Source organism: Streptomyces sp. GL_141 (assembly GCF_057834385.1).
The window spans coordinates 7,543,574-7,998,046 of record NZ_CM174402.1; the positions used below are offsets into that span (position 1 = coordinate 7,543,574).

385 protein-coding genes and 16 pseudogenes (2 of these 401 only partly in view) are annotated in these 454,473 nt (G+C 72.2%); 210 read left to right on the plus strand and 191 right to left on the minus strand.

The features are described 5' to 3' along the window. Positions 1-82 carry the 3' portion of a hypothetical protein gene (locus AC3IX6_RS33665; RefSeq protein ID WP_489367063.1) on the plus strand. It extends 191 nt beyond the left edge of the window, so 82 of the gene's 273 nt are visible here — the last part of the coding sequence; its start codon lies beyond the left edge, outside the window; it ends in the stop codon at positions 80-82. Between the two features lie 8 nt (positions 83-90). Here AC3IX6_RS33665 and AC3IX6_RS33670 read toward each other — a convergent pair whose 3' ends face one another. Continuing rightward, a complete protein-coding gene (locus AC3IX6_RS33670) occupies positions 91-651 on the minus strand; it encodes a hypothetical protein (RefSeq protein WP_489367064.1) in 561 nt (186 codons plus the stop codon). A gap of 233 nt (positions 652-884) precedes the next feature. Between AC3IX6_RS33670 and AC3IX6_RS33675 the strand changes: the two genes are divergently transcribed. Beyond that, positions 885-1,571 carry a response regulator gene (locus AC3IX6_RS33675; RefSeq protein WP_489367065.1) on the plus strand — a complete coding sequence of 229 codons (687 nt, stop codon included), beginning with the start codon at positions 885-887 and terminating at the stop codon, positions 1,569-1,571. A 125-nt stretch (positions 1,572-1,696) separates the two neighbouring features. On the opposite strand, the gene AC3IX6_RS33680 is transcribed toward AC3IX6_RS33675, so the two are convergent. Next, entirely contained in the window at positions 1,697-2,503 is an 807-nt protein-coding gene (locus AC3IX6_RS33680) for an SDR family NAD(P)-dependent oxidoreductase (RefSeq protein ID WP_489367066.1), read from the minus strand. 674 nt (positions 2,504-3,177) lie between these two features. Here AC3IX6_RS33680 and AC3IX6_RS33685 point away from each other — a divergent pair. From AC3IX6_RS33685 to AC3IX6_RS33710, 6 genes and pseudogenes are all read left to right on the plus strand, one after another. Further along, positions 3,178-3,321: pseudogene (locus AC3IX6_RS33685) on the plus strand (transcriptional regulator); the annotation flags it as partial. Between the two features lie 2 nt (positions 3,322-3,323). Then, positions 3,324-3,524, plus strand: a pseudogene (locus tag AC3IX6_RS33690) (cation transporter); the annotation flags it as partial. Positions 3,525-3,772: 248 nt separating this feature from the next. Continuing rightward, positions 3,773-5,710, plus strand: a complete 1,938-nt coding sequence (locus AC3IX6_RS33695) for an APC family permease (RefSeq protein WP_489367067.1) — start codon at positions 3,773-3,775, stop codon at positions 5,708-5,710. 84 nt (positions 5,711-5,794) lie between these two features. Further along, positions 5,795-5,968, plus strand: a complete 174-nt coding sequence (locus AC3IX6_RS33700) for a hypothetical protein (RefSeq protein WP_327256453.1) — start codon at positions 5,795-5,797, stop codon at positions 5,966-5,968. A 1,178-nt stretch (positions 5,969-7,146) separates the two neighbouring features. Then, a complete protein-coding gene (locus AC3IX6_RS33705) occupies positions 7,147-8,055 on the plus strand; it encodes a universal stress protein (protein WP_489367068.1) in 909 nt (302 codons plus the stop codon). Further along, entirely contained in the window at positions 8,052-8,321 is a 270-nt protein-coding gene (locus tag AC3IX6_RS33710) for a hypothetical protein (protein ID WP_489367069.1), read from the plus strand. The genes AC3IX6_RS33705 and AC3IX6_RS33710 overlap by 4 nt, the downstream gene beginning before the upstream one ends. A gap of 101 nt (positions 8,322-8,422) precedes the next feature. On the opposite strand, the pseudogene AC3IX6_RS33715 reads toward AC3IX6_RS33710, so the two are convergent. Continuing rightward, positions 8,423-9,426, minus strand: a pseudogene (locus AC3IX6_RS33715) (IS5 family transposase). Between the two features lie 388 nt (positions 9,427-9,814). Here AC3IX6_RS33715 and AC3IX6_RS33720 point away from each other — a divergent pair. Further along, positions 9,815-10,691: pseudogene (locus tag AC3IX6_RS33720) on the plus strand (MFS transporter); the annotation flags it as partial. Positions 10,692-10,992: 301 nt separating this feature from the next. Here AC3IX6_RS33720 and AC3IX6_RS33725 read toward each other — a convergent pair. Continuing rightward, positions 10,993-11,904, minus strand: a complete 912-nt coding sequence (locus AC3IX6_RS33725) for a universal stress protein (RefSeq protein WP_489367070.1) — start codon at positions 11,902-11,904, stop codon at positions 10,993-10,995. A gap of 256 nt (positions 11,905-12,160) precedes the next feature. Next, positions 12,161-12,910 carry a sigma 54 modulation/S30EA ribosomal C-terminal domain-containing protein gene (locus AC3IX6_RS33730; RefSeq protein WP_489367071.1) on the minus strand — a complete coding sequence of 250 codons (750 nt, stop codon included), beginning with the start codon at positions 12,908-12,910 and terminating at the stop codon, positions 12,161-12,163. Positions 12,911-13,193: 283 nt separating this feature from the next. Here AC3IX6_RS33730 and AC3IX6_RS33735 point away from each other — a divergent pair, with 283 nt between their 5' ends. Beyond that, positions 13,194-13,817 (plus strand): hypothetical protein, encoded by a 624-nt coding sequence (locus AC3IX6_RS33735; RefSeq protein WP_489367072.1) that lies wholly within the window; start codon positions 13,194-13,196, stop codon positions 13,815-13,817. 333 nt (positions 13,818-14,150) lie between these two features. Beyond that, complete coding sequence (locus tag AC3IX6_RS33740; protein WP_489367073.1) at positions 14,151-15,026, plus strand: universal stress protein; 876 nt, start codon at positions 14,151-14,153, stop codon at positions 15,024-15,026. Between the two features lie 76 nt (positions 15,027-15,102). Here AC3IX6_RS33740 and AC3IX6_RS33745 read toward each other — a convergent pair whose 3' ends face one another. Continuing rightward, entirely contained in the window at positions 15,103-15,810 is a 708-nt protein-coding gene (locus AC3IX6_RS33745) for a response regulator (RefSeq protein ID WP_489367074.1), read from the minus strand. Between the two features lie 257 nt (positions 15,811-16,067). Here AC3IX6_RS33745 and AC3IX6_RS33750 point away from each other — a divergent pair, with 257 nt between their 5' ends. Together AC3IX6_RS33750 and AC3IX6_RS33755 are read left to right on the plus strand one after the other, a co-directional pair. Beyond that, positions 16,068-16,394: an STAS domain-containing protein gene (locus tag AC3IX6_RS33750; RefSeq protein WP_489367075.1), complete on the plus strand. Its 327-nt coding sequence runs from the start codon at positions 16,068-16,070 to the stop codon at positions 16,392-16,394. A gap of 124 nt (positions 16,395-16,518) precedes the next feature. Continuing rightward, positions 16,519-17,013 carry a pyridoxamine 5'-phosphate oxidase family protein gene (locus AC3IX6_RS33755; RefSeq protein ID WP_489367076.1) on the plus strand — a complete coding sequence of 165 codons (495 nt, stop codon included), beginning with the start codon at positions 16,519-16,521 and terminating at the stop codon, positions 17,011-17,013. 14 nt (positions 17,014-17,027) lie between these two features. Here AC3IX6_RS33755 and AC3IX6_RS33760 read toward each other — a convergent pair whose 3' ends face one another. Next, positions 17,028-18,710: a sensor histidine kinase gene (locus AC3IX6_RS33760; protein WP_489371641.1), complete on the minus strand. Its 1,683-nt coding sequence runs from the start codon at positions 18,708-18,710 to the stop codon at positions 17,028-17,030. Between the two features lie 272 nt (positions 18,711-18,982). On the opposite strand from AC3IX6_RS33760, the gene ppk2 reads away from it, so the two are divergent. Beyond that, positions 18,983-19,777 carry a polyphosphate kinase 2 gene (ppk2, locus tag AC3IX6_RS33765; RefSeq protein WP_489371642.1) on the plus strand — a complete coding sequence of 265 codons (795 nt, stop codon included), beginning with the start codon at positions 18,983-18,985 and terminating at the stop codon, positions 19,775-19,777. Positions 19,778-20,180: 403 nt separating this feature from the next. Here the strand turns inward: ppk2 and AC3IX6_RS33770 are convergent, their stop codons facing one another. Then, positions 20,181-20,369: a hypothetical protein gene (locus tag AC3IX6_RS33770; protein WP_489367077.1), complete on the minus strand. Its 189-nt coding sequence runs from the start codon at positions 20,367-20,369 to the stop codon at positions 20,181-20,183. A 266-nt stretch (positions 20,370-20,635) separates the two neighbouring features. Here AC3IX6_RS33770 and ppdK point away from each other — a divergent pair, with 266 nt between their 5' ends. From ppdK to AC3IX6_RS33790, 4 genes are all read left to right on the plus strand, one after another. Next, a complete protein-coding gene (gene ppdK, locus AC3IX6_RS33775; RefSeq protein ID WP_489367078.1) occupies positions 20,636-23,335 on the plus strand; it encodes a pyruvate, phosphate dikinase in 2,700 nt (899 codons plus the stop codon). A 932-nt stretch (positions 23,336-24,267) separates the two neighbouring features. Then, positions 24,268-24,864, plus strand: a complete 597-nt coding sequence (locus AC3IX6_RS33780; RefSeq protein ID WP_422466965.1) for a dihydrofolate reductase family protein — start codon at positions 24,268-24,270, stop codon at positions 24,862-24,864. A 75-nt stretch (positions 24,865-24,939) separates the two neighbouring features. Continuing rightward, positions 24,940-25,107, plus strand: coding sequence for a hypothetical protein (locus AC3IX6_RS33785; RefSeq protein WP_422466967.1), 168 nt, complete (start codon positions 24,940-24,942; stop codon positions 25,105-25,107). 366 nt (positions 25,108-25,473) lie between these two features. Beyond that, a complete protein-coding gene (locus AC3IX6_RS33790) occupies positions 25,474-28,020 on the plus strand; it encodes an RICIN domain-containing protein (protein WP_489371643.1) in 2,547 nt (848 codons plus the stop codon). 67 nt (positions 28,021-28,087) lie between these two features. Here AC3IX6_RS33790 and AC3IX6_RS33795 read toward each other — a convergent pair whose 3' ends face one another. The 6 genes from AC3IX6_RS33795 to chvE all read right to left on the minus strand — a co-directional run bounded on the left by AC3IX6_RS33795 (position 28,088) and on the right by chvE (position 34,671). After that, entirely contained in the window at positions 28,088-28,906 is an 819-nt protein-coding gene (locus AC3IX6_RS33795) for a hypothetical protein (RefSeq protein WP_489367079.1), read from the minus strand. Next, the gene (locus AC3IX6_RS33800; protein WP_112447285.1) at positions 28,903-29,436 is read right to left on the minus strand and encodes a SigE family RNA polymerase sigma factor; all 534 of its coding nucleotides are present in this window, start codon (positions 29,434-29,436) and stop codon (positions 28,903-28,905) included. Before AC3IX6_RS33800 ends, AC3IX6_RS33795 begins: the two co-directional genes overlap by 4 nt. A 123-nt stretch (positions 29,437-29,559) precedes the next feature. After that, entirely contained in the window at positions 29,560-30,519 is a 960-nt protein-coding gene (locus tag AC3IX6_RS33805) for an expansin EXLX1 family cellulose-binding protein (protein ID WP_489371644.1), read from the minus strand. A 168-nt stretch (positions 30,520-30,687) separates the two neighbouring features. Beyond that, positions 30,688-31,923 (minus strand): multiple monosaccharide ABC transporter permease, encoded by a 1,236-nt coding sequence (gene mmsB, locus AC3IX6_RS33810; protein ID WP_489367080.1) that lies wholly within the window; start codon positions 31,921-31,923, stop codon positions 30,688-30,690. A gap of 3 nt (positions 31,924-31,926) precedes the next feature. After that, complete coding sequence (gene mmsA, locus AC3IX6_RS33815) at positions 31,927-33,474, minus strand: multiple monosaccharide ABC transporter ATP-binding protein (protein WP_489367081.1); 1,548 nt, start codon at positions 33,472-33,474, stop codon at positions 31,927-31,929. Between the two features lie 102 nt (positions 33,475-33,576). Beyond that, complete coding sequence (gene chvE / locus AC3IX6_RS33820) at positions 33,577-34,671, minus strand: multiple monosaccharide ABC transporter substrate-binding protein (RefSeq protein WP_489367082.1); 1,095 nt, start codon at positions 34,669-34,671, stop codon at positions 33,577-33,579. Positions 34,672-35,593: 922 nt separating this feature from the next. Between chvE and AC3IX6_RS33825 the strand changes: the two genes are divergently transcribed. After that, positions 35,594-37,024 (plus strand): non-reducing end alpha-L-arabinofuranosidase family hydrolase, encoded by a 1,431-nt coding sequence (locus AC3IX6_RS33825; protein ID WP_489367083.1) that lies wholly within the window; start codon positions 35,594-35,596, stop codon positions 37,022-37,024. Positions 37,025-37,237: 213 nt separating this feature from the next. Here AC3IX6_RS33825 and xylA read toward each other — a convergent pair whose 3' ends face one another. Next, positions 37,238-38,410, minus strand: a complete 1,173-nt coding sequence (gene xylA, locus AC3IX6_RS33830; protein WP_489367084.1) for a xylose isomerase — start codon at positions 38,408-38,410, stop codon at positions 37,238-37,240. 93 nt (positions 38,411-38,503) lie between these two features. On the opposite strand from xylA, the gene xylB reads away from it, so the two are divergent. Next, positions 38,504-39,934, plus strand: coding sequence for a xylulokinase (gene xylB / locus AC3IX6_RS33835; RefSeq protein ID WP_489367085.1), 1,431 nt, complete (start codon positions 38,504-38,506; stop codon positions 39,932-39,934). A gap of 13 nt (positions 39,935-39,947) precedes the next feature. Beyond that, a complete protein-coding gene (locus AC3IX6_RS33840; RefSeq protein ID WP_489367086.1) occupies positions 39,948-41,159 on the plus strand; it encodes an ROK family protein in 1,212 nt (403 codons plus the stop codon). A gap of 22 nt (positions 41,160-41,181) precedes the next feature. Here the strand turns inward: AC3IX6_RS33840 and AC3IX6_RS33845 are convergent, their stop codons facing one another. From AC3IX6_RS33845 to araB, 3 genes are all read right to left on the minus strand, one after another. Next, positions 41,182-41,421 (minus strand): hypothetical protein, encoded by a 240-nt coding sequence (locus AC3IX6_RS33845; protein WP_489367087.1) that lies wholly within the window; start codon positions 41,419-41,421, stop codon positions 41,182-41,184. Between the two features lie 75 nt (positions 41,422-41,496). Beyond that, entirely contained in the window at positions 41,497-43,008 is a 1,512-nt protein-coding gene (araA, locus tag AC3IX6_RS33850; protein ID WP_489367088.1) for an L-arabinose isomerase, read from the minus strand. 83 nt (positions 43,009-43,091) lie between these two features. Then, positions 43,092-44,786: a ribulokinase gene (gene araB / locus AC3IX6_RS33855; RefSeq protein WP_489367089.1), complete on the minus strand. Its 1,695-nt coding sequence runs from the start codon at positions 44,784-44,786 to the stop codon at positions 43,092-43,094. Between the two features lie 494 nt (positions 44,787-45,280). Here araB and AC3IX6_RS33860 point away from each other — a divergent pair, with 494 nt between their 5' ends. The 5 genes from AC3IX6_RS33860 to AC3IX6_RS33880 all read left to right on the plus strand — a co-directional run bounded on the left by AC3IX6_RS33860 (position 45,281) and on the right by AC3IX6_RS33880 (position 51,293). Next, the gene (locus AC3IX6_RS33860) at positions 45,281-46,279 is read left to right on the plus strand and encodes an ABC transporter substrate-binding protein (protein WP_489367090.1); all 999 of its coding nucleotides are present in this window, start codon (positions 45,281-45,283) and stop codon (positions 46,277-46,279) included. Between the two features lie 94 nt (positions 46,280-46,373). Further along, positions 46,374-47,933, plus strand: coding sequence for a sugar ABC transporter ATP-binding protein (locus tag AC3IX6_RS33865; RefSeq protein WP_489367091.1), 1,560 nt, complete (start codon positions 46,374-46,376; stop codon positions 47,931-47,933). Further along, positions 47,930-49,027, plus strand: coding sequence for an ABC transporter permease (locus tag AC3IX6_RS33870; RefSeq protein ID WP_489367092.1), 1,098 nt, complete (start codon positions 47,930-47,932; stop codon positions 49,025-49,027). The genes AC3IX6_RS33865 and AC3IX6_RS33870 overlap by 4 nt, the downstream gene beginning before the upstream one ends. Continuing rightward, positions 49,024-50,046, plus strand: a complete 1,023-nt coding sequence (gene yjfF, locus AC3IX6_RS33875) for a galactofuranose ABC transporter, permease protein YjfF (protein WP_489367093.1) — start codon at positions 49,024-49,026, stop codon at positions 50,044-50,046. The genes AC3IX6_RS33870 and yjfF overlap by 4 nt, the downstream gene beginning before the upstream one ends. Before the next feature lie 122 nt (positions 50,047-50,168). Then, complete coding sequence (locus AC3IX6_RS33880) at positions 50,169-51,293, plus strand: aldose epimerase family protein (protein ID WP_489367094.1); 1,125 nt, start codon at positions 50,169-50,171, stop codon at positions 51,291-51,293. Between the two features lie 146 nt (positions 51,294-51,439). Here the strand turns inward: AC3IX6_RS33880 and AC3IX6_RS33885 are convergent, their stop codons facing one another. Continuing rightward, entirely contained in the window at positions 51,440-52,462 is a 1,023-nt protein-coding gene (locus AC3IX6_RS33885) for a LacI family DNA-binding transcriptional regulator (RefSeq protein WP_489371645.1), read from the minus strand. A 376-nt stretch (positions 52,463-52,838) separates the two neighbouring features. Between AC3IX6_RS33885 and araD the strand changes: the two genes are divergently transcribed. Together araD and AC3IX6_RS33895 are read left to right on the plus strand one after the other, a co-directional pair. After that, positions 52,839-53,576: an L-ribulose-5-phosphate 4-epimerase AraD gene (gene araD / locus AC3IX6_RS33890; RefSeq protein ID WP_489367095.1), complete on the plus strand. Its 738-nt coding sequence runs from the start codon at positions 52,839-52,841 to the stop codon at positions 53,574-53,576. A 154-nt stretch (positions 53,577-53,730) separates the two neighbouring features. After that, positions 53,731-56,202 (plus strand): glycoside hydrolase family 9 protein, encoded by a 2,472-nt coding sequence (locus AC3IX6_RS33895; protein WP_489367096.1) that lies wholly within the window; start codon positions 53,731-53,733, stop codon positions 56,200-56,202. A gap of 81 nt (positions 56,203-56,283) precedes the next feature. On the opposite strand, the gene AC3IX6_RS33900 is transcribed toward AC3IX6_RS33895, so the two are convergent. The 3 genes from AC3IX6_RS33900 to AC3IX6_RS33910 all read right to left on the minus strand — a co-directional run bounded on the left by AC3IX6_RS33900 (position 56,284) and on the right by AC3IX6_RS33910 (position 60,407). Next, complete coding sequence (locus AC3IX6_RS33900; protein WP_489367097.1) at positions 56,284-57,726, minus strand: endo-1,4-beta-xylanase; 1,443 nt, start codon at positions 57,724-57,726, stop codon at positions 56,284-56,286. A 375-nt stretch (positions 57,727-58,101) separates the two neighbouring features. Further along, positions 58,102-59,391, minus strand: a complete 1,290-nt coding sequence (locus AC3IX6_RS33905) for a glycoside hydrolase family 6 protein (RefSeq protein WP_489367098.1) — start codon at positions 59,389-59,391, stop codon at positions 58,102-58,104. A 44-nt stretch (positions 59,392-59,435) separates the two neighbouring features. Next, positions 59,436-60,407: a glycoside hydrolase family 6 protein gene (locus tag AC3IX6_RS33910; protein WP_489367099.1), complete on the minus strand. Its 972-nt coding sequence runs from the start codon at positions 60,405-60,407 to the stop codon at positions 59,436-59,438. A 282-nt stretch (positions 60,408-60,689) separates the two neighbouring features. Between AC3IX6_RS33910 and AC3IX6_RS33915 the strand changes: the two genes are divergently transcribed. Then, positions 60,690-61,721: a LacI family DNA-binding transcriptional regulator gene (locus AC3IX6_RS33915; protein WP_489367100.1), complete on the plus strand. Its 1,032-nt coding sequence runs from the start codon at positions 60,690-60,692 to the stop codon at positions 61,719-61,721. A 103-nt stretch (positions 61,722-61,824) separates the two neighbouring features. Here AC3IX6_RS33915 and AC3IX6_RS33920 read toward each other — a convergent pair whose 3' ends face one another. The 4 genes from AC3IX6_RS33920 to AC3IX6_RS33935 form a co-directional block, all read right to left on the minus strand. Then, a complete protein-coding gene (locus AC3IX6_RS33920) occupies positions 61,825-64,551 on the minus strand; it encodes a beta-L-arabinofuranosidase domain-containing protein (protein ID WP_489367101.1) in 2,727 nt (908 codons plus the stop codon). Between the two features lie 326 nt (positions 64,552-64,877). Continuing rightward, on the minus strand, positions 64,878-66,389 hold the full coding sequence (locus AC3IX6_RS33925) for a glycoside hydrolase family 43 protein (RefSeq protein ID WP_489367102.1): 1,512 nt from the start codon (positions 66,387-66,389) through the stop codon (positions 64,878-64,880). Then, positions 66,386-68,605: a glycoside hydrolase family 3 N-terminal domain-containing protein gene (locus AC3IX6_RS33930; RefSeq protein WP_489367103.1), complete on the minus strand. Its 2,220-nt coding sequence runs from the start codon at positions 68,603-68,605 to the stop codon at positions 66,386-66,388. The genes AC3IX6_RS33925 and AC3IX6_RS33930 overlap by 4 nt, the downstream gene beginning before the upstream one ends. A 193-nt stretch (positions 68,606-68,798) precedes the next feature. After that, the gene (locus tag AC3IX6_RS33935) at positions 68,799-69,812 is read right to left on the minus strand and encodes a LacI family DNA-binding transcriptional regulator (RefSeq protein ID WP_489367104.1); all 1,014 of its coding nucleotides are present in this window, start codon (positions 69,810-69,812) and stop codon (positions 68,799-68,801) included. 233 nt (positions 69,813-70,045) lie between these two features. On the opposite strand from AC3IX6_RS33935, the gene AC3IX6_RS33940 reads away from it, so the two are divergent. From AC3IX6_RS33940 to AC3IX6_RS33965, 6 genes and pseudogenes are all read left to right on the plus strand, one after another. After that, entirely contained in the window at positions 70,046-71,338 is a 1,293-nt protein-coding gene (locus AC3IX6_RS33940) for an extracellular solute-binding protein (RefSeq protein WP_489367105.1), read from the plus strand. After that, positions 71,331-72,320, plus strand: a complete 990-nt coding sequence (locus AC3IX6_RS33945; RefSeq protein WP_489367106.1) for a carbohydrate ABC transporter permease — start codon at positions 71,331-71,333, stop codon at positions 72,318-72,320. The genes AC3IX6_RS33940 and AC3IX6_RS33945 overlap by 8 nt, the downstream gene beginning before the upstream one ends. Next, positions 72,317-73,147, plus strand: coding sequence for a carbohydrate ABC transporter permease (locus AC3IX6_RS33950; protein WP_489367107.1), 831 nt, complete (start codon positions 72,317-72,319; stop codon positions 73,145-73,147). The genes AC3IX6_RS33945 and AC3IX6_RS33950 overlap by 4 nt, the downstream gene beginning before the upstream one ends. 271 nt (positions 73,148-73,418) lie before the next feature. Continuing rightward, positions 73,419-74,903 carry a non-reducing end alpha-L-arabinofuranosidase family hydrolase gene (locus AC3IX6_RS33955; RefSeq protein ID WP_489367108.1) on the plus strand — a complete coding sequence of 495 codons (1,485 nt, stop codon included), beginning with the start codon at positions 73,419-73,421 and terminating at the stop codon, positions 74,901-74,903. Positions 74,904-74,961: 58 nt separating this feature from the next. After that, positions 74,962-75,789, plus strand: a pseudogene (locus AC3IX6_RS33960) (glycoside hydrolase family 27 protein); the annotation flags it as partial. A gap of 16 nt (positions 75,790-75,805) precedes the next feature. Next, a pseudogene (locus AC3IX6_RS33965) lies at positions 75,806-75,910 on the plus strand (RICIN domain-containing protein); the annotation flags it as partial. A gap of 318 nt (positions 75,911-76,228) precedes the next feature. Here the strand turns inward: AC3IX6_RS33965 and AC3IX6_RS33970 are convergent. Together AC3IX6_RS33970 and AC3IX6_RS33975 are read right to left on the minus strand one after the other, a co-directional pair. Then, entirely contained in the window at positions 76,229-77,209 is a 981-nt protein-coding gene (locus AC3IX6_RS33970; protein WP_489367109.1) for an NADPH:quinone reductase, read from the minus strand. Positions 77,210-77,231: 22 nt separating this feature from the next. Next, positions 77,232-77,822 carry a PadR family transcriptional regulator gene (locus AC3IX6_RS33975; RefSeq protein WP_489367110.1) on the minus strand — a complete coding sequence of 197 codons (591 nt, stop codon included), beginning with the start codon at positions 77,820-77,822 and terminating at the stop codon, positions 77,232-77,234. On the opposite strand from AC3IX6_RS33975, the gene AC3IX6_RS33980 reads away from it, so the two are divergent. Then, complete coding sequence (locus AC3IX6_RS33980; protein ID WP_489367111.1) at positions 77,751-77,978, plus strand: ester cyclase; 228 nt, start codon at positions 77,751-77,753, stop codon at positions 77,976-77,978. The genes AC3IX6_RS33975 and AC3IX6_RS33980 overlap by 72 nt on opposite strands. A gap of 1,253 nt (positions 77,979-79,231) precedes the next feature. On the opposite strand, the gene AC3IX6_RS33985 is transcribed toward AC3IX6_RS33980, so the two are convergent. From AC3IX6_RS33985 to AC3IX6_RS34000, 4 genes are all read right to left on the minus strand, one after another. Beyond that, complete coding sequence (locus AC3IX6_RS33985) at positions 79,232-79,402, minus strand: hypothetical protein (RefSeq protein ID WP_407840311.1); 171 nt, start codon at positions 79,400-79,402, stop codon at positions 79,232-79,234. Positions 79,403-79,544: 142 nt separating this feature from the next. Beyond that, complete coding sequence (locus tag AC3IX6_RS33990; RefSeq protein ID WP_407840312.1) at positions 79,545-80,066, minus strand: DUF4396 domain-containing protein; 522 nt, start codon at positions 80,064-80,066, stop codon at positions 79,545-79,547. A gap of 154 nt (positions 80,067-80,220) precedes the next feature. Further along, positions 80,221-80,832, minus strand: coding sequence for a DUF305 domain-containing protein (locus tag AC3IX6_RS33995; RefSeq protein ID WP_489367112.1), 612 nt, complete (start codon positions 80,830-80,832; stop codon positions 80,221-80,223). A 124-nt stretch (positions 80,833-80,956) separates the two neighbouring features. Then, positions 80,957-81,367 carry a DUF6153 family protein gene (locus tag AC3IX6_RS34000; protein ID WP_489367113.1) on the minus strand — a complete coding sequence of 137 codons (411 nt, stop codon included), beginning with the start codon at positions 81,365-81,367 and terminating at the stop codon, positions 80,957-80,959. Between the two features lie 595 nt (positions 81,368-81,962). Here AC3IX6_RS34000 and AC3IX6_RS34005 point away from each other — a divergent pair. The 13 genes from AC3IX6_RS34005 to AC3IX6_RS34065 all read left to right on the plus strand — a co-directional run bounded on the left by AC3IX6_RS34005 (position 81,963) and on the right by AC3IX6_RS34065 (position 97,655). Then, positions 81,963-83,396, plus strand: a complete 1,434-nt coding sequence (locus tag AC3IX6_RS34005; RefSeq protein ID WP_489367114.1) for an MFS transporter — start codon at positions 81,963-81,965, stop codon at positions 83,394-83,396. Positions 83,397-83,523: 127 nt separating this feature from the next. Further along, entirely contained in the window at positions 83,524-84,714 is a 1,191-nt protein-coding gene (locus AC3IX6_RS34010; RefSeq protein WP_489367115.1) for a trans-sulfuration enzyme family protein, read from the plus strand. 71 nt (positions 84,715-84,785) lie between these two features. Continuing rightward, on the plus strand, positions 84,786-85,301 hold the full coding sequence (locus AC3IX6_RS34015; RefSeq protein WP_266903822.1) for a MaoC family dehydratase: 516 nt from the start codon (positions 84,786-84,788) through the stop codon (positions 85,299-85,301). A 76-nt stretch (positions 85,302-85,377) separates the two neighbouring features. Further along, a complete protein-coding gene (locus AC3IX6_RS34020) occupies positions 85,378-86,214 on the plus strand; it encodes a class I SAM-dependent methyltransferase (protein ID WP_489367116.1) in 837 nt (278 codons plus the stop codon). Continuing rightward, on the plus strand, positions 86,211-87,257 hold the full coding sequence (locus AC3IX6_RS34025) for a class I SAM-dependent methyltransferase (protein WP_489367117.1): 1,047 nt from the start codon (positions 86,211-86,213) through the stop codon (positions 87,255-87,257). The genes AC3IX6_RS34020 and AC3IX6_RS34025 overlap by 4 nt, the downstream gene beginning before the upstream one ends. A gap of 42 nt (positions 87,258-87,299) precedes the next feature. Beyond that, complete coding sequence (locus tag AC3IX6_RS34030) at positions 87,300-88,193, plus strand: diiron oxygenase (protein ID WP_489367118.1); 894 nt, start codon at positions 87,300-87,302, stop codon at positions 88,191-88,193. Positions 88,194-88,227: 34 nt separating this feature from the next. Further along, positions 88,228-89,091, plus strand: a complete 864-nt coding sequence (locus tag AC3IX6_RS34035) for a class-II aminoacyl-tRNA synthetase family protein (protein ID WP_489367119.1) — start codon at positions 88,228-88,230, stop codon at positions 89,089-89,091. 58 nt (positions 89,092-89,149) lie between these two features. Beyond that, positions 89,150-89,872 (plus strand): holo-ACP synthase, encoded by a 723-nt coding sequence (gene acpS / locus AC3IX6_RS34040; protein ID WP_489367120.1) that lies wholly within the window; start codon positions 89,150-89,152, stop codon positions 89,870-89,872. Beyond that, positions 89,869-91,083: a methionine adenosyltransferase gene (gene metK / locus AC3IX6_RS34045; RefSeq protein ID WP_489367121.1), complete on the plus strand. Its 1,215-nt coding sequence runs from the start codon at positions 89,869-89,871 to the stop codon at positions 91,081-91,083. Before acpS ends, metK begins: the two co-directional genes overlap by 4 nt. Position 91,084: 1 nt before the next feature. Beyond that, entirely contained in the window at positions 91,085-92,068 is a 984-nt protein-coding gene (locus AC3IX6_RS34050; protein ID WP_489371646.1) for a carbohydrate kinase family protein, read from the plus strand. Then, positions 92,065-95,520 (plus strand): methionine synthase, encoded by a 3,456-nt coding sequence (metH, locus tag AC3IX6_RS34055; RefSeq protein WP_489367122.1) that lies wholly within the window; start codon positions 92,065-92,067, stop codon positions 95,518-95,520. Before AC3IX6_RS34050 ends, metH begins: the two co-directional genes overlap by 4 nt. A 57-nt stretch (positions 95,521-95,577) precedes the next feature. Continuing rightward, positions 95,578-96,984, plus strand: coding sequence for an adenosylhomocysteinase (gene ahcY, locus AC3IX6_RS34060; protein ID WP_489367123.1), 1,407 nt, complete (start codon positions 95,578-95,580; stop codon positions 96,982-96,984). A gap of 5 nt (positions 96,985-96,989) precedes the next feature. Then, a complete protein-coding gene (locus AC3IX6_RS34065; RefSeq protein WP_489367124.1) occupies positions 96,990-97,655 on the plus strand; it encodes a maleylpyruvate isomerase family mycothiol-dependent enzyme in 666 nt (221 codons plus the stop codon). Between the two features lie 48 nt (positions 97,656-97,703). On the opposite strand, the gene AC3IX6_RS34070 is transcribed toward AC3IX6_RS34065, so the two are convergent. Then, a complete protein-coding gene (locus AC3IX6_RS34070) occupies positions 97,704-98,447 on the minus strand; it encodes a PIG-L deacetylase family protein (RefSeq protein WP_266903811.1) in 744 nt (247 codons plus the stop codon). 144 nt (positions 98,448-98,591) lie between these two features. Here AC3IX6_RS34070 and asnB point away from each other — a divergent pair, with 144 nt between their 5' ends. From asnB to AC3IX6_RS34100, 6 genes are all read left to right on the plus strand, one after another. Then, the gene (asnB, locus tag AC3IX6_RS34075) at positions 98,592-100,391 is read left to right on the plus strand and encodes an asparagine synthase (glutamine-hydrolyzing) (protein WP_489367125.1); all 1,800 of its coding nucleotides are present in this window, start codon (positions 98,592-98,594) and stop codon (positions 100,389-100,391) included. 136 nt (positions 100,392-100,527) lie between these two features. Continuing rightward, on the plus strand, positions 100,528-101,316 hold the full coding sequence (locus tag AC3IX6_RS34080; protein ID WP_489367126.1) for a PrpF domain-containing protein: 789 nt from the start codon (positions 100,528-100,530) through the stop codon (positions 101,314-101,316). Between the two features lie 131 nt (positions 101,317-101,447). Then, entirely contained in the window at positions 101,448-102,185 is a 738-nt protein-coding gene (locus AC3IX6_RS34085) for an SDR family oxidoreductase (protein ID WP_489367127.1), read from the plus strand. A 31-nt stretch (positions 102,186-102,216) separates the two neighbouring features. Then, positions 102,217-103,794 carry a class I tRNA ligase family protein gene (locus AC3IX6_RS34090; RefSeq protein ID WP_489367128.1) on the plus strand — a complete coding sequence of 526 codons (1,578 nt, stop codon included), beginning with the start codon at positions 102,217-102,219 and terminating at the stop codon, positions 103,792-103,794. A gap of 147 nt (positions 103,795-103,941) precedes the next feature. After that, positions 103,942-105,240 (plus strand): D-inositol-3-phosphate glycosyltransferase, encoded by a 1,299-nt coding sequence (gene mshA, locus AC3IX6_RS34095; protein WP_489371647.1) that lies wholly within the window; start codon positions 103,942-103,944, stop codon positions 105,238-105,240. Between the two features lie 230 nt (positions 105,241-105,470). Continuing rightward, the gene (locus AC3IX6_RS34100) at positions 105,471-105,785 is read left to right on the plus strand and encodes a hypothetical protein (RefSeq protein WP_489367129.1); all 315 of its coding nucleotides are present in this window, start codon (positions 105,471-105,473) and stop codon (positions 105,783-105,785) included. Between the two features lie 116 nt (positions 105,786-105,901). Here the strand turns inward: AC3IX6_RS34100 and AC3IX6_RS34105 are convergent, their stop codons facing one another. From AC3IX6_RS34105 to AC3IX6_RS34150, 10 genes are all read right to left on the minus strand, one after another. Beyond that, positions 105,902-106,954 carry a helix-turn-helix transcriptional regulator gene (locus AC3IX6_RS34105; protein ID WP_489367130.1) on the minus strand — a complete coding sequence of 351 codons (1,053 nt, stop codon included), beginning with the start codon at positions 106,952-106,954 and terminating at the stop codon, positions 105,902-105,904. 93 nt (positions 106,955-107,047) lie between these two features. Then, positions 107,048-108,049, minus strand: a complete 1,002-nt coding sequence (locus tag AC3IX6_RS34110) for a helix-turn-helix transcriptional regulator (RefSeq protein ID WP_489367131.1) — start codon at positions 108,047-108,049, stop codon at positions 107,048-107,050. A gap of 54 nt (positions 108,050-108,103) precedes the next feature. Then, complete coding sequence (locus tag AC3IX6_RS34115) at positions 108,104-108,541, minus strand: Fur family transcriptional regulator (protein WP_489367132.1); 438 nt, start codon at positions 108,539-108,541, stop codon at positions 108,104-108,106. Positions 108,542-108,659: 118 nt separating this feature from the next. Further along, positions 108,660-109,517 carry a class I SAM-dependent methyltransferase gene (locus tag AC3IX6_RS34120; RefSeq protein WP_489367133.1) on the minus strand — a complete coding sequence of 286 codons (858 nt, stop codon included), beginning with the start codon at positions 109,515-109,517 and terminating at the stop codon, positions 108,660-108,662. Between the two features lie 222 nt (positions 109,518-109,739). Next, complete coding sequence (locus tag AC3IX6_RS34125) at positions 109,740-110,153, minus strand: GNAT family N-acetyltransferase (protein ID WP_489367134.1); 414 nt, start codon at positions 110,151-110,153, stop codon at positions 109,740-109,742. Between the two features lie 196 nt (positions 110,154-110,349). Continuing rightward, the gene (locus tag AC3IX6_RS34130) at positions 110,350-111,261 is read right to left on the minus strand and encodes a M56 family metallopeptidase (RefSeq protein ID WP_489367135.1); all 912 of its coding nucleotides are present in this window, start codon (positions 111,259-111,261) and stop codon (positions 110,350-110,352) included. Beyond that, complete coding sequence (locus AC3IX6_RS34135) at positions 111,258-111,647, minus strand: BlaI/MecI/CopY family transcriptional regulator (protein ID WP_489367136.1); 390 nt, start codon at positions 111,645-111,647, stop codon at positions 111,258-111,260. The genes AC3IX6_RS34130 and AC3IX6_RS34135 overlap by 4 nt, the downstream gene beginning before the upstream one ends. Positions 111,648-111,826: 179 nt before the next feature. Then, positions 111,827-112,108, minus strand: a complete 282-nt coding sequence (locus AC3IX6_RS34140) for a metal-sensitive transcriptional regulator (protein ID WP_489367137.1) — start codon at positions 112,106-112,108, stop codon at positions 111,827-111,829. A gap of 10 nt (positions 112,109-112,118) precedes the next feature. Then, positions 112,119-114,377 carry a heavy metal translocating P-type ATPase gene (locus AC3IX6_RS34145; RefSeq protein WP_489367138.1) on the minus strand — a complete coding sequence of 753 codons (2,259 nt, stop codon included), beginning with the start codon at positions 114,375-114,377 and terminating at the stop codon, positions 112,119-112,121. Between the two features lie 94 nt (positions 114,378-114,471). After that, a complete protein-coding gene (locus tag AC3IX6_RS34150) occupies positions 114,472-114,762 on the minus strand; it encodes a heavy-metal-associated domain-containing protein (RefSeq protein WP_407840338.1) in 291 nt (96 codons plus the stop codon). 175 nt (positions 114,763-114,937) lie between these two features. On the opposite strand from AC3IX6_RS34150, the gene AC3IX6_RS34155 reads away from it, so the two are divergent. Together AC3IX6_RS34155 and AC3IX6_RS34160 are read left to right on the plus strand one after the other, a co-directional pair. Beyond that, positions 114,938-115,885: a DUF8832 domain-containing protein gene (locus tag AC3IX6_RS34155; RefSeq protein ID WP_489367139.1), complete on the plus strand. Its 948-nt coding sequence runs from the start codon at positions 114,938-114,940 to the stop codon at positions 115,883-115,885. Positions 115,886-116,140: 255 nt separating this feature from the next. Next, on the plus strand, positions 116,141-116,422 hold the full coding sequence (locus tag AC3IX6_RS34160; RefSeq protein ID WP_489367140.1) for a metal-sensitive transcriptional regulator: 282 nt from the start codon (positions 116,141-116,143) through the stop codon (positions 116,420-116,422). Positions 116,423-116,427: 5 nt separating this feature from the next. Here AC3IX6_RS34160 and AC3IX6_RS34165 read toward each other — a convergent pair whose 3' ends face one another. The 7 genes from AC3IX6_RS34165 to AC3IX6_RS34195 all read right to left on the minus strand — a co-directional run bounded on the left by AC3IX6_RS34165 (position 116,428) and on the right by AC3IX6_RS34195 (position 124,995). Next, a complete protein-coding gene (locus tag AC3IX6_RS34165; protein WP_489367141.1) occupies positions 116,428-116,829 on the minus strand; it encodes a class I SAM-dependent methyltransferase in 402 nt (133 codons plus the stop codon). Positions 116,830-117,320: 491 nt separating this feature from the next. Beyond that, positions 117,321-118,955 (minus strand): flavin monoamine oxidase family protein, encoded by a 1,635-nt coding sequence (locus AC3IX6_RS34170; protein ID WP_489367142.1) that lies wholly within the window; start codon positions 118,953-118,955, stop codon positions 117,321-117,323. A 110-nt stretch (positions 118,956-119,065) separates the two neighbouring features. After that, on the minus strand, positions 119,066-120,478 hold the full coding sequence (locus tag AC3IX6_RS34175) for an amidase (RefSeq protein ID WP_489367143.1): 1,413 nt from the start codon (positions 120,476-120,478) through the stop codon (positions 119,066-119,068). A 29-nt stretch (positions 120,479-120,507) separates the two neighbouring features. Next, positions 120,508-121,191 (minus strand): ABC transporter ATP-binding protein, encoded by a 684-nt coding sequence (locus tag AC3IX6_RS34180; RefSeq protein WP_489367144.1) that lies wholly within the window; start codon positions 121,189-121,191, stop codon positions 120,508-120,510. Continuing rightward, the gene (locus AC3IX6_RS34185; protein WP_489367145.1) at positions 121,191-122,921 is read right to left on the minus strand and encodes a branched-chain amino acid ABC transporter ATP-binding protein/permease; all 1,731 of its coding nucleotides are present in this window, start codon (positions 122,919-122,921) and stop codon (positions 121,191-121,193) included. Before AC3IX6_RS34185 ends, AC3IX6_RS34180 begins: the two co-directional genes overlap by 1 nt. Further along, a complete protein-coding gene (locus AC3IX6_RS34190) occupies positions 122,918-124,123 on the minus strand; it encodes a substrate-binding protein (protein ID WP_489367146.1) in 1,206 nt (401 codons plus the stop codon). Before AC3IX6_RS34190 ends, AC3IX6_RS34185 begins: the two co-directional genes overlap by 4 nt. Continuing rightward, entirely contained in the window at positions 124,120-124,995 is an 876-nt protein-coding gene (locus AC3IX6_RS34195) for a branched-chain amino acid ABC transporter permease (RefSeq protein ID WP_489367147.1), read from the minus strand. The genes AC3IX6_RS34190 and AC3IX6_RS34195 overlap by 4 nt, the downstream gene beginning before the upstream one ends. Before the next feature lie 162 nt (positions 124,996-125,157). On the opposite strand from AC3IX6_RS34195, the gene AC3IX6_RS34200 reads away from it, so the two are divergent. Next, entirely contained in the window at positions 125,158-126,132 is a 975-nt protein-coding gene (locus AC3IX6_RS34200; RefSeq protein WP_489367148.1) for a helix-turn-helix domain-containing protein, read from the plus strand. Positions 126,133-126,478: 346 nt separating this feature from the next. Here AC3IX6_RS34200 and AC3IX6_RS34205 read toward each other — a convergent pair whose 3' ends face one another. Genes AC3IX6_RS34205 through AC3IX6_RS34225 form a run of 5 tightly spaced genes read right to left on the minus strand, consistent with a single transcriptional unit; the run spans position 126,479 to position 131,775 of the window. Then, positions 126,479-127,330 (minus strand): ABC transporter ATP-binding protein, encoded by an 852-nt coding sequence (locus AC3IX6_RS34205; protein WP_489367149.1) that lies wholly within the window; start codon positions 127,328-127,330, stop codon positions 126,479-126,481. After that, positions 127,297-128,292, minus strand: a complete 996-nt coding sequence (locus AC3IX6_RS34210) for an ABC transporter ATP-binding protein (RefSeq protein ID WP_489367150.1) — start codon at positions 128,290-128,292, stop codon at positions 127,297-127,299. The genes AC3IX6_RS34205 and AC3IX6_RS34210 overlap by 34 nt, the downstream gene beginning before the upstream one ends. Positions 128,293-128,297: 5 nt before the next feature. Continuing rightward, positions 128,298-129,197: an ABC transporter permease gene (locus AC3IX6_RS34215; protein ID WP_489367151.1), complete on the minus strand. Its 900-nt coding sequence runs from the start codon at positions 129,195-129,197 to the stop codon at positions 128,298-128,300. After that, positions 129,194-130,147 (minus strand): ABC transporter permease, encoded by a 954-nt coding sequence (locus AC3IX6_RS34220; protein WP_489367152.1) that lies wholly within the window; start codon positions 130,145-130,147, stop codon positions 129,194-129,196. The genes AC3IX6_RS34215 and AC3IX6_RS34220 overlap by 4 nt, the downstream gene beginning before the upstream one ends. After that, a complete protein-coding gene (locus AC3IX6_RS34225) occupies positions 130,144-131,775 on the minus strand; it encodes an ABC transporter substrate-binding protein (RefSeq protein WP_489367153.1) in 1,632 nt (543 codons plus the stop codon). Before AC3IX6_RS34225 ends, AC3IX6_RS34220 begins: the two co-directional genes overlap by 4 nt. A 131-nt stretch (positions 131,776-131,906) precedes the next feature. On the opposite strand from AC3IX6_RS34225, the gene AC3IX6_RS34230 reads away from it, so the two are divergent. Beyond that, positions 131,907-133,019 carry a LacI family DNA-binding transcriptional regulator gene (locus tag AC3IX6_RS34230; RefSeq protein ID WP_489367154.1) on the plus strand — a complete coding sequence of 371 codons (1,113 nt, stop codon included), beginning with the start codon at positions 131,907-131,909 and terminating at the stop codon, positions 133,017-133,019. On the opposite strand, the gene AC3IX6_RS34235 is transcribed toward AC3IX6_RS34230, so the two are convergent. Next, complete coding sequence (locus tag AC3IX6_RS34235; RefSeq protein WP_489367155.1) at positions 132,986-134,623, minus strand: amidohydrolase; 1,638 nt, start codon at positions 134,621-134,623, stop codon at positions 132,986-132,988. The genes AC3IX6_RS34230 and AC3IX6_RS34235 overlap by 34 nt on opposite strands. 91 nt (positions 134,624-134,714) lie before the next feature. Here AC3IX6_RS34235 and AC3IX6_RS34240 point away from each other — a divergent pair, with 91 nt between their 5' ends. From AC3IX6_RS34240 to AC3IX6_RS34250, 3 genes are all read left to right on the plus strand, one after another. Further along, positions 134,715-135,425 (plus strand): TetR/AcrR family transcriptional regulator, encoded by a 711-nt coding sequence (locus tag AC3IX6_RS34240; RefSeq protein ID WP_489367156.1) that lies wholly within the window; start codon positions 134,715-134,717, stop codon positions 135,423-135,425. Between the two features lie 297 nt (positions 135,426-135,722). Continuing rightward, positions 135,723-137,117: an NAD(P)/FAD-dependent oxidoreductase gene (locus tag AC3IX6_RS34245; protein WP_489367157.1), complete on the plus strand. Its 1,395-nt coding sequence runs from the start codon at positions 135,723-135,725 to the stop codon at positions 137,115-137,117. Positions 137,118-137,347: 230 nt separating this feature from the next. Further along, positions 137,348-138,868, plus strand: a complete 1,521-nt coding sequence (locus AC3IX6_RS34250; RefSeq protein WP_489367158.1) for a carboxylesterase/lipase family protein — start codon at positions 137,348-137,350, stop codon at positions 138,866-138,868. 42 nt (positions 138,869-138,910) lie between these two features. Here AC3IX6_RS34250 and AC3IX6_RS34255 read toward each other — a convergent pair whose 3' ends face one another. Further along, positions 138,911-139,324 carry a MarR family winged helix-turn-helix transcriptional regulator gene (locus AC3IX6_RS34255; protein ID WP_327417326.1) on the minus strand — a complete coding sequence of 138 codons (414 nt, stop codon included), beginning with the start codon at positions 139,322-139,324 and terminating at the stop codon, positions 138,911-138,913. Between the two features lie 178 nt (positions 139,325-139,502). On the opposite strand from AC3IX6_RS34255, the gene AC3IX6_RS34260 reads away from it, so the two are divergent. From AC3IX6_RS34260 to AC3IX6_RS34275, 4 genes are read left to right on the plus strand one after another with little or no spacing between them, the layout of a single operon-like run. After that, positions 139,503-140,414, plus strand: a complete 912-nt coding sequence (locus AC3IX6_RS34260; protein WP_489367159.1) for an SDR family oxidoreductase — start codon at positions 139,503-139,505, stop codon at positions 140,412-140,414. Position 140,415: 1 nt separating this feature from the next. Beyond that, positions 140,416-141,303: an amidohydrolase family protein gene (locus tag AC3IX6_RS34265; RefSeq protein ID WP_489367160.1), complete on the plus strand. Its 888-nt coding sequence runs from the start codon at positions 140,416-140,418 to the stop codon at positions 141,301-141,303. 28 nt (positions 141,304-141,331) lie between these two features. Further along, complete coding sequence (locus tag AC3IX6_RS34270) at positions 141,332-142,885, plus strand: acyl-CoA synthetase (protein WP_489367161.1); 1,554 nt, start codon at positions 141,332-141,334, stop codon at positions 142,883-142,885. A gap of 54 nt (positions 142,886-142,939) precedes the next feature. Beyond that, the gene (locus AC3IX6_RS34275) at positions 142,940-143,398 is read left to right on the plus strand and encodes a MaoC family dehydratase (protein ID WP_489367162.1); all 459 of its coding nucleotides are present in this window, start codon (positions 142,940-142,942) and stop codon (positions 143,396-143,398) included. A gap of 190 nt (positions 143,399-143,588) precedes the next feature. Here AC3IX6_RS34275 and AC3IX6_RS34280 read toward each other — a convergent pair whose 3' ends face one another. After that, positions 143,589-144,257, minus strand: a complete 669-nt coding sequence (locus AC3IX6_RS34280) for a substrate-binding domain-containing protein (RefSeq protein ID WP_489371648.1) — start codon at positions 144,255-144,257, stop codon at positions 143,589-143,591. A gap of 104 nt (positions 144,258-144,361) precedes the next feature. Between AC3IX6_RS34280 and AC3IX6_RS34285 the strand changes: the two genes are divergently transcribed. The 8 genes from AC3IX6_RS34285 to AC3IX6_RS34320 all read left to right on the plus strand — a co-directional run bounded on the left by AC3IX6_RS34285 (position 144,362) and on the right by AC3IX6_RS34320 (position 153,287). Next, a complete protein-coding gene (locus tag AC3IX6_RS34285) occupies positions 144,362-145,129 on the plus strand; it encodes an IclR family transcriptional regulator (RefSeq protein WP_489367163.1) in 768 nt (255 codons plus the stop codon). 104 nt (positions 145,130-145,233) lie between these two features. Beyond that, a complete protein-coding gene (locus AC3IX6_RS34290) occupies positions 145,234-146,445 on the plus strand; it encodes a 4-hydroxybenzoate 3-monooxygenase (RefSeq protein ID WP_489367164.1) in 1,212 nt (403 codons plus the stop codon). 26 nt (positions 146,446-146,471) lie between these two features. Continuing rightward, positions 146,472-147,497 (plus strand): amidohydrolase family protein, encoded by a 1,026-nt coding sequence (locus AC3IX6_RS34295; protein ID WP_489367165.1) that lies wholly within the window; start codon positions 146,472-146,474, stop codon positions 147,495-147,497. Between the two features lie 18 nt (positions 147,498-147,515). Beyond that, complete coding sequence (gene ligK, locus AC3IX6_RS34300) at positions 147,516-148,205, plus strand: 4-carboxy-4-hydroxy-2-oxoadipate aldolase/oxaloacetate decarboxylase (protein WP_489367166.1); 690 nt, start codon at positions 147,516-147,518, stop codon at positions 148,203-148,205. Positions 148,206-148,207: 2 nt separating this feature from the next. After that, positions 148,208-149,128 carry an amidohydrolase family protein gene (locus AC3IX6_RS34305; protein ID WP_489367167.1) on the plus strand — a complete coding sequence of 307 codons (921 nt, stop codon included), beginning with the start codon at positions 148,208-148,210 and terminating at the stop codon, positions 149,126-149,128. A 25-nt stretch (positions 149,129-149,153) separates the two neighbouring features. After that, positions 149,154-150,461 (plus strand): protocatechuate 4,5-dioxygenase subunit alpha, encoded by a 1,308-nt coding sequence (gene ligA, locus AC3IX6_RS34310; RefSeq protein WP_489367168.1) that lies wholly within the window; start codon positions 149,154-149,156, stop codon positions 150,459-150,461. A gap of 5 nt (positions 150,462-150,466) precedes the next feature. Further along, positions 150,467-151,441, plus strand: a complete 975-nt coding sequence (locus AC3IX6_RS34315) for a Gfo/Idh/MocA family oxidoreductase (RefSeq protein ID WP_489367169.1) — start codon at positions 150,467-150,469, stop codon at positions 151,439-151,441. Between the two features lie 505 nt (positions 151,442-151,946). Further along, positions 151,947-153,287, plus strand: a complete 1,341-nt coding sequence (locus AC3IX6_RS34320) for a DUF2252 domain-containing protein (RefSeq protein ID WP_489367170.1) — start codon at positions 151,947-151,949, stop codon at positions 153,285-153,287. Positions 153,288-153,301: 14 nt separating this feature from the next. Here the strand turns inward: AC3IX6_RS34320 and AC3IX6_RS34325 are convergent. The 5 genes and pseudogenes from AC3IX6_RS34325 to AC3IX6_RS34345 form a co-directional block, all read right to left on the minus strand. Next, positions 153,302-153,490, minus strand: a pseudogene (locus tag AC3IX6_RS34325) (SUMF1/EgtB/PvdO family nonheme iron enzyme); the annotation flags it as partial. Between the two features lie 279 nt (positions 153,491-153,769). Beyond that, a complete protein-coding gene (gene exaC / locus AC3IX6_RS34330; protein ID WP_489367171.1) occupies positions 153,770-155,293 on the minus strand; it encodes an acetaldehyde dehydrogenase ExaC in 1,524 nt (507 codons plus the stop codon). A 56-nt stretch (positions 155,294-155,349) separates the two neighbouring features. Beyond that, positions 155,350-156,762 (minus strand): GAF domain-containing protein, encoded by a 1,413-nt coding sequence (locus AC3IX6_RS34335; protein WP_489367172.1) that lies wholly within the window; start codon positions 156,760-156,762, stop codon positions 155,350-155,352. 311 nt (positions 156,763-157,073) lie between these two features. Beyond that, a complete protein-coding gene (locus tag AC3IX6_RS34340; protein ID WP_489367173.1) occupies positions 157,074-158,432 on the minus strand; it encodes an SWIM zinc finger family protein in 1,359 nt (452 codons plus the stop codon). 5 nt (positions 158,433-158,437) lie between these two features. After that, the gene (locus AC3IX6_RS34345; RefSeq protein WP_489367174.1) at positions 158,438-161,356 is read right to left on the minus strand and encodes a DEAD/DEAH box helicase; all 2,919 of its coding nucleotides are present in this window, start codon (positions 161,354-161,356) and stop codon (positions 158,438-158,440) included. A 252-nt stretch (positions 161,357-161,608) separates the two neighbouring features. Here AC3IX6_RS34345 and AC3IX6_RS34350 point away from each other — a divergent pair, with 252 nt between their 5' ends. Beyond that, positions 161,609-161,791 (plus strand): hypothetical protein, encoded by a 183-nt coding sequence (locus AC3IX6_RS34350; RefSeq protein ID WP_266875995.1) that lies wholly within the window; start codon positions 161,609-161,611, stop codon positions 161,789-161,791. 20 nt (positions 161,792-161,811) lie between these two features. Then, entirely contained in the window at positions 161,812-162,402 is a 591-nt protein-coding gene (locus tag AC3IX6_RS34355) for an MOSC domain-containing protein (RefSeq protein ID WP_489367175.1), read from the plus strand. A 42-nt stretch (positions 162,403-162,444) separates the two neighbouring features. Here the strand turns inward: AC3IX6_RS34355 and AC3IX6_RS34360 are convergent, their stop codons facing one another. From AC3IX6_RS34360 to AC3IX6_RS34375, 4 genes are all read right to left on the minus strand, one after another. Further along, positions 162,445-162,831 (minus strand): hypothetical protein, encoded by a 387-nt coding sequence (locus tag AC3IX6_RS34360; RefSeq protein WP_489367176.1) that lies wholly within the window; start codon positions 162,829-162,831, stop codon positions 162,445-162,447. A gap of 129 nt (positions 162,832-162,960) precedes the next feature. Beyond that, entirely contained in the window at positions 162,961-163,440 is a 480-nt protein-coding gene (locus AC3IX6_RS34365) for an SAM-dependent methyltransferase (RefSeq protein WP_489367177.1), read from the minus strand. Between the two features lie 137 nt (positions 163,441-163,577). After that, entirely contained in the window at positions 163,578-164,366 is a 789-nt protein-coding gene (locus AC3IX6_RS34370; RefSeq protein WP_489367178.1) for a hypothetical protein, read from the minus strand. A 115-nt stretch (positions 164,367-164,481) separates the two neighbouring features. Then, positions 164,482-165,213, minus strand: a complete 732-nt coding sequence (locus AC3IX6_RS34375) for a class I SAM-dependent methyltransferase (RefSeq protein ID WP_489367179.1) — start codon at positions 165,211-165,213, stop codon at positions 164,482-164,484. A 167-nt stretch (positions 165,214-165,380) separates the two neighbouring features. Between AC3IX6_RS34375 and AC3IX6_RS34380 the strand changes: the two genes are divergently transcribed. The 5 genes from AC3IX6_RS34380 (at position 165,381) to AC3IX6_RS34400 (ending at position 170,427) form a co-directional block, all read left to right on the plus strand. Continuing rightward, positions 165,381-166,181 carry an MHYT domain-containing protein gene (locus AC3IX6_RS34380; RefSeq protein ID WP_489367180.1) on the plus strand — a complete coding sequence of 267 codons (801 nt, stop codon included), beginning with the start codon at positions 165,381-165,383 and terminating at the stop codon, positions 166,179-166,181. A gap of 94 nt (positions 166,182-166,275) precedes the next feature. Further along, complete coding sequence (locus tag AC3IX6_RS34385) at positions 166,276-168,945, plus strand: sensor histidine kinase (protein ID WP_489367181.1); 2,670 nt, start codon at positions 166,276-166,278, stop codon at positions 168,943-168,945. Continuing rightward, positions 168,945-169,388 carry a roadblock/LC7 domain-containing protein gene (locus AC3IX6_RS34390; RefSeq protein WP_243340590.1) on the plus strand — a complete coding sequence of 148 codons (444 nt, stop codon included), beginning with the start codon at positions 168,945-168,947 and terminating at the stop codon, positions 169,386-169,388. Before AC3IX6_RS34385 ends, AC3IX6_RS34390 begins: the two co-directional genes overlap by 1 nt. 71 nt (positions 169,389-169,459) lie before the next feature. Further along, entirely contained in the window at positions 169,460-169,786 is a 327-nt protein-coding gene (locus AC3IX6_RS34395) for a DUF742 domain-containing protein (RefSeq protein WP_254381858.1), read from the plus strand. Beyond that, positions 169,786-170,427: a GTP-binding protein gene (locus AC3IX6_RS34400; protein ID WP_489367182.1), complete on the plus strand. Its 642-nt coding sequence runs from the start codon at positions 169,786-169,788 to the stop codon at positions 170,425-170,427. Before AC3IX6_RS34395 ends, AC3IX6_RS34400 begins: the two co-directional genes overlap by 1 nt. A gap of 77 nt (positions 170,428-170,504) precedes the next feature. Here the strand turns inward: AC3IX6_RS34400 and AC3IX6_RS34405 are convergent, their stop codons facing one another. Then, positions 170,505-170,933, minus strand: coding sequence for a PPOX class F420-dependent oxidoreductase (locus AC3IX6_RS34405; RefSeq protein ID WP_489367183.1), 429 nt, complete (start codon positions 170,931-170,933; stop codon positions 170,505-170,507). Positions 170,934-171,039: 106 nt separating this feature from the next. On the opposite strand from AC3IX6_RS34405, the gene AC3IX6_RS34410 reads away from it, so the two are divergent. Further along, complete coding sequence (locus AC3IX6_RS34410; protein WP_243340556.1) at positions 171,040-171,438, plus strand: roadblock/LC7 domain-containing protein; 399 nt, start codon at positions 171,040-171,042, stop codon at positions 171,436-171,438. A 112-nt stretch (positions 171,439-171,550) separates the two neighbouring features. Beyond that, positions 171,551-172,381, plus strand: a complete 831-nt coding sequence (locus AC3IX6_RS34415) for a DUF6397 family protein (RefSeq protein WP_489367184.1) — start codon at positions 171,551-171,553, stop codon at positions 172,379-172,381. On the opposite strand, the gene AC3IX6_RS34420 is transcribed toward AC3IX6_RS34415, so the two are convergent. The 3 genes from AC3IX6_RS34420 to AC3IX6_RS34430 all read right to left on the minus strand — a co-directional run bounded on the left by AC3IX6_RS34420 (position 172,345) and on the right by AC3IX6_RS34430 (position 176,340). Then, positions 172,345-172,758 (minus strand): YchJ family protein, encoded by a 414-nt coding sequence (locus tag AC3IX6_RS34420; RefSeq protein WP_489367185.1) that lies wholly within the window; start codon positions 172,756-172,758, stop codon positions 172,345-172,347. The genes AC3IX6_RS34415 and AC3IX6_RS34420 overlap by 37 nt on opposite strands. A 32-nt stretch (positions 172,759-172,790) precedes the next feature. Next, positions 172,791-173,693 (minus strand): acyl-CoA thioesterase, encoded by a 903-nt coding sequence (locus AC3IX6_RS34425; RefSeq protein WP_489367186.1) that lies wholly within the window; start codon positions 173,691-173,693, stop codon positions 172,791-172,793. Between the two features lie 124 nt (positions 173,694-173,817). After that, positions 173,818-176,340 carry a DEAD/DEAH box helicase gene (locus AC3IX6_RS34430; RefSeq protein WP_489367187.1) on the minus strand — a complete coding sequence of 841 codons (2,523 nt, stop codon included), beginning with the start codon at positions 176,338-176,340 and terminating at the stop codon, positions 173,818-173,820. Between the two features lie 145 nt (positions 176,341-176,485). Here AC3IX6_RS34430 and AC3IX6_RS34435 point away from each other — a divergent pair, with 145 nt between their 5' ends. Together AC3IX6_RS34435 and AC3IX6_RS34440 are read left to right on the plus strand one after the other, a co-directional pair. Beyond that, positions 176,486-177,277 carry a metal-dependent hydrolase gene (locus tag AC3IX6_RS34435; protein ID WP_489367188.1) on the plus strand — a complete coding sequence of 264 codons (792 nt, stop codon included), beginning with the start codon at positions 176,486-176,488 and terminating at the stop codon, positions 177,275-177,277. 18 nt (positions 177,278-177,295) lie between these two features. Further along, a complete protein-coding gene (locus tag AC3IX6_RS34440; RefSeq protein ID WP_489367189.1) occupies positions 177,296-178,081 on the plus strand; it encodes a hypothetical protein in 786 nt (261 codons plus the stop codon). Positions 178,082-178,112: 31 nt separating this feature from the next. Here AC3IX6_RS34440 and AC3IX6_RS34445 read toward each other — a convergent pair whose 3' ends face one another. Next, the gene (locus tag AC3IX6_RS34445; RefSeq protein ID WP_489367190.1) at positions 178,113-179,894 is read right to left on the minus strand and encodes an ABC transporter ATP-binding protein; all 1,782 of its coding nucleotides are present in this window, start codon (positions 179,892-179,894) and stop codon (positions 178,113-178,115) included. Beyond that, positions 179,891-181,771: an ABC transporter ATP-binding protein gene (locus AC3IX6_RS34450; RefSeq protein WP_489367191.1), complete on the minus strand. Its 1,881-nt coding sequence runs from the start codon at positions 181,769-181,771 to the stop codon at positions 179,891-179,893. Before AC3IX6_RS34450 ends, AC3IX6_RS34445 begins: the two co-directional genes overlap by 4 nt. A 237-nt stretch (positions 181,772-182,008) precedes the next feature. On the opposite strand from AC3IX6_RS34450, the gene AC3IX6_RS34455 reads away from it, so the two are divergent. Next, complete coding sequence (locus tag AC3IX6_RS34455) at positions 182,009-183,256, plus strand: tryptophan 2,3-dioxygenase family protein (RefSeq protein WP_489367192.1); 1,248 nt, start codon at positions 182,009-182,011, stop codon at positions 183,254-183,256. Positions 183,257-183,372: 116 nt separating this feature from the next. Further along, positions 183,373-184,680 (plus strand): sulfite oxidase, encoded by a 1,308-nt coding sequence (locus AC3IX6_RS34460; protein ID WP_489367193.1) that lies wholly within the window; start codon positions 183,373-183,375, stop codon positions 184,678-184,680. A 55-nt stretch (positions 184,681-184,735) separates the two neighbouring features. Here AC3IX6_RS34460 and AC3IX6_RS34465 read toward each other — a convergent pair whose 3' ends face one another. After that, the gene (locus tag AC3IX6_RS34465; protein ID WP_489367194.1) at positions 184,736-187,672 is read right to left on the minus strand and encodes an FAD-binding and (Fe-S)-binding domain-containing protein; all 2,937 of its coding nucleotides are present in this window, start codon (positions 187,670-187,672) and stop codon (positions 184,736-184,738) included. 84 nt (positions 187,673-187,756) lie between these two features. Beyond that, positions 187,757-188,254, minus strand: a complete 498-nt coding sequence (locus tag AC3IX6_RS34470; RefSeq protein WP_489367195.1) for a MarR family winged helix-turn-helix transcriptional regulator — start codon at positions 188,252-188,254, stop codon at positions 187,757-187,759. Positions 188,255-188,361: 107 nt separating this feature from the next. Between AC3IX6_RS34470 and AC3IX6_RS34475 the strand changes: the two genes are divergently transcribed. After that, positions 188,362-190,311, plus strand: coding sequence for an ABC transporter ATP-binding protein (locus AC3IX6_RS34475; RefSeq protein WP_489367196.1), 1,950 nt, complete (start codon positions 188,362-188,364; stop codon positions 190,309-190,311). Positions 190,312-190,374: 63 nt separating this feature from the next. Beyond that, the gene (mltG, locus tag AC3IX6_RS34480) at positions 190,375-191,214 is read left to right on the plus strand and encodes an endolytic transglycosylase MltG (RefSeq protein WP_489367197.1); all 840 of its coding nucleotides are present in this window, start codon (positions 190,375-190,377) and stop codon (positions 191,212-191,214) included. 19 nt (positions 191,215-191,233) lie between these two features. Here mltG and AC3IX6_RS34485 read toward each other — a convergent pair whose 3' ends face one another. From AC3IX6_RS34485 to AC3IX6_RS34545, 13 genes and pseudogenes are all read right to left on the minus strand, one after another. Further along, positions 191,234-192,292: an NAD(P)-binding domain-containing protein gene (locus tag AC3IX6_RS34485; protein ID WP_489371649.1), complete on the minus strand. Its 1,059-nt coding sequence runs from the start codon at positions 192,290-192,292 to the stop codon at positions 191,234-191,236. Positions 192,293-192,375: 83 nt separating this feature from the next. Further along, positions 192,376-193,470 carry an LLM class flavin-dependent oxidoreductase gene (locus AC3IX6_RS34490; RefSeq protein WP_489367198.1) on the minus strand — a complete coding sequence of 365 codons (1,095 nt, stop codon included), beginning with the start codon at positions 193,468-193,470 and terminating at the stop codon, positions 192,376-192,378. After that, the gene (locus AC3IX6_RS34495) at positions 193,470-194,510 is read right to left on the minus strand and encodes an ABC transporter substrate-binding protein (RefSeq protein ID WP_489367199.1); all 1,041 of its coding nucleotides are present in this window, start codon (positions 194,508-194,510) and stop codon (positions 193,470-193,472) included. Before AC3IX6_RS34495 ends, AC3IX6_RS34490 begins: the two co-directional genes overlap by 1 nt. A gap of 64 nt (positions 194,511-194,574) precedes the next feature. Further along, positions 194,575-195,350: pseudogene (locus AC3IX6_RS34500) on the minus strand (ABC transporter ATP-binding protein). Then, positions 195,323-196,198, minus strand: a complete 876-nt coding sequence (locus tag AC3IX6_RS34505; protein ID WP_489367200.1) for an ABC transporter permease — start codon at positions 196,196-196,198, stop codon at positions 195,323-195,325. Before AC3IX6_RS34505 ends, AC3IX6_RS34500 begins: the two are co-directional and overlap by 28 nt. 317 nt (positions 196,199-196,515) lie before the next feature. Beyond that, positions 196,516-196,617, minus strand: coding sequence for a putative leader peptide (locus AC3IX6_RS34510; protein WP_489367201.1), 102 nt, complete (start codon positions 196,615-196,617; stop codon positions 196,516-196,518). Between the two features lie 68 nt (positions 196,618-196,685). After that, positions 196,686-198,053, minus strand: coding sequence for a cytochrome P450 (locus AC3IX6_RS34515; RefSeq protein WP_489367202.1), 1,368 nt, complete (start codon positions 198,051-198,053; stop codon positions 196,686-196,688). Between the two features lie 107 nt (positions 198,054-198,160). Further along, positions 198,161-198,838 carry an HAD family hydrolase gene (locus tag AC3IX6_RS34520; RefSeq protein ID WP_489367203.1) on the minus strand — a complete coding sequence of 226 codons (678 nt, stop codon included), beginning with the start codon at positions 198,836-198,838 and terminating at the stop codon, positions 198,161-198,163. Positions 198,839-198,890: 52 nt separating this feature from the next. After that, positions 198,891-199,370 (minus strand): Lrp/AsnC family transcriptional regulator, encoded by a 480-nt coding sequence (locus AC3IX6_RS34525; RefSeq protein ID WP_489367204.1) that lies wholly within the window; start codon positions 199,368-199,370, stop codon positions 198,891-198,893. 44 nt (positions 199,371-199,414) lie between these two features. Continuing rightward, positions 199,415-200,161 carry a DUF1295 domain-containing protein gene (locus AC3IX6_RS34530; protein ID WP_489371650.1) on the minus strand — a complete coding sequence of 249 codons (747 nt, stop codon included), beginning with the start codon at positions 200,159-200,161 and terminating at the stop codon, positions 199,415-199,417. A gap of 56 nt (positions 200,162-200,217) precedes the next feature. Next, complete coding sequence (locus AC3IX6_RS34535; protein ID WP_489367205.1) at positions 200,218-201,468, minus strand: class I SAM-dependent methyltransferase; 1,251 nt, start codon at positions 201,466-201,468, stop codon at positions 200,218-200,220. Continuing rightward, positions 201,465-202,265: a DUF1365 domain-containing protein gene (locus AC3IX6_RS34540; RefSeq protein ID WP_489367206.1), complete on the minus strand. Its 801-nt coding sequence runs from the start codon at positions 202,263-202,265 to the stop codon at positions 201,465-201,467. The genes AC3IX6_RS34535 and AC3IX6_RS34540 overlap by 4 nt, the downstream gene beginning before the upstream one ends. Further along, complete coding sequence (locus AC3IX6_RS34545) at positions 202,262-203,539, minus strand: NAD(P)/FAD-dependent oxidoreductase (protein ID WP_489367207.1); 1,278 nt, start codon at positions 203,537-203,539, stop codon at positions 202,262-202,264. The genes AC3IX6_RS34540 and AC3IX6_RS34545 overlap by 4 nt, the downstream gene beginning before the upstream one ends. Before the next feature lie 177 nt (positions 203,540-203,716). Between AC3IX6_RS34545 and AC3IX6_RS34550 the strand changes: the two genes are divergently transcribed. The 3 genes from AC3IX6_RS34550 (at position 203,717) to AC3IX6_RS34560 (ending at position 208,436) form a co-directional block, all read left to right on the plus strand. Beyond that, complete coding sequence (locus tag AC3IX6_RS34550; protein ID WP_489367208.1) at positions 203,717-205,228, plus strand: SDR family oxidoreductase; 1,512 nt, start codon at positions 203,717-203,719, stop codon at positions 205,226-205,228. A 692-nt stretch (positions 205,229-205,920) separates the two neighbouring features. Further along, positions 205,921-207,375 carry a cryptochrome/photolyase family protein gene (locus AC3IX6_RS34555; protein ID WP_489367209.1) on the plus strand — a complete coding sequence of 485 codons (1,455 nt, stop codon included), beginning with the start codon at positions 205,921-205,923 and terminating at the stop codon, positions 207,373-207,375. A 35-nt stretch (positions 207,376-207,410) separates the two neighbouring features. Next, complete coding sequence (locus tag AC3IX6_RS34560; RefSeq protein WP_489367210.1) at positions 207,411-208,436, plus strand: MerR family transcriptional regulator; 1,026 nt, start codon at positions 207,411-207,413, stop codon at positions 208,434-208,436. On the opposite strand, the gene AC3IX6_RS34565 is transcribed toward AC3IX6_RS34560, so the two are convergent. Then, positions 208,348-208,923, minus strand: coding sequence for an RNA polymerase sigma factor (locus tag AC3IX6_RS34565; protein WP_489367211.1), 576 nt, complete (start codon positions 208,921-208,923; stop codon positions 208,348-208,350). The genes AC3IX6_RS34560 and AC3IX6_RS34565 overlap by 89 nt on opposite strands. A 130-nt stretch (positions 208,924-209,053) precedes the next feature. Here AC3IX6_RS34565 and AC3IX6_RS34570 point away from each other — a divergent pair, with 130 nt between their 5' ends. The 4 genes from AC3IX6_RS34570 to AC3IX6_RS34585 all read left to right on the plus strand — a co-directional run bounded on the left by AC3IX6_RS34570 (position 209,054) and on the right by AC3IX6_RS34585 (position 213,707). After that, entirely contained in the window at positions 209,054-209,716 is a 663-nt protein-coding gene (locus AC3IX6_RS34570) for a histidine phosphatase family protein (RefSeq protein WP_489367212.1), read from the plus strand. 48 nt (positions 209,717-209,764) lie between these two features. After that, positions 209,765-211,348, plus strand: coding sequence for an APC family permease (locus tag AC3IX6_RS34575; protein WP_489367213.1), 1,584 nt, complete (start codon positions 209,765-209,767; stop codon positions 211,346-211,348). A 105-nt stretch (positions 211,349-211,453) separates the two neighbouring features. After that, positions 211,454-211,882 (plus strand): universal stress protein, encoded by a 429-nt coding sequence (locus AC3IX6_RS34580; protein WP_489367214.1) that lies wholly within the window; start codon positions 211,454-211,456, stop codon positions 211,880-211,882. A gap of 313 nt (positions 211,883-212,195) precedes the next feature. Beyond that, entirely contained in the window at positions 212,196-213,707 is a 1,512-nt protein-coding gene (locus AC3IX6_RS34585; RefSeq protein ID WP_489371651.1) for an FUSC family protein, read from the plus strand. Here the strand turns inward: AC3IX6_RS34585 and AC3IX6_RS34590 are convergent. After that, complete coding sequence (locus AC3IX6_RS34590; RefSeq protein ID WP_489367215.1) at positions 213,681-214,706, minus strand: LuxR C-terminal-related transcriptional regulator; 1,026 nt, start codon at positions 214,704-214,706, stop codon at positions 213,681-213,683. The genes AC3IX6_RS34585 and AC3IX6_RS34590 overlap by 27 nt on opposite strands. Positions 214,707-214,842: 136 nt before the next feature. On the opposite strand from AC3IX6_RS34590, the gene AC3IX6_RS34595 reads away from it, so the two are divergent. The 5 genes from AC3IX6_RS34595 to AC3IX6_RS34615 all read left to right on the plus strand — a co-directional run bounded on the left by AC3IX6_RS34595 (position 214,843) and on the right by AC3IX6_RS34615 (position 218,291). Next, on the plus strand, positions 214,843-215,187 hold the full coding sequence (locus AC3IX6_RS34595) for a hypothetical protein (protein ID WP_489367216.1): 345 nt from the start codon (positions 214,843-214,845) through the stop codon (positions 215,185-215,187). 36 nt (positions 215,188-215,223) lie between these two features. Continuing rightward, positions 215,224-215,547 carry a hypothetical protein gene (locus tag AC3IX6_RS34600; RefSeq protein ID WP_489367217.1) on the plus strand — a complete coding sequence of 108 codons (324 nt, stop codon included), beginning with the start codon at positions 215,224-215,226 and terminating at the stop codon, positions 215,545-215,547. Next, on the plus strand, positions 215,519-215,779 hold the full coding sequence (locus AC3IX6_RS34605) for a tetratricopeptide repeat protein (RefSeq protein WP_489367218.1): 261 nt from the start codon (positions 215,519-215,521) through the stop codon (positions 215,777-215,779). Before AC3IX6_RS34600 ends, AC3IX6_RS34605 begins: the two co-directional genes overlap by 29 nt. Before the next feature lie 219 nt (positions 215,780-215,998). Further along, positions 215,999-217,147: a nitric oxide synthase oxygenase gene (locus AC3IX6_RS34610; RefSeq protein ID WP_489367219.1), complete on the plus strand. Its 1,149-nt coding sequence runs from the start codon at positions 215,999-216,001 to the stop codon at positions 217,145-217,147. Positions 217,148-217,202: 55 nt separating this feature from the next. Beyond that, entirely contained in the window at positions 217,203-218,291 is a 1,089-nt protein-coding gene (locus tag AC3IX6_RS34615) for a lactonase family protein (RefSeq protein WP_489367220.1), read from the plus strand. 114 nt (positions 218,292-218,405) lie between these two features. On the opposite strand, the gene AC3IX6_RS34620 is transcribed toward AC3IX6_RS34615, so the two are convergent. Together AC3IX6_RS34620 and AC3IX6_RS34625 are read right to left on the minus strand one after the other, a co-directional pair. Then, positions 218,406-219,320 carry a sirohydrochlorin chelatase gene (locus AC3IX6_RS34620; protein WP_489367221.1) on the minus strand — a complete coding sequence of 305 codons (915 nt, stop codon included), beginning with the start codon at positions 219,318-219,320 and terminating at the stop codon, positions 218,406-218,408. A 133-nt stretch (positions 219,321-219,453) separates the two neighbouring features. Further along, a complete protein-coding gene (locus tag AC3IX6_RS34625; RefSeq protein ID WP_489367222.1) occupies positions 219,454-220,140 on the minus strand; it encodes a uracil-DNA glycosylase in 687 nt (228 codons plus the stop codon). Between the two features lie 180 nt (positions 220,141-220,320). Between AC3IX6_RS34625 and AC3IX6_RS34630 the strand changes: the two genes are divergently transcribed. After that, positions 220,321-221,955, plus strand: coding sequence for a vWA domain-containing protein (locus AC3IX6_RS34630; protein ID WP_489367223.1), 1,635 nt, complete (start codon positions 220,321-220,323; stop codon positions 221,953-221,955). A gap of 65 nt (positions 221,956-222,020) precedes the next feature. Here AC3IX6_RS34630 and AC3IX6_RS34635 read toward each other — a convergent pair whose 3' ends face one another. Next, positions 222,021-223,112: a WD40/YVTN/BNR-like repeat-containing protein gene (locus AC3IX6_RS34635; protein WP_489367224.1), complete on the minus strand. Its 1,092-nt coding sequence runs from the start codon at positions 223,110-223,112 to the stop codon at positions 222,021-222,023. A gap of 202 nt (positions 223,113-223,314) precedes the next feature. Between AC3IX6_RS34635 and AC3IX6_RS34640 the strand changes: the two genes are divergently transcribed. Beyond that, positions 223,315-224,415 (plus strand): NADH:flavin oxidoreductase/NADH oxidase, encoded by a 1,101-nt coding sequence (locus tag AC3IX6_RS34640; RefSeq protein WP_489367225.1) that lies wholly within the window; start codon positions 223,315-223,317, stop codon positions 224,413-224,415. Between the two features lie 119 nt (positions 224,416-224,534). Then, positions 224,535-224,882: an ArsR/SmtB family transcription factor gene (locus AC3IX6_RS34645; RefSeq protein ID WP_489367226.1), complete on the plus strand. Its 348-nt coding sequence runs from the start codon at positions 224,535-224,537 to the stop codon at positions 224,880-224,882. Between the two features lie 70 nt (positions 224,883-224,952). Here AC3IX6_RS34645 and AC3IX6_RS34650 read toward each other — a convergent pair whose 3' ends face one another. Further along, positions 224,953-226,308: an FAD-dependent oxidoreductase gene (locus tag AC3IX6_RS34650; protein WP_489367227.1), complete on the minus strand. Its 1,356-nt coding sequence runs from the start codon at positions 226,306-226,308 to the stop codon at positions 224,953-224,955. Between the two features lie 52 nt (positions 226,309-226,360). After that, a complete protein-coding gene (locus tag AC3IX6_RS34655; RefSeq protein ID WP_489367228.1) occupies positions 226,361-227,014 on the minus strand; it encodes a DUF305 domain-containing protein in 654 nt (217 codons plus the stop codon). 85 nt (positions 227,015-227,099) lie between these two features. On the opposite strand from AC3IX6_RS34655, the gene AC3IX6_RS34660 reads away from it, so the two are divergent. Further along, positions 227,100-228,581 (plus strand): LVIVD repeat-containing protein, encoded by a 1,482-nt coding sequence (locus AC3IX6_RS34660; RefSeq protein ID WP_489367229.1) that lies wholly within the window; start codon positions 227,100-227,102, stop codon positions 228,579-228,581. Here AC3IX6_RS34660 and AC3IX6_RS34665 read toward each other — a convergent pair. The 4 genes from AC3IX6_RS34665 to AC3IX6_RS34680 form a co-directional block, all read right to left on the minus strand. Continuing rightward, positions 228,572-229,216, minus strand: a complete 645-nt coding sequence (locus tag AC3IX6_RS34665) for a TetR/AcrR family transcriptional regulator (RefSeq protein ID WP_489367230.1) — start codon at positions 229,214-229,216, stop codon at positions 228,572-228,574. The two genes, AC3IX6_RS34660 and AC3IX6_RS34665, sit on opposite strands and share 10 nt — an antisense overlap. A gap of 37 nt (positions 229,217-229,253) precedes the next feature. After that, positions 229,254-230,009: a phosphatase PAP2 family protein gene (locus AC3IX6_RS34670; protein WP_489367231.1), complete on the minus strand. Its 756-nt coding sequence runs from the start codon at positions 230,007-230,009 to the stop codon at positions 229,254-229,256. Positions 230,010-230,081: 72 nt separating this feature from the next. Further along, the gene (locus AC3IX6_RS34675; protein WP_489367232.1) at positions 230,082-231,020 is read right to left on the minus strand and encodes a M56 family metallopeptidase; all 939 of its coding nucleotides are present in this window, start codon (positions 231,018-231,020) and stop codon (positions 230,082-230,084) included. 81 nt (positions 231,021-231,101) lie between these two features. Then, complete coding sequence (locus AC3IX6_RS34680; RefSeq protein ID WP_489367233.1) at positions 231,102-231,662, minus strand: DUF5134 domain-containing protein; 561 nt, start codon at positions 231,660-231,662, stop codon at positions 231,102-231,104. A gap of 134 nt (positions 231,663-231,796) precedes the next feature. Between AC3IX6_RS34680 and AC3IX6_RS34685 the strand changes: the two genes are divergently transcribed. Further along, entirely contained in the window at positions 231,797-232,336 is a 540-nt protein-coding gene (locus AC3IX6_RS34685) for a GNAT family N-acetyltransferase (protein ID WP_489367234.1), read from the plus strand. A gap of 96 nt (positions 232,337-232,432) precedes the next feature. On the opposite strand, the gene AC3IX6_RS34690 is transcribed toward AC3IX6_RS34685, so the two are convergent. Together AC3IX6_RS34690 and AC3IX6_RS34695 are read right to left on the minus strand one after the other, a co-directional pair. Beyond that, positions 232,433-233,125, minus strand: coding sequence for a glycerophosphodiester phosphodiesterase (locus AC3IX6_RS34690; protein ID WP_489367235.1), 693 nt, complete (start codon positions 233,123-233,125; stop codon positions 232,433-232,435). 192 nt (positions 233,126-233,317) lie between these two features. Further along, on the minus strand, positions 233,318-233,932 hold the full coding sequence (locus AC3IX6_RS34695; protein WP_489367236.1) for a PadR family transcriptional regulator: 615 nt from the start codon (positions 233,930-233,932) through the stop codon (positions 233,318-233,320). Positions 233,933-233,981: 49 nt separating this feature from the next. Here AC3IX6_RS34695 and AC3IX6_RS34700 point away from each other — a divergent pair, with 49 nt between their 5' ends. The 6 genes from AC3IX6_RS34700 (at position 233,982) to AC3IX6_RS34725 (ending at position 240,359) form a co-directional block, all read left to right on the plus strand. Then, complete coding sequence (locus AC3IX6_RS34700; RefSeq protein WP_489367237.1) at positions 233,982-235,109, plus strand: LLM class flavin-dependent oxidoreductase; 1,128 nt, start codon at positions 233,982-233,984, stop codon at positions 235,107-235,109. A gap of 11 nt (positions 235,110-235,120) precedes the next feature. Beyond that, complete coding sequence (locus AC3IX6_RS34705; RefSeq protein ID WP_489367238.1) at positions 235,121-236,296, plus strand: alpha/beta hydrolase; 1,176 nt, start codon at positions 235,121-235,123, stop codon at positions 236,294-236,296. Between the two features lie 81 nt (positions 236,297-236,377). Beyond that, positions 236,378-237,793, plus strand: a complete 1,416-nt coding sequence (locus AC3IX6_RS34710; RefSeq protein WP_489367239.1) for a DUF6421 family protein — start codon at positions 236,378-236,380, stop codon at positions 237,791-237,793. Positions 237,794-237,819: 26 nt separating this feature from the next. Further along, entirely contained in the window at positions 237,820-238,581 is a 762-nt protein-coding gene (locus AC3IX6_RS34715; protein ID WP_489367240.1) for an SDR family NAD(P)-dependent oxidoreductase, read from the plus strand. Beyond that, positions 238,578-239,681 (plus strand): threonine aldolase family protein, encoded by a 1,104-nt coding sequence (locus AC3IX6_RS34720; protein ID WP_489367241.1) that lies wholly within the window; start codon positions 238,578-238,580, stop codon positions 239,679-239,681. The genes AC3IX6_RS34715 and AC3IX6_RS34720 overlap by 4 nt, the downstream gene beginning before the upstream one ends. Before the next feature lie 78 nt (positions 239,682-239,759). Next, complete coding sequence (locus tag AC3IX6_RS34725; protein ID WP_489367242.1) at positions 239,760-240,359, plus strand: transglutaminase-like domain-containing protein; 600 nt, start codon at positions 239,760-239,762, stop codon at positions 240,357-240,359. On the opposite strand, the gene AC3IX6_RS34730 is transcribed toward AC3IX6_RS34725, so the two are convergent. Beyond that, positions 240,295-241,656, minus strand: a complete 1,362-nt coding sequence (locus AC3IX6_RS34730) for an MFS transporter (protein ID WP_489367243.1) — start codon at positions 241,654-241,656, stop codon at positions 240,295-240,297. The two genes, AC3IX6_RS34725 and AC3IX6_RS34730, sit on opposite strands and share 65 nt — an antisense overlap. Before the next feature lie 252 nt (positions 241,657-241,908). Between AC3IX6_RS34730 and AC3IX6_RS34735 the strand changes: the two genes are divergently transcribed. Beyond that, positions 241,909-243,126, plus strand: coding sequence for an alginate lyase family protein (locus AC3IX6_RS34735; RefSeq protein ID WP_489367244.1), 1,218 nt, complete (start codon positions 241,909-241,911; stop codon positions 243,124-243,126). A 120-nt stretch (positions 243,127-243,246) separates the two neighbouring features. Here the strand turns inward: AC3IX6_RS34735 and AC3IX6_RS34740 are convergent, their stop codons facing one another. Further along, the gene (locus AC3IX6_RS34740) at positions 243,247-243,969 is read right to left on the minus strand and encodes a lysophospholipid acyltransferase family protein (RefSeq protein WP_489367245.1); all 723 of its coding nucleotides are present in this window, start codon (positions 243,967-243,969) and stop codon (positions 243,247-243,249) included. A 247-nt stretch (positions 243,970-244,216) separates the two neighbouring features. Between AC3IX6_RS34740 and AC3IX6_RS34745 the strand changes: the two genes are divergently transcribed. The 5 genes from AC3IX6_RS34745 to AC3IX6_RS34765 all read left to right on the plus strand — a co-directional run bounded on the left by AC3IX6_RS34745 (position 244,217) and on the right by AC3IX6_RS34765 (position 248,803). Beyond that, positions 244,217-244,558 (plus strand): thioredoxin family protein, encoded by a 342-nt coding sequence (locus tag AC3IX6_RS34745; RefSeq protein ID WP_489367246.1) that lies wholly within the window; start codon positions 244,217-244,219, stop codon positions 244,556-244,558. A gap of 180 nt (positions 244,559-244,738) precedes the next feature. Next, positions 244,739-245,284, plus strand: a complete 546-nt coding sequence (locus AC3IX6_RS34750; RefSeq protein ID WP_489367247.1) for a flavin reductase family protein — start codon at positions 244,739-244,741, stop codon at positions 245,282-245,284. 201 nt (positions 245,285-245,485) lie between these two features. After that, positions 245,486-246,271, plus strand: a complete 786-nt coding sequence (locus AC3IX6_RS34755) for an electron transfer flavoprotein subunit beta/FixA family protein (RefSeq protein WP_489367248.1) — start codon at positions 245,486-245,488, stop codon at positions 246,269-246,271. Between the two features lie 87 nt (positions 246,272-246,358). Further along, complete coding sequence (locus AC3IX6_RS34760) at positions 246,359-247,321, plus strand: electron transfer flavoprotein subunit alpha/FixB family protein (RefSeq protein WP_422520894.1); 963 nt, start codon at positions 246,359-246,361, stop codon at positions 247,319-247,321. A gap of 183 nt (positions 247,322-247,504) precedes the next feature. Beyond that, entirely contained in the window at positions 247,505-248,803 is a 1,299-nt protein-coding gene (locus AC3IX6_RS34765; RefSeq protein ID WP_250738901.1) for a DUF6986 family protein, read from the plus strand. Between the two features lie 58 nt (positions 248,804-248,861). On the opposite strand, the gene AC3IX6_RS34770 is transcribed toward AC3IX6_RS34765, so the two are convergent. The 3 genes and pseudogenes from AC3IX6_RS34770 to AC3IX6_RS34780 all read right to left on the minus strand — a co-directional run bounded on the left by AC3IX6_RS34770 (position 248,862) and on the right by AC3IX6_RS34780 (position 250,722). Further along, on the minus strand, positions 248,862-249,017 hold the full coding sequence (locus tag AC3IX6_RS34770; RefSeq protein WP_489367249.1) for a hypothetical protein: 156 nt from the start codon (positions 249,015-249,017) through the stop codon (positions 248,862-248,864). A 497-nt stretch (positions 249,018-249,514) separates the two neighbouring features. Continuing rightward, positions 249,515-250,294 (minus strand): annotated as a pseudogene (locus AC3IX6_RS34775) (WD40 repeat domain-containing protein); the annotation flags it as partial. Further along, positions 250,291-250,722, minus strand: a complete 432-nt coding sequence (locus AC3IX6_RS34780; RefSeq protein WP_489367250.1) for a hypothetical protein — start codon at positions 250,720-250,722, stop codon at positions 250,291-250,293. The gene AC3IX6_RS34780 and the pseudogene AC3IX6_RS34775, both read right to left, overlap by 4 nt. A 158-nt stretch (positions 250,723-250,880) precedes the next feature. Between AC3IX6_RS34780 and AC3IX6_RS34785 the strand changes: the two genes are divergently transcribed. Further along, positions 250,881-251,102, plus strand: coding sequence for a hypothetical protein (locus AC3IX6_RS34785; protein WP_489367251.1), 222 nt, complete (start codon positions 250,881-250,883; stop codon positions 251,100-251,102). On the opposite strand, the gene AC3IX6_RS34790 is transcribed toward AC3IX6_RS34785, so the two are convergent. Further along, positions 251,092-252,081 carry a LacI family DNA-binding transcriptional regulator gene (locus AC3IX6_RS34790; RefSeq protein ID WP_489371652.1) on the minus strand — a complete coding sequence of 330 codons (990 nt, stop codon included), beginning with the start codon at positions 252,079-252,081 and terminating at the stop codon, positions 251,092-251,094. The two genes, AC3IX6_RS34785 and AC3IX6_RS34790, sit on opposite strands and share 11 nt — an antisense overlap. A gap of 207 nt (positions 252,082-252,288) precedes the next feature. Here AC3IX6_RS34790 and AC3IX6_RS34795 point away from each other — a divergent pair, with 207 nt between their 5' ends. Next, a complete protein-coding gene (locus tag AC3IX6_RS34795; RefSeq protein ID WP_489367252.1) occupies positions 252,289-253,329 on the plus strand; it encodes an NUDIX hydrolase in 1,041 nt (346 codons plus the stop codon). 64 nt (positions 253,330-253,393) lie between these two features. Here the strand turns inward: AC3IX6_RS34795 and AC3IX6_RS34800 are convergent, their stop codons facing one another. Both AC3IX6_RS34800 and AC3IX6_RS34805 read right to left on the minus strand, forming a co-directional pair. Next, complete coding sequence (locus AC3IX6_RS34800; RefSeq protein WP_489367253.1) at positions 253,394-254,101, minus strand: MBL fold metallo-hydrolase; 708 nt, start codon at positions 254,099-254,101, stop codon at positions 253,394-253,396. A 109-nt stretch (positions 254,102-254,210) separates the two neighbouring features. After that, entirely contained in the window at positions 254,211-255,575 is a 1,365-nt protein-coding gene (locus tag AC3IX6_RS34805) for a dipeptidase (protein ID WP_489367254.1), read from the minus strand. 301 nt (positions 255,576-255,876) lie between these two features. Here AC3IX6_RS34805 and AC3IX6_RS34810 point away from each other — a divergent pair, with 301 nt between their 5' ends. After that, on the plus strand, positions 255,877-257,196 hold the full coding sequence (locus AC3IX6_RS34810) for a geranylgeranyl reductase family protein (RefSeq protein ID WP_489371653.1): 1,320 nt from the start codon (positions 255,877-255,879) through the stop codon (positions 257,194-257,196). A gap of 573 nt (positions 257,197-257,769) precedes the next feature. Here the strand turns inward: AC3IX6_RS34810 and AC3IX6_RS34815 are convergent. Beyond that, the gene (locus tag AC3IX6_RS34815) at positions 257,770-258,228 is read right to left on the minus strand and encodes a nitroreductase/quinone reductase family protein (protein WP_489367255.1); all 459 of its coding nucleotides are present in this window, start codon (positions 258,226-258,228) and stop codon (positions 257,770-257,772) included. A 148-nt stretch (positions 258,229-258,376) separates the two neighbouring features. On the opposite strand from AC3IX6_RS34815, the gene AC3IX6_RS34820 reads away from it, so the two are divergent. Together AC3IX6_RS34820 and AC3IX6_RS34825 are read left to right on the plus strand one after the other, a co-directional pair. Continuing rightward, complete coding sequence (locus AC3IX6_RS34820; protein WP_489367256.1) at positions 258,377-259,075, plus strand: TetR/AcrR family transcriptional regulator; 699 nt, start codon at positions 258,377-258,379, stop codon at positions 259,073-259,075. A gap of 194 nt (positions 259,076-259,269) precedes the next feature. Beyond that, positions 259,270-260,244, plus strand: coding sequence for a spherulation-specific family 4 protein (locus tag AC3IX6_RS34825; protein ID WP_489367257.1), 975 nt, complete (start codon positions 259,270-259,272; stop codon positions 260,242-260,244). On the opposite strand, the gene AC3IX6_RS34830 is transcribed toward AC3IX6_RS34825, so the two are convergent. From AC3IX6_RS34830 to AC3IX6_RS34840, 3 genes are read right to left on the minus strand one after another with little or no spacing between them, the layout of a single operon-like run. After that, positions 260,230-260,583, minus strand: coding sequence for a VOC family protein (locus AC3IX6_RS34830; RefSeq protein WP_489367258.1), 354 nt, complete (start codon positions 260,581-260,583; stop codon positions 260,230-260,232). The two genes, AC3IX6_RS34825 and AC3IX6_RS34830, sit on opposite strands and share 15 nt — an antisense overlap. 32 nt (positions 260,584-260,615) lie before the next feature. Beyond that, entirely contained in the window at positions 260,616-260,885 is a 270-nt protein-coding gene (locus AC3IX6_RS34835; protein ID WP_489367259.1) for a DUF6332 family protein, read from the minus strand. Between the two features lie 51 nt (positions 260,886-260,936). Next, positions 260,937-261,692: a maleylpyruvate isomerase family mycothiol-dependent enzyme gene (locus AC3IX6_RS34840; RefSeq protein WP_489367260.1), complete on the minus strand. Its 756-nt coding sequence runs from the start codon at positions 261,690-261,692 to the stop codon at positions 260,937-260,939. A 63-nt stretch (positions 261,693-261,755) separates the two neighbouring features. Here AC3IX6_RS34840 and AC3IX6_RS34845 point away from each other — a divergent pair, with 63 nt between their 5' ends. Both AC3IX6_RS34845 and AC3IX6_RS34850 read left to right on the plus strand, forming a co-directional pair. Continuing rightward, positions 261,756-262,442 (plus strand): alpha-ketoglutarate-dependent dioxygenase AlkB family protein, encoded by a 687-nt coding sequence (locus AC3IX6_RS34845; RefSeq protein WP_489367261.1) that lies wholly within the window; start codon positions 261,756-261,758, stop codon positions 262,440-262,442. A gap of 43 nt (positions 262,443-262,485) precedes the next feature. Then, positions 262,486-263,934, plus strand: coding sequence for an ROK family transcriptional regulator (locus AC3IX6_RS34850; RefSeq protein ID WP_489367262.1), 1,449 nt, complete (start codon positions 262,486-262,488; stop codon positions 263,932-263,934). 38 nt (positions 263,935-263,972) lie between these two features. Here AC3IX6_RS34850 and AC3IX6_RS34855 read toward each other — a convergent pair whose 3' ends face one another. Next, the gene (locus AC3IX6_RS34855; protein ID WP_489367263.1) at positions 263,973-264,650 is read right to left on the minus strand and encodes an ATP-binding protein; all 678 of its coding nucleotides are present in this window, start codon (positions 264,648-264,650) and stop codon (positions 263,973-263,975) included. 247 nt (positions 264,651-264,897) lie between these two features. Here AC3IX6_RS34855 and cds1 point away from each other — a divergent pair, with 247 nt between their 5' ends. Continuing rightward, complete coding sequence (cds1, locus tag AC3IX6_RS34860; RefSeq protein WP_489367264.1) at positions 264,898-266,025, plus strand: L-cysteine desulfhydrase Cds1; 1,128 nt, start codon at positions 264,898-264,900, stop codon at positions 266,023-266,025. Positions 266,026-266,104: 79 nt separating this feature from the next. Continuing rightward, entirely contained in the window at positions 266,105-266,767 is a 663-nt protein-coding gene (locus AC3IX6_RS34865) for a hypothetical protein (protein WP_489367265.1), read from the plus strand. A gap of 74 nt (positions 266,768-266,841) precedes the next feature. On the opposite strand, the gene AC3IX6_RS34870 is transcribed toward AC3IX6_RS34865, so the two are convergent. Further along, positions 266,842-267,333 carry an SRPBCC family protein gene (locus AC3IX6_RS34870; protein WP_489367266.1) on the minus strand — a complete coding sequence of 164 codons (492 nt, stop codon included), beginning with the start codon at positions 267,331-267,333 and terminating at the stop codon, positions 266,842-266,844. A gap of 244 nt (positions 267,334-267,577) precedes the next feature. Between AC3IX6_RS34870 and AC3IX6_RS34875 the strand changes: the two genes are divergently transcribed. Then, a complete protein-coding gene (locus tag AC3IX6_RS34875) occupies positions 267,578-268,105 on the plus strand; it encodes a GNAT family N-acetyltransferase (protein WP_489367267.1) in 528 nt (175 codons plus the stop codon). Positions 268,106-268,125: 20 nt separating this feature from the next. Here AC3IX6_RS34875 and AC3IX6_RS34880 read toward each other — a convergent pair whose 3' ends face one another. The 6 genes from AC3IX6_RS34880 to AC3IX6_RS34905 form a co-directional block, all read right to left on the minus strand. Further along, entirely contained in the window at positions 268,126-269,049 is a 924-nt protein-coding gene (locus AC3IX6_RS34880; protein ID WP_489367268.1) for a DUF8094 domain-containing protein, read from the minus strand. 315 nt (positions 269,050-269,364) lie between these two features. Continuing rightward, positions 269,365-271,857 (minus strand): right-handed parallel beta-helix repeat-containing protein, encoded by a 2,493-nt coding sequence (locus AC3IX6_RS34885; RefSeq protein WP_489367269.1) that lies wholly within the window; start codon positions 271,855-271,857, stop codon positions 269,365-269,367. A gap of 105 nt (positions 271,858-271,962) precedes the next feature. Next, entirely contained in the window at positions 271,963-272,574 is a 612-nt protein-coding gene (locus AC3IX6_RS34890; protein WP_489367270.1) for an Rv1733c family protein, read from the minus strand. A gap of 246 nt (positions 272,575-272,820) precedes the next feature. After that, entirely contained in the window at positions 272,821-273,645 is an 825-nt protein-coding gene (locus tag AC3IX6_RS34895) for an MOSC domain-containing protein (protein ID WP_489367271.1), read from the minus strand. Between the two features lie 72 nt (positions 273,646-273,717). Next, positions 273,718-274,314, minus strand: coding sequence for a DUF6643 family protein (locus tag AC3IX6_RS34900; RefSeq protein WP_489367272.1), 597 nt, complete (start codon positions 274,312-274,314; stop codon positions 273,718-273,720). A gap of 257 nt (positions 274,315-274,571) precedes the next feature. Continuing rightward, positions 274,572-276,050: a glycosyltransferase gene (locus AC3IX6_RS34905; RefSeq protein ID WP_489367273.1), complete on the minus strand. Its 1,479-nt coding sequence runs from the start codon at positions 276,048-276,050 to the stop codon at positions 274,572-274,574. 885 nt (positions 276,051-276,935) lie between these two features. Between AC3IX6_RS34905 and AC3IX6_RS34910 the strand changes: the two genes are divergently transcribed. Then, complete coding sequence (locus AC3IX6_RS34910) at positions 276,936-277,754, plus strand: glutamate racemase (RefSeq protein WP_489367274.1); 819 nt, start codon at positions 276,936-276,938, stop codon at positions 277,752-277,754. Positions 277,755-277,821: 67 nt separating this feature from the next. On the opposite strand, the gene AC3IX6_RS34915 is transcribed toward AC3IX6_RS34910, so the two are convergent. Further along, the gene (locus AC3IX6_RS34915; protein ID WP_489367275.1) at positions 277,822-278,760 is read right to left on the minus strand and encodes a GlxA family transcriptional regulator; all 939 of its coding nucleotides are present in this window, start codon (positions 278,758-278,760) and stop codon (positions 277,822-277,824) included. 223 nt (positions 278,761-278,983) lie between these two features. On the opposite strand from AC3IX6_RS34915, the gene AC3IX6_RS34920 reads away from it, so the two are divergent. Both AC3IX6_RS34920 and AC3IX6_RS34925 read left to right on the plus strand, forming a co-directional pair. Continuing rightward, positions 278,984-279,673 (plus strand): DJ-1/PfpI family protein, encoded by a 690-nt coding sequence (locus AC3IX6_RS34920; protein WP_489367276.1) that lies wholly within the window; start codon positions 278,984-278,986, stop codon positions 279,671-279,673. A 181-nt stretch (positions 279,674-279,854) separates the two neighbouring features. Then, positions 279,855-280,394 (plus strand): hypothetical protein, encoded by a 540-nt coding sequence (locus tag AC3IX6_RS34925; RefSeq protein ID WP_489367277.1) that lies wholly within the window; start codon positions 279,855-279,857, stop codon positions 280,392-280,394. 24 nt (positions 280,395-280,418) lie between these two features. Here AC3IX6_RS34925 and AC3IX6_RS34930 read toward each other — a convergent pair whose 3' ends face one another. Together AC3IX6_RS34930 and AC3IX6_RS34935 are read right to left on the minus strand one after the other, a co-directional pair. Beyond that, positions 280,419-281,357: an ADP-ribosylglycohydrolase family protein gene (locus tag AC3IX6_RS34930; protein WP_489371654.1), complete on the minus strand. Its 939-nt coding sequence runs from the start codon at positions 281,355-281,357 to the stop codon at positions 280,419-280,421. Between the two features lie 26 nt (positions 281,358-281,383). After that, positions 281,384-281,983, minus strand: a complete 600-nt coding sequence (locus AC3IX6_RS34935; RefSeq protein WP_489367278.1) for a TetR/AcrR family transcriptional regulator — start codon at positions 281,981-281,983, stop codon at positions 281,384-281,386. Positions 281,984-282,073: 90 nt separating this feature from the next. Here AC3IX6_RS34935 and AC3IX6_RS34940 point away from each other — a divergent pair, with 90 nt between their 5' ends. The 4 genes from AC3IX6_RS34940 to AC3IX6_RS34955 are packed head-to-tail and all read left to right on the plus strand — an operon-like array spanning position 282,074 to position 285,886. Next, positions 282,074-283,150: an FAD-dependent oxidoreductase gene (locus AC3IX6_RS34940; protein ID WP_489367279.1), complete on the plus strand. Its 1,077-nt coding sequence runs from the start codon at positions 282,074-282,076 to the stop codon at positions 283,148-283,150. A 56-nt stretch (positions 283,151-283,206) separates the two neighbouring features. Beyond that, positions 283,207-283,722 (plus strand): hypothetical protein, encoded by a 516-nt coding sequence (locus tag AC3IX6_RS34945; RefSeq protein WP_489367280.1) that lies wholly within the window; start codon positions 283,207-283,209, stop codon positions 283,720-283,722. Positions 283,723-283,762: 40 nt separating this feature from the next. After that, positions 283,763-285,382, plus strand: a complete 1,620-nt coding sequence (gene lnt / locus AC3IX6_RS34950; protein WP_489367281.1) for an apolipoprotein N-acyltransferase — start codon at positions 283,763-283,765, stop codon at positions 285,380-285,382. Between the two features lie 9 nt (positions 285,383-285,391). Next, on the plus strand, positions 285,392-285,886 hold the full coding sequence (locus AC3IX6_RS34955) for an NUDIX hydrolase (RefSeq protein WP_489367282.1): 495 nt from the start codon (positions 285,392-285,394) through the stop codon (positions 285,884-285,886). A gap of 31 nt (positions 285,887-285,917) precedes the next feature. Here AC3IX6_RS34955 and AC3IX6_RS34960 read toward each other — a convergent pair whose 3' ends face one another. Continuing rightward, entirely contained in the window at positions 285,918-286,697 is a 780-nt protein-coding gene (locus AC3IX6_RS34960; protein WP_489367283.1) for a trypsin-like serine peptidase, read from the minus strand. A 101-nt stretch (positions 286,698-286,798) separates the two neighbouring features. Next, positions 286,799-288,286, minus strand: a complete 1,488-nt coding sequence (locus AC3IX6_RS34965) for a glycosyltransferase family 39 protein (protein ID WP_489367284.1) — start codon at positions 288,284-288,286, stop codon at positions 286,799-286,801. A gap of 194 nt (positions 288,287-288,480) precedes the next feature. Between AC3IX6_RS34965 and AC3IX6_RS34970 the strand changes: the two genes are divergently transcribed. Then, the gene (locus AC3IX6_RS34970) at positions 288,481-289,770 is read left to right on the plus strand and encodes an ATP-binding protein (RefSeq protein WP_489367285.1); all 1,290 of its coding nucleotides are present in this window, start codon (positions 288,481-288,483) and stop codon (positions 289,768-289,770) included. 390 nt (positions 289,771-290,160) lie between these two features. Continuing rightward, positions 290,161-290,493, plus strand: a complete 333-nt coding sequence (locus AC3IX6_RS34975) for a DUF6191 domain-containing protein (protein WP_489367286.1) — start codon at positions 290,161-290,163, stop codon at positions 290,491-290,493. On the opposite strand, the gene AC3IX6_RS34980 is transcribed toward AC3IX6_RS34975, so the two are convergent. The 5 genes from AC3IX6_RS34980 to AC3IX6_RS35000 all read right to left on the minus strand — a co-directional run bounded on the left by AC3IX6_RS34980 (position 290,471) and on the right by AC3IX6_RS35000 (position 295,769). Beyond that, the gene (locus AC3IX6_RS34980) at positions 290,471-291,103 is read right to left on the minus strand and encodes a hypothetical protein (RefSeq protein ID WP_489367287.1); all 633 of its coding nucleotides are present in this window, start codon (positions 291,101-291,103) and stop codon (positions 290,471-290,473) included. The genes AC3IX6_RS34975 and AC3IX6_RS34980 overlap by 23 nt on opposite strands. Continuing rightward, positions 291,100-292,719 (minus strand): serine/threonine-protein kinase, encoded by a 1,620-nt coding sequence (locus AC3IX6_RS34985; RefSeq protein ID WP_489367288.1) that lies wholly within the window; start codon positions 292,717-292,719, stop codon positions 291,100-291,102. Before AC3IX6_RS34985 ends, AC3IX6_RS34980 begins: the two co-directional genes overlap by 4 nt. Before the next feature lie 112 nt (positions 292,720-292,831). Beyond that, positions 292,832-294,088 (minus strand): Tm-1-like ATP-binding domain-containing protein, encoded by a 1,257-nt coding sequence (locus tag AC3IX6_RS34990; protein WP_489367289.1) that lies wholly within the window; start codon positions 294,086-294,088, stop codon positions 292,832-292,834. A gap of 48 nt (positions 294,089-294,136) precedes the next feature. After that, on the minus strand, positions 294,137-294,613 hold the full coding sequence (locus AC3IX6_RS34995) for an NUDIX hydrolase (protein WP_489367290.1): 477 nt from the start codon (positions 294,611-294,613) through the stop codon (positions 294,137-294,139). A 100-nt stretch (positions 294,614-294,713) separates the two neighbouring features. After that, positions 294,714-295,769: a cation diffusion facilitator family transporter gene (locus AC3IX6_RS35000; RefSeq protein ID WP_489367291.1), complete on the minus strand. Its 1,056-nt coding sequence runs from the start codon at positions 295,767-295,769 to the stop codon at positions 294,714-294,716. 169 nt (positions 295,770-295,938) lie between these two features. Between AC3IX6_RS35000 and AC3IX6_RS35005 the strand changes: the two genes are divergently transcribed. The 3 genes from AC3IX6_RS35005 to AC3IX6_RS35015 are packed head-to-tail and all read left to right on the plus strand — an operon-like array spanning position 295,939 to position 299,905. Next, positions 295,939-298,287, plus strand: a complete 2,349-nt coding sequence (locus AC3IX6_RS35005) for an ABC transporter ATP-binding protein/permease (protein ID WP_489367292.1) — start codon at positions 295,939-295,941, stop codon at positions 298,285-298,287. 5 nt (positions 298,288-298,292) lie between these two features. Further along, the gene (locus tag AC3IX6_RS35010) at positions 298,293-298,919 is read left to right on the plus strand and encodes a hypothetical protein (RefSeq protein ID WP_489367293.1); all 627 of its coding nucleotides are present in this window, start codon (positions 298,293-298,295) and stop codon (positions 298,917-298,919) included. Then, positions 298,919-299,905 carry a serine/threonine-protein kinase gene (locus AC3IX6_RS35015; RefSeq protein WP_489367294.1) on the plus strand — a complete coding sequence of 329 codons (987 nt, stop codon included), beginning with the start codon at positions 298,919-298,921 and terminating at the stop codon, positions 299,903-299,905. The genes AC3IX6_RS35010 and AC3IX6_RS35015 overlap by 1 nt, the downstream gene beginning before the upstream one ends. A gap of 59 nt (positions 299,906-299,964) precedes the next feature. Here the strand turns inward: AC3IX6_RS35015 and AC3IX6_RS35020 are convergent. The 3 genes and pseudogenes from AC3IX6_RS35020 to AC3IX6_RS35030 form a co-directional block, all read right to left on the minus strand. Further along, a pseudogene (locus AC3IX6_RS35020) lies at positions 299,965-300,968 on the minus strand (IS5 family transposase). Between the two features lie 92 nt (positions 300,969-301,060). Further along, complete coding sequence (locus tag AC3IX6_RS35025) at positions 301,061-301,447, minus strand: hypothetical protein (RefSeq protein ID WP_489367295.1); 387 nt, start codon at positions 301,445-301,447, stop codon at positions 301,061-301,063. Between the two features lie 123 nt (positions 301,448-301,570). Next, positions 301,571-302,899 carry a streptophobe family protein gene (locus tag AC3IX6_RS35030; RefSeq protein ID WP_489367296.1) on the minus strand — a complete coding sequence of 443 codons (1,329 nt, stop codon included), beginning with the start codon at positions 302,897-302,899 and terminating at the stop codon, positions 301,571-301,573. A gap of 298 nt (positions 302,900-303,197) precedes the next feature. Here AC3IX6_RS35030 and AC3IX6_RS35035 point away from each other — a divergent pair. The 3 genes and pseudogenes from AC3IX6_RS35035 to AC3IX6_RS35045 all read left to right on the plus strand — a co-directional run. Beyond that, positions 303,198-304,568 (plus strand): annotated as a pseudogene (locus AC3IX6_RS35035) (DUF6777 domain-containing protein); the annotation flags it as partial. A 521-nt stretch (positions 304,569-305,089) separates the two neighbouring features. After that, the gene (locus AC3IX6_RS35040) at positions 305,090-305,917 is read left to right on the plus strand and encodes an alpha/beta fold hydrolase (protein WP_489367297.1); all 828 of its coding nucleotides are present in this window, start codon (positions 305,090-305,092) and stop codon (positions 305,915-305,917) included. 23 nt (positions 305,918-305,940) lie between these two features. Next, positions 305,941-306,840 carry a helix-turn-helix domain-containing protein gene (locus AC3IX6_RS35045; protein ID WP_489367298.1) on the plus strand — a complete coding sequence of 300 codons (900 nt, stop codon included), beginning with the start codon at positions 305,941-305,943 and terminating at the stop codon, positions 306,838-306,840. 52 nt (positions 306,841-306,892) lie between these two features. On the opposite strand, the gene AC3IX6_RS35050 is transcribed toward AC3IX6_RS35045, so the two are convergent. After that, entirely contained in the window at positions 306,893-309,037 is a 2,145-nt protein-coding gene (locus AC3IX6_RS35050; RefSeq protein ID WP_489367299.1) for a hypothetical protein, read from the minus strand. Positions 309,038-309,869: 832 nt separating this feature from the next. Between AC3IX6_RS35050 and AC3IX6_RS35055 the strand changes: the two genes are divergently transcribed. Next, positions 309,870-310,355 carry a hypothetical protein gene (locus tag AC3IX6_RS35055; protein ID WP_489367300.1) on the plus strand — a complete coding sequence of 162 codons (486 nt, stop codon included), beginning with the start codon at positions 309,870-309,872 and terminating at the stop codon, positions 310,353-310,355. Positions 310,356-310,418: 63 nt separating this feature from the next. On the opposite strand, the gene AC3IX6_RS35060 is transcribed toward AC3IX6_RS35055, so the two are convergent. From AC3IX6_RS35060 to AC3IX6_RS35085, 6 genes are all read right to left on the minus strand, one after another. Next, positions 310,419-313,358, minus strand: a complete 2,940-nt coding sequence (locus tag AC3IX6_RS35060) for a TniQ family protein (protein WP_489367301.1) — start codon at positions 313,356-313,358, stop codon at positions 310,419-310,421. Next, positions 313,355-314,443 (minus strand): TniB family NTP-binding protein, encoded by a 1,089-nt coding sequence (locus AC3IX6_RS35065; RefSeq protein WP_489367302.1) that lies wholly within the window; start codon positions 314,441-314,443, stop codon positions 313,355-313,357. Before AC3IX6_RS35065 ends, AC3IX6_RS35060 begins: the two co-directional genes overlap by 4 nt. Beyond that, a complete protein-coding gene (locus AC3IX6_RS35070; RefSeq protein ID WP_489367303.1) occupies positions 314,440-316,485 on the minus strand; it encodes a Mu transposase C-terminal domain-containing protein in 2,046 nt (681 codons plus the stop codon). The genes AC3IX6_RS35065 and AC3IX6_RS35070 overlap by 4 nt, the downstream gene beginning before the upstream one ends. After that, positions 316,482-317,231: a TnsA-like heteromeric transposase endonuclease subunit gene (locus tag AC3IX6_RS35075; RefSeq protein ID WP_489367304.1), complete on the minus strand. Its 750-nt coding sequence runs from the start codon at positions 317,229-317,231 to the stop codon at positions 316,482-316,484. Before AC3IX6_RS35075 ends, AC3IX6_RS35070 begins: the two co-directional genes overlap by 4 nt. A 231-nt stretch (positions 317,232-317,462) precedes the next feature. Beyond that, complete coding sequence (locus AC3IX6_RS35080; RefSeq protein WP_489367305.1) at positions 317,463-318,389, minus strand: C40 family peptidase; 927 nt, start codon at positions 318,387-318,389, stop codon at positions 317,463-317,465. A 29-nt stretch (positions 318,390-318,418) separates the two neighbouring features. Continuing rightward, positions 318,419-319,585 carry an SPFH domain-containing protein gene (locus tag AC3IX6_RS35085; RefSeq protein WP_489367306.1) on the minus strand — a complete coding sequence of 389 codons (1,167 nt, stop codon included), beginning with the start codon at positions 319,583-319,585 and terminating at the stop codon, positions 318,419-318,421. Between the two features lie 827 nt (positions 319,586-320,412). Here AC3IX6_RS35085 and AC3IX6_RS35090 point away from each other — a divergent pair. Then, on the plus strand, positions 320,413-322,545 hold the full coding sequence (locus AC3IX6_RS35090) for a SpoIIE family protein phosphatase (protein WP_489371655.1): 2,133 nt from the start codon (positions 320,413-320,415) through the stop codon (positions 322,543-322,545). A gap of 63 nt (positions 322,546-322,608) precedes the next feature. Here AC3IX6_RS35090 and AC3IX6_RS35095 read toward each other — a convergent pair whose 3' ends face one another. Then, positions 322,609-323,340 (minus strand): DUF4328 domain-containing protein, encoded by a 732-nt coding sequence (locus tag AC3IX6_RS35095; RefSeq protein WP_489367307.1) that lies wholly within the window; start codon positions 323,338-323,340, stop codon positions 322,609-322,611. Positions 323,341-323,642: 302 nt separating this feature from the next. On the opposite strand from AC3IX6_RS35095, the gene AC3IX6_RS35100 reads away from it, so the two are divergent. The 3 genes from AC3IX6_RS35100 (at position 323,643) to AC3IX6_RS35110 (ending at position 330,859) form a co-directional block, all read left to right on the plus strand. Next, positions 323,643-327,305, plus strand: coding sequence for a phosphodiester glycosidase family protein (locus tag AC3IX6_RS35100; protein WP_489367308.1), 3,663 nt, complete (start codon positions 323,643-323,645; stop codon positions 327,303-327,305). Positions 327,306-327,918: 613 nt separating this feature from the next. Continuing rightward, positions 327,919-328,335: a VOC family protein gene (locus AC3IX6_RS35105; RefSeq protein ID WP_274547386.1), complete on the plus strand. Its 417-nt coding sequence runs from the start codon at positions 327,919-327,921 to the stop codon at positions 328,333-328,335. A gap of 133 nt (positions 328,336-328,468) precedes the next feature. Further along, positions 328,469-330,859: an ATP-binding cassette domain-containing protein gene (locus AC3IX6_RS35110; protein WP_489367309.1), complete on the plus strand. Its 2,391-nt coding sequence runs from the start codon at positions 328,469-328,471 to the stop codon at positions 330,857-330,859. A 10-nt stretch (positions 330,860-330,869) separates the two neighbouring features. On the opposite strand, the gene AC3IX6_RS35115 is transcribed toward AC3IX6_RS35110, so the two are convergent. From AC3IX6_RS35115 to AC3IX6_RS35125, 3 genes are all read right to left on the minus strand, one after another. After that, entirely contained in the window at positions 330,870-332,858 is a 1,989-nt protein-coding gene (locus AC3IX6_RS35115) for an ABC transporter permease (RefSeq protein WP_489367310.1), read from the minus strand. 152 nt (positions 332,859-333,010) lie between these two features. Beyond that, positions 333,011-333,829 carry a molybdate ABC transporter substrate-binding protein gene (modA, locus tag AC3IX6_RS35120; protein ID WP_489367311.1) on the minus strand — a complete coding sequence of 273 codons (819 nt, stop codon included), beginning with the start codon at positions 333,827-333,829 and terminating at the stop codon, positions 333,011-333,013. 247 nt (positions 333,830-334,076) lie between these two features. Further along, on the minus strand, positions 334,077-334,472 hold the full coding sequence (locus AC3IX6_RS35125) for a TOBE domain-containing protein (protein ID WP_489367312.1): 396 nt from the start codon (positions 334,470-334,472) through the stop codon (positions 334,077-334,079). A gap of 149 nt (positions 334,473-334,621) precedes the next feature. Between AC3IX6_RS35125 and AC3IX6_RS35130 the strand changes: the two genes are divergently transcribed. The 3 genes from AC3IX6_RS35130 to AC3IX6_RS35140 all read left to right on the plus strand — a co-directional run bounded on the left by AC3IX6_RS35130 (position 334,622) and on the right by AC3IX6_RS35140 (position 339,131). After that, positions 334,622-335,023, plus strand: coding sequence for an RNA-binding S4 domain-containing protein (locus AC3IX6_RS35130; RefSeq protein ID WP_489367313.1), 402 nt, complete (start codon positions 334,622-334,624; stop codon positions 335,021-335,023). Between the two features lie 388 nt (positions 335,024-335,411). Then, positions 335,412-338,426: a carbohydrate binding domain-containing protein gene (locus tag AC3IX6_RS35135; protein WP_489367314.1), complete on the plus strand. Its 3,015-nt coding sequence runs from the start codon at positions 335,412-335,414 to the stop codon at positions 338,424-338,426. A 78-nt stretch (positions 338,427-338,504) separates the two neighbouring features. Beyond that, positions 338,505-339,131 (plus strand): alpha-ketoglutarate-dependent dioxygenase AlkB, encoded by a 627-nt coding sequence (locus AC3IX6_RS35140; protein ID WP_489367315.1) that lies wholly within the window; start codon positions 338,505-338,507, stop codon positions 339,129-339,131. Between the two features lie 31 nt (positions 339,132-339,162). Here the strand turns inward: AC3IX6_RS35140 and AC3IX6_RS35145 are convergent, their stop codons facing one another. Both AC3IX6_RS35145 and AC3IX6_RS35150 read right to left on the minus strand, forming a co-directional pair. Then, positions 339,163-339,459 carry a YkvA family protein gene (locus AC3IX6_RS35145; protein WP_489367316.1) on the minus strand — a complete coding sequence of 99 codons (297 nt, stop codon included), beginning with the start codon at positions 339,457-339,459 and terminating at the stop codon, positions 339,163-339,165. Continuing rightward, positions 339,459-339,923 carry a MarR family winged helix-turn-helix transcriptional regulator gene (locus tag AC3IX6_RS35150; RefSeq protein WP_489367317.1) on the minus strand — a complete coding sequence of 155 codons (465 nt, stop codon included), beginning with the start codon at positions 339,921-339,923 and terminating at the stop codon, positions 339,459-339,461. Before AC3IX6_RS35150 ends, AC3IX6_RS35145 begins: the two co-directional genes overlap by 1 nt. A gap of 179 nt (positions 339,924-340,102) precedes the next feature. On the opposite strand from AC3IX6_RS35150, the gene AC3IX6_RS35155 reads away from it, so the two are divergent. Together AC3IX6_RS35155 and AC3IX6_RS35160 are read left to right on the plus strand one after the other, a co-directional pair. After that, positions 340,103-340,675: a DoxX family protein gene (locus AC3IX6_RS35155; RefSeq protein WP_489367318.1), complete on the plus strand. Its 573-nt coding sequence runs from the start codon at positions 340,103-340,105 to the stop codon at positions 340,673-340,675. A 76-nt stretch (positions 340,676-340,751) separates the two neighbouring features. Then, positions 340,752-342,566, plus strand: a complete 1,815-nt coding sequence (locus tag AC3IX6_RS35160; protein ID WP_489367319.1) for a glycoside hydrolase family 15 protein — start codon at positions 340,752-340,754, stop codon at positions 342,564-342,566. A gap of 87 nt (positions 342,567-342,653) precedes the next feature. Here AC3IX6_RS35160 and AC3IX6_RS35165 read toward each other — a convergent pair. The 3 genes and pseudogenes from AC3IX6_RS35165 to AC3IX6_RS35175 all read right to left on the minus strand — a co-directional run. Continuing rightward, a pseudogene (locus AC3IX6_RS35165) lies at positions 342,654-343,437 on the minus strand (LLM class flavin-dependent oxidoreductase); the annotation flags it as partial. A 227-nt stretch (positions 343,438-343,664) separates the two neighbouring features. After that, the gene (locus tag AC3IX6_RS35170; protein WP_489367320.1) at positions 343,665-344,201 is read right to left on the minus strand and encodes a rhodanese-like domain-containing protein; all 537 of its coding nucleotides are present in this window, start codon (positions 344,199-344,201) and stop codon (positions 343,665-343,667) included. Positions 344,202-344,623: 422 nt separating this feature from the next. Next, complete coding sequence (locus AC3IX6_RS35175; protein ID WP_489367321.1) at positions 344,624-345,469, minus strand: helix-turn-helix domain-containing protein; 846 nt, start codon at positions 345,467-345,469, stop codon at positions 344,624-344,626. Positions 345,470-345,614: 145 nt separating this feature from the next. On the opposite strand from AC3IX6_RS35175, the gene AC3IX6_RS35180 reads away from it, so the two are divergent. Further along, positions 345,615-346,673: a zinc-dependent alcohol dehydrogenase family protein gene (locus tag AC3IX6_RS35180; protein ID WP_489367322.1), complete on the plus strand. Its 1,059-nt coding sequence runs from the start codon at positions 345,615-345,617 to the stop codon at positions 346,671-346,673. 89 nt (positions 346,674-346,762) lie between these two features. Here the strand turns inward: AC3IX6_RS35180 and AC3IX6_RS35185 are convergent, their stop codons facing one another. From AC3IX6_RS35185 to dhaK, 9 genes and pseudogenes are all read right to left on the minus strand, one after another. Continuing rightward, positions 346,763-348,205, minus strand: a complete 1,443-nt coding sequence (locus AC3IX6_RS35185; RefSeq protein ID WP_489367323.1) for an APC family permease — start codon at positions 348,203-348,205, stop codon at positions 346,763-346,765. A 285-nt stretch (positions 348,206-348,490) separates the two neighbouring features. Further along, positions 348,491-349,345 (minus strand): STM4011 family radical SAM protein, encoded by an 855-nt coding sequence (locus AC3IX6_RS35190; protein ID WP_489367324.1) that lies wholly within the window; start codon positions 349,343-349,345, stop codon positions 348,491-348,493. Between the two features lie 65 nt (positions 349,346-349,410). Then, on the minus strand, positions 349,411-350,763 hold the full coding sequence (locus AC3IX6_RS35195; RefSeq protein WP_489367325.1) for an STM4012 family radical SAM protein: 1,353 nt from the start codon (positions 350,761-350,763) through the stop codon (positions 349,411-349,413). Continuing rightward, positions 350,760-351,579 (minus strand): annotated as a pseudogene (locus AC3IX6_RS35200) (STM4013/SEN3800 family hydrolase). The gene AC3IX6_RS35195 and the pseudogene AC3IX6_RS35200 overlap by 4 nt, the downstream one beginning before the upstream one ends. 79 nt (positions 351,580-351,658) lie before the next feature. After that, positions 351,659-352,840 carry an STM4014 family protein gene (locus AC3IX6_RS35205; protein WP_489367326.1) on the minus strand — a complete coding sequence of 394 codons (1,182 nt, stop codon included), beginning with the start codon at positions 352,838-352,840 and terminating at the stop codon, positions 351,659-351,661. Then, positions 352,837-353,796 carry an STM4015 family protein gene (locus AC3IX6_RS35210; RefSeq protein WP_489367327.1) on the minus strand — a complete coding sequence of 320 codons (960 nt, stop codon included), beginning with the start codon at positions 353,794-353,796 and terminating at the stop codon, positions 352,837-352,839. The genes AC3IX6_RS35205 and AC3IX6_RS35210 overlap by 4 nt, the downstream gene beginning before the upstream one ends. 269 nt (positions 353,797-354,065) lie before the next feature. Beyond that, the gene (locus tag AC3IX6_RS35215; RefSeq protein WP_489371656.1) at positions 354,066-354,575 is read right to left on the minus strand and encodes a PTS-dependent dihydroxyacetone kinase phosphotransferase subunit DhaM; all 510 of its coding nucleotides are present in this window, start codon (positions 354,573-354,575) and stop codon (positions 354,066-354,068) included. Beyond that, positions 354,549-355,169: pseudogene (dhaL, locus tag AC3IX6_RS35220) on the minus strand (dihydroxyacetone kinase subunit DhaL); the annotation flags it as partial. The pseudogene dhaL and the gene AC3IX6_RS35215, both read right to left, overlap by 27 nt. 117 nt (positions 355,170-355,286) lie before the next feature. Next, a complete protein-coding gene (gene dhaK / locus AC3IX6_RS35225; RefSeq protein ID WP_489367328.1) occupies positions 355,287-356,294 on the minus strand; it encodes a dihydroxyacetone kinase subunit DhaK in 1,008 nt (335 codons plus the stop codon). Between the two features lie 301 nt (positions 356,295-356,595). Between dhaK and AC3IX6_RS35230 the strand changes: the two genes are divergently transcribed. Further along, positions 356,596-357,708 (plus strand): glycerol dehydrogenase, encoded by a 1,113-nt coding sequence (locus tag AC3IX6_RS35230; protein WP_489367329.1) that lies wholly within the window; start codon positions 356,596-356,598, stop codon positions 357,706-357,708. 45 nt (positions 357,709-357,753) lie between these two features. On the opposite strand, the gene AC3IX6_RS35235 is transcribed toward AC3IX6_RS35230, so the two are convergent. Then, positions 357,754-360,234 carry a SpoIIE family protein phosphatase gene (locus tag AC3IX6_RS35235; protein WP_489367330.1) on the minus strand — a complete coding sequence of 827 codons (2,481 nt, stop codon included), beginning with the start codon at positions 360,232-360,234 and terminating at the stop codon, positions 357,754-357,756. A 161-nt stretch (positions 360,235-360,395) separates the two neighbouring features. Here AC3IX6_RS35235 and AC3IX6_RS35240 point away from each other — a divergent pair, with 161 nt between their 5' ends. The 4 genes from AC3IX6_RS35240 (at position 360,396) to AC3IX6_RS35255 (ending at position 363,784) form a co-directional block, all read left to right on the plus strand. Further along, positions 360,396-360,806, plus strand: coding sequence for a methylglyoxal synthase (locus AC3IX6_RS35240; RefSeq protein ID WP_489367331.1), 411 nt, complete (start codon positions 360,396-360,398; stop codon positions 360,804-360,806). Between the two features lie 184 nt (positions 360,807-360,990). Further along, positions 360,991-361,218, plus strand: a complete 228-nt coding sequence (locus AC3IX6_RS35245) for a FeoA family protein (RefSeq protein WP_250739058.1) — start codon at positions 360,991-360,993, stop codon at positions 361,216-361,218. Then, positions 361,215-363,425, plus strand: a complete 2,211-nt coding sequence (gene feoB / locus AC3IX6_RS35250) for a ferrous iron transporter B (protein WP_489367332.1) — start codon at positions 361,215-361,217, stop codon at positions 363,423-363,425. The genes AC3IX6_RS35245 and feoB overlap by 4 nt, the downstream gene beginning before the upstream one ends. Next, positions 363,422-363,784: a helix-turn-helix domain-containing protein gene (locus tag AC3IX6_RS35255; protein ID WP_489367333.1), complete on the plus strand. Its 363-nt coding sequence runs from the start codon at positions 363,422-363,424 to the stop codon at positions 363,782-363,784. Before feoB ends, AC3IX6_RS35255 begins: the two co-directional genes overlap by 4 nt. 223 nt (positions 363,785-364,007) lie before the next feature. Here AC3IX6_RS35255 and AC3IX6_RS35260 read toward each other — a convergent pair whose 3' ends face one another. Next, a complete protein-coding gene (locus AC3IX6_RS35260) occupies positions 364,008-364,175 on the minus strand; it encodes a hypothetical protein (RefSeq protein WP_489367334.1) in 168 nt (55 codons plus the stop codon). 153 nt (positions 364,176-364,328) lie between these two features. Between AC3IX6_RS35260 and AC3IX6_RS35265 the strand changes: the two genes are divergently transcribed. Both AC3IX6_RS35265 and AC3IX6_RS35270 read left to right on the plus strand, forming a co-directional pair. Continuing rightward, positions 364,329-365,048, plus strand: a complete 720-nt coding sequence (locus AC3IX6_RS35265; protein ID WP_489367335.1) for a class I SAM-dependent methyltransferase — start codon at positions 364,329-364,331, stop codon at positions 365,046-365,048. 118 nt (positions 365,049-365,166) lie between these two features. Beyond that, positions 365,167-365,763, plus strand: coding sequence for a fascin domain-containing protein (locus tag AC3IX6_RS35270; RefSeq protein WP_489367336.1), 597 nt, complete (start codon positions 365,167-365,169; stop codon positions 365,761-365,763). A gap of 185 nt (positions 365,764-365,948) precedes the next feature. Here the strand turns inward: AC3IX6_RS35270 and AC3IX6_RS35275 are convergent, their stop codons facing one another. Further along, positions 365,949-366,860, minus strand: a complete 912-nt coding sequence (locus AC3IX6_RS35275; protein ID WP_489367337.1) for an alpha/beta hydrolase fold domain-containing protein — start codon at positions 366,858-366,860, stop codon at positions 365,949-365,951. Between the two features lie 205 nt (positions 366,861-367,065). On the opposite strand from AC3IX6_RS35275, the gene tdh reads away from it, so the two are divergent. From tdh to AC3IX6_RS35290, 3 genes are all read left to right on the plus strand, one after another. Continuing rightward, the gene (gene tdh / locus AC3IX6_RS35280; RefSeq protein ID WP_489367338.1) at positions 367,066-368,097 is read left to right on the plus strand and encodes an L-threonine 3-dehydrogenase; all 1,032 of its coding nucleotides are present in this window, start codon (positions 367,066-367,068) and stop codon (positions 368,095-368,097) included. Between the two features lie 134 nt (positions 368,098-368,231). After that, positions 368,232-369,449: a glycine C-acetyltransferase gene (locus AC3IX6_RS35285; RefSeq protein WP_489367339.1), complete on the plus strand. Its 1,218-nt coding sequence runs from the start codon at positions 368,232-368,234 to the stop codon at positions 369,447-369,449. Positions 369,450-369,691: 242 nt separating this feature from the next. Further along, complete coding sequence (locus tag AC3IX6_RS35290; RefSeq protein ID WP_388495544.1) at positions 369,692-370,606, plus strand: LysR family transcriptional regulator; 915 nt, start codon at positions 369,692-369,694, stop codon at positions 370,604-370,606. A gap of 27 nt (positions 370,607-370,633) precedes the next feature. On the opposite strand, the gene AC3IX6_RS35295 is transcribed toward AC3IX6_RS35290, so the two are convergent. Then, complete coding sequence (locus tag AC3IX6_RS35295; RefSeq protein ID WP_489367340.1) at positions 370,634-371,440, minus strand: MBL fold metallo-hydrolase; 807 nt, start codon at positions 371,438-371,440, stop codon at positions 370,634-370,636. 101 nt (positions 371,441-371,541) lie between these two features. After that, positions 371,542-372,321, minus strand: a complete 780-nt coding sequence (locus AC3IX6_RS35300; RefSeq protein ID WP_489371657.1) for a DeoR/GlpR family DNA-binding transcription regulator — start codon at positions 372,319-372,321, stop codon at positions 371,542-371,544. Between the two features lie 183 nt (positions 372,322-372,504). On the opposite strand from AC3IX6_RS35300, the gene AC3IX6_RS35305 reads away from it, so the two are divergent. The 6 genes from AC3IX6_RS35305 to AC3IX6_RS35330 all read left to right on the plus strand — a co-directional run bounded on the left by AC3IX6_RS35305 (position 372,505) and on the right by AC3IX6_RS35330 (position 378,514). Continuing rightward, positions 372,505-373,407, plus strand: a complete 903-nt coding sequence (locus AC3IX6_RS35305) for an SIS domain-containing protein (protein ID WP_489367341.1) — start codon at positions 372,505-372,507, stop codon at positions 373,405-373,407. Continuing rightward, entirely contained in the window at positions 373,404-374,240 is an 837-nt protein-coding gene (locus AC3IX6_RS35310) for a class II fructose-bisphosphate aldolase (protein ID WP_489367342.1), read from the plus strand. Before AC3IX6_RS35305 ends, AC3IX6_RS35310 begins: the two co-directional genes overlap by 4 nt. Positions 374,241-374,265: 25 nt before the next feature. Then, positions 374,266-374,787: a hypothetical protein gene (locus AC3IX6_RS35315; RefSeq protein WP_489367343.1), complete on the plus strand. Its 522-nt coding sequence runs from the start codon at positions 374,266-374,268 to the stop codon at positions 374,785-374,787. 140 nt (positions 374,788-374,927) lie between these two features. Then, positions 374,928-376,136: an LLM class flavin-dependent oxidoreductase gene (locus AC3IX6_RS35320; protein WP_489367344.1), complete on the plus strand. Its 1,209-nt coding sequence runs from the start codon at positions 374,928-374,930 to the stop codon at positions 376,134-376,136. Next, positions 376,133-377,194, plus strand: a complete 1,062-nt coding sequence (locus AC3IX6_RS35325) for a zinc-binding dehydrogenase (RefSeq protein WP_489367345.1) — start codon at positions 376,133-376,135, stop codon at positions 377,192-377,194. The genes AC3IX6_RS35320 and AC3IX6_RS35325 overlap by 4 nt, the downstream gene beginning before the upstream one ends. Positions 377,195-377,323: 129 nt before the next feature. Then, positions 377,324-378,514: an acyl-CoA dehydrogenase family protein gene (locus AC3IX6_RS35330; protein WP_489367346.1), complete on the plus strand. Its 1,191-nt coding sequence runs from the start codon at positions 377,324-377,326 to the stop codon at positions 378,512-378,514. A 28-nt stretch (positions 378,515-378,542) separates the two neighbouring features. Here AC3IX6_RS35330 and AC3IX6_RS35335 read toward each other — a convergent pair whose 3' ends face one another. After that, positions 378,543-379,394, minus strand: a complete 852-nt coding sequence (locus tag AC3IX6_RS35335) for a LysR family transcriptional regulator (RefSeq protein WP_489367347.1) — start codon at positions 379,392-379,394, stop codon at positions 378,543-378,545. Between the two features lie 82 nt (positions 379,395-379,476). Here AC3IX6_RS35335 and AC3IX6_RS35340 point away from each other — a divergent pair, with 82 nt between their 5' ends. Then, on the plus strand, positions 379,477-379,839 hold the full coding sequence (locus tag AC3IX6_RS35340) for a DoxX family protein (protein WP_489367348.1): 363 nt from the start codon (positions 379,477-379,479) through the stop codon (positions 379,837-379,839). Positions 379,840-380,018: 179 nt separating this feature from the next. After that, positions 380,019-381,245 carry a cytochrome P450 gene (locus AC3IX6_RS35345; RefSeq protein WP_489367349.1) on the plus strand — a complete coding sequence of 409 codons (1,227 nt, stop codon included), beginning with the start codon at positions 380,019-380,021 and terminating at the stop codon, positions 381,243-381,245. A 61-nt stretch (positions 381,246-381,306) separates the two neighbouring features. Here AC3IX6_RS35345 and AC3IX6_RS35350 read toward each other — a convergent pair whose 3' ends face one another. Further along, positions 381,307-382,074: an SDR family NAD(P)-dependent oxidoreductase gene (locus AC3IX6_RS35350; RefSeq protein ID WP_489367350.1), complete on the minus strand. Its 768-nt coding sequence runs from the start codon at positions 382,072-382,074 to the stop codon at positions 381,307-381,309. Between the two features lie 133 nt (positions 382,075-382,207). On the opposite strand from AC3IX6_RS35350, the gene AC3IX6_RS35355 reads away from it, so the two are divergent. The 3 genes from AC3IX6_RS35355 to AC3IX6_RS35365 are packed head-to-tail and all read left to right on the plus strand — an operon-like array spanning position 382,208 to position 386,877. Continuing rightward, on the plus strand, positions 382,208-383,116 hold the full coding sequence (locus AC3IX6_RS35355; RefSeq protein ID WP_489367351.1) for an oxygenase MpaB family protein: 909 nt from the start codon (positions 382,208-382,210) through the stop codon (positions 383,114-383,116). A 27-nt stretch (positions 383,117-383,143) separates the two neighbouring features. Beyond that, the gene (locus tag AC3IX6_RS35360) at positions 383,144-385,282 is read left to right on the plus strand and encodes a serine/threonine-protein kinase (RefSeq protein ID WP_489367352.1); all 2,139 of its coding nucleotides are present in this window, start codon (positions 383,144-383,146) and stop codon (positions 385,280-385,282) included. Beyond that, positions 385,279-386,877 carry a phytoene desaturase family protein gene (locus tag AC3IX6_RS35365; protein WP_489367353.1) on the plus strand — a complete coding sequence of 533 codons (1,599 nt, stop codon included), beginning with the start codon at positions 385,279-385,281 and terminating at the stop codon, positions 386,875-386,877. The genes AC3IX6_RS35360 and AC3IX6_RS35365 overlap by 4 nt, the downstream gene beginning before the upstream one ends. Before the next feature lie 17 nt (positions 386,878-386,894). Here the strand turns inward: AC3IX6_RS35365 and AC3IX6_RS35370 are convergent, their stop codons facing one another. Both AC3IX6_RS35370 and AC3IX6_RS35375 read right to left on the minus strand, forming a co-directional pair. Then, on the minus strand, positions 386,895-387,338 hold the full coding sequence (locus tag AC3IX6_RS35370) for a nitroreductase family deazaflavin-dependent oxidoreductase (RefSeq protein WP_489367354.1): 444 nt from the start codon (positions 387,336-387,338) through the stop codon (positions 386,895-386,897). 95 nt (positions 387,339-387,433) lie between these two features. Further along, a complete protein-coding gene (locus tag AC3IX6_RS35375; RefSeq protein WP_489367355.1) occupies positions 387,434-388,615 on the minus strand; it encodes an FAD-dependent monooxygenase in 1,182 nt (393 codons plus the stop codon). Positions 388,616-388,696: 81 nt separating this feature from the next. Here AC3IX6_RS35375 and AC3IX6_RS35380 point away from each other — a divergent pair, with 81 nt between their 5' ends. Continuing rightward, positions 388,697-389,320, plus strand: a complete 624-nt coding sequence (locus AC3IX6_RS35380; RefSeq protein WP_489367356.1) for a TetR/AcrR family transcriptional regulator — start codon at positions 388,697-388,699, stop codon at positions 389,318-389,320. 33 nt (positions 389,321-389,353) lie between these two features. On the opposite strand, the gene AC3IX6_RS35385 is transcribed toward AC3IX6_RS35380, so the two are convergent. Continuing rightward, a complete protein-coding gene (locus AC3IX6_RS35385; protein WP_489367357.1) occupies positions 389,354-391,336 on the minus strand; it encodes a serine hydrolase domain-containing protein in 1,983 nt (660 codons plus the stop codon). 145 nt (positions 391,337-391,481) lie between these two features. On the opposite strand from AC3IX6_RS35385, the gene AC3IX6_RS35390 reads away from it, so the two are divergent. The 3 genes from AC3IX6_RS35390 (at position 391,482) to AC3IX6_RS35400 (ending at position 395,446) form a co-directional block, all read left to right on the plus strand. After that, complete coding sequence (locus tag AC3IX6_RS35390) at positions 391,482-392,588, plus strand: nitronate monooxygenase (RefSeq protein WP_266911426.1); 1,107 nt, start codon at positions 391,482-391,484, stop codon at positions 392,586-392,588. A gap of 20 nt (positions 392,589-392,608) precedes the next feature. Then, on the plus strand, positions 392,609-394,162 hold the full coding sequence (locus AC3IX6_RS35395) for an acyl-CoA synthetase (protein WP_385378692.1): 1,554 nt from the start codon (positions 392,609-392,611) through the stop codon (positions 394,160-394,162). 144 nt (positions 394,163-394,306) lie between these two features. Beyond that, the gene (locus tag AC3IX6_RS35400; RefSeq protein WP_489367358.1) at positions 394,307-395,446 is read left to right on the plus strand and encodes a calcium:cation antiporter; all 1,140 of its coding nucleotides are present in this window, start codon (positions 394,307-394,309) and stop codon (positions 395,444-395,446) included. Positions 395,447-395,502: 56 nt separating this feature from the next. On the opposite strand, the gene AC3IX6_RS35405 is transcribed toward AC3IX6_RS35400, so the two are convergent. After that, positions 395,503-397,956 (minus strand): penicillin acylase family protein, encoded by a 2,454-nt coding sequence (locus AC3IX6_RS35405; RefSeq protein WP_489367359.1) that lies wholly within the window; start codon positions 397,954-397,956, stop codon positions 395,503-395,505. A 190-nt stretch (positions 397,957-398,146) separates the two neighbouring features. On the opposite strand from AC3IX6_RS35405, the gene AC3IX6_RS35410 reads away from it, so the two are divergent. Further along, on the plus strand, positions 398,147-399,685 hold the full coding sequence (locus tag AC3IX6_RS35410) for a fatty acyl-CoA synthetase (protein ID WP_489367360.1): 1,539 nt from the start codon (positions 398,147-398,149) through the stop codon (positions 399,683-399,685). Positions 399,686-399,691: 6 nt separating this feature from the next. On the opposite strand, the gene AC3IX6_RS35415 is transcribed toward AC3IX6_RS35410, so the two are convergent. The 4 genes from AC3IX6_RS35415 to AC3IX6_RS35430 all read right to left on the minus strand — a co-directional run bounded on the left by AC3IX6_RS35415 (position 399,692) and on the right by AC3IX6_RS35430 (position 404,361). Next, entirely contained in the window at positions 399,692-400,216 is a 525-nt protein-coding gene (locus tag AC3IX6_RS35415) for a GNAT family N-acetyltransferase (RefSeq protein ID WP_489367361.1), read from the minus strand. A gap of 74 nt (positions 400,217-400,290) precedes the next feature. Beyond that, positions 400,291-401,106: a YhjD/YihY/BrkB family envelope integrity protein gene (locus AC3IX6_RS35420; protein WP_489367362.1), complete on the minus strand. Its 816-nt coding sequence runs from the start codon at positions 401,104-401,106 to the stop codon at positions 400,291-400,293. Between the two features lie 83 nt (positions 401,107-401,189). After that, the gene (paaK, locus tag AC3IX6_RS35425; RefSeq protein WP_489367363.1) at positions 401,190-402,509 is read right to left on the minus strand and encodes a phenylacetate--CoA ligase PaaK; all 1,320 of its coding nucleotides are present in this window, start codon (positions 402,507-402,509) and stop codon (positions 401,190-401,192) included. Between the two features lie 220 nt (positions 402,510-402,729). Further along, positions 402,730-404,361, minus strand: a complete 1,632-nt coding sequence (locus tag AC3IX6_RS35430; protein WP_489367364.1) for an acyl-CoA synthetase — start codon at positions 404,359-404,361, stop codon at positions 402,730-402,732. A 174-nt stretch (positions 404,362-404,535) separates the two neighbouring features. Between AC3IX6_RS35430 and AC3IX6_RS35435 the strand changes: the two genes are divergently transcribed. The 9 genes from AC3IX6_RS35435 (at position 404,536) to AC3IX6_RS35475 (ending at position 414,015) form a co-directional block, all read left to right on the plus strand. Continuing rightward, the gene (locus AC3IX6_RS35435; protein WP_489367365.1) at positions 404,536-405,336 is read left to right on the plus strand and encodes a crotonase/enoyl-CoA hydratase family protein; all 801 of its coding nucleotides are present in this window, start codon (positions 404,536-404,538) and stop codon (positions 405,334-405,336) included. A 261-nt stretch (positions 405,337-405,597) separates the two neighbouring features. Next, complete coding sequence (locus tag AC3IX6_RS35440; protein WP_489367366.1) at positions 405,598-406,560, plus strand: OB-fold nucleic acid binding domain-containing protein; 963 nt, start codon at positions 405,598-405,600, stop codon at positions 406,558-406,560. Beyond that, the gene (locus AC3IX6_RS35445; protein ID WP_489367367.1) at positions 406,560-407,618 is read left to right on the plus strand and encodes a thiolase domain-containing protein; all 1,059 of its coding nucleotides are present in this window, start codon (positions 406,560-406,562) and stop codon (positions 407,616-407,618) included. The genes AC3IX6_RS35440 and AC3IX6_RS35445 overlap by 1 nt, the downstream gene beginning before the upstream one ends. Next, on the plus strand, positions 407,615-408,790 hold the full coding sequence (locus tag AC3IX6_RS35450) for a thiolase domain-containing protein (protein ID WP_489367368.1): 1,176 nt from the start codon (positions 407,615-407,617) through the stop codon (positions 408,788-408,790). The genes AC3IX6_RS35445 and AC3IX6_RS35450 overlap by 4 nt, the downstream gene beginning before the upstream one ends. A gap of 142 nt (positions 408,791-408,932) precedes the next feature. Continuing rightward, entirely contained in the window at positions 408,933-409,160 is a 228-nt protein-coding gene (locus tag AC3IX6_RS35455; RefSeq protein ID WP_375949687.1) for a DUF397 domain-containing protein, read from the plus strand. Positions 409,161-409,308: 148 nt separating this feature from the next. Beyond that, a complete protein-coding gene (locus AC3IX6_RS35460; protein WP_489367369.1) occupies positions 409,309-409,806 on the plus strand; it encodes a hypothetical protein in 498 nt (165 codons plus the stop codon). A 62-nt stretch (positions 409,807-409,868) separates the two neighbouring features. Further along, positions 409,869-410,285, plus strand: a complete 417-nt coding sequence (locus tag AC3IX6_RS35465) for an ACT domain-containing protein (RefSeq protein ID WP_489367370.1) — start codon at positions 409,869-409,871, stop codon at positions 410,283-410,285. 124 nt (positions 410,286-410,409) lie between these two features. Beyond that, positions 410,410-413,121 carry an ATP-binding protein gene (locus tag AC3IX6_RS35470; RefSeq protein ID WP_489367371.1) on the plus strand — a complete coding sequence of 904 codons (2,712 nt, stop codon included), beginning with the start codon at positions 410,410-410,412 and terminating at the stop codon, positions 413,119-413,121. Positions 413,122-413,514: 393 nt separating this feature from the next. Continuing rightward, positions 413,515-414,015, plus strand: coding sequence for a hypothetical protein (locus AC3IX6_RS35475; protein ID WP_150520950.1), 501 nt, complete (start codon positions 413,515-413,517; stop codon positions 414,013-414,015). Positions 414,016-414,040: 25 nt separating this feature from the next. On the opposite strand, the gene kstD is transcribed toward AC3IX6_RS35475, so the two are convergent. Together kstD and AC3IX6_RS35485 are read right to left on the minus strand one after the other, a co-directional pair. Next, positions 414,041-415,771: a 3-oxosteroid 1-dehydrogenase gene (gene kstD / locus AC3IX6_RS35480; RefSeq protein WP_489367372.1), complete on the minus strand. Its 1,731-nt coding sequence runs from the start codon at positions 415,769-415,771 to the stop codon at positions 414,041-414,043. A 323-nt stretch (positions 415,772-416,094) separates the two neighbouring features. Next, positions 416,095-417,219, minus strand: a complete 1,125-nt coding sequence (locus AC3IX6_RS35485) for an aminoglycoside phosphotransferase family protein (RefSeq protein ID WP_489367373.1) — start codon at positions 417,217-417,219, stop codon at positions 416,095-416,097. A 230-nt stretch (positions 417,220-417,449) separates the two neighbouring features. On the opposite strand from AC3IX6_RS35485, the gene AC3IX6_RS35490 reads away from it, so the two are divergent. Continuing rightward, positions 417,450-418,928: a DNA-binding protein NsdB gene (locus AC3IX6_RS35490; RefSeq protein ID WP_489367374.1), complete on the plus strand. Its 1,479-nt coding sequence runs from the start codon at positions 417,450-417,452 to the stop codon at positions 418,926-418,928. 109 nt (positions 418,929-419,037) lie between these two features. Here the strand turns inward: AC3IX6_RS35490 and AC3IX6_RS35495 are convergent, their stop codons facing one another. After that, positions 419,038-420,459, minus strand: a complete 1,422-nt coding sequence (locus AC3IX6_RS35495) for a PP2C family protein-serine/threonine phosphatase (protein WP_489367375.1) — start codon at positions 420,457-420,459, stop codon at positions 419,038-419,040. Positions 420,460-421,127: 668 nt separating this feature from the next. On the opposite strand from AC3IX6_RS35495, the gene AC3IX6_RS35500 reads away from it, so the two are divergent. From AC3IX6_RS35500 to AC3IX6_RS35510, 3 genes are all read left to right on the plus strand, one after another. Beyond that, positions 421,128-423,362, plus strand: a complete 2,235-nt coding sequence (locus AC3IX6_RS35500) for a xanthine dehydrogenase family protein molybdopterin-binding subunit (protein WP_489367376.1) — start codon at positions 421,128-421,130, stop codon at positions 423,360-423,362. A gap of 181 nt (positions 423,363-423,543) precedes the next feature. Then, entirely contained in the window at positions 423,544-423,999 is a 456-nt protein-coding gene (locus AC3IX6_RS35505; RefSeq protein WP_243341230.1) for a (2Fe-2S)-binding protein, read from the plus strand. 67 nt (positions 424,000-424,066) lie between these two features. Further along, positions 424,067-426,079 carry an APC family permease gene (locus AC3IX6_RS35510; RefSeq protein WP_489367377.1) on the plus strand — a complete coding sequence of 671 codons (2,013 nt, stop codon included), beginning with the start codon at positions 424,067-424,069 and terminating at the stop codon, positions 426,077-426,079. A gap of 22 nt (positions 426,080-426,101) precedes the next feature. Here AC3IX6_RS35510 and AC3IX6_RS35515 read toward each other — a convergent pair. After that, positions 426,102-427,217, minus strand: a pseudogene (locus AC3IX6_RS35515) (PucR family transcriptional regulator); the annotation flags it as partial. A gap of 143 nt (positions 427,218-427,360) precedes the next feature. Between AC3IX6_RS35515 and AC3IX6_RS35520 the strand changes: the two are divergent. Together AC3IX6_RS35520 and AC3IX6_RS35525 are read left to right on the plus strand one after the other, a co-directional pair. Further along, the gene (locus tag AC3IX6_RS35520; protein WP_489367378.1) at positions 427,361-427,924 is read left to right on the plus strand and encodes a TetR/AcrR family transcriptional regulator; all 564 of its coding nucleotides are present in this window, start codon (positions 427,361-427,363) and stop codon (positions 427,922-427,924) included. 81 nt (positions 427,925-428,005) lie between these two features. Continuing rightward, positions 428,006-428,650, plus strand: coding sequence for a DUF6461 domain-containing protein (locus tag AC3IX6_RS35525; protein WP_489371658.1), 645 nt, complete (start codon positions 428,006-428,008; stop codon positions 428,648-428,650). Positions 428,651-428,663: 13 nt separating this feature from the next. On the opposite strand, the gene AC3IX6_RS35530 is transcribed toward AC3IX6_RS35525, so the two are convergent. After that, on the minus strand, positions 428,664-429,980 hold the full coding sequence (locus AC3IX6_RS35530) for a M48 family metallopeptidase (protein WP_489367379.1): 1,317 nt from the start codon (positions 429,978-429,980) through the stop codon (positions 428,664-428,666). 137 nt (positions 429,981-430,117) lie between these two features. On the opposite strand from AC3IX6_RS35530, the gene AC3IX6_RS35535 reads away from it, so the two are divergent. Beyond that, on the plus strand, positions 430,118-431,071 hold the full coding sequence (locus tag AC3IX6_RS35535) for a DUF4304 domain-containing protein (RefSeq protein WP_489367380.1): 954 nt from the start codon (positions 430,118-430,120) through the stop codon (positions 431,069-431,071). A gap of 47 nt (positions 431,072-431,118) precedes the next feature. Here AC3IX6_RS35535 and AC3IX6_RS35540 read toward each other — a convergent pair whose 3' ends face one another. Then, on the minus strand, positions 431,119-432,015 hold the full coding sequence (locus AC3IX6_RS35540) for a LysR family transcriptional regulator (RefSeq protein WP_489367381.1): 897 nt from the start codon (positions 432,013-432,015) through the stop codon (positions 431,119-431,121). 205 nt (positions 432,016-432,220) lie between these two features. Here AC3IX6_RS35540 and AC3IX6_RS35545 point away from each other — a divergent pair. The 7 genes and pseudogenes from AC3IX6_RS35545 to AC3IX6_RS35575 form a co-directional block, all read left to right on the plus strand. Next, positions 432,221-432,388: pseudogene (locus AC3IX6_RS35545) on the plus strand (helix-turn-helix domain-containing protein); the annotation flags it as partial. Positions 432,389-432,629: 241 nt separating this feature from the next. After that, positions 432,630-433,025: a hypothetical protein gene (locus AC3IX6_RS35550; RefSeq protein WP_489367382.1), complete on the plus strand. Its 396-nt coding sequence runs from the start codon at positions 432,630-432,632 to the stop codon at positions 433,023-433,025. Further along, positions 433,022-433,801, plus strand: coding sequence for a transcriptional regulator (locus tag AC3IX6_RS35555; RefSeq protein ID WP_489367383.1), 780 nt, complete (start codon positions 433,022-433,024; stop codon positions 433,799-433,801). Before AC3IX6_RS35550 ends, AC3IX6_RS35555 begins: the two co-directional genes overlap by 4 nt. 71 nt (positions 433,802-433,872) lie before the next feature. Continuing rightward, positions 433,873-434,325 (plus strand): roadblock/LC7 domain-containing protein, encoded by a 453-nt coding sequence (locus tag AC3IX6_RS35560; protein ID WP_489367384.1) that lies wholly within the window; start codon positions 433,873-433,875, stop codon positions 434,323-434,325. An 89-nt stretch (positions 434,326-434,414) separates the two neighbouring features. Continuing rightward, positions 434,415-434,789 carry a hypothetical protein gene (locus tag AC3IX6_RS35565; protein ID WP_489367385.1) on the plus strand — a complete coding sequence of 125 codons (375 nt, stop codon included), beginning with the start codon at positions 434,415-434,417 and terminating at the stop codon, positions 434,787-434,789. 162 nt (positions 434,790-434,951) lie between these two features. Continuing rightward, the gene (locus AC3IX6_RS35570; RefSeq protein ID WP_489367386.1) at positions 434,952-438,515 is read left to right on the plus strand and encodes a bifunctional glycosyltransferase/CDP-glycerol:glycerophosphate glycerophosphotransferase; all 3,564 of its coding nucleotides are present in this window, start codon (positions 434,952-434,954) and stop codon (positions 438,513-438,515) included. 122 nt (positions 438,516-438,637) lie between these two features. Further along, entirely contained in the window at positions 438,638-439,120 is a 483-nt protein-coding gene (locus AC3IX6_RS35575; RefSeq protein ID WP_489367387.1) for a VOC family protein, read from the plus strand. A gap of 68 nt (positions 439,121-439,188) precedes the next feature. On the opposite strand, the gene AC3IX6_RS35580 is transcribed toward AC3IX6_RS35575, so the two are convergent. Then, a complete protein-coding gene (locus AC3IX6_RS35580; protein ID WP_489367388.1) occupies positions 439,189-439,929 on the minus strand; it encodes an SIR2 family NAD-dependent protein deacylase in 741 nt (246 codons plus the stop codon). Between the two features lie 47 nt (positions 439,930-439,976). Further along, positions 439,977-440,807 carry an AAC(3) family N-acetyltransferase gene (locus AC3IX6_RS35585; RefSeq protein WP_489367390.1) on the minus strand — a complete coding sequence of 277 codons (831 nt, stop codon included), beginning with the start codon at positions 440,805-440,807 and terminating at the stop codon, positions 439,977-439,979. Here AC3IX6_RS35585 and AC3IX6_RS35590 point away from each other — a divergent pair. Further along, positions 440,758-441,513, plus strand: a complete 756-nt coding sequence (locus tag AC3IX6_RS35590) for an ATP-grasp domain-containing protein (RefSeq protein ID WP_489367391.1) — start codon at positions 440,758-440,760, stop codon at positions 441,511-441,513. The two genes, AC3IX6_RS35585 and AC3IX6_RS35590, sit on opposite strands and share 50 nt — an antisense overlap. A 41-nt stretch (positions 441,514-441,554) precedes the next feature. Further along, on the plus strand, positions 441,555-442,424 hold the full coding sequence (locus tag AC3IX6_RS35595; RefSeq protein WP_489367392.1) for a GNAT family N-acetyltransferase: 870 nt from the start codon (positions 441,555-441,557) through the stop codon (positions 442,422-442,424). Between the two features lie 2 nt (positions 442,425-442,426). On the opposite strand, the gene AC3IX6_RS35600 is transcribed toward AC3IX6_RS35595, so the two are convergent. The 4 genes from AC3IX6_RS35600 to AC3IX6_RS35615 all read right to left on the minus strand — a co-directional run bounded on the left by AC3IX6_RS35600 (position 442,427) and on the right by AC3IX6_RS35615 (position 444,942). After that, positions 442,427-442,870, minus strand: coding sequence for a subtilase-type protease inhibitor (locus AC3IX6_RS35600; protein WP_489367394.1), 444 nt, complete (start codon positions 442,868-442,870; stop codon positions 442,427-442,429). A 185-nt stretch (positions 442,871-443,055) separates the two neighbouring features. Beyond that, entirely contained in the window at positions 443,056-443,514 is a 459-nt protein-coding gene (locus tag AC3IX6_RS35605; RefSeq protein ID WP_489367395.1) for a cyclic nucleotide-binding domain-containing protein, read from the minus strand. A gap of 220 nt (positions 443,515-443,734) precedes the next feature. Continuing rightward, positions 443,735-444,037: a hypothetical protein gene (locus AC3IX6_RS35610; protein ID WP_250739249.1), complete on the minus strand. Its 303-nt coding sequence runs from the start codon at positions 444,035-444,037 to the stop codon at positions 443,735-443,737. Positions 444,038-444,234: 197 nt separating this feature from the next. Beyond that, the gene (locus tag AC3IX6_RS35615; RefSeq protein WP_489367396.1) at positions 444,235-444,942 is read right to left on the minus strand and encodes a maleylpyruvate isomerase family mycothiol-dependent enzyme; all 708 of its coding nucleotides are present in this window, start codon (positions 444,940-444,942) and stop codon (positions 444,235-444,237) included. 82 nt (positions 444,943-445,024) lie between these two features. Here AC3IX6_RS35615 and AC3IX6_RS35620 point away from each other — a divergent pair, with 82 nt between their 5' ends. Then, positions 445,025-445,480: a MarR family winged helix-turn-helix transcriptional regulator gene (locus AC3IX6_RS35620; RefSeq protein WP_489367397.1), complete on the plus strand. Its 456-nt coding sequence runs from the start codon at positions 445,025-445,027 to the stop codon at positions 445,478-445,480. Positions 445,481-445,675: 195 nt separating this feature from the next. Beyond that, a complete protein-coding gene (locus tag AC3IX6_RS35625; protein WP_489367398.1) occupies positions 445,676-448,405 on the plus strand; it encodes a DNRLRE domain-containing protein in 2,730 nt (909 codons plus the stop codon). Between the two features lie 37 nt (positions 448,406-448,442). On the opposite strand, the gene AC3IX6_RS35630 is transcribed toward AC3IX6_RS35625, so the two are convergent. Further along, positions 448,443-448,757, minus strand: coding sequence for an ArsR/SmtB family transcription factor (locus AC3IX6_RS35630; RefSeq protein ID WP_489367400.1), 315 nt, complete (start codon positions 448,755-448,757; stop codon positions 448,443-448,445). Positions 448,758-448,830: 73 nt separating this feature from the next. On the opposite strand from AC3IX6_RS35630, the gene AC3IX6_RS35635 reads away from it, so the two are divergent. After that, entirely contained in the window at positions 448,831-450,828 is a 1,998-nt protein-coding gene (locus AC3IX6_RS35635) for a heavy metal translocating P-type ATPase (RefSeq protein ID WP_489367401.1), read from the plus strand. On the opposite strand, the gene AC3IX6_RS35640 is transcribed toward AC3IX6_RS35635, so the two are convergent. Further along, entirely contained in the window at positions 450,816-451,304 is a 489-nt protein-coding gene (locus AC3IX6_RS35640) for a DUF3224 domain-containing protein (protein WP_489367402.1), read from the minus strand. The two genes, AC3IX6_RS35635 and AC3IX6_RS35640, sit on opposite strands and share 13 nt — an antisense overlap. Before the next feature lie 111 nt (positions 451,305-451,415). Here AC3IX6_RS35640 and AC3IX6_RS35645 point away from each other — a divergent pair, with 111 nt between their 5' ends. Continuing rightward, positions 451,416-452,480 (plus strand): helix-turn-helix transcriptional regulator, encoded by a 1,065-nt coding sequence (locus AC3IX6_RS35645; protein WP_489367403.1) that lies wholly within the window; start codon positions 451,416-451,418, stop codon positions 452,478-452,480. A gap of 74 nt (positions 452,481-452,554) precedes the next feature. Here AC3IX6_RS35645 and AC3IX6_RS35650 read toward each other — a convergent pair whose 3' ends face one another. After that, entirely contained in the window at positions 452,555-452,941 is a 387-nt protein-coding gene (locus AC3IX6_RS35650) for a S26 family signal peptidase (protein WP_489367404.1), read from the minus strand. A gap of 55 nt (positions 452,942-452,996) precedes the next feature. After that, positions 452,997-453,473, minus strand: a complete 477-nt coding sequence (locus AC3IX6_RS35655) for a hypothetical protein (RefSeq protein WP_489367405.1) — start codon at positions 453,471-453,473, stop codon at positions 452,997-452,999. Positions 453,474-453,591: 118 nt separating this feature from the next. Between AC3IX6_RS35655 and AC3IX6_RS35660 the strand changes: the two genes are divergently transcribed. Further along, a complete protein-coding gene (locus AC3IX6_RS35660; protein ID WP_489367406.1) occupies positions 453,592-454,011 on the plus strand; it encodes a hypothetical protein in 420 nt (139 codons plus the stop codon). Here AC3IX6_RS35660 and AC3IX6_RS35665 read toward each other — a convergent pair. Next, positions 453,942-454,473, minus strand: partial view of a P-loop NTPase family protein gene (locus AC3IX6_RS35665; RefSeq protein WP_489367407.1) — the 3' portion only. 50 nt of this gene lie beyond the right edge of the window; the window shows 532 of its 582 coding nt (coding positions 51-582); its start codon lies off the right edge, out of view; the stop codon is at positions 453,942-453,944. The two genes, AC3IX6_RS35660 and AC3IX6_RS35665, sit on opposite strands and share 70 nt — an antisense overlap.

Sequence of the window (454,473 nt, forward strand, 5' to 3'; positions counted from 1 at the left end):
CCCCGAGCAGCTCGCGTCCTCAGGCCTCTGCTGGGGTGCTTTCCACCGGGGCCGCGCCCTCTCGCTCGCGCAGGCGGCGTGAGCCCGTGGTCACCGCAAGCCGGACACCTTGAAGACCGTGTGAGCCGTCTCGCGGTCGATGCGCGCGGCCAACCCGCACAGGGCAGTGGCGCCGTACCGCAGCGAACCGCGCCGGATGGAGGTGCGGGTGTCCTTGTCCAGACACCGCCACATCGCCGGATTGCGTACGAGCACGGTCGGGTCGATCTCGACCCACCCTCCCTCCGTGTCCCGGAGGACCAGCCGCTGGGACACCGCGTCCGACCACTGGACCGAGACGAGGCGGTCGGTGCGGACACTGCGCTCCACGAGCAGCCCGCGGGCGCTCAGCAGGCCGGGCCGGATGGAGACCCTGGGCGGCAGCATGATCACGAAGACGAGGACGGTCAGCCCGCCCCAGAGGGCGCCGCGGACCACGTCGAGTCGGCCGGTGCCTGCGTCCATCAGGAACAGGGCAGTGCCGAGCAGGGAGGCGACGCCGATCGCCGATCGTCGCTCGCCGGCCCAGTGGATGTCCTGCGCGAGCGGGCCGGGAGGCCCCGCGTGTCCGGTCCGTATGCCGCTCTCCGACCGAGTGATTCGTCGTCCCATGCGTGCGACGTTAAGGAGGACCGGGCCCTTGGCAGCGCATCCTGACGGACTGCTGATGCCTCGGCGACGAGATCTTGACGGGGTGCCGGCGGCTGCGCGGGAAGCCCCAGTCGGGTGCCGTATGGAGGTCGTCAAGCTCGCGCTCCTCGCCGTATGGACGCTGTCAAGGCGTGCCGGGACAGCGGGAAATGGTTGTTTCATCGACTGACGTACGAGAGGAAGGCGGCACGTCGGTGCCCCGGGTGTTGGTAGTGGACGACGAACCGCAGCTCGCGCGGTTGCTGGTCATCAATCTGAAGGCGCGGAAGTTCGACGTGGACTGCGCGCCGGACGGGGGCACGGCCCTGGACGCCGTGGCGAGGCGCCGCCCGGACGTGGTCCTGCTCGATCTCGGTCTGCCCGACATGGACGGGATCGACGTGATCAAGCGGCTGCGGGTGTGGTCGCGGGTGCCCGTCCTCGTGGTCTCCGCCCGCCACGGCTCCGAGGAGAAGGTGCGGGCTCTGGACGCGGGCGCCGACGACTACATCACCAAGCCCTTCGGCATGGACGAACTGATGGCCCGGCTGGGGTCGGTCGTCCGCCGAACGCCCGCGCACGCCCCGGTCGCCACGAGCGAATCGGTCGTCGAGACCGAGGAGTTCACCGTCGACCTGATCGCGAAGAAGGCCAGGCGCGGAGGGAAGGCCATCAGGCTCACACCGACGGAATGGCACCTGCTGGAAGTCCTGATCCGCAACAAGGGCCGGCTCGTCAGCCAACGGCGCCTGCTCCAGGAGGTCTGGGGCTCCTCCTACGGAACGCAGACCAACTACCTGCGCGTGTACATGGCCCACCTCCGGCGGAAGCTCGAAGCGGACCCCTCGCACCCGCGCCACCTGATCACCGCCCCGGGTAGGGGGTACCGCTTCGACGCGTGAGGGCGGCGCCCCGAATCGGGGCACCGCCCTCCGTGCCTAACAGCGGGGCTTGCTGCCGTGGTTGGCGGCCTTCTTGCGGCGGGACCTCTTCTTGCGGGCGCGCTTGGACATGGCTGTGGATCCCTTCAGGCGGTGTGGCCGACGAGGAGGTCGGCGAGCTTGTTGAGGCGCTTGACGGTGCGGTCGTCGGTGGCGGCCGGAGCCGGGGCGACGCGCTCTCCGCGGTCGTAGTAGGCGCCGTTGACGATTTCGGTGTACGGGTCGCAGAGCCGTACGACGTGGGCCGCGCCCTCGGCTGCGGACTCGCCCTCGTTCCCGTAAAGGGGGAGAAGGCCGGTCTCGCAGATGCCGGGGTGGACGGAGACGGCGGTGACGCGCGGGTCGGCGGCGAAGACGGTCAGCGCGAGCTGGGACTGGGCGTAGGCCGCGAGGCGCGAGTAGCGGCGGATGCGCTGCGGGTCGTTCCACTGGATGGCCGCGGTGCGGTGGTGGGAGGAGGAGACGTTGACGACTCGCCCGCCGGGGTCGGCGGTGAGGGAGGCTGCTAGGAGATCGGTCAGGAGGTAGTGGGCGAGGAAGTTGACCTGGAAGGAGATCTCGTTGCCGTCGGGGGTGAGGGTGTGGCGCTCGGGCGCTGCGATGGCCGCGTTGTTGACGAGTACGTCCAGGCGCGGGTGTTCGCGTGCGACGGCGTGGGCGAGGTCCTCGACCTCCTCCAGGCGGGCGAAGTCGGCCGCGAGCGGACGGAGCAGGGAGCCGTCGACGCCGGCGGTGGCGATCAGCCGGTCGGCGGCGGCGCGGGCCTCTTCGGGTGTACGGCCGTGGAGAAGGACGGTGGCACCGCGCTCCGCGAGCTGGCTGGCGGTCTGGTAGCCGATACCGGAGGTGGCGCCGGTGACGAGGACGGTACGTCCGGACAGGGATGAAGGCATGTCGGGTTCCTGGATCCTGGAAGCGGGCATGGCCGGCGAGCCCGGCGCCCCGGCACGTGGCGGGGGTGCGGGCTCGGCTCATGCGGTGATGGTCGAGACGTGTTCCGGCAGCCCCCGGTGAAGGGGGGCGGGTACGTCGGTATCGCGCGCGGCCGGTGTCAGAAGGCCGGGCGGACAGCGGGCGCTGCAGGCTGCGGAGAGGTGGCCCCGGCGCGACGGATACGTCGTGACGGTGGCCGGTCTTCGTAGCGCGGACCGCTGTTCATGTCCTCATCCCAGCGGATCCGGGAGGGGCGGACAAGGCTCTGAACGGGTCCTTGACGGCCTTCTGACGTGCTTCGGTCGACGGAATCACGGCCGGGTTCGTGCAGGTGGTCAGGGCGGCATCAAAGATCGACAACGGGGCGGAAGGAACGCGTCAGGGGGCGTTGTCGTGGCCGTCGGCCCGGTGCAGAGTGATGTGGCGACGGAGCCGGATCCGGAAACGGATGAGGTCCGGTGGCGCGCGGTTGGTGGGCGGTGACCTGAACACCGCCGGGGAAACGCATGGCCCCACCGTGGGGGTACGGGCCGATGCGACCGCGCGCCGGTCAGCCGTCGCACACCACATGAGCCGTCCGGCTCCAGCGGGGGACTGGGTCGGACGGCTCGCGTGGCCAGGACCGTGCCAACACGTCACCGTGCCGAACGGCCGCCGCACCCGCTACGAGCTCGCCGACGAAAGCCTCGGCCACGCACTCGACGACCTGCGCACCGCCGTAGTGGCCATCGAAACCGACCGCACCTGCCCGGACACCGCCGAGAAGGGGTGCTCCTGACGATGGCCGCAAACATGTCCATATCCCTCGGGCCCTTCCCGGCCCGGCGGGACGCGCTCACCCGCCGGATGCGGCTCCTCGTGGCCGCGACCATCGCCTGCAACGTCATCGAGGCGATCGTCGCCATCACGGCCGGCACCCTCGCCTCCTCCACCGCCCTGATCGGCTTCGGCCTCGACTCCGTCATCGAGGTCCCCTCCGCCACCGGCTGCGACTGCTGCGGGTGAGGTGCCGAGTGCCTTGAAGGGCGGAACCGGCTCAGCCGACTGCCGCCCGGGCAGGCGGGGATCCGGCGGCAGCGGGAGTACGTCCGTTACGCCATCGGGAGGGTGGTCGTTAAGGACGCGTCAGGATTGGCTCAAGTGCGGGCATAAGTGATCAGGCTGCGTACGCTTGCTCAGCCGTCGACGTCGATGGCTGATTCCTTGCCGTACGACAGGAGCCCACCACGATGGCCACCCCTGCCCGCACGTCGCGCCTGCGGGCGTGGATGCTGGAAGGCTTGACCGCCGAGAACAGTTCGCCCGCCGCCAAGGAGGCGGCGGCCCAGCCGCACGGCCGTCCGTGGTGGCGGGTGATGTGCCTGACGGGCCTCGACTACTTCTCCACCCTCGGCTACCAGCCGGGCATCGCCGCACTGGCGGCCGGGCTGCTGTCGCCCCTGGCGACCATCGTGCTCGTCCTGCTCACGCTCTTCGGCGCGCTGCCGGTCTACCGGCGGGTGGCGGAGGAGAGTCCGCACGGCGAGGGCTCGATCGCCATGCTGGAACGGCTCCTGACGTTCTGGAAGGGGAAGCTGTTCGTCCTGACCCTCCTCGGGTTCGCGGCGACCGACTTCCTCATCACCATCACCCTCTCCGCCGCGGACGCCACCGCGCACCTGGTGGAGAACCCGCACCTCACCAGTACGCTCCACGGTCACGAAGTACTGATCACCCTGATCATGATCGCGTTGCTCGGCGCCGTGTTCCTCAAGGGGTTCAGCGAGGCCATCGGCGTCGCCGTGGTCCTGGTGGCCACCTACCTCGGCCTGAACGTCGTGGTCGTGGCCGTCGGCCTCTGGAACGTGATGACCGAACCGCACGTCATCACCGACTGGACGACCGCGCTGACCACCGAGCACGGCAACCCGTTCATGATGATCGCCATCGCCCTCGTCGTGTTCCCGAAGCTCGCGCTCGGCCTCTCCGGATTCGAGACCGGTGTGGCGGTCATGCCGCACGTCAAGGGCGAACCCGAGGACACCGAGGCGAACCCGGCCGGCCGGATCCGCGGTGCCAAGAAGCTGCTGACGACCGCGGCCATCATCATGAGCGTCTTCCTGATCTGCTCCAGCTTCATCACCACGCTCCTGATCCCGGCCGATCAGTTCAAGCCGGGCGGCGAGGCGAACGGACGCGCCCTCGCCTACCTGGCGCACGAGTACCTGGGCTCCGCCTTCGGCACGGTCTACGACATCTCCACCATCCTCATCCTCTGGTTCGCGGGCTCCTCTGCGATGGCCGGCCTGCTCAACCTGATGCCGCGCTACCTGCCCCGCTACGGCATGGCCCCGCACTGGGCCCGGGCCCTGCGCCCGATGGTGATCGTGTTCACCCTGGTGGCGTTCCTGGTGACCTGGATTTTCAACGCCGACGTCGACGCCCAGGGCGGCGCGTACGCCACCGGCGTCCTCGTCCTGATCACCTCGGCCGCCGTCGCCGTGACCATCGCCGCCCGCCGCGCGGGCGAGCGCGGTTGGACCATCGGCTTCGGCATCATCTCGGCCGTCTTCATCTACACCACGGCCGTCAACGTCGTGGAGCGCCCCGACGGCGTGAAGATCGGCGCCTGCTTCATCGCCGGCATCATGGCCCTGTCCCTCCTCTCCCGCCTCGCGCGCGTCTTCGAGTTGCGCGTCACGGACGTGGAACTGGACGACATGGCGCAGCGCTTCATCCGCGACACGTCCAACCGCACGATCCGCTTCATCGCGAACGAGCCCGACAACCGGGACCTGGAGGAGTACCGGCAGAAGAAGGAACAGATCCGCGCGGACAACGACATCCCGCCCGGTGACGACGTGATGTTCGTCGAGGTCACCGTCCTGGACGCGTCCGAGTTCGAATCGGGCATGCGGGTCCGCGGCGAAGTGCTCCACGGCCGTTACCGAGTCCTGACCCTGGAGAGCTCCAGCATCCCCAACGCCCTGGCCGCGTTCCTGCTCCACGTACGTGATGAGACGGGCCAGCGCCCCCACATCTACTTCGAGTGGACCGAGGGCAACCCGATGACCAACTTCCTCCGCTTCTTCCTCTTCGGCCAGGGCGAAGTCGCCCCGGTCACCCGCGAGGTCATCCGCGAAGCCGAACCCGACCGCGCCCGCCGCCCCCACGTCCACGCAGGCTGACGTCAGGCGACGGGGCGTCAAGAAACCGACAGGAATCCCGCCGGCTCCTCGACGCGAGGAGGATCCGGCGGGATTCTCACTGCTGTGACCATCGACTGGCGTCCCGACCGCGGCATCCACAGGACCGTACTCGCCCTCGGGGCGGGCGGCTTGGTGGTCGTCACCACCGGCGCCGCCCTCGACGTCATGTGGCTATTGGGAATCGGCGTTTGGGGGCTCATCGCGGCGATGGTGATCGAGCTCGTCTACCGACCTTAGTGCGTGTTGTGGGAGGCGGCCGGCACCGTCGTCCCGGCTATTTCAGAAGCCGAGCTCCGCACCCTGTGAGGTGAAGTGATGTGAGGCTACGCGGCCCGGCCGGGGAGTGCCTGGCCGCACGGCCGCCGCCCCCCAAGGCGGTGGCCGTGCGCAGAGGGGATGCGAAAGCGCCGCTGTCGCGTCCCCGCAGGCGTCCTCCGCGTCTACGGAGCCGGTGAGCCGGCACTCCGTCTCGAACGCGCGCAGGACGGAGGTCGGAGCTCTGCGCGTCGGCGTTCTGCGATGGGGCTCCGGCCCGGCCTCGGTAATCCGTTCCGGCTCGGGGACTGGGAGCCCGGGAAGGGCGGCACCTTGCGCGGGCTGCACCGCGCCGGGACCACTTCCCACTGGGACAATAGGACCAGGGCTCAAGGAGGGGAAGACCGACCGTTCCGCCGGCCGCGACAAGATGAGGTCGGCTCAGCGGGAGGGCCCCGCTCTGCGACGCCCGCGCCCTGTCGGGCCGGCGGGGATGAGAGTGGTGACGTAGGCGATCTCGGGCGCTAGCTGTGTTGTGGGCGCGTGCGTTGGAGCGCAGGGCGACGAACGCGACGTCCACGGAGCACTGTCAGCGCTCCGCGAGGATCCCCTTGGACGGGTCCTTGCGGAACCGGGCGTCCGAGGACCGCCTCGGGTGAGGCTTCGAGTCCGGAGAGTTCGTCCAGGCGGCGCAGGCCCGCTTCGGCGAGGCTGAGCCGTGCGCCGGCTTCCTCCCGCTGCGCCGGCGGAGTGCCGTCGGCATTGGCGACGGGGAGGGACAGGGCCGCGGTCAGCGGCATGACGCCCCGGGTGCCCGCCCGCGACAGGACCGCGGGCACCCGCGGGTCCGACTGGACCATGACCTGGACAGCGGGGTCAGCACGGAGGCCACGTACCCGACCACGGCCGCCGAGCGTACTGACGCTGCGCAAGTCCGGGTGGGACTGGGCATTCACCCGGTGCGGAGATGTCGCCGAGACCGGATAGGCAGTGGCAGCGCATGATCATCGGTGCAGTCGTGATTGAGCAGCAGGGACTGTCGTCATCGAGTCATCGGCCGGGACCTTCGGCCCAGATGAGGTCCTGAGGGACCCTCTGCTGTCGGGCGCCGCGGTGACAGCGTGGAGCTGTCCCCAAGGAGCAGTCAGCGTGGAGGAACCATGGAAAGCAACCGTGGCGGTCCGGCACTCGGATCGGTCATCGTCGGCGTCGACGGGTCCGGGCCGGCCCGATGGGCGGCGCTCTGGGCCTCGGACGAGGCCGCCCGGCGCAGGCGCCCCCTGCACATCGTGTTCGGGTCCGACATCGACGGCCGCGTCCTCGATCTCTCGGACGAGGACCTGGAACGGGTCAGTACCGAAGGTCGTGAACTGCTCGAAGGCACCGCGCAGGCTGCGCAGGCCCGCCATCCCGCGCTCTCCGTGACGACGGAGCTCAGCCGCAGCGGACCTGCCATGAGCCTGCGCCGGGCCGCAAGCGGCAGCGGCACCCTCGTCGTTGGTCATCGGGGTCCGGGCGGATTCAGCTCATTGACCCTGGGCTCGGTCGGGCTCAAGGTCGTGGCGGAGGCCCGCACGCCCGTGGTCGTCGTCCGGGGGAGCGAGGAGGCGGCCGGGCACGACGTCGTGCTGGCCGGCGTCCGTGACGAGCGCGACCTCGATTGCGTGCGTCATGCGGCGCGGGCGGCCGAACTGCGCAAGGCCTCACTGCGACTGCTGCACGTCCGGAGCATCCTGCAGTCCGTCGGCTCGGCGGTGCGAGAACTCAGGGGCCTGAACGAGGGCGTCGGCCATCACGCGCAGTCGAGTCTGGCGTTCGTCGCGGAGCAGATCCGGGACGAATTCCCCTCTCTGACCGTATGGGCCGACTCCGAGGAGAGCGTGTCCGCGGCCGGGGCGCTGGTGGAGGCGTCCCGTCACGCGGATCTGCTGGTCATCGGCGGGCGCCGGAAGCCCGGATACATCGGCCGAACCCTGGGGCGCGTGACGCACAGCCTCGTGCACCATGCGCACTGCCCCGTCGAACTCATCCCCCGCCACGGCGACGAAAGCAGGAGTGAGGCGTCATGACGACGAGCGAAGTCGGTGAGATCCTCGTACGCATCGACCCTTCGGAGAACTGGTACGCGGTCTTGGCGCGGGCAGCCGCCGAGGCCGAGACGCGCGGGCTCGGGCTTCGGCTCGTCCTGCCCGCAGCCCCTCAGGCCGATCCGCACCGTGCTGACGGGAGGCTGGGCGCCGGCAACAGCTGCCGGGGCCGGCGTCCCCGGAGTGTGGAGGGGTGGGGTGAGGAAGGCGCGCGCCGAACCGAAGACGGCGAGGACTGCCTCCTGTAGCACGCCGCACGCGTGGAGCCCGGCCGGGCTCCACGCTGGCCGGGCTGCATCGCCTGGCCGAGGAGCGTTGCGACCGAGCTAGGGCGCGTATTCGGTCGTGATCAAGGGCCGGTCCGGGTGAGGTCCTTGATCCAGATCATTGAGGCGCGCAGGTGGAGGCCGGCGAGGTAGCTCTCGGGTGTTTTGTCGTATCGAGTGGCGATGCCTCGCCAGGCCTTCAGCTTGTTGATCAGGCGCTCGACGGTGTTCCGCTCCTTGTAAAGGTCGGCGTCGTGGGTGAGTGGCCGGCCGCCCCTGCGGCCTTTGTTCTTCCGGTTGGCGGCCTGGTCCTTCTTCTCCGGTACGACTGCCTTGATGCGGCGTTTGCGCAGGTAGGCGCGGTTGCCGCAGGACGAGTAGGCCTTATCTGCGGCGACTGCGCCGGGCCGGGTGCGGGGACGACCAACGGGCCCGCGGACCCGCACTTTGTTGAGCACGGGGATGAACTGCGGGCTGTCCGCGGCCTGCCCTGCGGTCAGGATCAGGGCCAGGGGCCGACACCTGCGGTCGGCAGCCAGGTGAATCTTGCTGGTCTGTCCGCCTCGTGAGCGCCCGAGCAAAGCAGCTTTCAAGCGGAGCTTGCGCCGTCGCCGGACGCGCCGCCGTTCGGGCCGGCCGGGATCAGCGACGTCGCCGTGTCCGTCTTGTTCCGTCGCGCCGCCCCCTTTTGCCGGGCCGCCTCCGCCTCGAAGGCGGCCTTTTCCAGAGCGTCCAAAACGTCCTCCTCCAGACGCATTCCGGCCGCGTCGTGATGGGCACGGACCGTCGTGGAGTCAACGCTGACCAGCGACATATCCACCCTGCTCCGCCCGGCCGCCTCGGCGATCAGCCCCTCCAGCAGCGCCTCGAAAACTCCGGCGTCCCGCCACTGCCTGAACCTGTTGTGCACGGTAGACCAGGCGCCGAATCGGCCCGGCATCTCCCGCCACTGCGCTCCCGAGCGGAACTTCCAGATCACGCCCTCGAACTGTTGCCGCAGCCGCTCTGGATACGGGCCGTACTCACCGACCGGCAGATACGGCTCGACGAACCCCCACTCGTCGTCCGTCAGTTGATCACGTGTCATGTGTACCGGACTACCGGATCCGCCCTCACAGCGAAGGCGGATCCGACAAACCGATCACGACTCAATACAGGCCCTAGGGGCGGGGCCATTCTGCTGTGCGGAGTGGCGTGGGGGCGCTGTAGCGTGTTGGAGTTCCTGCGCCAATGTTTCGGTGGCAGTGACCGGACTTCCTGTTCCTTCTGTGTCGATCTTGGGGTGACGTCTTATCAACCAGGCCATGTAGTCGTCCGTGTTCCCCGCGTGCTGTGTTGTCGCACGTGTCCGGGGGCGGACGTCGCGCTGGCCTGAGTTGCGTCACCCCTCCCCGATTCCTTTGGATCAGGAGTTCCCGTTCGTCCTCACCGCGCTGCCGGCCATCCAGGAGTCGACCGGCGCCGGACCGGTCGCGGTGCAGTGGCTGACCACCGCCTACTCCCTGCCCGTCGCCGTCGGACTGATCACCGGCGGACGGCTCGGTGACATCCACGGCCGCCGCAGGCTCCTGCTCATCGGCACCGTCGTGTTCACCGCCGCCTCGCTGCTGTGCGGCCTGGCCGCCGGCCCGGGCGTGCTGATCGGCGCCTGCCTGCTCCAGGGCGTCGGCGTGGCCGTGATGATCCCGCAGGTCCTGGCGACCATGCACGTCACCTTCGAAGGCCACAACCGCAGCAAGGCGTTCGGCCTGTACGGGGCCGTCATGGCCATCGCCAACGTCCTGGGCCCGGTCCTGGGCGGCGTACTCACCCAGGCCGACCTGTTCGGGCTGTCCTGGCGGCCGATCTTCCTGGTCAACGTGCCCGTCGGGCTGGCTGTACTCCTCCTCGGACGCAGATTCATCCCCGAGTCGGCGACGCAGGCAGGGCAACGCCCCGCTGGTGACCCTGTCCCTCTTCCGGATCAGGCAGTTCTCCGGGGGCATGGCCACGGACCTGATGCACGGCCTGCTGTGCGGCCTGTTCTTCATGACCTGGACGCTGTACCTGCAGCGCGGACTCGGCATGAGCCCGCTTGAGGCGGCCGTGGCCTTCGTGCTGCTCTCCGTGGGAGAACTGGGCGGCGCGACCATCGCGGCGAAGACCGCCGGACGTTTCGCCCGCCGTCTGCCGCAGGCCGGAGCTCTCATCGCGACCGCTGCGATGGTCGCCTACGGGCTCCAGATCGGCAGCCACCAGGCCGACCTGACCCTGCTGGCGATGACCCCTCCGGTGGTGCTGATCGGCTTCAGCCTGGGCATGGTCTCCGGCCCGCTCGCCGATCTGTCGCTGGCCAGGGTCCCGCACGAGGACGCCGGCTCGGCCTCGGGCCTGTTCAACACCGCCATTCACCTGGGCATCGCGCTGGGCACCGCGCTCACCGCCGTGGTGTTCTTCGCCATCACCGGCGGCTCTCCCGACGGCGCGGTCAGCCGCGACGCGTTCGTCACCGTGCTGTGGTGGGTCTGCGGCCTCCTCGCCCTGATGTGGGCCCTGATGTTCTGCCTGAGCCGTCCTCGACCTCCCCGCCCTCGGGATCCGGGAAGGGGCGCAGCTGAACCTGGCAGACCCCGTGCCACCCGCATCACTGCGGATGCTGCCTGTTTCCCGGGACTCAGGGGTGCGGTACGACCGCGACCGGGGCCGTGGAGTGGTGGAGCACGGCGTGGGCGACCGGGCCGAGGTGGGTGCCGATGGCCGAGCGGCGGATCCGTCGGCCGACGACGACCAGCGAGGCGTCCGCCGAAGCCTCGATGAGATGTCCGGCGGCCTGCCCCACGGAGCATTCCTCTTCGACGCGAACCCGGGGGTACTTGCCGCGCCACGGCCGCAGTGCGTCGCCGAGCGCGGTTGCCGTGCCGGCCGCCAGGCCGTCCCGCACCTCGGGGGCGAACAGCGCCGGGTCGAAGGAGAAGGCGGGCGGCATGTTCCAACTGTGGATCACACGCAGCGGGGATCGCCGCGAGGCCGCTGCGTCGAAGGCGTGGTCGAGGAGGTTGTCGCACGGGCGGGAGAGGTCCAGCCCGAGCACGACCGGCCGGTAGGCGCCTTCCTGCGGCCCGTTGCCGGCGGGCATCGGCAGATAGGCGGTGTCCGTCCAGGCGCCGGGCCGTACGACCACCACGGGGCGCTCGGCGTGGGCGAGTACGGCCTGGGACACGGATCCGACGAGGAAACCCGCCATGGCCGCCAGCCCGCGCGAGCCCAGTACCAGCAGTTCGGCCCCCTGTGCGGCAGCGGCCAGGACGGTCAGGGGCCGGCCGTCCACTTGCTCCGTGGTGATCTCCAGATCGGGGTGCCGCTCGGCCAACTCCTGCGCCACCTCACGCGGAATGCGCTCGCCCCAGTACTGAGGGGAGGGCGTGGCTGCGGCCTGCGACGCGTAGCCGTACGACGGGATCCACTCCTCCACCGCGTGCAGCAGTTTGAGCGGGAGTCGGCGCCGCTGGGCCTCACGGGCGGCCCACTCAGCGGCTGCCAGCGATGCGGGGGACCCGTCGAGGCCCGCGATGACCGTACGTGACATGGTGTCTCCTCCAGAAGCGTGAAGGGCAGAGCGACGACCGCCGTCGGCGGTGTGCGTCCCACCCTTCCGCGTCGGGCCGTAGGGGGCGATGGTCCAGGGGGCCCGGGAGCCGGGCCGAACGGTCCTCTGTCGCCCGGTCTGCCGGAGCCCGCACGAAGTCGCCGGAGCTCCCAAGAGGTAACGCGGGCAACGGGACTTGCGCGTACCGTGGTAGTCACTTGTGCGGGATGAGGGCCACGGCGTCGGGGCCGGTGTTCTACGGTGTAGGGGAGATCAGGCCGTAGTGGCCGTCCTGCCTCTGGTAGAGGACGCATCCTCGTCCCGTGGCCGAGTCGACGAAGAACACGAAGGCGAGCCCCGCGATACGCATGCGGTCGACGGCCGCGTCGATGCCGCATTCAGGGGCGGCGGCCGAACTCACGCTCAGCAGGGGACCGGCTTCGTACTGCTGGCTGTCCCCGCCGGCAGAGGCCACGCGGTACCCGCCGGTCTGGCCCTGGCGGTAGACGACGCAGTCGGCTCCCGATGTCATGTCGGTGAACAGCCAGAAGTCGTAGTCCATGGACTCCATGTCGATGACGGCGTCTTCGGGGGTCTGCCGTCCCAGGCCGCATGCCTTCTGGCGCACGATGTGGGGTTCGTCAACCGGCGGCGGCGGTTGGTTGTGGTCGGGACGATGGTCTCGTCCGCAGTGCTGCCGGGCGCTGGCGAGGCGTGTGGCCAGTCGCTCCTGCAGGAGATCGACCGCCTCGAACATCGTGTCCGCGGCACAGTGGGCGCGCACCGGGTGGCCGTTCACGTTCACCACGGCCTGGGCGATGGCGGGACGGCTCGCCGATGGGTTGGCCGTCTGCGTGAGCTTGGCACGGACGGCAAGGACCGGTGGCCCCACGTGTGCGATCGCTGCCAGCATCTTCGCTTGGACGTACTCGGACGCGCCCTCGGGCACTGGCCCTCGCTTGTTCACCAGGACGTCAACCTCTGGACGGGACTTGAGATGGCTCATGTGGATTCCTCCTCCGTCGGCATCAGCCTCGCTTCGGGCAACCTCCTCCGGCCAGTGCCAACCGGCCCGGCTTGGGGGCCATCCGTACCCGGGCGCGAAGCCGACAGGACCCGGCCGCCGGATCCAAGGTCTCCTTCGGTGCGCGGACGCGCTGAACTCCGTTGTGGTGAAGGACGTTTGGTCACTTGGTGTGGGCCGTTCGCCCCCGGGCACGCCGCTCTCCGAGCGAGGACATTGGCGATGGGCAGGCGCACGGCCTGCTGTGAGGAAAGGGTTCCACGTCATGGCTCTGCACCAGCACCGTCAGCCCGGGATGTCCCTCGCAGGGTGGCGAAAGGCCGCCTGGGCCACAACGGCGTCCGACAGCGCGTTTGATGAGCTTGCCGCACCCGTGGCCGTAGCGCGCATCGCGGCGACGACCCGCCTCCTGACCTCGTTCACGTTCCTCTGGGCCTTCGGTGACAAGGCGTTCGGCTGGGGGTACGCGACTCCGGCGGGCAAGGGTTGGATCGACGGCGGTTCTCCCACCAAGGGCTTCCTGAGCCATGTTGCCGCCGGTCCGCTGGAGGGAACCTTCCACGCCTGGGCCGGGGCGGCCTGGGCCGACTGGGCTTTCATGCTGGGGCTGCTCGGCATCGGCATCGCTCTGGCGAGCGGTGTCGCCCTGAGGGCCGCCGCTGTCGCGGGTACCGCGATGATGGCGCTCATGTGGGCTGCCGAGTGGCCTCCGGCCCGGCACCTTTCGGACGGCAGCCTCAGCATGTCGACGAACCCTCTGGTGGACTATCACGTCCTGTACGCGGCTGTTCTGGTGATGCTGGCGGTGATCGGAGCCGGGCGCTTCTGGGGGCTGGGCACCGCTTGGCGGAGCCTGCCCGTAGTCCGCCGCAACCGGTGGCTCCTGTAGCGGAAGCACCGGTCCGGGGCCGCGGCGACCAGGCCGGCCCCGGAAGCCGGAGATCCTGCGGAGCTCGTCAGCCCCGGCGCCGAAGCTGTCCGGCACCTGACCGCCCGCAAGGCCACCGGCTGGAACCGCGACAGGGCCCCTCGTCCGGCGAGGAGGTCGTCGACCGAGTGGGCGTCGGGAAGGGATGAGCGGCCCTGGGGGAGGGACTGTTGGCCCCTGTATGGCAAGGCGTCCAGCGGCGAAGGTGAGTTCAGCGGCGCCGGTTCCCCCGGCCGGCGCCGCTCCCCTGCCGACCGACCCCGATGCTCCGGCATCAGTACGGAGGACAGACCTGTGAAGCGCACCCTCGTTGTCGGAGTGGACGGATCCCCGCAGAGCCGGGCCGCGGCGGACTGGGCCGCACGGGAGGCCGTACGGCGCGACCTGCCCCTGCACGTGGTCCACGCCTGGCTGTGGCAGCCGCTCGCAGCACCGATCGTCCAGGACCGCGACACCGAATCCGGCCGGGCCGATGACCTCCTGAAGGAGGTCGAGGGCGAGCTCACCCACCGGTACCCGGGACTGGCCCTCACCACGGAAGTGCTCTCGGACGTGCCGGTGCCGGCCCTCCTGCGCGCCGCCAGGGAAGCGGAGTTGCTGGTGCTCGGCACGCGCGGGCACGGAGCCCTGGTCGGGTTCCTGCTGGGCTCCTACGGGCGGCAGGTGATCGCCGCCGCCGAGTGCCCCGTCGTGTCCGTACGCTCCGCGCACGGCAGGCCGGTGGCCGCGCCGGAGGAGGGTGAGGTCGTCGTCGGGCAGCAGGGCGGGGTTCAGGAGTCCGCCGAGGTACTGCGCGTCGCCTTCGAGGCCGCCGCGGCGAGGAAGGCAACGCTCCGTGCGGTCCGCGCCTGGAGCCTGCCCCCGGTCTACGGGTACAGCCCCGGGTCGATGTGGATCGCTGATCAGTTCGGTGGTCTGGAGCCGTACGAGAAGGCCGCGCTGGAGCAGGCGCTGGAGCCGTGGCGGCTGAAGTACCCGGAGGTCGAAGTCGTCGCGCACGTGGAGCAGGGAAGCGGGGGCCACGTGCTGCTGACCGCGGCGTCCGACGCGCAGCTGCTCGTCGTCGGCCGCCGGGTCCGCGAGTCGGCGGTGGGGGCGCACATCGGGTCGGTGGCCCATGCCGTCCTGCACCACTCGGTCTGTCCTGTGGCGGTGGTCCCGCACGCCTGACCCGGCCCAGGTCAGGCGGAAGGCCGGGCGCGCGACTGTACGGCGTGCCCGGCCCTCCTGCGTGCCCGGCCGCCGGCTATTCGGCGGCCCGCGCGGGGTGCTGGCTCGGCGGTGTCAAGGTGTGGCTGGCGATCACCGCTGCCTGGACGCGACGCTCCACGCCGAGCTTGGTGAGCAGCCGCGAGATGATGTTCTTGACGGTCTTCTCGGCGAGGTAGAGCCGGTTGCCGATCTCCCTGTTGGTGAGCCCCTCGCTGACCATGACGAGGATCTCCTTCTCCCGGTCGGTGAAGCCGGGCAGGCCCGTGACCTGGTCCTCCTTGGGCACGTCGCCGCGCATGCGGGCCATCAGCCGGGTCGTGGCTCCGGGATCGAGCATGGACTGGCCGGCCGCGACCGTACGGACGGCGGTGACCAGGTCGGTGCCGGTGATCTGCTTCAGCACGTAACCGGAGGCGCCCGCCATCACCGCGTCGAGAAGGGCTTCCTCGTCGTCGAAGGAGGTGAGCATCAGGCAGGCCAGTTCGGGCATCTTCGAGCGCAGCTCGCGGCATACGCTCACGCCGTCGCCGTCCTGGAGCCGTACGTCGAGGATCGCCACCTGGGGGCGCAGCGCGGGGATGCGGATCAGGGCCTGTTCCGCCGTGCCCGCCTCACCGATCACGTTCAGGTCCGGCTCCGCGTCCAGCAGATCGTGCACCCCTCGCCGTACGACTTCGTGGTCGTCGAGGAGGAAGACCGTGATCGGCGGCTTGGTGGGGGAGGGGGCACCGCTGTCGGTCATGACGCAACTCCTTCGCCTGGGTTCGTGCGGGGCGCCCGAACTCCAGCATCCTGCCTGTCCCAGGGGCCGAACGGACAGGGCCGATAGGCCCTCATCCGGCGGCCTCCCCGAGCAGTGGGCCTTCGGGGAAAGGGACCTTCGGCCCTGGGTCGGGGGCATGTGGACCTTCCCGGCGCCTGTTCGCGTGCGGTGAGCTGGTGCCGCAAACGGGGAAAGGCGCGGCTCGTCCGCAGGGCCGCACGCAGCGTGGAGGTTCCATGACGACCACCTTGATCGACCTGAGGGCCGCGGTGAGGAACGAAGGCGACGTGCGCGTCACGTTGGCCGGAGAACTCGATTTCCATACGGCGGGGCTGGTGGAACCGCGCCTCACCGACCTCGCCGCATCCGGTCACCGCAGCCTCGTCCTGGACCTGTCCGGGATCTCCTTCTGTGACAGCTCGGGCATCGGCCTGTTCTTGCGTGTCGACCAACGCTGCCGCTGGGCCGGAACCCGGCTCCGGCTGTGCGGCGTGCCACCTCTGGTGGCCAAGTCGATGCGGGTCCTCGGTGCCGACCGCGTGCTGCGCATCGTGGCGGCCTGAGCGCGGCGGCATCCGAGACTGGTGCCCTGGTCGGGACCATCCGGCCCTGGTTCCCGTGGTGATCGGGAGGGAGGCTGGTGACGCGGAAGCCGCGAACGATCGATACCGGATGGAGGTGCGGATCATGGACCAGGACGGCATAGGACGCGTGGGCGGTCGCACGGGCGATACGACGACCGGCCGGCGCATGCGGGAGCTGGACAGGGCCGAGGCACTCAGGCTTCTGGGGACGGTGTCCCTGGGGCGCATCGTCTTCACGCAGTCCGCGCTGCCTGCCGTCCGCCCGGTCAACCACCTGGTCGAAGGCGAGGACGTCATCGTGCGGATCCACGACGACGGGGCGCTCGCCTCCCTCGTGGCTCCGGCCGATGTCCCCGGTGTGGTGGTCGCCTACGAGGCGGACGCCATCGATCCCGTCACCCACCTCGGCTGGAGCGTCGTGGTCACCGGCTACGCGTGCCTGGTGACCGACGCCGACGAGGCGGCCCGGTTCGCGGCTCTGCTGCGTCCCTGGGTGGGAGACTCCATGACCGGAGCCCTGCGGATCCGCCCCGACCTCGTCACCGGATTCCGGCTGGAGGCGGAGCGGACGCTGCCCGAGTCCGCTTGCCTGGGCTGATCGAGTCGGGTCCGTCAGCTCCCGGTGGGGAGCGGCGCCCGCCAGACGAGCCGGCTGCCCCCATCGTCGGGGGTGTCGATGATGAAGGACCCGCCCAGGCTCTGCGCCCGGTCGTCGAGGTTGAGCAGACCGCTTCTGCGGCCCTGGGCCGGGACGCCCCTGCCGTTGTCGGAGACCGTCAGTATGATCTCGCCCGGTTCGGCCTTGAGGGCCACGGAGACCCTGGTCGCCCCCGCGTGGCGCGCGGCGTTGCTCAGGAGCTCGCCCAGCGCCGCCATGACGTGGTCGGCGACCTCGGACGGGACGTCCGTATCGAGCAGGCCCTCCATGCTCAGACGCGGTGGATGGCCGAGGGTGGTGGCCGCCTCGCCGACGGCCCGGGCCGCGCGGGCCCGCAGACCCGGTCCGCTCTCGCGGTCCTTGGTGCGCAGACCGAAGATCGTCGAACGGATGATCTTGATGGTTTCGTCCAGGTCCTCGACGGCGCGGCTGACGCGTTCGGCGGCCCCCTCGTGCTCGACGAGCCGTGCGGCGCTCTGGAGGGTCATGCCGGTGGCGAAGAGCCGCTGGATGGCCAGGTCGTGCAGGTCCCGTGCGATCCGGTCGCGCTCCTCCAGCAGTGCTATCTGTTCCGCGTCCCGGCGCCGCTCCGCCAGCTCGAGGGCGATGGTCGCCTGACCCGCGAAGGCGACGAGCGGCTCGAGCTCGTTCTCGCCGAAGGCGGGCTCTCCGGCCGGGCGCGCGAGCAGCAGTACGCCCCTGCTCTCCCGGCCGGCGGTGCCCAGCGGGACCGCGACGGCGGGACCCAGCCCGCCCTGTGTCTGCGCATCGGCCGGGTAGCGGTCGTCGTCCGAGGCGTGGAGGACCGTGACGGGTTGCCCGGTGCGGTGCGCGGTTCCCGAGAGGGTTCCCGCATAGGGGACGACGAGTCCCTGTCTGGCCTTGCTGTCCGCACCGGCCGCGAACTCCACGAACAGCCCCTCCGCGCCGGGGACCGGCATGGAGATGTCCGCGATCCGGGCCCCCGTGATCTCCTGGGCCCGCAGCGCGATGAGCTCCAGCACCGCCGGACGGGGACTGCCGGACAGCAGGCTCTCGGTGATCTCCGCATTGGCCTTGAGCCACAGCTGCTGGCGCTGGGACCCTTCGTAGAGCCGGGCGTTGTCGATCGCCACGCCCGCCGCCACCGAGAGGGTGGAGATCACCGTCTCGTCCTCGGTGTCGAAGTCGAACCCGCCCCGCTTGTCGGTCAGGTAGAGATTCCCGAACACCTCGTCCCGCACCCGGATCGGTACGCCGAGGAACGTGCGCATGGGCGGGTGGTGCGGCGGAAACCCGTACGAGGAGGAGTGGGCGCCGAGATCGGTGAGGCGCAAGGGCTCCGGGTGGTGGATGACCTCTCCGAGCAGGCCGTGACCGGCCGGCAGGGGACCGATTTCGGCGATGGCCTCCTCGTCGAGCCCCACGGTCAGGAACTGCGACAGGGTGCGGCCGTCGGGGCCTATGACCCCGAGCGCCCCGTAGTCGGCGTCGACGAGCAGGGCCGCTGCCTCCACGATCCGCCGCAGCACCTGGGCCAGGTCCAGTTCCCGGCCCACCGAGACGACGGCCTCCAGCAGACTGTGCACCCGGTCCCGGGTGCCGCGCACGGCGTCGATGCGTACTTGGAGCTCGTCGAGCAGCTCGTCCAGCCGCATCCGAGGCACTTGCGTCAACGGATCCCCCACACTCACGTGATTCCCCTTCGCTGCCCGCCCCGTCCGGCGCCAGCGTATCGGTACAGACGGTCCCGAAGGGGGCATCGGCTGCGGGCACTGCGAACGGGGGAGCGGACGTCCGGTGAGCCGGAGGGCGAGGTCCGGGCCGGCATCCCGACACGGGATTGCGATGCGAGAGGCATCCTTGCGCGCGGACGCGTGCCGTGACCGACTTGATCACGGCACTGGACGGCGAGAGGACGGACACGGCGATGGGTCTCAAGAAGGCGGTCTACGAGAGAGAGCTGCTGCGGCTCCAGACGGAGCTGGTCAAGCTCCAGGAGTGGACGCGTGCGGAAGGCGCCCGGCTGGTCGTCGTCTTCGAGGGCCGTGACGCCGCGGGCAAAGGGGGCACGATCAAGCGCGTCGCCGAGCACCTGAACCCCCGTGTCGCGCGCATCGCGGCCCTGCCCACGCCGACGGAGCGGGAGCGTTCGCAGTGGTACTTCCAGCGGTACGTCGAGCATCTGCCCGCCGCCGGCGAGATCGTCCTCTTCGACCGCAGCTGGTACAACCGCGCCGGGGTGGAGCACGTCATGGGCTTCTGCACGCCTGCCGAGCACCAGCGCTTCCTGCGCCAGTGCCCGCTGTTCGAGCGGATGCTGATCGAGGACGGGATCCTGCTCCGCAAGTACTGGTTCTCCGTAAGCGACGCAGTGCAGGAGGAGCGGTTCCGGCGCCGCGCGCAGGACCCGCTGCGCCGGTGGAAGCTCTCCCCGATGGATCTGGAGTCCCTCACCCGCTGGGAGGCGTACTCGAGGGCCAAGGACGAGATGCTCGTCCACACGGACACGGCCGACGCCCCGTGGTACGTCGTCGAGAGCGACGACAAGCGCAGCGCACGGCTCAACATGATGGCCCACCTGCTGTCCTCGGTTCCCTACGAGGACGTGGCCGTACCGTCGCTGGCCTTGCCGCCGAGGCCGCCGTCCACGGGCTACGAGCGTCCGTCCAAGGAGCTGCAGACCGCCGTACCCGACCACGCGGCCACCCTCGGCAAGGACTGAACGGCGGCAGAGTCCGGCGCACTTGGTGGAGGTGGCCGAGAGTTCCGGCGGCTCGCCGCCTTCCGCCGCCGCGAACTCTTGCCGGCCCTGGGCTGTCTCCTGGGCGTCCTCGTGCTCGGCATCCGTGCACGTGACGCAGTCCCCCCCGGGCACCGTTCCAGCTGCGGCACACGACGAGGAGCACGTCGTTCCCCGCGATACACCCGCCAGGGCATCCGGCTCGCCGCCTGTGGTGCGTACGCCCTCTCGGCAGCCGCCGTGGACAGCCTGCGCTCCGTCTTGAACGAGTCGAACTCGCCCGCTGGGCCTGTCTCACGGGGGTGGGAGACGGCGCGATGTCCGAGGCCTCCGCCTGACACGTGGGCCGGCGAGGCACCCTTGCCTCCGGGGGTGTGCACGGCGCTCAGGAAGGCCTTCCGGTTGCCTGTCGCTCAAGGGACGTGGCGACGACGAGCGCCAGCATGCCGACGGCCACCATGATCAGCCCGACGACCGTCCGGTTGGCGCTCTCCCACTGCCGGTCCACGGCGAACGCCAGGATGGCGCCGAGACCGATGGACGTGATGGCGCCGACGGCCAGCAAGCCCGTCATGTCATTCACCGACTTTCGTGTCGTGCCCGGATCCGCATTTCCGTGCTCGCCCCGACGGTCCCGGATACCGGGAGTGGTCGAGCAGGTACCCAACGTCCCTTCGCGGAGTCGAACGGCGCCTCCGCGGGTGGCCGCGCGCTTGGCCAAGGCACGGGCAGAGGGCCCGTCCGGCCCTACGAAGGGCCGTCCGGCCCCTCTCGGAACCGGTGCGGGACAAGCCAGTGTGAGAGATGAGCGCGATATCGCCGAGGAGGCTGGTGGCAGTCATGGGTTCCTACGTGTACGACTTCGCCGAGGGCAGCCGGGACATGGCCGATCTGCTCGGAGGCAAGGGCGCAAACCTCGCGGAGATGGCCCGCATGGGCCTGCCCGTGCCGCCTGGCTTCACCATCACGACGGAGGCCTGCCGCGTATTCCTGGCTACAGGTGAGCTGCCCGCAGGCCTGGACCGCGAGGTCGCCGAGCACCTGGCGGCGCTCGAGAGGGCTGCCGGCAAGCGGTTGGGACAGGTGGACGACCCGCTGCTCCTCTCGGTCAGGTCGGGGGCGCGGTTCTCCATGCCGGGCATGATGGAGACCATCCTCGACATCGGTCTGAACGATCTCTCGGTGCTCGGCCTGGCCAAGGTCCCCGACCGGGAGCGGTTCGCGTGGGATTCCTACCGCCGCCTCGTGCAGATGTTCGGGAGCACCGTCATGGGCGTCCACGGCTCCCTCTTCGAAGACGTGCTCCGCCGGGTCAAGGATCAGCACCGTGTCGTAGACGATTCCCAACTGGACGTATGTGACCTCATGCGGATCGTCGAAATGTTCAAGGACCTCATCCTTGAACGTACGGGGAGTGAGTTTCCGCAAGACCCGACCGAGCAGCTGCGGCAGGCGATCCTCGCCGTCTTCGCGTCGTGGAACGGTGACCGCGCTCACCTCTACCGTCGCCGCGAGCACATTCCGGACGGTCTCGGGACAGCGGTCAACATCCAGCGCATGGTCTTCGGGAACCTCGGCTCCGATTCCGGCAGCGGAGTCGCGTTCACGCGCGACCCGGCCACCGGGCGCCCCGGCCCGTACGGCGACTACCTGCGCAACGCCCAGGGCGAGGACGTCGTCTCCGGTGTCCGCGACGCCGTACCGCTGCAGAAGCTGGCCACGCTCGACCCGGTCTCGTTCGCCCGGCTGCGCGGCTACATGGGGCAGCTCGAAACGCACTACCGGGACTTGTGCGACATCGAGTTCACGATCGAGCACGGCGTCCTGTGGATGCTGCAGACCCGTGTCGGGAAGCGCACCGCGCAGGCGGCCTTCAGCATCGCCTCCCAACTGGCCGACGAGGGCCTCATCTCCACTGACGAAGCGCTGGCCCGAGTCGACGGCGACATGCTGGCGCGGCTGATGTTCCCCCGGTTCGACACAGGCGTCGCGGCTCCCGTGCTCACACGCGGCATCCCGGCCTCGCCCGGCGCGGCCGTGGGCGTGGTCGTCTTCGACTCCTCGGAGGCGGTTCGGCGGGCGGCCGCCGGAGAGGAAGTCGTGCTCGTACGGCAGGAGACCACGCCCGACGACCTCCCGGGCATGGTCGCCGCTCAGGCGGTGCTCACGAGCCGTGGCGGCAAGACCAGCCATGCGGCGGTGGTGGCGCGCGGTATGGGCAAGGTCTGCGTCTGCGGGGCCGACGCGCTGTCCATCGACCTGGGGGCACGACGATTCTCCGTCGGCGATGTCGTCGTCTCCGAGGGCGAGACCATCTCCGTGGACGGCTTCGAAGGCCTCGTCCGCCTCGGCGCGGTACCGCTGGTGGACTCCGCGGTCATGCGCTACTTCGAGGCGGGCTCACCCGCGCCGGACGCCACCGCGCAGGAGGGCGTACCCGAGGTGCACCGCCTCATGGAGCACGCCGATGCCACCCGACGCCTGGGGGTACGGGCGAACGCCGACACACCGCAGGACGCGGCCCGAGCACGCCGGTTCGGCGCAGAGGGCATCGGACTGTGCCGTACGGAGCACATGTTCCTCGGGGATCGCCGTCCACTGGTGGAGGCCATGATCCTCGCACCCACGGAGAACGACCGCGAGGTCGCGCTGGCCGCACTCCTGCCCTTGCAGCGCGAGGACTTCACCGGAATCCTCGCCGCCATGGACGGCTTGCCCGTGACCATCCGGCTGCTCGACCCGCCCCTGCACGAGTTCCTGCCCGACCGGACGGACCTGGCCGTACGCCTTGCCCGGGACGAAGCACTGGGCCGGACACAGGATCCACACGACACCGAGCTGTTGGCCGCAGTCACGCGCATGCACGAGGAGAACCCGATGCTCGGCCTGCGGGGCGTCCGACTGGGTCTCGTGAAACGGGGCCTGGTGGCCATGCAGGTGCGTGCCATCGCAGAGGCCGTCGTTGCCCGCAAGCGGGCGGGAGGCGATCCGCGTGCCGAGATCATGGTCCCGCTCGTGGGCGCGGTCGAGGAACTCCACCTCGTGAGGCAAGAAGTGGAGGAGATGCTGTCCACGGTCACGCGCGAGACGGGGGTCTCGGTGACCTGTCCGATCGGAACCATGATCGAGCTGCCCAGAGCAGCCCTGACCGCCGGTCGTATCGCGAGCCAGGCGGAGTTCTTCTCCTTCGGAACGAACGACCTGACGCAGACCACATGGGGCTTCTCCCGCGACGACGTCGAGGCCGAGTTCTTCTCCGCCTATCTCGACAAGGGAATCTTCGAGACCTCCCCGTTCGAGACGATCGACCGGGAAGGAGTCGGACGCCTGGTCGAGATCGCGGTCCGTGAAGGTCGTGCGGCCCGACCCGACCTCAAGATCGGCGTGTGCGGGGAACACGGCGGTGACCCCACCTCCGTGCACTTCTTCCACGAGGCCGGACTCGATTACGTATCCTGCTCGCCGTTCCGCGTCCCCGTCGCCCGCCTGGAGGCCGGCCGTGCGGCCCTGTCGGCACGGTCTGCGGACGCGACGAAGTGACACGCCACCCAGGTCGGTGAGTCTGCCGCCGTGCTGGTCGGCGTATCGGCTTTGGCCGGCCGGTGGATCCGTCGGGGCCAGTGGACGATCGACGTGATCTGGCAGGCTGTTTCGGCCATGCTCTGGTCGCCACCGGCACTCGCGTGGGCCGAGGAAGGTCGAGGCGGAATCAATTCGGTCTGTGGACCGGCGATGTGCGTCTCGAGAGCAGGGCAACGGTGCCTGACCGGTCGTTTGTGCAGGTCAGGCACCGTACTCAACTTCTTAGAAGAAGCCGAGTCTTTTGGGGGAATAGCTTACCAATAGGTACTTGGTCTGCTGGTGGTACAGCAGCGGAACCCATACTGACCAGGGAAAACGGCAGTCGATGGGTTTGGGTCTCCGCCACGGTCTTACATGCAACGAGATTCCAGCGCCGCAGGCCCCGGCGATCACCCGGGGCCTGACGCGTGAGGGCTTCAACTTCACGCCGACGCCATCGGCCGGCTGAGCTTCGGTGACCTGGGGCTGGATCCAGATCGCCGACTTCTTCGTCGCCGGCGCCCTGCTGATCGCCGGTGCGGTCGGGATGCGGCGCTCGGTGTCAGAAGGGCCACGCCGACGTCCTGGTCGCCCACACCCTCGCGGAGGACGAGGTGAAACGGTCCAGGCCGACCGTCAGTGAGCGTTCACATTCAGGTCATTGCAATGATTCGACGGGTCTCGTTGCGTTTAGCGGCATGCGCATTGCAATGATGTCTCTCAAGTGACCTGCAGGAACGCGTTGATTGAGCGCACAATCGGTTGCCGAGGTGCCGAACGCAACATAGATTTTCTTCTGTCGCGAACAGCAGGGATTCCAGCGGTATTGAGTCCGGCGCGACCTTCCAGGCCGTCGACACGACCGCGGTCCATCCCCATCTACCCAACTGATCAGGAAGCGAGGCATCCCTATGCGCATTGCGATTGGTGAATTCATCAGCCTGGACGGCGTCGTTCAGGCCCCGGGGCATCCGGACGAGGACACCGACGGCGGTTTCGCGCACGGTGGCTGGAGCCATCCGTTCTTCGACCCGGAGGTGATGGGCGGTGCCCTGGCCGAGTGGCAGGCGGACACCGAGGCCCTGCTGTTCGGGCGCCGCACCTGGCAGACCATGGCCGCGGCGTGGCCGGCACGGGCCGGCGACCCGTTCGCCGACCACATGAACAGCGTCACCAAGTACGTCGTGTCCAGCACCCTCGGCGAGGACGAGCTGACGTGGAACAACACCACGTGCATCCCCGGAGATCAGGCCCTGGACCAGATCAAGAAGCTGCGCGAGGCCGAAGGCCGCGACCTGGTGGTCATGGGCAGCGCGTCCCTCACCCGCACCCTGCTGGCCGAGGGGCTGGTCGACGAGCTGCGGCTCATGATCTTGCCGGTGCTCGTCGGTGGCGGTAAGACGATCTACCCGGCGGATGGCCACCTCCGCACGTTCGAACTGGTCTCCACGGTCGTCAGCGGCACCGGAGTGCACGTGTGCACCTACCGGCCGAAGGCCGGGGCGTAGTCGGCAGGCGTACGAGCCCATGCCGACCAGGCGGGAGGTCCAGTAGACGGGTCAGTAGCCGATGGTGAAGCGACGTTGGACGAAGCGCGGCAGCTCCGCCTCGTCGACGAGGGCGACAGCGGCGTCCTCCATGGAGATGCGGCTGCGCCCGTCCGCGTCGAGGGTCCTGTGCAGGAGCGCGTCCGAGTCGGCCCGTACGACTCCGGGCGCGATCTCCAGGCTGCCGGCGCCGCCATCGACTGAGAATCACCAAGGGGCGCGGTGAGCGGCTGAGGGCTGCGACGTGAGATGCGCGTGGAAGGCCGGCGCCAGTGCTGCCGGCCCTGCGGAAGATGGCCCTGGCCTGACGTCGGTTCGGCGGGCGGCAACCTTTTGCGGAGCTGTGGCGACTGACGGGCGACCCGAAGGCGATCGCACCCACGGATCGTCCGATCACACCGCCGCATGCTGCTGCGCACCGCTGACCAGAGCCGGTGTGCGAGGCAGGCTCGGAGCGAGGAGCCCCCCATGAACGAGACGGATACCACCGCGCACGGTCGCGGTCGGCGCACACGCGCGGCCGGTGGCGAGCGACGTACGCGTGGACGCCACCGCCGGCGCTGGACGACGATGGGTCTCGCGCTGGGCGTGCCCGGTGTGCTCGGCCCCTACCTGCTGTTCGTGCAGGCCGACTCGGAGGCCGCGACGTTGGATTCCGACGCCTATTACGAGGTGGTGTCCGTGCGCAGCGACAAGGTGCTGGACGTGCCCGGCGCGGACACGTCGGACGGCGCCCGGACACGGCAGCAGAGCCGCGTGGCCGGTGCCGCGAGTCAGCACTGGCGGCTGAGGCCGACGGGGGACGGCTACTACGAGCTGGAGAACCGCAGCAGCAAGAAGGTCCTCGGTGTGCGGGGTGCCTCCATACAGTCGGCGGCCGCCATCGAGCAGCAGTCCGGCCACGGCGAGGCCGCGCAGCAGTGGAAGATCGAGAAGGCCGGCGGTGCGGCGGTGAAGATCGTCTCGCGGAGCAGCGGCATGGTGCTGGACGTGTGGGGCGGCTCCAGCGGCGACGGCGTGCCGCTCGTCCAGTACGCGGACCATGGCGGCACCAACCAGCGGTGGAAGCTGGTGAAGGCGGTCGGCTCGGGCAGGTACACCTGGCACAACGTGCAGATCGTCGGTGGCGGGTTCGTCACCGGGCTGGTCTTCAACCCCGCCCGCAAGGACCTGCTGTACGCGCGGACCGACATCGGCGGCGCCTACCGCTGGGACGCGACCGCCGCCCGCTGGATCTCCTTGACCGACTGGATCGGCGGAGCCGACTGGAACCTGCTGGGGATGGAGAGTCTGGCGACCGACCCGGTCGACCCGAACCGCCTGTACCTCGCGAGCGGCACCTACACCAACGACTGGGCGGGCAACGGTGCGATCCTGCGCTCCAGGGACCAGGGCAGGACGTTCCAGCGCACCGACCTGCCGTTCAAACTGGGCGGCAACGAGGACGGCCGGTCCATGGGCGAGCGGCTGGTGGTGGACCCGTCCGACCACGGCACGCTCTACCTGGGTACCCGCAAGAACGGGCTCTGGCGCAGCACCGACCACGGCGTGACGTGGAGCCAGGTCGGCAGCTTCCCCGTGAAGGACGGTGCGAGCAGCGGCGTCGGCCTCTCCTTCGTGACCTTCGGCCCGTCCGGCAGCCGGACGATCTACGTCGGGGTGGCCGACAAGACCACCTCGCTGTACCGCTCCACCGACGGCGGCAGTACCTGGCAGGCCGTGCCCGGCCAGCCGAAGGGGCAGTTGCCGCAGCACGGTGTGCTGTCCGGCGACGGCTCGCTGTACCTGACGTACACCAACGCGCCGGGCCCGAACGGCGTGACGGCCGGTTCGGTGTGGAAGCACACGCCGTCCACCGGGGGCTGGAAGAACATCTCGCCGTCCAGTGGCGGTTACGGGTTCGCCGGCCTGGCGGTCGATCCGCAGCGTCCGTCCACGGTGATGGTGACCACGCTGGACCGCTGGTGGCCCTCGGACGAGATCTACCGGTCGGCCGACGGCGGCGCCTCCTGGAAGGCGCTCGGCGCGACCTCGGTCCGGGACAGCTCCGCAGCGCCGTACGTGGGCACCGGCATCGGTCACTGGATGGGCGCCCTGGCCATCGACCCCTTCGATTCCGGGCACGTGCTGTACGGCACGGGATCGGGGATGTGGGGCAGCAACGACGTGACCGCGGCGGACAGCGGGCGGGCGACGCACTGGACCATCCCGGCGAAGGGGTTGGAGGAGACCGCGACGCTCGGGCTGATCAAGCCCCCGGGTCTTCCCCTGATCAGTGCGCTCGGCGATGTCAGCGGCTTCCGGCACGAGGACCTCACCAAGGTGCCCGCCAAGGCGCTGTCCGGGCCGCTGTTCACCAACACCACGGGTATCGACTTCGCCCAGTCGAAGCCGCGGTTCATGGTGCGGGTCGGTCTCGGTGGCGAGCAGCACGGCGCCTACTCGGCCGATGGCGGCGTCGGCTGGGTACCGTTCGCCGCACCGCCGGTGCGCGATGCGGGCGGCGGTTCCGTGGCCGTCTCGGCTGACGGCGCCGCCGTGGTGTGGACCCCCGCGGGCCAGGCTCCGTTCCGTTCGGGCAGCCGTGGCTCGGCCTGGACAGCGGTCTCCGGTCTGCCCAAGGACACGGCCGTCGTGGCCGACCGGTCGGCGGAGAACACCTTCTACGCCCTCAGCGGCGGAACCTTGTACGCCAGCACCGACGGCGGGAAGCACTTCACCGCCCGGGCCACCGGTCTGGTCGGCGGGCAGCTCAAGGCGGTTCCGGGCATCGCAGGTGACCTGTGGATCGCCGGCGGGGGCAACGGACTCCTGCACTCCACCAACGGGGGGAAGAGCTTCGGCAAGCTCGGCGGCGTGGAACAGGCGAGCGGCGTCGGCTTCGGAAAGCCGGCCCCGGGTGCCCGGTACCAGGCGCTGTACCTCAGCGGGAAGGTGAAGGGCGTCACCGGGCTGTTCCGCTCAACCGACGGCGGCTCGGTCTGGGTCCGGATCAACGACGACCAGCACCAGTTCGGCGGGATCGCCGTCAACGTCATCAGCGGTGACCCCGACGTGTACGGGCGGGTCTACCTGGGCGCCTACGGCCGTGGCGTGGTGTACGGCGACCTGTCCTGATGCTCCGGGCCCGTGGGCGGGCGGCGTCCGCGCCGTCCACCCACGGGCCCGGCGAAGCGGCACGGCCTCACCGTGCAGGGGTGAAGCCGCCCCAGACCGAGAGGGCACCGCGGGGACCGCCGGCGTCGACGCGGTAGCCGTCGTGCTCGACCTCGCGTGTGCCGGCGGCGTGGTTGTACTGGCCGGCGAAGACATGCTGTCCGGCCGGTACCGTGCGGCCCGGCTTGAGGATCCAGCGGTAGACCACTGCTCCGCCCTCGTTCTGCACGGTGACGGTGAAATCCTCGGCGGGCAGCGTCCGCCAGCTGCCGGTGTTCTGCACCCCGCCGGTCTGCGTGATGCGCAGTTCCACGGTGAGTGCGGTAAGCGGTTGGGTGGACTTCAGGGTGACGTTGCTCTGCGCCCAGAAGCTGTTGCTGTTCGTGCCCAAGGAGCCGGCCGACGACAGAGGCCCGTCCTGGACGTGCGCGTTGCCCGGCCGGGCCGAGCCCGCGGCGCCTGATGCCGAAGGGCTGGGGGCCGTCGGGGACGAACGGTCCGGCGTCGTCGGGCGGCCGGTGGCGGGCGCCGATGGTGTCGATGGTGTCGGCCGGGGAGTCCCGGACGGCTCGGAGGGCGCGACGGGCGCGACGGGGGTGGCCGAGACGTCCGGCCGGGCCGGCGGCGACTGGACGATGGCGGCGACGGCGAAGCCGCCGACCGCCAGAGTGCCGGCCGCGGCCAGGGAAGCGAGTGCGATCCTGGGCCAGGGCCTCGCACCCGAAGACTCGCGGTGGCGGACGGCGGCGCCGGACATGCCGCGTTCCACGCGTGCCAGGATCCGGGCACGGTCGGGCTGGTGGGCCTCGGCGGCCTCGCGCAGCCGCCTGGTGAGTTCCTCGTTCAACGGCTCCTCCTCCCCGCCAACAGTTCCCCGGCTGCTCCTGTACTGCCCAGCATCCGTTCCAGCTCGGCCATCCCCTTCGAGGTCTGGCTCTTCACCGTACCGACCGATATTCCGAGCGCCAGAGCGGTGTCCTTCTCGGACAGGTCGAAGGCATGCCGCAGGACCACGCACGACCGCTTCCGGAACGGCAACCGGGCGAGAGCGGTCCGCACGTCCACCACGCCGGCCACGTCCGGACCGTGCAACGGCTCGGCACCGCGGGACCAGAACAGGGCGATCCGGCGGCGCTCGCGCACCGTGCTGCGGATCCGCGACCGTGCCAGGTTGGCGACCACGCCACGGGCGTAGGCGAGCGGGTACTCGGCCTGGCGCAGACGGTCCCAGCGCTGCCACAGCGCGAGCAGGGCGTCCGCGGCCAGATCGTCGGCGCCGTCCGCCTCGCCCGTCAGGAGACGGGCGAACCGGGCGAGTTCGGCGTAGTGGCGTTCGAAGAAGTCGTGGAACTCCGCGGACGCGTCATCGAGGACCATGTCCGTTGGTCGTCCCCTCCGCAAAATGTGTGCGCTAACATCCGGGCGGCAGCGTACCAGTGCCCGGTTGGCCGGGGCGCGCCGATGCGTCGTGCCCCGGCGCTGCCCCCGCCGCGGTGGGTCTCAGTGCGCGGCGAACTGGACCCTGGTCGGTTGTGCGACGTTCGGCAGCAGCGCGGTCCCGTCGACCGTCAACTGCTCTCCGTAGATGTCGGTGATCCTTATCGCGCCGCCGCACCCACCGCCGTCGGCGGAGAGGAAGTAGTTGTAGTCGGTACGGGGCAGCTTCCGCCAGCCCTGGCTGGTGCGTACCTCCAGCCGTGCGACCGGATTCCGGTGGTCGATCACCTGGATGCCGCACCAGTGGACGCTGGACCCGGTCTTGTACCGGAGGGAGAGGGCGTCGGACGTGCGGGGGCTCACCAGGCTCCAGGTGATCGGGATGCGGCCGACCTTGAGCTCGGCCAGTTTCGCGAAGGCCTGTTCGCTGAGGTCCAGTTGTCCGGGCGCGCAGGGGAGCGGGCATTCGTTGGTGATCCGGACCGTGATCGAGGCGCCGTTCGCGGCGCGGACGCGCACGTACGCGCCACAGGCCCTGGACGACTCGTAGTCGGTGGTGTTCATCGCCGCGATCATGAGGTCGTCGCTCGGGCCGAACAGGCAGGCGCCGTTGCCGTCGGCGGCGGCGTAGGCGGTGGCGACGCCCTTGTAGGTGGTATCCGGCCGGATGCGTCCTGCCGACGGTGCCGGGGTGGATGCCGCCGGTGGGGTCTTCTTCGCCGCAGGCGGGGGCGCTGCCGCCTCGGTGGTTGTTGCGGCGGTCGCGCTCGGGGTCGCCGCGCTGGGCGAGCCGGCCGCCGGGGGTGCGGGGCTCGTCGGGGCCGAGGACGCGGCTCCCGTAGGGGTGGCGGCGGGGGCGGCCACGTCGGCCGCAGCGTCGGCGCCGGCCCCGGCCTTGGGGCGGGGGAGCATGGCCGTCACCAGGCAGAAGAGGACGCCTGCGGCCGTCAGTATCACCGCCGTACCGAGCATCAGCCTGTGTCTGCGCCTGCGCTGCCGCGCGGCCTGCCGTGCAGTGTGCATGTCCATCCGTTCGAAGATCCGAGTCGAGGTGCACTGCCTGGTCGCCGCAGGACGCGAAAAGGTTGCCGACGGTGGGAAGCAGGCGCGCGGCGGGTCCTTCAGGGCGGCCGGGCAGCGGTGCACGAGACCTTCTTCGAGCGGATCGTCGACGCGCGAGCGGGGCCGCGGTCAGCCTGCGGCCTTGCGCTTGTTGTAGACGTCGAAGCCGACGGCCGCCAGCAGTACCAGGCCCTTGATCACCTGCTGGTAGTCCGTGCCCACGCCGACCAGCGACATGCCGTTGTTCAGCACGCCCAGCACCAGACCGCCGATGATCGCACCGAGGACGGTGCCCACACCGCCGCTCGCGGAGGCGCCGCCGATGAAGGCGGCGGCGATCGCCTCCAGCTCGAAGTTGATGCCGGCTTGTGGCGTACCTGCGTTGAGCCGCGCGGCGAACACCATCCCGGCCAGGGCCGCGAGGACGCCCATGTTCACGAAGGCGAGGAAGACGACCCGCTTGCTCTTCACCCCGGACAGCCTCGCCGCCGCCTCGTTCCCGCCGATGGCGTAGGTGTGCCGGCCGAGGATCGAGTTGCGCATCACGTATCCGAAGCCGACCAGCAGGACGCCGAGGATCAGCAGGACGATCGGCACCCCGTGGTAGCTGGCCAGCAGCAGTGTGAAGGCCACCACGGCCGCGGTGATCGCGCCGAGCTTCACCAGGAACAGACCGGTCGGGAGCGGTTCCAGCCCGTACGAGGCGGCCCGCCGCCGTCCGCGCACCTCCTGCAGGATCGCGACGGCCAGTACCACGAGGCCCAGCAGCAGGGTGAGGTTGTGGTAGTCGGTGTGGGGGCCGACCGCCGGGAGGAAGCCGCTGCTGATGTTCTGGAAGCCCTTGGGGAACGGCGCCACCGACTGGCCCTGCAGGAGGATCTGGGTCCCCCCGCGGAACAGCAGCATGCCGGCCAGCGTGACGATGAACGAGGGGATCCCGAGATAGGCGATCCAGAACCCTTGCCAGGCTCCGGCGAGAGCCCCGATCAGCAGTGCGGCCACCAGCGCCACGGGCCACGGCGCGTGGTGTTTGACCATCATCACCGCCGCGGCCGCCCCGACGAAGGCGGCGAGCGACCCGACCGACAGGTCGATGTGCCCGGCGATGATCACGATCATCATGCCGATGGCCAGGATGAGGATGTAGCCGTTCTGCTGGATCAGATTGGTGATGTTGAGCGGCTGGAGCAGGATGCCGCCCGTCCAGAACTGGAACAACAGCACGATCAGCGCCAGCGCGAGCAGCATCCCGTACTGGCGCAGGTTGCCGCGCAGCGCTCGGGCCAGTACGGCACCGGCCGACGGTCGTCGGCCGGGCTCCGGTGTGCGGGGCGTGGTGTCTGGGGTGGTCTGGGTCTGGGCCATGCCTCACACCTGCTTGTCGGGGTATGCCGCGCTCATGGTCATGAGCCGCATGAGGGATTCCTGGGTGGCGTCCGCGCGGGTGACCTCACCGGTGATCCGGCCTTCGGCCATGGTGTAGATCCGGTCGCACAGGCCCAGGAGTTCGGGGAGTTCGGAGGAGATGACGAGCACCGCCTTGCCCTGGGCGGCGAGTTCGGCGATGACCGTGTAGATCTCCGCCTTGGCGCCGATGTCGATGCCCCGGGTGGGTTCGTCGAGGATCAGCACCTCCGGGTCGGCGAAGATCCACTTGCTGAGGACGACCTTCTGCTGGTTGCCGCCGCTGAGTTTGCCGGTCTCCGCGAACACGGAAGGGGCCTTGATGTTCATGCTCCGGCGGAACGATTCGGCGATCCGGGTCTCCTCGTGCCGGTCGACCCAGCCCCGCCGGGCGACCTTGCCCAGGGCGCTCAGAGAGATGTTCCGGCTGATGTCTTCGCCCAGATTGAGGCCGAGCTGCTTGCGGTCCTCGGTCACGTAGGCGATGCCGTGCCCGATCGCCTCAGGCACCGTCCGGGTACGGATCTCCCGGCCGTCCAGCCGCACCCGGCCGCCGGTCCACCGCCCGTACGAGCGGCCGAAGACGCTCATGGCCAGTTCGGTGCGGCCTGCGCCCATGAGGCCGGCGATGCCGACGATCTCGCCTCGACGGACGTTGAGGGAGACGCCGTCGACCACCTTGCGACGGTGGTCGATCGGGTGTTGGACGCTCCAGTCCTCGATCTCGAAGGCGACCTCGCCGATCTCGGAGGCGCGCTCGGGGTAGCGGTGTTCCAGGTCGCGGCCGACCATGCCGCGGATGATCCGCTCCTCGGAGATGCCCTCGGGACCGATCGCGATGGTCTCGATGGTCCGCCCGTCGCGCAGGATGGTGACGGCATCGGCGACCCGGGCGATCTCGTTCAGCTTGTGCGAGATGAGGATGCAGGAGATGCCCTGTGCCTTGAGTTCGAGGATCAGGTCGAGCAGCTTGCGGCTGTCCTCGTCGTTCAGGGCGGCCGTCGGTTCGTCCAGGATGAGCAGCTTGACCTTCTTGGCGAGCGCCTTGGCGATCTCGACCAACTGCTGTTTGCCCACGCCGAGATCGGCGATCCTGGTGTGCGGGCTCTCGTCGAGTCCGACCTGCCGGATCAGTGCGGCGGCGTGGGTCAGCGTCTTGTGCCAGCTGATGACGCCCCGGGTGGCGTGCTCGTTGCCGAGGAAGATGTTCTCGGCGATGGACAGGTAGGGCACCAGCGCGAGTTCCTGGTGGATGATCACGATGCCGCGCTGCTCGCTGGCCCGGATGTCCCGGAACCGGCAGGGCTCGCCCTCGAAGTAGATCTCGCCCTGGTAGCCGCCGTGGGGGTGGACCCCGCTGAGTACCTTCATCAGCGTGGACTTGCCGGCGCCGTTCTCACCGCAGACGGCGTGCACCTCACCGGCGGCGACGGTCAGGTTGACCTCGGAGAGGGCCTTCACACCGGGAAACGTCTTGCTGATCGACCGCATCTCGAGAACGGGTCGGGCCATGGTTGTGCATCCGTATCGTCGGGGCGGTGCGGCGCCGGGCGGTCCCGCGGGCGTCGCACCGCCGTTTCTTCGTCGCCGGACCCGTCGGTCGGGCTCCGTGGGCTACTTCAGCTGGTCCGCGGTGTACTGGCCGCTGTCCACCAGGACCTTCTGGTAGTTCTCCTTGTCGACGCTGACCGGCTGGAGCAGCTGCGCCGGTACGGTCTTGACGCCGTTGTCGTACTGGGCGGTGTCGTTGACCTCGGGTTTGCCGCCCGTCAGTAGCGCGTCGCCCATCTGGACTGCTGCCTTGGCCAGTTGGCGGGTGTCCTTGTAGACGGTCTGGGTCTGCTCGCCCGCGATGATCGACTTCACCGAGGCCAGCTCGCCGTCCTGGCCCGTGACGACGGGAATGGGCTGGCCTGCGCCGTAGCCGACGCCCTTGAGCGAGGAGATGATGCCGATCGAGATGCCGTCGTACGGCGAGAGCACGGCGTCGACGCGGGCGGCGGTGTACGACTTGCTCAGCAGGTTGTCCATCCGGGACTGGGCGAGGCCGCCGTCCCAGCGCAGCGTGGCGATCTGGTTGAAGGAGGTCTGGCCGCTCTGTACGACCAGCTTCTTGTCGTCGATGTACGGCTTGAGGACGCTCATCGCACCGTTGAAGAAGAACGTGGCGTTGTTGTCGTCCGGCGAGCCGGCGAACAGCTCGATGTTGAACGGGCCCTTGCCGTCCTTGAGGCCGAGCTTGTCGACGATGTAACTGCCCTGGAGGACGCCGACCTTGTGGTTGTCGAAGGTCGCGTAGTAGTCGACGTTCCCGGTGCCGCGGATCAGCCGGTCGTAGGAGATGACGGGGATGTGGGCGTCGGCGGCCTTCTGCAGCACGTTGGTGAGCGAGGAACCGTCGATGGCGGCGATCACCAGCAGCTTGGCGCCCTTGGTGATCATGTTCTCCACCTGGGAGACCTGGTTCTCCACGACGTTGTCGCCGTACTGGAGATCGGTCTTGTAACCCTTGGCCTGGAACTCCTTGACCATGTTGTTGCCGTCGTTGATCCAGCGTTCCGACGACTTGGTCGGCATCGCGATGCCGACGAGGCCGCCTTTGGCCTCCCCGCCGGCCCCACCCTCGCCTGCTCCGTTGGCGCTCTGGCCGCAGGCTGCCAGCGACAGCGTCAGGCCCAGGGTGACAAGGCCCGCTGAAAGCTTCCGCACAGTTCCTCCAGTGATGTTCCGCGACCGGCACGGTGCGACCCGGTTGGGAGAAGCCGGAAGCGGTCGAGCGGGGCCGGCCGGGAGTCATCTCCTCGCACTGTGTGAAGTCCGGGTTCGCGGCGGCTCCGGCCTGGCGATACCTGAGTGTTAACGCTCACAAGTGTGCCGTCAAGGGTCTGTTCGGATCGCCGTTGGGCCAACCACGAGTGGACCGGATCCTGGTTCTGGGCACCCGCCGGCCTACCGTCGGCCGTTCGTCTGCTCGAGGACGGGAGTGTGACGGGGTTTCGCGGGGCCCGCCCCGCCCGGTGTGTCGGTTCCGTGCCGCACGTCGCGGTCGGATCCGGCAGCCGGCTGAGGGTCCCATGGCTGCGGTGGAGAACAGATCCGGGGCCCGAGGCGGGCTTGGGCAACGTGGCCGCCCGGAGCCCCGCGACGACTCGACCGCCCTTGGGGATTCGCGACTCGATCGCCTTGTAAGGCAACCTCGGCGAGGTCGCCTGCGAGAACAGTGTGACGACGACCCGGTGGAGGGGATCGTGTGCGGCCAGAGCCGCTTGCCTTCAGGTGGGCCGTGCCGTGCCGTTACGGGTTGAGGTCGACTTTCTGGGCCTCAACTCCATTAAATCGGCGTGTGGTTGACCGTACCGATTCTGCTTCAGTGATCCGGCGGATTCTTGTAGAAAATCTTGACAGTCGCTCAGGCCCCTGGTCTCTTGCCTCCAACGCCCATGTGTGAGCTGCAAATTGTTAGCGCTAACAATCCTCTGGCGTCCCCCACCACCCTCAGGGGCCACACCTTGTCGCCGCTCCGCCGCTCCGCCGCTGCGATGCGCCGTGCGGCCGGATCCGCAGGCGCCGAGGGCAGGTCGCCCCTGCCCAAACCGTGTGACAGCTCATCCGGTCACAAAGGAGATCTCAAATGCGCAGACAAAATTCCAGCCGCAGCCGCCTGTCCACGGTGCTCGCCGCCGCGGTTGCCGCCCTGGCCGCGTTGGCGGCGCTGCTCGTCGCCGGCCCGGCTCAGGCGGCCACCACCGGCGACTTGCGCGGTGTTGCTTCCGGCCGCTGTCTCGATGTGGCGGGCTTCAGTCAGTCCGACGGCGCGAACGTGCACGTCTGGGACTGCCACGGTGGAATCAACCAGCAGTGGACGTTGACGGGCAGCAGCCGGCTGACCGTGTACGGCAACAAGTGCCTGGATGTCCGGGGCGGCGCCACCACGTCCGGGACCCCGGTGCAGATCTGGACGTGCAACGGCAGTGAGAACCAGCAGTGGCGGGTGAACCCCGACGGCACGATCGTCGGCGTGCGGTCCGGGCTGTGCCTGGAGGTCTCGGGCTGGGGTACGGCCAACGGCACGGGGGTGCAGATCTGGTCGTGCCACGGTGGCACCAACCAGAAGTGGACGGGCCTGTCCGGGGCGAGCAACGCGTGTGCTCTTCCGGCGACCTACCGGTGGACCTCGACGGCTCCGCTGGCGCAGCCGTCGAACGGGCAGCTCGCGCTGAAGGACTTCAGCACCACCACGTACAACGGCAAGCACCTGGTCTACGGGGCCACCTCCAGCGGAACGGCGTGGGGCTCGACGGTGTTCAGTCCCTTCACGAACTGGTCGGACATGGGGGCGGCCACCCAGACCGGGATGAACGAGCCCGCGGTGGCGCCGGAGCTGTTCTACTTCGCGCCCAAGAACGTCTGGGTGATGGTGTCCCAGTGGAGTCAGTGGCCGCTCTACTACCGCACGTCCAGCGACCCCACCAACCCCAACGGCTGGTCCGCCGCGCAGCCGCTGTTCACCGGCAGCCTGCCCGTGGGACCCGGGGACCGGAGGGACGCCCCGATCGACCCGACCATGATCGCCGATGACCAGAACATGTACCTGTTCTTCGCCGCCGACAACGGCAAGATCTACCGGGCGAGCATGCCGATCGGGAACTTCCCGGGCAACTTCGGCTCCTCGTACACGACGGTCATGAGCGACACGACGGACCTTCTGTTCGAGGCGCCGGAGGTCTACAAGGTCCAGGGCCGGAACCAGTACCTCATGATCGTCGAGGCGCAGGGTTCGAACCGCTACTTCCGCTCGTTCACGGCCTCCAGCCTGGACGGTCCGTGGACCGTCCAGGCCGGCAGCGAGAGCAGCCCCTTCGCGGGTCAGGCCAACAGCGGTTCCACCTGGGCCAAGGGCGTCAGCCACGGTGACCTGGTCCGCAACAACCCCGACCAGACCATGACCATCGATCCCTGCAACCTGCAGTTCCTCTACCAGGGCCTCCCCACCAACACGCCGGAGGGCACCGAGTACCTGAAGCTGCCGTACCGGCCGGGCCTGCTCACCCTTCAGCGCTGACCCGCCTGAACCGCGCTGATCGCGATGGGGTGCGGTCCGTCGACGCGTAGCCGAGCGGTTCACGGCGTGGGCAACTCCACCTGCTGACCGATACCCACCGCACCGGGGAACCCCAGCCGCGCATCGGCTGGGGTTCCTCATCCTGTACCGGCGGCCAAGGCGCGGCGGAGCCGGGCCGTGGAACGCCACGGCCCGGCTCTTGGGTGCACCGGCTCAGCGGGCGCCGAGGAGGTGTTCGAGGGCGAGCTGGTCCAGCTGCTCGAAGGCCATGCCGCGGCGGGCGGCGGCGTCGACGTCGAATGTGTCGAAAGCGGTCGGGTCGGCCAGTAGCCCGGCCAGGCCGTCCGCGGCGGTGGGGAGGGCCAGTTCGGGCAGCCGGGAGGCGGCGAGCGCGGCCTGGACCTCCGGATCCGACCGGAAGGCGCGGGCACGCTCCGCCAGGATCAGGTAGTTGCGCATGCAGCCGGCCGCCGAAGCCCAGACGCCGGCGGAGTCCTCGGTGCGCGGCGGCTTGAAGTCGAAGTGACGGGGGCCGTCGTAGCCGGCCGACTCCAGCAGGTCGACCAGCCAGAAGGCCTGGCGCAGGTCGCCCGCGCCGAAGCGCAGGTCCTGGTCGTACTTGATGCCCGTCTGGCCGTTGAGGTCGATGTGGAACAGCTTGTCGTGCCACAGGGCCTGGGCGATGCCGTGCGGGAAGTTCAGCCCGGCCATCTGCTCGTGGCCGACCTCCGGGTTGAGGCCGACCCGCTCGGGCCGCTCCAGTTCGTTGATGAACGCCAGGGCGTGGCCGATGGTGGGCAGCAGGATGTCGCCGCGCGGCTCGTTGGACTTGGGTTCGATCGCGAAGCGCAGGTCGTATCCCTGGTTCTCGACGTACTCGCCCAGCAGGTCGAAGGCCTCCTTCAGCCGGTCGAGGGCGGAGCGCACGTCCTTGGCCGCGCCCGACTCCGCGCCTTCGCGGCCGCCCCAGGCGACGTAGACCGAGGCGCCGAGTTCCGCGGCCAGGTCGATGTTGCGGATCGTCTTGCGCAGCGCGTACCGGCGCACGTCCCGGTCGTTCGCGGTGAAGGCGCCGTCCTTGAACACCGGGTGGGTGAAGAGGTTGGTGGTGGCCATCGGGACCTTCAGCCCGGCCGTGTCGAGTGCGGTGCGAAAGCGCTTGACCGCCTGCTCGCGGGCGGCTTCGCCGGCGCCGAAGGGGATCAGGTCGTCGTCGTGGAACGTGACGCCGTAGGCGCCGAGCCCGGCCAGCCGCTCCACGGTCTCGACCGGGTCGAGGGCGGGTCGGGTGGCGTCGCCGAAGGGGTCCCGGCCCTGCCAGCCGACGGTCCACAGGCCGAAGGTGAACCTGTGCGCGGGGGTGGGGACGAGCGGGTCGCTGGTCATGAGGCGCTCCGGATCTGGGCCGAGGGCTATTTGTAATGGCGAAAAACAAATTAGTATGCCGAGACGCCAGAAGGAACCCCACCGGAGGAACGCATGTCTGCTCAGCGTGTCGTGATCGGTGTCGACAGCTCGACCCAGTCCACGAAAGCCCTCGCCGTCGACATCGACACAGGCGCCGTCGTGGGCGAGGGCCGTGCCGCGCACGCCGTCAGCGCGGGCGCCGGACGCGAGAGCGACCCCGAACAGTGGTGGCGGGCGCTCGGCGAGGCCATGGCGGGCACCGGCTGGGCGGATCGCGCCGCCGCCTGCTCGATCGCCGGTCAGCAGCACGGCCTGGTCACCCTCGACGCGGCCGGACGGCCGGTGCGCCCGGCACTGCTCTGGAACGACGTCCGCTCCGCCCCGCAGGCCGCCGAACTCGTGGCCGCGTTCGGCGCGGCAGAGCTCGCCCGCCGCAGCGGAAGCGTCCCCACGGCCGCCTTCACGGCGGCCAAGTGGGTCTGGCTGCACACGAACGAGCGTGCCGCCGCCGACCGCGTCGCGGCCGTCCGGCTTCCCCACGACTTCCTGACGGAGCGGCTGACCGGTGAGGCGGTGACGGACCGCGGAGACGCGTCGGGAACCGGCTGGTGGGGCCCGGACGGCTATGACCAGGACCTCCTCGGCCGGATCGGCCTCGACCCCGGGCTGCTGCCGCAGATCCTGGCGACGGGAGCCCGGGCGGGCGTCGTCCGGCCCGGGATGCCGCTGCGCGAAGGCGCACTGGTGGCGACCGGGACCGGCGACAACATGGCCGCCGCCCTCGGCCTGGGCCTGACCCCCGGACGTCCGGTGCTGAGCCTCGGCACCTCCGGCACCGTCTACGCCGTCGGCCGGACCCGGCCCGCCGACCCGAGCGGAACCGTCGCCGGCTTCGCCGATGCCCTCGGCGGCTGGCTGCCGCTCGCCTGCACGCTCAACTGCACCCTCGCCGTCGACCGCTTCGCCACCCTCGTCGGCCGCGACCGCGAGGACGTCGAGGGAGGCGGCACGGTGGTGGTGCTTCCCTACCTGGACGGCGAGCGCACCCCCGACCTCCCGGGCGCTTCCGGCCTGGTCCACGGCCTGCGCCACGACACGACGCCGGGCCAGCTGCTCCAGGCCGCCTACGACGGCGCCGCCCACGCCCTGCTCGCGGCCCTGGACGACGTGCTGCGTGCCGGAGGTGAGAACCCCGCCCCCGACGAACCGCTCCTCCTGATCGGAGGCGGAGCCCGCGGCAGGGCCTGGCAGAGGACCGTCCTGCGACTGTCCGGACGAGCGGTCCAGGTGCCCGAAGCCCGGGAACTGGTCGCGCTCGGGGCCGCCGCCCAGGCCGCCGCACTGCTCACCGGTGAGCCCGCCGACGCCGTCGCCCGGCGCTGGCGGACCGCAGAGGGCCGGGTACTGGAGCCCGTACCCCGTGACGACGACACGCTCGAACGGATCACCAGTACGCTGCGGCGGGCGCGGGCCCTGCAGGAGGTCCCGCCGGGAGAGCGATAGGACGGTCGGGTCGATGACGGGGACCGGCAGGGCGAGCGGGGGCGCGGAAGCCGCGCCCGCCTCGCAGCAGGGGATGCGCCGGCGGAACCTCGCGGTGGTGATCGGCGTGGTCGCCGCGCACGGACCGCTCTCCCGGGCGGACGTGGCCGGGCACACGGGCCTGACCAGGCCGGCCGTCTCCTCCATGGTCGACGAGCTCATCGGCCGGGGAGCGCTGACCGAGACGGAGACCGCGCCCAGCGGACGGGTCGGCCGTCCCGGACGGGCGCTGGCCCTGAACGACCGGGGTCCCGCCGGCCTCGGCCTGGAGATCGGCGTCACCCATCTCGCCGCGTGCGTCGTGGACCTGCGCGGTGAACCCCGGGTCTGGCGTCGCGTGGAGCGGGCCAACGCGGGCCGGCCGGCCGGGGACGTGCTGGCAGAGGCTGCCGCGCTGGGCGCCGAGGCGGAGTCCGAGGCCGCGGCCCTCGGCCTGCATGTCGAGGGCCGCGTCCTGGCCGTGCCGGGGGTGGTGCCGAACACGCCGAGCGGGCTGGTCGCGAACGCGCCGAACCTCGGCTGGCAGGCAGTGCGCCCCGCCGACCACTGGCCCGACCCCGATACCGCGCCCGAGCCGGAGAACGAAGCCAATCTCGGGGCGCTTGCCGAGCAGTGGCACCGGGGCGACCCCGCCGAGACCTTCGTGCACGTCTCCGCCGAGGCCGGAATCGGTGCCGCACTGGTCATCGGCGGACAGCTGTTCCGGGGCGCCCGCGGCTTCGCGGGCGAACTCGGCCACCTGCCCGTCCACCCGGAGGGCGCCCCTTGCGCCTGCGGGGCACGCGGCTGCCTGGAGCAGTACGCGGGCGAAGCGGCCGTACTGCGCGAGGCCGGGCTCGGAGACGTCGGCGACCCGGTGGCCCTGCTCGCCGAGCGGGCAGCCGCCGGGGACGCCGCCACCCTGCGCGCCCTGGACCGCGCAGGCCGGGCCCTGGGCCTCGCCCTGACATCGGCGGTGAACCTGATCGACCCGGACGGCCTCGTGCTGGGCGGCGCCTACACCGAACTCGCCGACTGGCTCCTCCCGTCGGTACGCGCCGAACTGGCGGCGAGGGTCACCGTCAGGCCCTGGAACCCGGAGGCGGTAAGCCCCTCCGCCCTGGGGCGCCGCGGACCGGTTCTGGGTGCGGCATGGTCGACGGTCCAACAGATCATCGCCGACCCCACCCGCCTGCCCATCCGCTGACTGGTGCTGTGACCGGAGAGACTCACCGTGGCAGGACGCCGGGCACGGCCCGGCGCCCGGTGCGATCGAACACGTACAGCTGCCCCAGATCGACCGGCAGCGGAACCCGGGCACCCACCCGCACCCGGACATGGGGTCCCGTGCGCACCACGAGATCGCTGCGCACCGTCCCCAGCCGTGCCGGAGCGGTGTTCGCGTCAGTGCCCTGAGCTGATGCCGGCGGCGCCTCCTGGACCGCGACCGAACCGGACAGCCGTTCCATGGCCCGGTCCCTGAGTCGGCTGAGGCCGCTCTGGTTCCTTCTGTGGCTGCGCCTGGGACCCGGGCTTCGAGCGGTTCACAGCCCCAGTGCCAGCCGGTAGTACGCCTGGTTCCAGCGGAGGTCGCGCCGGAACTGCCTCGGGGTGGTGGTCTCGTCGATGAGGGCGAGTTCGAGGCGGAGCATCTCGGCCAGGTCGTCGAGGTGGTCCGAGGTCAGGGCGGTGCTGAGGACGGTGTGGTGCGGTCCTCCGGCCGTCAGCCAGGATTCGGTGGAGGTCCGCAGGTCGGGGCGGGGCCGCCAGACCGCGCGGGCAACGGGCAGGGCGGGCAGCGGGTGAGGGGGCGCCACCACGTCGATGTCGTTGGCGATCAGGCGGAAGCGGTCGCCGAGGTCGGCGAGCCCGACCACCACGGCCGGGCCGGGGGCCGCGTCGAACACCAGGCGCACCGGGTCCTCCCTCCCGCCGATGCCGAGGGGGTGGATCTCGCAGCTGGGCCTGGCGGCGGCGATGGTGGGGCAGACTTCCAGCATGTGCGCACCGAGGATGAGCTCGTTGCCGGGTGTCAGGTCGTAGGTGTAGTCCTCCATGAAGGAGGTGCCGCCCGGGCGGCCGGTGGCAGCCACTTTGAGGGCGCGCAGGAGGACGGCGGTCTTCCAGTCACCCTCTCCTCCGAAGCCGTATCCCTGGGCCATGAGCCGCTGCACGGCGAGGCCGGGCAGCTGGCGCAGTCCGCCCAGGTCCTCGAAGTTGGTGGTGAAGGCTCCGAACCCGCCCGTTTCGAGGAAGGTGCGCAGGCCGGCTTCGATGCGGGCCGCGTAACGCAGCGCGTCGTGCCGTTCGCCGCCCGGTCGCAGTTCCGGCGCCAGGTCGTACAGGTCGGCGTACTCCTCGACGAGGGAAGCCACCTCGGTCTCGTCCGCGCTGTCGACGACCTTCACCAGGTCGTTGACGCCGTAGGTGTTGACGGAGACGCCGAAGCGCAGCTGGGCCTCGACCTTGTCGCCCTCGGTGACGGCCACGTCGCGCATGTTGTCGCCGAAGCGGGCGACCTTGAGGGTGGCCAGTTCGGATCGTGCGGCGGCCGCCCGCGCCCAGACCGCGACGCGTGCGCTCGTCACCGGATCGGTGACGTGGCCGGCCACGGTCTTGCGGGGTACGCCGAGACGGGTCTGGATGTGCCCGAACTCGCGGTCTCCGTGGGCGGCTTGGTTGAGGTTCATGAAGTCCATGTCGATGGTGTCCCAGGGCAGGGCCACGTTCGACTGGGTGTGGAGGTGCAGCAACGGCTTGCGCAGCGCGTCCAGTCCGGCGATCCACATCTTGGCCGGCGAGAAGGTGTGCATCCAGGCGATGAGCCCGATGCACCGGTCCTCGGCGTTCGCGTCGAGGCACACCCGGCGGATGGCGTCGGCGTCGGTCAGTACCGGCTTCCACACCACACGCGCGGGAATGCCGGAGGCGTCGGCCAGCGCGGTGGCTATCTGCCGCGACTGTTCGGCGACCTGCTTCAGCGTCTCCTCCCCGTACAGGCCTTGGCTGCCGGTGAGGAACCAGATCTCCTGGGCGGGGAATGTTCGGCTGGGCACATGGACTCCTGAAGGTGACGTCCCGCAGCGCTGGTGAGGGCGCCGCGAGGGTGGGGACTCGGGAACGGAAGCGGGGGCGGGGGTCAGCCCGCGGTGTGGGCCGTGTCGCGGACGTGCCTCAGGCGGTGCAGCAGGCCACCAGTGGCGAAGTGGTCGTGCAGGAGCCGGTATTCGGCGAAGAGGGCGTCGTAAGCGTCGGCCCGCGGGGCGTCGGGCCTGTAGACGGCCGGCAGCCGGCGGCCCATGGCGGCGGTGGCCGTCCGTACGTCGGCGTGCGCGCCGGCGGCTACGGCGGCGTGGATGGCCGACCCGAGGGCGGGGCCCTGGTCGGACGCGGCGAGGGAGACGGGGCGGCGCAGCACGTCGGAGTAGATCTGCATCAGCAGTTCGTTCTTGGCCAGTCCGCCCGCGACGATGAACTCGTGGACCGGTACGCCGCCTGCTTCCAGGGTCTCCACGATGACGCGGGTGCCGAACGCGGTGGCTTCGAGCAGCGCGCGGTAGACGTCCTCGGGGCGGGTCGCGAGGGTGAGACCCACGATGACGCCGGAGAGGTGGTGGTCGACGAGGACCGAACGGTTGCCGTTCAGCCAGTCGAGGGCGACCAGTCCGTGTCCGCCGACCGGCTGGCCGGCGGCCTTCCGGGTCAGCAGGGTGTGCAGGTCCTCGCCGCGCTCGGCGGCCTCGGCGAGGTAGTCCGACGGGACGCCCTGGTCCAGTACCCAGGCGAAGATGTCGCCGACCGCGCTCTGGCCCGCCTCGTAGCCGTAGGCTCCCTCGACGATCCCGCCGGCCACGACCCCGCAGATGCCGGGGACGTCGGCCAGGACGGGGGCGTTCACGACGTGGCAGGTGGAGGTCCCCATGATGGCGAGCAGTTGTCCGTCCTCTACGGCCTGGGCCGCCGCCGCGGTGACATGGGCGTCGACGTTGCCCGCGGCCACGGCGATGCCGGGGCGCAGCCCTGTCCACGCTGCCGCCTCCTTACTGAGCGAGCCCACTCGTGAGCCCAGAGCGGAGAGGGGGAATTCGAGGCGGGTGCGTGCGAAGTCGGCGAACCGGGGGTTCAGTGCGGCCAGGTACTCCTCGCCCGGGTAGGCGCCGTCCTGGTGGATGCCCTTGTATCCGGCGGTGCAGGCGTTGCGGGACTCGGTTCCGGTGAGCTGCCACACGATCCAGTCGGCGGCCTCGATCCACCGCGCGCAGCTTTCGTAGACGAGCGGATCCTCCTCCAGGACCTGGAGCGCCTTCGCGAACTGCCACTCGGCTGAGATGCGGCCGCCGTAGCGGGCGATCCACTTCTCCCCGCGGGCGTGGGCGATTTCGGTGATGCGGTCGGCGTGGGACTGGGCGGCGTGGTGCTTCCACAGCTTGGGCCACGCGTGGGGCCGTCCGGCGAGCTCGGTCTCGGCGAGGGGAGTCCCGTCGGCCCGCGTGGGCAGGACGGTGCAGGCGGTGAAGTCGGTGGCGATGCCGATCACCGCGGAGGGATCGATCCCCGCCGCCGCCAGGGCCTGCGGGACGGCGTGACGCAGTACGTCCCGCCAGTCCTGGGGGTGTTGCAGCGCCCAGTCCGGAGGCAGCGGCGCACCGCCGTGCGGCAGGTACCGGTCGATGACGCCGTGCCGGTAGGCGTGGACCGCCGCGGCCAGCTCCTGACCGTCGCTGACCCGCACCACCACGGCGCGGCCCGACAGCGTGCCGAAGTCGACGCCGACCGTGTACTGCTCCGATTCCTCGGAAGGCGGGGTGGGCGCGAGGAGATGGGGTGACGTCAACAGAGTGCCTTTCGAAGGAGCCGTGGGCGGCACGCGGCGCGGCCCGGCAGCCGGAGATGCCGTCCCGACCATCCTGGCGGTCGGCGGTGGATCCGATGAGCTTGCAGTGTGAGCGCTAACAATGTCGATAGGCAAGAGGTCTGCGTGGATCATGCGGGAGGCCCCCTTGGTACGGCGGCCTTCGTATACGGGGCCTCGCCTTGATGTTTGCTTGATTCGAGGCGGGTTGAGGTTTCCGATTCGAGTAGCGGGGTCGATGGTCGCGCGAACGGACGGAGTCCGCCTTGTTGCCGCACGCGACGCGGTAACGGACAGGTAACGCGCGCAAAGGGGTTGAGAACCCGGCTTGTTAGCGCTCACAATGCGACGGCGCCCCCTCAAGGGCATCCCGCTCCTGTCACCCCGCCCCCGGCCCCGCCCCGCCCCTGACCGCGGGCACAGCCCGGCACCGGCCGTGCGGAGCCTCATCCGTAGCCCCCGAAAGGACACCCGTCATGGCTCGCAGAGCAGCCCTCGTCCTCACCGCCGCCCTTCTCGCCTCCTCGGCGTTGACCGCCTGCTCGACTGAGGGCCCCGCCTCCGCCCCGGCCGCCGGGGCCAAGACGGGCTCCGGCGGCACGATCACCATGGGCTTCGCCCAGGTCGGCGCCGAGAGCGGTTGGCGCACCGCCAACACCAAGTCCGTCCAGGAGGCGGCGAAGAAGGCCGGGATCGAACTCAAGTTCTCCGATGCTCAGCAGAAGCAGGAGAACCAGATCAAGGCGATCCGCACCTTCATCCAGCAGAAGGTCGACGTGATCGCCTTCTCGCCGGTCGTGGAGTCCGGCTGGGACACGGTGCTGAAGGAGGCCAAGGACGCGGGCATCCCGGTCATCCTCACCGACCGCGCCGTGGACACCAAGGACACCTCCCTCTACAAGACCTTCCTGGGCTCGGACTTCGTCAAGGAGGGCAAGTCCGCGGGTGAGTGGCTGACCGGCGCGTACGCGAACGAACAGGGCCCGGTCAACATCGTCGAGCTCCAGGGCACCACGGGCTCCGCCCCCGCCAACGACCGTAAGGCCGGCTTTGCCGACGCGATCCGCGCCGACGGCAAGTTCAAGATCGTCGCCTCGCAGACGGGCGACTTCACCCGGGCCAAGGGCAAGGAGGTCATGCAGGCGTTCTTGAAGTCCCAGAAGGACATCGACGTCCTCTACGCCCACAACGACGACATGGCCCTCGGCGCCATCCAGGCCATCGAGGAGTCCGGCAAGAAGCCCGGTACGGACATCAAGGTGATCTCGGTGGACGGAATCAAGGACGCCTTCGTCGCCATGACCGAGGGCAAGATCAACGTCGTGGTGGAGTGCAACCCGATGCTCGGCGACCAGCTGATGGAACTGGCGAAGAAGGTCGTGGCGGGGGAGAGCGTGCCGACCCGGGTCGAGACCCAGGAGGGCGTCTTCACGCAGGACCAGGCCGCGGCCGCCCTGCCCTCCCGGAACTACTGAAACGACAGGTTCCGGTGCCGGAGGAGGCCCGGCTCCGGTGCCTCCTTCACCATCCGGAGCCCGCTCCACCACCCCACACATGAGAGGAGGGCGGATGGCATCTCCGTGCACCCCGCCGCCCACGGGCGCCGGCGGCCCGCGCCCGGTCCTGGAAGCCCACGACATCCGCAAGCAGTTCCCGGGCGTGCTCGCCCTCGATGGAGTCGCCCTGCGGCTCTTCCCCGGTGAGGTGCACGCCCTGATGGGCGAGAACGGCGCCGGGAAGTCCACCTTGATCAAGGTGCTCACCGGCGTCCACTCCGCCGACGGCGGCACCATCCTCGTGGACGGCCGGCCCCACGCTTTCACGGACCCCCTCCAGGCGCAGCGGGCCGGCATCAGCACCGTCTACCAGGAGGTCAACCTCTGCCCGAACATCTCGGTCGCCGAGAACATCCTCATCGGGCGCGAACCGCGCCGGTTCGGCCTCATCCACTGGTCCGCCATGCGGCAGCGGGCGGCAGAGCTGCTGACGGAACTCGACCTCGACCTGGACGTCACCAGTCTGCTCGACTCGCACTCCCTGGCGGTGCAGCAACTGGTCGCCATCGTCCGGGCGGTGGACGTCTCCGCGAAGGTGCTCGTGCTGGACGAACCCACCTCCAGCCTGGATCGCGAGGAGGTCGCCCAGCTCTTCACCCTGGTGCGGCGCCTGCGGGACCGCGGTGTGGCCATCCTGTTCGTCACACACTTCCTCGACCAGGTATTCGACCTCTGCGACCGCGTCACCATCCTGCGCAACGGGCGCCTGGAAGGCGAGTACCCCATCGGTGAACTCACCCCGGTGACGCTGGTGCAGCGCATGATCGGCGGAGAACTGGCCACCCTCGACCAGCTGTCCAGCCGTGCCCATGAGGAGGCGGCCGAACGGGCGGCCGGCGAGCCGTTCCTCCAGGCACGACAGCTGACCCGTACGGGCTCGATCGAACCGTACGACCTCGACATCCACGCCGGCGAGGTCATCGGACTGGCCGGCCTCCTGGGCTCGGGCCGCACCGAGGTGGCGCGCCTCCTGTTCGGCGCGGACAGCGCGGACGCCGGAGAAGTGAGCATCGAGGGCAAGAAGGTACTCCTGCGCACCCCCCGGCACGCCATCGCCCGGGGCATCGCGTTCTGCTCCGAGAACCGCAAGTCCGAGGGACTGGTGGGCGAGCTCACGGTCCGCGAGAACATCATCCTCGCGTTGCAGGCCGCCCGCGGCTGGACCAGGCCGCTGGCCCGTGCGAAACAGGACGAACTGGCACGGCACTGGATCGAATCCCTGGACATCCGCCCCGCCGACCCCGAAGCGCAGGTGCGCCACCTCAGCGGAGGCAACCAGCAGAAGGTCCTCCTCGCGCGCTGGCTGCTGACCGCACCCCGGCTCCTGATCCTCGACGAACCCACCCGGGGCATCGACATCGGAGCCAAGGCGGAGATCCAGAAACTCGTGGCCCGCCTGGCGGGCGAAGGCACCGCGGTGCTGTTCATCTCGGCGGAACTCGAAGAGGTCCTGCGCCTGAGCCACCGCATCGCCGTGCTCCGCGACCACCGCATGGTGGCCACCCTGGCGAACGACGACACCGTCACGCCCGAACGCCTCCTCACGACCATCGCCACCGGAACGGACTCATGACCACCCAGCCCGCCAAGTCCGAGGCGGCCGCCGCGATCGGGAGACGGCTGGCCGGCCACCGCCTGTTGTGGCCCGCGCTCATCCTGCTCGCCCTGCTCCTCGGCAACCTCGCCTTCCACCACGACTTCTTCTCCGTCCGCGTACGCGACGGCCACCTCTACGGCAGCCTCATCGACATCCTCCAGTTCGGCGCGCCCCTCATCCTGGTGGCGCTCGGCATGACCCTGGTCATCGCCACCCGCGGGATCGACCTCTCGGTGGGTTCCACCGTCGCCATCGCCGGCGCCCTCGCCTGCGGGCACATCTCCACCGCCGCGCGTCCCGGCAGTGTCGCCACCATGCTCACGGCCGTAGCCCTCGCACTCGGCGTCGCACTCGTGCTGGGCCTGGCCAACGGCTTCCTGGTGTCCGGGCTGGGGGTGCAGCCCATCGTGGCCACCCTGATCCTCATGGTCGCGGGCCGAGGCGTCGCCCAGCTGATCACGGACGGCCAGATCATCACGGTGACCAGCGCCCCCTACAAAATGATCGGCGGAGGCTATTGGCTGACCTTCCCGTTCGCCGTCCTCCTGGCGGCCGCCCTCGTCGCGCTCACCGCCTTCGTCACCCGCCGCAGCGCACTCGGCATGCTGATCGAGTCCGTCGGCGGCAACCCCGCCGCCAGCCGCCTGGTCGGCATCCGCGCCGGCGGCCTGCTCGCCCTGGTCTACGTCTTCAGCGCGCTGTGCGCCGCCGTCGCCGGGCTGATGATCAGCTCCAACGTCTCCAGCGCCGACGGCAACAACGCCGGCCTGTGGATCGAGCTCGACGCGATCCTCGCCGTCGTCGTCGGCGGCACCGCACTGACCGGAGGACGCTTCTCCCTCGGCGGCACCGTCCTGGGCGCCCTGATCATCCAGACCCTGTCCACCACCGTCTACACCCTCGGTGTCCCACCCGAGACCACCCTCGTCTTCAAGGCCTTCGTCGTCATCGTCGTCTGCCTCGTGCAGTCCCCGGTCTTCCGGGCCAAGGTCCTGCGCCGCAGGACGACCACTCCCCGATCCCACACCACGGCGGGCGCCGCCCCGCAGCAGCAGGAGGTACGCGCATGAGTACCGGCATCGCGAGCGCCGCCGCGCACCTCACCCGCCCCTTCGCGACCGTGTCCCCGCGCACCCGCACCCGTATCCCACTGATCGTCACGGCCGTCCTGCTGGCCGTCATGTTCGGCGTCGGATCGGTGCGCTACGAGGGCTTCCTCTCCGCGCAAGTCGTACTGAACCTGCTGATCGACAACGGATTCCTCCTGGTCGTCGCCGTCGGGGCGACCTTCGTCATCCTCACCGGCGGCATCGACCTGTCCGTCGGCTCCATGGTGGCCCTGTCGACCATGCTCACCGCCTGGCTGGTCGAGTCGCACGGCTGGCCCCTGGCCACCGTCATTCCACTGGTCCTGCTGGTCGGCGCCGCGAGCGGGACGCTCATGGGCTGGATCATCCACACCTTCGAGATCCAGCCGTTCATCGTCACCCTGGCCGGCATGTTCCTCGCCCGCGGGCTCTGCTACACGATCAGCACCGAATCCATCACGATCAGCGACCCCACCACGGCGGGAATCGCGCAGACCCGGCTGTACGGCCCGGGAGGACTGTTCGTCTCGATCCCGGTGGTCATCGCCCTGGCCGTGCTGGTGATCGCCTTCGTCGTCCTGCACCACACGCGCTTCGGCCGCAACGTGTACGCGCTGGGCGGCAACGAGTCCTCCGCACGCCTGATGGGTCTTCCGGCGGGCTCCACCAAGATCGCCGTGTACGCCGTCAGCGGCCTGTGCTCCGCGCTCGGTGGCCTGATGCTGACCTTCTACATGCTCTCGGGCTACGCCCTCCACGCCATGGGCATGGAGCTCGACGCGATCGCCGCGACCGTGATCGGCGGCACGCTGCTGACCGGAGGCTCCGGCTTCGTCCTGGGCACGGCCCTCGGTGTGCTCGTCCTCGGCACGATCCAGACCGTGGTCAACTTCCAGGGCACGCTCAGCTCCTGGTGGACCCGGATCGTCATCGGTGCCCTGCTGCTCGTGTTCATCGTGCTGCAACGCCTGATGATCGGCCGCCGCCCTGCCGCCGACTGACCCCGCCGCCGACTGACCCCGGCTCCACAGCCCACCAGCCCGCGCCACCGCGTTCGCGCGCCGCGATCACAGCTTGCCTCCGGGCGCGCCCGCCGGCGGACCGACTTCCAGGGAATACCGCCATGGAACACGCATACGAATCTGTCGACCAGGCCTCCGAGCCCGGACAGACGGCCGCCTGTCCGCGGACGGCCCGCCCCCTGCGCCTGGACGATGGCGGAACGGGGGAGAGGTGGCGGTTCGGCTTCCCCGGCCGGGCCCGCGCGGAGGTCCACACGCGCGGCGCCCGGCTCCGTTCCCTGATCCTGCCGGACCGCTGGGGCCACACCGCCGACGTGGTACTCGCGCCCCGCGACCCCGCCGCCTGCGAGGGCTCCGCACGCTACTTCGGTGCGGCGGTGGGCCGTTACGCCAACCGCATCGCGCACGGCGGGATCGTCGTCGACGGAGTCGCCCACCAGCTCGCCACCCAGGAGACCGGGCACACCTTGCACGGTGGTCCCGACGGGTTCGACCAGCGCCTGTGGCGGTGCGAACCCTTCCACTCGGCGCACCGCACCGGTGTCCGTCTGTTCCTGCACAGCCCCGACGGCGACCAGGGATTCCCCGGTGCCCTGAACGTGCGCCTCACCTACACACTGGACCGCGACGACAACCTGACGATGTCGTACCAGGCGGTCGCCGACGCACCGACGATCGTCAACCTCACCAACCACGCCTACTGGAACCTCGAAGGGGAGGGGCGCGGCAACGTCCTGGCCCACCACCTCCAGGTCGCGGCCCCCCTCTACACCCCGGTCGACGCCGAGTTGATCCCCGAAGGCCCTCACCGCCCGGTCAGCGACACCCCGTTCGACCTCCGCCGGCACCGGCGCCTCTCCGACGTCCTGACCCATACGGAGGCTCAACTGGCCCTGGCGGGAGGCGGCTTCGACCACAACTGGGTCCTCGACGGCGCCCGGCGAGCCAGTCCTCGACAGGCCGCTGTGCTGTACGCCCCCGCATCCGGCCGCCGCATGGAGGTGCGCACCACGGAACCGGGCATCCAGGTCTACACCGCGCAAGGCCTGACCGGTGACATCACGGGTAAGGCAGGCAGGCCGTACCACGCCTACGCGGGGGTCGCGCTGGAGACCCAGCACTTCCCGGACTCCCCGAACCGCGCCGACTACCCGACGGTCGTCCTGCGCCCGGGCGAGCTGTACCGGTCGACCACGATCCACAGCTTCACCACGGTCACCGCCTGAGAGGGGTGGCGGCGGCCGTAGCCGCTGTCCGGTGCCGGGGGGGCACCGGACAGCGGCTACGGCGCGTGCGCCGGCTTCCCCCCGAACGAGGTGCCCCCGGGTCCCCGGCTCCCTGCGGAAGGGGCCAACCGCCGTCCGCGTGGGGGTCATTCGCCGAGGGGAGTGATCCTGCGGGCCGTGCTGGCGCGCACGATGAGCTCGGGCGCCACCACCAGATGGGTCGACTCGTCGGTCCTGCCCTCGATGTGGTCCAGGAGCAGCCCGATGCTGTCGCGGCCGAGTGAGGCGAAGTCCTGGCGGATCGTCGTCAGCGGGGGCGGGAAGAACTCCGCCTCGGGGATGTCGTCGAAGCCGGCGACCGCCACGTCCTCCGGCGTGCGCAGGCCCGCTTCCCGCAGGGCCCGTAGGACACCGAGGGCCATCTGGTCGTTGGCGACGAACACCGCGGTGAGGCCGGCTCCCTGCCCTCGTGATGCCAGGACCCGCCCTGCCAGCTGCTGGCCGGCCTGGTATCCCGACAGCGGACTCCAGTCGCCGCGCAGCACGGGCGGTACCTCGGCGCCGGCATCGCGCAGCGCGTCCTCCCACCCCTGTGTGCGGGCCTCGCTCTCGAGCCAGTCGGGGGGGCCCGCCACGTGCCACACGGTGGCGTGGCCCGACGCGAGAAGATGCTCCGTGATCATGCGGGCGCCGAGGTTCTGGTCGAGCGACACCCCCGGCAGGTCGAGGGTGTGGCCGCCTTCCACGGTGACCACGGGGCACGGTGCTTCCAGGGCCGCCAGGGCGCGCACCGCGGCGCGTTGCGGAGTGACGGCGACGATCCCCTCCACCCCCCACCCGGCGAGGTGCTGCATGGCTTCCGCGAGGGCTGTCTGCGTGGCGGTCCGAAGCGTGACGGCGGATGTCAGGTAGCCGCGGTCCCGAGCGGCCTCCTGCACTCCCGCCACGGTGCTGGCGGGGCCGTGCAGAGTGGTGTTCACCGCGATGACGCCCAGCGTGTGGGTCCGGCGGGTGGCCAGAGCCCGGGCCGCCGAGTTGCGGCGGTACCCCAGCTGCTCGATGACCTGAGTCACCGCTGCACGGGTCTTGGCGCTGACGTTCGGGTGGTCGCTGAGCACCCGTGAAACGGTCTGATGGGACACGCCGGCGACGCGCGCGACGTCCGTCATCGTGGGCGCTCGCGAGACGTCTGGGAGCTGGGTCAACTCTCTATCCTTTCCTCATCGAGCGGCCTTCCCTCAAGGTACCGAACCAGCCGCGGCCCGCACACATCTCGGACCGGCCGGAAGATTGTCGACCAGGTATAGATGTTGGCGTTCACATTATGCAGCGTTGATCGCACGTTGTGGGCGGGAATCTTCTCGTACCTCTTGAGATTGCTGCTTGTTAGCGCTCACAATCTGATCGGGGCGGCTGAGGTAGGCCAGCTGTGATGCCTGGAGCGGCCCCCGATCAGTCCAGCCCACTCATGCGCGGCCGCGGGGCCTGCCGGACGCCGGTCCCGGAGGAGCCGGCCGCGCATGCCGGAGAGACGGTGAGAGCGTAGTGAGCGAGAACTTCCTGGGGGACCTCCGTCGTGAGGTCCTCGCGGCGAACCTGCGCATCCTGGAGGCCGGTCTGGCGACCCTCACCTGGGGAAACGTCAGCGGAGTGGACCGAGATGCCGGCGTCTTCGTCATCAAGCCGTCCGGGGTCTCTTACGCCGACCTCACCGAGGAGGACCTGGTGGTGGTGGCACTGGAGGACGGGCGGGTCGTCGAGGGACGCCTCAGGCCGTCCACCGACACCGAAACCCATCGGTGCCTCTACCGGGCCTTCCCCTCCATCGGCGGAGTCACCCACACGCACTCGACGCACGCCGTTGCCTTCGCCCAGGCGCGCCGCCCGATCCCCGTACTCGGCACGACGCACGCCGACACCTTCAACGGGCCCGTCCCCGTGACGGAGGACCTGACCGCCGAGCAGTGCGCGCGGGACTACGAGTACAACACCGGACAGGTGATCGTCGCCCGCCTCGACGGCGACCCCCGGCTGGCCGACGAGGTTCCCGGGGCACTCGTCTCCCGACACGGACCCTTCACCTGGGGTGCCACCGCGAAGGCGGCGCTTGAGAACGCCGTCGTCTGCGAGGCCGTGGCGGAGATGGCGCTGCACACGCTGGCGCTGGGGTCCCGCTTGGGGGAAGCCTCCGAACCGCCGAAGCACCTGCTGGAGCGGCACTTCACCCGTAAGCACGGACCGGATGCCTATTACGGCAACGCTCCTCACGCCCCGGGCGTCTGAAGCTGCGCACCGGCTCGCGAGGTGGCGAACTGTTCTCGGATCAAGGGGCGGTCAACTACCGGTCCAGGTACGTGACTTGACGTGCCAGGCAGGCGCCTGACTTGATTGGGAGCGCTCCCACTCTGAGCCCCCGCCCCCCGAGGAAGGCTTCATCGTGCCTCCTGTCACCTCCGCCCACGGCGTGCCACGTCGCGTGGCCGCCGTGCTTGCCGGCCTCGCGCTGGCCGTCGGCGGCCTGTCCGCGACCGCCCTGACCGTTCCGGTCGCGGCTGCCGCCACCACGGCTGCCGCTGCCGGCACACCCGTACGGGTCAACCAGCTCGGCTACCTGCCCGACGGCCCCAAGCGGGCCACGGTGGTCAGCTCCGCGACCGCCCCACTCGCCTGGCAACTGCGCGACGCCTCCGGCACGGTGGCCGCCTCGGGTGCCACCACGGTGCGCGGGTCCGACCAGGCGTCCGGCCAGTCCACGCACCTGGTGGACTTCGGTGCGTACACCGGCACCGGAACCGGCTTCACCCTGGTCGTCGACGGCCAGAGCAGCCACCCCTTCGACATCTCCGCATCGCTGTACGACGGACTGCGCGCCGACAGCATGTCGTTCTTCTACCAGCAGCGCAGTGGTATCGCGATCGACGCGGCTCTGGCGGGCGGCAGCGCCTACGCCCGACTCGCCGGGCACTTGGGCGTCGCCCCGAACAAGGGCGACGTCAGCGTCCCCTGCCAGGCCGGGGTGTGCGACTACCAACTGGACGTGCGCGGTGGCTGGTACGACGCGGGCGACCAAGGCAAGTACGTGGTCAACGGCGGCATCTCCGTCTGGGAAATGGTCAACTCCTACGAAAGGGCCAGCCGTTCGGGCGGGGACGCGGCGCTCGGCGACGCGACGCTGCGGGTGCCGGAGCGTGGCAACGGGACGCCGGACGTGCTGGACGAGGCCCGCTGGGAGCTGGAGTTCCTGCTGCGGATGCAGGTTCCGACCGGGAAGCCGACGGCCGGGATGGCCTTCCATAAGATGCACGACGCCAAGTGGACTGCCCTGCCGACCCGGCCCGAACTCGACTCCGAGCAACGTGAGCTGCACAAGCCGTCGACCGCCGCGACGCTGAACCTGGCGGCCTCGGCCGCGCAGTGTGCCCGGGTGTACGCGCCGTACGACTCCGCGTTCGCCGCGCGCTGCCTGGACGCGGCCCGCCGCGCCTGGACGGCTGCCAAGGCCAACCCGAACGTGCTTGCTCTCGCGAGCGACAACGCCGGCGGCGGTGCGTACGAGGACGCAGACGTCTCCGACGAGTTCTACTGGGCGGCGGCGGAACTCCTGGCCACCACTGGCGAGTCGCAGTACCGGGACGCCGTCACCTCCTCCGCGCACCACGCCAAGCCCGTCGACGGGTTCTGGTGGGGCGGCACCGCGACGCCCGGCCGGATCACCCTCGCCACGGTCCCCGGCGTGACCCTGCCTGCCGATGACGTGGCCCGGCTGCGCGGCCGGCTGACCACGGCCGCCGATGGCCACCTGTCCACCATGGCCGGACAGGGCTACGCGGTGCCCCTCGCCGCCACCGGGTACGTGTGGGGCTCCAACAGCTCCGTCACCAACAACGCGATGGTGCTGGCCGTCGCATACGAGCTCACCGGGCAACAACGCTATCGGGCAGGCGCGCTGGAATCCCTGGACTATCTGCTCGGCCGGAACGCACTCGACCTCTCCTACGTCACCGGCTACGGCGATCGTTACTCCGCGAACCAGCACCACCGGTTCTGGGCACACCAGAACGATGCCTCGCTGCCGCACCCGCCGGCCGGTTCCTTCGCAGGCGGGCCGAACGCGGGGCTGGAGGACCCGGTGGCCAAGGAGAAGCTCGCGGGCTGCGCACCGGCGGCGTGCTACGTGGACGACATCGGCTCGTACTCCACCAACGAGGTGGCCATCAACTGGAACGCCTCGCTGGCCTGGCTGGCGGCCTTCGCGGCTGAGCGGCGCAGCGCTCCGGCGGCGCCCGTGGTTCAGGTGGCACCGGCGGCAGTGACGGTCCCGGAGGGCGGTTCGGCGCCGGTGGGCGTGCGGCTCTCGGCCGAGCCCGCGCAGAACGTCACGGTGACGGTGGCCCGGAACTCCGGCGACCAGGACCTGTCGGCAGCCGCGAGCCTGGTGTTCACCCCGGCCGACTGGGCGACGGCGCAGCAGGTTTCGGTCTTCGCCGCGCAAGACGCCGACGGGTCCTCGGGCAGCGCGACTTTCACGGTCGGTGGTCCAGGCGTGCAGCCGGCGACGTTCACGGCGACGGAGGCGGACGACGACGCGTCGGCGGCCTCCTGCACGGTGGCGTACCGGATCGACAACGCCTGGGGCAACGGCTTCACGGCGACGGTGACCGTGAGGAACACCGGAACCTCGGCGGTATCCGGGTGGACCATCGGCTGGAGCTTCGCAGGTGACCAGCGGATCACCAACGGCTGGAACGCCACGGTGAGTCAGTCGGGCAGCACGGTCACCGCCCGGGACACCGGATGGAACGGAACACTGGCACCCGGCGGCAGCGTGAGCTTCGGCTTCCAGGCGACGTACTCGGGTACCAACGCCATGCCGGCGCGCTACACGCTCAACGGAGCACTCTGCTCCTGAACGATCGTCACGTCCCGCCCACCCGGCGATGAACGACGGAGTGGAGCCAGGATCGTCCCGGCTCCACTCCAGGGCGGGTCGTCAGGTACGGGTCCAGCGCTGGTTGCTGCCGCCCGAGCAGGAGTAGAGCTGGATCAGGGTGCCGTTGGCGGTGTTGTTGCCGGCGGCGTCGAGGCAGAGGCCGGACTGGACTCCGACGATGGATCCGTCGGAGGTGAGGCGCCATTTCTGGTTGTCGCCACCCCAGCAGCTGTAGATCTGGACCTTGGTTCCGTTGCCGGTGCCGGCGGCGTCCAGGCACTTGTTGCCGTAGACCCTGAGCTCGCCTGCGGCGGTGTACGACCACTGCTGGTTGGTGCGGTTGTTGCAGTCCCACAGGTTGAGCTGGGTGCCGTCGGTGGTGCCGGCACCGGGCACGTCCAGGCAGCGGCCCGACCCGACGCCCTTGATCTGTCCAGAACCGGGCGAAGGGGTCGGAGTGGGAGTAGAGGAACCGGCGTTGAGTGCGTTGAGGACGGAGGAGTAGGCGGCCTTCTTGCTGCCGTCACCGTTGAACAGCAGCGGCGAGTGCTCCGGTCGCCAGGAGTCGGTGTCGCGCACCCCCCAGACGGTGATGCCGAGGCAGCGCGGGACGGCCAGGCAGTCGTTGGTCACGTTGGCGTAGGTCGTGCCCGAGGCTCCCTGGATGTCGAGTTCGGTGACGGCCACATCGACGCCGAGGGCGGCGAAACTCTGCAGGGTGGTGCGGAAGTTGCTGTTGTAGGGGCTGTCGCTGTTGAAGTGCGACTGGAAGCCGACGCAGTCGATCGGCACGCCGCGCTGCTTGAAGTCCCGGACCATGGCGTACATGGCCTGGGTTTTGGCCCAGGTCCAGTTCTCGACGTTGTAGTCGTTGTAGCAGAGCTTGGCGGCCGGGTCGGCGGCGCGCGCGGTGCGGAAGGCGGCCTCGATCCAGTCATTGCCGGTGCGCTGCAGGTTGGAGTCGCGTCGGGCTCCCGAAGTGCCGTCCTCGAAGGCCTCGTTCACGACGTCCCACTGGCCGATCTTGCCCTTGTAGTGGGCCATCACGCCGTTGATGTGGTTGTTCATCGCCTGGCGCAGCGTGCTGCCGCTGAGGCTCTGCATCCAGCCTGGCTGCTGGGAGTGCCAGGCCAGGGTGTGGCCGCGCACCTGCTTGCCGTTCTGCACCGCCCAGTTGTAGACGCGGTCACCCGCGGCGAAGTTGAACTGGCCCCGCTGGGGTTCGGTGGCGTCGATCTTCATCTCGTTCTCGGGCGTCACCGAGTTGAACTCGCGGCCGGCGATCGTCGTGTACGCCGAGTCGCCCAGCCTGCCCGAGGCGATGGCGGTACCGAAGTAGCGGCCGCTCTGCGCCGCCGCGCTGCCGAGCGTGCTTTCGGCGGCGTGTGAGGTCGGCGGCGCCACCAGTGCGGCGGCCACACCGAGGACGCCGACGACCAGGGCCGCACACAGGCCGCCGGTCTTCCGGCGGACGGTGGGTGGGGGAATGGCTTGTGAGCCCATGAATGAGCCTCCAGAAAGAAGTCGCGGAAAGGTTGGATCGCGGCATGGTGAATCCGCGTGAACGACGCCCGCGCCCATGGGAAAGGGACGCTCATGAGCGCGTAGAGATCCGAGGACGGCGCCCGGAACCGGACACGGACGGGCCACACCGCCTCGCCCATCAGTCTGGAAACCCAGCCGAAACAAGTCAAGAGTTTCGAAAGTATTTCGAGAATCTATATCTCGGGGGCGCTTAGTGGTCCCTTTTCGTTGAATGGTCCTCATCGAAAGTATTTCGATGAGGACCATTCAATCGGGATCTGACGGAAAGCTGTGAACGAGTATTTCCTTCAGTCGGCATCGCCGGTAATGGCGGCCTGGTCACGGCGGCCTAGGTCAGCGCACGCCCGTGTTGAACCCCAGTGCGGGGTTGGCGTTCCGGACGAGGGACTTGGCCTGCTCCGGCCACCACACGCCGGCCGCGGGATCGACGATGCCGTACTCCGGGTCGATGGTGCCGCCCGGGATGCCGCGGTTGCACTGGCCGTCGGACTGACCGACGGTCTTGATCCAGAGGTAGGCGTCGACGAGCGGGACGCCGGTGTTCGCGGTCGGCCGGTCGCCGACGCCGCGACCCGGGGCGTTGCACCAGGTTTGCGGGTCGCCGCTGTACTTGCCCGCGGGCGGGGTCCAGGCGCCCTGGCCGTTGCGGCTCGTGTCGACGACCAGGTGGGTGAGCTCCTGCGTGGGCGGGGTACCGACGTTCTGCTGGAACCAGCGGTCGGTCCAGTGCCACGTGGACGGATCGTCCACGTTCACGGAGTTTCCCGGCTGCCCGTCGTTCGGTGCCGCGGGGGAGTAGTACTGGCTCGCGCACCAGTCGGCGTGCCCCCTGCCCCAGTCCGGGCCCTTGGTGGCGAACCACAGGCACTGGGAGACCCAGGTGCCGTAGTGGGTGGACAGGTCGGTGGCCAGATGGTTGGAGACGTTCAGCGAGAAGCCCTGGGTGCGGGTGACACCCGCTTGGAGGAGGCGTTGTGCGATGTCGCCGACGCTGCGCCAGTGGCTGTTGCCGGCGTCAAGGTAGACGACGCTGTTCGGCTGCTGCCCCAGGGCGTCGATCGCGTGGTTGAGGTCGGCGAAGCGTCCTGTGGTGATCGCGCCGGTGGGGTCGCTGCCGGGACCGCAGTCGGAGGGGAGGTTGGCCAGCCCGTCCGGTTCGAGGATGACGACGGCCTTGCTGCGGCCGAGTCCCCGGGCGAAGGCGCTGATCCAGGCCTGGTACTCGGCGTCCGACTGCGCACCGCCGGAGGAGTACTGGGAGCAGTCGCGCAGCGGGATGTTGTAGGCCACCAGGACGGGAACCGTCCGGGTTCGCCCGGCGCGGCGCACCAGGTCGCGTACGCGGGATTCGACCTGCTTCGGGGTGCCGTCGGTGAACCAGGCAGCCTCTGGCCAACTAGCCAGCTTCGCCATGGACTTGGCCCCCTCGAAGTCCCGGTGAAGGAAGTCGGTGACGGCCTGGTGGGCCGCATCGCTGTCGGGATCGACGTAGAAGCGGGTGTTCGTGGGAAGCGTGTGGGAGGCCGGCGCGGAGTTCGCCTCGGCTGAGGCCGGGGCGGCGGCGCCGAGGAGCAGCGTGAGTGCGCTCGCTGCCAGGGCTAATCGGTACAGGGGGATGGGCACGGGGCTCCTTCGGTAGGGGTTCGCCCTTCGGCGAGGGAAGGGGGTCAGTAGCCGTGGATCATCTTGTAGGCGACCTCCGGCAGGAACTGCCCGGCCGAGGAGCCGGCCCCGACGCCGCAGTCGCCGTCGGACTCGCCGGGGACCTTGATCCACAGCAGCATCTCGGCACCGCCGCCGCGCTGGCTGGGAGTACCGATCCGGCGGCCTGCGGGGTTGCACCACTGGCCGTTGGAACCGTTGCCGTTGCGGCTGGTGTCGACGACGAACGGCTTGGTGTAGCCGTATGAGCCCAGGGCGGAGTTGACTGCGTTGCCGTACGAGGTGTTCTGGCTGGTGCTGAAGTAGTTGGAGACGTTCAGCACGAAGCCGCGTGCCCCGCCGACACCGGCGGCGGCGAGCTGGCGCGCCATGGTCGGGGCGTCGACCCAGCCGGGGTTCCCGGCGTCGAGGTAGACCCAGGTGTTGGGTGCCTTGGCCTTGAACTGGTCGATCGCGTTCTTCAGCATGGCGTTGCGCTCGGCGATCTGGGCGGCCGTCATGCAGCTCTCGTGGCCGAGCGCGTCGGGTTCGAGGACGACGACGGCCGGGCGGCTGCCGATGCCACTGGCGAAGGCGGCGATCCAGGCGTCGTACGCGGCGCGGCTCCCCGCGCCGCCACCGGAGTGACCGGCGCAGATGTCCCGGTGGGGGATGTTGTATGCGACCAGGATCGGCAGTTTGTCGTAGGAGTCCGCGCGGCCGACGTAGGCGCCGGTTGCCGTGCCGATGTCGCCGCTCCAGTTCCCGAACCAGCGGGCTGCCGGGGTGTTGGCGATGGACGTCCGGATCGCCGCCGCCCGCCCGTCGCCGGGGTTCGCGTTGGTCCATCGCAGGGCGGAGTTGTCGGGGTCGGCGTAGAAGCCGCTGGTCATGGCGGTCGGGTCCGCGGCGTACGCCGGGCCCGCGTTGATCACGGCGAGGCCGGCGGCGAGGACACCGGCCAGCAGGGCGGATGTGGCTCGGACGGGCTTGCGCATGGTTCTTCCTCCGGTGGGGTGGGGAAGTGGAAGCGCTTCCAGTTTTGGTGTGGGGTCGGACTGCGCTGATGGGATGATTGGGGCCGTCGTCAGGGTGTGTCAAGTGGTTGAACGCGGAAGTACCGTCTTGAGTCGGTGTGGTGCCATTGGTTGGAAGCGCTACCAAATCGAGACCGAGGGCGGCACCGGGTGCAGGTCCGAAGTCGGGGCGGTGATGGAATCATGGCCGCTGTTCGCTGTTCGCTGTTCGCCGTCCGCGTGAGTCCGAGGAGCAGTTCTTCCATGGAGCCGTCACCCAAGCGCATGCCGACTCTCGACGAGGTGGCCGCACGAGCCGGCGTGTCGCGCACGGCGGCCTCCCGGGTGATCAACAACGCCCCGCACGTCAGCCGCGCCAAGCGGGAGGCGGTCCAACGGGCGGTGCGCGAACTGGACTTCGTGCCCAACCCCTCCGCGCAGGCCCTCGCGAGCCGCAGGGTCGGAGCGGTGGTGCTCGCGCTCTCCAGCGACGAGCCGGGGCTGTTCGCGGACCCGTTCTTCGCGGAGGTCATCGTCGGCGTCAGCGCGGCGTTGGAGCAGACCGAACTGGAACTGATCCTGCTCCTGGCCAACACCCCCCGCGGCCGGGAGAGGTTCGAGCGGTTGCTGCGCTCCCGCCGGGCCGACGGCGTCATGCTGATGGCGCTGCGCGGCGACGATCCGCTGGGACGCCTGGGCGAGGAGGTCGATCTCCCCGTCGTCTTCGGTGGACTCCCGCTCATCGGGGAGCCCACCTGGTACGTGGACGCCGACAACCGGGGCGGCGCCCGCCTGGCCGCCGAGCACTTCGCGCGCACCGGCCGCCGACGCCCCGTCATGATCACCGGACAGGTGGACACCAGGGCCTCCGTCGCGCGGGAGGAGGGGTTCACCGACGGTCTGACGCTGTCCGGCCTGCCGCTGCTCGGGGTCGAGCCGGGGCAGTTCACCGAGGACGGCGGCGCCGAGGCGATGGAGCGACTGCTCCGGGCGCACCCCGATCCCGACGCGGTGTTCGCGGCCTCCGACGCGATGGCCATCGGCGCTCTGCGCACCTTGCGGGAACGGGGGCTCCGGGTGCCCGAGGACGTCGCGGTGATCGGCTTCAACGACCTGGCGAGCGCCCGGCACACCAGCCCGCCGCTGACCACGGTCCATCAGCCGGTGCGGGCGCTGGGCCAGGAGATGGCCAGGATGCTGGTCAGTGCCATCGAGGGACACCGCCCCACCCCGCTGATCCTCCCGACCCGCCTGACCGTGCGCGAGTCCGCTCCCGATCTGCCCGCGTCGGCCTGATCGGCGGGCGCTTCCGGCAGGGCCGGCCCGATCTGACGGGAGCGCCTCCCACTCGACTTCCCGTCGCCGCGATCGGCCCGTGGCGATCGGACTCGGCGCCGGGTCAGATGAATCGCCACAGGTGGTCGCTGGTGCCGTTGTCGTCCCAGAGAACGGTCTGTGCTCCCTGGGCGGTGGAGGCGCCGGAGACGCCGAGGACGCGGCCGCTGTCGGCGCACTGGATCCTGAAGGTGTCGCCGCCGCCGTGGCGCAGGCGCCACCGGTGGTCGGCGGCGCCGTTGTCCGCCCACTGGACGATCCGGGCGCCGTTGGCGGTGTCGCCGTTCTCCACGGCGAGGACCTTGCCGCTGTGGGAGTTGCGCAGGCGCAAGTGGCCGCCGGTGTCGATTACGGCCGTCCAGAGATGGTCGGCGGTGCCGTTGTCGTCCCACTGGATGGCGAGGCCGCCGTCGGCGGTGGCCATGTCCCGCACACCGAGCACCCGCCCGCTGGCGACGTTCTGGATGCGCCTGGCGCCGTCGGGGACGAACTGCCACTGGCCGGCGGGGGCGCCGCTGTCGGGCACCTGTACGGCTGCGGCGCCGTTGGCGGTGGAGCCGCCTTCGATGCCGAGCAGCTTGCCGGTGTGGACGTTCCGAAGCTTGTGGTACCCGTTGCCGGCGTCGACGACGGTCCACCGGTGGTCGGCGGTGCCGGTGTCGGTCCACTGGAGGATCGGGGCGTTGTCGGCGCTGGACATGTCCTTCACACCGAGGACCTTCCCGCTGTTGAGGTTGCGCAGCCGCAGTGCGGCGCCGTCGGCGATGAGGACCCAGTTGTGGTCGGCGGTGCCGGAGTCGGTCCACTGCAGAGCGAGGCCCCCGTCGGTGGTGGACATGTCCCGGATGCCGAGGACGAGTCCGCTGGCCGTGTTGACGAGACGGAAGCCGGGACTGTCGGTCCGCCAGTAGACGGTGTAGTTGAAGCCCTGGGCGTCGTGGAACGGGGCGAGGTCGACCTTCGCTCCGTTGGCGGTGGCCGTGAAGGCGAGGGCGGTGCTGCTGGTCCGGGTGATCGAGGAGGGGGCCAGGACCGGGAGGGAGGAGAGTGCGGTGCTGCCGTAGTTGCCGGCGAGGACGGAGGGGCCGTAGGTGATCGCCGCGACACCGGGGTTGTCGTTGGCGGCCTGGAGGGCCACGCGCATGGGGAGCTTCACGGTGACGGTATCGCCGGAGGCCCAGGACCGGGTGAGCGTGGCGTAGGTGCCCGGACCGGCCGTGACGGTCTGGGCGACGCCGTTGACGCTGACGGTGGCGCCCGAGGCCCATCCGGGGATGCGGACGCGCATCGACCAGGTCCCGCCGGCGCCGCCGGTGACCTTGAGCGTCGTGGTGTCGTCGGCCGGGTAGGTGGTGGTCTGGGTGACGGTGATGCCCCGCTGGGTCCAGTTCAGGACGGAGGGGAGGAACAGGTTCACGGTGAGGGTGGTGCTGCCGTCGTGGAAGTAGACGGAGTCCATCAGCTTGGTGTTGGACTCGATGCCCGTTCCCTGGCAGCACCAGAACGTGCCGTAGTCGGTGCTCCAGGTGCCGCCGCCCCACGCCGGGCCCTTGCCGCGGCGGCCGCCCGGGTTGAGGGGGGTGAAGTAGGTGACGTGCCCGTGCGGGTCGGCCGGGTTCTGGGCGCCGATGACGTGGTTGAGCAGCGTCTTCTCGTAGAAGTCGAAGTACGAAGCCCGGCCGGGGTCCAGCTGCCACAGTTCTCGGGTCAGCTTGAGCATGTTGTAGGAGTTGCAGAGCTCGCAGGTGTCGGGGACGAGGAAGCCGGAGATGGCGTTCGGGGCCCGGAAGTGTTCCGCCTGGCTGTTGCCGCCGATGGCGTAGGTGTGCGAGGTGGTGCAGATCGTCCACGCGTTGGCGGCGATGTCGCGGTACCGGGTGGTCCCGGTGGCCTTGTACTCGCGGACGGCTCCGATCCACTTGGGCACCTGCGTGTTGGCGTGCAGACCGTTCAGTTGGTCCAGGTTCGCGGCGAGCGGGTCGAAGACCGCCGCATGGTCGAAGCGCTGGGCGGTGGTCAGCCAGCGTGCGTCGCCGGTCTGTTGGTAGAGGTCGGCCAGCACCTCGTTCATGCCGCCGAACTCGACGCCCATCAACGACTGCATCTTGCTCTGGCTGAGCGCACCGGTGCGCCGGTCGACCCAGCCGGCGAGCGCGAGGAGCACGTCGCGGGCCTGCGTGTTGCCGATGAGGCGCCATACGTCGAGCAGACCGGCCATGGTCTTGTGGACGCAGTAGTACGGGACGTTGCCGTTGGTCAGCGTGCCTGCTTCGAGGCCGTTGAAGTCGGCCTCGGGAAAGCCCGACAGGTAGCCGGCGGAGAAGCCCGCGGTGGAGTTGTTGGCCTGGCACTTGGCGAGTTCGGCCACCATGCGGTCGGCCTTGTCGCGGCAGGTGGCGTCCCCGACCGCGGCGTAGGCCTGTGCCCATGCCGTGAGGAAGTGGCCCTGCACGTGGGTGCGGAAGGGGAACGCAGGGTCGTCCCAACCTCCGGTCGGGGTCGCGGCGTTGGTGGAGAGCCGGTGGTTGGCGCGGAAGTTGTACAGCAGGCGGTCGACGTCGATGAAGCGGAGATAGGCCAGGGTGCGGTTCTGATTCTCGAGCCAGCGGCTGCTGGTGAGCCGGACCTGACCCAGGTCGAACGGGAACGCCGACACTCCGACGTCGGACCTGACCGGGGGCGTCTGCGCCGTGGCGGAGGCGCTGTTCAGTACGGGGCCGACAGCCGCGGCCACGGCCGCGACGCCGGTCGCCTTGATCACGGCGCGGCGGCTTAAGGGGGGAACCGGCATGGCGAACTCCGTGGTCCGTGAGAGATGAGGGTGCCGCGCACAAGGGCTGTCGGGCTTCGACCGGCGGCTGCGAGGTCGGCGTCGCTGCGGCCGCCTGCTGCGCATGAGTGTTAACGCTCACAATTAGCGTGTCAATACCTTCGACGGGGGTGCCGGCAAGGCCGTCCCACGCACCGCGCGCAGCTGTTCCAGGCGATCGATCCGCTCCGGCGGCGTGCATCGCGGCCACGTACACCGAGGTCAATGGGGGTCGACTGGGTGGGAGGTGAGGTGCGAGGTCGCAGGTGACGGACGCGGACCGCCACCTGGTCGTGGCGTCAGCGACGTCAGGGCCTGCCTGGCGGTTCCTGCCGGCCCGGGTACGTGATGTCGAACCACGTGAAGCGGGCTTGGCTGGTGGAGGGGCGGCCGTTGGAGGTGGCGTAGAGGCCGAGCTGGATGCTGGTGAACAGCGGTCTGAGGAAGGTGGCTTCGATGGTGGCCAGGTCCTCCCAGAGGCCGTTCGGAGCCGCGTGGGCGAAGGTGTGGCTGAACCCGCGGATGCGGACCCCCAGGCGAACGGGCCCCGGGGCGAAGGAAATGCCGGCCAGGACCTCGGCCCCGCGGCGGAGGCTGAGTCCTTCCGCGGTGCTGAGGAAGAGGAGATGGGTGTCGTCGTCGAGGACTACGGCGAGGCCCGCCTCTTCGTCCGGTGCGGCGGGGGCGAAGTGCAGTTCGGTGGAGACGTCACAGTCGGGCTGTTCCTGGGGGCGAGCCAGGAGGGACGGGGTGGTGCGTTCGCCGAGGCGTTCGGGGCGGAGCTGGAGGCGGAGTCCGTCGCCGGTGGTCCAGAACCGCGCGGGTGGGGTGCGCAGGGTGCTCCAGTCGGCGGCGAGGGTGGCGAAGTCGTCGTGGAGGGGGCGGCGGAGGTCGGTGTGGTCGACGGGGGAGAAGACCGGCCAGCCCTCTGCCCAGGTGATCCGGCTGAGGAAGGTCTCGCGGCCGAGGGCGGAGCCCGGGCGGACGCCCAGAAGGACGGCCCGCCAGTCGCCGTACGGGGTTTGGACGAGGTCGGCGTGCCCGGTGCAGGTGACCGGCCCCTCGGCGGGTGGGAGCACCGGGTTGCCGGGGGCGCCCTCGTAGGGGCCGGTCACGCGGTCGGCGCGGGCGGCCACCACGCTGTGGTCCACATCGGTGCCGCCCTCGGCGGTGAGCAGAAGATAGCTGCCGTCGATCTTGTAGAGGTGCGGGGCTTCCGACCATCGGGCGCCCGGGTGGCTTCCCGACCACAGGACGTGCTCCGGTCCCGTGAGTCGTCGTTCGTGGGGAAGGTATTCGCGCATCCAGATCTCGGTGCGGCCCGCGGCTTCGTCCAGGACTCGTGCGGCGGTGAACCAGGCCCGGCCGTCGCTGCCGTCCCCCTGCCCGTCGCCGTCGCCGTCGCCGTCGTCCGGCCCGCCGTCGAAGAACAGCGACGGGTCGAAGCCCTCGCCGTCCAGCCAGTTCGGCTGCGACCACGGCCCCGCCGGGTCGGTCGCCGTGACGACGAAATGGCCGGGGCCGTCCATCAGCGTGCAGACGAGATGGAAGACCCCGTCATGGTGCCGGATCGTCGGCGCGAACAGGCCCCGAGAGGGCCCGCACCCGCCGAGGTCGAGCTGGGACGGCCGGTCGAGCGCGGAGCCGATGCGCCGCCAGTTCAGGAGGTCGCGGCTGTGGAACACGGGAAGGCCCGGGAACCATTCGAAGCTGGACGTCACCAGGTAGTAGTCCGCGCCCACGCGGCAGACGGACGGGTCGGGCCGGAACCCGGGCAGCACGGGCTCACAGAAGACGGGATCGTCGAACGACATGGTCATGGAACCGGGACGATCTCGACCGGCACGGACAGCACCCGGTCGGCCGCCGGGTGGCGTACGGGGCCCTCCAGAGTGAAGGAGCCCTGGAGCGGCAGATCGCCGCTGGACCGTCCGACGGCCACGCCGATCTCCCCGGGCTCCACTCTCCTGCGCAGGTCGAGCCCGGTGAAGGAGGTCCGGTCGGCATGGACGGAGAAGGTGATCCGGGCGGCCGCGCCCGGCTGCAGCTCGACCCTGGCGAATCCGGCGAGCCACCGCTGCGGCCGGACGACGGACGCCACGGGATCGGAGAGGTACAGCTGGACCACCTCGGTCCCGGCCACCTCGCCGACGTTGCGTACGGTGACCGAGACGGAGACGGCCCCGTCCGTCGAGGCCACGGGATCCACCGACAGCTCCGAGCAGCCGAAGCTGGTCCAGCTCAGCCCGTGTCCGAAGGGGAACAGCGGGGTCGGGTCCACCGAGCTCCAGTCGGTGTGCCCGCCGAGCCTCGCGTGCAGGTAGGTGCCGGGCTGGCCGCCGACCTGGCGGGGGATGGAGACGGGCAGCCGCCCGGACGGTTCCGCGGCCCCGCTGATGATCCGGGCCAGCGCCGTCCCGCCCTCCTCGCCTGGGAAGAAGGCCTGCACCACGGCCGATGCACGCTCGGCCAGCGTGCCGAGTGCGTAGGGCCGTCCGGAGACGAGGACCAGGACGGTCGGCACCCCGGAGTCCAGAACGGCGTCGGCGAGCGCGGCCTGGTCGCCGGGCAGGTCGAGGGTCTCGGCGTCGCAGCCCTCGCCGGAGGTGCCCCGGCCGAACATGCCGGCCCGGTCCCCGAGCACCAGCACGTTCACGTCCGGATCGGCGTCGGTGACCGTGAACCCGGCAGTGGTGAGCGCCTCACCGAGCGTCGGGATCTCCAGCCCGAGATCGCCGGGCAGGGCCACGTGGTTGGGGAAGGAGTAGCAGCCGAGGAAGGACTGGGGGTCGTCGGCGTACGGCCCGCTGATCGCGACCCGGCACGGCCGCAGCGGCAGGATGCCGTCGTTGGCCAGCAGCACGGTGGACCGTTCGGCCAGGAGCCCGGCCAGTGCCCGGTTCTCCGGCGGGTCGAGGTCCACCGGCTCGGCCTTGACGGGTTCCCAGTCGGGGTCGAGCAAGCCGAGTTCGGCTTTCTGCAGCAGGACCCGTTCCGCGGCCCGGTCGATGAGCTCCTCGGCCACGGCTCCCGACCGGACGAGTTCGGTCAGCGGCTCGCCGTAGCAGCGGGCCGTGGGCAGCTCGACGTCGATTCCGGCGGTCAGCGCCAGCGCGCCGGCCGCGCCCCGCGATCCGGTGACGCCGTGCCGGGTCTCCAGGAAGGAGACGGCGTAGTAGTCGGCGACGACCACACCGCTGAAGCCGAGTTCACCCCTGAGCAGCTCGGTCAGCACCCGTTCGTCGGCGGCCACCGGGACGCCGTCCACGTCGGTGTAGCTGTTCATCACCGACCGGGCCCCTCCCTCGCGCAGCGCCCGTACGAAGGGCTCGACCAGTACGTCGGCGAACTCGCGCGGCCCCGAGGAGACGGGGGCCATGTTCCGGCCGCCGCGCGAGGCCGAGTACCCGGCGAAGTGCTTGAGCGTCGCCACGATCCCGGCGCCTTCCAAGCCCTGCACGTAGGCGGTGCCGATCGCGCCGACGAGATAGGGGTCCTCGCCTATGCACTCCTCGGTCCTGCCCCACCGGTAGTCGCGGACCACGTCGAGCACCGGAGCCAGCCCTTGGTGTACGCCGACCCGCCGCATCCCCGCGCCGATGGCGGCGGCCATCTGGCGCACGAGCCCGGGATCGAAGGACGCACCCCAGGCCAGCGGCCCGGGGAAGACCGTCGCCCCGAACGTCATGAACCCGGTCAGGCACTCCTCGTGAGCGACCGCCGGGATCCCGAACCGGCCGGATCCGGTCACCTGCCGCTGGAGCGAGGCGAGCCGCTCCATCCCGGCCTCCGCGGTGATCGGCGCGGTGCCGTACACCCGGGTGAGCTGGCCGAGCCCGTGGGTGACGATGTCGTCCAGGCCGGGCGCGGTCTCGCCGGAATCGTCCTCCATCGGCGCGACCGGTGCGCCCGGATCCGAGGGCAGCGCCCAGAAGCCGGTGAGCTGCCCCGCCTTCTCCTCCAGAGTCATCCGTTCCAGCAGATCGGCGACCCGTACGGACGCGGGTATGAGGGGGTCACGCCAGGGCTCGGTCAAGGAGTTCTCCTAGGGGGTGTCTTGCCGATCGGGCCGGATCAGGGAGCGGTGTCTGGCACCGTGCATCGCAAGGCGGAGGAGGGAGTCGATGCGGAGCATCGGCGAGTGACGACAACGCGGCGAGGCGCGGTGCCAGACACCGCGAGCCCGGCCTGATCGGCAAGACACCCCCTAGGGACTTCGACGACACGGCCTAGAGACGGGGCGGGGCGGTGGAGAGCCGGACCTTGAGCTCGGTCGAGAGCTCCATCCGGGGGCTGACCAGCGGCTGGCCGTCCAGGAGCTGGAAGAGCGTGCGGGCCGCGAGCCGGCCCATCTCCTCCAGCGGCTGGCGCACCGTCGTCAGTGGCGGTGACAGCCATTCGCACATCGGCAGGTCGTCGAAGCCGACCACGCTGAGGTCCTGCGGGATGCTCAGCCCACCCTGCCGGGCGGCCTCGTAGACGCCCATGGCCTGCTGGTCACTGCCGGCGAAGACGGCGGTCGGCGGATCAGGCAGGGCGAGCAGCTCCCGGGCGCGCTGGAACCCGCCCTCGTGCTGGAAGTCGCCGAACCGGATCAGGTCGCGGTCGACCTCGATCCCGGCCCGCTCCAGCGCGGCCCGGTACCCGTCGATGCGGGCCTGGCTGCAGAGCATCTCCTTGCGCCCGCCGATCGCGGCGATCCGGCGGTGCCCCAGCTCCAGCAGGTGCTCCGTGGCGGCGAGGCCGCCCGCCCAGTTGGTCGCCCCGATGCTCGGCACACCGTTGCCCGGCAGGTCGATCGGGTCGATGACCACCAGAGCCACCCCGGCCTGTTCGACCTGGGTGCGCTGAGCCTGGGTGACCGAGGCGGTGACGAGGATGACGCCGTCGCTGTGGTGCAGGACCGGCAGTGCGGCCCAGCTCGACGGCGTGGCCTCGCCCGGCGGGACGAGCGACACGACGGTGCCGACGCTCCGCTGGGCGCACTCGGCCTCGACGCCGCGCAGGATCTCCACCGCCCACGCGCTGTCCAGACCACCGATGATCAGGTCGACCAGGCCTGACCTGCGGGCCCTGGCCTGCCCGCCGGGGTGGAGGTAGTTGTGGGAGCGCAGCAGGCCCTCGATCCGCTCGCGTGTCGAGGGTGCGACATCGGAGCGGCCGTTGACCACTTTCGACACGGTGGCCTGGGAAACCCCCGCCTCCGCGGCGATGAGGGCCAGGGTCGGACGCTGCTCGGTCAACTTCTCTCCTCTGCGCGAACGTCTTGGGCTCACGACAGGTATCGCAAACTTTCGAAGAGTTTCCGGTCGGCGTGACCAGGTTGTCAAGCTCCAAGTGCGTTGCTGTCAAAGGGAAATCGGTAATAAGGCTTGACCGGTGGGCCGCGCGTTCCTAGTTTGTGGCAGCACCGAATCGAGGATGTTGCGAAACAGTTTCGAAGTCGAATCGCATTCCCCCACCCCCCGGAGGTCCCATGGCCAGCACACCCCCGAGCCGACGAAGCTTCCTGGCGCTCTCGGGCCTGACCGCGCTGTCCGTCGCGCTGACCGCGGCCTGCGGAGGCAGGGACACCGGCTCGGGGCCGGCGGCCGACGGCAAGGTGACCTTCGCGTGGTGGAACATCGCCACGACGGAACCGGGAAAGTCCCTCTTCCCCCAGATCTCCTCGGCGTTCACGGCCGCCCACCCCAACATCACGATCAACACGACCTCGTTGGAGAACGAGGCGTTCAAGTCCAAGCTGGCTGCCACCACCTCGTCGGGCAAGCTTCCCGACGTCTTCCAGACCTGGGGCGGCGGCGTGCTGCGGCAGCAGGTCGACGCGGGGCTGGTCGAGGACCTCACCGACGTGCTCGGCTGGTCGTCCGAGCTCACCCCGGTCTCGCTGCAGGCCTATCAGTTCGAGGGCCGGACCTACGGGGTGCCCTACGACGTCGGCATGGTCGGCTTCTGGTACAACAAGAAGCTCTTCGCCCATGCCGGGATCACCGCTCCGCCTGCCACCTGGGCCGAGTTCCTGGAAGACGTCAAGAAGCTCAAGGCGGCGGGCGTCACTCCGATCGCCCTCGCGGGCAAGGAGAAGTGGCCCGGCCACTTCTACTGGGCCTACCTCGCGATGCGGGTCGCAGGCCTCCCCGCGCTGGAGCGGGCCGCGACCACCAAGGACTTCTCGGGCGCCGGCCTCGTCCAGGCAGGCACCCACCTCGAGGAGTTGGTCGACCTCCAGCCGTTCCAGACGGCCTTCCTCGGCGCCGGCTACTCCACCCCCGGAGGCCAGGCCGCGACCATGGGCAACGGCAAGGCCGCCATGGAGCTGATGGGGCAGTGGGGGCCATCGGTACAGAAGGACGCGGGCGCCGATCTCGGAGCGGACCTGGGCTTCTTTCCCTTCCCGACGGTCGACGGCGGGGTCGGCCGCGCCACCGAAGTGCTCGGCGGTGGCGGCGGCTTCGCGCTGCGCAAGGGCGCGTCGAAGGAGGCGCTGGACTTCCTGAAGTTCTTCGTCCTGGAGAACGAGTCCAAGCTGCTGGCCTCCAACGGCTACCTGCCGGTGGTCAAGGGCGCGGAGAGCCAGCTCACCGACCCCAACCGGAAGGCGGTTGCCGAGAGTCTGGTCAAGGCGACGGGCTTCCAGCTCTACCTCGACCAGGCCTACCCGCCGGCGGTCGGCCAGGAGATCAACGACAGCGTCGCCGACCTCATCGCGGGCAAGAAGACGCCCGAGCAGGTGACCCGGTCGATCACCGAGGCTGCGAAGGGTGCCTAGCTCCGTGTCCACCCTGACCAAGGAGCGGACGCAGGACGCCGGGCCGGTGCGCCCGCCCGCCCCGTCACGGTCGCGCCTGCGCGGTTTGGCAGGCTGGGCGTCGGTCGCCTGGTTCCTCGTCCCGGCTCTGGTCCTCTTCCTCGTCTTCGTCCTCGCCCCCATCGCGGTCGCCGTCTACACCGGCTTCTTCAAGTGGGGCGGGGTCGGCCCCCTGGAGGACTTCGTCGGCTTCGGGAACTACGCCAAGCTCTTCAGGGACCAGGTCTTCCTCGGCGATCTGGAGCGCGGGCTGTACCTGATCGCGCTGTCGGTCACGGTCCAGTTGCCGTTCGCGCTGTTCACCGCCGTCCTGCTCAATCAGAGGCTGCGCGGCCGGGCCGTCTACCGGATGCTGTTCTTCGCGCCGTACATCCTGTCCGAAGTGGTCACGGCGGTCCTCTTCACGATGATCTTCCTTCCCGGTGGTGGTATGGCCGACCATCTCGCGGGCGCCCTCGGCCTGGAGGGGCTGCAGGGCAAATGGCTCGCGTACCCCTCGACGGTCATGCCGACCCTGTTCGTGGTCATGACCTGGAAGTACTTCGGGTTCCACATGATGCTCTTCCTCGCCGGGCTGCAAAGCATCCCGGGCGAGATCCTCGAGGCCGCCTCCATCGACGGCGCCGGCGCCTGGCAGCGCTTCCGGCACGTGACGCTGCCGTTGCTCGGCCCGACGATCCGGATCAGCGTCTTCCTTTCGGTCATCGGTGCCATCCAGCTCTTCGACCTCGTCTGGGTCATGACCGCGGGCGGGCCCAACCACTCCTCCGAGACGATGGCGATCTCGATGTTCCAGTTCGGGTTCAAGCGCTACCAGGTCGGCTACGCCAGCGCGATCAGCGTGGTGCTGTTCATGATCAGTCTGGTCTTCTCCCTCTTCTACCAGCGCTACGTGCTCCGCCGTGACCTGAGCGGGGCCGTCACACCGGGAGGTGGCCGATGAACGCACGCAGGACGGCACGCGGCCTGTCGCTGCACGCCGTGGTCTGGCTGATCGGCGCGTTCGTCGTCGTGCCGCTGGTCTACGCGGTGATCTCCGGGTTCAAGAGCACCGGCGAGCTGACGACCAACCCGTTCGGGCTGCCGGAGCACTGGAAGACCGGCAACTACGCCGGCATTCTCGGCGACGGAATGTTCTGGCGGCAGATCGCCAACAGCGCGGGCATCGCGATCGGCACGGCATGCTGCACGGTGATGGTCGCGGCGATGGCGGCGTTCGTACTGGCCCGCTACGCCTTCCGGGGCAGGGAGCTGTTCTACACGCTGTTCACGATCGGGCTGATGTTCCCGTTCGCGGTGGCCGTCCTGCCGCTGTTCCTGCTGCTGCGCACCTTCGACCTGCTCGACAACCCGCTCGGAGTGATCCTCCCGCAGGCGGCCTTCGGGCTCCCCATGACGATCATCATTCTGCGCGGCTTCTTCCGGACCATCCCGGCAGAGGTCGAGGAGGCGGCCGTCATGGACGGCTGCGGCAAGTTCCGCTTCTTCTGGAAGATCCTGCTGCCGATGGCACGTCCGGCGCTCGGCACGGTCTCGGTGCTCGCGATCGTCGCGAGCTGGAACAACTTCTTCCTGCCGCTGCTGGTGTTCAACGACCCTCAATGGCAGACGATCCCGGTCGGCGTCCAGCAGTTCCAGGGTCAGTACTCGACCGACTACGCGCTCGTTCTCGCCTACATCGTGCTCGCGATGGTCCCCGCCCTCGCCTTCTACGCCGTCGCCGAACGGCAGTTGATCGGCGGACTCGCAGCGGGCGCCACCAAGGGCTGAACCGTCCCGCATGACCTGCACTCCCGAGGAGACGTCGTGAAACGCCTGTCGCATCGACCGCAATATTGTTAGCGCTAACAATCCAGGCCGTGGCCGCGCTCGCACCTCTCTCATCTGGACCTCGGCGAAGTGGCACGCCTGGAGTGCCCGGTGCACCAACGCTTCGGCATGTGCGGCCGCCTTCACTCCCATCCCGCCCCAGACCCCCTGACACGGCCGCTCGGCGGTTCGTCGGGGTCACCTCACCCCCGCCCCCAAAGGAGCTCTTCTGATGTGGTTTCGCCATCCGCCACGGGTCCTGAGACTCGTACTCGCGGTCCTTTCGTCCTTGCTGCTCGGGGCTGCTCTCCTCGGTACCCAGCCCGCCGTCGCCGCCACCGCGGCGACCGTCGACCCCAACGCCTCGTACGTGCTGGTCAACCGCAACAGCGGCAAGGCCCTGGACGTCTACAACCTGGGGACCAACGACGGCGCGCGCATCACCCAGTGGACCAGGAACGACCAGAACCAGCAGCTGTGGCAGTTCGTCGACTCCGGAGACGGTTACTACCGCATCAAGTCCCGCCACTCCGGCAAGGTGCTGGACGTCTCCGGCCGGTCCACCGCCAACGGCGCCTCGATCGTCCAGTGGAGCGACGTGAACGGGACCAACCAGCAGTGGCGGCCGGTCGACAGCTCGGACGGCTACGTGAGGCTCATCGCGCGCCACAGCAACAAGGCCCTCGAGGTGCAAGGCGGGTCCACCGCCGACAACGCGAACGTCGTCCAGTACGACGACTGGGGCGGCACCAACCAGCAGTGGCAGCTCATCAAGGTCGGTTCCGGCAACCCCGGCCCGTGCGGTCTTCCGTCGACATACCGCTGGACCTCAACGGGCGCGCTGGCGCAACCCAAGGCCGGGTGGGCCTCACTCAAGGACTTCACCGTCGCCCCCTACAACGGCAAGCAGCTCGTCTATGCGACGACGCACGGCGCCGCGGGAACGGGAGCGGGCTGGGGTTCGATGAACTTCGGCCTGTTCATCAACTGGCCGGAGATGGCCTCGGCCAGCCAGAACACGATGTCGAACTCCGTCGTCGCGCCCACGCTCTTCTACTTCGCGCCGAAGAACATCTGGGTGCTCACCTACCAGTGGGGAGGCGGGAGCCCCTTCTCCTACCGGACGTCGAGCGATCCCTCCAACCCCAACGGCTGGTCGTCACATCAGGTGCTCTTCTCCGGAAGCATCACCGGCTCCGGAACAGGACCCATCGACCAGACGCTCATCGCTGACGGCACGAACATGTACCTGTTCTTCGCCGGTGACAACGGCAAGATCTACCGGGCCGGCATGCCGATCGGGAACTTCCCGAGCAGTTTCGGCTCGACCTACACAACGATCATGAGCGATACGACGAACAACCTGTTCGAAGCCCCGCAGGTCTACAAGCTTCAGGGCCAGGACCGCTACCTCATGATCGTCGAGGCGATCGGCTCGCAGGGGCGCTACTTCCGCTCGTTCACGGCCACCAGCCTGGACGGCTCATGGACACCCCAGGCCGCGACCGAGAGCAACCCCTTCGCCGGCAAGGCCAACAGCGGCGCCACCTGGACCAACGACATCAGCCATGGCGAACTGATCCGCACCAGCGCCGATCAGACCTTCACCGTCGATCCCTGCAACCTGCAGTTCCTCTACCAGGGACGCGACCCCAACTCCGGCGGTGACTACGGCCAATGGCCCTACCGGCCGGGTCTGCTGACACTGCAGCGCTGACGATGTGACACGGGTCCGGCTCCGATGAGGAGCCGACCCTGAGCACCGGGTTCACGGGGTGGCCGGCCCACCCCGTGAACCCGGCTGCGACATCAACGAGACGCTCATCCGCCAGACTGCCGACTCGATGGTCAGCTCAGGCATGCGTGACCTCGGATATCAGTACGTCGTCGTTGACGACTGCTGGTTCGACCCCACTCGCGACTCCGCCGGCAACTTGCAGGCCAATCCGTCGAGATTCCCCAGCGGCATGAAGGCGCTCGGCGACTACCTGCACACCCGGGGCCTGAAGTTCGGCCTCTACCAAGCACCCCTGGACCGGACCTGCGCCCAGTACTTCGGGTCCTATCCGGGCGCCACCGGCAGTCTCAACCACGAGGTCCAGGACGCCCGGCAGTTCGCCGCCTGGGGTGTCGACTATCTCAAGTACGACTGGTGTTCCCCCACCGGCACCATCGACGACCAGGTCCGCACCTTCGCGAAGATGCGCGACGCCCTGGCGGCCGCCGGCCGGCCGATCCTCTACAGCATCAACTCCAACAGCATCCACGAGAAGACCGGCCCGCAGCCCAACTGGGGCGACGTCGCCGACATCTGGCGCACCACCGAGGACATCACCAACGTCCGGAACTCAGGTCAGACCAACGGCTATCCGATGGGCGTCCAGAATATCGTCAACGTCAACGCGCCGTCGGGCTACGCCAAGCCGGGGCAGTTCAACGACCCCGACATGATGGTGGTCGGCCGGGGCGGCATGACCGACACCGAGATGCGCAGCCACTTCGCCCTCTGGGCGATGATGGCCGCTCCACTGATCGCGGGCAACGACATGCGGAACATGGACGCTGCGACCGCCACGATCATGAAGAGCCAGAACCTGATCGCCCTCAACCAGGACCCGCTCGGCCTCCAAGTGCCTGGACGTACCCGGCAACTCCACGGCCAACGGCGCCTACGTCCAGATCTGGACATGCAACAATGCCGCCAACCAACGGTGGACGCGTCCGACCGTGGCGATCTCCTCATGACACCCGAGCGGCATGGTCTCGAGTAGGAACGTCTACGCGACCGGCCGGCGGTGGGTTCTTGCCGACTTGCCTGCCAACTCGCCGGACCCCAGGTTCCTCCACGGCCCGCACGTCCCCCTTCATATTCGTCACTGTGGCTGTGGAAGATCCACGGTGAGCGTCCGATCTGCGAAAACAAGTGAGTGAACCTGTGACCGCCAGGGCCGTCGGAGGGTCTGGTTCAGTGAACCAGGACGTCCCTGTCGGGTTCGGGACCGGAGAGGACCAGCCAGCCGCAGGCCGTGGTGCGGGGTGGGGTCACTGCGGGAGGACGACCAGGATGCGGCCGCGGCTGCCGGCGTCGACGCGGTCGTGAGCCTTGGCGATGTCTGCCAGCTCGTAGCGGTCGCCGACCTCGACGGTCAGGGCGCCCGCGGAGGCCGCAGCGGTGAGATCGCGTGCTGCCTGGTGTTTCGCCTCTTCGGGGAAGTCGTCGCTGCCGATCAGACGCAGGATGACGTTGTTGAACAGCAGGGGCCAGAAGGGGATCTCGGTCCGGTCCGTGCTCGTCGCGTAGGCGGCGATGACCGCGCCGTTCGCGACGACGGCGTTGTCGAGGTCGGCGTTGGCGGACAGGGACACCTCGACGATCCGGTGCACGCCCCCGGGCGCGTACGCGCGGATCGCCGCCGCGGGGTCCTCCTGGTCCAGGGCCACGGCGTGGGACACGACAGCCGGGTCGACCTGTGCGAGATCCGCGCCGCGCCGGACGGTGGCGAGCACTCTGGCCCCGCCCCAGCGAGCGAGCTGCGCGGCCAGGGAGCCGACCCCGCCCAGGACGCCGTGCACCAGCACGAGCTTGCCGTCGACCGGGCCGTCGGCGAACACGGCGCGGTGGGCGGTGATGCCGGGGATGCCCAGGGTTGCGCCGAGTTCGTCGCCGAGGTGGTCGGGCAGCGGGACGGCCAGACCGGCGGGTACGACGGTGTACTGGGCGGCCGTGCCGAAGGGCCGGTAGGACTGGGCACCGTACGTCCACACCCGCTGTCCGACCCGGCGCGCGTCGACCCCCTCGCCCACGGCATCGACGACGCCGGCGGCGTCGCTGTGCGGGATCACCCGTGGGTAGGGCATCGACGAGCCGAGCCAGCCGCGCCGCTTCTTGGTGTCGCCGGGATTGACACCGGAGACGGTGACGCGAACGCGGACCTCGCCCGGGCCGGGGGTGGGGTCGGGCAGCTCGCCGACGCGCAGCACGTCGGCGGCGGGGCCCTGTCGGTCGTACCAGGACGCAATCATGGGCGGCTACCTCCGGGGCTGGTCAGCTCACAGGTTGTCCGAGCGTAGAGGGGTCCGTCCCGGCGCGCGCGGTGACCGGCTCGTCACCGTCCAGAACCTCGTGTAGCCAGGCGCGTTCGGCGCTGTTGATGGCGCGGGCGGTCAGCAGCATGCCGCGCCGGTAGGGGTCGGCCATGTCCTCGGCACGCAGCGGCTGGTCGCCGTCGTAGAAGAAGCTCGCCGGCTCCTCCAGAAACTCCAGTCGCCGCCGCAGCACCGCGTGCTGTTCGGCGACGTCCGGCAGGAGGGACAGGAACGCCAGCACGGTGAAGAACCGCGTGAAGTCGCTGATCTCGTGGTCGGCGGGCCTGCGCAACCGCTTCAGCAAGTCGGTGCGCCCGGTGTCGGTCACGCTCAGTATGTAGCGGGCCGTACCCCCAGCCGGGTCCGTGCGGCGTTCCAGCAGGCCCGCCGCGGCGAGACGCTTGATCGCCGGGTAGAGACTGCCGTCGCTCACCGGCCGGGTGTAGCCCGTCAGCTCCGAGAGTCGGCGGCGCAGTTCATGTGGACTCTGGAAGAGACCGTCACCGAGGGCGACACGGTGGCCGCCCGGTTCACCATGCGCGGCACGCATCGGGGCGAGTTCTTCGGAATCCCGGCCAGTGGAAAGACGATCTCGGTCCAGGCTGTGAACTTCTACTACCTGGCCGACGGAAAGATCATCAAGGAGCGGGGTCAGCCCGACCTCCTCGGGGTGATGCAGCAGATCGGCGCCGTGCCTGCGCCTTGAGAGCGCGGGTTCGTCGGTGACCCTGCCGGACGTCTACGGGTTCCGGCGGTGCGAGTGTGGTGCGCCAGGACCATGCCCTGGCGCACCACACTCACTTCCATGTCTCCGCGTGACCGGTCAGCTCTTCGTGTCCGGTCTCGACTCGGCGGCCGGGAGGCCGGCGATGGCCACGAGGCCGGCGATGGCCACGAGCATCAGCACCGTGCCGATGACCGTGGCCCGTGGAGGACGGTGTCGCCGCGTTCGGCTGGAGTTTCGGCGCGTGGGGTGTGGCCCACGCCCCGCCGGCCTCCAGAGGCTGGGCCCGTACTGCGGGCACTTCGTCGATCCACTTCGGGGACTTCTCCTGCGGCGACGCCCAGTCCGCTCGGATCCCCGCCTCCGCATACCGGTCTGTGCGCGCTTGGATGTCGGGAACGGTGATCGGCGACAACTGCGCCTCCCCTGCCATCCGCTGGACGTGCCCATTCCATGAGCTAGGGACTTTGTTGCCGTGCTCCGCGGACCCCTCCGACGCCGATGTTGACCTATTGCTGACGCTGGAGGATCTACTGCCGGCCGTCACCACGCGTGGACGATCACATCTTGCCTGAGCGCGGGTCTCTCCTCGTGGGGCCTTGAAGCGGTGCCGCGTCGTTCGCTGCGTAGGCGGCGTGGACGCGGCTACGGGCTCCGAAGACGGCCGGCGTCTGCTGGTATGCGTGGTGGGCCGGTGGTCACGAAGGTCCGTGAATGGCCCGGATCTTGTTCGTGAAGTGGGATCTCGGAGTCGAATGAACCATGGAATCACGCGGCTTCGGTCGCTATTCCGAGGCGTGGGCACAGTGCCTGACCGGTCGTTTGTGCAGGTCAGGCACTGTGGTCAACTTTTAGAAGAAGCCGAGCTTCTTGCGGGAGTAACTCACCAGAAGGTTCTTCGTCTCCTGCTGGTACAGCACCTGCACCCGTGCTGACCAGGAAAAACGACAGTTGGCGCTGCATTCTGGCGGCGCCTGGTCCGGAAATGGTCCGGATCTTGGTGTGGCTGCGCACACCCAGGCCATGTCTCGGTTGCAGTGGCAGCGATTGGGGGCGATCGGGACCAGACGAGCCAGGTGGGCGGGGCGCCCGGATGCGGGCCACGCAGCAGAGTGAGGTGCACGGCCGGCCAGTCGACGCCTTGGAAGTGGACGTGGGGCAGGACTGCTCTGGTGGCTGCGATGTTGTCGCCGGGCGGCACGGCCCAGTTCTGCGGGCCGCGCCGGTCCGGGGCGTCAGTGGCTGTGGCCGCCGCCGGGCGCGGTCTCCATGGACGCCGCGACCTCGCGCAGGCCGAAGAAGGCGAGGGTTGCCACTGCCTCGATGCAACCGGTGAGCTTGGCCTGGTCGATGTTGCCGAGGTCGGCCGGGTAGGTGGCGAGCATGTCCTTGACGGTGCTGGACATCAGGATGCCTCCGTTCCCCGCGGGGCCGGCGGATCCGGGGCGGGCGCCGTTCGAGCCCTCGGCACCTCCAGCTAACCCCCGCCCGCGCGAACGCGCCCGGCCGCACCCTCGGGGTGCGGCCGGGCGCGTTCGGTGTGAAAGGTCAGTGGTAGGCGTGGACGACGGCGTGGCCCTTGCCGCGGCCGATCATCCACTTGTTGACCGGCGTGGTGATCAGGAAGGCGACGGCGAAGCCGCCCAGCAGCGCGGTCCAGAACAGCGCGTCCGACAGATGGGCGTCCATCGCACCGGGGACCAGCGCGATGATGCCGTTGTCCACGAGCTCCATCACCGCGATCGAGACGGTGTCGGCGGCCAGCGCCACCTTGACGGCGGTCTTGAAGTCCAGGCCGGCCTTGCGGACCGCGAACAGGGTGAAGGAGTAGCCGAAGACGAACGCCAGGGCGATCGCAAGGACCATGGTGGGCACGTTGCCCCACATCAGGGCGGTGCCGATGACCATGCCGAGGATCTCGCCGATGGCGCACCCGGTGAGGCAGTGCAGCGTCGCCTTCGCGGCTGCCCCCCAGGTCACTCCGCCCATCTGGTGCCCGGCGTGACCCTCGTGCGCCTGGTGCGCGGTGTGGTCGTGCGCGGTGTTGGTGTGGTGTGCGCTGTGGTCCATGACAGTCATCCCCATTCCCGTCCAGTGTGACCCCGCTCCCGCGGCCCCACATCACAAACCGTATACCCCCCAGGGGTATTCCGCGAGGGGTTGAGGGCAGCAAAGGCGGAGGGGTGTGGCAGGCCTTGCGGCCGCACACCCCTCCGCCGGTGGGTCAGTTCTTGCCGAGAAGGCTGTTCATCCTGGTGATCTCGGCGGTCTGGGAGGTGATGATGGCATCCGCCATCGTCTTGGCGTCGGGGAAGGCGCCGTCGGTCTTCTCCGTCTTCGCCATCGCCACAGCACCTTCGTGGTGCTTGATCATCATTTCCATGAAGGCGGTGTCGAACGCCTTGCCCGACGATTCCTTCAGCTTGTCCATCTCCTCGGCCGTCATCATCCCGGCCATGCCGTGCGGGGAGTGGTCCATGGCTCCCTCGGCGGGAACCTGCTCGCCCCAGGAGGTCAGCCATCCGGAGAGCGTCTGGATCTCCGGGTCCTGGGCCTTCTTGATCTCGTCGGCGAGCTTCTTGGCCTCGGCGGACTCCGCGCGCGTGGGGGCCAGGTCGGCCATCTCCACGGCCTGACGGTGGTGGGGGATCATCCCCTTCGCGAAGGCGACGTCGGCGGCATTGTGCTGCCCCTGCGCGGCCGGAGCGGACGAGACGGCCGACGGCGTCGACTGCCCGGCAGAGGTGTCGTCACTCGACCCGCAGGCGGCGAGGACGAGCGAGGCGGCGCCCGCGACGGCGACGATGGCGGTGCGGCGGATGAGGTTCTTGTTCATGGTGATGCGACTCCTTGATGCGCAGCCTTGGGCGGGCATGCGCCGATGCGGAAGTGAGGGCATGGCCGGAGCGCGGCACACTTCACCCGGCAGAGCCGGGAGACGGGGTGCCGTGCGGGCCGCTCTATATCCGCAGGAGTTGCAGATCGGCCAGGTCGGGCGGCGCGCGCCCGATCTCAGGAGTCCCGGCATTGCTGCCGAGCGGCGTCACAACCGCAGGAGTGACGCCGAGGGCGGAAGCCAGCGCGGGCGGTACGTAAGGGGCGCCGACGCCGGCCGCCGCGCACATCGCATCAGCATGATCCGCATGGCCCGATCCACCATCGGTGTGCGAGCAGTCCCCGACCACCTGATGGCTGGTGTTCTCATGGGCCATCGCCACGCCGTGACCGCCGACTGCCGTCGGCGTCTCTATGGGCGCTGGTCCCGGGCTCAGCCCGTGCATCGCAAGCACACCGGTCAGCACCGCCAGAACCAGCAGCACAAAGCCGCGCCCGACAGGGCGGCGGCTCGGCGACTGGACGGCGGAGGTCATGCGCTCATCCTACGAGCAGGCCCCTGGTGCGGCCCGCCCAGCCGTCGGGTGTCCGTCAACCGGGCGGCGCGGAGCAAGACCAAGAGAGGGTCGGAAGAGGCTCGGGTCGCCGATTCGCGGCCACAGCTCGTTCTCCCTCAATAGTGGAACCAAACCGCGGCTGAGGCGGGCCGTACCTGAGCGGTTGGAACTCGCGGCCAGGAACGGCACGGGTACTCCTGGCGGCATTGATCGAGGGGCGCTGCGGCTCAGCACGGTCGACAGCCCGTCGCGGTGATGGGCGGGCGCGCGGCACTGTGCAGGGGCGGTGGCCGTCGTCACGCGGGCACGCACCCGGCCACCAGGCTCACCCTTCGTCGCCGCCGACGTCGCGCGATCTTCTTCGGAGCCGACTCTGTCGCCCTCGGCTGGCCGGCTACGGGTCTACCTGACAGCTATGGCTGTACCGCTTGCCAGGGGCGCGTCAGTGCTCGGATCGCACTGTCCCCTCATTTGTCGATCGCCCTCCCCTCGCTCTTACATACCCCCCAAGGGTATGTTACCTTGCTCCGCGAAGGTACCCCCTAGGGGTATGATGCAGAGAAGGGTCAGGGCAATGTCAACCGTCAATCCCCGGCGCTGGTGGGCACTTGCCGTGCTTGCCGCCGCGCAGTTCATGGTCATCATGGACACCTCCATCATCGGAGTCGCACTCCCCGAGATGCAGAAGGACCTCGGCTTCTCGCAGGGTGAGCTGCAGTGGGTCTTCAACGCCTACGTCATCGTGTTCGGCGGATTACTCCTGCTCGGCGGTCGTCTCTCCGACCTCGTCGGAGCTCGCAAGATCTTCGCCGCCGGATGGGCGACCATGATCGTCGGTTCGATCGTCGCGGCCGCCGCACAGACGGCTACGGTCGAGATCGTCGGCCGTGCCGTCCAGGGCATTGGCGGCGCGCTGATCGCACCCGCCGCCATGACCCTGCTGATGATGCTCTTCATGCACGACCCCAAGGAGCTCGGCAAGGCGATGGCGCTGTACGGCGCCGCTGCTCCCGCCGGCGGTACTGCGGGTGTATTCCTCGGTGGTGTCTTCACCGAGTGGATGAGCTGGCAATGGGTTTTCATCATCTACATCCCGATCGGTCTCGCGACCCTCGCCGCCACCAAGCTGCTGCCGGACGTTGCGTCCCGACGCGGTTCTGTGGATGTCCTGGGTGCGGTCGCCGTCACTGCGGGTCTCGCGCTCGCCGTGTTCGCTGTCGTCCGGGCGCCCGAGGTGGGCTGGGGCTCCACCGCCACCGTCCTGGAGCTGATCGGCGCGGCCGTTCTGCTCGCCGCCTTCTTCGTGATTCAGAAGTCCATCCGTGAGCCGCTCATGCCGCTCAGCGTCTGGCGGGTCCCGCGTCTCGGCTCGGCCAACCTCGCGATGACGCTGCTCGGTGCGGCGTGGATCCCGATGTGGTACTTCCTCAACCTGTATCTGCAGCAGGTCCTCAACTACGGCGCATTCGCGTCCGGCGCCGCCCTGCTCCCCATGACCGTCCTGTTGATGATCTTCATGACGGCGATTACCGCACGCCTCATGGGCAAGTTCGGTGCGAAGCCGCTGATCGTCGCCGGCCTGTTGGCCCTCGCCGTCGGGCTGGTCTGGCTGTCGGCGGTGGAGCCGACTGGCACCTTCCTGGTCGACGTCCTCCCGGCCTCGCTCGTCGCCGCGCTCGGCATGGCGCTCGCCTACATCCCTGCGATGATCGCCGCCATGTCCGGAGCTCCCCAGGAGCAGGCAGGTCTGGCCTCGGGCATCGTCAACACCACGTACAACGTGGGCTCGGCCCTCGGCCTAGCCGCTCTGACCGCTCTTGCCACCACGCAGGGGGCCGGTGAGCTCGGCAACCTGCCCGCCCTCACCGACGGCTTCAGTGCCGCGTTCCTCGGTGCCGCCGCCATCGCGGCCGCCGGCGGCGTGATCACTCTTCTCGTCATGAAGGGAGACAAGGCTGCGGCGACCGCAGCCGCCCCCGCGCCGCAAAGCGAGACCGCCGGGGTGTGACGTACGGGCTCGTCCGTACTCGGCAAGGGGTCGCCCGATGTCCTCCCAGGACATCGGGCGACCCCTTTCTGCTCCCCGTACCTGACGCAGACGGCCGGACGGACCGGCCCATCAGACAGGAGACCCCATGGAAGACAAAGACATCCGAACCCGTGCAGTGCATGTGGTGAATCGGCCTTTGCCGCACGGCAGTTGGCCGCTCTCCGTACCCCTGGTGCAATCGTCCGCCTTCGCCTTCGACTCCGCGAGCGAGCTGGCCGAAGCCATGGCCAGCCCCGACGGCCAGTACGTCTACAGTCGCCGCGGCAATCCCACCGTCCGCGCCCTGGAGCACACCCTCGCGGACTTGGAGGGCGGGGCTTCGGCCATAGCCTTCGCCTCGGGCATGGGAGCCATCAGCGGCGTCCTGCTGGCGCTGCTACGCCCCGGCGATCACGTGATCGCGCAGCGGTGTCTATACGGAGGGACATACGCCGCCCTGACCGACCTGGCGGACCGCTACGGCGTGGACGTCACGTATATCAGTGGTGACGAGGTGGCCGAGTTCGAGGCGGTCGCAGGACCCCGGACCCGGCTGCTCCTACTGGAGACCATCGCGAACCCAACGGGCCAAGTCCCTGACCTGCCAGGGCTGCTGGCTGCCGCCCGAAGCCGGGGAGTCATCAGCGCCGTGGACAACTCCCTCGCGTCGCCCGTCCTGTGCCGGCCCATCGAACTCGGCTCCGACATCGTGCTCCACTCCACGACCAAGTATCTGGCCGGACACTCCGACGTCCTCGGGGGCGCGGCCATCTTCGCGGATGACGGACTGCGGCAGGAGGTATGGCCGCGGACAGTCGAACTCGGGGCTAGCGCCGACCCGTTCGCCGCCTGGCTGACCCTGCGCGGGATCCCGACGCTGCCCCTGCGGATGCGGGAGCACTGCGCCAATGCCGAAGTCCTGTCTGCGCGGCTGGCTGCTCATCCCACAGTCACGGCCGTCCACTGGCCCTGGCTCCCCGCCCACCCCTCGTACGCCACCGCCCGTAAGGCGCTTTCCGGCGGGGGAGGGCTGCTCTCCTTCGACCTGGCCGGCGGGCGGGAGGCGGGTCGGGTGTTCGTGGAGGGAGTGCGGGTCGCGCGGCTCGCGCTGTCCCTGGGCGGCGTGGAGACGCTGGTGACGCATCCGGCCAGCACCTCCCATCGAGAGCTGGGGGAGGAGGCGTTGGCGGCTGCCGGTATCGGAGCGGGTCTGGTGCGGATGTCGGTCGGTATCGAGGACCCCGACGACCTGTGGAGGGACATCGAACAGGCTCTATCCAAGCTTGTTTTGGCTTGACAAAATAAATGAACGATTCGTAGATTGGTTCATGCCAAGGAAACACTGCTCTACGTCAAGGGGGGCGCGTGATGCGCTACTTCGAGGACTTCCGGACCGGTGATGTCCACGAGCTGGGCACGATCACCGTCACCGCCGAGGAGGTGCTGGAGTTCGGAAAGCGCTTCGATCCGCAGCCCTTCCACACGGACCCGGAGCTCGCCGCCCGGTCGCCGTTCGGCGGTCTGATCGCCAGCGGCTGGCACACCGCCTCGATGTTCATGCGGCGCTACGTGGACGGGTTGCTGGTCCACAGTGCGTGCACCGGGTCGCCGGGGGTCGACGAGATCCGCTACGTGCGCCCCGTCCGCCCGGGAGACGTCCTCGCCGCCCGAGTGGAGATCCTCGGGTCCCGCCCGTCACCGTTCAACCCGACCACCGGCATCGTGCAGCCCAAGTGCCTGCTGGTCGACGGGGACGGGGCGGTCGTCTTCAGCATGATCCTGCACAGCATCTTCCAGCGCCGGCCCGCCGGTCCCGACGCCTCGCGCTCCGGGACGAAGTCCGCGGCAGACGACCCGGTCGCCTGCGTGCGATCCGTGGCTTGACCGCGCCGGACCGGGGCCCCTTGCGGATTCCATAACTGCTTGTACCCATCTCACCCGATGTGAAGGGAGACCTCCTGTGGAGGCCGTATCCCGCACCGCCCAGTGGACCGCCGCAGCGCGAGCCCTGGAGACCGACCGCGAGGACCGGCTGTTCGCCGATCCCTACGCGCGCACCGTCGCCGACACGATCGGCTTCGAACTTCTGGAGCGCTACGCCGGGGCGGGCACCGTGCCGTTCCTCGCCATCCGCACCACCTACCTGGACCGGGCGATCGTCCGGGCCGTCGAGGAACACGGCATCCGCCAGGTCGTGTTCCTCGCCGCGGGCATGGACACCCGCTTCTTCCGGCTCCCGTGGCCCGACGGCGTGACCGTCTACGAGCTGGATCGCCCCGCGCTCCTGGAGGCGAAGGCGCAGATGCTCGCCGATGAGCCCGCCCCCGCCGGACGTACCCGCGTCATTGTGCCGGTGGACCTCACGCAGGACTGGACCGGTCCGCTCAAGGAGGCCGGGTGGCGCAGTGACGAGCCGGTGTTGTGGGTGGTCGAAGGGCTCCTCTTCTTTCTCCCGGAAGGCGCCGTGCGCAACCTGATCTCGACGCTGGCCGCCCACTCCGCGCCCGGCTCGGTGCTGCTCGGAGACGTCATCAGCCGCGCCGCGCTGGACAACCCGCTCTCCCGCCCCTTCCTCAAGTGTCTGAAGGAAGACGGCAACCCGTGGCTGTTCGGCACGGAGACCCCCGAGCAACTCCTCGCCGACTGCGGCTGGGACGTGCGCGAGGTGCGGCAGCCGGGAGAACCGGGCGCCGACTTCGACCGCTGGCCGTACCCGGTTCCGGCTCGCAGCGTTCCGGGCGTCCCCCGTTCCTTCCTGTTCACGTGTGACCTTCCGACCTCCGAGGCGGCGGCATGAGCGGCACGCACGAGTTCCACCAACGGGTCATCAGCGATGCCGGAGCCGCCGTACGCGGGCTCACCGTCGCCCTCGGCGAACGGCTCGGCCTGTACCGCGCCCTGGCCGAGGCCGGCCCCCTCACCGCGGCAGGGCTCGCCGAGCACACCGGGATCGCCAAGCGGTACGCGGAGGAGTGGCTGCACGCACAGTTGAGCGCCGGGTACGTCGAGCGCCACCCGAGCGCCGATACGTACACGCTCCCCGCCGACCATGTGGCGGTACTCGCCGACCCGAAAGCCGTCACGTTCGCCGCAGGCTTCTTCACCGCCCTCAAGGCGCTGTACGCCACCGAGGACCTGCTCGTCGACGCGTACCGTTCCGGTGACGGCGTCGGCTGGGCGGAACACGACCCGGCACTGGACACCGGGATGGGCAGCTTCTTCCAGCCCACCTATGAGCACCGGCTCGTTCCCGACTGGCTGCCCGCCCTGCACGGGGTCACCAGCAAGTTGGCAGCCGGCGGCACCGTCGCCGACGTCGGGTGCGGCGTCGGGCACACCACGCTGCTCATCGCGAAGGCGTTCCCCCAGGCGACCGTGCACGGTTTCGACTACTCCGAGGAAGCCATCTCCATCGCCCGGCAGCTAGCCGAGGAGGCCGGACTCTCGGACCGTGTCGTCTTCGACGTCGCCTCGGCCGACGACTACCCCGGCTCCGGCTACGACCTGGTCACCTTCTTCAACGCCCTGCACGACATGGGAGACCCGGTCGCCGCCGCGCAGCACGTACACAAGTCCCTGGACGGTGACGGGACATGGATGCTCGTCGAGTCGAACGTCTCGCCCGCGGACATCGACACGCAGACGCCCGCCGCCCGCATGTTCATGGCGCTGTCGGCCGTGATGTGCCTGCCCGTGGCCGTCGCCCAGCGCGGCCCACACGCGCTCGGCAACCACTCCGGCGAGAAGGCGTTCCGTGCCATCGCGGAGGAGGCCGGCTTCACCCGCTGGCGGCGCGCGACCGAGACCCCGGTCAACGCCGTGTACGAAGTCCGGCCCTGAGTCTTCGCTCGCCGCACCCCACCACACACCGAGGGAGTCTCCATGGGCGTCGCCGCCCCCCTGCCCGTCAGTGACCGGTTCCTGGAAGTCCTGGAACGACTGAGCTCGCGCTCCATCGAGGAGTACTACAACCCCTACCAGCAGTTCGACTGGCCCGAGAAGCTCGAAGAGGGCCAGCTGTGGATGACCCCCGAGCTGCTCACCGTCTACGGCACGCCCTTCTACGAGGAGCTCGGCGAGGAGACCATTCACCGCCTTTCCAAGTGGGAGAGCATCAACTTCTACAGCCTCAACGTGCACGGCATCCGTGAGCTGCTCATCGAGGTGGTCGGCCGGATCCACATGCCCGGCTTCGAAGTCCCCTCCGACTTCTTCCACCACTTCATCGGCGAAGAGAACGAACACATGTGGTTCTTCGCCGAGTTCTGCCGCCGGTACGGCGACAAGATCTACGGCTCGACCGCCATGCGCGCCGACTCCGCGTGGGAGCCGGAGGTGGAGAACTTCCTGGTCTTCGCCCGGATCCTGTTCTTCGAGGAGCTCGTCGACCACTACAACATGCGGATGGCGCAGGACGAGGCCCTGTGTCACACCATCCGCGAGGTCAACCGCATCCACCACCAGGACGAGTCCCGGCACATCGCCTTCGGGCGCGAGCTGGTCTCCCTGCTGTTCAAGCGGATGAAGGACACCGTCTCCGCCCAGCGGCTCGCCGAGGTGGAGGCGTACCTCAAGCGGTACGTCGTCTACAGCGTCAACTCCCTCTACAACCCGCATGTCTACCGCGACGCCGGCATCGCCGACCCACTGGCCCTGCGCAATGCGCTGGTCGCCGACGAGGGCCGCCGTCCGTACGAGCGCAAGGCCATCCGCAAGCCGCTCGGCTTCTTCCTGAAGACCGGGATCTTCACCGACGACGTACTGCCCGTCGTCTGAACGAGCCGTCCGTCGTCCGAGAGGTGACTCCACCATGACCGTGACAACAACCCCTGCGAGCGTCGGGGAATCGAGGGGCCTGCCGTCCCTCGGTCCCGAGGGAACCGCCCTGCTGCGGCTCCTCGACGACACCTTCGAGAGCTGGGGCGTGAACGCAGGCGCCCGCCCGATGACCATGCCCCCACTGCTGCCGGCCGCCGACCTGGCACGCCTCGACTACTACGACAACTTCCCGCACCAGGCTGTCGTCGCTGCCCCGCTCAACCTGGCGGCAAGGGAATCCAGCGAGTTCTGTACGGACAGCGGCTGTTTCCCGTGCACGGCGCTCCAGCCCGCAGCGCTCGGACTCCCCTCGGCGTCCTGCTACGCCGTGTACATCGACCACCAGGGCCGTCAGGTCGCGGACGACACGCTGGTCACCGTCGTCGGCTGGTGCTTCCGTCAGGAGGAGTACTACGAGGGCCTCCGCCGGCAGCTCGGCTTCCGCATGCGGGAGGTGGTGGCCATCGGGACCCGCGAGCACGCCGAGTCCCACCTCGCTTCGTTCACCGCGCGCATCCAGGCCTTCGCCGAGGCACTGGACCTGCCGCTGCGCAAGGAGGCCGCCTGCGACCCGTTCTTCGACAAGGGCAGCTCGAAGGCGGTGCTTCAGCGACTCACCCCGGTCAAGCACGAGTTCCTGTACGAGGATCTGGCGATCGCCTCGGTCAACACCCACCGCAACTTCTTCGGTGACCGCTGTGAGATCACGCTGGCGTCGAGCGGCAGCCCGGCCTTCACCAGCTGCGCCGCGTTCGGCCTCGAGCGCTGGCTGTCCGCGCTGACCAGGCGCCACGGCAGCTGGGAGGCGGCGACCGAGGCCGTCCTGCGCGCGAACGCGGCCGGGCCGGCGATCTGACGTGCGGACCCGACCCGTCGCCCCGCCGGCGGGCGGCCTGGGCTGGGCGAATCTAGGCATGGACATCGTGTCCGTCACCCGTGTCCGCCGACTGCTCGCCGAGTACGGCGAGGACTTCTTCGATCGGATGCTCACCCCAGGCGAACTCGCCGACTGCCGAACTGCCTCCGGGCTCGACCTACTGAGTCTGTGCGGCCGGATAGCGGCCAAGGAAGCAGCCTTCAAGACCCTCCGCGTGCGGGGCAAATTCCTCCCCTGGCTCGACATCGTCGTGCGGCGTTCCGAAGGGGGCTGGCCCCTCGTCGAGCTCCGCCGGGGCGCGGCCGAGATGGCCGCGGAGGCCGGCATCGCCGAGATCACCGTGTCCATCAGCCATGACGTGGACTACGCGGTAGCCGTGGCCGCCCCGGTGCTCCATGCCGGCTCGGCGGGCTACCCCCTCACGCCGGGTCTTCCGGATCCAGCCGGTGCCCTTGGCGTGACCCCCGCAACCAACACCTCATCCATAAAGAGCACTTCAAGGAGAACAACCATGTCCGACGGTCTGCAGCAGGTGAAGAACTGGCTCCTCGCCCGTCACACGGAGCGCGACGACATCGCCTCCGACCTGGACCTCATCGAGAACCGGCTCATCGACTCGCTGTCCTTCGTGGAGTTCGTCTTCCTGCTGGAGCAGCAGAGCGGTCGGTCCATCCAGATGGAGGCCCTGGAAGTGGACGAGATCCGCACCCTCGCCGCCATCGAGTCGCACTTCTTCCCGGTCGAGGTGGGGCAGGCATGAGCAAGCGGCTGTTCACCTCAGAGTCGGTGACCGAGGGGCATCCCGACAAGATCGCCGACCGGATCAGTGACACGATCCTCGACGCACTGCTCCGTGAGGACCCCACCTCGCGGGTGGCTGTGGAGACCTTGATCACCACCGGCCAGGTCCACATAGCCGGCGAGGTGACGACCAAGGCCTATGCGCCCATAGCCGCCCTCGTTCGTGAGGCCATTCTCGACATCGGCTACGACTCCTCGAAGAAGGGCTTCGACGGCGCCTCCTGCGGGGTGTCGGTGTCCATCGGGGCGCAGTCGCCCGACATCGCCCAGGGCGTCGACACCGCATTCGAGAAGCGCGTCGGCGGCGCGGGGCCGAGTGACGAGCTCGACAAGCAGGGAGCGGGCGACCAAGGCCTGATGTTCGGCTACGCCTGTGACGAGACGCCCGAGCTGATGCCGCTGCCGATCCACATCGCGCACCGGCTCTCGCGCCGGCTGTCCGAGGTCCGCAAGGACGGGGTCATCCCGTACTTGCGTCCCGACGGCAAGACGCAGGTCACCATCGAGTACGACGGTGATCAGGCGGTGCGCCTGGACACGGTGGTGGTCTCCTCGCAGCATGCCGCCGACGTGGACCTCGACGCACTGCTGGCTCCCGACATCCGCGAGTTCGTCGTGGAGCACGTGCTGAACCAGCTCGTCGAGGACGGCATCAAGCTGGAGACCGAAGGGTACCGGCTGCTGGTGAACCCGACCGGGCGCTTCGAGATCGGCGGCCCGATGGGCGACGCCGGTCTGACCGGTCGCAAGATCATCATCGACACGTACGGCGGGATGGCCCGTCACGGTGGCGGCGCCTTCTCGGGCAAGGACCCGTCCAAGGTCGACCGTTCCGCCGCGTACGCGATGCGTTGGGTGGCGAAGAACGTGGTCGCCGCCGGCCTGGCCTCGCGCTGCGAGGTCCAGGTCGCGTACGCGATCGGCAAGGCCGAGCCCGTCGGCCTCTTCGTCGAGACCTTCGGTACGGGGACGCTGCCGGACGAGCGCATCCAGGAAGCCGTGTCGAGCGTCTTCGACCTTCGGCCGGCCGCGATCATCCGCGATCTGGACCTGCTCCGCCCGATCTACGCCCAGACCGCCGCGTACGGCCACTTCGGCCGCGAGCTGCCGGACTTCACCTGGGAACGCACCGACCGCGTGGACGCCCTGCACCGGGCCGTTGGGGTCTGACATGCGCATCGTTGTGACGGGATCCATCGCGACCGACCATTTGATGACCTTCCCCGGCCGGTTCGCCGAGCAGCTGCTCGCGGACCGGCTGGACCGGGTATCCCTGTCGTTCCTCGCCGACAAACTGGAATTCCGACGCGGCGGAGTAGCGGCCAACATCGCCTTCGGTCTGGGAACGCTGGGACTGAGGCCTGTCCTGGTGGGCTCTGTGGGCCGAGACTTCGAGCCGTACCGGGTGTGGCTCAAGGAGCACGGCGTCGACACCGACTCCGTTCGGGTCAGCGAGACGTGCCACACCGCGCGTTTCGTCTGCACCACCGACCGGGACCAGAATCAGATCGCGACGTTCTACGAGGGCGCCATGGTCGAGGCCCGGGAGATCGACCTGCGGGACGTCGTCGCACGGGCCGGTCGCCCCGATTTGGTGCTGATCTCGCCCGACGACCCAGAGGCCATGCTCCGCCATACGCGGATCTGCCGTGAGCTGGCCATCCCCTTTGCCGCGGATCCGTCCCAGCAGCTGGCGCGACTGGAGCGGCCGCAGGTTCGGGAGCTGGTGGACGGCGCGAGCCGGCTGTTCACCAACGAGTACGAAGCAGCCTTGCTGTGCGAGAAGTCCGGGCTCACCGAGGAGCAGGTCCTGGGGCGGGTCGGCTCCTGGGTGACCACCCATGGCGAGGGTGGCGTACGAATCCACACTGCGGGCAGCACGCCGTTGACCGTGCACGCGGTCGAGGTCGAGGAAGTCGTCGACCCGACCGGTGTCGGCGACGCGTTCCGGGCCGGGTTCCTCGCCGCCACGGCGTGGGGTGTGTCCGAGCGGAGCGCGGCTCAGCTGGGCTGTGCGGTCGCTGCGACCGTCCTCGATTCCGTGGGTACGCAGGAGTACCGGTTGTCCGGCGAATCGTTGATCTCGCTGCTCGGCATGGCGTACGGCTGCCGGTACGAGACGGAGCTGACCGCACACCTGTGGGGGTTGGCATGAGACGGTCTCTGAGGGAGGAGCTGGCGCAGCGGGTCGTGGTGGCCGACGGAGCGATGGGAACGATGCTCCAGGCAGCCGATCCGACGCTCGACGACTTCATGGGTCTCGAAGGCTGCAACGAGATCCTCAATGTCACCCGGCCCGACATCGTCCGGTCGGTCCATGACGAGTACTACGCCGTGGGTGTGGACTGCGTCGAGACCAATACCTTCGGGGCCAATCTCACCGCCCTCGCCGAGTACGGCGTGGAGAGCCGGGTCTATGAGCTGTCCGAGGCCGGAGCGCGCATCGCCCGCGAAGCCGCGGATGCGTTCACGGCGAAGGATGGAAGGCCCCGCTGGGTCCTGGGCTCCATGGGCCCCGGCACCAAGCTGCCCACGCTCAAGCATGTGGCGTACGAGCCCTTGCGTGAGGCGTACCAGGAGAATGCCGAGGGTTTGATCCGAGGCGGCGCGGACGCGCTGTTGGTCGAAACCTCCCAGGACCTCCTCCAGGCGAAGGCGGCCGTCATCGGCGCGCGACGGGCGCTGGAGTGGTGCGGAATGGGCGACCTGCCTCTCATCGTGCAGGTGACGGTTGAAGCGACCGGCACGATGCTGCTGGGTTCGGAGATCGGTGCCGCGCTCACCGCGCTGGAGCCCCTGGGCATCGACATGATCGGTCTGAACTGCGCGACCGGGCCGGCGGAGATGAGTGAGCACCTGCGTTATCTCGCGCGGAACTCCCGTATCCCGCTGTCCTGTATGCCCAACGCGGGCTTGCCGGTCCTCGGCAAGAACGGCGCGCATTACCCGCTGTCCGCGAGCGAGCTCGCCGATGCCCAGGAGACCTTCGTCCGCGAGTACGGACTCTCCCTGGTCGGCGGCTGCTGCGGCACCACCCCCGAGCACCTGCGCCAGGTCGTCGAACGCGTCCGCGGTCTGAACCCGGCCGTCCGCGACCCGCGCCCCGAGCCCGGTGCCTCCTCGCTCTACCAGACCGTCCCGTTCCGCCAGGACATCTCGTACATGGCGATCGGCGAGCGCACCAACGCGAACGGGTCGAAGAAGTTCCGCGAGGCCATGCTCGAAGCCCGCTGGGACGACTGCGTGGAGATGGTCCGCGACCAGATCCGCGAAGGCGCGCACATGCTCGACCTGTGCGTGGACTACGTCGGCCGCGACGGCGTCGCCGACATGCAGGAGCTCGCCGGCCGCTTCGCGACCGCCTCCACCCTGCCCATCGTCCTGGACTCCACCGAGGTCCCCGTTCTGCGGGCCGGCCTGGAGAAGCTCGGCGGCCGCGCCGTCATCAACTCCGTGAACTACGAGGACGGCGACGGCCCCGAGTCCCGCTTCGCCAAGGTCACCCAGCTGGCCCAGGAGCACGGCGCCGCGCTGATCGCCCTGACCATCGACGAGGAGGGCCAGGCCCGCACCGTCGAGCACAAGGTCGCCATCGCCGAGCGCCTCATCGAGGACCTCACCGGGAACTGGGGGATCCTCGAGTCGGACATCCTCATCGACACCCTGACCTTCACCATCTGCACCGGCCAGGAAGAGTCCCGCAAGGACGGCATCGCCACGATCGAGTCGATCCGCGAGCTCAAGCGCCGCCACCCCGACGTCCAGACCACGCTCGGCCTCTCGAACATCTCCTTCGGCCTCAACCCGGCCGCCCGCGTCCTGCTGAACTCGGTCTTCCTCGACGAGTGCGTCAAGGCCGGCCTGGACTCCGCGATCGTCCACGCGTCCAAGATCCTGCCGATCGCCCGGTTCGACGACGAGCAGGTCACCACCGCCCTCGACCTGATCTACGACCGGCGCGCCGAGGGCTACGACCCCCTGCAGAAGCTGATGGCCCTCTTCGAAGGCGTCAACACCAAGTCGATGAAGGCCGGCCGCGCCGAGGAACTCCTCGCCCTGCCGCTCGACGAGCGCCTGCAGCGCCGCATCATCGACGGCGAGAAGAACGGCCTGGACGCCGACCTCGACGAGGCCCTGCAGACCCGCCCCGCCCTCGACATCGTCAACGACACCCTCCTGGAGGGCATGAAGGTCGTCGGCGAGCTGTTCGGCTCCGGCCAGATGCAGCTCCCCTTCGTCCTCCAGTCCGCCGAGGTCATGAAGACCGCGGTGGCCCACCTGGAACCGCACATGGAGAAGAGCGACGACGAGGGCAAGGGCACCATCGTTCTGGCCACCGTCCGCGGCGACGTCCACGACATCGGCAAGAACCTCGTCGACATCATCCTGACCAACAACGGCTACAACGTGGTCAACATCGGCATCAAGCAGCCGGTCTCCGCGATCCTCGAAGCCGCGCAGGAACACAAGGCCGACGTCATCGGCATGTCCGGCCTGCTGGTCAAGTCCACGGTGATCATGAAGGAGAACCTGGAGGAGCTCAACCAGCGCAAGCTGGCAGCCGACTACCCGGTCATCCTCGGCGGCGCCGCCCTCACCCGCGCCTACGTCGAACAGGACCTCCACGAAATCTACGAGGGCGAAGTCCGCTACGCCCGCGACGCCTTCGAAGGCCTGCGCCTCATGGACGCCCTCATGGGAATCAAACGCGCAGTCCCCGGAGCGAGCCTGCCTCCGCTCAAGCAACGCCGAGTACCACAACGGAAACCCCTGCTCGGTGTACGTGAACCCGAGGACGCCGGCCGCTCCGACGTTGCAGTCGATGTCCCCGTACCCGAGCCGCCATTCCTCGGCTCCCGCGTGGTCAAGGGCATCCCGCTCAAGGACTACGCCTCCTGGCTGGACGAGGGCGCCCTCTTCAAGGGGCAGTGGGGCCTCAAGGACGCCGACTTGATCGAGTCGGAGGGCCGACCGCGTCTGCGTGGCTGGCTGGACCGGTTGCACACCGATCAGCTGCTTGAAGCGGCGGTCGTCTACGGGTACTTCCCCTGCGTGTCCAAGGGCGATGACTTGATCGTCCTGGACGAGGACGGAGGCGAGCGGACGCGGTTCACGTTCCCCCGCCAGAGCCGCGGCCGTCGCCTGTGCCTGGCCGACTTCGTCCGCCCCGAGGAATCGCGGGAGATCGACGTCGTCGGTTTCCAGGTCGTCACCGTCGGCAGCCGGATCGGCGAGGAGACCGCCCGCCTCTTCGAGGCGGACGCCTACCGTGACTACCTGGAACTGCACGGGCTTTCAGTGCAGCTGGCCGAGGCACTCGCCGAGTACTGGCACGCCCGGGTGCGGGGCGAACTCGGTATCGAAGGGTCCGACCCCTTGTCCATGGAGGGAATGTTCCGCACCGAGTACCAGGGGTGTCGCTACTCACTCGGCTATCCCGCCTGCCCCGAGCTGGAGGACCGCGCGAAGATCGCCGAGCTGCTGCGGCCCGAGCGGATCGGCGTCCACCTCTCCGAGGAGTTCCAGCTCCACCCGGAGCAGTCCACCGACGCCATCGTCATCCACCATCCCGAGGCCAGCTACTTCAATGCCGGGGGCCGCCGGTGAACCACGTACCGGCCCCCGCGGCCCATTGCACCGACCGGAGCACGAGGAGCGTTCTTCATGCCTGCTGAATTCACCGATTTCAAGGTCGCAGACCTTTCCCTCGCCGCCTTCGGGCGCAAGGAGATCACCCTCGCCGAGCACGAGATGCCCGGCCTGATGTCCATCCGCCGAGAGTACGCGGCGGCGCAGCCGCTGGCCGGGGCCCGGATCACCGGCTCCCTGCACATGACGGTGCAGACGGCCGTGCTCATCGAGACGCTCGTCGCCCTGGGCGCGGACGTCCGCTGGGTCTCGTGCAACATCTTCTCCACCCAGGACCACGCGGCGGCCGCCGTAGCCGCCGCCGGCATCCCGGTCTTCGCCTGGAAGGGCGAGACGCTGGAGGAGTACTGGTGGTGCACCGAGCAGGCGCTGACCTGGCCCGGGCACGCGGGTCCCAACATGATCCTGGACGACGGCGGTGACGCCACCCTGCTGGTCCACAAGGGCGTCGAGTACGAGAAGGCCGGAAGCATCCCCGACCCCTCGACCGCCGAGAACGACGAGATGCGCGTCGTCCTGGATCTGCTGCACCGCACGTCCCTGAAGTGGACCGAGCTGGCCTCGGAGATCCGCGGTGTCACGGAGGAGACCACGACGGGCGTCCACCGCCTGTACGAGATGCAGCAGGCCGGCGCGCTGCTGTTCCCGGCGATCAACGTGAACGATGCCGTGACGAAGTCGAAGTTCGACAACAAGTACGGCTGCCGCCACTCCCTGATCGACGGCATCAACCGCGCCACGGATGTCCTGATCGGCGGCAAGGTCGCCGTCGTCTGCGGCTACGGCGACGTCGGCAAGGGCTCCGCGGAGTCCCTGCGCGGCCAGGGCGCCCGCGTCATCGTCACCGAGATCGACCCGATCTGCGCCCTGCAGGCCGCGATGGACGGATACCAGGTTGCGACGCTGGACGACGTGGTGGAGATCGCCGACATCTTCATCACGACGACCGGTAACAAGGACATCATCATGGCCGCGGACATGGCCAAGATGAAGCACCAGGCGATCGTGGGCAACATCGGCCACTTCGACAACGAGATCGACATGGCCGGCCTCGCGGCCGTCGAGGGCATCGTCAAGGACGAGGTCAAGCCGCAGGTCCACACCTGGAAGTTCCCCGACGGCAAGGTCCTGATCGTGCTGTCCGAGGGCCGTCTGCTGAACCTCGGCAACGCGACCGGTCACCCGTCCTTCGTGATGTCGAACTCCTTCGCGGACCAGACCCTGGCCCAGATCGAGCTCTTCACCAAGCCCGAGGAGTACTCCACCGACGTCTACGTGCTCCCCAAGCACCTCGACGAGAAGGTCGCCCGCCTGCACCTCGACGCCCTCGGCGTGAAGCTGACGACCCTGCGCCCCGAGCAGGCCGCGTACATCGGCGTGGACGTCAGCGGCCCCTACAAGCCCGACCACTACCGCTACTGAGCCCCATGACAGTTCTCGACGAGATACGTGACCCTTGGCTTCCGGACCGGCTATTGCGAACCGAACGCGACGCGTTGATGCCGCTGTTGCGTCGAACCCCCCCGGAGGCATACGCGCTACGCACGGCCTGCCCTGGCTGGACGGCCCGGCAGGTGCTCGCCCACTGCGCGGCGGCCCTGGTGCGGATTGTCGAAGGACGGTTGGAAGAGGGCGTGTTCCTCCCCGAGGCCAACGCGGCGGACGTCGCCGAACGCGAACACTGGCCGTTGGCCCAAATCCTTGACGAGTTGGAGCGGGGCTTCACCGAGGCCGGCCCGGAGATCGCGGCGGGCGACGGCACGCTGGACGCGGTGGCGCTGGGGGAGTGGGTCCATGCCGGCGATGTCCGTGACGCGTTCGGGGAGCCGGGAGCTTACAGCGGGGACAGCCTGACACTTGCCCTGCCTCTCCTCCGCATCACTAGCCGCAAGCGGGAGACACCTCGGCTGGTCGCACAGCTCAATGGTCTGGACGACCTCTTGGTCTTGGGCAACAAGATTGAGGGACGGCCCGCGGCCCGTTTCCACGGCGACGCGGCGACGCTGATTCGCCTCTACTCGGGCCGTCCGCTGGTCGCGACCCGTTACGAACTCACGGACGCGACAGAACAAGAACTGCTCATCTACCGCTGACGAACCCGAGCCGGTCCGTCCGTCATGGCAGGCGGACGGACCGGGGCCTCATTCGATCTTCACTACCTGGAAGGCTTCTGCCATCCGGCCCGCCGGCAGTCCCGCTGCCCTTGCGTGTTCCCCCAACCAGTCCCGTAGCAGCCCCGCCAGGTCGTCGAAATGGGCCGTCTGTGAGGTGTGGATCCGCAGAGCCTCGACCTTGCGTTCGAAGACGGGGGTCACGTCGATGTACTGGTTCGGCGTGGGGCCGGTCATCAGCCACAGCTCTGGCACGATCCAGGGCTCCAGTCCTTCCTCCTTGAGGAGGGAGGGATGCGCGAAGGGATTGCGGGCCTCGGGGTAGATCGCACGTAGGGCGGCATCGCCGACCGCGCGATGGTCCGGGTGCAGGTCGGCTACGCGGGCCCAGTTGATCTCCGGACTGGGGATGACGGCGCGCTGCGGGCGCACCTGTCGGATCACCCGGCAGAGGTCGCGGCGCAGCTCGACGCTCGGTTCGACGAAGCTGTCGGGGTAGCCGAGGAAGCGGACGTCCTCGACGCCGCTCCGCTTGGCCGAGTGCACCTGTTCGGCTCGCCGGAGGTCCCCCATCGCTTGGCGGGGGAGCTGCTCGTCGTATCCGCCGGCCCCGCCGTCGGTGACGATGCAGTACGTGACCCGCGTCGTGCCCTGGGCGATCCACCGCATGACCGTGCCGCTGACACAGAACTCGATGTCGTCCGGGTGTGCGGCCACCACCAGCAGGGATTCCGGGGCGCTGCGGTCTGTTAGATCGGTCGCGAAGTGCTCCATGGGCTCAGCCTGTTGTGCCTGGTTGCCGCTTGCAAGGCAACTCGTCTGGCGTACTTGCGACATGACACTTCTACGCCAGACAAAAAATTGGTAGCTTCAAATAATTGATTGAATCGCGTATGCATGGAATCCGGAGGCACCGGCATGTGCAGGATTTTCGGCTCCTTCTCGGCCGGCGCGGCGCGCCCCGACCCGGGCGAGCTCGCCGCGGTCTCCGCCCGCCAGCGGCACGGTGGTCCCGACGAGCACGGCGTGCTCAGCGGGGCCGGCTGGTCGCTCGGGTGTGACCGGCTCGCCGTGACCGACCTCCGCGGTGGTCGGCAGCCTTATCGGCTGCCCCACTTGCCCGGAATCGTCGCCGTACTCAACGGCGAGATCTACAACCACCGCGCGCTCCGGCGTGAGCTCGCGACCCGTGGCCACCGCTTTCCCGACATGTGCGACGGCACCTTGCTGCCCGCGCTCTACGCCGAGTACGGGCCGGCCTTCGCCGAGCGGCTCGATGGGATGTTCGCCGTGGCCGTCCTCGACCTGAGGGCGAGCCCCCTGCTCGTCCTGGCCGTCGACCCCATGGGGATGAAACCCATCCACTATCACCGGGGCGCGGACCGTTCCTTCCGCTTCGCCTCCGAAATCCCGGCACTCCTGGCCTTCGAAGGGGTACGGATCACTCCGCGCGCCGACACCCTCGACACGGTCCTGGCCACACGGACGCCCTTCTCCACGCAGACTGCCCTGGAAGGCATCAGTGTCATGCCCCCGGGCGCGACCGCTGTCGTCAGCCCTGGGCGGGAACCGGCCGTACGGCGGCGGCCCATGCAGCCGGCGGCGCCGTCAGAGGCCGGCTTCGGCACCGAGGACGTGTTGCGCCGCGAAGTGCGACGCCTCGCCCGAGCCGATGTGCCGGTCTGTGCCCTCACGAGCGGTGGTCTCGACTCCGGCCTGGTGACCGCGCTGGCAGCAGAGTGCGCGCGTGAAACCGGTGCGCCGTCCCTGCACACCTTCCATCTCACCTACCAGGGCCGATGGCCGGGCTCGGAGCACATCCATGCCCGCGCCGTCGCCCGGCAGGCCCGGACCGTCCACCACGAAGTGGCGCTGGATCCCGGGGAGCTGGGATCACTGCTCACCCGCGCCACCCGGCATCTGGGGCAGCCGAACGCCGACCCCATCGCCCTGAGTACGTACGCCCTCTTCCGGGCCGTGCGAGAGGCCGGCTTCACCGTCGCTCTCACCGGGGACGGTGCCGACGAGCTGTTCGGTGGATATGCCCGGATGCGGGAGGCCCTGGAGGCCCCTGCGGGTGGTGACTGGGCCGCCTCGTACGCCGATGCGTTGTCCGCGGCACCCAGGATGCTCCGCGAATACCTCTACACCCCCGCGTACCGGGCCTACATCGCCGAGGAAGGTTCGGCTGCCGACCGCATCGTGCGGGAGCTTCGCTCCGTGCGTACGGACCGGCTCACCGCGATCACCTCGTTCGAGACCCGCTGGCGGCTGCCCGCCTACCACCTTCGCCGAGTCGACCACCTGAGCATGGCGTGGGCGGTCGAGGCCCGGATGCCGTTCTGTCAGCCCGCTGTCGCCGCGCACGCCCGGGGGCTCCCTTCGGCCGCTCGACGCGGGAAGTCAGCGCTGTACGAGGCCGGGCGCGACCTGCTGCCCGCCACCGTGCTGAACCGGCCCAAGCAGCCCTTCACCCTGCCCGTGACCGCGATGCTCAGCCCTGGTAGTCCCCTCCTCGAGCCCGTGCGGGAGCTCTTGTCTCCGGACCGGCTCTTGCGGGGCGGCCAGGTCCGGCCCGACCGGGTGCAGCGCCTGCTCGCCCGGCAACTGGAACGGCCTTCGGACCAGGACGCGCTCACCCTGTGGGCGCTGGCCACCCACGAACTGTGGACAGAAGTCGTCCGGGGGATGGGTATCCCGGTCGGATGCGCCGCGTGAACGGAGCGGTCGTCCCGTGATCGCGACAGTGGTGAGGGCCGCGGGGGCTCCCGGCCCCACCCTGGTCGTGGAGCTGTCCGAACTGCCCCTAGGCGCACTGGCGTTACATACGGAACTCCGCGCCCTTCGGGAGAGCTTGGAGGGGTCTGGCTACGACCGCCTCGCCAAGATCGCCCTCTACGGGCCCTCGGGCGCGCCCGGCACGGACCTGGACTATCGCTTCGTCCAGGCCATGCCGGACGGCAGTTTCGACTTCCGTACCGGGTGCGGTCACTCCCTGCTTGCCTGTGTAGCCGCCGCCGGGTCGTCCGGTGCTGTCACCGTGCGGGCCGTCACGACCGGAGACGAGGTCGTCTGCGTGTCGGAACAGCCTCGCGGAGGGGCTACAGACATTTACACGCTGCACTTCTTGCGGGCGCCGGACGCACCGGGCGTGCTGCCTACGGGCCGGCCCCTCGACCGGCTCGACGGCGTTCCCGTTTCCCTGGTGAAGTACGGAAACCCGTATGTCTTCGTGGACGCCCGCGACCTGGGGATCCGTAGCCGCGACCAGCTCTTCGCCAGCGGGGAGACGGTACTGCGCCGGCTCCTGGCCCTGCGAGCCCTCGCCGCCGAGGTGCTGGGACACCCGCCCCACTCCGCCCTGCCCAAGATCGCTGCTGTCGACTACTCCGCGGCCACCCCCGCTGTGCGTGCCGTCACCGTCGGGGGTTGGCATCCCTCGCTCGCGCTCACCGGTGCCACTGCCCTCGCCGCGGCGGCCGCGCTGTGCGGTACGGTCGTGCGCCCGCTCGACGGAGTCGTCGACACTCCCGGCGGCCCGGTCACGGTCTCCTCCACGCCCAACCGGGTCAGCGTGCACCACAAGCGCGCGACCGTTCTCCGACGGCTGGAGCTGCCGTGGCGTATCCACGCAACGGCGTGAATGCGCAACCCTTCTGGGGGACTCCCCGCTTCCTGTCTCTGTCACGCTGATGTGGAGCCCCCGTCCGGATTACCGGACGGGCGTCGTGAATTCGACCGCATTCGCATCCCAGCGGGGAGACCGAGCGAAGAATGAAATTCGAAAATCTGAGTGTTGTCGTCACGGGTGCCTCGCGCCATTTCGGCCGGGCGCTCGCCATCGGATTCGCGCATTTGGGAGCCGAGGTGTACGTCTCGGCGCGGACCGTGGAGTTGGCCGAGCGAACCCGTGCCGAGGTCATGGGGTCCGCACGCGACCGTATCCATGCCTTCGGCTGCGACCTCAGCCGACCGGCGGAGATCAGGGAGTTCGCCCGTCAGGTCGGCGAACACACCGACCGGGTGGACCTGCTGGTCAACAACGGTGCCCGTTGGCTGGACGCCGTCGATCTGGAGGACGCGTCGGACGACGCGATCGTGGAGACCATCGAGTCCACGGCCGGCGGCACGGTCCTGATGGTCAAACACTTCCTGCCGCTTCTGAGGTCGTCCCAGCGCCCCGACATCGTCAACATGGTCGCCGTACGGGACGCCGGCGGATCCTCCGCGGCGGCGGCACACGAGGCGTTCTGGACAGCCAAGAGTGCGCAGGCCGGTTTCGCCGACATCCTTTCACAGCGACTGAGGCCTTCCGGTGTCCGGGTGTTCTCCCTCTATCCCCCCGACTTCTCCACTTCCGACCCGCGATTCGCCGAGTGGGACGGAATCAAGGCGGACGACGCGATGCGCGACGAGAAGCTCACCACCCAGGCCCTCTTCGAATGCATCGTCTACGCCGTCGAGCAGCCGCGTGACTGTTTCATCCGCTCCTTCCATTTCGAGCCTCGCTGAGCACTTCGCACCACAGCGTCAAGGAGGTCCCATGAGCACCCCCTTCTGGATCACCGCGACCCCGCCCGCCACACACGGTGAACTCCACATCGGTCACCTTGCGGGACCGTACGTCGCCGCCGATGTTCTGTCCCGCTACCTGCGAGCCGAGGGCGAACCGGTCCTGTTCACCACCGGTACCGCCGACCACACCAGCTCCGTACACGTACGCGCACTGCGGGCCGGTCGCAAGCCGGAGGAGGTCTCCGAGGGCTACCGGGCCGCGATCACCGCGGACTGGCTGCGCTCGGGCATCGAATTCGATCACGTCGTGCGCCCGCGTCAGGACCGGGGATACGGGCGCTGGGTGGCGGATCTCTTCCAGCGGCTGCACGCGGAAGGCGTCATCGCCGCGCGTACGAGGCTACTGCCGTACTGCGAGCCGTGTGACCGTTGGCTGTACGGCGCGCACGTCACGGGGTCCTGCCCGCACTGCGCAGCCGTCAGCGATGGCGGGATGTGCCACGAGTGCGCCCGCCCCAACGACGGCGGGGACCTCGTTGAGCCCCACTGCGCCGTGTGTGCCACCCCGGCAGTGCCCCGGCGCTGCCGCCGCCTCTACATCCCGCTGGAACCCTTCCGCGAAACACTCGCCGACTACTGGGCCGCCACCGGCCTGCCGCCCCGCCTCGCCGCACTGTGCGAGTCGCTGGTCGAGGACGGTCTGCCGGACATCGCCGTTTCGCATCCGGCGGAGTGGGGGCTGAGCGTCCCGGTGGACGGCTTCCCCGAACACCGGATCGACGGCTGCTTCGAGGCAGCCGCGATGCATCTCTTCGGCTACGGCAACGACCGGCCGCTGCCCGAACGCACCATCCACTTCTGTGGGTTCGGCCACGCCTTTTGCCACGCCGTCTTGCTGCCGGTCATTCTCTTGTCCCAGGGCATCAAGCTTCCACAGGAATTCTGTGTGAACGAGTCGTTCGTCATCGAGGACAAGGCCATCGTCTCCGGCTCCGATCACAAGGTGTGGGCGCTGGACCTCCTTACCGAGTACGGGTCCGACACGCTCCGCCGGCACGTCCTGCAGGCTCGCCCGCTGGGCCGGCGGACGGTGTTCCATGCCGACCGGCTCGGTGCTGCCCGAAAGGAGTTGGACGAGAACTGGAACAGCTGGTTGTCCCGGCTGTTCGCGGCGGTACGGGCAGAGAGCACGGGCCTGGCTCCCGCGGTGCTACCCGGTGGTACCGGCTGGGACGTTCTGGCGCGGCGACTGCTGAGGGCGGTGGAGGATCTGCGTGAGGCGTACGGCCCTGACACCTTCGATCCCCGCAGGGCGGTCGCCGTGCTCGATGAAATCGTCCGCTTGGTGTCCGACTTCGGCCACGTCAACGCCCACGAGACATGCCGCCCCGCGGCAGACTGTCGTAATCTGCCGGCCCTGTCCGCCCAACTGATGGTGGCCTCTGCACTGAGCGCCTGGGCCCGGCCGGTGATGCCGGAGGGCGCGGACCGTCTGGCGGCGGCGCTCAAGGCGGCGCCCGGGCGCCCCGTATCCGATGCGGCACTCGCCCCGCTCCCGCCCGGCAGCCGGCTGGCCCCACCGTCGGGTCCGATTTTCGGCTTCTGACCGGGCGGCCCCGGCAGGCCCCCTGACGCAAGACAGTAAATCGGCAAGATTCCCCCCTTCGCCGCGTGGCGCGCCGGCCGGCCACGCGGCGGGCGCAGGGCACGTGGCCCGTTCCCATAGGAGCTCCACGTGTCTCTGCGCGTCGCCATGCTCAGTGTCCACACCTCGCCGCTCCACCAGCCCGGCACCGGGGATGCGGGCGGCATGAACGTCTACATGGTTCAGCTCTCCCGCGCTCTCGCCGAACAAGGCATTGAGGTAGACCTCTTCACCCGCTGTCGCGGTGAGAGCCGGCCGCCCCAGGTCGATCTCGCCCCGGGTGTACGGGTCCGCCATCTGCACGCGGGGCCACGCGCCGCCCTCCCCAAGGAGGACATGCCGGGGCTGGTGGTGCCGTTCTCGCTGGCGCTGATGAAGGAGAGGCGGCGCTACGATCTGGTCCACTCCCACTACTGGCTCTCCGGCCAGGCCGGCCGCATCGCCGCCGCCGGTTGGGGGATACCGCTTGTACACACCGCACACACCCTCGCCCTGGTGAAGAACGCCGCCCTCGCCGCCGGCGACACTCCCGAGCCCGAGCTGCGGATCCGGGGCGAGCAGCAAGTCGCGGCCTCTGCGGACAGGCTGATCGCCAACACGGCAGACGAAGCAGGGGCGTTGCGGGGCCTCTACGGGGCGTCGGCGCCTCGTGTCGACGTGGTCCGACCGGGCGTGGATCTGAACACCTTCCGCCCCGGTGACGGTCGGGCAGCGGCGCGGGCGCGACTCGGGTTGCCCACCGGGGCCTTCATCCCCGTGTACGCGGGACGAATCCAGCCACTCAAAGGGCCCGACGTGCTCGTGAGAGCGGTCGCCGAGCTCCTGAAGACCGACCCTGCGCTGCGCAGCCGTCTTCTTGTCCCGGTGGTCGGCGGACACTCGGGCGCCGGACCGGCCGGCGGACCCTGGGATCTGGCGCGTGAGCTGGGGGTGGCGGACGTACTCCGGTGCTTCCCGCCCGTGGCGCAGGCGGAGCTGGCGGACTGGTACCGGGCGGCGGACGTCCTCGTGGTGCCCTCGCGCAGTGAGTCCTTCGGGCTGGTCGCGCTGGAGGCGCAGGCGTGCGGAACCCCCGTACTGGCGGCGGCCGTCGGTGGACTGTCGACGGCGGTGTGGGACGGGGTGACCGGAGTGCTGGTGCCCGGCCACGATCCGGTGGACTACGCCCGCCGCCTGCGGTGGTTCGCGCAGCACCCCGAGGCCGTCGTGAGCATGGGCGGGGCCGCGGTGCGCCATGCGCGGGCGATGAGCTGGCAGGCCGCGGCCACGCGGACGCTGGAGGTGTACCGGCGCGCACTGTGTGCGCAGCGGCCTGCCGGAACGCAAATGAGGCAGGAGCGACGGCACGCTCCTGCCTCTCCGGCGCTTCCCTCCTGGAGGGTGGAGAAGGCCGGAATACCAGCCTAACATTTCTTTTGGTCTGACCAAAGAACTGGAACTATAACGTCTGTGTGAACTCTCGCAGGATCGTGGCGTGTTGACGTCTCTTGTCTCATCCACGCCATGGCGTTTCCACGCATGGAGGAATGCTGGATTCAGCCTTGGGGGTGCGACAAGAATAGAGATGTCTTCAAGGGGAGCCCGGCGGCACGGGGCCTACGAAGGCGGAAATCACATTCCACATTCCTGGAGGAATCATGTCTGCTGGGCACACCACCGGAATTCGCAAAACGGCCGGCCAGTTCGCCCTCGCGCTCCTGCTCTGTACCGCGGTCGCCGGCGGAGCGGCGGTCGCCGTATCCCCCTCGGCGACCGCTTCGCAGCGCTCGGTGGCCGAGGGTTCCGACCCTGGTGCTCCGTCCCCGAGCCCGTCGAACGGAAACGGCTGGGACTCCGCCAAGCAGGCCCTGGCGTCGGCGGACGGTGCCGACACCCCGGTGCCGTCTCCGACTCCGTCGAACGGAAACGGCTGGGACTCCGCCGAGCCGGCCCCGGTGGCTCCGGGCAATTGACGCCGACGAAGCGCGCCCCGTGATCGCCGCTCCAGGCGAGCACGGGGCTTTTCGGCCTTGCGGTCCGAAGCGGTGCGTTAGCATTCGCCACTGTGCAGGTCGGAATCGGGCAGGAATCAGTCGAGCCAGCCGAGCCGATAGGCGCGTACGCCGGCCTCGAAGCGGCTCGACGCACCGAGCTCCTGCATCACCTCGGACAGCATTCGACTCACTGTCCTCAGCGAGACTCCCAGACTTCGGGCGATTTTTTCGTCCTTCATGCCCGAAGCCAGCATTCTGAGAGCGGCCCGCTGCTGTTCGGACAGGCCGTCCCCGCCGCGTTCGGCAGCGACGTCGTCGCCGTACGGAGTCGCCGTGTGCCAACAGTGCTCGTACAGCGCCAGATACGAGCGGACGAGCGCCGGTCCGCGAGCCAGGATCGCGCCGGCGGCCCGGTCCTCGTGGCTGACGGGGAGAACGGCGAACTGCTGATCCGCGATGATCATGTTCATGGGGACCGCGGGGGACAGTCGGATCTCGACGCCCACCTCTACCCGGCGGCGCAGCATCTCGGCTGCCTCCGGGGATGCGGTGATGCGTTGGTGGTAGACGGCGCGGATGCGCACGCCGTTCTCGATCTGCCTCAGATCCCGGCTCAGTACGCGGTCCGCGACCTCTCGCACAAGGGCGGTCACGTGCATGGACGCGAGGTTGTGCTGGATGACATCCGTGATGTCCTCCAGCGCCTGCTGGATCCTCCGGTAGTCACTGAGGAGCTCTACCTCGACTTCGGAGCCGTTCAGCGAGCCGGGCCGAAGAAATCTCCCCACCAATGCTTCGAGGGTGGCGTAGGCGCGGTCGGACTCGTCCAGATGCTCCCGGAGACGCTCCCGCTCCTGCTGCAGCATGCGGAGAAGGGCGATCTCGGGGTCGACCACGGCAACCGTATCCGGTCCGGACTCCCAGGTGCCCGCCTGGAGATCGGCACGTGTGGCGTGGGTGGTGCTGGTCGGCACGATGAGGCCGAGGGCGATCAGTTCCGCACGTCGCTGCTCGTACTCTTCCGGCGGTAACTTCAGCTCATCGAAGACCTCGTCGAGATTGGACACCCCGCGCTGGCGGAGTTCCTGGTAAAGCGCGAGAACCCTCTCGGCCGACTGGATACCGCCGCTGTCGTCGCCCGTCGACATTGCGAAGTGACCCCCTGATCATAAGAACGCCCGCCACACCTTGTCACACACCAGGACAAGAACTTCTGGCCCCGAGGTGGCTTGTGGGGCACTTCACGCAGGGTCCTCCGGCGTGCTGCTCCTCGCGTCCAGCCAGCCGAGACGGGCCGCCTTGACCCCCGCCTCGAAGCGGCTCGCGGCCCCCAACTCCTGCATGATTTCTGAGAGGAGGCGACTCGCGGTGCGCAGGGACACCCCCAGGTTGCGGGCTACCTCCTCGTCCTTTACGCCGGAGGCGAGCATGTGAAGTGCGGCTACCTGCTGTTCAGACAGCCCGTCGCCGCCGCGCTCGCTAGGGGAGTCCTCCCCGTGGGGCGTCGCGCCATGCCAGCAGTACTCGTACAGCGCCAGGTACGAGCCGACCAGTGCGGATCCCCGCGCGATGATGGCGCCCGCGGAGAGATCGTGCAGGTCGACGGGTAGGAGGGCGAAATTCTCGTCCGCGAGGAACATGTTCATCGGGACTACAGGGGAAAGTCTTATTTCCACCCCCAGTTCGGCTCGATCTCGCAGGTGCCGCGCCATGTCCGGTACAGAGGCCGCGCGGCGGCCGTACATGGCTCGCACCCTTACGCCGCGCGCCAGCTGTCGTCGATCTTCTTCGAGGGTCTGGTCGCTGTCCTCGCGACCGACCGCTCCTGTATGCATGGTCTGACGGTCGTGTGCCACGGACTCGGAGATTCCGGCTCGCTCCAGGAGGACTCGGCTGAGGTCGGTCACGATCTCGACCCCGACCTCACGCTTGGGTGTGGCGCCGGCCCGCAAGACGGGCCCAGCCAGAATGTCCAGGGTGTCGTGGAAGCGGCCGGTCTCTATCAGCCGGTTCTGCAGGCGTTCCCGTTCGGCTCGGAGGAGCCCGAGCAGTGCGATCCCCGGTTCGACGGCAGCGCGGCTGTCTCGGGCCCCGTGATGATCAAGCAGGCCGAGCGCGGAAAGCTCGGCCAGGCAGCGCTCGCGCTCTTCGGTCGAGAATCCGAGGGAGGCTCCGATCTTTTCGACCCCGGACTCCGGGCGCTCACGAAGCTCGAGGTAAAGCGCGAGTGTCTGGTCGCCCACTCGCGGACCGATCCCGTACCTGCTCAGAGTGCAGCACCCCCTCCGGACTCAGGCTCAATCCCCCGCCGCACGGAGGCAGTCGGGGCACAAGCCCTTGAACACTACATCCGCTTCACCCATCTGCCACTCCTCGAGACCCTCGCCGATCGCTTTCGGCACCTCGGATTCCACGTTCTCCACCCGACCACAGCGCACGCAGAGCGCATGCTGGTGAGGTGTGCCTGAGATCTCGAAGACGGCCGGCAGTCCAGGGCGGTCGAACTTTGTGGCCAAGCCCGTATCGAGGAAGTGGCGGAGCATCTCGTAGACGGCCTGGCTGGTCAGGGTGCCGAGCCGCTCACGGGCGGTCGCGGTGATGGTCTCGACGTCCATGTGGCCACCCGCTGCCATGACCTGGAGCACCTCCAGGCGGGGCCCTGTGACCCGCAGTCCTACGTCGCGGAGGCGCTGGATCACCGCCTCGCGGTCCGTTGACACCTGCACGCCAGCCACTCCTCCGCCACCTCTGTCAGCAGGTGCCCATCACCTGGTCGGGCCAAAGGTTTGAGGGCATCGTACCTCTTGCCTCCCCGACTGGGAGAGGAGTGGGCGGAGTCGGTCGCTGTGGTCGTCAGGCGTGGGCCCGACAAACGAGGAACACGCTCTCGGTCCGCTCGTCGATGCGGCGGCGGCGTCGGCCCTCGATGCGGAGTCCGGCCGCGTGCAGCTCGTCCGTGAGTCGTTGCGGGTCGATTACCCACTTGTCGGTGGTCAGGACCACACGCTCGGAACTCGACTTGCCCGTCCGGACCGCGCAGTACGTGATGCGCTCGCTCATGTCCGCCAGGTCGAAGACCTGGCGAGCCACCACCCACTCCTCGATTCCGTCGAAGCGGGGAACATGGAAAGCCCAGGTGCGGTGGGGATCCTCGGACAGCCCCCGCAGCTGGTGCGCCGTGTAGTCGAGGGCGAGCGCGCCGCCGGGGTCCAGATGTGATGCGATCTCGCGCAGTAGTTCGGGGCGGACCCGTGGTGAAACCGCAGAGACCATCGTCCCGGCGAGCAACGCCAGACGGTACGTGCGCCGCAGGTGCAGCTCCGCGAGGTCGGCGCGGGTGGGGATCACCAGCTGCGACACCTGCGGCCCGATCCGCCGGCCCCACGTCTGGAGCCGTTCCAGGCTCGAAGCGTCCCGGTCGACGGCCTCGACGAGGAAGCCGTGCCGGGCGAAGGGAACGGCGAGTCGACCAGCCCCGGAGCCGAGGTCGAGGACCGGGCCGCCAGTGGCCCGAGCCAGCCTCAAGTAGCGGACGATGTCGGCGCTGTGGGGGCCGAGCAGCGCGTCGTGCAGCCACACCGAGTCATTGTCGACGGGAGAGGTCGACTCGAGGCCGGGCAGGTATTCCGCGGTGGCGTGGATGCTGGTGCCCAGCGCCTCACACCGTCCCGTGTATTCGGACGGCAGGACCGGCGCAAGCGCTGCAGGCACGACGGGCAGGGAAGTGCCGCTCGGTGTGTGCATCGCTCCTCCAGGGGCTCGTTCGGTCCAGCGGTCCCGGCGAGGTGCCGTGCCGCCGGGGCCGCGCCGTTGAGGAAATCCTGTCCTGTGGTGCGGGGGCGGACCAGCGGAAAGGGCTGCGTGAACACGCGATGGCGTGGATCTGCCACGGTCTGGAGCGATGCGGGGTGGCGGCGATGACCCAGTGGCAGGTCAGAGAGTGCGGCCGAGCCGGAGAGGCGTGACGAGGGCGAAGTCGTGGTGCATGAAGAACGGCAGCGCAGGGTCCTTGTCGACGGGAAGGCTTATCCGCTGTGAGGTGGCGCCGTACGCGACCATCCGTATGGTGACCGCCGCAAGCAGTGCTGTCCCCACGCCCTTGCGGCGCCGGCCGGGAGCGGCGCACAGGGCGTATATCTCGCCCTGGGTCGGAACGGCGACGCCGCCTGAGGCAACACCGTGGATGTTGCCGTCCGGGTCCACGGCGACCAGCCAGCCCAGCCAGCCCGGGGCCCCGCCGGGCATTTCGATTTCAGCTCTTAGACGGGGCAGGGCGCACTGGTCGGAAACCAGCCGTTCGGTGTCGGTCCGTCCGAGAATTTCGCCGTAGCTGTCGCGAATCCCCACGGCGAGAAGTCGAGAGATTGATGCTGCGTCGTTAGATGCTGCCGTCCGGACGTGAGCCAGCAGCATATGTCCATACCTCTCGCCGTTCCCGGTCCTGCGCTCGCACGAGCCCACAATAGCGGGGAATTCGAGCGAAGGAAGTCGATGGCAAACTTACGAATTCGCTTAGTAATTAGAGTGGTTGGGGGTAGGGCTGCTAACCCGGCACCGAACAACAGGCGAGGATCAGCGGAGTGATGGCGCCCGCCGCTGCCGTGACCGCGAACAGCCCACGCAGGACGGGGTGTCCCGAACGGTGCGGAGTGAGGATGCGGCGCATGCGCAGAGCTGCCGAGGGGCCGCTCGCCGCGAATGCCGCGCGCGGTGATCGTCCGACTGCCAGAGTGTAGAGCGCCGTGGCCAGTGCCTCCCGTGAAGCGGCACGCATCGCTTGATCGTCCGCGGCCATCTCCAGCAGGAGTGGAACGGCCCTTCCGCCGAGCCGGGCCAGCGGCAGTCGGGGGAAGGTGGTTGCGTAGGCCATGGCCGCCGCGACGAGCAAATGATGGCGGCCGGCGATGTGGGCCCGCTCGTGGCAGAGGGCGGCGGCCAGCTGAGGTTCCGTCAGGGCAGTGACCGCCCCGGACGAAACCACCACCTGGCGCGACCGTCCGGGAAGGCAGTAGACCGCAGGGCGTGGGTCGTCCAGGACGGTCGCTCCGAGCCTCGCGTCGTAGCGGCCGACCAACTGCAGCAGTCCTGCGTGTCGGGACCGGGCTCGACGCGCCCTCAGGACCTCACGCAGGAAGCTGGTGACGGGCAATACCAGGACGGCGAGAGCGGTAGCCGCTGCGGCGTATTCGAGACCGGTCGCATGTCTCAGCTGGTGAAGAGAGGGGAGGGTCAGGGTCAGGGCCATGTCGACGATCCGGTGGCTGACCCTGCCGGGGAGTAGCAGTTGTGCCGGGATCAGGGCCACCGCGAGCGCGAAGATCAGGCCGCATGCCGTCCACACGGTGAGCGCCAGTCGCGGAACCTGCTGGGCCCAGCGGGCGCGTGCCAGCGTCCAGGGCAACAACGCGCCTGTGGCGAGGGCGAGTCCGAGGGGAGGTAGGACGTGATGGTTCATTGCCCGCACCGGGTGCCGCCGGCCGGGCGGTCGCGTCGGGCGGCGCGCAGTACGGCGTCCAGCGTTTCCACGTCCTCGTGGGACATGCGTTCCACGAAATGCAAGAGGGCGGCCTCGCGGTTCTGGCTGTCCCCGAGTGCGTCCTGCATGAGACCTGCCGTGTACTCCTCGCGACTGCGGACCGCCTCATAGAGCCACGCGCGACCGGCTTTCTCGCGACGCAGCCATCCCTTGCGGTGAAGGATGTCGGCAACCGTCATGACGGTCGTGTAGGCGACCTGGCGCCCCCGGTTTATGTCGTCGACGATCTCGCGGACCGTGGTGGGGCGTTCCCACAGCCACACCCGGTCCATGATCTCGGCTTCCAGCTCTCCCAGTCGGCGCACACGCGTCCCCTCGCCCCTCGCTCCTCGCGAGCGGCTCATCGTACGGGCCGCCACCGAAGAACCGACATACCCCCGGTGGGTATTGTAGTGTGATGCGCCGTCAACACCACGGACCGACCCCGCAGCGTGGTCTTCTTCGCTCGGGGGCGGTCCGTGAGACGTGCGTGCGGGCTGTGAGATCAGGCCCGGATGAGCCGGGCGATGGCTTGCGAAGCCTCGCCCACCTTCACCTTCGCCTGGTCCCCACCCGCGGTGATGGCCTCGGTGACGCAGCAGCTGAGGTGTTCGTCCAGCAGGGCCACCGCGCACGACTGCAATGCGGCGTTGATCGCGGCAACCTGCGTGAGGACGTCGATGCAGTAGGAGTCCTTGTCGACCATCCGCTGGACCCCTCGGACCTGTCCCTCGATTCGGCGCAGGCGTCTGATGATGACTTCCTTGCTCTGTACGTAACCGGCCACGGGAGGCTCCTCAGTTGTCGGCGGCCTGGAAGCCGCGCAGTCGCAGGCTGTTGCCGACGACGAAGACGGAGGAGAAGGCCATGGCCGCTCCGGCGATCATCGGGTTGAGCAAGCCGGCCGCGGCGAGCGGCAGGGCGGCCACGTTGTAGGCGAAGGCCCAGAACAGGTTCGAGCGGATGGTGCCGAGCGTCTTGCGAGCGAGGCGGATCGCATCCGCCGCAGCCCGCAGGTCTCCTCGTACGAGCGTCAGGTCACCCGCTTCGATGGCGGCGTCCGTGCCGGTTCCCATGGCCAGGCCGAGGTCGGCCTGGGCGAGAGCGGCCGCGTCGTTGACGCCGTCGCCGACCATCGCGACGCTGCGGCCCTCGGCCTGCAGCTTCTTGACGACATCGACCTTGTCCTGGGGCATGACCTCCGCGATGACCTCGTCGATCCCGACTTCGGCGGCGACGGACTCGGCGACGGCCTTGTTGTCACCGGTGAGGAGGATCGGCTTGAGGCCCAGGGCGCGCAGGCGCCGGATGGCTTCCGCGCTGGTCTCCTTGACCGCGTCGGCGACCTCCAGGACCGCGCGTGCCTCTCCGTCCCAGGCCACCGCGATGGCGGTGCGGCCGGCGGCTTCGGCCTCAGCCTTGGCGCGCTCCAGTTCCACGGGCAGCTCCATTGCCCATTCGGCGAGCAGCTTCTCGCGGCCGACGAGAACGGCGTGGCCTTCGACGACGCCCTGCACGCCCAGTCCGGGGATGTTGGCGAAGTCCTCCGGGACGGGCAGCGCGCCGACATTGGCGGCGGCGCCGGCAGCGACGGCCTGCGCGATGGGGTGCTCGGAGGCATGCTCCAACGCTCCTGCCAGGCGCAGTACTTGGCTCTCGTCGGTGCCGTCCGCGGTGTGCACGGCGAGCAGAGTCATCTTGCCGGTGGTGACCGTACCGGTCTTGTCCAGGACGATGGTGTCGACCTTGCGGGTGGTCTCCAGTACCTCGGGTCCCTTGATCAGGATCCCGAGCTGGGCGCCGCGGCCCGTGCCGACCATGAGGGCGGTGGGGGTGGCGAGGCCCAGGGCGCAGGGGCAGGCGATGATCAGTACGGCGACGGCGGCGGTGAAGGCGGCCGCGAGGCCGGAGCCGGTGCCGAGCCAGAAGCCGAGGGTGGCCAGGGCCAGACCGATGACGACCGGCACGAACACGGCGGAGATCTTGTCGGCGAGCCGCTGGGCCGCGGCCTTGCCGTTCTGTGCGTCCTCGACCAGCTTGGCCATCCGGGCCAGCTGGGTGTCGGCGCCGACGCGGGTGGCCTCGACCACGAGGCGCCCGCCGGCGTTGAGGGTGGCGCCGGTGACGGAGTCCCCGAGTGAGACCTCCACGGGGACGGACTCGCCGGTGAGCATGGATGCGTCCACCGCGGAGGAGCCCTCGACGACGGTGCCGTCGGTGGCGATCTTCTCTCCGGGGCGTACCAGGAAGCGGTCGCCGACTTGCAAGTCGGCTGTGGGTAGGGTGACTTCGCGGCCGCTGCGCAGTACCGTCACTTCCTTGGCGCCGAGTTCCAGCAGCGCTTTGAGGGCGGCGCCGGCCTTGCGCTTTGACCTGGCCTCGAAGTAGCGGCCGGCGAGGATGAAGGCAGTGACCCCGGCCGCCGCCTCCAGGTAGATGTTTCCGGCGCCGTCGGTGCGGGCGATGGTGAACTCGAAGGCATGGGTCATCCCGGGCGTGCCGGCAGTTCCGAAGAACAGAGCCCACAGCGACCACAGGAACGCGGCGGTCGTACCCACCGAGATCAGTGTGTCCATGGTGGCCGCGCCGTGCTTGGCGTTGGTCCAGGCGGCGCGGTGGAAGGGCCAGGCGGCGTACGTGACGACGGGCGCGGTCAGAGTGAGCGAGAGCCACTGCCAGTAGTCGATCTGCAGGGCCGGGATCATGGCCATGGCGATGACCGGCAGGGCGAGCGAGACGGCGGTGACGAGCCGGTGGCGCAGAGGGCGCAGCTCGTCGTGCTCGTCCGGGTCCTCCCCGCTGCCGGACGAGCCGTTCGTACGGGGCGGCGCAGGCTCCTGCGCCGTGTATCCGGTGGCCTCGACGGTGGCGATCAGGTCCGCGACGGAGATGTCGGCGTCGAAGGTGACCTTGGCCTTCTCGGTGGAGTAGTTGACGGTCGCCTCGACGCCGTCCATGCGGTTGAGCTTCTTCTCGATGCGGGCCGCGCAAGAGGCGCAGGTCATGCCGCCGATGGCGAGCTCGACCTGGGCGACGCCGGGAGTGATGGTGGTCATGAGGGCTGCTCCTCGTTCGAGCGCGGGGTGGAGGCCGGGGCCCGGCGGATGGACGGGGCCCCGGCGGCCAGGTTGGTCGGGGTCGGGCTGGGTGTCAGACCCGACCGGTCAGCTCGTAGCCGGCGTCGTCCACCGCCACGGTGATCGCGGCGTCGTCGGGGTCGCCGGCCGTGGTCACGGTGACGAGGCCGCCGTCCACGTCCACGTCCACGGAGAGGACCCCGTCGAGCGCGCTGACCGACTTGGTGATGGCGGTCTTGCAGTGGCCGCAGGTCATGCCCGACACGCGGTAGACGGTGGCGGTGCTGTCGACGACGGCTGTGGCGGTCGTCGATTCGCCGGCGTTCGTGCTGCAGGTGCCTTCAGGGGTACAGCAGGAAGACATGGGCTTCTCCTTGATCGATTCAGATACCCACAGGGGGTATCCGGACTGTCTTCAGATATACCCCCCAGTGGTATCTCTCCGCAAGTGCTCCCTCGGCTTGACTTGGTACCCCCCAGGGGTATGGTGGGCTTCTGGAACCGCTGGACGCGGCACTACGTCGTACGGGAGAGCAGCCATGAACACCGGAGTGAAGACCGCCGTCTTTGCCGCCGCACTCGCAGCGACTTTCGGGGCCGCCTACGGGGTCGGGGCGGGCGTAGGACCCGTAGGTACACCGGCGAAAACGGAACATGCGGGCCACGCGGCACCGGCGTCGACCGATGCGGGCGCCGCCGGGCACGGAGCTCACGAGGAGGTCGCCCAAGGGTCGGTGGCCGGGGGCCTGCAGGTGTCGGAGGGCGGCTACACGCTGGCCCTGGATACCCCGCAGATCGCCGTGGGTCCGGGTGAGCTGAAGTTTTCGATCAAGGATGCGGAAGGCCGCAAGGTCACCGCCTACAAGACCGAGCACGGCAAGGAGCTGCACTTCATCGTTGCCTCACGCGACCTCACCGTCTATCGCCATCTGCACCCGGTGCGTGCGGACGACGGGACGTGGTCGGCGCCGGTCGACCTTCCTGTGGCGGGGGCGTACAAGGCCTTCGCCGACTTCGCCCCCGTTGCGGAAGGCGCGAAGGGCGTCACCCTCGGCGCTGACCTGTCGGTGCCTGGGGCGTACGCGCCGAACCCAGTGCCCCCGGCCGTGACGGCCGTGGAGGTGGAGGGCTATCAGGTCGCCCTTGGCGGGACCCTCGCCCCCGGTAGGGCCGGCGAGCTCAAGCTTACGGTCAGCAAGGACGGCAAGCCGGTGACGAACCTCGAGCCCTACCTCGGGGCGTACGGCCACCTCGTCGCCCTTCGCGATGGAGACCTCGCCTACCTGCACGTTCACCCCAACGAGGGCGGCCCCGGGCCTGACGTCTCCTTCACTGCCACGGCTCCGAGCGCAGGAACCTACCGGCTCTTCCTGGACTTCCAGCACGAGGGCAAGGTTCGGACGGCAGCTTTCACGGTCCAGGCAGGCGGATCCGTCTCCCCGGCGGCGAGCACCGCCACCGCCGAGCCGGGTGGGCACTCCCACTAGAGTGGCGGGGGTGGCTCCTGGAGGAGGGCTCGCAGTACCTTGTGAGCCTCTGCGGCACGCGGCCGGAACCGGCCATGATTCTCGGCTCGGTGGATGTTGCCTGACCCTCACCTGTTAAGAGGTGCCTCCGCCCGTTGCTCGGGCGGGGGTACCTATGCACTTGCCCCGACGTTCAGTGGAACAGATGGCTGCACCCCATCGTTGCGCATATACCCCCTGGGGGTAAAACGCCGATAGGGAAGAAGGGATCGCCTCGTGCACGGCTACACCGCCAACAAGGACGACATCCTCAAGCGGCTGCGCCGCATCGAAGGCCAGGTGCGTGGTCTGCAGCGGATGGTCGACGAAGACACCTACTGCATCGACCTCCTCACCCAGGTCAGCGCCACCACCAAAGCCCTGCAGTCCTTCGGGCTGGCCATGCTGGAAGACCACCTCCATTCATGCGTCGCGGATGCCATCGCGGAAGGCGGCGACGGAGCCCGCGACAAGGTCCAGGAAGCCTCCCAGGCCATCGCCCGCATGGTTCGCACCTGATGGGATCAGCCGCGTAGGGGCTCCCGTACGGCGGTGACCAGCCAGGAGCTGCTGCGAAGCCACACCGCTCCGTCCGCCTCGTGATCGCGCAGGGCGACCGTGGAGGCGTTCTGCACGCATTCGCGGGCCTTCTCCAGCATCGGGCCTGACAGATCCAGTCCGAGTGCCTGGCCGAGGCCGGCGCGCTGGGCGGCGAGCCGGGTGGTGCGGCCTGCCCCGCAGTCGATGTCCGGCACGCAGTCGGTTTCCGAGATGGCCGCAGCCTCCAGGAGAGGATGGTTGAAGCCGTCGTTGATGGAGTCCCGGCGTTCTTGGCTGCGGGCCCATTGCTCGCCCTCGTAGCCGTTCCGTACCTCTGCCTGTGCGGTGTTGGCGAGCCGGCGGGGCCGTCCTGGCGAGTTCCGCATGGGGTGTCTGCGGGGTCTCGGTGGCTTCCTTCGCGCACGTACCAGGCTGCGTCGGTGACGCCGCTGGGCAACTCTGGCACTGTCGTCCTCACCCGCGCTTCCCATACGGCACACGTACTCGACGGCACCCCCGTCGCACACGACTCGCCCATGACGCACTCTGCAGGCGTCCCCCGCACCGCCCAAGGTCTGCCGTCAAAGTGATCTCGGGTTGTGCGCCATGGTGTTGCAATTCGCCATCGTCGAGCGCTGACGACTGACTCGCGTGCTCGCGGCGCCGACCGCTACGCCGCACACCGGCCTCCCTGCCTCCGAGGGGCCGCTTCACTTCGCGGGTGCCATACCTCCGACAAGCCCGCCTGGATCGAGGGTGCCCGAATCCGCCGTCCGGACGGCGTTGAAGCTCCACACGGGCTGACGGGCTGACGGGCGCGGGTGACGGCGCCGGACCGGGGTAGTGGTCCCGCGCCGTCCCCCTGGGGTCAACTCGCCTACAGGACGCCGAGGTCGGTGAGGATCTCGTCGGCCGCCCGCCGGCCGGACTCGGCGCCGCCCTCCATGTAGCCCTGGGCCACCTCGGAGGTGTGTTCGCCCGCGAAGTGGGTGTTGCCCTGTCGGACGCCCTCGTAGCCCGCGTACTGGTGGGCGTACCCGGGGGGCCATGCGGAGTACGAGCCGCCCGCGTTCGAGTTGAGCGGCCAGGCGGCGAGTGTGGCCTTGCCGGTCCAGCGGGCGGTCAGACCCGGAAAGACCGGTTCGAGCTGGGCGAGCGCCGCCTGCGCGTAGGCGGCGATCTGCGGGTCGGCCGCCGTGCGGAACGGTGCGGACGGGGTGAAGTCCGCCGCGTGGCTGCCGCCGGTGTAGACCGTGAGGATGCCCTTCACGCCGGACTGGGCCCTGCTGGAGTCCCAGGACGTCTGGTAGCCGGTGTCGCTCATCGTGCTTCCGGTTGCGAGCCCCCACGGGCCGGAGGCGTTCCAGTGACGGGTGTTGAACTGCATCGACAGCTTGCAGTTCTGGCCCATCGTCATCGCGGCGATGCCGCCCAGCTTACGACTGTCGAAGCCGGCGGCGGACAGGTTCAGCTGCTGGAGCACGCCGACCGGCAGGGCGAGCACCGTGTGATCGGCGAGCACCGTCTGCGGGCAGCCGTCGACGGTGAAGGTGAGCGACTGGCGGCCGCCCGCCGCGGCCGCTACCTTCTTGAGCCGCCAGCCGTGGCGTACCGTCCCCGGGGGCAGGGCCGCGGCGATGGCCTGCGGGATGCGCTGGTTGCCACCGCGGACGCGGTAGCGGGTGTCGCTCTCCCCGAACAGCGCGAAGCCGGTGGGGGTGGGCTGGTAGGCGAGGAGCCCGACGATGCCGAGCGCCGAGGAGGCGCTGGTGTCCACGCCGAACTCGGTGGTGTAGGCGACGTCGAGGAGTTGCCCGAACGGCGAGCTGTGCCCGCCCGGGACACGGGTGGCGATCCACTCGTGAATGGTCATGTTCGACAGGGTCACCGCACCGGGGCCGTTGACCGAGTTCCAGGCGACGGGCCAGTTGAAGGTGGCCTCGTCCTGCTGGAGGACCGGCTTCAGCTTCTTGAAGTCGGCGCTCGCCTGGGCGTAGGTGTAGTACGCGCCGTCGAAGCGGTAGACCTCGGTGGAGCCGGCGGGCTCGGCGGCGCGCAGGTCGTCGAGGGGCAGGCCGAAGCGGGAGGCGAGCGACTGCATCACGACGTGCGGGGTGTCGATCATCTCGCCGCCCCACTCGGAACTCTGCCCGTCGGCCCAGTAGGAGCCGGCCGGGTTGGAGTACATCCGGCCGCCGACCCGGGTGTCGGCCTCGTAGACGGCGCAGGCGATGCCGTGGTCGGCCAGTTGGAGGGCGGCGGAGAGCCCGGCGATGCCGGCGCCGATGATCGCGACCACTGGCGGGGCGGTGGAGGTGGTGGAGGCGTGGGCGCTGGAGGCCGCGGCCACGCCCGTGGTGGCGGCCAGGCCCAGGCCGGCGGCGAGCCCGCCGAGGACGGTGCGGCGGGAGGGCGCCCCGGTCTCGGCCTGACCGGCGGCGGCGATCTCGGCGGTGGTGGCGTGTTCGGCGACGATCCGGCGCAGCATACGGGCCGGTGCGGTGCGTGCCATGTACGGCTCCTTCCAAGGGGGGCCGGTTCCCTGGGGAGGGGAACCGGGAGCGGCGGTGGCGCGGTGTCACCGCCTACGAGGTGAGGGGCCTCGCGCGGAGGGCTCGGAGATCAGCCCTGGTAGCGCGCGGGGCGGCGGAGCTGCCAGCGGTCCAGTTCCTCCAGTTCGGCGGCGACCCGGAGGAGGACGGCCTCGTCCCACGGCCCGGCGATCAGCTGGCTGCCGACAGGGAGGCCCTCGGCCGAGGTGAAGGTGGGCAGGCTGACGGCGGGCTGCCCGGTGATGTTGCAGATCGAGGTGAAGGAGATCATCTGCGTCTCGGTGGTGCGCGGGCCGCCGGGGTCCGCGTTGGCCTCCTTGAGCAGGGCGTCCACCGGCGGCGGCAGGCACGCCATGGTGGGGGTGAGCAGCAGGTCGAACTCCTGGCCCCACTGTGCGCGGACCGCGCGGGCCTCCTCGGCGAGCAGGTTCGCGGCGCGGGTGTACTCGCCCGAGTGTCGGCCGGCGGCCCGGTCCATCCGGAACCGCAGGTGCGGTTCGGCGAGTTCCGGCTGCTGGTACGGGGCGGCCCAGAGCGCGGCGTCCAGGACGGTCTGCGCGTAGCCGACGATCGCCTCCTCGCTGAAGAAGCGCGGCGCGGCGGGGGCGACGTGGTGGCCGAGGGAGACGAGCAGCCGGGCGGTGTGCTCGACCGCCTCGACGCAACTCGGGTCCACGGGGAGGCCGGTGGGCGCCTCGGTGAGGAGGCCGATCCGGAGGCGTCCGCCGTCGCGGCCGACCTCGTCGAGGTAGGGCCGCTCGGGCGCGGGTGCCTGGTACATGGCGAGCCGGTCGGGTACGGACATCGCGTCGAGCAGCGCGGCGGCGTCCCGGGTGGTACGGGTGATGGCTCCCTCGACGGTGGCGTGTTCCCAGCCCGGCACCTGCTGCGGGACGCGGCCGCGGCTGGGCTTGAGGCCGACCAGGCCGCAGGAGGAGGACGGCATACGGATCGAGCCGCCGCCGTCGTTGGCGTGGGCGACGGGTGCGAGGCCCGCGGCGACGGCTGCGGCGGCGCCACCGCTGGAGCCGCCAGAGGAGTGCTCGTGGCTCCAGGGGTTGCGGGTGCTGCCGAAGCGGCTGTTGTCGGTGGTCGACAGGAGGCCCATCTCGGGCGAGTTGGTGCGGCCCATGAGGAGGAACCCGGCGTCCAGCAGCCGGCTGATCACCGGCTCGGTGAGGGTACGGGGGCGATCGTCGACCCCGTACGAGCCGTAGGTCGCGGGCTGGCCCTCGACCTGGGTCAGCTCCTTGACGGGGACGGGCACTCCGTGGAAGGGCGCGAGGGGGCCGCCGTCGACGACGGCCTGTTCGGCGCGGCGGGCGGCGGCGAGGACGGCGTCCTCGTCGAGCCAGGTGAAGGCGGCGAGCTCGCCGTCGTGCTCCGCGATCCGCCGGAGGTAGGTCTCGGCGACCTCGACGGGGCTGAGGTCGCGCCGGCGGATCGCCGCCGCGAGGTCGGTGGCTGAGGCGAACGGATCCATGGTGAACGGCTCCAAGGGAGTGGGGGCGGTCAGCGGACCGCGAGGATGTCGTCGAGACGGTCGCGTAGGCCCGGCTCGTTCGGCGCGTCGAGGACGACACTTCCGGCCTCCATCACCACGACGCGGCGACTGTGGTCGAGGAGTGCGCCCGCGTGCTGGTCGACGAGGAGGACGGCCACCCCGGCGGCGGCGATCGCGCCGAGGGCCTCCAGAACGTCGGCGACCACGGAGGGCTGGAGGCCCTGGGTCAGTTCGTCGACCGCGATCAGGGTCCGGCCGGCCAGCATCGCCCGTGCGATGCCCAGTTGCTGCTTCTGCCCGCCGGAGAGCGTCCCGGCCGGCTGCCGGGCGCGGTCCGTGAGCAGCGGGAAGACGGTGTACGGGTCGACGGCCGGGGCGACCTCGCGGCGGCGGGCGAGGCGGAGGTTCTCGGCGACCGAGAGCGCGGGGAACACGCCCCGGTCCTCGGGCATCAGCGTGGCGCCGGCCCGGGCCAGGAGTTCGGGACGGCCCGGGGGCAGGGTCCGGCCGTCGAGGGCGACGGCGCCGGCGTGCCGGTCGGCGAGGCCGAACACGGTCCGCAGCAGAGTCGTCTTGCCGGCGCCGTTGCGGCCGATGAGGGCGGTGATCTCACCGCCGCGCACGGTCAGGTCGGTCGGCCGGACGACGGCGGCCTGACCGTATCCGCCGGCGAGGCCCGTCAGTTCGAGCATCAGCGCACTCCCAGATAGGCGGCGCGGACGGCCGGGTCGGCGGCCACCGCGTCGAGCGGACCGCGGGCGAGGACCCGGCCCTCGGCCAGGACCACGACCTCGTCGGCGAGTTCCCGCACGATGTCCATGTCGTGCTCGACCACGAGCAGGGCGCAGCCGGTGCGCCGGTTGACCTCGCGGAGTTCGCGGGTGAGGCGGCGGGCGTCGTCGGGGCCGAGTCCGGCGGCCGGTTCGTCGAGGAGCAGCAGTCGGGGGGCTGCGGCGAGCACCATGGCCAGCTCCAGGCGGCGGCGGTCGGCGAGCGGGAGGGTGCCGGCCGGCCGGAGTTCGTCGTCGACGAGGTCGCGGAACTCGGCGGGTGGATCGACGGGTTCGGACGCCTCGACGCGGGCGAGGCGGAGGTTGTCGGCCGGGGAGAGTTCGGCGATCACGCTGGGGATCTGGAACATCCGGCCGACGCCGAGCCCGACCCGGCGGTGGACCGGCAGGCCGGTCGCGTCGGTACCGAAGAGGCGCAGGGTGCCGGCGTCCGGGGCGAGTTGTCCGGCGACGACGTTCAGGAAGGTGCTTTTCCCCGCGCCGTTGGGTCCGATCAGGCAGACGCAGCGGCCCGCCTCGACGGTGAGGTCCACGCCGGCGAGCACCTCGACGGGGCCGAAGGACTTCCGGACGCCGGTGACGGCGAGCGGGACGGAGCCGTCCTCTCCCCGGCGGCCCTCCTGGGCCGTACGGCGCGGGGCGCGGCGGGCCACGGCCGGCAGGCGTACATCGGGGCCGGGGCCGGCGAGCAAGCGGCGCGGGGCGGCGGTGAGCCCCGCCGGTGCCACCTGGACGACCAGCAGGAACAGGGCGGCGAGGGCGAGCACGTACCAGCCCTGCCAGGTGGAGCCGAGGAACTGCTGGCCCACGGTGACGGCGACGGCGCCGACGAACGGCCCCACGGTGGACTCGCGCCCGCCGAGGGCCAGCCAGATCAGCACGGACGTCGAGAGACCGAGACCGAACACCTGCGGTGACACGAGCCCGGCGACGGGTGCGTACAGCGCTCCGGCGAGGGCGGCGACGGCCGCGCTCACGGCGAAGGCGGTGGCCCGCACCCGGGTGCCGTCGATGCCGCTCTGGGCGGCCCGGTCGGGGTTGCGGGCGGCGGCGACGAGGCGGGCGCCGAAGCGGCCGCGCACGACCAGCACTCCGCAGACCGCCACCACGGCCGCGACGGCGCCGAGGGTGACGTAGTAGGAGGTCACCACGTCCGGCCCGGAGACGGACAAGCCGTTGGTGCCGCCGGTGACGGGGGTAAGGGTGGTGGCGGCGCGCTGGAGGAGCAGTCCTACGCCGATGGTCAGGAGGATCAGCGGCGCGTCGGGGACCGGGGCGGCCAGGCCGATGCGGACGACGGGCAGGGCGATCGCCACGGCGACGACGACGGCCGCGGCGACCGTCAGCGTCCAGGGCAGGTCGTGTTCCTGGCCGAGGGCGACGGCGTACGCACCGAGGCCGAAGAACGCGGCGTGTCCGACGCTCAGCAGTCCGGCCCTGCCCCAGCTCAGGTCGAGGCCGTAGGCGAACAGGCCGTAGCAGAGGCCCAGGGTGAGGGTGGCGACGGCGAAGGCGTCGAGGCCGAAGGGGGCGGCGATCAGGGCCACGCCCGCGACTGCGGGCAGCGCGATGCGCAGCGTACGGCGCAGCCTGCCGGTGGGCGGGGGCGCGGGTGGAGCGGGGGCGGTCACGCGCAGCCCTCCTTCGGGGTCGTGTCGGCGACCATCGGGTGGGTGCGGGTGACGGTGTAGGCGCCGTCGCGGCCGATGGTGACCTCCCTCATGTCGGCCTGGAAGACGTGGTTGGAAGGCTCGAAGCGCGTCCCCTTGCCCAGCGGGCTGTCCAGGGACAGTCCGCCGATCGCCTTGTTGACGGCCTGGGGGTCGCTGGAACCGGCCTTCTCCGCGGCGGCCAGGAAGAACGTGACGCCGAAGTAGGCGTTTCCGGCGACCTCGGGGATCGGGGCCTTCCACTGGTGGGCGGCCCGGTAGTCCTTGACGAAGTCGCGGTTCTCGGCGTCGTCCACCTGGTCGCTCCAGCGGACGGTGTGGGTGCGGCCCGCCACGAGCGCGCCGAGCGCCGGCTGGAAGTCGGCGTCGAGGGGGGCGCCCTCGAAGCCGAGCTCCGGGGTGAGGAGGCCGAACTGCTCCGCCTGCTTGCTGAAGGTGACCGCGTCCGCGCCGACGACCATGGAGAGGACCGTGTCCGGCTTGGGCGACGTGAGTCGGGCGATGACCGGCTGCCAGTCGGTCTGGCCGAGGGGGCTGTACTCCTCGGCGACCACCGTGCCGCCCGCCTTCTTCACCAGCTCCCTGGCGACGCCGGCGTAGAAGCGCGGGTAGTTGTAGTCGGAGCCGACGAGGGCGACCTTCTTGCCGTACTTCTCGACCAGCCCGGGGACGGTCGGGGTCAGCATCTGCCGGGTGGACTCGCCGAAGCCCCACTGGTAGGCGAAGCAGTGCTCGGTGTCGCCGAGGATGGCGGTGCCGAAGGGCACGTGGGCCTCGTCGGCGACCCTGCCGACCGCTTCGGCGGTGTCGCCGGTGATGGTGCCGAACAGCATCGTCACCTTGTCCTGGCGGACCAGGCGGCGGGCGAGCTGGGTGGAGTTGGCCGGGTCTCCGGCGTCGTCCACCACGACGTACTCCACGGGTCGGCCGTGCACGCCGCCGTCGGCGTTGACCTTCTTGACGGCCAGTTCGAGGCCGTTGCGCAGGGCGGTGCCGACCTGGGAGACGGGCCCGGTGAGCGGGACGACCACGCCGATCTTCACCGGGCCGCCGGCGGCGGCCGGGCCGTCGTCGGCGGAGAGGGCCGCGCCCTGACAGCCGGTGAGGGTGAGGGCGAGGGCGCCGGCCAGAGCGATGGCGGCGGTGCGGGCCACGGGTGTCACGCGGCGATCGCGGGCGCGGGGGTACGACGGAACCATGCGGAGAACCTTCCGATCCAGGGGCGCGAGCGCAGTGCGGCGATCGCGACGACGACGGCGTAGAAAAGGGCTTCGGCGAGGGTGTCGGACAGCCACGTACGCAGCAGGACCGACAGCGCGGAGATCAGCAGCGCGGCGCCGGCGGCAGTGGCGAGGGCGCCGGGGCGGCTGAGCAGCAGGCCGAAGAAGACGGGGACCAGCAGGCCGAACCCCATGCTGGGGTTGACGGCGAGCACGGGGCTGTAGAGGGCGCCGGCGAGGACCGCGAGCAGGCCGCCGATCGTGAAGGCGATGGCGCGCATCCGGCGGGGGTCGGTGCCGAGCAACGCCGCCATGGCCGGATTGTCGGCGACAGCGCGCAGCCGCAGGCCCCAGTCGGTGCGGTGGGCGGCGAGCAGGACGAGGCCGATGACGGCGATCGCGGTGAGCGCGCAGACCAGCCGGTAGGCCGGGTAGGGGGTGCCGAGGACGTCGAGCGTGCCGTCCACGGGGACGGTGACGGTGCGGGAGGTCCCGGTGTAGAGGAGTTCCGCGCCCTGTCGCAGGGCCATGCCCAGGCCCCAGGTGACCAGCATCGCGGCCAGGCCGTCGGAGCCGGGGCGGCGCAGCAGCAGCCGCTCGATGATCAGGAGCAGCGGCGCGCCGACGGCGAGGGCGAGCAGGGTGCGGACGCCGAAGGGGGCGGTGGTCGCGGTCGCGGCGACGTAGGCGCCGACCATGGCCAGGTCTCCCTGGGCGAGGTTGACGACCCGGGTCGCCGCGAAGATCACCGCGATGCCGACCGTGAGCAGGCCGTAGAGGCCGAACTGGCCAACGATGGCCAGAAGTACATCCATCTGTTACCGCCTGTGTGCTTCCGGGTGCAGCGGGGACTCTGCGAGCATCTGGTAATCCCGTGGTGGGCACTGGTCCGGCAGCGCAGAGTTCTGTGCCCGCAGTGCGCGGACCGGACGGCGCGAAGGATGCGTCCGGTGCGGGCGGCGTGGGAGGAGTACGACATGCCGGTGGAGCGACGCGACGACGGCAACCTGGTGTTCGGCTATCTCGACACCGCCTCGGCGGATCCGTCGGGGGCCTCGGACACGGTGCTGGTCCGGGCGCGTACGGGCGACGAGGGGTACGCCGCAGAGATGCGGCCGAGCCGGTTCGGCGCGCTGAGCGGCTGCGACATCAGCGGGGAGCAGGCGATCCGGGTGATGCCCCGGCCTTCCCCCGAGGCACCCCTGCCCGGCCATCTCCTCGGCCTACTGGTGTCGGGGTGCGGTGAGCTGGAGCAGGACGGGAGGCGGGCGGCGCTCGCGCCGGGGGACTTCGTCCTTTACACGGGCGCGCGTCCGTTCCGGCTGGAACTCGGCTCCGGCCACCGGTACTTCGTGCTGTCCCTGGACGCGGGGACGGCCGGGCAGGTCGCGACCGCGGCCGGCGCGGTGACCGCCAACGCCGAGCTGCCGCGCTCGCCGAGCGGGCGGGTGCTCGCGGCGGTGGTCGGCGAGCTGGCCGAGGGGGCGCACGGGTTCGGCCCGCTGGCGCGCCGGGACATGGGCGAGCACGTGTCGGCGATCCTGCGGACGCTGCTGCGCGAGACGGGCGGCTCGGGGTCGGCGTCCGGCGGAGTGATGGCGGGGGCCCTGGACCGGGTCCTCGCCCACATCGACGACCGGCTGGCTGAGGACCTGTCGCCGGGGTCGATCGCGGCGGCGCACCACATCTCCGTACGCCATCTGCACGCGCTGTTCCGGGAGTCGGGGGCGACGGTGAGCGATCACGTGCGGCGCCGTCGGCTGGAGCGGATCCGCCGGGACCTGGTGGATCCGGCGCTCGCCCACCTGCCCGCGTACGTCCTCGCGGCCCGCAGGGGGCTGGGCGAGGCGAGCCACTTCAGCCGGGTGTTCCGGGCGGAGTTCGGTCTGTCGCCGCGGGCTGTACGGGAGCAGGCGCGCACGGGCCCGGGACAGGAGCGGGCCGGGTCGTGAGACGGGCGCTGCGTCGGGTCGGTCACGCGCCGGCCGCGTGGCCGATACCGGTCTCCGGCCCGCCACTGCCGCCCGGGCTCTGCTGCCTGTCGGCCTGGTGTGTGGCATGGGAGCAGCGGGCCCAGTCAGGCAGAGTGCCTTGGACGGGTCGAGGAAGCCCCGGTGAGGTCCTTGGCCCCGGGCCCGGCCGGCCGGAACCAACTCCCGGCACGTCGCCCACACATCAGGCTCGGCCGTCTCCCAGCCTTGAACCACAGCAACGCGTCTGGCCCCGCCACTGACGCGGCGGGGCCGGAACCCAATATTTTCACCAGTCTTCCAGGGGTGTCGGCCGCACGGGTGCCGGTCAGCCGAGCGCCCGGCGCCCCGAGATCGCGGCGCCCGGATCCCAGCCGCGCCGGGGTACGGAGTCGAGCAGCAGGCGCGTGTACGGGTGTTGTGGTGCGTCCAGTACGTCGCCGGTCGGGCCCGATTCCACGACCCTTCCCGACTTGAGCACCAGCACCTCGTCCGCGATGTGCCGGACCACTGCCAGATCGTGGGTGACGAAGAGATAGCCGATGCCCGCCTCGCGGCGGATCGTGGAGAGCAGTTCGAGGATCTGCGCCTGGATGGAGACGTCGAGCGCCGCGACCGCCTCGTCGAGGACGAGGACGCTGGGCTCCACCGCGAGGGCGCGCGCGATGGCCACGCGCTGGCGCTGCCCGCCGGAGAGGCGCCGAGGCAGTGCCGAACCCTCGCGCTCGCCGAGGCCGACCTGCTCCAGGAGCTCGGCGACCCGGGCCCCGCGCGCGGTGGTGTCCAGCTGGGTGTGGAGCCGTAGGACCTCGTCCACGCATCCGGCCGCCGTGACCCGCGGGTCCAGCGACAGGTACGGGTCCTGGAAGACCATCTGGATCTCCCGGGCCCGGGAGAGGCGTTCGGCTCGGGTGCGGACCCGCGCCGAACGGTCCCGGCCGCCCAGGCGTACGGTGCCGGCGTCCGGGCGCTCCAGCCCGACGAGCATGCGGACCGTCGTGGTCTTGCCGCTGCCGGACTCCCCGACGAGGGCGAGGGAGGTTCCCGGTGCCAGGGTGAACGACACGTCGTCGACGGCTGCGTGGTTCCCGTACCGCTTGCACAGCCCCTCGACGACGAGTCCTTGCGTCGCGACGGTTCCGACGGTCACAGCGTGATCCCTTCGTCGGCGCGGTGGCATGCGGCGAGCCCGTCGCCGTACCGCGCAAGTGCGGGTGTTTCCCCGGAGCAGCGCGGCAGCGCGTGGGCGCAGCGCGCGGCGAAGGCGCAGCCGGGCGGCTCCTCGGAGAGCGAGACGGGGCGGCCGGGGATCGGCCGGGGGGCCGGTGAGCCCCTTTCGATGCGCGGGGTGGAGGCGAGCAGGCCCGCCGTGTACGGATGGCGCGGCCGTTCGAACAGCTCGTTGGTGCCCCGCGTCTCGACGATCCGGCCCGCGTACATCACGTACACGCGGTCGCAGATGGCGGAGGCCAGTTCCAGGTCGTGGGTGACGAAGAGCAGGCCCGTGCCCCGCTCGGCCCGCAGCCGGGTGAGGATCGCGATGATCTCCGCCTGGGTCGTGACGTCCAGGGCCGTGGTCGGTTCGTCGGCCACGAGCAGGGCGGGTTCGGACGCGAGCGCCGCGGCGATGACCACCCGCTGGAGCATGCCGCCGGAGAACTCGTGCGGACGGCGGCGCAGTGCGCCCCGGGGGTCGCGGATGCCGACCGCGTCGAGGAGTTCCTCGGCCCGGGCGGTGGCCTGGGCGGCGGGGGTTCCCGCGGCGCGGAGTCCCTCGGTGAGGAAGTCGCCGACCCGGCGCAGGGGGTTGACGGAGGCCCGTGGGTCCTGGAAGACCATCGCGACCTGCCTGGCCCGCAGTTCGGTCCGCTCGGCGCGGTTCATGGTGAGTACGTCCCGGCCCGCGACCCGGACCTGTCCGCTGGTCCGGGCGCCGGCGGGCAGCAGTCCGAGCGCGCTGCGGCAGGCCACCGACTTGCCGGAGCCGGACTCGCCGACCAGGCCGACCGTTTCTCCCGGCAGCACCCGCAGGCTGACCCCGTCCAGGATCGGCCGGGCCGCCTTGTCGTCCGGCAGGCGGATGCCGAGCCCGTCGATCTCCAGGACGGGCGGGCCGACGGCCGGTGCCTTCTCCTCGGTCATGGCGTTCACCGTTCTCGCCTCGCGATCCGGTCGGCGAGCCCCTCGCCGACGATGCCGAACGCCACCACGGCGAGCACGATGCACGCCGAGGGAGCCAGGGCGGGCAGCATCGCCCCTTGCTGGACGGCCGACTGGCCTTCGTTGATCATGGCTCCCCAGTCGGCGGTCGGCGGTTGCACACCGAAGCCGAGGTAGGAGAGCGCGGCCAGGTCCATCAGCGCGTACCCGAAGTTCATCGCGGACTGGGCGAAGAGGGTCGGGGCGATGTTCGGCAGCAGGTGGCGCAGGCACACGTTCCAGCCGGAGAAACCCTGCACCCGGTACGACTCGATGTACGGGCGGGCCTTCTCCTGGCGCGCGATCCCGCGCACCAGCCGTCCCACGTACGGCGTGTAGGCCACCGACATGGCGATCACCGGCGCGGTCATGCCGGAGCCGACGACGGACACGAGCAGGATCGCGAGCAGCAGGCCGGGGATCGCGAAGGCCATGTCCATCGAGCGGGACAGGACCGAGTCCGCCCAGCCGCCGCGCCAGGCCGCCGCGACGCCGAGCAGGGTGCCGAGGAGGGTGGAGACCCCGACGACGAGCATCGGCCCGAGCAGACCGGTGCGGGCGCCGTGGAGCAGCCGGGACAGGATGTCCCGCCCGGACTGGTCGGTGCCGAGCAGGTGCTCGCCGGTGGTTCCGGCCAGGGGCGAGGAGAGGTCGAGGACCTCGGGGTCGTACGGGGAGAGGAGGGGGGCGAGTACGGCGACCAGGATGAGTACGGCGAGCACTGCGACCGAGGCCGTGAACATCGGGCCCTGGCCCAGCCGGCGCAGGGAGCGCAGGCCGGGCCGGCGGCGCAGCGGCGTGGGCGCCACGCCGGCCGGTGAGTCGGCGGGATGGGTGGTGAGGGTCATGGGGAGCCTTCCCCCCGGAGGGACAGCCGGGGGTCGATGAGGGGAGCGAGCAGGTCGACGGCGAGGTTCACCAGGACGAAGGCCGTCACGCTGAGCAGCGTGATCGCCTGGACGACGGCGAAGTCCTTGGCGGACACCGACTGCACGAGCAGGGAGCCGAGCCCGGGCACGTCGAAGGCGGTCTCCACGATCGAGGTGCTGATGAGCAGTCCGGCGAGCATCGTGCCGCCGACGGTGACGACCGGACCCAGCGCATTGCGCAGGACGTGCTTGCGGACCACGGTCCGCGCTGCCACACCGCGGGCGTGCGCCACCTCGACGTGCTCGCGGCCGAGTTCGTCGAGCATTGCCGAGCGGGTCACCCGGGCGAGCAGACCCGCGAAGGTCAGCGCCAGGGCGAAGGCCGGCAGCGTCAGGTGGTACAGCCGGTCCGAGAAGCCCACGGGGGTGCCGCCCGGTCCCGGGAACCAGCCCAGCGAGACGGAGAAGAGCGACACGAGCGCGATGGCCGTGACGAACGAGGGGGTCGCCGTGGCCACGCCGGTGCCGAGGAGCACCGCGCGGTCCAGCGGACCCGGGCGCAGCGCGGCGAGGATGCCGGCCGCCACGCCGAGGACGGCGACCAGCAGGGCCGCGTACCCGACGAGCACGGCGGTGCCGGGCAGCCGGGAGCCGATGAGCTCGGTGACGTCCTGGTGGTACTGCCCGGAGCGCCCGAAGTCACCCTGCAGGACACCGCCGAGCCACTTCGCGTACTGCACGGGCAGCGGATCGTCCAGGTGGTACTCGGAGCGCAGGGCCGCCACGGCCTCGGGGGTCGCGGGGCGGCCGTGGAGCAGGAACGACACCGGGTCGCCGGGGGCCAGGTGAAGGGAGCCGAAGACCACGAGAGAGGTCACGAACAGCACCGTCACCAGGCCGAGGAGCCGTCCGACGAGGTAGCGGGTCATTTCTTCGGGGCCCCGATCTTCGCGGCCCACGGGTAGTACAGCTGCACGATTCCGGTCGGTGCGCCGGTCACCCGGTTGCCGAGGAAGACCGAGTAGGGCGCCTCGTACACGGGGATGATCGGCAGTTCGCGCATCGCGATCCGCTGCAGCTCGGCGGTCCGCTCCGCGCGCGCGGCGGGGTCGGGCTCCGCGTTGGCCCTGTCGAAGACGGCGTCGTACTCGGTGTTCGTCCAGTTGCCGTAGTTCCCGAAGTCGCCGGTGCGCAGGTACTGGTAGAACTCCAGCGGGTCGGGGGTGTTGTCGTATCCGTTGGTGATGACCAGGTCGAGGCCGGCGCGCGCGTTCGGGTCGACGAAGATGCTGCTGTACGCCTCCGGGGGGATGACCTTGAGCCGGACGTCGAGGCCGATCTGGCGCCCGGCGGCCTGGACGGCGTTGGCGACGACGCTGATCTCGGGCGCGAGCGTGCTGGTGGCCAGGGTGATCGTGCGGCCGGTCGCCCCCGCCTCCTGGACGAGCTTCTTCGCCGCTTCGACGTCGTACGCGGGCTCGGGCAGCGTGTCGTAGAGCGCGGCGGTCTTCTCCGGGGACAGCGCCCAGGCACCGCGTGCGGCGGGGGCCTTGGCCGGTGTGCCGATGCCGCCGGCGGCGGCCTTGACGATGTTCTTCCGGTCGAGGGCCAGGGACAGGGCCTGGCGGACCTTGAGGTCGCCGAGCGTGCCCTGGAAGTTGAGGACGGCCAGGTCGGCCGCGGCGGTGTTGGGACCGAACAGCACGCTCCCCTTGCCGCCGGCGCGCAGTTGGGCGAGCGAGGCGGAGGGCACCATGTACCCGCCGTCGGCCGTGCCCGAGAGGAAGGCGTTGGACCGGGCGGCGGGGTCCTCGATGAAGATGAACTTCACCCGGTCGGACTTGGGGGTCAGCGACCGGTCCCAGTAGTCGGGGTTCTTCTTGAGGGTGATGCTCGCGCCCTGTGTCCACCGGTCGAGGGCGAACGGGCCGGTGCAGTTGACCGTGCCGTTGGGGGTGCCGTAGTCCTTGCCGGCCTTGGCCAGGGTCGCCGCGCTCTCGATGGTGCCGGGGGAGGCGGCCATGAGCTCGTGCAGGAGGACGTCCGGCCGGGAGAGCCGGAGCGTCACCTCCAGGGGGCCGGTCTTCTCGATGGCGGTGACGTTCTTGAACACCGAACCCCAGGGCGATCCGGTCTCCGGGTCCATGTGGCGGCTCAGGGAGGCGACCACGTCCTCGGCCTTCATCGTCGTCCCGTCGTGGAACTTCACGTCGGGCCGCAGCGTGTAGACGAGCGTCCGTGGATCGGGCTGGGCGTACTTGACCGCGAGACCGGGTTCGATCTTCATGTCGGGCGAGACCCGCAGGAGCTGCTCGCAGACGTTCGCGAGCACGGTGTTCGGCGGGTAGTCGTACGCGAGGGCGTAGTCGAGCGTGTAGGGCTCGGCGTACAGGGACCAGGTGAAGGAGTCCAGTGAGCCCTGTGCGGGCGGCGAGGTGGCGGTGACCTGGTAGCCGCCGGCGTCGGCGGACTGGTTGGTCGAGGCGCCGGAACAGGCGCTGGCGGCCGCGAGTGCGGCCGTACAGGCGAGGAGCGTGATGGTCCTGGGCGTGCGCATGCAGACCCACCCCTTTACGGGTGTAGTGACGGGCGCTGGGGGATGGAGCGAGTATTAATGCGGGAACGTTCCCGCACAAGGGCTTGCGGGAACGGTTTGGCGCAGGTCGGGAGGGTGGCAGCATCAACCCCATGACCGATCTTTCAGGGCATGACGGGGCTGCCTCGCAGCCTGCTCGACGCGTCCGGCTCGTCGACGTGGCCCGCGAGGCCGGACTGTCCAAGACGACCGTCTCGGCGGCGCTCAACGGCACCGGACGGCTCTCTCCCGAGGTACGGCAGAAGGCGCGCGATGCCGCACGCGCGATGGGCTACCGGCCCAACGCCACCGCGCGCCAGTTGCGCACGGGGCGGGCCCGGCTGATCGGATACATGGTCGGGGAGCTTGCCGACACCCCTTGGTCCTTCCTGGAATCTCCGTACTTCGCCAGGCTGACCGGAGCCACCGCCGCGACCGCGCTGAAGCGCGGATACGCCGTGGTGCTGCTGCCCGCCGGCTCCCTGCAGAGCGAGTGGGCCGGCCTGCCGCTGGACGCGGTGGTCGTGGCCGACCCCGTCACCGACGACCCGGTCGTCGACGACCTGCTCGCCGCCCGGATCCCGGTGTTCAGCGACCGCTCCGTCGAGGGGCGGCCGGGTGCGTACTGGGTGGACGTCGAGGCCGTCACGGCCGTGTGCGGGACCATGGACCACCTTCTGGAACAAGGGGCCCGGCGGCCTGCGCTGGTGCTGCCCGACAGCGCGACCCGGTTCCATACGGGGGTGCTCGCCGCCTACCGCGACTGGTGCGCCGCGCACGGCGTGGCGGAGCGGGTCGTACACGCCGGGGACCCGGGCAACGGTCCGGTCGTAAGGGCGGTCGAGACCGCCCTGGCGGGTGACGGCGAGGGGCCGGACCGCGTGTGCCCCGACGCCCTCTTCGTCGTGGCCGAAGCGAGCCCGCCCCTCGTCCTGGCGGCGGCGCGCCGCCAGGGCTACGAGGTCCCAGGCGATCTGCTGCTCGTCTGTGTCAGCGAGGACGTGACGGCGGAGCACACCGAGCCGCCGGTGACGACGCTGAGCTTGCGGCCCGAGGCGGTCGCGGTGGCCGGCATCGAACTCCTCGTGGCGGTCCTGGAGGACGGGCGCCGGGAGTCGGCCGGGGTGCTCGTGCCGACCCGGCTCGACGTACGGGCATCCTCGGTGCGGCGCCCTCAGGCGGTGCCGCACCTTCAGACGGAGTGGACGAGCCTGCCGCCGACGTAGGTCCGCTCCACCCGGGCCTCGGCTATCTCCTCCGGGGGCGCCGCGAAGATGTCGCGGTCCAGTACGACCAGGTCGGCGAGGTGGCCTGGGCGCAGGCTGCCCGCATCGTCGAGGCCGTTCACATGGGCGGAGCCGGCCGTGTAGGCGGCCAGCGCGGTCGCGAGGTCGAGGCGCTGTTCGGGCAGGAAGACCCGGTTGTCGGCGGTGGCCTCGGGATCCTTGCGGTTGACGGCGACGTGGATGCCCTCAAGAGGGTCGGGGCTGCTGACGGGCCAGTCGCTCCCGGCGGCCAGGGTGGCGCCGGCCCGCAGCAGATCGCCGAAGGGGTACTGCCAGGCGGCACGTTCGGGGCCGAGGAAGGGGATGGTCAACTCGTCCATCTGCGGTTCGTGCGCGGCCCAGAGCGGCTGGATGTTGGCGATGGCGCCGAGCCGGGCGAAGCGGGGGAGGTCGTCGGGGTGCACGACCTGGAGGTGGGCGAGGTGGTGGCGGTTGCCGCGCGGGCCGTTGGCGGCGACGGCGGCTTCGAGTGCGTCGAGGGCCTCGCGGACGGCCCGGTCGCCCAGGGCGTGGAAGTGGATCTGGAATCCGAGGGCGTCCAGTTCGGCGGCGTACCCGCGCAGCGCCATCGGCTCGACGAAGCTGAGGCCGGTGTTGGCCGTCGCGCAGCCGCAGCCGTCCAGGTACGGGGCGGTCATGGCGGCCGTGAAGTTCTCGGCGATCCCGTCCTGCATGATCTTCACGGAGCCGGCCCGGAAGCGGCCGTGGCTCAGCTTCTCCCGCAGCGCGACCAGTTCCTCGATCTGCTCGGCGCCGCGGTCCCGGTCCCACCAGAGCGCGCCGGTCACCCGGGCGGTGAGCGATCCGTCCCGGGCGGCGCTCACGTAGGCGTCCGAGGGATCGGGCTTGCCGCCGAAGACGCCGAGCAGCGCGTCCTGCCAGCCGGTGATGCCGAGCGAGTGCAGGAGTTCCTGGGCTCGCAGGAGGCCGACCAGCCGGTCGGCGGGGGTGCCCGCGGGCACAAGCCGTGAGACCAGTGCGGTGGCGCCCTCCTGGAGCACTCCACTGGGACCGCCGTCCGGCTCCCGTTCGATGCGGCCGTCGGCCGGATCGGGGGTCTCGGCGGTGATCCCGGCGAGCTCGAGCGCCCGGGTGTTGGCCCAGGCGCCGTGGTGGTCCCGGTTGACGAGGAACACCGGCCGGTCCGGGAGTACGGAGTCCAGCAGTTGGCGGGTGGGCAGGCCTCCGTCGAAGCTCTCCATCGACCAGCCGCCGCCGGTGATCCACGCGTGGTCCGGGTGGGCGTCCGCGTAGGCCCGGATCCGGGTCAGGTACTCCGCGACGCCGACCGTCCCCGTCAGATCGCATTCGGCCAGCTCCGTACCGCCGTAGACGGCGTGGATGTGGGCGTCCTGGAACCCCGGGATCAGCAGCTTGCCCGTCAGGTCGACGACCTCGGTGCGGGGGCCGATGAGCTCCCGGACCTCGTCGTGGCCGACGGCCGCGATCCGGTCGCCGACGACGGCGAGCGAGGTCGCCCGGGTGCGGGCCGGATCGACGGTGAAGACGGGGCCGCGGGTGAAGACCAGATCGGCCTTGTCCATACGGAGCTCCAGTACATGAGGCGACGGTTGGTGGAGACATGGAAGCGGGACGGCCGTTTACACGTCAATGGTGTTGACGTAAGGTCCGGCCATGGCCGAACGAGTGATTCCAGAAGGCGGGCGTCGGCGTCACCGACCGACCAAGCAGGGCGCCGTACTCTCGGAACGGCTGATCATCGACACAGCCCTGCGCCTGGTCGCGCAGCACGGCGCGGCGGCGCTCTCGGCGCGCAGGCTCGGTGCGGCGCTCGGCGCGGATCCCAGCGCCCTTTACCGCTACTTCCGCAACACGGACGCCCTGCTCCTCGCCCTCTCCGACGAGCTGATCGGCCGCGCGCAGGAGGGCTGGTCGGCCACTGGTGACTGGCGGAGCGACCTGCGGGCCATCGGGCTGCGCATCCACGCCTCCTACCAGTCCAACCCCCAGGCCGCGCTCCTCACGGCCCACCGCACGACAGGGCGCCCCCACGAGACGCGGGCCGTCGAGGCGATCCTCGGCATCCTGCGTTCCGGAGGTTTCCCGGACGCCCTCGCCGTGCGGATCTACCACGCCTTCGTCGACCAGGCCCTGGCCTTCGCCGCCCAGGACGCTGCCGCGCTCGCCCTGCCGGAGGCTGCGCGGGAGTCGGACGAGGAGGTCTGGCACGCGGTGTACGGCAGGCTGTCGCCCGAGACCCACCCGAACATCGCGGCGACCTTCCCGCTGCTCGCCGCCGACATGCGCGACAGCGGTTACCCCTTCGCACTCGATCTGATGCTCGGCGCGGCGGCGGCGCTCCGCCCGGCGGCGGACGGCGGCTGACCGGTGGCCTCGGCCGAACGCCGAGCACCTGCCCGAACGGTGGCCCGCCGCACGCGCAGAGGCGCTGATCAGCGGGCTCGCCGCACGTTTCGAACCCAGGGCGCGGTGGACCGAGCAGGAGATCCTCTACAACTGGGAGGCGCCGGGGGAGCCCGGAGAGCAGGGGCCGCCCGGCTCCGGCGCGCTGGAGCCAGCTTATGTCAACACCATTGACCTTGTTACGTGCCGAAGGGTCTCATGGGCGGCACCTCGGAGGGTCCGTGTGCTCGGACGCCTCCGCGATCCGAAGGAACCCCCATGGACCACCTCACCTCGCTCAGGGACGCCGAGCCCCGCCCGTTCTGGCTCGACGACCCCCGCCGCCCGCAGGCCGCCCCCGCCCTCGTCGGGGCCACCACCTGCGACCTGCTCGTCGTCGGGGGCGGTTACACCGGCCTGTGGACCGCCCTCCTCGCCAAGGAGCGCGACCCCTCCGCCGATGTGGTGCTCATCGAGGCGGACGAGACCGGCGGCGCCGCCTCCGGCCGCAACGGCGGCTTCTGCGAGTCCAGCCTCACCCACGGCCTGCACAACGGCCTCCAGCGCTGGCCCGGGGAGATCGACCTCCTGGAACGGCTCGGGCGGGAGAACCTCCAGGCCATCGAGGACGCCGTGGACCGCTACGGGATCGACTGCGACTGGGAGCGCACCGGCTCCATCGTGGTGGCCACCGAGCCCTACCAGCTCGCCGGCCTCGTGGAGGAAGCCGAGGCCGCCGCCCGCTACGGGGGCAAGCCCGTCCTGCTCGACGGCGAGGCCGTCCGGGCCGAGATCGACTCCCCGACCTTCCTGGGCGGCATGTGGAACCAGCACGACACCGCCATGGTCAATCCGGCAAGGCTCGCCTGGGGACTCAAGCGTGCCTGCCTCGCCCTGGGTGTGCGGATCCACGAGCACACCGCGGCCACCTCGCTCGCCGAGCACGGGGCCGTGATCGGTGTCCGTACCCCCTACGGCCGGATCACCGCGCGTCGCGTCGCGCTCGCCACCAACGCCTACCCCTCCCTGGTCCGGCGCCACCGCCCGTACACCGTCCCCGTGTACGACTACGCGCTGATGACCGAGCCGCTGACCTCGGAGCAGCTCGCCTCCGTCGGCTGGACGCGCCGCCAGGGCTTCGCGGACAGCGCGAACCAGTTCCACTACGTCCGGCTCTCCGCGGACAACCGCATCCTGTGGGGCGGATACGACGCCGTCTACCGCTACGGCGGCCGCGTCCGCGCCGAACACGACCGGCGGCCCGAGACCTTCGCCACTCTCGCCCGCCACTTCTTCACGACGTTCCCGCAGTTGGAGGGTGTGCGCTTCACCCATAGCTGGGGCGGAGCCATCGACACGAGCACCCGTTTCTGCGTGTTCTTCGACACGAGTCACCACGGGAAGGTCTCCTACGCCGCCGGGTTCACCGGCCTCGGCGTCGGCGCCAGCCGCTTCGGCGCCGAGGCGATGCTCGACCTCCTGGCGGGCGAGCGCACCGAGCGCACCGACCTGGAGATGGTCCGACGCAAGCCCCTGCCGTTCCCGCCCGAGCCGGTCCGGTCCCTCGGCATCGGCATCACCAAGTGGTCCATGGCCCGCGCCGACCTCAACCAGGGCCACCGCAATGTGTGGCTGCGCAGCCTCGACCGCTTCGGCCTCGGCTTCGACAGCTGACGCTCCGCCGCACTGCGCGTTCCCCGTGCGGCCCTCCTCGTCGGAGCGGTCGGCTACGACGGCCTGTACATCGCCGCCGCGTTGATCAAGCTGCTCGGCGCCGCCTCGGTGATCCCCATCAAGACGGTCCGCTGAGGGCCGGGGCACGAACCACCACCCCACCCCTCTGCCGGAGCACATACAGCCATGAGCTCGCCGGCCTGCGCGTCCTGATCTCCAACGACGACTCCATGCAGGCGGCCAAGGACAGCAACTCCGACGGACTCGGCCTGTACGAACTGCGCCGCGCGATGTGCGTGGCCGGCGCGGACGTGGTCGTCATCGCCCCGTGGCAGGTCCAGTCCTGCAAGGGCGCCGCCGTCCGGCCGCCGCCTTCCCGAGCACCTACCCCGACAGGAGATCCCATGACCGACGATCCCCTCGTCCGCACCGGCCACGGACCGGTGCGAGGCGAACGCCGCGCGGACGGAAGCCTCCGCTTCCTCGGCATCCCGTACGCCCGCCCCCCGGTCGGCGAGTTCCGCTTTGCCACCCCCGTGCCCCCTGCGCCCTGGACCGAGCCGCTGGACGCCACCGCGTACGGCCCGACGGCCCAGCGCCGCCCGTTCGCCGAGGTCACGACCATCCCCGAGCCGTCCATCCCCGGCGAGGGAGTCCTGAACCTCAACGTCTTCACCCCCGACCTCGCCCCCACCGAACCCTTGCCCGTCCTCGTGTGGATCCACGGCGGCGGATACGTGGCGGGCTCGGCCGCCAGCCCCTGGTACGACGGGTCCGCCTTCAGCCGGGACGGCGTGATCCTGGTGTCCGTCGGCTACCGGCTCGGCGTCGAGGGTTTCCTTCACCTGGAGGACGCTCCCGACAACCGGGGCGTGCGGGACTGGATCGCCGCCCTGGAGTGGGTCCGCGGCAACATCGCGGCCTTCGGCGGCGACCCGGGCCGGGTCACGATCGCCGGACAGTCGGCGGGTGGTGGCGCCGTCCAGACCCTGCTGGCCGTGCCTTCGGCTCAGGGCCTCTTCCGTGCGGCGATCTCGGTCTCCGGAGCGGTCATGGACCCCCGGGGCAGGGATCTGGCCGAGGTGGTGTCGGCGCTCTTCGCCACCCGCGCCGGGGTACCGGCCACCGCCGCCGCGCTGCGCGACCTGACGGACGACGAACTCCTCGACCTCCAGGAGCGGCTGGACTGGCCGGGCCCGGAACGGTACGGGCTCCCGATGGTGGTCCTCGCCCCCTTCGCCGACGGCGAGCTCGTCCCCGCGCCGGTGCCGCAGACGCTCATTGACGGCGCGGCGGGTGCGGACGTACCGCTGATGCTCGGCTTCACCGCCCACGAGTTCCACGTGCTCGGGCCCGAGGTGGGCCAGGCCCTCACGGACGAGCTCTTCCGCGCTCCCGCCCTCGCCCTGGCCGAGGCCCGCGCCCACGCCGAACGTCCCACCTGGCTCTACCAGTTCGAGTGGACCGCGACGGCTCCCGCCTATGAGGGCCTGGCACACCACTGCGTGGACCTCCCGTTCGTCTTCGACCTCCTGGACGCCCCGGGCGTCGTCGAGGCCCTGGGGGACGACCCGCCCCAGCCTCTGGCCGACGCCATCCACGCGTCCTGGGTCGGGTTCATCAGAGATCTCGACCCCGGCGCGTCCTGGCCTCGCTACACCCCCGACACCCGCGCGACCCGCATCTGGTCCGCCCGGCCCCACACCGCGCACGACCCCCTGCGGGAGGTGCGGGAGGCCTCGGTGCAGTGATCGAGTACGCCGGCCGCCGGCCGCATCAGCTCATTCGCGGAGTCAGGCGAGTGATCGCCACGTGCGGTTCAACGCCTCCCGGAACTGCTCGACCTCCTCGTCGGTCAGGTCGGCGACCATGCGCCCTTCGAGTCCGCGAGCCGGCTCGGCGTACTCCTCGAGCAGTCGGCGCCCCGCGTCGGCGAGCAGGATGAGGCGCTCGCGGCGGTTGGCGGGGTTGGGTTCGCGATGGATCAGGCCGCGGCTCTCCAGCGCGCGGACCATGTCCGCCATGGACTGGGCGGTGACGAAGGAGTCGCGGGCGAGCTGTGCGGCGGAAATGCCGTCGTGCCGCTCCAGCACGGTGAGCGCGGTGTACTGCAGCGCCGTGATGCCGGCGGGCTTGAGCAGCTCCTCCAGGCGGGCCCGCACCGCCAGCTCGGTCCTTTTGACCAGGTAGAGCAGCGAGGTGCTCACGTTCGTCCTCCATGGTGACGGCCGGTCGGGTGCCGCCGGGACGGCGACGCGTACCACCCTAGAGCATTGACAGGAATCCTGTTGATTGCCCAGACTGCCGTTCATCAGGATTCCTGTCGATCCCGGCTCGTTGCCGGCGCCTTCGGCATCCCCACCTTGCTCACGAAAGGCACCCTCCATGGATCTGCACGGGAAAGTCGCCGTCGTCACCGGCAGCGGGCGCGGCCTCGGGCTGGGATACGCCCAGGCCCTCGCCGCGGCCGGAGCCGCCGTCGTCGTCAACGACGTCGACCAGAACGCGGTCGACGCCGCCGTCGCCACGATCACGGCCGCGGGAGGCAGGGTGGTCGGCGTCGTGGCGGCGGTGGGCGACAGTGCGGCGGCCGAGGAACTGGTGGACACGGCGGTGCGGGAGTTCGGGCGCCTGGACGTGCTCGTCACCAACGCCGGCATTCTGCGAGACCGCGTGTTGTGGAAGATGACCGACGAAGACTTCGACGACGTCGTCCGCGTGCACCTGCGCGGCACCTTCACCTGCGCCCGCGCGGCCGCCGTCCGTATGCGGGAGCAGGGCACCGGCGGCCGGCTCGTCCTCATCTCCTCGCCGGCGGGTCAGCGCGGCAACTTCGGCCAGACCAACTACGCCGCCGCCAAGGCGGGCGTCGTCTCCATGGCCCGCACCTGGGCCATGGAGCTGGGCCGCGCCGGCATCACCGTCAACGCTGTCGTCCCCGTCGCCGCCACCGAGATGACCAAGACCATCCCGGCCTTCGCGCCGGTCATCGAGGAGGCCGAGCGCACGGGCAGCCCCCTGCCCGACTGGCTGCGCAAGGACGAGGGCCTCGGCACCGTCGAGGATGTCGCCGGCCTGATCACCTTCCTGGCCTCGGACGCCTCCGACGGAGTGACCGGGCAGGCGATCGGCATCGGCGGCGACCGGCTGGCACTGTGGGCGCACCCCAAGGAGAAGGCGGTCGCCTTCGCCGACGGGGGCTGGAGCGCCGACATGATCGCTGCCCTCTGGCCGGGCGGTGTAGGGGCCGAGGCGGAGACCTTTGGCATTCCGGCGCCCCAGGCTCCGGTGGCATGAGATGGGTGACCTCACGCTTGACCTGGACCGGCTGACGGCCATCGACGTGCACACGCACGCCGAGGTCTCCAAGGACGGCCACGGGGCGCTGAGTCCCGAACTGTTCGGCGCCTCCGAGAAGTATTTCAAGGCCCACGGCCACCGGCAGCCGACCATCGAGGAGATGGCCGCCCACTACCGCGAACGGCGCATGGCCGCCGTGGTGTTCACCGTCGACGCCGAACACGCCACGGGGCACCCGCGGATCTCCAACGAGGAGATCGCGGAGAGCTGCGCCGCCCATGCGGACGCGCTCATCCCCTTCGCGAGCATCGACCCGCACAAGGGCCGCGCGGGCGCGCGCGAGGCGCGGCGCCTCGTGGAGGAACATGGCGTCCGCGGCTTCAAGTTCCACCCCAGCATCCAGGCGTTCGCCCCGAACGACCCGATGGCCTATCCGCTGTACGAGGCCATCGAGGAACTCGGCGTGCCCGCGCTGTTCCACACCGGCCAGACCGGCATCGGCGCCGGCGTCCCGGGTGGCGGCGGCATCCGGCTGAAGTACTCCAACCCCATGCTGGTCGACGACGTAGCCGTCGACTTCCCCGAACTGCGAATCATCCTTGCCCACCCCTCCTTCCCCTGGCAGGACGAGGCCCTGGCGGTGGCCACCCACAAACCGCACGTGTACATCGACCTGTCCGGCTGGTCCCCGAAGTACTTCCCGCCGCAGCTCGTCCGGTACGCCAACACCCTGCTCCAGGACAAGGTCCTCTTCGGCTCCGACTACCCCGTCATCACCCCCGACCGGTGGCTGGCCGACTTCGAGAAGCTCGACATCAAGCCCGAGGTCCGGCCGAAGATCCTCAAGGAGAACGCGGCCCGCCTGCTCGGCCTGCTCAGGGACTGAAGGAACTGAAGAAAACGAAGGAGTCGCCGTGTTGAACCAAGGCATCGGCTCTTGGCCCACGCGCCGGGCCCGCAAGACCCCGGACCGGGTCGCCCTCGTCCACGAGGACCGCTCCTGGACCTACCGCGAGCTCCACCAGCGCGTCCTGCGCCTCGCACACTCCCTGCGGGAGCTGGGCGTGGCCCGGGGTGACCGGATCGCGTACCTCGGCCCCAACCACCCCGCCTTCCTGGAGACGCTGTTCGCCGCCGGCCTGCTCGGGGCGGTCTTCGTCCCGCTCAACACCCGTCTGGCCGCCCCGGAATTGACGTACAACCTGTCCGACTCGGGCAGCGTCGTCCTCGTCCACGCGCCGGAGCAGGCCCTGGCCGCACGCGCGGCGGCCGACGAGGCCGCAGTGCGGCACCGAATCGCGCTCGACGGGCCCGACGAGGGGGTCCTCGGCTACGAGGAGTTCCTCGCCGGCGGAGCTGCCGCGCCCCTGGACGAGAGCGTGGCGCCGCAGGACACCTGCATGATCATGTACACCTCCGGGACCACGGGCCGCCCCAAGGGCGCCGTCCTCTCCCACCACAACATCATCTGGAACAGCGTCAACGTCCTCGTCGACACCGACCTCACCGGCGACGAGGTGACCCTGGCCGTCGCCCCCCTGTTCCACACCGCAGGCCTCAACATGACCTGCCTGCCCACTCTCCTCAAGGGCGGCCGGGTGGTGCTGCTCGGTGCCTTCGATGCCGAACGCGTACTGGAGACCATCGAGAACCAGCGTGTGACGTACATGTTCGGCGTCCCCACGATGTACGACGCCATGGCCGCCCGGCCCCGCTGGGCGACGACGGACCTGTCCAGCCTGCGCACCCTCAACTGCGGCGGCGCACCCGTTCCCGCACGCACCATCGCCACGTACCTCGCCCGCGGCCTCGCCTTCAGCCAGGGCTACGGCATGACCGAGGCGTCTCCCGGAGTCCTCTTCCTGGACAGGGAGCAGACCTCGGCCAAGGCCGGCTCCGCGGGCGTGCCGCACTTCTTCACCGACATCCGCGTGGTCCTGCCGGACGGCCGGGACGCCGAACCCGGACAGCGTGGTGAGGTCCTCGTCCAGGGCCCCAACGTCATGACCGGCTACTGGGGCCGGCCGCAGGACACCGAGGCCGCCTTCGCCGGCGGCGGCGAAGGCCACTGGCTGCGCACCGGCGACGTCGCCCGGACCGACTGCGACGGGTACGCCTACATCGTCGACCGGGTCAAGGACATGTTCGTCTCGGGCGGCGAGAACGTGTACCCGGCCGAGGTCGAGGATGCGCTCCTCACCCACCCGGCCGTCGCCGAATGCGCGGTCATCGGGGTGCCCGACCCGGTCTGGGGCGAAGTCGGCCGCGCCGTCGTCATCCTCAGGCCCGGAGCTCGCGCCGACGAGCACGGCATCCTCGGCCACCTGCACGGAAGGCTCGCCAAGTACAAGATCCCCAAGTCCGTGGTCCTCACGGACACCCTGCCCCGCACGGCCTCCGGAAAGATCATCAAGCCCGCCGTGCGCGACACCCACGCGGGCGGTCCCGCAGACCACCCCCACCGCTGAAGCCCCGCTCGCCGGCCGCACTCAGCGCTGCCTGCGCCAACGAAAGGTCCCTCCATGCCGACCATCGCCAACGGCCTCGACGAACTCAAAGCCCTCAGCGGAGCCGACCTCGGCCGCACCGAATGGTTCGACATCACCCAGAAGCGGGTGAACACCTTCGCCGACGCCACCGACGACCACCAGTGGATCCACACCGACCCGGAGAAGGCGAAGGACGGCCCCTTCGGCGGCCCCATCGCCCACGGCTACCTCACCCTCTCCCTCATCATTCCGCTCTTCGGTGAGCTGCTCACCATCACCGGCGTCTCCATGAGCGTCAACTACGGCCTGGACAAGGTCCGTTTCCCCAGCCCCGTCCCGGTCGGGGTGAAGATCCGACTGCACGGCGCCGTCGGGACTGTGGAGGAGGTCAAGGGCAACGGCGTCCAGATGTCGCTGACGTTCACCGTGGAGGTCGAGGGCAGCGACAAGCCGGCCTGCGTGGCCCACGCCGTCTACCGCCACTACGCCTGATCGTCCCAACTCACGCAGGGCCGTTGCCGCGTCCGCCGCCGCACGAGGGAGGCCCTTTCCCGGACCACGGGTGGACCGCACGCGTTCGAGGCCGAGCCTCGGATCGCGCGTGCGGTCCTCGGCACGCCCGTGGGCGGGCAGGACGGGCCCCGGAGCCTGATGCCCGGGCGGAAACCCCGACCCACCCGGGTCAGTAGCCCCGGGCCGCCCGCATGCCCCTTCCGCGGGCGATCCTCGACGCCGCGTCGGAACCGAGAAGGTCGAGGACCTCGCGGGCGCGGTGCGGCTGGGTGGACGCGGCCAGTACGGCCCCACTGAACACCGAGCTGATGGCGGCTTCGCCCGGCAGGGGGCCGATGACGAGGACGCCCGGCAGGTCCATGAGCTCGCTGTGCTGTTGAAAGGCCAGGTCGGCTTGGCCGGACGACAGCAGGCTGCCCGCGGGCACCCCCGGCGGGGCTTGGACAAGCCGGTCCCCGAGCGTGTCGGCGAGATCCAGACGGGTGATCAGGTCGATGAGGGACGTACCGCTGGGGCCTGTGGAGTAGGCGATCCGCTTCGCGGACAGAAGAGCGGCTCGCAGATCGGATTCCGAGCCGAGTGCCGGAACCGGTGTTCCCTCCGGCACGGCGGCGACGACCTGGGAGACCCACAGCGGGCGCACCGTACCCCCGAGGAGGCGCCCTTCCTTCTCCAACGCGGCCAGTGCTCCGTCGGCGAGCACGAGCAAGTCTGCTTCGGCGCCCTCGCGCACCCGCCGTGCGATCTCCACCCCGCCGGCAGACTCGAAACGCACCGGAATCCCGTGAGCGAGTCGGATGTGTTCGGAAAGCTCGCCCACTATCGGCCGCGTCGCCATCGAGGACAGCCCAGAGATCTCTTGGTTCACGTTGTCTCCTTGGTGTCCGGCGGTTGCTACGGCGCCCGTTCGGGCAGCGGGGCGTCCTCTGCGAGACTGCGGGTGTGAGCACAACCCGGAGCACCGCGGCTGGAAAGGTCCTCAAGGTCCTCGAGGCCTTCGATCGCGAGCACACGTCGCAGACACTGTCGCAGATCGCCCAGCGCACAGGTCTGGCCTTGAGCACCACGCACCGAGTGGTCGCGGAGCTGGCGGAATGGGGAGCGCTGGAGCGGGACGAGGAAGGGTCGTGGCACGTCGGGCTGAGGCTCTGGGAGATCACCTCGGGATGCCCCCGTACCCAGATCCTGCGTGACGCGGCCTTGCCGTTCATGCAGGACCTCTACGAGGCGACTCACGAGAACATTCAGCTCGCGGTGCGCGAGGGTACAGAGCTCGTGTTCGTCGAACGTATCACCGGTCATCGATCGGTGCAGCTGTTGACCGCGGTCGGGACCCGGTTCCCCGTCGGCTCCACCGGGATGGGCCGGGTGCTGCTCGCGCACGCACCACGGGACATTCAGGAGGAGGTCCTCGAATCGCCGCTGCGCGCCTGGACCCCGCACACCGTCACCGACCCGAAGACGCTGCGTGCGCAACTGGACCGTATCCGCCGCGAGCAGGTCTTCATCAGCGACCGGCAGCTCTCCGAGGATACGGTCGCGGTGGCAGCGCCTGTACGGATCGGCCGGACCGGGCCGGTCAGTGCCGCTTTGGGGATCGTCGTCGCGGCGAGCGGTGCGAGCAATGTGCGCGGGCTGCGCGAGCCCCTTCTGAGGGCCGTCCACGGGATCTCCGACGAGCTCGGCCGGCGCGCCCACGCGACGGTCTGACCTTCGAACGGCCTTCCGCCTGACGGAAACACCGGCGACCGGCGGCGGCTCCGGGTGTCAACGTTCGGGGTGTTCCGAACGTTCGCAGTTGCTCAGGAGATGCCATGGCCGACGCCACCGTCGACACCGTTGCCTCGGTTCCCGTCGCCATCATCGGTGGTGGTCCGGCCGGCTTGATGCTGGCCCACCGGCTCGGGCGAGCGGGGGTCGAGACGATCGTGATCGACACCCGCTCCCGGCGCGAGATCGAGACGACGCAGCGGGCCGGCATCCTCGAGGCCGACGCAGCCCGGGACCTGGTCGAGACCGGCGTGTCCGACCGGGTCCTGCGGGAGGGTCACGAGCACGAGGGCGTCGAGATCCGGGTCGGTGGTCGCCCGTACCGCATCGACTTCAAGGAGCTGGTCGGCCGGTCGGTATGGCTCTACCCGCAGACCGACGTGTTCACCGACCTGGCCGACGCCCGGGACCGCGACGGCGGCACGGTCCACTTCGGCGTCAAGGACACCGAGGTCCTCGACATCACGACCGACGCTCCCCGGGTCCGCTACACGGCGCCCGACGGGTCCCGCCAAGAGATCCGGGCGCGGTACGTGGTCGGCGCGGACGGCTCGCGCAGCATGTGCCGCGATCTGGTGCCCGAGGACCGCAGGGTGCGCTACGGCAAGGAGTACCCCTTCGCGTGGTTCGGCATCATGGCCGAGGCGCCGACGAGCGCGCCCGAGCTGGTCTACGCCCACTCCGAGCACGGGTTCGCGCTGATCAGCCAGCGCACCGAGACCGTTCAGCGGATGTACTTCCAGTGCGACCCCGACGAGTCCGTCGACACCTGGCAGGACGACCGCATCTGGGAGACGCTCCAGGTCCGGGTGGCCGGTCAGGACGGCTTCCGTCTCCATGAGGGGCCGATCCTCGAGAAGACGGTGCTGCGGTTCCGCTCGTTCGTGCAGGAGCCGATGCGCTGGGGCTCGATGGTGCTCGCGGGCGACGCCGCACACACGGTGCCGCCGACCGGCGCCCGCGGGCTCAACCTCGCACTGCACGACGTGAAGGTGCTCGCCCCAGTCCTGGTGCGAGCACTCGGCAGCGCGGGCGAGGCCGTGCTGGACGACTACCAGCCGCGCGCCCTGCAGCGGGTCTGGCGGGCGCAGAACTTCTCCTACTGGATGACCCAGTTGCTGCACACCGCGCCCGGCGGCACTCCCTTCGACCTGCGGCGCCAGCTCGGCGAGCTCGACAACGTGGTGGGCAACCGCGCCGGGCGCGCCTACCTCGCCGAGCAATACACCGGCTGGCCCACCGGCTCCCACGGCTGACCCCGACGACCAGCAGGAGAGAACACATGATCATCGACTGTCACGGTCACTTCACCACCGCGCCCCCGCAGTTGGCGCAGTGGCGGGACCGCCAGGTGGCCGCGATCGGCGCCGCCGGGCACGCGCCCGATCCGGACGACCTGGTCATCACCGACGACGACCTGCGTCACGCGATCGAGAGCAACCAGCTGCGGCTCATGGACGAACGCGGCAGCGACCTGACGATCTTCTCCCCGCGCGCCAGCTTCATGGCCCACCACATCGGCGACTTCGAGGTCTCCAAGGTGTGGGCGCGGATCTGCAACGACCTGATCCACCGGGTCTGCACGCTCTACCCCGACCGCTTCGCCATGGGCGCGATGCTGCCGCAGTCGCCGGGCGTCGAACCCGCGACCTGCCTGCCCGAACTGCGCCGTGCGGTCGAGGAGCTCGGCGCGGTGACGGTCAATCTCAACCCCGACCCGTCGGGTGGCAAATGGACCGCGCCGGCGCTGACCGACCGCAGCTGGTACCCGCTCTACGAGGCGATGGCCGAGTACGACATACCCGCCATGATCCACGTCAGTACGTCGTGCAACCCGGCCTTCCACACCACCGGCGCCCACTACCTCAACGCCGACACCACGGCGTTCATGCAGCTGGTCCAGGGAGACCTGTTCGCCGACTTCCCGACGCTGCGGTTCGTGATCCCGCACGGCGGCGGCGCGGTGCCCTACCACTGGGGCCGGTTCCGCGGCCTGGCGATGGCGCTGGGCAGGCCGGACCCCGAGACGCTGCTGGACAACGTCTTCTTCGACACCTGCGTCTACCACCAGCCCGGCATCGACCTGCTCACGCAGGTGGTACCCAGCCGGTCCGTCCTGTTCGCCAGCGAGATGATCGGCGCGGTCCGCGACATCGACCCGAGCACCGGTCACCACTTCGACGACACGAAGCGGTACGTCGAGGCCACCGCGCACCTCTCCGACGAGGAACGCGCAGCCGTCTACAGCGGCAACGCCCTGCGCGTGTACCCCCGCCTCGCCGCTCGGCTCGCCGCGGCCGGCCACTGAAACCCAGGAGAAGAACGCATGGAACACACCGAGCTGGGTGTCGTCCACACATCGATCACCCGCGCCGATCCGGAGGCCGTCGCCGCGCTGTCGGCGTTCGGCGTCGCGACGATCCACGAGGCCATGGGCCGGGTGGGACTGATGCGCCCCTACCTGCGCCCCGTCTACTCCACGGCCCGCCTGTGCGGCACCGCGGTGACCGTGCTGCTGCAGCCCGGCGACAACTGGATGTTCCATGTCGCCGCCGAGCAGATCCGCGAAGGCGACGTCGTGGTCGCGGCCTGCACCACCGAGAGCGAGGACGGCTTCTTCGGCGACCTGCTCGCCACCTCGTTCCGCGCCCGGGGCTGCAAGGGCCTGATCATCGACGGCGGTGTGCGCGACACGGTCGACCTGGAGGAGATGGACTTCCCGGTCTTCGCGCGGGCCATCAATTCCAAGGGCACGGTCAAGGCGACCCTGGGCTCCGTCAACGTGCCGGTGGTCTGCGCCAACGCACTGGTCAGGCCCGGCGACGTCGTCGTCGCGGACCGCGACGGTGTCGTCGTGGTACCGCGCGAGCGGGCCGCCGAGGTCGCCGAGGCGTCGGCCCGGCGGGAGGCCAACGAGGACGGCAAGCGCGCGCGGTTCCGCGCCGGTGAACTCGGCCTGGACATCTACGGAATGCGCGGCCCGCTGGCCGAGCTCGGACTGCGCTACGAGGACTGACGATGACGACGACCTTCGACAAGACCCCCGGCTGGCTGGACTGGTACGCCGATCCGAGCCGGCCGCGGTTCCAGGTACCCGAGGGCGCTGTCGACGCCCACTGCCACGTCTTCGGCCCGGGCGCGGAGTTCCCCTTCGCCCCCGAGCGGAAGTACACGCCCTGCGACGCGTCCAAGGACCAGCTCTTCGAGTTGCGCGACCGGTTGGGCTTCGCCCGTAATGTCGTGGTGCAGGCGACCTGCCACGGCGCCGACAACAGCGCCATGATCGACACTCTGCGGGCCGCGGGGGGCCTGGCCCGGGGCGTCGCGACGGTACGGCCGGGCATCTCGGACGCGCAGTTGAGGGAACTGCACGAGGCCGGCGTCCGCGGGGTGCGGTTCAACTTCGTCAAACGGCTCGTCGACGCGGCGCCGCGGCAGGACCTGTGGGACGTCGCCCGGCGGATCGCACCCTACGGCTGGCACGTCGTCGTCTACTTCGAGGCGGCCGACCTCGCCGACCTGCGTGACTTCTTCCTCTCGATACCGGTGCCGCTGGTCATCGACCACATGGGGCGGCCCGATGTCACCAAGGACGCGCACGGCCCGGAGTTCGAGACGTTCCTGAACTTCATGCGGGCGAGACCGGACATCTGGTGCAAGGTGACCTGTCCGGAGCGGCTTTCGGTGAGTGGACCGCCCGCCCTCCAGGGGGAGCGGGAGTCATACCGCGATGTCGTGCCGTTCGCCCGGCGCGTGGTGGAGGAGTTCCCCGACCGGGTGCTGTGGGGCACCGACTGGCCACACCCGAACCTCACCGGCCACATGCCCGACGACGGTCTGCTCGTCGACTTCATCCCGCACATCGCGCCGACGCCCGAGCTGCAGCGGAGGCTCCTCGTCGACAACCCGATGCGCCTGTACTGGCCGGACGCGGACTGACCCACCTCACGATCGGAGCCCCACCATGTCACTCGACAAGACCTACAAACTGGTGCCAGGAACCACCATCTTCGACGCCGAGCAGTCCGCCAAGGGGTACCACCTCAACCAGTTCTGCATGTCGCTGATGACGGCGGAGAACCGCGCGCTCTACCTCGCCGACGAGCGCGCCTACCTGGACGCGTGGCCACTGCGGGAGGAACAGAAGCAGGCGCTGCTCGACCGCGACCTCAACGCCGCCATAGGCGAGGGCGGCAACATCTACTTTCTCGCCAAGTGGGGCGCGACGCTCGGGCTGTCGTTCCAGCAGATGGCGGGATCGATGACCGGCATGACCGAGCAGGAGTACCGCGGCATGATGGTCGGCGGCGGCCGCTCCGTCGAGGGGAACCGGATCGACCACGCCGTCCTCGAAGCGGCACACGCCGACCCGACGCCCCCCGCCGGGCACGCCACGATCACCGGCGCGGTTTTCACCTCGCACGTGCCGGCCATCGGCGCGGCGATCGACCACCACAAAACCGGCGACCCCTATTGGGTGCCGGTCTTCGAGGGCTACGAGTTCTCCAAGCAGTGGGAGAAGGAGAACCTGCCCGACGTGGTCTTCTTGGTCTACAACGACCACGCCACCACGTTCGACCAGTCGCTGATCCCGACCTTCGCGCTCGGCACCGGAGCGGCCTACTCCACCGCCGACGAAGGCTACGGACCCCGCCCGGTGCCGGGCATCAAGGGCGACCCTGACCTGGCCGCGCACATCGCGCACTCGCTCATCAGGGACGACTTCGACCTCACCCTTGTCAACGAGATGACCGTCGACCACGGCTTGACCGTCCCGCTGTCGCTGATGTTCGGGGACGTCGAGGAGTGGCCGTGCAAGGTGATCCCGTTTCACGTCAACGTGGTGCAGTACCCCGTGCCCTCGGGTGACAGGTGCTTCCGGCTCGGCCAGGCGCTGCGCAAGGCGATCGAGTCCTACGACCGGTCGCTGAAGGTCCAGGTGTGGGGCACCGGCGGCATGAGCCACCAGTTGCAGGGTCCCCGCGCCGGCCTCATCAACCGGGAATGGGACAACGCCTTCCTCGACAAACTGATCGCGGACCCGGTCGGGTTGTCGCAGGTCCCGCACCTGGAGTACGTGGAGGAGGCGGGCTCGGAGGGCATCGAGCTGGTCATGTGGCTGATCGCCCGCGGTGCGATGAGCGACCTCGACGGGTCAGGACAGACCGAGCTCAAGCACCGCTTTTACCACGTGCCGGCGTCCAACACCGCCGTCGGCCACCTGATCCTGGAGAACCACCCGCGGGCCCAGAAGCCCGCTGAGAAGGAGTGACCGGCATGACCGACGACCAGACCATCCGGATCGCCCTGGCCGGAGGAGGCGCCTTCGGAGCCAAGCACGCGGCCGCGCTCAGGCGGATCAAGGGCGTGGAGGTGGCTGCCGTCGTGAGCAGCACCCTCGAAAGCGCCCGGAACTTCGCCGCGGAGCAGGGCATCGGCCGAGGCGTCGCGACATTGGAGGAGGTACTGGCGATGGACGACATCGACGCCGTCATCCTCGCCACGCCCACCCCCCTGCACGCCGCGCAGACGCTGGCCTGCCTCGAAGCGGGCAAACACGTCCAGACCGAGATCCCGCTGGCCGCCTCCCTCACCGACGCCGAGGCGTGCCTGGAGGCACAACAGCGCACCGGACTGGTTGCGATGGTGGGGCACACGCGGCGCTTCAACCCGAGCCACCAGTGGGTACGGCGGCGGGTCCAGGCTGGAGACTTCAACATCCAGCAGATGGACGTACAGACCTACTTCTTCCGCCGCACCAACCTCAACGCCCTCGGCCAGCCGCGCTCCTGGACCGACCACCTGCTGTGGCACCACGCCGCGCACACCGTCGACCTGTTCGCGTACCAGACCGGCTCGCCGATCGTGCAGGCCAACGTGGTCCAGGGTCCGATCCACCCCGAGCTCGGCATCGCGATGGACATGTCGATCCAGCTGCGCGCGGAAAGCGGCGCCATCTGCACCCTGTCACTGTCGTTCAACAACGACGGGCCGCTCGGCACGTTCTTCCGCTACATCGGCGACACCGGCACCTACGTCGCGCGCTACGACGACCTGGCGACCGGCAAGGACGAGCCGATCGACGTGAGCGGGGTCGACGTCTCGATGGACGGCATCGAACTGCAGGACCGCGAGTTCGTCGCCGCCATCCGCGAGGGCCGCGAGCCGAACGCCTCCATCGCCCAGGTGATGCCCTGCTACCGGACGCTGGCGGCCCTCGAGGAACAGCTCGACGCCATCCCGGTCCCGTGACCACGGCACCGGCGGCAGGCCCGGGCGCTGAGCATCAGCTGCGGCCGGGCAGCTCGGCCAGCCCGTAGAAGACGATCCGCTCACACTCTGACAACTCACCGTCCGGCTGTCCCGGTGGGGCCGTGCAGCAGGGTCATCTTCTCCGCGTCGAACAGGATGGGTCCAGCCTGGTGTTTCGAGGAGTCGCGGCGGAGCGCGTTCATCGGTGTCAGCAGCACGCGGCGGCTCGCCGCGCCAGCCCACCGATGTGTCGGGAATCGAAGGCCCGGACCCCCCAACGCTCCTCGGGTACCGAAAACGGCTGGTCAGGGCCTCGCGAGGAGGAGGGCGAGGAGATCACCCGCATCTATTCCCCCCAGATCCTCCCCAGTGGACGCTGCCTGGCGGGATGCGCGTCGGCGTGCGTCGGCCGGGCCGGTCCCGCGCAGTCGGGTGCTCGGGCAGTGACATGCGCTTCAGGCGCGGTGCGCTCACGATGAGGGGGACCGGCGACAAGGAGTGGAGCATGACCAGTCCGGGTGAGCGGTCCCGACGCGGGCGGGCCGTCCGCAAGAGCGTCAGCCGTGCTTCGCACGGACGGTGGACAGCGTCGACCGACCGGCCCGATCCCGTCGGGGTGCTGGAGCGGCAGGCGGTCGACCGGCTCCCGGAGCTACTGCCGATCCGCTACGGCCGGATGGCGGCGTCGCCGTTCGCGTTCCTGCGTGGCGCGGCCGCGGTCATGGCGGCCGACCTGGCCGCCCAGCCGGACACGGGCCTGACCGTCCAGCTGTGCGGGGACGCGCACCTCTTGAACTTCGGCATGTTCGCCTCGCCCGAGCGGTCCCTGCTCTTCGACCTCAATGATTTCGACGAGACCCTGCCCGGCCCCTTCGAGTGGGACGTCAAACGGCTCGCCGCGAGTGTCGCGGTGGCCGCACGCCAGAACGGTCACGGCGACGACTGGGCCAGAGGATCGGCTCTTTCGGCGGCCCGGTCCTACCGGCAGACCATCAGGGAACTCGCAGGGCAGGGCGAACTGGAGGTCTGGTACCACCGGATCGACACCGCCGATCTGCTGCCCCTCATCCGCAAGCCCAAGCTGCGGGGCCGGGTCGAGGCCGGCCTGGCGCGCGCCCGCCGCCGTACCAGCCTTCGTGCTCTGGAGAAGCTGACCGAGGTCCGCGACGGCGGCCGGCGGATCGCCCACGATCCGCCGCTGCTGGAACCGCTGGACCGAGCCGAGTCGCAGGCCGTGGGCGCGGTCTTCGGCGAGTATCGCAGCACACTTCCCGAGGAGCGCCGCCTCCTGCTGGACCGGTACCGATTCGTCGACGCGGCACGGAAGGTCGTCGGTGTCGGGAGCGTGGGGACCCGCTGCTACATCGTGCTGCTCACCGGCCGCGACGATGACGACCCACTCTTCCTGCAGATCAAGGAGGCAGGTCCCTCCGTCATGCAAGGCCACCTCCCGGCCGACGGCCATGATCACCACGGTCACCGGGTCGTGGCGGGCCAGAGGCTTCTGCAAGCCACCAGCGACATCTTCCTCGGCTGGATGAGCGGCCCCGAGGGGCGCCACTTCTACAGTCGGCAACTGCGCGACATGAAGGGATCGGCCGAAGTCGCGACCATGTCCCGGGTCGTCCTCGGCCAGTACGCCGGGCTGTGCGGCAAGTCGCTGGCGCGCGCCCATGCCCGCTCCGGTGACCGCATCGCCATCGCGGGCTACCTGGGCAGCGCCGACACCTTCGACCGCGCCGTCACCGACTTCGCGCTCCGCTACGCCGACCGGACCGCGGCCGATCACGCCTTGCTGACCGGCGCCGTCGCCGATGGCGCCGTTACAGCCATCAGCGGCGTCTGAGCGGCCCGGCTCCGGGCGGGTCCCGCGCAGCGGAAGCCGATGTTGCCGGTGGAGGACTCCGGGGTGTTCTGCATCCTCGCCGAGACACGGTAGCGGCGACAGTGGGAGGCGTGGCAGAGGTACGAACCCCTCGCGCAGGGCGCGGGCCGAGCCGGCCGGGGGCCCGCCGGGTTCTCACGCGGGCCCGTGGCTGCCAGGTGGGGGGAATGGGGAGGACCGATACATTTTCGCCGCCGCCGTGAACAGGGTGGCCTGGGGACCGAAGCAGGCGCCTGCCGGGCATAGGCCCAGGTCAGGCGCCTTCTTTAGCGGGCTTAGAAGAAGCCCAGCTTATTCGGCGAGTAGGACACCAGCAGATTGTCCATGTAGTGGGATCTCGGAGGCAAATGAACCATGGAATCACGCGGCTTCGGTCGCTCTTCCGAGACGTTTGTACAGTGCCTGACCGGTCGGTTGCGCAGGTCAGGCACTGTGCTCAACTTTTAGAAGAAGCCGAGCTTCTTGGGGGAATAACTTACCAACAAGTTCTTCGTCTGCTGGTAGTGCTCCAGCATCATCTTGTGGGTTTCCCGGCCGATGCCCGACTGCTTGTAGCCGCCGAAGGCCGCGTGGGCGGGGTAGGCGTGGTAGCAGTTCGTCCAGACGCGGCCCGCCTGGATCGCTCGGCCCGCGCGGTAGGCCGTGTTGATGTCGCGGGTCCAGACGCCGGCGCCCAGACCGTACGCCGTGTCGTTCGCGATGCGCACCGCGTCGTCGAAGTCCTGGAACGAGGTCACCGACACCACCGGGCCGAAGATCTCCTCCTGGAAGATCCGCATGCGGTTGTCGCCCTCGAAGATGGTCGGCTGGACGTAGAAGCCGCCCGCCAGTTCGCCGCCGTGCTCCACGCGCTGCCCGCCGGTCAGGATCTTCGCGCCCTCCTGCTGCCCGATCTCCACGTACGACAGGACCTTCTTGAGCTGCTCGGCCGAAGCCTGCGCGCCGATCATCGTGTCCGTGTCCAACGGGTGGCCCGGGACGATCAGTTCGGTGCGGGCCACGGCCGCGTCGAGGAAGTCGCCGTAGCGGCCGCGCTCGATCAGGGCGCGGGAGGGGCTGGTGCACACCTCGCCCTGGTTGAGGGCGAACATCGTGAAGCCTTCGAGGGCCTTGTCCCGCAGGTCGTCGTCGGCGGTCCAGATGTCGTCGAAGAAGAGGTTGGGGCTCTTTCCGCCCAACTCCAGCGTGACCGGCTTGAGGTGCTCCGCCGCGTACTGCAGGATCAGCCGCCCGGTGGAGGTCTCCCCGGTGAAGGCCACCTTCGCCACGCGCGGGCTGGACGCGAGCGGCTTGCCGGCCTCCTCGCCGAAGCCGTTGACGATGTTCACCACACCCGGCGGCAGCAGGTCGGCGATCAGGCTCATCAGGTAGTGCACCGACACCGGCGTCTGCTCGGCCGGTTTCAGCACCACCGTGTTGCCCGCGGCCAGGGCCGGAGCCAGTTTCCACACGGCCATCAGGATGGGGAAGTTCCACGGGATGATCTGGGCGACCACCCCCAGCGGCTCGTGGAAGTGATAGGCCACCGTGTCCTCGTCGATCTGACTGAGGGCCCCCTCCTGGGCGCGCAGTGCGCCCGCGAAGTAGCGGAACTGGTCGACGGCGAGCGGCATGTCGGCGGCCAGGGTCTCGCGGATCGGCTTGCCGTTCTCCCAGGTCTCCGCGACCGCGAGCGCCTCCAGGTGCTGCTCCATCCGGTCCGCGATCCGCAGCAGGATCGTGGAACGCTCGGTGATCGAGGTGCGTCCCCACGCGGGCGCGGCGGCGTGCGCCGCGTCCAGTGCGCGCTCGACGTCCTCGGCCGTACCGCGCGCCACCTCGGTGAAGGTCTCGCCGGTCACGGGGGAGGGGTTGGCGAAGTACCGCCCGAGGGCGGGCTCGACGTACTCGCCGCCTATGAAGTGGCCGTAGCGGGACGCGTACGACATGAGCGCGCCTTCGGTGCCGGGCGCAGCGTAACGGGCCATGGAGGGACCTCCCCTTGCCGGGCGCCGGCCGCCGTCGGCCGGTGCTCGCCGCGAGGCTAGGGGCGGGCAGGTTGCCGGTACGTTGCACGGCCGCGCGGCGCACGGGCCGCGGGCGGTGGTGCGAAGCCTGCGGTGGTCGCGGCGCTGCCGGTCGTGGTCCCCTCCGGGACGGTGCGGGAGCGTCCGGTCGGCCGCTGCGCCGACAACTCCCCACGAGGTGAGAGGAGTTCCGCGTCGATGGCCCGTACGCGGGCCAGTGCGGCCGTCCGGCCCGCCGCCGGGAGTACGGCGGCCAGGGCCCGCCAGACGTCGATGTCCTCCGCGCCCCACGGGCCGCACACCCAGTCGGTCAGCAGCCCCGGGTCGGCCCGCGCGATCACGGCGGCCCGCGCCTGCTCCTCGATGCGGCGCCGGAGCCGGACGATGCCGGGCGCCGTGGAAGCGGGCAGCAGCGGGCCCGGGTAGCGGGCCAGCGCCGCCGAGACGGCGCCGCAGGCCAGGTGGCGGGTGACGGCGGTGAAGTCGGCCTCCAGCGGCGCGGCCGTGCGGTAGGGGCGGGAGAGCGGGGCCCGGGGGCCCAACAGGCCGCGCAGCCGTGACATTTCGGCGCGCAGGGTGACCGGTGACACCGACTCGTCCTCGTACAGGGCGATGGCCAGTTCCTCGCCCGACAACCCCTCCGGGTGGTGCGCGAGCAGCGCCATGATCTCGCTGTGCCGCCGCCCGAGCCGGACCTCGCGGCCGCCCCCGGTCAGCAGCGCCTCGTCGCGGCCGAGCGCGGCGAGGAAGTCCCCGGGCGCCGGGGGAGCCGGATCGAGCAGGGCGAGCCGGGCCTCCGCCGCGCACGCGACCGCCCGCACGAAGGCGAGGGAGTGCGGATGGGCCAGCCAGTCGCCCCCGGTGACGTCGATGGCGCCGAGCACCCTTCCGGTGCGCGGATCGCGGACCGGAGCCGCCGCGCAGGTCCACGGGTGCACCCGACGGCTGAAGTGCTCGGCGCCGAAGACCTGGACCGGCTCACCGACCGCCACCGCCGTGCCGGGGGCGTTGGTGCCCATCGCCGTCTCCGCCCAGCGGGCGCCCGGCACGAAGCCGAGGCCCTCCGCACGCCGCATCGTGGCGGGTTCGCCCTCCACCCAGAGCAGGCTGCCCCGGGCGTCGCACACCGCCAGCAGATGGGCCCCGTCCGAGGCGAAGGCGCCCACGAGGTCCCGGAACAGCGGGAGCACCCGGGCCAGCGGATGCTGCTCCCGGTACGACCGCAGTTCCGCCCCGGCCAGCTCCACCCGGGGCGTGCACTCCGGGCTGACCCGGGCCCGGGCGCAGCGGCGCCAGGACCTCGCGATGACCGCCCGCACCGGGGCCTCGACCCGCCCGTCCTGGGTGAACGCGGCGTGGGCCCGCCGTAGTTCCCGCGTCCGCTCGGCGGGGTCGGCCCCGCCCGGCAGAGCCACCGAAGGATCGTCCATGTCACCCTCTCGCGGTGCCTTGGTACCCGGAGCGCCCCATCGTCGTACCGGCCCGACGCCCCGGCAAGCGGTACGTCGGCCAGTGCGGGGCGCGGGTCGGCCGGTCCCCGTCGGTGTGCCCCCCCCGGGGCGGGGCCCCCAGCCCCCTAGGCCGTCTCTTTCGGATCTTGCCTGGCCCGCGCCGCCCGGCACCGCACCTCGCCGCACTGCCGAGGCACCCGAGTACGTCCAGTACGCGGGAGCCCCGGCAGCGCGGCGAGGCACGGCACCGGACGACGCGGGCCTGACCGGCAAGATCCGAAAGAGACGGCCTAGGCCTCCGGGTCCTCCTCCGGGTCCAGCGCGGCCAGCGCCGCCGCCGGGTCGTTGGAGGACGGGCCCGCCGGGAGCCAGTGGTCCGCCGCCCGGCGGTACGGCCACCAGCGGCCCTCGCGGCCCAGGCGGAGCTGGCGGTCACCGCCCGGTTCCGTCCAGCGGGACCGGATCCGGCGGAGCACCGGGGCGGCGGCGCCGGCGCCGGCGTCAGCCCCGTCGGGCCCGTCCGTCCCGTCGGGCCAGGCCGATGCCAGTGCGGCCCGGGCCCGGGTGAGCGATGCCCGGTCCGGGCTCCAGCCCTCCTCCAGCACCGCGACGGCCTGCGCCCCGCCGAAGCCCCAGGCGAGTACGGCCCGGTCCATGGCCGCCCGGTCCCTGTCGGAAGCCGCCGACAGGCGGGAGCGGACCCGAAGGTCGTGGGCCTCCGCGGTGAGCCGTACGGCGTCGTGGGCGGTCGTCGGCTCGGGCTGCGGGGCGCGCTCCGCGTGGGCCGGAGCGAGCGCTTCCGCGAGCAGCCCGTACGCCTGCGCCGCGGCCGCCTGCGCCAGGAACTCCACCCCGTCCACATCCAGCCCCGGCGGCTCCGACCCCGACTCCGTGTCCAGCGTCGGGGGCTGGCCCGGCGCGTCCGGCAGCGCCGCGGGCGGGGGCAGCGGGGGCAGCGCGGAAGCCGCGGCGTACACGTCGGACGCGAGCACGCCGAGGGCGCCGAGCATGCCGAGGGCGCCGACATCGCCGGCGGGATCCGAAGATCCGGCTTCCGCTTCCGCCGTGCTGCGCTCCTCCAGCTCGGCCACCAGACCGGCCTCCGCCCGCCCGCGCAGCAGCAACAGCACGAAGGGGTCCTGGTCCAGCAGTCGCGCCACCTGGTAGCAGAGCGCCGCCGTGTGCGGGCAGTGGTCCCACTCCTCGCAGTCGCAGCGCGGGTCGAGGTCGCCGATCCCGGGCAGCAGGTCGATCCCGGCCGCCGCCGCGTCCTCCACGAGCTCCGGCGGTACCTCCCGGTCGAGCAGCGCCGCGATGTGCCCGGACTCGGCGGCCGCCATGCCGAGCAACCGGTCCCATTCCGCTTCCGTGAACTCCTGCACCAGCACGTCGGTCCTGTGCGCCGTCCCGTCCGGATCGCGCACCACGGCCGTCAGCCCGCCCGGCCGTACGGACACGGCCCCGACGGCGCCCGAACGCGCGTACCGGCGGCCCTGCTTGACCTGCTGGCCGTCGAGCGCGCTGTCCTCCAGGGCGCGCAGCCAGGCATGGCCCCACCAGGTCTGGGCGAAGGCCCGGCCCGGCGCGGGCGGGAGGGGCGGGAAGGTCTTCTCGTACGGGTCCCTGGCGTACGGGTCCTTGGCGTTCATCCGTGTCACTCCCCGGAGGCGGTCGGGCGGAGCGCGACGAGTTCCGTCAGCTCCGCGTCGCTCAGTTCGGTCAGCGCGGCCTCGCCGCCCGTGAGCACGGCGTCGGCCAGGGCCCTTTTGCGTTCGAGGAGTTCGGCGATCCGGTCCTCGACGGTGCCTTCGGCGATGATGCGGTGGACCTGGACGGGCTGGGTCTGCCCGATGCGGTAGGCGCGGTCGGTGGCCTGTTCCTCGACGGCCGGGTTCCACCAGCGGTCGTAGTGGATGACGTGTGCGGCGCGGGTGAGGTTGAGGCCGGTGCCGGCCGCCTTGAGGGAGAGCAGGAACACGGGTGCCTCGCCGGCCTGGAACCGGTCCACGAGCTCCTCGCGGCGCGGAACGGGCGTGCCCCCGTGCAGCAGTTGGGAGGCGATGCCGCGCGCCGTCAGATGGCGTTCGATGATGCGGGCCATCGTCACGTACTGGGTGAAGACCAGCACGGAGCCGCCCTCGGCCAGGATCGTGTCGAGCAGCTCGTCGAGCAGCTCCAGCTTGCCGGAGGCCGCGCCGGTGGACTCCTTCGAGCCGTGCGGCTCCTTCGTGTACTGGGCGGGGTGGTTGCAGATCTGCTTGAGCGAGGTGAGCAGTTTGACGACGAGCCCGCGGCGCTCCATCCCGTGCGCCGCGGCGATCGCGGCGAGGGTCTCGCGCACGACCGCCTCGTACAGACCGGCCTGTTCGCGGGTCAGGGACACGGTGTGGTCGGTCTCCGTCTTGGGCGGCAGCTCGGGCGCGATCCCGGGGTCGGATTTCTTGCGGCGGAGCAGGAACGGTCGGACCAGCGCGGCCAGTCGGGCCGCCGCCCGCGGGTCGCGGCCGCTCTCGACCGGCTCGGCGTAGCGCGTGCGGAAGGTGCCGAGGCGGCCGAGGAGGCCGGGCGTGGTCCAGTCGAGGACGGCCCACAGCTCGGACAGGTTGTTCTCGACCGGGGTGCCCGTGAGGGCCACGCGGGCCGCCGACGGGATGGTGCGCAGGGCCTTGGCGGTCGAGGAACGCGGGTTCTTGACGTGCTGGGCCTCGTCCGCGACGACCATGCCCCAGCGCACGGCGGCGAGCCGGGGCGCGTCCAGGCGCATGGTGCCGTAGGTGGTGAGGACGAATCCCCCGGCGGGTTGGCCGGCCGGCCCTTCGAGGTCGCGGCCTGCGCCGTGGAAGCGGCGCACCGGCGTGCCGGGGGCGAACTTCTCGATCTCCCGCTGCCAGTTGCCCAGCAGCGAGGCCGGGCAGACCACCAGGGTCGGGCCCTCGTGCCCGTGCTCCTGGCGGTGCAGGTGCAGGGCGATCAGCGTGACCGTCTTGCCGAGGCCCATGTCGTCGGCGAGGCAGGCGCCGAAGCCGAGCCCGGTGAGGCGGGCGAGCCAGCGCAGGCCGCGGAGCTGGTAGTCGCGCAGGCCGGCGCGGAGGGCGGCCGGGGCTTGGACGTCGGGCTGCGCGTCGCCGTGCCCGCGGTCCGCCTGCTCGGGGTCGGCCTGCCCGCGGTCCGCCTGCTCGGGGTCGGCCGTGAGGAGCGTGCGGAGCCGTTCCAGCGGACCGGTGGCCTCTACGTCGTACCGCGTGCCGTCGAGCTCCGCCGAGCCGGTCAGTACGGCCGCCAGCGCATCGGCGGCCGTCACCTCGCGGTCCTGGCGGGCGAGGGCCCGGGCCCGGCGGGCCGCGGCCGGATCGATCAGGACCCACTGGTCGCGCAGCCGGACCAGGGGCCGCTTCGCCTCGGCGAGCCGGTCCAGTTCGTCGGAGGTCAGGTCGCCCTGGCCACTCAGGGCATAGCGCCAGCCGACCGGGTGTGCGGAGGCGGCGGAGAGCGGCCCCGGCAGGCCCGGCAGGCCCGGCAGGTCGGAGCCGGGGGCGGGCCGGCCCACGACGGCCCGCGCGGTGAGCGTACGGGCGAGCCCGCGCGGCCAGTGCACCTGCACCCCGTCGGCGGCCAGGGCACCGGCGGCCTCCCCGAGCAGCTCCGCGACCTCCTCGTCGGCGAGGTTCACGGCGTCGGGGACGGCGGCGCCGAGCAGCGGCCCGAGCGGCGGCCACAGGCGGGCGGCACGCCGCAGGGCCCGGAGCGCGTCCAGGCGGGCACCCGGCGGGAAGGCGGCCGCGGCGGCTCCGGATCCGGCCCAGACGTCGGCCGCGTCCGCGACGAGCGTGGCGTCGGCGAGGCCGTGCATCTGCAGGACGGCGCGGAAGGCGGCGGGTTCGGCGTCCGGGTCCACCTCGATGCGGAGCGAGACGCGCACCCCGGCGTCGTGCCCGGCCGCGACCTCCGCGGCCCAGTCGCGCAGTTCCGGGTGGAGCCGCGGCGGGCGGGCGGCGTAGGCGGAGCCGCCGGCGGCGGCGGGTGCGGCGGGGGAGCGGGGCAGGGTGTCGGCGACGGCGTCGAGGAAGGCGCGCAGCAGCGGCTCCGGGGCGGGCAGCCGCGGCGGGGCTGCGAGGTCGAGATCCTCGCCGGTGCCGACCGGTACGCAGTGCGCGTCGGGCGGCATGGCCGCCGCCAGCTCCCGGACCTCCTCCAGGTCGGCGGCGTCCAGCGGCCCGAGCCGCCAGGCGTCGTACCCGGCGGGGCTCAGCCCGGGCAGCAGCAGCCCGCGGGCCGCGAAGCGCAGGGCCAGCAGGGTGGCGGCGCCCCAGAAGGGCGCGGCTCCGGCCGATGCGGCGGACCGGACCCGGGTGAGCAGCGGCAGGGCTTCGGCGAGGGGCAGGACGCTGGCCGGCACGGTGGTGCGTCGCAGGTCGGGCGTGACGACGGTGAGCTGCTCGGGGGTGCCCAGGCCGCCGAGGCGGAGGCTTTCGGCCGGGTCGGGCCGCCAGAAGGCGATCCGGCCGTCGCGGGCCGGCTCGGCGGGGAGGAAGACGGCGGAGCAGGGGATGAGGCCGGAGATCGTTGGGAGCACGCATTCCTCAAACTTGACTACCGGATACGGAGTGGCCGAGAGTAACCCACCGGCGGCCGCCCCGGCCCGAGGCGGCGCGGTGACCCGGGTCACGTCCGCGGCCGTTCGCGCTGGCGGGCGCGCGCGAGCGGAACAGAAACGCGCGAACGGAACGGAAGCGCACGAGCGGAACGGAAACGAGGAGGCGGGAACGCGGGGGCCGGAGCGCGCGTTGTGTGGGGTAGTGGCCGACGGAGAAAGAGGGTGCCGCAGATGTCCACGAGCGGAAAGATCGCGGTTGCCGGTGTGGTGGCAGCCATCGTGCTGTTCTGGGCGGTCGGGTTCTGGGCCGGGCTGCTGGTCCTGATCGGCGTCCCGGTGGCCGCCTACCTGCTGTTGGACTCCTCCCAGCGTCGTAGGCTGCGGGGCATATCCAGGAAGCAGATCGGCCGCTGACGGCGGCAGGGGGGTCAACCATGAGCACGGCAGACACGGCGAGCACGACAGACACGGCAGGCGCGGCGAGCACGGCGCAGGTCGCGGCGGTCAGCAGCAACGGGGTCTACTCGTTCACCAAGCCCACGCGCGAGAGCATCACGCTCCTCCAAGGGCTCGGGGTCGAGGGGGACGTCCACGCGGGGGTCACGGTCAAGCACCGTTCCCGGGTGGCCCAGGACCCCACGCAGCCGAATCTCCGGCAGGTGCACCTGATCCACCGGGAGCTCTTCGAGGAGGTGGCCGAGGCCGGTCACCAGGTCGAGCCGGGCCAGCTCGGGGAGAACGTCACCACCGAAGGGATAGACCTGCTCGCCCTGCCGACCGGCACGCTGCTGCGCCTCGGTGCGGACGCGGTGGTCGAGGTGACCGGGCTGCGCAACCCGTGCCTGCAGATCGACAACTTCCAGCACGGACTGCTCAAGCAGGTGGTGGGCCGGGACGACGAGGGCAACGTGCTGCGCAAGGCCGGAATCATGGGCGTGGTCCACCGCGGTGGCACCATCCAGCCCGGCGACACCATCGAGGTCACCCTCCCCCCGACGCCCCACGTGCCCCTCGACCGGGTCTGACCCGCCGCTCCGTAGGGTCCGCAGCCGACGCCACCGGATCGCTCAGGCGATCCACGCGCGAAGCCGCTCGCTGAGCACCACGTCATGGGGCAGCCGCTCCAGCTCGTGCGCCGGAACGTCCACTCCGTGCTCCCCGAGGACGCCGGCCAGGTGGCCCCAGTGTCCGGCGGCCACCTGCTCCTGCGTCATGCCGTCGAACGGCTCGTCCGGCCCGACCACCGTCCGGGCCGTCTCCTCGATGTCCTCGGCGGAGGTCAGCGCGGGGACGCCCGACGGGCCCGAGCTGCTCCAGCCGCGATCGTCGAGCAGCACCACACCGCGGCCGTCCGCGAGTACGGCCTCCAGCCGTGCCGACACCGACAGCTGCCGGGCGTTCGTAGCGCCGGCGTCCAGATCGGTGTACGTGACCAAGCGGGTCACCACGGTCATGCCGTCCTCCTGTCGGCTCGCCCCACGTCCGGCCCGGTTCCGTGAGCTTCCCGGTGCGGCCTGCCGCACCTGCTCCTGCTCACGGAGTCTCGGACCCTACACGCGGCGCCCCGCCCCACCCCGCGCGACTCAGTAGTAGTCCCGCATCAGCTCCGTCGCCCACTCCGGCTGGCGGTGCTCGCCGCGCGGGCCGAATTCCGTCATGTACGGCTTGAGGTCGAGCACCGGAGTGCCCTCGACCGCGTCCAGCCCCTCCACGTGCAACTCCGGGCCGTCCGCCGCCAGGACGTCCACCTTCAGGACGCGACAGCGCGAGAGGCCCAGCCGGTTGGGCCGGTTCTTGCCGCGCTGGGCGAAGATGCCGACGAGCGGCCAGTCCGGATTGCCCCGGGGGCGCCGCGCGCCCGTCTCGATCCTGTCCTCCGGAACCCGGTCGAAGTGGAAGACCACCTCGACGTGCGAGAAGTCCTCCAGCCCGTACAGGGCTTCCGGACCGAACCGCTCCCGGTCCAGGCGGATCACCGCCGTCTCCCGCCCCCAGTCGTCGTCGACGACCTCCGAGCGGCCGCCCACGACCGTGCCCACCGGGACCACTTCCACCGGATCCATCAGCGCATCCTCCCCCTCGCGCCCAGCTCACACATCGAACACCTCACACCCCGCACCCCGCACCCCAAACCCCGCACCCCCGCACGCGGCTCACCCGCGCCACACCACACAGCATCACGGCCCCGGCCCGGCCCCGCTCAGGCGGGCCGCACCGCGACCCGGTCCAGTGCCGCCAGCAGCTCCGACAGCTCCGGAAGCTCCCCCTGGGCCTCGTGCGGTACGGCCAGCACCTCGCTCGGCTCGTCGTCGAGCAGGACGAAGGCGGCCCCGCCGGTGCGGGCCACCAGCGACCACCCCGGCCCGTCGACGCGCAGCGTCCGCGCCTCGTCGCCCGCGAAGGACGACCGCACCCTGCCGGGCGGCGGCGGGCTCTGCGTGTACCCCAGGGCCTCCGCCAAGGCACGTGCCAGCCCCGGGTGCGCGGCGGCCGCGGCCCCGCCGTCCGTGGCCACGCGCTCGCTCCAGTCGGCCCACTCCCGGGCGATCTGGTCGGCGCCCATCCGCCGCTGCACCGGCCCCCAGGTCTCGGCCGACGGCGGGGCCAGCGGCACCCGCCCCGTACCGTCCGCGCCCTGCTCGGGATCGTGCGGATCGGGGATCCCGGCCGTGGCCACCGCGAGCGCCATCGGCCAGCCCGCGAGCGAGATCACGATGGACCGCTCGTCGGGGGACAGGTCGTACTCCATCCCGCAGTCCCACGAGGCGATGGCCATGGCCACGAGCGAGACGTCGTCGACCACGACGGTCCAGCGCGCGCCCTCCTCGTCCTGCCCCAGCACCAGGCCGTACCCGGCGGCCGCCGGCGGCACGCCCAGCAGCGAGCAGGCCTCGGGATAGTCGTCACCCAGGATGCTCGGGAACTGCGCGGGGGTCAGCAGCACGGCGGTCAGCACGTACAGCGAACCGCCGTCCTCCTCTTCGGACACGTGGCCTCCCGGTCGTTCTCTCGTCGGCGCACCCTAACCAGCGAGTAACCACCGCGTCGAGAGCTGGCGGGAGGCGATTTCCACGCCCGTCACCTGCACGGTTCGCCGGTCGTGGTCAGGAGGTGCGGACCGCCAGCGCGAGGAAGCGGGAGTCCTCGTCGGCGTACGAGGTCATCCGCCAGCCCGAACCGGCCAGCAGCGGGCCGAGGTTGTGCTCGGCGCGCATGTCGTCCGGGGTCAGTTCGCGGCCGTGGCGCGCCGCGAGGGCCGCCCGCCCGATCGGGTGGAACAGGGCGAGCCGTCCGCCCGGGCGGACGACCCGGGCGAGCTCGCGCAAGTTGGCCCCGGGGTCGGGCAGATGGGCGACGAGACCGGCGGCGAACACGGCGTCCAGCACCCCGTCGCGCAGTGGCAGCCGGGCCACGTCCGCCAGCAGCAGGGCGCCCTCCGCGTCCCGGCCCGCCTCGCGCGCGGCCGTCAGCATCTGCGGGGTGACATCGGCGCCGAGCACCGCTCCCGACGGTCCGACGGCCGCGCGGAGCGCGGTCAGCGCCCGCCCGGTGCCACAGCCCGCGTCGAGCACCCGGTCCCCGGGGCGCAGTCCGAACTCGCCGACGGCGGTCGCGAAGGCGGGCCCGTCCCCGGGGAACTTGCGGTCCCAGCCGGCCGCGCGCGCCCCGAAGAACTCCTGGACGTGTCCGCGGTCCCGACTCTGGTCCTGCGGCCGGTCCCGAGCGGGGTCCAAGGCGGGGTCCAGGGCAGGGTCCCGAGCCGGGTCCCGAGCCGGGTCCTGCGGCGCGTCCTGCGACCGGTTCCGGGTGTGGTCCTGTGTGCGGTCTTCGCTCATGTGCCCATGATCCCCCACCGGGGCTCCGGCACATGCCTGCGGAACGTGTGCAAGGTGGTACGTGGTGTGATCGAAGATGAACGTATCTCTGTCATATTCCAGCAGTTCCAGTGGCTTTCGAAATGCGGCCCGTGTTCGCTCCCTCACCCGGACTAGCTTCCGTGGCCATGGGACACCTGGACCACGCCGCCTATGGCTGGCTTACCCCCGCGCTGTCATACGTGATGGCTTCGATCGGCGCCGCCCTCGGCCTGCGCTGCACCGTTCGCGCGCTCGCCGCGACGACCGGAACCTCCCGCCGCAACTGGCTCCTCACGGCGGCCTCGGCCATCGGCACCGGGATCTGGACGATGCACTTCGTCGCCATGCTCGGCTTCCACGTCACCGGGACCGAGATCCGCTACAACGTGCCGCTGACCATCCTCAGCCTCCTCGTCGCGATGATCGTCGTCGGCGCCGGGGTCTTCGCCGTCGGCTACGGGAAGGACCGCGGCCGGGCCCTCGTCCTCGGCGGCCTCACCACCGGCCTCGGCGTCGCCAGCATGCACTACCTCGGCATGGCGGCCCTGCGCCTGCACGGCTCGGTCTCCTACGAGCCGCTCACCGTCGGGCTCTCCGTCGCCATCGCGGTCGTCGCGGCCACGGCAGCCCTGTGGGCGGCCCTCAACATCAAGTCCCCGGTGGCCGTCGCCGTCGCCTCGCTCGTGATGGGCGGAGCCGTCAGCAGCATGCACTACACCGGCATGCTCGCGGTCGCCGTCGAGGTCACCCCCTCGGACGCGGTCCTGCCGGGCGCCACCGCCATGCAGTTCATCTTCCCGCTCGCCGTCGGCCTCGGCTCCTACCTCTTCATCACCTCCGCGTTCGTCGCCCTCTCGCCGACCGCCGACGAGCGGGAGGCCTCCGCGATGGCCTCCGCCGACCTGCGCCTGGGAGAGCGGGCCGCCGCCCCCACCCCCACCGGCTGAGGCCCGCCGCCACCAGGGCGCCGCTGATGCCCGCCGCCACGCCACCGCCCCCGCGACCGCCACGTACGTACGCACCGCCCGGAACGAGGAGCCCATGCGCAGACCCCGCAGAACACCGGAAGCAGCGGCGTCGCGGCCGCCCGCGCCCGCGCCGGCGGGTGGCCGCGGCAAGGGGCCGGGCCGCCGGGCGCACGCCGGGCCGCCCGCCGAGGAGCCCGTGGGGCGCGCGGCCTCCGACGTGCTCGGGGCCATACCCGGCGGGGCCGGGGGAGGCGGTCGCGGCCCGCGCCTGCGGCTGCGTCCCGCCACCGTCCGGGCGAAGATCGTCTCGCTGCTGATGGTGCCGGTGGTCTCCCTGCTCGCCCTCTGGGCCTTCGCGACCGTCGACGCGGCCCAGGACGTCGCCCGCCTCACCCGTGTCCAGCGCGTCGACCGCGAGCTCCGGGCACCGGTCGAGGCCGCCGTGACCGCCCTGCAGGCGGAACGGCGCACGGCCGTACGGCTGCTGGCCGACCCCACCGCCGGCCAGGCGGCCGCCGCCCAGGCCCCCGGCCAGACGGCCGCCCTGGACGAACAGGCGCGCCGCACCGACGGCGCCGTACGGGCACTGCGGCTCGGCGACCACAACACCGTGGCCGACTCCGGCGACTACCGCAGCGACATCGTCATCCGGCTGCGCGACTTCGTCGCCGCCGCCGAGGGACTGGGCCCGGCCCGCAAGGACGTCGCCGGGCACCGGGCCGCCCCGGAAGCGGCGTACGAGACGTACACCCGGGTGATCGACGCGGCGCTGGAGGTCGGCGGGGCCCTCTCCGGAGGAGGGCAGGACGCCGAACTGGGCGTCGACGCCAGGGTCCTGCTGGAGTTCGCGCGGGCCGGGGAACAGCTGTCGCGGGAGGACGCCCTGCTGACGGCTCCGGGGCCGCGCACCGCCGAAACGCTTCGCCGGCTGACCGGCGCGGTCGAGACCCGCCGTGCCCTGACCGCCACCGCGGCCCGGGACCTGCCCGCCGCACAGCAGGACGCCTGGCAGTCCGTGGCCAAGAGCGCCGCCTACGCCGACCTCACCGGAGCCGAGGACCGGGCACTGGCCGCCGCGGCCGGTGCCGCCACCGCCGGCCCGCCCCCCGGCTGGGAAGCCGCGTACACCTCCGTCGCCGGCTCGATGCGGGAGATCACGGACGCCGCCCACGCGGCATCCGCCGACCGCGCCGACCCCTTCGGCGCGGGCGCGCTGAGTCCCGCCGGAGCCGCCGTCCTCCTCGGCCTGGCCGCCGTGGCCGCCTCGCTCGTCATCTCGGTCCGCATCGGCCGGGCCCTCGTCGTCGAACTGGTCTCGCTGCGCAACACCGCGCTGGAGATCGCCCACCGCAAACTCCCGCAGGCCATGGACCGGTTGCGCGCCGGTCAGGACATCGACGTGGCCGCCGAAACCCCGCGGGGACCGGCCGCCGACGACGAGATCGCCCAGGTCGGCGAGGCACTGGCCACGGTCCACCGGGCCGCGCTCAGCGCCGCCGTCGAACGCGCCGAACTGGCCAGCGGCGTGAGCGGGGTCTTCGTCAACCTCGCCCGGCGCAGCCAGGTCCTGGTGCACAAGCAGCTCACCCTGCTCGACTCGATGGAGCGGCGTGCGGACGACCCGAACGAGCTCGGCGACCTCTTCCGCCTCGACCACCTCACCACCCGGATGCGGCGGCACGCGGAAAGCCTGATCATCCTCTCGGGCGCCGCCCCCGGGCGCGCCTGGCGGATGCCGATCCCGCTGACGAACGTCGTACGGGCCGCCGTCTCCGAGATCGAGGACTACCCGCGCGTCGAGGTCCGTCAGCTCGCCGAGGCCGCCGTGGTCGGCGGAGCCGTCGCCGACCTCACCCACCTGCTGGCCGAACTCATCGAGAACGCCACCCAGTTCTCCCCGCCCCACACCAAGGTCCGGGTCAGCGGAGAACCCGTCGGCGCCGGATACGTCCTGGAGGTCGAGGACCGCGGGCTCGGCATGGGCCGCGAATCCCTCCAGGAGGCCAACCGGCGCATCGAGCAGTCCGAGGCCCTCGACCTCTTCGACAGCGACCGGCTCGGGCTCTTCGTGGTCAGCCGCCTCTCGGCCCGCCACGGTGTGAAGGTGCACCTGCGCATGTCACCGTACGGCGGCACCACCGCGGTCGTACTGCTCCCCAACTCCCTGCTCCAGGGCGCCCTGACGGCCGCCTCCGCGCAGCCCGAGGAGGAGCACGCCGCCGCGCCGGCCCCGACCCCGGCTCCCTCGCCCGAGCCGGTCGCCGAACCGGTCCGGGAGCGGTACCGGGAGCCGTCCCAGGCCATCAGCGTCGTACGGGACGACCCGCGCGGGGTCCCGGTCCCGGACCGGAGCCCCGTACGGGAGGAGCCCCGGCCCTCCCCGGTGGCCCCGCTGCGGCCGCGCGGCTCCGCGGGCGCGGTTCCCCGTACCCCCGCCCCGGCGGTCACGGCGGCCCCCGCGGGCCCGGCCGCCTCGGTCACCGAACTGCCGCGCCGCGTCCGGCAGGCAAGCCTCGTCCCGCAGCTGCGCGAGGCCCCCGCTCCCAAGGCCCCGGCCGGGGTCCGGGGGGCGGAGGCGCCGCCCGGCCGCAGCCCCGAGCAGGCGCGCGAGCGGATGGCGGCGTACCGGGCGGGCTGGGTGCGGGGCACCCAGGCGAGCGGCGAAGCCGGCCCGGACGGTCCGAGCCGTGCGGGCGGCGCGGGCGGCACAGGCAGTACTGGCGAAGGCGAAGGAGCACGGTGATGATCGAACATCAGAGGATCGACCTCGACGGCGTCCGCAGGTCGGGCGAACTCGACTGGCTCCTGGACGACCTCGTGGTCCGGGTGCGCGAGGTACGGCACGCGGTGGTCCTGTCCAACGACGGCCTGGCGGTGGGCGCTTCGAGCGCGCTCAGCCGGGAGGACGCCGAGCACCTGGCGGCCGTGGCCTCCGGCTTCCACAGCCTGGCCAAGGGCGCGGGCCGGCACTTCCACGCCGGAGGCGTGCGCCAGACGATGGTGGAGATGGACGAGGGCTTCCTCTTCGTGGCGGCCGCCGGAGACGGCTCCTGCCTGGCCGTCCTCAGCGGCGCCGGCGCCGACATGGGGCTCATCGCCTATGAGATGGCCCGGCTGGTCAAACGGGTCGGCGAGCACCTGTACACCCCGGCCCGGTTCGCGGCGCGGCCGCCGGCCGCCGGTTGAGGGCGGCGGCCTTGAGCACGAACGGCCGGTGGTACGACGCCGACGCGGGCCCGCTCGTCCGTCCGTACGCCATGACCGGCGGGCGCACGAAGCCGGGACCCCACGGGGTCCGGTTCGACCTGATCGCACTGGTCGTCGTGGACCCGGCGGGAACGGACGAGGCGGCCGAGTCGCTGCTGGGACCGGAGCACCGGGCGCTGCTCGGGCTGTGCCGGGACGAGACCCAGTCGGTGGCCGAACTCGCGGCGGACGCGGACCTGCCCGTGGGCGTGGTGCGCGTACTGCTCGGGGACCTGCTGGAGGCCGGGCACGTCAAGGTCAGCCGGCCCGTGCCGCCCGCACAGCTTCCGGACGAGCGGATTCTGCGTGAAGTCATCGAGGGATTGCGAGCGCTGTGATGGGACTGCACGACGACGACGGGCCGGCGCCGGCCGCCGAGGGCGGAGAGGAACTGGCCGCGCTCGCGCTGAAGATACTCGTGGCGGGCGGCTTCGGAGTCGGGAAGACGACCCTGGTCGGCGCCGTCAGCGAGATCCGGCCGCTGCGCACGGAGGAACTGCTCAGCGAGGCCGGGGAGCTGGTCGACGACACGGGAGGGGTCGACCAGAAGACGACCACCACCGTGGCCATGGACTTCGGGCGGATCACGATCAGGTCGGGGCTGTCGCTGTACCTGTTCGGGACCCCGGGGCAGGACCGGTTCTGGTTCCTGTGGGACGAGTTGTCCCAGGGGGCGCTGGGTGCGGTGGTCCTCGCCGACACGCGGCGGCTGGAGGACTGCTTCTCGGCGGTCGACTACTTCGAGCACCGCAAGATCCCCTTCGTGGTGGCCGTCAACTGCTTCGCGAACGCCCGGCGGTACGCCTCGAACGAGGTCGCGCGGGCGCTGGACCTGGATCAGGGGACTCCGGTGGTGCTGTGCGACGCACGGGACAAGGACTCGGGGAAGGAAGTGCTGATCCGGCTGGTGGAGTACGCGGGACGGGTGCACACGGCGCGGTTGCTGGAGTCGGTGGAACCGCGGGCCGATTCGGTGTGAACCGGCCCGCGGTGCAAGGGTGTTGCCGGGTTGCGGGGCTGGTGGCCTGGTGGTGCGGGAGTCGGGCAGGGTTGCCGTCAGTCGGCCACGCCGGCGGCCGAGATCACCTTGTCGATGGTGACGCGCACGAGGAGCTCGCCGGGGACGGCGTTGCGGCGTCCGAAGGCCTCGCCGTTCTCCGCCCCCATGTAGCGCGCGCCGATCCTGGTCGACCAGGGGAGCATCGCGTCCAGGTCCTCGCTGATCTCCGCGCGGCCCTGGAGGACGACGTAGGAGAACGGCGGCCGGTCGTCGTCCACGCAGAGGGCGACGCGGCCGTCGCGGGCCAGATTGCGCCCCTTGACGGTGTCCTTCCCGGTGTTGAACACGAAGGAGTCGCCGTCGAGAACGAACCAGATGGGAGCGATGTGAGGGCTTCCGTCCTCACGGACGGTGGACAGTTTCCCGGTGCGGGTGGAGCGGGAGACGAACTCCCGCCATTCCTCTTGAGTCATCTTCTTCACCATGGGTCCATCCTCCTTGCCGGAAAGCCGCTGGTGGGGAAGGCTGGCGGCACGACTATGCGGGGTGGGGCGCGGCCGGTTGGACCGCGTCGACGGGGAGGGACTGTATATGGCGCTGGACAAGCAGCTGGACTGGCTGCTGGACGACTTGACGCGGCGGGTGCAGCAGGTGCGGCACGCGGTGGTGCTCTCCAACGACGGCCTGGTGACGGGCGCGAGCGCGGGGCTGGCACGGGAGGACGCGGAGCACCTTGCGGCCGTCGCGGCGGGGCTGCAGAGCCTGGCGAAGGGCTCGGGGCGGCACTTCCGGGCGGGTGAGGTCCGCCAGACGATGGTCGAGTACGACGACGGGGTCCTCTTCGTGATGGCGGCGGGCGCGGGCAGTTGCCTGTGCGTGCTGAGCGCCTCCGAGGCGGATATCGGGCACGTGGCGTACGAGATGACGCTGCTGGTGAACCGGGTGGGGGAGCACCTGGGTGTCGCCGAGCGGCGAATCACCGGGGGCTGAGGCAGGGGGCGGCGGCCTTCGCCCGTTCCGGGTTGTCCACAGGCCCCGCGCGCCGTCGTTGCTCTGAGTTACGTTCTTCACACACAGTAGTCACTCTGGTGGGGAGAGCGCGATGACACAGACGCAGACGGTCGAGGCGCCGCGGACGGCGGAGTCCGCGGTGGCGGGGTGCGGAGAGGTCGCCGGGCTGCTGGGCGGTGGGCGGGCCGCCGGGGAACTGGGGCTGAGCCGAGTTGAGTTCGCCCGCGCCGTCCAGCTGGGCCTGGTACGGGCCGGACCCCAGGGGCCCGCCGGGGCCGCGCGGTACACCCGGACCGAGCTCGACCGGGTCCGGTCGGCCGGGGGGTTCCCGGAGACGCTGCGCGAGCGGGTGGAGACGGTCGCGGGAGCGGCGGCCGCGGCCGCCGTCCTGGGGGTCGGCCCGAGCCGGTTCACCCGGCTCGCCCGCTGCGGACACCTCACTCCGGTGGGATACCGGATCAACCGCTACCGGGCGGTGGTGTGGCTCTACCTGACCGCGGAGCTACGGGACTTCGCGGCCCGCGAGCCCGGGATGCTGCGGGGGAGCGCGCCGCCGGCCGACCGGGAGCTGATGGCGGCCGGGGCCGACCTACGGCCCCGGAAGTGGCGCGAACGGCACGTCGGGCTGTTGCTGAGACGGACCGCCGACCCCTGGGAGCGGGCTGCCGTACTGGCCTCCGTGCTCCCCGAGGACGACGTGCGCGCGATCGTGCCCGACCCGGCGGAGCGCATCCTGCTCGGGGCGCTCGCCCCGCCCCCGCCCTACGGGCACCCGCAGGTTGCGGCGGCCGCCGAGGTGGCGGCCCGGCTGCTGCGGGCCGGGTCGCCGGACGAGACCGGCTGGTACCGCACGAGCCTCGACTTCGCCCTGACCGGAGCGAGGGGTCAGTCGAAGTCGACGGGGGAGAGGGGGCCGACGTAGACCCAGGCCCCGTTGTCCCGGGCGAAGGAACTGTGCTCGTGCAGGGAGCCGGTGTGCCGGCCCTCGCGGTAGTGCGCCCGGAACTCCACCGCGCCCTCCGTCTCGAACATCCCGCCGCGCTCGGTGGCCAGGATCTCCAGCCGTTCCCAGCGCTGGGCCGGATCCAGGTCGAGCACGCCCGGCCTGGTCGACGGGTGCCAGGAGCGCAGGAGATAGGCGGTGTCGCCGACCGCGAAGGCGCTGAAGCGGGAGCGCATCAGCAGCTCGGCGGTGGGCGCCTGCCGCTCGCCGGAGTGGAAGCGGCCGCAGCACTCCGGGTAGGCGGCGGGCAGCCCGCAGGGGCAGGGGACGGCTGGAGCGGGAGCCGGGGTGGGCATGGAAGCACTCAGTTCTTCGGGGAGGGGAGGGACTACTGCGGGGACACGGCCGGCTTGGACGCCTTGGCGCCGTACGGGCGGAAGAGCCCCTCCTGGACCACCGACACCAGCAGCTTGCCCTCGAGGTCGTAGATGCGGCCGCGGGCCAGGCCCCGGCCGCCGTGCGCGATGGGCGATTCCTGGTCGTACAGGAACCACTCGTCCGCCCGGAACGGCCGGTGGAACCACATGGCGTGGTCGAGGGAGGCCATGTCGAAACCGCGCATGCCCCACAGGGGCTCCACGGGGATGCGCACGGCGTCGAGGAGGGTCATGTCACTGGCGTAGGTGAGGGCGCAGGTGTGCACGAGCGGGTCGTTGCCCAGCGGGCCGACGGCGCGCATCCACACCGCGCTGCGCGGATCGGCGTCCTTGAGCTCCTCGGGGGTCCAGCGGAGCCGGTCCACGTAGCGGATGTCGAAGGGCTGGCGGCGGGCCATCCGCTCCAGCGCCTCCGGCAGCGTGCCCAGGTGCTCGCGGATCTCGTCCACGACCTTCGGGAGCGTGTCCGGGTGCGGGAACTCGAGGCGGGGAGGCAGCTGGTGCTCGATGCTGCCCTCCTCCGGCTGATGGAAGGAGGCGGTCAGATTGAAGATGGTCTTGCCCTGCTGGACCGCGGTGACCCGGCGGGTGGTGAAGGAGCGCCCGTCGCGCACCCGCTCCACCTGGTACACGATCGGCACTCCGGGGATGCCGGGGCGCAGGAAGTACGAATGGAGGGAATGGACGGGCCGGTCGCCCTCCGTGGTGCGGCCTGCCGCGACCAGCGCCTGGCCGGCGACCTGGCCGCCGAAGACGCGCTGGAGGGACTCCTGGGGACTGGCGCCCCGGAAGATGTTGACCTCGATCTGCTCCAGGTCGAGCAGATCGACCAGCCTCTCGGCGGGGTTCGTCATCAGAGGATCTCCACTGTCGGGCCCGGCCGCCGTGAGGGCGCCGGTCGGTTGCGGGTCGGGGTTCGGTTGCGGGGCGGGTGCCCGCCCGCGCGGAGCCGGAGGGAGGCCGGGGAAGCCCGGCAGGTCAGAGCTGGCCGAGTTCGCCGACCGAGGTGACGCGCAGGACCGCACGGCCCTCCTCGTCGGAGGCGGCGAGGTCCACCTCGGCGCTGATGCCCCAGCCATGGTCCCCGTTGGGGTCGGCGAAGGTCTGCCGGACGCGCCACAGGCCGTGCGCCGGGTCCTCCTCGATCTGGAGCAGCTTGGGGCCGCGCGCGTCGGGGCCCGTGCCCAGGTCGTCGTACTCGTCCCAGTAGCCGTCCATGGCCTCGCCCCAGGCGTCGGCGTCCCAGCCGGAGTCGCCGTCCAGTTCGCCCAGCACGTTGACGTGGTCCAGGGCCGCCAGCTCCACCCGGCGGAACATGGCGTTGCGGACCAGGACGCGGAAGGCGCGGGAGTTCGCGGTGACCGGCTTGACCTGGTCGGCCTTCTCCTGGGCCTGCTCCGCCGTCTCCACCTCCGGGTTCGCCAGCTGCTCCCACTCGTCGAGCAGGCTGGAGTCGACCTGCCGGACCAGCTCGCCGAGCCACTCGATCAGGTCCTGGAGGTCCTCCGACTTGAGGTCGTCGGGGATGGTGTGGTCCAGCGCCTTGAACGCGCTCGCCAGGTAGCGCAGCACGATGCCCTCGGTGCGCGCCAGTTCGTAGTACGAGGTGAACTCGGTGAAGGTCATCGCGCGTTCGTACATGTCGCGGATGATCGACTTCGGGGAGACCGGGTGGTCGCGGACCCACGGGTGGCTCTTGCTGTACACGTCGTAGGCGTGCAGGAGCAGCTCTTCGAGGGGCTTGGGATAGGTGATCTCCTGGAGCCGCTCCATCCGCTCCTCGTACTCGACCCCGTCGGCCTTCATCGCGCCCACGGCCATGCCGCGTTCCTTGTTCTGCTGGGCGGCGAGGATCTGGCGCGGGTCGTCCAGCGTGGACTCCACCACCGAGACCATGTCCAGCGCGTAGGAAGGGGACTCCGGGTCCAGCAGGTCGAAGGAGGCCAGCGCGAAGGTGGACAGCGGCTGGTTCAGCGCGAAGTCCTGCTGGAGGTCGACGGTCAGCCGGATCGTGCGGCCCTCGGCGTCCGGGGTGTCGAGCTTCTCGACGACACCGCCGTCCAGCAGCGAGCGGTAGATGGCGATGGCCCGGCGGATGTGGCGCAGCTGGGCCTTGCGCGGCTCGTGGTTGTCCTCCAGCAGGTGGCGCATCGCCTTGAAGGCGTCGCCGGGCCGGGCGATGACCGACAGGAGCATGATGTTGGTGACCTTGAAGCGCGAGGTCAGCGCCTCCGGGTCGGCGCCGATGAGCTTCTCGAAGGTGGTGTCCGACCAGGCCACGAAGCCCTCGGGGGCCTTCTTGCGGACCACCTTGCGGCGCTTCTTCGGGTCGTCGCCCGCCTTGGCGAGGGCCTTCTCGTTCTCGATGACGTGCTCGGGCGCCTGGGCCACCACATAGCCGGCGGTGTCGAAGCCGGCGCGGCCGGCGCGGCCGGCGATCTGGTGGAACTCACGGGCGCGCAGCGTGCGGACCCGGGTGCCGTCGTACTTGGTCAGCGCCGTGAACAGCACGGTGCGGATCGGGACGTTGACGCCGACGCCGAGGGTGTCGGTGCCGCAGATGACCTTCAGCAGACCGGCCTGGGCCAGCTTCTCCACCAGGCGGCGGTACTTGGGCAGCATGCCCGCGTGGTGCACGCCGATGCCGTGACGGACGTAGCGCGAGAGGTTCTGGCCGAACTTGGTGGTGAAGCGGAAGTTGCCGATCAGCTCGGCGATCTTGTCCTTCTCCTCGCGGGTGCACATGTTGATGCTCATCAGCGACTGCGCCCGCTCGACCGCCTGGGCCTGCGTGAAGTGCACGATGTAGACCGGGGCCTGCCGGGTTTCCAGCAGCTCGGTGATGGTGTCGGTGATCGGCGTCGTGACGTACTCGTACGACAGCGGGACGGGCCGGGTCGCGGAGCGCACCACCGAGGTGGGCCGGCCGGTGCGCCGGGTCAGGTCCTCCTCGAACCGCTTCATGTCGCCGAGCGTCGCCGACATCAGCACGAACTGAGCCTGCGGCAGCTCCAGGATCGGGATCTGCCAGGCCCAGCCGCGGTCCGGCTCCGCGTAGAAGTGGAACTCGTCCATCACGACCTGGCCGATGTCGGCGTACTTGCCGTCGCGCAGGGCGATCGAGGCCAGCACCTCGGCGGTGCAGCAGATCACCGGCGCGTCCGAGTTCACCGAGGCGTCGCCGGTCAGCATGCCGACGTTCTCGGTGCCGAAGAGCTTGCACAGGTCGAAGAACTTCTCGGAGACCAGCGCCTTGATCGGCGCGGTGTAGAAGGTGACCTTGTCCTGGGCCAGAGCCGTGAAGTGCGCGCCCGCCGCCACCAGGCTCTTGCCGGAGCCGGTCGGGGTGGAAAGGATCACGTTCGCGCCGGTGACCACCTCCATCAGCGCCTCCTCCTGAGCCGGGTACAGGGTGATGCCCTGGTCCTCCGCCCACGAGGAGAAAGCCTCGAAGAGGGCGTCGGGGTCGGCGTTCGGCGGGAGCTGATCAATGAGGGTCACACCCCCCATCTTGCCTGGCTTCCCCCCGGATCAGGGAACCGGCGGACAGAAGGAAGATCATCGGCGGTACGCTGTGCCGTCGATGCGGCCCGAACGACACCGTCAACAGGGCCCGACCAGCACACCACCGGGGCGGGGAACGACCATGATGGGTCCGGCGCACTCACTGTCCGGGGCAGCGGCCTGGCTGGGGGTGGGCGCCGCGGCGGCGGCCTCCGGGCACCCGATGCCCTGGCCCGTCCTCGTCGTCGGCGCGCTCATCTGCGCCGGAGCCGCCCTCGCCCCCGACCTGGACCACAAGTCGGCGACGATCTCCCGCGCCTTCGGTCCGCTCTCCCGGGGCCTGTGCGAGGTGGTCGACAAGATCTCCTACGGGGTCTACAAGGCCACCCGGGCCCCCCGCGACGCCCGCCGCACCGGCGGCCACCGCACCCTGACCCACACCTGGGTCTGGGCCGTCCTGATCGGCGCCGGATCCTCCGCGATCGCCGTCACCGCGGACCGGTGGGGCGTCCTCGCCCTCCTCTTCATCCACCTGGTCCTCGCCGTCGAAGGCCTGCTGTGGCGGGCCGCCCGCATGTCCAGCGACGTCCTGGTCTGGCTGCTCGGCGCGACCAGCGCCTGGATACTGGCGGGCGTGCTCGACCAGCCCGGCAACGGCTCCGACTGGCTCTTCACCGCCCCCGGCCAGGAATACCTGTGGCTCGGCATCCCGATCGTGCTCGGCGCACTGGTCCACGACATCGGCGACGCCCTGACGGTCTCCGGCTGCCCGATCCTGTGGCCCCTGCCCATCGCGGGCAAGCGCTGGTACCCGATCGGCCCGCCGAAGATGATGCGCTTCCGCGCCGGCAGCTGGGTCGAGCTCAAGGTCCTCATGCCCGTCTTCATGCTCCTCGGCGGAGTGGGCGGAGCCTCGGCCCTCGGCTTCTTCTGAGGCCCGTAGCCTGGAGGGATGCCTGAAATCCATGCGCTCTGGCCCCTGGCGCCTTCCTCCGAGACCGACTGGCTGACGGAGCTCTGCGGGGACGGGACCCTCGGGTTCGCCCCGCCCCGCGGGCCGGACGCGGCCTGGGTGCTGAACGCGATGTACGAACACACCGGCCGGGTCCCGGGCATCTCCCACCACGAGGCGCGGCAGGCGGCCATCGCCGCGGGCGCCGTCGAACCCAGCCGTTTCGGCGACATCGACCTGGAAATAGGGATCACCACGGGTGGCGGACTGGGGCGCGCGGAACACCCGGGGCCGCGGTACCGCCGCCTGCGCTGGGCCGAGCTGTCCGCCCGCTGCGGGGACCCCCTGGTCCCGGAAGGGAGCTACCCGTCCCTGCACTGCTTCCCGTCCGCGAAACGGGATGGCAGCTGGCCCCTCGGTATCCGGCCGCCCACGGAAGGCAGCCTCGACCGCCCCACGTGGGACCGGCTGATCGACCTGCTCACCGCCCATGCCCCCGACGGCGCGCACACCCGCTGCCTGGCGTACTACAACCCGTTGATGCTGGCCGCCGTCGACTTCGACGCGCTGCACGTCCGTGCGGGCCGGCTCGGGGACGCGCACGCCCTCTACGACAACCCGGAGGCGGACTTCAGCCCCTCCAACCTGTGGGCCGAGGACCGCTCCTGGATCGTGTACACCGACTACGACCTCTGGGCCACCAAGGTCTGCGGCCCCCGCACACTCGTCGACGCGCTCCTCGCCGACCCCGAGATCGAGGCCGTCCGCCTGCCCTGGACCACGTAGGGAAGTCCGGGGGCAGGCGGCGCGGCGGTGGTCAGCCGTGCCAGGAGCGCCACAGGGCGGCGTACGCGCCGTCGGCCTCGACCAGGGCGTCGTGCGGGCCGAGCTCGGTGATCCGGCCGCCCTCGACCACCGCGATCACGTCCGCGTCGTGCGCGGTGTGCAGCCGGTGCGCGATCGCGATCACCGTGCGACCGTCCAGCACCCGGGCCAGCGAGCGCTCCAAGTGCCGTGCCGCGCGCGGGTCCAGCAGCGAGGTGGCCTCGTCCAGCACCAGCGTGTGCGGATCGGCCAGCACCAGCCGGGCCAGCGCGATCTGCTGCGCCTGCGCCGGGGTCAGGGCCGCCGCGCCCGAGCCGACCTCGGTGTCCAGACCGGCGTCCAGCGCCCGCGCCCAGTCCTCCGCGTCGACGGCGCCGAGCGCCGCCCACAGCTCGGCGTCACCGGCCTCCGTGCGCGCGAGGCGCAGGTTGTCCCGCAGGGAGCCCACGAACACGTGGTGCTCCTGGTTGACCAGGGCCACGTGCTCGCGCACCCGCTCCGCCGGCATCTGCGACAGCCGCGCCCCACCGAGGGTGATCTCGCCGGTCCGTGGCGCGTAGATGCCCGCCAGGAGCCGGCCCAGCGTGGACTTGCCGGCGCCCGAGGGCCCGACGAGGGCCATCCGGGTGCCCGGCGGCACCGACATCGACACCTGGTGCAGTACGTCGACGCCCTCGCGGTACCCGAAGTGCACCCGGTCCGCCCGGACGTCCCTGCCATCCGGGGAGACGGCCGCGTCGCCCGCGTCGGGCTCGATCTCCCGCACGCCCACCAGCCGGGCCAGCGAGACCTGCGCGATCTGCAGCTCGTCGTACCAGCGCAGGATCAGACCGATCGGGTCGACCATCATCTGCGCCAGCAGGGCGCCCGTGGTCAGCTGCCCCACCGACATCCAGCCCTGGATCACGCAGTACCCGCCGATCATCAGCACCGAGCCGAGGATCGTCACATAGGTGACGTTGACGACCGGGAAGAGGACCGTCCGCAGGAACAGCGTGTACCGCTCCCACGCCGTCCACTCCTTGATCCGCCGCTCCGACAGCTCGATCCGGCGCCCGCCGAGGCGGTGCGCCTCGATGGTGCGGCCCGCGTCCACCGTCTCGGTGAGCACCGCCGCGACCGCCGCGTACCCGGCGGCCTCGGACCGGTAGGCCCGGGGGGCCCGCTTGAAGTACCAACGGCAGCCGATCACCAGCACCGGCAGCGCCACCAGCGCGGCGAGTGCCAGCGGCGGCGCGGTCACCGCGAGCGCCCCGTAGAGCAGGCCCGCCCACACCACGCCGATGGCCAGCTGCGGGACGGCCTCGCGCATCGCGTTGGCCAGCCGGTCGATGTCCGTGGTGATCCGCGACAGCAGGTCACCGGTTCCCGCACGCTCCAGTACGCCCGGCGGCAGGCCCACCGACCGCACGAGGAAGTCCTCGCGCAGATCGGCCAGCATCTCCTCGCCGAGCATCGCCCCGCGCAGCCGGACCAGCCGCACGAACAGGGTCTGGACGCCGAGCGCCAGGGCGAACAGCAGGCCCACCCGGCCCAGATGGAGTTCGCGCGCCCCTTCCGAGAGCTGGTCCACGACCTGGCCCAGCAGGTACGGGCCGACCATGGAGGCGATCACCGCGACCGTGTTGACCGCCACCAGGACCAGGAAGGCCCGCCGGTGGCGGCGGAACAGGCCGCGCACGTAGCCCCGTACCGTCGCGGAGCTGCCCACGGGCAGGGTCGCGGCCGTTTCCGGGGCGGCCGGATCGTAGTCCGGCGGCGCCACGCCGATCATGCGGATTCCTCGATCTCTGTCAGTACGGATTCCAGCCGCGGGAGCCGCTGTTCTTCCCCGGTCCGCTGTTCTTCCTCGGTCTCGCGGGTGACGACCGCCCGGTAGCGGGGGTCGCCGTGCAGCAGCTCGCGGTGGGTGCCGCTCGCCGCCGCCTTGCCCTCGTGGATCAGGACGACCCGGTCGGCGCGGTCCAGCAGCAGCGGCGAGGAAGCCAGTACCACCGTCGTGCGACCGGAGCGCAGGGCCGAGATCCCGTCCGCGATCCGGGCCTCGGTGTGCGAGTCGACCGCGGAGGTCGGCTCGTCCAGCACCAGCACCTCGGGGTCGGTCACCAGGGACCGCGCCAGCGCCAGCCGCTGGCGCTGCCCGCCGGAGAGCGAGCGTCCGCGCTCGGTGATCCGGGCGTCCATCGGGTCGTCCACCCCGTCCGGGGCGGACTGCAGCAGGGCGTCCAGCACGTCCGTGCACTGGGCCGCGGCGAGCGCCTCCGGCGGTGCCACGGCTCCGGACGCCGGTACGTCGAACAGCTCGCGCAGCGTCCCGGACAGCAGGACCGGATCCTTGTCCTGTACGAGGACCAGCGTGCGCGCGGTGCCGAGCGCGAGCTCGTCCAGCGCGACCCCGCCCAGGAGGACCGAGGGCCCGGCCGCCGCGTCCATCGGGTGCCCGCCCAGGCGCTCGGCGAGCCGGCCCGCCAGGTCGGGGTCCCCGCACACCACGGCGGTGAACCGGCCCGCCGGGACCAGTAGTCCGGTCTCCGGGTCGTACAGGTCGCCGCCGGGGGCCGGGGCCCGCGCGGCCCCGGTGGCGACGACGGGCTCCGCGGCCGCCTCCGCCTCCGCACCGGCCTCCGTCTCCGCACCGGCCTCCGCCGGGGCGCCGGTCCGGGTCAGCGACAGCACCCGGGCGGCCCGTTTGGCGGAGGGACGGGAGAAGGAGTACGCCATGGCGATCTCCTCGAAGTGCCGCAGCGGGTAGAGCATGGTCGCCACCGCGCTGAAGGCGGCGACGAGTTCGCCGACGTCCAGCCGCCCGTCCAGGACGAGCGCGGACCCGTACCAGACCACGGTGACCAGCAGCGCGCCCGGCAGCAGCACCTGGATCGCGGAGATCAGCGCCCACATCCGGGCACTGTGCACCGCTGCCTCGCGGACCTGCTGCGAGGCCTCCCGGTAGCGGCCGAGGAACAGTTCCTCGCCGCCGATGCCGCGCAGCACCCGCAGCCCCGCCACGGTGTCCGAAGCCAGTTCGGTGGCCTTGCCCGCCTTCTCCCGCTGGACGTCGGCGCGCCGGGTGGCGCGCGGCAGCAGCGGCAGGACGGCCAGGGCGAGCACCGGCATGCCGAGGGCCACGACCACGCCGATGGTGGGCGCGTAGAACAGCAGGACGACACAGCCGATGACCAGGGTCAGGGCGGCGGCGAGGAACCGGGAGACCGCCTCGACGAACCAGCCGATCTTCTCCACGTCGCCCGTGGACACGGCCACCACCTCGCCCGCCGCGACCCGCCGGGTCAGGGCGGATCCGAGCTCGGCGGTCTTGCGGGCGAGCAGCTGCTGGACCCGCGCGGCGGCGGTGATCCAGTTGGTGACGGCCGTACGGTGCAGCATCGCGTCGCCGACCGAGATCGCGACGCCGAGCAGCGCGATCAGGCCGCCGACCCACAGCAGCCGGCCACCGTCGCCGTCCACGACGGCGTCGATGCCCAGGCCCACGGTGTACGGCAGCCCCGCGATGCCGCCGAAGTGCAGGAGCCCCCAGCACAGGCTTTTGGCCTGTCCGCCGAGTTGGCCCCGCCCCAGCCACCAGAGGAAGCGGGGGCCGGAGCGAGCGTCGGGTACCCCTGGGTCCGGATACGGAAGATCGCTGATCTGCATGACGCCCCATGACTGGTCGAGTGTTTCAAACCGTGCAAGGTTCGCGTTCCGGACCGGTCCGGGGCAATCGATTTTCCGGTGGCCACAGTGCTTCGCAGCAGGGTCTGCTCACCGGACGCGCCGAAGCGGGTCCGGTGTCCGCTGTCAAGGCACGAATTCCCGAGACATGACATGCGGTCTTTCGATCATGCCTAGTGGAAGGAAATTTCACTCCGCACGACGGCTTGGGAGAGACGCATGGCGACGAACCCCGATACCCTGCGCGAGATCGAGCGCTGGGCGTCCGCTGACCGAATGCCGGAGGAATCCGACGGCATTTTCCTCGCCCGGTCCATAACGGAACACGTGCGGCGGACAGGGAAGCATTTCCTTTCCGGTCGAGCGCTGGCGCGATGGGATGACATCAGGCGACGGCACGGGACGAACCGCCCGTTCCTCAGCGCCTTTCTCGACTGCGCCCTCGACAAGCACGAGGGGCGTTTCCAGAACCGCACCTACCTCGCGCTGCCGGTCCTGGAGCTCCTCCTGGACGACCGGCAATCCGCGCTGAACGCGGACCGGATGTCCACCCTGCTGATGGCCGACGTGGTCCGTTTCGAGATCGAGGCGGCGGCCGGGGCACCCGAGGTCCCCGGCCGGAACCGGCCGGATGCGGCGACGCTGAGTACGCGGTTGAGGCATGCCCTGCGACTCGTGACGACGGGGCTCGGTCAGCCGGAGGACGAAGGCCTTCCGTCGCGGCTGGCGCACACGCCCCGGTCCCGCCTCGAAGACCTGGTCGATCGCCTGCCCCGGCCGCCGGCGACGGACGGCGCCCGCTGGTTCGACCTCACCGTCCAGCCCGTCTACGTCGTTCATGACGAATACTTCTTCATCCGTGTCCTCCAGACCCACGAAATGAATTTCACCGCAATAGCGGCAGCCATGAAGAAGGTGATCGGGGCGCTGCGCGCGGGGAATCCGGAAGCGGCCGTGGAGCTGCTGGACCGCGCGATCGTGATGTTCGAGCGGGCCGCGACGCTCTTCCGCGTCGTGGCCACGATGAGGGCGGAGCAGTTCTCCGCCTTCCGGCAGTACACCCAGGGTGCCAGCGCCATTCAGTCCGACCAGTACAAACGGTTCGAGAGCCTGTGCGGTGTCCCGCCCGTACCGCGCCTGCAGTCGTCCGCATTCACGAGCGTGCCCGCCGTACGGGCCGAGGTGGAGGATCCCGGCCACGACACCGTCACCCGGGCCTATCTCGACCTCCGGAACGAGGGGCGTTTCGACCGCGCGCGGTGGAGCCGCCTCGACACGGCGATCAGCCGTCTGGAGAGCGGGCACCAGCGGTGGAAGTCGGCCCATCGCGGGCTCGCCGCCCGCATGCTCGGCGACGACCGTGGTTCGGGCTACACCGACGGCGTTCCCTACCTGACGCAATGCCTGGGCAACCGACTGTTCTGGCAACTGGACATGGGCCACCGGACATCGTCCCCTGATGCGTGAACCGTCCGTCATTGCGGCGGTGTTGCAGGTTCGTGGCCATCGGGGCGAGGAGGTTCCCGCAGGTGGGGCCGGGCTTCTACGGTCCGTCGGGAATCACGACCAAGGAGTGTCCCGCCATGCCCCTCGACCTGTCGGACGAGAGCCAGTACGACCGTGCCCGCCTGCGGCAGTGGGCGCGTGGCCGCGCCCGCTCCTCCGGGGTGGACCGCCGCGACCTGCTCAAGCTGTTCGCTGCGGGGGCCGCGGCAGGCTCTCTCGGTCTGGGTGCGGCCGGCACCGCCGAAGCCTCCGCACCGGGCGCGGCCGGGAGCGGGGCAGCCGGCGCCACGACGGCCGCTGCCGCGGCGCCCGGGACCGTGAAGCCGCTGCCGCCGGAGCTGTTCACCCTCCGGGGCACCAACGCGGAGACGAACTTCGCCGCCCTGCGCGGCACCGGCCACCTGACGCCCCTCGACCGGTTCTTCGTACGCAACCACACCGTCACCCCGCGCCTCGACGCGCACGACTGGCGGCTGAAGGTCTGGGGCGACGCCCTGACCGGCGGGCCGGTCGAATTCTCCTACGAGCGGCTGCGCGCGCTGCCGGCGGTCGAGCGGACCCTGTTCATCGAGTGCGCGGGCAACGGCCGCAGCTTCTACACCACCCAGCAGGGCCGGCAAGTGAGCGGGACCGCGTGGACCCTCGGCGCGATCGGCGTGGCACGCTGGCGCGGCGCCCGGCTGTCCGACGTCCTGAGGCGGGCGGGCCTGGCCCGCGGGGCCGTGGACGTGCTGCCCCGCGGGCTGGACGACGAGGTCATCACGAACGGGGTGAACCTGGGCCGGGTGCGGCGCCCACTGCCCGTCTCCAAGGCCCTGGACGATGTGGTCCTCGCGTACGAGATGAACGGCGAGCCGCTGCCGCCCGACCACGGCGGTCCGGTCCGCGTGGTCGTACCGGACTGGATCGGCATCTCCTCGATCAAGTGGGTCGGGGACATCGAGGTGAGCGGGCAGCCGCTCTACACGCCGTGGAACACCGACCTGTACCGGCTGTTCGGGCCCGACCAGCCGCCGCAGGGCAGTGCCCCGCTGACCCGCCAGACCCTCAAGAGCGCCTTCGAGCTGGAGCACGGCGCGACCGTGACCGCCCACCGGCCGCGGCTGCTGACCGGGCGCTCGTGGTCGGGCGCGGCGCCCGTGCACCGGGTGGAGGTCAGTACCGACGGCGGGGTCCGCTGGCAGCGGGCCCGGCTGCACGACGCCCCGCGCCGGGGCAGCTGGGTGCGCTGGTCACTGCCGTGGACCCCGCGGACCACCGGTCCGGCCGCGCTGCTGGCGCGGGCCAGCGACGCCACCGGCCGGACCCAGCCGGAGACCACGGCCCACAACACGCAGGGCTACCTGTTCGACGCGGTGGTACGCCACCAGGTGACCGTGGTCTGACAGTGGTCTGACAGTGGTCTGACCGGAGCGGCCGAGCGGGCTCCGCCACCCGCCCCTAGGGGCGGGTGGCGCGCTCCAGTTCCAGCAGCGCCGAGTAGTAGCTGCGGCCCGTGGCCCGGTCCATGCCCACCTCGCACATCCGGTTCGCCGACAGGTGCGCGTCGAATTCCCGCGCCGTCACCTCGGCGGCCTCGCGCGCCGTCGCCGACTCCGTCAGCTCCGGGTGCAGCATGCCGCGGTCGCCCGCGAAGGCGCAGCACCCCGCGTCGTACGGGACCACCACCTCGTCGGCGCAGGCCTCGGCCACCTTCCGCAGCTGTGCCTCGTCGTCCAGGTGCCGCATCGAACAGGTGGGGTGGAGCACCGCCGAGCCCACCGTGCGCCGGACCTCCAGGTGCGGCAGGAGCTCCTCGGCCGCCCAGACGATGGAGTCGACGATCCGCAGGTCGGCATGGAGCGCGCGGTTGTCGTCCGTCAGGTACGGGACCACCTCGTGCGCGATGCCGAGGGTGCAGGAGGACGCGTCGACCACGAGCGGCAGCCGCCCGCCGGCCGTCCAGCCCCAGGCGGCCTCCACGATCCGGTTGGCCATCACGCGATTGCCGGCGTCGTACCCCTTGGAGTGCCAGATCGTCGCGCAGCAGGTGCCCCGGACGTCCCCGGGGATCCACACCGGCCTGCCCGCCCGCTCCGACACCGCCACCACGGCCTCGGGCAGGGAGGGCCCGGACGCGGCGTCGGGGCCGCCGAAGATCCGGTTGACGCAGGCCGGGTAGTAGACCGCGGCGGCGCCCACACGCCGGGTGGCGGGCAGTTTGCCGGCCGCGGCGCCGGGGACCTGCGGCAGCCACTCCGGGACCAGGTCGGGCCGTACGGCCTTGCGCGCGGCCCCCGTCACGGCCCGCAGGATCCGGTCCCCGACGGCGTCGGTGATCTTGTCGGCGGCGGCCACGGCCAGCCGCGCGGCCACTTCGACGGCGCCGAACCGCAGGGCGGCGAGCTCGGCCGCGCGCTCCTCGCGCGGGCTGTGCCGGCGATGGCGGAAGTCCTTCATCAGGGCGCCGGTGTCGATGCCGACCGGGCAGGCGAGTTTGCAGGTGGAGTCGCCGGCGCAGGTGTCCACGGCGTCGTACCCGTACGCGTCGAGCAGACCGTCGAGGACGGGGGAGCCGGGCTTCTGGCGCATCATTTCCCGGCGCAGCACGATCCGCTGGCGCGGGGTGGTCGTCAGGTCCTCGCTGGGGCAGGTCGGTTCGCAGAACCCGCACTCGATGCAGGGGTCGGCGACGGCCTCCACCTGCGGGATCGTCTTGAGGCCGCGCAGATGCGCCTGGGGATCGCGGTCCAGGAGGATCCGCGGGGCGAGCACCAGGTCCGGGTCGATGACCCGCTTGGTGCGCCACATCATCTCGGTGGCCCGGGACCCCCACTCCAGTTCCAGGAAGGGGGCCATGTTGCGGCCGGTGGAGTGCTCGGCCTTCAGAGAGCCGTCGAAGCGCTCCACGGTGAGCCGGCAGAAGGCCTCCATGAACGCGGCGTACCGCTCCACGTCCGCGGGCCGGGCGGCGTCGAAGGCGAGCAGGAAGTGCAGGTTCCCGTGGGCGGCGTGGCCGGCGACGGCGGCGTCGAAGCCGTGCTCCGCCTGGAGTTCGAGGAGGGCCTCGCAGGCCTCGGCCAGCCGGGACGGGGGGACCGCGAAGTCCTCGGTGATCAGGGTGGTGCCGGAGGCGCGGGCGCCGCCGACGGCGGTGACGAAGGCCTTGCGGGCCTTCCAGTAGCCGGAAATGGTCTTGGCGTCGCGGGTGAAGGCATTGGTCACCGAGGCCACCGGGGTCACCAGGTCCAGCCCGGCCAGCACCTCGGCGGCCCGCCGCTCGTACTCCGCGCGGCCGGCCTCGTCGGGGGCCCGGAACTCCACCAGCAGTGCGGTCGTGTCCTTGGGCAGGGCGGCCCAGTCGGCGGGGACGCCCGCGACGCTCACGGAGGCGCGCAGGGTGTTGCCGTCCATCAGCTCGACGGCCAGCGCCCCCGCCTCGTTGAAGAGCGGTACGGCGGCGGCCGCGGCGGGCAGCGAGGGGAAGAAGAGCAGGGCGCTGGTGAGCTCGCGGTCCAGCGGCAGCGTGTCGAAGACGACCTCGGAGATGAAGCCGAGCGTGCCCTCGGAGCCGACCATCAGCCCGCGCAGGATCTGCACCGGGGTGGCGCCGTCGAGGTAGGCGTCGAGGCGGTAGCCGGTGGTGTTCTTGATCTTGTACTTGGCCCGGATGCGGGCGACGAGCTCCGGATCGGCCTCGATCTCCTTCTTGATCTCCATCAGGCCGTGGCACAGGGCGGGCTCGGCGTGCTCCAGCTCCTCGTCTGCGAGTGGATCGGCGGTGTCCACGACGGTGCCGCTCGGCAGGACGAAGGTGAGGGAGGACAGGGTGCGGTACGAGTTCCTCGTGGTGCCCGCGGTCATGCCCGAGGCGTTGTTCGCGACGACTCCGCCGAGGGTGCAGGCGATGGCGCTGGCCGGGTCCGGGCCGAGGACCCGGCCGTGCCGGGCGAGCGCGGCGTTGGCGCGCACGACCGTGGTGCCGGGCTGGATCCGGGCCCGCAGGCCCGCTTCGAGCACCTCGACCCCGGCCCAGTGGCGGCGGACGTCGACCAGGATGTCCTCGCCCTGGGCCTGACCGTTGAGCGAGGTCCCGGCGGCCCGGAAGACCACCTCGCGCTGCTTGCCGTGGGCGTAGGACAGGACGGCGGAGACGTCGTCGATGTCCTCGGCGATCACGACGACCTGCGGCAGGAACCGGTACGGGGAAGCGTCGGAGGCGTAGCGGACCAGGTCGGAGACGCCCGAGAGCACCTTGTCGGCGCCCAGCAGCTCGGTCAGCTCGCTCCGCAGCGGCTCCGGGGTGCCCGTCGAGGCGCGGTCGGGCACCCGGTCGGGGGCGGGGCCGCTGAGGGTGCGCGGGCGCAGGGCCCCCGGCTTCGGTTCCAGCAGTGGCATCTGCAGCCCCTCAACTCGCGCCGTGTCGGTTGTTCTCACTCGTTCGGCGCAGCCCCGGCCCGGTCCCGGCCGGACCGTCGCCCGTCAGCAGCCGTGCTCCGCCGGAGCGTCCGCCAGAGCGTTCAGCAGGCCGCCGAGCACCTCGCGCTGATCGGCGGTCAATGGAGCCAGGATCTCCTCCGCGGCTCCGGTTCGCGCGTTGCGCAGGCGGCGCAGCGTGGCGCGGCCGGTGTCGGTGAGCTCGATCCTTATGACACGGCGGTTCGCCGGGTCGGGCACGCGGCGGACGCAGTCGGCGCTCTCCAGGCCGTCGACCAGCGTGGTCACGGCACGGGGCACCACCTCCAGGCGGGCGGCGAGGTCCGCCATCCGGGGCGGCCGCGCCGCGGAGAGGTGGGCGACGGTGCGCAGCAGCCGGGACTGGGCCGGGGTGATGCCGAGCGGCTCCAGATGGCGCTTCTGGATGCGGTGGAGCCGCCGGGTCAGGCGGAGCAGCTGCTCGGCGAGCACGCCGTCGGTCGTGTCGGCGCTGTCGGCGGCGCCGGAGCCCTGGCTGCTGTCGGTCTCGGAAGCGGTGCTCATGCTGCGGTCCTCATAATGGGAACGATATCAGGACCAGATTCATTGTGAGTATAGGTAACAATGAGCTATGCTCATTCGAGTCTCGTCACCTGTCATGAAGGAGGCCCATGCGCCCCAAAGAACCCGAGTGGGAACCCTCGAAAGAATCCCTCGACCCCAGCGGCCCCGCGCCGGACGAGCGGCCGCGCGAGCTGCGCCGCATCGTCGGTCTCTTCCGGCCCTACCGGGGCCGCCTCGCCGTCGTCGGCGTGCTCGTCGCCGCCTCCTCGCTGGTCGGAGTCGCCACCCCCTTCCTGCTGAAGGAGGTCCTCGACGTCGCGATCCCGCAGGGCCGGACCGGGCTGCTCAGCCTGCTCGCCCTCGGCATGATCGCGACCGCGGTCGTCACCAGCATCTTCGGCGTGCTCCAGACCCTGATATCCACCACCGTCGGCCAGCGCGTCATGCACGATCTGCGCACCGCCGTCTACGCACAGCTCCAGCGGATGCCGCTGGCCTTCTTCACCCGTACGCGCACCGGCGAGGTGCAGTCCCGCATCGCCAATGACATCGGCGGCATGCAGGCCACGGTCACCTCCACGGCGACCTCCCTCGTCTCGAACGCGACGGCCGTCATCGCCTCCGTCGTCGCGATGCTCGCGCTCGACTGGCGGCTCACGCTCGTCTCGCTCGCCCTGCTGCCCGTCTTCGTGTGGATCAGCCGCCGCGTCGGCGGCGAGCGCAAGAAGATCACCGCGCAGCGCCAGAAGCAGATGGCCGCGATGGCCGCGACGGTCACCGAGTCCCTGTCGGTCAGCGGCATCCTGCTCGGCCGCACGATGGGCCGCGCCGATTCGCTCACCACCTCCTTCGCGGAGGAGTCCGAGAAGCTCGTCGACCTCGAAGTGCGCTCCAGCATGGCCGGGCGCTGGCGGATGTCCACCATCGGCATCGTCATGGCCGCCATGCCCGCGCTCATCTACTGGGCGGCCGGCATAGCCCTGCAGACCGGTGCCCCCTCGCTGTCGGTCGGCACCCTCGTCGCCTTCGTCACCCTCCAGCAGGGCCTGTTCCGGCCCGCCGTGAGCCTCCTGTCGACCGGCGTGCAGATCCAGACCTCCCTGGCGCTCTTCGCCCGCATCTTCGAGTACCTCGACCTGCCGGTGGACATCACCGAGCGGGAGAAGCCCGTCCGCCTCGACCGCGCCAAGGGCGAGGTCCGCCTGGAGGACGTCCACTTCGCCTACGACGCCAAGAGCGGCCCGACGCTGACGGGCATCGACATCACGGTCCCGGCCGGCGGTTCCCTCGCGGTGGTCGGCCCGACCGGATCCGGCAAGAGCACCCTGAGCTACCTCGTGCCCCGGCTCTACGACGTCACCGGCGGCCGGGTCGCCCTCGACGGGGTGGACGTGCGCGACCTCGACTTCGACTCCCTGGCCCGCTCCATCGGAGTGGTCTCCCAGGAGACCTACCTCTTCCACGCCTCCGTCGCCGACAACCTGCGCTTCGCCAAGCCGGACGCCACCGACGAGGAGATAGCGGAAGCGGCCCGCGCGGCCCAGATCCACGACCACATCGAGTCCCTGCCCGACGGGTACGACACCCTGGTCGGCGAGCGGGGCTACCGGTTCTCCGGCGGCGAGAAGCAGCGCCTGGCCATCGCGCGCACCATCCTGCGCGACCCGCCGGTGCTGATCCTCGACGAGGCCACCAGCGCCCTGGACACCCGCACCGAGCACGCCGTGCAGCGCGCCATCGACAACCTCTCGCAGGGCCGCACGACCATCACCATCGCCCACCGCCTCTCCACCGTCCGCGACGCCGACCAGATCGTGGTGCTCGACGGAGGCCGGATAGCGGAGCGCGGCACCCACGAGGAACTGCTGAAGGCCGACGGCCGGTACGCCGCCCTCGTCCGCCGCGACCAGGAGAGCGCGCTCAAGCCGGAGACGCCGGCGTCCGGCGGGCTCCTCGGGGCGGTCGGTTCCGAGATGCGCAAGGCGGATCTGCTCAAGCCCGGGACGTTCAAGCCGGACACCCTGCGCGGCACCCAGCCGACCCCGGTGAACGTGTGATCGTATGACCGGCACACGGGTCGGATGCCGGGAATCAGGCGGTTCGCGGGTTAGCGTGCCCGCATGCGTCATGAGAACCGGCCGCCGTCACCGCGCCGTTCCCGGCTCACCCGCCGGGGCAGGCTGGCGCTCTTCCTCGGCACCGTCCTCGGGCTCGGGGCAGCCCTCCTGATCCCCCTGCTTCCCGGGGAGCAAGCGCCCGAGAAGCCGCGCCAACTGCTGATCCCCGAAGGCTGGCGGGCCCCACAGGTCTACGCCGCCATCGACCGCGAACTGAAACTCCCGGCCGGCTCCACCAAGGCCGCGGTCGCCACGACCGCCCTGCCCCTGCCCGCCGAGGCGAAGGGCAACCCCGAGGGGTACCTCTTCCCGGCCACCTATCCGGTGACCTCGCAGTCCACCCCGGCCTCGCTGCTCACGTACATGGTCGAGACGGCCAACAAGAGCCTCGCCACCCGGGCCGTCGCGGACGGCGGCAAGGCCCACGGGATGACCCCGTACCAGACGGCCACCCTCGCGAGCATCATCGAGGCGGAGGCCGAGACCCGCGGGGACATGGGCAAGGTCGCCCGCGTGGTGCACAACCGGCTGGCGAGATCGATGCCGCTCCAGATGGACTCCACCATCAACTACGCGCTGAACCGTTCCACGGTGGACACCAAGCTGAGCGAGACGAAGATCGACAGCCCCTTCAACACGTACGAACGCCAGGGCCTGCCGCCCACCCCCATCGACAGTCCCGGTCTGCAGGCCATGGCGGCCGCGGTGGCCCCGACCCCCGGAGACTGGCTCTTCTTCGTCACCGTGAAACAGGGAGACACCCGCTTCTCGGCGACGTACGAGGAGCACAAACGGCACGTGGCCGAGTTCAACCGGATCCGGGCGACCTCGCGCGCGGCCTGAGCGGCCGGGCGGGCGAGGGTCAGTGCGCGCCGGCCCCGGTACGGGTGAGCAGGCGGTGGATCTCGCGTACCGCGGCGCCGCCCGCGCGGTTGGCGCCGATGGTCGAGGCCGACGGGCCGTAGCCGACCAGGTGGATCCGCTCGTCGCGGACCGCGCGGGTGCCGTCGAGCCGGATGCCGCCGCCCGGCTCGCGCAGGCGCAGCGGAGCCAGGTGGTCGAGGGCGGGGCGGAAGCCGGTGGCCCACAGGATCACGTCCGCCTCCACCAGGCTGCCGTCCGACCAGGCGGCCCCCGTCCTCGTGAGGTGGTCGAACATCGGCCGGCGGTCCAGGACGCCCGACTCCAGTCCGCCCCGGACGGCCTCGTTCAGGGGCAGCCCGGTGACGCTGACCACGCTCCGGGGCGGCAGCCCCTGCCGTACCCGTTCCTCCACCAGGGCCACCGCCGCACGGCCCTGCTCCTCGCTGAAGCTCCCGTCGCGGAACACCGGGGGCCGCCGGGTGGCCCAGGTGGTCTTCGCCGCCACCTCGGCGATCTCCAGCAGGTGCTGCACCGCCGAGGTGCCGCCGCCCACGACGATGACCCGGGCTCCGGTGAACTCCGACGGGCCCGGGTAGTTCGCCGTGTGCAGCTGACGGCCCCGGAAGAGCTCCTGCCCCGGGTAGCGCGGCCAGAACGGCCGGTCCCAGGTGCCGGTGGCGTTGATCAGCGCCCGCGCCGACCAGGTCCCGGACCGGGATTCCACCAGCAGCCGGCCGTCCGCCCCGTCGCGTACGGCGGTCACGTCCACGGGCCGGCGTACGTGCAGGCCGAAGCGGTCCTCGTAGGCGGCGAAGTACTCCGCTATCACCTCGGAGGACGGCCGCCTCGGATCGGCGCCGGTGAGTTCCATCCCCGGCAGGGCGTGCATGCCGTGGACCTTGCCGTAGGTGAGCGAGGGCCAGCGGAACTGCCAGGCGCCGCCCGGGCGCGGCGCGTGGTCCAGGACCACGTGGCCGATGCCCGCCCGCGCCAGGTGGTAGGCGCCGGACAGACCCGCCTGTCCCGCGCCCACGACGACCACGTCCACGTCCTGCACCGCGTCCTGCACCGCGAAATCGTTCACGGTTCTACCAACTGGGGGCGGCGCCGAGATCTTCCCGGACCCCGCCGGTCCCGGCCTCAGCGTGCGAGCAGGCCGCGCGCCGCGAGCTCCGGGGTCACTCCCTCGCCGAACCAGTACGCCTCCTCCAGGTGCGGATAGCCCGACAGGACGAAGTTCTCGATCCCGAGCGCGTGGTACTCCTCGATCCGGTCCGCCACGTCCCCGTGGCTCCCGACCAGGGCCGTACCGGCACCCCCGCGCACCAGGCCCACCCCGGCCCACAGGTTCGGGGAGATCTCCAGCTTGGCCCGCGAGCCGCCGTGCAGGGCCAGCATCCGCTGCTGGCCGACCGACTCGCTCGCGCCCAGCGCCGCCTGCGCCGTGGCGATGGACGCGTCGTCCAGGTCGCCGAGCAGCCGGTCCGCCGCCGCCCAGGCCTCCTTCGCCGAATCCCGGGAGATGGTGTGCAGCCGGATGCCGAACTTCACCGTCCGGCCCCGCTCCTCGGCCAGCGAGCGGATCCAGTCGATCTTCTCCTTCACTTCCTGTGGCCGCTCGCCCCACGTCAGGTACACGTCCGCGTGCTCGGCGGCCACCGGACCCGCCGCCGCCGAGGACCCGCCGAAGAAGATCTCCGGCAGCGGGTCGGGCGGCAGCGCCGTCAGTCCGCCGTCGATCCGGTAGTGCTCGCCGTGGAAGTCGAAGGGCCGACCGCCCCAGACGCCGCGGACGACCGAGAGGAACTCGGCCGTGCGGGCGTAGCGCAGATCGTGGCCGAGGTGGTCGCCGAACCGCCGCTGCTCCGCCGAGTCGCCGCCCGTCACCACGTTCAGCAGCAGCCGGCCGCGCGTGATCCGCTGGTACGTCGCCGCCATCTGCGCGGCCAGCGTCGGCGAGATCACCCCCGGCCGGAAGGCCACCAGGAACTTCAGTCGCTCGGTGTGCTGCGCGAGCGCCACCGTCGTCAGCCAGGCGTCCTCGCACCAGGTGCCGGTCGGGGTCAGCACCGCCTCGAAGCCGAGGCGTTCGGCCGCCTTCGCGATCTGGGCGAGGTACTCGATGTCGGGCTCGCGCACCCCGGCGGCGGCGTGGTTGTTGGCGTAGGCGTGCCGGTCGACCAGGGTGCGGCCGTCGCCGCCCGTCGGCAGGAACCAGTGCAGTCGTACCGTCATCAGGAGTCCTTCCCGTACGCGCGCGCGGGGGTGGTGGAGGGCGGCAGGTCCCGGTTGAAGCGGGTGTCCACGAAGTCCTTGAAGACGACCTTGCCGGGGATCAGCTTCAGCTCGGCGAAGGTGTCGGCGATCTTCTGCTCGGAGGCCACGGCCGCATCGTCCACGGCCACCGGCACCCGGGTGCCGTTGCTCCGCTTCACCGCGTCGAAGGCCACCTCGTACGGCAGTCCGGTCTCCTTCGACCAGACCTTGGCCCACTCCTCCGGGTGCTTGAACACCCAGTCCTGGGCACGCTGGAGGCGCTCCAGGTAGTCCCCGATGGCCTTGCTCTTGGCCTCGTCGGCCAGCGCGCCGGGCGCCGCCACCTGGAAGCCGAGCCCGTTGACGATCCCCTCGCCGCTGGTCAGGATGCGGGCGCCGGAGCGCAGCACCTGGGAGGTGTACGGGTCCCAGACCGCCCAGGCGTCGACCTTGCCGCTGTTGAAGGCGGCCAGCGCGTCGGCCGGCTGGAGCAGGGTGATCTGCACGTCGGCCGGGGTCAGACCGGCCTGCTGGAGGCTCGCGATGAGCTGGAAGTGAGCCGAACTGCCCTGCGCCACCGCGATCTTCTTGCCGCGCAGCTCGGCGGGGGACTGGAGGGTGGAGTCCTTGGGGACGAGGATCGCCTCGCCGCTGGAGGAGCCGTGCGTGGCCGCCACCACCGCGATCTTCGACTTGGCCGCCGCGGCGAAGACGGGCGGGGTGTTGCCGACGCCGCCGATGTCGACGGCCTTGGCGTTGACGGCCTCCAGCAGCGGCGGACCGGAGGTGAAGGTGGACCACTTGATCTCGTAGTCGAGCTTGTCCAGCTCGCCGGCGGCCCGCAGCAGCGACTCGTAACCGCCCTTCTGGTCACCCACGTTGAGGGTGACCTTGGCGCCGCTCTTCGCGCCGTCCTTCGCGCCGGCGCCGGTGTCGGCGGCCGAACTGCCGCCGCAGGCGGTCAGGACCACCGACAGCGGAAGCAGCGCGGCGAGCAGGGGCAGGGTGTGACGTCTCATGTCGCTTCTCTTCGATCTCTCGTACGGGAACCAGGGCAGGGGAAGCGGAGGGGCCGGTCGGAGCTCAGCTGACGCCGAGCTCGGCCAGCAGCCGGGCGCGCAGCGCCGCGAAGCCGGGGTCGCCGACCGAGCGCGGCCGCTCCAGCGGCACTTCGGCGTCGTGGGCGATGCGGCCCCCGTCCATCACGAGCACGCGGTCGGCCAGCAGGACCGCCTCGTCGACGTCGTGCGTGACCAGCAGCACCGCGCAGCCGCGCCGCTGCCACAACTCGGCGACCAGCCGCTGGGCCTTGATCCGGGTCAGCGCGTCGAGCGCGCCGAACGGCTCGTCCAGCAGCAGCAGATCGGGCTCGCGGACCAGGGCGCGGGCCAGCGAGGCCCGCTGCGCCTCGCCGCCGGACAGGGTCTTCGGCCAGGCGTCGGTGCGGTGCTCCAGCCCGACCTCGGCCAACGCCCGCTCCGCTCGGCCGCGTTCGGGACGCCGGGCAGGCCGAGCAGCACGTTGCGCCAGACCCGCTTCCAGGGCATCAGCCGGGGGGCCTGGAAGGCCACCGCCCGGCGCTCGGGCACCAGGACCTCGCCCTCGATCTCCCGGTCCAGGCCGGCGAGCACCCGCAGCAGCGTGGACTTTCCGCAGCCGCTGCGGCCGAGGAGCACGGTGAACTGCCCGGCCCGCAGGGTCAGGTCGAGTCCGTCGATGACGGCCCGGCCGTCGAAGGACCGGGTCAGCCCCCGGACCCGTACCGCGGTATCGGACGGCTCCGCCGTGACGCCGGTGCTGGTGCCGGCGGTGCCGGTGGTGGCGGCAGCGGTCACTGGCCGGTGAAGGTCGGTCGCCATTGCAGCAGCAGCCTTTCGAGAGCGCGGACGATGAGGTCGGCGGTGAGGCCGAGGAAGGCGTAGACGACGAGGCAGACGACGATGACGTCGGTGCGGAAGAACTCGCGGGCCTGGTTCATCAGGAAACCGATGCCGGCGTCGGCGTTGATGGACTCCCCGAACGCCAGGGCCAGCCAGCCGGTGGCCAGGGAGTACCGCAGCCCGGTCATGAACCCGGGCAGCGCGCCCGGCAGCACCACGTGCCGCACCAGGCCCCAGCGGCCCAGCCCCAAGGCCCCGCCCGCTTCGATGAGTTGCTCGTCGACCCCGCGGATCCCGGCGTACACGTTCAGGTACAGGTGGAAGGCCGTGCCGAGGGCGATGAGCGCCACCTTCGGCGCCTCCCCGATGCCCATCCAGATGATGAACAGCGGAATGAGACCCACCCAGGGCACCGTGCGCAGCATCTGCACGCTCGCGTCGATCAGGTCCTCGCCCAGCCGGGAGAGCCCCGACAGCAGCGCCAGCACCGTCCCCACCGTCCCGCCCAGGACGAGACCGATCGCCACGCGCTGGAGCGACACCCCCATCGCCGCGGGGAGTGTGCCGTCCCCGATCAGGCCGGCCGCGGCGCTCGCGATGGTCGAGGGCGGCGCGAGCACATCGGCGGGCAACCAGCCGAGGCTGCTGGCCAGTTGCCAGGCCGCGAGCAACAGGAGCGGTCCGGTGGTGCGCCGTACCCAGCGGGGCGGGGAGCGCCGTTTCGCCGAGGCGGGTACGACGGGCACGAGCGCGGGGGCGCGGCCGACCGGATGCGCGGATGGAGATTTAGGCGAAATATCCGGCCGTGCATGGCTGGTGAGGGTCATGGGTGCTCCACGGAAGGGGAGGGGAGGGGAGGGGAGGCGAGGGCGAGGGGCGGGGCAGGAGGGTGCACGCGCCCGTCGGCCCCCACGCCGGTACGGAAGGTGGAGTGCCGGGCCGCGGAGCCCGGAGACCCGGAGCCGCGCGGATCCGGAGCGGCGGAAGGCCGGGGCAGCGGAGGACCTGAGCCGCGGAGGTCCGGGGCTCGGGTGATCGGCGGCTCGGGGAATCAGCGGCTCAGGGGACCGGAGGCTCGGGGAATCAGCGGCTCAGGGCGTGCGGAAGGAGAGCGCGGAGCGCTCGCGCCACAGGTGAAAGGGCGTCAGTAGCCGCGGCAACACGCGGCGGAAGCCACCCGCAGCAGGTCGATGTGACCGCGCGTGGTGAGCATGACGGGACGCAACATGCGGCGAAACTCAGCCATTCGCCCGCCCCGGGTCAATGGCGTCCCGCCCCCTGGGATTCCGATCTCTCCCGTCGGGACGCGCTCCGTCAGGGGCGGTGCGCGCGGAGGGTGGCCAGGACCGGGTCCCGGGGCTGGAGGGTGAGCCCCGGGAGGACCCTCGCACGGGTCGGGCCGCTGTCCAGGTGGAAGCGCTGGGCCACGACGGCCAGCACCAGGGCGGCCTCGACCAGGGCGAAGCGGGCGCCCAGGCAGGCGCGCGGGCCGCCGCCGAAGGGGAACCAGGCGTGTTCCGGGATCCGGTGGGCGCCGGTCGCGCCGTCGTCCCACCGCTCGGGGCGGAAGGCCTCCGGCTCAGGGAACCAGCGCTCGTCCCGGTGCATGGACCACGGGCTGATCCACACCGACAGGCCGGCCGGGACCGGGCGGCCGCCGAGCGTGGCGCCCTCCCTGGCCACCGCGGAGATCAGCCAGATCGGAGGGTAGATCCGCAGCGCTTCCTTGACCACCTGCTGGGTCCAGGGCAGCCGCGCGTAGTCCTCGTACGTCGGCAGCCGGCCGCCGAGCACCCGGTCGAGCTCCTCCGTCAGCCGCTCGCGTGCCTCCGGTGCTCCCGAGAGCAGTTGCCAGGCCCAGGTCAAGGTGGTGGACGTGGTTTCGTGGCCGCCGATGTACAGGGTGATGGACTCGTCCCGCAGCTCCGTGGGCGACAGCGGCCCGCCGTCCTCGTCGCGGGCGGAGAGGAGCCTGCTGAGGAGGTCGTCCCGCTCCTCGCCGGCCGCCGAGGCCGTCTCGTGCTCCCGGATGACGTGCTCGATCTCGCGGTCGAGCACGTCCACGGCCGCGCGCATCCGGCGCCGTCCCGGAGTCTGCACCCAGGGCGGCAGGAACATCGTCACGCCCCGGAACTCGGCGCTGAGTTCGCGCTGCGCGGTGGCCATGGCCGCGCTGATGGGCGCCTCCCGGCCGGCGGCATCGCTCCCGAACAGGGTGCGCACCGCGATGCGTTGGGTGAGCCCGGCCATCTCCCGGTGCACGTCGATCCGTGCGCCGTCGCTCCAGCCCGAGACCAGCGCGTCGGCGCACTCCACCATCGTGCCCGCGTACGCGCGCACTTGGCGCGGGCGGACCGAGGGCTGGACCAGTGCCCGCTTGCGCCGCCAGTCCTCACCGGTGGCCACGACCACCCCGTTGCCCAGCAACTGCCGGAAGGCCCAGCCCAGTTCGGTCGGGCTGAAGGTGGACTCCACGGCGCCGAGCAGTTCACCGGCGTGCTCCGGCAGCGAGACCAGGACGTTGCGCTGCGGGCCGAGCGCCCACGGCACCCAGTCCCCGTACTCGTCGCGCAGCGACTCGAAGAAGGCCAGCGGATCGCGGGCGAAGGCGGGCAGGTTCCCCACCAGGGGCCAGCGGCGCGGTCCGCGCTCGGAGCCCGGGGGCGTCAGGGTGGCGGTCACCCCGGCATGGTGACAGCGCGGCCCCCAGGACGCCAGAGCGCGCCGGAACCCCGAGCCGCCGCCGAAGTGGTCCGGCGGGCCCGGGGCTCACTCGGCGTCCGGACTGCTCAGGCCGCCTGCGCGGCGGTGAGCCAGGTGTAGGCGCTCTCCGCGCTGAACTCCGTCTGACCGGAGGGGAAGAGCAGCCCGGCCGCCGCGAAGGCCGGGTCGTCGGCGGTGGCCGCCACGTACGGCACCGCCACGCACCGCATGCCCGCCGCCTGCGCGGCCAGGGCGCCCGGCGCCGCGTCCTCGACGACCACGCAGTCGGCGGGGTCCGCGCCCAGCCGGCGCGCCGCCTCGAGGAACACGTCCGGGGCGGGCTTGCCCTGGGCGACCTCCTCGGCGGAGACCACCGTGGTCAGCAGCGCGTCCAGCCCGGTGCCCACCAGGACCGCGTCGATCGCCTCCCGGGAGGAGCCCGAGGCCACCGCCATCGGAACGCCCTCGGAGTGCAGGCGCCGCACGAACGCGCGCATCTCGGGGTAGGCCTCGGTGCGGGTCCGGGCGAGCTCCAGGTAGGCGGCGTTCTGCTCGGCGAGCAGCTGCTCCACCGGGGCCGCGATCCCGTACTCGTCCCGGAGGATCTCCAGGGTTTCCCGGGTGCCGATGCCGATGTACCGGGAGTGCTGCTCCCAGGTGAAATCGGGGACCCCGTGGCGCTCCAGGGTGCGCCGCCCGGACTCGTAGTAGTTGGGCTCGCTGTCCACGAGGGTGCCGTCGAGATCGAATATGACGGAGATCATCCGTTGTGCCCGTCCTGCCGGTGCCTGTCTTGTTCCTGTCCCTACCATCTTGTCAGTGTTTGCGCGCCGCCCGTCCCACGGACTCGACCAGGGGGAGCAGCCGGTGCGCCACCCGTTCGCGCAGCGCGACCTCGGTCCGGGTGCGCACCACGCCGGGCAGCCGGATCAGCTGCTGGATGACGTCCTCCAGATGCGCGTTGTCCCGCGCGGCCACCCGGGTCAGCAGGTCCCCGCCGCCGGTGATGGAGAAGGCCTCGATGATCTCCGGTACGGAGGCCAGCGCGTCGCCGACCTCGTCCAGGTGCCCCTGGGTGACTTCGATGTGCACGAAGGCCAGGACGGGATGCCCGAGCGCCGCGGGGGAGAGGGCGGGGCCGGTTCCGGTGATCACCCCGGTGCGCTCCAGCCGGTCGAGCCGCGCCTGGAGGGTGCCGCGCGCGACGCCGAGGATCCGGGCGTACTCCCGGACGCTGGTGCGCGGCTGCTCGATCAGCAGGCGCAGGATCCGTGTGTCGAGCTCGTCCACCGCCATGCCGCGACTGTACCAACGCGACCCCGAAATCATTACGTACCCGATCAAACCCCCTGTGACCTGCGGTGGTGCCGGGGTCGCCGGGGCGGCCGGGGCAGGAATCCGCTGGTCCGGGCGCGGTACTCGGCGTAGCCGGGGCGGTCCGCCATGTGCCGCTCCAGCAGGCGTTTCCCGCTGCCGCCGATCAGCAGGTACGACATCACGAGCGGGGAGACCACCGACACCGCCACCGCTCCGCCCGAGGTCCAGGCGGTCAGCGACAGCCCCCACCACACGCAGAAGTCGCCGAAGTAGTTCGGGTGCCGGGTCCAGGACCACAGCCCCCGGTCCATGATCCGTCCCCGGTTCGCGGGATCGGCCCTGAACCGCGCCAGCTGGTGGTCGCCGACCGCCTCGAAGAGCAGCCCGCACAGCCACAGCGCCGCACCCGCCACGGCCAGGACTCCGGGGCGCCCGGTCGCGTACGCCGCCGCCTGCACGGGCAGCGAGACCAGCCAGACCAGGGCCGCCTGGAGCAGGTAGACCATGCGCAGCGCGTACAGGTTCCGGTGGCCCGGGGCCTTGGCGAGCATCCGCTCGTAGCGCGGGTCCTCGCCGTGCCCCCGGCCCCGCCACGCGATGTGCCCGGCCAGCCGCAGGCCCCACACCACCGCCAGGACCGCAGGCAGCGGGTGGCGGCCGCCCGACAGTGCGTACGTGACCACCGCGACGGCGACGAAGCCCAGGCCCCAGGCCACGTCCACCACGCGGTGCATGCGCAGCCGGACCCCGACGGCGAAGGCGGCCAGCATGACGGCGAGGGCCGCCCCCGCCGACACGGCCAGGTTGAGCCCGAAGGCGCCCCAGTTCACCGGGGACCGCCGTCCACCGCGAGCCCCTCCGGGGCCGTGCGCGTCAGCAGGAACTGGTGCACGTCCAGGTAGCCCGAGGCGAACCCGGCCTCGCAGTAGGCCAGGTAGAAGGTCCACATCCGCCGGAACGCCGCGTCGAAGCCCAGCTCCGCCACCCGGTCGGCCCGCTCGGCGAAGCGCTCGCGCCACAGTCGCAGCGTCTGCGCGTAGTGGGACCCGTAGGCCTCGGAACGGGTCACGCGCAGCCCGGTGTGCGAGCGCGCCGTCTCCTCCACCACCCGCACCGACGGCAGCATGCCGCCGGGGAAGATGTACTTGTGGATCCAGGTGTACGTGTCCCTGGTGGCGAGCATCCGCTCGTGCGGCATGGTGATCGCCTGGAGCGCGACCCGCCCGCCCGGTGCCAGCAGCCGGTCCAGGGTGGCGAAGTACACCGGCCAGTACTCGGCGCCGACCGCCTCGATCATCTCGACGCTCACGATGGCGTCGTAACTCCCCTCGGCCTCCCGGTAGTCGCACAACCGCACCTCGACGCGGTCGGACAGCCCGGCGGCCGCGATCCGGCGCAGGGCCAGCTCCCGCTGCTCCCGCGACAGGGTCAGGGTGACCACGTGCGCCCCGCGCCGGGCCGCCCGGACGGCCAGCTCGCCCCAGCCCGTGCCGATCTCCAGCAGCCGGGTGCCGGGACCGGTCCCCGCCAGGTCCAGCAGCATGTCGATCTTGCGGTGCTGGGCCTCGGCGAGCTCCTCCCGGCCGGCGGGCAGAGTGCGGAACACCGCCGAGGAGTAGGTCATCGTCGGGTCGAGGAACTCGGCGAAGAGCTCGTTGGACAGGTCGTAGTGGCGCTGGATGTTCGTCCGCGAACCGTCCGGGGTGTTGCGCTCCGAGGCCGGGTGCCGGGAGGCCCACAGGCCGCGCAGCCGCTGGAGCGGAGCCGGGACCAGCCCCGTCACGTGCCCGGCCAGCACGGTCAGGACGGCGACCGGGTCGCGCGCGTCCCACTCCCCGGCCAGGTACGACTCGCCGAAGCCGATCAGCCCTTCGGCCGCGATCCGGCGTTCGAAGGCGTCCGGGTCGTAGACCGCCATCGCGGGGCCGCCCCGCCCCAGGGTCCCGTCCGGGCCCATCCGGACCTGGAGCGGCAGCCGGTCCAGGGCCCGGCGGATCAGTAGCCGCCCGACGGCGGCCCTGGCCCGGGAGCAGGGCGGTACGGCCGGGGCGGCGGTGGTGGTGGTCGACGTGCTCACTTCAGGCCCTCCTGGGGTACGTGTCGGGGGCGCGGCCGGACCGGCAGCCCGCGCAGCCACAGCCGGACGCCGTGGTAGCGGATGCCGACGCTGACGGCGGCGGTGGACCAGGGCCGGCGCAGCGCGGCGCGCAGTAGTCCGCGGGCGCCGGCGGGGCGGCGTACGCCGCGGACGGTCGCGGTCAGGCGGGCACCGTCCGATCCGCCGGCCAGCCGGACGGTCAGGGCCAGGTGTTCGCCCGGTTCGGGCAGCCGCATGCGGTAGGCGCCCTCGACTCCGAGGAAGGGGGAGACGTAGAACTCCTTGGGGACCGGGGTGGCTTCGCGGTCGCCGTGGTCGGCCCGGGCGGTCTCCGGGGGGAGCAGGTAGCAGTGCCGTTCGCCGTACGTGTTGTGCACCTCGGCGACCACCTGGCGCAGGGAGCCGTCCGGTCCGTGACACCAGTACACGGTCAGCGGGTTGAAGACGTGGCCGAGCACCCGGGCGTGCGCCAGCATCAACACCCTGGAACCCGCCGGGAGTCCGGCGCCGCGCGCCGCGAGGAAGGCGTCCAGTCCGGACCGGATCGAGGGGGCGCCGCCGCCGAAGTGGTCACGCGCCTCGAACCGGGCGAGCGGCCGCAACGGCCGGGGGAGGCGCGGCAGTCGGTCGAGGTCCACCAGCCACAGGTACGTCCGGTGCCGCAGCCGGTAGCCGCTGCTTCTGCTTCTGCTTCTGCTTTCGCTCTCGCCTTCGCCCGACCGGACGTGCCGGACGTCGGCCAGGTAGAGGCGGGGCTCCGCCGGGCCGGGGCTCACCACGTCACCCCCAGCGCGGCGGCGGCCTCCACGCCGGAGCGGCAGCCGTCCTCGTGGAACCCCCACCCGTGATAGGCGCCGGCGAAGGCCGTCACCGGCCCCGACAGGGCCGGCAGGAGCCGCTGGGCCGCCACCGACTCCGTGGTGTAGACGGGGTGTTCGTACTCCATCTCCGCCAGGACCGATTCCGGCCGCACCGCGTCGCCCGCGTTCAGCGTGACCACGTACGGCTCCGGCCCGTCCAGCCCCTGGAGCCGGTTCATGTCGTAGCTGACCCGTACGTGCGCATCGGCCGGCCGGCACCCCGACAGCCGGTAGTTCCAGCAGCCCCGGGCGCCGGGGGTGCGCGGCAGCACCGAGGTGTCGGTGTGCAGCACGGTCCGGTTGCGGGAGTAGCGGAAGGCGCCGAGCGCGGCGCGCTCCGCGTCCGTCGGATCGGCCAGCAGGCGCAGCGCCTGATCGGCGTGGACGGCGACGACCACCGCGTCGTAGAGGTCGGTGGCCCCGCCGGCGGTGGTGACCGACACACCCTGGGGGGTGCGCGCGAGCGCCCGTACCGGCGCGGCCAGGTACACGGCGTCCAGCCGTTCGCGGACCCGCTCCACGTAGCGCGCCGAGCCGCCCTCGACCGTACGCCAGCTCGGCGAGCCGCCCACGGACAGCAGGCCGTGGTGCTCCAGGAACCGGAACAGGTACCGGGCCGGGTACCCGAGCGCCGTGTCCGGCGGGCAGGACCACACCGAGGCGACGAGCGGGATCGCGAAGTGCGCGGTGAAGTAGGCCCCGAATCGGCCCCGTTCCAGGAAATCGGCCAGGGTGATCTCGGCGGTGCCGGTGGCGGCCAGCAGTCTCCGGGCCCGCCGGTGGAACGCCGGGATCCGTGCCAGCATCCGCAGGTACCGCGGGTTCACGGCGGACCGGCGGCGGGCGAAGAGCCCGCGCGGCCCGCGCGCACCCGCGTACTCCAGCCCGCACCCCTCGCAGTGGACCGACAGGCTCATCGTCGTCGGCCGGGTGGCCACCCCCAACTCGCCGAAGAGCCGCAGCAGGTGCGGGTAGGTGCGGTCGTTGTGCACGATGAACCCCGAATCGACCGCGCGCACCACCCCGTCCGGCCCCTTGAGGTCGTGGGTGTGCGCGTGCCCGCCCAGCCGGTCGTCCGCCTCGTACAGGGTCACCTCGTGGGAGCGCGCCAGTACGTACGCCGCCGTCAGCCCCGACACGCCCCCGCCGATCACGGCCGTGCGCGGGCGCGGCGCCCCTCGTTCGGTCATCGTGTTCCTCCCTCGTCGCCCCGTCACCCGGGGCACCCCGGCACCCCTTCTTCGGAGCCGAGGGGGGTCTTGGATGTGCCGTTCGGGGGAATCCCGCATCCGATGCGGCGCGCCGCGGCGAATCGGAAGGAGGGGGCGGAGGTACCGAAGAGCAGGGCACGAAGAGCGGAGACAGCCATGACGGGCAAGAACTGCCTGGTCACCGGGGCCAGCGGATACATCGGCGGACGCCTCGTACCCGAACTCCTGGACGCCGGGCACCGGGTCCGCTGCCTGGCCCGCACCCCGGAGAAACTGCGCGACCACCCCTGGGCCGGGGACGCCGAGATCGTCCGGGGGGACGTCACCGACCCCCCGTCCCTCGCGGGGGCGATGACCGGCATCGACGTCGCCTACTACCTCGTGCACTCCCTCGGCACCGGAGCCGGCTTCGAGGAACGCGACCGGGACGCCGCCCGGGCGTTCGCCGAGGAGGCCCGCGCCGCCGGGGTCCGCCGCATCGTCTACCTCGGCGGCCTCACCCCCGCGGGCATCCCCGTCCGGAGCCTCTCACCGCACCTGCGCTCCCGCGCCGAGGTCGGTGAGGTCTTCCTCGCCGGATCCGTCCCGGCGACCGTGCTGCGCGCCGCCGTCGTCATCGGGTCCGGGTCCGCCTCCTTCGAGATGCTGCGCTACCTGACCGAACGGCTTCCCGTCATGGTCACCCCCAGCTGGGTCGGCACCCGCTGCCAGCCCATCGCCGTCCGCGACGTGCTGCGCTACCTCGTCGGCAGCGCCGGCATGCCGCCCGAGGTGAACCGGGCCTTCGACATCGGCGGGCCCGACGTGCTCACGTACGAGGAGATGATGCGCCGCTACGCCACCGTCGCGCGGCTGCCCGCACGCCTCATCCTGCGCGTCCCGATGCTCACCCCGAGGCTGTCCAGCCACTGGATCGGCCTGGTCACCCCCGTGCCGAGGGCGCTGGCCCGGCCGCTCGCCGAATCCCTGCGGCACGAGGTGGTCTGCGCGGAGCACGACATCGCCGTCCACGTCCCGGACCCGCCGGGCGCGCCCATCGGTTTCGACGAGGCCCTCACACTGGCCCTCCGGCGGATCCGCGAGGCCCGGGTGACCACCCGCTGGTCCTCCGCCGCCGTCCCGGGCGCGCCGAGCGACCCGCTGCCCACCGACCCCGACTGGGCCGGCGGCAGCCTCTACACGGACCGCCGCGAGCTGACCGTCGAGGCCCCCTCCGCGGCGCTGTGGCGGGTGGTGGAGGGCATCGGCGGGGAGAACGGCTGGTACTCCTTCCCGCTCGCCTGGGCCGTACGGGGCTGGCTGGACCGGCTCGTCGGCGGAGTCGGCATCCGGCGCGGCCGCCGGGACGCCGCGCGGCTGCGGGTGGGGGACTCCCTGGACTTCTGGCGGGTGGAGGCGATCGAACCGGGCCGGCTGCTGCGGCTGCGCGCCGAAATGCGGCTGCCGGGGCTGGCCTGGCTGGAACTGCACGCGGATCCGCCGTCCCCGGGGGAGACCGGATCCCGCTACCGCCAGCGGGCGCTGTTCCATCCGCACGGCCTGCTCGGCCACCTGTACTGGTGGAGCGTGTCACCGTTCCACGCCGTCGTCTTCGGCGGCATGGCGCGCAACATCGCCCGCGCGGCCGAGCGTGCGGGCGATGCCGGTGAGGGTGCGGGTGCGGCGTAGCCCCGTGGGCGGGGGCTCAGCGGCCGGCCGGTGCCGCCCGGCGGCGCTTGACGGCGCTTGACGGCGAAGCCCAGGCCGGTGGCGGCCACCGCGGCCAGCGCGCCGCCCGCTGCGATCAGCGCCGGGTGGGCGCCCTGCCCGTACTCGGCACCGGTGGCGACGCCGCCCTCCATGTTGGTCCGGAGCTTCGGGGCGGGGCCGTTCGGGTCGAGGATCTCGGCGAGGAACCCGGCGTCCGCGGGGAGCTTCGGGTGCGTGCGCCGGGGCGAGTGCCGCTCCGGCGAGGGCGGTGATGACGACGGCGGTACGGACGGCGGCGCGGCGGGACGTGCGGAAGGACACGAGTGACTCCGTGGAGTGGGGGCGGCCTCGTGGGCCTGCCGGGAAGGGAAAGGGCCGCATGCCGCGTGCTCGGTGTGGGGCCACGAGCCCGGGCGGGCTGCTGTGACGAATCCAGGAAGCGGATGGCATGGATGCGTCCGTTCCGTGTCGCGGATTTGTGACGGAATCTCATATTCCTTTCTGCTTGAGGCAGTTACCGGCCACTTGGTCGTCCGGCCCGGCTGCGCCCACCGTCCCGGGCGGGCTCCGCCCACGCGCGGCGGCGCCCCCGCATCCGCGCGGGGGGCCGGCGGCGAAGTACCTCACGACACCCGTCCCCCATCCCCCATCCCTCACGCGGAGCGAACCCCATGAACGTCGCGGTGGTCCTCTACACCTCCGACCTCCGGCTGCACGACCATCCGCCGCTGCGGGCCGCCCTGTCCTCCTCTGCGCAGGTCGTGCCGCTCTTCGTGCGTGATCCGGCGGTCGCCGCCCCGCCCAACCGGCTCGCCTTCCTCGCCGACTGCCTCGCCGGCCTCGACGCCGGGCTGCGCTCCCGCGGCGGCCGCCTCGTCGTACGGTCGGGCGACCCGGTCGCCGCGACCATGGCCCTCGTACGGGAGGCCGACGCGGACGAGGTGCACATGGCGGCCGGAGTCAGCGCCTACGCCCACGCCCGCGAGGAGCGGCTGCGCGAGGCCCTCGAAGCCGAGGGGCGGCGGTTCCACGTCCACGACGCCGTGATCACCGCGGTGGCCCCGGGGGCCGTCACGCCCACCGGGTCCGCCGGAGCCGGCCACTTCGCCGTCTTCACCCCGTACCACCGCCGCTGGTCGGAGCACCCCCTGCGGGCCGCCGCCCCCGCGCCCCGCGCCGTCCCGGTGCCCGACGCGATCCGCTCCGAGCCCCTGCCCGAGCGCGCCGCCGTCACCGGCACCTCCCCGGGCCTCGCCCCCGGCGGGGAGCCCGAGGCGCGCCGGCTGCTCGCCCGCTGGCTGCGCGCCGGCATCGACCGCTACCCCGAGACCCACGACGACCTGGCCGGCGACGCCACCTCCCGGCTCTCCCCGCACCTGCACTTCGGCACGCTCTCGCCCACCGAGGCCGCGCACCGCGCCCGCGCCGCCGGAGGCCCCGGCGCGGAGGCCTTCGTACGGCAGTTGTGCTGGCGCGACTTCCACCACCAAGTGCTCGCGGCCAGGCCCGCGGCCGCCGCCGCGGACTACCGGGACCGCGGCGACCACTGGCGCACCGGCCCCGCCGCCGAGGAGGAGACCAGGGCCTGGAAGGAGGGCCGCACCGGCTACCCGGTCGTGGACGCGGCCATGCGCCAACTGGCCCACGAGGGCTGGATGCACAACCGCGGCCGGCTGTTGGTCGCGAGCTTCCTCACCAAGACCCTGTACGTGGACTGGCGCGTCGGAGCACGCCACTTCATGGACCTCCTCGTCGACGGGGACCTCGCCAACAACCAGCTCAACTGGCAGTGGGTGGCGGGCACGGGCACCGACACCCGCCCCAACCGGGTCCTCAACCCGGTGCGCCAGGGCCTGCGGTACGACCCCGACGGCGGCTACGTCCACCGCTGGGTCCCCGAGCTGGCCGGACTCCCCGCACCCCGCGTGCACGAGCCCTGGCGGCTCCCCGGCCTGGAACGGGCGCGCTACGACTACCCCGACCCGCTGGTCGGCCTCGCCGACGGCCTCGACCGCTTCCGCAGGGGCCGCGGGACGGAGCCGGGACCGGCGGACGGGCCCGGACCCACGGACGGGCACGGACCGGTGGCCGGGCGCGGCCCCACGGACGGGCCGGGATCCGGGTGACCGCCCGGGGCCCCGCCGCGCCGTACGGTGGAGGGGTGGAGCCCGAACCCCCGCAGCCCCCGCCCGTCGCCCTCGGCACCGGGGCGGTCGCCCGGCGCCTCGGGGTCTCGCCGACCACGCTGCGTTCCTGGGAGCGCCGCTACGCCATCGGCCCGGACCGTCGCGAAGCGGGCCGGCACCGGCGCTGGACCCCCGCGGACATCGCCCGGCTGGAGCTGATGTGCCGCCTCACCGCCCAGGGGGCACCCCCGTCCGAAGCCGCCCGGGTGGCCCGGGGAGCCGCCGCCCCGGACGGCCCGGCCGCGGCCGGGCCCGCCGCCGCGACCCCCGGAGGGCCCCGCGCGCTGCGCCTCGGGGACGTCCGCCCGGAGTGCAGGGGGCTCGCGCGGGCCGCCGTACGCCTGGACGCGCCGGCCGTGGAGGACCTGCTGGCGGCCGTGCTCGCGGAGCTGGGCCCGGTCACCGCCTGGGAGGAGGTCATCGCGCCGACCCTGCACGCGGTGGGCCGCAAGTGGGCTTCGGCGGGGGAGCGTTACGTCGAGGTCGAGCACCTCCTGTCCTGGTACGTCTCCGCCGCCCTGCACCGGATCCGGCCCGCCCCGGAGCCGCTCCCGGCCCCGCCGGTGCTCCTGGCCTGCGCGCCGGGGGAGCAACACAGCCTGCCGATGGAAGCGCTGGCGGCCGCGCTCGGCGAACGGGCCCTGCCGGTACGGATGTTCGGGGCGGCCCTGCCCGCCGACGCCCTGCGGGAGGCCGTCCGGCGCACGGGTCCGCGGGCCGTCGTGCTGTGGGCGCAGTCCCGTACGACCGCGGACGCCGCGCTCGCCCGGGCGGTGGCGGGCATCGAGTGGGGCCCGCGCGGCGCCCGCGGCCACTCCGCGCTGCTGCTCGCCGGGCCCGGCTGGGGCGCCGCGGGCGCGGCCCCGCCCGCCCGCGCCGAGCGGCTGTTCGGGCTCCGCTCGGGGCTGGCCGTCATCGAATCGGTTGTGGCACCCCGGGCTCCAGGGACTGCTCCAGGGACTTCCGCAGGACGTGCAGCGCCCGCCGCATGTGGCTCTTGACGGTGCCCAGCGGGAGCCCGGTGCGGTCCGCGATCTGCGACTGGGTCAGGTCCGCGTAGAAGGCGAGCCGCAGCACCCGCTGCTGCGCCGAGGGCAGCCGGGCCAGCTCGCCGAGCAGCAGCACCCGTTCCACGACCCGCTCCGGGCCCGGCTCCGGTTCCGGCCGGCACTGCGCGCAGACGCGCGCGGCGGCCTGGACCACCCGGGCCCGCCGGGTGCGGGCCTCCAGGGCGTCGGCCACCTTGTGCCGGGTGATGCCGGTCAGCCAGGCCCCGAGACCGCCCGGCCCGGGCCGGTACCCGCCCCGGCCCCGCCACGCGGCGAGGAAGACCTGCTGGGTCACGTCCTCGGCTTCCCGCTCGTCACCGAGCGAGCGGGAAGCCAGCCCGTGCACCAGCGGCCGCCAGCGCCGGTACACCGCTGCCACGCAGTCCTCGTCGCCCGCCGCGAACCCCGCCGCCAGCCGGGCGTCGTCCTGGTCGTCCATGCCCAGAGCCTCGCGAGCGCGGCCCCGCCGGCCAACTTGCACCGCTTGCGCATCGATTCCGCGACGCACGACCGGCACGGCGGCACTGCAGGGACTGCGCCCCGGTGCCGCAGGGACTAGGGTCCGAAGGGTGAGCGACCTGCTGCTGGTGAGGCACGGCGAGACCGCCTGGAGCGCGACGGGACGGCACACCGGGCGCACCGACGTCCCGCTGACCCCGCACGGGGTCGAAGAGGCCATCTCGCTCTTCCCGTACTTCCGGGACAAGCACCCGGCCCTGGTGCTGACCAGCCCGCTCCGCCGGGCCGCTGCCACGGCCGAGCTCGCCGGCCTGAGCGGGGGCGTCACGGACCCCGACCTGTACGAGTGGGACTACGGCGGCTACGAGGGCGTCACCACCGCCGAGATCCAGCGCGAGCGCCCGGCCTGGTCCCTGTGGACCGACGGGGTACCGCCCGGCGACGAGGAGCACCCCGGCGAGAACGCCGCCCAGGTCGGCGCCCGCGCGGACCGGGTGCTGGCCCGGGTGGCCGGGGTACTGGGCGAAGACCGGGGCAACGTCGTCCTGGTCGCCCACGGGCACCTGCTCCGGGTGCTGACCGCTCGCTACCTCGGCCTGCCCCCCGAGGCCGGACGGCTCTTCATGCTCCGGACGGGCACCTTCAGCGCCCTGTCCACGGAGCACGGCCTGCCGGTCATCGCGAGCTGGAACTCCCGCCCCTGGGGCACGCGGCCCCCGGGAACACCGGCCCTGGGAACTCCCGCCCCCGAACCCGTACGCCCGCCCCGGTAGCGCTCCCCCCGCCTCGCGCGGGGGCGCCGTCTGCGTGACGATGCGTACATGGCCCACGATGGCTCGGACGGCGTGCCCCCTGAGAGCCCGGAACCGCTTCCGGGAGCGGGGGCCGTCACGGACTCCGCCGGCGCGGACGCGGAACCCGGGCTGAAGGCCAACGCGATCGGCTTCCTCGACGCGCTCGTCATCGGCCTGAACTCGACCTCGCCCGCCTACTCGCTGGCCGCGGTCATCGGGCCGATCGTCGCGCTCGCCGGCATCTACGCGCCCGGCGTCATGCTGGCCTCCTTCGTCCCGATGCTGTTGATCGCCGCCGCCTTCTACTACCTCAACAAGGTCGACCAGGACTGCGGGACCACCTTCTCGTGGGTGACGCGCGCCATGGGCCCCTGGGCGGGCTGGCTCGGCGGCTGGGCCATCGCGATGACCGGCGTCCTCGTCATCGGCTCGCTGGCCGACGTGGCCGTCCACTTCGGGCTCCTCGCCGCCGGACTCGACGGCTGGGCCGGGAACGAGGCACTGCGCCAGGGCCTGACCGTCGTCGTGATCCTGGCCATGACCGCGATCTGCGTCATCGGCACCGAGATGTCGGCCCGGCTCCAGGACGTCCTGATCCTCGCGCAGGTCTTCTTCCTGCTGGTCTTCGCCGTGGTCGCCCTCTACCGCGTCTACGCCGGCACCAGCAGCCTCGACGGCACCAGACCCGCGCTCGAATGGCTCAACCCCTTCGGCGCCGGCGGCGCCGCCCTCACCGGCGGACTGCTGCTCGGCGTGTTCATCTACTGGGGCTGGGAGTCGGCGGTCAATCTCACCGAGGAGGTCGAGAACTCGGCCACCGCACCCGGCAAGGCCGGCATCTGGTCCACCGTCGTCCTGCTGGTGACGTACCTGTCCGTCGGCTTCGCCGTCGTCGGCTACGCCGGGACGGAGTTCCTCGCCGAGAACGCCGGCGAGGAGGAGGCCGTCTTCGCGGTCCTCGCGCACGAGGTCATGGGCGGCTGGGACTGGGTCGTCCTGCTCGCCGTCTGCACCTCCGCCCTCGCCTCCACCCAGACCACGATCATCCCCGCCTCCCGCACCGCCCTGTCCATGGCCCGCCGGCACGCGCTGCCGCCGAAGCTCTCGCACATCCACCCCAGGTTCCGGACCCCGGACGTGAGCACCTGGTGGGTGGCCGGCATCGCCATCGCCTGGTACCTCGCCGTCAACCAGATCAGCGAGAACGCCCTCCTGGACTCCTTGACCGCGCTCTCCCTGCTGATCTCCTTCTACTACGCGCTCACCGGCCTGGCCTGCGCCGTCTACTACCGCCGCCACCTGCTGGAGAGCGTGCACAACTTCCTGCTGATCGGCCTCGGCCCGGTGCTCGGCGCCGGCCTGCTGGCCTGGCTGCTCGTGCAGTCGGTCGACGACATGTCCAACCCGGAGAACTCGGCGAGCGGCGTCTCCTGGTTCGGGCTCGGCCCGCCGCTGGTCATCGGGATCGGCATCGCCGTCGTCGGCGTCCTCGTCATGTGCTTCTGGCGGATCAGGGACGGCCGGTTCTGGCAGGAGCGGCGCGGCGTCGCCGACCCGGCCCTCGTCCACGCGCCCAAGAAGCCCCGGAGCCCGAAGGTCCCGAAGCCCTGACCGCCACGGCCCGGTACCCCGCAGAGTCGCGGTAGCCCGCAGTCCCGCAGTCCCGTAGCCCCGCGTCATCCCGCAACACCGGCCGGAAGCCGGAGAGGAGCCCCGATGTCCGTCGTCCTCGGGTACGACGAGTCGCCCGGCGCCGAGCGCGCCCTGCGCGTGGCCCTGGAGGTGGCCGCCGCCTTCGGCGAGCCGCTCGTCCTCGTCTACGGGGCCGCCGCCCCCGGCCCCACCGGCGAGGAGTACCGCGCGCACCGGGAGGCCGTCCGGGAGGCCGGCCGCAGCGCGCTCTCCCGGGCGGTGGAGGCCGCCGACGAGGCGGGAGTGCCGTCCACGGTCGTGGTGGCCGACGAGAAGCCGGCCCAGGCGCTGCTCGCCGCCGCCGAACGGCACGACGCCCGGGTGATCATCGTGGGGAGCTGGGGCGACAGCCCGATCCGCGGCGCCCTGCTCGGATCGACCCCGCACAAACTCCTGCACCTCTCCCCGGTCCCGGTCCTGTGCGTCCCGACCGAGCACGCTCCCGGGGACTGACCCCGCCGCCCGCCTCCCGGATGTGAAGAGCGGTATGCCGCCGGGCGGGTCCGTTGGTCTTCCCGTGGCCGAAGATCACCGCTTCTTTCTGCGCCATTGGCCCAGTAGGAGCGGGTCGAGTTGAGCCATTGCCCCTGCGGATGCTTATCTGTGTCCTATCCATGTATCTACGGCGCCGCGCAGCGCCGGACGGCAACGAAGCCGATCCGGACCGTGGCGCCTTCGCCGTGCCCGTCCACCGCCCACCACCCCCGGGCGGAAGCGGGCCCGGCGTGCTCCATCGCAAGGGGGGCGGCACACCGCCGTGAAGAGGATGTTCGTGGCTCCGGATCCGGGGCGCGCAAGACTCAGGAACGCGTCCCGGGCCGTCATCGGCGTCGCTCTCGCCGTGGCCGTGGCCGAGCTCTGCGGGCTCTCGCTCGTCGCGTCGATCACCGGGGGACTGGCGGCCCTGCTCGCCCTCTTCACCGTGACCGACTCGACCGTGCGCGCCCAGCGGGTGACCACCGCCCTGCTGCCGGCCGCCGGCTTCCCCGTACTGGCCCTGGCCACCACCCTGCACGGCGTACCGCTCGCCCGCGACGCGGTGTTCGTGGCCGTGGTCTTCGCCGGCGTCTACGCCCGCAGGTGGGGGGTGCGCGGCCACGCCCTCGGGATCTTCGCGTTCATGAACTTCTTCATCACGCAGTTCCTGCACGCCCGGCCCGGACAGCTGCCCGAGCTCTACGCGGCCGTCGCCCTGGCCCTCCTGTCGGCGGGCGCCGTGCGGTTCGTGCTGTGGCCGATCGAGCGCCGCGTGCCGCCCGCCGCCGTACCGCCCGCGCCACCCGGGACCGGACTGGCCCGGCCGACCACCCGCCAGGCCTTCCAGGCCACGGCCGCCTGCGCGGTCGCGCTGGGCATCGGCCAGACCCTGTCGGAGGACCGCTGGTACTGGGCGGTCGGCACCGCCTGGTGGATCTTCGTCAACACCGCCTCGCGCGGCGAAACCCTGGTCCGCGGATTCCGCCGGGTCCTCGGCACGGTGTTCGGGATCGGCGCGGGCCTGCTGATAGCCATCCCGCTGAACGGGGCCCCGGCGCCCACGGCCGTCCTGGTGGCGCTCTGCGTCTTCGGGATCTTCTACACGGCCGCCGTGTCCTACAGCTGGATGATGCTGGCCGTGACGGTGATGGCCGGCCTGCTCTACGGACTGCTGGGCGTACTCGATCCGGGCCTGCTCGTGCTGCGCCTGGAGCAGACGGCCGTCGGTGCGGTCTGCGCCGGGCTGGCCGTCATCCTGGTGCTCCCGGTGACCACCCACGCGACCAACGACATGTGGATCCAGCGCGCCCTGCGCTGCGTGCGCACCTGCACGGCCGAGGCCGCGGCCCGGCTCGCCGGCTCCCCGGTCGCCGACCCCGCGCCGCACGCCGCGGAGCTGGAACTGTTCCTGGGCCGGGTACGGCTCTCCCTGGCTCCGCTCGTCCACCCGCTGAGCCCCTACCGCGGCCGCAAGGCCAGGGCCCGCCGGGTCCTCGCGCTGCTCGACGAGTGCGCCGTGGAGGTCCGCGGGCTGGTCTCGGTGGCGGCGGACCCGGACGCGAGCCACGACGCCCGGCTCGCGGCGGCGTGCTGGCGCGTGGAGGCCGCGGTGGAGGCCCTGCTGACGCCGGAAGCGGAACGCGCCTCGGAGGCGGAGCTCCGGCCGGCCGCGGCGGCCGCGCACCCCGGGCGGGTCGCCTCGGGGCCCGCGCTGGCGCACCTGCACGGTCTGGAGCGGCTCCTGGCCCAGCTCGACGGACCCCTGCGCAGCACGTCACGCGCCCCGCTGGTGGGCGCCTGACCCCGGCGTACCGGACACGTCGCGGCCGCCGTCGAGGACTCCGGCCTTCGCGAGGCTGAAACCGAGTTCGGCCCTGCTGCGGCTTCCGAAGCGGGTCGAAGCGCGTTTGATGTGCGCGCCGATGGTGCGGGTGCTCAGGCCGAGCCGTTTGGAAATGGCCTCGTCCGTATGCCCCTTCACCATGAGTTCGAGAATCGCGTGCTGGATTTCGTCGGTGAGCCGGGGAGGGCGGTGTCCCGTCGTGTCGAACTCGACGGGGACCGCCCGTTCCCACACGGCCTCGAAGGTTTTCACGAGGTACTGGATCAGGCCGGGTTCGCGGATTTCCAGGGCGTACGCCTCCTTTCCGCTCTCGGTCAGGACCGCGATGAACGCGGCCGACCGGTCGCACACGATCAGCCGCTCGAACCGTTCGCCCACCGTCCGCACCTCGGCGCCCTCTTGGGTGACCCGCTCCATGTGGGCGAGCGTCGGGCCGTGCGCGCGGACGGTGTGTCCGTAGATCGTGCGCTGGCGAACTCCCCGGCCGGCCAGGGAGAGATCGCGGGGCAGCGCGCCGGCCAGCGCCCCGGAGGGGCGGCCGCCCTCGGGGTGCGCGCTGAGCAGCTCCTGCGAGCAGGTCTCCAGGGCTCCCTGGACGGCGGTGTCGATGACCTCGCGGCCGATCAGCGGCTGTACGTGGGCCTTGTGGCGCTGGCGTTCGTGCCGGTAGACGGCGTCCAGCGGGGAGAGGGAGGCGATCAGCGTGTCGAGCGCGGCCCGCTGGTCCAGGATGGCCCGTTTGATCGGCTGCGCCAGGGTGATCGCGGCGACCGAGGGCGGTACCGGGAGATGCTCGGGGGAACCGTCCAGTTTCCGCAGCAGCCCGAAAGCGATCAGGCACTGCGGAACGGTCCCCGATAAGCCGCCTTCGCGCAATGCCCTTCGATAGCCGGCCGCGCAGTCGCCGCAGACCGACGTACAGCCGTCCATGTCGGGATGTGCGGTGTTGGTGTTCATCTGGACCCCCTTCTTGTTCCGGCAATGCAAGATCAGGATGCCCCGGCCCGTTGGCCGCGGGGGAGGGGAACGGCAGGATCCTTCCTGCCTGATGATCGCGAAATGACCCACATGACCGGTGGCGGGAGTGGCGACGGTGAACCGAGACATCCGTTCCGAGCGCAGGGTTCCGCCGGCGGGACCGACCGAGGCGCTGGACATGCTGGCCCGGGCGCGCAAGGCCGTGGACGACGCGTACGGCTCCGACGATCAACTCGCCCGGGTGGCGCTGCACTTGATCGACTGCGCCGCCGACGCCTCGGCCCTGCTCTCCCGCGAAGGCGGCCTGGATGCGGCCCGCGAGGCACTGGGCTCCGCCCGCTCCGCGGTGGTCGCCGCCACCGCCGCGGTCCACGTGATCCACGACGCGACGCGCGTCGTCGTGCCCACGGAGCCCGTCGGTGAGGCACAGGGCCGCACTGGTGCGAACTCCAGGTTTTGAGCCGGGGTCGTCGCGGCGGTGGGGTTGGTGGTGTGGGTGTCGGTCGGACACCCGGAGGGGTCCGATCAGGGCTGGGGCATCGCCGGGGCGATCGCCGGCTTCGCCGCGCTGGGGGTCGGGCTGTGGCAGCTCAGGCTCAGCACACGGGCCGCGTCGAGCCCGGCGTCCACCCCGGTGGCGCTGACCGCGGAGGGTGGCTCGGTCGCGGCGGGCGGAAGCGTCCGCGACGCGCGAGCGCGTGACACCGCGCCCGGTACGGGTGGGGGCGCGGCGACGGGCGGAACGGGCATCTCCGCGAGCGGCGGATCGATCGCGGCCGGGGGCGACGTCGATGGATCCGGCGCCCACCGGGGCCCGTGAAGCCCCGCTGGTGGCGGCGCGCGGCCGGCTCTGCCGACGCCGTCCCGACCCCCCCCGAAGCCGATGGGCCTCCCGGAGCAACCTCGCGCATGGGTACAAGGCGGCCGGGGACCTCGGCCGGGCGGTACGTCTGTACGAGCGGACCCTGAACGGCTGGGAGCGGGTGCTCAGTCAAGGTCATCCGCTGACGGCGAAGGTGCGGGAGAATCTGGGACGAGCGCGGTCCTCGTAGCCTCCCGGCACTGCTGCGGATGGTACGACTCCCCAAGTCCCCTCCGCAGGCCGATCGATGAAGATCACACGGAGGAGTGTTCCGGGCGCGCCTTCCGCACGCCGCTGACCTGCGGCGTGTACAACGGGTGATTGTTCATTGCACATTCATCCGGCATGGCGCCCACCCAGGGCGCGCGGGGTGGACCTGGTCGGATCGGACAGGGGGTAACCGCCCGGAATGGAAATACTTCAAGAGCGTTCCAGTACCGCTCACGTGTGGGAAGCGGCCGAGGAGTTCGTCCGGCTGTTCCACAGGGAGAATCCGCACGCGGGTGATCCGCGCGAGCGGCTCGCCGCCGTACGGGCCGAGCTCACCGAGACGGGCACGTACCGGCACACTCCCGAGGAGCTGGAGCACGGCGCCCGCGTCGCGTGGCGCAACAGCAACCGCTGCATAGGCAGGCTGTACTGGAACTCGCTGCGCGTCCGGGACCGCCGCGGGCTCACCGATGCCGACGGGATCGCCGAGGAGTGCTTCGAGCACCTGCGCGAGGCCACCAACGGCGGCCGGGTCCGGCCCACCATCACGGTCTTCGCCCCCGACGCCCCGGACCGTCCCGGCCCGGTGATCTGGAGCGAACAGCTGGTCCGGTACGCCGGCTACGGCGACCACCCCTCGATAACCGTCGGCGACGCCCGCAACGCCGAGCTCACGAGCGCCTTGCTCGCCCTCGGCTGGTCCCGCGGCCCCGGCACCCCCTTCGATCTCCTCCCGCTGGTCGTCCAGGGGGTCGACGACAAACCCCGCTGGTTCGACGTCCCGCCGGACGCCGTGCTGGAGGTGCCCATCGAGCACCCCGACGGAGCGGCGGGCGGTGACGGCTGGTCGGACTGGGGCCTGCGCTGGCACGCCGTACCCGCGATCTCCAACATGTGCCTGGAGATCGGCGGCATCCACTACCCGGCGGCGCCCTTCAACGGCTGGTACATGGGCACCGAGATCGGCGCCAGGAACCTCGCCGACACCGACCGCTACAACCTGCTGCCCGCGGTCGCCCGCCGCATGGGCCTCGACACCGCCAGCGACCGGTCCCTCTGGAAGGACCGCGCCCTCGTCGAGCTCAACCGTGCGGTGCTGCACTCCTTCGACCGGGCCAAGGTCACCATCGCCGACCACCACACGGAGTCCCGGCGCTTCCTGACCCACCTGGAGAAGGAGGAGCGCAAGGGCCGTGACGTGGGCGCGGACTGGTCCTGGATCGTGCCGCCCATCTCCGGGTCGGCGACCCCGGTCTTCCACCGCACCTTCGAGGACCGGCCGAGCTCGACCGCGTACGTCCACCATCCCGGCGCCCAGGAACGGGCCCAAGGGCGGGATTTGGTCTAGACCTTCTGTTACCGTCGCTCACGAACGGATCCGGAACGGCGGAGAGGGGCCTCCCGTGGGCGACGCGGACAGTGGTGTGGGCAGTACGGACCGTACGGCCGACAGCGGCGGACACCTGGCCTGGATCGGCTCGTTCACCTCGGGGGGCGGCCGCGGTGTCACCACCGCGGCCGTGGATCCGGCCACCGGAGCGCTGACCCCGCTCTCGGCCACGGACGCCGTCGCGGACCCCTCGTACCTGGCCCATGAGCGCGTCACCGGCGTGCTGTACGCCGTGAGCGAGACCGACGAGGGCGCCGTGGGCGCCTTCTGGACCACCGCCGCGGGGCTCGTCCCCCTCGGCGCGGTCGTCCGCGTCGGCGGCTCCGGTCCCACCCACCTCAGCGTGGCCGGGCGCCGGCTGCTGACCGCCAACTACACCTCGGGCAGCGTCAGCAGCCTCCCGCTCGCCGCCGACGGCTCGATCGGGGAGCCCGCCGCCGTACTGGCCCACCAGGGCTCCGGCCCCGACTCCGGTCGGCAGAAGGGCCCGCACGCCCACCAGGTGCTGCCCGCCCCCGGCGGCCGCTGGGTGCTGAGCGTGGACCTCGGCACCGACTCGGTACGGGTCTGCGCGCTCGACCCGGCCACCGGAGCCCCGGTGCTCCACGCCGAGACCGCACTGCGCGCCGGGACCGGCCCCCGGCACCTCGCCTTCCACCCTTCCGGCGAGGTGGTCTACGTCCTGCACGAGCTGGAGCCGCAGCTGACCGTCTGCCGCTGGAACGGGGAGTCGGGCGACCTCCAACCGGTCGGCGAGGTTCCGGTCGCTTCCACGGGCGCTCCAGGGGCCGTCGCGGCCTACCCCTCGGCGATCGTGGCCTCGCCCGACGGCCGTTTCGTCTGGGCGGCCGTCCGCGGGGCCGACACCATCGCCACCTTCTCCCTCGCCGGCGGCGCGGAGAAGCCGCTGCTCACGAGCACCGTGCCGTGCGGCGGCAGTTGGCCGCGCGATCTCGCCGCCGACCCGTCGGGGCGCCGGCTGTACGCGGCCAACGAGCGCTCCGGCGACGTCACCTGGTTCGACGTGGACCGGGTGACGGGCGAACCGCGCCGGGCCGGCTCGGTGGCCGTGCCCGCCGCCACCTGCGTGGTCTTCGGCTGAGCCCCCGTACGGCACCGGTCCGGCGCCGTACGCACGAGGGCCCGCGCCCCGGCTCGTTCGATTCGGAACGGTCCGGGGCGCGGGCCCTCGTGCGTACGGCATGAGCCGGGGAGGTCAGTGGGCGGCGGCGCCCTGGGTGATCCCGAGGGCGGCGGAGTACTGCGCGACGGCCAGCTTGCCGAGCGCGGGGTACGCGCCGAGCACGTCGGCGGCGCTGCAGCCGGCCTCCTTGCAGGCGGTCTCGAGGAGCCCCTCGGCGGCCTCCGGGCCGACCAGGTACGGGGCCAGCGCGAGCTGGGTCGAACCCTCGCGGCGGAGCTGGTCGGCGATCGCGGCCACCGAACCCTCCTCGTCCAGCGCGGCGGCCATCACCGGCACGGCGAGACGGGCGGCCAGCAGCATGCCGGTGATGCCCGCGGCCTGGACGGCCTCCTCGCCGCCGGTGGTGGCCAGGACGATGCCGTCGGCGGCCGTGGTCACGCTGAAGAGCCTGGCCCGGTCGGCGCGGGCCAGACCGGCCTCGGAGAGCCGCACGTGCAGCCCCTCGGCGAGCAGCGGGTGCGGACCGAGCGGGTCGGCGAGTTCGGCGGCGGCCGAGGAGTCCATCAGGGCCTGGCGCATCCGGCGCAGCAGATCCCCGTCGGGGCCGGCCAGCAGGGGAACGGCCACGGCGTCCGGTCCGGTCGGCGCGGGCACCTCCTGACCGGCGGCGCGGGCGGCTTCTGCGCGCGCGGCGCGGTCGCGGGCGACGGCGGTCAGCACGCCGGACAGGGACGGGAACTCGGTGGCGTCGTCACCGTCGAGGAAACCGACCCGGGCGTCCAGACCGGGCAGCTCGGAGCGGCCGATGCTGATGATCTCTTCCGCGAGCCCCCGCGAGGCGGCCGAGGGGGCACCGGGCACGGCGAGCACCAGCGCGGGCGCGCCCTCGGGCGCCACCGCGGGCTCGGGCCGGCGGTGCCGTCCGGTCTGGCGGGGTCGCGGCATTCGTACGGGCAGGCCATTTGCGGGCCCAGTGGGGGAGCTCATGGCGCCGCATGCTACTGGTTTATCGAAACCGGGTGTTCGGGCAGGGCCTTCTACGGCGGCTTCTGTCCGTATTTATCCGAGGAATGTCAGATACCGCTCAGCTCTTCGGTCACCCGGTCCGTGACGCGGCCGGTCACCCCGTGGCGGGAAGCCGCCAGTCCACGGGCTGCGCGCCCTGGCGGACCAGCAGGTCGTTGGTCCTGCTGAACGGCCTGGAGCCGAAGAACCCGTTGTCCGCGGACATCGGCGAAGGGTGCACCGACTCCACGGCCGGCAGATCGCCCAGCAGCGGCCGGAGGTTGCGCGCCTCGCGCCCCCACAACACCGACACCAGCGGCTTGCCGCGGGCCGCGAGCGCGCGGATGGCCTGCTCGGTCACCGCCTCCCAGCCCTTGCCGCGATGGGCGTTGGGCTTGCGCGGGGCCGTGGTGAGCGAGCGGTTCAGCAGCAGGACGCCCTGCCGGGTCCACGGGGTCAGATCCCCGTTCCGGGGCTTGCCCGTGCCGAGATCGGCGTGCAGTTCGCGGAAGATGTTGTCGAGGCTCGGGGGCCACGGGCTGACTTCGGGGGCCACGGAGAAGGACAGGCCGATCGCGTGCCCCGGCGTCGGGTACGGATCCTGCCCGACGATCAGCACCTTCACCTCGTCGAAGGGCTGCTGGAACGCGCGCAGCACGTTCGCCCCCGCCGGTACGTAGGTCCTGCCCGCCGCGATCTCCGCGCGCAGGAAGTCGCCCATCGCGGCGATCTGCGCCGCCACCGGCTCCAGAGCACGGGCCCAGCCCGGCTCGACGATCTCGTTCAACGGTCGTGCTGCCACGGTCGATCACTCTACTGGCCCAGTCCGCCGCCCGGTGCCACCCCTCGGGCGGGCGCAGCGTCCCGCGGCGCCTCCCCGGCCGCCGTTGTCGCTTCGATACCTGTTCGCAACGGGTTCGATTGCTCCAACTCCCCGTCCCGGGCGTCACATTCAACACCGATGACGTACGAGGGAGACGGTATGGAGCCCCACGAGGACCGCACGCCCGGCACACCCCGCACGCCCAGCCCACTGCGCACGCCCAGCACCTCCGGCGCATCCCGCAGGGCCCGTCCGGCCCGGCGCAGAACGCACGGCAGACTGACCGCCGCGCTCCTCGCCGGCGGCCTCCTGCTGACCGGCTGCGGAGGCGGCGGCTCGAACCGCAGCGCCGACGGGGAATGGAAGGGCGGCGACTCCAGGCCGCGGCCGTCCGCCAGCCGCCCCGGCGGAGAAGGCGCGGAAGGCGAGAGCGACGGGCGGCGCCCCACCGGACCGCCCGCCGACTACCTCTCCACCTTCGCGCTCGACGTGGACACCGCGAGCTACGGGTACGCCCGCCGCACCCTCGCGGACGGAAAGCTCCCCGACCCCGCCACCGTCCGCCCCGAGGAGTTCGTCAACAGCTTCCGGCAGGACTACCGGGAGCCCGACGGCGACGGCTTCTCCGTCACCGTGGACGGAGCCCGCACCACCGAGCCGAACTGGTCGCTGGTCCGCGTCGGCCTCGCCACCCGCGTCGGCAACGGCGGGGCGGACGGCGCCGAGGCCCGGCCGCCCGCGGCGCTCACCTTCGTCGTGGACGTCTCCGGATCCATGGCCGAGCCGGGCCGCCTCGACCTCGTCCGCACCTCCATGGGCCTGATGACCGACGAGCTCCGCGAAGACGACTCGGTCGCCGTCGTCACCTTCAGCGGCAAGGCGCAGACGCGGCTGCCGATGACCCGGGTCGAAGGCCACCGCGACCGGATCCACGAGGTGATCTCCGCACTGCGCACCGCCGATTCGACCAATGTGGAGGCCGGGGTCACCCGCGGGTACGAGGTCGCGGTCGAGTCGCTGCGGCCCGGGGCCACCAACCGGGTCGTCCTGCTCTCCGACGCCCTGGCCAACAGCGGCGCCACCTCCGCCGACACCATCCTGAACCGGATCGGCGAGGCCCGGACCAAGCACGGGATCACCCTGTTCGGGGTGGGCGTGGGCAGCGAGTACAACGACGCCTTCATGGAGCAGCTCGCCGACCGGGGCGACGGGCACACCACCTACGTCTCCGACAAGGAGGGGGCCCGCAAGGTGTTCTGCGAGGACCTCCCGGCGCAGGTGCAGCTGCGGGCCCGCGACGCGAAGGCGCAGGTCGCCTTCGATCCGCAGACCGTCGAACGGTTCCGGCTGATCGGCTACGACGACCGCCGCGTCGCCGACGGGGACTTCAGGAACGACCGCGTGGACGGCGGAGAGGTCGGCTCCGGCCACTCCGTGACCGCCCTGTACGCGGTCCGGCTGCGCCCCGGGGCCACCGGACACCTGGCGACGGCGACGGTGCGCTGGCTGGACCCGCGCACCCGCGCGCCGCACGAGGAGTCCGGCAAGATCGAGGCGACGGAGCTGTCCGGCGACGTGTGGACCGCGGCGTCCACGCGCTTCCAGATCACCGCGGTGGCCGCCTACTTCGCCTCCGCCCTGCGCGAGCGCGACGGCGGCTGGGAGCGGGTGCCGGGCGCCGTCCCGCTGGTGAGCCTGGCCAGGCACGCGGACCGGCTGGCCGGGAGCACCGAGGATCCGGCCGTACGCCAGCTGGCGCAGGCCGTGCAACAGGCCCGCGGGCTCACCGGCTGAGGGCCGGTGCCCGTATCCGCCTCCGCGTCCGTACCGGGCACGGAGGCGGATGCGGGCCGCCGCGGCTAGCCGTTCAGCACGGCGGCCCGTACGCACAGGACGTCGGGGAGGTGCTCGGCCAGCAACTGCCAGCTGTCCCCGTCGTCGTTGCTGGCGTACAGCTCGCCGTTGCGGTTGCCGAAGTAGATCCCGGCCGGGTCCGCGTCGTCCGTGCAGAGCGCGTCGCGCAGCACCGTGCCGTAGTGGTCCCCGGCCGGGAGGCCCTTCGTCAGGGGCTCCCAGGTCGTGCCCGCGTCCCGGGTCCGGAAGACCCGGCAGCGGTGCTCCGCGGGGACGCGGTCGATGTCGGCGTTGAGCGGGAAGACGTAGGCGGTGCCCGGCCGGTGCGGGTGGGCGGCCACCGCGAAGCCGAAGTCGGAGGGCAGGCCGGCGCCGATGTCCGTCCAGCGGGTCCCGGCGTCGTCGCTGCGGTAGACGCCCCAGTGGTTCTGCAGGTACAGCCGGTCGGTGTCCCCCGCGTCCTGGGCGATCTTGTGCACGCACTGGCCGAACTCGGGGTCCGGATCGGGCAGGAACACCGCCGAGACCCCGCGGTTGGACGGGGCCCAGCTCGCCCCGCCGTCCGTGGTCCGGAACACCCCGGCCGTGGAGACCGCCACCGTGACCAGGTCCGGGTCGCGCGGGTCGGTGATCACCGTGTGCAGGCCCTCGCCGCCGCCGCCCGGGACCCACTTGTCCCGGGTCGGGTGCTCCCACAGGGGGCGGACCAGCTCGAAGGACTCGCCGCGGTCCGCGGAGCGGAACAGCGCGGCCGGCTCGGTCCCGGCGTAGACCACGCCGGGGGCCTCGGGGCCGGCCGGATGGAGCTGCCAGACCCGCTCCAGGGAGGCTCCGGTGTCCTCGGGGAACTTCACGGCGGCCGCGGCGGGCTCCCGCCAGGTCGCGCCCAGGTCGTCGGAGCTGAAGACGGACGGTCCCCAGTGCGTGCTGTCCCCGGCGACCAGCAGCCGGGGCGCGCCGCCGCGCCGGTCGACGGCGACCGCGGAGACCGCCTGGGCGTTGAAGTGGGGCTCTGAGAACTCCCAGGTGCCGCCGGAGTCCCGGCGGCCGATGAACAGTCCCTTGCGGGTTCCCGCGAGCAGTACCACGTCGGTCATGGCCGACACCTCCGGACGTCTTTGTCCTGCACGGCAGCTTTCCAGCCAGTCTGCACCCGGCCACTGACAGCGGCCGGGCGCCGCGCGCGAGCCCGCCCGTTCATACGAAGGGTCTCGTACTACGAGAGATTTCGTAGTACGGTGAATCTCGTACTTAGCGACCGGTTCCCCGGTGCGCTTCCAGTCGCCTCTGGAGAGCCTCATGAGTGCTGCCCCCGTTTCCTTCGCCGCGCTGTTCCAGCCGTGGACCATCCGCTCGGTCACCGTCCCGAACCGGGTGTGGATGGCCGCCATGTGCCAGTACAGCGCCGAGCCCTCGGGCCCGGACGCCGGCGTGGCCAACGACTGGCACTTCGCGCACTACGCGGCCCGCGCCACCGGCGGCACCGGTCTGATCATCCAGGAGGCCACGGCCGTCGCCCCCGAGGGGCGGATCTCCCCGTACGACCTCGGCATCTGGAACGACACCCAGGTCGAGGCGCTGCGCCGGATCGTCTCCTTCGTCAAGAGCCAGGGCGCGGTCCCCGGCATCCAGCTCGCCCATGCCGGCCGCAAGGCCTCCACCGACCGCACCTGGAAGGGCGGGCAGCCCGTCGGCCCCGAGGCGCACGGCTGGCTGCCCAGCGCCCCGAGCCCCGTGCCGTTCTCCCCGGACCACCAGGTCCCGCACGAGCTGACGGTCGGTGAGATCCACGACGTCGTCGAGCAGTTCGCGGCCGCCGCCCGGCGCTCGCTGGCCGCCGGCTACCAGGTCGTCGAGATCCACGGCGCCCACGGGTACCTGCTCGGCGAGTTCCTCTCCCCGCACAGCAACAAGCGCACCGACGCGTACGGCGGCTCCTTCGAGAACCGCACCCGTCTCGCCCTGGAAGTCGTCGACGCCGTACGGGCGGTGTGGCCCGAGGAGCTGCCGCTGTTCTTCCGGATCTCCGCCACCGACTGGCTGGAGGAGGACGGCTGGACCGCGGACGAGACCGTCCGGCTGGCCGGGCTGCTCGAGCGGCACGGCGTGGACCTCCTCGACGTCTCCACCGGCGGCCTCGCCCCCGGAGTGACGATCCCGGTCGGCCCCGGCTACCAGGTGCCCTTCGCGGCCCGGGTCAAGACCGAGACCACCCTCCCGGTCGCCGCCGTGGGTCTGATCACCGAGCCGGAGCAGGCCGAGAAGATCCTGGCCAACGGCGAGGCGGACGCCGTCCTGCTGGGCCGGGAGCTGCTGCGCGACCCGTTCTGGGCCCGCCGCGCGGCCGCCGAACTCGGCGCGGAGATCCGTACGCCCGAGCAGTACCACCGCTCCTGGTGAACCGGTGCGGCGCGGGGACGGGGGTCCCGCGCCGCACCCGCCGTTCGGCTCCGTTCCTACGATGGTTCTCGTACGATGGAGGCGGAGACCAGGCATCACCCAGCGAGTGGAGTACGGACATGACGGAACGTGACGCGGCCCGTGTCCTCGCCCACCCCGAGGCCGCCGAGATCCGGCTCGAAGGGGTCCTGCACGCCCTCTCGGACCCGGTCCGGCTGTCCATCGTCCGCGATCTCGCGGCCACGGACGCCGAGTTGGCCTGCTCGTACTTCGAGCTCCCGGTCACCAAGTCCACGACGACGCACCACTTCCGCGTCCTGCGCGAGAGCGGTGTCGTGCGCCAGTGCTACCGCGGCACGGCCAAGCTGAACGGGCTGCGCCGCGCCGAGCTGGCGGAGCTGTTCCCCGGACTCCTCGACGGCGTCCTCGCGGCGGCCGCCGCCGAGCAGGCGCGCGACGACGGCTGAGGCGACCCGCCCGGCGCGTCAGCCCGGGGCGTTGGCCCGGCGCATCACCCCGGTGCGTCAGCCCGGGGCGTCAGTCCGTGCCGCCCGCCGCCGCGAGCAGGCCCTCCCAGTCCGGGATCTTGACGGAGCGCCGGCCCAGCGACCGCCCCAGTTCCGCCTCCGCCGTCTCGATGGCCAGCCACCCCGGCCAGCGGACCGGCCGCAGCCCGGCCTCCCGCAGGGCCTCCAGCGGGTCCCGCTCCCGGTCGCGCCGGGCCAGCGCCCCCGCGTCCTGGAGCAGGGAGGAGGCCGTCTCCTTCGCGCAGGGCCGGTTGGTGCCGATGACCCCGGTCGGGCCGCGCTTGATCCAGCCCGCCACGTACTCGCCGACGGAGGCCCGGCCCGCCCGGAGCACCCGGCCCGCCGCGTGCGGGACCGTACCGCGCCGCTCGTCGAAGGGCAGCCCGTCCAGCGGGACGCCCTGGTACCCCACCGAGCGCAGCACCAACTGCGCCGGGACGTCCTCGTAGACCCCCGTGCCGGTGACTCCGCCCAGGCCGTCGGGGGCCGTCCGCTCGAAGCGCATCCCGGTGACCCGGCCGTCCGGGCCGCCGAGCACCTCCACCGGGCGCAGGAAGAACCGCAGCGCGATCCGCCGGTCCCCGCCGCCCGCCGGAGCCGCCGCCCAGCCGCGCAGCACCTCCACGTTGCGCCGGTTCACCGCGGGCAGGGCCGCGCCCGGGTCCGCGTACGCCGGGTCGAGGGCCAGTTCCGCCGGGTCGGCCAGTGCGTCCACGCCCGGCAGCGTGCCCAGCTCGCGCAGCTCCTTGGTGGTGAACTTGCCCTGCGAGGGCCCGCGCCGGGCCACCATGTGGACATCGCGCACCCCGCTGGCGCCGAGCGCCCCCAGGGCCGGCTGCGGCATGTCGGTGGGGGCGAGCTCCGGTACGCCGCGGGCCAGGATCCGCGTCACGTCGACGGCCACGTTCCCGGCGCCGACCACGATCGCCGCATCCACCCCGGGCAGCCCGAAGGCCTCGGCCGCGGCGTCCGGATGGCCGCTGTACCAGGCCACGAAGGCCGTGGCGGAATGCACCCCGGCGAGGTCCTCGCCGGGGATGCCGAGCATCCGGTCCCGGGCCGCGCCCACGCAGTACACCACCGCGTGGTACAGCTCCAGGAGCCGGGCGGTGGGCAGGGCGTCCCCGCCGACCTCGACGTTCCCGAGGAAGCGGATCCGCTCGTCCTCCAGCACGGTGCGCAAGCTGCCCTGCAGGGACTTGATCTTCTCGTGGTCGGGGGCCACCCCGTAGCGCACGAGCCCGTACGGAGCCGGCAGCCGGTCGAGCACGTCGACCCGGATCCCCGGCACCTCACGCTGCTGTACGAGTGTCTGTGCGGCGTAGACCCCGCTGGGGCCCGATCCGACGACGGCGATACGAAGCACGGCGGAGCTCCTCCCGCAGGTGTTCCCAGCATGACACCGGGTGCCGGGGCCGTCAGCCCATCGCGCGCATCCGGTGTATCTCGGCGCTCTGGGTGGCCGCCACCTCGTTGGCCATCTCCTCCACGGCGGCGTTGTTGCCGGCGGCCAGGACCTCGCCGGTCATCTTCAGGGCGCCCTCGTGGTGGGCGGTCATCAGGGCGAGGAAGAGCCGGTCGAAGTCCGCCCCCCTGGCGGCGGCCAGGTCCTTGAGCTGCTGCTCGGTGGCCATGCCGGGCATCGCCGCGTGGTCGTGGCCTCCGGGGGCGGCGCCGGGCGCCGGGTTGCGGGCCACCCATCCCTCCATCGCGCCGATCTCGGGCTTCTGTGCGGCCGCGATCCGCTCGGCGAGCCGCTTGACCCCCTCGGCGGAGGCCCGGTCGGGGGCCAGCGCACTCAGGGTCAGGGCCTGCCCATGGTGTTCGATCATGTTGCGCACGTACGCTCGGTCCGCCGCGTTGGGGGTGTCGTCGGGCAGCTCCTTCGCCGCCTGTTCGGGGGAGAGGGTGCGCGCCTTCTCGCCGGGTTTGCCGGGGGCGATCACCGCCGGCTTGCCCTGCGCCGCGGTGTCCGCGGTGCCGCCGTCGCTGCAGCCGGTGAGGGGGAGCAGGAGCCCGAGGGTCAGGGCCGCTCCGACGATTCGCCCGAGTGAGACTTTCGCCATGTCCATGCAAAGGACCATACTGCCGGGGTCCGCGTTCCGTTCCCACCACGGGCGGAACCGACCGGACCTTTGGGAGGGCACAGTGACCTCGATGCACACCAGCAGAGCGCGGCGCAGATCCCTGGGAGTGGCCGCAGCCGCGGCCGGACTCCTCACCACGTTACTGGCGGCCGGACCCGCGGCCGCCACCCCCGACCCGGGAGACCTGCTCCCGGGCGCGGGTGCGCCGCAGAGCGCCGCCACCGCGGCCGGCGCGGGACGGGAGCTGGCGCCCGGCGAGATACCCGGCCAGGACGAGATCGTCCACAGCCGCAACATCAAACCCCTGGCCAACATCCCCAGTAGCGACCCGACCCAGATCAACTCCGACATGGCGTTCCAGGGCAAGTACGCCTACGCGGGCAACTACAACGGCTTCGTGATCTACGACATCGGCAACCCCAAGGCGCCGAAGAAGGTCACCGAAGTCCTCTGCCCCGGCGGGCAGAACGACATCTCGGTCGACGGTGACCTGCTCTTCCTCTCCACCGACTCCTCGCGCAGCGACGACTCCTGCAACAGCGTCTCGCAGCCCGCCACGGAGAAGTCCTCGTGGGAGGGCATCAAGATCTTCGACATCAAGGACAAGAAGAACCCCAAGTACATCAAGTCCGTCGAGACCCCGTGCGGCTCCCACACCCACACGCTGGTGCCGGGCGGCCGGAACGCCTACCTCTACGTCTCCTCGTACAACCCGAACGACGCGTTCCCCGACTGCAAGCCGCCGCACGACGGCATCTCGGTCGTGAAGGTTCCCAAGAAGAGCCCGACGCAGGCCGCGGTCGTGGCCTTCCCGATCCTCTTCCCGGACGGCGGCAACCCGGGCGGGCCCACCAACCCGGGCGTCTCCAAGACCACGGGCTGCCACGACATCACCGTGCTGCCCTCCAAGAACCTCGCCGCGGGCGCCTGCATGGGCGACGGCATCCTCTTCGACATCAGCAAGCCCGAGGAACCGCGCGTCATCGACCGGGTGCAGGACAACGTGAACTTCGCGTTCTGGCACTCGGCCACCTTCAACGAGCGGGCGAACAAGGTGGTGTTCACCGACGAGCTGGGCGGCGGTGGCGGCGCCACCTGCAACGAGGCCACCGGCCCCACCCGGGGAGCCGACGGCATCTACGAGATCACCGGCCGCGGCGACCAGCGCAAGCTCGTCTTCAAGAGCTACTTCAAGATGCCGCGCATGCAGGCCGACACCGAGAACTGCGTGGCCCACAACGGCTCGCTGATCCCGGTCGGCGGCGGCCGCGACATCATGGTCCAGGCCTGGTACCAGGGCGGCATCTCCGTCTGGGAGTTCACCGACTCCACCAGCCCGAAGGAGATCGCCTACTTCGAGCGGGGTCCGCTGACCACCGACAAGCTCGGCCTCGGCGGCTCCTGGTCCGCGTACTACTACAACGGGCACATCTACTCGAACGACATCGTCAAGGGCCTCGACGTGCTGAGGCTCGACGACTGGCGCACCGACAGCGCCAAGTGGGTGTGGCTGGACCGGCTCAACGTGCAGACCCAGCCCGACTACCGCTGACGCGGAGAGGGAAACGTTCCGCCGGGCGGTCCACCGTCCGGCGGAACACCCAACTCCCAGTCCAGCCCGTACCGCTGGAACAGCTCGGCCCGCAGCCGGGCCGCCGGCATCGGCGCGCCCGGCAGCAGCACCGCCACCACCGCGCCCATCAGCAGCGCCCGCAGCAGCGGGTAGTCGATGTCCACCTCGGCCGATCCGTACCGCACGACGGTGTCCCGCAGCAGCTCCGCGAGCCGCTGCTGCTCGGCGCACTGGACGAAACCCTCCGCCTGCAAGATCCCCGCCATATGGGTCCGCATCAGCCGGGGCCGGTCCATGGCCAGCCCCAGGATCGCGTCGATGGCCCGGGCCAGCCGCTCCCGGCCGGCGTCGGGCCCCTCGGGCCGGGGCTCCCGCTCCAGCGCCGCTTCCAGCGTGAGGTGCATCAGCCGGTGCACGGCGGACTGCAGGAGCTGGCGCTTGCCCGGGAAGTAGTAGGACACCAGACCGCGGGCGGCTCCCGCCCGGTCGGCGATGTCGCCGAGGGTGGTGGCCTCGAAGCCGCGTTCCCCGACGAGCTCGACCGTGGCTTGCAGCAACCGCTCCCGGGAACGCCTGCGCAATTCTTCATTGACCGATGCGCTGCGCGGGGACATGCTTGCTCCTGCGTTGACTGGCTCGCGGCCAGTATACTCAGCGCGCCGGACCGCCTGCTCTGGGCGACACGGGGGATCGCCCAGAGCAGGCACCGTCCGAGACCGCGAGCGCCACGATCACCACACCGAGCAGCCAGCCCGCCAGGACGTCCGAGAACCAGTGGACGCCGAGGTAGATCCGGGTGAAGCCGACCCCGAGCACCGAGACCGCGGCCAGGAGCAGCGCCAGGGCCGCGACGGACCGCGCGAGCGGGCGGGAGACAGGGCGGGAGAACCGGCCGGGGAACCCGTCGGAGAACCCCTCGGAGGACGGCCGCGCCGGACCGCGTACGACCAGCCGTACGAGCAGGCCGCAGACCACCGTCGCCGTCAGGGCGTGCCCCGACGGATAGGCGGCGTAGTCCGCGGAGACGATCGGATCCGGCCATACCGGCCGCTCCCGCCCCACCCAGAACTTCAGCCCCTGACTCACCGCCGAGGCCGCGAGGGTGGCCAGCGCGATCCGCAGCGCACACCGGCCGCTGCCCCGCCACCACAGCCACAGGCAGGCCGCGCCCGCCAGGGCCCGCATGGTCCACGGGTCCCACACCCAGTCGCTGAGCACCCGCACCGGCCGGGTGACCCCGGCATGGGAGACGGCGTAGGAGTGCAGGGTCCGTGCGATCCGGCCGTCGAGGGACATCAGCGGACCCCAGCGGACGGCCACCAGGACCGTCAGCACGATCGACGCGAGCGCCGCGGCGGACAGCGCGCACGCCAGGGGGGCCGGCAACCGTACGTGAGCGCTCCGCATCCGCCGATCCTCGCATCCGGCGGCGTCGATGCCGCGTAAGGGCGGCCGCCCCGCGATCCCCATCGGCCGCCCTCAGGTCAGTGCGCTGAGTCCCGGTCCGAAGGCCACCAGCACCGGCACCGCCGGAGCCAGCATCGCCAGGGCCGTCAGCCGCATCCGGCGCACGGCCGACAGGCGGGGCGCGGCCGCCAGCAGCCGCCGGACCCGCTCGGGGACGTGGGCGTGCGGCGCGGGGGACGGGCCGAAGACCCCGCGGTCCTCGTTCAGGCCGATCAGTGCCAGGGCCGTGGTCAGCCGCCCGTACCGGCGCGAGGCCACGTCGTCGGCCGCCAGCTCCACCAGCCGGTGCATCTGCGCCTCGAACGCGGCGAAGACCGGTACCTGCGGGAATCCCCCGGACAGGGCCCGCGAGCAGTGCAGCAGCCAGTCGTGCCGGGCCGCCGCGTGCCCCTGCTCGTGGGCCAGTACGGCGTCCAGCTGGCTCCCCTTGAGCCGGCCCAGTGCCGCCGTCGTGACCACCAGCCGCGGGACCGGACCCGGCAGCCACCAGCTGTCGGGCCGCTGCCCCTCCAGGACCACGAGCCGCGCCCCGGTGGCCTGCTCCCCGGGCAACAGGGGGGCCCGCAACTGCAGTTCGGCGCCCTGCGCACGCCTGCGGGCGCGTGCCCGCAGGATCTCCCGGGCCAGCATCCCCCCGGTCCACAGCCCGCCGCCCGCCAGCGCGACGGCGGTGCCCGCGGCCCAGAGCCCGCCCGCGGCGTCCAGCGCGTAGGCGTCGACCACCCCGTGCGGCGCCGGGGCGAACAGCCGGCCCCGGACGGCCTGCCAGGCGGCGGCCGCGCTCAGCAGCATCGACAGGGCGAAGCACAGCAGCACGGCGCCGACCACGCACTGCCACACCCACAGGGCCACGACGGGTTCGTGCTCGGGCCATTCGGCCCGGGCCAGCAGGCGGGGTGCGAGCACCGCGGTCAGGGCGCCGAGCAGCAGGAGAACGGCGGGGACCATCATGGGGCTCAGCCTAGGAGCGTGCGACTACCTGCGGGTATGGTCCGGGCCAAGGGTGACGCAGGACACGTTTGCCCCGCGGCCTCACATCGTGAGCAGCATCGCCAACATGCCCATTCCCATGGCCAGTCGGCAGGCCCGGATCACTTCCGCCGGTCCGGCGGGCGCTCCGGTGCCGCCCGCGGCGCCGACGGTGACCAGCCGGGCGCCGCCCAGCACCACGTACCCGGCGTAGTAGACGAGCAGCAGGCCCGTGAGCAGCGGCAGCCCGGCGCCCTGCCCGTGGGCGTGCCCCGCGGACCCCGATGCCGCGCCCGTGCCCGTACCGGCGGCCAGCGCCATGTAGACCATGGTCAGCGAGCCCACCAGGTGGTGCGCGTGGTGGGCGCCGCCGCGCAGCAGCCACAGTGCGTGCAGCGCCGCCCCGCAGAAGACCGCGCCGAGCACGGGCGCCTGCCAGCCACCGCCCAGCCGCAGCGGCACCGCCATCAGGGCCATGCCGAAGCCCATCGCCGCCTCCCCGGCAGCCGGTCCGCCGCCGGCTCTCCCCGCGCGCCGCAGACAGTACGCCCCGCTCACCGCGCAGAGCAGGACGAGGAGCCAGGCGGAGACGGAGGTGGAGAGGGACGTGGCGGGACCGTGCACGGCGGAACCTCCCGGTTCGTCGGCTTCACCGGAAGAGATGCCCCCTTCACACGGCCGTCACGCCGGGCGAGGTTAGGCTCTGTGCGACCACCGGAAGATGCACGTCGCAGACCTCGCGCAGAACGGAGCCCTCGATGCCGAGCGCCGCCCCCCACGTCTTGACCTACCGCAGTGCCGTGGAGGCGGACATCCCGGAGCTGGTGGCGCTCGTGGAATCGGCGTACCGGGGAGACGCGAGCCGCGGGGGCTGGACCACCGAGGCGGACTTCCTGGACGGCCAGCGCACCGACGCCGAGGACGTGGCCCGGATCGTCGCGCACCCCGAGGGCATGCTCCTCGTGGCGGAGCGCGCCGGCGAGATCGTCTCCTGCTGCCACCTCGAACACCGCGGTGACCACGTCTACTTCGGCATGTTCGCGGTACGGCCCGGTCAGCAGGGCGGCGGGCTGGGCAAGGCGGTCATGCTGGAGGCGGAGCGCCGCGCCCGCGAGCAGTGGGCGGCCAAGGAGATGCGGATGACCGTGATCAACGTGCGGGAGGAGCTCATCGCCTTCTACGTGCGCCGCGGTTACGAGCGCACCGGCGAGATGAGCCCCTTCCCCTACGGGGACGAGCGGTTCGGCGTCCCGCTCCGCGAAGACCTGGCTTTCGAACTGCTGGTCAAGACGCTGTAGTCGCGGGGACGGACGGGGCGGCGGGGCGGTGCCCGCGGGCCCGTCCGCCGGCCCGCCGTGCGGGTCCGCCGCCCCGCCGTCCGTCGTGCGCGGTCCTCAGGCGGTGAAGCGGCCCGTGGAGCGGATCTCGGGGAAGTCGGTGAGCACGCCGTCGAGTTCGAGGGCCCGCGCCAGCCGCAGCCGCTCCAGCGTGTTGACCGTCCACCCCGTCACGCGCAGCCCGGCCTCGTGTGCCGCCTCCACGGTGTGCAGGGTGAGGTGGCCGATGTTGAGGGCCACCGTCTCCGCGCCCGCCAGGGCCGCCCGGGCGACGACCTCCCCGGCGTCCGCCGGGGTCTGGTTCGCGTAGAGCACGGTCCGTACGCCCGGCACCAGCCGGGCCGCCTCCACGAGCACCTCGTCGCGGAAGGACGCCACTTCCACCCGGCCGGTCAGATCGCGGCGCAGCAGCAGCTCCGCGAAGGTCCCGACGGCGGCGAGGTCGTGGACCTGGATCCGGAGCGGGGCGCGGATCGCGTCGAGGACCTCGTCCAGGACCGGCACGTGCTCGCCGTCTCCGGCGTCCAGTTCGCGCAGTTCGGCCAGGGTCATGTCGGCCACGGCTCCCGAACCGCCGGTGGTCCGGTCCACCTCGGCGTCGTGCAGGACGACGAGGGCGCCGTCCTTGCTGAGCCGCACGTCCAGAGCGACGACGTCCATGCCGGAACGTTCCGCGCGGACGAACGAGCGCAAGGTGTTCTCCGGTTCGACACCCATGACCCCGCGGTGCCCGATGGTGAGGAAAGTCAAGGTTCTCATCCTTCCGTCGACGGCGGCTCCCCGCGCGGTCGCGGTGTCCCGACCGGCCGCGCGCGATGTGAGGCGCATGCTAGTGCGCCCCGCGTGCGATGAAACCGCCTTTGCGGGGGCTCCGCAACGCCGTCCGGCCGCTTCCCGGCGGGCCCGCCGGGGGCTGGGGAGCCCCCGGCGCGGCTCGCGTGGTCACCCGGGGGTGGGCGCGTCCCCACCGGCTTGACGTTCCTGCCCGCCCAGTCCTTCCAGGTCCGCGAGCAGCGCCCGCGTCAGCTCCAGTTCGGCCAGGTGCTGGCGCTCGCTCCAGCGCAGGGCGAGGACCGGGAACGCCCAGTCCGGCTCGGCGGCCGCGTGCGCCATGGCCTCCCGTACGGCGGCCAACTCCTCGGTGGTGCGCTCCAGATGCTCCGTCACCATGCCGCGCAGCCGCTCCGGCTCGGCCAGGTGACCCAGCCAGACCCGCAGCAGCAGCCCGTGCTTGAGCACCGGGGGCCCCGCCTCGGCGACGTCGGAGGCCCAGCCGGCCAGCGCCTCGCGCCCGGCGGGGGTGATGCCGTAGCGGCGTTTGGCCCGCGCCTCTTCGGGCCCCGAGCGCACGGAGGCCGCGTAGCCGAGCTCCTCCAGGCGGCGCAGTTCGGCGTAGATCTGACTGATGGCCGGGGACCAGTAGAAGAAGCGCAGCGAGGAGTCCGCCCACTTCTTCAGTTCGTAGCCGGTCCGCTCCCCGGGGAAGGAGAGCAGGCCTAGTACCGCCCACGCGGTCGGTGGAAGCTCTTGCTTCTTCGGCTTCTGACTACTAGTCATATTTCGAATTGAAGTGAGACCCGGCACGGGACGCGACCCTGGAGGCACCGTGAAATTCTCCGTCATCTTCGAGGCTCAACTGGCCGACCCGACCGTGGAACGGGAGCACCAGGTCATCCGGGACTGCGTCGAGCAGGCGGTGCTCGCCGAGCGGATGGGGTTCGACCGCATATGGGCCGTGGAGCACCACTCCTTGAAGTGGTACGCCCACATGAGTGCTCCCGAGATCTTCCTGACCTGGGTGGCGGCCCGGACCAACACCATACGCATCGGGCACGGGGTCGTGTGCATGCCCTTCGCCTTCAACCACCCCGTCCGGGTCGCCGAGCGGGCCGCGATGCTCGACCTGCTGTCCGGCGGGCGGGTCGACCTCGGGGCCGGGCGGGGCGGCACCGTGCAGGAGACCTCGCTGTGCGGGGTGGACAAGGACCGCACCACGGCGGAGGTGGAGGAGGCGCTGCGGATCATCGGGAAGGCCTGGCAGGAGGACGAGCTCGAGTACCACGGGGAGCTCATCGACATCGATCCGCACCCCATCCTGCCGCGACCGAGCCAGCGGCCCCATCCGCCGCTGTTCCTCGCGTGCAGCCGGGCCGAGACCCTGGTGCAGGCCGCGGAACTGGGCGTGGGGGTGCTGGTGATGGGGTTCGCCGGGCCCGAGTCCATCGCGGGGATGCGGTCGGTCTACGACGCGGCGATCGCCGGCCGGGACGGCGGCCGCTTCGTCTCGACGGCCGTCAACGACCACTTCTCGGTGCTCTGCCCGACGATCGTGCTCGACGACCCGGAGGAGGCCCGCCGGATCGGGATCCGGGGGCAGCGGTTCTTCGCGCAGTCCATCGGCCACTGGTACGGCGGGGCGGGGGTGCCGGACGAGGCAGTGGTCGCGGGCGCCGACGAGGGGGCGGAGATGCGCAGGGCGGCCGAGCAGGTGGTGGCCCGGCTGCACGAGCAGGACATCCCGGTGCGGCCCACCGCGACGGCCACCTTCAACGCGGACCACGCCTACGGGAGCGCGGACGAGGCGATCGCGTACGTGGAGCGGCTGCGGGAGGCGGGGGCCGACGAGATCATGTGCCTGATCCAGATGGGTACCGTGCCGCAGGAGGCCTGCCTGGAGACCCTGCGGCAGTGGGGCGAGAAGGTCATCCCGCACTTCGCGAACCAGCGGGCGTAGGGGCTGCCGCCGTGACGGATGTGGCTGATGGGATCTATGGGGCCTACGGGGCGGATGGGGCGGACGCGGTCGACCGGGCCAGCGGGGCCGATGGGGCCAACGGGGCGGACCGGGGTGACCGGGTCGATGGGCCCGACCAGGCCGACCGCCCCTCCCGGGGTGACCGGCTCGATGGGCCCGACCGGGCCGACCGCCCCTCCCGGGGTGACCGGCTCGATCCCGCCGTGCGGCCCTTCGTCGACGCGCTGGCCGCTCTCTTCCCCGATCTCGGGGGCCGCGTCACCGACGCCGACGAGGCCCGCCGGATCCTCGCCGCCGTGCCCGCGACGGCCCGGCCGGCCGTCGTGGGCGCCGTGGAGGACCGGGAGGTTCCCGGGCCGGCCGGGGCGCCGCCGGTCCCGGTGCGCGTCTACTACCCCGAGCCGGAGCGGTGGCCGGGGTCCCGGCCGACCGTGGTGTTCTGCCACGGGGGCGGCTGGGTCCTGGGCGACCTCGACGGCTACGACGCCACCGCGCGGGCGCTCTGCCGGGCCTCCGGGGCCGTCCTGGTCTCCGTGGACTACCGGCGGGCACCCGAGGCCCGCTTCCCCGCCGCCGTCCACGACGCGTACGCCGCCCTGTGCTGGGCCGGCGCGCACCTCGACCAGCTCGGCGGGGACCCGGACGCCCTGGTCGTGGCGGGCGACAGCGCCGGCGGGAACCTCGCCGCCGCCTCCTGCCTGCTGGCGCGCGACCGCGGGGGCCCCGCCGTCGCCCTCCAGGTGCTGATCTACCCGTGCCTGGACGCCGCCCGGGACACCGGGTCCTACCGGAGCAACGCCGAGGGCTACTTCCTGACCGCGGCGCACCTGCGCTGGTTCTGGGAGCAGTACCTCGGCCCCGGCGGCGACGGCGGCCATCCGCTGGCCTCCCCGCTCGCCGGGGACCCGCACGGGCTGCCGCCCGCGTACGTGGTGGTCGCCGGCTGCGATCCGCTGCGGGACGAGGGGGTGGCGTACCACCACCGGCTGCTCGGGGCCGGGGTCCGTTCGGCCCTCGACTCCCACCCCGGGATGTTCCACGGGTTCCTCGCGCTGGCCGGAGTACTCCCCGAGGCCCGTCAGGCCTTGGCGCGACTGGGCGAAGTCATCGACTCCACGCATAAGAACGGGAAGACTTCCGGTGAAACCGGGGGTGACGCAGGATAATTTCCCGGATCTCCTCTTGAGTGGGAGAGCCTCACCCGTTTACGCTGTGCCGACGTGAGGTTCTCCTGTGGAGGAAGTGACATGACGGAAACTCTTGTGCCGGGTATCGGCGGTGCCGTGATAACCGCCGGTGTACGGGTGGTCGACCACCCGGCGTGGCCCGAGCTCAAGGCCGCCGTGGAGGAGATCCGGCCCTGGCAGTCGGCCGACGGCTCCATCGACTTCGAGCGCGAGGGGCACCACGCCCGCATCGCCGCCCCGGCCGCGGTCGAGCGCGTGATCGAGGGCATCGAGACGCTGTCGCCGCTGCTCCCGCACGGCGCCGCGTACCACGCGGCCCTCATCGGCGACCTGCGCAAGTGGGCCGACGGCGGCTTCGGCGTGCCGGACTTCCTCGACTCCCTGCTGGCCTTCGCACCGGCCGCCGAGCGCGCCGACGGGCTCCAGCACCTCGTGGTCTTCCCGATGTACACGCAGAACGGCAACCCGGACCGCAACCTCGAAGCCGTCGTGCTGAAGATGGTGTGGCCCGAGTGGCTCTCCGAGCTGGAGCGCACGCGCTACGACAACCCGCTCTTCCTCGGCATCACCTTCGAGGACTTCACCCCGGGCTACGACACGCACTCCGCCGTGCTCTTCCCGGAGACCATCGCGGTGCGCGAGGCCCCCGAGCGCTTCACCTGGGGTGGCATCTTCTGCGACCGCGAGGCCGCCCGCTACCGCAAGGTCACCGAGGCCGCCGTGGACATCCTGGGCATCGAGCTGCCCGAGGACATCGCCCGGATGGTCGAGGACCAGGAGCGCTGCGAGAAGGCCTTCGTCCTGTGGGACATGGTCCACGACCGCACCCACAGCCACGGTGACCTGCCGTTCGACCCCTTCATGATCAAGCAGCGCCAGCCGTTCTGGATGTACGGCCTGGAGGAGCTGCGCTGCGACCTCACCGCCTTCAAGGAGGCCGTGAAGCTGGAGTCGGAGGGCAACGAGCACGGCCGTGACGTGCAGTACGCCGTCCTCTTCGACCGGATGTTCCGCTTCCCGGTGTCCGGCGACCGCAACCGCAACTACGACGGCCTCGGCGGCCAGCTCCTCTTCGCGTACCTCCACAAGCACGACGTCGTGCGCTGGACGGACAACAAGCTGAAGATCGACTGGATGCGCGCCCCGCAGGTCACCAACCAGCTGTGCGCGGAGATCGAGGACCTCTACCGGGCCGGCATCGACCGCCCGAAGCTCGTCCACTGGTTCAAGGCGTACGACCTGGTGGCCGAGTACCTCGCCCCCCACCCGGGGTCCAAGTGGGCCAAGGGCCCCGACGCCCTGGACCTGACGCAGCCGCCGCGCAAACTCGTGGACGACGTGCTTCCGGACGAGTTTCCGCTGAGCATGTTCTATGAGGCCCTGGCCAAGAAGCTCAAGGGCGTGATCGCCTCGACCAAGGGCATCACGGCAGGGAACGCCGCGGACCGCGAGACCGCCGCGCGGGTCGCCGCGTGAGCGCTCGCCCACAGGAGGCTGCACAGATGAACGGCTCCGGTAACGGAAACGGGAAGCTCCACGGGGCGGTAGTGGCGGTGGCGGGGGCCGGCGGGCCCGCCGGCCACGCCACTCTGCTCCGCCTCGCCGAGGCGGGAGCCGTGGTCGTCGCCTCCGACGCCGACGCGGCCCGCCTCGCCGAGGCCGTGGACGCCGCGCGCTACGCCCACGGCGGCGCCACCATCACCGGTGACACCGTCGACCTGCTCGACCTGGACGCCACCAAGGCCTGGGCCGAGCAGACCGAGAAGGAGTACGGCCGCATCGACGGCCTGGTCCACCTCGTCGGCGGCTGGCGCGGCAGCAAGACCTTCACCGACGTCGACCTCGCGGACTGGGCCTTCCTGGAGAAGCTCCTCATCCGCACGGTCCAGCACACCTCGCTCGCCTTCCACGACGGGCTGCTGCGCAGCGACCGCGGGCGCTACGTCCTGGTCAGCCAGTCCGGTGCGCACAAGCCGGTCGCCAACAACGCCGCGTACAACGCGGGCAAGGCGGCGGCCGAGGCCTGGACGCTCGCGATGGCGGATTCCTTCCGCAAGGCGGGTGGCGAGGACGGTCCGGGCGCCGCGGCTGCGATCCTGGTGATCAAGGCATTGGTGCACGACGCGATGCGCGCCGAGCGTCCCACTGCGAAGTTCGCGGGCTTCACCGACGTCAAGGAGCTGGCCGAGGCCATCGCCGGCGTCTGGGAGCGGCCCGCCACCGATGTGAACGGACAGCGCCTGTGGCTCACCCCCCAACCGTGAAGACCGGTGTCGTGAAGACCGCGATACGCAAGTCCGCCGCGAAGACCGATGCCCGTCGGCACCACGACCCGGCGGTGCGCGGTTTCGCGAGCGACAACTACGCCGGGATCCACCCGGAGATCCTCGCGGCCATCGCGCTCGCCAACGGGGGCCACCAGGTCTCCTACGGCGACGACGAGTACACCGAACACCTCCAGCAGGTCTTCCGCGGCCACTTCGGCCCGGACGCCGAGGCCTACCCGGTCTTCAACGGCACCGGCGCCAACGTGACCGCCCTGCAGGCGCTCACCGACCGCTGGGGCGCCGTGATCTGCGCCGAGTCGGCGCACATCAACGTCGACGAGGGCGGTGCGCCCGAGCGGATGGCGGGCCTCAAGCTGCTCACCGTCCCCACGCCGGACGGCAAGCTCACCCCCGAGCTCATCGACCGGCAGGCCTGGGGCTGGGAGGACGAGCACCGGGCGATGCCGCAGGTCGTCTCGATCACCCAGAACACCGAGCTCGGCACGGTCTACACCGTGGACGAGGTCCGTGCCATCTGCGAGCACGCGCACGCCAAGGGGATGAAGGTCCACCTCGACGGTGCCCGGATAGCCAACGCCGCGGCCTCGCTCGACGTGCCGATGCGCAGCTTCACCAACGCGGTCGGCGTGGACGTGCTGTCCTACGGCGGCACCAAGAACGGGATGATGGCCGGCGAGGCCGTCGTCGTGCTGAACCCGGATTCCGTCCGGCAGATGAAGCACATCCGCAAGATGTCGATGCAGCTCGCCTCCAAGATGCGCTTCGTGTCGGTGCAGTTCGAAGCGCTCCTGGCGAAGGACCTGTGGCTGCGCAACGCCCGCCACGCCAACGCGATGGCGCAGCGGCTGGCGGCCGGGGTGCGCGAGACGGACGGGGTGGAGATCCTCTACCCGGTGCAGGCGAACGCCGTGTTCGCGCGGCTCCCGCACGAGGTCACGCGGCGGCTGCAGGAGCGCTACCGCTTCTACTTCTGGGACGAGATCGCGGGCGACGTCCGGTGGATGTGCAGCTTCGACACCCAGGAGGAGGACGTGGACGGCTTCCTCCAGGCCCTCAAGGAAGAGCTGGCCCGCTAAGACCCGCCGGCCCTTCCTCGTACCCCACGTCATATATCTATAGGCATGCAGATTAATGCATGAGTATGCTCCTGGATCATGGAATTGATCCAGGAGCATACTGACCTTGCCGCCTATCTGGCCGCCGATGACGTGGTCGATCACGGCCATCCGCTGGTCGAAGAGACCGCCGATGCCCTCTGGACCGCCACCGGCGATGCATATTCATACGCCAAGGCGGCCTTCGAGTTCGTCCGTGACGCCATCCCGCACTCCGCCGACTCCGGCGACGACCGCGTCGCGTGGCGGGCCTCCGACGTCCTCGGGACGCGCAACGGGATCTGCTACGCCAAGGCCCACGCGCTGACCGCGCTGCTGCGCGCCCGGGGCATCCCGGCCGGCCTCTGCTACCAGCTCCTGGGCGACGACGACGGATCCAACCTCGTCATCCACGGCCTCGTCGCGCTGCGCCTGCCCGGCGGCGAGGACTGGTCCCGGGTGGACCCCCGGGGCAACAAGCCGGGGGTGGACGCCCAGTTCACCCTGGACCGCGAACAACTCGCCTTCCCCGTCCGCCCGGAGCTCGGCGAGATCGACTACCCCGTGCTGTACGCGGCTGCGCACCCGGCCACGCTCAAGGCGCTCCAGGAGTCCGCGGACCGGCCGCAGTTGTGGCGGAGCCTGCCGACGGGCCTGTAGGCGCCGGGCTCGTAGCCGCCGGACCCGCAGTCACCGGACCTGTAACCGCCGGACCCGTAGCCGACGGCTGCCCCGTGCTCGACGGCCCGGTGGCCGCCGGGCCGGAGGCGGCCACCGCGCCCGGGGTCGCGTCCCGGTCCCGGCCGCGCGCCGCCACCGCGGTGTGCAGCAGGGCCGCGGCCAGTTGCAGGGCGGCGATCGCGAGCACCAGGATCCAGGGCGGTACGGCTGCGGCGAGCCCCACGAGCGCGGCGCCCGTCGATGCCGCCGTCACCTTCAGTCCGGCGCCGAGCGTGAACACCTGGGTCCGCGCCTCCTCGGGCGCGAACTCCGAGCGGATGCGCAGGGTGGCCGTCAGCAGCGGGCCGTCGCACACCCCGGCGGCCGCGAACGCCACCGCCGTGAGGGTGACGGACGGGGTGAACGCGGCCGCCGTCAGCGCCACCCCGGTCGCCGCCATGGCCCAGCGGGCCAGCCGGCCCGGCGGCACGGACGTGATCCGGCCCAGGGTCAGGGAGCCGGTCAGGGCGCCCAGCGCGAAGGCGGTCATGAGCACCCCACCGCCCCCCGGGCTGCCGAGGGTGGTGGCCAGGAGCACCGCGGTGGTGGTGAGCGCCCCGATGCCCACGAAGGCCAGGGTCGTGGCCGAGGTGACGGCCCGCAGCTCCCGGACCCGCCACAGGGCGGCCAGTCCGGAGCCCAGGCCGGCCCGGGGTGCGCCGGGGGCGGGCCGCCGGCCGGGGTTCGCGTAGGGAAGGGTCGCCGCCAGGACCGCGGCCAGTGCGCCGGACGCCGCGAGGAGGGCCATCGCCGGCCCGGCCGAGCCGAAGGCCGCGACCAGGCTGACGGCCGCCGGAGCGGTGACCGCGGCCCCGTTGTAGGTCGACGCGTCCCAGCCGTACGCCCGGTCCCGCGCGGCGCCGGGCGGGACCAGCCCCGCCACCAGGCTCGACAGCCCGCCCGTCACCATCGGCCCGCAGGAGCCGCCGAGCACCGCCACCGCGAGCACCACCGGAGTGGGAGCCCGCCCGAGCAGGAACGCCAAGGCGGCCACGGCCGTGGTGAATCCCGCCAGGGCGCCCACGTGGAAGAGGCGGGGCCGGCGCGACCTGGCCGCGGCGGCGCCCGCGAGGGGAGCCGCGAGCACGTGCGGGGCCAGCCAGGCGGTCAGCACGAACGCGCCGTGGGCGGCGCTCCCGGTCCGCTGGAGGGCGAGCAGCACGACGGCCATGCCCATGCCCTCGGAGGCGAAGCGCGCCGCCAGTGCGGCGGCCAAGTACCGTCCGAGCCCCGGCATTCCGGCCCCTTTCGCCAGGTGACGTGGCAGAGGGGTGCGAGGTTACGCCATACGGGTGTAGGGCGAAAGGATCGCGATTTTCGGTCAATAGGAAACTTTCCTGTCTGACATCGTTGTCAGCTTGGCATGCGCATGAGTATCTTCGGCCGCAGGAATCCCCCCACGGACCCGACACGGCCCCCCAGGGCCTCCCACGGCCCCTCCGAAGGACCCCCCACCTCCGATCTCCGACCCCCGACCGGAAGGCGCTTCATGCGTTACGGAGTCCCCGCCGGGCTGCTCGCCGCAGCCCTCGGCCTGGTCACGGCGCTGACCCTCGCCCCCACCTCCGCCGCCGTCACCCCCGACACCCCCACCCCTGCCGTACTCGCCGCCGCCCCCGCGGCCTTCGCCCACCCCGGAGTCCTGAACAGCCGCGCCCAGCTGGACTTCGTACGGGCCAAGGTGCAGGCCGGGCAGCAGCCGTGGAAAGCGGCGTTCGACGACATGCTCGCGAGCCGGTACGGGTCGCTGTCCCGGACGCCCAAGCCGCGCGAGATCGTCGAATGCGGCTCCTACTCCAACCCCAACCTCGGCTGCACCGACGAGCGGGAGGACGCCATAGCCGCGTACACCGACGCGCTCGCCTGGTACATCACCCGCGACGCCCGGTACGCGAAGAAGTCGATCGAGCTGATGGACGCCTGGTCCGCGCGGATCAAGGACCACACCAACAGCAACGCCCCGCTGCAGAGCGGCTGGGCCGGCTCCACCTGGCCGCGCGCCGCCGAGATCGTCAAGCACACCTACACCGGCGGCTGGCCGGGCCAGGGGCGCTTCGCCACGATGCTGCGCGAGGTCTACCTGCCCGAGGTGATCGGCGGGAGGCCGAACAGCAACGGCAACTGGGAACTGATCATGATGGACGCCGCCGTCGGCATCTCCGTCCACCTCGACGACCGCGCGAGCTACGACAAGGCGCTGGCGGTCTACCTCGGCCGGGTGCCCGCCTACTTCTACCTGGCCTCCGACGGGCCGCAGCCCGTGTATCCGCCGCGCTCCACGATCGACACCAGGAGCGAGCTGATCGGCTACTGGCACAACCAGAGCACCTTCGTGGACGGTCTGGCGCAGGAGACCTGCCGGGACTTCGGCCACACCGGAATGGGCATCGCGGCGGCCATGCACGTGGCCGAGACCTCGCGCATCCAAGGGCGCGACCTGTACCCGGAGTTCAAGGACCGCTTCCGCCACGCGCTGGGCTTCCACGCCAAGTACGAACTCGGTGAGGCCGTGCCCTCCTGGCTGTGCGGCGGGAGTCTGGCCAAGGGGCTCGGTCCGGCGACCGAGGTCGGCTACAACGCCCTGCACACCCGGCTCGGCGTCACGATGGAGAACACCCGCCGGCTCACCGAGGGCCGCCGCCCGGCCGGAACCGAGAACCACTTCGAGGCGTGGGAGACGCTGACCCACGCGGAGAACCCGAACTGACGCATCCCTGACCCGCGACGCACCCCCGACCCCCGACGCACCCCGACGCGCGACCGCGGCCCCGCCCGATGACGGGCGGGGCCGCGGTCTGCCGTGAGGCTCAGCGGGTCTCGGCAGGCCTCAGCCGGCTTCCTTGACCTGCTCCGGGGTCGGCGCGGTGCCGCCGAGGTGGGCCGGCAGCCACCAGGAGTCCTCGGCGCCCTTGGGCTTGGCCGGGTAGGCGGCCTGAGCGGCGTCCAGCAGCTCCTGCACGCGTCCGCGCAGCCGGCGGGTGATGGCCCCGGCGTACTGGTCGGCGGGCGCCTCCAGCGGCTCGCCCACCCGCATCGTCACCGGGATGTGGCTGCGCTTGAGGTCCTTGGGGCGGCCCTTGGTCCACATCCGCTGCGTCCCCCACAGTGCCACCGGGATCAGTGGGACACCGGCTTCCTGGGCCATGCGCGCCGCACCGGACTTGAAGCTCTTGAGCGTGAAGGACTGGGAGATCGTCGCTTCCGGGAACACGCCGATGATCTCGCCGGAGCGCAGCGAGTCGAGGGCGTGCTGGTAGGCCGTCTCGCCCTGGGCGCGGTCCACCGGGATGTGCTTCATCGCGCGCATCAGCGGACCGGACACCTTGTGCCGGAACACCGACTCCTTCGCCATGAAGCGGACGAGTCGCTTCTGCGGGCGCGCGGTCAGCCCGGCGAAGATGAAGTCGAGGTAGCCGATGTGGTTCGACACCAGAACGGCTCCACCCTTGCGGGGGATGTTCTCGGTGCCCTTCATGTCGATGCGGACGTCGAGCGCACGGAAGAGGGTGTGCGCTGCTCCGATGACCGGGGGGTAGACGAGCTCAGCCATGGTGGGGAGACCCCGCTTTCTGCCTGGAGGTGCTCCCGGCCGGAAGTTACGGCAGCGTAGGTACGCGGCCATGGGGATCGTGCCCCATACGGGAGCCGCAGGCCAGCCCAGACGCCCGTGCCCGGCGAGATTCTCGTCACGCCGGGAATGCGGCGGGCCCGCGGGGCGCTCCGATCAGCGTATGACCGTACCGGGATGATGGGCGAGGGCCCGTACGGGCCGGGCGACGACGGAGCGGGGGGCGCGGGTGCGCACGGGCGAACGGGACGAAGGCGCGGGCGAAGGCCTGCTGGGCATCGCCGAACTGGGCGCGGAGCCGGGGGAGCGGGCCACGCTCGTGCAGTTCTCCAGCGCCTTCTGCCAGCCCTGCCGGGCCACCCGGCGGATCCTGGACGAGGTGGCGGCCATGGTCGGGGGCGTCCGGCACATCGAGATCGACGCCGAGAAGAACCTGGACCTCGTACGGGCCCTCGGCATCGAGAAGACCCCGACCGTCCTGGTCCTGGACGCGGCCGGCCGGATCGTGCGGCGGGCCGTCGGGATGCCGCGCAAGGCGGACGTGATCGCCGCCCTGGGCGCCGCCGTGTGACGCGGGCGCGAAACCCGCCCGGCCGCGGGCGCCGGGGGCGTCCGGTGAGCCGGTACGCGCGTCCGCACGCAGCGTGACGCGCCCTACATCTGCCCGTTGAGGCTTGACTGCGTACACGAGAGATCGCCAGGCTTGCGATATGCGGTATGAACTCCTGCTTTACGGACGGGGCACCTCCTGATGACGGCTCCGACTGCTCCGTCCCCACGGGCCGACGTGGGCCTGCCCGGCTCGCCCGCGCTGTTGCGCTCGGTGTTCCGCCGGCACGCCGCGGGCGTCGCCGTGATCACGGCCGAGAGCGGTGGCCGGCCGGCGGGCTTCACCGCGACCTCGCTCAACTCCGTCTCGGCCGACCCCCCGCTCCTGTCGTTCACCATCGGCACCGGGTCCTCCAGCTGGCCCGCGATACGGGACTCCGAGCACCTCGGGGTCCACATACTCGGCGAGCACCAGGGGGAGTTGGCGGGCCTGTTCGCCCGCAACGGGGCCGACCGCTTCGGGGCGGCGACCGACTGGGCGCCCGGCCCGCACGGGGTTCCGGTCCTGGGCGGCGTGCTGGCCTGGCTGGTGTGCCGGGTGGTGGCGCGGGTTCCGGCCGGCGAGCACCGGGTGATCATCGCGGAGGCGGTCGCCGGGGACCCGGCGGGGGACCCCGTGGGGGATCCGGCCGGCGAGGGCCGTCCGCTGCTGTACCACCAGGGGCGCTTCAACGCGTTGAGGGACTGAATCGTCCCTGCTGGGGCCGGTTCCGCCGGCGTTGGCCAGATCACAGTTCACCGGCCTTGCAACCTGGCGGCACCCGCTGTGTACTGACGAGTAACATTCCCGAACGGGGCGCGGGCCGCCCCGGCGGGAACGGCCCGAGATGGCGCCTATGCTGCCTGAACAAGGCGGTACCAGAAATGTCGATGCGGTAGGAGAGCCGGCGTGAGCCTGAGGATCGTTGTCTGTGTGAAGTACGTGCCCGACGCCACTGGCGACCGGCAGTTCACCGAAGACCTGACCGTCAACCGTGACGACGTCGACGGCCTGCTGTCGGAGCTCGACGAGTACGCCGTCGAGCAGGCGCTGCAGATCGCCGACGAGGCCGACGACGCGGAGATCACCGTCCTGACGGTGGGCCCCGAGGACGCGAAGGACGCGCTGCGCAAGGCGCTGTCGATGGGTGCCGACAAGGCCATCCACGTCGAGGACGACGACCTGCACGGCAGCGACGTCATGGCCACCTCGCTGGTGCTCGCCAAGGCGATCGAGAAGGCCGGTTTCGACCTGGTCATCGCCGGCATGGCCTCGACCGACGGCACCATGGGTGTCCTCCCGGCGATCCTGGCCGAGCGCCTGGGCGTCCCGCAGGTCACCCTGCTCTCCGAGGTCAAGGTCGAGGACGGCGTCGTCACCGGCCGCCGCGACGGTGACTCCGCGAGCGAGCAGCTGGAGGCTTCCCTCCCGGCGCTCGTCTCGGTGACGGACCAGTCGGGCGAGGCCCGCTACCCGTCCTTCAAGGGCATCATGGCCGCCAAGAAGAAGCCGGTGGAGTCCTGGGACCTGGAGGAGCTGGAGATCGAGTCCGACGAGGTCGGTCTCGAAGGCTCCTGGACCGCGGTCGACTCCGCGACCCAGCGTCCGGCCCGCACCGCCGGCACGATCGTCAAGGACGAGGGTGAGGGTGGGAAGTCGCTGGCCGCCTTCCTTGCGGAGCAGAAGTTCATTTAAGAACTGTCTGGCCGGCCGGAAGTTCATCCAGAGCTTCGGTCACCTCTCGATACCCCCTGACTACTTCGCATTCGCAGGAGCATCCCCATGGCTGAAGTCCTCGTCTACGTCGACCACGTCGACGGCGCCGTCCGCAAGCCCACCCTCGAACTGCTGACGCTGGCCCGCCGCATCGGCGAGCCCGTCGCCGTCGCCCTCGGCAACGGCGCCGAGGCCACCGCCGCCGTGCTCGCCGAGCACGGTGCCGTCAAGGTCCTCACCGCCGACGCCCCGGAGTTCTCCGACTACCTCGTCGTGCCGAAGGTGGACGCGCTCCAGGCCGCGTACGACGCCGTCTCCCCGGCCGCCGTGCTCGTCCCCTCCTCCGCCGAGGGCAAGGAGATCGCCGCCCGCCTGGCGGTCCGCATCGGCTCCGGCATCATCACCGACGCCACCGACCTGGAGGCCGGTGACGAGGGTCCCGTCGCCACGCAGGCCGCGTTCGCCGCGTCCTTCAGCGTCAAGTCCCGCGTCTCCAAGGGCACCCCGGTCATCACCGTGAAGCCGAACTCGGCCCCGGTCGAGGCCGCCCCGGCCGCCGGCACCGTCGAGGCGCTCGCCGTCACCTTCGGCGCCCTGGCCACCGGCACCAAGGTCACCTCCCGCACCCCGCGCGAGTCGACCGGCCGCCCCGAGCTGACCGAGGCCGCGATCGTGGTCTCCGGTGGCCGCGGCGTCAACGGCGCCGAGAACTTCCACATCATCGAGGCCCTCGCGGACTCCCTCGGTGCGGCCGTCGGCGCCTCGCGCGCCGCCGTGGACGCCGGCTGGTACCCGCACTCCAACCAGGTCGGCCAGACCGGCAAGTCGGTCTCCCCGCAGCTGTACATCGCCTCCGGCATCTCGGGCGCGATCCAGCACCGCGCCGGCATGCAGACGTCGAAGACGATCGTCGCGATCAACAAGGACGCCGAGGCTCCGATCTTCGACCTCGTCGACTACGGCGTGGTCGGCGACCTCTTCGCGGTCGTCCCCCAGCTGACCGACGAGATCAAGGCGCGCAAGGGCTAAAACCCTGCCGCAGGCGCTGACCTGCGGGTAAGTGGTCTCCGGGGCCGTGTGGTGTTTCTCACCGCACGGCCCCGAGTCGTTTGTCCAGGACGGCGGAGGGACCATTGACTGAGCGGAACCCCGTGACTAAATTCTGTAATGCGGATCTAAGATTCCGTGAAGCGGAAAAGAGGAGAGTGCACGATGGGTCAGCAGGAGAAGGTGGCGACGAGCCTCGCAGGCGCGGTCAGCGAGGGCATCAGCGCTTCCCTCAAGCCGGTGGACGCGGAACTCGCGCGCCACTACCCGGGCGACCCCGGCACCCGTCAGCCCATCCACACGGTCTACGTGCCCGGTGACGTCTTCGCGGCGGACACCATCCGCACCTGGGGCGACCAGGCCCTCGCGGCCCTCGACGAGCACGCCCCGGACGCCGCCACCTTCGCCAAGGTGCTCGGCATCTCCGACGAGCTGGCGGTACCGGTCTACGACCGCGTCCGCGCCAAGCTCGCCTCCGAGCCCATCGAGGACCTCCGCGTCGACTTCGAGGACGGCTTCGGCGTCCGCTCCGACGAGGAGGAGGACCAGGCCGCGGCCCGCGCCGCCCGCCTCGTCGCCGAAGCCTTCTCCAACGGCACGAACGCCCCGTACATGGGCATCCGGATGAAGTGCATGGAGTCCAACGTCCGCGACCGCGGCATCCGGACCACCGACATCTTCCTCTCGGGCCTGCTCGCGCACGGCGGACTGCCCGAGGGCCTGGTGCTGACCCTGCCCAAGGTCACCTACCCCGAGCAGGTCACGGCCTTCGTGCAGCTGCTGGAGGCCTTCGAGACCGCCCGCGGCCTGCGCCCGGGCCGGATCGGCTTCGAGATCCAGATCGAGACCAGCCAGTCCATCCTGGCCTCCGACGGCACCGCCGCGGTCGCCCGGATGATCGAGGCCTCCAAGGGCCGCGCCACCGGCCTGCACTACGGCACCTTCGACTACAGCGCCTGCGTCGGCGTCTCCGCCGCGTACCAGTCGAGCGACCACCCCGCCGCCGACCACGCCAAGGCGATCATGCAGGTCGCGGCCGCCGGCACCGGTGTGCGCGTCTCCGACGGCTCGACCAACGTGCTGCCGATCGGCACCACCGAGCACGTCCACGAGGCCTGGAAGCTGCACTACGGCCTCACCCGCCGCGCCCTGGCCCGTGCCTACTACCAGGGCTGGGACATGCACCCGGCGCACCTGCCGACCCGCTACGCGGCCGTCTTCGTCTTCTACCGCGAGGGCCTCGAAACCGCCGCCGCGCGCCTGAAGGCGTACGTCGCCAAGATCGAGGGCGACGTCATGGACGAGCCCGCCACCGCGAAGGCCCTGGCCGGCTACCTGGTCCGCGGCCTGGACTGCGGCGCCGTCGGTGCCGACGAGGTCACCGCCCTCACCGGCCTGACCCGCGCGGAACTCGACGCCTTCGCCATCCCGCGCCGCTCGGCGACGCTGACGGCGACCGCCTGAGGCGAGTAGCCCCGTACAAGGCCCGGCCGGCCTGCCCCCGGCCGGGCCTTCCGGCGTCTCAGGAGCCCCCTGCGAGCAGCCAGAGCCGCACGGTGCCGTCGTCGCAGGCGGCGGCCAGCAGGCTTCCGTCGGGGGAGAAGGCCGCCGAGGTGGCACCGGACTCGGCGCCGTCCAGGAGGCGGGCGAGGGGGAGGCCGCTCGCCCGGTCCCACAAGCGAAGGGGGGAACGGCCGGCAGGCCGCGACGCCGCTCCGCGTGTCCCAGACCAGGACCTGTTGCCCGACAACGGCGAGCAGCCTGCCGTCCGGTGAGAAGAGCACCTCGGCGCCGTGGTCCGGATTGCCGGACCAGCGGGGTCGTCCCGCGGGACGACCAGATCCCGGGCGGGGCGCCACCCGGGCCGAGGTCGACGCCCCAGGCCGGCATTCCACGCGGGACACCCAGGTCTGCTCGCTCCTCCCGGGTGGCCGGGTCCCACACGAGCAACCGGTTCGCGTCGCTCACCGCGATGATCAGTGAACCGTCGGGCGAGAACCGCACCCGGTCGAGGGCCACGGCGGCCGCCTGCGGGTGAGGCGCCGCCGCCCGCAGTGCCGGCAGGGGAACGGCGACGCGCTCACGCAGGGCTCCCGCCAGCGCCGCGGTCCCGCTGGAGGCCGGGGCCGACACGGGCGTCGGGTCCGGTCCGGCGCGGTGCAGGAGAACGATCTGATCGTCTCCGCCGGTCGCCAGCAACCGGCCGTCCGGGGAGAAGCACACGGCGTTGACGGTGTCGCCGTGCCCGAGGAGGTCGGGTCCGGACTGCCGGCCGGTTCTGGTGTCCCACAGCCGGGCCGTCGCGTCGTGACTTCCGGTGGCCAGCAGCCCGCCGTCCGGCGCGTAGGCCAGGGCCTCCACGTTGTCGGAGTGGCCGGTCATGACCGGTCCGACGAACTGGCCGGTAGCCGTGTCCCACTGCCGGAGGGAGGCGAATCCGTCGGTGGCAGCCAGCCGGCTGCCGTCCGCCGAGAGGGCGACGACCTCGGACAGCGTGCCGCCGGCGGCCAGGTTCGGGCCCACCGGGAGGTCCGCGTCCAGGCCTCGCACGTGCACCTCGTCGCCGTCGCGGACGACGCCGAACAGCCGTCCGTCGGAGAGCAACCTCAGCCTGCCGAGGTCCCGGGACCCGGTCCAGGGGCGGGGAGAGGGCAGTGGGGTCCAGGACACGGGGTCCCACAGGTCCACGACTCCGTCGTCCCGGAGCGTGACGATCCGGTCGCCGAGGGGAGAGAAGGCCACGTGGAGGACGGGGGTGGAGGACTCCCAGTAGCCGTTCGCCCGCACCCCCTCCGCCCGCCCCTCCGAGACGCTCCACAGTCGTACCGTGCCGTCGTTGCCGGCCGAGGCCACGGTCCGGCCGTCGGGGGAGAAGGCCACGTGCCGGACCAGGCGGGTGTGCCCGATGAGGCGTTGCGCGATCCGGAACTCCTCCGTGCCGGTCGGGGCCGTCAGGGTGGGCGCGGGGGTGGTGACCCGTCCGGGTAGGGTCCTCGCGCGGCGGACTCGGACGCGGCCGCAGGGGCCGGGGCCGGTGACGGCGCGCGGCGTCCGTACCCCGGGTCGAGGGCGGCCAGTTCCTGCCACCGCCGGCGCCACGCCTCCAACTCGGGCGCGCCGTGCGGGGGAACGGGCTGCTCCCGGCCGAAGGAGTCGTAGGCGTACAGGATCCGGACCAAGCCCATGAGCCGGTCCAGCCGCAGCAGGCGCTCACCGCGGAACGCGTCGCTCTGGGTGGCCACCGGAAGCCGGATGCCGGTCCCCGGCCGCTCCGCGCGGGCCGCGATCTCGCGGTACGAGTGCTTGCCGCGATCGATGCGCAACCGGCGCAAATCCGCCGCGAGCGCGGTGAGTTCATCCTTGAATACGGGCGCGTTCTCCATCGGTGACCAGGCTAGGGCCGTACGGTGCTGCTCCGCCGGACAATCCCGAACAGCACGGAACACCCGGGGCATCCGCCCGTGTCCGGAGCCGTTCGGGGCCGGTGCGGGTTCGTTCGGCCCGTGCGGTGCACAGGCCCGTGGTGCGCTGAAATCGGTGCATGACCACACCGGAGCCCCGTACGGGCGAGCACCTCGATCAGCACCCCGATCCACCGCTCCTGACCCTGCACGCCGCCGTCGTGCTGGTGGCCGCCGTGCTCGTCGGGTTCACGGCGGGCGGGCTGAGCCGTCTCGGCGGAGTGCCCGGCGCCCTCGCCGTGCTCGCGGGGCTCGGTGCCGCAGGCGGGGCCGTGCCCGTGCTGCGGGGGCTCATCCGGTGAACGGTGGGAGCTCGCCCGAGCCGCGGGGGATCAGGCGGGTGGGGAGTTCGATGCGGGCCGGGGGGAGGTCGGCGCCCGCCAGGCGCTGGAAGAGGCGGTCGGTGGCCACCCGGCCCAGGGCCGCGGCGTCCTGGGCGATGACCGTGATGCCGGGGTTCAGCAGGTCGGCGAGTTCGAAGTCGTCGAAGCCGACCAGGGCCACCGGGCGGGGCAGGGACGCGAGGACGCGTACGGCCGTGACCGTCACGCGGTTGTTCCCGGCGAAGAGGGCCGTGACCGGCTCCGGGCCGGACAGCATCGCCCGGGCGGCGGCCGAGACGCGCTCCGGGGCCGTCGTACCGAGGGAGACCCAGGAGCCGTCGACCGGCAGGCCGGCGTCCGCCATGGCCGCGCGGTAGCCGCGGAGCCGCTCGGTCGCCGTGTGGATGTGCGGCTGGTCGCCGATGAAGCCGATCCGGCGGTGGCCGCCCGCGATCAGGTGGGCCACCCCGTTCCGGGCGCCCCCGAAGCTGTCGGACAGGACGACGTCCGCGTCGATCCGGCCCGCCGGGCGGTCCACGAACACCGTGGCCACCCCGGCCTTGATCTCCGGCTCCAGGTAGCGGTGGTCGTTCCCGGCCGGGATCACCACGAGCCCGTCCACCCGGCGGGCGCACAGCGCGAGCGCCAACTCCCGCTCGCGCTCCGGGTCCTCGTCGCTGGAGCCGTTGATGAGCAGGGCGCCGTGGGCGCGGGCCACCTCCTCCACGGCCCGGTTGAGGGGGCCGTAGAAGGGGTCGGAGAGGTCCTCCAGGACCAGGCCGACGGTGGCGGTACGACCCTTGCGCAGGACGCGCGCACTGTCGTTGCGGCGGAAACCGAGCGCGTCGATGGCCTCCTGGACCCGCTTCTCGGTGTCCGGGGTGACCCCCGGCTCCCCGTTGACCACGCGGGACACCGTTTTGAGGCCCACGCCGGCCCGGGCCGCCACGTCCTTCATGGTCGGCCGGTTGCCGTAGAGCGGCTCGGACGGGCGGCGGGTGTGGGGCACGGTGTCGGACCTCCGGAAGGACGGGCGCTGCGGCGCTGCGGGCCCGGCACTGCGGACAGGCCCCTGACCTTGAGGATAAGCACTCGGCGGAGCGCCGGGGTTTCCGTGGCAGGGTGGTGCGGGCAAGCCACTGGGGGCATCGGGAGAGGGGTAGACGTGATTGTCTGGATCAACGGCACCTTCGGCGCCGGGAAGAGCAGCACAGCGCGCGAGCTGACCGGCCTCCTGCCGGAGAGCACCTTGTTCGACCCGGAGTTCATCGGTGACGCGCTGCGCGTGCTGCTGCCGCGCAAACGCCTCGCGGAGGTGTCCGACTACCAGGACCTGCCGAGCTGGCGGCGGCTCGTCGTGGACACGGCGGCGGCGATGCTCGCGGAGCTGGGCGGGGTGCTGGTGGTCCCCATGACGCTGCTGCGGCAGGAATACCGCGACGAGATCTTCGGCGGGCTCGCGGCGCGCAGGATCGCGGTGCGGCACGTGCTGCTCGCCCCGGAGGAAACGATCCTCCGGGAGCGGATCGCGACCCGGGAGGAACCCGGGGCGGCGGCGGACGCGGACCTGCGGGTGCGGCAGTGGGCCTACGACCACATTCCGGCCTACCAGCACGCGCTGGGCTGGCTCGCGGCCGACGCGCACGTCATCGACAACGGGACCCTGACCGTACGGGAGACGGCCGAGCGGATCGCCGAGGCCGTACGCACCGACACGGCCCGGGTCTGCGACATCGTGCAGACCCCGCAGCCGACGCGCGAGACGGTCGCGTCCGGGGTGCTGCTCTTCGACGACGCGGACCGGGTGCTGCTGGTGGACCCGACGTACAAGCCGGGGTGGGAGTTCCCCGGCGGGGTCGTCGAGGCCGGGGAGGCCCCGGCGTGCGCGGGGGTGCGGGAGGTCGAGGAGGAACTCGGGCTCGTACTGGAGCGCCTCCCGGAGCTCCTGGTCGTGGACTGGGAGCCGCCGGGCCCCCCGGCGGGCTACGGCGGCCTGCGGCTGCTGTTCGACGGGGGCCGGCTGTCGGCGGCGCAGACCGGACGGCTGCGGCTGCCCGGACCGGAGCTGCGGGCCTGGCGGTTCGTGACGGAGGAGGAAGCGGCGGACCTGCTGCCGCAGGTGCGCTACGAGAGGCTCCGGTGGGCCCTGCGGGCCCGCGAACGGGGCCGGGCGGCGTACCTGGAGGCGGGACGGGCGGTTCCGTAGCGAGGAGTGGGAAGGGGGCGGGGAGGGGCCGGGAGGGACCCAGGCCTCGTCCCCGTTGGCCGGATCAGGCTGTCGGGGCCGCTGCTGCCGCTCGGGCCGCCGCCAGGAGGGTGGCCGCGGTGTCCGAGGTCAGGGGGTCGCCGTGGCCGAAGCAGGCCACCGAAGGGGCCAGCGCGGCGAGGCGGAGCATCGACTCGACGGCCCCGGCGCGGTCCACGTTGAAGACCCCGAGCATCACCTGGCCGACACCGGCGACGCAGTCGCCCGTGAACAGCACGCCGTGTTCCGGGAGATGGACGCCGATGCTGCCCGGGGTGTGACCCGGAGCGTGCACGACGACCGCGCCGTCGCCGAAGGGGAGTACCTCGCCGTCCTCGACCTCCCGGTCCACCCGGGTCGGCGGTGCCTGTCGAACCGTCAGGCCGTGTGCGTACAGCGGGAGTTCCCAGTCCAGCAGCACCGGCTCCGGGACGGGCCGCTCGCCGCGGATCACCGGCGCGTCGAGCGCGTGCGCCAGTACCTCCGCGCCCCGGCGGGCGGCGAGTTCGCCCGCCGCGCCGACGTGGTCGCGGTGGCAGTGGGTCAGGACGATCCGCTCCAGCCGCTCCGGCAGCAGCCCGAGGGACCGTATCGCCCCTTCGATCGCGTCCGCCGAACCGGCGTGACCCGCGTCGATCAGGGTCAGGGCGTCACCGTCGCGCCAGAGGTAGGCCTGGCCGATGGGGTAGCGGAGCATGTACAGGCGGTCGGGGACGACTTCTACGAGATCCATCACCCGAACGTACGGGGGCGGACCACGCCGACGGCGCAGGTTGCGCCGTCAGCGTGGTTCGCTCCTGGCGGAGCGCCGGGCAGTGTCCGTGACACCGCCCGGGGCGCCGTCAGGCGCGCTTGGACTCCGCGTAGTTGAGGAGGAACAGCGCCTCCGTGACCGACAGGCGTTCCAGCTCCTCCGGGGAGACGCTCTCGTTCACCGCGTGGATCTGCGCCTCCGGCTCGCTCAGGCCGATGAGCAGCATCTCCGCTTGCGGGTACAGCTCGGTCAGCGTGTTGCACAGGGGGATGGAGCCGCCCATGCCGCTGATCTGCATCTCCTGGCCGGGGTAGGCCACCTGCATGGCCTGCGCCATCGAGGCGTACGCGGGGCTGGCCGTGTCCGCCTGGAACGGCTGCCCCTGGCCGACGACTTCGAGCTCCAGGCGCGCCTTCCACGGGGTGTGCGCCACCAGGTGCGCCTCCAGGAGCTTGATCGCCTCCGCCGTGTCCACGCCCGGCGGCACCCGCAGGCTCACCAGCGCGCCCGCGCTCGCGTGCACCGAGGGGGTGGCACCGACCAGCGGCGGGGAGTCGATGGCCAGCACGGTGACGGCCGGCCGGGACCACAGCCGGTCCGCGATCGTGCCCGCGCCGATCAGCTCGACCCCGTCGAGCACCTTCGCGTCGGAACGGAAGTCGGCCTCCGGGTACTGGAGCCCCTCCCACACCGCGTCCGAGGCCAGCCCGTCCACCGTGGTCGAACCGTCCGGCGCGCGCAGCGAGGCCAGCAGCTGGATCAGGGCGGCCATCGCGTCGGGGGCGACCCCGCCGAACATGCCGGAGTGCAGGTTGCCGCCCAGGGTGTCGATCTTGACCTTCAGCAGGCACATGCCGCGCAGGGTCGCGGTGACCGTCGGCAGGCCCGTACGGAAGTTGCCCGCGTCGCCGATCACCACAGCGTCGGCGGCCAGCAGTTCGGGGTGGGCCGTCGCGTACTGCTGGAGACCGCCGGTGCCCTGTTCCTCCGAGCCCTCGACGATCACCTTCACGTTCACCGGGACGCCGCCGTTGGCCTTCAGGGCGCGCAGGGCGAGCAGGTGCAGGATGAACCCGCCCTTGCAGTCGGCGCTGCCGCGGCCGTACCAGCGGCCGTTCCGCTCGGTCAGCTCGAAGGCCGGGGAGATCCAGGCAGCGTCGTCCAGCGGGGGCTGCACGTCGTAGTGCGCGTACAGCAGGACCGTCGGGGCGTCCGCCGGGCCGGGCAGGAACCCGTACACCGACTGGGTGCCGTCAGGGGTGTCGAGCAGCGCCACGTCCTGGAAGCCCTCGGCGCGCAGCGCGTCGGCCACCCACTTCGCGGCGGCCTGGCTCTCGCTCTGGGGGAACTGGGCCCAGTCCGCCACCGACTGGAAAGCCACCAGCTCGGACAGCTCCTGCTTGGCGCGGGGCATCAGCGAGGCGACGGTCTCGGCGATCGGATGAGACGGCATGGGCACGCTCCTCTTGGGTGCGACGTTGGTGTACGTGTACGGGTTACGTATACGCCTCCCGCATGCGCGGGGTGTGCGTATGCGGGCTACGGCAAAAGACTCTTCCGATCCTCGCACAACGGGGCAGTCGATCTCGCGCCGTAGGATTTCCCCGGCATCGGAGCAACGGCATGAACCGCATGATCAGGAGCAGCAGCACATCGTGAGCAGCGACGAGAGCGACAGCGGCGACGTACGCGACGCGGCGGCAGGACAGACCGCTCAGGGGGCGGACGCGCAAACGGCCGGGGGGACCGGCGAGGTGTGGGACGTGGTCGTGGTCGGGGCGGGGCCCGCCGGGTCCTCGGCCGCGCACGCGGCAGCCTCCGCGGGACGGCGCGTTCTGCTGTTGGAGAAGGCGGAACTGCCCCGGTACAAGACCTGTGGCGGAGGCATCATCGGCCCCTCGCGCGATGCGCTCCCGCCAGGTTTCGTGCTCCCCTTCAAGGACCGCGTCCACGCGGTCACCTTCTCGCTGGACGGGAAGTACCCCCGGACCCGGCGCTCCAAGCAGATGTTGTTCGGGCTGATCAACCGGCCCGAGTTCGACGCGGCGCTGGTCGCCGAGGCGGAGAAGGCCGGCGCCACGGTCCGTACGGGTACGGCCGTCGCGCGGGTGGAACAGCACGGGGCGTCCGTGCCCGACCGGCGGACCGTCGCGGTGGTCCTCGCCGACGGCGAGACCGTGCTGGCCCGGGCCGTGGTCGGCGCGGACGGCAGCGCGAGCCGGATCGGCGCGCACGTCGGCGTCGAGATGGACCAGGTCGACCTCGGCCTGGAAGCGGAGATCCCCGTCCCGGAGACGGTCGCCGCGGACTGGAAGGGCCGGGTCCTCATCGACTGGGGGCCGCTGCCCGGCAGCTACGGCTGGGTCTTCCCCAAGGGCGACACCCTCACCGTCGGGGTCATCTCCGCGAAGGGCGAGGGCGCCGCGACCAAGCGGTACCTGGACGACTTCATCGCCCGGTTGGGCCTGTCCGGCTTCGAACCGGCACTCTCCTCCGGGCACTTGACCCGCTGCCGGAAGCCCGGATCGCCGCTTTCGCGGGGGCGGGTCCTGGTCGCGGGCGACGCGGCCGGACTGCTGGAGCCGTGGACCCGGGAGGGCATCTCCTTCGCGCTGCGCTCGGGGCGGCTCGCCGGGGAGTGGGCCGTGAAGATCTCCGAGGCCCAGGACGCCGTGGACGCGCGCCGCCAGGCCCTCAACTACGCCTTCGCCGTGAAGGCGGGGCTGGGTGTGGAGATGGGTGTCGGCAAGCGGATGCTGGAACTCTTCGAGGCGAAGCCGGGCCTGCTGCACGCGGCGATCACCGGTTTCCGGCCGGCCTGGCTGGCCTTCGCGCGGATTGCGCGGGGGTCGCTGACGCTGGCCGAGATGGTGCGTACGTACCCGCTGGCGCGCAAGGCGCTGCACGTGCTGGACGCACGGCAGGCACGGACCCGGGGCGGGGCCGGCGTCGAGGCCGGCGCGGAGTCCGGGTCCGGGGCCGGTGCAGGGTCCGGTACCGGTACCAGCCCCGGTGCGGGTGCGGGTGCGGGTGCCGGGGAGCAGGACGGGGCTCAGGGAGGGGCCAAGGGCTGAGCCCGGGCTGATCCCCCGCGACTGAGCGCAGGGCTCAAGTCGCCGTCCCCGGTGGGGGAACGGTGGCATCGAAGTGCGGAGTGTGGCGGTCTTGCCGGGCGTACCGGCGAGGCCGCCACCGCGTTTTCGGGGCCGGGCGGCCGGGTGGCCGGGTGGCCGGGTGGCCGGGTGGCCGGGTGGCCGGGTGGCCGGGTGGCCGGGACGGTACGGGCTGGGGTGGCGCGGCGACGGGGTGGTGCGGGCCGGGCTGGCGCCGGGCCGGGGTGGCGCGGCGACGTGGTGGCGGTGGGGGATGGTCCGGCGACGTGATGGTGCGGGCTGGTGTGGTGCGGGCCGGAGTGGCGACGGTGTGGTGCGGGCCGGAGTGGCGACGGTGTGGTGCGGGCCGGAGTGGCGACGGTGTGGTGCGGGCCGGAGTGGCGCGGGCCGGGGTGGCGCGGCGACGGGGTGGTGGGGGGATGGTCCGGCGATGTGATGGTGCGGGGTTGGGTGGTGTTGAGGGCGGCGGGTGCCGGGGCCGGCGGGGTGGGGTGGTGACGGGAGGGTGCCGGGGCCGGTGGGGTGGGGGGTTGGTCAGGGGGTGAGCGTGATGCGGAAGACCGGGTGGTCGGGGGCGGCGGCGCGGAGCTCGGGCTCGGAGGACTTCGCGGTGACCCCGTTGAAGAACCGGTTGACCTCCCAGCCCCACTTCTTCAGGTAGCCGCGCAGCACGACGGCCTGCTCGGCGGGGTCCGTGAGCTCGGTGACGGTGAAGGCGTGCACGGTGCGGCCCAGCCGGAGTTCACCGCCGCCCGCGGCACGCATGTTGCGGACCCACTGGGAGTGGCCGCGGGCGGAGACCAGGTAGCGGGTGCCGTCCTGGTGGTACGGGTTCACCGGGATCCGCTGCATCTTCCCGGAGGTGCGGCCGCGCACCGACAGCTCGGCCGTTCCGGCCAGGCTCATGCCCAGGCGGGCCAGCTTGCCGATGAGGGCGTTGAAGCGGATCCCGAGCGGGCCGGCCTGGACGTAGTACGGCTTGGACGCGTTCATGGTGGCCTCCGAGGCGTTTGGGAGAGCACTGCTCTCGCTTGAGAACAGTGTGCACGGATCGGTGCTCCAAAACAAGAGCAGTGCTCTCTGAATAGATCGGCGATCTCGTTGGTGGGCAGTGCTCTGCCCGCGTGGCACACTGAGCCCCATGAGCACCGTGCGAGGGGCGAGGGAACGAGCCCGCATCGAAGTCACCGCCGCCATCAAGGACGAGGCGCGCCGCGCACTCGCGGCGGAGGGCGCGGCCAAACTCTCGCTGCGCGCCGTCGCCCGCGAGCTGGGCATGGTCTCCTCCGCCCTCTACCGCTACTTCCCCAGCCGCGACGAGCTCCTCACCGCCCTCATCGTCGACGCCTACAACAGCGTCGGCGCCGCCGCCGAGGACGCCGACACCCGCTCCCTCGCCGCGGGCGGCACCCCCCGCGCCCGCTGGGCCGCGGTCTGCGCGTCCGTCCGCGCCTGGGCGCTGGAGCACCCGCACGAGTACGCCCTCATCTACGGCTCGCCCGTCCCGGGCTACACCGCCCCGCCCGACACCGTCGGCCCCGCCTCCCGCGTGGGCAACGCCCTCATCGGCATCGTGCGCGCCGCCTACGAGGGCCGCGGCATCGCCCTCCCGCCGCTCCCCGCCGAGCTGCGCCCCGAGGCCGCCCGGATGGCCGCGGACTTCGCCGAAGGCCTGCCCCCCGAGGCCGCGGCGGCCCTGGTCGCCGCCTGGGCGCAGCTCGTCGGACTGATCTCCTTCGAGCTGTTCGGCCAGTTCAACCGGGTCGTCGAGGACCGTGACGCCTTCTTCGCGCACGCCTCCGGACAGCTGGCGCACGGGGTCGGACTGCCCGCCGTATAGGGCGGGGCGGGGCCGTTCCGGCCGGGACGGGGAAAGTTCGCTTGTCAGTTCCTCGTACGGAAGCAGGGGAATCGGCCCTGGTGCGCCCGGCGGCCCGTCTAGTGTTCCTCGGGCCGGGGTCCTGTCCCGGTTGCCGTCCCAGGCGCCCGGCCATCGCCCCGGCGCCGCCCCCGCCGCCGCCCCGAGGAGCAGTCATGACCCGCGCCGCGAAGGCCGTTTACGCCGTCCTGGCCACCCTCTTACTTGCCGCGCCGGCGCCGGCCGTCACCGCGTCGGCGAGTTCGGAGCCGAGCCGCACCCAGGCCCGGACCCCGGCGCCCGCCCCGGCCCCCGATTTCAGACCGGCGCCCCGGGCGGCCGGCGTACGGGGCCTGGAGATAGCCGTCCCGGCCTACGTCTGGGCCGACGACCAGATGCTCGTCGATCTCACCGCCACCAGCCCGGCCGCCTCGGTGGTGGTCCTCAACCCGGGCAACGGCGACTCCCCGTTCGACGCCCCCTGGCGGGCCCGCGCCGACGCGCTGCGCACCGGCACCACCGCCACCGGCGAGAAGACCAAGGTGCTCGGCTACGTCCACACCGACCACGGCAACCGCGACATCGCCGCGGTGAAGGCATCCGTGGACAACTACCTGAAGCCCGTCGACGGCGGTGACGGCCGCCTCCACGTGGACGGCATCTTCTTCGACGTGGTCAGCCGCGACTGCGGCCCGGCCAACGCCACCCGCGACCACTACGCGGAGCTCCGCCGCTACGTGCAGGACACCATGGAAGCCGTGGCCCCCGGCACCTCGGACCTGGTCGTCAACAACCCCGGTACGGCCATCGCCGACTGCTACCTGGAGCCCGGCCGGCGCACCGCCGACGTCTTCGTCACCTTCGAGGACAGGTACGCGGCCTACTCGGGCGCCGGCTGGCTCGGCGGCAACGTCTTCAACGCACTCACCGGCTACCGCTCCGGCGCCGAACTCGACCCGAGCGGCACCGCGTTCTGGCACCTCGTACACGACGTGCCCGACGCCACCGCGATGCGGGCGACGCTGCGCACGGCCTTCGAACGCGGCGCGGGCTACGCCTACGCCACCAGCGCGCAGATGCCCAACCCCTGGGACGCCCGGCCCGGTTGGAAGTACCGCGCCCAGACCTGGTACGCCTCAACCCTGGGCTGAGCCGCACTCCGTCCGCGCGACGGCGGTGATCTCGACGGCGCTGATCTCGACCGTCCGGCCGTCGGGGTCCACGAGCCGGTGCCGCCCCGGGGCGAGCGGTGGCCGCGCCGCGGCCGCGTCGACGGTCAGCCCCAGCCGCAGGGCGCCGGTGAGACGGTCGTCGCCGGCGGGATAGAGCTCCAGGACCATGCCGTCCGGGAGGACGGCCGCGTAGTGGTCCGGTCCGCGGCCGTGGCGTTCCGCGGTGAACACCAGGCCGAGGTCCGCGTAGAACCGGCGGCAGTCCTCCAACCGCGGTGTGTACAGCACCAGAAGCGAGAGCCGGGCCGTGGAATCCATGCGGCCCAGTCTAGGAGGCCGGCTCGGAGGCCCTAGGAGCTGCCGAGGTCCTCGCGGACGGCGGCTTGCGGGCGACGGGTGAAGCGCCACAGGACCTGTGTGACCCGGAGGACGAACGCCGTCGCGGCCAGCACGCCGCCCACCGTCGCCAGGGTCCGGTCGGTCGCGGGGGAGAGGTCGAAGGCCAGGGCGGGGCCGTACAGCGCCGCGAAGACGAGTCCGGCCGCGAAAACGCCGCTGACGAAGGCGAACACGATCTCGATGGTGACCGCGTCCCGGTCGGCCTGACTGCGTAGCTCCATGCACGCAGTCTCGCCGCCCGGGCCGCACCACGGCAAGACACCGCCCAGGCGTCAGATTCCGGCCGTGTCCACCCAGAGCCGGGCCAGTTCCGCGTCGCCCGTCACGCCCGGTCCGGCGAGCGGCTGCCGGTTCCACAGCGCCGAGTAGAGCCAGGAGGCCTCGCCCGTCAGCGTGCAGTCCGCCTCCGTGCCGTCCGTGCCGTAGGCGTCTCCGCGTACCGTGCGCGCCGGCTCCGCCGACAGGTGTACGGTCCACACCGCGCCCGTGTCGGAGGCCCGTACCCGCATCACCCGCGGCTCCGCCGTCCGGACCCGGCTCTGCGGCCGCGCGTGGAAGCCGGTCAGCAGCTCGTCCACCCCGTCCTCCGCGAAGGCCGGGTCCACCGCCCCGAAGGACACGCCCAGCGCGGCTTCCGCGTCCATCCGGTGCACGGTGGTCTCGTGCGCCTGGCGCCGCGCCCAGAAGGCCAGCGGCGAAGGCGGCGCGGTCGGCAGGAAGGTCCAGCACTGGGCGTCGGCCGAGGTCCCGGTCAGGGTCCGCACCAGCGTCGCGTGGCCCTCGCGGAACCAGGCCAGCAGTTCCGCGCCCACCAGCTCCGGCGCGTCCGGGAACGGCGCCCGCTCGGTGAGCCCCTGCGCCACGTACCCGGTGGCCCAGCGGTGCACGGAGCCCGTGTGGCGCAGCAGATCGGCCACCCGCCACTGCGGACAGGTGGGCACCAGGGCATCCGTACCGGCCCGTTCGGCGATGTCGGCGAGCTGCTCGCCCTCGCGGGCCACGGTCTTCACGTAGCTGATGATCTCCATGCCAGGAGTTTCGCAGCCGCCCGCGGGGACGCACAACGAAGGATGATGGAGGTCACGGAGGAGGTGACAGGGCAGGTGGCGGAGGCCAGGGAGCACCCGGACGGCGAGCTCTTCCCGCGCGAGCGGGCCGAGATCGTGCCCGGGGCCGTGCACGTGCCCGACTGGCTGGGGCCCGAGCGGCAGCGGGAGTTGGTGGAGGCCTGCCGGGAATGGGCCCGGCCGCCCGCCGGGCTGCGTACGGTGCGCACGCCGGGCGGGGGGACGATGAGCGCCCGGCAGGTGTGCCTGGGGCTGCACTGGTACCCGTACGGATACGCGCCCACCGCCGTCGACGGGGACGGCGCCCCGGTCAAGGCGATGCCCGACTGGCTCGCACGGCTGGGGCGCAGCGCCGTGGCCGCGGCGTACGGGCAGGCTCCGGATCCGGGCGTCGCGTACGACATCGCCTTGGTCAACTTCTACGAGGGCGACTCCCGCATGGGCATGCACCGGGACGCCGAGGAGCGCTCGGAAGCCCCGGTGGTCTCGCTGAGCCTGGGTGATTCCTGCCTCTTCCGCTTCGGCAACACCGCCTCGCGCGGGCGTCCGTATCGGGACGTTGAGCTGCGCAGCGGGGATCTGTTCGTCTTCGGCGGGCCCGTCCGACGGGCCTTTCACGGCGTGCCGAAAGTCCTGCCCGGCACCGCTCCGCCGGGCCTCGGGCTGACCGGGCGGCTGAACATCACGCTCCGGGTCGGCGGGCTCCGCTAGCAGGCGGCGCCCTCGACGCTCCGATCATGCGAGGATCGCTGTCATGAACGGCAACGGGGCCCCGCGGCGGGTGGGGGATGTGACCACGGTGTCCGCTGGGACGGACGGGATGGACGGGGCGGGCGGGACGGGCGGGACAGAAGCAGCCGGCACGGCCGAGGGATCCGGCAGGGCCTCGGCCTCGGCTTCGCCGTCGACCTCGGAATCCGCCTCGGCTTCGGCGTCTGCCTCTGCTGCGGCCTCCGCCGCGACTTCCGCCGCGGCCTCCGCCTCCGCCGCGGCCGGCTCCGCACGGACCAAGCTGGAGCGGGGCCGTGGCGCGCTCGGGCCGGCGCTGGAGCTCGTCCACACCGGCCGGGCCCCGACCCGCGCGGTCCTGACGGCCGAGCTCGGTGTCACGCGCGCCACCGCCGGCGCCGTCGCCGCCGAACTGGAGGCGCTCGGCCTGATCCGCGTGGACTCCCGCCCCGGCGGGGCCGGCGGAACCCAGGGCCGCCCCTCGCACCGGCTCTCCGTGGACGAGAACGGCCCGGTGGCGCTGGCCGCGCAGGTGCACTCGGACGGGTTCCGGGCCGCCCTGGTCGGCCTCGGCGGCCGCATCGTCGCCACGGCTCCCGGACGGGTGCCCGTGTCGGCCGACCCCGCACAGGTCCTCGGTGCGGTCGTCGAAGCCGGGGCCGCGCTGCTCGCGCAGACCGGCCGGCGCTGCATCGGCGCCGGCCTCGCGGTGCCCTCGGCGGTCGCGGAGCCGGAGGGTACGGCGCTGAACCCGCTGCACCTGGCCTGGCCCGCCGGATCCCCGGTGCGGGCCATCTTCGCCGACTGCGTGAAGGAGGCCGGCATCGACGGCCCGGCGCTGACCGGCAACGACGTGAACCTCGCCGCGCTCGCCGAGCACCGGCACGGCGCAGGCCGCAGCGCGCAGCACCTGCTGTGCGTGGCCACCGGGCACCGCGGGGTCGGCGGGGCGCTCGTCCTGGACGGCCGTCTGCACAGCGGGAGTTCGGGCCTGGCCCTGGAGGTCGGCCACCTCACCGTGAACCCGGAGGGGCGCGCCTGCCACTGCGGCAGTCGCGGCTGCCTCGACGTGGAGGCCGACCCGCTGGCCTTCCTCACCGCCGCCGGGCGCACCCCGGGCCCGGAGGTGTCCCTGCTCCAGCAGGCCCGTGACCTGCTGCGCGAGGAGTCGGCGGACCCGGGCGTACGGGCCGCCACCGAGGAGCTCATCGACCGGCTCGGCCTCGGCCTCGCGGGCCTGGTCAACATCCTGAATCCGGACCGGATCATCCTGGGCGGACTCCACCGCGAGCTGCTCTACGCCGACCCCGAGCGGCTGCGCGCGGTGGTCGCGGACCGCAGCCTGTGGGGGCGCAGCGGGGGCGTGCCGATCCTGCCGTGCACGCTCGACCACAACAGCCTGGTCGGCGCCGCCGAACTGGCGTGGCAGCCGGTGCTGGACGACCCCCTCGGGGCCCTGGGCACGGCGGCCTGACCGCCCGTGCCCCCTCCGGCGGCTGCTGCGGCCGGAGGCTACCCGGGCCGGGCGCCGACCGAGGCGGTCACCGACAGGCCGGCGGAGACCGGCTCGGGGGGTGCGGCGACGGGCGGGGCGGGCGCGGGGTCCCGTACGGCCTTCTTCTCGGGCAGGAGCACCGGCTTCCCGGGCGGGAGCACCGGCTTTTCGGCCAGGAGCACCGGGTGGCCTTCCGGTGCGGCCGGGCCGGGGGCGGCGCGCAGGGAGAACCACACCACCTTGCCCGGGCAGTCCTCCTGCTGCCGGGCCCCCCACGCCTCGCTGAGGGCCTCCACGAGCGCGAGCCCGCGGCCGGAGGTCTCCAGGGCGTCGACCGGGGAACCGTCCGCGGGGCGGGTGGCCCCGGCGGCCGCCGCGTCCCCGGAGGACCCGCGGTCAACCGAGGCCCCGCAGTCCCCGGAGTGCCGGAGCATCGGGAGGCGGGGGTCGCTGTCGTAGACGGAGACGGTCAGCCGGCCGAGGCGCAGCTCGATCTCGACGGTGCACGTCTTGTCCGGCTGCGCATGGCGGTGGACGTTGCTGAGCAGCTCCGTCACGCCGAGCGCAGCCCGGTCTATGAGCGGATCGAGCTGCCAGTGGCGCAGTTGCGCCGAAACGATTCGGCGGATCTGTCCGATCCGCAAGGGCAGGGCCTGCAGTTCGACGACGCAGTGCCTGCGGGAATGACTGATCACGGCTGCGACTCCCCGACATCAGTGTTACGGGTGCTGCACCCTCGGTGACGCCTCCCCAGGGTCACCCACTGTGGGCCGCTGTGCAACCGAACGCGATCGAAAGGGATCCGCATGGATACCCAAAGTGACCGTTTGTGCAGGTGAGGGGGGTACATTGCGAAAGCGGGCGGCGAAAGGCGAAGAGGCGCCGGGCCGGCCGAGGACTCGGGGACATCGGGACATCGGGACACACGAAGGAGCACGGCGCATGAGCACCACCGGCACGACCGCCACGACCATCGACGTCGACCGCAGCGACGCGGACTACCGCGCGTGGCTGAAAGAGGCCGTCCGCAAGGTGCAGGCGGACGCGAACCGCTCGGCCGACACCCACCTGCTGCGCTTCCCGCTCCCCGAGGCCTGGGGCATCGACCTCTACCTGAAGGACGAGTCCACCCACCCGACGGGCTCCCTCAAGCACCGCCTCGCCCGTTCCCTGTTCCTCTACGCCCTCTGCAACGGCTGGATCCGCCCCGGTCGCCCCGTCATCGAGGCCTCGTCCGGTTCCACCGCCGTCTCGGAGGCGTACTTCGCCAAGCTGATCGGCGTCCCGTTCATCGCCGTCATGCCGCGTACGACGAGCCCGGAGAAGTGCCGGCTCATCGAGTTCCACGGCGGCGAATGTCACTTCGTCGACGACTCGATGAAGATGTACGAGGAGTCCGCCGAGCTCGCCGCCCGCACCGGCGGCCACTACATGGACCAGTTCACGTACGCGGAGCGGGCGACGGACTGGCGCGGCAACAACAACATCGCCGAATCGATGTACCAGCAGCTGCGGTTGGAGCGTTACCCCGAGCCCGCCTGGATCGTGGCCACGGCCGGCACCGGCGGCACCTCCGCGACGATCGCCCGCTACGTGCACTACATGCAGCACGACACCCGCATCTGCGTCCCGGACCCGGAGAACTCGTGCTTCTTCGACGGCTGGACCCAGGGCGACCCCCACGCGACGAGCGATTGCGGCTCGCGCATCGAGGGCATCGGCCGGCCCCGGATGGAGCCGAGCTTCGTCCCCGGGGCCATCGACCGGATGATGCGGGTCCCGGACGCCGCGAGCGTCGCCGCGTGCCGGGCGCTGGAGCGGGTGATCGGCCGCAAGGCGGGCGGTTCCACGGGTACCGGGGTGTGGAGCGCGCTGAAGATCATCTCGGAGATGGTGGCCGAGGGGCGTACGGGCAGCGTCGTGACCCTGCTCTGCGACGGGGGTGAGCGCTACCTCGACAAGTACTACTCCGACGCGTGGCTGGCGGAGCAGGGGCTCGACATCACCCCGTACGCGCGGACGCTCGACACCATGCTGGCGACCGGCGTGTGGAGCGAGCCCGTCGGCTGAAACGTTTCCCTGGCCGGGGCGAGGTCCGCTGGCTACCCTGTGCTGACGTTGGACGGGGTACGGCGCGGGGTGGGGAGCCATGGCGGAGTCGGCGGACGGCGGGACCGGAGCGCAGGGCCAAGGCGGGGGCGGCGAGGGCTCGTTGGCCTGTCCCCGGTGCGGCCGGGAGGACCAGGTGCTCGGCGTGTCCGCCGCGTACCTGCGGGCCAAGGCCAAGCTGAGCGTGGAGAGCAGGGGCGGCGACGGCGACAACGTGACGACCCGCGAGGAGAACTCGGCGCTGGCCAAGGCCCTCGCGGTCGCCCCGGACGAGCCGGACGACAGCGCCATGGGCTGCCTCGGGGCGGTGCTCGTCCTGGTGGCGATCGGCGCCTTCGTCTGGGGCGGGATGGCGGGGAAGTGGTTCGAGGGCGGCACGCCCCCGCGGTTCTACGGGGGCGACGGCGATCTTCCCTTCGGAGTCGAGGACCCCACGACCTATCTGGGCTGGATCTCGGCGGCCTCGCTGCTCCTGGCCCCCCTCCTGATGGCCCTGTCGGGCCGGGCCGTACGCGCCTGGCGCCGCAAGACCGAACCGGGCCGGGTCGCCGCCGACCGCGTCTGGGCGGAGGCCTCGTACTGCGGCCGCTGCGGCACGGTCCACTTCCCCGGCGAACGGGCCATGACCTTGCAGGAGTTCCGCACCCGCGTCTGGACGGCGGGCGGCTACGGCGACCTGGCGGTGCGACACCCCGCGATCTGAACCACGCCGGGCCCGCCGCGATGCCCCCGTAGGCACGGAGGCGCCGACCCGAAGGCCCCTCCTGGCCGGCGCCCTTACTGATCCGACCCGCGGCGCCGTGCAGCCAGGCGCAGGTCCAGGGTGCGGATCGCCGAGCGGAACGAGTGGCCGAGTCCCGGCCGGGCCGCGGTGAGGGCGAAGCGGACGGCGGTCGGGCCGTCCGCGGCGAAGGTCCACTGGACGTGGGTGCCGGAGCCGGAGGGGGTGAGGCGCCACTCCTCCAGCAGGGCCCGTATGCCGGGGGCGTTGGTCGCGTCGACCCGGTACGCGTAGCGCCGCTCCGGGTCCGCGGCCATGATCGTTTCCTGGAACCGGACCCCGCCCGCCAGTTTGATCTCGCGCCCGGCGCCGCCGTGCGTGGGACGGGCCAGGGTGACGGCCCGGAACCAGCTCGGCCAGCCCTCGACCTCCTCGGCCAGCGCCCGGTACACGTCCTCGGGAGCCGCCGTGGTCCGGCCGGTGAAGACCAGGCGGGTGGGGGCGACCTCGATGAAGTCCAGTCCTACGGGGCGGAGTCGGCGGGCCATGGCGGCACTCCCTCGGTTCGGCGGACGGACGGTGGCATCCGGCGGGCTGTCACCTTAGCTGTCGGTCCGTCAGTTGTCCGCCACGGGGTCGCCCGGCGTGGAGTTGTCCGCCACGGGTCGGCCGGCATGGAGTTGTCCCGCCACGGGGTCGGCAGGCGTCGTCCCGGCCGGCGCGGCGGCGAAACGGGTTTTGCGGCGGCGGAGCCGTTTCGCCGGCCGGGCCCCGGCCGGGACAATGCCGTACATGCTTATCAGAGCAGCGCACATCGACGAGCTGTCCCTCCTGCAGGACATCGAGCGGGCCTCCGGCGAATGCTTCCGGACCATCGGCATGCCGGAGATCGCCGACGACGAACCGCTTCCGCTGGAGGAACTCCTCGGCTACCGGCGGGCCGGCCTGGCGTGGGTCGCGGCCGAAGGCGCCGGGACGGGCACCCCGGTCGGCTACCTCCTCGCCGACCGGGTCGACGGGAACCTGCACGTCGAGCAGGTGTCGGTGCATCCGCGATGCGCTCACCGCCGCATCGGGCGCTCCCTCCTGGAACACCTCGCGGAGCGGGCCCGGGCCGAAGGAGCCGCCGCACTGACCCTCACGACCTTCACCGACGTGCCGTGGAACGCCCCGTACTACGCCCGATGCGGATTCCGGACCCTGGACGAGAGCGGCCTCGGACCCGGCCTGCGCGACATCCGTGACCGCGAGGCCGTACACGGCCTCGACCGCTGGCCCCGGGTGTGCATGCGCCGGGACCTGCACCGGGGCGGGGGGTGAGGAGCGCGCGCCTGCTCGGCTCAGCCGCCGTCGTAGCGGGTGCCGTCGAACCTGTAGGGCCAGGACACCTCGGCGCCGATGGACACCTGGCCCCGCCCGGCCGGGATCTTGAGCACCGTCATGCTCAGCTGGGTCTGCGTGTAGCTGTTCCAGGGAATGCCGGTCGTCCCGGTCCATCCGCTGGGGGCGAACGTCCGGTAGCGGCCGGGTCCCATGCCGACGGTGAGCGTGTTCACCGACAGGCAGGCCACCAGCGCACCGCCGTCCACGGTCCGCCAAACGGGCCCGTACGGAGTGCGCGTGGGTTCCTGCGCCATCGTGAGGGACTTCGGACTGCCGAGCCGCTCGGGCAGCCCCTTGCGTGCGTCCGCGAGCTTCGCACGCGCCGCCGCGATGTTCGCGTCCCATCCCGGATCCGAGGAGTCCGTACCTTCCTTGCCGTTCCGGTAGTCGTAGTAACGGCCGCACACCTCGGCCGGATCCGCGCCCAGCTGTGAGGTGTCACCACCGGTGACGGCTTGGCCGTCGGGTCCGACTGCAGGCTCGGGCAGTGCTCCGACGGTTGGCGCGAAGGCTCTGAAGGCTGCACGCCACGTGCCGTCCTCGCCCTCGTGGTGGAGGGACCACCGCAGTTCGACCGCATTCTGCGCGGCACCGACCGTGTGGCTGCTCATCTCGCCCGCGGCCAGGATCCACCGGTCGCCGGCGCGCGTACCGGTGCCGGCCCAGGCATGGACAGCCGGTGCGACCTCGGGCGAGTTGGTGGGCCCGGGCGGCGAGCTGGTCCCGTACTTCCTGCCGTTCTCGGCGGCGGCGAGCTGTTGGTCCAGCCACGGACCGTCCGCGTACCCCTTGATCACCTCGGGGTCCTGGCTCTCCTGCTCGGCGCGCTTGTCGACTTCCTCGGCCAGACGGCGGGCCTCGTCCGCGGTCAACGGCTTCACAGCGGCCGACGAACCCTTGCTTCCGTCCGCGGCGGTTGCCGCCCCGGAGCCCTTCGTGGCCGACGTGCTTTCGCATCCGACCGCCCCAAGTACCACCACTGCAGTGACCAGCGGCATCAGACGCCTCACCAGTTGCCCCCCGCTCAGCCAACAGAACGCTCACGTGATCTTGCCTCAGGTGTCGGCGCAGCACCTTGCGATCAAGCCACTCGACCAACTCCGTCTGCTGGGGAGGCTGCGGGGCTGGAGCAGGCCGGTCGACATCGATCGGGCGGACGGCCGCCGGCGGCGCCCCTGCCGCGGGGCGGCGTCCGGTCAGAGGTCCGGGAGATCCGTTGGGTAGAGGAGGGTGAGGTCGTCCTTGCTTGGTTCCGGTAGTTGGGCGACCCGGCCCGCGTGCCGCTCGACCATCGACTCGAAGGTCTGACGGGCGGTGCGGCCGTTGCCGAAGGCGGGGCCCTTGGGCAGGTCGGTGAAGTACGTCAGAAGGGCTTCGGAGGTCTTCTCGCCGAGCAGGTACTCGTGCTCCTCGGCCTGCTGCTCCACGATCCGCAGCAGCTCCCCGGGGCCGTAGTCCCCGAAGGTGATGGTCCGGGAGAAGCGGGAGGCCACCCCCGGGTTCACGGTGAGGAAGCGGTCCATCTCCGCCGTGTACCCGGCGACGATCACCACCACCGCGTCCCGGTGGTCCTCCATCAGCTTCACCAGCGTGTCGATCGCCTCGCGCCCGAAGTCGCGGCCCGAGTCCTCGGGCGCCAGCGCGTACGCCTCGTCGATGAACAGCACCCCGCCGCGCGCCCGGTCGAAGGCCTCCTGCGTGCGGATCGCCGTGGACCCGATGTGCTCGCCGACCAGGTCGACCCGGGACACCTCCACGAGGTGGCCGCGCTCCAGCACCCCGAGGGAGGCCAGGATCTCCCCGTACAACCGGGCCACGGTGGTCTTGCCGGTACCGGGGGAGCCGGTGAAGACCAGGTGGCGGCGGACCGAGGCGGCCTTGAGCCCCGCCTGCTGGCGGCGCCGGCCCACCTCGATCATGTCGGTGAGCGCACGGACCTCGCGCTTGACGCTGTCCAGTCCCACGAGCGCGTCGAGGTGCCCCAGCACCTCGACCGAACCACGGGCCGCGGGCTGCCCGGTCGCGGCGGCGGCATCCGTTTCGTCGGCCGGCCGCTGGGCCGGCACCCGCTCGGCCGTGCCCACCGCGACGGGGCCCGGCGCGGCCGACACCGTACGGATCCCCGTACGCTCCCCGGCCGCCGCCACGCCCGCACCCGCGCCCGCACCCGCGCCCGTGCCGGGGCCCGTGCCGGAGGCGGACCGGGCGGCGAGACGCGGCCCGGACTCGTCGCTCGTGCAGTCCTCGGCGACCGGGCCGTCCTCCGCGAACTCGTAGCCCCCGCGCGCACAGCGCTCGGTGTGGCAGCGGTGCAGGGAGGTGCGGCAGCCGTCGATGACGTGGAAACCGAAGCCCGCGCTGCCCGTGACCCGGCACGCGGTGAAGGTGCCGCGCCCGCCGGCGGACACGTAGAAGCCGGCTTCGGCGGGGGAGGTGACCGTGCACCGCTCCAGCGTGGGATCCGCGCCCTTGGTGACGATCACACCGGTCTGGACGGAGTCGATGGAGCAGTTGGCGAGGGTGCCGCCGCTGCCGTGGTCGCGGAACCAGGCTCCCGTCGCCGCCTCGCGGATCCGGCAGTCGTCCAGCTGGGCCGTCGCCCCGTCGCTCACCGAGACGGCGGTGTTGCGCACTTGGGAGATGTCGCTGTCCACGACGTCCACGCGCGAACCCCGGTCCAGGACGAACAGCGCGTCCGGTACGTCGTGCACCCGGCAGGAGTCCAGCGACACCCCGGCTCCGTCGCTGATCCAGACGGCGGGATAGTCGCCGGTGCTGTCGTGGATCTCGCAGGAATCGGCGACGACGCGAGTGCCCGGATCCCACACCGACAGGCCGTTGCGGCCGAAGCGGCGGACGCTGGTGCGGCTGAGCGTGAGCACCGAACGGGAGCGCAGGTCGACCGCGTTCTCCGGGATGTCGTGGATGTCGCAGCCGGCGAGCGTGAGCACGGCGTCCGTGTCGAGGGTGACCCCGTCGGCCGAGGTGCGGTGGACCGCGCAGTCGGTGAGCACGGCCGTGGCCCGGGCGGCGATCTGCACGCCGGCGCCCTTGATCTCGTAGACCTCGCAGCCCAGCGCCTCCAGGCCCGAGCCGTCGCCGGTCACCGCGATGCCGGCGCCGGTGGCGTGGTGGATCCGGCAGCGCTCCAGCCGGGGGCGGCCACCGCCGCGCACGGAGACCCCGGTCTGGCCGGCGGCCACCACCTCGCAGTCGGCGAACACCCCGCCGCCGCCGTCCAGTACGGCGATCCCGATCCCGGCCGGGTTCTCCACCGTGCAGCGCCGGACCAGCGGCCGCGCACCGCTTCCGCGGACCTCGATGCCGGCCGCCGACCGGGTGCTCACCCGCACGTCGGTGAGCTCGGGGGAGCCGTCCTCGACGAGGAGCGCGGGCGCCGTCGGGTCCTGACCCTCCAGATGGATGTCCTGGATGACGGCCGAGGCGCGGACGGTCAGCGCCACCCCGTCGAGCGGCGCGATCCGCACCGAACCCAGCGAGCCCTCCGGGCCGCGCAGGGTCACGGCGTGGTGCAGCACCAGATTCTCCCGGTAGGTGCCCGGCGCGATGGACAGGACGTCGCCGTCGCCCGCCACGGCCAGCGCGGCGGTCAGCGTCGGATAATCACCGGAGCGGCGACGCCACCGCGAGGAACCGCCGTGCGTCACCTGGACCGTGCCCTGAGCCATGGTGCTGTCGTGCCCCCACCCTCGTGTTCCGTAAGTCCGCCTGCCGGCCGGAGCTGCGGCTCCGGCGCTCCACCGTAGCGCGCGCGGGGCCGGTGAGTTGCCAGGTCAGCTGCCCGCATCCGCCCGGCCCCAGTCCGGCCCCGCCGCGGCCCACGCGCGGTCCAGCCGGATGTACCGCCGATGCATGAGCCTACGTACGACCAGACGGCGAAGCGTCTCCACGAGCGCGGCGATGACCAGGGCCGCCGCGAGACCCGCCATGCCCGCGTGGAAACTGGCGGAGGAGGGGTCGAGGGGCTGTCCGACGAGCCGGCCGTGGGTATCGGTCCATATCCGGAACCGGTCGCCGGGATGCGGCGGTTCCTCCGCGGCCGGCACCGTGCCCTGGTGGTTGCTGCCGTCGGGCGCCGTCCACGAGGCGACGATCTGGGTACGCTGCGGGGTCTGGCGCTGCGCCGCCGGTTCGGTGGCCGCACCGAGGAGCGGATCCGGGGTCGGCCGGACCACCACCGCCGGTACGAGATGGCGCTCCTCCCGCTGTTCGCGCGCGGCCCGCTGCAGCGTGCCGTCCACCCGCAGGCCGGCGGCCCAGCCGATGGCCGGAGCCACCAACAGGACGCACAGCAGCGCCGCGAAGGCCACCCAGGCCTCGAAAAGATCCGTCTGGCGGCGCAGCGGATTGCGCCGCCAGCGCCACACTCCCATTGCTGTCCGCACGGTCCGGCTCCCCCTACTTGTGCCAGTCTGCGCCCTGCCTGCCGTCCCAGCCTCCCGCATGCCCCGGCCACCCGCATTCCGGGACGCGCGAGACGTGTGTCACCCGATCCGGTGCTCACGTCCCGAATGTTCCAACGGGCAGGCGGGGGCGGTTGGTTCCAGGGTGACGCGAGAGCCCCTCGAAGGTGTCATTCCGGGTGGTCTCTCCGGCCCTGTGGAGGGCCCGGCGGGATCCTCAGCAGGCCCTCAGGCCAGGACGCGGACCTCGTCGCCGACCCGCAGCGTCCCCAGTTGGACCGGCACCAGCTGTCGGCCGAAGGCCAGCGACTTCCCGATCCGCCGGTGCCTGGCCAGGGTCTGGAGCGGCTCCTTGCCCCGGATCGCCGTCGTCTGGTCGGTGGTCGTCACGACGCAGCGTCCGCACTCGCGCGCACCGCGGAAGACGGCGTCGCCGATCGCGACGCGCTGCCAGCCGTCCTCGGCCCACGCCTCGGCCCCGGACACCACCACGTTCGGGCGGAACCGGTTCATCGGGAGGGGGCCCTCGTCCGGATGGCTTCCCCGGGCGACCAGCGCGTTGAGCGCGTCCAGCGAGGCGAGGGTGGTGATCAGCAGCGGATAGCCGTCGGCGAGGCTCACGGTCTCGCCGGGCAGCGCGTACTGGGGATCGACCGGCCGGCGTACGGCGGGGTCGTCCAGGTGCACCAGGTGCGCCGGTACGCCCAGGTACGCGGTGAACCAGTCGGCGGCGGCCGGCGCCGCCGCCACGGTCTCGATCTTCTTGCCGAAGAGCATCACCGGCTCCAGCGGACCCCGCTCCGGGACCTCCACCGTCAGATCCGCCATGCCCGGCGCCGAGACCTCGAACCCGCCGCCCCCCAGCGGACGGGCCCGCGCCAAGGCCAGCCTGGGCTGCTGGCGTTGGGTGATGACCGCGCCCTCCCCGTCCACCACCGCCCACCTGCGGTCACCGGACAGACCCCAGGGCTCCACGGCCACCTCGTCGGGTGCCGTCCCCGCCACCGATTTGACGGGATGGACGTGGAGCGCCTGGACATGCAGTTTCACCATGGGGAAATACTGCCAGCCGTCCTCACGGACTCCGCGGCGACCTCGTCGGAGAGGGCCGGCCGGCCGAGGCGGTCAGTAACCGCGTCCCTGCGGCTGGTACGGACGCCCGTACGGGTCCTCGAACGAGGCGGCCGGGACGGGCGCGGGCTGCGCCTGCATCGGACGCGGCGCCGCCGGTCGCATCGCCTCGTACCCGGTGCCCGTGGCGACCGGGCGGGGCTGCTGCGGCTGGGACTGCGGGATGTACCCCGTGCGGGCCGCGAACGGCTGCGGCTGCGGCGGGACGTACGGCACCGGCGCCTGCTGGAGCGGCATCGGCATCGACATGGGCTGCGGCATCGGGGCCATCTGCTGCATCTGCTGCATGTGCGGCATCTGCTGGGGCGCGGCCTGCTGCTGGTACGGGTACCCGTACGCCGGGGCCTGCTGCTGTTGTTGCGGCCGGGCGGGCGGCAGCGCTGCCGGCAGTGCGGGGAGCGCGGACGCGAGGGCCGGGAGGTACCCACCGCTCGAGTAGCCGGCGCTCGGCGAGTCGTAGGCGGCGGGGACGCGGATCGGGGCGATCTGCGGAGTGCCGCGTTCGGCGACGAGGGAGTCGTAGATAGGGGTGTCCGGGAAGGAGGGCGCGGAGTAGTAACCGCCGCCATAAGTGGAGCGGGGGGAGGTCATGGACCTAAGTTAAGCCCACGACTTCACCGGGTCCATAGCGAGGTGCCGCCAACACCGCCCTGACCTGCATATTCGCAGGTCAGGGCCACAGCTTTCACTTGGCGTTCACGTGCACGATTTGGTCACTTCCGCCCCGTCTTGCTCCTACTCGTACTCACCGGTTGGGTGATGCACGAATATGCCGCAGGCCTCGTGCTGACGAAGCGTCACAACCCCGTGACCTCGGACGACGTCAAGTCGAAGGACGGAGTCCGGTTTCAGGCGTCGCCGGGGCGGGCATATGTACGGCCCTTCCATGCCGCTCCGCGTCCGCGGTAGTGCTGCACGGCCGAGTCGACGGTCATCAGGAGGTAGAGCAGCGCGGTGAGCGGGAGCAACGGTGCGAGGGCCGCCGGCTGGCGGTAGTAGCGCAGCATCGGCAGGTACGTGCCGGCCATCAGCAGCCAGGCCAGGCCGCCCGCCCAGGCGACGGCGGGCCGGCCGGCGGCGAGGCCCGCGAGGAGCGCGGCCGGCGGCACGAGGTAGACCAGGACCAGCCCGGCCACCGTCCCGGCCAGCAGCGCGGGGTGGTGGCGCAGTTGCGCGTAGGCGCTGCGGGAAACCATCCGCCACAGGTCCGCGAGGGAGCTGTACGGGCGCACGCTGTCGACCCGCTCCGCGAGGCCGAGCCAGATCCGCCCGCCGGTGCGCTGGACCGCCCGGGCGAGCGAGACGTCGTCGATGACGGCCTGCCGGATCGACTCCGGAACCCCGGCCCGCACGGCCGCCTCGGTGCGCAGCAGGACGCACCCGCCGGCGGCGGCCGCGGTGCGGGCCGCGGGGCGGTTGATCCAGCGGAAGGGGTAGAGCTGGGCGAAGAAGTACACGAAGGCGGGAACGATCAGCCGCTCCCAGACGCTGACGGCGCGCAGCCGGGCCATCTGGGAGACCAGGTCGAGGTCGGCCGCCGTCGCGGCGGAGACCAGCTCGCGCAGGCTGTCGGGTTCGTGGGCGATGTCGGCGTCGGTGAGGAGGAGGTAGTCGGGGGCGGGGCCCGGGCTGGAACCCGGGCTGGAACCAGTGCTGGGGCCGGGGCTGGAGCCGGGGTGGTGCGGGCCGCGGGCGGGGCCGGAGTGCGGGCCGGAAGCGGGGTTGGACCCCGAGGCGGAACCGGGGTCGGCATCCGGGCCGGGGCCCGGCCCGGCATCCGGAGCGGAGCTCAGGCCGGAGCTCAGGCCGGGGTCCGGAGCGGGGCTCAGGGCAGAGCTCAGCCTGGCATCCGGGCCGGAGCTCCGGCCGGAGCTCAGCCCGGAATCCGGGCCGGAGCTCAGGCCGGGGTCCGGAGCGGAGCTCAGGACGGAGCCGGTGCAGGCGTGGGTGATGCCGTGGCGCAACGCCCAGAGTTTGCCGGTCCAGCCGGCGGCGGGTTCGCCGGGGGAGAGGATCGTCAGGGGCAGCCCGCCGGGGTGCGCGTCGGCGAGCCGCCGGGCGAGGTCGGCCGTGCCGTCCGTACTGCCGTCGTCGACCAGGATGACCTCGGCCGCGCCGGGATAGTCCTGCGCGAGGAGCGAGGGCAGGCTGTGCGGCAGCACCTCGGCCTCGTCCCTGGCCGGGACCACGATCGCGACGGACGGCCAGCGGGCGGGGGCGTGCCGGGGAGGCAGGCGCGTATCGGTCCGCCAGAACATGCCCTGGCCGAGGGTGAGCCAGAGCCAGACGGCGAGCGAGACGCACGCGGCGACGAGGAGGTAACCCATCCCGGCAGTCTGCCGGGACCGGCGCCGCGGAGGGTGCCGGGACACCGGCGTTCGGCGGTCCGGGTCGGGGCGCCTACGCGGCCCCGACCCGGGAAGGCGGTCCCGTGCGGCGCCGGGCGCAGGACCGGAGCGGGCGCCGGGTGCTAGGCCGTCTCTTTCGGATCTTGCCTGGCCCGCGCCGCCCGGCACCGCACCTCGGCGCACTGCCGAGGCACCCGAGTACGTCCAGTACGCGGGAGCCCCGGCAGCGCGCCGAGGCACGGCACCGGACGACGCGGGCCTGACCGGCAAGATCCGAAAGAGACGGCCTAGGCGGCTGCCGCTTCTGGGCGGGCAGGCGGGTCGGCGGGCAGGCGTCGGGCCGCTTCATGGCGGGGCGCGCGGTGCGGGGCGCAAGCGCGGTCCCGGGGCGGTGACAGGCCGGGCGCGCGAGCGGCTTTCGCGGCGGGTGTGGGCGCGGCCGCACCGTCGGGCGCCGGGGTCCGACGGCACCCTCGCGTCGCCGCCCGCGGAGCGGCCATGTGGTGAGAGCGAGTGCCGGAAGCGGTATGGCGGACGGGAGTCTGGCGACGGGCCCCAGGCAGTCTCTTTCGGATCGTGCCGTCAGGTCCGCGTCGTCCGGCACCGCACCTCGGCGCGCTGCCGGGGCTTGCGCGGACCGGACGTCATCGGGTGCCCCGGTCGGTGCGGCGAGGTGCGGTGCCGGGCGGCGTGGGCCGGGCGGGATCCGGAAGGGACGGCCTGGGTGGGGCGAGGCCGTCCGGGGCGTCGCGCCGCCGGGGGAGGGGTCGGGCGGCCCCGTGCCCGCCGCTTCGTGCTCGGTGGGCGACGGAGTGGCGGGTCCGTTGCCCCGGGTGGGGTGGGGGGATCGATTAAGGTGACCAAGTGAAGATCGCCCTCATGGACTCCGGTATCGGCCTCCTCGCGGCGGCCGCCGCGCTGCGGCGGCTGCGGCCGGACGCGGAGCTGGTGCTGTCCAGCGACCCCGACGGGATGCCCTGGGGTCCGAGGACTCCGCAGGACCTCACCGGGCGGGCCCTCGCCGTCGCGCGGGCCGCCGCCGCGCACCGGCCGGACGCGCTGATCGTCGCCTGCAACACCGCTTCCGTACACGCCCTGCCCGCGCTGCGCGCCGAACTGGAGCCGTCGATCCCGGTGATCGGGACCGTACCGGCGATCAAGCCCGCCGCGGCCGCCGGAGGGCGCGTGGCCATCTGGGCCACCCCCGCCACCACCGGCAGTCCCTACCAGCGTGGCCTGATCCGCGACTTCGCAGCCGGCGCGCGCGTCACCGAGGTGCCCTGCCCGGGGCTGGCCGACGCCGTCGAGGCGGGCGACGAGGACGCCGTCGTACGGACCGTCGCCGCGGCCGCCGCGCTGACCCCGGCCGACGTCACCGACGTGGTGCTCGGCTGCACCCACTACGAGCTGGTCGAGGCCCCCATCAGGGCCGCGCTCGACCGGCGCACCGGCGGCGGCGCGTACGTCTTCCACGGCTCCGCCGAGCCCGTCGCCGTCCAGGCCCTGCGCCGGCTCGGCGCCCGCCCGGAGCCCGGCCTGCCGTACACCGGCAGCCTCACCGTCCTGCTCAGCGGCCGCCCCGGCACGCTCCCCGAAGCAGCCCTCCGGTACGCCGAGGGCCGTCTGCTGACCGGGCGGAGCGCCGGCGTGGGCGAAGCGGTCGCAGGACCCGTCCCGGGCTGAGCCCCGACCAGCGGCGCGGCCCCGGCCGAAGAGGCCCGGCACGCGGGTCGGCCGGGAGGTGCGCCGGTCAGCTGAACGCGCGGCGGTAGGCGTGGGGGCTGACCCCGGTGGTGCGCTTGAAGCGGTCGCGGAAGGCGGTGGGCGAACCGAAGCCGACCTGGGCGCCGATGCGTTCGACGGAGTGCTGCGTGGTCTCCAGGAGGTGCTGCGCCTGGCGGACGCGGGCTCGGTGGAGCCACTGGAGCGGGGTGGTCCCGGTCTGCTCGCGGAAGTGCCGGATCAGGGTCCGCGTGCTGGTTCCGGCGCGGGCGGCGATGTCGGCGAGCGTGAGGTCGGAGGCCAGGTTCTCCTGCAGCCAGGACAGCAGGGGTTCCAGCACGGAACCCCGCGGGGTGGGCGCGTGGTCGTGCACGATGAACTGCGCCTGCCCGCCCTCCCGCTCCAGGGGCATGACGGACAGCCGGGCCGCGTCGGCGGCGACCGCCGAGCCGTAGTCCTTGCGGATCATGTGCAGGCACAGGTCCAGGCCCGCGGCAGCGCCGGCCGAGGTGAGGATCCGGCCGTTGTCCACGTACAGGACGTCCGGATCGACCTCGATGTCCGGGTAGGTGGCGGCGAGGAGATCGGCCGCCATCCAATGGGTCGTCGCCCGCAGGCCGTTCAGGAGCCCGGTGGCGGCCAGCGGGAACGTCCCCGAGCAGATGGAGGCGATGCGCGTGCCCTGCCCGGCCGCCACCAGCAGCGCGGCGCGGACGGCGGGGGAGAGCGGAGCCGTGGGGACGTCGGTACCGGGCACGATGATCGTGTCCGCGCCCTGGAGTCCCTCCAGCCCCCACGGCGCGCGCAGGCTGAACGAACCCGCGTCGACCTCCGGCTGCTCCGCGCACACCCTGATCTGGTAGCCCGGGCGGCCGTCCGGCAGGCGGGTACGGGTGAAGACCTCGATCGGGGTCGACAGATCGAAGGGGATCACCCGGTCCAGGGCGAGGACGGCGACGGTGTGCATGGCCAGAACATACCCGGTCGATGAGCTGGCTGACGGGGCCACGTGATGCTCGGACCGCAGCTCTGTACAGGTCAGAGGGGTGGGCGGAGGACTAGGGGCGCTGTGGCGTTATCCCGTTGGAAGGTGTCATTAATGCCACTGGGGCAGCGGGCGCCGGACCCATAGCGTCAAGGGTGAGCCCGGACCGGCACGGACCGGGCCGCCGCACGCGGAGGAACCCTTCATGCACGCCCAGATCGTCCTGTTCGACGGCTTCGATCCACTCGACGTCATCGCCCCCTACGAGGTGCTGCACGCCGGGAGCTTCGCATCCGGCGGCGCGGTGAGCGTGGAACTGGTCTCCGCCGAAGGGCCGCGCGAAGTGGTCAGCGGCACCGGGGGACTCGTGCTGCGCGCCACGGGCGCCCTGGACCCCGGCCGCGCGGGCCTGGTCCTGGTTCCCGGCGCCTCGGGCCGTGTCGGAGAACCCGGCGAGGTCCCGGACCTCGACGCGGGCGAGGGGCAGTGGCGCCAGGACGAGTTCATCCCCGTCCTGATCGGCCGCACCCTGACCACCGAGCTGCCCGCCCTGCTCGCGGCGGCGATGGCCAACCCGCGGATGACGGTCGCCGCGGTGTGCGGCGGCTCGCTCGTCCTGGCCATGGCCGGCCTGCTGGAGGGCCGCCACGCCACCACCCACCATCTGGGCCTCGACGCGCTCGACGCCACCGGCGCCCGCGCCGTGCGCGCCCGCCTCGTCGACGACGGGGACCTCGTCACCGGCGCCGGTGTCACCTCCGGGCTCGACCTGGGGCTGTACCTGCTGGAGCGGGAGGTGGGCCCGAGGATCGCGCAGGCCGTGGAGGAACTGTTCGCCCATGAACGCCGCGGCACCGTCTGGCGCGAGCGGGGCCCGGTCCCCGCCGGTTTCTGACCGGCGCACCCCCGCGCCCGGTACCGGTGCCCGTGCCCGCCCTGCCCCGTCCCGACCCTCGAGGAAAGAACCACAGCATGTCCATGCCCCTGTCCGTTGAAGGAACCCGGGACCTGACCGTCTCCACGCCCACCGGCCGGCGCCGCGCCACCGGCCTCCGGACGGACGCGGAGCCGCGCCCGTGACGAAGCTCTTCCTCTCCCTCCACGTCCTCGCCGCCGTTCTGGCCATCGGGCCGGTCACCGTCGCCGCGAGCATGTTCCCCGCGGCGCTGCGCCGCGCCACGGGCGCATCAGGCGACGGTGCCCCGGGCGACGGCACCCCGGGTGACCGCGACGCCCTCGCGAACCTGCGGTTGCTGCACCGCGTCTGCCGGGTCTACGCGGCCGTTGGTACCGCGGTTCCCGTCCTCGGGTTCGCCACCGCCAGCAGCCTCGGCGTCCTCGGCAGCGGATGGCTGATCGTCTCGATCGTGCTGACCACCGCCGCGGCCGCGGTCCTCGCCCTGCTGATCCTTCCGGGCCAGGACGCCGCCCTCAGTGCCCTGCAGGGGCACGGGCAGGGGGAGGAGCACGAGCCGGAGCAGGGTCCCGGTCCCGGTCCCGGTTCCGCTGCCCGGTCCGCCGCTCGCCTCGCGATGCTCACCGGGGTCTTCAACCTGCTGTGGGCCACCGTGACCGTCCTGATGATCATCCGCCCGGGCTCCACCACGGGAGCCTGACGGTTCCGCACCGCCGTCCGGGGCCTACGCCTCCCGGGCGGCGGCCGCCCCGGCCGTCGCGAGGCGCCGGGCCAGTTCCCGTAGCCCGGCGGCGTCCAGTACGTGGTCCCCGTAGCCCGGTACGGGTACGTGCAACGGGGCCGTCCAGGACTCCGGGACCGCCGCCGCGCCGTACCGCGCCCCGGCCAGGGTGCCGGTCACCGCGGCCACCGTGTCGGTGTCGCCGCCCAGGTCCACGGCGGCCCGTACGGCCTCCGCGAAGCCCGTCGTGGTGCGCAGCGCCCACACCGCCGAGCCCAGGCAGGGCCACACCGCCCCGTTGAACTCGGTGGCCAGGTCCGGATGCCAGTCGGGGGCCAGGACCCGCGCGTACCGCTCGCGGTGGTCCGGGTGCACCTGTTCCAGCGTCGCGGGCAGCGCGCGGAGCGGGTCGCCATCGTCCAGGGCCACGCGTACGAGCTCGTGCAGGACGGCCGTCCCCTCCCAGGCGGCCCGGTCCCCGTGGGTGAGCGCCGCGATCCGCCGGGCGGCGGCCATGGTCGCGTCCCGCCCGGAGGGGGCGAAGTACACCGCCGAGGTCGAGGCGCGCATCAGGGAACCGTTGCCCGCCGCCCGCGCGTTGAGCTGGAAGTGCAGCGCGGCGGCCAGGTCCCACGGGTCGCCGCCGGTCAGCACGATCTCCGTCTGCAGCCCGATGTCCTTGGGGTCCCCGGCCGCCCAGCGCCGGAACCGGTCGAAGACGTCGGGGAGTTCCAGCCCGCCGCACTCCAGCAGGGACTCGCCGACCAGCACCGCCATCTGCGTGTCGTCGCTGGCCTCGCCCGGATCCCAGCCGCCGCCCCCGCGCATCTCCTCGCCGCGGGCGCTCAACTGCCCGGCGGGCCCGAACTCGTAGGGCGCACCGAGCGCATCCCCGACCGCCGAGCCGAGCACGGCGCCGACGGCACGGTCGAGCCGCTCGATCCGCTCGGCACGGTCGGTCCCGTCGGTCACGGGGCCTCCTCCTTCGGTGCGGGGGATGCGGAGTCCAGCAGGCCGCGGGCGAAGGCGTCCAAGTCGTCCAGCCCGGCCGCGGCCAGGGTGGTCGGGGCGCCCGTCAGGAGGTGGAGGACGGCCCCGTGCAGCGCGAGGGTGAGGGCGCGGGCCCGCTCCGGACCGGCCGGCAGTCCGGCGGTCGCCAGCAGGTGCCCGAACGCCGCGAAGTCGGCCGCCGCGATCGGGTCCAGCAGCGCGGCCAGCCACGGTCGCCGGGTCGCCTCCGCCTGGAGCTCCATGTACGCCACGACGCGCGGCCGACCGGTTCCGGCCGTATCGCGGAGCAGTCCGGCGAGCAGCGCGGCGAGTCCGGCCCGGTCGCCCGGCCCGGGGCCGGCCCCGGCGAGCCGGGCGGCGAGTGCCCGGTACTGCTCCAGGCAGCGCTCGGCGACCGCGCGCAGCAGGGCGTCGCGGGTCGGGAAGTAGTTCTTGGAGGTGCCGAGCGGCACGTCCGCCGCCGCGTCGACGGCCCGGTGGGTCAGGCCCCGCCCGCCCGCCTCGGCGAGCACCTCGATGGCCGCGTCGCGCAGCCGGTCCCTGCGATCCTGGTTCACCTTGTCAGCTTAACCACATCCGTGGTACCACAGATGTGGCACCACAGTTGTGGTGGTCGAGCGAGGCCGACTCGAACGAGGGGGTGCGCCATGGGGGAGAGTGCTCGGGGCAAGGGTGCGGAGCGGGGTTCCGCGGTGGTCGTCGGCGCCGGGGTCGGCGGTCTCGCCACCGCCATCGGCCTGCGCCGGGCCGGATGGGCGGTGGCCGTTCTGGAGCGCCGGGCCGTGCCGGAGCGGTACGGCACCGCCTTCGGCATCCACCCCACCGCCCAGGCGGCCCTGGACCGGCTCGGCCTCGGAGGCGCGCTCCGGGAGCGCGCGGTCCCGTACCGCGACGCGCTGATCCGGCGCCCCGACGGCCGGGTGCTGGCCGCCCTCCCGCTGGAGCGGATCGAACGCAAGGCGGGCCGCCCCGAACTCCTCATCTCACGGCCCTACTTGATCGACGCGCTCCTCGCCGAGCTCGCACGGCTCGGCGGCACGGAGATCGCGTACGGCCGGCCCTACGAGGCTTCGGCCGCGCGGGGCGCCGACCTCCTCGTCGGCGCCGACGGGATCCACAGCGCGGTCCGCGCCGCTCGCTTCGAGGGCGGGAGCCGGCCGCACGAGCTCGGCACCACGGCCTGGATCGGCACCGCCGGTTTCGAGACCGGCGTCTACGGCGAGACCTGGGGCCGGGGCCGCTTCTTCGGGATGACCCCGGTCGAACCCGGTCGTACCAACTGGTACGCCACCGTTCCCGAGGCCACCACCGCCGACGAATTGCGGGCCGCCTTCGCCGGCTGGCACGACCCCATCCCGCGCGTGCTCGCCGACACCGACCCGCAGACCTGGATCCGCTACCGGATGCGCCACCTCCACCCGGCGCTGCCCGCTTTCACCCGCACGGCCGGGCCCGGGCCGGTCGCGCTCGTCGGCGACGCGGCGCACGCCATGACGCCGAACCTCGGCCAGGGCGCCTGCACCGCGCTCCTCGACGCGGAGGCCCTCACCCGGGCGGTCGCCGCCCGCGGCCCCGGGGGCCTGCCCGCGGCCCTGCGGGCGTACGAGGGCGAGCGCCGCCGCAGCGCCCAGCGGGTGGCATTCGGCTCCCGGACCCTGCACCGCTTCATGACCGTCCGCCGCCCGGCCCTGCGCGACGCGCTCGTCGGCCTGCTACCCGGCTAGCGATTCGGGTCAAGAGGCCGGTGGCGGCCCTGGGGAACGTGAGTACGCTGCTACACATGACGGGTCACCCGCCGGGGCCGCTCTGGACGGGCCGGGCCTCCAACCGTGTGCAGTGGCTGCTCGCCGGAGCCGGTGCGGCCTTTCTGGCGCTCGGGATCGAGATCGCCGTCGACCACGCCTGGGACACCGGGATCGTCGCGCTGCTCATGGCGGTGATCGGCTGTCTCGCCGCGGGCCTGCTCATCCTCTTCGGCACCCTCGCCTTCGTGCACGCCGCCGTCACCGTGGACGCCGAGGCCGTCGAGGTGCGCTGCGGGCACATCGGGCTGCCGCGCCGCAGGATCCGGCTCACGGACGTGGAGGCGGCCGAGTACGTGCCCCGGATCACCCCGCAGCAGTGGGGCGGCTGGGGCTACCGCTGGCGCCCCGAGCGCGGCACCGCCGTCATCGTCCGGCGCGGCGAGGGGCTGGAGCTGCGGCTCGGCGACGGCAAGCTCTTCACCGTCACGGTCGACGACGCGGAGAACGCGGTCCGCGTGATCCGCACCCATCTGCGTGCGCTGGCCCACTGACTCCGCCACCGGCACAGCGAGGGGACGTACACTCCGCCAGATGAGCAGCAGTGCGACCCGCGCGGCCGGGAACGAAGCCGGGAACGATGCCGGGAACGACCGAGGGCCGGTGCCGGTGCGGGAAGCCGTGGCGGGTACGGCCGGGCGGCGGTGGGCCGGCCGGCTCGCGCGGCCCGCGTGCGCCGTCCTCTCCGGAGTGCTCCTCTACCTGAGCTTCCCGCCCCGCCCCCTGTGGTGGCTGGCCCCTCTCGCCCTCGCCCTGCTCGGCTGGTGCCTGTACGGGCGCCGCGCCCGGTCCGGTTTCGGCCTCGGCGTGCTGCACGGCCTCGGCTTCCTGCTGCCGCTGCTCGTCTGGACCGGCGAGGGCGTCGGCCCGGTGCCGTGGCTGGCGCTCGTCACCCTCGAATCCCTGCTGATCGGCCTCACCGCCCTCGGCATCGCCCTCGTCAGCCGGCTCCCCGCCTGGCCGCTGTGGGGCGCCGCCGTCTGGATCGCCGGCGAGGCACTGCGCGCCAGGGCCCCCTTCGGCGGCTTCCCCTGGGGCAAGCTCGCCTTCGGCCAGCCCGACGGGGTCTTCCTGCCGCTCGCCGCGCTCGGCGGCACCCCGCTGCTCTCCTTCGCCGTGGCCCTGTGCGGATTCGGGCTGTACGAGGTCCTGCGCGTCGGCGCCGACACCCGCCGGGCCACCGCCGCGCTGCTCGCCGCCACCGCCGTGGCCGCCCCGCTCGCCGGGGCGCTGGCCGCCCGGCCGCTGGTCACCGACGCCGCCGAGGACGGCACGGTGGTGGCCGCCGTCATCCAGGGCAACGTCCCGCGCGCCGGATTCGACTTCAACGCCCAGCGCCGCCAGGTCCTGGACAACCACGCCAACCGCACCATCCAGCTTGCCCAGGACGTCAAGCTCGGCAAGGTGGCGAAACCGGACTTCGTCGTCTGGCCGGAGAACTCCTCCGACATCGACCCGTACGCCGAGCCCGACGCCTACGCCGTCATCGACAACGCGGTCAAGACCATCGGGGTGCCCGTCGCCATCGGCTCCGTACTGGCCCCGGAGACCGGCCCGCTGCGCAACACGATGATCCTGTGGGACCCGGTGAAGGGCCCCGTCGACACCTACGACAAGCGCAAGATCCAGCCCTTCGGAGAGCGCATCCCGATGCGCTCCTTCGTCCGGCTCTTCAGCTCCGACGTGGACCGGGTGCAGCGCGACTTCGGCCCCGGCAAGGAGCCCGGGGTCTTCGACATGGCGGGCAGCGGGATCGGCATGGTCACCTGCTACGAAGCCGCCTTCGACGACGCCGTCCGCTCCACCGTCCAGGCCGGAGCCCAGGTCATCGCCGTGCCCAGCAACAACGCCACCTTCGGCCGCACCGAGATGACCTACCAGCAGCTCGCCATGGACCGGGTGCGGGCCGTGGAGCACAGCCGGACGGTCCTGGTGCCCGTCACCAGCGGGGTCAGCGCCGTGATCCGGCCCGACGGCAAGATCGTGCAGCAGACGAAGATGTTCACGGCCGACGCCCTGGTCGCCGAGATCCCGCTGCGCTCCGCGCAGACCCCGGCCACCCGCTTCGGCCCGCTCGCCGAGTACCTCCTGCTGGCCGTGGCCGCGGCCGGACTCGGCTGGACCTTCGCACGCCGGACGCGCAAGGCCTCGTAGGGTCGGGGAATGACCACACCTGACTTCATCCGCACCCTGCGCGCCACCGCCGGGCACCAGTTGCTGCTGCTGCCCGGGGTGACCGCCGTCGTCGTCGACGACCTGGGGCGGGTCCTGCTGGGCCGGCGCGCCGACACCGGCCGGTGGTCGGTGGTCGGCGGGATCGCGGAGCCGGGGGAGCAGCCGGCCGACACGGCGGTGCGCGAGGTGTACGAGGAGACGGCGGTGCGGTGCGTACCGGAGCGCGTGGTGCTGGTGCAGATGCTCCCGCCGACGACCTACGCGAACGGGGACGTCTGCCAGTTCCAGGACATCACCTTCCGCTGCCGGGCCACGGGCGGGCAGGCGCGGGTCAACGACAACGAGTCGCTGGAGGTGGCCTGGTTCGCACCGGACGCGCTGCCGGAGCCGCTGGAGTCCTTCGCGGTGGAGCGGATCCGCCAGGCCCTGCGGGACGAGCCGACCTGGTTCGAGGCCGCCGACGCCGCGGCCCCCGGCCTCTGACCGCCCCCGCCCCGGCCCCGGCGGGCCGGGCTCAGCCGTTGTCGGACGCCTCGCGGTAGAGCTCCGCCGCCTGGTCGCCCATCACCGCGCTGTACGAGACCTCCGGCACGGTGCCGCCGCCCTCGTGGCCCCCGAGGACGCCCGCGACGGCGCCGTCGACGAGCCAGGGGCTGCCGCTGGTGCCGCCGCCGAGGTCCGGGCACTCGATGCGGCGCTGGGTCCCGGAGAACAGGGTCGTCGCGTTGGAGCAGGACAGCGGGGACTCGTCGCGGCTCGGGTAGCCCACGATGGACACCGTGGCGTCGGCCGGCTGCCGGGCCGCGACCGGGAAGCCCCCGACGAGGTCCTCGACCGGCCGGCCCTCCAGCGGGGCCACCGTAACGAAGGCGATGTCGGCGTCGGGGTCCTCGCCGTCCGTCCAGCCCGGGGCCACGTACATGCCGGTGAGCTTCCACAGGCCGTACGGGGCTTCGCCGTCGCGGTAGCCGGGGGCGAAGTAGGTGGTGTCCAGGCTGCCCAGGCAGTGCGCGGCGGTGACGATCACGTCCCGGTCCTCGCTGCGCACCACGGACGCGGTGCAGAAGTGTCCGCCGTCGAGGCCGCCCGCGAACAGCGCGCCGACCCGCGCGGACGTCGCATCGGCCGCGGCCGTGCGCGTGACCCCGAGCGGCGGCTCGGCGAGCGCGTCGGGGAGGTCGACGCCGATCAGGGCCGTCATCACGGCCAGCGCGAGCAGGACCCTGGAAGCGCGCCGGCCACGGGCACGGGCGCGGGAGCGGCGGTCCGGTCGGGAGGGAAGGCGCTGGATCATGCTCCGAGCCTCACGGGGGAACCTGTGACCGGGACCGCGGAATCCTTGTGAATCCCCTGTGAATCGGCGGGCGGACGGACGGCCGGGCAGGCCTCCGGACCTCAGCCGCGCCGCTCGTACACCGTCACCCGGCGGCCGCGGACCTGCCGGTCCTCCACCACGGTGAACTCCGCCCGCAGGACGGCCGCCTTCGCCCGGTCCGCCGCGGAGCCCGAGGGCTTGGCAGCCGCCTTCCCCGAGTCCGTCACCAGGAGGACCCGCCGCTGTTCCCGCAGGGCCGCCGAGATCCGTGCCGGGGAGGCCTCCTCGCCCTTCAGGGTCCCCGACTCCGCGGGGTCGCGGGCCAGCGCGACGTCCCGCAGGCCGGTGAACGCCCCGGGTGAGACCAGCGCGGTGTCCCGCCGGGCCGCCGGGACGAAGAGCACCGCGTCGCCGTCCCGCTTCAGCGCGGACACCTCCCCGGCCACCGCCAGGACGTCGTCCACCCGGCTGGCCGGGGACCGGTCGGCCAGGGCCACGGGCAGCAGCGCCACCGCCGCGACCGCGACCAGGGCCGGCACGAGCGCGCCCGAGGCCCTCGGGTACCGGGGCGCGAGGGCCCGTACGGCCGCGCCCAGTGCCGCACCGATCAGCAGGGCCAGACCCAGCATGGAGAACAGCACGTACCGGTCCAGGAACAGCGGCTGGACCAGGGAGGCGGCGGCCAGCCCCAGCAGGGGCACCGCCAGCAGCGGCAGTCCGACCGAGGCCGCCGTCAGCCGGGCCGGGAGACCGGCGTGCGGCCCGCCCCGGCGGCCCGCCCACGCACCCAGCGCGCCGACCGCGAGCAGGACGCCCGGGCCGATCATCATGTGCCAGGTCAGCGGCGGGATCCAGGAGACCTGCCCGGACTGGGTCCGGCTGAACAGGATCAGCGGCAGCGCCCCCGCCACGGCCGCCGCGGAGGCGAGCAGCCATGGAGCCACGACACCGCGCCGGGCCCGCGTCCACCACAGGGTCACCGCGTGGGCGGGCAGGATCAGCAGGGAGAACCAGTTCAGCAGGGCGCAGACCAGCACGAGAGCCCCGTACGCCGTCCAGCGCGGCCACGTCCGCCGCGCAGGACCGGCTCCGCCGCCCGCGATCAGCGAGACGAGCAGCAGGGTCGACAGTCCGGCCCCGCCCGCGATCAGCGCGTACGCCCGGCCCTCCTGGAGCTGGAACTGCACGGCCGGCAGCAGCCCGAGCGCCAGGCCGCCGCCCAGCCCCGCCCACGGGCCCGCCAGCCGGCGCCCGATCAGCGCCACACAGCCGGCGGCGACCGACACCGCCAGCACCGAGGGCAGGCGCAGGGTGGTCGTGCTCGCCCCGAACACCTCGAAGAGCAGGTGCATCAGCAGGTAGTACAGGCCGTGGACCGCGTCCACGTTGCCGAGCAGGTGCCAGATCTCGCCGGCGGAGCGCTCCGCCACCTGCCAGGTCGCCGCCTCGTCCCGCCACACGCTGTTCTGCCGGGAGAGCCCCCACAGTCCGAGCGTCAGTGTCCAGAGGACCGGCACCAGCCACACGAGGTACGGCCGTCGCAGGCCGGTTGATATGTGGGAACTCATGAAAGCTTGACGATCCTCGGGCAACTGTTCGGGCGGAAAGCACCAGTCTATGGACGATACGGAGGGTTCCCCGACCGGCTGTTGTGCACGACGGAGCGTGATCAAGCGGCCCGCCCGCCCCTAGCCTCGCGGCAGCAAGGTGCGCAGCAGGCACGCAGCAGGCACGCAGGAGCACGAACGAGGGGCGGTACCCGGTGAACTGGCTGATCCACGACTACCGCGAGAGCGATCTCGCGGCCGTTGTCCATCTGATCGACACCACGGCCGAACTCGGCCAGGAGTCGGTCTTCTCACTCGCCGAATGCATCAGCGCCCTCACCGACCGGCAGCCCTGCGTGGTCGCCGTCCACCAGGGCGTCCCCATCGGCGCCGCCCTCGCCTGCGTCACCGGCGAACGCGCCTGGGTCATGCGCATCGCCATCGCCTCCGGCTGGCGCGGCCGGGGCCTGGCCAGTGCGCTGCTCGTGGAGCTGGAGCGGCGGCTGATCGCCGCCCGCGTCGGGCGCATCGCGTACGTCCTGCCCGAGGAGGACCTGCTCGGAGAGGGCCTGCTCAACGCCGGCTACACCCGGCAGCCCGCCGTCGCCTACTTCGAGAAGACCGAGCCGCTGCACGGCCCGGCCGCCGGTCTCCTGGACGACCTCGGCGGCCGCTTCCTGCCGAGCGACCTGTGGGCCAAGGTCGCCGGCATGGAGACGGAGAAGGACCTCATCGAGCGGCGCGTGGTGCTGCCGCTCGCCGAGCCCGAACGGGCCGCCGCGCACGGGGTGCGGCCGCCGCGCGCCATCACCCTCTTCGGCCCGCCCGGCACCGGCAAGACCACCTTCGCCCGGGCCATCGCCTCCCGGCTCGGCTGGCCCTTCGTGGAACTGCTGCCCTCCCGCCTCGCCGACGAGGGCAACCTCGCGGCCGCGCTGCGCGACGCGTTCGCCCGCATCGCCGAGCTGGAAAGGGTGCTCGTCTTCATCGACGAGGTCGAGGAGATCGCACCCGTGCGCACCGAGCCCGCCCAGCCCGGCGGGATCCACGGCGTGACCAACGAGCTGCTCAAACTGATACCCGGCTTCCGCGAGGGCGACGAACGGCTGCTGGTCTGCGCGACCAACTCCATCCGTTCCCTCGACCCGGCCTTCCTGCGCCCCGGCCGCTTCGACTACCTGATCCCGATCGGCACCCCGGACGCGGGCGCCCGCGCCGCGATCTGGGGCCGGTACACGGCGGGCCGTCCCGATGTGGACGTGGCGGCGCTGGTCGAGGCCAGCGAGCTGTTCACCCCGGCCGACATCGAGCACGCGGCGCGGATCGCCGCGCAGGTGTCCTTCGAGCGGGACCTGGAGGCGGTGGGCGCGCGCGGCGCGGCGGCGGCCCAGCTGGGCGCGAGCACCGAGGACTACCTGGCGGCGGTGGCGCAGTGCCGCCCGACGGTGACCCCGGCGATGACGGGAGAGTTCGCGGCGGACATCACCGCGCACGCCCGCTTCTGACGGGGCGGCGCCCCGAAGGGAGCCGCCCGAGCCGCCCGCCCGCCACGGACGGGCAGGCGGAAATGGCCCGCAGCCACTCCCCAAAGCGGCTGCGGGCCTCCCGCACGGACTTGGCATCCGTGCGGGACGGCCACGTTCCGTTGGGGTGTATCGCCGGCTGGAACGTGGCAGTGAAGGTGCCGGGAGGGCCGCATCCCTGATGCCCTCGCCGACACCTTCGAGTCAACCAGGGGCGGGGGTGGCGGCGCCTCGGCCGCACGGCCACGATCGCCCCGGCCGGAAGGACCGGTCCGCGTGCCCGGGCCGTTGGCCGAAAGGGGGACCGGGGTTAGCGGGTGTCTTGTCGGTCGAGCCCGGCCTGATCGGCAAGACACCCGCTAGGGTCGGGCCATGGCCTTCGTCGTCTTCATGACCCTTCCCGGGCTGGCGCTGCTGCTCACGGCCATCGCCTTCCTCGACCTCACGCTGGAACGCGCGGGCCGCGCCGGACTGCTGCCCTGGCGCTGGAACGGCCGCAAGGGACAGATGTCCTCGACCGGCTTCGAGCAGCTGCACGCGAGCTTCTCGCCCGGCAAGCAGAACGAGCTCAAGGAGCGGCAGAGCGCGCTGATCATGCGCGACGACGAGGAGGACGGCGCCCCGCCCCGCTCCCGCGTGGACCTCGACGGCGGGCGCGCGGTGATCCGGCTGTCTGCCACCGTCAGGGGCGGCAGCGGTACGTGAACTCCGCCGCGGCCGTGCGCCGTACCGGCGAGACGAGCTCCAGCTCGGCCTTCGCGGGGTGGGTGCCCGCGCCCTGGAAGGTCCACAGCAGGTGCAGCCGGGCCTCCTTCCGGCCGCTCGGCACCCGCTCCCTGAGCTGCTCCGAGCGCGTGCCGTCACTGCGCAGCCAGCGGTAGGTGAGGACCCCCGGCCGCCCGTTGGTCCGTACGACGGCCACCACGTCGGCGGTCCCGTCGCAGCCGGGACCCTTGGCGTCGGCGGCATCGGTGGACACCGCCAGGTCCCGGACCTCCAGGGCCGGGCCGTAGCGCTGCCAGCCCAGGTAGCAGAGGACCCCGATCAGGACCACGGCGGCCAGGGTGTAGCGCCGCCACTCGCTCCGCCGGCGGGGGGCCGGGGCCGCGTACAGCGGGAACGGCGCGGGCAGCGCGGCCGTCACCCCCGGTCCGAAGCGCAGGACCGACCCCTCGACCCGGTCGGGCACGGCACCGGCCGGTACGTCGAACCGTGCGGTCGGGCCGGTCCGTTCGGCCGGTCCGGTGATCCAGTGGCTGCCGAGCACGGTGGCGCTGTAGTCGTCGTCGCCCTGCGGGGCATGGGGATCGCTCATGCCGGCTTGCACCCCCGGATGTAGATGCTCTGGACGGAACTCTGGTTGGCGGCGGCCGGCTGCGTGGTGGCGCGGACGCTCCAGTAGCAGCCGGCGCCCTGCGCGAAGGTGTGCGCGAGGGTCTGCGTACCGGGGCTCCCGGCTCCGAACGCGACCGTCTGGCGCCCGTCGGGCACGGTCAGGGCGCCCTTGTCGTCACCGGTGAACCACTCGACGACCAGGGTGTACGGGCCCGCGCCGTCGCTTTCGACGGAGAAGGCGGCCTCGGTGGTACCCGGGGCCGTCTGCCGGAAGGACGTGACGTTCACCGCGGAGATCTTGACCTTCGGGGTCGGGGTCGGCGTCGGCGTGGGGGTCGCGGACGGGGTCGGGGACTTGGTCACCGTCCAGCTGGGCTTGGGTGTCGGCGTCGGCGTCGCCGTGGGGGTCGGCATCGTGTAGCTCGGACTCGGGCTCGCCGACGGTGACGCGGACGGGCTCGGTGTCGCCGTCGGTGACGCGGACAGGGTCGGCCCGGGCGCCGGCGTGGCCGGGCCGGGCGCCGACGCGCTCGACGTCGCGAAGGCGTTGAGGGCCATCGCGCCGCCCGGCTCGGAACCCACCGCCTGGTAGCCGAGTACGGCCATCAGCCCGAGCACGAGCGCAGCTCCCGCCGCGAGCAGCCCGCGCCCGCCCGGGGACCAGCCCGGGGGAGGCGGCGGCAGGACCGTCGTGGCCAGCGCGGTGACGCCCTGCGCCGGGGCGCCCGCCGAGGGGAACAGCAGGGGCAGCAGGGCCGCCAGCGCGGCCAGCTTGCGCTGTCCGCGCTCCTCCCACTGGGGCCCGTACGCCGCCAGGGCCACCGCCTCCAGCTCCGCGACGAACGCGTCGGCGTCCCCGGGCCGTTGTTCGGGCGCCTTCGCCAAGCCCCGCCGGATCAGCGGGCGCACCGGCTCGGGCGCCTCGGTCTCAGGGACCGGCGCCTCGATGTGCTGGACGGCGAGCTCGGCGAAGTTCTGCCCGTCGTACGGCTTGCGGCCGGTCAGGCATTCGAAGAAGGTCGCCGTCGCCGCGTACACGTCGGCCTCGGGCGAGGCGGGCCGGCCCTGCCACTGCTCCGGGGCCATGTACGCGGGGGTGCCCGCCGCCCCGGGGGTCGTGCCCAGGGGGGTGGCGATCCCGAAGTCCACCAGCTTGGAGGTCCCGTTGGCCGCGATCAGGACGTTCGCCGGCTTGTAGTCCCGGTGGACCACACCGGCCCGGTGGGCGTCGGCCAGCCCCAGCAGGGAGCCCTTCAGCAGCACCAGCGCCGCTTCCGGTCCGGTCCGTCCGCACTGCTTGAGCAGGGCGTTCAGCGGGATGCCGTCCACGAGCTCCATGACGATCGCGGCGCCGCCGGGCGCCTCGACGTACTCGTACAGACCGACCACGTAGGGGGAGCGCAGGGCGCCGAGCAGTTGGGCCTCCGCGCGGAACTCCCGGACGAAGACCGGGTTCTCGAGCATCCGGTCGTTCAGGTACTTCACCGCGACGGCCGTGCCGGTGCCCTCGTGGACCGCGAGGACCACGCGGCCGCTGGCGCCCGAACCGAGCTCGCGGACCTCCGAGTAACCGGGAACCGACCACACGCCGTTCATGCCTTCCCCCTTGCCGTGGCGTGACCGCGCCCCGGAGCCGGTCGTTCCATGGACCGGCCAGTACCTGGGACACATTTCCGCCACGGCCGGTTCCCTGCCGGAGGGCCGGGCGTCAGGCAGCCGCTGCCCGCGCCCCGATCATGGAGTGCAGCCGGTCGGCCGCCGCCCGGCCGAACTCCGGATCGTTGATGTGGGTGTCGTAGTCGTGGATCCGGGCGGCGCTGCCCCGCAGTCCGTCGCGCAGTGCCGAGAACAGTGCCCCGTCGGCTTCGGGGTCGTGGTAGGGCCCGCCGGGGGCGCCGAGCGTGGACAGTCCGCGCAGCGGGACGCAGACGGCCGTGGGCCCGGTGGCCGCACGGAGTTTGGCGGCGACCCGGCGGCCGAGTTCGGCGCACTCGGCTTCGGTCGTACGGATCACCGTGATCGAGGGGTTGTGGACGCGGACCCGGCGGTACCGGACCCGTTCGGGCAGGCTCTCCATCGGGCCGAACTTCACCATGTCCAGCGCCCCCAGGCTCACCACCTGCGGGATCCCGGCCCGCCCGGCGGCGCTGAGCCGGTCGGGTCCGGCGGTCAGGATGCCGCCGCACAGCTCGTCGGCGAGCTCGCTGAGCGTGAGGTCGAGGACGCCCGCGAAGACCCCCTGGCCGGCCAGGGTCTCCAGGGTCCGCCCTCCGGCGCCGCTGACGTGGAAGACCAGTACCTCGTAGCCCAGTTCGGTCAGGCGTTCCCGGGCCGCGTCCACGCCGATCGTGGTCACGCCCGCCATGCTCGCCGCGATCAGCGGCCGGGGCCCCGAGCCCAGCAGGGCCGGCCGGGGCAGCTCCCTGGCGGAGCGCGCGAAGGAATCGGCCATCCCGGCGACGGCCGCGACGGCATTGGCCAGGACCGGCGCCGAGATGCTGTTGATCCCCGCGATGTCCACGACGCTGTACATCATCGTGATGTCCGCCGATCCGACGTACGGGGCCACGTCCCCGGACGCCATGGACGAGACCATCACCTTCGGAACGCCGAGCGGCAGGGCGCGCATCGCCCGCGTGGCGATGGAGGTCCCGCCGCTGCCCCCGATCGCGAGGACTCCGTGCAGCCGGCCTTCGGCGTGCAGGCGTAAGAGGGTCGCTTCCGCGCCCCGGGCCATCGTGGTCACGGCCGCACCCCGGTCGGCGGCCGCGCGCAGTTCGGACAGTTCCGTTCCCGCTGCCCGCGCCACCGCTTCGCGCGGTACGTCGGCGGGCACCCGGGGCTCGTTCATGATTCCTGTGTCGACCGTGATCACTTCGACGCCGGTGCGCAGCAGCCTCTCGCGCAACCAGCCGTACTCCACACCCTTGGTGTCCAGGGTTCCCACCAGCACGACGTTCGTCATACGTGCAATGTCCATGCAGGTGGGGTTTGTTGGCAAGTAAAGGTCAGGTCAACCCTCGTTTACCAGAACGTCCAACAACCTTTCCAGAAAAGGAATCTGAGACACCACCAGCTTGTTTCTGGCCACCTCGGGGGCGAACCACTCCACCCGGTCCAGCTCGGGGAACTCCGCCGTCCGCCCCGACTTCGGCGGCCATTCCATGGTGAAGGTGCCGTGCACCGCGAGGGCCGGATCCAGGTCCGCGCGCACCGCCCAGATGGTCACGAGCTTCCCGCCGATCATCCGCACCTCGCCCAGCGGCAGGTAGGGACCCTCCGGCGGGGGCAGCCCGACCTCCTCCGTGAACTCCCGTCGGGCCGCGTCGCGCGCGCTTTCCTCGGGCCCGTACTCGCCCTTCGGGATCGACCAGGCGCCCGCGTCCCGGCGCTCCCAGAACGGTCCGCCCATATGGCCGAGCAGGATCTCCACCCCGGCTCCGGGGCGCTGACGGAACAGGAGCAGTCCGGCACTGCGCTTGGTGGTCACGGCCCCATCCCTACCCCGTCCGGGCGCGACTCAGGCGGCGGCTCCGTGGCCGTGCGGGCCCTGGCGCCGGCTCAGCGGTCGTGCGGGCCCGGGCGGCGGCTCAGTGGTCGTGCGGGCCCTGGCGGTGGACCGGGCCGTGGGCGTCCGCGCAGTGCGAGTCCGCCCGGTCCTCACCGGGGCGGCCGACCGTGAGGAAGGAGTCCTGGGCGTGGTCCACCTGGAGGGTGGTGTGCGTGATCCCGTACTCCTTCGCGAGCAGGGCCTCCAGGTCCCGGCGCACGGCGTGGCAGTCGCCCTCCGGCGCCACCAGCACGTGCGCGGACAGCGCCGCCTGCCCCGAGGTGATGGTCCAGATGTGCAGGTCGTGGACCTCGGTGACCGGAGGCTGCCCGACGAGGCGGTCGCCGACCGTGTCCGGGTCCACGTGGGCCGGAGCGGCCTCCAGCAGGATCCGGCCGGACTCGCGGACCAGTCCGTAGCCCGCCTTGACCATGAGGACGACCACGACGAGCGAGGCGATCGAGTCGGCCTGCCGGAAACCGGTGGTGAGCACGATGAGACCGGCGACCGCGGTGCCGATGAAGGCGAACAGGTCATTGAGGATGTGCTGGTAGGCGCCCTCGACGGCCAGGGAGGTGCGGTTCGCCTTCGAGATGCACCAGGCCGCCACGATGTTGACGACGATGCCGGCCAGCGCCGTCACCAGCACCAGCCCGCCCTCCACGGGCGGCGGATCCAGCAGCCGCCGTACGGCCTCGTACGCCAGCCAGACCGCCAGCAGCAGCAGGGTGAGGCCGTTGGCCTGCGCGGAGAGTATCTCCGCGCGCTTGAGGCCGTACGTGAACCCACCGCGCGCCGGCCGGGCGGCCAGCCGCATCGCGATCAGCGCGAGGACGATCGAGACGGCGTCCGTCAGCATGTGCGCGGCGTCGGAGATCAGGGCCAGCGAGTGCGCCAGGACACCGATGACCACCTCGATGGCCATGAAGCCCGCGATCAGACCGAGGGCGATGCCGAGCCAGCGCCGGTCCGCGTCCGCGGCGACCCCGTGGCTGTGACCCGCGTGCCCGTGCCCGTGACCTTGACCCTCGTGACCGTCGTGGCCCTCGGGGCCGACGGTGCCGTGGTCGTGCGGCGCGTGATCGTGCGCGCTCATGGTGTCCCCCGTGGGTCGTGGCGAATCGCTTGCGCGTTCCGCTTCGCCTGAAGTGAAGCGCACCTCACGGCGATGGGCAAAGGCTGCAACGGGGACCGTTGTCATTACCCATAACGGCTGCCTGACCTGCGGTTATGCCGGGCGCTCCGGATCGTGGGAAAATCGCCCCATGGCCCAGCGCCCCGGTGTGCCGACCGCGCCAGAGCTCCTCCTGGAAACGGACAGGGGTTCCACCGCGATGAGCCCGCGCCGGACGTACCACGTCGGCCGGGACCCCCTCTGCGAGATCTGCCTCGACGACGCCCGCGTCTCCTGGCACCACGCGATCCTGCGTCCGGACGGCGACCACTGGACCCTGGAGGACGAGGACAGCACCAACGGCACGTGGGTCGACGGCCACCGCGTCCACGAGTGGGCGGTCGGCGTCGGCAGCGAACTGCGCTTCGGCAGCGCCGCCGACGGACCCCGCGTCCGCTTCGCCGAACCGGCCACCACCTCCCGGCCCTCCTCGGTCTCCCGCCCGGACATGACCAGCACCTTCCGGCGGCCGACCTCGGTCCGCCCGCTGGCCCCCCGGGCCGCCGTCCGCATCGGCCGCGCCCCCGACAACGACCTCGTCATCGACGACCTCGTCGTCTCCCGCCACCACGCCGAACTGCACGCCCGCCCCGACGGCAGGTACGAGATCGCGGACCTCGGCAGCCACAACGGCACGTACGTCAACGGCGCCCGCCTCACCGGGACCGCCGCCATCGGCGAGGGCGACATCGTCGGCATCGGCCACTCCGCCTTCTGCCTGGTCGGCGACCAGTTGCAGGAGTACGTGGACACCGGCGAGGTCTCCCTCGACGTCCAGGACCTCGGGGTGGCCGTCGACAACGGCCGCAAGACCCTCCTCGACCACGTCTCGTTCCCCGTCGGCGCCACCACCCTGCTCGCGGTGGTCGGCCCCAGCGGCGCCGGCAAGTCCACCCTGCTCGGCGCGCTGACCGGCCTGCGCCCGGCCGACCACGGCACCGTCCTCTACGACGGCCGCGACCTCTACCGGGACTACGCCGAACTGCGCAGCCGCATCGGCCTCGTCCCGCAGGACGACATCCTGCACGCCCAGCTCACCGTCCGCCGCGCCCTCGCCTACGCGGCCGAGCTGCGCTTCCCGCAGGACACCGCCAAGGCCGAACGCGAGGCCCGGGTCGACGAGGTGATCGGTGAACTCGGCCTCCAGCAGCGCGCCGACCAGCCCATCCACAGCCTCTCCGGCGGCCAGCGCAAACGGGTCTCCGTCGCCCTGGAACTGCTGACCAAGCCGTCCCTGCTCTTCCTGGACGAACCCACCTCCGGGCTCGACCCGGGCATGGACCGCTCGGTGATGAACATGCTGCGCGGCCTCGCCGACGACGGCCGCACCGTCATCGTCGTCACCCACAGCGTGCTCAACCTGAGCGTCTGCGACCGCCTCCTGGTCCTCGCGCCCGGCGGCCGCATCGCCTACTACGGGCCTCCGGACGAGGCGCTCGGCTTCTTCGGCTTCGACCAGTGGCCCGAGGCCTTCGAAGCCTTCGAGAACGAGCGCGAGCGCGACTGGGCCGGGGAACACCGGGCCTCACCGCTGTACCGCCGCTACGTCGACGTCGCCGGCCGGGTCCCGCTCGCGGGGGCCGGCGACCGGGCCGCGGGCATCGCGCCGAAGCCGCCGCCCAAGGCGCAGAGCTGGGGTTCGCAGCTCTCCACCCTGATCCGGCGGTACGCCGCCGTGCTCAGCGCCGACCGCACCTTCCTGATCATCATGGTCGCCCTGCCGTTCGTCATGGGCGCCATGGCCCGCGCCCTGGCCGGCAGCGAACTCACCGCGGAGACGGCGCTCAACGCCCTGTTCATCCTGTGCGTGGGCGGGGTCCTGACCGGAGCCGCCAACGCCGTCCGCGAACTGGTCAAGGAACGCGTCATCTACCAGCGCGAACGCGCCGTGGGGCTCTCCCGGTCGGCCTACCTGATGTCCAAAGTGGTGGTCCTCGGCGCCATCACCATCGCCCAGGCGGTGGTCCTCACCCTCGTCGGCCTCGCCGGGGTCAAGACCAACGCCCCGGGCGGCAAGGGCCTCTTCCTGCCCCCGCTGATCGAAATCACCTTCGTCGTCGCCCTGCTGTCCGTCACCGCCATGGTGCTCGGACTGCTGATCTCCGCCCTGGTGTCCAAGGAAGAGGTCACCATGCCGCTGCTGGTCCTGCTCACCATCGTGCAGGTCGTCTTCTGCGGCTCCCTGCTGAAACTCACCGGGGTCCCCGTCATCGAACAGTTCGCCTGGTTCGTGCCGGCCCGCTGGGCCATGGGAGCGATGTCGGCCACCATCGACCTCGGCGCCATCGTCCCCGGCAAGATCACACAGGATCCGATGTTCGACCACAAACCCCGGTTGTGGCTCATGGAGGTGGGGGCGCTCGCGGGCCTGGCCGTGCTGTTCGGCGTGCTCGTGGGCCGGGTGCTGCGCCGCCACGAGCCGGCCATCATGCGGAAGTAGCCGCGATGACCAGCCCCGGCCAAGCCGCGGACTTCCGGCCCACCCACATCGTCCCGCAGGACGGACTCCCCGCGTGGGAGACCCCGGACCTGTCCCGCCCCACGACGCCGCTCGATGCCTTCCTCCCCGTACGGCTGCTGACCCGGCGCGGGGAATGGGGGGAGATCCTCTGCGCCAACGGGTGGTCCGCCTGGGTGGACGGACGCCTGCTCCTCGCGGTGCCGCAGCCCCCGCCGACCGGCGGGCGCCCGCTGACGCGCGTCGAGGACCCGCAGCCGCTGCTCACCCGGTGCGCGGAGGAACTGGAACGCTACCGGCGGGCCGTCACCGACCTCGCGGCCGGGCGGCTCGACCCCGAATCCTTCCGGCGGTCCCTGCGGGGACTGCGGGTCGGCGTCGTCGTCGACGGGGAGTCCGTGTGGCTCTACGACGAGACGGCGGGACGGTGGATGTACGGGGACGGGACCCGCCTGGCCACCTACGCGGTCGTCGCGGGACCCGGTGCCCCGCCCGCGCCGCAGACGCCGCCGCAGGAGGCCGACACCGAGGGCCAGGGCGACGTACGAGATGTTCCGCATGTTCCGCACGAACCCACGAAGATCGTGGAGCTGCCCCGGCCGGAGGCGGGCTGATGGGCTCCGATGCGGGTGCGGAGCCGTTCCGCGGGCGTGAGTCCGACCTGCGGGGGCGGCGGATCGCCGGGTACGTGGTGGAGGCCGAGATCGGACGCGGCGGGATGGCGGTCGTCTACCGGGCGCACGACGTCCGGCTGGACCGTACGGTCGCGTTGAAGCTCCTCGCACCCGAACTGGCGCGCAACGACGTGTTCCGGCAGCGGTTCGCGCACGAGTCGAAGGTGGCGGCGGCCATCGACCACCCGCACATCGTGCCCGTCTTCGAGGCGGGGGAGACCGACGGGCTGCTGTACATCGCCATGCGGTACGTCCCCGGCCAGGACCTGCGGGCCATGCTGGACCGGACGGGCCCGCTGCCCGTGGAGGCGGCGGCCCGGATCGCCGGCCAGGTCGCCTCGGCCCTGGACGCCGCGCACGCCCACGACCTGGTGCACCGGGACGTGAAGCCCGGCAACATCCTGGTCGCGGGCGGTACCGACAGCGAACACCCCGAGCACGTCTACCTGACGGACTTCGGGCTGACGAAGAAATCGCTGTCACTGACCGGGTTCACCAGCGTCGGGCAGTTCGTCGGGACGCTGGACTACGTGGCGCCCGAGCAGATCGCCGGGAAGCCGGTCGACGGCCGGTGCGACGTCTACAGCCTGGCGTGCGTGGTCTACGAAACCCTGGCCGGCGGCCCGCCCTTCGAGCGCGACGACGACATGGCGCTGCTCTGGGCCCACCAGTACGATCCGCCGCCGGCGGTGTCCTCGCGGCGGGAAGGCCTCCCGCCGGGGGTGGACGAGGTGCTGGCGCGGGCCCTCGCGAAGGCGCCCGAGGACCGGTGGGGGAGCTGCCTGGAGTTCACGGGGGCGCTGCGGCGGGCGGGCGCCGGGGAGGGCGCGGGCCCCGGAGTGGCGGCGTTCGTCCGCCCGCCCGCCCGGGCGGCCTCCGACGGGCCGCCGCCACCACCGCCCAGGTGGGCGCTGCCGGTGTTCTAGGGCCGTGGCGGTGCTCGGGCGTCCCGACGACAGGCCCTAGGGCGCGTATTCGGTCGTGATCAAGGGCCGGTCCGGGTGAGGTCCTTGATCCAGATCATTGAGGCGCGCAGGTGGAGGCCGGCGAGGTAGCTCTCGGGTGTTTTGTCGTATCGAGTGGCGATGCCTCGCCAGGCCTTCAGCTTGTTGATCAGGCGCTCGACGGTGTTCCGCTCCTTGTAAAGGTCGGCGTCGTGGGTGAGTGGCCGGCCGCCCCTGCGGCCTTTGTTCTTCCGGTTGGCGGCCTGGTCCTTCTTCTCCGGTACGACTGCCTTGATGCGGCGTTTGCGCAGGTAGGCGCGGTTGCCGCAGGACGAGTAGGCCTTATCTGCGGCGACTGCGCCGGGCCGGGTGCGGGGACGACCAACGGGCCCGCGGACCCGCACTTTGTTGAGCACGGGGATGAACTGCGGGCTGTCCGCGGCCTGCCCTGCGGTCAGGATCAGGGCCAGGGGCCGACACCTGCGGTCGGCAGCCAGGTGAATCTTGCTGGTCTGTCCGCCTCGTGAGCGCCCGAGCAAAGCAGCTTTCAAGCGGAGCTTGCGCCGTCGCCGGACGCGCCGCCGTTCGGGCCGGCCGGGATCAGCGACGTCGCCGTGTCCGTCTTGTTCCGTCGCGCCGCCCCCTTTTGCCGGGCCGCCTCCGCCTCGAAGGCGGCCTTTTCCAGAGCGTCCAAAACGTCCTCCTCCAGACGCATTCCGGCCGCGTCGTGATGGGCACGGACCGTCGTGGAGTCAACGCTGACCAGCGACATATCCACCCTGCTCCGCCCGGCCGCCTCGGCGATCAGCCCCTCCAGCAGCGCCTCGAAAACTCCGGCGTCCCGCCACTGCCTGAACCTGTTGTGCACGGTAGACCAGGCGCCGAATCGGCCCGGCATCTCCCGCCACTGCGCTCCCGAGCGGAACTTCCAGATCACGCCCTCGAACTGTTGCCGCAGCCGCTCTGGATACGGGCCGTACTCACCGACCGGCAGATACGGCTCGACGAACCCCCACTCGTCGTCCGTCAGTTGATCACGTGTCATGTGTACCGGACTACCGGATCCGCCCTCACAGCGAAGGCGGATCCGACAAACCGATCACGACTCAATACAGGCCCTAGTCCCCTGCCTGCGGGTCAGCCCTTTTCGGGGGAGGGCGTGCACACGACGTGGGCCGTGACCTCGGCGTGCGCCGCCGAGGCGTACCAGCCCCTGCGGCCGTCCGCGTCGACGACGGGGTGGGAGGCCAGGACGGTGTGCCGGAGGGTGCCGTCGCGGCCGTGGTCCCAGTGGGTGGTGGAGTACCCGCCGGACTGCACGGCCGTGCCGCGCGGACAGAACACCCTGCTGACGGACACCGCCTGCGCGGAGGCGTCCTTGCGGCCGGTGTCGCCGGAGAGGTGGCGGGCGCCGGGGCCGGTGGCCTGGGTGGGCAGGGCGGTGGAGAGGGTCAGGGCCAGCGCGGAGAGGGCGATCAGGCCAGCGGCGTGAAGCGGCCGGAACAGGCCTTTGGTCATGTTCACGGAGACGAGCGTGTCATGCGGAAACGATCCCCCGATGAGACGATCTGCGACTGTTCACTCGAACGGCGCAACGGGTGATCGGGGTGGTCGGCCCGGCCTCCGGTGCGGGTGCGGGCGGCCTGGTCAGCGGGCGGTGGGACCGGCTTGACCGGCGGGACCGGCCGGAGCGGCAGGCTCGGCGGGGGTCCGGCGGCCCGGTTCGCCCCGGCGGCGGGGGAACAGGGCGCCGAGGAAGCCCGCCACGGCGCCCGCGAGGAAGGCGAGCCCGACCGTGCGCCAGAGCAGCGGGCGCAGCTCCACCTCGCCGCTGAGGTCGTCCACGTCGCCGAGGCCGAGTAGCGTCAGGCCGAACTGGGCCTGGATCCGGGCCAGCAGGCAGACCACCAGGGTGGCCAGGGCCAGGGCGACGGCCAGGTGGAGGGCGTGCTGCCAGGGGCGGACGTGCGCGGGCGAGCGGGCGGCGGCCAGGGCGCCGGCGGCGAGCAGGAGGACGACGGCCAGGACGACCAGCCACCACGCCCGGGAGTCCCGCTCCGCGAGCGAGGCCACATCGATGGTGGACAGGTCCGGAGTCGTGCCGGAGCCCTTGCCGGTGACGCGCAGCACCTCGTCCAGGACCTGCGGTACGGGCAGTCCGAACGGCCCCTCGGCCTTGCCCTCCCAGGCCCCGCCGAAGCCGAGGGTCAGGGCGGGCCAGACCAGGTTGGGCAGGCCCAGCAGGATCACCGCCAGGGTGCGGTCCGCGTGCCCCTGGGTCCCCGCCACGACCAGGCCGACGCCGATCCCGAGGGCGACGTAGGCGAGGAGCAGCGCGACCACGGCGAACGCCGCCGGCCGCACCGCCGCGTGGAAACGGACCAGCCCCGCCGGGAGCGGCGCGCGCCGCGACACCAGCAGGGAGATCAGCAACAGGCCCAGAATCCACAGCAGTCCGAAGCCGAGGCTCGCGGGGATCGCGGCCTCGAAGCCCACGGTGGGGCCGGCGTCGAGGACTTCGCCGATGTCACCGAGGACCGAATCGCCGGTGGAGACCGCGAAGTTCTGGCAGGACAGCAGGGCGACACCGGTCAGCGCCGCCAGCCAGAGGATCACCAAGGGCACGGCGCGGGCGAGGAGTTCGCGCACGCCCGCCACCGCACGGTTGTGCAGCGGGCGCAGGAAGAGCCAGCCGGCGGTCAGCGCGCCGGCCAGGCTGACGGAGAGGGGGAGTACGGACAGGCTCGCGTCGGCCCCCGCCAGGAAGCCGGCCCCGCCCGTCACGTCGACCGACCCGCCCGCGGCCATCAGGACGACGGCGGCCACGACGTGCGGGAACGCGCCGCCGGGCAGATCCCCGGCGCCGGCGAGGGCGAGCCCCGCGGCGGCGATCGCGGCCATCACCGCGAAGGCCGCGAGAACCACGACGAGGGCGTCCCGCCAGGCTCGCGCGGCCGGTGCCGTTGTAGGGCTCACCCTGCCACCGTAGGCAGCTCCGCTTGCGGCCACCACCCGGACGGCGCACACAATGGTCGCCAGGAGTGCATGAAATCCGGAGATTTCCGCTGATGACCCGTGGAAGCTCCATAACGGACGGTCCGTGGAACCTCCACGGACCGTCCACGGAGCTACGACCCAAGGGTCCGGCAACGACCCAAGGGTCCGGCAACGACCCGAGGGTCCCGCAATGACCGAAGGGTCCGGCTACGACCGAAGGGTCCGCAGCGGAACGTCCACAGGGGACCGGAACCCCTCCGCCTGGGAAGAAGAGCCCGTGACCACTCAACCCTCCGGCCAGCAGCCGCCGTGGCCGACACAGCCGTCACAGCCGCCCTCGCAGCCGCCGTCGTCCTCGTCCGGGCGCCCCACGGGCCCGCCGTCCGGGCCCCTCTCCGGGGGTCGGGAGGGGCCTCCGCCCCCTCCGCCGCCGGCCCCTCCCGGAGGATCCGGGAGCGGGGTGCCCCCGGGGCCCCCCGAGCCCCCGCACAAGCCCTGGTGGCGCTCCGTACCCCGGCTCGCCACCACGATCGTCGCCATCGCGGCCGCCGTGACCCTGGCCGTCGTACTGACCAGGCCCAGCGGGGGCGGGGGTACCACCACCTCCGCGGGCAACGAGGTCTTCCTGCAGCCCGCGGCGGCCTCCGGGCCCGACCCCTTCACCGAGTCCACCGCCGCCAAGCAGGCCACGGCGCCGCCCGAGACCCCGCCGCCTTCGAAGCCCGAGTCGCAGGTCCCGTCGAAGCCGGAGTCGAAGGCGCCGTCGCCCACGGGAACGACGGCCACCCGCAGTGTCAGCGGCGCCTCGCCCGAGCTGTACGGGGGCACGCCGGCGGTGCCCGCCTGCGACGTCGAGAAGCAGATCCGGGTGCTCTCGGCGCAGCCCGCCAAGAACGCCGCCTTCGCCTCGTCGCTCGGCATCGCGCCGACGGCCGTGCCGGGGTACCTGCGCTCCCTCACCCCGCTCCAGCTCCGGGTGGACACCCGGGTCACCAACCACGGCTACGTGGACGGCCGTTCCACCAGCTACCAGTCCGTGCTCCAGGCCGGGACCGCCGTGCTCGTGGACGACCGGGGCGTGCCGCGGGTGCGGTGCGCCTGCGGCAACCCGCTGGGGCCGCCGGTGGCGCTGAAGGCCAACCCGAAGCGGTTCGGACAGCCTTGGACCTCGTACCAGCCCTCGCAGGTCGTGGTCATCGCCCCGTCCGTGACCATCGTGAACAAGTTCGTGATCTACGACTACCACGACCGCCGCTGGTTCGAGCGTGACCGGGGCGACCACCGCGGCCGCCACGACAGGCCGGTCCCGCCGCCGGTGATCCCGACCCCGATCTTCACCACCCCGCCGCCGTCGCCGACGTTCACGTCGCCGTCCCCGACCTTCACTTCGCCTTCCCCGACGGTCACTTCGCCCTCGCCGACGGTCACCTCCCCGTCGCCGACCTCGCCGTCGCCGTCGGTGTCGCCGTCCGAGTCTCCGTCGGAGTCCCCGTCCGAGTCCTCGTCGGAGTCCCCGTCGGTCTCGCCTTCGGAGTCGGCCTCGGAGTCCCCGTCCGAGTCGCCCTCGGCGTCGCCTTCGGAGTCCGTATCGGCGTCGGTGACCGGGTCAGAGTCCCCCTCGGAGTCCCCCTCCGAGTCACCGTCCGTCTCGCCCTCCGTCTCGCCGTCGGTGTCCGAGTCGGCCTCCACCTCCACCTCCGCGTCCGCGGACCGGCCGTCGCCGACGCCGTCGCCCTCGAAGAGCGCGGTGGCGCCGACGCCCTTGCGGCCCTCGGAGGCGCAGGAGCCCCCCGCGACCTCGGCGCGGCCCGAGCCGCCGAAGCCGAAGCTGACGCCCCCGCCGTTGATCTCGCCGGAGCCCGAACTCCCGCCGCCGCCCCCGCCGCCCCCGCCGCCCCCGCCGACCCAGGCGCCCCCGCCCCCGCCGCCGCCCCCGCCGACCCCGGCGCCGGTCACCTCGCTGATCGTGCCCCCGGTAGGACCGGGAGCCAGTACCGACCAGGGTTCGGACGGAGGTCCGGCCGCCGGTAACGGCAACCAGTAGGGTCCCGCACGACACGAAGACCTCCCCGAGGGCCGATGGCCCCCGGGGAGGTCCGGTGCTGTGTCTCGGGCCCGGGGCGACATTCGTACAAGACCGAGGGCGGCGGCCCGGCCATCCTCCGGTGCATGGGTATCTACGACGCTAGGCACGTGCACGGGATGCACGGAACGCATGGGATGCACGTGGTCCACGACGGCCCGCGGGAGGCGCCGCCGCTGGTGCTCGTCCACGGGTCGGGGGCCTCCGGCAGCTCCTGGGGCCCCGTGGTGCCGGCACTGGCGGGCCGGCATCACGTCATCTGGATCGACCTCCCGGGTCATGGCCGGTCGGGGCCCGCGCCCTCGTACGGCGTGCCCGAGCAGGCGGCCGTCCTGGCCGCGGCGCTCGATGAGCTCGGCCTGCGTCCGGTCACCGTGGCCGGGCACTCCAGCGGCGGCTACATGGCCACCGCCCTCGCCGAACAGCGCCCGGACCTGGTGGGTTCGCTCGCACTGATCAGCAGTGGCCCGAGCCTCGGCGCGCTCCTGCCGCAGCCCGCCGTCCTCCGGGTCCTGCTCGACCCGCCGTTCGGCCCGCTCCTGTGGAGGGTCCGATCCGACGGGATGATCCGCCGGGGGATGACCGCGGTGTGCAACCGCCCGGTGGACATCCCGGACGACCTGGTCGCCGAGGTACGGGGCATCGACTACCGCACGTTCAGGACGGTGATGCGCGAGAACAGCGCGTACATCGCCGAAAGGAGCGTCCCCGCACGCCTGAGCGCACTCGACGTCCCGGTGCTGGTGATCTTCGGCGCTGCCGACCCGCGCTGGGACCCGTCTTCGGCGCACGACTACGACACGGTGCCGAGCGCACGGGTCGAGCAGCTGCCCGACGTCGGGCACTTCCCCATGCTCGAAGCTCCGCAGGCCACCGGTGAGTTGCTGCTGCGCTTCGCGGCGGCGAGCCGCTGACCCCCATCGCCTACCCTGACGCTGTGAGGTCCACCGCACCACCACCCGACTGGGCGTCGGTGGAGGTCGCCGTGCCCCGGCAGCCGGGCCGGCTGCCGGGTGTCAGCATGGCCGGGTTCCGCCAACGTGATCCGGTGCACGTGGACATCGCCATGGTCGCGCACCCCTCGGTCACCCTGCTCGTGGACCTGAGCGGCGAAGACAGCCTTGCCCACGACGCCCACGGCCGGCGCGTGTGCGGCAGCACGGTCGTCGGGCTGGTGCCGGGCGACCTCCGGCTCGGCAGCCGGGCGGCCGGCGGGATCGAGTGCCTTCAGATCCGGTTGTCACCGGCCCTGGCGGTTGCGGTGCTCGGCGCATCGGCCGACCTCAGCGGGACGGTGGTCTCCCTGGAGGACGTCTGGGGCCGCGACGCCGGACGAACCGAGGAAAGGCTGCGGGCCGCCCCGTCGTGGGACGAGCGGTTCACGATCGCGGCCGACGCCCTCGGCCGACGGGCGAGCGCCCGACCGTCCCGACCGTCGCTGGATCCGGAGGTGGCCGCCGCCTGGCGGCTGATGCTCACCAGCCGGGGACGGGTGCGCGTCGACGGCCTGGCGAACGAGGTGGGATGGAGCCGCAAGCGCCTGTGGTCCCGCTTCCGCTCCCAGATCGGCATCACCCCCAAGCAGGCCGCCCGCCTCGTGCGCTTCGACCACGCCGCCCATCTCCTCGCGGCCGGTGACGCCGCCGCCCAGGTGGCGGCCGCGAGCGGCTACGCCGACCAGGCCCACCTCCACCGCGAGGTCAAGGCCTTCACCGGGGCGACACCCACGGCCGTGGCCGCCGCGCCGTGGCTCGCCATCGATGACGTCGCGTGGCCGACCCCGGTCACGGACCTCACACGGTCGACGCCTGCGATACGTAGAGTTCCGGCGAAGTGAGCAGAGACCGCCGGGGACTCGTATGCCGGCGTGGACGACGGTGCCTGTCCGGTCAGGGTGCCGCGGGGGCCGCGAAGGCGTTGAAGAGTGTCCGGGTGCGGGTTCGGACGGCTTCGTCCTGGTGGATGATGCGGTCTTCGACTCCCGAGCGGACGATCCTGGCGTCGCTGTCAGCGAGGGCCGCAAGCCGGCGCAGGTGGTCGCCGGTCAGGGCGGTGGCGCCGAGGGCTTCCAGGGCGTCGCAGGCACCCGCCGGATCGGCGTCCGATGCGGCCGACCGCAAGGCGGCCGCGGCGAGCGCCGTGAGGTCCAAGGAGGCGGGTTCCGCCACGGCCGTGAGGGCCACCACGGCTGCCGGCGCCTGCACCGGATCGTCGAGGGCGGCTTCCAGACGGGCGGCGAGCGGCCGCCCCGCCGCGCCGAGGAGCGCCGCTGCACGGGCGGCCCGCACCACCGACCACCGGGACCAGGGGTTGCGTTCGGCGCGGGCGAAGACCGAGTCCAGAATGGCGACCGCCCCGTCCGCTTCCCCGGTGACGCGCCACAGAGCCTCGGCGAGAGCCGTGTCCGTGTCCAGCGCGGGCGTGGTACCGCCGTCGGATCCGCTGAGCGCCTCGCGCAGGGCCGGCGCCAGCGCCCTTCCCTGGTGACCGAGCGCACCGGCCATCCCGGCGGCCTCCCTGAGCTGACCGGCTCCACGCCGAAGGTGCTGTTCGAGGCAGTGCAGCAGGGGCGCGCGCTCGCCGACGAGGTCGTACAAGGCCTTCGCGGCGGCGAGGACTCCCTGTTCGGCCGCTGCCCGCAATGAGGTGACGGCCTGGACGCGATCCGCTGGAGCGCAGCTGGTGGCCACGCAAGCGACGGCCCTGGAGGCCTGGGGATAACGCGGGAGCGCCGCGCACAGTTCGGGCAGCGCCGGCGCCGCGTCGGCGCCCCACCCCGCCAGCAGGTTCGCCAGCTGCCACGGCTCGTTGCCCCTCAGGGCCTCGGGCCGGGAGAGGCGGACCCGCACCGCGTCGAGGAGGGCGGCATCGAACGGGAAGGCGGAGTCCAACGGGCTCCGGAACCCGGCGGCCGCGTCGAGGGCCCGTGGGCGCCGTTCGAGGCCGGCGGCCAGGAGCGGGGCCGCCTGTGCGGGCGCGATGAGCACGAGCGCGGCCAGGGCCCGGTCCGCGTCGTCATCGTCATGGTTCGGGTTCCTTCGGGCGAGTGCGGCGAGGACGTCCGCGGCCGGTGCGGCGACGTTGCCCAGCCGGCCGAGGAGGGATGCCATGTCGACGACCGACTCTTCGTCGACGGCCGCCGCACGCAGACTCCGCACCAGTCGCCGCGGGGCACCGCGGGAGAGCATGCAGGCGCGGTCGGCCGCCCAGAGGCCTTCGGTCCGTACCTCGGCCCGGTCATCGTGCAGAGCCGCATCGACCAGCGCGAACGCCGCCTCGCGTTCCGTGGGGCGGCTCCGGCCCAGGAGCGCCTCGACGACGGCGGTCAGCGGCTCGCCGCGTTCGAGGTCGAGGTCGGAGCGCAGAGCGTCGGCGGGCAGCAGGGACAGCACCGTCGTGTGCATGGCCTCGGTCCACGGGGCGTCCGCGTCGAGGCCGGCGAAGAGGGCGGCCATGCGCACCTCGGCGGGCTGGGACGGGCCCAGGAGGGTGGCGGCCAGCGCGGCGCCGCCCTGCGGGTCGAGCCGGGCGACCCCGGCCAGCACCTCCGCGCGCACGGCGGGTTCGGTTTCCGCCTCCCAGCGCGTACGCAGTGAGGGCAGCGCGATCTCGGTCGTGCGGGTGTGGGAGACCGCCCAGGCGGCGGTCCGGCGGACGGTCGGATCGGCGGCGGCCAGCAGCGGTAGGAGCAGCGGAAGCTGTTCGGCCACGGCCGCCCGTACCGAACCCGGTGCCATGCCGTACTCGTCCTCGCTCTCGGCCATCCCGCCGAGCAGCCCCAGGACGTCGGCTGTGCGGTGACCGGCTGCCGCGATCCTGGCAAGGAACGGCGCCGCTTGCGCACTTGCGGGGTAGACCGTCCCCTGGTGCAGCAGGCTGCCGTACAGGTCCGACAGCGCCTCGTCCGCCGCATCCGCGTCGGTTCCGGTGAGTGCCCGCAGCAGATCGGGGATGTCCCCGGCGCTGCCGTACGCATGGGACGAGGAGGGCCAGGGGCGGGCACCCAAGCCGTCGAGCGGGTGTACGAGATCCATGTGGAGCATCGTCCCGGCCACGTCTGACATCCATCTCCGGGCGGCCCACTACAGGGTTCGCCGGGGCAGGCCAGGAGAGTGGACTCCTCATCGCCCCGTCCAACCGGCCGAGCGAAGGACAGGGCGATGAGAAGAGGCCGTCTCACATGTGGCCCGTACGTGTAGGTTCCGATTTGGCTTGCCGCCTGGCCCTGCGCTGACCTGCGGCTTTGATGGTTGTCCAGGTGACTTGTCAGCTCATTCGTCCAGCGAACGTGTCGGATTCTTCAGCGGAGACGGCCCGTTCGGGCAGTGCACAGACCCATCTGATGGTGGCCATGAGAGAGTGCTGCGCATGACGACTTGAAGAGCACCGACTGGGCGGCAGCGCTGGGTAAAGGTCGCGACCTGGGACACGGTCAGGCACGGCGATCGCCGAATCTGCGCTGCCTGCGGGACACCCGTCCGCTCCTACCAGTTCCGCCTCTATGAGCCTGAGTCCTCGATGTTCGAGCGGTGCGTCGGCTTGGCATGGTGTTCCGGGTGCCGGATCTACTCCGGTGCGATGGTCCAGATTCCCCGAACGCGTGTTCTCGTCGACGCGCTGGGATCCCTGCCTGCGGACGAGTGTGTTCGACTGCGCCGCAGCGAGGCGAAACTGATCGACTATCTCGATCGCCAAGGCGACCGGTAGTCGTGATCCACATCCAGAGGGTGACCGGTGATTTGATTCGCTGTTCAGGACGCAGCGGACGCGTCCGGAAGTTGGCTGAGGTTCGCTCTTTGCCCAGGGAGCCTGCTCTTGGAGGTAGGTCGCCGTCCTGTTGAAGCGGTGCATCCGTAGGATGGCGTCATGACTGCCGATGTCCCGCTCACCCGAGAGTCGTTCCGGCGGCTCCAGCCGATCAACGTGCCCAGCCCGGTCTCTCAGTTGCCGGATCGGGTCTGGACTGACGAGGACTGGGACCGGATCCGGCAGGGTTATCGAGCCCGGGACATGGATGAGAAGTGGAACGTCTTCGCTGAAGGCGCTGTCCTGTTCATGCATCGGAGTTGGACCGGTCACGGTGTCTATCAAGCGACCTTTGCCCCCGTGGCTGGCGGCGGGAGGAGGATCGCCTCTGCTGTGGTGGAGGCCGATGGTGAGCGCTATCGGGGCATGGGCGACGAGTATGACTGCCTGATGATGGAGCTGATCATCAGCGCCATCGTCCTTGGGGAGCCCGCCGCCGACCTCCGGGCCGGTCTCGTGGAGTTGACTGCCCGGTCTTCGGGGAAGAGTGATCTTCCCTCGGGCGTGGTGGAACACAGTGTTCTTGGGTTGCGCTCGGGATCGTAGGCGTTCTGGAGCGCTTTCCAGCCTTCTTGGCGTGGTTTTGTCCAGAAGGGGCTGTCGGCTTGCTCAGGCCGCAGTGCGGCGTTGGGTTTCGTGGCGGGCGGCGCGTCGGCCCTCAGCCGTGAACGTATAGAAGGTGCGACGCTTACCGGGTCCGCGGCCTGGGGTGGCTCGGCTCATCCAAGCAACGTCGCCTTCCGGGCGGCTGGTGAGCCATCCTGCGCATTCAAGCCGTTTGAGCTGGGGATATAGCGTTCCTGGATCGAGCCTGGTGCGTGCGACGACCTCGGCTCCGTAGAACTCCTCCTGCGGTCGGGTGAGCAGGTCACGCAGAAGGATGAGCGTCGGCCTGCTGATGCGGATGCGCTCGACAGCGATGTCGCTGAAGGGGGAGGGTGGGCCGGGATTGCGGCGGACCCTGAATCTGGCATGGGCGGCTTCCAAGGCGTGATCGTCGGGCGGGGTCGTGATGTGGTCGTGGCGGAGCGAGGCGGTAATGAGGGCCTGGACTTGGTCCGATTCGAGCCCGCGCAGCAGCCGACGACCCTGTTTGGTGGGCTGCTGAGGGCTGCCGAAGGCTGCCCGGTCGAAGAGCTTCGTGCCGATGTCGCGTTCCAGTCGCTTGAACTGTGTGACCAGCGCGTTGGGTTCGGCCTTCAGGTGGTGGCCGGCGCTGTCGAGAGACGGGAAGCGCATGGCGATCTGGAAGCGGTGGAGGCGGAGCCAGCCGTGGAGGGTGCCTTCTACGGCCAGCCGGACGTCACGGGGGAGGCTGGTGTCGATCTTGGCGGTCATGATGGTGCGGCTGTGCACTCCTGGGGGGCGCAGGGGGATCTTCAGGTGCTTGAGGCGTCGGCGGACCGTCTCGTCTTCGGTGCCGAGTTCTTCGGCGATGTCGAGGGTCGAGCGCTTATGGGTGAGGTATTGCTCGCGCAGCCATGTCTCGTCGATGGGGAAGGGCTTGCGGGTGCGGCGGACGGTGAAGCCGAGGGCGCGGGCTTGGACGACGGCGATGTGGCGGGGGATTCCGGTCTCCTGTGCGATGCGGGTCAGGGTCTTGTCGCCGTCGACGTACTGGCGTTGCAGGAAGGCCGTGGTGAGGACGTCCTTGGCCCGCTGGTGGAGGCGCCAGGAGCCGACACTCGATGACCTGCCCCACTCGCGGGGTTCGCGGGGGACCTGTTCGAGTGCGAACCGGATATGGGTGAGGGTGGTGTCCAGTGCCCTGGCTGCCTCTCGGGGGGCCCGCTGTTCGGTGATGGCGATGCGGCGTACCTCTTCCAGGTCGATGTCGTCGAGGTGTCGGCCGGGGAGGTCGAGTCCATCGGCGCATTGTTGTGGCGGTTCCCAGGTCAGGGGCTCGTCGATGTTCAGGTCGTCCAGGATGTCGATCGCGTGCTGATGGAGGGCGTCTCGCTGGTCGAGGGTCAGAGAGGGCGGGAAGGCGAAGTACCGGGAGCGGTCGGGCGCGGATCGCAGGGCGAGGGAGTGGCGTGGATCGGTGAGGTCGGCGCCGGTGAGGAGCTGGTTGAGGTAGCGCTGGGCGTTGAGGTAGCGGGGGACCTGGGTGGTCTTGGCGCTGAGCTGTTCACCGGGCTGGGTGCCGGTGCGGAAACAGAGCTCGCGCCACTGGTCGGGGCTGATCGGGGCCGCGGGGATGAGGCGCCGCCGGCGTTCGTAGTCGATGGGGCTGCCGTGGTCGTCGAGGTGGTGGGCGAGGTTGCAAAGCGCGGTGAGCACGTCTGGGCACCCGGACTTGAGGGCTCGCTGCAAGGTGACGGTCATGGCGTTCGGCAGGTGCGGTCCCAGCCGATCGGTGACGCCGCGTGCCCGCAGGACCGGTTCCCCGGGCAGCAGGAGTAGTGCGGCCGCGATGCCGCGGAACAGGTTCTCCTGCATCCCCTCCCGGGGCATGAGCCGCACTGTCCAACCGGGCCAGAGGAGCTGCGGAACGTGCCGGATGCGTGCACTCGCGCTGTGATCACCGGGTGCGGGGACGCGGGCGCGTGGGGTGGATGAGGAGAAGCGGACGCGGTCCAGGGCGCCCATGATCTGGTCGCCGGCGTGCAGGAACAGGCGCTGTGTGCCAGGTGAGAGCTGGGACCACTGCTCCGCGGTCATGCCCCGGGGGATCACCTTGTTCGGGGTGTCACGCCGGGATCGCAGGCCGTGGATAGCGTGGGCGGCGAAGGCGTCGTCGGATGTGTCGAGGAAGGGCAGAGCCGCGTGGGCGATGACACCGCTCACGGCGGCGCCGAGCGGCTTGACCCGGTCGGCGGGAGTCCGTGTGGCCAGCGGCCGGCGGTGCCAACGTTCTCGGATCACCAGGCCCATCGCCTGGATGTCGTTGTCGTCGATCGTGTGCATCAGCCATGACGTGCACTGGTTCAGGTCGGCCAGCACCGTGTGGGCCGTGGACGGGGCGGCGAGCAGGATGTCGACGCGGCGCTGGGCGGCGAGCAACGGATGATCGGAGCCCAACGGCAGAAGCTCGGCGCTGGTCAGGTCGGTGCCGCAGACCGACGCGAGCCGGGATCCGAGGGTGCAGGTTCCCGCCGGGAACCGGAGGGTGTGGCCCGGCAGCCTGACGCGTACTCCTTCGCCGCAGCCAGGACAGGTGTCGTGCAGCAGGGCCTCGTGGACGGTGCAGGCGAAAGTCCAGGGCAGCCACCACTTCAGCAGCCATCGTCCCTCCCGTTCGGCGAGGCACTGGGGACAGAACCGGCATCGCCGCTGCCGCCGGGGGCCGAAGGGAAAGCCACTGCCGATCACCGCCCGATCGAGATGGCCGGCCGGAAGACCGGTGCGGACCTCCAGCTCGCGCAGCACCGAGACGGGCAGGTCGCTGACCAGCAGGCGGGTGAGGTAGCGCCGGGGCAGGCCCAGGACGCGCAGAAACGCGGAGAACGTCAGGCCGTTGCGGCGGCCCAGCGCTTCCAGCCAGCTGTCCAGGCTCTCGCCGTCCAGGATCGGCATCCGCAGGGGCAGCACCCGTGTCTCGGTCACGAGGCATCACCGAGCGCGGAGGTGATCTTCGCGTGGGCGATGGTGGCGGCCAGCTGCTTGCGTGCCTGCTCGGATGCCTCATCGAGCCGGATGCCGTCCAGCACTTCGCGGGTGATGGCTTCCGTGCCGGTGCGGATCGCGCGGTAGCAGCCGCGCATGAGCAGCGTGAAGTACGACCCGATGTGGCCGCTGGTGCGTTCGAAAAGGTAGTCGGCGTTGCGCAGCAGCATTCCAGGCCGGTGCTCGGCGAGGACGAGCTGGCGTTCGGTTGACTTGATGAGGCTCTTCCAGTGGCGTCGCCCGTGGTCGGTGTCGAGACGGAACGGATCGACGCCCAGGCGGGTCCAACGTCGTGCGGTCTGGGCCAGGGCCACGTTCTTGCCGGTCAGGCCGTCGGCGAAGAACCGCCGCTCGGCCAGGCCGACACCGACATAGATGAAGGTGACCGGCAGTTCGTTGGCGAGCCACTTGAGGTGGTTGGACACGGCCAGGCCGTCGCGGCGGTCCAGGTCGATGAAGTGGATGTCGTCGATGATGCCGAGCTGGGTCTCGCAGGACAGGACGCAGTCCAGGGCGTGACTGGCCAGGGCGGCGGCGTTCGCCCGGTCGGTGGCAGGGTGGCCGTAGTACTCGCAGATCATCCGGTTCAGCGTTCGTAGGGTGGTGTTGGAGGTCAGACCGACGCGGAAGACGGGGATGCGTTCGTGTCCGGCCTCGGTGACCGTGGACAGACGGCGCATCTGCTGGCGGTCGAAGTCGCGGCCGAACAGGTTGGCGATGGTGGTCTTGCCCAGGCCCGGCAGCGCGTCGATGACGGCGGCAGAGCGGATGCGGTCGCCGTCTTGCCGGTTGCTGGCCACGATTTGTTCGAGTTCGTCGTGGATGCCCGCGAGCTGCGGCGTCTGTACGATGCCGAAGTTCGCGTGCCAGTCGTGCCGCGAGTCGTTGTAGTCCTCGGCTGCCGCCTCGCCCAGCGCAGCCAGTTGGGCCCGGCTCAGTGTCTCGGGCCGCTGCCGTGGCGGGGCGTCGGCGAAGCGGCGCCAACCCTCCTTGCGGGAGAGGCTGAACAGGTTGGGCTGCCTCACTCGATCACCTCGAAGGCGTCGGCGTAGAAGTCGTCGCCCTCGGGCGCATCGAACAGTTCGTCTTCCTCGTCGCTGTCTCCGGCCGGCAGCTCGGGCACCAACTTCAGTTCCGGAGGCGTCAGGGGGCCGGACTGTTCGGGCAGCACCGGCAGGGACAGAGCGACACGTTCTGCCGACAGCCGCACCGACATGCGGCGTTCGCGCCGGTCGGTGACCATGCCCTGGTCCCAGCGGGCAAGAAGATCCACGAGCGCCTGCGAGGCGTCGATGTGCCGGCCCTCGCGTGCGGCCAGACGGCGGGCATAGGCGGCGGCCTCCCCGCTGAAGGCCATCTTCAGCGCAGGGGCGTGTTCCCAGAGCAGCGGATGCCAGGAGTCGTCGGCCGGGTCCTGGAAGTAGACGAACCGCACGTCGTCGGGGTTGACGTGGATCGGCCACTGCCGTCCGAGGCCGGGATAGGGGCTGGGCGCATTGCGGTAGCCGTCCAGCGCGGGCCCGTTGTAACGCAGGCCATCGACCTCGACCCCGTAGTGCTGGACGGTGCGCGGCTTGATCGCGAGGAACTGGAAAGCCAAGTCCGGAGAGGCCGGCATGCGGAGCCGTCCGGCGCGGGCCAGACCGATGCGCAGCATCTCCAGCGGGGACAGCGACAGCTTCGGCCACTGCGGGATGACCAGCCCGTCGTGCTCACGACGATGGTAGACCTCCGTGATCCACTCGCGGATGATCTCCTCCACCTCGTGGATGAAGAAGAACGCGGCGTCCTCGACCGCCTGGCCGCGGCTGTGGACGTCGGGCCCCTTGTAGGCGGGAAGGTGCTGGATCAGCCCCTCCCGCAAGGTGCGGAAGAAGCGTTCGACGGTCGGCTTATCCGTGGGCTTCTTCGGCTGGGCGGGCTGAATGGACATCCCCAGCCGGGTGCAGACGCCGATCACGTGCGCGGACATGAACGCTCGCCCATGGTCGATGACCAGCGTCTCCGGCGGACACAACCCGCCGCCCGGCACGAGTCTGTCCTCGCTGAACACCACTTCGTCCCACAGTCCGTGGTAGGGGGCCAGCGCGGGCCGGACCGTGTCCTCCAGCGGAGGGCAGACCGCCTCGAACAGCACGCCAGCGACGTCCATCGCCTTGGTGGAACAGGCCGTCACCCGCAGGCCGACGATGCAGCGTGAGAACAGGTCCTGGGTGACGGTGAGCTGAAGCGGAACCCAGCGGCAGGTCACCGGCTCCATGGCGTAGATGTCCAGGTCCTGGGTGTCGAGCACGACGTACTCACCGGGCCGGGTGGCCCGCAGCCGCCCGTAAGTGCCCTGCGGCCTCTCCGCGATCGAGCGGCGGGCCTTGGCACTGCCGGAGACCGCGTTCGTGCCCTTGGCCAGCCAGGCGAGCCGGGCGTAGGCCGTGCTCCGGGACGGGACCGGAACACTCCCCTTGCCATACTCGCCGTTCAGGCGTTCCTCGGCCCGCAGCAGCAGGGCCGACCTCGTCGGGGTCGAGTCGGTCACCGACTCCGCCATCACCCGGCGCACCGCTTCCTCCCACCGGGGATCGACGCTTGAGGTCCTCCCCGCGCGGGCATCGACGAGACCGGCCTCGCCGCTTTCCCGGTAGGCGGTCAACCACCGCTCAAGCGTGCGAGCCGAAACACCTAGCTCAGCCGCCTTGGCCGCAGTCCGGTCCTTCAGCGGAAGATCGGGACCGTAGGCGGGCCTGGGCTCAGCCGGCAGAGCACGGCCTGGGTGCCCTGACCGGTAGCCGCTGAGCACCTCACGGACGTGCCCCGCCCGTTTCTCCAGCCGCTGACGCTGGTAGGCCGACAAGCCAGCCAGCAGCATGCCAACCCCGTCCGCGGCGGCCGGTGCAGGATCACCGATCGACCGGGCTCCAGCGGCCAGCCGCCCGAATGGAACGGAGCTGTACTCGCCGGTCCGTTCGTTGCGGATCGTCGCGTGCAAGCCCTCGATGTCCACGACCTCGACGACGTCACCGCCGAAGAAGAGCCGGGCCCCCGGGAAGAGTGTCATTGCGTAGGCGTTCATGCCGCTACCCGGATTCGGCTCGCACGGTTCAGTGGAGCACGCAGGTCGGTGACGAGCTTGCCGGACCAGAGCAAGTGCAGGATGACCGGACGGACGATCTCGCGCGGCTGTCCGGCCAGCGTGGCCTCCGCGCCGCCGATCGTCGGCTGGTCCACGGCGACCTCCAGAACTCGCGCAATGAGCGAGGTCTCCACCAGGTCGCGGCGCCGGTAGCCGGCCAGGAAGCGCACGTTCTCCACGACGGCAGGCACGGCTCCCGACCAGGTCTCATAGACCCAGCCGCGACGTGAACACACCTGGCGTGTCCAGTCGAACTGTGCGATCACCTTGGGATCCTTCATGCGAGAGGGGGCTTTGACGTCCACGACAGTCACCAGACCGTCGGCATGGACGAGGAACAGATCGGGAACGTGGCGACGGATGCGCGTACCGTCCGAGCCGACCAGTTGGAAGGGTTGGGCCGCGATCTCCGTGACGTCATTGGAGAAGTCGGCGATCAGGATGCGGGCGAGTTCCAACCGGCTCTCGTAGGCCACCATCCGGCCCGTTGTCGATGCGTGGTACCAGCCCGAATAGTGCTTCCGGCCCCGGTACCAACGGAACTCGCGTACGGGGAGTCCGCCGGCGATCTCGTCCACCGAGATCCGGTCGAGCTCGGCCTCCGCCAGCCGTCCGTTGCTCCGCCGATACGTGGCTTGGACTGTCCGGCTATCTGTCGCGTCCTCGACGCCTGCACCAGTCCCCATGGCCGCCCCTTCGTGTCCGATGTCTTCGACACCAGGACACTGGCCCCCACCAGCGCTAGCCTGGGCGGAAAGGCGGGCAAACCAACCGAAGGACTGGACCAGAGTGCCCCAGCATGACGCTGGGGCACCGAACCGGGTGGAGACTCAGCCGAGCGGGTCGGACGACAAGTCAATGACAAGTCACTCGGACAACGACATCTCTATTCGGAACCTACAGTACGGAGGCGCCTCTTAGCGGACGCGGCCGTACATGTTCGGGTTGTACGCGCTGAAGTTGGAGACGCGGACCTGCTTGCCCGGGCGGGGGGCCTCGATGTACTTGCCGTCGCCGAGGTAGATGGCGACGTGGTGGATGCCCGAGGCGCTGCCGTTCGAGGTCCAGAACACCAGGTCTCCGCGGCGCAGTTCGGAGCGGGAGATCGGGGTGGTGGCCCGGTACTGATCGGAGGCCACGCGGGGGAGGGTGATGCCCGCCGAGCGGTACGCGGCCTGGACCAGGCCCGAGCAGTCCCAGCCGCGGGGGCCGTTGCCACCCCAGACGTACGGGTCGCCGATGTGGCTGTTGGCGAAGGAGATGGCGCCCTCCGTGCCCTGGCGGATCGGCGTTCCGGAGGAGCCCGAGGAGCCCGAGGGGCCTGAAGAGCCCGAGGAACCGGACGAGCCGGAGCCGGAGCCGGAGCCGCCGGCGAAGCGCTCGTACTTGTCCTTGTGCTGGGTCCAGCGCCACCAGCCGGTGGCGTCCTTGTACCAGTACACGCGGTCCGTCGCGTCCCAGCCCGCGCGGCCGCGGAAGGTCGGCTCGGAGGTGCGTACGGAGGCGGAGGAGGCAGACGAGGAAGAGGCGGAAGAGGCGGCGGAGGAACCGCCGCTGTTCGCCACGTACTTGCTGTAGTGCTGCGTCCAGCGCCACCAGCCGGTCGCGTCCTTGTACCAGTACTTCGAACCGTCCCAGCCCGCGTGCGCGGGGGCCGGCTCGGCGGACGCGGCGCCCACTCCGGTGCCCATCAGCAGCGTGGCGCCGACGGCCGCGACCACGGCGCCGCGCAGGGTGCAGCGACGGCGGCGGGTCGCGGCGGCCGTCATGGCCGTCGTGCCGCGCGCGCAGCCGGTGCAGTCACAGCTGTCGGGTATTTCTTCGGTGAACTCGGGCGTGCGCATACAAGATTCCTTATCCATCAGGGGTGTTGTCAACGCGCGTCGGCGGCAGGGCCGCGCGCCGTGTAGAAGGCCACGGTCAAGTCCTTGACCAGGGCCTTGCGTTCGTAGTCGTCTAGGCTCACGAGCCCGCGGTCCGACATCCGGTGAACGGTGTCGTCGACGGCGTCGAGCACGGAGGTGAGGACGGAGTCCCGGTGCCGGGCGTCGATCGAGGCGACCCGGCGGCGCTGCATCGCGGCGGCGACCTCGGGGGCGTACTCGACGTGCAGCGGCCGGGCGGAGAAGACTTCGACGCCGACGGCCTTGCACTCGGCGGCGAGCAGCCGGGTCAGCTCGTCGCCGACGGCCTCGGTGTCGCGCAGGGTTTCCGGTCCGTCCGGTTCCGGGCCGAAGGAGTCCGCGGGCATCCGGGACAGCACCCGGGCGGTCGTGGACTCCACCTGCCCGCGCAGGTACGCGATGTGGTCGTCGACCGCCAGCAGCGCGCGGGCGGTGTCCCTGACCCGCCATACGACGAGGACGACGGACCGCAGTGCGGTGCCCTCGGAGTCGACGACGCAGAGCGGCTCGCTGCGCCAGTGGCGCAGCCGGACGTCGACGCGGGTGTGGCGGGGCAGGGGGTTGGACCAGATGAGGCCGGTGCGCCGGATCGTGCCGCGGTAGCGGCCGAAGAGGGTCAGCGACCAGGCCTGGCCGGCGCGGCCGCGCCGCAGTCCGCCGAGCGCGGCGAGTGTGAGGAGCGCGCAGCACGCGACGACGGCCAGGGGCCAGGCCTCGGCGGGGGAGGGGGAGGCGGAGGGGCGGAGCTCCTCGAACCGGGCGAGGGCGGCGGCGCCGCCCGTCGCGAGCGCGGCGGTGAGCACGGCCCACCAGCCGGAACAGGCCCGCGCGGGGTGTTCGGTGAGCTCGGGGTCGAGCACGGCGGGCAGGGTCCGGGGGTGGGCCGGGGCCGCCGCCGTGGCCGTGGCCGGAGGTGCGGGCCGGGGTATGGCCGCGCGGACGGAGGCCTGCCGAAGGGTGTCCGGGTCCGCCGGTGCGGTGCCGGACCGGCGGGGGCCGCGGGGGCCGCGCGGGCCGCCAGGTGCGGCCGGGCCGTGGGCGGCGTTCGGGCCCGCGGCGGTCGCGGTGCGGGAGCCGGCCGGTCCCTCGTCACGGAACAGGGGGCCGAGGACGAGCGGATCCCGGTACGGCCGCACGACCAGACTCCCGCGCCCGGTACGGGAGCCGGAGCCGGAGGCAGGGCCAGGGCCGGAGGTCGGACCCGAGCCCGAGCCGGAGCCGGAGGCAGGGCCAGGGCCGGAGGCGGGACCAGGCTCGAAGGCCGAGCCTGAACCGAAGGCCGAGCCAGAGCCGGAGGCCGACCCGGAGCCGGAGGTCGACCCGGAGCCGGAGGTCGAGCCGGAGTCGAAGGCCGACCCGGAGCCGGAGGGCGAGTCATGGCCGGAGGTCGCGTCATCCGAGGTGTCGGCGGCGGAGCGGGCCGAACCGGTGCGCGGGGTGAATATCTGTCCGGGGGTTCGGGCTTCTTCCTGTGCCCTCTCCGTCCCTTCCTCCACTCCTCCCCTCGGTATGCCGGCCGGTTCTCCGGTCGTCTTCGGCACTTGCGACAAGCCACACCCCACACAGCCGTGGGCGTCAACGCCCCCGTTCCCGGGGGTTCCTGACGCCAGTAAAGATGATCACGAACGGATCGATCTTCGCGAAATCGTACAAGTCACCTATTCGGCGAAAGTCGCGACAGGCCGGGACTTTGGTCCTTTTTCGTCCCGCCAACCGATGCCCAGGGGTGTCGCTAGCGCACAACGGGGGCAGGGACCGTTCGCCACGCCGTCGCGTTCCTTCGCCCACCGCGAACCCGCGCCCCTTCCCGTACCGTCCCGGCAGGCTCCCGCAAGCCGTCGCAGACCATCGCGGACCGGCGCGGACCGTCGAAGGGTGAGACCCTGAGGGTGTGGCCGAAAGGGGAGTGACCCCCCAGGTCGAGTGGCCTGCCCGGACGGACACGAGCCTCGCGCTCAACCACATGGGCACCTTCGACTGGGACCTCGACAGCGGGCAGATGTTCCTGGACACCACCGCCCTCGAGGTCCTCGACCTGCGCCCCGGGGAGTTCACGGGCACGCCCGCCGGACTGCGGGCCCGCCTGGCGCCCGGCGAGGAGGCCCGCCTCGACGCGCGCGTCGAGCAGGCGCTGACGACCGGACGCACCCACTACGGGGCCTACGTGCGCAGCCGCGACCGGGAGGGAGCCCCGGGCTGGACCCATGTCCAGGGCCGCATCCTGCGGGACCCGCACGGACGTCCGTACCGGATCATCGGGATCCTCCGCGATGCCGTCCACGACCCGGGCGAGCCCGGCGCGGCCGGCGAGCGCGACGAGGGCCGGCGCCGGATGACCGGGGTCATCGAGCGGACCACGGCGATCCTGGCGCACGCCCGCACCGTCAACGACGTCACCGACGTCCTCAAGGACCCCGAGGCCCTCGGGCACCTCGGCGCGGTCAGCGTCATGCTCGGCGTGGTCGACGGCGGCCGGATCCACCTGGTCGCGGAGGGGCAGCTCGGGGCGTACGTACCGGAGACCGAGTACACGCGGATCGACGCGCCCCTGCCGATGAGCGAGGCGGTACGGACCCTGCTGCCGGTGTACCTGGGCTCCCGCGAGGAGTTCCAGCGCCGCTACCCGGACCTGTGGCCGTACATCGAGCCGCTGGCCGTCCGCAGCGGGGTCTACCTGCCGTTGATCGCCCAGGGCCGGCCCGTCGGCGCGCTCGGGCTGCTCTACACGCGGGACGGCGACTTCGACGCCGAGGAGCGCAACGTGCTGATGGCGCTCGGCAGCGGCATCGCGCAGAGCCTCCAGCGGGCCATCCTCTTCGAGCAGGAGCACGACCTCGCCGAAGGCCTCCAGAAGGCCATGCTGCCGCGCAGGATCCCGGAGGTGGCGGGTGCGCTGATCGCCGTGCGGTACCGGGCCGCCCGGATGGGGCGGGACATCGGCGGCGACTGGTACGACGTGGTCCCGCTCGGCGAGGGCCGGGTCGGCGTGATGATCGGCGACGTGGAGGGCCACGACACGGACGCCGCCGCCGTCATGGGCCAGCTGCGCATCGCGCTGCGCGCGTACATCGCCGAGGGCCACACGCCCGGCGCGGCCATGGCGAGGGCCTCGGCCTTCCTGCGGGACCTGGAGACGGAACGCTTCGCCACGTGCACGTACGCCGACATCGACCTCACCAGCGGCATGGCCCAGCTGGTCCGTGCCGGGCACCTCGACCCCGTGGTGCGGCGCGGCGACGGCAGTTGCCACCGGGTGCAGGTGGCGGGCGGGCTGCCGCTGGGCCTGCCGGAGCGTGAGAAGGATGCGTCCGGTGCGGGCGGCGCCGGAGGCGCGGGTGTTTCCGGCGCCACCGGTACGGGATACCCCGTGACCAGCCTCGAACTGCATCCCGGGGACACCCTGCTGCTGTGCACGGACGGTCTGACCGAACGCCCCGGCGGCGATCCCGACACCGGTGTGCGCGAGCTCATGGACGCGGTCCGGGACGGGCCGGCGGACGTGGAGGAACTCGCCGACGTGCTGTGCGACCTGGTCGGGGACTCGGGCGGCGGGGACGACATGGCCCTGCTCCTGCTGCGCCGGCGCGGCACCCCGCTCCCGCGCGGCGGCGGCCCGCTGCGCCACCGCCTCGTCCCCGGGGACCCGGACGCCCCGGCGATGGCCCGCCACCTGATCCGGGCCGCCGCGGCGGCGTGGGGCGCGTGGGACAAGGCCGACGAGATCGAGCTGGCGGCGGACGAGCTGATGACCAACGCGCTGGTCCACACGGACGGCGTCGGCGGGGTCAGCATGCGGCTGACGCCGGAGGGCCGGATCCGGATCGAGGTGGAGGACACCAGCAGCGCGCTGCCGCGCCGCCGGGAGGCCGACGACTGGGCGGTGTCGGGGCGCGGCCTGATGCTGGTGGACCGGCTCGCGGATGCCTGGGGCGTGGAGCCGCGGGGCGGCGGGAAGTGCGTGTGGTGCGAGTTCGCCGTCCGCTCTCCCGCCCTCGTCGAAGTCGGCGTCCCGGATCCCGGCCTCCCGGATCCCGGCCTCCCGGATCCCGGCCTCCCGGATCCCGGCCTCCCGCCACGGGAGCCCGGCGCCGGGTAGGCGCGCGGGCCCGCCGGGGGAGGGTGGCGCGGAGGGGGAGCCGCGAAGGATGGGTTTCGCGGGCTACTCGGCCGCGTACGGGCCCTGCGCGCCCTTGGCGATCTGCATCGCCGTCAGCCCGCGCACGAAGCGGATCGCGAGGACGGAGGCCGCGAGTAGTACCACCCCGTACCCGGCGGCTGCGGTGGCCGCGGTCGCGAGCCCGTCCGCGTCGTCGGCACGGTCGTGGAGGAGGTCGAAGACGCGGTTGGCGAACAGTGCCGTGATCCACACCAGCCACCACGTGGTGATGGGGGCCGTCGATACGGGACGGCCGGCTCCGTCCGGCCCGCGCAGCAGGCTGGCGGCCCATATCTCCTTCGCCATCTTGTAGGGGATGCGGAGGAAGGCGAAGGGCACGAACCAGCCGCCGATGGCCCAGGCGGCGGACCGGGTGACCGCGTGCCGGCCGAGGATCAGGGCGTTGTGGTGGACGCGGTGGAACCAGGTGACGAACAGGGCCGCGGTGACGATCAGCAGGGGAATTTCCAGCAGACCCGCCAGGGCCATCAAGGTGTCCGGCAGGGTGCCGCCGTCCTCGGTTCCCGCATCCGGGTAGCTCCCGTCCCGCAGGGCCGCGCCGAGGTACAGGCCGGTTCCGGTCAGGAGCAGGGCGTACAGGCCGGAGAGTGCGAGCAGGACGGTCGTGGCCGTCGCGAGCCCCCCGGGCGGGCGCAGCAGAGCGAGGGGCTCCGGGGCGAACTCCGGCAACGGCTCGTCGACGGGCTGCGGTGAGCCGGTCGCGCTGAAAGACATGAAGTCGTACCCCCGGAACAGGTGACATGCGGAGAAGGACCGCCGGCCCGCCGCCATGTGGTCACGGTCGAAGATGTGGCGGGGCCAAGATTTCAGACCGCACCTTTGGACGACTTGGCTCGCCCCCGGACGGATTCCCGGGGTCGGTCGGAGCCGGTCGGATCGGGTCGTCGGCTCCGGTCGAAGCCGGCCGGATCCGGCTGGATCCGGTCGAGGCGCCGGTACGGGCGAATGGCTGACAGTCACCGGACTCGCGCTGTGGTCATGTACTCATATGCACGGGGCTGGTCGATGCTGCCTGGATGTCCCCCCTGCGCCCGCTGTTGCCCGTCGTGCTGCCGGCCTTGCTCACCGTGCTGCTCGTGGCCCCGGCGGCCCCGGAGGCCCACGCCTCCGGGAGCGGCAAGGGCGAGGGGATCGAGACGGCCCGTACCACCCGGCAGATCGCCCCCGGGGTGCGGCTGGAGTCGTACGACCGGCTCGAGGCCGACCGGTGGCTGCGCATCGACGAACTCGACGTGCAGTTGGCGGGTACGGGTACGGGTACGGGTATGGGGACGGGTACTGGTGGGAGTACGGGCGCGGGCTCCGGTGTGCGTGCGGAGTACCTCGGCGGCCGGGGGCTCGCCACCGTCTCCGACTCCGCCGCCCGGCATCCCGCCGGGCCGGGCCGCCGCGTGGTCGCCGCCGTGAACGGTGACTTCTTCGACATCCGGGGTACGGGCGCCCCGCTCGGCCCCGGCATCGGCGCCGGACGGCTGCTGCACGCGGCCTCGCCCGGCGCCGGACAGGCCGTCGGATTCGGCGCCGACGGACCGGGCCGGGTGCTCCGCCTGGCCCTCGACGGGAGCGTCACCCTGCCCGGTGGCGCGGTCCGCCCGCTCGCCGGTTTCAACACCGCGCGCCCGCCCGCCGAGGGCTTCGCCGCCTACACCTCCGACTGGCCGGCGGACGGACTCCCCGTGTCCGGGCCGGCGGTGGAGCTGCGGGACGGACGGGTCGCGGCCGTGCACGCGGCCGTACGCGGGCCCGCGCGCCGGGAGCGTCCCGCACCCGGAACCACCCTGCTGGTCGCGGCGGGCACGGCGGCGCCCGAACTCGCCGCCCTGCGCCCCGGGGACGCGGTCGCCGTGGCGGCCCGGCCGGTGGCGGTCGGGGGCGGGCGGCTCCCGGCGAGCGCGGTCGGCGGCCGGGAGGCGCTCGTGGTGGCCGGGGTACCGCGGAACCACGACGGCAAACCGAACAACGCGGCCGCGCCGCGCACCGCCATCGGCTTCTCCCGCGACGGCAGCCGGGCCCGCCTGGTCACCGTCGACGGCCGCCAGCGCGACAGTGGAGGCATGACCCTGACGGCGCTCGGCCGGCTGATGCACCGTCTCGGCGCCCACGAGGCCCTCAATTTGGACGGCGGGGGCTCCTCGACCCTGCTCGCGGCGCTGACCGGGGAGTCGGCCCTGGCCGTGGAGAACTCCCCGTCCGACGGCCACCGACGCCCGGTCCCCAACGGTCTGGTCCTGACCGCCCCGGCCGGGACCGGCCGCGCCGCGGGCTACCGGATCGAGCCAGTCGGCGGTGCGGCGCGCTCCTTCCCCGGGCTGACCCGGACCCTCAGGGCCACCCCCTACGACGCGCTCCTCGGCCCGGTGCCCGCGCAGGCGGCGGCTCCGGGGTGGTCCCTCCCGGAGGGCCGGGGCCGGATCGATTCCAGCGGGGCCCTGCGCGCGTCGGGCCCCGGTCCGGTGGAGGTGCGGGCAGCCCTCGGAGCGGCGAGCGGGGCGCTCCACCTCGACGTGCTCGGGGCGCTGACCCGGCTCCGGGCGGTGCCGGAGCGGATCGGACTCGCGGAGGAAGGGGAGACCGCGCGCTTCGTCCTGACCGGGTACGACGCGCAGGGCGCTGCCGCCGTGGTCGAACCGAGCGACGTGGAGCTCGACTTCGACCGATCCCGGTGGACGGTGGCCGAGGACGGTCGCGGCGGCTTCACGGTGACCGCCCGAGTCCCGAACGCGACGGGTGAGTTGCGCGCGACGCTGCGCGGGGCCCCGGCTGCCGCAGGCACGTCGGGTACGTCGGGCACGTCGGGTACGTCGGGTACGTCGGGTACGTCGGGCACGTCAGGCACGTCAGGCACGTCGGGCACGTCGCGGATGTCAGGCACGTCGCGCATGTCAGGTCCATCGGGCACGTTAGATGCATCGGGCCGGGCGGCCACCTCGGCAGCCTCACGAACCTCCGGCGCCTCCCTGGCTCCGGCCCGGCTGGCCCTGGGGGTGGGCCTGTCGGACGTGCCGCTCGCGGATCTGGAGGACGCCGCCCGCTGGACCGGTTCCGGAGCCGCGCCCGGGGAGGGCCGCCCGGGCCGGGGGCTCGCCCTCGCACCGCCCGCCGGGGGCGGGACCGCCGCCGCGACCCCGCCCCGTCCCCTCCGGGTCCCCGACCTGGCCCGCTCGCTCTCCCTCTGGGTGCACGGCGACGCCTCCGGGGCCCGGCCCGCGGTGGAACTCGCCGACGGAGAGGGGGCCGCCGTCACCCTGCGCGGCCCCGCCGTCGACTGGACCGGCTGGCGCCAGATCGACCTGCCGCTCCCGGCGATGGCGGAGCGCCCGTTCGCCGTGACCCGCCTCGCGGCCGCCGCCCCCGCGGCCACCCGCACCAAGCCCCGAGCCGAAGCCGAAACCAAGCCCCCCGGCGAAGCCGGCGCCAAGGCCCCCGCCGAAGGCGTGGCCAAAGCCCTGGGCGAAGCCAGCGCGAGGCCTCCCACTGGAGCTGCCGTCAAGCTCTCCGCCGGAGGCGTGGCCAAAGCCCTGGGCGAAGCCAGCGCGAAGCCTCCCGCTGGAGCTGCCGTCAAGCTCTCCGCCGGAGGCGTGGCCAAGGCCTCGGGTGAGGCCAGCGTCAAGGCCCTCGCCGGAGGCGCGGTCAAGGCCTCGGGCGAAGCTAGCGGCAAGGTCTCCGCCGGAGGTGTGGTCAAAGTCCTGGGTGAGGCCAGCGCGGATCCCTCCGCTGGAGCTGCCGCCAAGGCCTCGGGTGAGGCCAGCGTCAAGGCCCCCGCTAAGGCCCCGGCCAAACCCTCGGGCGAAGCCAGTGGCAAGGCCTCCGCCGGAGGCGTGGTCAGAGTCCTGGGGGAAGCCAGTGCGAAGCCCTCCGCTGGAGCTGCCGTCAAGGTCTCCGTCGGAGCCGCGGCCAAGGCCTCGGGGGAAGTCAGCATCAAGGCCCCTGCCAAAGCCCCGGGGGGAGCCAGCAGCAAGGCCTCCGCCGGAGGTGTGGTCAGAGTCCTGGGCGAGGCCAGCGCGAAGCCCCCCGCCGGAGCTGCCGCCATGGCCCCCGCCGGAGCTGCCCCCGAGGCTCCGGGCAAGCACGTCGCCCCGCGGCTGCTGCTGGACACCCTGGCGGCGCGGACGCCGCCGACCGGGGTGGTCCGTACGGCCGGCGGCCCTGATCCGATCGTGGCCACGGCGGCCCGGGTGGACTCCCGGCCCTGGCGGTTCGCGGTCGCCCCCGCCGGTGCCCGGCCGGCCGCGGCCTCCGCCCGGACCGGGGCCGTCGACTTCGCGCTGACCGGCACCGGCCGCCCGGCCTTCGTGCACCGGGGCGTACGGTTCCTGCCGCTCGGCTCCACGCGCCCCACCCTCGCCGGCGGCGGGCTGGAGCGGATCACGGCCCTGCGCGCGGCCCTCGCGACGGCCGCCCGGGAGCCGGGCACGGGTGCGCTGGCCGTCGTAGAGCCGTACGCGCCGCAGGCCGTCGACCGCAAGGAGGCCGCCCTGCGCATGCGCCTCCTTGCGGAGTTCCGCCGGGCCACCGGCAAGCGGGCCGTGGTCCTCACCGTCGGCGCCCCCCGCTTCGCGGCCGGCCGCACGGAGGGCGTGCTCACCGTGGCGGCCCCGCGCACCGGCCGCACGGTGATCGGCGCCGACGCCTTCGCCGCGGGCGACTGGCTCTCCGTACTGCCTGCCGCCGGCCGTTGACCCGGCCAACCGGCGGACCGGCCAAGCGGCGCCCCCGCCAACCGTCCAACGGGCGGAGCGGTGCCCCGGCAACCGGTGACCCCTCCGACCGGCGGACCGGCCAAGCGGCGCCCCCGCCAACCGTCCAACGGGCGGAGCGGTGCCCCGGCAACCGGTGACCCCTCCGACCGGCGGACCGGCCAAGCGGCGCCCCCGCCAACCGTCCAACCGGCGGAGCGGTGACCCCGGCAACCGGCGAACTGGCCAAGCGGCGAACCCGCCAACCGGTGGACCGGCCAACCGATGGACCGGCCAACCGGCCAACCGGCCAACCGGTGGACCGGCGGACCGGCGGACCGGCGCCCCCGCCAACCGTCCAACGGGCGGAGCGGTGCCCCGGCAACCGGTGACCCCGCCGACCGGCGGACCGGCCAAGCAGCGCCCCCGGCAACCGTCCAACCGGCGGAGCGGTGACCCCGGCGGGCCGGTGCCCCCGCCAACCGGCGAACCGCCCAACCGGCGGACCCGGCAACCGGCGGACCCGGCAACCCGCGGACCCCGCCGACCGGCGGACCGGGGAACCGGTCAGGAACGGAGAAGCGCCGGTCGCCCGTCCGCCCGTAGCGTGAAAGTCATGGACATCAACCTTTCGCAGTGCTTCATCGCCGTCGATGACCACGACACGGCGATCCCCTTCTACCGGGACGTCCTCGGTCTCGAGGTCCGCGGCGACGTCGGCTTCGAGGGGATGCGCTGGGTGACCCTCGGGTCGCCCGCGCAGCCCGATGTGGACATCGTCCTCGAACCGCCCGTCGCGAACCCGAACGCCTCGCCCGCCGACCGTGAGGCCATGACGGAACTGCTGGCCAAGGGCCTGCTGCGCGGTGTCATCTTCAGCACCGACGACTGCGACGCCACCTTCGAACGCATCCGCGCCGCCGGCGGCGAGGTGCTCCAGGAGCCGATCGACCAGCCGTACGGTGTCCGGGACTGCGCCTTCCGCGACCCGGCCGGCAACATGCTCCGGTTCCACCAGCCGCGCAAGCGCTGAGATCCACCGCCCCTCTTACCGGGCGCCGCCCCCGGACGACACCGCCGATCGGGTAGACAGGGGAGCGTTGCCGCGACCGCGCAGGCGGCGCCGGCCAGACCGAGCGGCGCCGGCCCAACAGTATGGAGACACGATGAGCAAGGTCACGAGGACGGGCGCGCAGTCACCCGAGCCGCACGCCGCCGACGTCCACGACCTGATCCGCGTACACGGCGCGCGCGTGAACAACCTCAAGGACGTCAGCGTCGAGATCCCCAAGCGCCGGCTCACGGTCTTCACCGGTGTGTCCGGCTCGGGCAAGAGCTCCCTGGTCTTCGACACCATCGCCGCCGAGTCGCAGCGGCTGATCAACGAGACCTACAGCGCCTTCCTCCAGGGCTTCATGCCGACCCTGGCACGGCCCGAGGTGGACGTGCTCGACGGGCTGACCACGGTGATCACCGTCGACCAGCAGCGGATGGGCTCGGACCCCCGCTCGACGGTGGGCACGGCCACCGACGCGAACGCGATGCTGCGCATCCTCTTCAGCCGGCTCGGAAAGCCGCACATCGGCTCGCCCAAGGCCTTCTCCTTCAACGTGGCCTCGATCAGCGGGGCCGGCGCGGTCACCCTGGAGCGCGGCGGGCAGACCGTGAAGGAGAAGCGCACCTTCAGCATCACCGGCGGCATGTGCCCGCGCTGCGAGGGCCGGGGCGCGGTCAACGACATCGACCTCACCGCGCTGTACGACGACACGAAGTCGCTCAGCGAGGGCGCCCTCACCATCCCCGGCTACACGATGGAGGGCTGGTACGGCCGCATCTTCAGCGGCTCCGGTTTCTTCGACATGGACAAGCCGATCCGCAAGTACACCAAGCGCGAGCTGGCCGACCTGCTCCACAAGGAGCCGACCAAGATCAAGGTCGAGGGGATCAACCTCACCTACGAGGGCATCATCCCGAAGCTCCAGAAGTCGATGCTGTCCAAGGACGTCGAGGCGCTGCAGCCGCACATCCGGGCCTTCGTGAAGCGCGCCGTCACCTTCAGCGTCTGTCCCGACTGCGACGGGACCCGGCTCAGTGAGGGGGCCCGGTCCTCGAAGATCAAGAAGATCAGCATCGCCGATGCCTGCGCGATGCAGATCAGCGACCTGGCGAAATGGGTCGGTGACCTCGACGAGCCCTCGGTGGCCCCGCTCCTCGCCACACTGCGCCAGACCCTCGACTCGTTCGTGGAGATCGGGCTGGGCTACCTCTCCCTGGACCGGCCCTCGGGCACGCTGTCGGGCGGCGAGGCCCAGCGCGTCAAGATGATCCGCCACCTCGGCTCCTCGCTCACCGACGTCACCTACGTCTTCGACGAGCCCACCGTCGGCCTGCACCCCCACGACATCCAGCAGATGAACAGCCTCCTGCTGCGGCTGCGCGACAAGGGCAACACGGTGCTCGTCGTGGAGCACAAGCCGGAGACGATCGCGATCGCCGACCACGTCGTCGACCTCGGCCCCGGCGCGGGCCAGGGCGGCGGCACCATCTGCTTCGAGGGCACCGTCGAGGGGCTGCGGGCGGGCGACACCATCACCGGCCGGCACTTCGGCGACCGCGCGAGCCTCAAGGAGACGGTGCGCGAGCCCAGCGGAAAGCTGGAGATCCGCGGCGCGAAGACGCACAACCTGCGCGGCATCGACGTCGACGTACCGCTCGGGGTGCTCGTCGTGGTCACCGGCGTCGCCGGCTCCGGCAAGAGCTCGCTCGTCCACGGCTCGATCCCCGCGAGCGACGGCGTGATCTCGGTGGACCAGGGCGCGATCCGGGGTTCCCGGCGGAGCAACCCGGCCACGTACACCGGCTTGCTCGACCCGATCCGCAAGGCCTTCGCCAAGGCCAACGGCGTCAAGCCGGCCCTGTTCAGCGCCAACTCCGAGGGCGCCTGCCCCGGCTGCAACGGCGCGGGGGTCGTCTACACCGACCTGGCGATGATGGCCGGCGTCTCCACCGTCTGCGAGGAGTGCGAGGGCAAGCGCTTCCACGCCTCGGTCCTGGAACACCACCTCGGCGGCCGCGACATCAGCGAGGTCCTCGCGATGCCGGTCACCGAAGCCGCGGAGTTCTTCGCCGACGGCGAGGCGCGCACCCCGGCCGCGCACAAGATCCTGGAGCGGCTCGCGGACGTCGGTCTGGGCTACCTCAGCCTCGGACAGCCGCTCACCACGCTCTCCGGAGGCGAACGGCAGCGGCTCAAGCTGGCCACGCACATGGCGGACAAGGGTGGGGTCTACGTACTCGACGAGCCGACCGCGGGCCTGCACCTCGCCGACGTCGAGCAGCTCCTCGGGCTCCTCGACCGCCTCGTGGACTCGGGCAAGTCGGTGATCGTGGTCGAACACCACCAGGCGGTCATGGCGCATGCCGACTGGATCATCGACCTCGGCCCCGGCGCCGGCCACGACGGCGGCCGGATCGTCTTCGAGGGCACCCCCACCGACCTGGTCGAAGGCCGCGCCACCCTCACCGGCGAGCACTTGGCGACCTACGTGGGCGCCTAGCGCATGTGCCTCAGAGCTGTACGAGGGTGACCTCGGTCGCCTTCACGCTGGTCCACACCGCGGCGCCGTCGACGATTCCCAGTTCGGCGGCGGCCTCGGGGGTGATCTCCGCGACGAGGTCGGGCGCCTGGTCCGAGCCGACGAGCACGCGCAGGCGGCTGCCGACCGAGGTGATCTCCCGTACGGTTCCGGGCCAGACGTTACGGGGGCTGCCGCCCGGGCGGTCCCGGTGCACGGACACCGCCTCGGGGGCGATGATCGCGAGCGCCTGCGCCCCCTCGGGCAGCGCCTCGGCCACCACCAGGCGGCCTCCGGCGGCGAGTCGCAGCCCGTCGGCCGAGGCCGTGCCGGGCCAGGCGTTGCGCCCCAGCATCCGGGCCACCCACGGGGAGCGCGGGTGCCGGGTCACCTCGGCGGGCGGAGCGTCCTGCAGGGTCCGCCCGTCGGAGAGTACGAGGACCCGGTCGGCCAGGGACACCGCCTCGACGGGGTCGTGCGTGACGATGAGGCAGACCCCGCCGAAGCCGGCCAGATGGGTGCGCAGGGTGTGCCGGACACGGGCGCGGGTCGTCTGGTCCAGGGCGGCGAGCGGCTCGTCGAGCAGCAGCAGCCGGGGCCGGGCCGCCAGCGCGCGGGCCAGCGCCACCCGCTGGGCCTGCCCGCCGGAGAGCTGGGCGGGCTTGCGGTGGGCGAGGTGCCCGACGCCGAGCCGGTCCAGCCAGGCCTGGGCCTCGGCCCGGGCCGCGGCCCGGGGCACCCGGCGGGCGCGCAGCCCGTACGAGGTGTTGGCGAGCGCGCTCAGGTGCGGGAACAGCGCCCCGTCCTGGGGGACCCAGGCGACCTGGCGCCGGTGCGGGGGCAGGTCGGTCACGTCGGCGTCGCCGAGCCGGAGCTCGGCGTGGGCGCGGGGGGTCAGGCCGAGGAGGGCGCGCAGCAGGGTGGTCTTGCCGGCGCCGTTCTCGCCGACGACGGCGATGGTGGTGCCGGGTTCGGCGTCGAGGGTGAGCTCGTTGAACCCTGTGACGGTGGCGTGCAGCGGCCAGTGCCCGTCGTCGGCGGCGGTTCCGGCCGAGGGCCGCGCCTGCTCCGCGGCCGCCGGGGCGGCGGGGGAGACCGGACCTCCGGGCGGTACGTAGTCCACGGGCGCCGGGCCGGTGGCCTCCTCGGCGACCACGGACGCACCGGGGGCCTTGCCGGCGAGGGGCGTTCCCGTCCACCTTCCGCGCAGGGCGATGAGTACGGCCATGGCGATCGCGAGGAGCAGCAGGGACACGGAGGTGGCGGCTTCGGGCTGGTCCTGGAGCAGCAGGTAGACCTGGAGCGGCAGGGTCTGGGTGGTGCCCGGGAGGTTGCCCGCGAAGGTGATCGTGGCGCCGAACTCGCCGAGCGCCCGGGCCCAGGTCAGCGCGGCTCCGGCGACCAGGCCCGGGGCCACCATCGGCAGCGTCACGGTGAAGAACACGCGCAGCGGCGTGGAACCCAGGGAGGCGGCGGTCTCCTCGTAGCTCGGCTTGAGCCCGCCGAGCGCGCCCTCCAGGCTGATCACGAGGAAGGGCATCGCGACGAAGGTGGCCGCGACGACCGCGCCGGAGGTGTGGAAGGGCAGCGTGATGCCGAAGGTGCCCTCCAGCCAGGGGCCGAGCAGCCCGCGCCGGCCGAAACCGAGCAGCAGGGCCACACCGCCGACCGTGGGCGGCAGCACCATGGGGAGCAGGACCAGCGAGCGCACCAGCGCCTTGCCCTTGAACTCGACCCGGGCCAGCAGCCAGGCGAGCGGCACCCCGAGGACGAGGGAGAAGCCGAGTGCCCACAGGGACACGACCAGCGAGAGCCGGAGCGCCTCGACCACACCGGGGCTGGTGAGGTGCGAGCCGAGATCGCGCCACTGGGTGCGGGTGAGGATGCCCACGAGCGGCATCAGCAGGAACGCCACGGCGAGCAGCGCGGGGAGCGCCAGAGCCACGGGGGGCCGGGCGCGGCGGGTACGGAGTCTGCTCATGTGGGTTCCTGGCCGGGGGTGTAGGGACGCCGCCGGGGACGTCGGAACGCCCGGGCGGCGTGTGCAGCGTAGTGCGGCGGGGGCAAATGGAGAGGGACCGCCCGTCCCCCCGGACCGGGCGGTCCCTCTCCGTCAGCGGACCCGTCAGGTGATTACGGCTTCTGGAAGCCCGCGTCCTGGAGGATCTTCTGGGCCTCGGGGGTGCTCAGCCAGGTCACGAACGCGGCCGCGGCCTCGGTGTTCTTGGAGTCCTTGAGCGTGGCGGCCGGGTACGAGGCCACGGCGTTCTCGGCGTCCGGGATATCCACGACGGCGACCTTGTCACCGGACTTGAGGGTGTCGGTCTTGTAGACGAGACCGGCGTCGGCCTCGCCCAGCTCGACCTTGCTCAGCACGGCGCGGACGTTGGGCTCCTGCGAGACCGGCTTCACCTCGATCTTCTGGGCGTCGAGGATCTGCTTGCTGTAGCGGCCGACGGGGACCTCGGGCGCGGCCAGCACGACCTTGATCTTGGTGTCGGCGAGGTCCTTCAGGCCGGCGACCTTGAACGGGTTGCCCTTGCCGGTGGCGATGACCAGACGGTTCTTGGCGATGATCGCCGGGTCGCCGGTCTGGGCCAGCAGGCCCTCCATGGTCTTGGTGTCGGCGGTGACCAGCGCGTCGGCCGGTGCGCCCTGCTTGACCTGGGCGGCGAGCTCCTGTGAACCGGCGAAGGAGAAGGTGACCTTGGTGCCCGGGTGCGCCTTCTCGTACGCCGCGCCGGCGGTCTTGAAGACGTCGGTGAGGGAGGCCGCGGCGAGGACCGTCAGGTTCGCGGGCTTGACCGCGCCGGAGGCCGAGGCGCTCGGGGAGGCGGCGGACGCGTCCTTCTTGTCGTCGCCGCTGCCGCAGGCTGCGAGCGCCGGCGCGAGCAGGGCGGCGGAGAGGGCGAGCACGGCGGTGCGGCGGTTCAGGGGCAGGATCCGGGACATGAGCTGGTGCTCCTCGGTCGGGTCGGCGGCCGGCCTGGTGCCGGATCCGCGCGGTGGTGACCCGCGCCGGTGACGGGCGGAGCGGGTGGGGACGCGTCGTACTGAGCGGTACTCGGCGGTACTCGGCGGTACTCGGCGGTGCTCGGCGGTGCTCGGCGGTGCCGAGCGGAATGGCTGAGCGGTAGGGAGGTCTGTTGAGCGGTACCGAGATGCCGAGCGGTGCTGGACCGGGCGGCACCGGGCGGGGTCAGGCGTGGTCGATGTGCACGCTGGTCGACTTCACGCGGGCGGTGGCCCGCATGCCGACCCGCAGCCCGAGCTCGTCGACGGCCTCCCGGGTGAGGAGCGAGACCAGGCGGTGGGGACCGGCCTGGATCTCGACCTGGGCGGCCACGTCGCCGAGCTTGACGGCGGTGACGATGCCCGGGAAGGCGTTGCGCACCGAGGTGTGGGGCTCGCCGTCCTCGGTGTGGGCCCCCTGCGCCACCTCGACGGAGAAGGCGGCCAGGGCGCGGCCGTCGATCAGTCGGCGACCGCCCTCGTCGCGATGGGTGGCGACGCGGCCGGCGTCGGCCCAGCGGCGCGCGGTGTCCGGGCTGACGCCCAGAAGGCGGGCCGCCTGACCGATGGTGTAGGACTGCATGTGCGACAAGGTAGGGGCACGTGTGCAGCATTTGCAATTCCATTGGGATGATATCCATGGCAGATACCACCGCACTTGTCGTAACCGCCAAAAGCCGTTCCGTTTCTACGGGCCCGGCCCGGCCCGGCCGGCCTCGCTAGAGTCGGGGCATGGCTGAAGAGGGAACCGCAGGTGTGGGGATGGGGTCGGGGTCGGCGCGGGTCGACGTGTGGATCTGGTCGGTCCGGCTGACGAAGACGCGGGCGATCGCCGCCACGGCGTGCCGGGCGGGACACGTGCGCGTCAACGGGGAGCGCGCGAAGCCGGCTCAGGCGGTGCGGGCCGGGGACGAGGTGCGCCTCTTCCATGCGGGGCGCGAGCGCATCGTGGTGGTCCGGCGTCCGGTGTCCAAGCGGGTCGGAGCTCCGGCCGCCGCGGAATGCCTGACCGACAACAGCCCGCCGCCGCCGACCCCGGTGGAGGCGGCGGTGGTCGGCATCCGCGACCGCGGCGCGGGCCGCCCGACCAAGCGGGAACGCCGCGAGATCGAAACCCTGCGCGGCGGCCGGTAGGGGCCGGTGGCGGCGGAGGGTCGAGGAGCGTCGAGGAGCGGCCCCGGAGGCTCCGCCCGGTAGCGGCGGAGCCTCCGGGGCCGCCGATGCGTGCGCCCGCGTGGGTGTGCGCGTATCACCTATGTCGACTTATCGACCTGTTCCGGGCTAGGCCGCCGTGCGGTTCCCCGCCCCCGACCGGCCGGGGAAAATTTCTGCAAGCCATTGCGGCGGTTCTCCCCATAAAGGGTTCATGAGGGCTGCCCGGATGCGCCCGGTGGCGAGATCTCCGGTTCACGAGGGCTTCACGTGCTGGTGACAGGCCGCTAACCTCCCCGCAAAACCTTGCGGCAAGTTTTCAATGCCGCGGAGCCGCAGGGCTGTTGGGCCCCGCTTCGAGGAGCAGACCTTGAGATCACGTACGCGATCACATCCCAGAGGACGGTCCACGGCCCTGGCCCTGGCCCTCGCGGGATGCCTGGCGGCCGCACTGCCCGCCGCCGGAGCCTCTCTCGCCGAGGCGGCCCCTGCCGCCGCGACGGCGTCGGGTGACGGCACCGCGACCGTCTTCTACTACACCAAGACCCGCAACTGGACTGCCTACAACCTGCATTGGGCACCCGACGGCGGTAGCTGGACGACCGTGCCCGGCACCGGGATGGAAGCCGCCTGTACCGACTGGGTGAAGAAGACCGTCAGCCTCGGCGCGGCCGCCGGCCTCCAGGCCACCTTCAACAACGGCCAGGGGACCTGGGACAACAACGGGGGCAAGAACTACGCCCTGGGCACCGGGGCCATCACCGTCAAGGACGGGGTCGTGGCCCACAGCGACCCCTGCGCCGCGGACCCCGGCAACGGAACGGGAACCGGCGCGAGCGCCACCGTCTACTACGCGACGACCACGGTCGGCTGGCCGACCGTCAACCTGCACTGGGCCCCGACCGGCGGCTCCTGGACCACGGTCCCCGGCACGGGCATGGACCCGGCGTGCGCGGGCTGGGTCAAGAAGACGGTCCCGCTCGGCTCGGCCGCCGGACTCGCCGCCACCTTCAACAACGGCAACGGCATCTGGGACAACAACAACGGCAGGAACTACGCCCTCGGCACGGGCCTGTCCACCGTGAAGGACGCCACGGTCACCGCGAACACCGCCGACCCGTGCGCCGCCGTCGTCCCCGACACCACCGCGCCCACGGTGCCCACCGGCCTGCGGGCCGCCGCCACCGACGTGTCCACCGTCGTGACCTGGGACGCCGCCACGGACGACCGGGGGGTGACCGGCTACCAGGTCACCCGCTCGGGGGGCACCAAGGGCACCGTCGTCACGTCCGTCACCTCCACGGTCCTGACCGAAACGGCTCTGGAGGAGCGCACCGCCTACACGTACACGGTCAATGCCGTGGACGAGGCCGGGAACCTCTCCGCCGCCTCCGCCGCCGCGGTCGCCACCACGGGCACCCGGCCCCCGGCCCCGGCCGGATCGGCGCCGCTGGGCGGAGACCCGCGCAAGGACCCGATCTACTTCGTGCTCACCGCCCGCTTCAACGACGGCGACAGCGCCAACAACCGGGGCGGCAGCCAGCACGTGAAGTCCGGGAACGCGGCGAACAACGACCCGATGTTCCGCGGGGACTTCAAGGGCCTGGTCGAGAAGCTGGACTACGTCAAAGCCCTCGGCTTCTCCGCGATCTGGATCACCCCGGTCGTCCTGAACCGCTCCGACTACGACTACCACGGCTATCACGGCTACGACTTCTACAAGGTCGACCCCCGCCTGGAATCGGCGGGCGCCTCCTACCAGGACCTGATCAACGCCGCCCACGCCAAGGGCGTCAAGATCTACCAGGACGTGGTGTACAACCACAGTTCCCGCTGGGGAGCCAAGGGGCTGTTCACCCCGACCGTCTACGGCGTGCGCGACGCGCAGTGGTCCTGGTACTACGACGAGAAGCAGGCAGGCTTCGAGTACGACGGCCTCACCGTGGATCCCAAGAGCGGAAAGTCGTACTACAACGGCGACTTGTGGTCCACGGCCGAACCGGCCGGCAACACCTGCGTCAACTGGGGCGCGGCCACGCAGTACAAGAGCGCCGAGGGCTACACGATCTACAACTGCCAGTGGCCGAACCCGACCTCGGGCATGTTCCCCAAGGCCCTGTTCCACCAGTGCTGGATCGGCAACTGGGAGGGTGAGGACGCCCGTTCCTGCTGGATCCACGAGGACCTCGCGGACTTCAACACCGAGAACGCGACCGTCCAGAACTACCTCATGGGCGCCTACGACAAGTACATCGACATGGGCGTGGACGGCTTCCGGGTCGACACGACCGTGCACATCCCCCGCGTCACCTGGAACCGGCGCTTCCTGCCCGCCATCCAGCAGCGGGTGGCCCAGCAGTTCGGCGCCCAGAAGGCCCAGGACTTCTACGTGTTCGGCGAGGTCGGCTCCTTCGTCAACGACAAGTGGAACCGCGGCTCGGCCAACCAGTCCGCCCAGTACTACACCTGGAAGGAGTCCGCGACGTACAGCGCGGACGACGCCACCGCCGCCGTCCAGCAGTACACGACCGACAACGACCCGGCCAAGCAGCCCACCAGCACCAACGCCTTCCTCAACGGGAACCTCTACCACGCCCCCGACCACAGCAGGTTCTCCGGCATGAACGTCATCGACATGCGCATGCACATGAACTTCGGGGACGCGAACAACGCCTTCCAGAACGGCAAGGACTCGGACGACAGCTACAACGACGCCACCTACAACGTCGTCTACGTCGACAGCCACGACTTCGGCCCCGGAAAGTCCTCCACCCGCTACGCGGGCGGCACCGACGCCTGGGCCGAGAACATGGCCCTGATGTGGACCTTCCGCGGCATCCCGACCCTGTACTACGGCTCCGAGACCGAGTTCCAGGCCGGCAAGCAGATCGACTGCGGCCCGACCTGCCCGCTCGCCGGCACCGGCCGCGCCTACTACGGGGACAAGATCGCGGGATCGGTCACCGCCTCCGGCTTCTCGAAGGTCGCCGCGGCCACCGGCCCCGTCGCGGCCACCCTGGAGTCCCCGCTCGTCAAGCACGTCCAGCGGCTGAACGAGATCCGCCGCGCCGTACCCGCGCTCCAGATGGGCCAGTACTCCACCGAGGGCGTCTCGGGGGGCATGGCCTTCAAGCGCCGTTACACCGACACCGCCACCGGCGTGGACAGCTTCGCCCTGGTGGCCGTCACCGGGGCCGCCACGTACACGGGCGTACCCAACGGCACGTACAAGGACGCGGTGACCGGCGACGTGAAGACCGTCACCGGCGGCGCCCTGTCCGTCCCGGCCCCCGGCAAGGGCAATCTGCGGGTCTACGTCCTCGATCTGGGCGGCAGCAACGCCGCCCCCGGCAAGGTGGGCGCCGCCGGCCCCTACCTGAAGTAGCGGGGAGCGGCGGGGCGGGATGCCGCCCGCCCCGCCGTCGTTCGTGCATGTGTTCGAATGGCGCGCTATTCTGGATCCATGCACGCACTGCAGGGCTCGCTCTTCGACCAGGCCGACGAGATCCGGCTCGGCCCCCTGGTGGGCGTCCGGCGCACGGAGCTGGGCGCCGGCGCCTGGGTGGATCACCTGCCGGGCTGGCTCACGGGCGCCGACGCGATGTTCGAACGGCTCGCGGCGGACGTCCCGTGGCACGCCGAGCGGAGGCGGATGTACGAGCGGGACGTCGCGGTCCCGCGCCTGCTGGCCCACTACGGCGCGGCCGACCCGCTGCCGCATCCCGCCCTCGCCGAGGCCCGGGCCGCGCTGAGCGGCCACTACGCCGACGAGCTGGGCGAACCCTTCACCACGGCGGGACTGTGCCTCTACCGCGACGGCCGCGACAGCGTCGCCTGGCACGGCGACCGCACCGGCCGCTCCGCCACCGAGGACACGATGGTCGCCATCCTCTCGGTGGGCGACCCCCGCGACCTGGTCCTGCGCCCCCGTGACGGCGGCCCCACCCTGCTCCGCCTCCCCCTCGGCCACGGCGACCTGGTGGTGATGGGCGGCTCCTGCCAACGCACGATGGAACACGCCGTCCCCAAGACGGCCCGCCCGGTCGGCCCCCGCATCAGCGTCCAGTTCCGCCCGCGCGGAGTGAGCTGAGCCGACGGCTGCGGATGTCGATGCCGATGTCCTACGCCGCGTCGAGTTCCTTGGGCGGGCGGGCCGCCGAGGCCGCCGCGTGGAGGGAGCGCAGGGCCAGCAGCAGGATCCCGATGTCGTCCAGGTAGACCGGGTCCGGGATCAGATCCACCGGGGAGACCGTGTACGCCACGGCCGCCCAGAACAGGGCCTTGTCGCGCAGGGGGATGCCCGCGTCGCGCAGGAGCCTGCGGGCCGCGAAGACCCGTACGAGGAGCACGGCCGCGGTGACCGCCAGGCCGGCCGCGACCACCGCCGCCACGACGATCCAGACGGTCGTCGTGTCCATCAGGCGCCCTGGGTCCGGAGCCGGCGGCTGACTTCGCCCAGCCCTTCGGAGAGCGCGTCGAGCTGTTCGGGGGTGAGGACGTCCACCAGGACCTCCCGCACCGTGGTCACGTGCCCCGGCGCGGCCTCCTTCAGCCGGGCGCGGCCCGCCTCGGTGAGGACGGCGTAGATCCCCCGGACGTCGGACGGGCAGGTGCGGCGGCTGACGAGGCCCGCCTTCTCCATCTGCGTGACCTGGTAGGTCAGGCCGCTCTTGGAGTTGACGAGCCCGTTGGCGAGCTCCGTCATGCGCAGTTCGCCCTCCGGCGCCCTGGCAAGCCGCACGAGGATCTCGTACTGCGGGTGGGAGAGTCCGGAGTCGTCCTTGAGCTGCTGATCGAGGCGGCGGTTGACCAGGGCGGAAGCGGCCAGGAACCCCTGCCAGGCGCGCATCTCGCGGTCGTCCAGCCATTTCGTTTCAGCCATGGATCCAGGCTACACGCGGCGTTCCAATTTGAATCAGCGGCGGATGCGGGGCTAGGGTCGGGGAGTAATTCGAATTTGAACAACCAGTGTGACCCATGTGACCCATGTGATCCATGTGATCCATGTGATCCATGCGGACAAACCGCCCCCTCGGGCCGCCCGACCGGAAGGACCCCCCCATGACCAGCCCCTCCGTCACCACGCCGAAGCCGCGAGCCGGCGAACCGGCCGCGCTCCTCGCGCGCGCCGCCGCCCCGGCCCTGTCCACGCCCGCCCACGACGTCGGCCTGCTCCTGCTGCGCGTGGTCCTCGGCCTGACCATGGCCGGCCACGGCGCGCAGAAGCTCTTCGGCTGGTTCGGCGGCGGCGGCATCAGCGGCACCGGGCAGTTCTTCACCGCCAGCGGATACCCGGCGGGTGATGCCATGGCCGTCCTTGCCGGTCTGACCGAGACCCTCGGCGGGCTCGGCCTGGTCCTCGGGCTGCTCACGCCGCTGGCGGGCGCCGCGCTGGTCGGCACCATGATCAACGCGATCGCCGTGCACGGCGCCGGCTCCTTCTTCGCCCCGGAGGGCATCGAGTACGAGCTCCTGCTCACCGCCGGCGCCGCCGCCCTCGCGCTCACCGGACCCGGCCGGTACGCCGTCGACCGCTTCCTGCCCGTCCTGCGCGGCCACCGCCTCGCCCACGGCGCCCTCGCGGTCGCCCTCGGCATCGTGACCGCGGGCGTGCTGCTCCTCGTACGGAACTGAGCCGTCCCGGGGGCGGCGCCGCGCGGGGACCCGGACGGGCTGATTGAGTGCGGGCATTCGGGGGAAAGTGCCCTAAATGACACAACCCATCGAAGACTACGCACTCATCGGCGACCTGATGACCAGTGGGCTGGTCGGCCGTGACGGGTCCATCGACTGGCTGTGCCTGCCGCGCTTCGACTCGGCCGCCTGCTTCGCCGCCCTCCTCGGCGACGAGGAGAACGGCCACTGGCGCATCGCCCCGGCCGCCGCCCCCGATGCCGCCCGCTGCGCCCGCCGCGGCTACGTCGACGGCACGCTCGTCCTGGAATCCTTCTGGGAGACCGAGGACGGCGCCTCGTTCAAGGTCATCGACTTCATGCCGCAGCGCGACACCGCGCCCGACCTGATGCGGATCGTCGAAGGCCTCACCGGCGAATCGACCGTGAGCAGCACCCTGCGCCTGCGCTTCGACTACGGGCACGTCGTGCCCTGGGTCCGGCGCGGCGGCAACCGCGAGGGCGACCGGGTCGCCGTCGCCGGACCCGACGCCGTGTGGCTGCGCAGCGAACCTTCCGTGCACACGTGGGGCGAGGGCATGAGCACCCGCTCCGAGTTCACCGTCGCCGCCGGCGAGCGCGTCGCCTTCGTGCTCACCTGGCACCCCTCGCACGAACCGCGCCCCGAGCCCCTGGACCCGTACGCCGCCCTGGACCAGAGCCTCGCCGACTGGCGGGAATGGACCGCGCAGTGCACGTACGAGGGCCCCTACCGGGAAGCGGTGATCCGCTCCCTGATCACCCTCAAGGCCCTCACCTACGCCCCGACCGGCGGGATCGCGGCCGCCTCGACCACCTCCCTGCCGGAGGAGCTCGGCGGCGTCCGCAACTGGGACTACCGCTACTGCTGGCTGCGCGACTCCACCCTCACCCTCGGCTCCCTGCTGGCCACCGGCTACCTCGACGAGGCCCGGGCCTGGCGGGAGTGGCTGCTGCGGGCCGTCGCCGGCGACCCGGCCGACCTGCAGATCATGTACGGGATCGGCGGCGAGCGGCGCATCCCGGAGAGCGAGCTGCCCTGGCTGAAGGGGTACGCGGCCTCCGCGCCGGTCCGCGTCGGCAACGCGGCCGTCGACCAGCTCCAGCTCGACGTGTACGGAGAGGTCCTGGACTCCCTCTACGTGGCCCGCTCCGCGGGACTCCCCGCCGAGTGGCACTCCTGGAAGATCCAGCTCGCGCTCCTCGACTTCCTGGAGCAGAACTGGCACCGCCCCGACGAGGGGCTGTGGGAAGTGCGCGGCCCGCGCCGCCACTTCACGCACTCCAAGGTGATGGCGTGGGTCGCCGCCGACCGGGCCGTGCGCACCCTGGAACTCAACCCCAAACTCCCCGGCGACGTGCAGCGCTGGCGCACCATGAGGGAGGCGGTGCACCGTGACGTGTGCGAGAACGCCTACGACCCGGAGCGGCGCACCTTCACCCAGTACTACGGCTCGCGCGAGCTGGACGCGGCCACCCTCCTCATCCCCCGCGTCGGCTTCCTGCCGCCCGACGACCCCCGCGTCGTCGGCACGGTCGACGCGGTGCGCGAGGAACTGGGCCGCAGCGGCCTGGTCCGCCGCTACAGCACCGAGGGGCTTTCGGTGGACGGCCTGCCCGGCGACGAAGGGGCCTTCCTCGCCTGCTCGTTCTGGCTGACCGACGCCCTGCACCTGACCGGGCGGGAGAAGGAGGCCCGGGAGCTCTTCGAGCGGCTGCTGGCCGTACGCAACGACGTGGGACTCCTCGCCGAAGAGTACGACCCCGTCTCCGGACGCCAACTCGGCAACTTCCCGCAGGCGTTCAGCCATGTCGGCCTGGTGAACACCGCGCTCACCCTGGGCGGAGGCAGCCTGGCGGCGGGCCAGGTGTGAGGGGCGGGCGCCGGGCGGCGCGGTTCCGGGCGGCCCAGCGGCTGCCGCCGCCATCCGGGCCTGCCCGGTGGAGTCCATGGCGGCGAACCGCTCCTGGCTCGCCCGGACCGCCGCCGGATCCAGCCCGGCGAGGATCCGGTCGGCCTCGGCCCGGGCCTCGCCGGCGGAGTCCCGGCTGATGATGTGCAGCCGCAGCCCGAAGCGGACCGTACGGCCTGCCGCACGGGCCCGCTCGCGCAGCCGGTCGATGCGTGCGGCGACGGCCGACGGCGGCTCGCCCCACAGCAGTTGTACGTCGGCCTGCCGGGACGCGACCTCCTCGGCCGCGGGCGAGGCTCCGCCGAAGTACAGCGGGACCGGGGGGCGCAGCTCCGGATCTGAGCCGGGCTCCCTCGATCTGCAGGTGGGTGCCCTCGTGATCCACGGACTTCCCGTCCAGGAGGTCGCGCAGCACGGCCATCACCTCATCGGTGCGGGCGTAGCGCTCGTCGTGCGCCAGCCCGTCCCCGTAGGCCCGCTGCTCGGCGGGATCGCCGCCCGTCACCACGTTCAGCCCGAGTCGGCCACCGGCGAACCGGCGGAAGGCGTCCGCCTGTTGGGCGATCAGCGTGGGGCTCGCGAACCCCGCGCGGAACGCCACGAGGAAGCCGATCCGGGTGGTGTGCTGCGCGAGCGCGGCCGTCCCCGCTGGTGGGCAGGAGCCAGGCCTACGGGGCGGCGGTGGCGCGTGTACGGGGAAGTGCGGGCAGGAACGCGGGAGTCCGCGCGACCGGAGGGGCGGCCGGGGCCAGCCCTGCGGGCAGGGCTGCGGCCGCCGCGAACGGCGCGGTGGAGGAAGAGGTGAAGGGTGCGCCGAGAGGCGCGGACTCATCCGTACGGAGTTAGTTACGGCGGATCGGTGAGATCAACAGCCGTGCGTACGGGAAGCGGCAGCCCGACAGAGCATGGTCGACACACGCAGCAGATCCACGTGACGACGCGATGCGAGTACGGGGGCCATGGGGTGCATCCTGTCGGTGTCCGGGCGGTACCGACGAGCGGGGTCCGGATGGTGGACGGAATCGTCCCAGATGCCGGGCGAAGGTGAGATCGGGGCTGCTACCGGCGGCGGTTGAAGGGGAGCCGGCCGAGGACCACGGCCATGCCGCAGGTGTCCGTGAGGGCGGAGAAGACGAGCCCGGCCGCGATCCCGGCGCTGAGCAGCTCGAACGCCGGGTGCACCAGCAGGCCCAGGGCCAGACCGAGGAGGACGAGCGCGCCTGCGGTCAGCCGGACCTGGCGCTCCATGGCCCAGACCCGGCGGGGTCCCCCGGCGGGGTAGTCGAGCGGATGTCCGTGAGCCGTCCAGGAGGTGGTGCCGCCGCTGAGGCTGGTGGCCGCGATGCCGTGCCCGGCCAGGGTCCGGGCCGCGTTCTGCGAGCGGGTCCCCGAGGCGCAGACGAGCAGCAGCTCCTGCTCCTCCGCTGCCTTGCGCAGCTCGGGCAGGGAGCGGCCGATCCGGTCGAGGGGGATGTTCAGCGCGCCGGGGAGGTGGCCGGAGGCGTACTCGCCGGGGGTGCGGACGTCGACGATCCGGAACTCGGCGTGGCGGGCGTGGGCCTGGCCGGCGTCGAGGAGGGCGGGGCTGCTGCTCATGGTGAACGGGCTCCTTCGGGAGGCGGGAACCGCCGGGGCGGAGGCGGAAGCGGAATCGGGCGGACGGCGGTGCGGAGGTGCCGACGTACGGGGATGCACGACGGTACGGGGGATGCGGCGGGACCGTGGGACCTCGGGGGTGCGCCGGGGCGGCGGGGGCGCCGGGGCGTCGGCCGCGGGGCGGGCGGTTCGGGGCAGGCGGGCGTCAGCGGGGACAACAGGAGCGCGACAGGAGGCGCTGGGTGACGGCCATGGCGCGGAGCATAGACGAAGTGGTGGAGTAGGCGAGACACCCGTTCCATCATTCGGGACGGCGGACGGCGGACGGCGGACGGCGGACGGCGGACGGCGGACGGCGGACGGCGGACGGCGGACGGCGGAGGCCGGCGGCGGGCGGCGTGCGACGGACGGCGGTGCGGCGCTCAGCGCCGGGGGCCGGTCCCCGTCCGGGCATCCTCCCGGCGCCGCAGCAGCTCGGCGCCGGCCGCGTCGGCGGGCAGGAAGGCCTCCAGGTGCAGCTCGGCCAGGGTCACGTCCACGGCGGTCGAGAACGAGGTCAGCGTGGTCAGCAGCCGGAGCTCCCCGGCGGAGGTCCGCAGCCGCAGTGGCACGGCGAAGCCGAGGTGCTCGGCCGGGTCGGACCCCGAGCGTGCCCCCGGGGGCGGGGCGGCAGCCGTCAGGTATCCGTCCAGTTCCTCCGCCAGCGCCTCCAGTTCCGGATCGGGGTGTGCCGAGGCGCGGGTGCGCAGGCTCTCCGTGATGTGCCGTCCCCAGGCCGCCAGGTTCACCACGCGCGGCCCCATCCCCTCCGGGTGCAGAGCGAGCCTCAGCACGTTCACCGGCGGAGTGAGCAGGTGTGCGGCCGCGCCCTCCGTCAGCACGTCGAACGCCGCGTTCGCCAGGACGAGTTCGCCCCGGGGGCCGGCCACCACCGCCGGATACGGGAGGTGCCCGGTCAGGATCGACCGCAGCGCCTCCATGGCCGGCCCGATGGACGCGGCGTCCCGCGCGGACTCGGCGTACAGGGGTGCGTAACCAGCGCTGAGCAGCAGGGAGTTGCGCTCTCGGAGGGTGAGCCCGAGGGATTCGGCGAGCCGTACCACCATCGCCCGCCCCGGGGTCGAGCGGCCGCTCTCGATGAAGCTGAGGTGGCGCTGCGTGGTCCCGGCGAGGGTGGCCAGCTCCAGCTGGCTCATCCGCCGCAGCGCCCGGCGGCGCCGCATCTCGCGGGCGAAGGGGGGCGGTTCGGCGGAGACGGTGGTGGTCATCTCCCCTTTCTAACCGCCGCCCCGGCGGAGCCGTCGATTCCCCGGAGGGAATTGCCGCGCGTGTTCGGGCGGCGCAGCATCGGCGTCATCGGAATCGGATCGGAGCCGGCATCGGAGCCGGTGCCCGAGCCGGATCCGGAAGCGGATGTCGGACGACCGGCCGGAGGCCACCATGCGCGCGTACCACCTGGAGACGTTCGGCACGATCGAGGGCATCGTCCTGCGGGACCGCGGCGGCCCCCGCCCGGCCCCGGCCGGTCCGACCGGGATCGTGGTCCGCGTCCGGGCCGCCTCCCTCAACAAGCGCGACCTGCTGATCCTGCGCGAGCGCTACCCGCTGGCCGCCACGCCCGGGGTGGTCCCGCTGAGCGACGGCGCGGGCGAGGTGGTCGCGGTGGGGGAGGCGGTGACCCGCTTCGCGGTCGGCGACCGCGTCTCCTGCACCTACTTCCCGCGCTGGCGGGACGGCAGGATCACCCCGGACCTGGTCGACCAGCCCGGCTGCACCCTCGACGGGATGCTCTCGGAGTACGCCGTGCTCGACGAGGAGTGGGCGGTCCGCCTCCCGCACCACCTGACCTGGGAGGAGGCCGCGACCCTGCCGTGCGCCGCGGTCACCGCCTGGAACGCGCTGACCGGCGGCGAGGGCGGAGCGCCGCTGCCGGGGCAGAGCGTGCTGACCCTCGGGACCGGTCCCGTCGCGCTCTTCGCCGTGCAGTTCGCGAAACTGCTGGGCTGCCGGGTCGTCTCGACCACGTCGAGCGAGGAGAAGGCCGACCGGCTGAAGGCGCTGGGCTCCGACGCGGTCCTGAACTACCTGCGCACACCCGAGTGGGGCTCCGCCGTCAGGGAGTTGACCGAAGGTGGCGCCGACCTGGTGGTGGAGACGGGCGGCCCGGACACCATCGAGCAGTCGGTGCGCGCCAGTTCGCTCTACGGGCGGATCGCCCTGCTGATCACCGCCAGTGCCGCGAAGTCCGGGATAGAGATCTCGCACGCCGCGTACGCCTCCAGCCTCGCGACGATCCGGCGGGTGTTCGTCGGCAGCCGGACGCAGTTCGAGTCGATGAACCGGGCGGTCGCGACGCACGGGCTGCGCCCGGTGATCGACCGGGTGCTCCCCTTCGAAGAGGCCCGCGAGGCCTACCGCGGCTACGCCGAGGACGCGCCCTTCGGCAAGGTGGTGATCCGCGTCGGGGCCTGACCCCGCGCCCGGGGCGGCCGTACGGGAAGAGGTGCGGGGCCACGGGACGCGCACCCGTGGCCCCGCACCTCACTGCGACCGGTCGACCGCTACGCGGAGCCGGCGGGAGCCGTGGCCGCGGCCGAAGCCGGGTCGTCCTCGTCCTCGTCCACCGGGATGGTGACCAGCCAGCGGGTGTCCTTGTGCGGACGCAGGTACAGCGCCCAGTACAGGGTGGCGACGGCGGTGATCCCGCCGGTCCACAGCAGGTACTGGGTCTCCTGCTGGGTGAGGATGTACGCGAACACCAGGATCAGCACGATCGGGACGGCGGGCCACAGCGGCATCCGCCAGGCGGCGCTCTCGCGGTGCGCCCCGCGGCGGCCGGCCAGGGCGGCCACGGCGACCAGCAGGTACATGCCGGTCACCGAGACGCCGGTGACCCCGTAGAGGGTGTCCAGGTTGACGAAGCACATCGCCGCGCCGGGGATGCCGACGAGCAGGGTGGCCACCCACGGGGAGCCGAACCGGCCGAGGCGCGAGAGCGCGGAGTTGACCGGCGCGGGCCAGGCCTTGTCGCGGGCGGAGGCGAACAGCACCCGGGAGTTCTGGATGACCATGACGATGCCCGCGTTGACGATGGCGAGGGCCACGCAGAGGCTGACGAAGGTGCCGACGGCCGAGTTGGACCAGGCGGTCACCATGGTGCCGAGGTCGCCGGAGGTCAGGGCCTCCAGGTCGGGTGCGCCGAGGGTGATGGCGATGACCGGGACCAGGATGACGGCGGCGGAGATGGCGAGGGTGGCCAGCACGGTCCGCGGGACGTTGCGGCGCGGGTTCTCCAGCTCCTCCGAGAGGTAGACGGCCGTCGAGAAGCCCTGGGTGACGAAGAGTGCGATGGCGAGCCCGGAGACGACCATCATCGCGGTGACGGTGGAGGTGCCGCCGCCCTCCGCGGCCACGGTGCCGTGCACGAGGGCGCCGGCGCCCCGCTCGCTGTGGGCGAAGCCGAGCACGGCGACGAGCCCGGCCGCCACGACCTCCAGGACGAGGAAGATGCCGGTGATCCAGGCGTTGGCCCGCAGGTCGAGGAGGCCGGCGAGGGTGGCGAGCAGCATCACGCCGGCGCCGGCGGCCGGGGCCGGTACGTCGATCACGGGGGCGAGGTAGTCGGCGGTGCCCATGGCGATCACGGGCGGCACGATCATCACGACCAGCAGGGACAGGACGAAGACCAGCCAGCCGGCGAGCCGCCCGGACAGGGTGGACACCATGGCGTACTCGCCGCCGGCGCTGGGGATGAGGGTGCCCAGCTCCGAGTAGCAGAACGCGACCCCGATGCAGAGCAGGGAGCCGATCGCGATGGTGAGCGCGGTCCAGGTGCCGAGGCTGGAGAAGAGGTCCGGGACCACGACGAAGAGGGTCGAGGCGGGCGTCACGCACGAGAGGGTGAGCAGGGTTCCGCCGACGACGCCGATGGAACGCTTGAGCTTCTGGGGCACGGGACCGGTGGCGGGGGAGAGGGCCTGAGGAGCGCTGATCGTGTCAGTCATCGGTGCGGTGTTCCGATCGGCAGGTGCGGTGAGTGAGCGCGGGAGCGGTATCGCCTCCGGGGCGGTGGTGGGCACGTCTGGTTCGGTGGCTCCCGGGCCGAATGGAATATCCGCGAGATCCGCAGGTCAATAGCTGTTCACCTGCGGATTTCGTCGTCCGGAGGCGGGTCGGCTGCCGTGTGCGTCATGAACGCCGTGTAAACGCTGCGCGATCACCGTGTGCGATAACCGCAGGTGACCGTGGGTGAATTTCCCTCTGCTTTGCCCACCCGCCGTCCTTCCGTGTCATGGGGCGGAAGGGGAGGCCGGGATCCGCTCCAGGACGCCGCCCGCGAAGACGTCGTAGAGCGGGAGCGTCTCCAGGTGGACGTAGCCGATGTGGCATTCGCAGACCGCCAGGGGGCAGGCGCGCGGGCGCAGGGCGGCCCGGTACGAGCCGTCGTAGAGGTTGCCCAGCTCCGCCTTGACGAAGTGACAGCGCCGGACCGTGCCGGCGCCGTCCACCGAGATCACCGAGGCACCCGTGCGGCACGGCAGGCCCGCCGAGCGGTGCGGGTGGCGGCTGAACGGGAAGAGCGGGTCCAGGGCGGTCCACTCGGCCGCCTCCGGGTCGGTGTACGCGTGCCCCTCCGCCGCGTTGACCCACAGGTACACCTCGGGCGGCAGCGCGGCGCGCAGCCGGCGGGCCTCCGTGAGGTGGTCGGGCAGGCCGACCACGCCCACGCTGAACCGCACCCCGGCGGCGGCCAGTTCCCGGCACTTCCCCAGGAAGCGGTCGTACGGGGTCTGCCCCGGGTGGTACGTGCACCAGAGCGCGAGCGTGTCCAGGTCTGCCCCGGCGGTCCAGCCGGTGCGGCCGCTCAGGTTGGTCTGGATCGCGACCCGGCGCACGTGCGGCAGGTGCGACAGCTCCACCAGGGCGCGCCGGTACCAGGAGCGGACCAGGCCCTCGCCCCACGGGGTGAACAGGACGGACAGCCGGTCGCCGGTGTTCCCGGCCGCCCACCCGGTGAACCGTTCCAGGGCGGCCCGGTCGGCGGCCAGCAGCTCCCGGCTGTCGCGCCGTTTGGCGAACGGGCAGTAGGGACAGTCGTAGTCGCAGGAGGACAGCGGGCCCCGATAGAGCACGGTGAGGTCCATCGAGGCCCCGCTCAAGGCCCCGCCAAGGGCCGCGCTCGGTGCCCCGCTCAGTGCCCCGGCCCCCGTCACTTGCGCTCGTACGCGGCCATCGAGGCCCGTACGTCCGCCGAGAACAGTGCCGGGCCCGCGGCGTCCGAGTGCGCCAGCCCCTCCGGCGTCAGCCGCAGCAGCTCCGCGTCATCCACGAGCCAGCCGCGCTCCGCGAAGGCCGCCAGCTCGGCCGGGAAGTCCTCCCACGGACCGCTCCCGAACCGCTCCCGGTACTCGTCCACCGGCATCCCGTGCGCTTGGAGCAGGGACTGCAGCAGGTGTCGGCGCCGGGCCTCGTCCGCGTCGATCCGGCGGCCGTGCTCGGCCCGCGCGAAGTCCTCCTCGGGGCGGCTCACGTAGTCGTCGATGATGCCGCGGATCTCGCTCATGCCGACCGCGTAGTCGAAGGAGTAGTGCAGCTCGGCCGTGTAGGAGCGGGCCCCGCAGCCGAGGCCGATCATGCCGTCGGTCTGGCAGGCGCCCGCCGCGACGTCCTGGTCGGCGCCCTCCGCGGGCGCGTCCGCCCGGCGGAACATCCGCATCGACACCTGCTCGTACCCGGCGGCCAGCAGGTGGTCCCGTCCGGCCCGGTACAGCCGCAGTCGCTGTTCGTCCCATCCGGCGGTCGTGGACTCGCCCGGCCTGCGCCCCAGGCCCGTCAGGGGGCGCACGTACAGCGGGTAGAGGTAGAGCTCCTCCGGGCGCCAGGCGAGGGCCGCGTCCAGCGAGTGGCGCCAGCTCTCCGGCGTCTGCCCGTCGATGCCGTAGATCAAGTCGATGTTCAGGACCGGTATCGCGGCGTTCCGGATCCGGGCCAGCGCCGCCTCCACGTCCGCCCGCTTCTGCGGACGCACGGCCGAACGCGCCTCGGCGGGCACGAAGCTCTGCACGCCCAGGCTGAGCCGGGTCGTCCCCCGGTCGGCCAGCACGCCGAGCCGGTCCGCCGTAGCCGTGGCCGGCGAGGCCTCCACCGACAGCGGGACCGCCCGCAGATCGGCGCCCGCGCTCTTCTCCGCGATGTCGCAGAGCCGCTCCAGCTCGGAGGCCGTCAGGAAGGTCGGCGTCCCGCCGCCGAAGGCGGCCGCCGTGAACCGCACGGGCTCCTCGTCGCCCAGCGCGCGGCGCACCGCCGTCGCCTGCCGCTCCAGCGCGTCGAGATAGGCCGTGGTCAGCCCCTCCGGGGCGCCGATCCGGGTGAAGAGGTTGCAGAATCCGCAGCGCACCTCGCAGAAGGGAACGTGGAGGTAGAGCGAGAGCGAGTCCTTGGGCTGTTCCGCCCACAGCCCGCGCAGTTCCGGCCGCTCGGGCAGTGGCCGGTACGCCGTCTTGTGCGGATAGGCGTACACGTAACTCTCGTACGGAGTCGATGAGTTCGTCGCATGGTTCATCGGGGGCCGGGCTCCTCGTGGTTCAGGTGGAACTGTGCGTACGGGACCGTCCAGACCGCCTCGTGGGCGAGCCGGTGCCCCGTGTACCCGTCGTCCCCGTACGTGGTCCCGTGGTCGGAGCAGACGATCGCGAAGCAGCCGCGCCGCGACCGCATCGCGTCGAAGAGCCGCCCGATGTGCCGGTCGACGTACTCCAGTGCGGCCGCGTGCGTCTCCCACGAGTCCCCGTCCGCCGCGGTCGCCCCGGGGGAGTGGAACCAGTTGGGCTGGTGCATGGCCGACACGTTCAGGAAGAGGAACAGCCGTCGGTCGCGCGGCAGTTCGGCGACAACCCGCTCGGCGCGGGACACCTGCGCCTCGAAGGAGGTCGCCGACGCCACCCCGAACTCCGGTTCCCAGTGAGACTCCTGGAACATCCCGGGCAGTACGGAGCCCAGCGAGGCCGCCTTGTTGAAGAAGCCGACGCCCCCCCACGCACACGGTCCGGTAACCCGCCCCGGCCAGCCCCGACACCAGGTCCGGGGTGTCGAACACCCAGGTGCGCCCGGCGGTGGTCTCACTGCCCGGGAACCGGGCGGCGAACAGCCGCGGATGCGGGCCCGGCCCGTCGGGGGTGGGCAGGAAGCCGGCGAACATGGCCTGGTGGGAGGCGTAGGTGAAGCTCCCCGGCGCGTGCCGCCGCTCCCACGCCCCGCCGGGCAGGTGCGCCGCCAGGTTCGGGATCCGTCCCTCGGCGGCCAGCCGCGCGGCCACGTCGTGGCGCAACGTGTCGAGGGTGACGAGCAGCAGGTCGTCGCGGCCGACGACCTCGTTCATATCGGGGTCTGGCTCTGGTTCCGGGTCAGGGCCGGGGTCTGGTTCTGCTTCCGGGTCAGGGCCGGGGCCGGGCGCGGGGTCAGGGGTGGACGGGAGCGTGTGCATGCTGTTCCTGTCGTACGGCGGCCACTTGGGCCGCATAGGTGTCCTGGCCCGCGGCGGCCGAGCCGGGCAGTCCCGTCAGCCCGGGCAGCAGGTCCCCGAAAGCGTTGACCTCACCGACGGCGAAGCTCCGCCAGCCGAGGGCGGGCAGCAGGTCGACCCCGACGCAGAGCGTGCGCGGGAAGGCGGACGCGGCCCGCTCGCAGACGGCGAGCGCGTCCGCCTCCCAGCGGCCGCCCGCGGCCGTCACCGCGGCGACGGCCGCGCCGAGATCGCCGCGGGCACCGCCGAGGTGCAGGTTCGTGAGCGGACCGGCCGCGGTGCGGACCACGGCGTGGGTGGCCCGGCCGCCGATGACGACCACCCGCAGATCGGCGGAGCGCCCCTGCTGGGAGGCCTTCGGCAGCCACCGCTCGATGTGCAGGCCGTCGGGGGCGAGGGCGTCGACGATGGCGCCGATCACCCGCTCGTCCTCGTACCGCCGCAGGCGCAGCGAATTGTGCAGCGCCCCCGAAGGGGCCCGCTCCACGGAGGTGGTGGCGCGGATCCGGCCGCCCGCGCCCGTCTCCACCGCGAGCACCCCGGAGGCCGAGGAGCCGTGCGCGAGCTTCACGAACGCCCGGCGGTAGCCGGGGAGGGCGAGGACCGCCCGGACCTCCTCCCAGCCGCGCACCGGGGCGCGGACGGCGGCCGGGCCCGAGGTCGGGGAGGCCGGGACGGGCGTCCCGGCGGCCGCCAGCACCCCGTGGCAGAGCCGCTTGTCGAAGAGCACCGCGAGCTCGTCCGGATCGCCCGTCAGCGTGCCGCCGGCCGAGCGCACCCCCTCCGCGACCAGCCGCACCGCCTCGGTGAACCGGTGGTACCAGCGTCCCGTGCCCTCGACGCGGGTCGCATCGGCGGCCCCGCGCAGCAGGCGCTCCACCTCGGGGTCCTCGCCGGGCGAGTCGATGCGTACGCACTCGCCCGCCCGGAAGACGGCCCGGCCGGTCAGCACGTCCAGCCAGGGAACCACCCGCGCTCCGGGCAGTCCGGCGGCGCGCACGGCGTCCTGGAACAGGGTGACCCGGCGGTTGCCCGGATTGCCGACGACGGCGAAGGGCGCGGCGGGGCAGACGGCGGGCGCGTCGGCGGGAGCGCCGGCGGGAGCCGTACGGCTCACTCCGCCACCGCGACGTAGCGGTACTCGGTCTTCTCGCCATCGTCGTCCACGTCCGCACTCTGCGGGTCGCCGAGGTCGACCTCCACGCCGTGCGGGGCGAGCGCCGCGCGGAGCCGCTCGCGGAGCGGCTCGCTGACGTAGTGGTGGTGCAGGTCCAGCTTGCCGAGGTGGGTGAGCGGGCGGCCCGCCAGCAGCGCTTCGACGCCCGCGTCGTCCAGGATCCCCATCGAGAGGTCCAGCACCTCCAGTCGCTCGACGACCGGAGCGGCCGCGAGCGCGGCGGCGACCTCGTTCTGGATCTCGCTGTTGCGCAGCGCGAGCCGGCGCAGGGACGGCAGCCGCTCCCCGGTCAGGAACGGTTCCAGGTCGCCGGCCTCCGCGTCCCCGCCGTACTGGGGCGTGCCCAGCCACAGGTCGAGCTCGGTGAGCGCGGGCAGTTCGCTCGCGGCGACCCCGCGCACCACCTCCCGGGGCAGCCCGCCGGCCTCGACGCGGAGCACGCGCAGCGCCTCGTGCCGCACGGGCGGGAAGGCCAGGCCCTCGCCGCCGCGCACGCCGAACTCCTCCAGCGCGGGATACGCCCGCAGCAGCGGGCCCACGTCCGACTGGTTGATCCAGGAGATCTCGCACTCCTCGAAGGTGATGTCACCGACGAACAGCGCCCGCAGTGCGGGGAACTTCGGAGCGGCTTCGACGAGCGCCTCGACGATCCCGGCGCTGGAGGCCTCGTACGCCTCGGACCAGCCGCCCACGATCAGGGCGCGCACCTGCCGGGTGTCCACGGACCCGGTGAACCGGGCGAAGGCCTGCGGCCACTCCTCCTCGGCGTCGTAGGTGTCCACCGAGATCCGCCAGGCCACGGCTCCGGGCTCCGGCAGGGCGCGGGTGTCCTTCGGCCCCGGGAAGTCGAAGGCGGGCAGGCCGCCGAACTCGCTCAGGTGGGTCCCGATGGTCATGTGCCCAGCTCCTGACGGTATGGCCGGTGGTGATGCCCGGCCGTGCGTGTCGTCCGACAACAGTTCTACCAAGCCCCACCGACACTCACGGCGGCCGGAGTCCGCCAGTCCGCGGCCGGCGCACGGCCGGGCCGCGGATCTTCCTGGGTGTCATGCGCCCGACGCTGCCAGGGCGGGGTACGGGCGGGTGCCCGCACTGGCACGTGCCCGTGAACGCCGGTGGGCGGCCCTCCTCCAGAGGGGCCGCCCATCGGCGCGCGACGTCCGGGTCAGCGCTTGCGGTAGCCGCGCGCGTCCTCCGCGGCGGCCAGGACGGCGTCGAGGTCGCCGCCGATCGCCGAGGTCAGGGTGATCGCCACGGCGCCCTCCAGGAACGGCGCGTCCACGATCCGGGCGCCTTCGGGCAGGGGCGAGGGCTCCTCGCCCAGCAGGGCGTTCACCGTCAGCACCGCACTGCCCATGTCACACAGCACGGCCACGCCCCGGCCCTCGTCCACCGACCGGGCGGCCGCCGTGATCAGCTCCGCGCTGGTGCCGATCCCGCCGTCGGGGGTGCCGCCCGCGACCGCCAGCGGAGCCGGCTCCACCGAGCCGATCAGCGCGCCCGCCAGGGCGGCCACGGACTCCGCGACCGCCTTGCTGTGCGAGACGAGCACGATGCCGACGCGGCCGGTACGGGTCTTCGGCGCCTGCCGTTCCATCGGCTCCGCGGCCACGGCCGGCTCCTCGGGGGCGAGTTCCGCCTCGGGCGCGTCGACCGCGGCGCGCAGGGCCTCCATGAGCAGGGCCACGGAGTTGGCCCCGGCGTCCTGGTGGCCGATGCTGCGCTCGCCGAGGTAACTGGCCCGGCCCTTGCGGGCTTCGAGCGGTTCGGTGGCGTCGGCGCCCGCGCGGGCCGCCCGTACGGCTTCGTCCAGGGCCTCGCGCAGCGGCCGGTCCGCCGCGGCGGATTCGGCCAGCGCCGTCACCGCCGGGGCCAGGGCGTCCACCAGGGTGGCGTCACCGAGCTCGGCGCCGCCCAGCTTCTGCACCGACTTGAGCCCGGCTCCGAGCGCGGCGCCCAGCTCCGCCACGGTCGGCGCCCCGGTGTGGCCGAGCACCTTGCCCGTGCGGCGCAGGGCGGTGCCGAACAGCGGGCCGGAGGCGCCGCCCACGGTGTTCGTCAAGGTGGCGCCGGCCAGCGTCAGCAGCGCCCCCGGAGTGGCGGGCCGCTGCTCGGCCACGGCCGCGCCGACGGCGCCGAAGCCCCGTACCAGATTGGCCCCGTGGTCCCCGTCGCCGATGACCGCGTCCAGCTCGGTGAGGCGCGCGCTGTCCCGCCGCACGAGGCGGTTGGTCTCGGCGATCCAGCGGCGGAAGTAGGCGGTGTCCATGGGGGTGTCCAGCGCGGCGGCCGGGGGCGCGGAGGGCGTGGAGGTGGTCGGGCTGGCGGGCGTGGCGGTCATGGAGAAGGGCTCCTGGAAAGTGTCGGGAGGGAAGAGCGGGCGGGGTCAGCAGCCCCAGCGCAGGGACGGGGTGTCCACCGGCGCGTCCCACAGGCGCAGCAGCTCCTCGTCGGCGCGGCACAGGGTGAGGGTGCAGCCGGCCATGTCCAGGCTGGTGACGTAGTTGCCGACCAGGGACCGGGCCACGGTGATCCCGCGCTCGCCGAGCACCCGCTCGACCTCCGCGCGCATGATGTACAGCTCCACGGGCGGGGTCCCGCCCAGGCCGTTGACGAGGAGGATGACGGGGGCGCCGGCCGCCTCCGGAAGATCGTCGAGGATGGCGTCGAGCATCGCCTCGGCGGTCTCGGCGGCGGTCATGATCGTGCGGCGTTCGCGGCCGGGCTCGCCGTGGATGCCGATGCCCAGCTCGATCTCGTCCTCGCCGAGGGCGAAGTTGGGGCTGCCCTTGGCGGGGGTGGTGCAGGAGCTCAGGGCGACGCCGTAACTGCGCGCGTTCGCATTGACCTTGCGGGCGACCGCGGCCACCTCGGCGAGCGGAGCACCCTCTTCGGCGAGCGCGCCCGCGATCTTCTCCACGAACAGGGTGGCGCCGGTGCCGCGCCGGCCGGGCCCGTGCTCGGTCCGGGCGACGGCCACGTCGTCGTCCACGACGACCTGCTCGACCTTGACGCCCTCGTCCTCGCAGTCCTCCGCCGCCATCGTGAAGTTGAGGATGTCGCCCGTGTAGTTCTTCACGATGTGCAGGACGCCCGCACCCGCGTCGACCGCACAGGTCGCGGCCGCGATGTTGTCCGGCACCGGGGAGGTGAACACCGGTCCGGCCACGGCCGCCGCCAGCATGCCGCGCCCGACGAACCCGGCGTGCAGCGGCTCGTGCCCGCTGCCGCCGCCCGACAGGAGCGCGACCTTCCCGGCCGGCTCCCCGGCCGCTCCGGCGGCCCGCGTGACGATGCCCTTCTCCGCCTCGACGCGGAGCCCCGGGTGAGCGGCGGCCATTCCGCGCAGTGCGTCGGAGACGACACTCTCGGGGGAATTGATGAGCTTCTTCACGGGGGCCTCTTTCCTTGAAAGGGGAACGCGGAACGGGTAACTCGTCACGCCGGTCCGGAGCGGAAATAGGAATTGCGGGACGGTATTAAGTCGGCACCGTCGCCGATCCGCCACCGCTTCCGGGGCACTTGGCTGGAACTTTACCCCGGTGAACCTGTGGAACAGTTCGGGTCCTTGGTCCCGGATCGGGGCGCGGAAGGGCCCGTCCGCAAGGGGGACCGTGCATATCTCGGGTGCGGCCGAAATCCGTGATAGGGATGAATAAGCAAGCGGAAATGAATTCGCAATGAGGAGGATTCACGTGAAGACCGTCGGTACGCGCATGATGATCAGCCCGCCGAAGTACGTGCAGGGCGCCGGGGCGATGAACGACCTGGGCGAGCACACGGCCCGCCTCGGGACGAACGCCGTGGTCCTCGCGGACAAGGGTGTCTGGGGCTTCGTGGACACGGCCGTCACCGCTTCCCTCTCCGGAGCCGGGGTCAAGCTGACCAAGGAGGTCTTCGGCGGGCTCTGCACCCAGAAGGAGATCGACCGGGTCGCCGCGGCCGCCCGGGCCGCCGGCGCGGACGTCATCATCGGCATCGGCGGCGGCACCGCCATCGACACGGCGAAGGCCGTGGGCCACGCGCTCGGCGACATCGCCGTCGTGTCCGCGCCCACGGTGGCCTCCACCGACGCGCCGACCAGCGCGCTCGCCGTGATCTACACGGAGTCGGGTGCCTTCGAGCGCTACTCCTTCTTCCAGCGCAACCCCAACCTGGTGCTCGTCGACACCGCGCTCGTCGCGGGCGCGCCCAGCCGCTTCATCGTCTCCGGCATGGGCGACGCGCTCGCCACCTGGTACGAGGCCCGGGTCTGCGTCGCCGCCCACCGGGTCGCCATGGCCGGCGGACTCGCCACCGAGGCCTCCCTCGCGCTGGCCCGGCTGTGCTGGGAGACCCTGATGGAGTACGGCCCCCAGGCCCGGCTGGCCGCCGAGGCGCACGTGGTCACCCCGGCGCTGGAGAAGGTCACCGAGGCCAACACGCTGCTCTCCGGCCTCGGTTTCGAATCCTGCGGCCTCGCCGCCGCGCACGGCATCCACAACGGGCTGACCGTCTCGCACAAGGTGCACGGCATGATGCACGGCGAGAAGGTCAACATCGGCACCCTCGCCCAGCTGGTCCTGGAAGGCGCCCCGACCGACGAGCTGGACACCTACCTGCGCTTCAGCCGCGCCGTCGGCCTGCCCACCACCCTCGCCGAGATCGGCCTCGGCGACCCGGACCGCGAGGAGCTCCTCGCGATCGGGCGCGCGGCCACCGCGGAGGGCGAGACCACGCACAACATGCCGTTCCCGGTGTCCCCGGAGATGGTCGCCGACGCCCTGATCGCGGGCGATTCCTACGCCCGCGCCTACGCCAGGAGGTAGCGGCGAAGGCGGGGCGCGGGCTGCTCGTCGAGGGCGGCCCGCGCCCTACGGGGCCGTCCTACGGGGCTCCGCGCGCGGGCCGTCCCCCGCGCCGCGGGCCTCGTGGGGGACGGTCCGGTCCGGGTCGTGCCTCTCCGGGTCCTGGCTCTCCGGGTCAGCCCTCTCCGGGTCCGCCCGGCTCGGGTCCGGCCGGCTCGGGTCCGCCCGGCTCGGGTCCGGCCGCTCGGCGTCCGCCCGGTCCGGTGCGGCCACCTCCGGGGCGGACGTGCGGGACGCCAGCAGCAGGGCGATGTCGTCCGGCCGGTCCGTGGAGTGGCCCGCCTCGGCGACCAGCCGGTCCGCCGTCTCGGTCAGCGGAGCGGGACCCGCGTCCGCCAGTGCGGCGCGCAGCCGCTCCACTCCCAGGTCGATGTCCGTGCCCGGGATCTCCACCAGGCCGTCGGTGTACAGGGCGAGCACCGCCCCCGGCTCGATCCGCAGCCGGGTCACCGGATAGGTGGCCCCGGCGTCGACGCCGAGCACCATCCCGCCCGCCAGGTCCAGCACCTCCGTCCGGCCGCCCGGATGCCGCAGCAGCGGCTGGGGATGCCCGGCCCGGACGGCGAGGGCGAGGCCGGACGCCGGGTCGAGCAGGACGTAGCAACAGCTCGCGAACTGACCCGGGTCGAGGTCGATGAGCAGCTCGTTCGTGCCGCGCATCACCTGCTCCGGTGTATTGCCTCCGAGCGTGAAGGCCCGTACGGCGCTGCGCAGTTGGCCCATCGTGGCCGCGGCCGCCACCCCGTGCCCCTGGACGTCTCCGATGATCAGTGCGAGCTGCCCGCCGCCCGCCTCGATGACGTCGTACCAGTCGCCGCCGACGTCCATCCCGGCGGTGCCGGGCAGGTACCGCCCGACCGTGACCACGTTCTCCCGCACCGGCAGCCGGTGCGGGAGCAGCGCCGCCTGGAGCCCGCGGGCCAGCGCGGATTCGCTGTCGTAGCGCCGGGCCCGCTCCAGCGCCTGCGCGATCAGCCCGGCCAGCGCGGTGAGCACCGTACGCTCCTCCGGGCTGAACCCGCGCGGGGCGTCGAAGCCGAGGATGCACGAGCCGACGGGCCGGCCGGAGGCGATCAGGGGGAGGAAGGCGCGGGCGCCGACATCGGCGTCCAGCTCGATCCCCGGGTAGGCGGCGGCCAGGTGCTGCATCGACTCGAAGAACAGCGGACGGCCCGAGGTGAGGGTCTCCACCCCGGGCAGCCGCACGTCCAGCGCGACCCCGTCGAACCGGTCGAGGAAGCCCTGCGGGAAACCGGTCTCCCAGGCCAGGTGCAGGTGACCCTCGCCGAGCAGGTAGATCGCCAACTGCCGTCCGCCGAAGGCCGGGAGCAGCTCGTCGGTGACCACCATCGACACCTGGCGGGCCGTCACCGCCTCGGTCAGCGCGATCGCCAGGGCCACCGGCCGGTACAGGGCCGAAGCCCGGTCGGCGGGCGAACCCAGGCCCGGGGAGCCGAGCCCCGCGCCGGGCCGCATCAGCGACTCGGGTGCGTACGTGGGTGGTTCGGCCTCGGCGATGGTGACGGTGACCCCGTCGATCCCGGGATGCAGCCCCACCGAAAGCCAGTGGGCGGAGGGTTCGGATCCGCGCCGCGGGGCGTGGAAGTGCACCGGGGCGGGGGAAAGGAACACGGCTCGGAAGTGGTCCTCGTAGGCGGGGTGACCGAGCCAGGGCAGCGCCTCCCACAGCAGCCGCCCGGAGAGTTCCGCCCCGTTGGAACCGAGCAGGGTCGTGGCGGTGGAGCGGGCGCGGGAGTTGGTGAAGCCGATCACGCCCTGCCGGTCCACGGACAGGACGGCCAGGTCCAGCCGGTCCACGGCGGCGCGGGCACCGGTGGAGCGGTCCGAGGTGGCGCGGTCCACGGCGGAGCCGTCCGCGGGACTGCCCGGGCGGTCGCCCGGAGTCCGGCCTCCGGCGCCGCCCGTCGTGCCGTCCGCGGGGCCGCCCGCCGGGCCGGGACCGGGGAAGCACACCGGGTCGCCCTCCCAGGTCACGGCGGCCCCGCCCGCGGCGAGCGCGGCCAGTTCCCCGGCCAGCCGGGCGGCCACCGCGCGCAGCCGCTTCCGGTCGCCGGGCCCGACCGGGACTCCGGGGGTCGCGGGGCGCAGCACGAAGAGCACGCCGTAGCGCTCGCGGCCGCGGGTCACGGGCTCGTAGAGCGAGCCGAACGGGAACGGCAGGCCGGCCATCAGCTGGGGGAAGCGCCGCATCGCCGATTCCGCGTCCGGCAGGTGCACGGACTGGCCGGACCGGTACGCCTCGGCGACGGGGTACGGGCGGTTCACGTGCATCCGCCACCAGGGGCGGAACAGCGGGCCCGGCAGCCCGGTCACGGCCGCCATCAGCATGAGCCCTTCCGTGCCGGAGCGCAGGTAGATCCCGCCCGCGTACCCGCCGGCGGCCCCCACGGCATCGAGAGCGGCCCGCGCGAGCGCCTGGGCCGTGGCGTCGGTGACGGGGCCGCCGGTGTCCGGTCTCGCCGTCACCCCTCCAGAATGCGCTCGGGGTGGCGCTTCCGCACACCCCGCGGACGCTCCTTTCCGGCATCGCCTCCGCCGTCAATTCCGATTAACGGACGCGGGACGGCGCAATTCGGAATTCTGTGCCCTGAATGGCGGAAGGGATCATGCCGGGTTAGCGTCGGCTGATGATCGCTCTCGTGGCACATGACCAGAGGAAGAACGACCTGTTGAATTGGGTGCGGCGCAACCACCGTGCCGTGACCCGGCACGGACTGGTGGGAACCAGCTCCACCGCACGACTGCTCAGATCGGAACTGGGCTTGCGGATCAGGTCGGTTGAGTCCGGCCCGCACGGCGGGGACCAGCAGATCGGCTCGATGGTCATTTCCGGCGACGTCACCTCGCTCGTATTCTTCTGGGACCCGTTGTGGTCCGCCCCGCACGTTCACGACGTACTTGCCCTCGTACGCATTGCGGTGCTCCGCAATATCCCCGTCGCCCTGAATCCGGCGAGCGCGGAGGCCATGTCCGAGGACGGTTTCTCCTTCGAAAGCCACTCCGTCCCCCCGCTCGCGGCCGGCGCCCGCTCCCGCTAACGCGCCACGGCCACGGCCACCGCCGCCACCGGCCCGCCCCATCGCCCCCGGCCTTCGGCCGATCGGCCGAAGGCCGGGCGGGACCGGTGGGCTGAAAGGCCCTGCCGATCAGGGACTTTGCCCGGTCACCGCCCCTCCTCGGACTGCTTAGGTTTGCCTTAGTGGATTCGAACAAGGAGGTCCGGTGCCGTCGCTCAACGACAGCCGTCCAGGGACGACCGTACGCATCACGGGGATCGACCCCGGTCAGGCCGGCGGGAGCCGGCGCCGGCTGCTGGAGTTCGGCTTCGTACCGGGCGCGGACGTCACCGTGATCGCCCGGGGTGCGACCGGAGGCCTGCTCGTCGGGCTCGGCGACACCCGGGTCGCGCTGGACACCCGTACCGCCGGCCGGCTGAGGTGCGCCGGATGAGCTGTCACGCCACCGGGGCCGGGACCGGTGCGACCGCCACTGCGGACCGGCGGACCGGTACGCCGTTCGTCGCCCTCGTCGGCAATCCCAACGTCGGCAAGTCGACCCTTTTCAACGCCCTCACCGGCGCCCATCAGCGCGTCGGCAACTGGCCGGGCAAGACCGTCTCCGTCGCCCAGGGCGACTGGCGCACCGCGAGCGGCGGCCGCCCGCTGCGCATCGCCGACCTGCCCGGTTCGTACAGCCTGCTGCCCGACTCCCCGGACGAGGCGCTGGTGCGCGACGTGCTGACCGCGCCGGCGGGGGAGCGGCCCGACGCGGTGGTCTTCGCCCTCGACGCGGCCAACCCGGCCCGCAACCTGTACCTGCTCTCGCAGATCCTCGACACCGACATCCCCGTCGTGGTCGCGCTCACCATGACCGACGTCGCCGCCCGGCGCGGCGCACGCCCCGCCACGGAGGCGCTGGCCCGCGAGCTCGCGCTGCCCGTCGTACGGGTGGAAGGGCGCTCCGGGACCGGGCTGGACCTGCTCGCCGACACGGTCTGCGAGGCCCTGGACGCGAGTGGCCCTCGCCCCGGGCGGACCTCCGCCTGGGCGGCCGGCTCGCCCGTGGCGGCCGAACTGGCGGAGCTGGCCGAGGCGGCCTCCGGGCTGACTCCGCACCCCGCGCGGTGGCTGGCCGCGAGCCTGCTCTGCGGGGAGCGGCCGCCCGCGGTCCCGGCGGCGCTGGCCGAGCGGGCCGGGGCCGCGGCGGACCGCCTCGCGGCGGCCGCGGCGGCCGCGGAGCAAGGCCACCCCGACGGCGATCCCGACGCCGACGGCGATCCCGACGCCGACGGCGATCCCGACACCGACGGCGATCCCGACACCGATACCGACGCCGAGCTGCTCGTCGCCGAGGCCCGCTACGCCTGGGCACACGCCGTCATCGAACGCGCGGCGCCCCGCCCGGCCGGGGCCCGGCCCACCCTCACCGACCGGGTGGACCGGATGCTGCTCTCCCGCGGCTTCGGCATCCCGTTCTTCCTCGCCGTCATGTGGGGCGTCTTCCAGGCCACGACCGTCCTGGCCAAACCCCTCCAGGACGGCCTCGGCGACTTCGTCTCCGGACCCGTCAGCGGCGGCGCCGACCGGCTCCTGGAAGCCGTCCGCGCGCCCGGCTGGCTGACCGGACTGCTGGTCGACGGTCTGATCAACGGGGTGGGACAGCTACTCACCTTCGTCCCGCTGATGATCAGCATGTTCCTGCTGCTGGCCCTGCTGGAGGACTCCGGCTACTTCGCCCGCGCCGCCTTCGTCGCCGACCGCCTGATGCGCACGCTGAGGCTGCCCGGCCGCGCCTTCCTGCCGCTCGTCGTCGGCTTCGGCTGCAACGTCCCCGCCCTCGCCGGCACCCGGATCCTCAACCGCCGCTCGCACCGGATGCTCGTCGGCCTGCTCATCCCGTACATGAGCTGCACCGCCCGCCTCGCCGTCTACGTGATGATCGCGGGCGTCTTCTTCGGCTCGAACTCCGGCACCGTCGTCTTCTTCCTCTACGTCGCCTCCGTGCTGCTGGTGGTCGGCATGGGGCTGATCCTGCGCCCCCTGCTGTTCCGGGACATGAAGGAGGAACCGCTCGTCCTGGAGCTGCCCCCGTACCGGCTGCCCACCCTGCGGGTCACCGGCGCGCAGGTCCGGCAGAAGCTCGCCGCCTTCCTGCGCACCGCCGGCGGCATCATCGTCGCGACCGCGGCCGGCGTCTGGCTCCTCATGGCGGTTCCCGCCGCGGCCGGCCACGGAGGTTTCGGCAAGGTCGACGTCGAACAGAGCGTGTTCGGTACGGTCACCCGCGCCACGGCGCCCCTCGTGGCCCCGGCCGGCTTCGGCGACTGGCACGCCACGGCGGCGCTGGGCACCGGCCTGATCGCCAAGGAGGGCGTGATCTCCACCCTCGCCCAGACCTACTCGGCCGAGGAGGACGGCGATCCCAGGCTCACCGCGAGCCTGCACGCCACCTTCGAGGAATCCTCCGGCGGGCACCAGCGGGCGGCCGCCCTCGCCTTCCTGGTCTTCATCCTCGCCTACACCCCCTGCTTCGCCACCCTGGCCGCGCAGCGGGCCGAGATCGGCACCCGGCTGACCGCCATCGGCTTCGGCGTCCAACTGGCGGCGGCCTGGCTGCTGTCCGTCGGGGTCTTCCAGCTCGCGAGGCTGTGGTGGTGAGCAGGACCGGCGGGCCCGGGGAGACTGCTGCCACCGGCCCCGGCATGCTGCGCCGCATGCTGCGCGCCTTCGAGGAGGCGGCCCCCGGCGAGGGGCTCGCGCAGATCGCCGACCGGCTGGGCATCGACCGGGCCGAGGCGGCGGACCTCGCCGCGTACTGGGTCCGCAAGGGCCGGCTGCGCCGCGAGGAGATCGGCGGCCGGGACTGCGGAGGCTGCCTCGCCGCCACCCGCTCCTGCACGGCCTGCCCAGGCGGCGCCCTCCCTCCGGGCCCGGGCGGAGCCCCCGCTCCGGCCCGCCCGGTCCTGGTCGCCCTGAGCCCCGTACGCCCCGCACGGCCGGGGGCCCCGAACCATTAGGCCCTGACGGCCCGGTGCCGCTTCGCGTGCGACCAGGTCACCGCGGTCATCAGGCCCGGTATGGCCAGCAGCGGGGCGAGGCGAAGCCCCACACGGTCCGCGCCGCACCGCTCGACAGATGCGTACGGCTTTCGACGGTGAAGAGGACCACGAGTTGCGACAGTGCCCCCACGACCAGGAGGCCCGAAGCGGTCCAGGCGAGCGGGGCGAGCGGGGCGAGGACTCAGGGGCGCAGCGGCCGCCACCGGTCGCTGACCAGCAGCACCGGAAACAGGGCGGCCAGTTCGGCCAGGACGGCGAGCCCGACCACGTAGGCGATGCCGCAGCCCGGGATGTCGTAGACCTCGCGCAGCACCTGGTCGCCGTAGCCCACGTAGACGCCGGATGCCAAGGCGACGCGCCACAGGCCGGACGGGACGGCGCACAGGGCGACGGCGTGCGCGGCCCCGCAGGTCGTACGACTGATCCGAACGCCTCCCCCGTCCGGGGGAGGTCCGGGGGTGGGGGCCGTCGGCCGGGGCCGTGGGCGGGCAGGCTTGCGGACATGCGACAGCAGTACGACACCACGTCAACGTCCCCGCCGGCCTTCTCGGTCGCCGATGCCTTCACCCTGCGCACTGCCCTGGACGCCCTCGGCGGTGTCCGCGGTCTCGACACCCTGGACATGGCCTGCGGACACGGCAGCACCACCCGGCTGCTGGCGAGCGGCGGGGCGCGCAGGACGGTGGGCGTCGACAGCTGCCCCGAGCGCATCCGCCGGGCCCGGGAGTCCGGTGCGGACCTCGCGCACGCCGTCGAGTACGTCGTCGCGGACGCGGCGGCCGGCATGCCGGCCCTGGGGCCGTTCGACCTGGCCACCGCCGTGTACCTGTTCAACCAGGCCCACGACCGCACGGCCCTGCACGCCATGTTCCGCGCCGTGCGCGCCAACCTGCGCCCCGGCGGGCGGCTGCTCGCCATCGTGCCGAACCCGGGGGCCTTCCCCTACGCGGACTGGGCGCCGTACGGGATCAGCGTCGTCGAGCGCTCCCCCGGCGGGGACGCCCCCCTGCTGCGGGCCCGGCTGGAGACCGACCCGCCGGTGCCGTTCGAATGCCGCGAGTGGGCCCACGCCGACTTCGCGGAGGCCGCCGCCGACGCCGGCTTCGCCACCGTGACCTGGCAGCCGACCCGGACTCCGCCCGCGTGCGAGATCCGGGACGAGACCTACTGGGCCCGCTACCGCACGGCCCCCGTCGGCTCCCTGATGAACTGCGTGGCCTGAGGGGCGGGCCGACCCTTCGGCCCAGCCCGAAACGTTGGACGTCGCCGCCACGCAGCTTCCAAGCTCGTGTCACTCGCCGGATGGCTGAGCCCATCCTTGACGGAAGGACGTCCCGGTCGTGAAGCTCTGGAAGACATTCCTCATCGGCTTACTCGCCACCGTTCCGCTCACTCTGACCGGAGCGGCAGCGGCCGGCACGGCCCCGGCCGGCGCCGCGCCGGCCGATCCCACGCGCCGGGCAGCCATGACGGCGCTGAGTGCGGCTCAGCCCCTCGACACTGTCGACTGCTACGACAACATCACCATCAGGGGAGCGAACGGCCAGTTCGTCTCTGCCGAACTCGGGTACGCGGGAGCACGCTACGGCGAGCTGCGGGCTCGCGGTACGGCGATCGGCCCCTGGGAGCTGTTCGGCCTCTGCCGGACCCGGGACACCGGGTATACGGTCCTGTGGTCGGAGGCCAACGGCCTCATCGTCTCGGCGGAACTCGGTTACGGCGGGTCCGACTACGCGGAACTGCGTGCGCGCGCCACGGAGGTGGGTCCGTGGGAGGAGTTCTACACGTCCACCCCACCCGGTGAGGGGAACACGGCCTTCTGGTCCTACGCCAACGAGGGCTTCGTTTCCGCCGAACTCGGATACACCGGCGACGGCTACGCCAAGCTGCGAGCCCGCTCGTCGACCGCCGGTCCCTGGGAAACCTTCCGCTGGTAGTTCGCCCGGTTCACCCGAGCCGGTGGAGCTGAAGGGCTCGCGCCTGCGTGTCCGGCCCTACTCCGCGCCCCGCCCCGCCCCACGGGTCGGGGCCGGTCCCTTTTTTCGGGCCCCGAGGGTCATCGGGACGGTCATCGGACGGGGACGGGGTGAGGGGGCCCGTGGCCCGCCCGGTGCGCCGCGGCTCAGGACTCGGCCGCCGCCGCGCGGACCAGCTCCACGATCCGGTCGCGGGCCGCCCTGCCCTCCGGGAGCGGCAGCAGCGGGTAGACGTGCGGCATCCCCGGCTCCTCGATGAACTCCACCTCGGCTCCGGCCGCCCGTGCCCGGTTCAGCAGTTCGCGGCTGTCGGTCGTCAGGACGTCCCGGGTGCCCGTGAACACCGTCAGCGGGGCCAGCCCCGCGAACGACCCGTGCAGCGGGCTCACCCGGGGATCGTCGGCCGCCAGGTTGCCGGCGTACAGCCGCCCGGCCTCCCGCAGGCCGGGCCGGGCCAGCATCGGGTCGCCCGCCTCGATGGCCGCCTGGCCGGGGTGGCTCATGGACACGTCCAGCCAGGGCGAGATCAGCACGATCCGCGAAGGCTGCGCCCCGTTGCGGTCGCGCAGCCGCTGGGCGGCGGCCAGCGCCAGCCCGGCGCCCGCCGAATCCCCGAGCAGCACCGTGCCACCGGCGCCCCCACTGGCGATCAGGCCGCTGAGCAGGTCGGCGGCGACCGGGACGGTCCGGTCCGCCGTTCCGCGCGGGGCCAGGATGTACGCCGGTACGACGACCCGGGCCTGCGCCTGCGTGACCAGGGTGCGGATCAGCGACCAGTGCGCCCGGACCAGTTCGTTGATGTACCCGCCGCCGTGCACGTACAGCACCCGGGCGGCCGGTTCCACGCCGAGCGGCGAGACCTCGTACACCGGCCAGGCCCCGACGAACGTCCGCGAGACCTCCGCCACCCGGCCGAGCGAACGCGGGGGCAGGTGCGACGCGGGGCGCCGCATCGATTCCGCCACCCGGGTACGGACCGCCTCGGCGCTCCCGAACCGTCTTCGCCGTCCCGCCGCGATCAGCGCGACCGAAAGCGCCCTGCTGCGCAGACTCGGCACGCCCCTCACCTCCCCATTCCCGGCCCGGACCACTCCCCGGCCCCTGCCCGTCACCTGAGGAGCATAGGCGTGAAGCTGGGCTGTGGACCCGCTTAAGAAATCCTCGATGGACTGATCACCCGCAGGTCGGCAGATTGGTGCCGTCCGAACGCTGCCCGGCCCGCACGCCCCGTAGCGCTTCCTTCCGCATGCCTGGAGCCACCCCATGAAGGCACTCGTCAAGCACAAGGCCGAGCCCGGGCTGTGGCTGATGGACGTCCCCGAGCCCGAGTACGGCCCCGGCGAGGTGCTGATCAAGGTGCTGCGGACCGGCATCTGCGGGACCGACCTGCACATCCGTTCCTGGGACGGCTGGGCGCAGGGCGCCGTCAAGACCCCCCTCGTGCTCGGCCACGAGTTCGTCGGCGAGGTGGCCGCGCTCGGCGCGGGCGTCACCGGCATCGAGGTCGGTGCGCTGGTCAGCGGCGAGGGCCACCTGGTGTGCGGGACGTGCCGCAACTGCCTGGCCGGGCGCCGCCACCTGTGCCGCAGCACGGTCGGGCTCGGAGTGGGACGCGACGGCGCCTTCGCCGAGTACGTGGTGCTGCCCGCGCAGAACGTGTGGGTGCACCGGACCAAGGTGGACCTCGACGTCGCGGCGATCTTCGACCCGTTCGGCAACGCCGTGCACACCGCGCTCTCCTTCCCGCTGGTCGGCGAGGACGTGCTGATCACCGGCGCGGGCCCGATCGGGATCATGGCGGCGGCCGTGGCCCGGCACGCGGGAGCGCGCAACGTGGTCATCACCGACGTCAGCCCGGAGCGTCTGGAGATCGCCCGCAAGGCCGGCGCCACCCTCGCGCTCGACGTCTCGAAGGCGACCATCGCCGACGCGCAGGCCCAGCTCGGCCTGCGCGAGGGCTTCGACATCGGCCTGGAGATGTCCGGCCGCGGCGAGGCCATGCGCGACATGATCGACAACATGACGCACGGCGGCCGGATCGCCATGCTCGGCCTGCCGGCGCAGGAGTTCGCCGTCGACTGGGCCAAGGTCGTGACCTCGATGATCACGATCAAGGGCATCTACGGCCGTGAGATGTTCGAGACCTGGTACGCGATGACCGTGCTGCTGGAGGGCGGGCTCGACCTCAGCCCCGTCATCACCGGCCGGTACGCCTACGGGGACTTCGAGGCCGCGTTCGACGAGGCCGCGACCGCCCGCAGCGGCAAGATCATCCTGGACTGGACCCAGGCGTAGCGATCCGGGCGCTGCCGCCCGCCGCGTCCAGCCCCACAGACCATTTCCCTCCGCCGGGCCCCGCATCACCCTCCCCCCTCCGCGGGGCCCGGCCCCCCTCCTTCCGCCGCACCAGGAGAAAGAGAGCACCGCACATGTTCGAGACCGTCCGCGCGGACCTCCGTACGACCCTCGACGAGATCCGCGCCGCGGGTCTGCACAAGCCCGAGCGCGTCATCGGCACCCCGCAGAACGCCGCCGTCGCCGTGACCTCGGGCGGCGCCTCCGGCGAGGTCCTCAACTTCTGCGCCAACAACTACCTCGGTCTCGCGGACCACCCCGAGGTGGTCACCGCGGCGAAGGAGGCCCTGGACCGCTGGGGCTACGGCATGGCCTCCGTGCGCTTCATCTGCGGTACGCAGGAGGTGCACAAGGAGCTGGAGGCGCGGCTCTCCGCCTTCCTCGGCCAGGAGGACACGATCCTCTACTCCTCCTGCTTCGACGCCAACGGCGGAGTCTTCGAGACCATCCTCGGCCCCGAGGACGCGGTGATCTCCGACGCCCTGAACCACGCCTCGATCATCGACGGCATCCGCCTCTCCAAGGCACGCCGCTTCCGCTACGCCAACCGCGACATGGCGGAGCTGGAGACCCGGCTCAAGGAGGCCACCGAGGGCGGCGCCCGCCGCAAGCTGATCGTCACCGACGGCGTGTTCTCGATGGACGGTTACGTCGCCCCGCTCGCCGAGATCTGCGACCTCGCGGAGCGCTACGACGCCATGGTCATGGTCGACGACTCGCACGCCGTCGGCTTCGTCGGCCCCGGCGGCCGCGGCACCCCCGAACTGCACGGGGTCATGGACCGCGTGGACATCATCACCGGCACCCTCGGCAAGGCGCTGGGCGGGGCCTCCGGCGGCTACGTCGCGGCCCGCGCCGAGATCGTCGAGCTGCTGCGCCAGCGCTCGCGCCCGTACCTCTTCTCCAACTCCCTCGCCCCGGTCATCGCGGCGGCCTCCCTCAAGGTCCTCGACCTGCTGGAGTCGGCCGACGACCTGCGCGAGCGGCTCGCCGCCAACACCGCGCTCTTCCGTACGAAGATGACCGAGGCCGGCTTCGAGATCCTGCCCGGCGACCACGCGATCGCCCCGGTGATGATCGGCGACGCGGCGGAGGCGGCCAGGATGGCGGAACTCCTGCTGGAGCGCGGGGTCTACGTGATCGGCTTCTCCTACCCGGTGGTCCCGATGGGCGCGGCGCGGATCCGCGTCCAGCTCTCGGCCGCGCACTCGACGGCCGACGTGGAACGCGCGATCGCGGCGTTCATCGACGCGCGGGCGGCCCTGGCGTCCCTGGCGGGCGCCGAGAACTGAGCCCGGGCCGGCCCCGGTGCGCGGGGTGCGGCGCCGGGGGCCGGCTCCCGGACCCCTGCTCCTCAAACGCCGGAGGGGCTGGATCTTCCCGGGCCCTCCGGCGTTCACGTGCGGGTTGACGCCGGCCAAATCCAGCCTCGCCGGCGTTTGAGGAGCAGGGGTCCGGGGCGGAGCCCCAGGGGGGTCGGGCCCCGCCCGTTCGGTCGGCCCGGCCGACCCCCACGGGCTGCGAGAATGGCAGCGTGATCGACCCACGGAGGCTGCGCATCCTGCGGGCCGTCGCGGACCACCGTACGGTGACCGCCGCGGCCGCAGCGCTGTACCTCACCCCCTCCGCCGTGTCCCAGCAGCTCGCGGCGCTGGAGCAGGAGACCGGGCACGCCCTGCTGACCCGCAGCGGCCGGGGCGTCCGGCTCACCGCGGCCGGGCAGATCCTGCTCGGGCACGCCCACGAGGTGCTCGCCCAGCTGGAGCGGGCCGAAGCGGAACTCGCCGCCTACGCGGGCGGCTCGGCGGGCGAGGTCACCGTGGCCGCCTTCGCCACCGGCATCGCCGAAGTGCTGGCCCCCGCGATCACCCGGCTCGCCGCGGACCACCCCGGGATCCGGCTGCGCGTACGCGACGCGGAGGGTGACCAGAGCCTGTTGCTCCTGCTCGACGGGGAGGCGGACCTGGCGCTGGCCGTCGAGTACCGGGGAGCCCCGGGCGCCGACGACGGCCGACTGTCCGTGCTTCCGCTCTACGCCGAGCCCTTCGACGCGGTCCTCCCGGCGGGGCACCCGCTCGGGGACCTGCCCGAGGTGTCCCTGGCCGATCTCTCCGATGCGGACTGGGTGGGCCAGTACCCCGGCAACCCCTGTCACGACGTGATGCTCCTCGCCTGTGAACTGGCGGGCTTCCAGCCCCGGTTGGTGCACTCCTCCGATGACTTCCGGGCCGTGGTGGCCCTGGTCGGCGCCGGCGCCGGAGTGGCCCTCGTGCCGCGCTCGGCGCTGCGCGGCATGGACCTCAAGGAGGTCCAGGTCCGTCCGGTGTCCGGTCCGGCGCCCACCCGGCGCGTCTTCGCCGCCACCCGGCGCGGCGCCGAGGCGCACCCGCTGATCGCCCCGGTCCTGGCGGCCCTGACCCGTGAGGCGGACCGGCTCCCGGAACACTGACACGCCCTGGGAGGTCCCGGTCCCGGCCTAACCGAAGGCCTGCTCGACGGCCCGCCCGGAGCCCTGGCCGACCGTGAAGACGGCGTCGGGCGCGGCGTGGTCCACGGGTCCGGAGTAGCGGGCGCCGGCGCGGGACACGGCCTCGGCCGGATCCAGGTCCCGGCCGAGGTGGGTGAGGACCAGCCGCCCGGCGCGGGCCGCGCGGGCGGTGTCGCCGGCCTCCTCGGGGGTGTGGTGCACCGGTACGCCGCCGACCGGGTGCGCGGAGCTGTCGGCCTCGCAGAGCAGGAGCGTGCAGTCCTCGGCGAACCGGGTCAGGGCCGGACAGGGCGCCGTGTCCCCGGAGTACACGAGGGACCGCCCTCCCGACTCGGCGCGCAGCGCGAAGGCGGGCATGCCGTGGGACACCGCCCGGCTGGTGAGGCCGAGCGCTCCGGCCCGCGCGCGGTGGCCGTCGTACAGCTCGTGGACCTCGAAGGCGGCCTCGACCGGGCTGCGGTCCGGGCCGTTGGTGAGGAAACCCGCCAGCCGTTCGGCGATGCCGGGCGGCCCGTAGAGGGGGAGCGGCGCGGGCCGTCGTACGTCGGCGTACAGCAGGCCGTAGTACGCGGTCAGCAGGTCGGCCGTGTGGTCGGCGTGCAGGTGCGAGATCCATATGGCATCCAACTCGCCCAGCCCGACGTGCCGTTGCAACGGCCCGAGCGTTCCGCTGCCCGCGTCGACCCAGACCCGGGCGCCGCCGCCTTCGAGCAGGTAGCCGGAGCAGGGATTGTCGGCGCGCGGGTAGGGCGTCGCGCTGCCCAGGACGGTGAGCCGGAGAAGATCGTCTGCCATCCGGGGAGTCTAGGATGCCGACCCGCGACCGACCCGCGACGGCCCTGCGGCGTCCCCGCGACCGCCCCGGGCCGGGCCGGCTGCCCCCGGGCGCCGTGCGGTCAGGCGCGGATGATCTCCACGCCCGCCGCCTCGAAGGCCTCGGCCACCGAGGGGGACAGGCCGGTGTCCGTCACCAGGACATCCACGGCGTCGGTGGCGACGATGCGGGCGAAGGCGCGGACGCCGAGCTTGCTGGAGTCGGCGGCGATCACCACGCGGCGGGCGCGTTCGCAGAGCAGCCGGTTCATGGCCGCCTCGTCCTCGTGGCGGGTGGCGGCCCCGTCGGCCGGGTCGAAGGCGTCCACGCCGACGACGGCGGTGTCCACGGTGAGCTGCCCGAGCACCTCCATGGCGAGCGGGCCGGTGAGCTCGTAGGACTGGGGCCGGGCCACGCCGCCGGTGAGCACGATCTTGAACTGCGGTCTGATGACCAGCTCGCCCGCGATGTTCAGCGCGTTGGTGACCACGGTGAGCGCGGGGGAGCCGGTGGCGAGGTCGGGGCGGGCGGCCAGCGCGCGCGCCACCTCGGTGGTCGTGGTGCCGCCGGTCAGGCCGATCACCTCGCCGGGGACGATCAGCGCCGCGACGGTTTCGCTGATGCGGCTCTTCTCGGCGGCCCGGCGCGAGGTGCGGTAGCGCAGCGGGAGTTCGTACGAGACCCCGTGCAGGACCGCTCCGCCGCGCGTGCGGACCAGCAGCTGCTGCTCGGCGAGCTGATCGAGGTCGCGCCGGATGGTGGCGGCGGACACGCCGAGGGCCTCGGCGGCGGGTTCCACTTCCAGCTCGCCCCGCTCCACCAGCAGGTCCAGCAGTGTCTGCCAGCGTTCCTTGCGGGTCATCGGCCGCCCTTCCGGTCGTGTCTTCGACATGCGCGTCGCCGTTCGTTTCGGCGCTCCCACTTGGCCTACACGTCGAGATTAACGCAGGAGATCATCCCTCAGATGCTTGAAGTTGCGCGAAAGGGCCCAGTATCTTGCAAGAACACGCATTCACGAGGGCACGCACCGCGCTAGGGAGCCGCCATGAGCCATGTCGCGTACGAGTTGGGCACGCAGCCCGCATGCTGGGAGCGGGCCGCCGAACTGGCCCCGGAACACCGGGCGGCGCTGCCACGGCCGGGGGAGCGTACCGCGATCGTCGGATGCGGGACCTCCTACTACATGGCCCAAGCCGCCGCCGTGTTGCGCGAGGAGGCGGGACAGGGCGAGACCGACGCCTTCCCCGCCTCGGAGTTCCCCCGCCACCGGCGCTACGACCGGGTCATCGCGCTGACCCGGTCCGGGACCACCACCGAGGTCCTCGACCTGCTGGCCGGGCTGCGGGACGCGGGCGTGCCCACCACCGCCGTCATCGGGGACCCGGCCACCCCCGTCATCACCCTCGCCGACGAGCTCGTCGTCCTGGACTTCGCCGACGAGCAGTCCGTCGTCCAGACCCGCTTCGCCACCACCGCCCTCACCCTGCTGCGCGCCCACGTCGGCCTGCACAGCCCGTCCGTCGTCGCCGACGCGCGCGCCGCACTCGCCGACCCGCTCCCCGCGGAGCTGGAGACCCGGGGGCAGTTCACCTTCCTCGGGCGCGGCTGGAGCGTCGGACTCGCCAACGAGGCCGCCCTGAAGATGCGCGAAGCCTCCCTGGCCTGGGCCGAGTCCTACCCGGCCATGGAGTACCGGCACGGCCCCATCAGCGTCTCGGCGCCCGGCACCGCCACCTGGTCGCTCGGCGACGCCCCCGAAGGGCTCGCCGAACAGGTCCGGGGCACCGGAGCCCAGTGGGTGGCCGGGCACCTCGACCCGCTCGCCGAGCTGGTCCGCGTCCACCGCCTGGCCATCGCCGTCGCCGCCCACCAGGGGCTGGACCCGGACGCGCCGCGCAATCTGACCCGGTCCGTCATCCTCACCACGGGCGAGGAGGCCGTCCGATGAGCCTCGTCCCCGCCGGCGGGCTCGTCCTGGACGCCGCCGCCCAGGGCCGCGCCGTCGCCGCCTTCAACATCATCACGCTGGAGCACGCCGAAGCGGTCGTCGCGGGCGCCGAAGCGGCCGGACTCCCCGTGGTGCTCCAGCTCAGCGAGAACGCCGTCAAGTTCCGGGGCGGGGCGCTGCTGCCGATCAGCCGCGCGGCCGTGGCCGTCGCCGAGGCCGCCGGGGTCCCGGTCGGGCTGCACCTGGACCACGTCAAGAGCTCCGAACTGCTGCGGCAGGCCGTGGACGCCGGTTTCAGCTCGGTCATGTACGACGCCGCGCACCTCTCCTACGCCGAGAACCTGGAGGCCACCCGCTCCGCCGCCGACTGGGCGCACGTCAACGGGCTCTGGATCGAAGCCGAACTGGGCGAGGTCGGCGGGAAGAACGGGGCCGCGCCGCTGGACCCGCACGCACCCGGCGCCCGTACCGACCCCGACGAGGCGCGGCGGTTCGTCGCCGACTCCGGAGTGGACGCGCTGGCCGTCGCCATCGGCAGCAGCCACGCCATGACCAGCCGGACCGCGGCCCTGGACCACGTGCTGCTCGGCCGCCTCGCCAAGACGGTCGACGTACCGCTGGTCCTGCACGGCTCCTCCGGTCTGCCGGACGCGGAACTCGCCGCGGCGGTCGCCGGAGGCATCCGCAAGGTCAACATCGGCACCGCGCTGAACGTGGCGATGACCGAGGCCATCCGCACCCATCTCACCCCCGCGGATCCCCGCCCGTATTTGGCCGCTGCACGGGAGGCCATGACGGCGACGGCCGCCGCTATGATCAGCGCCCTGAACTGACCGGAACGCGTATCGGGGGGACTGGATGGACGCACAGCGGGGCCTCAGCAGCAGACGGCGGCTTCTTCTGGGACTGGGGGCCCCGCTGCTGCTCGGCGCGGCGGGTCTCGGCTACTCGATGTGGCCCGAAGGAGAAGAGGCGGAGAAGGTCCGCACCGATGTGGCGCCGCTCAACCGGCGTTTCTGGACCGCGCTGGGCGACGTGTCCGAGGCACACTGGCTGGGGTACGGCATAGGCGAGTCCGGCAGCGACCGGACGGTCCCGAGCCCGGACTCCCGGATGCGCCTGGTGGGCGTCGCCCATCTCAAGCAGGGCACGGCGAACCGCATCATGCGCGATCCCGCCCACCACTTCGAGGTCGGCTCCCTGGCCGGGATGCCCGCCCCGCTGAAACCGTACGTTCCCTCCAGCGCGGCCTGGAAGCAGAGCCAGACCTACGACAAGGTCGCCCTGGAGGAAGGCCTGGACGTGGTCCCTTCGGGCACCTTCCGCTTCGACGGCATCCGCGACCTCGTGTACTTCGACTACGTGTTCCTCTACAGCTGAGCGGCCACAGCTGAGCGGCGGCCCGCGGGATTCCTCCCACTCAGTGGGAGGACGGCCGCGGCGGCATTGAAGCCGCGCCCCGGGCGGTGTTTCGTCGGATGCCGAGCAGAGCAGGCGCCGCCGAGGGAAGGCCACCGCACATGCCGCAGCAGCAGCCCCAGCACATGCCACCGCACATGCCGCAGCCGTATCTCCCGCACCGCTTCGGGGTGTTCCTCGCCCCCTACCACCGGCCCGACGGCGACCCGGCGCTCCAGCTGCGCCGGGACCTCGACCTCGCCGCCGACCTGGACCGGCTCGGCTACGAGGAACTGTGGGCCGGCGAACACCACTCCGCGGGATACGAGATCATCGCCTCGCCCGAGCTGTTCCTCGCCGCGGCCGCCGAACGCACCGGCCGGATCATGCTCGGGACCGGGGTCAACTCCCTTCCCTACCACCAGCCGTTGATCCTCGCCGACCGGATCTGCCAGCTCGACCAGCAGTCCCGGGGCCGGGCCATGCTCGGGGTCGGGCCCGGCCAGCTGCCCTCGGACGCCTTCATGATGGGCGTCGACCCGCTCCGCTCCCGCGCGATGACGGCCGACGCCCTCGACGCGATCGTGCGGCTGCTGCGCGGGGAGACGGTCACGGCCGCCACCGACTGGTTCGCCCTGGAGGAGGCCCGGCTCCAGCTCGGGCCCTACCGGGGCCGGGATCTGGAGGTCGCGGTCGCCTCCGCCGTATCGCCGACCGGGGCGGTGCTCGCGGGACGCCACGGGGTCGGGATGCTCTCGCTCGCCGCGGCCGACCCCGCCGGATACGCGGCGCTCGACGCCAACTGGGCCGCCCACGAGCGGGCCTGCGGCGAAGCCGGCCGCGCCGCCGACCGCACCGCCTGGCGGCTGGTCACCCCGGTGCACCTGGCCGAGACCCGCGAACAGGCCCTGCGCGAAGCCGAGTACGGCACGCCCGGCATCGTGGACTACATCGAGAAGCTGAGCGGTACCCGCCTGGGCGGCTGTGCCACCCCGGCCGGCGCCGTCGAGCGGTGGACCACCGAAGGGCTGCCCACCTTCGGCAGGGCGGTCATCGGCACCCCCGAGGACGCCGTGCTGCGGATCGAGCAACTCGCGGACAAGACAGGCGGGTTCGGGACCTTCCTCATCCTGCGGCTGGACCTCGCGGAGCCCGCCGCCGCCCTGCGCAGCCTGGAGCTCTTCGCCGAGCGGGTCGTCCCCCGGCTCACCGGCCACACCGAGGCGCGCCGCGCCAGCCTGGAGTGGGCCGGGCGCAACAGCGAACGGTTCATCGGGACGACGCGCCGGGCCACGATGGAAGCCATCGCCCGCAAGGGAGAGGTCCGTTGAGGGCTGCGGTGCTCGAAGACGGCCTGTTCCGGGTACGGGAGCACCCGGATCCGGTGCCCGGCCCCGGGCAGGCGCTCGTGGAGACCGTCGCCTGCGGGATCTGCGGCTCCGACCTGAGCGCCGTCGCGCACACCGAGGAGTTCCTCCGGGCCTCCCGGGACAGCGGAACCACCAGCTTCCTCTTCGACCCGGGCCGGCCGCTGGTGATGGGCCACGAGTTCTCCGGCCGGGTCCTGTCCTACGGGCCCGGCGCGACCGGCCCCGAACCGGGCACCGGCGTCGTCGGCCTGCCCTGGGCGGTCGACCCGGGCGGGGTCGTGCGCACCGTGGGCTACAGCAATGCCTTCCCCGGCGGATTCGGCGAGCGGATCGTCGTACAGGCGCAGGCGCTGCTGCCCGTACCGCCGTCCCTGGACCTCGGGCTCGCCGCCCTCACCGAGCCGCTGGCCGTGGGCTTCGGCAACATCGCCCGGAGCGCGGCGGGGAAGGACACCCCGGCCGTGGTCGTCGGCTGCGGCCCGGTCGGCCTCGGGGCCGTCGCCGCGCTGCTGGAGCGGGGCGCCGGACCGGTGGTGGCCTCCGACCCGTCGGCGCTGCGGCGGGCCGCCGCAGCCCGGCTCGGCGCGCACGCGGTGGTGGACCCGGCCGAACAGGACCCCGTACGGCTCTGCGCGGAACGGGCGGGAGCCCGCCCGCGCCCCACCGTGGTCGTGAACTGCGTGGGCGTGCCCGGCATGCTGAACCAGCTCCTGCACACCGTGCCGCGCGGCACCGAGATCCTGCAGATCGGCGGGGTGATGACCGAGGACGTGATCCGGCCGGTGGTCGGCATCTACAAGGACGTCACGATCCGCATGTGCCTGACCTATCCGCCCGAGGAGTTCGGTGCCACCCTCGCCCGCCTCGCCGACGGCCGCATCGACCCCGCGTCCCTGGTCACGGGAGAAGCGGGCTTCGGCGGGCTGGACGCGGCCTTCGCCTCGCTGCGGCGGCCCGAGGAGCACATCAAGGTCCTGATCCGGCCCGGGCACGGCGGAATCGGGGTGACGGCCCGCTGAGCATCCGCCGATCGGGTCCACTGCCCGGCCGCTGACCCTTCCGGATTCTTGGAACAGGTTCTAGTCTGCCCCCGCAGCGGCGGCGGCGGACGGCCGCGCGACCTGAACCACGAGAGACCCGGAGGGGCCGTGCACCTCGAATACACGCCTGAGCAGCAGCGGTTGCGCGCCGAGCTGCGCGCCTACTTCGCCGAACTGATCCCGGACGACGTCTACGCGCGGTACGAGGACCCGGCCGCACAGAAGCGCTTCTACCGGGAGACCATCCGCCGGCTCGGCAGCGACGGCTGGCTCGGGGTCGGCTGGCCCAAGGAGTACGGCGGGCGCGGGATGTCGCCCATGGACCAGTTCATCTTCTTCGACGAGGCCGCGCAGGCCGTCGTACCGCTGCCGCTGATGGCGCTCAACACCGTCGGGCCGACCATCATGCAGTTCGGCACCGACGAGCAGAAGGCCTACTTCCTGCCCAAGATCCTCGCCGGGGAGATCGACTTCGCCATCGGCTACAGCGAGCCCGACGCCGGCACCGACCTCGCCGCCCTCAAGTGCAAGGCGGTCCGCGAGGGCGACGAGGAGACCGGCACCTACGTGGTCGACGGGCAGAAGATCTGGACCACCAACGGCGACACCGCCGACTGGGTCTGGCTCGCCGTCCGCACCGACCCGGACGCCCCCGCCCACAAGGGCATCACCATGCTCCTCGTACCGACCTCCGACCCCGGCTATTCCTGCACCCTCATCAACACCCTGGCCTCGCACGACACCACGGCCAGCTACTACGAGAACATCCGCGTCCCCGCGAGCCGCCGCGTCGGCCAGGAGAACAAGGGCTGGCGCCTGATCACCAACCAGCTCAACCACGAGCGCGTCACCCTCGCCGCCCACGGCACCATGGCCATCCGCGCCCTGCACGACGTCCAGCGCTGGGCCGCCGAGACCAAGCTCGCCGACGGCCGCCGGGTCATCGACCTCTCCTGGGTCCGCGGCCGCCTCGCCCGCACCCACGCCCGCCTCGACGCGATGAAGCTGCTCAACTGGCAGATGGTCAACGCCGTCCAGGACGGCAACCTCACCCCGCAGGACGCCTCCGCCGTCAAGGTCTACGGCTCCGAGGCGCGCAGGGACGCGTACGCCTGGCTGATGGAGGTGGTCGGCGCGGCCGGCTCCCTCAAGGACGGCTCCGCGGGCGCGGTCCTGCACGGCGAACTGGAGCGCGGCTACCGCAGCGCGGTCATCTTCACCTTCGGCGGCGGCAACAACGAGATCCAGCGCGAGATCATCTCGTGGATCGGCCTGGGCATGCCGAGGGTCCGCCGCTGAGGCGGCCCGTGCGGGAGGGCGCGGCAGGTCAGTCGCGGTAGGCGGTGGTCGCGATCCGGACGAACGAGCGGATCAGCGGATTCGTGTCGCCCTCGTTCCACGCGACCACCACCCGGCTCGGCGGCATGTCGGTCAGCGGTACCACGGTGAGGCCCCGTCCGGGCCGGTGGGCCAGGAGGGTCATGCCGACCGTGCCGTTCCACAGGACCGCCTGCCGGCATTCCTGGACGGCGCGCACCACCGGACCCTCGCGGGGCCGACCGCCGTTCCAGTACGTCTGCCAGACGGGATCGGTTCCCTCCGGGAACAGGAACCAGCGGCGGTCCGCCAGGTCGGCCAGCGTCAGGCTGCCGCCGCGGGCCAGGGGATCGTCGGCGCGCAGCAGTGCCCCCACCGGGTCGGCGCGCAACGCGTGCACGGACAGGCCGGTCTCGTCGAACGGCGCGCGGGTCAGGGCCACGTCCACCCGTCCGGCGTGCAGCCCGCAGGTGGGATCGGTCAGGTCGGTCTCGCGGACCCGCACCTCGACACCCGGATGGTGCCGGCGGTACTCGTCGGCCAGCCGCGCCGCGGCCGGATCCGTACTGTCACCCAGGACGCCGATGGTCAGGGTCGTGGCACCGGCCGCCGCGGCCACGCGCACGCGCACCCGGTCGGCCCGGTCGAGCAGGGCGCGGGCCTCGTAGAGCAGCACCGCCCCCACGGGGGTGAGCGCGACGCCGGCGGAGGACCGGTCGAACAGCGCTGCGCCGAACTCGGTCTCCAGCTGCTTGATCGCCCGGCTCAGCGGCGGCTGGCTCATGTGCAGCCGGCCGGCGGCCCGGCCGAAGTGGAGTTCCTCGGCGACCGCCACGAAATAGCGCAGCGTGCGTAGTTCCATGGCACCCGACGATACCCATGAGGTATCGAGGTCGCCGAGCGGGTCTTGGACAGCGGGGCGTCCCCGGTGGTGGACTCGACGCATGAAGAACGCGTACTGGATCGTCGCCGGCCTGCTCGCCCTGCTCTACCTGTACGGGGGCGTACTGAAGGTGGTCCGGAGCCGTGAGCAGCTCCGGCCGATGATGGGCTGGGTGGACAGCACCCCGATGCCGGCCGTCCGGGCCATCGGCGTGATCGAGGTGCTCGGGGCGATCGGGCTGATCCTGCCGCCGCTGACCGGCATCGCGCCCTGGCTGGCCATGGCCGCGGCGATCGGGTTCGTCGTCCTGCAGATCGGCGCGACCGTGGTTCACCTGCGCCGGGGAGACCGGCAGATCACCCTCAACGCCGTGCTCTTCGTCGCGGCGGCCGTGACCGCCTGGCTGGCGACGGCCTGGCTGTGACGGCGGGGCGCGTTCAGACCCCCGGGTTCCGGGGCCCCGGCGGCCTGGTGCCGGCGGACGGCGTGCGGTTTGCTGGAAGGCGTACGCACAGAGAGTTGTGGCAGCACGACCGGTCTCCGCACCGACGGGGGCCGTGGCACCTCAGGACAGCCGCCGGGCCGAGCTGATGGGGGAACACCATGACCGCCGCGCACGAGATCCCGGACATCCTCTCGCAGGAGTTCGCGCAGAACCCCTATCCGGTCTACCGGGCCCTGCGCGAGGAGGCGCCGCTCTACTGGCACGAGGGGACGCGGAGTTGGCTCCTCTCGCGCTACGAGGACGTCTCGCGGGCCTTCAGGGACAAGGAAGCCCTGTTCACCACGGACAACTACGCGTGGCAGGCCGAGCCCGTGCACGGCAAGACCCTGCTCCAGATGAGCGGCCGCGAACACGCGGCCCGCCGGGCCCTGGTCGCCCCGGCCTTCCGCGGCAACGCGCTCCGGGACACGGTCGTTCCGATCATCGAGCGCAACGCCCGCGAGCTGATCGCCGCCTTCCGCGACTCCGGGTCCGTCGACCTGGTCAGCGGATTCGCCTCGCACTTCCCCATCTCGGTCATCGCCGACATGTTCGGACTGGACCGCTCCGGCCAGGAGGCCCTCAGCGGCTGGTACCGGGCCTTCGTGGCGTTCATCGCCAACCTCGGCGGGGACCCGGAACAGGCGGCCGAAGGCGCCCGGGCCCAGGCCGAGTTCGCCGCGTACATGCTGCCGGTCATCAGGAACCGGCGGGAACACCTCGGAGACGACCTGCTGTCCGCGCTCTGCACCGCCGAGGTCGACGGCGTGAGCATGAGCGACGAGGACATCAAGGCGTTCTGCAGCCTCCTCCTCACGGCGGGCGCCGAAACCACGGACAAGGCCATCGGCGGCATCTTCGCGAACCTCCTGGCCCACCCCGACCAGCTCGACGCCGTACGGCGCGACCGCGGACTCGTCGACCGCGCCTTCGCGGAGACCCTGCGCTACACCCCCCCGGTCCAGATGATCATGCGGCAGACCGCCGTCGACGTGACCATGAGCGGCGGCACCATCCCGGCCGGATCCACCGTCACCTGCCTGATCGGCGCGGCCAACCGGGACCCCGGCCGCTACAAGGACCCGGACAGCTTCGACCTCCACCGCGACGACCTGACGGCGACCACCGCCTTCTCCGCGGCCGCGGACCACCTGGCGTTCGCGCTCGGACGGCACTTCTGCGTCGGCGCGCTGCTGGCCAAGGCCGAGGTCGAGATCGCGGTCGGCCAGCTCCTCGACGCGATGCCGGACCTGCGCCCGGCCCCGGGGTACGACCCGGCCGCCGAGGGCGTCTTCACCCGCGGGCCGAAGTCCCTGCGGGTGGAGTTCACACCGGCCGCCGGCTGACGCGCCGCCGCTTCCGCTCCGGCACCCGCTCCCGCCCCCGCTCCGGCACCCCGCGGGCGGCCTAGACCTGGCCGGCTCCACCGTCCACGAAGAGTTCGATCCCGGTGATGAAGCTGCTCTCCCGGGAGGCGAGGAACAGGGCCGCCGCGGCCACCTCCTCGGGGCGTCCGGCCCGGCCGAGCGGGACTCCGGCGGTCGCCCGCTCGCGTACGTGCGCCGGGGCGCCGGCCAGGGCCGGGGTGTCGATCGGGCCCGGGCTGAGGGTGTTGACCCGGATCGCGCGCCCCGCGAGCTCCAGGGCCAGGCTGCGCGCGAGGGACCGTACGGCCGCCTTCGTGGCGGCGTACACCCCGTACCGCGGGGACGCCGAGGAACCGGCGGCCGAGCCCAGCAGGATGACCGAGGCACCGTCGCGCAGCAGCGGCAGGGCCCGTTGGACGGTGAAGAAGGCGCCCCGGAAGTTGAGGTCCGAGGTGGCGTCGAACTGCTCCTCGGTGACATCGGCGAAGGCGCCGGGCGGGCCGCCGCCCGCGTTCACGACCAGGACGTCGATCGCCCCGCAGTCCGCGGCGGCGACCGCCGCGCAGAGCCGGTCCAGGTCCGCGACGCGGGAGGCGTCACCGCGGACGGCCACCGCGCCCGGGCCCAGCTCGCGGACCGCCGCGGCCAGTTCCTCCGGCCGCCTGCCCGTGACGAAGACCCGGGCGCCCTCCTCCACGAAGCGCCGGGCCGTCGCCAGGCCGATGCCGGACGAACCGCCCGTGACGACGGCGACCTGTCCTTCGAGCTGTCCCGTGCGTTCCGTACGTTCCCTGCGTCCCGTCCGCATGACCGTGCCTCCGCGTCCCGAGGGGAGGCGGGTGCGGTCCGCCGGCGGGACAGCCTAGTGGCGCCTTCGTGCGTGCGTGCGGCCCTTCGGTGGAATGCTGGAAGGGCCCACAGCGACGGGGGAGGACCCGGACATGGACCAGAGCGCAGGCCCCGATCCGGGCCTCTACGGACCCGGCTCCGTGACCTGGCAGTGCCACGGCGACCCGGTCATGTGGATCGCCGGGGTCCGCGCGCTCTACCTCCAGGCCCTGCACCCGCGCGCGGTCCGCGGCGTCATGGAGAACAGCTCCGCCTTCAGCGGGGAGCACGGCGGGGGCGACGCCTGGGGACGCCTGCTGCGCACCGCCGACTTCGTCGGCACCGTCACCTACGGCACCACCGGGGCCGCCGAGCGGGCCGGCGCCCGCGTCCGCAAGATCCACACCATGCTGTCGGCGACCGATCCGGCCACCGGCGCACGGTTCCGCGTGGACGAGCCCGAGCTGCTGCTCTGGATCCACTGCGGCCAGATCGACAGCTTCCTGCACGTCCTGCGCCGCTCCGGGGTGCCGCTCACCCCCGCGCAGGCGGACCGCTACGTGGCCGAGAACCGCGTCAACGCCCGGCTCGTCGGACTCGACCCGTCCGGGGTACCGGGGGACACCGCGGCCCTCGCCGCCTACTTCGAGCGGATCCGCCCCGAGCTCGCCGCCGGACCCGACGCCCGCGCGGTCGACGCCTTCCTGTGCGCCCCGCCCATCCACCCCCTCCTCGTCCCTGGCCGAAACCTGGTGTGGCGCCCGCTCGCCGCCCTCGCCTACGGGTCCCTCCCGGGCTGGGCGCACCAGCTGTACGGCCGCCCCGCACCGGCCCCGCGCAGCGTCACCCGCCGCCTGCGTCTCACCGGTAGCCTGCTGCGCAGCATTCCCGCAGGTCTGCGCTGGCAGCTGCCTCCAGGTCACATCTTGAAAGCGATGCGCCGCATGGGCCCCGGGAGCCGCCCCGCGCCGTACACACTGCGTACATCAGCGGCCATACTGGACCGGCCGGGGAGGGCGTAGCACGACACACGGGGGCGACTTCAAGACATGGCGGAGTCCAGACTGATCCACGGCCGGTACCGGTCGCTCGATCTGATCGGCCGCGGAGGCATGGGCGAGGTGTGGCGGGCCCGCGACGAGTCGCTGGGCCGGCAGGTCGCCGTCAAATGCCTCAAGCCCCTCGGACCCGAGCAGGACACCCACTTCACCCAGGTGCTGCGCGAGCGGTTCCGCCGCGAGGCGCGCGTCGCCGCCTCCCTCCAGCACCGCGGCGTCACCGTCGTCCACGACTTCGGCGACGACAGCGCGGCCGGCGGTCCCCTCTACCTCGTCATGGAGCTCCTCGAAGGCCGCAACCTCAGCCAGCTCCTGGAGGACAACGACGCGCGCCCGCTCCCCGTGGACGTGGTCGTCGACATCGCCGAGCAGATGGCGGCCGCCCTCGGCTACACCCACGACCAGGGCGTCGTCCACCGGGACCTGAAGCCCGCCAACATCATGCGGCTCACCGACGGCACGGTGAAGATCTGCGACTTCGGCATCGCCCGGCTGGCCGCCGACATCGGCTTCACCGCCAAGCTCACCGGCGGCGGCATGGCCATGGGCACCCCGCACTACATGTCGCCCGAGCAGATCGCGGGTGGCGAGGTGGACCACCGCAGCGACCTCTACTCCCTCGGCTGCGTCCTGTACGAGATCGCCACCGGAGCCCCGCCCTTCGACCTCGGCGACTCCTGGTCCGTGCTGGTCGGCCACCGCGACACCGCGCCCGTGCCGCCGCGCGAGCACCGCCCCGAACTGCCCGTCTCCTTCGAGCGGCTCGTGCTCGACCTGCTCGCCAAATGCCCGGAGGACCGGCCGGGCGACGCCCGCCACCTGCACCGCCAGCTCGTCGAGGCCCGGCTCGGCCCCGGCGCGGCGACCGGAGCGCACCCGCCGCTGCCCGCGTGGGCCGACGGGATGACCGCCGGACGCCGGGCCGGCATCGAGGCCCGCCCCGCGAGCGGGGAGTGGGCCGTCCTCACCGGCTCCTGGACCGCCGCCCGCCCGAGCGGGGAGCACCGGGCGACGGCCGGGGCGGCCCCTGCCGCCGGTGCCGCCGCCGCGACGGCTACCGGCGCCCCGGCCCCGGCCGCGCCGACCGTCGTGCGCCCGCGCCCGGCCGAAGACCCCCGGCTGACCGCCGCCTACGGGTTCCCGCACGGCCCCGGCCCCGCCCCCACCGGCCCGGCCGCGCTCGACGCCGGCCACACGCGGGCCTTCGCCCTCAGCCGGGCCGGCCGCACCGAGGAGGCCCTAGCCGGGTACGCGGCCGTCGCCGAAGGACGCGCCCGGGTGCTCGGCGCCGACCACCCGGACACCCTGGCCGCCCGGCAGGAGGCGGCGTACGAGACGGGCCTGCTCGGCCGCCACCAGGAGGCGTACGAGGGCTACCGCGCGGTGCTCGCCGCCCGCGAGCGGACCGTGGGCCGGATCCACCCCGACACCCTGCGCTGCCGGCACAACCTGGCCTGCGCGCTGGGCGCCCTCGGCCGCTTCTCCGAAGCCCACGCCGCCGCCGCCGAGGTGGCCGCCGACCGGGCGGCCGTCCTGGGCGCGGAGCACGCGGACACCCTGCTGACCCGGTACGAGGTGGCGTACGCGCTGGGCCGCCTCGAACGCTGGGAGGAGGCCCTGGAGGCCTTCCGGCACATCGCGGCCGTACGGGAGCGGGTGCTCGGCCGCGACCACCCCGACACCCTGGCCGCGCGCTACGAGGCCGGGATCGCCCTGGGCCGGACCGGACGCTCGGCCCAGGCCCTGGAGCTGTTCCGCGACCTGGTCCGCGACCGCACCCGCGCCTACGGGGCCGCCGACCCGGAGACGCTGCGCGCCCGGCACGTCCTCGGGGTGAACCTCGGGCGCCTGGAGCGCTGGGAGGAAGCGGTGGCCGAAGCCCGGGAAGTGGGCGAGGCACGGGCCGGCACCCTCGGCCCCGAACACCCCGACACCCTGGTCAGCCGCCGCGAACTCGCCGTCGGCCTCGGCCGGCTGGGCCGCTGGGACCAGGCGCTGCCCGTCTACCGGGACCTCTCCGGCATCCGCGAACGGTCGCTGGGCGACGGCCATCCGGACACGGTCGCGGCCCACGCCGACGAAGCGCACTGTCTGGAGCGGCTCGGCCAGGTGTGTTACCAAGAGCCATGACGACCTCGCGGGGCTTCGGGCACGACGTGTACGACGCGGTGATCGTGGGCGGGGGCCACAACGGCCTCGTCGCCGCCGCCTACCTGGCCAGGGCCGGCCGCTCGGTCCTGGTCCTGGAGCGGCTCGGCCGCACCGGCGGGGCCGCCGTGTCCACCCGGCCGTTCCCGGGCGTCGACGCCCGCCTCTCCCGCTACTCCTACCTGGTCTCGCTGCTCCCGGCGAAGATCGTGCGCGAGCTGGGGCTGGACTTCGCGGTGCGCAGGCGCACCGTCTCCTCGTACACCCCCGTCGAGCGCGCCGGACGCCCCGGCGGACTGCTGGTCGGCGGCGGCGAGGCGCGCACCCGGGAGTCCTTCGCGCGGCTGACCGGCTCGGAGCGCGAGTACGAGAGCTGGCGCGCCTTCTACGGGACCACCGGGCGGGCCGCCGAACGCCTCTTCCCCACGCTCACCGAACCGCTGCCCACGCGCGCGGAGCTGCGGGCGCGGCTCGACGACGAGGCGGCCTGGCGGATGCTGTTCGAGGAACCGATCGGACGGGCCGTCGAGCGGGAGTTCACCGACGACCTGGTGCGCGGGGTGGTCCTCACCGACGCCCTGATCGGCACCTTCGCCGACGCCCACGACCCGGGCCTGGCCCAGAACCGCTGCTTCCTCTACCACGTCATCGGCGGCGGCACCGGCGACTGGGACGTACCGGTCGGCGGCATGGGCGCGCTCACGGACGCGCTGGCGGCCTCCGCGCTGGCGGCCGGCGCGGAGATCGCCACCGGGCACGAGGCGCTGCGCATCGACACGGACGGTACGACCGCCCCGGCCGAGGTGACCTTCCGCACGGCGACCGGCGAGGGCCGGGTCGCCGGCCGGGTGGTGCTCGTCAACGCCTCGCCCCGGGCGCTGGCCGAACTCCTGGGGGAGGAACCGGCGCAGCCGGCCCCCGAGGGGGCCCAGCTCAAGGTCAACATGCTGCTGCGCCGCCTGCCCCGGCTGCGGGACACCTCCGTGGACCCGCGCGAGGCCTTCGGCGGCACCTTCCACATCGCGGAGGGGTACGAACAGCTCGCCCGGGCCCACGCGGAGGCCGCCGCCGGCGAACTGCCCTCCGTACCGCCCTCGGAGATCTACTGCCACTCGCTGACGGATCCGACGATCCTGGGGCCCGAGCTGGCGGAGCAGGGCTACCAGACCCTGACCCTCTTCGGACTGCACACCCCGGCGCGGCTGTTCGAAAAGGACAACCAGGGGGCGCGGGAGGTGCTGCTCGCCGCCACCCTCGCCCAGCTCGACGCCCACCTGGCCGAACCGCTCACCGACTGCCTGGCCTTCGACGCCGACGGCCGCCCGTGCATCGAGGCCAAGACCCCGCTCGACCTGGAGCGCGAACTGCGCCTGCCCGGCGGGCACATCTTCCACCGGGACCTGTCCTGGCCGTACTCGGACTCGGACTCCGGCTCCGGCTCCGGTGCGGGCGGCGGCCGCTGGGGCGTGGAGACCGCCCACCGCAACGTACTGCTGTGCGGCGCGGGGGCGGTCCGCGGCGGCGGCGTCAGCGGCGTCCCCGGCCACAACGCGGCGATGGCGGTCCTGGGGCACTGACGCGCCCCGGCGCCCCGTCAGCCGACGGGGTCGATCACGACGATCGGGATCTCCCGGCTGGTCTTGGTCTGGTACTCGTCGTACGAGGGCCAGTGCTTCACCATCAGCGGCCAGAACCCGGCACGCTCCTCGGAGGTCGCGGTCCGCGCGATGCCCTGGACGATCCTCGGGCCGACCTGCACCCGGACCTCGGGGTGCTCGGTGAGGTTCCGGTACCAGAGCGGGTCCGCGGGGTCTCCGCCCTTGGAGGCGACGATGAGGTAACGGCCGTCGTCCTCGCCGTAGATGAGCGGGGTCCGCACGGGCTTGCCGGACTTGCGGCCGATGGTGGTGAGCAGCAGGGTCTGGGTGTTGTTCCAGTACTGCCCCTCGGTCCCGCCCGAACCGGCGTACAGCTTGACGTGATCCAGGGTCCAGCCCGGCTTGGGGTCGATCGGGTTGTCCCAGTCGATGTCGGTCATATGGACTCGCCTGCCTTCGTGTTGAACGGTCAACGAACCACAACAACGAGTGTCGGCGCCGCAAGGCACGGCCCTGCCACCCCGAGGCGTGTGCCCTATTCCGGCAGCCCGAACCCGTCGAAGGCGAACAGGTCGTCCAGGGCGCGTCGGGTGGCGCGGGCCGGGGTGGCGCGGACGGCGAGGTCGCGGGCGGCCACCGCGAGGGGGTGCGTGAGGGCGGCGACCCGGCCCGCGCGGCGGGAGCGGACGCGCAGGGCGTCGGTGCGGGCGCAGCGGGCCGCGCTGTAGGCGGCCAGGGCGGCCCGTACGTCGGACCCCTCCAGCAGGTGCGCGAGGACGGCGGCGTCCTCGACGGCCTGACACCCGCCCTGGCCGAGGTTGGGGGTCATGGCGTGCGCCGCGTCACCGAGCCAGGCCAGCCGGCCCTGATGGAACCGGGGGAGCGGGGCGGCGAGGTCGTACAGGTCGTGCTGGAGCACGGCCGCCGGGTCGATCCGTTCCAGCAGGGCGGGAACCGGTTCGTGCCAGGAGCCGTAGCGGCGCAGGAGTTCGGCGCGGACGTCGGCGGGCCGGTAGCCCTCGGGGACGACCGCGGTGGCGTAGAGGTACACGCGGCCGTCGGCGAGCGGGACGACGCCGAAGCGCTCCCCGCGGCCCCAGGTCTCGGCGGCGGCGCGCACGGGCGGTCCGCCGGCCGCGAGGACGGTCCGCCAGGCCGTCTCCCCGCTGTAGTGCAGGCCGGGATGGGCCGGGAAGTACTGGCGGCGGATCGGGCTGTGGATGCCGTCGGCGGCGATGACCACGTCGGCGGTGAGGGAGCCGGCCGAGGTGCGGACCACCGGATCGCCGTCCGCGCCGTCCCCGCTGTCCGCGGCGGCCGGCTCGTCCACGGCCGTCACCGCCGTGCCGTACCGCACGGTTCCCCCGGGGAGCTCGGCGGTCAGGGCCGCGGCGAGGGACGGGCGGTACACGGCGAGCGGGGGCCTGCCGTACCGGGCGGTCAGCGCGGCGGAGTCGGCGCGGCTCAGCAGGCGGCCGCCGGGGCGGCGCAGGTCCATGGCGGCCGGGGCGGCGTGCCCCGTCGCGCGGGCGGCGTCGAATCCGATCGCGTCGAAGGCGCGCAGGGCGTTGGGGGCGAGGACGATGCCCGCACCGACGGCGGAAGGCGCCGCCGCGCGTTCGCAGACGGTGACCTCCCAACCGCGACGGTGCAGGGCCACCGCCACCGAGAGTCCGCCGATCCCCGCACCCGAGACCACCGCACGACGTCGCGTCATGACCGCTCACCCCTTGCTCCCCATGGCCTCTACAGGTGTAGAGACCAGTGGCCCGTCACTCTACACCTGTAGAGTGACGGGATGAGTTCCAGTTCCCCCGAGCGCGGAAGCGACCGCAGAACCCTGATCGCGGACTGCGCGATCGACCTCGTGGCCGCCGCCGGGCTGCGGGGCCTGACCCACCGCGCGGTCGACGGCGCGGCCGGGCTCCCGGCGGGCAGCACCTCGTACTACTTCCGTACGAGGACGGCGCTGATCGGCGCCTGCTACGCACGGCTGGCCGAGCTGGACCTCGGCGACTTCGACCGGGGCGCCGCGCCTTCGCCGGCGGACCGGGACGCCGCACCTTCACCGATGGACCGGGACGCCGCCGCCGCGGCGGTCGCCGCGCTGCTGTACCGATGGCTGACCACGGGGCGGCCCCGGCAACTGGCGCGCTTCGAGCTGAGCCTGGAGGCCGCGCGCAACCCGGAGCTCGCGACGGAACTCCACCGGGCCGGCCAGGGCTCGCGCGACCTGGCCGCCGGGATCCTCGCGGCGCTCGGCGCCGCCCGGCCGGCCGAGTCCGCCGAACTCCTCGTCGCCTGGGCCGACGGACTCCTCTACGACCGCCTCGCGGGCGCGCTCGCCCGCACCCGCCCGGCACCCGACCCGGCCGAACTGACGGCCGTGGCCCGCAGGATGATCGACGCGGCCCTCGCCTAGGCCAGGCCTGAGCTTCTGCGGCGCGTGCGGTCTTCAGTCCGCCGAACGGGACCAGCCCGTCGCCTCGATGCGGGAGGCGTCCGCGGGGCGGTCCTCGGCGAAGAGGAGGCGGGCGGGCTCCGAGACGCGCAGGACGTCGACGTAGGCGCCGCGGCCCACGTAGCGGCCCTGCGCGGTGTGGCGGAAGCGCAGGCGGACCTCGCGGCCGGCCCAGGCGGCGAGCGGGGCTTCGAGCCGGTGCCAGATGCGGCCCGACCAGCCGGAGACGGAACCCCGCGGCCACTGTTCGGCGGCTCCGCCGGTGGTGCGGACGGTGGTGAAGGGGAGCGGCTCCCAGGCCTGCCCGTCGGCGGAGGCCTCCAGGTGCAGGGCTCCCGCGCCGGGCACGGTGTCCCACCACAGCGCGCAGCGCAGCCGGGCGGCGCCGGTGGTGGGGGTGAGGGGCGGGAGGGTCAGGGTGCCCGAGCCGCCGGTCTCCATGCCGGAGTACCAGGCCGGGCCGCCGTGCTTCGTGCGGACGGGGACGGCGCGGGCGAAGCGGTTGCCGACGGCGACGCGCGGGGCGCTGCCGGCGCGCCAGGTGCGCACGGGGTGGACGGAGTTGCCCAGGAGGATCAGGAAGGAGTCCGTGGAGGGGTCCAGGACCAGGGAGGTGCCGGTGAAACCGGTGTGGCCGGCGGAGTGCGGGGTGGCCATGGCGCCCATGTACCAGTGCTGGTAGAGCTCGAAGCCCAGCCCGTGGTCGTCGCCGGGGAAGGCGGTGTTGTAGTCGGTGAAGAGGAGCTCGACGGAGGCGGGGCGCAGGATGCGCTTGCCGGCGTAGACCCCGCCGTCGAGCAGGGTGCGGGCGAGGATCGCCAGGTCCCAGGCGGTGCCGAAGACCCCGGCGTGGCCGGCGACGCCGCCCAGCGCGTACGCGTTCTCGTCGTGGACCTCGCCCCAGACGAGCCCGCGGTCCAGCCCGGACCAGGGCGGGCGCTGCACTTCGGTGGCGGCCGTGACCCGGCGCCAGGAGAGCGGCGGGTTGTAACGAGTGCGGTGCATCCCGAGCGGAGCGGTGATCTCGTCCTGGAGCAGGAGGTCCAGAGTGTGACCGGTGATCCGTTCCAGGAGTAGTTGGAGGGCGATGAGGTTCAGGTCGGAGTAGCGGTAGACCGTCCCCGGGGTCTCCTGCGGCCTCACCGACCACAGCAGCCTCAACTGACCCGCCCGCGTCGGCTCCTGGTAGAAGGGGGCCCAGGACCGCAGCCCCGAGGTGTGCGTGAGGAGCTGGCGTACGGTGATCGACTCCTTGCCCCCGCCCGTGAACTCGGGCAGGTACCGGTTCACCGGCGCCTCCAGCTCCAGCCGGCCGCGCTCCATCTGCTGCACGGCCAGCAGGGAGGTGAACAGCTTCGAGAGGGAGGCCAGGTCGAAGACCGTGTCCTCGGCCATCGCGATCCGCTGCGCGGCCGGGAACTCCCGGACCCGGTCGGTGCGGCCGTCGTAGTCGGCGTACCGCACGGCGTCGCCCATCGCTCGGTGCAGCGCCACGGTGCGGCCCCGGCCGGCGAGGACCACGGCCCCGGCGTAGTAAGGGTGTTCGGGGGAGGGGCCGAGGAAGCGCCGGGCCTCGTCCGCCACCCCTTCGAGGTGCCTCTCCAGCAACCCGGCCTGGCGGGCGGACCCGTACCGCAGGCGCAGTCCCTGGAGTGCGCGCCGCTCGGCCGGCCCCCCGGAGGCCCCCGCGGACCCGGGCAGCGCGGCCTGGAGCACGAGCACGCCGCCCAGCGCCAGCAGCCGCGCCCCGAGCCGCCGCCGGGAGAGCCCGCGCCCGTGCCCGCTTCCGGCGCCGCCGTCCGCCCCGGGCCCGCTTCCGGCGCCGCCGTCCGTCCCGGGCGTGCTGCCGAGGTCGTCCGTCCCGGGTCCGCCGCCGTCCGTCCCGGGCCCGCTGGCGCCTCCGGCGGGCGCTGTCGGGCCGGTCGTGCCGGAGTCCTTCGCGTCACCGTCGTTCCCGGCTGCCCCTGGTGCCTTCATGACCGGTCCTCCCGTCCGCCGCCCTGCCCTCTCGAGTATCTGCCCGCTCACGACGCGGGCCCCGCCGTGACCGGCCGGCAAAGAATCTGACGCTGCATCAGAAAACCCCTTCCCTCGGCGGCCGGGCTGCGGCATCCTGCCGCCCATGGAGACGGAGCTGAGCAGAAAACTGGGAATAGAGCACGCCATCTTCGGCTTCACGCCCTTCCCGGCGGTGGCCGCTGCCATCACCCGCGCGGGCGGGTTCGGGGTGCTCGGGGCGGTCCGCTACACCGCCCCCGACGACCTGAAGCGTGACCTCGACTGGATGCAGGAGCACACCGACGGCAAGCCCTACGGGCTCGACGTGGTCATGCCCGCGAAGAAGGCCGTCGACGGCGTCAGCGAAGCCGACATCGAGGCGATGATCCCGGCCGCGCACCGGGAGTACGTCCGCGACACCCTGGCCAAACACCACGTACCCGAGCTCGCCGAGGGTGAGGCCTCCGGCTGGCGCATCACCGGCTGGATGGAGCAGGTCGCCCGCAACCAGCTCGACGTCGCCTTCGACTACCCCATCAAACTCCTGGCGAACGCCCTGGGTTCCCCGCCCGCCGACGTCATCGCGCGCGCCCACGAACACGGCGTCCTCGTCGCCGCCCTCGCCGGCAGCGCCAAGCACGCCCGTCGGCACGCCGAGGCCGGCATCGACATCGTCGTCGCCCAGGGCTACGAAGCCGGCGGACACACCGGCGACATCGCCACCATGGTCCTGGTGCCCGAGGTGGTCGAGGCCGTCGCCCCGCTCCCGGTCCTCGCCGCCGGCGGCATCGGCAGCGGCGAGCAGATCGCCGCCGGACTGGCCCTGGGCGCCCAGGGCGCCTGGCTCGGTTCCCTCTGGCTGACCACCACCGAGGCGGACATGCACTCCCGCGCCCTCACCGAGAAGCTGCTCGCGGCCGGTTCCGGCGACACCGTCCGCTCCCGCGCGCTGACCGGCAAGCCCGCCCGGCAGCTGCGCACCGAGTGGACCGACGCATGGGACGACCCGGAGGGCCCCGGCGCACTGCCGATGCCCCTGCAGGGGCTCCTCGTCGCGGAGGCCGTGTCCCGCATCCAGAAGTACGAGATCCAGCCCCTGCTCGGCACCCCCGTCGGGCAGATCGTCGGCCGGATGAACAGCGAGCGCAGCGTCCAGGCCGTCTTCGACGACCTCACCAGCGGCTTCGAGCGCGCCATCGACCGCATCACCCGCATCGCCGGCCGGGCCTGAAGACCCGAGGAGTGGACAAGATGACCGACACGCCCCCCAACGGCTTCTGGGCCCAGGCCGCCGCCGACCCCGAGCGCACCGTCCTCGTCACTCCGGAAGGCGAGACCTGGTCGGCCGCCCGGCTGCACGCCGACGTCAACCGCCTCGTCCACGGCCTGCGCGCCGCCGGCCTGGAGCGCGGCGACGTCTTCGCCGTCGTCCTCCCCAACAGCGTCGAGTTCCTCACCGCCTACCTGGCCGCCTCCCAGGCCGGGTTCTACCTCGTCCCGGTCAACCACCACCTCGTCGGCCCCGAGATCGCCTGGATCGTCTCCGACTCCGGAGCCAAGGTCCTGATCGCCCACGAGCGGTTCGCCGACGCCGCCACCGCCGCGGCCGACGAGGCGGGCCTGCCCGCGAGCCACCGCTACGCGGTCGGAGCGGTCGCGGGCTTCCGCTCGTACGGCGAACTGCTCGACGGGCAGCCGGACACCGCCCCCGCCGACCGCACGCTCGGCTGGGTCATGAACTACACCTCCGGCACCACCGGCCGGCCGCGCGGCATCCGCCGCCCGCTGCCCGGCAAGCTCCCGGAGGAGACGTACCTCGGCGGCTTCCTCGGCATCTTCGGCATCCGCGCCTTCGACGACAACGTCCACCTCGTGTGCTCGCCGCTCTACCACACGGCCGTCCTGCAGTTCGCGGCCGCGGCCCTGCACATCGGGCACCCGCTGGTCCTGATGGACAAGTGGACCGCCGAGGAGATGCTGCGCCTGATCGACGCCCACGCCTGCACGCACACGCACATGGTGCCGACCCAGTTCCACCGGCTCCTCGCGCTCCCGCAGGAGACGAAGGACGCCTACGACGTCTCCTCGATGCGGCACGCCATCCACGGCGCCGCGCCCTGCCCCGACCACGTCAAGCGGGCGATGATCGACTGGTGGGGCGGGTGTGTGGAGGAGTACTACGCGGCCAGCGAGGGCGGCGGCGCCTTCGCGACGGCCGAGGACTGGCTGAAGAAGCCGGGAACCGTCGGCAAGGCCTGGCCGATCAGCGAGCTCGCGATCTTCGACGACGACGGTGAGCGGCTGCCCGCCGGCGAACTCGGCACCGTCTACATCAAGATGAACACCGGCGGCTTCAGCTACCACAAGGACGAGGGCAAGACGAAGAAGAACCGCATCGGCGACTTCTTCACCGTCGGCGACCTCGGCCTGATGGACGAGGAGGGCTACCTCTTCCTCCGCGACCGGAAGATCGACATGATCATCTCGGGCGGGGTGAACATCTACCCGGCCGAGATCGAATCGGCACTGCTCACCCATCCGGCGGTCGCGGACGCCGCCGCCTTCGGGATCCCGCACCCCTCCTGGGGCGAGGAGGTCAAGGCGGTCATCGAACCGGCCGAGGGCTTCGCGGCGAGCGACGCCCTCGCCGCGGAGATCCTGAACCACTGCGAGCGGCAACTGGCCGGGTACAAGCGGCCCAAGACCGTGGACTTCATCGAGACGATGCCGCGTGACCCCAACGGCAAGCTGTACAAGCGCCGGCTGCGCGAGCCGTACTGGGAGGGCCACGAGCGCGCGATGTGAGGACCGGGCCGGCCCCGCGGGGCCGGCCCTCCGGCCCGCTCCGTCCGTCCGCCACGCCCGGAGTTTCGTGAGAAGTGCCACGTCAGGGGCGTGAAGGGGGTTGTTCGACCGCACAGGGCGGACAGTTCTGGCAAGTTGGCTGATATGAGTACGGCAACCCACAGATCCCCCCTGACCGACTGGACCGTCGTGGTCCCCGTGGTGGCGCTCGTCGCGCTCGTCTTCAGCTGGGGACGCGACCTGCCCTCCCTGGCCGTGGCCCTGGTCGCCCTCTGCCTGGCCGGTGCGGTGCTGGCGGCCGTCCACCACGCCGAGGTCGTCGCGCACCGGGTCGGCGAACCCTTCGGCTCGCTGGTCCTCGCCGTCGCGGTCACCGTCATCGAAGTGGCCCTCATCGTCACCCTGCTGGCCGACGGCGGGGACAAGACCTCCTCCCTCGCCCGGGACACCGTCTTCGCCGCCGTCATGATCACGTGCAACGGAATCGTCGGCCTGTCCCTGCTCGTCGGGGCCCTGCGCAACCGCGTCGCCGTCTTCAACGCCGAGGGCTCGGGCGCGGCCCTGGCCACCGTCGCCACGCTCGCCGTACTCAGCCTCGTGCTCCCCACCTTCACCACGACCAAGCCCGGCCCCGAGTTCTCCACGGCCCAGCTCGCCTTCGCCGCCACCGCCTCGCTCGCCCTCTACGGCCTGTTCGTCGCCGTCCAGACGGTCCGCCACCGCGACTACTTCCTGCCCGTCGACACCAAGCGGATCCGCAAGGAGGCCGCGCAGGCGGCCGCCGCCGCGGCCGCGGGCGAAGAGGACGAGCACGCCGAACCGCCCACCGCCCGCGCCGCCCTGATCAGCCTCGGGCTGCTGCTCGTCGCGCTCGTCGCCGTCGTCGGAAACGCCAAGGCGGTCTCCCCGACCATCGAACGGGGAGTCGCGGACCTCGGCCTGCCCTACGCCGTCGTCGGTGTGATCATCGCCCTGCTCGTGCTGGCGCCGGAGACGCTGGCCGCCGTCCGCGCCGCCCGCCGCGACCGGGTGCAGACCAGCCTCAACCTCGCCTACGGCTCCGCCATCGCGAGCATCGGCCTGACCATCCCGGCCATCGCCCTCGCCACGATCTGGCTCTCCGGGCCGCTGGTGCTCGGCCTCGAACCCGTCCACATGGTGCTGCTCGCGCTGACCGTCGTCGTCAGCGCCCTCACCATCGTCCCGGGCCGCGCCACGCTGCTCCAGGGCGGCGTGCACCTCGTGCTGCTGGCCGCGTACCTCTTCCTCGCCGTCAGTCCCTGACCGCGCCACGACGCCGTACGACAGGCCCTGAGGGCTGTCGTACGGCGTCGCTCAGGTCAGCGCCGCTCGCGCGGCCAGACCACCTTCAGGCCGGGCGAGGTGAGGATGTCCCGCTCGCAGAACCGTGCCTTCACCCAGCGCTCCCGGGAGAAGAGCCGGGTCTGGTCGGCGGAGTGCGGGGAGTTCGGGTTCGAGGACTGGCCGTACGTCAGCAGCGTGCGCGCGACCGGGCAGCGGCCGCCGTCCCAGCCGACCGCCTGGATGTGGCTGGAGCCGTGCAGGACCTCCGGGTAGCCGCCACCCGCCGCGTTCCACGGAGCCTCGATCTTGTTCCAGACGCCCAGGGCCTCCGTTCCGCCGCCCACCGGCAGCTTCTGCCCGCCGCGCACCACGAACTGGTGCTCCCCGAGCGGGGCGTCCGGAGCGATGCCCGCCGCCCTCAGCTCCGTCACCGTGTCGGCGAGGGCCCGCCCGATCCCGGGCGCCGCCCGGTTGAGCGTGCGGGGCGTCCGTACCGGGTCGGCCGCGTCGAAGGGCACCAGCCACAGGTCCTTGGCCGCCGTGTTCGCGGTCAGCTTCCGCCAGAACCGGTCGAAGAGCAGCGCACCGCGGCTCGCGCTGTCGGCCGTACGGTCCCAGGCCGCCAGCACCCCGCAGGCCGCCGACACGTCCACGGCGGCGCCGTCGCTGCCCGTGGCCGTCCCGCCCGGCAGCGCCGCGCAGGCCTTCGCGGCGTCGGCCGCCGTCAGATCACCGGCCGGGACCCGGTTCGCGAACTGCTGCTCCTGCAGGTCCGCCACCGTCAGCCCGCCCCGGCCGGCCATCGCCGCGACGTCCTCCAGGGCGCCCCGGGTCCGCAGCGAGCGCGGGGTCCCGACATTGCCCCAGACCCGCTCGTAGCCGGTGAGCGGCTGCTCCGCGTTGGCCAGCCAGGCGCTGTCGTTGGAGTTCTCGGCGTACGCGGCGTCGCGCAGCGTCGGCGCCCGGCCCGGGCCGAAGACCCCGGGCTGGACCGCGTCCGGATCGGAGCCGGGCGCGCAGTCACCGCGCGAACCGTCCAGCACCGCCAGCCCCGAGGAGGGGTACGTGGCCCTGCCCAGCGGGGTCGAGCAGCGCGCGGCGAGCTCGTCCGTGATCCGGGGGAGCACCTGGGACTGGGTGAAGAGCGTGCCGCCCGCCGCGTCGGCGGCCACCGTGTTGACCCAGGGCAGTCCCTGGGTGCGCCGCAGTGCCTCCTGGACTCCGGCGACCGAACGGGCCCTGCCCATGGCCAGGGCCGTGTCGGAGCCGCGCAGGTTCACGGCGTTGGGGTCGGCCAGCGCGTAGGCGGTGGTCGTGGTCCAGGGCAGCGGGAGGCCGCCGCCGAGGCCGGAGAGGACCGGGCCGTACCGGGTCCACCACTGGGTCCGGGTGACCGGGGCGCCGCCCGCGACCGGGACGCTGACGGTGCGCGGGGTCATCTTCTCCGCCTTGCCGTCCACCAGATAGGCGGTCGGGTCGGCCGGATCGAGGGCCAGCTGGTGCAGGTTGACGGGGGTGCCGGTGGCCACCGTGTGGCTCCAGGCGACCTTCTCGTTGAAGCCGATGTTCACCACGGTGGTGCCGAGCAGCGAGCCGCCCGAGACGTTCAGCTCGCCGGGGATGGTCTGCTGCGACTGCCAGAACCGGCGGCCGCCCTGCCAGGGATAGTGCGGGTTGCCGAGGAGCAGGCCCGAGCCGTTCGCGGTGGTGGAGCCGGCGAAGGCCACCGCGTTGGAGCCCATGTCGTAGCGGGTGGTGTCGAAGAACTCCCGGGCCGCCTCCGCGGCGGCCGCCGGATCGAGGCCGGCCGGGTCGGCAGGGGAGACCGGGGCCGGGGAGACCGCGCCCGGGGGCCGCGCCGAGGTGATGCCGTCGACCGCGCGGCCCTGCCCGCCGAGGACCGAGACGGCCAGGCCGCGGGCGGCGACGTCGGTGGCGGTGACCGGGCGCACCCACCCGGCGCCCTTGCAGGCCGGGTCGGTGATCTGGTTCTGCGCCAGCCAGGCGTTGTAGCCGGCGGCCCAGCCCCGCATCAGCTCCTTGACCTCCTTGCCCGGCCCGGCCGGCGCGGGCACGGCCAGCAGCCTCTCCACGGTGCCGGAGTCCCGCACGCCCCTGAAGAACAGGTCGCTGGACAGGTTCCCGGAGGCGGAGGAGAGCGAACCGTCGGGCACGGCGTCCGGGCCGAACCACCGCGACCGCTCCCCGGACACGGTCAGGAACCCGTCGGCGAGCACGCACACCTGGTCGGCGGCCTGCGCCCAGCCGGTGCCGAACCCGAGATGGGCGTAGTCCCGGGCCAGGATGTGCGGGATCCCGTTCTCGGTGTACCGGATGACGGCGGACAGGCCGCCGCCGGACGGGCCTGAGCCCCGGTCCAGGGCGGCGGCCTCGGGTATCGCCGAGACGGCGGCCAGCAGTGCGGTGCCGGTGAGGGCGACGCGGCGGAGGAGCGGGCGGGCGCGACGGCGTGCGTGGAGTAGGCGCAACGTGCCTCCCAAGTAGCCTGCGGACGGGCGCGATCGCCCGAGCGGGTGGGTGGTGCTGGTGTGCCCCCACACTCATGCAGGCCACCTGACGTCGTGTCAACATGCCGTTTGGTATCCCTGGATGTTCCGGCCGGCCATCCGCGGCGCCCGGGTCATTGACCCGGCCGGCCGCGCGGACGAGGATCCCGCCATGACCCCGGTGCGGAAGAACACGGTCGACGGACTGCTCCACGACAGCGCGCGGCGCGTCCCGGACCGGATCGCGGTCCGCTACCGCGAGCGGACCTGGACCTACGCGGAACTGGACGCGGCCGTCTCCACGGGCGCGGCCGTGCTGCGCGGGCGCTACGGGCTGGCCGAGGGGGAGCGGGTCGCGACCTTCGGGCACAACTCCGACGCCTATCTCCTGGCCTTCCTCGCCTGTGCGCGGGCCGGGCTCACACACGTCCCCGTCAACCAGAACCTCACCGGCGAGGACCTCGCGTACATCCTCGAGAACTCCGGGAGCACGCTCGTCCTCGCGGACCCCGACCTGGCCGCGCGGGTCCCCGAAGGCTTCGCCGTACGCCCGCTGCGCGACGCGCCCGGCTCCTTCCTGGCGGAGCTCGGCGAGCCCGCCGGGCCGGCGGAGCCCGCCGGGCCCGGGGCCTTCGCCCGCTCAGGGGACCCGTCCCGGCTGGCGCAGCTGCTGTACACCTCGGGGACCACGGCCCTGCCGAAGGGGGCGATGATGACGCACGAGGCGCTCTGCCACGAGTACGAGAGCGCGATCGCGGCCCTGGACCTGGCGCAGGACGATCTGCCGGTGCACTCCCTGCCGCTGTACCACTCGGCGCAGATGCACGTGTTCCTGCTGCCCTACCTGGCGGTGGGCGCGCGGAACACGATCGTGGACGCACCGGTCGCGCAGGAGATCTTCGACCTGGTGGAGGCGGGGGAGGCGGACAGCCTGTTCGCGCCGCCGACGGTGTGGATCGGGCTGGCCAATCACCCCGACTTCGCGGACTTCGCGGTCCGTGACCTGTCCGCCCTGCGCAAGGCGTACTACGGGGCCTCGATCATGCCGGTGCCGGTCCTGGAACGGCTGCGGGCGCGGCTGCCCGGACTGGGCTTCTACAACTGCTTCGGCCAGAGCGAGATCGGCCCGCTGGCCACGGTGCTGCGGCCGGAGGAGCACGAGGGGCGGATGGACTCGTGCGGGCGGCCGGTCCACCACGTGGAGGCGAGGGTCGTCGACGAGGACGGGGCCGAGGTGCCGGACGGCACGGCGGGCGAGGTGGTCTACCGCTCCCCGCAGCTCTGCCAGGGCTACTGGAACGACGCCGAGGCCACGAAGAAGGCCTTCCGGGACGGCTGGTTCCGCTCCGGCGACCTGGCCGTCCGGGACCCGGAGGGCTACTTCACGGTCGTGGACCGGGTGAAGGACGTCATCAACTCGGGCGGGGTGCTGGTCGCCTCACGGCAGGTCGAAGACGTGCTGTACACCCACCCGGGCGTGGCCGAGGCGGCGGTGGTCGGCCTGCCGGACGAACGGTGGATCGAGGCCGTCACGGCGGTGGTGGTCCCGCGCGACGGGGTGACCGAAGCGGAACTCCTGGCCTACGCGCGCGAGAAGCTGGCCCACTTCAAGGCCCCGAAGCGGATCCTCTTCGTGGACGCCCTCCCGCGCAACGCGAGCGGCAAGATCCTCAAGCGCACCCTGCGCGACCGCTTCGCGGACCCGTCCTGAGCGGGGTCAGCGGAGTTCGTCCGCGAGCAGCCCCATGGTGAACATGTCGAACCAGCGGCCGTCGCGGCGGAAGACCTGCCGCAGGCGGCCCTCCTCGACGAACCCGACCTTCTCGTAGGCCTTGCGCGCGGCATGGTTCTCGGTGACCACGGTCAGGGTCACCTTGTGCAGGCGCATGTCCTCGAACCCGTAGCGGCAGATGGTCCGCACCGCGTCCGTGGCGTAGCCGCGGCCCCAGTACGCCTTCTCGCCCAGGTAGATGTCGAGCTCCGCGATGCCCTTCTCCGGCTCCGCATCGCGCAGCGCGACCAGTCCGATGAGCTTGCCGTCGGCGAGGGCCTCGATGCCGAGGAGCAGGTCGCCGTAGGAGTTGCGGGGGCGGTCGGTCAGCCAGGTGCGGACGCGCTCCACCGGCTGGGCGTAGTTGTCGTCCATCCAGCGCATGACCTCGGCGTCGTGGTTCCAGCGCCACAGGGCCTCGGCGTCCTCGGGGCCCATCGCCCGCAGTTTCACCAGTTCTCCGAGCGCCATGCCCACCACACCTCTGGTCCATCTCGTGATCATCTTGCGAACCACGAAGTGGTACCACGGCCGGGGTCACATGATCAAACGAATTCCGCTTCGCGGAGTCGGCGCAGGACGAGGTGCTCGTGGAAGAGCCGGCCGACCAGGGCGCCGCCGTAGACCACGAAGCCGACGCCGACCAGCCAGGACTGGACGACCAGGAGGGTGCCGAAGGGGCCGTAGGTCACGGCGTTGGAGGCGATCAGCGGGGAGAACACCAGCTGCGAGAAGACCCGCAGGCCGAGGAGGCCGAGGCTGGTGCACGCGGCTCCCGGCAGCAGGGCGCGCCAGCGGACCCGCCCGCCGAGGAGGATCCACTGGGAGGTCCAGAAGAACAGGCAGGTGCCGATGAGATCGCCCGTGGTGCCGAGGATGGTGCCGGGCGCGTCGTTCGAGGGGGCGGGGATGAGGACCAGCAGCCCGAGGTAGCAGACCAGCAGGGCGAGCCAGACGACGTGCCGCCACATGGTGTGCCAGCGGGCCGTCGGCAGGTCCCAGACCTTCTCGTACCCGGTCTGCACGGCGGAGCCGAAGGTCAGTCCGAAGACGGCGAGGGCGGCGAGGCCGAAGGCGGTGGTCCGCTCCAGCGCGAGGTCGGCGGCGCCGAACAGCATCTCCACCCGCTCCCGGGAGAACTCCGTCACCCCGAGGGCCTGACCGAGCCAGCGGCCGAAGCCCGAACCGCTGCCCGGCGCGGCGGCCGCGACGACGACGAGCAGCGGCACCAGGGTGAGGAAGCCGAGCGCGGCGAAGCCCATGGCCCGGTGCATCAGCTCCATCTCCCGGCCACGGCTCCATGCCAGCCCGGCCTGGGAGGCCTGGAGCCGGTCGTGGATCCGCCGGTAGGTCGAGGTCACGCCTCTGTCCCTACCCGGATGGGCCCGCGCCTTCCCGGGAGGCCCCCGGAGTGGGCCCGAAGGGGTGGATCAGGCGCCGCGGCTCAGCCCTCCCGGAGGTCCACCAGCCGCTTGATCTTGCCGACCGACCGCTCCAGCGTCTCCGGCTCCACCACCTCCACCGTGACCGAGACGCCGATGCCCTCCTTGACGGCCCGCACCACCGAGGCCGCCGCGGCCTCCCGCCGGCCCGGGTCGCTCCCGCGGCGCGCCTCCACCCGTACCGTCAGGGCGTCCAGCCGGCCCTGCCGGGTCAGGCGGAGCTGGAAGTGCGGAGCCAGGTCCGGGGTCCGCAGGAGCACCTCCTCGATCTGGGTGGGATAGAGGTTCACCCCGCGCAGGATGATCATGTCGTCGCTGCGGCCGGTGATCTTCTCCATCCGGCGGAAGGCCGGCCGGACGGTGCCGGGGAGCAGTCGCGTCAGGTCCCGGGTGCGGTAGCGGACGACGGGCATGGCCTCCTTGGTGAGCGAGGTGAAGACCAGCTCCCCGGGCTCTCCCTCGGGCAGTACGGCGCCCGTCAGCGGGTCGACCACCTCCGGGTAGAAGTGGTCCTCCCATATGTGGAGCCCGTCCTTGGTCTCGGCGAACTCCTGTGCGACACCCGGGCCCATCACCTCCGAGAGCCCGTATATGTCCACCGCGTCGATGTTCAGGCGTTCCTCGATCTCGCGGCGCATCTCCTCCGTCCACGGCTCGGCGCCGAAGATCCCCGTACGGAGCGAGGTGGCGCGGGGGTCGATGCCCTGGCGCTCCATCTCGTCCAGCAGGGTCAGCATGTAGGAGGGTGTCACCATGATGACCTCCGGCCGGAAGTCCTGGATCAGCCGGACCTGGCGGTCCGTCATCCCGCCCGAGGCGGGCACGACCGTACAGCCCAGGCGCTCCGCGCCGTAGTGGGCGCCCAGGCCGCCGGTGAACAGCCCGTACCCGTACGCGATGTGGACGATCTGGCCCGGCCTGCCGCCCGCCGCGCGGATCGAGCGGGCGACGACGTCCGCCCAGGTGGACAGGTCCCCGTCGGTGTACCCGACGACGGTCGGCCGGCCCGTGGTCCCGCTGGACGCGTGGATGCGGCGGACCTCGGAGCGCGGTACGGCGAACATCCCGAAGGGGTACTGGTCGCGCAGATCGGACTTGGTGGTGAAGGGGAACAGGGCGAGATCGGAGAGGGAGCGGCAGTCGTCGGGATGCACGCCGGCCTTGTCGAAGGCCTGCCGGTAGAAGGGCACCCGGTCGTACGCCCGGTGCAGGGTCGCCCGCAGGCGGGTCAGCTGGAGCGCCGCCAGCTCGTCCCGGCCCAACCGCTCGCCCTCGTCCGTCGTGTCCGCACCGCCGTCGTGGCCCTGTGTGTACGTACCCATGCCGCCCACCCCTCGTCCGAGTCAACCGACCGATCATTCGGTAGATTGCCGGACGGCGGCGGCCAAATCAATTACTCGAACGAGTGATCGTCTATTGGGATTGCGTCCATGTTGACCTCCCCCTCTTCCACCTGCACCTTTGCCTTCACCGCCGAAGGCCGAACGCCCGCGGGCCGGGCCCCGTCAGGGGTCCCGGCCCGCGGGCGTTCGCCGTGCGGGGTCAGTTCGCGGCTTCCGCCTCCGTGGCCACCGACTTCGCCCACCGGTAGTCCGCCTTGCCGCTCGGGGAGCGCTGGATGGCGGGGGCGATCACGAGCTGGCGCGGGATCTTGTACCCCGCCAGCTTGGTGCGGCAATGGGCCTGTATCTCGTCGAGCGTCGGGTCGGCGGCGCCCTCCCGGATCTGGACCACCGCCGCGACGTGGCTGCCCCACTTCGGGTCCGCGACCCCGGCTACCAGGGCGTCGTAGACGTCCGGGTGGGACTTCAGGGCCTGCTCGACCTCTTCCGGGTACACCTTCTCGCCGCCCGTGTTGATGCACTGCGAGCCGCGGCCGAGGACGGTGACGATGCCCTGCTCGTCCACGGTCGCCATGTCACCGAGCAGCACCCACCGCTCGGAACCCTTCTGGAAGAAGGTCTCGGCGGTCTTGACGGGGTCGTTGTAGTAGCCCAGCGGGACGTACCCGCGCTGCGCGAGCCGTCCCGGCTCGCCGACCGGCACCGGTTCGTGGGTCACCGGGTCGACCACCTGCGTACGCTCGTTGACCTCCAGCCGGAACCCCTTCTCCGGGCCGGAGTCGTTCGTCGCGCGGCCGTTCGAGCCGGACTCGGACGAGCCGAAGTTGTTCAGGAGCATCACGTTCGGCACGAGCGCCTGGAACTCGGCGCGCACCGTCTCCGACATGATCGCGCCGGAGGAGGAGACGCTGAAGAGGGAGGACAGGTCGGTGCCCTTCAGGGGCCCGTTGAGGGCGTCGATGAGCGGCCGCAGCATCGCGTCGCCCACCAGCGAGACGCTGGAGACCTTCTCCTTCTCGATCGTGCGCAGCACCTCCTCGGGCGCGTACTTGCGGTGGATGACCACCCGCTGCCCGTAGTTGAAGGCGATGAACGACGTCAGCGTGGACGTGCCGTGCATCAGCGGCGGCGCGGGGAAGAAGGTCAGCCCGGCGCCCTTCGACGCGACCCGCTCGGCCAGTTCCTCGGGCCGCTTCACCGGTTCGCCGGTCGGCTCGCCGCCGAAGAGGCCGGCGAAGAAGAGGTCCTCCGCGCGCCACATGACGCCCTTGGGCATACCGGTGGTGCCGCCCGTGTAGATGATGAACAGGTCGTCGGGGGAGCGGGGCGGGAATCCGCGGCCGGGCGAGCCGGCCGCTTCCGCGTCCGCGTACGCGACCGGTGCGATCGAGGGCTCCGGCGCGCCCTCGGGGGTCGGCCCGACGCGGATCAGGTGACGGAGCTTCGTCGTCTGCGGCAGGGCCGCCGCGACCCGCTCGGTGAACTCGCCCTCGAAGACGAGCGCGGCGAGGTCGGCGTCGTTGTAGAGGTAGACGAGCTCCTCCTCCACGTACCGGTAGTTCACGTTCACCGGTACCAGGCGGGCCTTCAGGCAGGCGAGGACGGTCTGGAGGTACTCGATGCCGTTGTAGAGGTGCAGGCCCAGGTGCTCACCGGCCTTCAGGCCGCTGTCCAGCAAGTGGTGCGCGATGCGGTTCGCCGCCGCGTCCAGCTCCGCGTACGTGAGGCGGCGCTCGGCGCCGGTCCCGGGGTGGTCCACGTACACGAGGGCCTCGCGGTCCGGGACCACGTCCACGACCGACTCGAACAGGTCGGCAATGTTGTACTCCACCGGTCCTCCTGACCCAGAAAATCCCATGGCTGGTCTGCTCGGCGGTCATTAGAGCGTCGCCAACCCCAACAAGGAAGGGGACCGTCCAAGAAATCTGACTGGGTGTCAGAAAACTATTGAACTGCACCCGCACCTACTGCAACCTGTTCTAGGTCTTGAGACGGGAGGACGGCAATGGGTGGGACAGAACACCTGACCGTGGAACGCCACGGAGCCACGCTGGTGCTCACCATGAACAGGCCCGAGGCGAAGAACGCGCTCTCGCTGCCGCTGCTGGTGGGGCTGTACGACGGCTGGCTGGAGGCCGACGCGGACGACACGATCCGCTCGGTGGTGCTGACGGGGGCCGGCGGGGACTTCTGCGCCGGCATGGACCTGAAGGCACTGGCCGGCAAGGGCATGGCGGGCGACCAGTACCGGGACCGGCTCAAGGCCGACCCCGACCTGCACTGGAAGGCGATGCTGCGCCACCACCGGCCGCGCAAGCCCGTCATCGCGGCGGTCGAGGGCTACTGCGTGGCCGGCGGCACGGAGATCCTCCAGGGCACCGACATCCGGGTCGCGGGGGAGGGAGCCACCTTCGGACTGTTCGAGGTCAAGCGGGGGCTCTTCCCGATCGGCGGCTCGACGGTGCGGCTGCCGCGGCAGATCCCGCGGACGCACGCGCTGGAGATGCTGCTGACCGGGCGGCCGTACGCGGCCGAGGAGGCGGCGCGGATCGGGCTCGTCGGGAGGGTGGTACCGGACGGGACGGCGCTGGCCGCGGCGCTGGAGATCGCGGAGCGGATCAACGCGTGCGGGCCGCTGGCGGTGGAGGCGGTGAAGGCCTCCGTCTACGAGACGGCCGAGATGACGGAGACGGAGGGGCTCGCCTCCGAACTCCTCCGGGGGTGGCCGATCTTCGATACGGCCGACGCCAAGGAGGGGGCGCGGGCCTTCGCGGAGAAGCGGCCCGCGGTGTACCGGCGGGAGTAGTTCCGCGTGCCCGGGCCGGGACCACCCGTTCCGGTGGTGCCGGTCCCCCTGGCCCGGGTGCGGCGCCGTTGCCGGGGGCCCGCCCCCGGACCCCCGCTCCTCAAACGCCGGAGGGGCTGGATGTTCGCCCGGCGGGGCGGGATTCGTCCGGCGGGCCCGGGCGTACGCCCGTCGCCAACGCAGGCACGCCCGTCGCCATCGGAAGCACACCCGGTGCCGGCCCCAACCGTTCTTGGAACCCCACACATCGGAGACCCACCCATGACAGCCGCGTCGCCACCCGAGATCCTCCGCGCACCCCTTGTCGTCGAGTTCCCCTTCACCCGCTCCCTCGGCCCCGTGCAGAGCGCCTTCCTCACTGGGCTGCGCGAAGGGGTCGTCCTCGGGGTGCGGGCCACCGACGGCAAGGTGATGGTGCCGCCCGTCGAGTACGACCCCGTCACCGCCGAGGAGATCCGCGACCTGGTCGAGGTGGGCACCACCGGGACCGTCACCACCTGGGCCTGGAACGGTTCGCCGCGCCCCAACCAGCCCCTCGCCACGCCCTTCGCCTGGGTCCTCGTCCGCCTCGACGGCGCCGACACCGCCCTCCTGCACGCCCTCGACGCCCCCGGACCCGAAGCCGTCAGCACCGGCATGCGGGTCCGCGTGCGGTGGGCCGGGGAGCGGACCGGGGCCATCACCGACATTGCCTGCTTCGAGCCCGCCGGGGACGGCGAGCCGGGCGGGCAGGCGACGCCGCACAGCGGGGAGTTCGCCGACGCCGTCACCGGGATCGTCGCCGAGGCCCGCCTGGACTACTCGTACAGCCCCGGCCGTGCGCAGACCGCGTACATCGCCGGGCTCTCCGAGCAGAAGACCATCGGCGAGCGCTGCCCCTCCTGCCACAAGGTGTACGTGCCCCCGCGCGGCGCCTGCCCCACCTGCGGGGTCGCCACCACCGACCGGGTCGAGGTCGGCCCGGCCGGCACCGTCACCACGTACTGCATCGTCAACATCAAGGCCAAGAACCTCGACATCGAAGTGCCCTACGTCTACGCCCACATCGCCCTCGACGGAGCCGGCCTGGCCCTCCACGGCCGGATCGGCGGCATCCCGTACGACCAGGTGCGGATGGGCCTGCGGGTCGAACCCGTCTGGACCGAAGGCGGCCGCTACCCCGACCACTACCGCCCCACCGGAGAGCCGGACGCGGACTACGACGTGTACAAGGAGCTCATCTGATGGCCCGATACGCCCGCGAGGTCGCGGTGGTCGCCTTCGCACAGAGCGACCACCTGCGCCGCACAGACGAGCTCAGCGAAGTCGAGATGGTCATGCCGGTCCTGCACCAGGTGCTGGCCGCCACCGGACTGAAGGCGGGCGAGATCGGCTTCACCTGCTCCGGTTCCAGCGACTACCTCGCCGGCCGGGCCTTCTCCTTCACCATGACCCTCGACGGGGTCGGCGCCTGGCCGCCCATCTCCGAGTCCCACGTGGAGATGGACGGCGCCTGGGCCCTGTACGAGGCCTGGGTCAAGATCCAGACCGGCGAGGCCGACACCGCGCTCGTCTACTCGTACGGGAAGTCCTCGCCGGGGTCGGTGCGCGACGTGCTGACCCGCCAGCTCGACCCGTACTACGTCGCTCCGCTCTGGCCCGACTCCGTGGCCCTGGCCGCGCTCCAGGCCCAGGCGCTCATCGACGCGGGGGAGACCGACGAAGCCGGGCTCGCCGCGATCGGCGCCCGCAGCCGGGCCTCCGCGGGAGCCAACCCGCACGCCCAGCTCAGCGGCACCGTCGCCCAGGGCGGGTACCAGGTCGCCCCGCTGCGCACCGGCGACTGCCCGCCCATCGGCGACGGCGCGGCCGCCGTCATCCTGGCCGCCGGGGACGTGGCCCGCCGGCTGTGCGAGCGGCCCGCCTGGATCACCGGCATCGACCACCGCATCGAGGCCCACAGCCTCGGGCTGCGCGACCTCACCGACTCCCCGTCGACGCGGATCGCCGCCGAGCACGCGGGCGTCTTCGAGTCCCCGGTGGACACCGCCGAACTGCACGCGCCCTTCTCCTCCCAGGAGGTCGTGCTGCGCAAGGCCCTCGGGCTCGGCGGGGACGTCGCCGTCAACCCCTCCGGCGGAGCGCTCGCCGCCAACCCGATGATGGCCGCCGGCCTGATCCGGATCGGCGAGGCGGCCGCCCGCATCCACCGCGGCGAGTCCGACCGGGCCGTCGCGCACGCCACCTCCGGCCCCTGCCTCCAGCAGAACCTGGTCGCCGTCCTGGAAGGGGACCGAGCATGAGCACCACGGGCAAGGAGCCGGTGGCCATCGTCGGCATCGGCCAGACCAAGCACGTGGCCGCCCGCCACGACGTCTCCATCGCGGGGCTGGTCCGGGAAGCGGCCGCGCGGGCGCTCGCGGACGCCGAGCTGACCTGGGCGGACATCGACGCGGTCGTCATCGGCAAGGCCCCCGACTTCTTCGAGGGCGTGATGATGCCGGAGCTGTACCTCGCCGACGCCCTCGGTGCCGTCGGCAAGCCCATGCTCCGCGTGCACACCGCCGGTTCGGTGGGCGGCTCCACCGCGCTGGTCGCCTCCAACCTGGTCGCCGCCCGGGTCCACCGCACGGTGCTGACCCTCGCCTTCGAGAAGCAGTCCGAGTCCAACGCCATGTGGGGGCTCTCGCTCCCCGTCCCCTTCCAGCAGCCACTGCTGGCGGGGGCCGGCGGGTTCTTCGCCCCGCACGTGCGCGCGTACATGCGGCGCACCGGCGCCCCCGACACGGTGGGCTCGCTCGTCGCGTACAAGGACCGCCGCAACGCGCTGAAGAACCCGTACGCGCACCTGCACGAGCACGACATCACCCTGGAGAAGGTCCAGGCCTCCCCGATGCTGTGGGACCCGATCCGGTACTCCGAGACCTGCCCGTCCTCCGACGGGGCCTGCGCGATGATCCTCACCGACCGGGCGGGCGCGGCCCGTTCGCCGAAGCCCCCGGCCTGGGTGCACGGCGGGGCGATGCGCAGCGAGCCGACCCTCTTCGCCGGGAAGGACTTCGTGTCCCCGCAGGCGGGCAAGGACTGCGCGGCCGACGTCTACCGGCAGGCCGGGATCACGGATCCGCGCCGGGAGATCGACGCCGTCGAGATGTACGTGCCGTTCTCCTGGTACGAGCCGATGTGGCTGGAGAACCTCGGCTTCGCCGACGAGGGCGAGGGCTGGAAGCTCACCGAGGCCGGAGTCACGGAGCTCGACGGTGACCTGCCCGTCAACCCGTCGGGCGGCGTGCTGTCCACCAACCCCATCGGCGCCTCCGGCATGATCCGCTTCGCGGAAGCGGCCCTCCAGGTGCGCGGCCAGGCCGGGGAGCATCAAGTCCCGGACGCCCGGCGGGCGATGGGGCACGCCTACGGCGGCGGGGCGCAGTTCTTCGCGATGTGGCTGGTCGGAGCGCAGCCGCCGGCCTCCTGAACGGAAACCGGATTCCGGGCGGGGTGCCGTACAGGCCACGAGTGACGCACCGTGGCCTGTGCGGCACGGCGTGCGATGGCTAACCTGGCCCCCGGGACGACGAACCGGTAGTACCGGGAGGAGCACGCACGTGGCAGAGAGCATGACGTCGAAGGCGCCGGCCGGCTGGGGCAAGCCGGACCTCGACCTGACCGAGGCGGACTGGCAGTCGAGCAGCCGGGGGGCGGGTGACGTCCAGATCGCCTTCGTGGAGGGGTTCATCGCGATGCGCAACGGCGACCGCCCCGAAAGCCCCTCGCTGATCTTCGCGCCGGACGAGTGGCGCAAGTTCGTCCTGAACGCACGGGGCGGGGAGTTCGACCTGACGTAGACGGCCCGGGCCGTCTCCCGACGGAACGGGTGCGCGGCGCACCACCGGGCGCGGAGCCGCCGCCCCGGTGGGCCCCCGCAAACCCCTTGCCGGACCCGGAGGCTCCTCGGCATCATGGCCGCCATGACGATCACCCGCCGAAAGGGCGATGCCGCGTAGACGGCCCGGCGCGCTGCGCGCCGAACGAGGAACGTACGAGGACCGGAGGCCGCCCGCCTGGGCGCGGGCGCTCCCGCCCGTGGACCGGCTGCCGACCGAGGCGGCCGCGGCCGTGCACTGGGCCCGCCCCGGACGGGCCGGTGAGATCGCGGCCCTGCTGGCCAGGTACCGCGTCTTCCTGAGCCGCCCCGGCCGCCACCTGTACCTGGGCCCCTCCCCGTGCGCCGACTGCCCGGGGTGCTCCTTCGCCGGCGTCGCCTCCGTCCGCGACGAGCTGCGCGACCACCACCGGCTGCTGCCGCCGGTCGGCCGTACCGCCCTGACCCGCGTGCTGCGCGGTCTGGACGACGAGTTCCGCCGCCGCACGATCGAGGACCCGGACCCGCCGGACTCCGGATGGGCCGACCGGCTCGGCCGCCCGCTCGCCTGGTGGCACCGGCGACTGCGCGAGGAGGACCCGGAGCCCGACCGGTCCGAGTACTGGTGACGTCGGGGCATCGCCCCGGGGTGTCGCCCCGGCCACGACTCGACCACGGGTACGGTGGCGGCGTGAGCGGAGAAAACGACCTGCGGAAGCTGCTGAGCGGAATGCGGCCCGAACTGAACGACGGGCTGTACGTGTTCTGCACCATCCCCGGCGACACCGACCCGGAGGCCCTGGCCGGGCTCACCCCCGTCGCCTCCGTCCTGGAACCCGAGGGGCTCACCCTCGTGCTGAGCCAGGAGGACGCCGACGAGGCCGGACTTCCGTACACGTACACCGCCGGCTGGATCACCCTGCGCGTCCACTCCGCCCTCGACGCCGTCGGCCTCACCGCGGCCTTCGCCACCGAGCTCGCGGCACACGGCCTGAGCTGCAACGTCATCGCCGGCTACCACCACGACCACCTCTTCGTGGACGCCGCCCGGGCCGCCGAGGCCGTGGCCGTCCTCGAAGCGCTCGCGGAACGCTCCGCACAGGACTGAGCCGACGGGGAAGCACACTCCGGCGCTCCCCGGAAGAAGATCAGCTTTATTTGCCGCACCGGCCTTGCAGGGCGCGTGCGCGGGCGTACGCTGAACCCCCGAACAGGCCTGGGGGGTACCAGCCATGACGGAACGCCGGACCCGCAAACGGCGCACGATGTTCGAACGCGACACGGAGCTGACCGCCGTCGACGAGGCCCTGGACCAGCTCACGGGCCCGGACGCCGGCGGAGCCCTGCTGGCCTTCTCCGGACCCGCCGGCCTCGGCAAGACCACGCTCCTCGGCGAAGTCCGCCGCCGCGCCCACGCCAAGGCCTGCACCGTCCTCGCGGCCCGCGGCGGCGAACAGGAACAGAGCCAGCCCTTCCACGTCGCCCGCCAGCTCATCCAGCCCCAGCTGGCCGGCACCTCCGACGCGGAACTGCGCGAGGCCCTCGGCAGCTGGTACTCCATCGTCGGCCCCGCCCTCGGCCTCTGCGCGGCCGAACAGAGCGCCCCGCCCGACCCCCAGGGCCTGCGCGACGGACTCGACTGGGTCCTCACCCACCTCGTCGTGCAGCGCGCCCCCGTCGCCCTCGTCCTGGACGACGCCCACTGGGCCGACCCCGAATCCCTCTCCTGGCTCGCCGCCTTCGCCCCGCGCGCCGAACACCTCCCGCTCCTCCTCGTCGTCGCCTACCGCCCCGACGAACTGCCCGCGCACGCCGAGGCCTTCCGTACGCTGCCCGGCCGCGCGGGACACCGCCCGCTGACCCTCGCTCCGCTCACCGCCGAGGCCGTCTCCGGCCTGGTCCGGGAGGCCGTCGGCGCGCACGCCGACGAGGCGTTCTGCCGGGAGGCCTGGGCCGTCACCACCGGCAACCCCTTCGAAGCCGTCGAGCTCACCGCGAAGGTCCGGGACAAGGGCCTCGCCCCCGTCGAAGCCAGCGCCCCGCTCCTGCGCGACCTCGCCGCCGCCCAGCGCGGCAGCGGCCTCGTCGCCCGCCTGCACAGCCTCGGCCCCTCCACCGTCCGCTTCGCCTGGGCCTGCGCCGTCCTCGGCACCGACATCCCCGGGGAACTCGCCGCCCGCGTCGCCGGACTCGGCACCGAGGAAGCCGTCGACGCCACCGGGCGGCTGCGCGACGCCCGCATCCTGTCGGCCGCCGCCGAAGCAGGGGACACCGCCGAGGAAGCGGACGAAGCAGGGCTGGAGTTCGTCCACCCCCTCATCGCCACCGCCATATACCGCGCGATCCCCGAGGCCCTGCGCGTCGCCCTGCACGGAAAGGCCGCGGCGGCCGTCGTCGACGCGGGACTCGGGCCCTCCGCCGCGGCCCGCCACCTGCTGGAGACCCATCCCGAGAACGACCCCTGGGTGGTGCGCACCCTGCGCGAGGCCGCCGGGGAGAACCTCCGGGCCGGTGCCCCCGAAGCCGCCCGCCGCCAGCTCGCACGGGCCCTGCGGGAGCCCCCGGACTTCGACGAGCGGGCGGCCGTCCTCTACGAACTGGGCTGCGCCTCCTTGCTCACCGAGCCCGCCAACACCGTCAACCACCTGCGCGCCGCCCTCGCGGAGCCCTTCGAGGACCCGGCGCTGCGCCAGGGCATCGTGATCCGGCTGGCCCAGGTGCTCTCGCACAGCGACCGCCTGGCCGAGGCCTCGGAATGCCTTGCGCGCGAGATCCCGTACACCCAGGACGTACGCGGCTGGCTGCGCCTGCAGTCCGAGCAGTTCATGTGGGACGCCTTCAACGCCGCCGAGCCGGACTCCCCGGCGCGCTCCCGGCGGCTCGCGAAGCTCGCGGACCGGCTGAGCGGGCGCGACCTCACCGAGCGGTACGTCATAGGGCTGCGCGCCTGGGACGCCTGCCTGCGCGGGGAGCCGGTCGACGTGGTCCTGCACCATGCCGGGCGGGTCCTGGAAACCGAATTCAGCTGGGCGTACGCCGACCGGGGCTTCGAGGTCCCGGTGCTCGTCGCCATGGTGCACATGTACGCCGACCGGCCGGAGCGGGCGGAGGAACTGTTCGAGGCGGGCACCGCCGAGTTCGAGCGGCAGGGCTGGCGCGGGGCGCACCTGTCCTTCGCCTACAGTCTGCGCGCCTACATCCGCTACCGCCGGGGGCGGCTGGCCGAGGCGGAGGAGCTGGCGCGGGCCGGACTGCGCCTCGCCGAGCGCGTCGGGCGGCGTACGCCCGTGCACTGGTACGCCATCGCGATCCTCGTCACCACCCTGCTGGCGCGGGGCCGGGCCGACGAGGCCTGGGAACTGGTCCGCGAGCACGAGTACGGGGAGCCCTTCCCGGCGGCGGTCGTCTTCCCCGACTCCCAGACCGTCTACGCGGAACTGCTGCTGGCCCGCGGGCAGGCGAAGGCCGCGGCGGCGGAGCTGGAGGCCGTGGACCGGCGGCTGACCCCCCGGGGCATCCAGAACCCGTCCTGGTGCCCGTGGCGGCTCCACCTCGCGCGTGCGGTGGCCGCGGAGGATCCGGCGCGGGCGCGGGAGCTGGCCGGGGAGGCGGTACGCCGGGCCCGTGCCTTCGGGGCCGCGTCCGGCATCGGCCAGGCCCTGCGGGTGGCCGCGGAGGTGGCTTCGCCGCAGGACCGGGCCGTCCTCCTGGAGGAGGCCGTGGCGGTCCTGTCGGCTTCGCCGGCGGCCTACGAGCTGGCGCTCGCGCTGGCCGCGCTGGGGGAGGAGCGGGGGGACGCCGACATCCTGCAGCGTGCGGTGGTGGCGGCCCGCGCCTGCGGGGCGGACGGCCTGGTGGCCACCACCACGGACGCGCTGCTCGCCCGCGGCGGCACCTTCCCGTGTCTCCCCGTGCCCGACTCCGGCCCTGCCCCGGTGCACTGACCAGAGGACCCGGTGCGGCGACGGGCCCTCCGGTGCACGGGTGGGCCCTGCGGGGGCGAGGTCCCCTACCCACCCTTCCGCCGTTCCCCGGGGCTCCGCCCCGGACCCCGCTCCTCAAACGCCGGAGGGGCTGGATCTTGCCCGGCGCGGCCCGCAGGCGCAGCCCGGTACCCCTGCCTTCAGCCCGTCCGGCGCTTGAGGACCGGGGTCCGGGCAGAGCCCGGGGAACGGGCGAAGGGCGGGTCGGGGACTTCGCCCGCGCTGCGGCGAGTGGCGCTGCGGGGACTCCGCCCCGCGCAGCGGTGGATCCGCAACCGGCGGCGGGGCCCGAGCAGGGGGTCCGGGTAGGGGGTGGAGGGCCGGGAAACGCGGCGGGGCACGTACCATGGCGGCATGTCCTTCCTCCGCCGCCACCGCGCCGCCACACCCGCCGGCCCGGACTTCGACGTCCTGGCCATGGACCCGGGGGACTGGCCGGGCAATCTCGGGGCCGGGCTGCTGCCCGCGCCCGACGGCAGCTGCCAGGGTGTCTTCCTCCGCTACGACCTGTTCGGCGGACGCGGCCCCGCGATGATCATCGGAAACCTCCCCGAGGGTTCCCCCGCGCGCGACCTCTCCGAGGGCCAGGTCCCCTTCGAGGTGGCCCAGCTCCTCGACGCCCTCGAGAACGACGAGGACGTCGAGGTCACCGGCGCCGAGGACTGCCCCGTCATGCAGGGCGACAACCTCCTCATCGTCCGGAAGATCAAGCTCTCCGAGAGCCGGATCAGCTGCGTGCAGTTCGACCGCAGCGACAACGTGCTGGTCACCATCGCGAGCTGGGACCGGCCGATCACGGACGACCTCTACGCGCTGCTGAAGCCGCTCCCGGCCGAGCTCTTCCAGCAGGGCTAGTCCGGGCGGGCCCGCCCCGCCGGGCTCACGCGCCGTCCGCGATGTCGTTGGCGGCCACGTAGCCGAACGTCATCGCGGGACCGATCGTCGACCCGGCTCCCGCATAGCTGTGCCCCATCACGGCCGCACTCGCGTTGCCCGCCGCCCACAGGCCGCGGATCACCGATCCGTCCGCCCGCAGGGCGCGGGCCCGTGCGTCCGTGACGATGCCGCCCTTCGTGCCCAGGTCGCCCGGCACGATCTTGAAGGCGTAGAACGGCGGCGCCCAGATCGGGGCCAGGCAGGAGTTCGGCGTCACGCCGGGGTCCGTGTAGTAGTGGTCGTAGGCGGTGTCGCCCCGGTGGAAGTCGGGGTCGGTGCCGTTCCACGCCTGGGCGTTGAAGCGGTTGAGGGTGGAGCGCAGGGCGGCCGCGGGCACCCCGATCTGGTGGGCGAGGGCGTCCCAGGTCCACGCCTTCTTCGCCGCGCCCGCCTGGTACCAGGAGTCGGGGAAGACGATCGTCGGCAGGATGTCCTTGAACAGGTACTTGTTGCGGTAGTTCTGATCCACGATCAGCCAGGCCGGGATGTGCGAACCGGTCGCGTCCCGGTCCTTCTCGTACATCACGTGCACCACATCGCTGTACGGGGCCGCCTCGTTGACGAAGCGGGCGCCCTTCGCGTTGACCATCAGGCCCCCGGGCAGGGTCCGTTCGGCCAGGCAGAAGTACGGTTCGTTCGGGAGCGGGATCGAGGGACCCCACCAGGCGTCGTCCATCAACGCCAGGGCCGCACCGGCCCGCTGGCCCGCCCGGATTCCGTCGCCCGTGTTCTCCTTCGCGCCGACCGACCACTGGGTGCCGACCGGCTGCTGCTGATACTGGGCCCGCATCTGCGCATTGTGCTCGAAGCCGCCCGAGCCGATGACCACGCCCTTGCGGGCCCGCACCACGCCCCGTACGCCCTCCTTCTCCACCACCACGCCGGTGACGGCGCCACCCTCCTGGACCAGGTCGACGAGCGGGCTGTTCAGCCACACGGGGACCCCGGCCTGGATCAGACCGGCCCGCAGACCGGTCGCCAGGGCCTGGCCCATGGTCAGCGGCTTCTGCCCGCACAGCGCGGCCGCCGTTCCGCGCGCCAGGCATTCGGTGGACACCGCGAGCCCCTTGGCGCTCACGGCGGCGAGGTTGAGCCACTTGTAGTCCTGGCTGAACACCACCATGCCGGCCGGCACGGGCATGTACGCCGGGTTCAGGCGGGCCAGTTCGGCGCCGAGTATGTTCCCGTCGATCTGGTCGGGCTCGATGGAGCGGCCGTTCGGGAGCCCGCCGGGGAGATTGGGGTAGTAGTCGCTGTAGCCGTCCATGAAGCGGAAGCGCAGCGGGCTGTTGGCCATCACGAAGTCCAGCATCCGGGGCCCGTTGGCGAGGAAGGCCGCCTGCCGGTCCGCGGAGGAGCCGTTGCCGACCACCGCCGCCAGGTACTGCGCCGCCTTCGCCGGGGTGTCGGGCACGCCCGCGCCCAGGATCACCGAGTTGTTGGGCAGCCAGATCCCGGCACCGGACCGGGCGGCCGAGCCGCCGAAGGTCGGGGCCTTCTCGACCACGAGCACGCTCAGGCCCCGCTTGGCCGCGGTGAGCGCGGCGGTCATCCCGGACGCCCCGGAGCCGACCACGACGACGTCGTACTCGCCGAGCGAGGGCTCACCGGCCGCGTGAGCGGCGGCGGTCGGCAGCAGGGTGGCGGCCAGCACGCCGGCCCCCGCCCCGGCCATGACCGTCCGCCGGGAGGGGAGAGCGGAACTCGGATCGGGCCTCGGGTCGCAACTCGGATCGGGCCTCGGGTCGGAACGCGGTACGGAACTCGCTGCGGAGGCGGTTCTCGCGGTCATGGGCAGGCTCCAGCGGAGAGGGGAGTGTGGGGGGTGGATCCAGCATTCTGATGCTGAGTCAGAAAAGGTCTTCGGGGGATCATGTGAAGTCAAGGCATACGCGCCGGTTGCGCTCCGGGCCCGGACGCACGAAATCCCGTGCCGCACACACCGGGTGTGTGCGGCACGGGATTTCGTGGGCGACGACCGCGCGGTGCGCGGCCCGGTCAGCGCGTGCCGACCGCCGCGCGGACCGCCCTGCGGGCCATGCCCGCGTCGTCGTGCAGGCGGCGCAGCAGCAGGCGCTGCTCCTCGCCCGAGGACTGGGCGCCCGCCGGCAGGGCCTGGGTCGGGGTGGCCGCCAGCATCGAGCGCTGCACGGCCGTCTCCGACATCCGGATCTCCCGGGTCAGCACCAGCATCAGGTTGACCAGGAACGCGTCCCGGGCGGCCGGTCCGGCCGCCTGCGCCAGGCGGCTGATCTGGGCCCGAGCGGCCGGGGCGTCGCCCAGTACCGTCCACAGGGTGGCCAGGTCGTAGCCCGGCCGGTACCAGCCCGCGTGCTCCCAGTCGAGGAGTACGGGACCGGTCGGGGACAGCAGCAGGTTCGACAGCAGCGCGTCGCCGTGGTTGAACTGCCAGGGGTTGCCCGACATCTTCACGCCGTGCAGCAGCTTCTGCAGATCGCCGAAGTCACGGTCGGTCAGCAGGCCCAGCTGGTAGTCCCGGGCGATCCGCCGGTCGTAGTCCAGCGGCCGCCCGAACAGCTCGTCGGCGGGCCGCCAGCCGTTCACCTGGCGCACCGCTCCGAGTGCCGCCCGCAGGTCGGCCCGCGGCGGGGCCTCCACCGGATGCCGCTGGAGCGCGGCGACGCGGCCGGCCATCCGCTCGACGATCAGTACGCAGTTCTCCGGATCGGCGGCGATCAGCCGCGGCACCCGGACCTGCGGGCGGTGCCGGACGAACGTCCGGTACGTCGCTATTTCGTGCCGGTACCGCTCGCGCCACTCGGGCGAGTGATCCAGTAATACCTTCGCGACGGCCGTCATCCGTCCGGTGGTTCCCACCAGCAGGACCGACCGGCCGCTGCGGCGCAGTACCTGGACCGGCGCGAACTCCGGACAGATGCGCTGCACGGAGGCGAGCGCGGTGCGCAACTGCGCCCCCTGGGGACCCGACAGGTCGATTCTCCCGCTGAGCGGCTGCGATCCGGTACCCGGCATCCGCCGTGCCCGTACGGCGCCCTGTGCCGGGGCCGCGGGGCGGCCGGGTTCGAGGTAGGGGCCGCCACCCGCGGGGAACGTGCGGTGCGGCCGGACCGGTGCGGACACGGAGGACGTGGCTGCGTACATGGCGTTACGGATCCCTTCGTGCGCCGACGAGTTGCATACGCCGCCCCGCCGGATCCCGTGCATCACCCTGGGGAGTTCCGCCGGTGACCGGGTCGGGGAGGCGCATTCCTACCTGACACCCGGGCGTGGGTGGCGGACCACATTGCGTGCCCTGGCGAACCCTGGCGAATAGTCGCTCGGCATCTGACGGGGGGTTACTGTCAACTCAGCCGAGAACCTGGGGGCTTGACGTGAGCAAAGGTCCAAACACCCGTCTGAACGACCTGTTCGGCCTGGCCGGCTGGTCCAAGGGCGAACTGGCGAGGATGGTCAACCGGCAGGCGGCCTCGATGGGTCACCACCAGCTGGCCACCGACACCTCGCGGGTGCGGCGCTGGATCGACATGGGGGAAACCCCGCGCGAACCGGTGCCCACGGTACTGGCAGCACTGTTCACCGAGCGGCTCGGTCGTGTCGTGACCATCGAGGACCTCGGGTTCGTACGACAACGGCGCACCACCAAACAGCAGCCGGACGGGGAGCAGGAGAACCCCGACGGAATGCCCTGGGCGCCCGAACGCACAGCCGCGGTCCTCACCGAATTCACGGGAATGGACCTCATGCTCAACCGTCGCGGTCTGATGAGCGCGGGTGCCGCGCTCACCGCCGGCTCAGCCCTCAGCAACGCCATGCACGACTGGCTCCACACCGACCCCGCCCGCGCGAAGGACGTGCAGCGCAACGGCGACTCCTTCCAGGCCGACTCCGCGGGCTACGACCGCTACGAGGCCGCGCCCATCGGCTCCCAGGAGATCGAGGCCCTGGAGCGTTCGGTGGAGGTCTTCCGCGCCTGGGACGCCTCCAGAGGCGGCGGCCTCCAGCGCAAGGCCGTGGTCGGGCAGCTCAACGAGGTGGGCGGCATGCTCGCGTACCACCACCCCGACCACCTCCAGCGCAGGCTGTGGGGGGTGGCGGCCAACCTGGCGGTGCTGGCGGGCTGGATGTCCCACGACGTGGGCCTGGAGCCCACCGCGCAGAAGTACTTCGTCATCGCCGCGCACGCGGCCCGCGAGGGCGGCGACCGGCCGCGCGCGGGGGAGGCGCTCTCCCGCGCGGCCCGCCAGATGGTCCACCTGGGCAAGCCGAACGAGGCGCTCGACCTGATGAAGCTGGCGCAGTCCGGCTCCGGCGAGCAGACCCTGCCCCGGACCCGCGCCATGCTCCACACCATCGAGGCCTGGGCGCAGGCCGCGCTCGGCAAGGGGCAGGCCATGCGCCGCACCCTGGGCGAGGCCGAGGACCTGTTCGTGTCCACCTCGGGGGACGTGCCGCCGCCGTCCTGGATGCAGCACTTCGACGAGGCCGATCTGCACGGCATGCAGGCGCTGGCCTTCCGTACCCTCGCCGACCACGATCCCTCGGCGGCGACCATCGCGCAGCAGCACGCGAAGGAGGCCCTGCGGCTGCGGGCCGACGGCCACCAGCGCTCGAAGATCTTCGACTACATCTCGATGGCCTCCGCCTGCTTCATCGCGAACGACCCGGAACAGGCCGACCGCTACGCCCGCCTGGCCCTGGTCTCGATGAACGAGACCTCCTCGCACCGGACATGGGACCGGCTGCGCGAGATGTACCGGCTCAGCGGCCACTACTCCGGATTCGCCGGCATCGAGGAGCTCCGCGAGGAGATCAAGCTGGCCCTCCCGAACAGCCCCGTGGGGCGGGCCTGAGACCGGTGGCCACCCGGGTCCGAGGACGAGAAAGGCCGCGCCTCCCGGCGCGGCCTCGAGTCCCGCGAACCACCTGTCGCCCGCTACGGGCGAACCACCCGCCGCCCGCCTACGAGCCGATCCGGGCCACCAGCACGCAGGCGTCGTCCTCGCGCTCGCCCTCGCCGAACTCCCCGATCACCAGGCGCACACAGTCCTGGGCGGACCGGGCGGCGGAGAAGTGCGGTGCCAGCGCCAGCAGTCGTTCGGTCCCGTCGGCCTTGCTGAACTCGATGCTGCGCGGCGTCAGTCCGTCGGTGTGCAGGACGAGTACATCGCCCACCTCCAGCCGCTCCTCGGCCTGGCCGTACGTGGCTCCGGAGGTCGCTCCCAGCAGCACGCCTTCGGGCGGCAGCAGCGAACGGCCCTGGCCGCGCCGGAACAGCAACGGGGCCGGGTGGCCGGCCTGCGCCCAGGACAGCACCCGGCGCGCAGGATCGTAGCGGCAGCACACGGCGGATCCGAGCGCCGGCTGGACGGAGGTCTCCAGGAGCTGGTTCAGCCAGCCCATCAGCGGGCCCGGCTCGATGCCCGCCATGGCCATCCCGCGCAGGGCGCCGAGCATCATCGCCATGCCGGAGGTCGCGGTCACCCCGTGCCCGGTGAGGTCACCCACCGTCAGCATCGACTCCCCGCCGGGGAGTTCGAGTGCGTCGTACCAGTCGCCGCCGATGAGCGCGCTGGTCGCGGAGGGCAGGTAGTGCGCCGCGACGTCCAGCGCCCTGGTGTTGTCGTGCGGGAACCGCAGGGAGCCGCGCCACGGGGGGAGCACGGCTTCCTGCAGCTCGACCGCCAGCCGGCGCTCGGTCTGCGCGATCTCCTGCCGGCGCTGCAGCGAGTCCCGGGACTCGCGCACCGCCCGCTGGCTCCGGCGCAGTTCACTCACGTCCCGCAGCACGGCCCACATGGAGGCCGTGCAGCCGTCGGAGTCGAGTACCGGCTCGCCCCTCATGTGCAGCGTCCGGACCCGGCCGTCGGCCCGGACGATGCGGAACTCGCCGTCGATCGGCTTGCCGTCCACCAGACAGGCCGTCACCATCGCCGTCAGCAGCGGCTGGTCCTCGGAGAACAGGGTGGATCCCAGTTCGTCGAGGGGCAGCGCGCCGGCCTCGGGGGAGCGGCCGAAGATCTGGAAGAGTTCGTCGGACCAGCTGACCTCGTCGGTCAGCAGGTTCCACTCGGCACTGCCGACCCTGGTCTGCTCGGCCCCGGTCTCGGGGGCGGCCTGCGGCAGCGCGGCGGACTCGGGCGAGGCGGGCGGCAGCCCCTCCTTGAGCTGGCCGAGGTGCGCGCGGAGGTCGTCGAGGTGGTGGACGGCGAGATCGCACAGCGCACGCTGCCAGCGGCCCTGCGCGTCGTCGTCGTCGACCACGGTGTCGCGGCGGACGGCGTCGACTTCTCCGCGGAGCCGTCGGGTCTGCGAGATCAGCGCGTCCACCGACCCTGGCTCGGGGGGTTGCGCGGGGCGGTCCGCGTACAAGTGGGACGGCATCTGAACTCCGATACAGGCGCGGCACGGCCAAGTCTGAGGAGGGACCGGTTCTGAAGGAAGGGCCGGTAACGACTGTTGCACAGCCAGCGACGGCCTGTAAGGCGTTTGGCAACATCCGAGGCAGACTTGCATCTGGCATATGCCTGGGGCCTTCCGGCCCTCCTGGAGCGTGCGAACGAATCCGGTCAGCCCCTGTCGGCGGGACGGCGGGAGAGCCCTGTCGGCCCTTGGTGTTCCCGGGCCGGTGCAGGGTGCCCGGTACCGGGCGGATCGCACCGGACGGGGGGCCGCGACGGGCCCGCCCGGCCCGCACGGCGTGCCGCGGCCGTGCCCTTTCCACCGTCCGCCCGCGGCCGGAAAGCGGCCGTTCGGACGAGGGTGATCGATCGTACGGCCGAGGTGTGCGAGGCCCGCCCGCCGCCGTGCCGGCGAAAGAACCGGAGGACCCGGATCAACGCGGCCGGGCCGGTGCCCCCCGAACGAAGGACCCCGCGCTCCGGCTGCGGCCCGTGCGGTGCGACCGTCGCCGCGGGTGGCCGTATGTCCGATCTTCCGCCCGGAACGTGATCCAGGCTTCCCCCCGCATCGCCGAATGGCTACTCTACGTGCCGGTAATGAGCCGGGGAGGCTCACCGATGCGGGCCGCACAGGGTGGGGACACAACGAACATGACCGGGCAGAGCCATGCGCCGACCGACGGGCAGAGCCGGCGGTCCTTCCTCACCTATCTGATCGCCGCGCCGACCCTCGCCCTCGTCACGCGCGCCGGAGCCGACCTGCTCGCCCCGCAGCCCGCGCACGCCGTGATCCCGACCCTGCCCGCCCCCGCCGACCTGCTGGACCTCGGCGATCTGTTCATCCTGGCGGGCGCCCCCACCTCGGCCCTGCTCGCGCTCGTCGTGGAGGCCGACGGGACCATCCGCTTCCGGCTGCCGCGCGAGGAGGTCGGACAGGGGCTCACCACCGCCGTGGCGATGCTCGTCGCCGAGGAACTGGACGCCCCGCTGGCCGCCGTGCGGGTCGAACTGGACGACGCGCGCCCCGAGCTGCTCTTCAACCAGCTCACCGGATCGTCCAACTCCATCCGCTCCCTCTACGGCCCGGTCCGCCAGTGCGCCGCCACCGCCCGGGCCCGGCTGGTCGCGGCCGCCGCCGTGCGCTGGAGCCTCCCGGCGTCGACCCTGACCACGGCCAACGGCGCCGTCCGCGCCCCCGACGGCCGCACCGCGGCCTACGGTTCCCTCGCCGCGGCCGCCGCGAACCCCGCCCTGATCGTCCTCGGCGCCACCCCCAAGCCGACGGCGAAGCACGCCCTGGTCGGCAAGCCCACCAGCCGGATCGACGCCCGCGCCATGGTCACGGGCGCCCAGCAGTACACCCTCGACCTGGACGTGCCCGGCGCCAAGCCCTGCGTGGTCCGCCGCCCGCCCACGCTCGGCGGCAGCGTCCGCTCCGTCGCCAACCTCGACGCCGTCCGGGCCATGCCCGGCGTCCTGCACGTGGTCACCGTCGCCACCGGGGTCGCCGTCGTCGCCGAGACCTTCGGCCAGGCCCTCGACGCCAAGGCCGCCCTCCAGGTCACCTGGGGCCCGGGCCCGGCCGACCAGCTCTCGGACGCGGCCGTCCGTACGAAGCTGCGCGCCGCCACCCCGCCGCTGCTCGTGCCGCCGCTGCTGACCGCGCACGTGGACGCCGAGTTCGACTTCGCCTTCGTCAGCCACGCCCCGATGGAGACCAACTCGGCCGTCGCCGACGTGCGCGAGGACCGCGCCGAGATCTGGTCCGGGCTCAAGTCGCCGATCGTGGCCCGCGAAACGATCGCCGCCGACCTCGGCCTGCCCCTCGACAAGGTCACCGTCCATGTGGTGCAGGCGGGCGGCTCCTTCGGCCGCCGGCTGTTCTTCGACGCGGCCCTGGAAGCGGCCCGGATCTCCAAGGCCTGCCGCCGTCCGGTCCGGCTGATGTGGACCCGGGTGGACGACACCCGGCACGGCCGGATGCGCCCGGCCACCCACCACAAGATCCGGGCGACGCACCTGCTGGGCGAGGTGCTCAGCTTCGAACACCGGGTCGCCGCCGCGGAGACCGACTTCCGGCACGGACTCGGCGAGATCATCACCGCGACCGCCGCCAGCCTCCCGCTCGGCATCGGCAACGCCACCCTCGCCCAGACCCTGTTCCTCACCACGATCAAGTCCCCGTACCACTTCGGGCTCACCACCCAGGCGCTCACCGAGGTCCCGACCGGGGTTCCCACCGGGTCCTGGCGGTCGGTGTACTCGGCGAACACCCGGGGGGCCGAGGAGATCGTGGTGGACGAGCTGGCCGCCGCGACGGGCCGGGACCCGTACCAGTTCCGCCGGACCTTCCTGAAGACGGCCGCCCAGCGCGCCGTGCTCGACAAGGCGGCCACCGAAGGGGGCTGGGGCCGGGCCATGCCCGCCGGGTGCGCCCAGGGCATCGCCTTCCACGAGGAGTACAAGTCCCGGACGGCCTGCCTGGTCGAGATCGACACCCGGAACCCGGAGCACATCCGCGTCACGAAGGCGGTCATCGCCGTCGACGTGGGCCTGCCCGTCAACCCGCGCGGTCTGGAGGCCCAGATGATCGGCGGCCTGACCGACGCGATCTCCACCACGCTCAAGGCCGGCCTGCACCTGGACAAGGGGCTCCCGCTGGAAGGCAGTTACAGCCAGTTCCACTGGGCGCAGCAGCGCGACACCCCGAAGGACGTACGCGTCTTCGTGCTGCCGGCGACCGGAACCGAGCCGGGCGGGGCCGGCGAGCTGGGCCTGCCCGCCGCCGTGGGCGCGATCGCCAACGCCTACGCCCGGGCCACCGGCACCAAGCCGCGCAGCTTCCCCCTCGACTTCGACGTCGACTTCACCCCTTACCCGCGCTAGCCAGGCCGTCTCTTCCGGATGTTGCCGGGCCCACGCCGCCCGGCACCGCACCTCGCCGCACTGCCGGGGCACCCGAGTACGTCCAGTACGCGGGAGCCCCGGCAGCGCGGCGAGGCACGGCACCGGACGACGCGGACGTGACCGACAACATCCAGAAGAGACGACCTCCAGGAGCCGAGCCGTGCCCTCGCACACCTTCACCGTCAACGGGCAGAGCGTCACCGTGGACGCGCCCGACGATCTGCCCCTGCTGTGGGTGCTCCGCGACATGCTGAACGTGCGCGGCCCGAAGTACGGCTGCGGGGTGGACGTCTGCAAGGCCTGCACCAGCCACCTCGACGGGGTGGACGTCCGCCCGTGCGTGGTGCCGGTCTCCGCGTGCGCGGGGAAGACGGTGACCACGATCGAGGGACTGGCCGACGGCGAGGACCTGCACCCGGTGCAGGAGGCCTGGCTCGAACAGGACGTCGCCCAGTGTGGCTTCTGCCAGCCCGGTCAGATCATGGCGGCCGTCGCCCTGCTGAAGCGGACGAGCACGCCCACGGACGAGGACATCGACGCGATCGCCAACATCTGCCGCTGCGGCACGTACTTCCGCATCCGGGAGGCGATCCGCAGCGCGGCGGCGAAGATGTAGGCGGTTCACCCCATGACACAGGGTTTATATGGGATGAATTGCCACAGTTTTGGCTGATCATGCCTGAATGAGGCGTATCAATGCGAAACGTGTGCTGGTCGGCGAACCGCTCGACACCGCGCGTCTGGGCGAGACCCTGCTGCCCAAACGGCTCGCGCTCCCGATCTTCTGCAGCGACCCGCTCTCCTCCGTGGCCTACGCCACCGAGGAGATCCTGCTGATCCTCGCCCTCGGCGGGGTCGCGCTGCTCCACCTCGCCTGGTACGCGGCCGCCGCCATCGTGTTCCTGCTCGTGGTCGTCGTCGCCTCCTACCGGCAGACCTGCTACGCCTACCCGGGCGGCGGCGGCGCCTACATCGTCAGCTCCAAGAACCTCGGCGAGACCGCCGCCCTCACCGCCGCGAGCGCCCTGCTCGTCGACTACGTCATGACGGTCGCCGTCTCCGTGGTCTCCGGGGTCTCCGCCATCACCTCGGCGATCCCCTCCCTCTCCGACCACGAAGTCCCCCTGTCGGTGGGTTTCGTGGTGCTGCTGACCCTCATGAACCTGCGCGGGGTACGGGAATCGGGCCGGGTCTTCGCCGTCCCCACCTACGGCTTCGTCCTCGTGATCTACCTGATGTTCGCCGTGGCCGCCTTCCGGCTCGCGACCGGCGACACGATCCGCGCCGAATCCGCCGCGCTGCCGATCACCGCCGAGGGCACCTACGCCGGCCTCGCGATGGTGCTCCTCGCACTGCGGGCCTTCGCCTCCGGCTGTACCGCGCTCACGGGCGTCGAGGCCATCAGCAACGGCGTCCCCGCCTTCCAGAAGCCGAAGAGCAAGAACGCGGCGACCACCCTCGCGGCGATGGGCGCGCTCGCCGTCACCATGTTCGCCGGGATCACCTACCTCGCCATGAACTACGAGGTGCACGTGGCGGCCGACCCGACCGAGCTGGGCCTGGCCCCCGGAACCCCGATGTCCACCGCGCTCGCCCAGATCGGCAGAGCCACCTTCGGCGACTGGCACGTCCTCTTCTACCTGCTCCAGGCCGTCACGGCCGGCGTCCTGATCCTCGCCGCGAACACCGCCTTCAACGGCTTCCCGATGCTGGCCTCGATCCTGGCCAAGGACCGGTACGTACCGCGCCAGCTCTTCAACCGCGGCGACCGGCTCGTCTACTCCAACGGCGTCGTCCTGCTGGCGCTCGCCGCCATCGGCCTCATCGTCGCCTTCGACGCCCAGCTGACCCGCCTCATCCAGCTCTACATCATCGGCGTCTTCGTCTCCTTCACCCTCTCCCAGGCGGGCATGGTCCGGCACTGGCAGCAGGAGCTCGCCTCCCCCGAGACCCGCAAGGAGGAGCGGATCCACATCCACCGCCGGCTCGCCATCAACGCCGTCGGCGCCACCATGACCTTCGTGGTCCTGGTCATCGTCCTGATCACCAAGTTCACCCACGGCGCCTGGCTCGTCGTCATCGCCATGCCGCTGCTCTTCATCGGCATGAAGGGCGTGCGCCGCCACTACGACACCGTGGCCCGGGAACTCACCGTCGCCCCCGGCGTCAAACCCCGCAAGCCCGCCCGCCACCACGTCGTCGTCCTCGTCGCGTCCGTGCACGCGCCCACGCTCAAGGCCCTCGGCTTCGCCATGGGGCTGCGCCCCGACACCCTGACGGCCGTCTCGGTGGCCGCCGACGAGGAGAGCGCGAACCGGCTGCGCGCGGACTGGGCGGACCACGACCCAGGCATCCCGCTCAAGGTGCTGCACTCCCCGTACCGCGAGGTGGTCGGGCCCGTCCTGGCCTACGTGCAGGAACAGGCGGCCGCCGAGGGCACGGACATGCTCTCCGTGGTCATCCCGGAGTACGTGGTCGGGCACTGGTGGGAACAGCCCCTGCACAACCAGAACGCGCTGCGCCTCAAGGCGCGCCTGCTGTTCACGCCCGGGGTCGCGGTGATCGACGTGCCGTACCTGCTGGAGTCCGCGCGGCCGGCGGCGAAGGGGGAACAGGGGGAGAAGGGGGAACAGGGGGAGAAGGGGGAGCGGGGGGACCCGCAGGAACAGGCGGGGACCCGGCCGGGCGCTGGGTGACCGCCGTGTGGGCCAGCGCCAGCTCCACCACGTGGGCGGGATCGGCCAGCGAGCGGCCGGTGAGCTGCTCCAGGCGGCGCAGCCGGTTCGAGACGGTGTTGCGGTGGCAGTACAGCCGCTGGGCGGCGTACGTGGTCGATCCCCGGCAGGCCAGCCAGGTGCCCAGGGTGGTCAGCAGCACCCTGCGGTCCTCCGGATCCAGCGCCAGGACCGGACCCAGCACCACCTGACGCAGCCGGCCCGCGAGTTCGGGCTCGGCCGCGACCAGCGCCGCCGGGAGCAGCTCGTCCAGCAGGGCGGTGTGCGGACCGTCGGCCCCCGGCGCCGCGCGCAGCGCGAGGACGGCCAGCCGGTGGGCCCCCGCCAGCTCGCCCGGCGTCTCCACCACCGGGCTCACCCCGGCCCGTAAGCCGAGGGGCGCCAGCAGCTCGGTCACCGCGGCGAGCGGCAGCGCGCCCAGCTCCACGAGGCCGGTCTCCCCGTCGGCGCGGATCCGCCACAGCACGCGCGGGGCGCCGGCCGGGGCCGCCCAGGCGCCGTCCCCGGGATCGAGGACCACCACGGCGAACCGGCCGCGCTCCGGCAGCCCGAGCCGCCGCGCCGACTCGGCGGACCGGCCCGCGGGACCGCCGCCGTCGAACAGGGCGTCGAGCAGGGCCCCGCGCAGCTCCCGCTCGCGGTCGCCGCGCACGGCCTCGGCCCGGCGGTAGGACGCGGCCGCCGCGTCCGCCATCCGGTCGACCACGTCCCACAGCGCGGGCGCCCCCGGCAGCAGCCGGGGCAGCGCAGCCCGGTCGTGGGCGGCGACGGCCTCGGTCAGGACCTGCCACAGCAGCCGGCCGCAGAGCCGGTAGACGCGCAGCAGGGAGTCGAGCGGCAGCCCCTGCCGGGCGCGGAGCTCGCCGTCGGCGCGGGCCTCGCCGAGCTCGGGCGGCAGGCCGCGGGCCGCACGGACCAGACCGTCGACGCCCTGGCGGAGCAGCTGGTGGACCCGCTCGCGCAAGGCGGCCCGGCCGAGCAGGGCGACGTAGACGGCGCAGGCCGGGTCACCGTCCGGCGACCGGTCGGCGAGCCGCTCGGCGGCCACGGCCAGCCGGCGGTCCAGGTCCTCGCGTATCTCCCCGATGATCCGCTCCATGACGGGCAGGGTGGCACGTCCCGGGGGCCGCTGGGGAGGGCCGCGACGAGGCGGTGTCCGCTAGCGTGTCCGAAGCACTGCACGTGCAGTGCATATGCGGCGGTCATACCGGCAGCCGCGTCCACACGGTCAGGGATCCACCCATGCGCCAGAACCCGGAGCGCCGCGCCGCGCTGCTCGACGCCGCCATCGAAGTCCTCGCCCGGGAGGGCTCACGGGGGCTGACCCTGCGCGCCGTGGACACGGAGGCCGGAGTTCCGACCGGCACCTCCTCCAACTACTTCGCGAACCGCGCCCAGCTCCTCGTCCAGATCCTGCACCGCACCCGGGAGCGGCTGACCCCCGACCCGGCGGACCTGACGGGCCCGTTCGACACGAAGGTGCTGCTGCGCCGCCTCCTGGAGCGCATGCGCCGCGAGCGCAGCGTCCACACCGCGATGCTGGAACTGCGTCTGGAGGCCACCCGGCGGCCCGAACTCCAGGAGGCGCTGGCCGGGTTCCAGGGCGCCGAACTGGAGGCGAACATCGCCTGGCACATGGAAGCGGGACTGCCGGGGGACCGGCAGGGCGTGGTCCTGATCTACCTGGCCATGCTCGGGCTGATCGTGGACGACCTCACCGTGCCCGGACTGCTGGACCCCCACTCGGTGGAGGGGCTCATCGACACCATGGTCGAGCGCCTCCTCCCGGAGGGCCCCGCCGACTGACTATCGTGCCGGTAGGGCTGGTTCCGGCAGGACCGGCTCGCATCGCGGGGATCGCGGAGATCGCGGGAGGCAGCCGTGGCAATGGCGGACATCACGGGGCAGGGCGCGGCCGACGGCGCCCGCGCCCGCGACGACGGCATCCAGTGGCTGGCGGACTGGAGCGCCTGGTACGTCAGCCTCACCTTCGCCCGGGGCATCGGCCCCGAGGAACTGGCCGTCCGGCTCGGCGCCCTGCCGGACCTGCGTCCCGGGCCGCTCGGAGCCATCGACGCGTGGAGCATGGTCACCGAGACGGTGGACGGGGACGGGGTGGCCCGGGTCGGCAGCTGGGGCGGCTGGTCCTTCGCCGTGGAACACGGCGTGCCCGCCGGGGCGCAGCGCCTCGCGGAGGTCTCCCGCTCCGGGGCCGAGGCCGTGTACCTCGACCCGCAGCCCGACCACCCGCCCAAGCAGTTCGCGTACGCCCGCGACGGCGAGCTGGTCTGCTGCTTCGGCATCGGCGAGGAGCACTGGCGCGGCGGCCACCGGCCCGACTTCCTCCTGCCCGAGCTGGTCGAGGCCAAGATCCTCACCCCGGACGGCTGCTACGCCCGCCCCGAGGACGAACCGTACGAGGAACGCGACCGCCTCACCCTCGCCGTACTGGAACACCGCTTCGCGCTGTCCCTTCCCCGCCGCCTCGTCGAGGAGACACCGCTCCCGGCCTACGTGACCTGCACGCAGTAGGCGGTACGTCCCTTCAGCCGGCGTGGTCCCGGATCACCCCGCGGGCCAGTACGGCGCGGGCCGGATCCAGTTCGGCGGCGACCGCCCGCGCCCGGGGGCCGTCGCAGACGATCCGGGCGGACTGCGGCTCGGCCGCGGCCAGGCAGCGCCGGCGCAGGTGGGTCGGCGGGTGGGTGTCGTCGACGCTGTGCCCGCGCCGGGCCGAGACCCGGCGCCGCCGCTCGTACTCGCTCTCGGGGACGGAGTCGATCCGTGCGGCCAGCCGCTCCCACAGCTCCCGCTCGGCGGCCTCGCGCGCCTCGCGCCCCGCGGCTCCGCCGGTCCGGGCCGCCGCCATCGCTTCGCGCCGCAGGTGTGCCTCGACGCCGTCCACGACCAGCAGGCGGTCGAGCAGCGTGACGGCGGCCTCGCTGGAACCGGCGCGGGCGGCGCCCGTGTCGGCCAGGTACTCCGCACGCTGCGAAGCCCGCAGGGTCAGTCCGTCGAGCAGGCGGATCAGCCCGTGGACCGCCCAGCGCGGCAGGAACGTCAGGGAGTTCAGGAACCAGTCCACGAGGCTCCCGCGGTCGACCGGGCGCAGGACGGAGTGCCATTCGGCGAGCGACCGCAGGGCCCCGTTCAACAGGAACGAGGAGCGGACGTCGCCGTTCGCGAAGTGCCCGAGCTCGTGTCCCAGCAGGGCCACGCGCTCCTGCGGCGTGAGGATCTCCCACAGCCCGAGGCCCAGGATCATCACGCGGCGGCCGCGGTACCCGTAGGTACTGACCGCGGCGTTGGCGGAGGCGTCCACCACCACCGTGTGCACCCCCGTCGTCCCGACGGCCGCACCCACCTCGTCGATCAGCGCGAAGAGGCCGGGCGCGTCCGCCCGGTACAGCACCGGCGTTCCCTTCGGGAGGCGGCCCGGCCGGGGCAGCAGCAGCGCCACGGCCACCAGGAGCAGGACGCCGAGCACCGACTGGATGCCGGTGTGCCACCCGCCGATGATCAGTAAGGCCGCGGCCAGGAACAGTCCCGCGGTGACCCCGTGCACCAGCAGGGCGAGCCCGAAGGCCAGCACGGTCGCCCCGTCGGCCCCGCCCCGCCCGGCCCCGCTCCCGCCCCGCACGATCTCCTCCGCCAGCTGCTCCCCGTGACGCCCGGCCAGGCGCCGCCGGACCTGCGCCAGACGCCCGCGGTCCGGATCCGGGGCGCCCGGGTCCACGTTCCAGTCGCAGGCCGAGCACCAGGTGACGTACGACGCGTGCACGGTGATCCCGGTCCCGCACTCCGGACACTGACGGTCTTCCGGTGCGTCCGGCGCCCCGGCGTTCTGCCTCACAGTTTCCACGTCCTGTGTTCCCTCCCTGCCGCCGACCTGCTGTGATCCGCGGTCCGCGCAGGATAGAGGGGCCCGGACCGGCCCCCGCGGCCGCCCGGGGATGGACGGTTTTGGTCGGGGAGGGTCCGTCTTGTGACACTACGAGGGTGAACGCGACCGACTTGTTCCACCAGACGCTGCGCGAGCGGATCGCCCCGGCGCTGCGCGATGCGGGATTCACCGGCACGGGGCTGGAGTACCGGCTCCGCGCCGCCGAACCCGACCACGCGCTGCTCGGCTTCCAGCGGAGCGCTTCGTCCGGGGCCGCCGAGTGCCGGTTCACCATCAACCTGCGCGCGGTCCCGTACGAGGAACACGAGGCCCTGCGGCGGCTGCGGCCGGCCCTCGGGACCCGGCTCAGCGCCAACCGCGTCGGCCCCGTCGGCTGGCACGCCAGGATCGGACGCCTCCTCGGCCATCCGCACGACCACTGGTGGAGCATCACCGACGAGCGCACCGCCGCCCGCGTCGCGGACGAGGTCACGGACGCGGTGCTGCGCCACGCCGTCCCCGCCCTCTGGGGCGAGGTCACCGACCGGCCCCCGCTGCCGGGGCCCGTGGTGGATCCGGCGCCCGACTGCCTGGACCCGGTGTGCCTGCGCGTGGACAGCGCTCCGTTCCCCGTCACGAGCGGCGAGGCCCCGCTGCCCGTGGACCTCGAAGGGACCCTCGTCCTGGAGACGGGCGAACGGCGCCGGGCCTCCCCCTTCCTCACCGTCCACGACGAGCTGACCGACGCGGAGGCCCGCATCGTCATCGACGCCCCCTGGCGGCTGGAGCAGCCGCTCTTCGGCTCGGTCCGGGTCGGCATCGCCGCCGACGGCGACGTCCGGGTCTCCGCCAGCCCGGGCAGCATGCTCCCCGGCCATCCGCTGGCGCTCCTCGGCGAACTGGCCCTGTGCCGGATCAACACGGCCGAGGTCACCGGCAACGGCTCCCTGCGGCTCACCTTCGAACGGGGCACCCCGCGCGAGGCCTGCCTCACCGTCTCCGGTGCCCCGCACGCGCTGACCGTCGGCGCGCCCTGGCACATCGAGGGCTGGACACCGGCCCGCATCTGAGGCCCCGCATCCGACGGGCCGTATCCGACGGGCCCGGGCCGGGTGGGTCAGCCGCCGAGCTGCCGTGCCAGGTGCCGGATCATCGACTCCGTCGCCGGACTGCGGTCCCCGGTCCGTACCGTCGCGTAGATGTCCCGTACGAGATGGGCCGGTTCGGCGATGTCGTGGAAGGAGATCTCCGGGCGCCGGTCCGCAGCGCTCTGCGGTACCAGCGCGACCGCGAAGTCGGCGGCGACCAGGGAGAGCAGCATCGGATAGCTGTCGGCGCGGAAGGCGATGTCCGGTTCGAAGCCGGCGGCCCGGCAGATCCCCTCGGTGACCGCCTGGAAGCCGGTGCTGGGCGTGGTCGAGGCCCAGGCGGTACGGGCGAACTCGCCGAGCCTGACCGGCCCGTCGAGCGGCGGCCTGGCGTGCGGGGGCACGGCGAGCATCAGCTTCTCCCGGCGCAGCAGCACCTGGCGCAGGCCGCGCAGGTCCGGCTCCGGGAGGTGCGGGTACTGGTGGGTGACCGCCAGGTCCAGGCTGCCCGCCGCCAGGGAGGGCAGGGCCAGTTCCGGCTCCAGCTCGGTCAGGCTCACGTCGAGCCCCGGATGGGTCCGCCGGAACGCGGCCAGCGCCGGCACCGTGAAGGGCTCCGCGGCGGAAGCGAAGGTGGCGACCCGCAACTGGCCGTCGCGCAACCCCGCGATATCGCGCAGTGCCTCCTCCGCGGCCTCGATCTCGGCGAGCACGCGGGTGGCGTGGGATACCAGGGTGTGACCGGCGGCGGTCAGGCGTACGCTCCGACCGGAGCGCTCCAGCAGCGAACAACCGGCATGGCGTTCGAGCGCGGACAGCTGCTGCGAAGCGGCGGAGGCGGTGACGTCGGCGCGCACTGCGGCACCCGCGATGGTGCCCGTGCGCGCGACATCGACGAGGAGCTTCAGTTTCCGGGGGTCGAGCATTAGTTGATCTTATGCTCAGGTTTACGCGAGTCCGCTGGTTTTGCGGCCGGTGAGCGACTTTGATGGGTTTGCCAGGCCTCGTACCGGAGCAGGGGGACCACTCATGGGCACCGCACACAGCCAGAAGGACAGCGCAGGCAGCGCAGGCAGCACCGACGGCGGCAGCACCGACGGCGGAAGCGCCACCACCACCGCACCCACCCTCATCGGTTCCGTACAGCGGGCGTTGCGGCTCGTGGAAGCGATGTACGCGGAGGGCGGGGCGACCGCCAAGCGCCTGTCCCGGATCACCGGAATCCCGCTGCCCACCGTGTACCACCTGCTGCGCACCCTGAGCCACGAGGGCTACGTACAGCGCGAGGGCGGGTCCTTCCGGCTCTCGGACGATCTACCGCTCGCCTCGTGACGGCGGTTCCACGAGGGGCGTTTGGGGCGCGTGGCCCACAGCAATGATCAAAAGGGGTGGGGTTCCGGCCAAGCTGTCACGTGCCATCGCGCATGTTCCAGCGGAAAATGCCAGAACGCCCTTTCGCACTGTGGAAGTTGAGTAAGTTCCCTTCTGTCGCGCCGTACGACCGTGCACCACGCACGGTCCGGCCGGGAGGGGAGCCCGCGTGCCCGGGATCGACGAATGCCTGCTCGAAGCCATGGCCCTGCCTGGTGCCAGGGGGGCCGCGCTGGTCGACTGGAGCAGCGGCCTGGCCCTCGGCACCGCCGGGGAATCACCGGTGGGGGACCACGAGACCACCGCGGCCGAAACCGCCGAGCTGGCCCGGGCGGCCGCCGAATACGAGTCCTTCGCCCCGGGCGGAACCGAGGCGGACGGCGCCGGGCCGCCCGTGGAGGACCTGATCGTCACCACCCGGACCGGCTACCACGTGCTCCGCTTCGTCGAGACCAGCTTCGACAGCAGCGTGTTCCTGCACCTGTGGCTCGACCGGACCGACGGAAACCTCGCCCTCGCCCGGCACAGACTCCGGGCCCTGGCCGAGGAGCTGGTGCTGAAGTGACCGCCGTCGCCGCCGTCGCCGTCTCCCCGCTGCTCACCCGGCTCGCCGCCGAACGGGCGACGGGCGCCCTGTTCCGCGAGCGCGGCACCCTCTTCCTGGAGAACGGCCGCGTGGTGCACGCGGAGAGCCCGGCCACCCCCGGACTCGACGTCCTGCTCACCACCGGCGGGGGTCTCACCCCCGAGCGCTGGACCGAAGCCGTGAACGAGGCCGGCGCCCGCCGCCAAGTCGCCCGCTTCCTCGTCGACAGCGGCGGGCTCGCGGGCGGCGAACTGGAGATATGCCATCTCGCCGCGATCTTCGACGCCGCCTTCTTCGCGCTCTCCCCGGGCAGCGGTCCCTCCCGATTCCGGCGCGGGGCCACCCACTGGATCGGCTCCGTCCGCTCCGTACCCGCCGCCGCCGTCGAGCGGGAGACCTGCCGCCGCCGGGAGCTGCTCGACGCGGTCTGGCCCTACCCGCTGCTGGACACCTCCCCGGTCGTGCCCCGGGCCGCCGCCCCCGGGCAGACCGTCACCGCCCGCCAGCGGATCCTGCTCGACCGCGCCGACGGGGTCCGGACACCGGCCGACCTCGCCTGGGTGCTGGGCCGGCCGGCCTTCCACACCCTGCTCGACGTACGACGCCTCGCGGCGGCCGGGCTGGTCGAGACCCCGCACGCGCCGGCACCCGCCGCCGCGGCGGAGGCACCGCTGCCCGACTGGATGACGCAGGCGCAGTCCCCGGACGTGGCGTTGCTGCGCCGGTTACGCGACGCACTGGAGGCAAGCCTGTGAGGCTCCCGCTGCGAGCCGCCCAGCGCGGCGACCGTTCCGAGCGGCGGCAGTCCGAAAGGAGAAGGTCCGACATGAGTACGGTGCCCGCCGAAGCCGAGGCCGAGATACTCGCCGAGCTCCGACGGCTGCGGGCCCGCGTCCCGCAGCTCGGCGGGGCCCTCGCCGCGAGCGTCGACGGCCTGGTCCTGGCCCACGACAGCGCCGCCACCGAGGCGGAATCCGTCGCGGCCCTGACCGCCGCGGCCCTGGGAGTGGCCCAGCGGCTCAGCGACTGCACCGGACAGGGCGGGTTCCGCGAGCTGCTCGTGCGCGGAGAGGACGGCTACGTCGCCACCTACGCGGCGGGCGACGCGGCCGTGCTGACCTTGATCGCGGAGCCGCGCGTCAACGTCGGACGGCTCCACCTGGAGGCCCGCCGTTCCAGCCTGCGCATAGCGGAGCTGATCGACCACAGCCTCGGCCGCCGCGGCCCGGCCCCGGATACGGCCCCCGGCGCGGGCCCCGGCACCGGCCGGGGCTCCTGACCGACCTCGGCTCCCCCCGACCCCCCTCGATCACGTACGTCCGTACCGAACGAAACGCCACAGGACACCGAAAAGAAAGAGGAACACCCATGGCCAACGTGGAGACATCGCTCAAGGAAGCCACCACCAGCATCGACGGCGTGCTCGGCGTCGCCCTGGTGGACTGCAGCAGCGGTATGGCCCTCGGCACCATCGGCGGCGGAAAGGACCTCGACCTCACGGTCGCCGCCGCGGGCAACACCGACGTGGTGCGGGCCAAGCTCCGCACGATGGAGATGCTCGGCCTGAAGGACGAGATCGAGGACGTCCTCATCACCCTCGGAACCCAGTACCACCTGATCCGGCTCCTGAAGGGCCGGGGCTCCGCGGGACTCTTCCTCTACCTGGCGCTCGACAAGACGCGGGCCAACCTCGCGATGGCCCGGCACCAGCTGAAGAAGATCGAGGCAGAGCTGGAAGTCTGATCCGATGACAGCGAGGTGGCGGGCGGCTGAATTCATGGCCGCCCGCCCCGGCGGCTTCTCACTTATGTCCGAGACGACCGGATTTTATCATCTCGTTACAGAGTAAGATGCTGTAATCGGCTGATCATCAATATTGTTAGTAAGCTGGAGAACTCGCCGCCCATGCCCCCGCGCCTGAGTATCGTCGTCCCCGTCTACAACGTCGAGCTTTACCTCGACGAGTGCCTGGAGTCCATCGCAGCACAGACATTCGACGACTTTGAAGTCGTGCTCGTCGACGACGGATCCACCGACGGCAGCGCGGCACTCGCCCAGGCGTTCGCCGACCGCGACGACCGCTTCCGGGTGGTCCTCCAGAAGAACGCGGGACTCGGCGCGGCCCGCAACGTGGGCGCCCGCCACATCACCCCGGGCAGCGAGTACCTGGCCTTCGTCGACAGCGACGACACCATGCCGCCGTACGCGTACCAGCGCATGATCGACGCCCTCGACGAGACCGGCTCCGACTTCGCGGCCGGCAACGTCAAGCGCTTCCGCTCCGTCGGCATGCAGCAGTCCTGGGGCCACCGCGTCGCCTTCGCCGCGACCCGGCTGAAGACCCACATCTCCAAGTTCCCGGCGCTGGTCACCGACCGCACCGCGTGGAACAAGGTCTACCGGCGCAGCTTCTGGGACGAGCACGCCTTCCAGTACCCGGAAGGCATCCTCTACGAGGACGCCCCCGTCTCGATCCCCGCGCACTACTTCGCCAAGAGCGTCGACGTCATCGGCGAGTGCGTCTACCACTGGCGCGTCCGCGAAACCGGCGAGCGCTCCATCACCCAGCGCTCCACCGACCCGGTCTCGGTCATCGACCGCGTGACCTCCGTCCGCCTGGTCCGCGAGGCCCTCCAGGGCAAGCAGGGCGCCGCCTATACCCGCTACCTGCGCGACTACGACCGCAACGTGCTGAGCGAGGAACTCCCGCTCATCTACAAGTACGTTCCCGAGGCCGGCGCCGAATTCCGTGCCGCCTTCGCCAAGGAGGCCGGCGGCCTCGTCCGGGAGATCGGCCCCGGGCTGTGGCCCGACCTGACGGTCGCCGACCGGCTCAAGGCCTACCTCGCCGCGGAGGGCCGGATCGAGGAGTTCGTGGCCCTCGTCCAGCACCAGCGGGACTTCACCTACAGCGTGCCGGTCAAGGGACTGGCCCGCCCGCAGGCCGACTACCCGTTCCTCAAGGCGCCGGTCCCCGCCAAGGTCCTCACCCTCGGCCCGCGCGAACGCCGCGTCGTCAGCCGCGTCGAACAGGCCCACTGGGCCGACGGCAAGCTGCTGCTGCGCGGCTACGCCCTCCCCGGACACCTGGGCGCCGAGAGCCGCCTCGGCTCGCGCAAGATGCTGGTCTTCCGCGAGAACGGCAAGCGCCGCCGGACCGTCGTCACCACCCGTACGGTCGCCTCCCCGATGGCCACCGTCAACTCCCCGCACCTCGCCCTGCGCCACGCCGACTGGGCCGGGTTCACCGCCGTGATCGACCCCACCGCCTTCCAGACGGGCGGCAAGTGGAACGAAGGCGTGTGGAGCACCTCCGTCGCCGTCACCGGCGCCGGCGGACTGCACCGCGCCCGGCTCAAGGGCGGCGAGCACGACAGCGGCCAGAACCCGCCCGCGCACTGGGTCGCCCCGGACGTGCGGATCGTCCCCAGCACCAACGGGACCTTCAGTGTCCAGGTGGAGATCGTCCGCGCCCGCGCCCTGGACGTCCGACCGGCCGGTGACGACGCCGTGGAGGTGGCGGGCGAGCTCGCCGCCGAGGTCGGCGCCGGAGCCGCCCTGCGCGCGGTGCACGTCTCCACCGGAACCGTGCTCACCTTCCCGCTGGAGACCGCCCCCGCCGTCACCGGCGGCCGGATCCCCTTCACCGTGCGCGTCCCGCTGGCCGACCTGGCCGCCGTCCCGGACGCCCCGGTCGTGCCCGGCGAGTGGACCCCGGAGCCGTGGACCCTGTCCGTGACCGCCGCCGGCGGTGCCCAGCACCGGCTGGCGCACGACGAGCGCGCCGGATTCGCCGGACTGGTCCTCGCGCTGCCCGGGGAGGAGCCCGGCCGGACCCTCTTCGCCAAGCGCGGCACCACCGGACACCTGACCCTCTCGGTCCAGGTCTCCCCGCCGCTGGTCGACACCGTCGAGGCCAAGGACGGCGCGCTCACGCTCCGGGGCCGGTTCGTCGCGCCCCTGGACGAGCCCTACGAGCTGGTCCTGCACGACCCGACCGGCCTGGAGTTCAGCTACCCCGTCACCCGTGACGGCGACACCTTCGAAGCCTCCTTCGAGCCGGTGCTCCCCGAGAGCCGGGCCGGCCGCACCCCCCTGCCGCAGGGCCGCTGGTGGCCCACGCTGCGCCCGGTCTCCCAGGGCGGAAGCACCGCGGGCCTGCTCGGCGTCGACCGGGGCGCCCCGCTGCAGTTCGCCCCGACCGCCCTGCAGGCGGGACCGCACGCCGTCACGGCCCGGGGCCGCCGGATACGGCTGGAAGCCCGCCTGTACGACCGCGTCGCGCTGATCGCCGACCCGATGATCAGCCCGCACGACCGCTCGCGCTACGCGCAGCGGATCGCGCGCGACGTGACGTACCCGGCGCAGAGCGCCCTCCCGGTCAAGGACATCGTGGTCTACGACTCCTTCCAGGGCCACGGCGCCGGAGACTCGCCGCGCGCCGTCCACGAGGAGCTCCTGCGGCGCGGCGAGAAGCTGGAACACGTCTGGCTGGTGCGCGACGGCCGGGCCGAGGTCCCGGAGACCGCCCGCGCGGTCCAGTACGACAGCCTCGAATCCTGGGACGTGCTCGCACGGGCCCGGTACTACGTGGTCAACGACAGCGTGCCGCGCGCCTTCCGCCGGCGTCCCGGCCAGACCGTCGTGCAGACGTGGCACGGTACGCCGCTGAAGCAGATCGGCCACGACTTCATGCACGACTACTACACCAGCCCCGAGGTGCTGGACGCGCTGGAGCACGACAGCGCGCAGTGGTCGCTGCTCGCCTCCCCGGGCTCGTACGCCACCCCGGTCCTGAAGCGGGCGCTCGGCTACGGCGGCGAGGTCATCGAGTCCGGCAGCCCGCGCACGGACGCGCTGGTGCGGCCCGACGCGGAGCGGATCGCCGAGGTCCGCCGGCGGCTCGGCCTGCCGGAGGGCAAGAAGGTCGTCCTGTACATGCCCACGTGGCGGGAGAACCGCCTGGGCTGGACGGTCACCTCCGGCTACAAGCTCGACCTGAAGATCGACCTGGACGCGGCCCGCCGTGAGCTCGGCGAGGACCACGTCCTGCTGATCCGCGGCCACCACAAGGTCACCGAGCAGGTGCGCGAAGGCGTCCGCGACGGGTTCGTCGTCGACGTGTCGCGCTGGCCCGACGCCACCGACCTGCTGCTCGTCGCCGACGTGCTGATCTCGGACTACTCCTCCGCGATCTTCGACTTCGCGCACACCGACCGGCCGGTCCTGCTCTTCGCGTACGACCTGGAGCACTACCGGGACACGCTGCGCGGGTTCACCTTCGACCTGGAGAAGAAGGCCCCCGGCCCGCTGCTCAGGGATTCGGCGAGCCTGATCGAGGCCGTGCGGAACGTGGACGCCGTCGGAGCGGAGTATGCGCAGGCGCGTGCCGCGTTCCGCGAGGAGTTCTGCGACCTGGACGACGGCCAGGCGGCCCGGCGGGTCGTCGATCGCATGCTCGAGATGTAACTCGCAGGAGTGCATTCCGGACCGGATACGGACCGGCCCCGGCCCCACCGATGACTTTCGGGGCCGGGGCCGGTCTGTATGTGCGGGACGGATCACCCGCCCCCCGCACTCCGGAGGCAGTCATGGCGAGCAACCCCTTTACCACCTGTCTGTGGTTCGACGGCGCGGCGGAGGCCGCCGCCGACCACTACCTGTCGATCTTCAAGGACGGCAAGCGCGGCCGCGTCGGCCTTCGTCCCGAGCACAGCGGCGGCGTCGCGGGCGAGGTCATGGTCGTCGAGTTCGAGATCAACGGCCAGAGGTTCGTCGGCCTCAACGGCGGCCCGCAGTTCCCCTTCACCGAGGCCGTCTCCTTCCAGATCCACTGCGCCGACGACGCCGAGGCCGACTACTACTACGAGGCGCTGACCGCCGACGGCGGTGCGGAATCCGCCTGCGGCTGGGTCAAGGACAAGTTCGGGCTGTCCTGGCAGGTCATCCCGGCCGGGGCCATCGAGCTGATCTCGGACCCCGACCCGGGACGCGCCGCGCGGGCGTCGGCCGCGATGATGAAGATGAAGAAGCTCGACGTGGCGGAGATGCGACGGGCGGCCGACGCGGGCTGAGGCGGGCCGGGGACGAAACGGGTTGCCGGGGCCCGGCGTGCGGGCCCCGGCCGGGTCGGAGGAGCGCGTCAGAGAAGGGCGCCGTCCGCGGCGATCCGCGCCAGCAGGGCGGGCAGCGCCGTCCCGATGGGCTCGCGGATCACCTCGTCGGCGAGCGGGTCGTACGGGGTCTCCTCCGCGTTCACGATGATCAGGCGGGCCCCCGCCTCCGCGGCCATCCCGGCCAGTGAGGCCGCGGGCTGCACCTGGAGCGTCGAGCCCACGGCCACGAAGACCTGGCACCCCTTGGCGACCGCGACGGCCCGGGCGAGCACCTCGGGGTCCAGCCGCTCCCCGAACATCACGGTCGCCGCCTTCAGGATCCCGCCGCACGCGAGGCAGGCCGGATCCGGCTCCCCGGCGGCGACCCGGGCCAGCGCCTCGTCCATACCGGTACGGGCACGACAGGCCGTGCACACCACGGCCCGCGCCGTGCCGTGCAGTTCGAACACCTTCCGGGCGGAGGTCCCGGCGAGCTGGTGCAGCCCGTCCACGTTCTGCGTGATCACCCGCAGCGGGACCCCGGCACGCTCCAGATCGGCGACGGCGAGGTGCGCCGCGTTCGGCCGCGCACCCAGCGCCCCGATCTCGGCGCGCATCAGCCAGGACCGGCGCCGGATCTCAGGATCGGCCATGTAGGGCGCGTAGGTCACGAGCTTCTCGGCGTCGGGCTCCCGGCGCCACAACCCCTGCGGCCCCCGGTAGTCGGGAATCCCCGAATCGGTGGACATCCCGGCCCCACTGAACACTGCGACGAGCGGCTTTCCCATGGCGCCGACTCTAGGCAGCCCGGGCGGCGTTCTCCACGGGGTTTCGGCTAGCGCGCGAAGTCCGCACCGGAGTCCGCGTCCGCGCCCCCGTCCACGTCCGTGCCCCCGCCCCCGTCCGCGTCCAGCAGTTCCTGGAGGCGGGGGACCGCGAAGTCGACCAGGGCCGGGACGGGCAGGAGACGGCACACCGCGCTGCCGACCCGCGACGGACGGATGCCCGCGTGCCGTTCGAAGTCGGGGCCCACGACGGGGAAGTGGGTGTCGTTGTCGTTGCCCACGTCCGGGGTCTCGACCCAGACCCGCTCGCCGGCCACTTCCATGGGGAAGCGCCGCACCCGCAACCGGGGGCGGGGCGCGAGGGACTCGACGTAGTGCAGGAAGGAATTCCGGTTGTGGCCGACCCCGATCAGCAGGATGTGCGCACCCAGGTCGTGCAGCCGGCCGAACGGCGAGGTGCGCCCCAGTGCGAAGCCCGGCGACTGCCCCGCCGTGACCTCGGCCGCGCGGGCGCCCACCGCCGCCACCGAAGCCTGCGGATGTCCGCTGCGCAGACTGTCGGGGAGGGACCGCAGCGCCTCCGGTACGGCGCCGAGCGCACGCGTGACCGGCAGTCCCGGGTGGAACAGCGGAACCGCGGCCCGGCGTGCCGAAACCGCCGCGTCCGGTGCTCCCACGTGCTCCGGGTCAGGATCGGCCACCTCCCAGGTGAACGCCGGGACGGCCACCGTCCCGGCCGGACCCACGGCCTCGCGCAGGCTCGCCACCACCGTCGCGGCCCCTCCCTCGACCTGTCCGAGCGCGGACAGCGAGGCGTGCACCATCAACGTCATGCCCTCGCCGACGCCGGCCTCCCGCCAGCCCGCGACCAGCTCGTCCATCCCGAGCACGAACGCCCTCCCCGCTGTCCGGCCGCCGGCGGGCCGGTACGCCGACCTCGACGCGGCCCTGCGCGAACGCGGCGGTGCGCTCCGAGTCACCCCGGACGCGTACCGGCGGGCCCACGAACTCCCCGGCTGGTACGAGGCGTTCGCCGGGCTGACCCCGCCCAGCCGCTGGCTGGCGACGCCCCCGGGGGAGACCCCGGACCCGGCCCGGCTCGCCGACGCCGCCGGGGCCCTGCCGTCCCGTGCGGGCATCGTCAAGGACTACGTCAAGTCCCGCAAGCACGAGTGGGCCGAGGCCTGCCACCTCCCCGACCTCACGGACCGGGCCGCCGTCCACCGGGTGGTGAACCGGTTCGTGGAACTCCAGGGCGAGGACCTGGCCGGCGGGGTGGTGCTGCGCGCCTTCGAACCGTTCACGGCGGCCGCGGGCGTGGCCACCGAGGTGCGGGTCTGGTGGCGGGACGGCGAACCCCGGCTGGTCACCGCCCACCCCGACAGCCCGTACGCCGAGGCCGCGGCGCCGGACCTCGGACCGGTGCGGGCCGCCGTCGCGGAGCTCGGCTGCGCCTTCGTCACCACGGACCTCGCGCTGCGCGAGGACGGGGTCTGGCGGGTCGTGGAGGTGGGCGACGGGCAGGTGAGCGATCTGCACCGGCAGGCCGATCGCGCGGCGTTCGTCCGCCTCCTGACGGGCGGTTGAGCCCACCGGTGCGCCGTGACGGATCTGGTACAACAGCGGACATGACGGGATTGACTGGATTCGAGATCAACGGCGCGAGCGCCGCCGACATGGCGCTGCTCCGGGACTGGGCCGACGAGGAGGGCTGGAACCCCGGGGACTCCGACCGGTTCGCGTTCGCCGTCGCCGATCCGGGCGGATTCCTCGTCGGGCGGCTCCGCGGGGAGCCCGTCGCCTGCATCTCGGCCGTCCGGTACGGCGCCGGATTCGGCTTCATCGGCTTCTACATCGCCCGCCCCGAGGTCCGCGGCCAGGGCTACGGGATCCGGCTGTGGAAGGCGGGGATGGAGCGGCTCGACGGGCGGCTCGTCGGATTGGACGGGGTGGTCGAGCAGCAGCACAACTACCGCAAGTCCGGCTTCCGCTCGGCCTGGAACAACGTCCGCCACGAGGGGGTGCCGCGGCCGGCCGGGGACCTGCCGCGGGAGACGGCGCCCGGGGTGCGGATCGTGGACGCGGCCACCCTGCCCTTCGGGCAACTCGCCGCCTACGACCGGAGGTTCTTCCCCGCGCCCCGTGACGCCTTCCTCGCCGCCTGGATCGGCATGCCCGGCCGTACCGCCCTCGCCGCGGTCCGGGACGGTCGGATCGAGGGGCTCGGAGCCGTCCGTCCGGCGAGCGGCGCCTCCCGGATCGGCCCCCTCTACGCCGCCGACCCGGCCGTCGCCGCCGCCCTGCTGCTCCGGCTCGCGGAACGGACCCCCGACGGCAAGGTCGCCGTCGACGTGCCGGACGCCCATCCGCGAGCCGCGGCCCTGCTGGGCGGACTGGGCCTGACCCCTGCGTTCGAGACCGCCCGGATGTACACCGGCCAGGAGCCGGACCTCGACCTGACCGGCATGTACGGGGTCACGAGCCTGGAACTGGGCTGACCTCAGATGGTGAAGACCGTGCCGGTGCTGTTCCACAGCGCGCACGGGTTCGCGTAGGTGTACGTGTAGTTCATCCGGCGGCCCTGCCACACGCCTTCGGCGGTGAGCGTCACCGGGCTCCACTCCCGGGTACACGCCGCGTCGGGGCGCGGCTCGGCGAGTGCGTCCAGGTCGGGGGCGTGGGCCTGTAACTCGGCGCAGGCGGCATCGGGGTCCGGGTGGGTTCCGCCGGGCCGGGGCGCGCAGACCAGGGTGACCGCGCGCAGCACCGTACCGCTCACCGCGTCCTCGCCGTCGGTGACGCTCAGGACGAGCGCGGACGGGGCGTACAGGCTTTCGCCGCCGGTGGGCGCGGCTCCGGCGGCGCCCGAGCCGGCCAGGGCGGTGAGGGCGGTGAGCCCCATGGCGGCGGACGACAGTCCCAGGGTCCTGGTGATGGATCGCATGTCGAACACTCCTCGCGTCGTTGCGTCGGATAACGGACGCGAGTCTTGCCCATGCGGAACCGGAACGCCCGTTCGCACCTCTACTTCTCGTCACGCAGCGCGCACGCATGACCGCAGACCGCAGCCGTCGGGGGGTGGCTGACCTGTGGGGGAGCGGTCGGCGGAATCGGCCCGAACCCCCCGGGTCAGCTCGCCGCGAGGCGGGGGGCGTACGTGTCCATGAGGCGGGTCCGGGTCTGGTGCAGCCGCAGTGCGAGGACCCGCCCGACCCAGTGGCCGAGGGCGGACCCGAAGGCCGGATCGGCGTCCATGAGCATCCGTACGGTCGTGGCGTCGAACTCGTACGCGCGGACCGGTGTCATGGCCTCGGCGCCCAGCTGCCACACGTACGGCGGGAACAGCCACGACCAGCCGACCAGTTCTCCCGGGCCCAGGCTCTCGATGGGGGTGGGCCGGCGGCCCGGAACCGGGATCTCCAGGGTCACCGTGCCGGAGCGCACGATCCAGAAGGAATCCGCCCGGGTTCCCTCGTCGAAGATCCGTGCGCCCTCGCGGAAATTGACCTCACGGGCGTGGGACATCAGCCGTCCACGGTGCTCGGTCGACAGGACGGCAGCGATCCGGATGGGGGAAGGTGTGCTCACGACGGCCTCCGATCGGGACCCCCCGCTCCACCCAGTGTCGCCGACGCCGGGCCGAATCCGAGGTGTCCGCCTCCGGTGGATTGTCCGATTTTCGGCGATGCAAACCCCCGGGGCCCAGGGGGCCGCCAGAAGCGCGGCCCGGCTCCTCCCCGGCGCTCCTGTCCGGCTGCTCCCCGGGTCGTCCCGTCCACCCTCCGGTGACTCCGCGATGACTACGCCGTCACTCCTCGGCGCCGGCCTCCAGGCAGGCCAGCTCCATGGCGTCGAGGACGGCCTCGTGGCTGCGCCCGCTCAGTTCGGAGACGTTCTCGATCTGCGCCGTCGCCCAGGCCGCCAGGGTCATCACCAGCACGCGGAGCCCGTCGGTCCCGTACTCCGCGAGGACCTCGTCGGCGGTGTTCATCGCCTCCTCGGGCACCTGCTCCGGTGGTTCGAGCCCGGCCAGGCCGCGGAGCAGGGTCAGGGTGCGGCGGGAAATCTCGGGGGTCATCCTCGCCAGCCGCGTGTCTTCTTCGTCGCTCATCCCGCTCCGCCCCTCCGGTCCCGCGCCCGCGTACGTCCCCGGGCGTGCGCTCCTGCCCGTGCCTGTGCCGTCCCCCAGGGCACCGTAGAGGGGCGCGGGCCCGGGTGGGGCGGCAATCGCCAGAACGGGCCCGGCGTCCCATGTTCCGGACGGATGGATGGATGGGCGGTACGGGCCCTCGTGGCTGCCCGCCCGCCTCAGGCCCGGTGTGCCCCCGGGGCGGCGAGCCGCTCCGTGAGGGCGGGCAGGCCCGGTCCGGACAGGAGGGGCAGGGCCGCCGTGTCCCGGCCGGTGACCAGGAGGAGGAGCGCCGAGACCGGGCCCTCGACCGTGCTGCCGGTGCTGCCGGTGCTGCCGGTGCTGCCGGGGTCACCGGCGCCGGCCGTCCAGTCGCAGTCCGTGGCGGTGAACCGGAAGCCGGCCAGGCGGCGCCGGGCGCGGAACGGGAACCCCATGGACCAGGCCCGCTGCGCCGCGGTCGCCGCCGCCTCGGCCGGCATCGCGCGGGCCCGGCCCAGCGGGACGGCGATGTCCTGCCCGTGCACCAGGACGTCGATCAGCGGCTCCAGGTGGGTCACCCCGGGCGCCTTGCGGCGGGATCCGGCCATCGCGCGCAGCCGGGGCGCGAAATCCGCCACCGGGTGTGCGGCCTCCCGCACGGCCGTGTCGTGGATCATGCGGTCGAAGCTGCCCCGGGCGCGGACCGCGGCGACGAGGGCCGGGAAGACGCCCAGGTGGGCGAGGGTGAGGTGGGCGGCGACCTCGCGCACCCGCCATCCCGTGCACAGGGACGGGGTCTCCCACTCGGAGGGGCTGAGGTCGTCGAGCAGACCGGCCAGGGAGAGCCGCTCGCTGTCGATGGTCCGCCACACGTCGTCGGGGCTCATCCGGGCCGTTCCGGTCATGTCGATCGACCTCACCTGGTATCGGTCAGTCTCTCTGACTAATATTGGTCAGAGAGACTGACCGAGTCAAGGGTGGTGCGAGATGGCCGGGGCCGAATCCGGGGCCGAGGAGGAACTCAATCTGGGTCTGCTGTGCTTCATCGCCTACCGGGCGATGGAGACGGACGTCTTCGAGGCGCTCGCGCAGGCCGGATACGCGGACTTCACCGTCGCCCAGGGCAGGGTCTTCGCCCGCATCGGACCGGACGGCACCCGGCTCACGGACCTCGCCGACCAGGCCCGGATCACCAAGCAGAGCGCCGGCTTCCTCGTCGACCAGTTGGAGCGGGCCGGCTACGTCCGCCGCACCCCCGACCCGACCGACGCCCGTGCCCGGCTGGTCCGCGTCGCCCCCCGGGGCGCGGCCGCCGTGGCCGTCGCGCGGGAGGCGGAGGCCCGGGTCGAGGGGGAGTGGTCCCGTCACCTCGGCGCCGAGGACACCGCGCTGCTCCGCAGCGCCCTCACCCGCCTCCGCGAGGTCGCCGACCCCTACCGGTGAGCAGGGTCCGGGCCCCGGGGCGGGCGGGACCGGTGCGATTCGGCATCCGATGGGTCAAGTGCGGTGAACGGAGGCGGGATTCCGCCTAGGGTGCCCGTGGCCACGGCCGTGGACATCCGTACGATGATTTCCGGCCACTCCGTGTGCCGCGCTCCGTACTTCTTTCGCGCTTTCGTTTTCCGAACTGGGGGGTTCATGCGTAGATCCAGAGGGCTGGCAGCCGCTCTCACCTTGGCGCTGGCCGGCACCTGCACGGCCATGGGCCTCGGCCTCGTCGAAGAGGCCGCCGCCATCACCCCGCCGGTGGCCTTCACCGCCGACGAACTGCCCACCTGGCAGGCCAACGGCGTCGTCTGGGCCCTCGCCGAGGCGGGCGACCAGGTCTTCGTCGGCGGTACCTTCTCCGCCGTGCGCCCGCCGGACGGCGCCGCCGGAACCGAGCAGGAGGCGGTGAACTTCGCGACGCTCGACGCCGCGACGGGCGCCCCGACCTCCTGCAAGCTGTCCTTCACCGTGGGCTCCGGCACCGCCACCGTCCGCGCGCTCGTCCTCTCGCCGGACAAGGCGACGCTGTACGCGGGCGGCTACTTCGGCGCCGTCAACGGTACCGCGGTCTCCAGCCTCGCCGCGATCGACGTGGCGACCTGCACCGTGAAGACCGGCTTCCGGCCCGCCTTCGCGGCCACCGTCCGGGCCCTCGCCGTCACCGGCGACACCGTGTACGCGGGCGGCGACTTCCTCACCGTCGCCGGCCAGCCCCGCGAGCGGTTCGCCGCCGTGGACGCCGCCGACGGCACGCTGAAGCCGTTCACCGCGAACGCCGACGAGCCGGGCCGGGCCGTAGAGCTCACCCCCGATGGCGAACACGTGCTCCTGGGCGGCGACTTCTTCACCGTGGGCGGTACGAACAGCCACGCCCTCGCCGTCGTCGACGCGACGACCGGCGCCGTCACCAAGGCCTACCCGGGGTTCGTCGAGACCAACTCGGTGGTCAAGGACATCGCCACCGACGCGACCGGCTTCTACACCGCCAACGAGGGAACGGGCGGCGGCGTCTTCGACGGCCGGATCGCCCTGAACCTGAGCGACTTCGGCCAGCGCTGGCGCGACACCTGCCTCGGGGCGACCCAGGCCGTGCTCCCGTACCAGGACGTGCTCTACAGCGCCTCGCACGCCCACGACTGCTCCAGCGTCGGCGAGTTCCCGGACGGCCAGCGCCACCACCTGCTCGCGCAGCCGACCACCTCGACCGGCAAGCTGGGCTGGGCCCCCGACACCAACGACGGCATCGGCGAGGGCATCGGCCCGCGCGTGATGGCGGTCGGTTCCAAGGGTGGCGTCAAGTACCTCTGGGTCGGCGGCGAGTTCACCACCGTCAACGGTGCGGCGCAGCAGAGCCTGACCCGCTTCGCCTCCACCGGGGACACGGGCGCGCCCAGCGTCCCGGTGGCGAGCGCCGTGAGCTTCAAGCCCGGTGAGGTGCAGGTGCGCTGGCGCACCAGCCTCGACCTGGACGACAGCGCGCTCACGTACAAGGTCTACCGGGGCGGTTCGGCCACGCCGATCGCCACGGTCGCCGCGGACTCGCTGTTCTTCCGCCGCCCGCAGGCCTCCTGGACCGACACCACCGTCGTCGCGGGGCAGTCCTACACCTACCGGGTGACCGCCACCGACGCGGCCGGCAACGCCAGCGCCCTGTCGGCGACGGCGAGCGTGACGGTGCCGAACTCGGCCGACGCGTACCCGAGCGCGGTCCGTACGGACGGCGCCCAGCTGTTCTGGCGCTACGACGAGTCGGCCCTGCCCTTCGTCGCGGACTCCTCGGACGGCAACCAGAGCGGTGTGCACCTGAACGCCCCCGCCCTGCGCCGGACCCCGGGTGCGGTCTCGGGCGCGAGCACGGCCATCGGCTTCAACGGCACGGACACCCAGGTGTACGGGGACCGCCGCCAGAACGTCGGCTCCACCTACAGCATCGAGACCTGGTTCAAGACGAACACCACCACGGGCGGCAAGCTCATCGGGTTCGGCAACAACCAGGCCCGCGGCAGCAGTCAGTACGACAAGCACATCTACATGACCAACAATGGCCGGCTCGTCTACGGCGTCTACAGCGGCGGGACCCACACCGTCACGACCGCCGCCGCGTACAACGACAACCAGTGGCACCACGTCGTCGCGACCCAGGGTCCGGGCGGCATGACCCTGTACGTGGACGGGGTCCAGAAGGGCACCCTGGGCTTCACCGCGCACGAGAACTTCGCCGGCTACTGGCACACGGGCGGCGACAGCCTCGGCGGCTGGCCGGACCGTCCGGTCAGCGAGTACTGGGCGGGTCAGCTGGACGAGACCGCCGTGTACCCGACCGTCCTGAGCGCGGCCCAGGTGCAGAACCACCACACCCTGGCCTCCGCCCCGGCCGACTCGGTCGTCGAGGTCCAGGCCGCCGAGGACACGTACGCCAACGCGGGCGCCCCGGGCACCAATTACGGGACGTCCGGCTCGCTCGCGGTACGCGGAACCTCGTTCTACGCGAGCTACCTGCGGTTCAACCTGCCCGCCGCACCCGCCGGCACGGTGCTCAAGTCGGCCACGCTGAGCGTGAAGACCAGCACCATGAGCGGCGCCGGTACGACGGACACGGTCTCCGTGCTCCCGGTCACCGGCTCCTGGACGGAGGCCGGGACCACGTACGCCAACCGTCCGGCCCTCGGCGGCCCGGCGCTCGGCAGCTTCGCGGGCGTCCCGGAGGGGTCGGCCGTCCAGACGACCGGCCTGGACAAGGCCGCCGTCGCCGGGGCGCTCGGCAGCGCGTACGGCCTGGCGCTGAGCAGCGCCGGGACGGACGCACTGTGGCTGTGGTCCTCGGAGGCCGCGGCCAATGAGGGCTCGCCGAAACTGACGCTCACCTTCGGCGCGCCGTAGCCGGAGCGCGTCCCGCGTGCGGCGGCCGGAGCGGTTCCTACGCCCGGCCGCCGTGGTGGACGTGCGCCAGGATCTGCTGGAGCAGGGCCGCGACGTGCGCGTCGTGGAGTTCGTAGACCACGCTGCGCCCGTCGCGACGGCCGGTCACCAGGTCGAGGTGGCGCAGGAGCCGCAGATGGTTCGACACGGTGGGCTGGCCGAGGTCTAGTGCCTCGGCCAGCTCGCCGACCGAGCAGGGGGCGTGCAGCAGGCGGGCCAGGATCCGGATCCGGGCCGGGGAGGCCAGGCCCTGCAGGACCTCGGCCACGGCGGCGGCGTCCGGTTCGGTGAGCGGTTCCGTTTCCATTTCCATGACCGTCACCTTAGATCAAGACATCAGGACGTCTCCAGGTTCACATATTTCAACATGCTGATATGTTGATGTCATGACTGAAGTCGAGAACGTGACCACGGGCGGCGGCGTGACCACCCATCGCCACGGATTCCTCGGCGAGCGCGCGGAGCTGGTCAGCGCCCTGCTCGCCCTCGCCGTCTACCTCACGGGCCTGACCCTCCGGCTCACCGGCTACGGAGGCCCCGTCCCCCAGGCCCTCTTCATCGCGGCGTACGCCTTCGGCGGGTTCTTCACCCTCCGCGAGGCCCTGCTCGCCGTACGCGGCGGCCGCTTCCAGGTCGACTTCCTCATGCTCGTCGCCGCGGCCGGCGCCGCCGCCATCGGGCGCTGGGAGGAGGGCGCCGTCCTGCTCGTCCTGTTCAGCCTCGGCCACGCCCTGGAGGGCTACGCCATGGGCCGGGCCCGCCGCTCCATCGAAGCGCTCGGCGAGCTGGCCCCGCGCACCGCCCTGGTGCGCCGGGGCGCGGGGGCCCCGGTGGAGGTGCCGGTCGAGGAGCTGGCCGTCGGTGACACCGTCCTCGTCCGCCCCCACACCCGCGTCCCGGCCGACGGCATCGTCACCGCCGGCACCAGCAGCGTCGACCAGTCGCCCATCACCGGCGAAAGCGTCCCCGCCGACAAGGTCCCCGCCGCCGACCGGGCCGCCGCCCTCGCCGACCCGGTCGCGGCCGGTCCGCAGAGCCGCGTCTACGCCGGCACGGTCAACGGCTCCGGCGCACTCGACATCGCCGTCACCCGCCGCGCCGGGGAAAACACCCTGGCCAGGGTCGTCAAGCTGGTCCAGGACGCCGAGGAGCGCACCTCGCCGACCCAGCGGTTCACCGAACGGGTCACGAGGTTCTTCGTACCGGGCGTCCTCGTACTCGTCGCCGGGCTGCTCGCCGTCGGCGCGCTCACCGGTGAGCCCTTCGCCGACACCTTCTACCGCGCCATGGCCGTCCTCGTCGCCGCCAGCCCCTGCGCCCTGGCCATCGCCACCCCGGCCGCCGTGCTCAGCGCGGTGGGCCGGGCGGCGCGCGGGGGAGTACTGGTCAAGGGTGGCGCGCCGCTGGAGGAGTTCGGCCGGCTGCGGACCATCGCCTTCGACAAGACCGGCACCCTGACCGAGGGCCGGCCCCGGCTCACCGAGATCGAGCCGGTCCACACCGCCGGGCGCGAGGAGCTGCTGCGCACCGCCGTCGCCGCGCAGCGCCTCAGCGACCACCCCCTCGCGCAGGCCGTGGTCCGCGACGGGGCGGGACTCCTGCCGGTGGCCGCCCTCTCGGTGGCCGCCCCCTCCGAGGCCGGGAACCTGCGCGCCCTCGTCGGCCTCGGGATCGTCGCCGAGCTCGACGGGGAGGCCGTCCACATCGGCAGCCTCGCCTACGCCGACACCCTCGCGGGCCCGCCCGTACCCGCCCGGCTCCGCGACCGCACGGAAGAACTCGCCCGGACCGGCCGCACCACCATGCTGGTCCGCCGGGGCGACCGCTGGCTCGGCACGCTCGGCCTGATGGACGCCCCGCGCCCCGAGGCCGCCGCGGCGGTGGCCGCCCTGCGCCGGCTCGGCGTGCAGCGGACCGTGATGCTGTCCGGCGACGACCAGCGGGTGGCCGACGCGGTGGGCCGCGCGGTCGGCATGGACGAGGTCCGGGGCGGCCTGCTCCCCGAGGACAAGGTCGCCGAGGTGACCCGGCTGCGCCGCACGGCCCGTACGGCGATGATCGGCGACGGCGTGAACGACGCCCCGGCCATGGCCGGCGCCACCGTCGGCGTGGCGATGGGCGCGGCCGGCTCGGCCGTGGCCCTGGAGACGGCGGACATCGCGCTGATGTCCGACGACCTGCGCCGGCTCCCCTTCATCACCGGCCTCAGCCGCCGCGCGAGCCGCGTCATCCGCCAGAACCTCTGGCTGAGCCTCGGCATCGTGGCGGTGCTCGTCCCGGCCACCGCCCTGGGCCTCGGCATCGGCCCCGCGGTCCTGGTCCACGAGGGGTCCACGCTCGTGGTCGTCGCCAACGCGCTGCGCCTGCTGCGCTACGCCGACTGATCCGCGGATCCGGATCCGGATGCGGATGCGGTCGTGGCTTTGGCCGCGGCCGCGTCCGTATCCGTGAACGCGTAGTCGAAGGCGTACTCCGCCGAGGTGTCGCCGTAGCGGTGGGCGAAGGAGCCGGAGCCGCCGAGACCGGTCAGGCCGCCGGTACCCGAGCCGGGGACCACGGTGAAGCGGCAGTGGGTGCCGGTGGCGTCGAAGGTGCCGCGTTCCTCCAGAACGAAGGCGCCTTCGCGGCCGTCGACCGTGCCGGTGACCAGCTCCAGGCCGGTGAAGGTGCCGGTGCTCTCCCCCGTGTAGGCCACGGTGTAGGCGCAGGTGGTCGCGGGGGCGGTGAGGGCGCCGGTGAAGGTGTTGGTGACCGTGGCACGGGCCAGGCGGGGGAAGACGCCTTCCGGGCCGACCGGGTGCTCCTCCCAGTCCTTGAAGGTGAATCCGTTGGCGAGGGGAGTCGTGGTGGGCGTGGGCACAGGGGCCTCCTGGTGCGGGCGGGTTCGGAGTTCGGCGGGCTGTCGGCCCGTCTGCGCACAGTCTGGTCCGCGTACCTGACATCTCCTGTCAGGTATGCCGACAATGAACGCATGCGCGCCGACCGGCTCCTCTCCCTCCTGCTGCTGCTCCAGAACCGCGGCCGGATGACCGCCCCCGACCTCGCCGCCGAGCTGGAGGTCTCCGTCCGTACCGTGTACCGGGACGTCGAGGCGCTCGGCGCCTCCGGGATCCCCGTCCACGCGGACCGCGGCCCGGCCGGCGGCTTCCGCCTCGTCGACGGCTACCGGACCCGGCTCACCGGTCTCACCGACGTCCAGGCCGGCTCGCTGTTCCTCGCCGGAGCCCCCGGCCCCGCCCGGGACCTCGGCCTCGGCGCGGACCTCACCGCCGCCCAGCTGAAACTCGAGGCCGCGCTCCCCGCCGAACTCGCCGACCGGGCCCGCCGGATCCAGCAGCGCTTCCACCTCGACGCGCCCGCCTGGTTCCGGGACGCCGACCCCGTACCGCACCTCGCGCAGATCGCCGAGGCGGTGTGGGAGCAGCGGATCCTGAAGACCCACTACCGCCGCTGGAGCGGAGCCGTCCACCGGGCGCTGTGGCCGCTCGGACTCGTCCTCAAGGGCGGCATCTGGTACTTGGTCGCCCGAGCCGCGGAGGCGGAGGCAGGGACAGGGACAGGGACAGGGACAGGGACAGGGGTGGCGGGAGAGGCCGAGAGGGCCCCGGCTGCCCCCGGGAAGGCCGAGGGAGCCGTGCGGACCTACCGGGTGGGGCGGTTCCTCGCCGTGGACACCCCGGGGGAGCGCTTCGAACGCCCCGAGGGGTTCGAACTCGCCGCGTACTGGGAGGAGTCCGCCCGCCGCCTGGAGGCGGCCACGCGCCGGCAGACCGCGGTCGTACGGCTCTCCCCGCACGCCCGGCGTCTGCTGCCGATGTGGTTCGGAGCGGCCGGTGTCCGCGCCCTCGCCACCGCCGGGCCGCCGGACGCGGAAGGCCGGGTGGACGTGGAACTCGCCGTCGAGTCGGGTTCCGTGGCCGTAGGCGACCTGCTCCGCCTCGGCGCGGAGGCCGAGGTGCTCGGACCGCCGGAGCTGCGCCGGGCCCTCGCGGACGCGGTGACCGAACTGGCCCGGCGCTACGGTGAGATCGGGTGAGAACGGGTGAGAGCCGGCGGGAAACCGGTGGCGCCGCCTCGGCCTGAAGGACCGGGACCCGGCCGGGAGACGGCCTAAGCCGTCTCTTGCGGATCCGCCGGGCCCGCGGTGTTCGGCGCCCCGCGGACCTTGGCCGCCGCCCCGGGGCGGGGGACGTCGTCCACCGCGAGGCAGATGCCGAAGACGCGGTCGTGGCCGGTCCAGCCGTTGACGCGGCCCCGGTTGTTGGAGATCTGGACCCGGCGGCGCGGGGCGTCCACGGCCGTGACGAGGTGCAGGTACACCGTGCCGGACACCCGGGCCAGCACGATGTCGCCGGGTTCGAGAAGGGTGGGGTCGGCCGGCGCGACGCGGACGCGTTGGCGGCTGTGGACGAGCGGGACCATGGACGTGCCGGTGGGCCGGAACTCCACCGTCGCGCCCGCGCGGACACGGTCTGCCTGGACGTCGAGCATTCCCATCGGGCGAGTGTGCCCCGGGGGCGTGCCCGGCGGGTACCGGATTTCGCCGGCGGCCTCAGGGAGCGGGCGGCGGCTCGACCTCCAGGAAACGCCGGCGGCGCGGGCCGCGGTACAGCAGGCAGACCCAGCCGAGCCGTTCGAGCGCGGCCGCGCAGGCCGTGAGGCGTTCCTGCTCCTCCTCGGCCGCGCCGGCGCCCGGCGGGCCGAGCCAGGTCACCTCGACGCGGCCCTCCCCGGACGCGGCGGGGCCCACCCGGTACCCGGTCCGGGTGCGCGGCCCGTCCGGGTCCCGCGGATCCCGCGCCGACGGCGGGATGCCCGCCGCCTCCAGTACGAGGGCCACCGCGCGCGGCATCAGCCGGAGCTCCCACGGGGCGGGAACTCCGGCGCCGGACGGGCCGTTGACGAGCCGGCGGATCTGCAGCAGGCCCTCGTAGGCGGTACGGAGCTCCGCCGCCCGCCCCGCTGCGGAGGGCGGGAGCGCAGGGCCGTCGCCGGTCGCCGGTTCGAAGCCCTGTCCGGGTGCGTTCACGTACGGCCGTCCCCTCGTCCGGTCCGGTCTCGTCCGGTCCGCTTCTGAGTACCTCACACCCAACGGCCTGAGTATCCGGCCCGATTCCCGGAACGGCTCCCGCTGATCGAATGGGGGCATGACCTCCGAGACCGTCACCGGCATCGCGATCGCCACCCCGACCGCCACCGCCACCGCGCCCACCGCGAGCCGCCCGCGGATGCAGCAGCACGTGACCACCGCCGGCTCGGCACTGGCCGTGGCCCTGGTCCCGCTCGTGGTCGGGGTCCTGGTGGCCAAGGGGCTCGCCGCGGACCCGCACGCACCGGTCAACGCCCTGATCACCGGCGGCGGCCAGCGCGCCGGTCTGCCGCGGGCGGAGTGGCGCCGCCGCGGGCACGCCACGATGCGCCGGCTGCGCACGGTCCGGCGCGGAGCCGTGCGCGGAACGGTTCTCGGAACGGTTCGGGGCGCCGTACGGGGTCGCGCCTACGCGCCGGGCGGCCGCTCCGTGACGGGCGGCCGCTCCGTGACGGGCGGCCGCCCGGCGGGGCGCTGAGCCCGCAGCCAGGCCTCGGCGGCCTTCGGGGAGCGCAGCCGCACCACGCGCAGCGGGGCGGACCGTGCGTCCCCGGCCAGCCCGCCGATCTCCGCGCGCCGGGCCCCGTACTGGGACCAGGCCCACCACGCGGGGTGGTCGGCGCGCAGCCACTCGCGCCACCGCTCCCGGTTTCCGCCGAACAGCCGCTCCCGCAGCAGGCTCCGGCGCAGCGAGCGCACCAGGACCCGGCGCATGACGGTGCGGCGCGGCTGGTCCAGCCACACCACGGTGTCGGCCCGCCGCCACAGCAGCTCGCGCGCGGCCTCGGGCCCGTGGGAGTCGAGGATCCACCGGTCGCCGTCCGCGATCCGCGCGAGGTCCGCGACGTAGGACGGGCTGACGGCCCACCCGGGCCCGGAGAAGTGGAGCGCGTCCATCTCGTGGTACGGCAGGGAGAGCAGCCGTCCCAACTCCCGGGCC

Coding starts and splice junctions, on each gene's coding strand:
- AC3IX6_RS33670 (WP_489367064.1), bottom strand. CDS start 651: ATGGGACGACGAATCACTCGGTCGGAGAGCGGCATACGGACCGGACAC.
- AC3IX6_RS33680 (WP_489367066.1), bottom strand. CDS start 2,503: ATGCCTTCATCCCTGTCCGGACGTACCGTCCTCGTCACCGGCGCCACC.
- AC3IX6_RS33695 (WP_489367067.1), top strand. CDS start 3,773: ATGGCCACCCCTGCCCGCACGTCGCGCCTGCGGGCGTGGATGCTGGAA.
- AC3IX6_RS33705 (WP_489367068.1), top strand. CDS start 7,147: ATGGAAAGCAACCGTGGCGGTCCGGCACTCGGATCGGTCATCGTCGGC.
- AC3IX6_RS33710 (WP_489367069.1), top strand. CDS start 8,052: ATGACGACGAGCGAAGTCGGTGAGATCCTCGTACGCATCGACCCTTCG.
- AC3IX6_RS33725 (WP_489367070.1), bottom strand. CDS start 11,904: ATGTCACGTACGGTCATCGCGGGCCTCGACGGGTCCCCCGCATCGCTG.
- AC3IX6_RS33730 (WP_489367071.1), bottom strand. CDS start 12,910: ATGAGCCATCTCAAGTCCCGTCCAGAGGTTGACGTCCTGGTGAACAAG.
- AC3IX6_RS33735 (WP_489367072.1), top strand. CDS start 13,194: ATGGCTCTGCACCAGCACCGTCAGCCCGGGATGTCCCTCGCAGGGTGG.
- AC3IX6_RS33745 (WP_489367074.1), bottom strand. CDS start 15,810: ATGACCGACAGCGGTGCCCCCTCCCCCACCAAGCCGCCGATCACGGTC.
- AC3IX6_RS33750 (WP_489367075.1), top strand. CDS start 16,068: ATGACGACCACCTTGATCGACCTGAGGGCCGCGGTGAGGAACGAAGGC.
- AC3IX6_RS33755 (WP_489367076.1), top strand. CDS start 16,519: ATGGACCAGGACGGCATAGGACGCGTGGGCGGTCGCACGGGCGATACG.
- AC3IX6_RS33760 (WP_489371641.1), bottom strand. CDS start 18,710: ATGCGGCTGGACGAGCTGCTCGACGAGCTCCAAGTACGCATCGACGCC.
- ppk2 (WP_489371642.1), top strand. CDS start 18,983: ATGGGTCTCAAGAAGGCGGTCTACGAGAGAGAGCTGCTGCGGCTCCAG.
- AC3IX6_RS33770 (WP_489367077.1), bottom strand. CDS start 20,369: ATGACGGGCTTGCTGGCCGTCGGCGCCATCACGTCCATCGGTCTCGGC.
- ppdK (WP_489367078.1), top strand. CDS start 20,636: ATGGGTTCCTACGTGTACGACTTCGCCGAGGGCAGCCGGGACATGGCC.
- AC3IX6_RS33780 (WP_422466965.1), top strand. CDS start 24,268: ATGCGCATTGCGATTGGTGAATTCATCAGCCTGGACGGCGTCGTTCAG.
- AC3IX6_RS33790 (WP_489371643.1), top strand. CDS start 25,474: ATGGGTCTCGCGCTGGGCGTGCCCGGTGTGCTCGGCCCCTACCTGCTG.
- AC3IX6_RS33800 (WP_112447285.1), bottom strand. CDS start 29,436: ATGGTCCTCGATGACGCGTCCGCGGAGTTCCACGACTTCTTCGAACGC.
- AC3IX6_RS33805 (WP_489371644.1), bottom strand. CDS start 30,519: ATGCACACTGCACGGCAGGCCGCGCGGCAGCGCAGGCGCAGACACAGG.
- mmsB (WP_489367080.1), bottom strand. CDS start 31,923: ATGGCCCAGACCCAGACCACCCCAGACACCACGCCCCGCACACCGGAG.
- mmsA (WP_489367081.1), bottom strand. CDS start 33,474: ATGGCCCGACCCGTTCTCGAGATGCGGTCGATCAGCAAGACGTTTCCC.
- AC3IX6_RS33825 (WP_489367083.1), top strand. CDS start 35,594: ATGCGCAGACAAAATTCCAGCCGCAGCCGCCTGTCCACGGTGCTCGCC.
- xylA (WP_489367084.1), bottom strand. CDS start 38,410: ATGACCAGCGACCCGCTCGTCCCCACCCCCGCGCACAGGTTCACCTTC.
- xylB (WP_489367085.1), top strand. CDS start 38,504: ATGTCTGCTCAGCGTGTCGTGATCGGTGTCGACAGCTCGACCCAGTCC.
- AC3IX6_RS33840 (WP_489367086.1), top strand. CDS start 39,948: ATGACGGGGACCGGCAGGGCGAGCGGGGGCGCGGAAGCCGCGCCCGCC.
- AC3IX6_RS33845 (WP_489367087.1), bottom strand. CDS start 41,421: ATGGAACGGCTGTCCGGTTCGGTCGCGGTCCAGGAGGCGCCGCCGGCA.
- AC3IX6_RS33860 (WP_489367090.1), top strand. CDS start 45,281: ATGGCTCGCAGAGCAGCCCTCGTCCTCACCGCCGCCCTTCTCGCCTCC.
- AC3IX6_RS33865 (WP_489367091.1), top strand. CDS start 46,374: ATGGCATCTCCGTGCACCCCGCCGCCCACGGGCGCCGGCGGCCCGCGC.
- AC3IX6_RS33870 (WP_489367092.1), top strand. CDS start 47,930: ATGACCACCCAGCCCGCCAAGTCCGAGGCGGCCGCCGCGATCGGGAGA.
- yjfF (WP_489367093.1), top strand. CDS start 49,024: ATGAGTACCGGCATCGCGAGCGCCGCCGCGCACCTCACCCGCCCCTTC.
- AC3IX6_RS33880 (WP_489367094.1), top strand. CDS start 50,169: ATGGAACACGCATACGAATCTGTCGACCAGGCCTCCGAGCCCGGACAG.
- AC3IX6_RS33885 (WP_489371645.1), bottom strand. CDS start 52,462: ATGACGGACGTCGCGCGCGTCGCCGGCGTGTCCCATCAGACCGTTTCA.
- AC3IX6_RS33900 (WP_489367097.1), bottom strand. CDS start 57,726: ATGGGCTCACAAGCCATTCCCCCACCCACCGTCCGCCGGAAGACCGGC.
- AC3IX6_RS33910 (WP_489367099.1), bottom strand. CDS start 60,407: ATGCGCAAGCCCGTCCGAGCCACATCCGCCCTGCTGGCCGGTGTCCTC.
- AC3IX6_RS33915 (WP_489367100.1), top strand. CDS start 60,690: ATGGAGCCGTCACCCAAGCGCATGCCGACTCTCGACGAGGTGGCCGCA.
- AC3IX6_RS33920 (WP_489367101.1), bottom strand. CDS start 64,551: ATGCCGGTTCCCCCCTTAAGCCGCCGCGCCGTGATCAAGGCGACCGGC.
- AC3IX6_RS33925 (WP_489367102.1), bottom strand. CDS start 66,389: ATGACCATGTCGTTCGACGATCCCGTCTTCTGTGAGCCCGTGCTGCCC.
- AC3IX6_RS33940 (WP_489367105.1), top strand. CDS start 70,046: ATGGCCAGCACACCCCCGAGCCGACGAAGCTTCCTGGCGCTCTCGGGC.
- AC3IX6_RS33950 (WP_489367107.1), top strand. CDS start 72,317: ATGAACGCACGCAGGACGGCACGCGGCCTGTCGCTGCACGCCGTGGTC.
- AC3IX6_RS33955 (WP_489367108.1), top strand. CDS start 73,419: ATGTGGTTTCGCCATCCGCCACGGGTCCTGAGACTCGTACTCGCGGTC.
- AC3IX6_RS33970 (WP_489367109.1), bottom strand. CDS start 77,209: ATGATTGCGTCCTGGTACGACCGACAGGGCCCCGCCGCCGACGTGCTG.
- AC3IX6_RS33980 (WP_489367111.1), top strand. CDS start 77,751: ATGTGGACTCTGGAAGAGACCGTCACCGAGGGCGACACGGTGGCCGCC.
- AC3IX6_RS33975 (WP_489367110.1), bottom strand. CDS start 77,822: ATGCGTGCCGCGCATGGTGAACCGGGCGGCCACCGTGTCGCCCTCGGT.
- AC3IX6_RS33985 (WP_407840311.1), bottom strand. CDS start 79,402: ATGTCCAGCACCGTCAAGGACATGCTCGCCACCTACCCGGCCGACCTC.
- AC3IX6_RS33990 (WP_407840312.1), bottom strand. CDS start 80,066: ATGGACCACAGCGCACACCACACCAACACCGCGCACGACCACACCGCG.
- AC3IX6_RS33995 (WP_489367112.1), bottom strand. CDS start 80,832: ATGAACAAGAACCTCATCCGCCGCACCGCCATCGTCGCCGTCGCGGGC.
- AC3IX6_RS34000 (WP_489367113.1), bottom strand. CDS start 81,367: ATGACCTCCGCCGTCCAGTCGCCGAGCCGCCGCCCTGTCGGGCGCGGC.
- AC3IX6_RS34005 (WP_489367114.1), top strand. CDS start 81,963: ATGTCAACCGTCAATCCCCGGCGCTGGTGGGCACTTGCCGTGCTTGCC.
- AC3IX6_RS34010 (WP_489367115.1), top strand. CDS start 83,524: ATGGAAGACAAAGACATCCGAACCCGTGCAGTGCATGTGGTGAATCGG.
- AC3IX6_RS34015 (WP_266903822.1), top strand. CDS start 84,786: ATGCGCTACTTCGAGGACTTCCGGACCGGTGATGTCCACGAGCTGGGC.
- AC3IX6_RS34025 (WP_489367117.1), top strand. CDS start 86,211: ATGAGCGGCACGCACGAGTTCCACCAACGGGTCATCAGCGATGCCGGA.
- AC3IX6_RS34030 (WP_489367118.1), top strand. CDS start 87,300: ATGGGCGTCGCCGCCCCCCTGCCCGTCAGTGACCGGTTCCTGGAAGTC.
- AC3IX6_RS34035 (WP_489367119.1), top strand. CDS start 88,228: ATGACCGTGACAACAACCCCTGCGAGCGTCGGGGAATCGAGGGGCCTG.
- acpS (WP_489367120.1), top strand. CDS start 89,150: ATGGACATCGTGTCCGTCACCCGTGTCCGCCGACTGCTCGCCGAGTAC.
- metK (WP_489367121.1), top strand. CDS start 89,869: ATGAGCAAGCGGCTGTTCACCTCAGAGTCGGTGACCGAGGGGCATCCC.
- AC3IX6_RS34050 (WP_489371646.1), top strand. CDS start 91,085: ATGCGCATCGTTGTGACGGGATCCATCGCGACCGACCATTTGATGACC.
- metH (WP_489367122.1), top strand. CDS start 92,065: ATGAGACGGTCTCTGAGGGAGGAGCTGGCGCAGCGGGTCGTGGTGGCC.
- ahcY (WP_489367123.1), top strand. CDS start 95,578: ATGCCTGCTGAATTCACCGATTTCAAGGTCGCAGACCTTTCCCTCGCC.
- AC3IX6_RS34065 (WP_489367124.1), top strand. CDS start 96,990: ATGACAGTTCTCGACGAGATACGTGACCCTTGGCTTCCGGACCGGCTA.
- AC3IX6_RS34070 (WP_266903811.1), bottom strand. CDS start 98,447: ATGGAGCACTTCGCGACCGATCTAACAGACCGCAGCGCCCCGGAATCC.
- asnB (WP_489367125.1), top strand. CDS start 98,592: ATGTGCAGGATTTTCGGCTCCTTCTCGGCCGGCGCGGCGCGCCCCGAC.
- AC3IX6_RS34085 (WP_489367127.1), top strand. CDS start 101,448: ATGAAATTCGAAAATCTGAGTGTTGTCGTCACGGGTGCCTCGCGCCAT.
- AC3IX6_RS34090 (WP_489367128.1), top strand. CDS start 102,217: ATGAGCACCCCCTTCTGGATCACCGCGACCCCGCCCGCCACACACGGT.
- mshA (WP_489371647.1), top strand. CDS start 103,942: ATGCTCAGTGTCCACACCTCGCCGCTCCACCAGCCCGGCACCGGGGAT.
- AC3IX6_RS34100 (WP_489367129.1), top strand. CDS start 105,471: ATGTCTGCTGGGCACACCACCGGAATTCGCAAAACGGCCGGCCAGTTC.
- AC3IX6_RS34105 (WP_489367130.1), bottom strand. CDS start 106,954: ATGTCGACGGGCGACGACAGCGGCGGTATCCAGTCGGCCGAGAGGGTT.
- AC3IX6_RS34130 (WP_489367135.1), bottom strand. CDS start 111,261: ATGAACCATCACGTCCTACCTCCCCTCGGACTCGCCCTCGCCACAGGC.
- AC3IX6_RS34145 (WP_489367138.1), bottom strand. CDS start 114,377: ATGACCACCATCACTCCCGGCGTCGCCCAGGTCGAGCTCGCCATCGGC.
- AC3IX6_RS34150 (WP_407840338.1), bottom strand. CDS start 114,762: ATGTCTTCCTGCTGTACCCCTGAAGGCACCTGCAGCACGAACGCCGGC.
- AC3IX6_RS34155 (WP_489367139.1), top strand. CDS start 114,938: ATGAACACCGGAGTGAAGACCGCCGTCTTTGCCGCCGCACTCGCAGCG.
- AC3IX6_RS34165 (WP_489367141.1), bottom strand. CDS start 116,829: ATGCGGAACTCGCCAGGACGGCCCCGCCGGCTCGCCAACACCGCACAG.
- AC3IX6_RS34170 (WP_489367142.1), bottom strand. CDS start 118,955: ATGGCACGCACCGCACCGGCCCGTATGCTGCGCCGGATCGTCGCCGAA.
- AC3IX6_RS34175 (WP_489367143.1), bottom strand. CDS start 120,478: ATGGATCCGTTCGCCTCAGCCACCGACCTCGCGGCGGCGATCCGCCGG.
- AC3IX6_RS34180 (WP_489367144.1), bottom strand. CDS start 121,191: ATGCTCGAACTGACGGGCCTCGCCGGCGGATACGGTCAGGCCGCCGTC.
- AC3IX6_RS34195 (WP_489367147.1), bottom strand. CDS start 124,995: ATGGATGTACTTCTGGCCATCGTTGGCCAGTTCGGCCTCTACGGCCTG.
- AC3IX6_RS34200 (WP_489367148.1), top strand. CDS start 125,158: ATGCCGGTGGAGCGACGCGACGACGGCAACCTGGTGTTCGGCTATCTC.
- AC3IX6_RS34205 (WP_489367149.1), bottom strand. CDS start 127,330: ATGCCACCGCGCCGACGAAGGGATCACGCTGTGACCGTCGGAACCGTC.
- AC3IX6_RS34210 (WP_489367150.1), bottom strand. CDS start 128,292: ATGACCGAGGAGAAGGCACCGGCCGTCGGCCCGCCCGTCCTGGAGATC.
- AC3IX6_RS34215 (WP_489367151.1), bottom strand. CDS start 129,197: ATGACCCTCACCACCCATCCCGCCGACTCACCGGCCGGCGTGGCGCCC.
- AC3IX6_RS34220 (WP_489367152.1), bottom strand. CDS start 130,147: ATGACCCGCTACCTCGTCGGACGGCTCCTCGGCCTGGTGACGGTGCTG.
- AC3IX6_RS34225 (WP_489367153.1), bottom strand. CDS start 131,775: ATGCGCACGCCCAGGACCATCACGCTCCTCGCCTGTACGGCCGCACTC.
- AC3IX6_RS34230 (WP_489367154.1), top strand. CDS start 131,907: ATGACCGATCTTTCAGGGCATGACGGGGCTGCCTCGCAGCCTGCTCGA.
- AC3IX6_RS34235 (WP_489367155.1), bottom strand. CDS start 134,623: ATGGACAAGGCCGATCTGGTCTTCACCCGCGGCCCCGTCTTCACCGTC.
- AC3IX6_RS34240 (WP_489367156.1), top strand. CDS start 134,715: ATGGCCGAACGAGTGATTCCAGAAGGCGGGCGTCGGCGTCACCGACCG.
- AC3IX6_RS34245 (WP_489367157.1), top strand. CDS start 135,723: ATGGACCACCTCACCTCGCTCAGGGACGCCGAGCCCCGCCCGTTCTGG.
- AC3IX6_RS34250 (WP_489367158.1), top strand. CDS start 137,348: ATGCAGGCGGCCAAGGACAGCAACTCCGACGGACTCGGCCTGTACGAA.
- AC3IX6_RS34260 (WP_489367159.1), top strand. CDS start 139,503: ATGGATCTGCACGGGAAAGTCGCCGTCGTCACCGGCAGCGGGCGCGGC.
- AC3IX6_RS34265 (WP_489367160.1), top strand. CDS start 140,416: ATGGGTGACCTCACGCTTGACCTGGACCGGCTGACGGCCATCGACGTG.
- AC3IX6_RS34275 (WP_489367162.1), top strand. CDS start 142,940: ATGCCGACCATCGCCAACGGCCTCGACGAACTCAAAGCCCTCAGCGGA.
- AC3IX6_RS34280 (WP_489371648.1), bottom strand. CDS start 144,257: ATGGCGACGCGGCCGATAGTGGGCGAGCTTTCCGAACACATCCGACTC.
- AC3IX6_RS34290 (WP_489367164.1), top strand. CDS start 145,234: ATGGCCGACGCCACCGTCGACACCGTTGCCTCGGTTCCCGTCGCCATC.
- AC3IX6_RS34295 (WP_489367165.1), top strand. CDS start 146,472: ATGATCATCGACTGTCACGGTCACTTCACCACCGCGCCCCCGCAGTTG.
- ligK (WP_489367166.1), top strand. CDS start 147,516: ATGGAACACACCGAGCTGGGTGTCGTCCACACATCGATCACCCGCGCC.
- AC3IX6_RS34305 (WP_489367167.1), top strand. CDS start 148,208: ATGACGACGACCTTCGACAAGACCCCCGGCTGGCTGGACTGGTACGCC.
- ligA (WP_489367168.1), top strand. CDS start 149,154: ATGTCACTCGACAAGACCTACAAACTGGTGCCAGGAACCACCATCTTC.
- AC3IX6_RS34315 (WP_489367169.1), top strand. CDS start 150,467: ATGACCGACGACCAGACCATCCGGATCGCCCTGGCCGGAGGAGGCGCC.
- AC3IX6_RS34320 (WP_489367170.1), top strand. CDS start 151,947: ATGACCAGTCCGGGTGAGCGGTCCCGACGCGGGCGGGCCGTCCGCAAG.
- exaC (WP_489367171.1), bottom strand. CDS start 155,293: ATGGCCCGTTACGCTGCGCCCGGCACCGAAGGCGCGCTCATGTCGTAC.
- AC3IX6_RS34335 (WP_489367172.1), bottom strand. CDS start 156,762: ATGGACGATCCTTCGGTGGCTCTGCCGGGCGGGGCCGACCCCGCCGAG.
- AC3IX6_RS34340 (WP_489367173.1), bottom strand. CDS start 158,432: ATGAACGCCAAGGACCCGTACGCCAGGGACCCGTACGAGAAGACCTTC.
- AC3IX6_RS34350 (WP_266875995.1), top strand. CDS start 161,609: ATGTCCACGAGCGGAAAGATCGCGGTTGCCGGTGTGGTGGCAGCCATC.
- AC3IX6_RS34355 (WP_489367175.1), top strand. CDS start 161,812: ATGAGCACGGCAGACACGGCGAGCACGACAGACACGGCAGGCGCGGCG.
- AC3IX6_RS34360 (WP_489367176.1), bottom strand. CDS start 162,831: ATGACCGTGGTGACCCGCTTGGTCACGTACACCGATCTGGACGCCGGC.
- AC3IX6_RS34365 (WP_489367177.1), bottom strand. CDS start 163,440: ATGGATCCGGTGGAAGTGGTCCCGGTGGGCACGGTCGTGGGCGGCCGC.
- AC3IX6_RS34375 (WP_489367179.1), bottom strand. CDS start 165,213: ATGAGCGAAGACCGCACACAGGACCACACCCGGAACCGGTCGCAGGAC.
- AC3IX6_RS34380 (WP_489367180.1), top strand. CDS start 165,381: ATGGGACACCTGGACCACGCCGCCTATGGCTGGCTTACCCCCGCGCTG.
- AC3IX6_RS34385 (WP_489367181.1), top strand. CDS start 166,276: ATGCGCAGACCCCGCAGAACACCGGAAGCAGCGGCGTCGCGGCCGCCC.
- AC3IX6_RS34390 (WP_243340590.1), top strand. CDS start 168,945: ATGATCGAACATCAGAGGATCGACCTCGACGGCGTCCGCAGGTCGGGC.
- AC3IX6_RS34395 (WP_254381858.1), top strand. CDS start 169,460: ATGACCGGCGGGCGCACGAAGCCGGGACCCCACGGGGTCCGGTTCGAC.
- AC3IX6_RS34400 (WP_489367182.1), top strand. CDS start 169,786: ATGGGACTGCACGACGACGACGGGCCGGCGCCGGCCGCCGAGGGCGGA.
- AC3IX6_RS34405 (WP_489367183.1), bottom strand. CDS start 170,933: ATGGTGAAGAAGATGACTCAAGAGGAATGGCGGGAGTTCGTCTCCCGC.
- AC3IX6_RS34410 (WP_243340556.1), top strand. CDS start 171,040: ATGGCGCTGGACAAGCAGCTGGACTGGCTGCTGGACGACTTGACGCGG.
- AC3IX6_RS34415 (WP_489367184.1), top strand. CDS start 171,551: ATGACACAGACGCAGACGGTCGAGGCGCCGCGGACGGCGGAGTCCGCG.
- AC3IX6_RS34420 (WP_489367185.1), bottom strand. CDS start 172,758: ATGCCCACCCCGGCTCCCGCTCCAGCCGTCCCCTGCCCCTGCGGGCTG.
- AC3IX6_RS34425 (WP_489367186.1), bottom strand. CDS start 173,693: ATGACGAACCCCGCCGAGAGGCTGGTCGATCTGCTCGACCTGGAGCAG.
- AC3IX6_RS34435 (WP_489367188.1), top strand. CDS start 176,486: ATGATGGGTCCGGCGCACTCACTGTCCGGGGCAGCGGCCTGGCTGGGG.
- AC3IX6_RS34440 (WP_489367189.1), top strand. CDS start 177,296: ATGCCTGAAATCCATGCGCTCTGGCCCCTGGCGCCTTCCTCCGAGACC.
- AC3IX6_RS34445 (WP_489367190.1), bottom strand. CDS start 179,894: ATGATCGGCGTGGCGCCGCCGGACTACGATCCGGCCGCCCCGGAAACG.
- AC3IX6_RS34450 (WP_489367191.1), bottom strand. CDS start 181,771: ATGCAGATCAGCGATCTTCCGTATCCGGACCCAGGGGTACCCGACGCT.
- AC3IX6_RS34455 (WP_489367192.1), top strand. CDS start 182,009: ATGGCGACGAACCCCGATACCCTGCGCGAGATCGAGCGCTGGGCGTCC.
- AC3IX6_RS34460 (WP_489367193.1), top strand. CDS start 183,373: ATGCCCCTCGACCTGTCGGACGAGAGCCAGTACGACCGTGCCCGCCTG.
- AC3IX6_RS34465 (WP_489367194.1), bottom strand. CDS start 187,672: ATGCCACTGCTGGAACCGAAGCCGGGGGCCCTGCGCCCGCGCACCCTC.
- AC3IX6_RS34470 (WP_489367195.1), bottom strand. CDS start 188,254: ATGAGCACCGCTTCCGAGACCGACAGCAGCCAGGGCTCCGGCGCCGCC.
- AC3IX6_RS34475 (WP_489367196.1), top strand. CDS start 188,362: ATGCGCCCCAAAGAACCCGAGTGGGAACCCTCGAAAGAATCCCTCGAC.
- mltG (WP_489367197.1), top strand. CDS start 190,375: ATGCGTCATGAGAACCGGCCGCCGTCACCGCGCCGTTCCCGGCTCACC.
- AC3IX6_RS34490 (WP_489367198.1), bottom strand. CDS start 193,470: ATGACGGTACGACTGCACTGGTTCCTGCCGACGGGCGGCGACGGCCGC.
- AC3IX6_RS34495 (WP_489367199.1), bottom strand. CDS start 194,510: ATGAGACGTCACACCCTGCCCCTGCTCGCCGCGCTGCTTCCGCTGTCG.
- AC3IX6_RS34505 (WP_489367200.1), bottom strand. CDS start 196,198: ATGACCCTCACCAGCCATGCACGGCCGGATATTTCGCCTAAATCTCCA.
- AC3IX6_RS34510 (WP_489367201.1), bottom strand. CDS start 196,617: ATGGCTGAGTTTCGCCGCATGTTGCGTCCCGTCATGCTCACCACGCGC.
- AC3IX6_RS34520 (WP_489367203.1), bottom strand. CDS start 198,838: ATGATCTCCGTCATATTCGATCTCGACGGCACCCTCGTGGACAGCGAG.
- AC3IX6_RS34525 (WP_489367204.1), bottom strand. CDS start 199,370: ATGGCGGTGGACGAGCTCGACACACGGATCCTGCGCCTGCTGATCGAG.
- AC3IX6_RS34530 (WP_489371650.1), bottom strand. CDS start 200,161: ATGCTGGCCGCCTTCGCCGTCGGGGTCCGGCTGCGCATGCACCGCGTG.
- AC3IX6_RS34545 (WP_489367207.1), bottom strand. CDS start 203,539: ATGACCGAACGAGGGGCGCCGCGCCCGCGCACGGCCGTGATCGGCGGG.
- AC3IX6_RS34550 (WP_489367208.1), top strand. CDS start 203,717: ATGACGGGCAAGAACTGCCTGGTCACCGGGGCCAGCGGATACATCGGC.
- AC3IX6_RS34555 (WP_489367209.1), top strand. CDS start 205,921: ATGAACGTCGCGGTGGTCCTCTACACCTCCGACCTCCGGCTGCACGAC.
- AC3IX6_RS34565 (WP_489367211.1), bottom strand. CDS start 208,923: ATGGACGACCAGGACGACGCCCGGCTGGCGGCGGGGTTCGCGGCGGGC.
- AC3IX6_RS34575 (WP_489367213.1), top strand. CDS start 209,765: ATGGCCCACGATGGCTCGGACGGCGTGCCCCCTGAGAGCCCGGAACCG.
- AC3IX6_RS34580 (WP_489367214.1), top strand. CDS start 211,454: ATGTCCGTCGTCCTCGGGTACGACGAGTCGCCCGGCGCCGAGCGCGCC.
- AC3IX6_RS34585 (WP_489371651.1), top strand. CDS start 212,196: ATGTTCGTGGCTCCGGATCCGGGGCGCGCAAGACTCAGGAACGCGTCC.
- AC3IX6_RS34590 (WP_489367215.1), bottom strand. CDS start 214,706: ATGAACACCAACACCGCACATCCCGACATGGACGGCTGTACGTCGGTC.
- AC3IX6_RS34605 (WP_489367218.1), top strand. CDS start 215,519: ATGGATCCGGCGCCCACCGGGGCCCGTGAAGCCCCGCTGGTGGCGGCG.
- AC3IX6_RS34610 (WP_489367219.1), top strand. CDS start 215,999: ATGGAAATACTTCAAGAGCGTTCCAGTACCGCTCACGTGTGGGAAGCG.
- AC3IX6_RS34620 (WP_489367221.1), bottom strand. CDS start 219,320: ATGAGCTCCCCCACTGGGCCCGCAAATGGCCTGCCCGTACGAATGCCG.
- AC3IX6_RS34630 (WP_489367223.1), top strand. CDS start 220,321: ATGGAGCCCCACGAGGACCGCACGCCCGGCACACCCCGCACGCCCAGC.
- AC3IX6_RS34635 (WP_489367224.1), bottom strand. CDS start 223,112: ATGACCGACGTGGTACTGCTCGCGGGAACCCGCAAGGGACTGTTCATC.
- AC3IX6_RS34640 (WP_489367225.1), top strand. CDS start 223,315: ATGAGTGCTGCCCCCGTTTCCTTCGCCGCGCTGTTCCAGCCGTGGACC.
- AC3IX6_RS34645 (WP_489367226.1), top strand. CDS start 224,535: ATGACGGAACGTGACGCGGCCCGTGTCCTCGCCCACCCCGAGGCCGCC.
- AC3IX6_RS34655 (WP_489367228.1), bottom strand. CDS start 227,014: ATGGACATGGCGAAAGTCTCACTCGGGCGAATCGTCGGAGCGGCCCTG.
- AC3IX6_RS34660 (WP_489367229.1), top strand. CDS start 227,100: ATGCACACCAGCAGAGCGCGGCGCAGATCCCTGGGAGTGGCCGCAGCC.
- AC3IX6_RS34665 (WP_489367230.1), bottom strand. CDS start 229,216: ATGTCCCCGCGCAGCGCATCGGTCAATGAAGAATTGCGCAGGCGTTCC.
- AC3IX6_RS34670 (WP_489367231.1), bottom strand. CDS start 230,009: ATGCGGAGCGCTCACGTACGGTTGCCGGCCCCCCTGGCGTGCGCGCTG.
- AC3IX6_RS34675 (WP_489367232.1), bottom strand. CDS start 231,020: ATGATGGTCCCCGCCGTTCTCCTGCTGCTCGGCGCCCTGACCGCGGTG.
- AC3IX6_RS34685 (WP_489367234.1), top strand. CDS start 231,797: ATGCCGAGCGCCGCCCCCCACGTCTTGACCTACCGCAGTGCCGTGGAG.
- AC3IX6_RS34695 (WP_489367236.1), bottom strand. CDS start 233,932: ATGACTAGTAGTCAGAAGCCGAAGAAGCAAGAGCTTCCACCGACCGCG.
- AC3IX6_RS34710 (WP_489367239.1), top strand. CDS start 236,378: ATGACGGAAACTCTTGTGCCGGGTATCGGCGGTGCCGTGATAACCGCC.
- AC3IX6_RS34715 (WP_489367240.1), top strand. CDS start 237,820: ATGAACGGCTCCGGTAACGGAAACGGGAAGCTCCACGGGGCGGTAGTG.
- AC3IX6_RS34725 (WP_489367242.1), top strand. CDS start 239,760: ATGGAATTGATCCAGGAGCATACTGACCTTGCCGCCTATCTGGCCGCC.
- AC3IX6_RS34730 (WP_489367243.1), bottom strand. CDS start 241,656: ATGCCGGGGCTCGGACGGTACTTGGCCGCCGCACTGGCGGCGCGCTTC.
- AC3IX6_RS34735 (WP_489367244.1), top strand. CDS start 241,909: ATGCGTTACGGAGTCCCCGCCGGGCTGCTCGCCGCAGCCCTCGGCCTG.
- AC3IX6_RS34740 (WP_489367245.1), bottom strand. CDS start 243,969: ATGGCTGAGCTCGTCTACCCCCCGGTCATCGGAGCAGCGCACACCCTC.
- AC3IX6_RS34750 (WP_489367247.1), top strand. CDS start 244,739: ATGACGGCTCCGACTGCTCCGTCCCCACGGGCCGACGTGGGCCTGCCC.
- AC3IX6_RS34760 (WP_422520894.1), top strand. CDS start 246,359: ATGGCTGAAGTCCTCGTCTACGTCGACCACGTCGACGGCGCCGTCCGC.
- AC3IX6_RS34765 (WP_250738901.1), top strand. CDS start 247,505: ATGGGTCAGCAGGAGAAGGTGGCGACGAGCCTCGCAGGCGCGGTCAGC.
- AC3IX6_RS34780 (WP_489367250.1), bottom strand. CDS start 250,722: ATGGAGAACGCGCCCGTATTCAAGGATGAACTCACCGCGCTCGCGGCG.
- AC3IX6_RS34785 (WP_489367251.1), top strand. CDS start 250,881: ATGACCACACCGGAGCCCCGTACGGGCGAGCACCTCGATCAGCACCCC.
- AC3IX6_RS34790 (WP_489371652.1), bottom strand. CDS start 252,081: ATGAAGGACGTGGCGGCCCGGGCCGGCGTGGGCCTCAAAACGGTGTCC.
- AC3IX6_RS34800 (WP_489367253.1), bottom strand. CDS start 254,101: ATGGATCTCGTAGAAGTCGTCCCCGACCGCCTGTACATGCTCCGCTAC.
- AC3IX6_RS34805 (WP_489367254.1), bottom strand. CDS start 255,575: ATGCCGTCTCATCCGATCGCCGAGACCGTCGCCTCGCTGATGCCCCGC.
- AC3IX6_RS34815 (WP_489367255.1), bottom strand. CDS start 258,228: ATGAACGCGTCCAAGCCGTACTACGTCCAGGCCGGCCCGCTCGGGATC.
- AC3IX6_RS34820 (WP_489367256.1), top strand. CDS start 258,377: ATGAGCACCGTGCGAGGGGCGAGGGAACGAGCCCGCATCGAAGTCACC.
- AC3IX6_RS34825 (WP_489367257.1), top strand. CDS start 259,270: ATGACCCGCGCCGCGAAGGCCGTTTACGCCGTCCTGGCCACCCTCTTA.
- AC3IX6_RS34830 (WP_489367258.1), bottom strand. CDS start 260,583: ATGGATTCCACGGCCCGGCTCTCGCTTCTGGTGCTGTACACACCGCGG.
- AC3IX6_RS34835 (WP_489367259.1), bottom strand. CDS start 260,885: ATGGAGCTACGCAGTCAGGCCGACCGGGACGCGGTCACCATCGAGATC.
- AC3IX6_RS34840 (WP_489367260.1), bottom strand. CDS start 261,692: ATGGAGATCATCAGCTACGTGAAGACCGTGGCCCGCGAGGGCGAGCAG.
- AC3IX6_RS34850 (WP_489367262.1), top strand. CDS start 262,486: ATGAACGGCAACGGGGCCCCGCGGCGGGTGGGGGATGTGACCACGGTG.
- cds1 (WP_489367264.1), top strand. CDS start 264,898: ATGAGCACCACCGGCACGACCGCCACGACCATCGACGTCGACCGCAGC.
- AC3IX6_RS34865 (WP_489367265.1), top strand. CDS start 266,105: ATGGCGGAGTCGGCGGACGGCGGGACCGGAGCGCAGGGCCAAGGCGGG.
- AC3IX6_RS34870 (WP_489367266.1), bottom strand. CDS start 267,333: ATGGCCCGCCGACTCCGCCCCGTAGGACTGGACTTCATCGAGGTCGCC.
- AC3IX6_RS34875 (WP_489367267.1), top strand. CDS start 267,578: ATGCTTATCAGAGCAGCGCACATCGACGAGCTGTCCCTCCTGCAGGAC.
- AC3IX6_RS34885 (WP_489367269.1), bottom strand. CDS start 271,857: ATGGCTCAGGGCACGGTCCAGGTGACGCACGGCGGTTCCTCGCGGTGG.
- AC3IX6_RS34895 (WP_489367271.1), bottom strand. CDS start 273,645: ATGGTGAAACTGCATGTCCAGGCGCTCCACGTCCATCCCGTCAAATCG.
- AC3IX6_RS34900 (WP_489367272.1), bottom strand. CDS start 274,314: ATGACCTCCCCCCGCTCCACTTATGGCGGCGGTTACTACTCCGCGCCC.
- AC3IX6_RS34905 (WP_489367273.1), bottom strand. CDS start 276,050: ATGGGTTACCTCCTCGTCGCCGCGTGCGTCTCGCTCGCCGTCTGGCTC.
- AC3IX6_RS34915 (WP_489367275.1), bottom strand. CDS start 278,760: ATGCACACCGTCGCCGTCCTCGCCCTGGACCGGGTGATCCCCTTCGAT.
- AC3IX6_RS34920 (WP_489367276.1), top strand. CDS start 278,984: ATGCACGCCCAGATCGTCCTGTTCGACGGCTTCGATCCACTCGACGTC.
- AC3IX6_RS34940 (WP_489367279.1), top strand. CDS start 282,074: ATGGGGGAGAGTGCTCGGGGCAAGGGTGCGGAGCGGGGTTCCGCGGTG.
- AC3IX6_RS34945 (WP_489367280.1), top strand. CDS start 283,207: ATGACGGGTCACCCGCCGGGGCCGCTCTGGACGGGCCGGGCCTCCAAC.
- lnt (WP_489367281.1), top strand. CDS start 283,763: ATGAGCAGCAGTGCGACCCGCGCGGCCGGGAACGAAGCCGGGAACGAT.
- AC3IX6_RS34955 (WP_489367282.1), top strand. CDS start 285,392: ATGACCACACCTGACTTCATCCGCACCCTGCGCGCCACCGCCGGGCAC.
- AC3IX6_RS34960 (WP_489367283.1), bottom strand. CDS start 286,697: ATGATCCAGCGCCTTCCCTCCCGACCGGACCGCCGCTCCCGCGCCCGT.
- AC3IX6_RS34965 (WP_489367284.1), bottom strand. CDS start 288,286: ATGAGTTCCCACATATCAACCGGCCTGCGACGGCCGTACCTCGTGTGG.
- AC3IX6_RS34975 (WP_489367286.1), top strand. CDS start 290,161: ATGGCCTTCGTCGTCTTCATGACCCTTCCCGGGCTGGCGCTGCTGCTC.
- AC3IX6_RS34980 (WP_489367287.1), bottom strand. CDS start 291,103: ATGAGCGATCCCCATGCCCCGCAGGGCGACGACGACTACAGCGCCACC.
- AC3IX6_RS34985 (WP_489367288.1), bottom strand. CDS start 292,719: ATGAACGGCGTGTGGTCGGTTCCCGGTTACTCGGAGGTCCGCGAGCTC.
- AC3IX6_RS34990 (WP_489367289.1), bottom strand. CDS start 294,088: ATGACGAACGTCGTGCTGGTGGGAACCCTGGACACCAAGGGTGTGGAG.
- AC3IX6_RS35000 (WP_489367291.1), bottom strand. CDS start 295,769: ATGAGCGCGCACGATCACGCGCCGCACGACCACGGCACCGTCGGCCCC.
- AC3IX6_RS35005 (WP_489367292.1), top strand. CDS start 295,939: ATGGCCCAGCGCCCCGGTGTGCCGACCGCGCCAGAGCTCCTCCTGGAA.
- AC3IX6_RS35010 (WP_489367293.1), top strand. CDS start 298,293: ATGACCAGCCCCGGCCAAGCCGCGGACTTCCGGCCCACCCACATCGTC.
- AC3IX6_RS35015 (WP_489367294.1), top strand. CDS start 298,919: ATGGGCTCCGATGCGGGTGCGGAGCCGTTCCGCGGGCGTGAGTCCGAC.
- AC3IX6_RS35040 (WP_489367297.1), top strand. CDS start 305,090: ATGGGTATCTACGACGCTAGGCACGTGCACGGGATGCACGGAACGCAT.
- AC3IX6_RS35050 (WP_489367299.1), bottom strand. CDS start 309,037: ATGGATCTCGTACACCCGCTCGACGGCTTGGGTGCCCGCCCCTGGCCC.
- AC3IX6_RS35055 (WP_489367300.1), top strand. CDS start 309,870: ATGACTGCCGATGTCCCGCTCACCCGAGAGTCGTTCCGGCGGCTCCAG.
- AC3IX6_RS35070 (WP_489367303.1), bottom strand. CDS start 316,485: ATGAACGCCTACGCAATGACACTCTTCCCGGGGGCCCGGCTCTTCTTC.
- AC3IX6_RS35075 (WP_489367304.1), bottom strand. CDS start 317,231: ATGGGGACTGGTGCAGGCGTCGAGGACGCGACAGATAGCCGGACAGTC.
- AC3IX6_RS35080 (WP_489367305.1), bottom strand. CDS start 318,389: ATGCGCACGCCCGAGTTCACCGAAGAAATACCCGACAGCTGTGACTGC.
- AC3IX6_RS35090 (WP_489371655.1), top strand. CDS start 320,413: ATGGGCACCTTCGACTGGGACCTCGACAGCGGGCAGATGTTCCTGGAC.
- AC3IX6_RS35095 (WP_489367307.1), bottom strand. CDS start 323,340: ATGTCTTTCAGCGCGACCGGCTCACCGCAGCCCGTCGACGAGCCGTTG.
- AC3IX6_RS35100 (WP_489367308.1), top strand. CDS start 323,643: ATGTCCCCCCTGCGCCCGCTGTTGCCCGTCGTGCTGCCGGCCTTGCTC.
- AC3IX6_RS35105 (WP_274547386.1), top strand. CDS start 327,919: ATGGACATCAACCTTTCGCAGTGCTTCATCGCCGTCGATGACCACGAC.
- AC3IX6_RS35110 (WP_489367309.1), top strand. CDS start 328,469: ATGAGCAAGGTCACGAGGACGGGCGCGCAGTCACCCGAGCCGCACGCC.
- AC3IX6_RS35115 (WP_489367310.1), bottom strand. CDS start 332,858: ATGAGCAGACTCCGTACCCGCCGCGCCCGGCCCCCCGTGGCTCTGGCG.
- modA (WP_489367311.1), bottom strand. CDS start 333,829: ATGTCCCGGATCCTGCCCCTGAACCGCCGCACCGCCGTGCTCGCCCTC.
- AC3IX6_RS35125 (WP_489367312.1), bottom strand. CDS start 334,472: ATGCAGTCCTACACCATCGGTCAGGCGGCCCGCCTTCTGGGCGTCAGC.
- AC3IX6_RS35130 (WP_489367313.1), top strand. CDS start 334,622: ATGGCTGAAGAGGGAACCGCAGGTGTGGGGATGGGGTCGGGGTCGGCG.
- AC3IX6_RS35140 (WP_489367315.1), top strand. CDS start 338,505: ATGCACGCACTGCAGGGCTCGCTCTTCGACCAGGCCGACGAGATCCGG.
- AC3IX6_RS35145 (WP_489367316.1), bottom strand. CDS start 339,459: ATGGACACGACGACCGTCTGGATCGTCGTGGCGGCGGTGGTCGCGGCC.
- AC3IX6_RS35150 (WP_489367317.1), bottom strand. CDS start 339,923: ATGGCTGAAACGAAATGGCTGGACGACCGCGAGATGCGCGCCTGGCAG.
- AC3IX6_RS35155 (WP_489367318.1), top strand. CDS start 340,103: ATGACCAGCCCCTCCGTCACCACGCCGAAGCCGCGAGCCGGCGAACCG.
- AC3IX6_RS35160 (WP_489367319.1), top strand. CDS start 340,752: ATGACACAACCCATCGAAGACTACGCACTCATCGGCGACCTGATGACC.
- AC3IX6_RS35170 (WP_489367320.1), bottom strand. CDS start 344,201: ATGAGCAGCAGCCCCGCCCTCCTCGACGCCGGCCAGGCCCACGCCCGC.
- AC3IX6_RS35175 (WP_489367321.1), bottom strand. CDS start 345,469: ATGACCACCACCGTCTCCGCCGAACCGCCCCCCTTCGCCCGCGAGATG.
- AC3IX6_RS35180 (WP_489367322.1), top strand. CDS start 345,615: ATGTCGGACGACCGGCCGGAGGCCACCATGCGCGCGTACCACCTGGAG.
- AC3IX6_RS35185 (WP_489367323.1), bottom strand. CDS start 348,205: ATGACTGACACGATCAGCGCTCCTCAGGCCCTCTCCCCCGCCACCGGT.
- AC3IX6_RS35190 (WP_489367324.1), bottom strand. CDS start 349,345: ATGGACCTCACCGTGCTCTATCGGGGCCCGCTGTCCTCCTGCGACTAC.
- AC3IX6_RS35195 (WP_489367325.1), bottom strand. CDS start 350,763: ATGAACCATGCGACGAACTCATCGACTCCGTACGAGAGTTACGTGTAC.
- AC3IX6_RS35210 (WP_489367327.1), bottom strand. CDS start 353,796: ATGACCATCGGGACCCACCTGAGCGAGTTCGGCGGCCTGCCCGCCTTC.
- AC3IX6_RS35215 (WP_489371656.1), bottom strand. CDS start 354,575: ATGGAGGCCCTGCGCGCCGCGGTCGACGCGCCCGAGGCGGAACTCGCC.
- AC3IX6_RS35240 (WP_489367331.1), top strand. CDS start 360,396: ATGATCGCTCTCGTGGCACATGACCAGAGGAAGAACGACCTGTTGAAT.
- feoB (WP_489367332.1), top strand. CDS start 361,215: ATGAGCTGTCACGCCACCGGGGCCGGGACCGGTGCGACCGCCACTGCG.
- AC3IX6_RS35265 (WP_489367335.1), top strand. CDS start 364,329: ATGCGACAGCAGTACGACACCACGTCAACGTCCCCGCCGGCCTTCTCG.
- tdh (WP_489367338.1), top strand. CDS start 367,066: ATGAAGGCACTCGTCAAGCACAAGGCCGAGCCCGGGCTGTGGCTGATG.
- AC3IX6_RS35285 (WP_489367339.1), top strand. CDS start 368,232: ATGTTCGAGACCGTCCGCGCGGACCTCCGTACGACCCTCGACGAGATC.
- AC3IX6_RS35295 (WP_489367340.1), bottom strand. CDS start 371,440: ATGGCAGACGATCTTCTCCGGCTCACCGTCCTGGGCAGCGCGACGCCC.
- AC3IX6_RS35300 (WP_489371657.1), bottom strand. CDS start 372,321: ATGACCCGCAAGGAACGCTGGCAGACACTGCTGGACCTGCTGGTGGAG.
- AC3IX6_RS35305 (WP_489367341.1), top strand. CDS start 372,505: ATGAGCCATGTCGCGTACGAGTTGGGCACGCAGCCCGCATGCTGGGAG.
- AC3IX6_RS35310 (WP_489367342.1), top strand. CDS start 373,404: ATGAGCCTCGTCCCCGCCGGCGGGCTCGTCCTGGACGCCGCCGCCCAG.
- AC3IX6_RS35315 (WP_489367343.1), top strand. CDS start 374,266: ATGGACGCACAGCGGGGCCTCAGCAGCAGACGGCGGCTTCTTCTGGGA.
- AC3IX6_RS35320 (WP_489367344.1), top strand. CDS start 374,928: ATGCCGCAGCAGCAGCCCCAGCACATGCCACCGCACATGCCGCAGCCG.
- AC3IX6_RS35335 (WP_489367347.1), bottom strand. CDS start 379,394: ATGGAACTACGCACGCTGCGCTATTTCGTGGCGGTCGCCGAGGAACTC.
- AC3IX6_RS35340 (WP_489367348.1), top strand. CDS start 379,477: ATGAAGAACGCGTACTGGATCGTCGCCGGCCTGCTCGCCCTGCTCTAC.
- AC3IX6_RS35345 (WP_489367349.1), top strand. CDS start 380,019: ATGACCGCCGCGCACGAGATCCCGGACATCCTCTCGCAGGAGTTCGCG.
- AC3IX6_RS35350 (WP_489367350.1), bottom strand. CDS start 382,074: ATGCGGACGGGACGCAGGGAACGTACGGAACGCACGGGACAGCTCGAA.
- AC3IX6_RS35355 (WP_489367351.1), top strand. CDS start 382,208: ATGGACCAGAGCGCAGGCCCCGATCCGGGCCTCTACGGACCCGGCTCC.
- AC3IX6_RS35360 (WP_489367352.1), top strand. CDS start 383,144: ATGGCGGAGTCCAGACTGATCCACGGCCGGTACCGGTCGCTCGATCTG.
- AC3IX6_RS35365 (WP_489367353.1), top strand. CDS start 385,279: ATGACGACCTCGCGGGGCTTCGGGCACGACGTGTACGACGCGGTGATC.
- AC3IX6_RS35370 (WP_489367354.1), bottom strand. CDS start 387,338: ATGACCGACATCGACTGGGACAACCCGATCGACCCCAAGCCGGGCTGG.
- AC3IX6_RS35375 (WP_489367355.1), bottom strand. CDS start 388,615: ATGACGCGACGTCGTGCGGTGGTCTCGGGTGCGGGGATCGGCGGACTC.
- AC3IX6_RS35380 (WP_489367356.1), top strand. CDS start 388,697: ATGAGTTCCAGTTCCCCCGAGCGCGGAAGCGACCGCAGAACCCTGATC.
- AC3IX6_RS35385 (WP_489367357.1), bottom strand. CDS start 391,336: ATGAAGGCACCAGGGGCAGCCGGGAACGACGGTGACGCGAAGGACTCC.
- AC3IX6_RS35390 (WP_266911426.1), top strand. CDS start 391,482: ATGGAGACGGAGCTGAGCAGAAAACTGGGAATAGAGCACGCCATCTTC.
- AC3IX6_RS35395 (WP_385378692.1), top strand. CDS start 392,609: ATGACCGACACGCCCCCCAACGGCTTCTGGGCCCAGGCCGCCGCCGAC.
- AC3IX6_RS35400 (WP_489367358.1), top strand. CDS start 394,307: ATGAGTACGGCAACCCACAGATCCCCCCTGACCGACTGGACCGTCGTG.
- AC3IX6_RS35410 (WP_489367360.1), top strand. CDS start 398,147: ATGACCCCGGTGCGGAAGAACACGGTCGACGGACTGCTCCACGACAGC.
- AC3IX6_RS35415 (WP_489367361.1), bottom strand. CDS start 400,216: ATGGCGCTCGGAGAACTGGTGAAACTGCGGGCGATGGGCCCCGAGGAC.
- paaK (WP_489367363.1), bottom strand. CDS start 402,509: ATGGGTACGTACACACAGGGCCACGACGGCGGTGCGGACACGACGGAC.
- AC3IX6_RS35435 (WP_489367365.1), top strand. CDS start 404,536: ATGGGTGGGACAGAACACCTGACCGTGGAACGCCACGGAGCCACGCTG.
- AC3IX6_RS35440 (WP_489367366.1), top strand. CDS start 405,598: ATGACAGCCGCGTCGCCACCCGAGATCCTCCGCGCACCCCTTGTCGTC.
- AC3IX6_RS35445 (WP_489367367.1), top strand. CDS start 406,560: ATGGCCCGATACGCCCGCGAGGTCGCGGTGGTCGCCTTCGCACAGAGC.
- AC3IX6_RS35450 (WP_489367368.1), top strand. CDS start 407,615: ATGAGCACCACGGGCAAGGAGCCGGTGGCCATCGTCGGCATCGGCCAG.
- AC3IX6_RS35455 (WP_375949687.1), top strand. CDS start 408,933: ATGACGTCGAAGGCGCCGGCCGGCTGGGGCAAGCCGGACCTCGACCTG.
- AC3IX6_RS35460 (WP_489367369.1), top strand. CDS start 409,309: ATGCCGCGTAGACGGCCCGGCGCGCTGCGCGCCGAACGAGGAACGTAC.
- AC3IX6_RS35470 (WP_489367371.1), top strand. CDS start 410,410: ATGACGGAACGCCGGACCCGCAAACGGCGCACGATGTTCGAACGCGAC.
- AC3IX6_RS35475 (WP_150520950.1), top strand. CDS start 413,515: ATGTCCTTCCTCCGCCGCCACCGCGCCGCCACACCCGCCGGCCCGGAC.
- kstD (WP_489367372.1), bottom strand. CDS start 415,771: ATGGCCGGGGCGGGGGCCGGCGTGCTGGCCGCCACCCTGCTGCCGACC.
- AC3IX6_RS35485 (WP_489367373.1), bottom strand. CDS start 417,219: ATGTACGCAGCCACGTCCTCCGTGTCCGCACCGGTCCGGCCGCACCGC.
- AC3IX6_RS35495 (WP_489367375.1), bottom strand. CDS start 420,459: ATGCCGTCCCACTTGTACGCGGACCGCCCCGCGCAACCCCCCGAGCCA.
- AC3IX6_RS35500 (WP_489367376.1), top strand. CDS start 421,128: ATGACCGGGCAGAGCCATGCGCCGACCGACGGGCAGAGCCGGCGGTCC.
- AC3IX6_RS35510 (WP_489367377.1), top strand. CDS start 424,067: ATGAGGCGTATCAATGCGAAACGTGTGCTGGTCGGCGAACCGCTCGAC.
- AC3IX6_RS35520 (WP_489367378.1), top strand. CDS start 427,361: ATGCGCCAGAACCCGGAGCGCCGCGCCGCGCTGCTCGACGCCGCCATC.
- AC3IX6_RS35525 (WP_489371658.1), top strand. CDS start 428,006: ATGGCGGACATCACGGGGCAGGGCGCGGCCGACGGCGCCCGCGCCCGC.
- AC3IX6_RS35540 (WP_489367381.1), bottom strand. CDS start 432,015: ATGCTCGACCCCCGGAAACTGAAGCTCCTCGTCGATGTCGCGCGCACG.
- AC3IX6_RS35560 (WP_489367384.1), top strand. CDS start 433,873: ATGAGTACGGTGCCCGCCGAAGCCGAGGCCGAGATACTCGCCGAGCTC.
- AC3IX6_RS35565 (WP_489367385.1), top strand. CDS start 434,415: ATGGCCAACGTGGAGACATCGCTCAAGGAAGCCACCACCAGCATCGAC.
- AC3IX6_RS35570 (WP_489367386.1), top strand. CDS start 434,952: ATGCCCCCGCGCCTGAGTATCGTCGTCCCCGTCTACAACGTCGAGCTT.
- AC3IX6_RS35575 (WP_489367387.1), top strand. CDS start 438,638: ATGGCGAGCAACCCCTTTACCACCTGTCTGTGGTTCGACGGCGCGGCG.
- AC3IX6_RS35580 (WP_489367388.1), bottom strand. CDS start 439,929: ATGGGAAAGCCGCTCGTCGCAGTGTTCAGTGGGGCCGGGATGTCCACC.
- AC3IX6_RS35590 (WP_489367391.1), top strand. CDS start 440,758: ATGCCCTCGCCGACGCCGGCCTCCCGCCAGCCCGCGACCAGCTCGTCC.
- AC3IX6_RS35585 (WP_489367390.1), bottom strand. CDS start 440,807: ATGGACGAGCTGGTCGCGGGCTGGCGGGAGGCCGGCGTCGGCGAGGGC.
- AC3IX6_RS35595 (WP_489367392.1), top strand. CDS start 441,555: ATGACGGGATTGACTGGATTCGAGATCAACGGCGCGAGCGCCGCCGAC.
- AC3IX6_RS35600 (WP_489367394.1), bottom strand. CDS start 442,870: ATGCGATCCATCACCAGGACCCTGGGACTGTCGTCCGCCGCCATGGGG.
- AC3IX6_RS35610 (WP_250739249.1), bottom strand. CDS start 444,037: ATGAGCGACGAAGAAGACACGCGGCTGGCGAGGATGACCCCCGAGATT.
- AC3IX6_RS35615 (WP_489367396.1), bottom strand. CDS start 444,942: ATGACCGGAACGGCCCGGATGAGCCCCGACGACGTGTGGCGGACCATC.
- AC3IX6_RS35620 (WP_489367397.1), top strand. CDS start 445,025: ATGGCCGGGGCCGAATCCGGGGCCGAGGAGGAACTCAATCTGGGTCTG.
- AC3IX6_RS35625 (WP_489367398.1), top strand. CDS start 445,676: ATGCGTAGATCCAGAGGGCTGGCAGCCGCTCTCACCTTGGCGCTGGCC.
- AC3IX6_RS35630 (WP_489367400.1), bottom strand. CDS start 448,757: ATGGAAATGGAAACGGAACCGCTCACCGAACCGGACGCCGCCGCCGTG.
- AC3IX6_RS35635 (WP_489367401.1), top strand. CDS start 448,831: ATGACTGAAGTCGAGAACGTGACCACGGGCGGCGGCGTGACCACCCAT.
- AC3IX6_RS35645 (WP_489367403.1), top strand. CDS start 451,416: ATGCGCGCCGACCGGCTCCTCTCCCTCCTGCTGCTGCTCCAGAACCGC.
- AC3IX6_RS35650 (WP_489367404.1), bottom strand. CDS start 452,941: ATGGGAATGCTCGACGTCCAGGCAGACCGTGTCCGCGCGGGCGCGACG.
- AC3IX6_RS35660 (WP_489367406.1), top strand. CDS start 453,592: ATGACCTCCGAGACCGTCACCGGCATCGCGATCGCCACCCCGACCGCC.